The sequence below is a fragment of the Hymenobacter busanensis genome (genome assembly GCF_008727865.1).
Classification (GTDB): Bacteria; Bacteroidota; Bacteroidia; order Cytophagales; family Hymenobacteraceae; genus Solirubrum; species Solirubrum busanense.
In genome coordinates, this window is record NZ_VTWU01000003.1 from 1 (window position 1) to 456047 (window position 456047).

At 62.4% G+C, this 456047-nt stretch carries 404 protein-coding genes, 2 tRNA genes and 1 riboswitch (1 of these 407 running past the window's edge); of the genes, 171 read left to right on the top strand and 235 right to left on the bottom strand.

Annotation, left to right across the window (positions count from 1 at the left end):
* Nucleotides 1–1486 precede the first annotated feature (1486 nt).
* Complete coding sequence (locus F0P96_RS07900; RefSeq protein WP_160620289.1) at nt 1487–2626, bottom strand: J domain-containing protein; 1140 nt, start codon at nt 2624–2626, stop codon at nt 1487–1489.
* 167 nt (nt 2627–2793) lie between these two features.
* On the opposite strand from F0P96_RS07900, the gene F0P96_RS07905 reads away from it, so the two are divergent.
* The 3 genes from F0P96_RS07905 to F0P96_RS07915 are packed head-to-tail and all read left to right on the top strand — an operon-like array spanning nt 2794 to nt 4629.
* On the top strand, nt 2794–3162 hold the full coding sequence (locus F0P96_RS07905) for a phage holin family protein (RefSeq protein WP_151078327.1): 369 nt from the start codon (nt 2794–2796) through the stop codon (nt 3160–3162).
* A 20-nt stretch (nt 3163–3182) separates the two neighbouring features.
* Complete coding sequence (locus F0P96_RS07910; protein WP_151078328.1) at nt 3183–3878, top strand: hypothetical protein; 696 nt, start codon at nt 3183–3185, stop codon at nt 3876–3878.
* Nucleotides 3856–4629 (top strand): phosphoglycerol geranylgeranyltransferase, encoded by a 774-nt coding sequence (locus tag F0P96_RS07915; RefSeq protein WP_151078329.1) that lies wholly within the window; start codon nt 3856–3858, stop codon nt 4627–4629. The genes F0P96_RS07910 and F0P96_RS07915 overlap by 23 nt, the downstream gene beginning before the upstream one ends.
* A 78-nt stretch (nt 4630–4707) precedes the next feature.
* Here the strand turns inward: F0P96_RS07915 and F0P96_RS07920 are convergent, their stop codons facing one another.
* The 7 genes from F0P96_RS07920 to panC form a co-directional block, all read right to left on the bottom strand.
* Nucleotides 4708–5631 carry a helix-turn-helix domain-containing protein gene (locus F0P96_RS07920; protein WP_151078330.1) on the bottom strand — a complete coding sequence of 308 codons (924 nt, stop codon included), beginning with the start codon at nt 5629–5631 and terminating at the stop codon, nt 4708–4710.
* A gap of 158 nt (nt 5632–5789) precedes the next feature.
* Nucleotides 5790–6929, bottom strand: coding sequence for an acyl-CoA dehydrogenase (locus F0P96_RS07925; protein ID WP_151078331.1), 1140 nt, complete (start codon nt 6927–6929; stop codon nt 5790–5792).
* A 208-nt stretch (nt 6930–7137) separates the two neighbouring features.
* Entirely contained in the window at nt 7138–7830 is a 693-nt protein-coding gene (locus F0P96_RS07930) for a zinc metallopeptidase (RefSeq protein WP_151078332.1), read from the bottom strand.
* Nucleotides 7831–7892: 62 nt separating this feature from the next.
* Complete coding sequence (rfaE2, locus tag F0P96_RS07935) at nt 7893–8378, bottom strand: D-glycero-beta-D-manno-heptose 1-phosphate adenylyltransferase (RefSeq protein ID WP_151078333.1); 486 nt, start codon at nt 8376–8378, stop codon at nt 7893–7895.
* Nucleotides 8362–9414, bottom strand: coding sequence for a lysylphosphatidylglycerol synthase transmembrane domain-containing protein (locus F0P96_RS07940; RefSeq protein WP_151078334.1), 1053 nt, complete (start codon nt 9412–9414; stop codon nt 8362–8364). Before F0P96_RS07940 ends, rfaE2 begins: the two co-directional genes overlap by 17 nt.
* A gap of 78 nt (nt 9415–9492) precedes the next feature.
* A complete protein-coding gene (panD, locus tag F0P96_RS07945) occupies nt 9493–9840 on the bottom strand; it encodes an aspartate 1-decarboxylase (RefSeq protein ID WP_151078335.1) in 348 nt (115 codons plus the stop codon).
* Nucleotides 9841–9909: 69 nt separating this feature from the next.
* Nucleotides 9910–10749, bottom strand: a complete 840-nt coding sequence (gene panC, locus F0P96_RS07950; protein WP_151078336.1) for a pantoate--beta-alanine ligase — start codon at nt 10747–10749, stop codon at nt 9910–9912.
* A gap of 119 nt (nt 10750–10868) precedes the next feature.
* On the opposite strand from panC, the gene F0P96_RS07955 reads away from it, so the two are divergent.
* From F0P96_RS07955 to glmS, 3 genes are all read left to right on the top strand, one after another.
* Nucleotides 10869–11681: a glycogen/starch synthase gene (locus F0P96_RS07955; protein WP_151078337.1), complete on the top strand. Its 813-nt coding sequence runs from the start codon at nt 10869–10871 to the stop codon at nt 11679–11681.
* Entirely contained in the window at nt 11665–13089 is a 1425-nt protein-coding gene (locus F0P96_RS07960; protein WP_151078338.1) for a DUF4270 family protein, read from the top strand. Before F0P96_RS07955 ends, F0P96_RS07960 begins: the two co-directional genes overlap by 17 nt.
* An 88-nt stretch (nt 13090–13177) precedes the next feature.
* Complete coding sequence (glmS, locus tag F0P96_RS07965; RefSeq protein WP_151078339.1) at nt 13178–15013, top strand: glutamine--fructose-6-phosphate transaminase (isomerizing); 1836 nt, start codon at nt 13178–13180, stop codon at nt 15011–15013.
* A 100-nt stretch (nt 15014–15113) separates the two neighbouring features.
* Here the strand turns inward: glmS and F0P96_RS07970 are convergent, their stop codons facing one another.
* Nucleotides 15114–15812 carry a 3-hydroxyacyl-CoA dehydrogenase family protein gene (locus F0P96_RS07970; RefSeq protein ID WP_151078340.1) on the bottom strand — a complete coding sequence of 233 codons (699 nt, stop codon included), beginning with the start codon at nt 15810–15812 and terminating at the stop codon, nt 15114–15116.
* A 71-nt stretch (nt 15813–15883) separates the two neighbouring features.
* On the opposite strand from F0P96_RS07970, the gene F0P96_RS07975 reads away from it, so the two are divergent.
* From F0P96_RS07975 to F0P96_RS08000, 6 genes are all read left to right on the top strand, one after another.
* Complete coding sequence (locus F0P96_RS07975) at nt 15884–16270, top strand: RidA family protein (RefSeq protein WP_151078341.1); 387 nt, start codon at nt 15884–15886, stop codon at nt 16268–16270.
* A gap of 70 nt (nt 16271–16340) precedes the next feature.
* Complete coding sequence (locus F0P96_RS07980; RefSeq protein WP_151078342.1) at nt 16341–16535, top strand: hypothetical protein; 195 nt, start codon at nt 16341–16343, stop codon at nt 16533–16535.
* Entirely contained in the window at nt 16535–17152 is a 618-nt protein-coding gene (locus tag F0P96_RS07985; protein ID WP_151078343.1) for a pentapeptide repeat-containing protein, read from the top strand. The genes F0P96_RS07980 and F0P96_RS07985 overlap by 1 nt, the downstream gene beginning before the upstream one ends.
* A gap of 135 nt (nt 17153–17287) precedes the next feature.
* Nucleotides 17288–18841: a glutamate--tRNA ligase gene (gltX, locus tag F0P96_RS07990; protein ID WP_151078344.1), complete on the top strand. Its 1554-nt coding sequence runs from the start codon at nt 17288–17290 to the stop codon at nt 18839–18841.
* A gap of 144 nt (nt 18842–18985) precedes the next feature.
* Nucleotides 18986–19354, top strand: coding sequence for a hypothetical protein (locus F0P96_RS07995; RefSeq protein WP_151078345.1), 369 nt, complete (start codon nt 18986–18988; stop codon nt 19352–19354).
* 142 nt (nt 19355–19496) lie between these two features.
* Entirely contained in the window at nt 19497–20279 is a 783-nt protein-coding gene (locus tag F0P96_RS08000; RefSeq protein WP_151078346.1) for a TIGR00266 family protein, read from the top strand.
* A 91-nt stretch (nt 20280–20370) separates the two neighbouring features.
* Here the strand turns inward: F0P96_RS08000 and F0P96_RS08005 are convergent, their stop codons facing one another.
* The 17 genes from F0P96_RS08005 to pdhA all read right to left on the bottom strand — a co-directional run bounded on the left by F0P96_RS08005 (nt 20371) and on the right by pdhA (nt 40597).
* The gene (locus F0P96_RS08005; RefSeq protein ID WP_151078347.1) at nt 20371–20589 is read right to left on the bottom strand and encodes a hypothetical protein; all 219 of its coding nucleotides are present in this window, start codon (nt 20587–20589) and stop codon (nt 20371–20373) included.
* A 122-nt stretch (nt 20590–20711) separates the two neighbouring features.
* Entirely contained in the window at nt 20712–21221 is a 510-nt protein-coding gene (locus F0P96_RS08010) for a toxin-antitoxin system YwqK family antitoxin (RefSeq protein ID WP_151078348.1), read from the bottom strand.
* 64 nt (nt 21222–21285) lie between these two features.
* Entirely contained in the window at nt 21286–22821 is a 1536-nt protein-coding gene (locus F0P96_RS08015; RefSeq protein ID WP_235917428.1) for a GH3 auxin-responsive promoter family protein, read from the bottom strand.
* A 275-nt stretch (nt 22822–23096) separates the two neighbouring features.
* Entirely contained in the window at nt 23097–23828 is a 732-nt protein-coding gene (gene lptB / locus F0P96_RS08020; protein ID WP_151078349.1) for an LPS export ABC transporter ATP-binding protein, read from the bottom strand.
* Between the two features lie 113 nt (nt 23829–23941).
* A complete protein-coding gene (locus F0P96_RS08025) occupies nt 23942–25816 on the bottom strand; it encodes a M61 family metallopeptidase (RefSeq protein ID WP_151078350.1) in 1875 nt (624 codons plus the stop codon).
* A gap of 119 nt (nt 25817–25935) precedes the next feature.
* The gene (gene recJ / locus F0P96_RS08030; protein ID WP_151078351.1) at nt 25936–27657 is read right to left on the bottom strand and encodes a single-stranded-DNA-specific exonuclease RecJ; all 1722 of its coding nucleotides are present in this window, start codon (nt 27655–27657) and stop codon (nt 25936–25938) included.
* 435 nt (nt 27658–28092) lie between these two features.
* Nucleotides 28093–29973 carry a tetratricopeptide repeat protein gene (locus tag F0P96_RS08035; protein WP_151078352.1) on the bottom strand — a complete coding sequence of 627 codons (1881 nt, stop codon included), beginning with the start codon at nt 29971–29973 and terminating at the stop codon, nt 28093–28095.
* Between the two features lie 177 nt (nt 29974–30150).
* Entirely contained in the window at nt 30151–32256 is a 2106-nt protein-coding gene (locus F0P96_RS08040; protein WP_151078353.1) for a peptidylprolyl isomerase, read from the bottom strand.
* Between the two features lie 88 nt (nt 32257–32344).
* Entirely contained in the window at nt 32345–32605 is a 261-nt protein-coding gene (locus tag F0P96_RS08045) for a hypothetical protein (RefSeq protein WP_151078354.1), read from the bottom strand.
* Nucleotides 32606–32620: 15 nt separating this feature from the next.
* A complete protein-coding gene (gene lptC, locus F0P96_RS08050) occupies nt 32621–33181 on the bottom strand; it encodes an LPS export ABC transporter periplasmic protein LptC (RefSeq protein ID WP_262714348.1) in 561 nt (186 codons plus the stop codon).
* Nucleotides 33182–33183: 2 nt separating this feature from the next.
* Entirely contained in the window at nt 33184–34518 is a 1335-nt protein-coding gene (bamG, locus tag F0P96_RS08055; RefSeq protein ID WP_151078355.1) for a BamG family beta-barrel-assembly machinery protein, read from the bottom strand.
* Nucleotides 34508–35245 (bottom strand): type III pantothenate kinase, encoded by a 738-nt coding sequence (locus F0P96_RS08060; RefSeq protein WP_151078356.1) that lies wholly within the window; start codon nt 35243–35245, stop codon nt 34508–34510. Before F0P96_RS08060 ends, bamG begins: the two co-directional genes overlap by 11 nt.
* A gap of 79 nt (nt 35246–35324) precedes the next feature.
* Nucleotides 35325–37112: a pseudouridine synthase gene (locus F0P96_RS08065; RefSeq protein ID WP_151078920.1), complete on the bottom strand. Its 1788-nt coding sequence runs from the start codon at nt 37110–37112 to the stop codon at nt 35325–35327.
* Nucleotides 37113–37313: 201 nt separating this feature from the next.
* Nucleotides 37314–37697, bottom strand: coding sequence for a TraR/DksA family transcriptional regulator (locus F0P96_RS08070; RefSeq protein WP_151078357.1), 384 nt, complete (start codon nt 37695–37697; stop codon nt 37314–37316).
* Nucleotides 37698–37922: 225 nt separating this feature from the next.
* Entirely contained in the window at nt 37923–38399 is a 477-nt protein-coding gene (gene ribH, locus F0P96_RS08075) for a 6,7-dimethyl-8-ribityllumazine synthase (protein WP_151078358.1), read from the bottom strand.
* A gap of 158 nt (nt 38400–38557) precedes the next feature.
* On the bottom strand, nt 38558–39343 hold the full coding sequence (locus F0P96_RS08080; protein ID WP_151078359.1) for a tetratricopeptide repeat protein: 786 nt from the start codon (nt 39341–39343) through the stop codon (nt 38558–38560).
* Between the two features lie 51 nt (nt 39344–39394).
* Nucleotides 39395–40597 (bottom strand): pyruvate dehydrogenase (acetyl-transferring) E1 component subunit alpha, encoded by a 1203-nt coding sequence (gene pdhA / locus F0P96_RS08085; RefSeq protein ID WP_151078360.1) that lies wholly within the window; start codon nt 40595–40597, stop codon nt 39395–39397.
* Between the two features lie 75 nt (nt 40598–40672).
* On the opposite strand from pdhA, the gene recF reads away from it, so the two are divergent.
* Nucleotides 40673–41782: a DNA replication/repair protein RecF gene (gene recF / locus F0P96_RS08090; protein WP_151078361.1), complete on the top strand. Its 1110-nt coding sequence runs from the start codon at nt 40673–40675 to the stop codon at nt 41780–41782.
* A gap of 72 nt (nt 41783–41854) precedes the next feature.
* The gene (locus tag F0P96_RS08095) at nt 41855–42172 is read left to right on the top strand and encodes a DciA family protein (protein ID WP_235917429.1); all 318 of its coding nucleotides are present in this window, start codon (nt 41855–41857) and stop codon (nt 42170–42172) included.
* A 437-nt stretch (nt 42173–42609) separates the two neighbouring features.
* Here F0P96_RS08095 and F0P96_RS08100 read toward each other — a convergent pair whose 3' ends face one another.
* Together F0P96_RS08100 and F0P96_RS08105 are read right to left on the bottom strand one after the other, a co-directional pair.
* Nucleotides 42610–42984, bottom strand: a complete 375-nt coding sequence (locus F0P96_RS08100; RefSeq protein WP_151078363.1) for a DNA-binding transcriptional regulator Fis — start codon at nt 42982–42984, stop codon at nt 42610–42612.
* A gap of 337 nt (nt 42985–43321) precedes the next feature.
* Nucleotides 43322–44152, bottom strand: coding sequence for a glycerophosphodiester phosphodiesterase family protein (locus F0P96_RS08105; protein WP_151078364.1), 831 nt, complete (start codon nt 44150–44152; stop codon nt 43322–43324).
* Nucleotides 44153–44389: 237 nt separating this feature from the next.
* Between F0P96_RS08105 and F0P96_RS08110 the strand changes: the two genes are divergently transcribed.
* Complete coding sequence (locus tag F0P96_RS08110) at nt 44390–45022, top strand: DUF2939 domain-containing protein (RefSeq protein WP_151078365.1); 633 nt, start codon at nt 44390–44392, stop codon at nt 45020–45022.
* A gap of 89 nt (nt 45023–45111) precedes the next feature.
* Here the strand turns inward: F0P96_RS08110 and F0P96_RS08115 are convergent, their stop codons facing one another.
* The 8 genes from F0P96_RS08115 to F0P96_RS08150 form a co-directional block, all read right to left on the bottom strand.
* Nucleotides 45112–45387 (bottom strand): PLD nuclease N-terminal domain-containing protein, encoded by a 276-nt coding sequence (locus tag F0P96_RS08115; RefSeq protein WP_151078366.1) that lies wholly within the window; start codon nt 45385–45387, stop codon nt 45112–45114.
* 113 nt (nt 45388–45500) lie between these two features.
* A complete protein-coding gene (locus F0P96_RS08120) occupies nt 45501–46133 on the bottom strand; it encodes a rhomboid family intramembrane serine protease (protein WP_151078367.1) in 633 nt (210 codons plus the stop codon).
* Between the two features lie 325 nt (nt 46134–46458).
* The gene (locus F0P96_RS08125; RefSeq protein WP_151078368.1) at nt 46459–47436 is read right to left on the bottom strand and encodes a polyprenyl synthetase family protein; all 978 of its coding nucleotides are present in this window, start codon (nt 47434–47436) and stop codon (nt 46459–46461) included.
* Nucleotides 47437–47913: 477 nt separating this feature from the next.
* Nucleotides 47914–50517, bottom strand: coding sequence for a ribonuclease R (rnr, locus tag F0P96_RS08130; RefSeq protein ID WP_151078369.1), 2604 nt, complete (start codon nt 50515–50517; stop codon nt 47914–47916).
* A 548-nt stretch (nt 50518–51065) separates the two neighbouring features.
* The gene (locus F0P96_RS08135; RefSeq protein ID WP_235917430.1) at nt 51066–53054 is read right to left on the bottom strand and encodes an ABC transporter ATP-binding protein; all 1989 of its coding nucleotides are present in this window, start codon (nt 53052–53054) and stop codon (nt 51066–51068) included.
* A 204-nt stretch (nt 53055–53258) separates the two neighbouring features.
* Nucleotides 53259–53909: a lipoprotein signal peptidase gene (locus F0P96_RS08140; protein WP_151078371.1), complete on the bottom strand. Its 651-nt coding sequence runs from the start codon at nt 53907–53909 to the stop codon at nt 53259–53261.
* A 224-nt stretch (nt 53910–54133) separates the two neighbouring features.
* Nucleotides 54134–57538 (bottom strand): isoleucine--tRNA ligase, encoded by a 3405-nt coding sequence (ileS, locus tag F0P96_RS08145; RefSeq protein WP_151078372.1) that lies wholly within the window; start codon nt 57536–57538, stop codon nt 54134–54136.
* A 146-nt stretch (nt 57539–57684) separates the two neighbouring features.
* Nucleotides 57685–60156 (bottom strand): efflux RND transporter permease subunit, encoded by a 2472-nt coding sequence (locus F0P96_RS08150; protein ID WP_151078373.1) that lies wholly within the window; start codon nt 60154–60156, stop codon nt 57685–57687.
* A 197-nt stretch (nt 60157–60353) separates the two neighbouring features.
* On the opposite strand from F0P96_RS08150, the gene F0P96_RS08155 reads away from it, so the two are divergent.
* Nucleotides 60354–60758, top strand: a complete 405-nt coding sequence (locus tag F0P96_RS08155; RefSeq protein WP_167291185.1) for a hypothetical protein — start codon at nt 60354–60356, stop codon at nt 60756–60758.
* Nucleotides 60759–60842: 84 nt separating this feature from the next.
* Entirely contained in the window at nt 60843–61979 is a 1137-nt protein-coding gene (locus F0P96_RS08160) for a hypothetical protein (protein WP_151078375.1), read from the top strand.
* Between the two features lie 91 nt (nt 61980–62070).
* Here the strand turns inward: F0P96_RS08160 and F0P96_RS08165 are convergent, their stop codons facing one another.
* Nucleotides 62071–63582, bottom strand: a complete 1512-nt coding sequence (locus F0P96_RS08165) for a glycine--tRNA ligase (RefSeq protein WP_151078376.1) — start codon at nt 63580–63582, stop codon at nt 62071–62073.
* Between the two features lie 186 nt (nt 63583–63768).
* Between F0P96_RS08165 and F0P96_RS08170 the strand changes: the two genes are divergently transcribed.
* Entirely contained in the window at nt 63769–65169 is a 1401-nt protein-coding gene (locus F0P96_RS08170; RefSeq protein ID WP_151078377.1) for an inorganic phosphate transporter, read from the top strand.
* A 201-nt stretch (nt 65170–65370) separates the two neighbouring features.
* Here F0P96_RS08170 and F0P96_RS08175 read toward each other — a convergent pair whose 3' ends face one another.
* The 14 genes from F0P96_RS08175 to F0P96_RS08240 all read right to left on the bottom strand — a co-directional run bounded on the left by F0P96_RS08175 (nt 65371) and on the right by F0P96_RS08240 (nt 80024).
* Nucleotides 65371–65850 (bottom strand): hypothetical protein, encoded by a 480-nt coding sequence (locus F0P96_RS08175; RefSeq protein WP_151078378.1) that lies wholly within the window; start codon nt 65848–65850, stop codon nt 65371–65373.
* A 134-nt stretch (nt 65851–65984) separates the two neighbouring features.
* Nucleotides 65985–66476: a DUF4385 domain-containing protein gene (locus F0P96_RS08180; protein ID WP_151078379.1), complete on the bottom strand. Its 492-nt coding sequence runs from the start codon at nt 66474–66476 to the stop codon at nt 65985–65987.
* 790 nt (nt 66477–67266) lie between these two features.
* Complete coding sequence (locus F0P96_RS08185; RefSeq protein ID WP_151078380.1) at nt 67267–68883, bottom strand: Ig-like domain-containing domain; 1617 nt, start codon at nt 68881–68883, stop codon at nt 67267–67269.
* On the bottom strand, nt 68867–69151 hold the full coding sequence (locus F0P96_RS08190) for a hypothetical protein (protein ID WP_151078381.1): 285 nt from the start codon (nt 69149–69151) through the stop codon (nt 68867–68869). The genes F0P96_RS08185 and F0P96_RS08190 overlap by 17 nt, the downstream gene beginning before the upstream one ends.
* Nucleotides 69152–69196: 45 nt before the next feature.
* Entirely contained in the window at nt 69197–70111 is a 915-nt protein-coding gene (locus F0P96_RS08195; protein ID WP_151078382.1) for a class I SAM-dependent methyltransferase, read from the bottom strand.
* A 490-nt stretch (nt 70112–70601) separates the two neighbouring features.
* Nucleotides 70602–70817 (bottom strand): hypothetical protein, encoded by a 216-nt coding sequence (locus F0P96_RS08200; RefSeq protein WP_151078383.1) that lies wholly within the window; start codon nt 70815–70817, stop codon nt 70602–70604.
* A gap of 180 nt (nt 70818–70997) precedes the next feature.
* Nucleotides 70998–72860 carry a tRNA uridine-5-carboxymethylaminomethyl(34) synthesis enzyme MnmG gene (mnmG, locus tag F0P96_RS08205; RefSeq protein ID WP_151078921.1) on the bottom strand — a complete coding sequence of 621 codons (1863 nt, stop codon included), beginning with the start codon at nt 72858–72860 and terminating at the stop codon, nt 70998–71000.
* A 186-nt stretch (nt 72861–73046) separates the two neighbouring features.
* A complete protein-coding gene (locus F0P96_RS08210) occupies nt 73047–73778 on the bottom strand; it encodes a GNAT family N-acetyltransferase (protein WP_235917431.1) in 732 nt (243 codons plus the stop codon).
* 74 nt (nt 73779–73852) lie between these two features.
* On the bottom strand, nt 73853–74353 hold the full coding sequence (ybeY, locus tag F0P96_RS08215; protein ID WP_338074387.1) for an rRNA maturation RNase YbeY: 501 nt from the start codon (nt 74351–74353) through the stop codon (nt 73853–73855).
* A gap of 21 nt (nt 74354–74374) precedes the next feature.
* Nucleotides 74375–74824 (bottom strand): ATP-binding protein, encoded by a 450-nt coding sequence (locus F0P96_RS08220; protein ID WP_151078384.1) that lies wholly within the window; start codon nt 74822–74824, stop codon nt 74375–74377.
* 39 nt (nt 74825–74863) lie between these two features.
* Nucleotides 74864–78286, bottom strand: coding sequence for a DUF4175 family protein (locus tag F0P96_RS08225; RefSeq protein ID WP_151078385.1), 3423 nt, complete (start codon nt 78284–78286; stop codon nt 74864–74866).
* A 142-nt stretch (nt 78287–78428) separates the two neighbouring features.
* A complete protein-coding gene (locus F0P96_RS08230) occupies nt 78429–79193 on the bottom strand; it encodes an exodeoxyribonuclease III (protein WP_151078386.1) in 765 nt (254 codons plus the stop codon).
* Between the two features lie 81 nt (nt 79194–79274).
* Nucleotides 79275–79640, bottom strand: coding sequence for a hypothetical protein (locus tag F0P96_RS08235; protein ID WP_151078387.1), 366 nt, complete (start codon nt 79638–79640; stop codon nt 79275–79277).
* A 3-nt stretch (nt 79641–79643) separates the two neighbouring features.
* A complete protein-coding gene (locus F0P96_RS08240; RefSeq protein WP_151078388.1) occupies nt 79644–80024 on the bottom strand; it encodes a carboxymuconolactone decarboxylase family protein in 381 nt (126 codons plus the stop codon).
* A gap of 165 nt (nt 80025–80189) precedes the next feature.
* Here F0P96_RS08240 and F0P96_RS08245 point away from each other — a divergent pair, with 165 nt between their 5' ends.
* Entirely contained in the window at nt 80190–80891 is a 702-nt protein-coding gene (locus tag F0P96_RS08245) for a ComF family protein (protein WP_151078389.1), read from the top strand.
* A gap of 75 nt (nt 80892–80966) precedes the next feature.
* On the opposite strand, the gene F0P96_RS08250 is transcribed toward F0P96_RS08245, so the two are convergent.
* Together F0P96_RS08250 and F0P96_RS08255 are read right to left on the bottom strand one after the other, a co-directional pair.
* Nucleotides 80967–82235, bottom strand: coding sequence for an SUMF1/EgtB/PvdO family nonheme iron enzyme (locus tag F0P96_RS08250; protein ID WP_151078390.1), 1269 nt, complete (start codon nt 82233–82235; stop codon nt 80967–80969).
* A 71-nt stretch (nt 82236–82306) separates the two neighbouring features.
* Complete coding sequence (locus F0P96_RS08255; protein WP_151078391.1) at nt 82307–83383, bottom strand: PorP/SprF family type IX secretion system membrane protein; 1077 nt, start codon at nt 83381–83383, stop codon at nt 82307–82309.
* A gap of 152 nt (nt 83384–83535) precedes the next feature.
* On the opposite strand from F0P96_RS08255, the gene F0P96_RS08260 reads away from it, so the two are divergent.
* Together F0P96_RS08260 and F0P96_RS08265 are read left to right on the top strand one after the other, a co-directional pair.
* Nucleotides 83536–86622, top strand: a complete 3087-nt coding sequence (locus tag F0P96_RS08260; protein WP_151078392.1) for an AsmA family protein — start codon at nt 83536–83538, stop codon at nt 86620–86622.
* A gap of 210 nt (nt 86623–86832) precedes the next feature.
* Entirely contained in the window at nt 86833–87675 is an 843-nt protein-coding gene (locus F0P96_RS08265; protein ID WP_151078393.1) for a DUF4382 domain-containing protein, read from the top strand.
* A gap of 76 nt (nt 87676–87751) precedes the next feature.
* On the opposite strand, the gene F0P96_RS08270 is transcribed toward F0P96_RS08265, so the two are convergent.
* From F0P96_RS08270 to F0P96_RS21190, 3 genes are all read right to left on the bottom strand, one after another.
* On the bottom strand, nt 87752–88378 hold the full coding sequence (locus F0P96_RS08270; RefSeq protein ID WP_151078394.1) for a thioredoxin family protein: 627 nt from the start codon (nt 88376–88378) through the stop codon (nt 87752–87754).
* A 74-nt stretch (nt 88379–88452) separates the two neighbouring features.
* Complete coding sequence (locus tag F0P96_RS08275) at nt 88453–88950, bottom strand: DinB family protein (RefSeq protein ID WP_151078395.1); 498 nt, start codon at nt 88948–88950, stop codon at nt 88453–88455.
* Nucleotides 88951–89065: 115 nt separating this feature from the next.
* Nucleotides 89066–89536, bottom strand: a complete 471-nt coding sequence (locus tag F0P96_RS21190; RefSeq protein ID WP_235917432.1) for a DUF6970 domain-containing protein — start codon at nt 89534–89536, stop codon at nt 89066–89068.
* Nucleotides 89537–89632: 96 nt separating this feature from the next.
* Here F0P96_RS21190 and F0P96_RS08285 point away from each other — a divergent pair, with 96 nt between their 5' ends.
* Nucleotides 89633–90187, top strand: a complete 555-nt coding sequence (locus F0P96_RS08285; protein ID WP_151078396.1) for an RNA 2'-phosphotransferase — start codon at nt 89633–89635, stop codon at nt 90185–90187.
* Between the two features lie 11 nt (nt 90188–90198).
* Here F0P96_RS08285 and F0P96_RS08290 read toward each other — a convergent pair whose 3' ends face one another.
* From F0P96_RS08290 to prfA, 3 genes are all read right to left on the bottom strand, one after another.
* Nucleotides 90199–90603: a diacylglycerol kinase family protein gene (locus F0P96_RS08290; RefSeq protein ID WP_235917433.1), complete on the bottom strand. Its 405-nt coding sequence runs from the start codon at nt 90601–90603 to the stop codon at nt 90199–90201.
* Nucleotides 90596–91192 carry a GNAT family N-acetyltransferase gene (locus F0P96_RS08295; RefSeq protein ID WP_151078397.1) on the bottom strand — a complete coding sequence of 199 codons (597 nt, stop codon included), beginning with the start codon at nt 91190–91192 and terminating at the stop codon, nt 90596–90598. The genes F0P96_RS08290 and F0P96_RS08295 overlap by 8 nt, the downstream gene beginning before the upstream one ends.
* 159 nt (nt 91193–91351) lie before the next feature.
* A complete protein-coding gene (gene prfA, locus F0P96_RS08300; protein WP_151078398.1) occupies nt 91352–92425 on the bottom strand; it encodes a peptide chain release factor 1 in 1074 nt (357 codons plus the stop codon).
* A 99-nt stretch (nt 92426–92524) separates the two neighbouring features.
* On the opposite strand from prfA, the gene F0P96_RS08305 reads away from it, so the two are divergent.
* The 3 genes from F0P96_RS08305 (at nt 92525) to F0P96_RS08315 (ending at nt 95757) form a co-directional block, all read left to right on the top strand.
* On the top strand, nt 92525–93169 hold the full coding sequence (locus F0P96_RS08305) for a DUF3365 domain-containing protein (RefSeq protein ID WP_151078399.1): 645 nt from the start codon (nt 92525–92527) through the stop codon (nt 93167–93169).
* Nucleotides 93170–93197: 28 nt separating this feature from the next.
* Nucleotides 93198–94388, top strand: coding sequence for a toxin-antitoxin system YwqK family antitoxin (locus F0P96_RS08310; protein WP_151078400.1), 1191 nt, complete (start codon nt 93198–93200; stop codon nt 94386–94388).
* Between the two features lie 97 nt (nt 94389–94485).
* Nucleotides 94486–95757 (top strand): protoporphyrinogen/coproporphyrinogen oxidase, encoded by a 1272-nt coding sequence (locus tag F0P96_RS08315; RefSeq protein WP_151078401.1) that lies wholly within the window; start codon nt 94486–94488, stop codon nt 95755–95757.
* Between the two features lie 16 nt (nt 95758–95773).
* Here F0P96_RS08315 and F0P96_RS08320 read toward each other — a convergent pair whose 3' ends face one another.
* The 3 genes from F0P96_RS08320 to F0P96_RS08330 form a co-directional block, all read right to left on the bottom strand.
* Entirely contained in the window at nt 95774–96118 is a 345-nt protein-coding gene (locus tag F0P96_RS08320; RefSeq protein WP_151078402.1) for a chaperone modulator CbpM, read from the bottom strand.
* A 23-nt stretch (nt 96119–96141) separates the two neighbouring features.
* Nucleotides 96142–97089, bottom strand: a complete 948-nt coding sequence (locus tag F0P96_RS08325; protein WP_151078403.1) for a DnaJ C-terminal domain-containing protein — start codon at nt 97087–97089, stop codon at nt 96142–96144.
* Between the two features lie 97 nt (nt 97090–97186).
* The gene (locus F0P96_RS08330) at nt 97187–97522 is read right to left on the bottom strand and encodes a DUF3140 domain-containing protein (RefSeq protein WP_151078404.1); all 336 of its coding nucleotides are present in this window, start codon (nt 97520–97522) and stop codon (nt 97187–97189) included.
* A gap of 160 nt (nt 97523–97682) precedes the next feature.
* Here F0P96_RS08330 and F0P96_RS08335 point away from each other — a divergent pair, with 160 nt between their 5' ends.
* Complete coding sequence (locus F0P96_RS08335) at nt 97683–98093, top strand: DUF6799 domain-containing protein (RefSeq protein WP_151078405.1); 411 nt, start codon at nt 97683–97685, stop codon at nt 98091–98093.
* Nucleotides 98094–98165: 72 nt separating this feature from the next.
* Here F0P96_RS08335 and F0P96_RS08340 read toward each other — a convergent pair whose 3' ends face one another.
* The 3 genes from F0P96_RS08340 to F0P96_RS08350 are packed head-to-tail and all read right to left on the bottom strand — an operon-like array spanning nt 98166 to nt 99719.
* Nucleotides 98166–98360, bottom strand: coding sequence for a hypothetical protein (locus F0P96_RS08340; protein WP_151078406.1), 195 nt, complete (start codon nt 98358–98360; stop codon nt 98166–98168).
* A 24-nt stretch (nt 98361–98384) separates the two neighbouring features.
* Nucleotides 98385–98792 carry a septal ring lytic transglycosylase RlpA family protein gene (locus F0P96_RS08345; protein ID WP_151078407.1) on the bottom strand — a complete coding sequence of 136 codons (408 nt, stop codon included), beginning with the start codon at nt 98790–98792 and terminating at the stop codon, nt 98385–98387.
* 57 nt (nt 98793–98849) lie between these two features.
* Entirely contained in the window at nt 98850–99719 is an 870-nt protein-coding gene (locus F0P96_RS08350) for a glycoside hydrolase family 25 protein (RefSeq protein ID WP_151078408.1), read from the bottom strand.
* A 112-nt stretch (nt 99720–99831) separates the two neighbouring features.
* Between F0P96_RS08350 and F0P96_RS08355 the strand changes: the two genes are divergently transcribed.
* A complete protein-coding gene (locus F0P96_RS08355) occupies nt 99832–100158 on the top strand; it encodes a hypothetical protein (protein WP_151078409.1) in 327 nt (108 codons plus the stop codon).
* A gap of 132 nt (nt 100159–100290) precedes the next feature.
* Here the strand turns inward: F0P96_RS08355 and F0P96_RS08360 are convergent, their stop codons facing one another.
* Nucleotides 100291–100674, bottom strand: a complete 384-nt coding sequence (locus tag F0P96_RS08360) for an Hsp20/alpha crystallin family protein (RefSeq protein ID WP_160620285.1) — start codon at nt 100672–100674, stop codon at nt 100291–100293.
* A 209-nt stretch (nt 100675–100883) separates the two neighbouring features.
* Here F0P96_RS08360 and F0P96_RS08365 point away from each other — a divergent pair, with 209 nt between their 5' ends.
* Nucleotides 100884–101585: an alpha/beta hydrolase gene (locus tag F0P96_RS08365; protein ID WP_151078411.1), complete on the top strand. Its 702-nt coding sequence runs from the start codon at nt 100884–100886 to the stop codon at nt 101583–101585.
* Nucleotides 101586–101605: 20 nt separating this feature from the next.
* Here the strand turns inward: F0P96_RS08365 and F0P96_RS08370 are convergent, their stop codons facing one another.
* Nucleotides 101606–101974, bottom strand: coding sequence for a VOC family protein (locus tag F0P96_RS08370; RefSeq protein WP_151078412.1), 369 nt, complete (start codon nt 101972–101974; stop codon nt 101606–101608).
* A 103-nt stretch (nt 101975–102077) separates the two neighbouring features.
* Between F0P96_RS08370 and F0P96_RS08375 the strand changes: the two genes are divergently transcribed.
* The 5 genes from F0P96_RS08375 (at nt 102078) to F0P96_RS08395 (ending at nt 106754) form a co-directional block, all read left to right on the top strand.
* Complete coding sequence (locus tag F0P96_RS08375) at nt 102078–102623, top strand: SRPBCC family protein (protein WP_160620283.1); 546 nt, start codon at nt 102078–102080, stop codon at nt 102621–102623.
* A 51-nt stretch (nt 102624–102674) separates the two neighbouring features.
* Nucleotides 102675–103448 carry a PPK2 family polyphosphate kinase gene (locus F0P96_RS08380; protein WP_151078414.1) on the top strand — a complete coding sequence of 258 codons (774 nt, stop codon included), beginning with the start codon at nt 102675–102677 and terminating at the stop codon, nt 103446–103448.
* A 153-nt stretch (nt 103449–103601) separates the two neighbouring features.
* Nucleotides 103602–104864: a TCR/Tet family MFS transporter gene (locus tag F0P96_RS08385; protein ID WP_151078415.1), complete on the top strand. Its 1263-nt coding sequence runs from the start codon at nt 103602–103604 to the stop codon at nt 104862–104864.
* 131 nt (nt 104865–104995) lie between these two features.
* Nucleotides 104996–105523 carry a GNAT family N-acetyltransferase gene (locus F0P96_RS08390; protein WP_151078416.1) on the top strand — a complete coding sequence of 176 codons (528 nt, stop codon included), beginning with the start codon at nt 104996–104998 and terminating at the stop codon, nt 105521–105523.
* A 157-nt stretch (nt 105524–105680) separates the two neighbouring features.
* Complete coding sequence (locus F0P96_RS08395; RefSeq protein WP_151078417.1) at nt 105681–106754, top strand: NADH:flavin oxidoreductase/NADH oxidase; 1074 nt, start codon at nt 105681–105683, stop codon at nt 106752–106754.
* A 278-nt stretch (nt 106755–107032) separates the two neighbouring features.
* On the opposite strand, the gene F0P96_RS08400 is transcribed toward F0P96_RS08395, so the two are convergent.
* The gene (locus F0P96_RS08400; RefSeq protein ID WP_151078418.1) at nt 107033–107887 is read right to left on the bottom strand and encodes a pirin family protein; all 855 of its coding nucleotides are present in this window, start codon (nt 107885–107887) and stop codon (nt 107033–107035) included.
* 168 nt (nt 107888–108055) lie between these two features.
* Between F0P96_RS08400 and F0P96_RS08405 the strand changes: the two genes are divergently transcribed.
* Nucleotides 108056–110176, top strand: a complete 2121-nt coding sequence (locus F0P96_RS08405; RefSeq protein WP_151078419.1) for a M13 family metallopeptidase — start codon at nt 108056–108058, stop codon at nt 110174–110176.
* An 88-nt stretch (nt 110177–110264) separates the two neighbouring features.
* Here the strand turns inward: F0P96_RS08405 and F0P96_RS08410 are convergent, their stop codons facing one another.
* Entirely contained in the window at nt 110265–112004 is a 1740-nt protein-coding gene (locus F0P96_RS08410; protein WP_151078420.1) for a serine hydrolase domain-containing protein, read from the bottom strand.
* Nucleotides 112005–112409: 405 nt separating this feature from the next.
* On the opposite strand from F0P96_RS08410, the gene F0P96_RS08415 reads away from it, so the two are divergent.
* Complete coding sequence (locus F0P96_RS08415) at nt 112410–113384, top strand: alpha/beta fold hydrolase (protein WP_151078421.1); 975 nt, start codon at nt 112410–112412, stop codon at nt 113382–113384.
* A 98-nt stretch (nt 113385–113482) separates the two neighbouring features.
* Here the strand turns inward: F0P96_RS08415 and F0P96_RS08420 are convergent, their stop codons facing one another.
* Nucleotides 113483–113938 (bottom strand): VapA/VapB family virulence-associated protein, encoded by a 456-nt coding sequence (locus F0P96_RS08420; RefSeq protein ID WP_235917434.1) that lies wholly within the window; start codon nt 113936–113938, stop codon nt 113483–113485.
* A 398-nt stretch (nt 113939–114336) separates the two neighbouring features.
* Between F0P96_RS08420 and F0P96_RS08425 the strand changes: the two genes are divergently transcribed.
* Both F0P96_RS08425 and F0P96_RS08430 read left to right on the top strand, forming a co-directional pair.
* Nucleotides 114337–115998 (top strand): MFS transporter, encoded by a 1662-nt coding sequence (locus tag F0P96_RS08425; protein ID WP_151078422.1) that lies wholly within the window; start codon nt 114337–114339, stop codon nt 115996–115998.
* A gap of 134 nt (nt 115999–116132) precedes the next feature.
* Nucleotides 116133–116450 (top strand): hypothetical protein, encoded by a 318-nt coding sequence (locus F0P96_RS08430; RefSeq protein ID WP_151078423.1) that lies wholly within the window; start codon nt 116133–116135, stop codon nt 116448–116450.
* A gap of 140 nt (nt 116451–116590) precedes the next feature.
* On the opposite strand, the gene F0P96_RS08435 is transcribed toward F0P96_RS08430, so the two are convergent.
* The 6 genes from F0P96_RS08435 to F0P96_RS08460 form a co-directional block, all read right to left on the bottom strand.
* Nucleotides 116591–117556, bottom strand: coding sequence for a pectinesterase family protein (locus tag F0P96_RS08435; protein WP_151078424.1), 966 nt, complete (start codon nt 117554–117556; stop codon nt 116591–116593).
* A 413-nt stretch (nt 117557–117969) separates the two neighbouring features.
* On the bottom strand, nt 117970–118359 hold the full coding sequence (locus F0P96_RS08440; protein ID WP_151078425.1) for a hypothetical protein: 390 nt from the start codon (nt 118357–118359) through the stop codon (nt 117970–117972).
* A 466-nt stretch (nt 118360–118825) separates the two neighbouring features.
* A complete protein-coding gene (locus tag F0P96_RS08445) occupies nt 118826–120259 on the bottom strand; it encodes an SBBP repeat-containing protein (RefSeq protein WP_160620281.1) in 1434 nt (477 codons plus the stop codon).
* A 406-nt stretch (nt 120260–120665) separates the two neighbouring features.
* On the bottom strand, nt 120666–121073 hold the full coding sequence (locus F0P96_RS08450) for a hypothetical protein (protein WP_151078427.1): 408 nt from the start codon (nt 121071–121073) through the stop codon (nt 120666–120668).
* Nucleotides 121074–121358: 285 nt separating this feature from the next.
* Nucleotides 121359–122657 (bottom strand): TPM domain-containing protein, encoded by a 1299-nt coding sequence (locus F0P96_RS08455; RefSeq protein ID WP_151078428.1) that lies wholly within the window; start codon nt 122655–122657, stop codon nt 121359–121361.
* 82 nt (nt 122658–122739) lie between these two features.
* A complete protein-coding gene (locus F0P96_RS08460; protein ID WP_151078429.1) occupies nt 122740–123027 on the bottom strand; it encodes a hypothetical protein in 288 nt (95 codons plus the stop codon).
* A 178-nt stretch (nt 123028–123205) separates the two neighbouring features.
* Between F0P96_RS08460 and F0P96_RS08465 the strand changes: the two genes are divergently transcribed.
* Nucleotides 123206–123640 carry a SpoIIAA family protein gene (locus tag F0P96_RS08465; RefSeq protein ID WP_151078430.1) on the top strand — a complete coding sequence of 145 codons (435 nt, stop codon included), beginning with the start codon at nt 123206–123208 and terminating at the stop codon, nt 123638–123640.
* A gap of 58 nt (nt 123641–123698) precedes the next feature.
* Here the strand turns inward: F0P96_RS08465 and F0P96_RS08470 are convergent, their stop codons facing one another.
* Both F0P96_RS08470 and F0P96_RS21275 read right to left on the bottom strand, forming a co-directional pair.
* Nucleotides 123699–125624 (bottom strand): glycine-rich protein, encoded by a 1926-nt coding sequence (locus F0P96_RS08470; RefSeq protein WP_151078431.1) that lies wholly within the window; start codon nt 125622–125624, stop codon nt 123699–123701.
* A 173-nt stretch (nt 125625–125797) separates the two neighbouring features.
* Nucleotides 125798–126499, bottom strand: a complete 702-nt coding sequence (locus F0P96_RS21275; protein WP_151078432.1) for a hypothetical protein — start codon at nt 126497–126499, stop codon at nt 125798–125800.
* Nucleotides 126500–126903: 404 nt separating this feature from the next.
* Between F0P96_RS21275 and F0P96_RS08480 the strand changes: the two genes are divergently transcribed.
* On the top strand, nt 126904–127194 hold the full coding sequence (locus tag F0P96_RS08480; RefSeq protein ID WP_151078433.1) for a hypothetical protein: 291 nt from the start codon (nt 126904–126906) through the stop codon (nt 127192–127194).
* Between the two features lie 152 nt (nt 127195–127346).
* On the opposite strand, the gene F0P96_RS08485 is transcribed toward F0P96_RS08480, so the two are convergent.
* The 5 genes from F0P96_RS08485 to F0P96_RS08505 form a co-directional block, all read right to left on the bottom strand.
* Nucleotides 127347–128018 carry an NTF2 fold immunity protein gene (locus F0P96_RS08485; RefSeq protein WP_151078434.1) on the bottom strand — a complete coding sequence of 224 codons (672 nt, stop codon included), beginning with the start codon at nt 128016–128018 and terminating at the stop codon, nt 127347–127349.
* A gap of 310 nt (nt 128019–128328) precedes the next feature.
* Nucleotides 128329–129138 carry a hypothetical protein gene (locus F0P96_RS08490; RefSeq protein WP_151078435.1) on the bottom strand — a complete coding sequence of 270 codons (810 nt, stop codon included), beginning with the start codon at nt 129136–129138 and terminating at the stop codon, nt 128329–128331.
* Between the two features lie 138 nt (nt 129139–129276).
* Nucleotides 129277–131655: a ribonucleoside-diphosphate reductase subunit alpha gene (locus F0P96_RS08495; RefSeq protein ID WP_151078436.1), complete on the bottom strand. Its 2379-nt coding sequence runs from the start codon at nt 131653–131655 to the stop codon at nt 129277–129279.
* Between the two features lie 391 nt (nt 131656–132046).
* Nucleotides 132047–132424 (bottom strand): endonuclease domain-containing protein, encoded by a 378-nt coding sequence (locus F0P96_RS08500; RefSeq protein ID WP_151078437.1) that lies wholly within the window; start codon nt 132422–132424, stop codon nt 132047–132049.
* A 185-nt stretch (nt 132425–132609) separates the two neighbouring features.
* Complete coding sequence (locus F0P96_RS08505; protein WP_151078438.1) at nt 132610–133569, bottom strand: ribonucleoside-diphosphate reductase small subunit; 960 nt, start codon at nt 133567–133569, stop codon at nt 132610–132612.
* 471 nt (nt 133570–134040) lie between these two features.
* Between F0P96_RS08505 and rplU the strand changes: the two genes are divergently transcribed.
* The gene (gene rplU, locus F0P96_RS08510; RefSeq protein ID WP_151078439.1) at nt 134041–134349 is read left to right on the top strand and encodes a 50S ribosomal protein L21; all 309 of its coding nucleotides are present in this window, start codon (nt 134041–134043) and stop codon (nt 134347–134349) included.
* A gap of 112 nt (nt 134350–134461) precedes the next feature.
* The gene (rpmA, locus tag F0P96_RS08515) at nt 134462–134740 is read left to right on the top strand and encodes a 50S ribosomal protein L27 (protein ID WP_151078440.1); all 279 of its coding nucleotides are present in this window, start codon (nt 134462–134464) and stop codon (nt 134738–134740) included.
* A 94-nt stretch (nt 134741–134834) separates the two neighbouring features.
* Here the strand turns inward: rpmA and F0P96_RS08520 are convergent, their stop codons facing one another.
* The 4 genes from F0P96_RS08520 to hemW form a co-directional block, all read right to left on the bottom strand.
* Entirely contained in the window at nt 134835–135626 is a 792-nt protein-coding gene (locus tag F0P96_RS08520; RefSeq protein ID WP_151078441.1) for a cyclase family protein, read from the bottom strand.
* A gap of 133 nt (nt 135627–135759) precedes the next feature.
* Nucleotides 135760–136449 (bottom strand): alpha/beta fold hydrolase, encoded by a 690-nt coding sequence (locus tag F0P96_RS08525; protein ID WP_151078442.1) that lies wholly within the window; start codon nt 136447–136449, stop codon nt 135760–135762.
* Between the two features lie 6 nt (nt 136450–136455).
* Complete coding sequence (locus F0P96_RS08530; RefSeq protein WP_151078443.1) at nt 136456–136914, bottom strand: hypothetical protein; 459 nt, start codon at nt 136912–136914, stop codon at nt 136456–136458.
* A gap of 176 nt (nt 136915–137090) precedes the next feature.
* A complete protein-coding gene (hemW, locus tag F0P96_RS08535) occupies nt 137091–138263 on the bottom strand; it encodes a radical SAM family heme chaperone HemW (RefSeq protein ID WP_151078444.1) in 1173 nt (390 codons plus the stop codon).
* A gap of 144 nt (nt 138264–138407) precedes the next feature.
* On the opposite strand from hemW, the gene F0P96_RS08540 reads away from it, so the two are divergent.
* Nucleotides 138408–140279 carry a BamA/TamA family outer membrane protein gene (locus F0P96_RS08540; protein WP_151078445.1) on the top strand — a complete coding sequence of 624 codons (1872 nt, stop codon included), beginning with the start codon at nt 138408–138410 and terminating at the stop codon, nt 140277–140279.
* Between the two features lie 91 nt (nt 140280–140370).
* On the opposite strand, the gene F0P96_RS08545 is transcribed toward F0P96_RS08540, so the two are convergent.
* The gene (locus F0P96_RS08545) at nt 140371–141471 is read right to left on the bottom strand and encodes an alpha/beta hydrolase (protein ID WP_235917435.1); all 1101 of its coding nucleotides are present in this window, start codon (nt 141469–141471) and stop codon (nt 140371–140373) included.
* A 246-nt stretch (nt 141472–141717) separates the two neighbouring features.
* Between F0P96_RS08545 and F0P96_RS08550 the strand changes: the two genes are divergently transcribed.
* A tRNA-Met gene (locus F0P96_RS08550) sits at nt 141718–141790 on the top strand.
* A gap of 202 nt (nt 141791–141992) precedes the next feature.
* On the opposite strand, the gene F0P96_RS08555 is transcribed toward F0P96_RS08550, so the two are convergent.
* Nucleotides 141993–144047, bottom strand: a complete 2055-nt coding sequence (locus F0P96_RS08555; RefSeq protein ID WP_151078447.1) for an ATP-binding protein — start codon at nt 144045–144047, stop codon at nt 141993–141995.
* Nucleotides 144048–144406: 359 nt separating this feature from the next.
* Here F0P96_RS08555 and F0P96_RS08560 point away from each other — a divergent pair, with 359 nt between their 5' ends.
* Nucleotides 144407–146647: a bifunctional alpha,alpha-trehalose-phosphate synthase (UDP-forming)/trehalose-phosphatase gene (locus F0P96_RS08560; RefSeq protein ID WP_151078448.1), complete on the top strand. Its 2241-nt coding sequence runs from the start codon at nt 144407–144409 to the stop codon at nt 146645–146647.
* Between the two features lie 142 nt (nt 146648–146789).
* On the opposite strand, the gene F0P96_RS08565 is transcribed toward F0P96_RS08560, so the two are convergent.
* Both F0P96_RS08565 and F0P96_RS21280 read right to left on the bottom strand, forming a co-directional pair.
* Complete coding sequence (locus F0P96_RS08565) at nt 146790–148574, bottom strand: glycoside hydrolase family 15 protein (RefSeq protein ID WP_151078449.1); 1785 nt, start codon at nt 148572–148574, stop codon at nt 146790–146792.
* A 92-nt stretch (nt 148575–148666) separates the two neighbouring features.
* Nucleotides 148667–148792, bottom strand: a complete 126-nt coding sequence (locus F0P96_RS21280) for a hypothetical protein (protein WP_262714351.1) — start codon at nt 148790–148792, stop codon at nt 148667–148669.
* Nucleotides 148793–148956: 164 nt separating this feature from the next.
* Here F0P96_RS21280 and F0P96_RS20925 point away from each other — a divergent pair, with 164 nt between their 5' ends.
* Entirely contained in the window at nt 148957–149106 is a 150-nt protein-coding gene (locus tag F0P96_RS20925) for a hypothetical protein (RefSeq protein WP_160620279.1), read from the top strand.
* On the opposite strand, the gene F0P96_RS08570 is transcribed toward F0P96_RS20925, so the two are convergent.
* From F0P96_RS08570 to F0P96_RS08580, 3 genes are all read right to left on the bottom strand, one after another.
* Nucleotides 149103–151622 carry a DUF5686 and carboxypeptidase-like regulatory domain-containing protein gene (locus F0P96_RS08570; protein ID WP_151078450.1) on the bottom strand — a complete coding sequence of 840 codons (2520 nt, stop codon included), beginning with the start codon at nt 151620–151622 and terminating at the stop codon, nt 149103–149105. The genes F0P96_RS20925 and F0P96_RS08570 overlap by 4 nt on opposite strands.
* Nucleotides 151623–151804: 182 nt before the next feature.
* A complete protein-coding gene (locus F0P96_RS08575) occupies nt 151805–154330 on the bottom strand; it encodes a DUF5686 and carboxypeptidase-like regulatory domain-containing protein (protein ID WP_151078451.1) in 2526 nt (841 codons plus the stop codon).
* A gap of 226 nt (nt 154331–154556) precedes the next feature.
* Entirely contained in the window at nt 154557–155519 is a 963-nt protein-coding gene (locus F0P96_RS08580) for an NAD(P)/FAD-dependent oxidoreductase (protein WP_151078452.1), read from the bottom strand.
* A 177-nt stretch (nt 155520–155696) separates the two neighbouring features.
* Here F0P96_RS08580 and F0P96_RS08585 point away from each other — a divergent pair, with 177 nt between their 5' ends.
* Complete coding sequence (locus tag F0P96_RS08585) at nt 155697–159467, top strand: T9SS type A sorting domain-containing protein (protein WP_151078453.1); 3771 nt, start codon at nt 155697–155699, stop codon at nt 159465–159467.
* 198 nt (nt 159468–159665) lie between these two features.
* On the opposite strand, the gene F0P96_RS08590 is transcribed toward F0P96_RS08585, so the two are convergent.
* Nucleotides 159666–164144, bottom strand: coding sequence for an Ig-like domain-containing protein (locus F0P96_RS08590; RefSeq protein ID WP_160620277.1), 4479 nt, complete (start codon nt 164142–164144; stop codon nt 159666–159668).
* Nucleotides 164145–164581: 437 nt separating this feature from the next.
* Nucleotides 164582–167320, bottom strand: a complete 2739-nt coding sequence (locus tag F0P96_RS08595) for a 4-alpha-glucanotransferase (RefSeq protein ID WP_151078455.1) — start codon at nt 167318–167320, stop codon at nt 164582–164584.
* Nucleotides 167321–167725: 405 nt separating this feature from the next.
* Between F0P96_RS08595 and F0P96_RS08600 the strand changes: the two genes are divergently transcribed.
* From F0P96_RS08600 to F0P96_RS08610, 3 genes are read left to right on the top strand one after another with little or no spacing between them, the layout of a single operon-like run.
* A complete protein-coding gene (locus F0P96_RS08600) occupies nt 167726–172894 on the top strand; it encodes a translocation/assembly module TamB domain-containing protein (protein WP_151078456.1) in 5169 nt (1722 codons plus the stop codon).
* Nucleotides 172895–172902: 8 nt separating this feature from the next.
* Entirely contained in the window at nt 172903–175287 is a 2385-nt protein-coding gene (tamL, locus tag F0P96_RS08605; protein ID WP_151078457.1) for a translocation and assembly module lipoprotein TamL, read from the top strand.
* A gap of 47 nt (nt 175288–175334) precedes the next feature.
* Nucleotides 175335–175724 (top strand): hypothetical protein, encoded by a 390-nt coding sequence (locus tag F0P96_RS08610; RefSeq protein WP_151078458.1) that lies wholly within the window; start codon nt 175335–175337, stop codon nt 175722–175724.
* Between the two features lie 42 nt (nt 175725–175766).
* Here F0P96_RS08610 and F0P96_RS08615 read toward each other — a convergent pair whose 3' ends face one another.
* The 6 genes from F0P96_RS08615 to metH form a co-directional block, all read right to left on the bottom strand.
* Nucleotides 175767–177317 (bottom strand): N-acetylmuramoyl-L-alanine amidase, encoded by a 1551-nt coding sequence (locus F0P96_RS08615; protein ID WP_160620275.1) that lies wholly within the window; start codon nt 177315–177317, stop codon nt 175767–175769.
* A gap of 64 nt (nt 177318–177381) precedes the next feature.
* Nucleotides 177382–177954 carry a hypothetical protein gene (locus F0P96_RS08620; protein WP_151078460.1) on the bottom strand — a complete coding sequence of 191 codons (573 nt, stop codon included), beginning with the start codon at nt 177952–177954 and terminating at the stop codon, nt 177382–177384.
* A gap of 34 nt (nt 177955–177988) precedes the next feature.
* Nucleotides 177989–178573, bottom strand: a complete 585-nt coding sequence (locus F0P96_RS08625) for an energy transducer TonB (protein WP_151078461.1) — start codon at nt 178571–178573, stop codon at nt 177989–177991.
* Nucleotides 178574–178756: 183 nt separating this feature from the next.
* Nucleotides 178757–179245, bottom strand: a complete 489-nt coding sequence (locus F0P96_RS08630) for a tetratricopeptide repeat protein (RefSeq protein ID WP_151078462.1) — start codon at nt 179243–179245, stop codon at nt 178757–178759.
* 137 nt (nt 179246–179382) lie between these two features.
* Complete coding sequence (gene metF / locus F0P96_RS08635) at nt 179383–180339, bottom strand: methylenetetrahydrofolate reductase [NAD(P)H] (RefSeq protein ID WP_151078463.1); 957 nt, start codon at nt 180337–180339, stop codon at nt 179383–179385.
* Between the two features lie 55 nt (nt 180340–180394).
* Nucleotides 180395–184141 carry a methionine synthase gene (metH, locus tag F0P96_RS08640; protein ID WP_151078464.1) on the bottom strand — a complete coding sequence of 1249 codons (3747 nt, stop codon included), beginning with the start codon at nt 184139–184141 and terminating at the stop codon, nt 180395–180397.
* Between the two features lie 75 nt (nt 184142–184216).
* Nucleotides 184217–184330, bottom strand: a riboswitch (SAM riboswitch).
* A 164-nt stretch (nt 184331–184494) separates the two neighbouring features.
* On the opposite strand from metH, the gene F0P96_RS08645 reads away from it, so the two are divergent.
* Both F0P96_RS08645 and F0P96_RS08650 read left to right on the top strand, forming a co-directional pair.
* The gene (locus tag F0P96_RS08645) at nt 184495–184767 is read left to right on the top strand and encodes a hypothetical protein (protein ID WP_151078465.1); all 273 of its coding nucleotides are present in this window, start codon (nt 184495–184497) and stop codon (nt 184765–184767) included.
* The gene (locus F0P96_RS08650; RefSeq protein WP_151078466.1) at nt 184742–185632 is read left to right on the top strand and encodes a prohibitin family protein; all 891 of its coding nucleotides are present in this window, start codon (nt 184742–184744) and stop codon (nt 185630–185632) included. The genes F0P96_RS08645 and F0P96_RS08650 overlap by 26 nt, the downstream gene beginning before the upstream one ends.
* Nucleotides 185633–185775: 143 nt before the next feature.
* Here F0P96_RS08650 and F0P96_RS08655 read toward each other — a convergent pair whose 3' ends face one another.
* Entirely contained in the window at nt 185776–186969 is a 1194-nt protein-coding gene (locus F0P96_RS08655) for a class I SAM-dependent rRNA methyltransferase (RefSeq protein WP_151078467.1), read from the bottom strand.
* Nucleotides 186970–187071: 102 nt separating this feature from the next.
* Here F0P96_RS08655 and F0P96_RS08660 point away from each other — a divergent pair, with 102 nt between their 5' ends.
* Together F0P96_RS08660 and F0P96_RS08665 are read left to right on the top strand one after the other, a co-directional pair.
* The gene (locus tag F0P96_RS08660; protein ID WP_151078468.1) at nt 187072–187395 is read left to right on the top strand and encodes a winged helix-turn-helix transcriptional regulator; all 324 of its coding nucleotides are present in this window, start codon (nt 187072–187074) and stop codon (nt 187393–187395) included.
* Between the two features lie 123 nt (nt 187396–187518).
* Nucleotides 187519–187992 (top strand): GNAT family N-acetyltransferase, encoded by a 474-nt coding sequence (locus F0P96_RS08665; protein ID WP_151078469.1) that lies wholly within the window; start codon nt 187519–187521, stop codon nt 187990–187992.
* On the opposite strand, the gene F0P96_RS08670 is transcribed toward F0P96_RS08665, so the two are convergent.
* Complete coding sequence (locus F0P96_RS08670) at nt 187970–188440, bottom strand: SRPBCC family protein (RefSeq protein WP_151078470.1); 471 nt, start codon at nt 188438–188440, stop codon at nt 187970–187972. The two genes, F0P96_RS08665 and F0P96_RS08670, sit on opposite strands and share 23 nt — an antisense overlap.
* Nucleotides 188441–188700: 260 nt before the next feature.
* On the opposite strand from F0P96_RS08670, the gene F0P96_RS08675 reads away from it, so the two are divergent.
* The 3 genes from F0P96_RS08675 (at nt 188701) to F0P96_RS08685 (ending at nt 190952) form a co-directional block, all read left to right on the top strand.
* Nucleotides 188701–188907 carry a hypothetical protein gene (locus F0P96_RS08675; RefSeq protein ID WP_151078471.1) on the top strand — a complete coding sequence of 69 codons (207 nt, stop codon included), beginning with the start codon at nt 188701–188703 and terminating at the stop codon, nt 188905–188907.
* A gap of 54 nt (nt 188908–188961) precedes the next feature.
* Complete coding sequence (locus tag F0P96_RS08680) at nt 188962–190035, top strand: aminotransferase class I/II-fold pyridoxal phosphate-dependent enzyme (RefSeq protein ID WP_151078472.1); 1074 nt, start codon at nt 188962–188964, stop codon at nt 190033–190035.
* A 215-nt stretch (nt 190036–190250) separates the two neighbouring features.
* Nucleotides 190251–190952 carry a hypothetical protein gene (locus tag F0P96_RS08685; protein WP_151078473.1) on the top strand — a complete coding sequence of 234 codons (702 nt, stop codon included), beginning with the start codon at nt 190251–190253 and terminating at the stop codon, nt 190950–190952.
* A 22-nt stretch (nt 190953–190974) separates the two neighbouring features.
* Here the strand turns inward: F0P96_RS08685 and F0P96_RS08690 are convergent, their stop codons facing one another.
* The 4 genes from F0P96_RS08690 to F0P96_RS08705 form a co-directional block, all read right to left on the bottom strand.
* Nucleotides 190975–193914, bottom strand: coding sequence for a DEAD/DEAH box helicase (locus F0P96_RS08690; RefSeq protein WP_151078474.1), 2940 nt, complete (start codon nt 193912–193914; stop codon nt 190975–190977).
* A gap of 209 nt (nt 193915–194123) precedes the next feature.
* A complete protein-coding gene (locus F0P96_RS08695) occupies nt 194124–195356 on the bottom strand; it encodes an ABC transporter permease (protein ID WP_151078475.1) in 1233 nt (410 codons plus the stop codon).
* A 78-nt stretch (nt 195357–195434) separates the two neighbouring features.
* Nucleotides 195435–196244 (bottom strand): class I SAM-dependent methyltransferase, encoded by an 810-nt coding sequence (locus F0P96_RS08700; RefSeq protein ID WP_151078476.1) that lies wholly within the window; start codon nt 196242–196244, stop codon nt 195435–195437.
* A 99-nt stretch (nt 196245–196343) separates the two neighbouring features.
* Complete coding sequence (locus F0P96_RS08705; RefSeq protein WP_151078477.1) at nt 196344–196760, bottom strand: ribosome-binding factor A; 417 nt, start codon at nt 196758–196760, stop codon at nt 196344–196346.
* A 212-nt stretch (nt 196761–196972) separates the two neighbouring features.
* On the opposite strand from F0P96_RS08705, the gene F0P96_RS08710 reads away from it, so the two are divergent.
* Nucleotides 196973–198382 carry a hypothetical protein gene (locus tag F0P96_RS08710; RefSeq protein ID WP_151078478.1) on the top strand — a complete coding sequence of 470 codons (1410 nt, stop codon included), beginning with the start codon at nt 196973–196975 and terminating at the stop codon, nt 198380–198382.
* Between the two features lie 22 nt (nt 198383–198404).
* Here the strand turns inward: F0P96_RS08710 and rpiB are convergent, their stop codons facing one another.
* The 3 genes from rpiB to glyA form a co-directional block, all read right to left on the bottom strand.
* Nucleotides 198405–198836, bottom strand: a complete 432-nt coding sequence (gene rpiB / locus F0P96_RS08715; protein WP_151078479.1) for a ribose 5-phosphate isomerase B — start codon at nt 198834–198836, stop codon at nt 198405–198407.
* A gap of 132 nt (nt 198837–198968) precedes the next feature.
* The gene (gene tatC / locus F0P96_RS08720) at nt 198969–199853 is read right to left on the bottom strand and encodes a twin-arginine translocase subunit TatC (RefSeq protein WP_338074388.1); all 885 of its coding nucleotides are present in this window, start codon (nt 199851–199853) and stop codon (nt 198969–198971) included.
* Between the two features lie 164 nt (nt 199854–200017).
* Entirely contained in the window at nt 200018–201313 is a 1296-nt protein-coding gene (gene glyA, locus F0P96_RS08725; RefSeq protein ID WP_151078480.1) for a serine hydroxymethyltransferase, read from the bottom strand.
* A gap of 217 nt (nt 201314–201530) precedes the next feature.
* Here glyA and F0P96_RS08730 point away from each other — a divergent pair, with 217 nt between their 5' ends.
* Complete coding sequence (locus F0P96_RS08730; protein WP_151078481.1) at nt 201531–202814, top strand: RNA polymerase sigma factor; 1284 nt, start codon at nt 201531–201533, stop codon at nt 202812–202814.
* 148 nt (nt 202815–202962) lie between these two features.
* On the opposite strand, the gene F0P96_RS08735 is transcribed toward F0P96_RS08730, so the two are convergent.
* From F0P96_RS08735 to F0P96_RS08750, 4 genes are all read right to left on the bottom strand, one after another.
* Nucleotides 202963–205512, bottom strand: a complete 2550-nt coding sequence (locus F0P96_RS08735) for a hypothetical protein (protein ID WP_151078482.1) — start codon at nt 205510–205512, stop codon at nt 202963–202965.
* A gap of 549 nt (nt 205513–206061) precedes the next feature.
* On the bottom strand, nt 206062–206766 hold the full coding sequence (locus F0P96_RS08740; protein WP_151078483.1) for a metallophosphoesterase family protein: 705 nt from the start codon (nt 206764–206766) through the stop codon (nt 206062–206064).
* A gap of 102 nt (nt 206767–206868) precedes the next feature.
* Entirely contained in the window at nt 206869–207093 is a 225-nt protein-coding gene (locus F0P96_RS08745; protein ID WP_151078484.1) for a hypothetical protein, read from the bottom strand.
* 60 nt (nt 207094–207153) lie between these two features.
* Nucleotides 207154–207732: a hypothetical protein gene (locus F0P96_RS08750; protein WP_151078485.1), complete on the bottom strand. Its 579-nt coding sequence runs from the start codon at nt 207730–207732 to the stop codon at nt 207154–207156.
* A 127-nt stretch (nt 207733–207859) separates the two neighbouring features.
* Between F0P96_RS08750 and F0P96_RS08760 the strand changes: the two genes are divergently transcribed.
* From F0P96_RS08760 to F0P96_RS08800, 9 genes are all read left to right on the top strand, one after another.
* Nucleotides 207860–208444: an NADAR family protein gene (locus F0P96_RS08760; RefSeq protein ID WP_151078486.1), complete on the top strand. Its 585-nt coding sequence runs from the start codon at nt 207860–207862 to the stop codon at nt 208442–208444.
* A 13-nt stretch (nt 208445–208457) separates the two neighbouring features.
* Nucleotides 208458–208712 (top strand): 4a-hydroxytetrahydrobiopterin dehydratase, encoded by a 255-nt coding sequence (locus tag F0P96_RS08765; RefSeq protein WP_151078487.1) that lies wholly within the window; start codon nt 208458–208460, stop codon nt 208710–208712.
* Nucleotides 208713–208938: 226 nt separating this feature from the next.
* Nucleotides 208939–209640: a 16S rRNA (cytidine(1402)-2'-O)-methyltransferase gene (gene rsmI / locus F0P96_RS08770; RefSeq protein ID WP_151078488.1), complete on the top strand. Its 702-nt coding sequence runs from the start codon at nt 208939–208941 to the stop codon at nt 209638–209640.
* On the top strand, nt 209609–211273 hold the full coding sequence (gene lnt, locus F0P96_RS08775) for an apolipoprotein N-acyltransferase (RefSeq protein WP_151078489.1): 1665 nt from the start codon (nt 209609–209611) through the stop codon (nt 211271–211273). The genes rsmI and lnt overlap by 32 nt, the downstream gene beginning before the upstream one ends.
* A gap of 77 nt (nt 211274–211350) precedes the next feature.
* Nucleotides 211351–212154, top strand: coding sequence for an inositol monophosphatase family protein (locus F0P96_RS08780; RefSeq protein WP_151078490.1), 804 nt, complete (start codon nt 211351–211353; stop codon nt 212152–212154).
* 12 nt (nt 212155–212166) lie between these two features.
* Nucleotides 212167–212490 (top strand): hypothetical protein, encoded by a 324-nt coding sequence (locus F0P96_RS08785; protein WP_151078491.1) that lies wholly within the window; start codon nt 212167–212169, stop codon nt 212488–212490.
* A gap of 45 nt (nt 212491–212535) precedes the next feature.
* Entirely contained in the window at nt 212536–212733 is a 198-nt protein-coding gene (locus F0P96_RS21145; protein WP_201743848.1) for a hypothetical protein, read from the top strand.
* Between the two features lie 138 nt (nt 212734–212871).
* Nucleotides 212872–213210, top strand: a complete 339-nt coding sequence (locus F0P96_RS08795; RefSeq protein ID WP_151078492.1) for a hypothetical protein — start codon at nt 212872–212874, stop codon at nt 213208–213210.
* A gap of 107 nt (nt 213211–213317) precedes the next feature.
* Complete coding sequence (locus F0P96_RS08800; RefSeq protein WP_151078493.1) at nt 213318–214604, top strand: erythromycin esterase family protein; 1287 nt, start codon at nt 213318–213320, stop codon at nt 214602–214604.
* A gap of 3 nt (nt 214605–214607) precedes the next feature.
* Here the strand turns inward: F0P96_RS08800 and F0P96_RS08805 are convergent, their stop codons facing one another.
* From F0P96_RS08805 to F0P96_RS08830, 6 genes are all read right to left on the bottom strand, one after another.
* Nucleotides 214608–215342 (bottom strand): ZIP family metal transporter, encoded by a 735-nt coding sequence (locus tag F0P96_RS08805; protein WP_151078494.1) that lies wholly within the window; start codon nt 215340–215342, stop codon nt 214608–214610.
* A gap of 93 nt (nt 215343–215435) precedes the next feature.
* Nucleotides 215436–216182 carry a class I SAM-dependent methyltransferase gene (locus tag F0P96_RS08810; protein WP_151078495.1) on the bottom strand — a complete coding sequence of 249 codons (747 nt, stop codon included), beginning with the start codon at nt 216180–216182 and terminating at the stop codon, nt 215436–215438.
* Nucleotides 216183–216369: 187 nt separating this feature from the next.
* Nucleotides 216370–216762 carry a hypothetical protein gene (locus F0P96_RS08815; protein WP_151078496.1) on the bottom strand — a complete coding sequence of 131 codons (393 nt, stop codon included), beginning with the start codon at nt 216760–216762 and terminating at the stop codon, nt 216370–216372.
* Between the two features lie 46 nt (nt 216763–216808).
* Complete coding sequence (locus tag F0P96_RS08820) at nt 216809–217444, bottom strand: hypothetical protein (protein ID WP_151078497.1); 636 nt, start codon at nt 217442–217444, stop codon at nt 216809–216811.
* 92 nt (nt 217445–217536) lie between these two features.
* Nucleotides 217537–218409, bottom strand: coding sequence for a carboxylating nicotinate-nucleotide diphosphorylase (nadC, locus tag F0P96_RS08825; protein ID WP_151078498.1), 873 nt, complete (start codon nt 218407–218409; stop codon nt 217537–217539).
* A gap of 95 nt (nt 218410–218504) precedes the next feature.
* Nucleotides 218505–218906 carry a DUF4783 domain-containing protein gene (locus tag F0P96_RS08830; RefSeq protein ID WP_151078499.1) on the bottom strand — a complete coding sequence of 134 codons (402 nt, stop codon included), beginning with the start codon at nt 218904–218906 and terminating at the stop codon, nt 218505–218507.
* Between the two features lie 144 nt (nt 218907–219050).
* Here F0P96_RS08830 and gpmI point away from each other — a divergent pair, with 144 nt between their 5' ends.
* On the top strand, nt 219051–220592 hold the full coding sequence (gene gpmI, locus F0P96_RS08835; protein ID WP_151078500.1) for a 2,3-bisphosphoglycerate-independent phosphoglycerate mutase: 1542 nt from the start codon (nt 219051–219053) through the stop codon (nt 220590–220592).
* A complete protein-coding gene (locus F0P96_RS08840; protein ID WP_151078501.1) occupies nt 220585–221199 on the top strand; it encodes a hypothetical protein in 615 nt (204 codons plus the stop codon). The genes gpmI and F0P96_RS08840 overlap by 8 nt, the downstream gene beginning before the upstream one ends.
* A gap of 11 nt (nt 221200–221210) precedes the next feature.
* Here the strand turns inward: F0P96_RS08840 and F0P96_RS08845 are convergent, their stop codons facing one another.
* From F0P96_RS08845 to fumC, 4 genes are all read right to left on the bottom strand, one after another.
* The gene (locus tag F0P96_RS08845) at nt 221211–221633 is read right to left on the bottom strand and encodes a secondary thiamine-phosphate synthase enzyme YjbQ (protein ID WP_151078502.1); all 423 of its coding nucleotides are present in this window, start codon (nt 221631–221633) and stop codon (nt 221211–221213) included.
* A 90-nt stretch (nt 221634–221723) separates the two neighbouring features.
* Nucleotides 221724–223247: a hypothetical protein gene (locus tag F0P96_RS08850; RefSeq protein WP_151078503.1), complete on the bottom strand. Its 1524-nt coding sequence runs from the start codon at nt 223245–223247 to the stop codon at nt 221724–221726.
* Between the two features lie 94 nt (nt 223248–223341).
* Nucleotides 223342–223776: a SpoIIAA family protein gene (locus F0P96_RS08855; RefSeq protein ID WP_151078504.1), complete on the bottom strand. Its 435-nt coding sequence runs from the start codon at nt 223774–223776 to the stop codon at nt 223342–223344.
* Nucleotides 223777–223961: 185 nt separating this feature from the next.
* Nucleotides 223962–225362, bottom strand: a complete 1401-nt coding sequence (gene fumC, locus F0P96_RS08860; protein WP_151078929.1) for a class II fumarate hydratase — start codon at nt 225360–225362, stop codon at nt 223962–223964.
* A gap of 153 nt (nt 225363–225515) precedes the next feature.
* Here fumC and F0P96_RS08865 point away from each other — a divergent pair, with 153 nt between their 5' ends.
* Nucleotides 225516–225884 carry a dodecin family protein gene (locus F0P96_RS08865; protein ID WP_151078505.1) on the top strand — a complete coding sequence of 123 codons (369 nt, stop codon included), beginning with the start codon at nt 225516–225518 and terminating at the stop codon, nt 225882–225884.
* A gap of 134 nt (nt 225885–226018) precedes the next feature.
* On the opposite strand, the gene F0P96_RS08870 is transcribed toward F0P96_RS08865, so the two are convergent.
* Together F0P96_RS08870 and F0P96_RS08875 are read right to left on the bottom strand one after the other, a co-directional pair.
* On the bottom strand, nt 226019–227221 hold the full coding sequence (locus F0P96_RS08870) for an energy transducer TonB (protein WP_151078506.1): 1203 nt from the start codon (nt 227219–227221) through the stop codon (nt 226019–226021).
* Nucleotides 227208–227816: an RNA polymerase sigma factor gene (locus tag F0P96_RS08875; protein WP_151078507.1), complete on the bottom strand. Its 609-nt coding sequence runs from the start codon at nt 227814–227816 to the stop codon at nt 227208–227210. Before F0P96_RS08875 ends, F0P96_RS08870 begins: the two co-directional genes overlap by 14 nt.
* 277 nt (nt 227817–228093) lie before the next feature.
* Between F0P96_RS08875 and F0P96_RS08880 the strand changes: the two genes are divergently transcribed.
* Both F0P96_RS08880 and F0P96_RS08885 read left to right on the top strand, forming a co-directional pair.
* Nucleotides 228094–230100, top strand: coding sequence for a vWA domain-containing protein (locus tag F0P96_RS08880; protein ID WP_151078508.1), 2007 nt, complete (start codon nt 228094–228096; stop codon nt 230098–230100).
* Between the two features lie 515 nt (nt 230101–230615).
* On the top strand, nt 230616–232346 hold the full coding sequence (locus F0P96_RS08885; RefSeq protein ID WP_235917436.1) for a M28 family metallopeptidase: 1731 nt from the start codon (nt 230616–230618) through the stop codon (nt 232344–232346).
* Between the two features lie 209 nt (nt 232347–232555).
* Here F0P96_RS08885 and F0P96_RS08890 read toward each other — a convergent pair whose 3' ends face one another.
* Together F0P96_RS08890 and F0P96_RS08895 are read right to left on the bottom strand one after the other, a co-directional pair.
* A complete protein-coding gene (locus tag F0P96_RS08890) occupies nt 232556–234406 on the bottom strand; it encodes a family 10 glycosylhydrolase (protein ID WP_160620271.1) in 1851 nt (616 codons plus the stop codon).
* 109 nt (nt 234407–234515) lie between these two features.
* Entirely contained in the window at nt 234516–235625 is a 1110-nt protein-coding gene (locus F0P96_RS08895) for a glycosyltransferase (protein WP_151078510.1), read from the bottom strand.
* 214 nt (nt 235626–235839) lie between these two features.
* Between F0P96_RS08895 and F0P96_RS08900 the strand changes: the two genes are divergently transcribed.
* Nucleotides 235840–236253, top strand: coding sequence for a hypothetical protein (locus tag F0P96_RS08900; RefSeq protein ID WP_151078511.1), 414 nt, complete (start codon nt 235840–235842; stop codon nt 236251–236253).
* Nucleotides 236254–236334: 81 nt separating this feature from the next.
* On the opposite strand, the gene F0P96_RS21200 is transcribed toward F0P96_RS08900, so the two are convergent.
* The 5 genes from F0P96_RS21200 to F0P96_RS08925 all read right to left on the bottom strand — a co-directional run bounded on the left by F0P96_RS21200 (nt 236335) and on the right by F0P96_RS08925 (nt 244399).
* On the bottom strand, nt 236335–237954 hold the full coding sequence (locus F0P96_RS21200; protein ID WP_151078512.1) for an MFS transporter: 1620 nt from the start codon (nt 237952–237954) through the stop codon (nt 236335–236337).
* 81 nt (nt 237955–238035) lie between these two features.
* Nucleotides 238036–239784 (bottom strand): alpha-amylase family glycosyl hydrolase, encoded by a 1749-nt coding sequence (locus F0P96_RS08910; RefSeq protein ID WP_151078513.1) that lies wholly within the window; start codon nt 239782–239784, stop codon nt 238036–238038.
* Nucleotides 239785–240012: 228 nt separating this feature from the next.
* Nucleotides 240013–240720, bottom strand: a complete 708-nt coding sequence (locus F0P96_RS08915) for an SDR family oxidoreductase (protein WP_151078514.1) — start codon at nt 240718–240720, stop codon at nt 240013–240015.
* Between the two features lie 78 nt (nt 240721–240798).
* The gene (locus F0P96_RS08920; RefSeq protein WP_151078515.1) at nt 240799–242682 is read right to left on the bottom strand and encodes a glycoside hydrolase family 13 protein; all 1884 of its coding nucleotides are present in this window, start codon (nt 242680–242682) and stop codon (nt 240799–240801) included.
* Between the two features lie 283 nt (nt 242683–242965).
* On the bottom strand, nt 242966–244399 hold the full coding sequence (locus tag F0P96_RS08925) for a hydrolase (protein ID WP_151078516.1): 1434 nt from the start codon (nt 244397–244399) through the stop codon (nt 242966–242968).
* A gap of 416 nt (nt 244400–244815) precedes the next feature.
* On the opposite strand from F0P96_RS08925, the gene glgP reads away from it, so the two are divergent.
* Nucleotides 244816–246465 (top strand): alpha-glucan family phosphorylase, encoded by a 1650-nt coding sequence (gene glgP / locus F0P96_RS08930; RefSeq protein WP_151078517.1) that lies wholly within the window; start codon nt 244816–244818, stop codon nt 246463–246465.
* Nucleotides 246466–246575: 110 nt separating this feature from the next.
* Here the strand turns inward: glgP and F0P96_RS08935 are convergent, their stop codons facing one another.
* Nucleotides 246576–247280 carry an arylesterase gene (locus tag F0P96_RS08935; RefSeq protein ID WP_201743847.1) on the bottom strand — a complete coding sequence of 235 codons (705 nt, stop codon included), beginning with the start codon at nt 247278–247280 and terminating at the stop codon, nt 246576–246578.
* A 266-nt stretch (nt 247281–247546) separates the two neighbouring features.
* Between F0P96_RS08935 and F0P96_RS08940 the strand changes: the two genes are divergently transcribed.
* Both F0P96_RS08940 and F0P96_RS08945 read left to right on the top strand, forming a co-directional pair.
* Nucleotides 247547–247864 carry a thioredoxin family protein gene (locus tag F0P96_RS08940; protein ID WP_151078519.1) on the top strand — a complete coding sequence of 106 codons (318 nt, stop codon included), beginning with the start codon at nt 247547–247549 and terminating at the stop codon, nt 247862–247864.
* A gap of 8 nt (nt 247865–247872) precedes the next feature.
* Complete coding sequence (locus F0P96_RS08945) at nt 247873–248115, top strand: DUF6952 family protein (RefSeq protein ID WP_151078520.1); 243 nt, start codon at nt 247873–247875, stop codon at nt 248113–248115.
* An 82-nt stretch (nt 248116–248197) separates the two neighbouring features.
* Here F0P96_RS08945 and F0P96_RS08950 read toward each other — a convergent pair whose 3' ends face one another.
* From F0P96_RS08950 to F0P96_RS21285, 5 genes are all read right to left on the bottom strand, one after another.
* Nucleotides 248198–248854 (bottom strand): nuclear transport factor 2 family protein, encoded by a 657-nt coding sequence (locus F0P96_RS08950; RefSeq protein ID WP_151078521.1) that lies wholly within the window; start codon nt 248852–248854, stop codon nt 248198–248200.
* A 213-nt stretch (nt 248855–249067) separates the two neighbouring features.
* Complete coding sequence (locus tag F0P96_RS08955; RefSeq protein WP_151078522.1) at nt 249068–249676, bottom strand: TetR/AcrR family transcriptional regulator; 609 nt, start codon at nt 249674–249676, stop codon at nt 249068–249070.
* 43 nt (nt 249677–249719) lie between these two features.
* Nucleotides 249720–250415 (bottom strand): carotenoid biosynthesis protein, encoded by a 696-nt coding sequence (locus F0P96_RS08960; protein WP_151078523.1) that lies wholly within the window; start codon nt 250413–250415, stop codon nt 249720–249722.
* 24 nt (nt 250416–250439) lie between these two features.
* Entirely contained in the window at nt 250440–251951 is a 1512-nt protein-coding gene (gene crtD / locus F0P96_RS08965) for a 1-hydroxycarotenoid 3,4-desaturase CrtD (RefSeq protein ID WP_151078524.1), read from the bottom strand.
* Nucleotides 251952–252100: 149 nt separating this feature from the next.
* Nucleotides 252101–252226: a hypothetical protein gene (locus F0P96_RS21285; RefSeq protein ID WP_262714352.1), complete on the bottom strand. Its 126-nt coding sequence runs from the start codon at nt 252224–252226 to the stop codon at nt 252101–252103.
* A gap of 134 nt (nt 252227–252360) precedes the next feature.
* Here F0P96_RS21285 and F0P96_RS08970 point away from each other — a divergent pair, with 134 nt between their 5' ends.
* The 5 genes from F0P96_RS08970 to F0P96_RS08990 all read left to right on the top strand — a co-directional run bounded on the left by F0P96_RS08970 (nt 252361) and on the right by F0P96_RS08990 (nt 258335).
* Complete coding sequence (locus F0P96_RS08970) at nt 252361–253428, top strand: PA14 domain-containing protein (RefSeq protein ID WP_151078525.1); 1068 nt, start codon at nt 252361–252363, stop codon at nt 253426–253428.
* Nucleotides 253429–253508: 80 nt separating this feature from the next.
* Nucleotides 253509–254483: an SDR family oxidoreductase gene (locus F0P96_RS08975; protein WP_151078526.1), complete on the top strand. Its 975-nt coding sequence runs from the start codon at nt 253509–253511 to the stop codon at nt 254481–254483.
* 95 nt (nt 254484–254578) lie between these two features.
* Complete coding sequence (locus tag F0P96_RS08980; protein WP_151078527.1) at nt 254579–255190, top strand: gluconate 2-dehydrogenase subunit 3 family protein; 612 nt, start codon at nt 254579–254581, stop codon at nt 255188–255190.
* 11 nt (nt 255191–255201) lie between these two features.
* A complete protein-coding gene (locus F0P96_RS08985; RefSeq protein ID WP_151078528.1) occupies nt 255202–256896 on the top strand; it encodes a GMC family oxidoreductase in 1695 nt (564 codons plus the stop codon).
* A 101-nt stretch (nt 256897–256997) separates the two neighbouring features.
* Entirely contained in the window at nt 256998–258335 is a 1338-nt protein-coding gene (locus F0P96_RS08990; RefSeq protein WP_151078529.1) for a family 1 glycosylhydrolase, read from the top strand.
* A 123-nt stretch (nt 258336–258458) separates the two neighbouring features.
* Here the strand turns inward: F0P96_RS08990 and F0P96_RS08995 are convergent, their stop codons facing one another.
* Nucleotides 258459–260912, bottom strand: a complete 2454-nt coding sequence (locus F0P96_RS08995; protein WP_151078530.1) for a T9SS type A sorting domain-containing protein — start codon at nt 260910–260912, stop codon at nt 258459–258461.
* 237 nt (nt 260913–261149) lie between these two features.
* Here F0P96_RS08995 and F0P96_RS09000 point away from each other — a divergent pair, with 237 nt between their 5' ends.
* The 3 genes from F0P96_RS09000 (at nt 261150) to F0P96_RS09010 (ending at nt 263638) form a co-directional block, all read left to right on the top strand.
* A complete protein-coding gene (locus F0P96_RS09000) occupies nt 261150–261896 on the top strand; it encodes an alpha/beta fold hydrolase (RefSeq protein WP_151078531.1) in 747 nt (248 codons plus the stop codon).
* Between the two features lie 70 nt (nt 261897–261966).
* Nucleotides 261967–262803: an MIP/aquaporin family protein gene (locus tag F0P96_RS09005; protein ID WP_151078532.1), complete on the top strand. Its 837-nt coding sequence runs from the start codon at nt 261967–261969 to the stop codon at nt 262801–262803.
* A 166-nt stretch (nt 262804–262969) separates the two neighbouring features.
* Nucleotides 262970–263638, top strand: coding sequence for an SOS response-associated peptidase (locus F0P96_RS09010; protein WP_151078533.1), 669 nt, complete (start codon nt 262970–262972; stop codon nt 263636–263638).
* A gap of 94 nt (nt 263639–263732) precedes the next feature.
* Here F0P96_RS09010 and F0P96_RS09015 read toward each other — a convergent pair whose 3' ends face one another.
* The 7 genes from F0P96_RS09015 to queA form a co-directional block, all read right to left on the bottom strand.
* Nucleotides 263733–263951 (bottom strand): hypothetical protein, encoded by a 219-nt coding sequence (locus tag F0P96_RS09015; RefSeq protein WP_151078534.1) that lies wholly within the window; start codon nt 263949–263951, stop codon nt 263733–263735.
* Nucleotides 263952–264120: 169 nt separating this feature from the next.
* Nucleotides 264121–264453, bottom strand: coding sequence for a hypothetical protein (locus F0P96_RS09020; RefSeq protein ID WP_151078535.1), 333 nt, complete (start codon nt 264451–264453; stop codon nt 264121–264123).
* Nucleotides 264454–264583: 130 nt separating this feature from the next.
* Nucleotides 264584–266167 carry a DUF1501 domain-containing protein gene (locus F0P96_RS09025; protein WP_151078536.1) on the bottom strand — a complete coding sequence of 528 codons (1584 nt, stop codon included), beginning with the start codon at nt 266165–266167 and terminating at the stop codon, nt 264584–264586.
* Between the two features lie 102 nt (nt 266168–266269).
* Nucleotides 266270–267997, bottom strand: a complete 1728-nt coding sequence (locus F0P96_RS09030; protein WP_151078537.1) for a DUF1800 domain-containing protein — start codon at nt 267995–267997, stop codon at nt 266270–266272.
* A 231-nt stretch (nt 267998–268228) separates the two neighbouring features.
* The gene (locus F0P96_RS09035) at nt 268229–269017 is read right to left on the bottom strand and encodes an enoyl-CoA hydratase-related protein (protein ID WP_151078538.1); all 789 of its coding nucleotides are present in this window, start codon (nt 269015–269017) and stop codon (nt 268229–268231) included.
* A 65-nt stretch (nt 269018–269082) separates the two neighbouring features.
* A complete protein-coding gene (locus F0P96_RS09040) occupies nt 269083–269796 on the bottom strand; it encodes a 2-C-methyl-D-erythritol 4-phosphate cytidylyltransferase (protein ID WP_262714353.1) in 714 nt (237 codons plus the stop codon).
* A gap of 137 nt (nt 269797–269933) precedes the next feature.
* The gene (gene queA, locus F0P96_RS09045; RefSeq protein ID WP_151078539.1) at nt 269934–270986 is read right to left on the bottom strand and encodes a tRNA preQ1(34) S-adenosylmethionine ribosyltransferase-isomerase QueA; all 1053 of its coding nucleotides are present in this window, start codon (nt 270984–270986) and stop codon (nt 269934–269936) included.
* A gap of 221 nt (nt 270987–271207) precedes the next feature.
* Between queA and F0P96_RS09050 the strand changes: the two genes are divergently transcribed.
* The 4 genes from F0P96_RS09050 (at nt 271208) to F0P96_RS09065 (ending at nt 275631) form a co-directional block, all read left to right on the top strand.
* Nucleotides 271208–272470, top strand: a complete 1263-nt coding sequence (locus F0P96_RS09050; protein WP_167291186.1) for an ABC transporter permease — start codon at nt 271208–271210, stop codon at nt 272468–272470.
* Nucleotides 272471–272710: 240 nt separating this feature from the next.
* Nucleotides 272711–273580, top strand: a complete 870-nt coding sequence (locus F0P96_RS09055) for an LOG family protein (RefSeq protein ID WP_151078541.1) — start codon at nt 272711–272713, stop codon at nt 273578–273580.
* 175 nt (nt 273581–273755) lie between these two features.
* Nucleotides 273756–274385, top strand: coding sequence for an RBBP9/YdeN family alpha/beta hydrolase (locus F0P96_RS09060; RefSeq protein WP_160620269.1), 630 nt, complete (start codon nt 273756–273758; stop codon nt 274383–274385).
* Between the two features lie 70 nt (nt 274386–274455).
* Entirely contained in the window at nt 274456–275631 is a 1176-nt protein-coding gene (locus F0P96_RS09065) for a lycopene cyclase family protein (protein WP_160620267.1), read from the top strand.
* A gap of 23 nt (nt 275632–275654) precedes the next feature.
* On the opposite strand, the gene F0P96_RS09070 is transcribed toward F0P96_RS09065, so the two are convergent.
* From F0P96_RS09070 to F0P96_RS09080, 3 genes are all read right to left on the bottom strand, one after another.
* A complete protein-coding gene (locus F0P96_RS09070; RefSeq protein WP_235917438.1) occupies nt 275655–276428 on the bottom strand; it encodes an ABC transporter ATP-binding protein in 774 nt (257 codons plus the stop codon).
* A gap of 56 nt (nt 276429–276484) precedes the next feature.
* The gene (locus F0P96_RS09075) at nt 276485–276706 is read right to left on the bottom strand and encodes a DUF2795 domain-containing protein (protein WP_022821757.1); all 222 of its coding nucleotides are present in this window, start codon (nt 276704–276706) and stop codon (nt 276485–276487) included.
* A gap of 121 nt (nt 276707–276827) precedes the next feature.
* Nucleotides 276828–278147, bottom strand: coding sequence for a DUF349 domain-containing protein (locus tag F0P96_RS09080; RefSeq protein WP_151078544.1), 1320 nt, complete (start codon nt 278145–278147; stop codon nt 276828–276830).
* A gap of 280 nt (nt 278148–278427) precedes the next feature.
* On the opposite strand from F0P96_RS09080, the gene ettA reads away from it, so the two are divergent.
* Entirely contained in the window at nt 278428–280095 is a 1668-nt protein-coding gene (gene ettA / locus F0P96_RS09085; RefSeq protein WP_151078545.1) for an energy-dependent translational throttle protein EttA, read from the top strand.
* A gap of 90 nt (nt 280096–280185) precedes the next feature.
* Here the strand turns inward: ettA and F0P96_RS09090 are convergent, their stop codons facing one another.
* Nucleotides 280186–281808 (bottom strand): Na+/H+ antiporter, encoded by a 1623-nt coding sequence (locus F0P96_RS09090; RefSeq protein ID WP_151078546.1) that lies wholly within the window; start codon nt 281806–281808, stop codon nt 280186–280188.
* Nucleotides 281809–281968: 160 nt separating this feature from the next.
* Between F0P96_RS09090 and F0P96_RS09095 the strand changes: the two genes are divergently transcribed.
* From F0P96_RS09095 to F0P96_RS20930, 4 genes are all read left to right on the top strand, one after another.
* Nucleotides 281969–282235 (top strand): hypothetical protein, encoded by a 267-nt coding sequence (locus tag F0P96_RS09095; RefSeq protein WP_151078547.1) that lies wholly within the window; start codon nt 281969–281971, stop codon nt 282233–282235.
* Nucleotides 282236–282303: 68 nt separating this feature from the next.
* Nucleotides 282304–283407, top strand: a complete 1104-nt coding sequence (locus F0P96_RS09100; protein WP_151078548.1) for a PAS domain-containing sensor histidine kinase — start codon at nt 282304–282306, stop codon at nt 283405–283407.
* A gap of 47 nt (nt 283408–283454) precedes the next feature.
* The gene (locus tag F0P96_RS09105; RefSeq protein WP_151078549.1) at nt 283455–283712 is read left to right on the top strand and encodes a hypothetical protein; all 258 of its coding nucleotides are present in this window, start codon (nt 283455–283457) and stop codon (nt 283710–283712) included.
* A gap of 9 nt (nt 283713–283721) precedes the next feature.
* Nucleotides 283722–283892 (top strand): hypothetical protein, encoded by a 171-nt coding sequence (locus tag F0P96_RS20930; protein WP_160620265.1) that lies wholly within the window; start codon nt 283722–283724, stop codon nt 283890–283892.
* A gap of 35 nt (nt 283893–283927) precedes the next feature.
* Here F0P96_RS20930 and F0P96_RS09110 read toward each other — a convergent pair whose 3' ends face one another.
* Nucleotides 283928–284350 (bottom strand): carboxypeptidase-like regulatory domain-containing protein, encoded by a 423-nt coding sequence (locus F0P96_RS09110; RefSeq protein ID WP_151078550.1) that lies wholly within the window; start codon nt 284348–284350, stop codon nt 283928–283930.
* Nucleotides 284351–284666: 316 nt separating this feature from the next.
* Here F0P96_RS09110 and F0P96_RS09115 point away from each other — a divergent pair, with 316 nt between their 5' ends.
* Both F0P96_RS09115 and F0P96_RS09120 read left to right on the top strand, forming a co-directional pair.
* Complete coding sequence (locus tag F0P96_RS09115; protein WP_151078551.1) at nt 284667–285074, top strand: hypothetical protein; 408 nt, start codon at nt 284667–284669, stop codon at nt 285072–285074.
* A 130-nt stretch (nt 285075–285204) separates the two neighbouring features.
* Nucleotides 285205–286209 carry a glycoside hydrolase family 43 protein gene (locus F0P96_RS09120; protein WP_151078552.1) on the top strand — a complete coding sequence of 335 codons (1005 nt, stop codon included), beginning with the start codon at nt 285205–285207 and terminating at the stop codon, nt 286207–286209.
* Between the two features lie 124 nt (nt 286210–286333).
* Here F0P96_RS09120 and F0P96_RS09125 read toward each other — a convergent pair whose 3' ends face one another.
* Nucleotides 286334–288136 carry a M61 family metallopeptidase gene (locus tag F0P96_RS09125; RefSeq protein ID WP_151078553.1) on the bottom strand — a complete coding sequence of 601 codons (1803 nt, stop codon included), beginning with the start codon at nt 288134–288136 and terminating at the stop codon, nt 286334–286336.
* Nucleotides 288137–288591: 455 nt separating this feature from the next.
* Between F0P96_RS09125 and F0P96_RS09130 the strand changes: the two genes are divergently transcribed.
* Nucleotides 288592–290772: a T9SS type A sorting domain-containing protein gene (locus F0P96_RS09130; RefSeq protein ID WP_151078554.1), complete on the top strand. Its 2181-nt coding sequence runs from the start codon at nt 288592–288594 to the stop codon at nt 290770–290772.
* A gap of 571 nt (nt 290773–291343) precedes the next feature.
* Nucleotides 291344–293005, top strand: a complete 1662-nt coding sequence (locus tag F0P96_RS09135) for a T9SS type A sorting domain-containing protein (protein ID WP_160620263.1) — start codon at nt 291344–291346, stop codon at nt 293003–293005.
* Nucleotides 293006–293101: 96 nt separating this feature from the next.
* Here the strand turns inward: F0P96_RS09135 and F0P96_RS09140 are convergent, their stop codons facing one another.
* The gene (locus F0P96_RS09140) at nt 293102–293758 is read right to left on the bottom strand and encodes a hypothetical protein (RefSeq protein ID WP_151078556.1); all 657 of its coding nucleotides are present in this window, start codon (nt 293756–293758) and stop codon (nt 293102–293104) included.
* A 124-nt stretch (nt 293759–293882) separates the two neighbouring features.
* Nucleotides 293883–296198, bottom strand: a complete 2316-nt coding sequence (locus F0P96_RS09145) for a patatin-like phospholipase family protein (protein ID WP_151078557.1) — start codon at nt 296196–296198, stop codon at nt 293883–293885.
* A 215-nt stretch (nt 296199–296413) separates the two neighbouring features.
* Here F0P96_RS09145 and F0P96_RS09150 point away from each other — a divergent pair, with 215 nt between their 5' ends.
* The gene (locus F0P96_RS09150) at nt 296414–297937 is read left to right on the top strand and encodes a T9SS type A sorting domain-containing protein (RefSeq protein ID WP_151078558.1); all 1524 of its coding nucleotides are present in this window, start codon (nt 296414–296416) and stop codon (nt 297935–297937) included.
* 98 nt (nt 297938–298035) lie between these two features.
* On the opposite strand, the gene F0P96_RS09155 is transcribed toward F0P96_RS09150, so the two are convergent.
* From F0P96_RS09155 to F0P96_RS09175, 4 genes are all read right to left on the bottom strand, one after another.
* Nucleotides 298036–299424 (bottom strand): HAMP domain-containing sensor histidine kinase, encoded by a 1389-nt coding sequence (locus F0P96_RS09155; RefSeq protein ID WP_151078559.1) that lies wholly within the window; start codon nt 299422–299424, stop codon nt 298036–298038.
* Nucleotides 299425–299430: 6 nt separating this feature from the next.
* A complete protein-coding gene (locus tag F0P96_RS09160; RefSeq protein WP_151078560.1) occupies nt 299431–300117 on the bottom strand; it encodes a response regulator transcription factor in 687 nt (228 codons plus the stop codon).
* A gap of 60 nt (nt 300118–300177) precedes the next feature.
* Nucleotides 300178–301005: a hypothetical protein gene (locus F0P96_RS20935; RefSeq protein WP_160620261.1), complete on the bottom strand. Its 828-nt coding sequence runs from the start codon at nt 301003–301005 to the stop codon at nt 300178–300180.
* A gap of 119 nt (nt 301006–301124) precedes the next feature.
* Nucleotides 301125–301496, bottom strand: coding sequence for a DMT family protein (locus F0P96_RS09175; protein ID WP_151078563.1), 372 nt, complete (start codon nt 301494–301496; stop codon nt 301125–301127).
* Between the two features lie 75 nt (nt 301497–301571).
* On the opposite strand from F0P96_RS09175, the gene F0P96_RS09180 reads away from it, so the two are divergent.
* Complete coding sequence (locus F0P96_RS09180) at nt 301572–302105, top strand: GNAT family N-acetyltransferase (RefSeq protein WP_151078564.1); 534 nt, start codon at nt 301572–301574, stop codon at nt 302103–302105.
* On the opposite strand, the gene F0P96_RS09185 is transcribed toward F0P96_RS09180, so the two are convergent.
* The 3 genes from F0P96_RS09185 to ruvX all read right to left on the bottom strand — a co-directional run bounded on the left by F0P96_RS09185 (nt 302102) and on the right by ruvX (nt 304189).
* Nucleotides 302102–303091 carry a zinc dependent phospholipase C family protein gene (locus F0P96_RS09185; protein ID WP_151078565.1) on the bottom strand — a complete coding sequence of 330 codons (990 nt, stop codon included), beginning with the start codon at nt 303089–303091 and terminating at the stop codon, nt 302102–302104. The two genes, F0P96_RS09180 and F0P96_RS09185, sit on opposite strands and share 4 nt — an antisense overlap.
* Before the next feature lie 97 nt (nt 303092–303188).
* Nucleotides 303189–303779, bottom strand: a complete 591-nt coding sequence (def, locus tag F0P96_RS09190) for a peptide deformylase (protein ID WP_151078566.1) — start codon at nt 303777–303779, stop codon at nt 303189–303191.
* A complete protein-coding gene (gene ruvX / locus F0P96_RS09195) occupies nt 303776–304189 on the bottom strand; it encodes a Holliday junction resolvase RuvX (protein WP_151078567.1) in 414 nt (137 codons plus the stop codon). The genes def and ruvX overlap by 4 nt, the downstream gene beginning before the upstream one ends.
* Nucleotides 304190–304592: 403 nt before the next feature.
* On the opposite strand from ruvX, the gene F0P96_RS09200 reads away from it, so the two are divergent.
* Entirely contained in the window at nt 304593–306278 is a 1686-nt protein-coding gene (locus F0P96_RS09200; RefSeq protein WP_151078568.1) for a S41 family peptidase, read from the top strand.
* A gap of 6 nt (nt 306279–306284) precedes the next feature.
* Here F0P96_RS09200 and F0P96_RS09205 read toward each other — a convergent pair whose 3' ends face one another.
* Entirely contained in the window at nt 306285–307007 is a 723-nt protein-coding gene (locus tag F0P96_RS09205; RefSeq protein ID WP_151078569.1) for a hypothetical protein, read from the bottom strand.
* A 179-nt stretch (nt 307008–307186) separates the two neighbouring features.
* Between F0P96_RS09205 and F0P96_RS09210 the strand changes: the two genes are divergently transcribed.
* From F0P96_RS09210 to F0P96_RS09220, 3 genes are all read left to right on the top strand, one after another.
* Nucleotides 307187–308389, top strand: a complete 1203-nt coding sequence (locus F0P96_RS09210) for a homogentisate 1,2-dioxygenase (RefSeq protein ID WP_151078570.1) — start codon at nt 307187–307189, stop codon at nt 308387–308389.
* Between the two features lie 175 nt (nt 308390–308564).
* On the top strand, nt 308565–309104 hold the full coding sequence (locus F0P96_RS09215; protein WP_151078571.1) for a hypothetical protein: 540 nt from the start codon (nt 308565–308567) through the stop codon (nt 309102–309104).
* Between the two features lie 166 nt (nt 309105–309270).
* Entirely contained in the window at nt 309271–309795 is a 525-nt protein-coding gene (locus tag F0P96_RS09220; protein WP_151078572.1) for a hypothetical protein, read from the top strand.
* A gap of 92 nt (nt 309796–309887) precedes the next feature.
* Here the strand turns inward: F0P96_RS09220 and F0P96_RS09225 are convergent, their stop codons facing one another.
* From F0P96_RS09225 to F0P96_RS09240, 4 genes are all read right to left on the bottom strand, one after another.
* A complete protein-coding gene (locus F0P96_RS09225) occupies nt 309888–311459 on the bottom strand; it encodes a T9SS type A sorting domain-containing protein (protein WP_151078573.1) in 1572 nt (523 codons plus the stop codon).
* Nucleotides 311460–311597: 138 nt separating this feature from the next.
* Complete coding sequence (locus F0P96_RS09230; RefSeq protein WP_201743846.1) at nt 311598–313157, bottom strand: hydroxymethylglutaryl-CoA reductase; 1560 nt, start codon at nt 313155–313157, stop codon at nt 311598–311600.
* Between the two features lie 82 nt (nt 313158–313239).
* Nucleotides 313240–314028, bottom strand: coding sequence for an energy transducer TonB (locus F0P96_RS09235; RefSeq protein ID WP_151078574.1), 789 nt, complete (start codon nt 314026–314028; stop codon nt 313240–313242).
* A gap of 87 nt (nt 314029–314115) precedes the next feature.
* The gene (locus tag F0P96_RS09240) at nt 314116–314892 is read right to left on the bottom strand and encodes a WG repeat-containing protein (RefSeq protein ID WP_160620259.1); all 777 of its coding nucleotides are present in this window, start codon (nt 314890–314892) and stop codon (nt 314116–314118) included.
* Nucleotides 314893–315093: 201 nt separating this feature from the next.
* Here F0P96_RS09240 and F0P96_RS09245 point away from each other — a divergent pair, with 201 nt between their 5' ends.
* Nucleotides 315094–315912, top strand: a complete 819-nt coding sequence (locus F0P96_RS09245) for a phytanoyl-CoA dioxygenase family protein (protein WP_151078576.1) — start codon at nt 315094–315096, stop codon at nt 315910–315912.
* 163 nt (nt 315913–316075) lie between these two features.
* Nucleotides 316076–316885 (top strand): SDR family NAD(P)-dependent oxidoreductase, encoded by an 810-nt coding sequence (locus F0P96_RS09250; protein ID WP_151078577.1) that lies wholly within the window; start codon nt 316076–316078, stop codon nt 316883–316885.
* On the opposite strand, the gene F0P96_RS09255 is transcribed toward F0P96_RS09250, so the two are convergent.
* Complete coding sequence (locus F0P96_RS09255) at nt 316872–317513, bottom strand: phosphatase PAP2-related protein (RefSeq protein ID WP_151078578.1); 642 nt, start codon at nt 317511–317513, stop codon at nt 316872–316874. The genes F0P96_RS09250 and F0P96_RS09255 overlap by 14 nt on opposite strands.
* A gap of 119 nt (nt 317514–317632) precedes the next feature.
* On the opposite strand from F0P96_RS09255, the gene F0P96_RS09260 reads away from it, so the two are divergent.
* The 3 genes from F0P96_RS09260 (at nt 317633) to F0P96_RS09270 (ending at nt 322891) form a co-directional block, all read left to right on the top strand.
* Nucleotides 317633–318952, top strand: a complete 1320-nt coding sequence (locus F0P96_RS09260; RefSeq protein ID WP_151078579.1) for an amidohydrolase — start codon at nt 317633–317635, stop codon at nt 318950–318952.
* A gap of 476 nt (nt 318953–319428) precedes the next feature.
* Nucleotides 319429–321885 (top strand): M4 family metallopeptidase, encoded by a 2457-nt coding sequence (locus tag F0P96_RS09265; RefSeq protein ID WP_151078580.1) that lies wholly within the window; start codon nt 319429–319431, stop codon nt 321883–321885.
* Nucleotides 321886–322012: 127 nt separating this feature from the next.
* On the top strand, nt 322013–322891 hold the full coding sequence (locus tag F0P96_RS09270; RefSeq protein WP_151078581.1) for an ATP-grasp domain-containing protein: 879 nt from the start codon (nt 322013–322015) through the stop codon (nt 322889–322891).
* Between the two features lie 45 nt (nt 322892–322936).
* Here F0P96_RS09270 and F0P96_RS09275 read toward each other — a convergent pair whose 3' ends face one another.
* The 3 genes from F0P96_RS09275 to F0P96_RS09285 form a co-directional block, all read right to left on the bottom strand.
* Nucleotides 322937–323722 carry an SDR family oxidoreductase gene (locus F0P96_RS09275; RefSeq protein WP_151078582.1) on the bottom strand — a complete coding sequence of 262 codons (786 nt, stop codon included), beginning with the start codon at nt 323720–323722 and terminating at the stop codon, nt 322937–322939.
* A gap of 18 nt (nt 323723–323740) precedes the next feature.
* Nucleotides 323741–324454, bottom strand: a complete 714-nt coding sequence (locus tag F0P96_RS09280) for a hypothetical protein (RefSeq protein ID WP_151078583.1) — start codon at nt 324452–324454, stop codon at nt 323741–323743.
* A gap of 68 nt (nt 324455–324522) precedes the next feature.
* Nucleotides 324523–325236 (bottom strand): tetratricopeptide repeat protein, encoded by a 714-nt coding sequence (locus tag F0P96_RS09285; RefSeq protein WP_151078584.1) that lies wholly within the window; start codon nt 325234–325236, stop codon nt 324523–324525.
* Nucleotides 325237–325445: 209 nt separating this feature from the next.
* Here F0P96_RS09285 and F0P96_RS09290 point away from each other — a divergent pair, with 209 nt between their 5' ends.
* The gene (locus F0P96_RS09290; protein WP_151078585.1) at nt 325446–326330 is read left to right on the top strand and encodes an alpha/beta hydrolase; all 885 of its coding nucleotides are present in this window, start codon (nt 325446–325448) and stop codon (nt 326328–326330) included.
* Between the two features lie 36 nt (nt 326331–326366).
* Here the strand turns inward: F0P96_RS09290 and F0P96_RS09295 are convergent, their stop codons facing one another.
* From F0P96_RS09295 to F0P96_RS09305, 3 genes are all read right to left on the bottom strand, one after another.
* Nucleotides 326367–327074, bottom strand: coding sequence for a phospholipase D-like domain-containing protein (locus F0P96_RS09295; protein WP_151078586.1), 708 nt, complete (start codon nt 327072–327074; stop codon nt 326367–326369).
* The gene (locus tag F0P96_RS09300) at nt 327071–328318 is read right to left on the bottom strand and encodes an amine oxidase (RefSeq protein ID WP_151078587.1); all 1248 of its coding nucleotides are present in this window, start codon (nt 328316–328318) and stop codon (nt 327071–327073) included. The genes F0P96_RS09295 and F0P96_RS09300 overlap by 4 nt, the downstream gene beginning before the upstream one ends.
* 77 nt (nt 328319–328395) lie before the next feature.
* Nucleotides 328396–329364: a cation diffusion facilitator family transporter gene (locus tag F0P96_RS09305; protein ID WP_235917439.1), complete on the bottom strand. Its 969-nt coding sequence runs from the start codon at nt 329362–329364 to the stop codon at nt 328396–328398.
* Between the two features lie 164 nt (nt 329365–329528).
* Between F0P96_RS09305 and F0P96_RS09310 the strand changes: the two genes are divergently transcribed.
* Together F0P96_RS09310 and F0P96_RS09315 are read left to right on the top strand one after the other, a co-directional pair.
* Nucleotides 329529–330914 carry an APC family permease gene (locus tag F0P96_RS09310; protein WP_151078589.1) on the top strand — a complete coding sequence of 462 codons (1386 nt, stop codon included), beginning with the start codon at nt 329529–329531 and terminating at the stop codon, nt 330912–330914.
* 66 nt (nt 330915–330980) lie between these two features.
* Complete coding sequence (locus F0P96_RS09315) at nt 330981–331532, top strand: hypothetical protein (protein WP_151078590.1); 552 nt, start codon at nt 330981–330983, stop codon at nt 331530–331532.
* Between the two features lie 98 nt (nt 331533–331630).
* Here the strand turns inward: F0P96_RS09315 and hemB are convergent, their stop codons facing one another.
* From hemB to rocD, 5 genes are all read right to left on the bottom strand, one after another.
* On the bottom strand, nt 331631–332623 hold the full coding sequence (gene hemB / locus F0P96_RS09320) for a porphobilinogen synthase (protein ID WP_151078591.1): 993 nt from the start codon (nt 332621–332623) through the stop codon (nt 331631–331633).
* Between the two features lie 84 nt (nt 332624–332707).
* On the bottom strand, nt 332708–332935 hold the full coding sequence (locus F0P96_RS09325; RefSeq protein WP_151078592.1) for a hypothetical protein: 228 nt from the start codon (nt 332933–332935) through the stop codon (nt 332708–332710).
* A 285-nt stretch (nt 332936–333220) separates the two neighbouring features.
* On the bottom strand, nt 333221–333463 hold the full coding sequence (locus F0P96_RS09330) for a hypothetical protein (protein ID WP_151078593.1): 243 nt from the start codon (nt 333461–333463) through the stop codon (nt 333221–333223).
* Between the two features lie 447 nt (nt 333464–333910).
* Entirely contained in the window at nt 333911–334153 is a 243-nt protein-coding gene (locus F0P96_RS09335; protein ID WP_151078594.1) for a hypothetical protein, read from the bottom strand.
* A 264-nt stretch (nt 334154–334417) separates the two neighbouring features.
* On the bottom strand, nt 334418–335689 hold the full coding sequence (gene rocD / locus F0P96_RS09340; protein ID WP_151078595.1) for an ornithine--oxo-acid transaminase: 1272 nt from the start codon (nt 335687–335689) through the stop codon (nt 334418–334420).
* A gap of 230 nt (nt 335690–335919) precedes the next feature.
* Here rocD and F0P96_RS09345 point away from each other — a divergent pair, with 230 nt between their 5' ends.
* The 9 genes from F0P96_RS09345 to rimO all read left to right on the top strand — a co-directional run bounded on the left by F0P96_RS09345 (nt 335920) and on the right by rimO (nt 343651).
* On the top strand, nt 335920–337410 hold the full coding sequence (locus F0P96_RS09345; protein ID WP_151078596.1) for a DUF6056 family protein: 1491 nt from the start codon (nt 335920–335922) through the stop codon (nt 337408–337410).
* Between the two features lie 36 nt (nt 337411–337446).
* Nucleotides 337447–337827, top strand: a complete 381-nt coding sequence (locus F0P96_RS09350; protein WP_151078597.1) for a RidA family protein — start codon at nt 337447–337449, stop codon at nt 337825–337827.
* 10 nt (nt 337828–337837) lie between these two features.
* Complete coding sequence (locus F0P96_RS20940) at nt 337838–338002, top strand: C1orf53 family protein (RefSeq protein WP_160620257.1); 165 nt, start codon at nt 337838–337840, stop codon at nt 338000–338002.
* Between the two features lie 105 nt (nt 338003–338107).
* Nucleotides 338108–338347 (top strand): 50S ribosomal protein L28, encoded by a 240-nt coding sequence (gene rpmB / locus F0P96_RS09355; RefSeq protein WP_151078598.1) that lies wholly within the window; start codon nt 338108–338110, stop codon nt 338345–338347.
* Between the two features lie 239 nt (nt 338348–338586).
* Nucleotides 338587–340239 carry an aminopeptidase P family protein gene (locus F0P96_RS09360; protein WP_151078599.1) on the top strand — a complete coding sequence of 551 codons (1653 nt, stop codon included), beginning with the start codon at nt 338587–338589 and terminating at the stop codon, nt 340237–340239.
* A 124-nt stretch (nt 340240–340363) separates the two neighbouring features.
* A complete protein-coding gene (gene rpmG / locus F0P96_RS09365; protein WP_045689232.1) occupies nt 340364–340546 on the top strand; it encodes a 50S ribosomal protein L33 in 183 nt (60 codons plus the stop codon).
* Nucleotides 340547–340554: 8 nt separating this feature from the next.
* Complete coding sequence (locus F0P96_RS09370; RefSeq protein ID WP_151078600.1) at nt 340555–340716, top strand: DUF4295 domain-containing protein; 162 nt, start codon at nt 340555–340557, stop codon at nt 340714–340716.
* 312 nt (nt 340717–341028) lie between these two features.
* A complete protein-coding gene (gene ftsY / locus F0P96_RS09375) occupies nt 341029–342009 on the top strand; it encodes a signal recognition particle-docking protein FtsY (RefSeq protein WP_151078601.1) in 981 nt (326 codons plus the stop codon).
* 316 nt (nt 342010–342325) lie between these two features.
* The gene (gene rimO, locus F0P96_RS09380) at nt 342326–343651 is read left to right on the top strand and encodes a 30S ribosomal protein S12 methylthiotransferase RimO (protein ID WP_151078602.1); all 1326 of its coding nucleotides are present in this window, start codon (nt 342326–342328) and stop codon (nt 343649–343651) included.
* Here rimO and F0P96_RS09385 read toward each other — a convergent pair.
* On the bottom strand, nt 343648–344832 hold the full coding sequence (locus tag F0P96_RS09385; RefSeq protein WP_151078603.1) for an acyltransferase family protein: 1185 nt from the start codon (nt 344830–344832) through the stop codon (nt 343648–343650). The genes rimO and F0P96_RS09385 overlap by 4 nt on opposite strands.
* A gap of 328 nt (nt 344833–345160) precedes the next feature.
* On the opposite strand from F0P96_RS09385, the gene bshC reads away from it, so the two are divergent.
* From bshC to F0P96_RS09400, 3 genes are all read left to right on the top strand, one after another.
* Complete coding sequence (gene bshC, locus F0P96_RS09390; protein WP_151078604.1) at nt 345161–346741, top strand: bacillithiol biosynthesis cysteine-adding enzyme BshC; 1581 nt, start codon at nt 345161–345163, stop codon at nt 346739–346741.
* Nucleotides 346742–346745: 4 nt separating this feature from the next.
* Complete coding sequence (locus F0P96_RS09395) at nt 346746–347336, top strand: 5-formyltetrahydrofolate cyclo-ligase (protein ID WP_151078605.1); 591 nt, start codon at nt 346746–346748, stop codon at nt 347334–347336.
* A gap of 78 nt (nt 347337–347414) precedes the next feature.
* Entirely contained in the window at nt 347415–347924 is a 510-nt protein-coding gene (locus tag F0P96_RS09400) for an ExbD/TolR family protein (RefSeq protein WP_151078606.1), read from the top strand.
* 25 nt (nt 347925–347949) lie between these two features.
* Here F0P96_RS09400 and F0P96_RS09405 read toward each other — a convergent pair whose 3' ends face one another.
* The 3 genes from F0P96_RS09405 to mnmC2 form a co-directional block, all read right to left on the bottom strand.
* Nucleotides 347950–348504 (bottom strand): GDYXXLXY domain-containing protein, encoded by a 555-nt coding sequence (locus tag F0P96_RS09405; RefSeq protein WP_151078607.1) that lies wholly within the window; start codon nt 348502–348504, stop codon nt 347950–347952.
* Nucleotides 348504–349718 carry a DUF2157 domain-containing protein gene (locus F0P96_RS09410; protein WP_151078608.1) on the bottom strand — a complete coding sequence of 405 codons (1215 nt, stop codon included), beginning with the start codon at nt 349716–349718 and terminating at the stop codon, nt 348504–348506. The genes F0P96_RS09405 and F0P96_RS09410 overlap by 1 nt, the downstream gene beginning before the upstream one ends.
* A gap of 146 nt (nt 349719–349864) precedes the next feature.
* Complete coding sequence (mnmC2, locus tag F0P96_RS09415) at nt 349865–350542, bottom strand: tRNA (5-methylaminomethyl-2-thiouridine)(34)-methyltransferase MnmC2 (protein ID WP_151078609.1); 678 nt, start codon at nt 350540–350542, stop codon at nt 349865–349867.
* A gap of 142 nt (nt 350543–350684) precedes the next feature.
* On the opposite strand from mnmC2, the gene F0P96_RS09420 reads away from it, so the two are divergent.
* The 3 genes from F0P96_RS09420 to rlmN all read left to right on the top strand — a co-directional run bounded on the left by F0P96_RS09420 (nt 350685) and on the right by rlmN (nt 352802).
* A complete protein-coding gene (locus tag F0P96_RS09420) occupies nt 350685–351119 on the top strand; it encodes a thioesterase family protein (RefSeq protein WP_151078610.1) in 435 nt (144 codons plus the stop codon).
* 122 nt (nt 351120–351241) lie between these two features.
* Nucleotides 351242–351661, top strand: a complete 420-nt coding sequence (locus tag F0P96_RS09425; RefSeq protein WP_151078611.1) for an STAS/SEC14 domain-containing protein — start codon at nt 351242–351244, stop codon at nt 351659–351661.
* Nucleotides 351662–351716: 55 nt separating this feature from the next.
* Nucleotides 351717–352802 carry a dual-specificity RNA methyltransferase RlmN gene (gene rlmN / locus F0P96_RS09430; protein WP_151078612.1) on the top strand — a complete coding sequence of 362 codons (1086 nt, stop codon included), beginning with the start codon at nt 351717–351719 and terminating at the stop codon, nt 352800–352802.
* Between the two features lie 80 nt (nt 352803–352882).
* On the opposite strand, the gene F0P96_RS09435 is transcribed toward rlmN, so the two are convergent.
* The 5 genes from F0P96_RS09435 to F0P96_RS09455 form a co-directional block, all read right to left on the bottom strand.
* Nucleotides 352883–353572 carry a hypothetical protein gene (locus F0P96_RS09435; protein WP_151078613.1) on the bottom strand — a complete coding sequence of 230 codons (690 nt, stop codon included), beginning with the start codon at nt 353570–353572 and terminating at the stop codon, nt 352883–352885.
* 53 nt (nt 353573–353625) lie between these two features.
* Nucleotides 353626–354294 (bottom strand): spondin domain-containing protein, encoded by a 669-nt coding sequence (locus tag F0P96_RS09440; protein WP_151078614.1) that lies wholly within the window; start codon nt 354292–354294, stop codon nt 353626–353628.
* 77 nt (nt 354295–354371) lie between these two features.
* A complete protein-coding gene (locus F0P96_RS09445; protein ID WP_151078615.1) occupies nt 354372–355340 on the bottom strand; it encodes a YihY/virulence factor BrkB family protein in 969 nt (322 codons plus the stop codon).
* A 94-nt stretch (nt 355341–355434) separates the two neighbouring features.
* Nucleotides 355435–356166 carry a DUF3891 family protein gene (locus tag F0P96_RS09450; protein WP_151078616.1) on the bottom strand — a complete coding sequence of 244 codons (732 nt, stop codon included), beginning with the start codon at nt 356164–356166 and terminating at the stop codon, nt 355435–355437.
* A 148-nt stretch (nt 356167–356314) separates the two neighbouring features.
* Nucleotides 356315–357310, bottom strand: a complete 996-nt coding sequence (locus F0P96_RS09455) for an NAD-dependent epimerase/dehydratase family protein (protein ID WP_151078617.1) — start codon at nt 357308–357310, stop codon at nt 356315–356317.
* Between the two features lie 150 nt (nt 357311–357460).
* On the opposite strand from F0P96_RS09455, the gene F0P96_RS09460 reads away from it, so the two are divergent.
* Together F0P96_RS09460 and F0P96_RS09465 are read left to right on the top strand one after the other, a co-directional pair.
* Nucleotides 357461–358546 (top strand): patatin-like phospholipase family protein, encoded by a 1086-nt coding sequence (locus tag F0P96_RS09460; RefSeq protein ID WP_151078618.1) that lies wholly within the window; start codon nt 357461–357463, stop codon nt 358544–358546.
* Nucleotides 358547–358562: 16 nt separating this feature from the next.
* On the top strand, nt 358563–359171 hold the full coding sequence (locus F0P96_RS09465) for a PH domain-containing protein (protein ID WP_151078619.1): 609 nt from the start codon (nt 358563–358565) through the stop codon (nt 359169–359171).
* 73 nt (nt 359172–359244) lie between these two features.
* Here the strand turns inward: F0P96_RS09465 and F0P96_RS09470 are convergent, their stop codons facing one another.
* Nucleotides 359245–359733, bottom strand: coding sequence for an SRPBCC family protein (locus tag F0P96_RS09470; protein WP_151078620.1), 489 nt, complete (start codon nt 359731–359733; stop codon nt 359245–359247).
* A gap of 261 nt (nt 359734–359994) precedes the next feature.
* On the opposite strand from F0P96_RS09470, the gene kbl reads away from it, so the two are divergent.
* On the top strand, nt 359995–361242 hold the full coding sequence (gene kbl / locus F0P96_RS09475; protein WP_151078621.1) for a glycine C-acetyltransferase: 1248 nt from the start codon (nt 359995–359997) through the stop codon (nt 361240–361242).
* A 78-nt stretch (nt 361243–361320) separates the two neighbouring features.
* Here kbl and F0P96_RS09480 read toward each other — a convergent pair whose 3' ends face one another.
* From F0P96_RS09480 to folP, 4 genes are all read right to left on the bottom strand, one after another.
* A complete protein-coding gene (locus F0P96_RS09480; protein WP_235917440.1) occupies nt 361321–362430 on the bottom strand; it encodes a glycoside hydrolase family 43 protein in 1110 nt (369 codons plus the stop codon).
* A gap of 131 nt (nt 362431–362561) precedes the next feature.
* A complete protein-coding gene (locus F0P96_RS09485) occupies nt 362562–366938 on the bottom strand; it encodes a cache domain-containing protein (RefSeq protein WP_151078623.1) in 4377 nt (1458 codons plus the stop codon).
* A 402-nt stretch (nt 366939–367340) separates the two neighbouring features.
* On the bottom strand, nt 367341–368189 hold the full coding sequence (cdaA, locus tag F0P96_RS09490; RefSeq protein WP_151078624.1) for a diadenylate cyclase CdaA: 849 nt from the start codon (nt 368187–368189) through the stop codon (nt 367341–367343).
* Between the two features lie 5 nt (nt 368190–368194).
* Entirely contained in the window at nt 368195–369076 is an 882-nt protein-coding gene (gene folP, locus F0P96_RS09495; protein WP_151078625.1) for a dihydropteroate synthase, read from the bottom strand.
* Between the two features lie 136 nt (nt 369077–369212).
* Between folP and F0P96_RS09500 the strand changes: the two genes are divergently transcribed.
* From F0P96_RS09500 to F0P96_RS09520, 5 genes are all read left to right on the top strand, one after another.
* Nucleotides 369213–369767, top strand: coding sequence for a DUF1599 domain-containing protein (locus tag F0P96_RS09500; protein WP_151078934.1), 555 nt, complete (start codon nt 369213–369215; stop codon nt 369765–369767).
* Nucleotides 369768–369953: 186 nt separating this feature from the next.
* Entirely contained in the window at nt 369954–371057 is a 1104-nt protein-coding gene (locus F0P96_RS09505; RefSeq protein ID WP_151078626.1) for a BT_3928 family protein, read from the top strand.
* Nucleotides 371058–371152: 95 nt separating this feature from the next.
* Nucleotides 371153–372214, top strand: a complete 1062-nt coding sequence (locus tag F0P96_RS09510) for an ABC transporter permease (RefSeq protein ID WP_151078627.1) — start codon at nt 371153–371155, stop codon at nt 372212–372214.
* A gap of 62 nt (nt 372215–372276) precedes the next feature.
* Nucleotides 372277–372798 (top strand): shikimate kinase, encoded by a 522-nt coding sequence (locus F0P96_RS09515; protein WP_151078628.1) that lies wholly within the window; start codon nt 372277–372279, stop codon nt 372796–372798.
* Between the two features lie 71 nt (nt 372799–372869).
* Nucleotides 372870–373526 carry a sterol desaturase family protein gene (locus F0P96_RS09520; RefSeq protein WP_151078629.1) on the top strand — a complete coding sequence of 219 codons (657 nt, stop codon included), beginning with the start codon at nt 372870–372872 and terminating at the stop codon, nt 373524–373526.
* A 485-nt stretch (nt 373527–374011) separates the two neighbouring features.
* On the opposite strand, the gene F0P96_RS20945 is transcribed toward F0P96_RS09520, so the two are convergent.
* From F0P96_RS20945 to pheS, 5 genes are all read right to left on the bottom strand, one after another.
* On the bottom strand, nt 374012–374182 hold the full coding sequence (locus F0P96_RS20945) for a hypothetical protein (protein WP_167291188.1): 171 nt from the start codon (nt 374180–374182) through the stop codon (nt 374012–374014).
* Nucleotides 374183–374431: 249 nt separating this feature from the next.
* A tRNA-Asn gene (locus tag F0P96_RS09525) sits at nt 374432–374505 on the bottom strand.
* A gap of 96 nt (nt 374506–374601) precedes the next feature.
* Nucleotides 374602–375060 carry a Rieske (2Fe-2S) protein gene (locus F0P96_RS09530; RefSeq protein ID WP_235917441.1) on the bottom strand — a complete coding sequence of 153 codons (459 nt, stop codon included), beginning with the start codon at nt 375058–375060 and terminating at the stop codon, nt 374602–374604.
* Nucleotides 375061–375103: 43 nt separating this feature from the next.
* Nucleotides 375104–375979, bottom strand: coding sequence for a 3-hydroxyacyl-CoA dehydrogenase family protein (locus F0P96_RS09535; protein WP_151078630.1), 876 nt, complete (start codon nt 375977–375979; stop codon nt 375104–375106).
* An 84-nt stretch (nt 375980–376063) separates the two neighbouring features.
* Nucleotides 376064–377104, bottom strand: coding sequence for a phenylalanine--tRNA ligase subunit alpha (gene pheS / locus F0P96_RS09540; RefSeq protein WP_151078631.1), 1041 nt, complete (start codon nt 377102–377104; stop codon nt 376064–376066).
* A gap of 141 nt (nt 377105–377245) precedes the next feature.
* Between pheS and F0P96_RS09545 the strand changes: the two genes are divergently transcribed.
* Together F0P96_RS09545 and F0P96_RS09550 are read left to right on the top strand one after the other, a co-directional pair.
* Complete coding sequence (locus F0P96_RS09545) at nt 377246–377563, top strand: hypothetical protein (RefSeq protein ID WP_151078632.1); 318 nt, start codon at nt 377246–377248, stop codon at nt 377561–377563.
* A 129-nt stretch (nt 377564–377692) separates the two neighbouring features.
* The gene (locus F0P96_RS09550) at nt 377693–378121 is read left to right on the top strand and encodes a hypothetical protein (RefSeq protein WP_151078633.1); all 429 of its coding nucleotides are present in this window, start codon (nt 377693–377695) and stop codon (nt 378119–378121) included.
* A 105-nt stretch (nt 378122–378226) separates the two neighbouring features.
* On the opposite strand, the gene F0P96_RS09555 is transcribed toward F0P96_RS09550, so the two are convergent.
* The 3 genes from F0P96_RS09555 to F0P96_RS09565 all read right to left on the bottom strand — a co-directional run bounded on the left by F0P96_RS09555 (nt 378227) and on the right by F0P96_RS09565 (nt 383928).
* Entirely contained in the window at nt 378227–379510 is a 1284-nt protein-coding gene (locus F0P96_RS09555; RefSeq protein ID WP_151078634.1) for a M16 family metallopeptidase, read from the bottom strand.
* A gap of 76 nt (nt 379511–379586) precedes the next feature.
* Complete coding sequence (locus tag F0P96_RS09560; protein WP_160620254.1) at nt 379587–382145, bottom strand: TonB-dependent receptor plug domain-containing protein; 2559 nt, start codon at nt 382143–382145, stop codon at nt 379587–379589.
* A gap of 298 nt (nt 382146–382443) precedes the next feature.
* Nucleotides 382444–383928, bottom strand: coding sequence for an ArnT family glycosyltransferase (locus F0P96_RS09565; protein ID WP_167291195.1), 1485 nt, complete (start codon nt 383926–383928; stop codon nt 382444–382446).
* A gap of 156 nt (nt 383929–384084) precedes the next feature.
* On the opposite strand from F0P96_RS09565, the gene F0P96_RS09570 reads away from it, so the two are divergent.
* The 4 genes from F0P96_RS09570 to ytxJ all read left to right on the top strand — a co-directional run bounded on the left by F0P96_RS09570 (nt 384085) and on the right by ytxJ (nt 387244).
* Entirely contained in the window at nt 384085–386064 is a 1980-nt protein-coding gene (locus tag F0P96_RS09570; RefSeq protein ID WP_151078637.1) for an alpha-ketoacid dehydrogenase subunit alpha/beta, read from the top strand.
* A 90-nt stretch (nt 386065–386154) separates the two neighbouring features.
* Entirely contained in the window at nt 386155–386499 is a 345-nt protein-coding gene (locus tag F0P96_RS09575) for a hypothetical protein (RefSeq protein WP_151078638.1), read from the top strand.
* A gap of 71 nt (nt 386500–386570) precedes the next feature.
* Complete coding sequence (locus F0P96_RS09580) at nt 386571–386906, top strand: hypothetical protein (RefSeq protein WP_151078639.1); 336 nt, start codon at nt 386571–386573, stop codon at nt 386904–386906.
* Nucleotides 386906–387244, top strand: coding sequence for a bacillithiol system redox-active protein YtxJ (gene ytxJ, locus F0P96_RS09585; protein ID WP_151078640.1), 339 nt, complete (start codon nt 386906–386908; stop codon nt 387242–387244). The genes F0P96_RS09580 and ytxJ overlap by 1 nt, the downstream gene beginning before the upstream one ends.
* A 91-nt stretch (nt 387245–387335) precedes the next feature.
* On the opposite strand, the gene F0P96_RS09590 is transcribed toward ytxJ, so the two are convergent.
* On the bottom strand, nt 387336–387743 hold the full coding sequence (locus F0P96_RS09590) for an OsmC family protein (protein WP_151078641.1): 408 nt from the start codon (nt 387741–387743) through the stop codon (nt 387336–387338).
* A gap of 107 nt (nt 387744–387850) precedes the next feature.
* Between F0P96_RS09590 and F0P96_RS09595 the strand changes: the two genes are divergently transcribed.
* Both F0P96_RS09595 and lipA read left to right on the top strand, forming a co-directional pair.
* Nucleotides 387851–388636 (top strand): hypothetical protein, encoded by a 786-nt coding sequence (locus tag F0P96_RS09595; protein ID WP_151078642.1) that lies wholly within the window; start codon nt 387851–387853, stop codon nt 388634–388636.
* Nucleotides 388637–388757: 121 nt separating this feature from the next.
* Nucleotides 388758–389660, top strand: coding sequence for a lipoyl synthase (gene lipA / locus F0P96_RS09600; protein WP_151078643.1), 903 nt, complete (start codon nt 388758–388760; stop codon nt 389658–389660).
* Between the two features lie 117 nt (nt 389661–389777).
* On the opposite strand, the gene F0P96_RS09605 is transcribed toward lipA, so the two are convergent.
* Entirely contained in the window at nt 389778–390377 is a 600-nt protein-coding gene (locus F0P96_RS09605; protein WP_160620253.1) for a DUF4136 domain-containing protein, read from the bottom strand.
* A gap of 448 nt (nt 390378–390825) precedes the next feature.
* On the opposite strand from F0P96_RS09605, the gene F0P96_RS09610 reads away from it, so the two are divergent.
* Complete coding sequence (locus F0P96_RS09610) at nt 390826–391023, top strand: hypothetical protein (RefSeq protein WP_151078645.1); 198 nt, start codon at nt 390826–390828, stop codon at nt 391021–391023.
* Nucleotides 391024–391118: 95 nt separating this feature from the next.
* On the opposite strand, the gene gcvP is transcribed toward F0P96_RS09610, so the two are convergent.
* A complete protein-coding gene (gene gcvP / locus F0P96_RS09615) occupies nt 391119–394046 on the bottom strand; it encodes an aminomethyl-transferring glycine dehydrogenase (RefSeq protein WP_151078646.1) in 2928 nt (975 codons plus the stop codon).
* Between the two features lie 203 nt (nt 394047–394249).
* On the opposite strand from gcvP, the gene F0P96_RS09620 reads away from it, so the two are divergent.
* Nucleotides 394250–395485 carry an NAD(P)-dependent oxidoreductase gene (locus F0P96_RS09620; protein ID WP_151078647.1) on the top strand — a complete coding sequence of 412 codons (1236 nt, stop codon included), beginning with the start codon at nt 394250–394252 and terminating at the stop codon, nt 395483–395485.
* A 16-nt stretch (nt 395486–395501) separates the two neighbouring features.
* Here F0P96_RS09620 and F0P96_RS09625 read toward each other — a convergent pair whose 3' ends face one another.
* From F0P96_RS09625 to F0P96_RS09650, 6 genes are all read right to left on the bottom strand, one after another.
* On the bottom strand, nt 395502–396317 hold the full coding sequence (locus tag F0P96_RS09625; protein WP_151078648.1) for a DUF1206 domain-containing protein: 816 nt from the start codon (nt 396315–396317) through the stop codon (nt 395502–395504).
* Between the two features lie 87 nt (nt 396318–396404).
* On the bottom strand, nt 396405–397244 hold the full coding sequence (locus F0P96_RS09630; protein ID WP_160620251.1) for a DUF1206 domain-containing protein: 840 nt from the start codon (nt 397242–397244) through the stop codon (nt 396405–396407).
* A 45-nt stretch (nt 397245–397289) separates the two neighbouring features.
* Nucleotides 397290–397862: a DNA-binding protein gene (locus tag F0P96_RS09635; protein WP_151078650.1), complete on the bottom strand. Its 573-nt coding sequence runs from the start codon at nt 397860–397862 to the stop codon at nt 397290–397292.
* 131 nt (nt 397863–397993) lie between these two features.
* On the bottom strand, nt 397994–398212 hold the full coding sequence (locus tag F0P96_RS09640) for a CsbD family protein (protein ID WP_151078651.1): 219 nt from the start codon (nt 398210–398212) through the stop codon (nt 397994–397996).
* A 65-nt stretch (nt 398213–398277) separates the two neighbouring features.
* Entirely contained in the window at nt 398278–398943 is a 666-nt protein-coding gene (locus F0P96_RS09645) for a hypothetical protein (protein ID WP_151078652.1), read from the bottom strand.
* A gap of 31 nt (nt 398944–398974) precedes the next feature.
* Entirely contained in the window at nt 398975–399727 is a 753-nt protein-coding gene (locus F0P96_RS09650) for a hypothetical protein (RefSeq protein ID WP_151078653.1), read from the bottom strand.
* 211 nt (nt 399728–399938) lie between these two features.
* Between F0P96_RS09650 and F0P96_RS09655 the strand changes: the two genes are divergently transcribed.
* Nucleotides 399939–401483 carry a hypothetical protein gene (locus F0P96_RS09655; RefSeq protein WP_151078654.1) on the top strand — a complete coding sequence of 515 codons (1545 nt, stop codon included), beginning with the start codon at nt 399939–399941 and terminating at the stop codon, nt 401481–401483.
* A gap of 64 nt (nt 401484–401547) precedes the next feature.
* Here the strand turns inward: F0P96_RS09655 and F0P96_RS09660 are convergent, their stop codons facing one another.
* The gene (locus tag F0P96_RS09660) at nt 401548–401835 is read right to left on the bottom strand and encodes a hypothetical protein (RefSeq protein WP_151078655.1); all 288 of its coding nucleotides are present in this window, start codon (nt 401833–401835) and stop codon (nt 401548–401550) included.
* Nucleotides 401836–401974: 139 nt separating this feature from the next.
* On the opposite strand from F0P96_RS09660, the gene F0P96_RS09665 reads away from it, so the two are divergent.
* Nucleotides 401975–402397, top strand: coding sequence for a DUF6799 domain-containing protein (locus F0P96_RS09665; RefSeq protein WP_151078656.1), 423 nt, complete (start codon nt 401975–401977; stop codon nt 402395–402397).
* Nucleotides 402398–402419: 22 nt separating this feature from the next.
* Here F0P96_RS09665 and F0P96_RS09670 read toward each other — a convergent pair whose 3' ends face one another.
* Nucleotides 402420–404315: a WG repeat-containing protein gene (locus F0P96_RS09670; protein ID WP_167291197.1), complete on the bottom strand. Its 1896-nt coding sequence runs from the start codon at nt 404313–404315 to the stop codon at nt 402420–402422.
* A 187-nt stretch (nt 404316–404502) separates the two neighbouring features.
* On the opposite strand from F0P96_RS09670, the gene F0P96_RS09675 reads away from it, so the two are divergent.
* Nucleotides 404503–404907 (top strand): hypothetical protein, encoded by a 405-nt coding sequence (locus F0P96_RS09675; RefSeq protein WP_151078658.1) that lies wholly within the window; start codon nt 404503–404505, stop codon nt 404905–404907.
* 76 nt (nt 404908–404983) lie between these two features.
* On the top strand, nt 404984–405994 hold the full coding sequence (locus F0P96_RS09680) for a hypothetical protein (protein ID WP_235917442.1): 1011 nt from the start codon (nt 404984–404986) through the stop codon (nt 405992–405994).
* On the opposite strand, the gene F0P96_RS09685 is transcribed toward F0P96_RS09680, so the two are convergent.
* Nucleotides 405991–406524: an RlpA-like double-psi beta-barrel domain-containing protein gene (locus F0P96_RS09685; protein ID WP_151078660.1), complete on the bottom strand. Its 534-nt coding sequence runs from the start codon at nt 406522–406524 to the stop codon at nt 405991–405993. The genes F0P96_RS09680 and F0P96_RS09685 overlap by 4 nt on opposite strands.
* Nucleotides 406525–406941: 417 nt before the next feature.
* Between F0P96_RS09685 and F0P96_RS09690 the strand changes: the two genes are divergently transcribed.
* The 3 genes from F0P96_RS09690 to odhB all read left to right on the top strand — a co-directional run bounded on the left by F0P96_RS09690 (nt 406942) and on the right by odhB (nt 413029).
* A complete protein-coding gene (locus F0P96_RS09690) occupies nt 406942–408138 on the top strand; it encodes an L-dopachrome tautomerase-related protein (RefSeq protein WP_160620249.1) in 1197 nt (398 codons plus the stop codon).
* 260 nt (nt 408139–408398) lie between these two features.
* Nucleotides 408399–411251, top strand: a complete 2853-nt coding sequence (locus F0P96_RS09695; protein WP_151078662.1) for a 2-oxoglutarate dehydrogenase E1 component — start codon at nt 408399–408401, stop codon at nt 411249–411251.
* Nucleotides 411252–411343: 92 nt separating this feature from the next.
* Complete coding sequence (gene odhB, locus F0P96_RS09700) at nt 411344–413029, top strand: 2-oxoglutarate dehydrogenase complex dihydrolipoyllysine-residue succinyltransferase (protein WP_151078663.1); 1686 nt, start codon at nt 411344–411346, stop codon at nt 413027–413029.
* A 144-nt stretch (nt 413030–413173) separates the two neighbouring features.
* Here the strand turns inward: odhB and F0P96_RS09705 are convergent, their stop codons facing one another.
* Nucleotides 413174–413503, bottom strand: a complete 330-nt coding sequence (locus F0P96_RS09705; protein WP_151078664.1) for a group III truncated hemoglobin — start codon at nt 413501–413503, stop codon at nt 413174–413176.
* Between the two features lie 240 nt (nt 413504–413743).
* On the opposite strand from F0P96_RS09705, the gene F0P96_RS09710 reads away from it, so the two are divergent.
* Nucleotides 413744–414238 (top strand): DUF4126 family protein, encoded by a 495-nt coding sequence (locus F0P96_RS09710; RefSeq protein ID WP_151078665.1) that lies wholly within the window; start codon nt 413744–413746, stop codon nt 414236–414238.
* 28 nt (nt 414239–414266) lie between these two features.
* On the opposite strand, the gene F0P96_RS09715 is transcribed toward F0P96_RS09710, so the two are convergent.
* Nucleotides 414267–415241 (bottom strand): EamA family transporter, encoded by a 975-nt coding sequence (locus F0P96_RS09715; RefSeq protein WP_151078666.1) that lies wholly within the window; start codon nt 415239–415241, stop codon nt 414267–414269.
* Between the two features lie 161 nt (nt 415242–415402).
* Here F0P96_RS09715 and F0P96_RS09720 point away from each other — a divergent pair, with 161 nt between their 5' ends.
* The 3 genes from F0P96_RS09720 to F0P96_RS09730 all read left to right on the top strand — a co-directional run bounded on the left by F0P96_RS09720 (nt 415403) and on the right by F0P96_RS09730 (nt 419304).
* A complete protein-coding gene (locus tag F0P96_RS09720) occupies nt 415403–417055 on the top strand; it encodes a M1 family metallopeptidase (protein WP_151078667.1) in 1653 nt (550 codons plus the stop codon).
* A gap of 372 nt (nt 417056–417427) precedes the next feature.
* Nucleotides 417428–418834: a dihydrolipoyl dehydrogenase gene (gene lpdA / locus F0P96_RS09725; RefSeq protein ID WP_151078668.1), complete on the top strand. Its 1407-nt coding sequence runs from the start codon at nt 417428–417430 to the stop codon at nt 418832–418834.
* Between the two features lie 101 nt (nt 418835–418935).
* A complete protein-coding gene (locus F0P96_RS09730; protein ID WP_151078669.1) occupies nt 418936–419304 on the top strand; it encodes a hypothetical protein in 369 nt (122 codons plus the stop codon).
* Between the two features lie 76 nt (nt 419305–419380).
* Here F0P96_RS09730 and F0P96_RS09735 read toward each other — a convergent pair whose 3' ends face one another.
* Both F0P96_RS09735 and F0P96_RS21425 read right to left on the bottom strand, forming a co-directional pair.
* Nucleotides 419381–420235, bottom strand: coding sequence for a DUF5694 domain-containing protein (locus tag F0P96_RS09735; protein ID WP_151078670.1), 855 nt, complete (start codon nt 420233–420235; stop codon nt 419381–419383).
* Nucleotides 420232–420561, bottom strand: a complete 330-nt coding sequence (locus tag F0P96_RS21425) for a hypothetical protein (protein ID WP_420840955.1) — start codon at nt 420559–420561, stop codon at nt 420232–420234. Before F0P96_RS21425 ends, F0P96_RS09735 begins: the two co-directional genes overlap by 4 nt.
* Here F0P96_RS21425 and F0P96_RS21430 point away from each other — a divergent pair.
* The 4 genes from F0P96_RS21430 to F0P96_RS09755 all read left to right on the top strand — a co-directional run bounded on the left by F0P96_RS21430 (nt 420442) and on the right by F0P96_RS09755 (nt 421984).
* The gene (locus tag F0P96_RS21430; protein ID WP_420840952.1) at nt 420442–420717 is read left to right on the top strand and encodes a hypothetical protein; all 276 of its coding nucleotides are present in this window, start codon (nt 420442–420444) and stop codon (nt 420715–420717) included. The two genes, F0P96_RS21425 and F0P96_RS21430, sit on opposite strands and share 120 nt — an antisense overlap.
* On the top strand, nt 420645–421073 hold the full coding sequence (locus tag F0P96_RS09745; RefSeq protein ID WP_151078672.1) for a SpoIIAA family protein: 429 nt from the start codon (nt 420645–420647) through the stop codon (nt 421071–421073). Before F0P96_RS21430 ends, F0P96_RS09745 begins: the two co-directional genes overlap by 73 nt.
* 136 nt (nt 421074–421209) lie before the next feature.
* A complete protein-coding gene (locus F0P96_RS09750; protein ID WP_151078673.1) occupies nt 421210–421620 on the top strand; it encodes a hypothetical protein in 411 nt (136 codons plus the stop codon).
* Nucleotides 421621–421753: 133 nt separating this feature from the next.
* On the top strand, nt 421754–421984 hold the full coding sequence (locus F0P96_RS09755) for a hypothetical protein (RefSeq protein WP_151078674.1): 231 nt from the start codon (nt 421754–421756) through the stop codon (nt 421982–421984).
* A gap of 225 nt (nt 421985–422209) precedes the next feature.
* Here F0P96_RS09755 and F0P96_RS09760 read toward each other — a convergent pair whose 3' ends face one another.
* Nucleotides 422210–422920: a DUF4386 domain-containing protein gene (locus tag F0P96_RS09760; protein WP_160620247.1), complete on the bottom strand. Its 711-nt coding sequence runs from the start codon at nt 422918–422920 to the stop codon at nt 422210–422212.
* Nucleotides 422921–423193: 273 nt separating this feature from the next.
* Nucleotides 423194–423628 (bottom strand): VOC family protein, encoded by a 435-nt coding sequence (locus tag F0P96_RS09770; RefSeq protein WP_151078677.1) that lies wholly within the window; start codon nt 423626–423628, stop codon nt 423194–423196.
* Nucleotides 423629–423776: 148 nt separating this feature from the next.
* On the opposite strand from F0P96_RS09770, the gene F0P96_RS09775 reads away from it, so the two are divergent.
* Both F0P96_RS09775 and F0P96_RS09780 read left to right on the top strand, forming a co-directional pair.
* On the top strand, nt 423777–424319 hold the full coding sequence (locus F0P96_RS09775; RefSeq protein WP_151078678.1) for a DUF1697 domain-containing protein: 543 nt from the start codon (nt 423777–423779) through the stop codon (nt 424317–424319).
* A 107-nt stretch (nt 424320–424426) separates the two neighbouring features.
* Nucleotides 424427–425557, top strand: coding sequence for a putative sensor domain DACNV-containing protein (locus tag F0P96_RS09780; protein ID WP_151078679.1), 1131 nt, complete (start codon nt 424427–424429; stop codon nt 425555–425557).
* Between the two features lie 45 nt (nt 425558–425602).
* Here the strand turns inward: F0P96_RS09780 and rlmF are convergent, their stop codons facing one another.
* On the bottom strand, nt 425603–426610 hold the full coding sequence (rlmF, locus tag F0P96_RS09785; protein WP_151078680.1) for a 23S rRNA (adenine(1618)-N(6))-methyltransferase RlmF: 1008 nt from the start codon (nt 426608–426610) through the stop codon (nt 425603–425605).
* Between the two features lie 326 nt (nt 426611–426936).
* On the opposite strand from rlmF, the gene F0P96_RS09790 reads away from it, so the two are divergent.
* Nucleotides 426937–428133 carry a hypothetical protein gene (locus F0P96_RS09790; protein WP_151078681.1) on the top strand — a complete coding sequence of 399 codons (1197 nt, stop codon included), beginning with the start codon at nt 426937–426939 and terminating at the stop codon, nt 428131–428133.
* 244 nt (nt 428134–428377) lie between these two features.
* On the opposite strand, the gene F0P96_RS09795 is transcribed toward F0P96_RS09790, so the two are convergent.
* From F0P96_RS09795 to F0P96_RS09815, 5 genes are all read right to left on the bottom strand, one after another.
* A complete protein-coding gene (locus tag F0P96_RS09795; RefSeq protein WP_160620245.1) occupies nt 428378–430114 on the bottom strand; it encodes a T9SS type A sorting domain-containing protein in 1737 nt (578 codons plus the stop codon).
* 317 nt (nt 430115–430431) lie between these two features.
* The gene (locus tag F0P96_RS09800) at nt 430432–430641 is read right to left on the bottom strand and encodes a zinc ribbon domain-containing protein YjdM (RefSeq protein WP_151078683.1); all 210 of its coding nucleotides are present in this window, start codon (nt 430639–430641) and stop codon (nt 430432–430434) included.
* A gap of 133 nt (nt 430642–430774) precedes the next feature.
* Nucleotides 430775–431233: a cold-shock protein gene (locus F0P96_RS09805; RefSeq protein ID WP_151078684.1), complete on the bottom strand. Its 459-nt coding sequence runs from the start codon at nt 431231–431233 to the stop codon at nt 430775–430777.
* A gap of 195 nt (nt 431234–431428) precedes the next feature.
* On the bottom strand, nt 431429–432016 hold the full coding sequence (locus tag F0P96_RS09810; protein WP_151078685.1) for a pseudouridine synthase: 588 nt from the start codon (nt 432014–432016) through the stop codon (nt 431429–431431).
* 78 nt (nt 432017–432094) lie between these two features.
* Entirely contained in the window at nt 432095–432601 is a 507-nt protein-coding gene (locus F0P96_RS09815) for a GNAT family N-acetyltransferase (RefSeq protein ID WP_160620243.1), read from the bottom strand.
* A gap of 185 nt (nt 432602–432786) precedes the next feature.
* Here F0P96_RS09815 and F0P96_RS09820 point away from each other — a divergent pair, with 185 nt between their 5' ends.
* A complete protein-coding gene (locus F0P96_RS09820; RefSeq protein WP_235917443.1) occupies nt 432787–434289 on the top strand; it encodes a pectate lyase family protein in 1503 nt (500 codons plus the stop codon).
* 15 nt (nt 434290–434304) lie between these two features.
* On the opposite strand, the gene F0P96_RS09825 is transcribed toward F0P96_RS09820, so the two are convergent.
* The gene (locus tag F0P96_RS09825) at nt 434305–435966 is read right to left on the bottom strand and encodes a hypothetical protein (RefSeq protein ID WP_151078687.1); all 1662 of its coding nucleotides are present in this window, start codon (nt 435964–435966) and stop codon (nt 434305–434307) included.
* Nucleotides 435967–436176: 210 nt separating this feature from the next.
* Here F0P96_RS09825 and F0P96_RS09830 point away from each other — a divergent pair, with 210 nt between their 5' ends.
* Nucleotides 436177–436827, top strand: a complete 651-nt coding sequence (locus F0P96_RS09830; RefSeq protein ID WP_151078688.1) for a T-complex 10 C-terminal domain-containing protein — start codon at nt 436177–436179, stop codon at nt 436825–436827.
* A 95-nt stretch (nt 436828–436922) separates the two neighbouring features.
* Here the strand turns inward: F0P96_RS09830 and F0P96_RS09835 are convergent, their stop codons facing one another.
* From F0P96_RS09835 to F0P96_RS09845, 3 genes are all read right to left on the bottom strand, one after another.
* Entirely contained in the window at nt 436923–438125 is a 1203-nt protein-coding gene (locus F0P96_RS09835) for an MFS transporter (RefSeq protein WP_151078689.1), read from the bottom strand.
* A gap of 65 nt (nt 438126–438190) precedes the next feature.
* Nucleotides 438191–439267 carry a hypothetical protein gene (locus tag F0P96_RS09840; protein WP_235917444.1) on the bottom strand — a complete coding sequence of 359 codons (1077 nt, stop codon included), beginning with the start codon at nt 439265–439267 and terminating at the stop codon, nt 438191–438193.
* 171 nt (nt 439268–439438) lie between these two features.
* Nucleotides 439439–439864 carry a hypothetical protein gene (locus tag F0P96_RS09845; protein ID WP_151078690.1) on the bottom strand — a complete coding sequence of 142 codons (426 nt, stop codon included), beginning with the start codon at nt 439862–439864 and terminating at the stop codon, nt 439439–439441.
* Nucleotides 439865–440061: 197 nt separating this feature from the next.
* Between F0P96_RS09845 and F0P96_RS09850 the strand changes: the two genes are divergently transcribed.
* Entirely contained in the window at nt 440062–441168 is a 1107-nt protein-coding gene (locus F0P96_RS09850) for a M23 family metallopeptidase (RefSeq protein WP_151078691.1), read from the top strand.
* A 58-nt stretch (nt 441169–441226) separates the two neighbouring features.
* Here F0P96_RS09850 and F0P96_RS09855 read toward each other — a convergent pair whose 3' ends face one another.
* Nucleotides 441227–442561 (bottom strand): alpha/beta hydrolase family protein, encoded by a 1335-nt coding sequence (locus F0P96_RS09855; protein ID WP_151078692.1) that lies wholly within the window; start codon nt 442559–442561, stop codon nt 441227–441229.
* A 216-nt stretch (nt 442562–442777) separates the two neighbouring features.
* On the opposite strand from F0P96_RS09855, the gene F0P96_RS09860 reads away from it, so the two are divergent.
* Complete coding sequence (locus tag F0P96_RS09860) at nt 442778–444214, top strand: aldehyde dehydrogenase family protein (RefSeq protein WP_151078693.1); 1437 nt, start codon at nt 442778–442780, stop codon at nt 444212–444214.
* Nucleotides 444215–444301: 87 nt separating this feature from the next.
* Here F0P96_RS09860 and F0P96_RS09865 read toward each other — a convergent pair whose 3' ends face one another.
* A complete protein-coding gene (locus tag F0P96_RS09865) occupies nt 444302–445795 on the bottom strand; it encodes a DUF5723 family protein (RefSeq protein ID WP_151078694.1) in 1494 nt (497 codons plus the stop codon).
* A 347-nt stretch (nt 445796–446142) separates the two neighbouring features.
* Here F0P96_RS09865 and F0P96_RS09870 point away from each other — a divergent pair, with 347 nt between their 5' ends.
* Nucleotides 446143–448197 carry an FAD-dependent oxidoreductase gene (locus F0P96_RS09870; RefSeq protein ID WP_151078695.1) on the top strand — a complete coding sequence of 685 codons (2055 nt, stop codon included), beginning with the start codon at nt 446143–446145 and terminating at the stop codon, nt 448195–448197.
* A gap of 88 nt (nt 448198–448285) precedes the next feature.
* Nucleotides 448286–449416: a flavin-containing monooxygenase gene (locus tag F0P96_RS09875; RefSeq protein ID WP_151078696.1), complete on the top strand. Its 1131-nt coding sequence runs from the start codon at nt 448286–448288 to the stop codon at nt 449414–449416.
* A gap of 312 nt (nt 449417–449728) precedes the next feature.
* Here the strand turns inward: F0P96_RS09875 and F0P96_RS09880 are convergent, their stop codons facing one another.
* A complete protein-coding gene (locus F0P96_RS09880; RefSeq protein ID WP_160620241.1) occupies nt 449729–450103 on the bottom strand; it encodes a T9SS type A sorting domain-containing protein in 375 nt (124 codons plus the stop codon).
* A 186-nt stretch (nt 450104–450289) separates the two neighbouring features.
* Here F0P96_RS09880 and F0P96_RS09885 point away from each other — a divergent pair, with 186 nt between their 5' ends.
* The 3 genes from F0P96_RS09885 to F0P96_RS09895 all read left to right on the top strand — a co-directional run bounded on the left by F0P96_RS09885 (nt 450290) and on the right by F0P96_RS09895 (nt 453399).
* Nucleotides 450290–451429, top strand: coding sequence for an NAD(P)/FAD-dependent oxidoreductase (locus F0P96_RS09885; protein WP_151078698.1), 1140 nt, complete (start codon nt 450290–450292; stop codon nt 451427–451429).
* Between the two features lie 127 nt (nt 451430–451556).
* Nucleotides 451557–452672: a type III polyketide synthase gene (locus tag F0P96_RS09890; protein WP_151078699.1), complete on the top strand. Its 1116-nt coding sequence runs from the start codon at nt 451557–451559 to the stop codon at nt 452670–452672.
* Nucleotides 452665–453399, top strand: a complete 735-nt coding sequence (locus F0P96_RS09895; protein WP_151078700.1) for a methyltransferase domain-containing protein — start codon at nt 452665–452667, stop codon at nt 453397–453399. The genes F0P96_RS09890 and F0P96_RS09895 overlap by 8 nt, the downstream gene beginning before the upstream one ends.
* Before the next feature lie 15 nt (nt 453400–453414).
* Here the strand turns inward: F0P96_RS09895 and F0P96_RS09900 are convergent, their stop codons facing one another.
* Together F0P96_RS09900 and F0P96_RS09905 are read right to left on the bottom strand one after the other, a co-directional pair.
* Nucleotides 453415–454341: a histone deacetylase family protein gene (locus F0P96_RS09900; protein ID WP_235917445.1), complete on the bottom strand. Its 927-nt coding sequence runs from the start codon at nt 454339–454341 to the stop codon at nt 453415–453417.
* A gap of 344 nt (nt 454342–454685) precedes the next feature.
* On the bottom strand, nt 454686–456047 hold the 3' portion of the coding sequence (locus F0P96_RS09905; RefSeq protein WP_151078701.1) for a sensor histidine kinase. Its footprint extends 618 nt past the window's final position; the window shows 1362 of its 1980 coding nt (coding positions 619–1980); its start codon lies off the right edge, out of view — the gene reads right to left on this strand; its stop codon occupies nt 454686–454688.

Below are 456047 nucleotides of genomic sequence, written 5' to 3' on the forward strand. Positions count from 1 at the left end.
TTAGGCCTGCCGCTAGCGTTCATCCTGAGCCAGGATCAAACTCTCCATTGTAGTATATTGTCGATCTAGCCGAAGCTAGATCCATGTCGAGTGCTGATCCGACCCGTATTTGACGAGCTTTATTCTTTGTACGCTGCTCGTTGCTCTACCGAAGCAGAACAAGTCTTACCAATTGTCTTTCCAGTCTTTCAAAGAACTTTCGTCGACTCCTGCCGAGCCAACTTAGCAACTGCATGAAGCAGCTAGTACCGAATCTTTTGTTTTAGACAGTGCAAGAGACAAACTCCTGTCATTATCTAATTCGTTCAAAACGTTTCAAGTTTTTTTGAAGTCGCTTTGTTCCGTTCGGGGTTGCAAAAGTACGAAGCGTTTTGTGATTTGCAAGAGTCGACAGAAGAAAATTTTCTCGATTTTTTTTCTGAGAGCTCTTAGCAGCACATAACCACATCATCGTGAGGCGCTACGTGTTTTATCATTTCGACTTACCCACAGGCCCGACGTCTTCGGGACGACAAAGGTACGATAGAAATATGCAGAGTCGCGCTATTCGTTCCAAGATTTTTTTGGCACTTGGCGTTTAGGATGCCGTTTCTTGCTCAGCTCTTCGTATTAGAAAAGTTAAATATGCATTTAAACGCAATGCGCAAGACAGTGGGTCATATTCAGTTACTGCTTGTGCCAACGACTTCACACCGGTTAAGCTCTTAGCGGTACCCACAAGTTATATAGCTTATGGCACTTGGAGGTTGGGATTACCCCGAAGTAGATCTAGACAGTATTCTATCTTAAGAGGGGCTGAGGTCATATGATTATAGATGCAGGAATCTTCAAGAAGCAGTTATTAAGGCTCCGGTCTGCATATTGGAACAAGTCCCAGTTTCGAATGTACCTACTATGAACCCATCCTCAGGCGCTCCTGATGTTGGTGAACAGGTGCCTGGTGCTAATGTACCTCCTTTTAGTGTAGGTATGCCCCCGGCATTTTTCGGCCTTTCACCTATTGAAAGCAGTGTCGTTGGAAGTCGTTGGAATAAGAAGTGAAGTGGTTGTGGTCCCTTGCCGCGTCAAGTTCAGCTCCACCCAGACCATAGCACCATGACGCAACGACACCAGTTATTTGGTGTGTGCAGGGAGTAACTGGTGATAAACTAGTGGTACTCGCTATTCAATGGAACTAGTGGCTAGTACGAAGCGCCTGAAAACCTTTAGGCAATACTTCCACGAAGAAGTTTGTCTGATTGCAGTAAGGCAGACTCTGCAACCTATAGCATCTGCGGCCAACTTAAGGGTACAGATAGATGAGTTGCGGCAGTTGGTTACGCAACTGATTGGGGCGTTACGCTCTTTTCCGCCGGTACTCTTATTGTTACCAAGTTCCTCTCTTCTAAGCTTGGTAGCAACAAGTGTCATTCCCCTTCTACTATGTATTACCGCAACAGAAAAGAAAGTGGCATTGCATGCTCATTCACCGGGGTTTTATGATCCTTCAACTGCGGCAGCCAATAGTGCGCCGGGCCTGCTCGGCTGGTGGATAGCCATAACAGGCTCCCCGACGGAAAAACTCGCAGGCAGCTCGGGTGCGTCCTTGCTTTTGAGCGACACGACCTAATAAGAAATGAATCTGGCCGCTGGTAGGTCGAAGCAGAAGCACTTGCTGATAGTCGACTAAGGCCTTGGCGTAGTCGCCCATTTTGAAAAAGGCTAGCCCACGGTAGGTAAGCCACTTGGCCGATGGCGCTTGTTGGCCTTCGCGTTGACGAATCCCGACATTAAAGTCCCGTACGGCGGTGGGAAAACGGCGGCGTTCGAACAACCATACTTCGCCCCGCGCCAGCCACGCGCTACTGAGCGTGGTATCGAGCACCAAAGCGCGCGAAAAGGTTTGCAAGGCTACTTGGGCTTTGCCCTGACTGGTTTCGCACTGCCCGATGCGGTAAAGTAGTTGCGCGGCCGTCCGGCGGTTGCTGGTCAGGCCCAGCGCCGCTACATAGTCGGTACGCGCCTGGTGGTAGTCGTGAAAGATTAACTGCTCGATTTCGGCCCGTCGTCGCAGAGCACGGACATGTTGGGGGCGAAAATGTAGGGTTTCGGAAAAGAAGCTGTGTGCGGCACTCCAGTCGCCGTGCACGTAGGCGCGCAAGCCATCCTGGTAGTTGCTGGCGGCCGTTACGCGGTCCATCACCCACTTCAGGCTAAAGGCAAACAGCAGCATACCCACTACCAAGGCCGCTATTAATTGATAGTCGCGGCGGGTGAAGCGGACTTTGCCACGGCGCACGTAGTGGCGCTCGGCCGAGGCTGCGGGGCGGCGGGTGCACAATGGCGCGGGCGGTGGCATGGGTACGCCATACACGTGCTGGGCCTGCGGGCGGTAGGCTTGGGCCCGCCGTTGCTCTTCAGCCCGCAGGGCGGCTAGGCGTAGTTGGTGGTCGTAGGCAGCGCGGCGGTCGGCGTCGCCTAGCACTCTATATGCGGCGGCTACTATTTTAAATTGCTCCTCGTGCAGCGTGCTGCCCCCGTTACGGTCGGGATGGTAGCGCAGTGCCAATTGCTTGTAGGCGTGTTTGATGTCGGCCGGCGTAGCCGACGAAGCCACGCCCAGCACCTGGTAGAGGGTTTGACTCACGGGGCTCGGGAAGAAGGTAAAAGTACGGGGAAGTATAGACGCGCGGCCAGCTTTTCCGTATGAATGCCTCGGTCTGTACAACTCCGACCACGCAGTTGGAGTTCGACCCAACTTGCTGCTTTCTTCGCCTCTGCCCAACCTCCTCACCTAACCGACTCTGCCGCCGTATGGCTACCGACGACGACAAAACGCCCCGCAACGACTCGTTGATGAGCAACCTAATGGGCTACATCGATACGCGCATCGATTTGGTGCGCCTCGAAGTGCAGCAGAAAGTAAAAACCGCTTTTGTGGGCGCGGCCCAAGGCGTCACGCTGGCTTTGCTCGGGCTGCTGTTCCTGGTTTTCCTGAGCATCTTCGCGGGTCTGGCCCTGAACGACGCCCTCGACAGCCACTACTGGGGCTTCGGCATTGTAGCCGGTTTCTATCTGGTGCTGCTTATCATCTTTGTAGTAGGCGTGGGCAAAAAGCTCTACCAAGGCTTGGCCGATAAGATGCTGGACGACACCATCTACAAATCAGACAAGCGTCAATAACCACTTTCAACAGCTGCGCAATGAGCGAATTGCATAACCCGCTGTTCGACGACGAACGGGAGTTTCTGGAACGTCAGAAACTGGAATACGAACGCGCCCTGCTGGGCGATGTGGACCACCTCAAAGACCAAACGACCCGCGTGGGCAAATACGTGGCCATCGGGGCTGCTATTCTGGGCGGCTTCTGGATCGTGAGCAAAGTCTTGAGCAGCCACGACGATGAGGACGACTACGACGAGTTGCCGCGTCCCAAGAAAGGCAAGAAGGTTCGGCGCAAGGCCCGACTAGCCGCGCAATCCGATGATTATGGCTTCGGTGGCGGCGAGCATCCGCGGGCTCAGCTGGCTCCGGATGTGTACCACGCCACGCCCGCTGCCGACGCTGATCCTTTTCCAGCTTTTGATGCCGGTGGTCAATCTTCGGCCGTCGTACCCGTCACGCACTACCAGCAGAAGCGCACCGGCTACCAGCGCCCTGAGCCGCAGAATTCCTTGGTCTGGGACACGCTCAAGGCGTTTGCCGACTCCGATGCGGGCAAGATGCTCATCGGTCAGGTGACGGGCGTACTCATTGCCTTGATAACGCGCAAAGTGAACGACTTGATGGAAGTAAACAAAAATTCGGACCTTGCAGCTTCGGCCACTGAGCCCGAAACCAAGGACATCGACTTTGTCATCCACCACGACGACGCGCATGCGCCTAACCCGCCTGCATGATGCTCTGTACGCCCGCCGGCAACGCGGCCAGAAGTCCCTGGCTGTCCTGCTCGACCCCGATAACCTCGACGAGGCGGCTGGGCAGCGCATTTTAGATTTGACTGCGGCGCATGCCGTCGATTACTTTTTCGTAGGGGGCAGCTTGGTGACCACACAGCACCAGGCTGCCCTCATTCGTTTGCTGAAAAGCGCCTCGGAAGTGCCCGTGGTGCTGTTTCCCAGCAACAGCGTGCACATCGATTCGCAGGCCGACGCCATTTTGCTGCTGTCGTTGATTTCGGGCCGCAACCCCGATTTCCTGATCGGGCAGCACGTAGTAGCTGCGCCCATCCTGCGGGCCAGTACCCTGGAGATTCTACCCACCGGCTACATGCTTGTCGACACCGGCCGCCAAACCACGGCCAGCTACATGAGCGGTACCACCCCCCTACCCTACGACAAGCCCGGCATTGCTGCCTGCACCGCTATGGCAGGCGAACAGCTAGGCCTGCGCCTGATGTACCTCGACGGAGGCAGTGGCGCCATGTATCCCGTGGCCCCGGCCATGATTCGGGCTGTGCGCCAGGCTGTCGACGTGCCCATCATCGTGGGAGGCGGCATCAATACGGCCGAAAAGGCACATGCTGCGCTGGCCGCCGGGGCCGACGTGATTGTAGTGGGTAACCAGATTGAGAAAGACCCGGAGTTCCTCGGCGAAGCGGCGCGCGTGGTGCACACGTTCAACTCAGTGCTTAAAGCGGCTCTGAACTAAGCGCCCGTAAACCATCGATAACGAAAAAGGCCCGAACCGCAGCGGTTCGGGCCTTTTTCGTTATCGATGCAAGGCTCGTTAGATGTTCATGGCCGATTCGCGGCGGCGCATCTTGCCGGCTGGAATGCCGAACATCATCTTGAAGCGGCGGCAGAAGTAAGCAGTGTCTTTGTAACCTACCTCTTTGCCGATGTCGCGGATGCTTTTCTTGGTGGTGCGCAGCAGGAACACGGCGCGCTCCATGCGCTGGTATTCGATGTAGTCCTGCGGATTGATTCCTGTCAGCATCTTGAAGTACTGGCCCACGTAATCTTCCGACACGTTGGCCACGCTCGACAGCACTTTGTTCGACAAGTCGCCGCCGAGGTTCTCCTTGATGTAGTTGAACAAATCGATGAGGCGCGGGTCCTTGAAGTAAGTGCTGTTGGTAGCAAGTTGCTCCACAAACATCTTGTTCTTCAGAATATAGCGAATGATTTCGACCACGATATTTTCCGTGTAAATCGATACCAGACGCTCCCGGCCGGGCAGTTCCTGCAGGCTTTCTTCTACTACTTTGATGACCAGGTTGGCCAGCTTCGAGTTGCCGCTGATCAGGAACGCGGGCACGTCGAGCGAGGCGAAGAAGTTCACCGAGTCGAACACCTTGGCCTCAAACGAGACGAACGAATGGCTTTCCTCGGCGTCGCCGATGAGGTCGAGGTCGTCGTTGGAGTGGAAAAACTTGTCCTTGTTACTGATCAGGTCGTCGTTGGTGATGACCTTGCCGCCCGTCTCGCCGTACGTGACGCGGGTAGCACGGCCGCCAGGAATGAACAACATGTCGCCCTCTTCGATGACTTGCTCGTCTTCGCCGAACGTAATGCGGCCTTTGTGCAACAGGATAAGATTGTTGCCGACGTCATAGGAATTGCGCACAGTGAAGGGCTGCTGCAACACCAAGTTTTTGGCTTTGATGTAACGGACCCCGAGGGATTCGATGACTTTATTGTAATCTTCCATATTCGGCTGCAGTGGGTGGGTGGGTGTTCAGTTCGTCCGTGGGTGCGGCTGTTACTAGACAATGCAAAAGAAGATATAAAAATTCACAAAAACGAAAACCCAGCCAAATTTTTGGCTGGGTTTAGTGCAAGAGTTCTGACTTTAAGGCAATTCGCTTTCTACTTCAGGATTTCCCGCGAGATTACAATTTTCTGAATCTCGGAAGTTCCCTCGTAAATCTGGGTGATTTTGGCATCGCGCATCATGCGCTCTACGTGGAATTCTTTCACGAAACCGTAGCCGCCGTGCACCTGAACGGCCTCAACAGCAGTGTCCATAGCAACTTTCGAAGCGAAGAGCTTGGCCATAGCGCCCGACTTGCTGTAATCCAGGTGAGCGTCCTTGTCGTGAGCAGCCTGCAGGCACAGCAGACGGGCCGCATCGATGTTCGTGGCCATGTCGGCCAGCTTGAACTGGATGGCCTGGTGCTGCGAAATGGGCACCCCAAAGGCTTTGCGCTCCTTCGAGTATTTCACGGCCAACTCGTAAGCACCCGAAGCAATGCCCAAGGCCTGCGCCGCAATACCGATGCGGCCACCGGCCAGCACCTGCATAGCGAACTTAAAGCCGAAGCCGTCTTCGCCGATGCGGTTTTCCTTGGGCACCTTCACATCGGTGAACATGAGGGAGTGGGTATCGGAACCGCGGATGCCCAGCTTGTTTTCTTTCGGACCAACCACAAAACCGGGCGTGTCCTTCTCCACGATGATGGCGTTGATGCCGCGGTGCTTCAGCTCGGGGTTGGTTTGGGCAATGACGAGGTAGACCGAAGCCGAAGAGCCGTTGGTAATCCAGTTCTTGGTACCGTTGAGCAAGTAATGGTCGCCTTTGTCCTCGGCAGTGGTGCGCTGCATGGTGGCATCGGAGCCGGCTTCGGGTTCCGAGAGGGCGAAGGCGCCGATCATTTCACCGGTGGTGAGCTTGGTCAGGTACTTCTGCTTCTGCTCCTCGGTGCCGTATTTTTCTAAGCCCCAGCACACCAGCGAGTTGTTCACCGACATAATAACCGAGCACGAGGCATCGACCTTGCTGATTTCCTCCATGGCCAGCACGTAGGAAACGGTGTCCATGCCGCCGCCGCCGTATTCGGGGCTCACCATCATGCCCAGAAAGCCCAACTCGCCCATCTTCTTGACTTGCTCGGCGGGAAACTTCTGGTGCTCGTCGCGCTCGATGACGCCGGCCCACAATTCGTTTTGGGCAAAGTCGCGGGCGGCAGCCTGTACGGCGAGTTGTTCTTCGGTGAACTGAAAATTCATGCGGGGAAGCGGTTAGGGAAGGGACGGGAAGCCGCTCGAAGAACGGCAGTGCAAAAGTAGGCACGCCTACAACAGCTTTGCAACCCGGTGGTTAGAATCGGGCAGCATGCAACAATGATGGGCCGCTACTCGCGAGTTGTTGGCCTAACGGAAACGGGGCCGATGAGTTAGCATCATCAGCCCCGTTTCCGTTAGGTTTCAAGAAGGATTAGTTGCGGTTGCGGCCGCCCATGAAGATGCTCACGTAGTAAAGCAGCGTCGCCAAGGAGCTGATGGCAGCTACGACGTAGGTCATGGCGGCCCACCACAGCGCATCTTTGGCCATGGCGTGCTCCTGCGTGGTGACGATGCCGCGGCGGTCGATCCAAGCCAGGGCGCGCTTGGAGGCGTCGAACTCCACGGGCAACGTAACGAAGCTGAAGAGCGTGGTGAGCGAGAACAGCGCAATGCCGAGGCCCAGCGGAATAACCGAGGTGCGAATCATGAGTACCCCGGCCAACAAAATCCAAGGCATGAAACGCGACACCGCGCTCAGGGCCGGCACCATGGTGGAGCGGAACTGCAGCATGCTGTAGGCCGTGGCGTGTTGCACGGCGTGGCCACACTCGTGGGCGGCCACAGCCGCCGCGGCGGCCGAGCGGCCCTCGTATACCTCGGCGCTCAGGTTTACGGTTTTGTCGGCCGGGTTGTAGTGGTCCGACAGGCGGCCTTCCGTCGACACGACCTTCACGTCGTGGATGTTGTTATCGACCAGCATGAGCTCGGCAATCTGCTTGCCCGAGAGGCCCGACTGCAAACCGATGTGGGAGTACTGGGTGAACTTGCTGCGCAAGCGCCACTGAATGAGGAAGCTCACCAGGGTGAGGCCAATCAGCAGCATGTAAAACGGGGAGAGAATCATGGCGTGTGAGAGTCGTTGAGAGTGGGCGGCTGGGCGACGAGCGAAGCGGCCGTTCCGCTTCCTTACGCCTCCAAGCCTTTAACGATGCGTTCGACAATGCGCGTGGTGCTGTAGCCTTGCACCAGCGGCACTGTGAGCACCTGCCCGCCGTTGTTTAACACAAACTCGTGGCCCACAATTCCGCTGATGGCGTAGTCGTCGCCTTTCACCAGCACGTCGGGCCGCACGAGCTGAATTAGCTCCAGCGGGGTGGGTTCGTCGAACAGCACCACGGCATCGACAAACAAAAGCGACGCCAACACGCGGGCACGTGACACTTCGTCTTGCAGGGGCCGGCCGGGCTTGAGGCGGCTCACCGAGGCATCGGTGTTCAGGCCCAGCACTAGCACGTCGCCCAAGGCACGCGCTTTTTCGAGGTAATCGACGTGGCCGAGGTGTAGCAGGTCGAAGCAGCCGTTGGTAAACACCACCCGGCGGCCGTCGCGGCGCCACGCCGCCAGCCGCTCCAGCAGTTGCTCGCGGCTGACAATTTTATCTTTCGTCGGCATGCGCTACGGTCGTTTCGGCAGAATCAAGTTTGGGCGACATCACGTTGCGGCCCGATTTCAGGACGCTGGCCACAAAGCTGATGCCGCCCATGAGCACTACCAACAGGGTTTGTGACCCGTGAATGACTAGGGCGTAAGCCACGCCGGCTTCTTTGGTGAGGCCGTACACCAGCAGCGTGCGGCTCACCATCAGGTGAAACACGCCGATGCCGCCCTGCACCGGCGCGGCCATGCCAAATGCCCCAAAGGTGAGCACCGACAAGGCTGCCACGATACCCAAACCAGCTGTGGCTGCGAAGGCAAAGAAGGCCAGGTAATCCATCAGGTAGTACACCAGCCACGTGAAAAACGTGTGGAACCAGAACAGCCCCTGCCGCTGCACTTTGCGCAAGCTGAACACGCCCGACAGAATGCCGCGCACGAACAGCACCGCTTTGTTGAAATATTGGTTGCGGCGCAGGCGCTCCAGGTTGCGAATGCCCAGCACCAGCAGCAGCACGCTCAGCACCACCAGAATGACGGCTATGCCCAACAGCAGGGAGCCGCGTTGCTCCAAAACGCCCGCTTTATCGGATACGGCGGAGGCCACAAAGTCCCAGAACTTGCCAAACTCCAACACCAGCACCGCGCCCAGCAGGAGAAACAACACCAGCACGTCGATGATGCGCTCGGTAATGACCGTTCCCAACGACACATTGACCGGTATCCCGCCCATACGCCGCAGCACCGAGCACCGAATCACCTCACCCATGCGCGGCAGTACCAGGTTGGCCAGGTAGCCCACCATCATGGCATGGTACACATTCCAGTACGAGGTGCGGTGGTTGGCGGCGTCGAGCTGCATCTTCCAGCGGTAAGCCCGGCTGAAGTAGCCCAGCGCCGACACCAACGCCGTCAGACCAATCCAGAAGTAGTTGGCCTCGCGCAAGGCTTGTCCGATTTTGCTCAGGTCTTGCCCGCGCACGGCGTACGCCATCAGCAAGCCCGACAACGCCAAGAGCAAGACATATTTGAGGATATCGACGAGCTTTTTCACGCGAAACAACACAAGGCAGTAGTTGGCAAAGAAAAGCCAGCAACCGAACGGTGCTGGCTTTCGAGGAATTTGGGGGTGTTAGACGAGCCGGTTGTGCTGATCGGGAAACACCACGGTGGGCTTATGTTCCCGCGCTACGGCAAAGTCAATCAGGGCGTAAGAGAAAATAATGACGATGTCGCCAACCGCTACCCGGCGGGCCGCCGGGCCGTTCAGGCAAATCATGCCCGAGCCCCGTTCGCCCTTGATGGTGTAGGTTTCCAGCCGCTCGCCGTTGTTGACGTTGACCACCGTCACTTTCTCGTTTTCCACCATGTTGGCAGCGTCGAGCAGGTCTTCGTCGATGGTGATGCTGCCCACGTAGTGCAGCTCGGCTTGGGTAACCTTGGCGCGATGAATTTTAGACTTAAGAACCTCGATGTGCATGGAAAAGCAAGGCCGGTAATTGAGCCGCCAAAGATAGGCAAAATCACTCCGGCCAAATCGGGGCGGCGTCTAGCTCGCTGGCACCACCACGTTGTCGATGAGCCGCACGCCACCCAGCCACGCAGCCAAGCAAATAACCACATCGTGCCCTGGCTCTATGGTTGGTTGCAGCGTACGCGCATCCGCTACTTCCAGATACTCCAGTTCGATTTCTGGAAACTGGTGCAGGAAGGCCGTAGCCTCGGTTTGCGCTACGGCTGGTCCCGCCACCAAGCGTTGCTTTGCCAGCTGCAACGCCTCGTAAAGCCGCGGTGCCAACGCACGCGCCTCCGCCGACAGGCGCCGATTGCGCGACGACATGGCCAGGCCGTCGGTTTCGCGCACGGTGGGCGCCGCCACCAGTTCCAGGTCGAAGCTCAGGTCCTGCACCATTTGCCGCACAATAGCGACTTGCTGCCAATCCTTTTGCCCGAAATAAGCCCGGTGCGGTCGGCTCAGGTGAAATAATTTGCTGACGACCGTGGCTACCCCGTTGAAATGCCCCGGTCGGTGGGCGCCTTCCATTACGCGCTCCAGGGGCCCAAAATCGAACTTAAGCACCGCAGGCTGGGGGTACATCTGCTCGGGTGTGGGGGCAAACAGCGCCGTGCAGCCCGAGGAGCGCAGCAGTTCGGTATCTGAACCGAGCACCCGGGGATACATTTTGAAGTCTTCGGTGTTGTTGAACTGCGTGGGATTCACAAACACGCTGACAATCACCACATCGTTCTGTTGCGCCGCAGCGTGCACCAGTTGCAAATGGCCTTCGTGCAGGGCGCCCATGGTGGGCACAAAGCCGATGCGGCGGCCTTCGCGGCGCCAGGTTTCGGCGCGGGCTTGCAACGCGGCGGCGGTTTCGAGTATCTCCATGAAAACAAGGGGGCTTTGCCGAGACCCTACGGGCGATATAGTGGATTTATCGGGCAAAATTGTTTAATTTTGTGCGTCCCAATGGTGTATCCCTTTCAAAACCTCACGTTTCACCCCGTATGTCGAAGCTAAGAATACTCTATGCTGCCACGGAAATCAATCCGTTTTTGCAAACGACCCGGGTAGCGGAGTTCCTGCGGCGCCTGCCGCAAGGTATGCAGGAAATGGGGATGGAAATCCGCATTTTCGTGCCCCGTTTCGGCATTATCAACGAACGTAAGAACCGCTTGCACGAGGTGGTGCGCCTCTCGGGCATCAACATTGCCGTGGGCGAAGACGAGAAGCCGCTGATTATCAAGGTGGCCTCGATTCCGAACGCAAAGTTGCAGGTGTACTTCATCGACAACGAGGACTACTTCCACCGCAAATCGGTACTGCGCGACAAAAACGATCAGTTTCACCCCGACAACGACGAGCGCGCCATCTTCTTCTGCAAGGGCGTGCTGGAAACGGTGAAGAAGCTGGGCTGGTCGCCGGACATTGTGCACTGCAACGACTGGATGACGGGCCTGATGCCGCTGTACCTGAAAACGACCTACAAGAAGGACCCGATTTTCAAGGACGCCAAGAGCATCTTCACGGTCTACAACAACGAGTTCGACTACAAATTCGACGGCAACATCATCGAGAAGGCCAAGATGCTCGACATCGACGACTCGATGCTGGCCGCGCTGCAGTCGGCTGACTTCCAGGGCTTCATCAAAATTGGCATGGAGTACGCCGACTCGGTGGTGCGCTCCGACGAAGATTTCAGCGACAACGTAAACGCTTTGTTCAGCGAGTACGCCAAAGGTCGCAACATCGGGCAGGTAGCCGACGACGAAAACCTGCTGAATTCTTACTTCACGCTGTATAATGAATTGGCCAACTAGGCTATTTGCCTCGCGGACGTCTGTAGCCCTGCTGCTGACGTCCGCTTTGTTTTCGCTCGGTTCGTGCGAAGACCCTAACGAATTGGGCCTCGACCTGCCCGGCACCACGTCTATCAGCGCCCAGTACGAAGACCTGCCCGTGGTGGCGTCTACTATTCTGCAGGATTCGCTCCCCACGCTCAAGCGCGACTTGTGGCTGGTGGGCCAACTGCGGGACAACAACACCGAAGCGACTACCACGGCCCGCTCGGCCTTGAACTTGGTGGTTAGCGAAGACTCGTTGCCTTCGAAGTTCACCAACGCCCGGTTCGACTCGGTGGTGATGTATCTCGGCTATAGCCGGGTATGGGGCAGTGCGACCCAGCTGGCGAATTTCGACGTATACAACCTCGCACAACCGCTGAATGACCGGGCGCTTTACTACTCCAGCACTCCAATTCAGGTAGCTGGCAGCCCCATTGCCAACAGCGGCCCGGTGAAGCTTAACCGCGTGATTCGCAACAAGGCCAATACCGCCGACAGCATTCAGCTGCCGTTGCGTCTGCCGTTGGCGCTGAACAATTCCAACAGCTTCTTTAGCGGGCTGTTTACCAAGCTCAACACCACGGGTTTCGATCAGGCGGCGCTCAACAGCTATTTCAAGGGGTTTGCGCTGGCCCCGGCCGCATCGATGCAAAACGCCATCATCGGCTTCAACCGCACGGCGGAATCGGAACTGGTGTTTTATTACACCGCCCCCAACGTGAAGAGCAAGCAGAAGCAGTACCGCTTGTACTTCGGGGATGCCGTAGCTGGTGGCAGCGGCGCTGCCTCGCCGCGCTACTACACCCAAATCGACTACAACCGCGCCGGTGGCCGGTTGGCTATTTTGGCCAACGACAAGGACTCGGTAACGGCCGACGTAACCGACGGCAATGTGTACACGCAGAGCGGTACGGGTTTGGCAACCAAGCTGACCATTCCGGGGTTGGCCCAACTGCGCAACCGCGTGGGCCTGATTGTGAACCGCGCCGAATTGATAGTACCGGTGAAGGCGGGCACCAATGCCTTGTTTACGTTGCCGAACGCGCTTTTCCTCTACGAGGTGAACCGTAACAACCGCATTCTGCTGCGCACCGTCAATGCCGAACCGAAAGAGCGCGCTGTGCAGGCCGACGGGCAAAACCCGCGGGGTATCGAAAACGAAGCGGCGCTGCTTTCCGCTGAACCCACAACCGGCAACCGGCAGTTCAGTACGTCGCTCACCAGCTACGTGCAAGCCTACCTGAACAACCAGCTCGACGGCGAACGGCCGGCAGGCTTCCTGCTCACTCCTTCCCTGCGCCGGGCCGGTCAACTCTCCCTCGACCGTGCCGTACTCAATGCCTCGGGCATTCGGTTACGTGTATATTACACAACGCCTAAGTAGCCGAGTTGCGTAGGCAAAACTTCGGCACGAGCTTTGCGCCCGGCCGCGCCTGTCATTTTCCCAGACCCATCTTTTTCCCTAACGCCGTATGTGCGGAATAGTCGCTTACATCGGGCACCGTGAGGCTTGCCCCGTTATCCTGAAAGGCCTGCGGCGCCTGGAATACCGCGGTTACGACTCGGCTGGTGTCGCCCTGCTCAACGGGCAGCTGAACGTATACAAGAAGAAGGGCAAAGTGGCTGACCTGGAGGCGTTCATCGCCGACAAGGACATCCACGCGCACGTGGGCATGGGCCACACCCGCTGGGCCACGCACGGCGAGCCGAACGACGTGAATGCCCACCCGCACTACTCCACCTCGGAGCGCATTGCCATCATTCACAACGGCATCATCGAAAACTACGCGGCGCTGAAGAAGCACTTGCAGCAGCAGGGCCACGAGTTTCACTCCGATACCGATACGGAGGTGTTCGTTAACCTCATCGAGGAAATCCAGAAGCAGAATCACTGCACGCTGGAAGAAGCCGTACGCTTGGCCCTGCACGAAGTGGTGGGAGCGTACGCCATTGTGGTGCTCAGCAAAGACGCACCCGACCAGCTGATTGCAGCCCGTAAAGGTTCGCCTTTGGTGATTGGCGTGGGCGAAGGTGAGTTTTTCCTGGCTTCCGACGCAACGCCCATCATTGAGTACACCAACGAAGTGGTGTACGTGAACGACTACGAAATTGCGGTTATCCGCAACGGCAAGCTCGACATCCGCACCAAGGAAGATGTGGTGCAGACGCCTTACATCCAGAAGCTGGAGATGGAGCTCGACAGCATCGAGAAAGGCGGCTACGAGCACTTTATGCTGAAGGAAATCTTCGAGCAGCCGAAATCGATTCTGGACTCGATGCGCGGCCGTTTGGAGCTTGAGGCAGGCCACCTTAACATGGGCGGCGTGCGGGCGTTCGAGCAGAAGTTCATGAACGCCCACCGCATCATCATTGTGGCTTGCGGTACCTCGTGGCATGCCGGCTTGGTAGCCGAGTACCTGATCGAAGACCTGGCGCGCATTCCGGTGGAAGTGGAGTACGCTTCGGAATTCCGCTACCGCAACCCGGTGCTGTCGGAGCGCGACATCGTTATTGCCATTTCGCAATCGGGCGAAACGGCCGACACCCTGGCCGCGCTGGAGCTGGCCAAGAGCAAAGGCGCTACCATCTTTGGCATCTGCAACGTGGTGGGCTCGAGCATTGCCCGCGCCACCGACGCCGGTGCTTACACCCACGCCGGCCCCGAAATCGGGGTAGCCTCTACCAAGGCCTTCACGGCCCAGGTAACGGTACTCACTATTCTGGCCATGATTGTGGGCCACCGCCGCGGCACGCTCTCCGACGTGAAGCTGCGCGAGCTGATGGTGGAACTCTACACGATTCCGCAGAAAGTGGAGAAGGCGCTGGAGCTCGACACGGAAATTCAGCAGATTGCCGAAATCTTCAAGGACGCCACCAACTTCCTGTACCTGGGCCGCGGCTACAACTTCCCCGTAGCGCTGGAAGGTGCGCTGAAGCTGAAGGAAATCAGCTACATCCACGCCGAAGGCTACCCGGCCGCCGAAATGAAGCACGGCCCGATTGCCCTCATCGACGAGAACATGCCGGTGGTGGTCATTGCCACGCGCGACAGCTCGTACGAGAAAATCGTGTCGAACATCCAGGAAGTGAAGGCCCGCAAAGGCCGCATCATTGCGGTGGTGAGCGAAGGCGACACCACGATTCCGCCGATGGCCGAGTTTGTAGTGGAAGTGCCTCATACCTCGGAGGTGCTCATGCCGCTGGTATCGGTAGTGCCGCTGCAGTTGCTTTCGTACCACATTGCCGTGCTGCGTGGCTGCAACGTCGACCAGCCGCGTAACCTGGCTAAGTCGGTGACGGTGGAATAATTCCGCATTTGCTTTTGCATAGAAGAGCCGCTTCGGAAGCATCCGAAGCGGCTCTTTTTGTTGCGCACTTGGGCGACGCCGACCTGGGGCCTAGTTCGGGCTACAGGGCAAACGACTCTTCCTGCTGCACCATGCGCTTGAGCAGCGGGCAGATCTTGTACCGCTCGTCGTGGGTGTCCTGCCACATGGCTTCCAGCACTTCGTATACCCGCGCTACCCCGATGGCATTAGCCCACTCGAACGGACCTTTGGGGTAGTTGGTGCCCAGCTTCATGCCCAGGTCGATGTCGCGCACCGAGGCGGTGCCTTCCTGCAAAGTGTAGCAGGCTTCGTTGATAATCATGCAGACCACGCGGGGCGTGATGAGTCCCACACGGTCTTCCACCACGCGGAAATCGGTGCCGAGGGCGGCGCAGGTTTCGGCGAGCTTATCGGCATCGGCGGCGTGGAGCAGGCTGGTTTCCAGCAGCGGCCGATTGATGAGCGTAGGCAGGCCGCAGAAGCCAAATACCGGGTAAACCGGGCGGTTGCGCCCGCCGAAGCGCGAAGCCAACGACTCGGTAGCACCTTCCACAAACACCACGACGCCTTCTTTCTCTTCGTAGAGCGGGCCGTAGTTGCCGAAATCGAAGACCACGTCCACCGTCGGCAGCACGTCGTCGAGTACCTGCATGGCGGCTTCGGCGTCGTCGACGAGGCGCGTGTCGGCATCGGGCACGAAAGTGTATTGGTGTTGAGGACCAAATTTCTGGCGCAGTTCCGCGGCTACGTGGTGGCCGTCGAGGACGAGTAGGTGCATCGTTTTGGCTAAGTTCAGGCCACGAAAGTAGGGCTTCGGCCCGCATCCTCCGTTTTCTCCCCTCGATTCCGATGACCAACACCATCATCCAGACCAGCAACGCCCCGGCCGCCATTGGGCCCTACAGCCAAGCCGTGCAGGCCGGCAGCACCGTGTACGTGTCGGGCCAGATTGCCCTCGACCCGCAAAGTGGCCAAATCATTGGCGAGGGCGACGTATCGGCCCAAACCCACCAAGTGATGCGCAACCTGCAAACCGTGTTGACGGCGGCCGGCTACGGCCTGCAGGACGTGGTGAAGTGCAGCATTTTCGTCAAAGACCTCGGCCATTTCGGCACCATCAACGAGCTGTACGGCTCGTACTTCGGCGCCGGCCCCTACCCCGCCCGCGAAACCGTGGAGGTGAGCCGCTTGCCGAAGGACGTGCTGGTGGAAATTTCGTGCATCGCGGTAAAATAGCCGGGCACAATATGGTTGAGTAAAAGTCCGTTTCGAAGGCAGCTTGCGCACCAGCGCGGGCACCGCCAACATGAAAGAACTCGGACTCGGCTTGCTCCTTATCGGTTTGGTTTCGATGGTACTGCCATTTGTGCAGGGCCGCGAAACTCATTTCATTTTCCTGACCTGGATTGACCAATGGGGCCCAACGGTGGCGTGGTTGATTCGGGGCGGCATCGCGCTGCTGGGGCTGGTGCTCTGGCTAAGCTTTAAGAACCGTGACTGATGCGTAAATCTGCCGCCCGCAAACCGGCCAAACCGCTGAGCAAGCCCTCCTACTTTCCAGAAGGCCAAGTGCTGACGCGCACGATGCCGCCGGAGCTGGCCGGGCAGCGCGAATTCGAGGAGTTTCACTTCATCGGCTTCGACTTCAGCCAGACCAGCCTGAGCGGCTGGCGGTTCACGGACTGTCGGTTCGAGAACTGCAACCTGGCCGGGACCAGCATTGCCAACACGGCTTTTCAGAACGTGGCTTTTGATGGCTGCAAGCTGCTGGGTCTCCCCTTTCAGGCCTGCCGCGACATGCTCTTTGCCGTGCATTTTGACCACTGCCAGCTTGCCTATGCCTCGTTTCACGGCCGCAGCCTGCCCAATACCCGCTTTGTGGGCTGCTCCATGCAGGAAGTCGATTTCACCCACGCCGACCTCACGCAGGCGGTCTTTCAGGACTGTCAGCTACGGCGCGCGGTGTTTCGCCAGTCCAAGCTCAACGGCACCGATTTCAGCACCGCCCAGGAAGTGACGCTCGACCCGGCGCTGAACGAGGTGAAGAACGCCCGCTTTGCGCTCAGCAGCCTGCCCGGCCTACTCACGCAGTTTGAGCTGGATATCGTGAATAACTAAATGGTCGACCCACTGGCAAATTCTTCCAGTCTAGCTGGACAATCAACCCTTTAACAATTTAGCCGTTCCCTTCCCGTACCTTTGCGCCGCGTTTTGGCCCCGGCAGTTGGTTGGGGCCGACATTGTCGTTTTCGTATGGAAAGAGAAGTTCGGGTGCGGTTTGCACCCAGTCCTACCGGCCCGCTGCACATCGGCGGCGTGCGCACTGCGCTCTATAACTACCTGCTGGCCCGCAAGTTGGGCGGCAAGATGCTGCTGCGTATCGAGGACACCGACCAGAACCGCTTCGTGCCCGGCGCCGAGCAGTACATCATGGACTCGCTGCGCTGGTGCGGCATCGAGATTGACGAAGGCATTGAGCAGGGCGGCCCGCACGCCCCCTACCGCCAGAGCGAGCGGAAACCCATGTACCGCCAGTACGCCGACCAGCTCATCCGGGACGGTTACGCCTACTATGCCTTCGACACGCCCGAGGAGCTGGACGCCATGCGCGCCCGCCTGACGGCCGCCAAGGTGCCCAACCCGCAGTACAACAGCATCACGCGCACCCAGATGCGCAACTCGCTTACGCTGCCCGAAACCGAGGTGCAGCAGCTGCTCGACGCGGGCGCGCCCTACGTGATTCGCCTGAAGGTGCCGCGCAAGGAAGAGGTGCGTTTCAACGACCTGATTCGCGGCTGGGTGGTGGTGCATTCGTCTTCGATTGACGACAAGGTGCTGATGAAGTCGGACGGCATGCCGACGTATCACTTGGCCAACATCGTGGACGACCACCTGATGGAAATTACCCACGTCATTCGGGGCGAAGAGTGGCTGCCCTCGGCGCCGCTCCACGTGCTGCTGTACCGCTACCTGGGCTGGGAAAGCACCATGCCGCAGTTTGCCCACTTGCCGCTGCTGCTCAAGCCCGACGGCACCGGCAAGCTGAGCAAGCGCGACGGCGACAAGCTGGGCTTCCCGGTATTCCCGCTGGAATTCCACGGCACCGACGCCGAAACCGGCCAGCCTACCGTGAGCAGCGGCTACCGCGAATCGGGCTACCTGCCCGAAGCGTTCATCAACTTCCTGGCCTTTCTGGGCTGGAACCCCGGCACGCAGCAGGAAATCTTCTCGATGGACGAGCTGATCGAGGCCTTCTCGATTGAGCGCGTAAGCAAGTCGCCGGCCCGCTTCGACCAGAACAAAGTGCGCTGGTACAACGAGCAATACCTGCGCGCCAAGCCCGACGCGGAGTTGGCCCAGTACCTGCTGGAGGCGCTGTCGAAGCAGGGTATCGGCAACGTGCCCGCCGACAAAGCCGAGCAGATTGCCGGTTTGGTAAAAGAGCGCGCCACCTTCCCGGCCGACCTAGCCAAGGAAGCCCAGTTGTTCTTCCAGCGTCCAACGGGCTACGACGAGCAGGTTATCAGCAAGAAGTGGAACGCGCAGGTTGCCGGTGCCCTCGCCGCTTTTGCCCAGGAGTTGCCCGCTGCCGCCGACACCACACCCGACGGCATCAAGGCCCTGCTCACACAGGTGGTCGAAGGCCAGGGCATGAAGCTGGGCCAGGTGCTGCAAGCTTTGCGCGTGGCCGTGACGGGTGCCGCCGCCGGCCCCGACCTCATGGCCATCATGAGCATTCTAGGGCCGCAGGAAACAGCCCAGCGCATCCAGGCAGCTGTGGAACAGCTAGCAGGGTCGGCGGCGTAACATTCGCCGCCCGCTATTTTTTGCATCCGTAGGCCGGGCCGTTGCGTAGTTGGTAAGCTACGCGGCGGCCCGGTTCGGTTTTTGGCCCGGCAGTTACGCCGCGTGGTTTCCACCCTGACTCATTTGCCGTTCGGCGCGACCCTCATGGCCAAGAAACCCGTCAAGAAAAAGCAACAAGACCCCGACAAAAAGCCGCGGGTACACAAGGAGCTGGAAGGCTTCGAAATCAAGGTAAACCCGCTGGGCGAAATCACCTCCAGCTACTCCATCGAGCAGATCAACGAGTTTCTCAACCGCCACGTGCGCGACAAGAAATTGGTGAACCGCGACGGACAGTTTGGCGAGAAAGTGGAGGAAGAAGAGGAGTTTCCGGTGGAAGAAGGCCACGCCGAGGAGCCCGAGGAGTCGGATGAGGATTTCATGCGCCGCACTTCCAAAGAAGCCAAGAAAAAGAAGTCGGCCGAGGACGACGACACGGCCCTGCCGCCGGCGACTTCGGTCGAAGCCGACTAGTCGTTTTCCAACCCATGTGTGCCGCCGGCGGGCGGGTGCCCTCTGCCCAAGCGAAACTTCAGGCAAGGGAGCCTGCCCGCCGGCGGCACGCATTTATAGCTACTTCGTTATACTTGCCGCGTCATCTTCCATCCTTTTTCCCATGAACTCCCACGACGTCGATTACCGCATCCTCGGCCACGATATTCAAGTGCTTGAAGTTGAGCTAGACCCCGGCGAAACCGTTATTGCCGAAGCTGGCACCATGGTATACATGGAAGAAGCTATTGCCTGGGATACTCGCATGGGCGACGGCTCGGAGCCTGATCAAGGGTTTTTCGGCAAGCTCTTGTCAGCTGGGTCGCGCCTCATCACGGGCGAGTCGTTGTTTATGACGCACTTCACCCACGCCGGCTCGCACGGCAAGGCCAAAGTTGGCTTCTCGGCCCCCTACCCCGGCACCATCATGCCGCTCGATTTGCGCAGCCTGCCGCAAGGCCTCATTGCCCAAAAAGACGCGTTTCTGGCCGCGGCCCGTGGCACCAAGCTGGCCATCCACTTCAACCAGCGCTTGGGCGCGGGCTTCTTCGGCGGCGAAGGCTTCATTCTGCAAAAGATTACCGGCGACGGCAAAGCCTTCATCCACGCCGGCGGCACCGTGATTGAGCGCACCCTGCGCAATGAGATGCTGCGCGTCGACACCGGTTGCGTGGTGGCCTTCGAGCCCAGCATCGATTTCAGCGTGGCCCGCGCTGGCAACCTCAAGTCGATGATTTTTGGGGGCGAAGGGCTGATGCTGGCCACGCTGCGCGGCTCGGGTCGCGTGTGGCTGCAGTCGATGCCGGTGAAGAAGCTCATCCAAGCTCTGGCGCCCAACGGCGGCAACGCCCGCAAGGAAAGCGGCAGTGTCCTCGGCAACCTCGTCGGCGGCATTCTGGACGAATAACGCCTGTACTTGCCCGCAAACGCCAAGGGCCCGGCCACTGTCAGCAGTGGCCGGGCCCTTGGCTTATAGAGTAATGGCAGAACGAGGCAGGCTATTCCGTGCTGGCGACGCTGGAATATTCGGCGTTATCGGAGCCGGCTTGCGAGGCAATGACCCCCAAACTGACCAGCAGGATGACGATGAACAGGCCGAGGAGGCCGGCTACGGCACGGGAGCTAAGCGTGGGCTTGGGTTCTGAGAGGCGGTGGCGCTTCCGGCGCGAGGTGTACGGGCGGGAAGCCTGGGACGAGGAAACAGTTAAGGTGGACAAAGGACGCGACCGTTAGGTGGAAACAGTTGCACTAATCTATATTATTTTATTAAAAATACCATAACGCATTAAAATATTTTAGTAACCATATTAACAATCAGTAGTCGAATATATCTACGTGTTTAGCGGGCTACGCGCTGGAGCGTAGTTCCTTCCAAAACGCCATTGTTGTATTGCTCAACCGCTGTAACCTGGCCGTGGTCGTCACGCCGTTGCCAGGTTCCGAACCAGTAGTAATGCACAGTATCTGCCGTGAATACCAAGCGGGCCTGCCCCCGGGCAGCCAACTGACCATTCGGGTGAAAGTCCTCAATCAACACCAGGCCGTGCCGCCGATACCGTTCGGTGCGTGAGCGGTACCCGTCGGGATGCGCATAGGTCCAACGGCCTACGGGGCGACCGTGGCGGTAACGGCCGCGGGAAATGCACATTGTCTGAGCCGAATCGTAGTACTCGCGCCAAGGCCCTTCACGCAGGCCCGCTTTGCCAAAGCGGTTGCGCGACCAGAAACCGATAGGCACGCGCGTGCTCTGGCAGCTACTCAGCAGCACGAACAGTAGCAGAAAAGGCCAACTCCAGCGCACTATCGTGCGGACACGACGCAGGCGGTTTATCGGCAATGCGGTTGGCATAAGACTGACGGCAGTGACGGATGAATGTCCTGCCGCCAATCTATAACTAATATTTTAGTTATGCCTATGCCGGCGCCAGCAATTCGTCGACCAACTCTCGGGAATTGCTTAGGCGGGGTACTTTGTGCTGGCCACCGAGCTTGCCCCGACGGGCCAGCCAGCCAGAAAACGTACCGGGCTCCACTACCGTCAGCACGGGCGGCTGCAGGGCGAGGTTGCGGTGGCGCTTGGCGTCGTAGTCGGAGTTGAGCTGGCGCAGGGTAGTGTCGAGCACGGCGGCGAACTGCGCGGCATCGGCGGGTGGCTGGGCAAACTCAATCAGCCACTGGTGGCCGCCGCGGGAGCCGGCGCCGGCTTCGAAGTAGATGGGTGCGGCCGTGAAGTCGCGCACGAGGGCACCGGTAGCTTCGGCGGCGGCGGCCACGGCAGCTTCGGCGTTTTCCACCACTACTTCCTCGCCGAATGCGTTCAGAAAGTGCTTGGTGCGGCCCGAAATACGGATGCGGTAGGGCATTACCGACGTGAAGCGTACGGTGTCGCCGATGCGGTAGCGCCACAGGCCGGCGTTGGTGCTGATGATGATGGCGTAGCTCGGGCCGACTTCCACCTCGGCCAGGGTGAGCGTGCGGGGCTGCTCGCGGTCCAGCTCGTCGGCAGGAATGAACTCGTAGTAGATGCCGTGGTCGAGCAGCAACAGCAGGTCGGGGCAGTCGGGCTGGTCCTGAAAGGCGAGGTAGCCTTCGGAGGCGTTGTAGATTTCGAGGTAGCGCATGTGCTCCGCCGGAATCAGCTGGCGGAATACTTCGCGGTAGGGCCCGAAGGCCACGGCCCCGTGCAGAAACAGACGCAAATTGGGCCAGACTTCGGTGATGGGCACACCACCGGCCAACTCCGACACGCGCCGCAGCAGCAGGATCATCCAGGTGGGCACACCCGCCAGCGTCACCACGTTTTCGTGCAGCACGTGCTGGGCCATGCGCTCCAGCTTCTCCTCCCACTCGTCGAGCAGGGCCAGTTCCAGCGGCGGGGTGCGGCGGTTTTGGGCCCAGCGCGGCAGGTTGTGCATGATGACGGCCGATACGTCGCCCACGTGCGAGTCAGGGTCGTCGGGGCGGAAAGGATTGGGGGCGTGCGAACCGCCAAGGGCCAGGGTTTTGCCGCGCAGTACGCCGGCATCGGGGTAGAGCGTGTTGGCCAGGGCCACCATGTCGCGGCCGGCGCGGTAGTGGCCGTCTTCCAGCGCCTCGGCCGTAACGGGTATGTACTTGGAGCGGGCGTTGGTGGTGCCCGACGACTTGGCAAACCACTCCACCCGGCCGGGCCAGAGCACGTCGGCCTCACCGTGTAGCACTTGCTCGATGCGCGGGTACAGCTCCTCGTAGCTGCTTACGGGCACGCGCCGGGCAAATTCCGTGGCCGTGAGGCCCTCGGCGTAACCGTAGTCGCGGCCCCAGGCGGTGTGGCGGGCGGTGTGCACGAGGTAATGCAGCAGTTGCTCCTGCAGTTCGTGCGGACGGGTGCGCACGTCGTCCAGGCGCGCGAGGCGTCGCTTCAGGGCCCAGCCCAGAATGGCAGATGCTGCAGTTTCAACGGATTTCACGGGGGCAAGAAGCGCGGCTACGGGTGGAAGGTGTGCGGTAAGACGCGCGGCGGGCGTATTTGGTTGGCGAAACGGGCCGATGGGTTAGCGGGCGGCCTGGGTAGCCGATGGTAAGCAGTGGTTTTGCTGCTGAAAGCCAGTCGCCCGTCATGCAAAGCGTGAGCGAAGCATCTCGCGTGTTTGGCCCGATAGTAAATTCAACATCAGCACGCGAGATGCTTCGCCTGCGGCTCTGCATGACGTCCAATACTCATCGAAAGCCACTCCGCGCACACTTAAATCTTGCGCTTGTACTCGAAGTGCTTGCCCAGGTATACGCGGCGCACGGTTTCGTCGGCGGCCAGTTCTTCGGCGGTGCCGGCTTTCAGCAGCTTGCCCTCGAAGAGCAGGTAGGCGCGGTCGACGATGCTAAGGGTCTCGTTCACGTTGTGGTCGGTGATGAGGATGCCGATGTTCTTGTGCTTGAGCTTGGCCACAATGCCCTGGATTTCCTCCACCGCAATGGGGTCGACGCCGGCAAAGGGCTCGTCGAGGAGCACGAACTTGGGGTCGACTGCGAGGGCGCGGGCAATTTCGGTGCGGCGCCGCTCGCCGCCGCTCAGCACCCGGCCCAGGTTTTTGCGCACGTGCGTGAGGCTAAACTCGTTCAGCAGCTCCTCCACCTTGTCGCGCTGGGCCTGCTTGCTCATCTTCGTCATTTCGAGCACCGAGAGAATGTTTTCCTCCACCGACAAGTCCCGAAACACCGAGGCTTCCTGCGCCAGGTAGCCGATGCCGAGGCGGGCGCGCTGGTAAATGGGCAGGGTGGTAATGTCTTTATCGTCGAGGAATACCTTGCCGGAGTTGGGCTTCACCATGCCCACCGTCATGTAGAACGAGGTGGTTTTGCCCGCCCCGTTGGGGCCCAGCAAGCCCACGATTTCGCCCTGCTCCACGTGCAGGCTCATGTCGTTGACGACGGTGCGTTGCTTGTATTTCTTGACGAGGTGTTCGGCGCGCAGAATCATGGGGGGCAAAGGTAACGCGTCGTTTGGGATGGGGCTGATTTGGGCGTACGCGTCAGCGGAACGAACACGCACGGGTTTTCGCCTATCCGTTTTTCTGCTACGCCCCAATACTCCTACCCCTTCTGGCCCAGCAGTTGGCGGCGCAGGGCCTGCTGGGCAGGCGTGGCGTCGGGGTTGGGCTCCAGCAGGTTCTTGATTTCGACTTCGTAAGCCTTGGGCCGGGCTTCGCGCTCCACGGTGGGGGCGGTGCCGCGGCGGTAGGTGAGGCGGGCGGGGGCCTCCACGGCGCCCAGCAGGGGGCGCAGCAGCTGCTCGGCGGTTTGCAGCGTCACGGGCTGGCCGTTCACGGCCACAATGGCGTCGCCGTTCTGCAGGCCGAAGGCGTTGTCGGCGGCGTCGGTTTCGGCGGCCTCAAACTGTTCCTTGCTTTGGTTGTAGCGGAAGCCGATTTTGCCGAAGGCCATGACGCGGCGCGGCGTGCGGGCAGCGTAGTTCCACCCGATTTTGCCGATGTACTCGGTAAGCGGCAGAGGCTGGTCGCCCACTACGTAGGCGTCGAAGAACTGCTGCACCTGCGGGTGCGTGAGGGCCACGATTTCGGGAATCAGCTGCGCGTCTTCAAACGAGCGGGTGGGACCGTACTTCTGGCGCAGGGCCAGCAGCACGTCGCGCAACGTCTGCTTGCCCTGGGTCAGCTCCTGAATGCGGATGTCGAGCAGCCAGCCGATGAGGGCGCCTTTCTGGTACACGTTGTCGTACATCTGGTCGTAAGGCTTCTCCAGAATGCGGCGGCTCATCTCGGTAAACGACACGGTGGGGTACTTCTGGGTGCCCTCAATCTTCTCGCGCATGGTCTGGCGGAACTGTTCCTCAGTGGTGAGGCCGGCGCGCACCTGCGCCAGGTGGGCGAAGTACTCCGTCACGCCCTCGTAGAGCCACAAATGCTGCGACATGCGGGGGTTGCGGAAGTCGAACTCCCCGATTTCGCGCGAGTGGATGTTAAGCGGGGCTAGCATGTGCAGAAACTCGTGCGAGGAAATCTCGCGCACCATCTCGCTCAGCTGCTCCGGCGTTTGCCGCTCGGGCATGAAGTACAGCGACGAGTACGAGTGCTCCATGGCCCCGTAGGAGCCGCTTTGCCGGTTCACCACCCGCGAGGTCTGAAAGTCGGGGAAGTACATCAGGAAATAGTACCGAGGCACCGGCATCTGCCCGAAAAACTGCCCCAGCGCCTCGGCCATGGGCCGCAGAATCTCGCGCACCTGCCCCGCGTGCACCTTGCCCGACTCCGACACCACGGCCACGTGAATGCGCGCCCCGCCCACGCTCAGGCTGGCCGTATCGGCCGGAGCGTAGAGAATGGGGCCGTCGGCTAGGGTCACGTAGCTGTCGGCCGTGAATACGTCCTGCTCGGCGCCGTGGCGGGTGGGCAGGGCGGTGGCGGCATACAATGTGGGCGCGTGCTGCACCGTCACCTCGTAGGGCCGCATTTTGTAATTCTGGGTGGCACCTTCGAGGTAGCCGTAGAGGCCGTAGTGGTTGAGCACCAGGTTGGGTTGGGCGGCGCCGGCGTCGAAGTTGGTGCCGCCGGGCTGAAACACGTAGTTGTCGGTGAACGAGGCGTCCCAGGTATCGTCCACGCGGTATTCCAGCCGGGCCAGGTTCTGGGCCTTCTCAATCACGAAGAGGTTGGGCCCGTCCTGGCGCACTTTCAGCTTCTTGCCCTTGGCATCCAGGGCCTGAAAACCCTGTACGAAGCGGCCGTAGTCTTTCTTGGAGTAGGAACCGGGCACCACGCTCGGCATCACGTAGGTCACCTGGCTTTCCGCCACCGGCGGCGTGTCGATAGTAATCCTAAGTTGGTCGGAGGTGGCGGCCGGCCGGGTATCCACGTTGATGCGGTAGCCCGGAGCCGCGGCGGGCGTTTGGGCGTGGCCCGGCGAGGTCAGCAGCAGGCCCAGGCCGGCGGCTACGAGTAGTGCTTTCATCGGGAAGTGGGCGCGGGCAGAGAGCAAGCCGCGCTGCTTAAAGGTACCGCAAACGGCGCTGCCGTTGCAGGGAAACAACGACCAACTCTTCTCCTTTTCTGGCAGCTTTCTGGCTACTGCTAGTTCCAGCCGATGTCCTTCAGGCGCAGCTGCAGGGTTTTCTGACCGCGGTACTCGTTCACGTCCACGGTGTAGCACACACTGAAGTGCTGGCCGCGGGTAATCCGGTCGTAGTGGTCGGCGAGGCCGAAGCCGATGGCTTCTACATTGCCCGAGCCTTCCTGCGTTAGGGTGAGCTTGAGGTGCGAGTTGCCCACCACCTTGGCCGAGCCGGGCACAATGCGCACGTCGGTCGACTCGAACACCGGGTTGGTGTTGCCGGGGCCGAAGGGCTCCATCTGGTGCAGCAGGTTGTAGAAGCTCCACGAAATATCTTCCAGCCGCAGCGGCAGGTCGATTTCCACCGGCGGAATCGTCTGCTCGTCGGTGAGGCGCGCGGCCACCACCTGCTCGAACCGTTCGCGGAAGGCCTTCACGTTTTCGAGCGGCATGGTGAGGCCGGCCGCGTACATGTGCCCGCCGTACTGGTCGAGCAAATCGGCGCACTCCACAATGGCCTGGTGCACATCGAAGCCCACCACCGAGCGGGCCGAGCCGGTGGCCTTGCCGTTCGATTCGGTGAGGATGACCGTGGGACGGTAGTACTTGTCGAGGCAGCGCGAGGCCACAATGCCGATGACGCCCTTGTGCCAGTCCTGCTTGAAGAGCACCGTGGCGCGGGCGTTGCGCAGCATCTGGTCGGCTTCCAGCATCTGCAGGGCCTCCTCGGTAATGCGGGTATCGAAGCCGCGACGCTCGGTGTTGGTTTTGTCCACCACGTTGGCCTTGGCCAGCGCTTCTTCCGCCGATTCGGCCAGCAGCATCGACACGGCCCGCTTGGCGTCGCCGAGGCGGCCGGCGGCATTGATGCGCGGCGCGAAGCCGAACACGAGGCTGCTCACCGTGAGCGGGCCTTCGCGCAGGCCGGCCAGCTGGCGCAGGGCGTCGAAGCCGGCGCGCGGGGAGCGGGTACGGTCGTTGAGGCGCTTGAGGCCGTGGTACACCAGCGTGCGGTTTTCGCCCGTAATGGGCACGATGTCGGCGGCAATGCTCACGGCCAGCAAATCCATCAGCTCGTGCAGCGGGGCCTCATCGAAACCCTGGGCCTGGCACAAGGCCTGCATCAGCTTGAAGCCCACGCCGCAGCCGGATAGCTCCTTGAACGGGTACGCGCAGTCGGCGCGCTTGGGGTCGAGCACGGCCACGGCGGCGGGCAGCTCGGCGCCCGGCAGGTGGTGGTCACAAATGATGAAGTCGACGCCCCGCTCGTTGGCGTAGGCCACCTTGTCGACCGATTTCACGCCGCAGTCCAGCGCCACAATCAGCTTGAAGCCGTTGTCGGCGGCCCAGTCGATGCCCTGGGTGGAAATGCCGTAGCCCTCGGTGTAGCGGTCGGGAATGTAGTAGTCGATGCGGGCCGGGCCGAACAAGGGGCGCAGGTACGAGTACACCAAGGCCACGGAGGTGGTGCCGTCCACGTCGTAATCGCCGTACACCAGCACTTTTTCTTCCTGAAACAGCGCCTCGGTGAGGCGCTGCACGGCGCGGTCCATGTCGCGCATCAGCAGCGGGTCGTGCAGGGTATCCACGGCCGGCCGGAAGTAGGCCTTGGCTTCGTCGAAGGTACAGATGCCGCGCTGGCAAAGCAGGGCAATAACAGCCTCGTTGACGCGCAGGGCGGCCGCCAGGTCGCGTACGTGTTGCGGATCGGGGGCGGGCTTACGAATCCAGCGTTTTAACATAGAAAGCAGCAGTACAGGCGCGGCAGCGGTATACTTCAAAAGTACAAAGAAAACCCCGCGTTCCGGCGTGCAGAGCCGGGTCTGCGTATCTTTGCGGCCTCTCCTGCCCTCTTCCGGCCCATGCAACGCCTCCGCGACTTTTACCAGCGCTACAAGCAGTACATCCTCAGCGACGGGCTGATGTACCTGGCGTTTATTCTGGCGCTGGTGCTCATGTTCGTGTTTTTCGGGTAGGGCTGAAAGCGCCTGCCTTTTCTTCGCTTCGTTCGCAACGACCGGCGCGGCATAGCCAAACGAGCCTGACAAACCGAAGCTGTTTTCGGTTTGTCAGGCTCGTCAAGTTTCTACCTTCGAAAAGGCCCTTTTGCTTGCCTTCGTCTTCCTTCGGGTCACGTTGCGCGCAATGGCAAGCATGCGCCCTTCGCCTCCGCAATGTTACTGCGGTACGGCGTCGCCGCGGAGCTTGCGGACGTGCTTGCGGGCATCGGCTACGTAGATGCTGCCGGGGTACTTGATGAGCAGCTTGGTGTAAAGCTCCTGCGCCGCTACGCGGTCCTGGCGGTTTTCTTCCTCAATCTGAGCTGTCAGATACAGTGCGTCGTCGGAGAGGATATCGTACTTGGGGTTTTCGGTAATGCGCTGGAGGGTGGCTACGGCACCAGCGTAATCGCCCATGCGGCGCTGCAGCTGGGCTTTGAGGTACCAGCTTTCGTCGGTGAGGGCGTGGCCGGGGTATTTCAGCAGCAGCGCATCGAGGGCTTTCTGGGCTTCGGGGAGCTTGTTCTGAAACACCAGCAGCTCGGCGGCGGCGTAGTCGCGCAGAGCTACCCCGGCGGTGTCCATGGCCGTATTGTCGCCGATGAGCAGGCTGAGCTGCATGGCGTCGTTGGCAATTTCGCGGCTGGTGGCCAGCTTCAGAATGTCGAGGTGCGACTGAGCCAGCTTAAAGTCGCCGGCGAAGTAGCTCAGGCGGGCGTTGCGCAGCTTGGCCTCGTAGCCCAGCGGTGAGTCTTTGTGCGACTTCTCCACCTGCGAATACAGCAGCGTGGCTTCCCAGGGCTCGGCGCGCAACAGGTAAATGTCGCCCAGCGCAATCTTGGCCTCGTCCACCAGCGTAGCGTCGGCCCGCGGCAGGTCAATGACCTCTTGCAGCAGCTTCATGCCCTGCTGCTTGTCGTCGAGCTGGAAAGCGTAGAGCAGGGCCAGGTTGCGGATGGTTTCGGCCGTTTGGGCCGTGCGGCCGTAGTCGGTCAGCAGCTGCTGGTAGTCGACCACCAGGGCCTGCAGCTTGGCTTTATCCACGGGGAAAGTGTTGCGTACCTGCTCTTCGCGGGCCAGGATAACGCGCTGCTGGGCCAACTGCCCAAACTGGCCACTGCGGTACTCGCGGCTCACGTACTGGTAGCCTTCGATGGCCGCGTCGTAGTCTTTGTTGCGTTGGGCCACGGCAGCCACATCCATCACGCGGCTGCCCTCGGTGCGTTGGCGCCGGTCGAGGGCGCGGGCCTGTACCAAGGCGCCGGTGAAGTCGCGGCGCTGCAGGTAAAGCCACAGCAGCAGCTCGGCGTAGCCAGCACGGTCGGGCTGCTGTTGCGCGCGGGTGAGCAGCAGCTTCTCCAGCGTGTCAAAATCCTGGTCGGTGCGCAGGCTGTTTTGCAGCATGTTGCGCACAAAGGGCAGCTGCTGCTCGTCCTGGTCGACGAGGCGCAGGGTTTCGCTGAGTAGGCCGGCGGTGTTGCCGGTGCGGGTATAGAGCTGCACCAGTTGCGGGCTGTACTCGGCGTCGTTTTTGGCCAGCTCGCGGCCGCGCAGGTAGGTGCGCTGCACCCAGCGCGGCAGCTCCCGCTGCTGAAACTCGGTGGCCACCGGCACCACCTGCTCGGGTGTAAGGCGGGCCAATACTTGGCTGTATTGTTTGCTGGCGGTAGCGGTGTCGCCGCTGGCGGCGTACACGCTGCCCAGGGCCACGGCCAAGGTCGGTTCGTTGGGGTTGCGGCGCAGGGCTTTCTTGGCCAGCTTCTCGGCGTCCTTGTACTTCTTCAGCTCCACCAGCACGCGCAGGTACTCGGGTAGCACGTTGGGTGCCTGCTGCACGTCGTTGGGCAACTCCTCAAACATAGCTTCGGCTTTCAGCCACTCGCCGCGACGGGCAAAGTAGCGGGCCATGCTCAGGGGCGAGCCGTCGGTGGGCGGCCGCACAGCTGCTGGCTCCAGGTCCATGCCGGGTACTTGGGCCGCTACCGGTCCGGCCACCAGCAACGCGGCGGACAGCGCCGCCCAGCGGCTGTATTTCTGCACTTCAGGAAGCAAACGCATGCTCGGGAAATCGGTAAAAGGCCGGCCCGCCGGGCGGGTACCGCTGGTAACACGGCCGCTGTCGTTTTCATTCAGCCGGGCGGCAGCTTCGAAAGATGCCGGAATTGCCACACGGTTGCGCACAAAAAAGGGCCGTATCTCGGGTAAGATACGGCCCTTTTGGCGAAGCGGGTTTGCCTAGAAGAAGCGTACCCGCTCGTCTTTCACGTCGGCTTTTTCGCGTACGGCTTCGTAGATGGCGCCGGTAGCGCGCGAGCTGCGCATACCCTGCAGCTGGGTGCGGGCCGTTTTCAGGTCCTGGCCGGCCGGGGCGGGCGTGGTATTCACCAGCTCTACCACCAGCACGCCCTGCTCACCCTGAATGGGGGCCGAACGCTGACCGGGCTTTAGACCAAAAACAGTACCCACGGCTACCGGCTCGGCGCCAAGGCCGGGAATCACGCCTTGGCCAAGGGCCACGTCGTTGGCGGTGCGCACCTGGGCCGTCGAGCCGTAGGCCGACGCCATTTGCTCAAGCGAGCTGCCTTTCAGCTTGGCTATGATCTGCTTGGCCTTTTCCTCGTTGCGCACGAAGGTCGATACCTCGGGCTTCACGCTGGCTACGTCGGCGGTACCTTTCTCGCGGGTGCCGGTTACGGCCGCAATTACGTATTGGTCGCCGATAGTAAACACGTCGGACACGCCGCCCACCTCGGTTTTCTTGTCGTAGGCCCAGCGGATGATTTCGCGGGCGTTGGGCACGTTGCCCACGTTCTGGTCGGACTTACCCACGCCTTTGGCTTCCTGCTTCTGCAGGGTTTTGTCGGCGGCCACGGCTTTGCGGAAAGCTTCCAGGTCCGAGGCTTTGCCTTTCAGCTCCTGGGCGCGCTGGTAGGCCACGTCGTTGGTTGCGTCGGAAGGCGTGATGCTCTTCGTGACGGTGGCTACACGGTAGGTCTGGTTGGTTTTGGGGGCGGTTACCTTGATGATGTGGTAGCCGAACGAGGTTTTGGTGAGCGTGGGCAGCAGGCCGGCCGAGGTAGCGCCGAATACGGCTTTCTCGAACTCGGGTACCATGCGGCCCGACGTGAACCAGCCCAAGTCGCCGCCGAGCGGAGCGGTGCCGTCGGTGCCGTACTGGCGGGCCAGGGTAGCAAAATCGGCGCCGCCCTTGATCTGGTTCAGAATACCCTGGGCTTTGGCTTTAGCCGCCGCATCGGCTTCCGGCGTAGCACCGTCGGCTTTGATGAGGATGTGGCTGGCGCGAGCGGCCGAGGTGGTACCGGCTTTGGCGCCGGTTACTTTGTAGAGAGAGAAGGTGCCGTTTTCAGCAAACGGGCCGTATACCTTGCCCTGCTCCAGAGGCAATTGCTGACGCAGCTTTTCGGGCAGATCGGCCGGCGAAACGAAGGTGCCGTTGTAGGGTTGGTCGGATTGGGCGCGCACGAACAAGGAGTCGTTCGGGGCAGTCTGGAACTGCTGGGCCAGCTCGTTCACGGTCTGGCGTACCGAGGCCGAGTCTTCCTTCGACGCCGTTACGGGAATCACTACGTATTCCAGGTCGCGGCCGTCCTGCACTTTGTAGCGGGCCTTGTTGCGCGAGATGTAATCCTGCAGCTGCGCGTCCGATACCTTCACGGCCGAATCGGAGATGCTGAAGTAGGGCACAAACAGGTAACGAATGTTGGCTTTGGCGGCTTGGGCCTCGGCGTAGCGTTGGGCTTCGGCCGTGGTCACGTACTCCGAGTTCTTCATCAGGGCGTAGTACTTATTGCCCATGCGCTCCTGCGGGAGGTTCTGCTCGAAGGTGTACCACGCAGCTTGCTGCTGCGGCGGCATCTTGTCGAGGTTGCGCAGGTATTCCAGCACCTTGGCGCGGTCGAACTGGCCTGTCTTGGGGTCGGTAAAGGCCTGCTTGATGGTGGGGTGAATGTTGCGGCCCTGCACCATGTCGGTCAGCTCGTCGTCGGTTACCTGCAGGCCCAGTTTGTCGAACTCGGGCTGGAAGGCACGGCGGAACACAATCTGGTTCCACGCCTGGTCGCGCAGGCCCTGCAGTTCCTGCTCGGTGGGCTGGCGGCCGTTCTGGCTTACGTAGGCTTCTTTCGATTGCTCCAGAATGGCGTTGAACTCATCGAGGTTCACGTCGTCGCCGTTGACGGAGCCGACGGTAGTATCCTGGCGGTTGAAGAGGCGGTTTTGACCTCCAATAAGGTCACCGCCTACGATGAACAGCAGCATCCCGACGGCGACGGTGCCCACGGCCCAGCCTGATTTTTCCCGGATGGTGTTGATTAAAGCCATTTAGTTGAGTGTAAGCAGCAAAGAAAATGTCGGAAAGACGCGCAAAATAACCCGTTTCCGGCCAATAGTCAAAAGTTGAGGGCGGGGTTTAGCCGTTGCGGCGGGCTTTGCCCCCGGCCTTGGGCTTGCCCGTTTTGCCCTTGGCAGGCGGCGCCGGGGGTGTATTTTCTTCTACGGGGCGCAACTGGCGGTATATCAGCAGGCACACGGCCGAGAGCATGAACAGCCAATAATTGCGGGGCAAACTATTTTCGAGCACCGTTTGGTAGAGGCCGATAATCATAAAGACCACGGCTAGGGAGAACAGCACGGTGCGCAGCAGGCCGCGGTCGGGAGCGGGAGTTTTCACGGACGAAAGCGGGGGTTATTCCCCAAGGGGTTGGTCGACGGTGAACACGCCGGTGGGCTTGAAGATGCGGTAGCGCGAGAAGTCCTCGTTGGCTTCGAGCCCCAACCCCGTCAACAGTTCGGTGGGCGTTTGCACGCGCACACTCTCTTGGGGCTGGGTGTAGATTTTGGCTTTGGCGCGGTCGTAGAACAGCTCCTCGGTTTCCAAGCTCTGTTGCTTCACTTCGTTGCGCACCCGCACGTCGCCGCGCACCACGTAGAGGTTGGTGCTGCGGGTGTAGCGGCCGTATTTGCCGCGCAGGGTGTTCACCACGGTGGTGCCGTCTTTCTCGAAGAACGTGGCCGTAACCCCGTTGGGGTAAACCAGGTCGCCGTTGTCGAACTGCTGCTCCAGTGGGGCCTGCAACTTTACCTGCAGCCGGGCCGAGTCGCTGAAGAGGGTCGTGACGTTCGTCGTTTCCAGAATGGGGCCGGTGTACACCTGCTTGCTCTTGGGGTCGGCGGTTTTCTCCTGGCAGCCCGCCAGCAGCATCCCGCACAGCCCCGCGGCCAGCCACCAACTCCGCCCCTGCTGCATCCCTATTCTACTTTACGCTTGAGGAACCAGCGGTTGTTGAGGGATATGCCCAACTGCACCCGCACGTAGTCCTCCTTAATGTTGCGCTGCGCGGTGCCGCTCACCAGGTCCTGATTGCCGCGCTGCCCGTAGGTAAACGCCAGATTCATCGACGTGGCATCGAGCGGCGAAGCGGTGGGGAACGGGAACATAAAGCCCCAGCTGATGGCGCGGTCGTATTGGGTGACGCCACCCGGGCGGTATGGCAACTGGGCCACGCTCACCCCAAAACGGTACGACACGCGCTTGAAGTAGCTGTCGACCGAACCGGGGTCCGGCGTCAGTTCACCGCCCAAAGCCCCCCGCCAGGTATCTTGGTAGAGCGGCGTGGCCGGCTTCACTTCCGACGGCAAGCGGAACGCTTCAAACTTCGACCACTGCTGGCGCGATACGTCGGCGTTCAGGGTCCAGGTCTTGTTGTTGTCGAGACCCAGGCCAATCTGCAGGTTCGAGGGCACCACCGTTTGCCCGCGCGAACTGGGGTCGAGCTGCAGGCTTTCGATGGTGATGCCGTTGACGTCCTGCCGTTCTACGCGCCGTTCGCGGTAGCCCTTCATGTCCGATTGCAGGGTGTATACAGCCCCTAGGTTGAGGTTGTACTTCGAACTCAGCTCGTAGCGGTAGTGCGAACCTAAACGGATGGTCAGGTCGGAGTACTCGGTGTGCCGGATATCGGCCGAACGGCTCAGCGACTCCGCCGTTTGCCCTTCGGCCACCAGCAACGCGGTAGTCGATTGGTCTACCGAGCCGAATACGTAAGAAGTTGTAACGCCCGCGCTCAGGCCCTTGGCCAGCCGTACTCCTTGCGAGAGGTACACTTCCGACAACCCGCCGCTGCCGGTGTATTCCTCCAGCACTTGCGCGTCGGTAGTGCCTTGCACCGGGCTGATGATGGCCGTTTTGTAATCGACGGTGCTGTAGGGCTTGAGGCCGGCGGCCAAGCCCCAGCGGCGCGAAATGGGCACCGCAAACGCCAGGTAGCTTAGCGAAGCGCCGCCATCGACCTGCGAGGCCGAACCGCTGCGCAACCGCTTGAGCTGTCCAATGGCGGCCACCTCGTAGGTTGTGCGGTTGTTGTAGTAAATCAGCGCGGGGTTCAGCTCGTTTACCTGCGCGGTATTGGGGGCGGCAACGCCCACGCCGCCCATGCCTTGCTGGCGGACGCCGCCGGTATTGGGGTTGACGTCGCCCAGGCCCAGGCGCGAGTACGGGGAGTTTCCCAAGCCCTGCCCCGTAGCCGACGAAGCGGCTCCGAGCAGACCTAGCAGGCCCAGCGCAGTCAGTTTGTTAAGCAGCATTATGCACCAGTATGTGGTGAAGCCCCAGCAGCACGAGCTCGGGAACTACAAAGGTGCGGCCTTTGAGCCGCGATTCAAAAAACGCCGCGTCGCCGCCGGTTAGCACTACGGCCAAGTCCGGAAACTGTGTGCGGTACTCAGTCACCACTCCGTTGAGCTCGGCTGCGGCACCGTTGAGGGCACCGCTGAGCATGGCCGAACGGGTATCGGTTCCCATCAAAGGTAACGCGTCGGCCGTGGCGGCGGCACCCGTGGGCAACGGCAACTCCGGCAGGCGCCCCGTGAAGGCGTGCATGGCCTGCAGGCGCATGCGCAAGCCGGGCGCAATGCTGCCGCCGTGGTAGGTGCCGTCAGCCGTCACCAAGTCACATTTCAGGCAGGTTCCGGCATCTACCACCAGCACGTTGCGCCCCGGCAGCAAGTAGGCCGCCCCCACGGCCGCAGCCAGCCGGTCGGCCCCGAGGGTCTGGGGCGTGGCGTAGGCGTTGTGCAGCGGCACCGGCGTGCTGCCCGGCCGAAACACCACCGTGGGCATCGTGGCTTGGGCGGCCCACTCGTCGGCGGGAGCAGCCACTGAAGCCACCAAGGCTTGAGCGGCGCCCTTGTCCAGCACCAAGCTTGCCCACTCCGCCGGCGTCGTCACCACGCCGGTTGCCACCAGCAGATGGTCCTGGAAGCAGCCGTATTTGGCGGCCGTGTTGCCGATGTCGAGAACCAGAGCAGTCATGTCAGAGGAAAAGCGAAGCAGGCACGGAGCCTGCTTCGCTTTTAGATAGAGCCGCGTAAAGACAACGCAGGTTGCGTGCCTACATGAAATATTTCAGACGGATTACCTCTTTTTCGGTGAGGTAGCGCCAGTTGCCGCGGGCCAAGTCTTTCTTAGTTAGGCCCGCGTATTGCACGCGGTCAAGGGTCTTCACGTCGTAGCCCAGGTGTTCGAAAATCCGGCGCACGATACGGTTGCGGCCAATGTGAATTTCGATGCCCACGAAGTGCAGGTTACCGGCTACCGCCGCTACGTCGTCGACCTCGGCTTTGCCATCTTCCAGTTCAATGCCTTCGGCAATCTGCTTCAGGTGCTCTTCGGTAATGGGCTTGTCGAGCTCTACTTGGTAAATCTTCTTGTTGCGGTGCGAGGGGTGGCTAAGTTTCTGGGCCACTTCGCCATCGTTGGTGAACAGCAGCAACCCGGTGGTGTTGCGGTCGAGGCGGCCCACCGGGAAGATGCGCTCCTTCGAGGCCGTGCGTACCAGGTCCATTACCGTTTTGCGGCCCTCGGGGTCGTCGGTGGTGGTCAGGAAGTCCTTCGGCTTATTGAGCAGCACGTACACGAGCTTCTCGCGCTTCAGATTGGTTTTGCCGTAGTGCACCGTGTCGTTGGGCTGCACTTTGTAGCCCAGTTCGGTCACCACTTCCCCGTTCACCCGTATTTCGCCCGACTCAATCAGCACATCGGCTTCCCGGCGCGAACAGATGCCGGCGTTGGCAATGTAGCGGTTCAGGCGCACCGAACCGTCGCCTTCCGGCTCGTCGCGGCGGCGCTTGTTGCCGCGGGTCTTGTCTTCCTCGTAGTGCTTGAGGTTGTGGTACGACGGCGCCTCCCCCATAGACTCGGTGCGGGCGGGCCGCTCGCGACGGTCGGCAAACGGCTTGGCCGGACGCTCACGGCGCTCAAAGCCGGGCCGCTCGGGCCGGCTGCCCCGGTCGTTCCGCTCGGCTCGGTCGCCACTAAAGCGGCTGGCGCTGCTGTTGCGGTCAGTGTCGCGGCCGAACGCGGGTCGCTCGGTGCGGCTCGGGCGTTCGTCACGCTCAAAGCGGCCAGCGCCTCGCGTACCGGAGGAATTGGGTCGGTCGTTGTCGCGGCGGCCAAAGGCACCGGGCGTGCGGTCGTCGCGCTCAAAGCGTTGCGGCGCGTCGCCACGGTCGAAACCTTGGTCGCGGCGGTCCACGTAGCGGGCGGGGCGCACCGGGCGGTCGTCGCCGCCTTTCAGCTGCTTGGGCCGGTCGCCGAACTCGTCGTCACGCGGAGCGCCAAACGAGCGGCGTTCCTCACCGAAACGATTATCACGCGGCGGGCCGAACGAGCGACGCTCTTCGCCAAAGCTGCTACGGCCTGCGGGCCGACGGTCACGGTTGTCACCATCGGGGCGCGAGCTAAAGCGGCGCGGAGCTTCGCCCTCGGGTGCGGCTGGGCGCGGCGGCTTGTTGAAACGGCCGCGGATGAATTCGTCAGCGTCATCGCGCTCAGCAGGCTTCGGTTTGAAGGGGCGCTGCGGACGGCCAAAGCTGCGGTCGTCGTTGCCGCCAAAGCGGCTGTTGCCACCAAACGGACGCGGGGCCGAGCTGTTGCCGAAACGACGGTCGTCGCCTCCGCCGTTGCCGAAGCGCCGCTCGCTGCCTTCGGGTCGGCTGCCAAAGGCAGGCTTGCCGCCGGGTCGCCCAAACGAAGGCCGGGAATTGAAATCATTGTTGCCTCCTTCGCGGCGCGGGGCCGGGCGACGGTCGTCGCCACCAAAGGAAGATTTGCCGCCGCGTTGCGGGGCGGAATCGGGACGGCGGTTGCCGGAGCCGGAGGGGTGCTGCTTCTTGCCCATGTGAGGGTTGTTCAGGCGCACGGCATCGCTGCCGGGCAGTATAAGGTGTAACGGGTTTCAGCGCTAACGCCGGCAGCCCGGTAATTGGTGCAATGCAGTAGCACATTGCAGAAAACAGTGCCCGGATTCGGCGGCGGCACTGCCCCGGTGGGGCGAAGTACCGACCGGCAAATCCGGGCGGCTGCAGGTAGCGGCAGCGGCTTAGTCGCGGCGCGCCATTTTAGCTTCGATGGAGTGCTGGGTGTGAGGCACAGCACGCAGGCGCTCTTTGGCAATGAGTTTACCCGTGCCGATGCACACGCCGTAGGTTCCGTTTTTGATGCGGATCATGGCGTTTTCCAGCTGCTGAATAAACTTCATCTGGCGCGAGGCCAACTGGTTCAGGCTTTCCTTTTCGGCAGTGTCGGCGCCGTCTTCCAGCATCTTCGACTGCGAAGCAGTGTTATCCGTACCCGAATCGTTGCGACGGCTCAGGGTTTCTTTGATGAACGCTACTTCCTTGCGGGCTGCGGTCAGCTTTTCCTGGATAATGGCCTCAAACTCAGCCAGCTCTTCCCGGGAGTAGCGTAGGGGTTCTTCACTCATGGTAGGGGCAGGAAAACAATGTAAGTTATTCGCAGTAAATGAGTTGCCGAGTATTCTTAGTTCCAGAACATCATCAACTGAAACTCCAACACTCACAGGACCGTATTAGTTGCCCTTTTTGCGTGCGGTAATTCCCTGCTAATGAACCTTGGAGCTTGCACCCCGGCTTTCGGCCGCAAAGCTACGGGTTTGACGTCACTTCAACTATGGTTGGGTTTTCACCACTTAGAAACCCAACATGTGAATGGCCGTTACTGCCGCTTCCACCCCTTTGTTGCCGTGCTGCCCACCCGCTCGGTCCCAAGCCTGGGCTTCGTTTTCCGTCGTGAGTACTCCGAAGATAACGGGCTTGTTGAACTTCAGGCCCACGTTCATCAGGCCCTGGGCTACGGCGTGGCTGATAAACTCGTCGTGACGGGTTTCTCCTTTGATGACGACGCCCAGGCAGATAACCGCGTCGATTTCCTCGTGCTGGGCCAGCAGCTGCGCGCCCAAGCCTAGCTCGAAGCTGCCGGGCACGGTATTGCGGTAAATGTTGTCGGGGTTGGCGCCGTGCTTGATGAGCGTTTCATAGGCGCCTTGGGCCAGCGTGTCGGTAATGGCACGGTTCCATTCGGCCACCACCAGTCCGAAACGCTTGTCGCTGATATCGGGGAAGTGGTCGGAGGTATAGTCGCTCAGATTTTTCAGGGTCGAGGCCATTCAGTTCAGGCTTGGGTTATCGAGACAGGCCGCAAATATCCGCTTTCCTGCGGCATCGGTTCTATTCCTGTCGACTTGCGTTTTACGTGCTTGCCAAAAACACGAGCGCCGTCCCCGGGTGGGAGCGGCGCTTGTGTTTAGCAACGTGAGCTGCGCTATTACTTGGCGGCGGTGCCGGTCATGGCTTGGGCGCGAGCCCGCATGATCTTGGCGTCGTTCACTTCCGCAGCTGTAGGGTAGTCGTTCACGATTTTATCGTAGGCGGCTACGGCACCAGCGTTATCCTTGGCCATTTCTTTGGCCGTGGCCAGCTTCATCAGGTAGCCCGGCGTGAAGTAGTCGTTGGCTTTGTGGTCGGCGGCCTTCTGATAGTAGTCAGCCGCTTCCTTGTACTTCTTCAGTTCCATGTTGGCGTCGCCGATGAGGGCGTAGGCACGGGCCTGAATCAGCATGTCATCGGAGCTGAAGTCTTCGAGGTAGTCGATGGCCTGGGCGTACTGGCCTTCTTTCAGGGCAGCAGCGCCAGCGTAGAAGTTGGCCAGGTTGCCAGCTTTGGTCCCGCTGTACTCCGAGGCAATGGTTTCCAAACCGTCGTACTGACCGTCGCCTTTCAGCGCCTTTTTCACGGAGTCAGCCTCCCAGTAGTTTACCGCCTGGAACATGGCAGCCTGCGCTTTTTCGTCCTGCGACTTGCGCCAGGTGTAGTAGCCGAAGCCAGCCACGATGGCCAGGACGAGGGCAGCCAGCACGCCAAACAGAATGTTCTTGTTGCGGCGCACAAACTCCTCCGATTCGCCAAGGCGGGCCGCCAGCGCGTCGGGGTCTTCCAGCAAAGGGTGCTCCACGGGAGCGTTCAGGTCCGGCTGACCTGCGTTGGGTTGCTGCTGCGGCACTTGGCCCTGCCGCGCTTGCGGCGACTGGCCCGTGTAGGGAATCTTAGACATGTAGAAGAAAAAGCGCCGGCAACCATTCGGCCGGCAGTCGGCTGGCTGTGGTTACTCGCGGATGAAAGGATAATCCTCCTGCACGTACACGTCACGGTACAGCTCCTCGGCAGGCGGATACGGCGACTGTTCGGCAAACTCGACCGACTCAGCCACAACGGCCTTCAGTTTTTCGTCGATGGCGTTCAGCTCATCTTCGGTGGCCATGCCCTGGGTCAGGATGGTGTGGCGCACGTTCTCGATGGAGTCGCGCATGCGGTACTCCTCTACTTCTTCCTTGGTACGGTACTTGGCCGGGTCCGACATGGAGTGGCCTTTGTAGCGGTAGGTTTTGAACTCCAGGAACGAAGGCCCCTCGCCGGCGCGGGCACGCTCGGCGGCACGGGCTACGGCGTTGTGTACCTCTTCTACGTGCATGGCATCCACTGGCTCCGAGGGCATGTCGTAGGCTTCACCAATGGTGTAGAGCTCCGTCACGTTCGACGTACGCTGCACCGAGGTACCCATGGCGTAGCCGTTGTTTTCTACCACGAAGATGACCGGTAGCTTCCACAGCATGGCCATATTGAAAGCCTCGTGCAGGGCACCCTGGCGCACGGCGCCGTCGCCCATGTAGCAGATGCAGAGGTTGCCGGTCTTGTTGTATTTCTCGGCGAAGGCAATGCCGGCACCCAGTGGCACCTGGCCGCCCACGATGCCGTGGCCCCCGATGAAGTTTACGCTCTTGTCGAAAATGTGCATCGAGCCGCCCTTGCCTTTGGAGCAACCTGTCTGCTTGGCAAACAGCTCGGCCATGATGGCATTGGGCGAGGTACCCAAGCCCAACGGGTGGGCGTGGTCACGGTAAGCAGTAATGTACTTGTCGCCCTGGCGCAGAGCCGATACGGCACCTGCCACGCAAGCTTCCTGCCCGATGTAGAGGTGGCAGAAACCTTTAATCTTCTGTTGGCCGTAGAGCTGACCGGCCTTCTCCTCGAAGCGGCGCATGAGCAGCATGCTTTCAAACCACGTCATGTATGTCTCCTTCGGGAAGGAGCCTTTGCTGGCCGGTTGCTGGGCGGTCTTGCTGGCTTTGGCACCCGCAGCCTTTTCGGCTCCGGGTTGCACGGCCTCTACCGGCTCGGGTTGCTGCCGCTCGGCGGCGGACACGGCGGCTTTGCCGTTCGACTTGCTGGTCGAGTTCTTGGGCGTGGGTTTCGCTTTGCCAGCCGAATTGGATGCCTTCGAGGCAGCCTTTACTTTCGTATCCGCCATTAGTAGCTGTTCTTGTTCGCGTTTTGGAATGCGAAAGTACGTAAAAGCATTGCAACTCCGAAACGCCCTTTCTGCATGACCCTGGACTCGCTGCACCTCCTTTTCTTTAAGAACTACGACGAGGCCACCCTAAGTTTCTCTCCCCACATCAACTGCTTTGTGGGCGAGAACGGCAGCGGCAAGACCAACCTGCTCGACGCCATTCATTACCTGTCGCTCACGAAGAGTGCTTTCTCCTCGGCCGATGCGCAATGCATTAAACAAGGTGCCGATTTCTTTGTCGTCAAAGGCAAGTTCACAGTCCCTGACTCCAGTTCGGCCGATACCATTCAGTGCAGCCTGCGTCTTGGCCAAAAGAAGGTCATTACCCACGATAAGCAACCGTATGAGCGCATATCCGACCACATTGGCCGGTACCCAGTTGTCTTGATTTCTCCCTACGATACCGATATAATCCGGCAGGGCAGCGAGGAGCGTCGCAAGTACTTCGACAGCCTCATGTCGCAGCTCGACCACGGATACCTGGAACTACTGATCCAGTACAGTTTCCTGCTCCGCCAGCGCAATGCTTTGTTGAAGCAGTTTGCGGAGCGTCATACCTTCGACCGCGACTATTTGCAAGTGCTGGATGAGCAACTAGTACCGGCCGGTGAGAGGCTGGCGCAGCTCCGGCAAGAGTTTCTTACTGCTTTCGTTCCTGTTTTCCAGCGGCACTATGTAGAGCTTTCAGAAAGCCGCGAAGAGGTTACTCTCGACTACAAGAGCCAGTTGCCTAACGAAGACTTTGCCTCCCTCCTACGGACCAATGAGCGCAAAGATCTGGCCTTGCAGCGTACCACTATCGGCCCGCACAAAGACGATTATACTTTCCTGATGAACGGGCTTTCGGTGAAGCACTTTGCCTCCCAGGGCCAGCAGAAGTCGTATGCTATTGCCTTGAAGCTGGCGCAGTTTGAGGTGACGGCTGAACGCAAACAACACAAGCCGCTGCTGCTGCTCGACGACATTTTCGACCGCCTGGACGAGCGGCGCATTACTCGTTTGCTCCAGCTGGTAGCCAACCACACATTCGGCCAGATTTTCTTGACCGATACCCACCTTGACCGCACCGACCGCGTGCTGGTCGGACTGTCGGAACAAATAGCTCGATTTCGGGTAGAACAAGGCGTTGTCACGCCGGTTTAGGACAGGCACAGGTGTACCTTTGCCGATGGGTCTTGCCTGCTAAGATCCGCGCATTATTGTAACCTTTTCATCTTGAAAAACCGCACAAAACCTGAGAATTCCCGGCAAGCGGACATCGTCCCGCTCAAGGATGGTATTCAGGCATTGCTCAAGGCCTATCGGCTTAAGGGCAAGCTCAACGAGGTCTATGTCGTATCTAGTTGGGAGCGGATCATGGGCCGTGCGGTAGCGTTGAAAACCCAGGAGGTATTCTTTCGCAACGGCAAGCTGTTTGTGCGACTCACCTCGTCGCCGCTCAAGCACGAGCTGTTTATGGCCAAGTCGAAGGTGGCTGATATCATCAACAAGGAAGTTGGAGAGCAACTCATCCAAGAAGTGGTTTTTCTGTAAGAACCTCTTCTCCCCTATTACCCTGCACCTACACTTGCCCGGCCCTGATGAGCCGGGCTTTTTTGCACCCCTGTAGTTCAAGATAAGCTCAGCTACTCCAAGCTTGATCGGACCAGTACCCCACCGAATTCTCTGGCGACTAAGCAGGGTGTGTCGGTGGGACATGAAGCTTGTTGCGGCCTGCTAGTTGAGACTCTTGGGTGGGCATTCGGGCAGGTGCATTCAGTTGGTTTCACGGCTTTCTTTTAGCTGGCTTCATTCCCTCCTATTAAGCCAAGTTGCCCCACAAGCGCAGCTTCGTTGTTGGCTTCATGCCCTTCTTTCTGTATGCGTTGTGCACTCCTGTTGAGCCAGCCTTATTATGCCTATTGGGCTACGGCTGTCTTCAGCGCTTGTTACAGAGTAGAGGCAAAATGTTCCACGTGAAACATTGCTGTTCACTTCGGACCGTACAGCTTTAACAAAAGCTCATTGTGAGCCTCTAAAAGGGCAATGTACTTCGCTTGAAGGGCCATTAAAGCCTTTGTACAGTCTTGATCCACAGAATGTAACACAGAAGAGCGAACAGGCGCAACAGGCGTTACAGCAGCGGGTGTAAAGTGAAGCTGAGACTGAACAGGTGTATCAAAATCATTTGTAAAGTCGTGCTGTATCAGCTCACCAACACGCTTTACAAAGGTGTAATCAAGTGTTGTCTCTTTGAATTTACGATATATAGTGGGTCGTGTAATACCCAGCTCCTGCACAAGGCGGCTAATAGAAATACCGCTGTTTTTAACCGCTTCCTGCAGGATTTCGCCGTGGTGTGCCATTCAAAGGGGTGTTTCGCAATAGGGTGTAAAGATTACACTTTTGTTTGATGCAACAAAACACGACACTGTAACATTTTCACGCAACAGCAACATGTGTAACGCAACACGAATACACGTGCAACACATTACATGTTTACATTACACGTAATACTGAAACACAGTGATACACGTTACAGCGAACAAACCATATACCCCCACTACGCTAAATCGACTAATTTCTGGCTTCTCGCCCGGCGTGTAAAAGACACGTCTGTTTCTGCGTAATAAATGAGCCCGTGCTACCGGGTTGGCGGCACGGGCTTGGGGCAGGTTGTCGTAGTTGAGTGACTAGGCTGCGTTACAGATTGAATACTGTAGCGGCACGGTTCGGATAGTCGGTGGTAAGGCCGTGTACGCCAAGGGTGGCGAGGCGCAATAGGTCGGCTTCGGTGTTGACGGTCCAGGCGATGATGGGGAGGCGGGCCTGCCCGCAAGACCAAAGCAAATCGTCCGTCAACAAGGTGTAGCTAGGGCCGAGGAAAGTAGGCTGAAAGCCGAGGCGCCGCAGGTGCTCGGGCAACGGCAGATCGTCTTCGGTGAGCAGGCAGGTTGGTGTACCGGGCACCATAATGTGAGCTGCCTGGAGCACGCGATGGTCGAAGGAAAGCCAGGTCGTTCGGCTTAGCATTTGGGCCTGTAGTACGACGCGCAGAACGGCCGCGAAGAAGGCATCGGGCGTGGGGTGATAGAGCCCGTCGCCGGCGGGGCTGCTCTTGAGTTCTATGCTAAAGCGAGGCAATGGCAAACCTTGCACGCGGGCATAGGCATCGACGGCGGCAAACACCTCGCGCAGCAACGGTTTGTAGGCTGGCTGGCTGCGTTGATCGGGAAACAAAGGATGTTGCAGGAGGCCACAATCACAGCGTTGAATGAGTTCGTAATACTGCTGATAAAGGTTGAAGTCGTGGCCTTCCTCGGCAGTAAGTAGCTGGCCTGCGGGGCCGGTGCAAATGAGATGGTTCAGCCAAGGCTCGTGCGACACCACCACTTGCCCGTCGGCCGACAGCACAACGTCGAGTTCCAGGCCATCGACGGCCCAATCAAGGGCGTGCAGAAAGGCGGGCAGCGTGTTTTCGGGGCGCAACCCGCGGCAGCCGCGGTGCCCGAAGATGAGAGGCCTGTTGCGCATGGCAGAGAGAAGAAAGGCTAAACAACAGCCTGCATACGCATACGCAAGCAAGGCGGCAGAGCATAAGGGCCGCTATGCACCTGTGCGGGGCTGACAACCTACCTGAACCGTTTAAACCGGCTAGGGCGTCAGGCAAAAGATGGTGCCGCGACGCAGTGGGCTATCGAAAGTGAGACCCGGCGCGTGGCGCTGGCAACAAAGGGATATTTTTGGCCCTCGAATTCTAACTCCTACAACATGAAACGACTTTGGGTAGTGTTGCTGCTGGTAGCCTTGGTGGCAGGCGGCTATTGGTTCTACCACAATCTGACAACCGGGCCGAAATACGCGCTGGGGCAAGCGGCCAAGGCGGTACACGACCACGACGTGGCGGCGTTTGAGAAATACGTGAACGTGGAAAGTGTGACCGGCAGTTTGGTAGATCAGGTGACGGCGCAAAGCAGCGTGTTGGGTCTGCTGAATCCGGCGGGCTTTCTGACGCGAGGAGCCCTGGGCCTGGCCAAACCACAACTGGCCAAGGCCGCCCGCAAAGAAGTGCAACGGTTTGTAGAAACGGGCTCGTTGGAAGAGGCCGCCGCCAGCTCGCCCAAGCGCACGGTGAAGGTGTCGTTAGCGGGACTGGCCAGCAAAGTCATCAGCCCGGAGAGCAGCTTCAAGGGGGTGAAGTACGTGAACGAGCAGGGCGAGCAGGCCTTGGTGGGGCTGGAGTTTACGCAGCCCAAGTTCGACACGACGATGGTGCTGGAAGTGAAGATGCGCGACCGGGGCGACTACTGGCAGGTGACGGAAGTAACGAACATGGGCGAGGTGCTCAAGCACGTGGCGCGGCTGCAAAAGAACAAGTTGCTGAGCGGCGGCACTGCCGACTAGCTTTGCCCACAAAGCTCGAAACAAGTAAAACGCAAAACGGCCCGGTGCGAGACACCGGGCCGTTTTGCGTTTCTGAATGGGCTTCGTTGCTACGATTTGCCGCGGCCCGAAAGCAGGTAGTAAAGAATCAGCCCCAGGACGGGCAAGAAGTAGATGATGGCAATCCAGAGAATCTTTTTGCCCAAAGACCACGGCTGACGCAGGGCATCAATCATGGCTACTACGTCGAGGATGAGGATGAGGGCACCCCAGATGGTGTAGGAGCCGTAATCGTCGCGGCGAGAGCAGCTGCTGAGGGTGAAGCTGGAAATAGCGGCCAGCAGCAGGGCCAGTGGGCGGAAGGAAGTGGTGAGTGCGCGGTTCATGCGAATTGGTTGCGTTTGTGGTGTGGGAAGGAATTTGCCACTTCTACGCAAGCATTCGACAATGGATATAAAGAGGAGCTTTTGCAGTACATAATGTATTGACAATCAGTAAACTAACGCAAAAAGTTACTAATTTCCTGCGCAAACGACAGCGCTGTTTCGGGTAACACGATGAGCGTGAGGACGATGCCGTAGAGGGCACCGTAGAGGTGGGCATCGTGGTTGATGCCGTCGGCGGCGATGCGGCGGGACTGGTAGTAGGTATAGGCCAGGTAAACGAAGGCCCAGATGAAGCCGGGGATGGGAATGGGCAGGGGAAAGACAATCATCTTGGCGGTGGGCTCGAAGAGGATGCTGGCGAAGATGACGGACGAGACGCCGCCCGAGGCACCGAGGCTGCGGTAGTCGGGGTCGTGGCGGTGCTTGAAGTAAGTGGGAACGTCGGAGAGGACGATACCGCCGAGGTAGAGCAGCAGGAACAGCAGCAGGCCCGTGGTGGGCCCGAAGGCATCGGCGAAATAGTAGCGGGCGGGGCGGCTCAGCGAGTAAAACGCGAGCATATTGAAAGCCAGGTGCGAGATGTCGGCGTGGAGGAAGCCGGAGGTGAGGAAGCGGTGCCATTCGTTACGCTTGCGCACGAGGTAGGGCGACATGACCCAGCTTTCGGTGAGGCTGGGGTTGGACCAGGCGTAGACGGAAGCAGCGCAGGTTACGCCGATAAGGATGAGGACGGCATCGATATGCATGAGGGCGAGGGAGGGGCTGAACGGGGGCTCAGCGGTGAAGGGAAGAAGGAGCGGGTAAAGCCGATGGGGAAAGGGGCAGAAAGGGCGTCATGCAGAGGCGCAGCCGAAGCATCTCGCTTGTTTGGGCGGATAGTAAAGTCAGTACCTGTCGTCAGCACGCGAGATGCTTCGGCTACGCCTCTGCATGACGTTCTAGAGGAGCGGTAGAGATGCTTCGCTTACGCTCTGCATGACGGGCTGGGGAAGCGGTAAAAATGCTTGGCTACGCCGACCTTCGGTTCGACTGTACTCAGCATCATAGGCTATTCAGCCTATATGAACACGGCTAACTCTCGCGCTCCATGAGCTGCAGAGCGAGGCCGCGGAGGAGAGCTTTGCGGGCGGTGGGAGCGGCTTGGACGGCGTCGAGGTGGTAGAGGGCGTCCTGGAAGTACTCGTTGATGAGGGCTTCGGTGCGGGTACGGATTTGTAGCTCGTCGTATACGGCCGTAATGGCCTGCACCTTGGCTTCAGCGGTTTCGGGGGTGTTCAGCCCTAGCCAATGGTGTAGCGTGGCTTTCTGGGCCTCGTTTGCGCCTTCCAGCGCGGTGAGGAGCAGGTAGGTCTTCTTGCCCGACACAATGTCGCCGCCGACGCGCTTGCCGAAGGTGGCCGCGTCGCCGTAGACGTCGAGGAGGTCGTCGCGCAGCTGGAAAGCCAGGCCAATGTCGGTGCCGAAGCGGCGGAGGTGGTCGGCATCGTCGGGGGAAGCGCCGCCGAGGCGGGCGCCCAGCTCCAGGGCGAAGCCGAGGAGGACGGCCGTTTTCAGGCGAATCATGTCGAGGTACTGCGGGATGCTCACGTGGGCTTCGGTTTCGAAGTTCATGTCGAGCTGCTGGCCTTCGCAGACTTCGGCGGCGGTTTGGCTGAAGCGCTGGAGCAACTCGCGCAGCAACGCGGGCTCAATGTCGAAGAGCAGCTCGTAGGCGCGCACCACCATCACGTCGCCCGAAAGGATGGCCACGTTGGGGTTCCACTGGACGTGCACCGTGGGCTGGCCGCGGCGCAGCGGGGCCTGGTCCATGATGTCGTCGTGGAGCAGGGTGAAGTTGTGGAAGACTTCGACGGCCAGGGCGGGCTTCAGGGCCACCTGCCAGTCGTCGGTGAAGAGGTGGGCGCCGAGCAGGGTGAGCAGCGGGCGGATGCGCTTGCCGCCCATGCTCATGCTGTAGCGGATGGGCTCGTAGAGTTCCTGGGGGGTTTCGCCGTAGCGCAGGTCGGCCAGGGCAGCGGAGAGGGCAGCAGAGAAATCGGAAAGATCCACGGAGGAAGGCGGCGAGAATGTGGGGTGCAAGGTACGGAGGCGCGGCGCAGGCTGGGGGTTGCGCAGGCGGTTATGGAGCTAAACACGAAAGGGGCGTTTTAGGCTTGGAGAAATTGTGACCGGAGCTGGAACGACTGAAACCATGCCCGGAACGGGTGCGGTTGGTGCCGGAAGCATGAGTGCCGAACCCGGAACGACCGAAACCATACCTGGAACTGTTGGGACCGGACCCGGAACGACTGCGCCCGGTGCCGGAGCGGCCGGGACCATAGCCGGAACGCCCGCGGCCGGTGCCGGAGCGGCCGGGACCAGTGCCGGAGTCGTTGGGACTGGTGCCGGGGATTTGGGAGCAAAAACGGCGCATGTTGGAACGCGAAACCGCCCCGCCGGCACGGGGCTGGCGGGGCGGTTTTGTCTTGAAGCAGGGGGGTCTGGGCGGGCGTCAGCAACGACGGAACCACGCCAGTGGCAAGTTGGCTAGCGGTGGAAGCCGCTGCGGCCGCCTTTCTTGCCGCCGCCGGATTTACCGCCCGACTTGCCGCCGGGGCGGCCGGAGCCGTCGCCACTGCGGCTGCTGCCGCCACGCGGGCCGCGGTCGTCGCGGGAGCGGCCGGCGTAGCCGTCGGATTTGGCGCGACCCTCGCGGCGCTGGTTGCTGCCGCGGCCTTCGGTTACCAGCTCCAGGTCGATGGTGCGGTCGAGCAGGTTGGCGGCTTTGATGATGACCTCCACCTTGTCGCCGAAGCGGATGATGCGGCCGGTATTGCGGCCGATGACGCGCAGGTTCTCCTTGTCCAGCTCGAAGAAGTCCTCCGGAATGTCGGCCAGGCGGGCCATGCCTTCGCTCTTGGTTTCGCCCATCTCCACGTACATGCCCCACTCGGTGAGGCCCGACACGACGCCGGTGAACTTCTCGCCCACGTGCTCGGCCATGAACTCGACCTGCTTGTACTTGATGCTGGCGCGCTCGGCCTGAGCAGCCCGCTTCTCGCGCTCCGAGGAGTGCTTGCAGTCGGCTTCCAGCTCGTCCACGTCGGCGCTTTTGCCGCCGTGCAGGTAGTGCTCCAGCAGGCGGTGGGCCATCATGTCGGGGTAGCGGCGGATGGGCGAGGTGAAGTGCGAGTAGTGGTCGAAGGCGAGGCCAAAGTGGCCCAGCGGCTCGGTAGTGTAAATGGCCTTCGACATGGAACGCACGGCCAGGGCCTGAATGACGGACTGCTCGGGCTTGCCCTCTACCTCGGCGGTGAGCTGGTTGAGTTGCTTGCTGATGTCGGAGCCTTCGGCGAAGTTGAGCGAGTGGCCGAACTGGCGGGCAAACTGGGCGAAGTTTTCGAGGCGGTCGGGGTCGGGCGCGTCGTGGGTGCGGTACACCATCGTGAGGCGCGGCTTGCGGGGCTTGAGGCGGAACACGTAGTCGGCCACCTTGCGGTTGGCCAGCAGCATGAACTCCTCGATGAGCTTGTGGGCGTCTTTGCGCTCCTTGATGAACACGCCCACCGGCTTGCCTTCCTCGTCGAGCTTGAACTTGACCTCGGGCGCCTCGAAGCTGATGGCGCCCTTGCGGAAGCGTTCGGCCTGCAGCTTTTTGGCAATGCGGTTGAGCAGGTTGATGTCGTCGGCGTAGTCGCCCTCGCCCGACTCGATGCGCTCCTGGGCCTCTTCGTAGGTGAAGCGGCGGTCGGAGTGAATGACGGTGCGGCCAAACCAGGAGTCGTAGAGCTTGCCTTTCTCGTCCAATTCAAACACGGCCGAGAAGGTGAGCTTGTCCTCGTGGGGGCGCAGCGAGCAAAGCCCGTTGGAGAGGCGCTCGGGCAGCATCGGAATGGTGCGGTCGACGAGGTACACCGAGGTAGCGCGGTGCTTGGCTTCCTTCTCCAGGCGCGTGCCGGGCAGCACGTAGTGCGTCACGTCGGCAATGTGCACCCCGATTTCGTAGTGGCCGTTGTCGAGCGTGCGCAACGACAGGGCATCGTCGAAGTCCTTCGCGTCGACGGGGTCGATGGTGAAGGTGGTGACGGGGCGGAAGTCGCGGCGCTTGGCAATTTCGGCAGGGCTGATGCTGGCCGGAATGGCGTCGGCTTCCTTCTCCACTTCCTCGGGAAACTCGAAGGGCAGGCCGTACTCGGCCATGATGGCGTTGATTTCGGCCTCGTGGCCACCGGCGGGGCCGAAGGTGCGCACCACTTCGCCCACGGGCTGGCGGCCGGCCTCGGTGGGCCACTCGGTAATCTTCACCACCACTTTGTCGCCGTTCTGAGCCTCGCCCAGCGCGTGGGGCGGCACAAACACATCGAAGTAAAGCTTCTTGTAGTCGGGCTGCACAAAGCCAAAGCCGGCCTGCATCTGAATGCGGCCCACGACTTCCTCCTTCACGCGCTCGAGTACTTCCACCACGTCGCCGGTAGGCTTCCCGTCACGGTTCTGACCGATGCGCACCTTCACCGTGTCGCCGTCCATGGCAAAAGCCAGACGGTCGGTAAACACGCGCAGGTCCTCGGGCAGCTCGTCGCTCACGATGAAGGCGAACTTGGTGTTGGCCAGGTCCACGGTGCCGGTAATGTAGTTGCTGCCTTGCTCGCGGTGCTCACGCAGGCTGCCGGGGCGGCGGTTGCGCTCGGGCCCGGGGCCGGGCATGTCGAAGCCGGCCGAGCGGCGGCGGTGCACGATGGGGTCGTGGGGCTGCTGCTCGGTGAGGTTTTCGAGGGGACGGCGGTTGCGGGGCTGGTAGCCAGCAGCCGGGGCCTCGCTCCCACCGTCGGCGGGCTGGTCCTGGGCGGGGCGCTGGGTGGCGTCGGTACGGCCGGGAATTTCCACCAAGCGGTAATCGTCGTTTTGGAGCAGGGCCACGTGGCCGCTTTTCTTGAGGCTCTTGAGCACGTCGAACAGGCTTTCGCGCTGCTCTTTGTCGACCACGCCGAGGCGGCGGGCGAGCTGGCGGTAGTTGAACACCTTGCCGGGGTTGTCGGCGAAGATGCGGAAGACGAGGGTCTTGTTGATGACGGCCGACGGGGCGGCTTGGTCACGGCGGCGGGCCGGGTCGCGCTGCGGGCGCGGGGCATCCGAGTTGTTGTTTCTCTTCATGTTGAAAAGGGTCGCCGCCGGGCTGCGTTGGGTATTTCTGACGGGCGGCGAGTTAGCGGAAAAAAGCAGGCCAATGCGCACCGCGTTTCGGGCGGGCCTGCAGGGTGAATATGGACGCCGGCGCATTTTGGTTGCGCCCGACGAGGGGAAAGTGGTCTAGTGTTCGAAACCCGACCGACTTAAGTTGTGCGAAAGATCAGAACTTCTGAATACTTCACGGAAAGTTGACGTGCTGCGGGTGGCAGGTGGGCAGCACGTCTGGCAAGCAGCGGGTTTTTAGCCGCTATACGCTACGCACGAGGTTTGGGGCGTGGCGGAAATGGTTTGGAAGTGGTGATACGCTTAAAAGGGCTGAAATGACGTGCGCGAATAATTACCGGGTTGAATAAAGACCGTCATGCAGAGCGTAAGCGAAGCATCTCGCGTGTTTAGTCAGATAGTAAAATCACTCATCAGCACGCGAGATGCTTCGCTTACGCTCTGCATGACGTTCACACGAAGCGGTAGAGATGTTTCGACTGCGCTCAGCATGACGGGCTGCTATCCACTTACACCAACTCCCTACGCGCAACGGCGGCCCGGATGTCGGCGGGCTCGTCTTTGGGAATGGCGGCCAGCAGACGCTGGGTGTACTCGTGCTGCGGGTTGGCGTAGACCTCGGCGGCCGGGCCCTGCTCCACGATTTGGCCCGCGTTCATCACCAGCAGCCGGTCGCTCATGAAGCGGGCTACCGACAAGTCGTGGGTGATGAAAAGGTAGGTGATGCCGAAGTCGCGCTTGAGGTCGTTGAGCAGGTTGAGCACCTGCGCCTGCACCGATACATCCAGCGCCGAGACGGATTCGTCGCAGATGATGCATTTCGGCTGCAAGGCCAAAGCGCGGGCAATGCAGATGCGCTGGCGCTGGCCGCCGCTGAACTCATGCGGGTAGCGCAGGTAGTGTTCCTCTTTCAGGCCCACGGTGCGCAGCAGCTCCAGCACGCGGTCTTTTTGCTGCCGGCCGTTGCCGCCCACGTTGTGCACGCGCATCGGCTCCAATATTGCTTCGCCCACGGTCATCATCGGGTTCAGAGCCGCGTACGGGTCCTGAAAAACCATCTGAAAATCCCGGCGACGACGACGCAGCTCCCCGGTTGGCAGCCTGGCCCAGTCATCCCCATCGAACAGAATGCTGCCCGAAGTTGGTTCCACCAGCCGCAGCAGCGTGCGGCCCAGCGTAGTCTTGCCGCAGCCCGATTCGCCCACCAACCCCACAGTTTCGCCGCGGTTGATATCGAAGCTCACGCCATCGACGGCCCGCACGACCTCGGTAGCGCGGCCGAAGAAGCCCTTGCGGATGGGGAAGTGCACGTGCAGGTTCTGCACGCTCAGCAGCAGCTCGCCGGTGGAGGCGTGGTACGGGGCGGTGTGCGTTCCGTCTACTGGTACGTCGGCCGCAGCGGCTTCGGCGGGCGCAGCGGCTACCGGCGAGGTGGCAGCATTGGGTACGGGCTGTCCAGTTTCAAGTAGCGGGGCGGTTTCGAAGCCAATTAAAGCATCGGCCGAGTGTGGAACATCGGCATGTTCCACGGGAAACAATTTGGCGGTGTCAGGTTCGTTTTTAGGAGCAGCGCCCTTCAGGGCAGCATCTTCGTTTGCAGGACTTTGCAGCGAAACCGCCTCGGTGCTGAAAAAGCCTCCGGTGGCGTCTTCGCGCATGAAGTCGGCCACCGTGGGCAATCTTTTTTTACCAACCGACAATTTTGGGCGGCACGCCAGCAGGCCCTTCGTGTACGGGTGCTGGGGGTTGGTGAAGATGTCGAGCACGCGGCCCTGCTCCACCACTTTGCCGCGGTACATGACCAGAATGCGGTCTGCAATTTCGGCCACCACACCCAGGTCGTGGGTGATGAAGAGGACTGCCGTGTTGCGCTGCCGGCGCAAGTCGTCGATGAGCTGCAGGATGCGGGCCTGCACCGTTACGTCGAGGGCGGTGGTGGGCTCGTCGGCAATGAGGATGGCGGGCTGGCAGGCCATGGCCATGGCAATCATCACGCGCTGCTTCTGCCCGCCGCTGATTTCGTGCGGGTAGGCCTTGAAGATTTTCTCGGGCCGCGGCAGCTGGGCTTCGGTAAACAGCTCAATGGTGCGGGCCGCGGCTTCCTGCTTGCTTAGCGTGGTGTGCAGCCGCAGGGCCTCCACCACTTGCGCCCCGCAGGTGTGCACGGGGTTCAGCGAAGTCATCGGCTCCTGAAAAATCATCGAAATTTCGTTGCCGCGCACCTTTTGCAGCTCTTTCTCCGACAGCCGGAGCAAATCCACCTCGCCGCCCAGCGCCTCCGACTGAAACCGTGCCTCTCCCCCACTCAACTGGCCGGGCGGCATCGGAATCAGCCCCAGCAGCGCCAGCGACGTCACCGACTTGCCTGAGCCCGATTCGCCCACAATGGCCACTGTTTCGCCCGCGCTGAGCTGAAACGACACGTTTTCGACCGCGCGGGTATTGCCGCGGTGCGAAGCGAAGTCGATGGTCAGGTTGCGGACGTCTAAAAGGGCCACGGATTCAGCAGGTTTAGCGGATTGCACGGATTTCGTGAACGATTGTAGGGGCACGTTGCACGCGCCCACCAGCAAAAAGGATGGTAAGCAAAGGTTGCGTAGCTGCAAGAACGGCAACGTTCCGCGTAAAAATTCAACAGCCCGCGGTTTCGGCCGCGGGCTGTTGGAATCCAGAGCTTTTAAAAAGTGGCTAATAGCAGCTCCTTAAGCCACCTCAGCCGCTTCGGCATCGGGCCGGTGCTGGCTAGGCTCGGGCTGGTGCACGTGTTTCCGCTCCTCGTGGTGCTGGAAAAACTTGCTCTGGTTGATCAGAATGAAGACTACGCCGAGGAAAATGGCAGCATCAGCCACGTTGAAAATCGGCCAGAGCGAGACGTGCATGTTGCCAATCAGCGGCCACGAGGCGGGCAGGAAGCCTTCGTAGAGGTCGAGGTAGAACATGTCGATAACCTGGCCGTGGAACCAGGGCGTGGGCGCACCGAAGGGGGCGTTGTCGTAGATCTTGCCGTAGCCGATGGAGTCGATCAGGTTGCCGATGGCGCCGCCCAAAATGGCTCCAACGCACCAAATAAGGCCTTTCGGGGCACCGCTTTTCCACAGGCGGTAGATATAGTAGGCAATACCCGACACGGCAATCAGGCGGAACGTGGTCAGCAGGATCTTGCCGTAGGGCGGCGGCAGCTCCACGCCGAAGGCCATGCCGGGGTTCAGCGTGTAGTGCAGCTTAAACCAGTCGCCGAGGAGCGGGATTTCGCCCGGCATGCCCGGTTGCATGTAGGTGTGCACGGCCCATTTCACCATTTGGTCGATGACGATGACCAACAATGCGAGCAGGTAGTATTTCCAATACTTCATGGTGAGGCTGATGTGGCTGCTTTCTGGAATTGCACTGTGAATGGCACAACATCACACTCCAATTACATACTCGGCAGCATAAAATTCCGCTGAGCTTTGTGCTGATGGAATCGGCCGGGCGGGGCCGGAAATGAGGATTTTGAACTGTTTCAGACTACGCCGGCGCAATTATATGCGCCGGTGTGCCGGGCGGCGAAATTACGTCGCCGCCCGGCACCTGTGGCTCAGCTTTTTACGACTTCCAGGCGAACGGGCACCTTGTACTCGTCGAATTCCAGCTCGGCGCCGTCGCTCAGGCCATTGGCCAGATCAAGCGACAGGGCCTGCGTTTCGGTGCGGATGTAGTCGCCGTAATTCTCCACGGCCTGCACCAGCTCGGGCTGGTCGGCGCCGAGGGTGACGCGGATTTTGTCCTGCACTTCCAGGCCCGAATCCTTGCGCAGGTTCTGCAGGCGGTTCACCAGCTCGCGGGCCACACCCTCGTGGCGCAGCTCGTCGGTGAGGGTCACGTCGAGGGCCACAGTGAGCGGGCCGTCGGTGGCCACCAGCCAGCCGGGCAGGTCCTCGGTGCGGATTTCTACGTCGTCGGGCGAGAGCGTTACCGACTGACCTTCAACTTCTACCGCCAGCTGACCGGCTTTTTCGAGTTGGCTGATTTCCTCCGGCGTCATCTGCTGAATGCGGGCGGCCACAGCCTTCAGGCGCGGGCCGAACTGCTGACCGAGGCGCTTGAAGTTGGGCTTCACCGACTTCACCAGCACCCCGCTGGTGTCGTCGAGGAACTCCACGTGCTTCACGTTCACCTCGGCGCAGATCAGGTCTTCCACCTTGCCGACCTGCTCCCGCGTCGTCTCCGTCAGCACCGGCACCAGGATGCGCTGCAGGGGCTGGCGCACCTTCAGCACCGACTTCTTCCGCAGCGAGTGGGTGAGCGAGCTGATGCGCTGGGCCAGCTCCATGCGCTCCTCCAGGGCCTTGTCGATGAGGTTTGCATCGGCCTGCACCAGCTCCGTGAGGTGTACCGATTCGTAGCGCAGGGGCGTGTTTTTCTGCACGGCCTCGTCGCGCACGGCGTCGGTCATGTTCTTGTAGAGCCACTCTCCGAAGAAGGGCGCGATGGGCGACATCAGCTGGGCCACCACCACGAGGCACTCCTGGAGCGTCTCGAACGCGGCTTTTTTGTCGGCCGTCAGCTCGCCTTTCCAGAAACGGCGGCGCGAGAGGCGCACGTACCAGTTGGAGAGTTGGTCGGTGACGAAATCCTGGATGGCGCGGGCGGCTTTCGTGGGGTCGTAGTTGTCGAAATGGCCCTGCACTTCAAGGATGAGCGACTGCAGCTTTGAGAGAATCCAGCGGTCCAGCTCCGACAGCTCGGCCACGGGCACGCGGTCGAATTCGCGGGCCTGAAACTCGTCGAGGTTAGCGTAGAGGGCGTAGAACGAGTAGGTGTTGAACAGCGTGCCGAAGAAGCGGCGCTGCACCTCCGTGATACCGGCGAGGTCAAACTTGAGGTTGTCCCAGGGCTGGGCGTTGGCAATCATGTACCAGCGCGTGGCGTCGGGGCCGTACTGGTCGATGGTCTTGAACGGGTCGATGGCGTTGCCGAGGCGCTTCGACATCTTGTTGCCGTTCTTATCGAGCACCAGGCCGTTGGCAATGACGTTCTTGAACGCCACCGAATCCTCCAGCATCACACCCAGCGCGTGCAGAGTGAAGAACCAGCCGCGGGTTTGGTCAACGCCTTCGGCGATGAAATCGGCCGGGAAATTCTTCTCGAACTGCTCTTTGTTTTCGAGCGGGTAGTGCCACTGCGCGTAGGGCATGGCGCCCGAGTCGAACCACACGTCGATGAGGTCCGTCTCGCGGTACATGGGCTGGCCGCTGGGCGAAACGAGGAAAATATCGTCCACGTAGGGCCGGTGCAGGTCGGTCATTTCCCCGGTTTTGATGGGGTTATGCGTCATCACCTCGGCGGCCACGGCCTTGTCGATTTCGGCGCTCAGCTCGGCGATGGAGCCGATGCACAGCTCCTCCGAGCCGTCCTGGGTGCGCCAGATGGGCAGCGGGGTGCCCCAGTAGCGCGAGCGGCTCAGGTTCCAGTCGACCAGGTTTTCCAGCCAGTTGCCGAAGCGCCCGGTGCCGGTGCTTTCGGGCTTCCAGTTGATGGTTTTGTTGAGCTCGATGAGGCGGTCCTTCACGGCCGTGGTCTTGATAAACCACGAGTCGAGCGGGTAGTAAAGCACGGGCTTATCCGTCCGCCAGCAGTGCGGGTAGGTGTGCTCGTACTTCTCCACCTTGAAGGCCCGGCCGCGCTCCTTGAGCCGCACGCTGATGTCCACATCGAGGGTGCGGTAGTCGGCGGCCGATTCGTCGTGGCCGTCGTAGTTTTTCACCCAGCGCCCGCCGAATTCGCCCATCTGCGCCACGTAGCGCCCGGTGCGGTCCACGATGGGGCCGAGCTTGCCCTGGTCGTCGCTGACCAGCAGGGCCGGCACGTCGTTTTGCTGGGCTACCCGGAAGTCGTCCGCGCCGAAGGTCGGCGAGATGTGCACGATGCCGGTGCCGTCTTCGGTGGTCACGAAGTCACCCACGATGACGCGGAAGGCCCGCTCCTCCCCTTCGAAGGCCGGGAAACCAGCCTGCTGGTTGAACAGTCGCTCGTACTTGATGCCGGCCATCTCAGCGCCGCTGAACTCACCCAGCTGCCGCCAGGGCAGCACTTTGTCGCCGGCTTTGTAGCCGTCAAGCTCGGCCTGCGCGCCCTTCTCGGTGAAGTGGCGGCTCACCAGGTCCTTGGCCAGCACCACCACCTGCGGCTCGTAGGTGTAGGGGTTGAAGGTCCGCACGACGGCGTAGCGGATGTTCTTTCCTACGGCCAGACCGGTGTTGGCCGGCAGGGTCCAGGGCGTGGTCGTCCAGGCCATGATGAACACGGGCAGGCCGTCGGCCAGGGCAAACAGCTTGTCTGACTGCTCATCCCGCTTCACCTCGAACTCGGCCACGATGGTCGTGTCCTTCACGTCCTTGTAGGTGCCGGGCTGGTTGAGCTCGTGCGAGGACAAGCCGGTGCCGGCGGCCGGGGAATACGGCTGGATGGTGTAGCCCTTGTAGAGCAGGCCCTTGTCGTAGAGCTTCTTGAGCAGGGCCCAGCAGCTTTCGATGTACGCCGGCTCGAAGGTGATGTAGGGGTCCGAGAGGTCCACCCAGTAGCCCATCTTCTCGGTCAGCTTGTCCCACTGGTGCTTGAAGCGCATCACCGTTTCGCGGCAGCGCTGGTTGTACTCCTCGACGCTGATTTTCTTGCCGATGTCCTCCTTGGTGATGCCCAGCTCCTTTTCCACCTGCAGCTCGATGGGCAGGCCGTGGGTGTCCCAGCCGCCTTTGCGGTGCACCTGCTTGCCGTTGAGTGTCTGGTAACGGCAGAAAATATCCTTCACCGTCCGGGCCATCACGTGGTGAATGCCGGGGGCGCCGTTGGCCGAGGGCGGGCCTTCGTAGAACACGAAGGTTTCCTTCCCCTCGCGGGTGGTCACGCTTTTCTCGAAAATGCCGTTCTGCTTCCACCATTCGAGGATGTCGGAGCCGACTTTGGCGTAGTCGAAGGGCTGTTTGTATTCGGGGTATTTCATCGGGAATTGGGGCCTGACTTCCTGGCTTGTCTATAGTTGCGTATGCAAAAATCGGCTCGTGCAGGCGGCCGCGGTTGGCTCGGAAAGTCGGTTATCGAAAGCAAACAAAAATGGCGGCAAAAACGCTCAGACGCAGGTGTTAAGGGTTAACTCAACTCGTTGGTGGGCGGCAGCTGAGCGGCGGGCAAGGAAGCGCCCGGCTTCACCTGAATGCGGTTCAGGTTCAGCTCGAGGTCGTCGTCTTCCTCGTGGTACTGCTCGTCGTAGTGCTGTATCAGGGCGCTGTCGATGGTTTCGTCCTTGCCGTGCTCGAAGGTGACGAGCAGGGCCGGCAGCAGAATCAGGTTCGAGAAGTTGGTAATCAGCAGCGACGCCGACATGAGCAGACCCAGCGCCTTGGTGCCGCCGAATTCGGAGAAGGCGAAGATGCTGAAGCCCACGAACAGCACGATGCTGGTGTAAATCATGCTGGTGCCGGCTTCCGAAAGCGTGGTCGATATAGCGGCCTTCACGCGGCGGCCGTTGGCGGCCATTTCCTGCCGGAACTTAGCCAGCAGGTGAATGGAGTTGTCCCCATCAATGCCCAGCGCAATGCAGAAAATCAGGGCCGTGGCGGGCTTCAGGGCAATGCCGAAGAAGCCCATGATGCCGGCCGTGAGCAGCAAGGTCACGAAGTTCGGCAGCAGGGTGAAGAACACCGAGCGAATGGAGCGGAACAGAATCAACACGATCAGGCCGACCAGTGCAAAGGCCAGCACCAGGCTTTCCTTCAAGGTGCCGATGACGTACTCGTTGCCCTTGGTGAAGAGGATGGTGGTACCGGTCATTTTCACCTCCATGCCCGTGCCGGTGAAGATTTCATTGATCTGCGGCTGGATTTTGGTGATGAGCAGGGTATCGAGGTTGCGCGAGCCGATGTCGGCAATCTTGAGCGAAATGCGGGCTTTCTGACCGGTAGAGTCGGTGAAGGAGCGCAACAGCTTGCTGTCCATGCTGGCCGATTTGCCTTGCGCGCTTTGCGAGCGGGCCAGATAGCTCAGAATGAAGTTGCGCTCGGAGTTATCGGGCAGGCGGTAGTAGCTCGGGTCGCCGTTGTAGAAGGTCTGGGTGGCCGCTTTCAGGAACGTGACGATGCTGATGGGCGAGGTGAGGACCGGCTGGGTGCGCAGGTAGTTTTCCAGCCGGTCGATGCGCTCCAGGTTCTTAAGCTTGAGAATACCGCGCTTCTTGCCCGTGTCTACCACGATTTCCAGCGGCATTACCCCGTTGAAGTGCTCCTCAAAGAACTTCAGGTCAGAATTGACGGAGGAATTTTTGGGCAGATCATCGACCATGTACGACACCGATTGCAGCTTGCTGGCCCCCAGCGCGCCTAGGGCGCAGAGCACCAGCGCAATGCCGTAGACCGTGCCGCGGCGCTCCAGCACGAGGTAGTCGAAGAACTCCAGCAACTTGGTTAGCGGCTTGGCGTCGAGGTGCTCCAGTTGCTTGGGCGTGGGCGGCGGCAGGTAGGTGAAGACTATCGGGACGAGGATAATCGAGATGAAAAACGCCGCGAAAATGCTGATGGTGGCCACCCAGCCGAACTGGTAGAGAATGGCAATGTTGGTGAAACAGAACACGAAGAAGCCAATGGCCGTCGAGGTGTTGTTCATCAGGGTTACCAGCCCGATTTTGCGCACCACCCGCACCATGGCCAGCACCTGGTTGCCCGAAATGCGGTAATCATAGTGGTAGCGGGAGAGCAGGTAGGTACAGTTCGGAATGCCGATAACGATGAGAATACTCGGAATCAGGCCCGTAAGCAGGGTGATTTTGTAGCCCAGCAGCACGATGGTGCCCACGCACCAGATGACGGCCACGCCCACAATGAGCAGCGGAAATACCACCGCCGACCACGTGCGGAAAAACACCAGCAGCGTGACGCTGGTCACCAGGGCGGCCAGCATCAGGAAGAATTTCATTTCGCCCGCCACCTTGGTTGTCATGGTAGAGCGCACGTAGGGCAGGCCGGCGTAGTGCAGGCGGATGTTGGTTTTCTTGGTAAACCGCTCGGCGTGGCCCAGCACTTCCTTCATCACGGCCTGCCGCTTCGAGGAATTCAGGTACTTCGGGTCCATGGTGAGGGCCAGCAGCGTGGCCCCGGTGGTGGGGCTGATGAGCTGGCCCTTGTAGAACTCCTGCCGGTTCACGATGCGCATGAGCGAATCGAGTTCCTGCTGGGTTTGCGGAAAGGTGTGGAAGATGGGCGCGGTGGCAAAGCGCTGGTTGGCGGTGTCCTTGGTGAGCTGGATGAGCTTGGTAACCGACAGCACCCCGCTCACGCCTTCCACCTTGCTCAGGGTATCGGTAAGCAGGCGCAGCTCGTTGAAGTTGCCGAGCTTGTAGACCGAGCTGTCCTGCAGGCCGAGCACGAGCACGTTGCCGTCTTCGCCGAAGGTCTTTTTGAACTGCTGGAAGTACACCATGTCCGGGTCGTCGGGCGACACCACCTGGGCAAAATCGTAGGTCATTTCCACGTCCTTGGCCTTCCAGGCCATAAACGCGGTGATGATGGCCAAGAGCCCAACGAGCAGGCGGCGGTTTTTGATAATCAGCAGGGCGAGCTTACTCCACATCGGCAACAGCAGGAAAATTGGGGCAAAGGTACACAATGGCCTGTGCGCTATTTTTTCGGGCTTATTGTACCGAAGCAGGAATTTTCAGTAATAGAACAAGTATCTGTAACTCAATATGTTGAAGTCTCCGTATAAGCCGTAGTTTTCGCCGCCAGCCGATGCAACCCACCGTATGCCGAGGCTGCTCTTCGTTTCAGATGACCCTCTACTATTCCCCGGATGCTTCGTTGAGCTACAACGCAGCGGCCGACACCCTGCATTTGAGCTTCAACGCTACCCGGCTGGATTTGTCGTTTGGCATTGCCTACCAGCACGCGCTGGAAGAAATGCTGAAGCAGAACGTGGGCAAGCTGCTGCTCGACCTGAAGCGCAACGCGCCCTCCGACGAAAACCAGGAAGAGCTGCTGCTCGAGCCGCTCACCCGCTGCCTGGTGCAGCCGCTGGCCCGGCCCATGTTTATAGCGGCGGTGCTCACCGAAGGCCAGTACCAGTACCAGATCAGCAACTGCCCGGCCAGCGGTACCACGTTCGTGCCCGGCCAGGTCGAGTTCAACTACTTTACCTCCCGCCGCGAAGCCACTGCCTGGCTCAGCGGGCAGTAGCTGCCCGCCGCGAAATACTTTTGACGTGCCCTGATGCGTTGAGCTTGGCAAGCACTATATAGTGCTTGTTTTTTGCTCGGCATCATGGCACGTTTTTCCATTCTTTTCCTGCTCGTCTGCGCCTGGGTTTCGGTGCGGGCCGCAGTTCCTACCGACTTGCTGACGGCCGTGCAGGCCCGCCAGGTTGAAATTGGGTCGTTGGCCGTGGGCGGGCTGGGCGCCGACAACCTGCAGTGCCGCCTCCGCAACCTGACCCAGCACGAACTGACCGTGACGGTGCCCGCGGGCTTGCATTTCAGCAGCCGAAACGCCGAAACGCAGGAAATGATGACCTACCAACTGCTGGTGGTGACCCTAGCGCCGGAAGCCACCGAGAAAGTACGCCTGCAGGGATTTTGCATGAACCGGCTCCGCCACGCCCCGTCCGGCAAGGCCATTTTCTTTCTCCGAGGCTTTGCACCCCAGCCGGTCAAGCAACTCGGCGACTCGCTGACCAAGTACCCGGCTTTGGCACCCAGCTACGGGCAAATGCTGGTCTGGGCCCTCACCGACAACCAGCCGCTGTTCGATCTGGAGGTAGAGCCGGAGCTGGTGCGCGGCGCCCGCAATACGGTGCAGTACGTGAGCCGGCAGGCCGGCCTGCCGGTGGTAGCGGTGCGGGCGCGCTCGAAAAACAAACCGGCGACGCCCACGGTCAAGACGTTTTCGCAAACCTCGGCCCTGCTCTACCACCTCCCTACTGCCCAGGTACTCACCCTGAAAATGGTAGACCCGCAGGGCCACGTGCGCTCCACGCTCTTCGATAAGAAGCTGGTGAAGCCCGGCGTGCAGAACTACGCGTTTGGCATCAACGAAACCGTGCGCTCCACCGACCAGCCCGTCTATTTCGTGCGGCTTTCCGACGCCACCGGCCGCGTGCTGAAGGAAGTGCGCGTAGACGAGCGCACCGAGCCCGATACCACCCAGCCGCGCCACCGCGAGTTCGACTTTCGGTTTTCCCTCACCAAGCCCGTGAAGAAGGTTTATTTCCGGCTGCGCCTGCCCGACGGCACGTTGGTGGAGGAAATCATGCAGCGCCCCTACCTGCCTCCCGGCAGCTTCCTCTTCAAACTAGCCTTCAACTACCTGCAAGCGCCCAATACGGCCTTCGTAGCCCGGCTCGAAAGCGAAACCGGCCAGGTGTACCACGAGCAAAAGCTGGGCCCCGACTCCCCGAAATAGGCGGCATATTCACTCCGCGGCTAAACGCATCGAGCCCCGAAACCACAGCAGGTTTCGGGGCTCGATGCGTTTAGCTGCATGAAAAACCGCTCTACAGCTGCTCGAAAATGCGCGAGAGGCTCACGGCTTCGCCGATGTAGCCGCGCAGCTCGCTGATAGGCATGCGCGTCTGCTCGCGCGAGTCGCGGTGGCGCACCGTCACGGTGTCGTCTTCCAGCGTCTGGTGGTCGACGGCAATGCAGAAAGGCGTGCCGATGAGGTCTTGGCGGGTGTAGCGCGTGCCGATGCTGTCCTTCTCCTCCACCACCAGGCGGAAGTCGTGGCGCAGCGCGTTGTAAATTTCGTTGGCCTTGTCGGGCAGGCCGTCCTTTTTCACCAGCGGGAAAATGGCGGCTTTCACGGGCGCCACGGCCGGGTGCAGCTTCAGGAACTTGCGCGTCTTGGTCTGCTCGCCTTCGGTAATGGTTTCCTCCTGGTAGGCCTGGCAGAGCGTGGCCAGGAACAGACGGTCGGCGCCCACGGAGGTTTCCACCACGTAGGGCACGTAGTTGCCGTAGGGCTTGCCCGTTTCGGGGTTCACGTCGTTGTCGAAGTACTGCTGTTTCTTCCGACTCAGCGTCTGGTGCTGGGTCAGGTCGAAGTCGGAGCGGGAGTGGATACCCTCGATTTCCTTGAAGCCAAAGGGGAATTCGTACTCAATGTCGACGGCGGCCTTGGCGTAGTGGGCCAGCTTGTCGTGGTCGTGAAAGCGCAGCTTCTCGGCGGGCAGGCCCATCACCTCGTGCCAACGGCGGCGCGTGGCTTTCCAGTGCTCATACCACTCGCCCTCGGTGCCGGGGCGCACGAAGAACTGCATTTCCATCTGCTCGAACTCTCGCATGCGGAAGATGAACTGGCGGGCCACAATCTCGTTGCGGAAGGCCTTGCCGATCTGGGCAATGCCAAACGGCACCTTCTGGCGCGCCGATTTCTGCACGTTCAGGAAGTTGACAAAAATGCCCTGGGCGGTTTCGGGCCGCAGGTAAATCTGGCTCGAATCTCCGGCTACGGCGCCCACCTGCGTCGAAAACATCAGGTTGAACTGGCGCACATCGGTCCAGTTGGCCGTCTTGGAAATCGGGCAGAGGATTTTCTCATCGAGAATGAGCTGCTTGACGCCGGCTAGGTCTTCGGCCGTAAGCAGGCGGCCCATTTCAGCCAGCAAGGCGTCGGCGCGGGGCTTGTCGCCGGCGTTTTCGTACTCGGCGGCTTTCTCCTCGATGAGCACGTCGGCGCGGTAGCGCTTCTTGCTGTCGAGGTTGTCGATGAGCGGGTCGGAAAAGCCGTCGACGTGGCCGGAGGCTTTCCAGGTGAGCGGGTGCATGAAGATGGCCGCATCGATGCCCACCACGTTCTGGTTGAGCTGCGTCATGGCCTTCCACCACAGTTGCTTGAGGTTATTTTTCAGCTCCACGCCGTTGGGGCCGTAGTCGTACACGGCGGCCAGGCCGTCGTAGATTTCGGAGGAGGGGAACACGAAGCCGTATTCCTTGGCGTGCGACACGATATCGGCCAGCGTATTTTCGGCCGTATTGGCGGCGGTTTTCTGCGCGGGGTTGCTCATAGTGAGGCAAAAGTACGGCTTCCGCCAAAAGCCTGCGCACTAAACTTTTTATAGAAGCAATGGTACAAGGCCTGTGCTTGCAGCACGGTCGAGCCCCGGTTCGGATAACAATTTCATAATCTTGCGCCCCCCTGGTGCTGCAGTACTTTTGGCCGGCCTAACTTTTGCTCACCTAATTTCCCCTATATGTTTGGCTTAGAGCCTCAAGTGCTCCTGCTGCTGCTGGTGTGCCTGGTTGCTGCTTGCGCGTTCGAATTCGTCAACGGCTTCCACGACACCGCCAACGCGGTAGCAACCGTCATTTACACCAATACCCTGCGGCCGTGGGTAGCCGTGGTGTGGTCGGCGTTCTGGAACTTCATCGGCGTGTTTGGCGGCGGCATCACCGTGGCCATGGGCATCGTGTACCTGCTGCCCGTCGAGAGTCTGGTCGATCAGAACATCTACCACGGCATTGCCATGGTGGGCGCCCTCATTCTGGCGGCCATCATCTGGAACGTGGGCACGTGGTACTACGGCATTCCAGCTTCCTCGTCGCACGCGCTCATCGGCTCCATTCTGGGCGTGGGCATTGCCTACTCGCTGCTGCCCGACTCGGGCGGCGCGGCCGTGAACTGGAGCAAAGCCACCGAAACCGGCATTGCGCTGCTGGTAGGCCCGTTGTTCGGCTTCACGCTCACCATCATCCTGATGTTTGTGCTCAAGCGCTTCGTGCGCAACAAGGCCATCTTCAAGGAGCCGCACAAGCGCAAGCCCCCACCCCTCTGGATTCGCCTGATTCTGATTGGCACCTGCACGGCCGTGAGCTACTTCCACGGCTCTAACGACGGCCAGAAAGGCGTGGGCCTGGTGATGCTGATCCTCATCGGCATCGTACCCTTCAAATTTGCCCTCGACGAGTCGAAAAACCCGCTGGACATGCGCGGTTCGCTGGCGCAGGTAGAGCTGGTGATGGGCCGCGTAAATGCCGCCGAGCTGGCTCCCGACGAGCAAAAAGCCCTGGCTGAAATCAAAACGCAGACCAACAGCCTCGACCAGATTTTTGCGGGCAAAACCTACGTTAAAGAACTGCCCGAGGCCGACCGTTTCCGCATCCGCAAGGCCATTCTGCTGGTTTACAACCGGGCCAAGAAAATCATGGGCAGCGAACGGGTCAGCCTCAGCCCGCAAGACCGCTCGGCCTACGAAAATGCCATCAAAAACATGCGCTCCTTCACCGACTACGCTCCGTGGGAAGTGTTGCTGATGGTGTCGTTGTCGCTGGCCGTGGGTACCATGGTGGGCTGGCAGCGCATCGTCAAAACCATTGGCGAGCGAATCGGCAAAGAACACCTGACATATGCCCAAGGGGCCTCGTCGGAACTGGTGGCAGCGGCGATGATTGGGGCTAGCACCCAACTCGGCCTGCCGTCGTCCACCACGCACGTGCTGTCGTCGGCCATTGCGGGCTCCATGGTGGCCAACCGCGGCATTCGCAACCTAAACCCGCAGATGGTGCGCAACATTGCCCTGGCCTGGGTGCTTACGTTGCCCGTTACGATGGTGCTGGCGGGCGTGCTGTTTCTGCTGTTTCGCACGCTCATGTAGTGCCCCTACCCTTCTTGATTAGGCACAAAAAAGCCGCTCCTGCTGGGGCGGCTTTTTTGTTTGCGCTGAGGCGATTCAACCAACCGCCTTATACGGAAAGTTGGCTTATTCCGGTTGCAATTGCACCTCTCTATCTTTGCTTTCAAGCACTTATCCACTTATCAACAGGCAAAAACCGCTGTTTTGTGGAAAACCTTGGCTTTAAGCCGGCCATTGCACTTCGAGGTCGTCGTTTATGAACACTCCGAAATTGACGAACTGCAGTTGGTCTTCGTCAAAGTAAAGGTCAATCATTTCCTTCTCGTACGAGAGGCGCACCTCGCCGGTATCCACCTTCTCAATCTCGGGCTGCTGGTGGCCGTGGCGCTTCATCAAGGCCTGGATTTCCTCCAGCGACTTGCCCTGAATCGGCTCGCCGTAGAGGCTCATGCCGGGGTGGTCGGTTTCGATGCAGGAGAGACGGTAGTCGTCTTCGCGGTCGAAGTAAAGCGAGTAGCCTTCTTCGAGGTAGTTCCAGGCTTGGTGCTCAAACTCGTCGTCGTCTTCCGACTCCTCGATTTCCTCCGGCTCACCCATCAGGGCGCGCACTTCGTCCATCTTGGCGCCGAACTTGAGCGGGCCCATGCCCTGGCCCAATACGATTTCGTTTTCTTCGGTGCTGCGGGGTTGGGGCGTGTTCATGTTGCGTGGTCGTAGGGGGTTGATGGCGGGGTAAAGGTATGCGTTCGGTTGCCTGATACCAGTTTTCCGTTGCCGGTTGTCAGTTGTGCGTTATCAGAATGGTCTGGCACGAACTGGCAACCCCAACTGGTAGCTCATTTGCCGTAGCGCTCCACGAAGCGGGTCTTCTGCGCAACATAGTCGGGGTGGTGCTGGGCCTCGTCCCATTTGGCTTTAAAAATGGCTGCCGCTTCGGCTTTCGCGGGGTCTTCGGGGCTGCGCGGCAGCTCGGGCCGGCCATGGGCGCCGCTTTGGCCCTTCTTGTCTTCGGGCACGGGGCCGGCGTACTTCTTGCCGCCGCGGTGGTTTGCGTAGCGCCTAGCCCGCGTAAAGCCCATTTGCAGGAACTTCCGGGCCATGTCGGCCCCCACGAAATCTTCGGCCTTCAGGTAATCCAGAAACTGCTGGTAAATGGTTTCCGACGATTGCCGGGCCAGCTCGGGCGTGCGGAAGCGCCAATGCGGCAGGATTTCGCCCTTGTAGGGCTGCACCAGCAACACGCCCTGCTCGCCTTTGCCCACGCGGTACAGCTCGGGGTGCTGGCGAAAGTCAACGTGGCGAAAGTCGAGGTTGTAGTCAAACGGCATAGGCAAGGGCAACGAGCAGCCCGCATATACGAAACCCCGACCCGAAAAGTGACTTTTTCCACGGGCTGGGGTGTGGAAAGGTGGAAAAAAGCCGCCGCGGTGCACTGGCAGCGCGCCGCCGCGGCTTTTTTCCGGGCGCAGCTCTTTTCTGGGTTGCGCGCTTTCCGACCACCCTTCTTCTGCTCGGCTCCGGGCGTTTCCCAGACCGGGAATTTTTCATCCGGCCGAGTTTTCCACCTGCCTAATAACTTTTCATTAAATAAAATTTTAAGAAATTCTTTTTGTCCCCCGTCGTAGAGTGCGTTGATAAGTGGATAAAAAACGGGGTTATACACACGGCTTGATAACATGTGTACAAGAACGGGTTTATGCACCGACTATCAACAGGGTATGTGTATTACATAGGTATGAATACCAGTGAATTAATAGATTTTTTCACAATCCACAGGCTTGTGCACAGCCACTGAAATACACATACCTCAGCAGCGTGGATAAGGGATGAATCGGGGGAAAGTTGTCCACGCTTGTGCACAGCCTTCAGGCACTGATAGCGGCTGCAAACGGCCAAAAAAACTTGTCCCCTATTTCTCCACGGCCGTCCACACGTTATCCGTCGATTATCCACAGGTTATCCGCAGGTTAGGGGAAAAGCCCGAAACGATGGAAAAACAGCGCTGTTGATAACGCGTAACCAATCTGATTATCAGGCGGAAGTTACTTCCTGCACCGGCTTTGGAACGCAAAAAAGCCCCGCCACTTCGCGTGACGGGGCTTTAGCTAAATGTGTGGCTTAAAAAGCGAGTACCAGGTTCTCTATGTCCCAGTTGGCGCGCACCTGCTGCTGCTGCGGAAACAGGTATACGGGCTCGGGCGGTACCCGCAGCTTTGGGTCGCCCCCGCGCCACCGGCCGTCGTTGTCGGCGTCGATGAGGGCGCGCAGGCGGTAGTTACCGGGGGCCAGATTATCGAAGCGGAACGTGCGCGGGCTTTGCAGCGTGGTTATCACCTGGTAATTCTGATCGAGCAACTGCAGCTCAAACCGCTTGGCCGTGGTTTGCACCGTGCCCGAAAGGCTGCCGGTGGTCGATTCTTCGGTGACGAGCAGCCGCACCGGGCGCAGGCCCAGCGGCTGCCCGCTAACGGGAACGATGGCCGTGCTATCGGGCACAAACGTGACGACGCGGCGGGCCTTGGTATTCACGTTGATGGTCAACAGCCGCCGATCGGGGCTCAGGAACGCATCGGCAGGGCTGCGCAGCGGGCGGCGAGAGGTCGAGTCCTCGACCAGCGTACCCACCGGCTTGCTAGGCGCCAGTTGCACCGGTTCGTTGAATTGCAGGCGCAGCTGCCCGTTGCGGTAAATGCTGCGCGGGGTTTCGACGACGGTATACTGCGGCCCGCGGCGTTTGGGCTCTTGCCCGTCGAACTTCACGTTCACGGTGTCGCGGCCCACGTTGCCCACACTATCGGTAGCGGCCAGTACGTAGCGGCCCGCTCCCAGCAGCGGCGTGCGTTGCAGCACGGCGGTGCGGCCGTTTTCGGCCAGGAACGTAGCGGCCACGAGGGCCGGATTGACCGGCTGGCCCAGCGCAGTGAGAGTAAGCTGCCGCAGGCCTTCGTTGTAGCTGATGCGAAATTGCTGGGTGTTGCCCTGCTGGCTCAGAATAAGCGGGCGGCGCGAGTCGGGGCGTACCGAGCGCAGCACCAGCGAATCGAGGCCGCGGCGGATTAGCACGGGCTCGGGCAGGTAGGCAATGCGCTCGGGCTCGTCGAAGCGGCTGTTCTGGTTTTTGTCGACCAGCGCGTAGAGGCGGTAGCGGCCCTCGCGCAGGTTGCGCAGCCGAAACGTGCCGGCTTTGTCGGTGCGGCCGGCGTAGAACGGGCGGCTGCGCTTCACGTCGGCGGTATCGTCGGCGGGGTACAGCGCAACCAGAGCTTCCGCTTCGGGCTGCCCGTTGAGTAGCTGCGTGACGGAACCCGCTACCGAGCCTGAGTCCAGGGCCGCGCCGGTGCTGAAGGCCACCACCACTTCGGCGGCTTTGTTGCTTTCGGTGATGTCGGAAATCGATTCGCCGAAATTGAACACATAGGTGGTATTCTCGGCAAACGGCTTCTCGAAGCGCAGCTCAATGGCGTTGCGCTCCTCGCGCACCTTGTAGCGGTTGTCGTCGGCCAAGGAAGGCGTCACGAGCAGATTTTTGCTTAGCTCTTTCACCTGCACTTGCTCCGAAAACTCCAGCCGCAGGGTTTGGCCAGCCACGCGGGTAGCGCCGTTTTTGGGCTCGGTACTCACCAGCGTGGGCGCCACGGTGTCGCGGGCGCCGCCTTCGGGCGAGCTGATGGCCGCGCATCCGGCCAACCACAACCCGGCCGGCAGGCACCATAGCAGACTAACGCGAACGGACATTGTAGAGCAGTAAAGTGGAAAGCGTGATGAGGGCGCAGGCGCCCACAATAATCCAGCGGGTGCGCGGACGCAGAGGCGTTTCCGGGGCGTCGGGCACAAGGCTGGCCGCCGCGGCCTGCACCGAATCGGGCCGCACCACGCCGGGCGCTACCGCCACCGAATCGGGCCGCGCCGTTGGGGTTTGCGCCATTGCCGGCGCGCCGCGGCCCAGCACCAACGCGGCGCTCAGGCACACGGCCGACCAGGCTAAAGCGTAACGAAACGGCATAGGCGCAACATAACAAACGCAAAAGTAGCAGTTGCGGAGGCGCTCCTACCCTTTCGCAGAGGCCGCAGCGGTTTTGCCCGCTACGTAAATCAGGCTGGAATATTGCCCGCCGTGCTGCGCCGCCTGTTGGTTGGACTTGTAGCCGGCTTTGAACGCGGCCAGCAAACCGGCGTCGCGCTCGGCGCGGTACCGCTCGCTGAGCATGCTCACGTAGTAGGCATCGAGCACCAGCGGCAGGGTGTGGCGCACCTGCATGCGGTGCTTGCGCAGCAGCTTGCCGATGGTTTGGGGCGTGAAGTGGTAGAGGTGGCGCGGCACGTCGTAGGCGGCCCATTGCTCGCGGTAATACTGCGCGTCGGGGCTTTCGGCGTTGGGCACGGCAATGATGAGCACGCCGTCGGGCTTGAGGAGCTGGGTGAGCTGCGCCAGCGTTTCGTTGAGCGTGTGCACGTGCTCCAGTACGTGCCAGAGCGTAATGGCATCGAACGAGCCGGGGGCGAACTGGCCGAGGTCGTGGGCACCGATGGGTTGACCGGTGCGCTGCCGGGCCTGCTCGCGGGCCACGTCGCTGGGCTCGATGCCCGATACCTGCCAGCCGACTTTCTGGCAGGCTTCCAAAAAGTAGCCAGTGCCGCAGCCGTAGTCGAGCAGGTAGCCGCGACGGGGCGCCATTTTGTTTACCAGCTTCACCTTGTGGCGCATGGTGTAGAGCCGTGCCAGTTGGTAGAGCTTGTTGGTGAGGCCCTTGCTGGTGTCGGAGTGCGACACGTAGTCCTCACTTTCGTAGTAGCGGCCAATGCTCTGGGCGTCGGGGCGCGGGTTGGTGAGCTGAAAGCCGCAGCTCGTGCACTGCACGATGGCGAAGCTCTCGTGGCTGACGGAATAGTCTTCGACCACCATTTTGGGGCGGAAGTCGCTTTTCCCGCACACCGGGCACTGTTCAACGCGTTCGTAGGACACCAACAAGCAATTCAGACGGCAAACAAAAAACAGCCGAACGCGGGCGCCGGCTGCGACTACAGCTACAAAAATAGCGGTTTGGGCAATGGGATGGGTGAGAGTTTGGGCAAGTGGTGACCGGTAACGCGCGAGGGGAGCCACCCGGCACCGGGAGTAATGCTCGCAAGCAGGCTCACAATGGCCACTGACAAGCGCACAATGGGCTTTGCCGACCTCACAACGGCTGGTGATGAGTGCACAATGGCTGCTGTCGAGCTCACAATACTCGCTGCCGACCGCACAACGCCTGCTGTCAGCCTCACAATGCTCGGTGACAACCTCACAACGGCCTGAGTCAAGTGAGCAACAGCTTCTGCCGACTGCACAATGGACTTTGCCTACTTCACAACGGCTGGTGTTGACCTCACAATGGCTGGTGTCAAGCTTGCAATGGTCAGTGTCAACCGTACAATTGCTGCTGGCAGGTCTGCAGAGGCGTCAGCCACTCCGCTTACATATTGTTCACGCCCGGTGGGTCGCCGACCGAAGCTGCCCCGCCGAATACGAGCATGGCTACCACGAAGCTTCCACCAACGAGCACCAGCAACGTCCAGACGGTGAACAGCAGCCACACCACGGCCCGACCGAAAAGCCGGTGCCAGGCGGCCCGCACCGTACCAACAAAGCCCCAGAATGCCAGCGGTGCTTGCAAAGCCCAGGCGGCCATAGCAAGGTTGTCAGCCCAGATAAAATCGGGCGGCCACGGATGGCCCCACTTCAAGGCGAAGACGCAGAGCAGGGCCAGCCCAAAGAGGCCGCTTAAACCAACAACCAGCCCAGCAAACCAACCCAGGTGGTCGGCTGGCCGGGCTGGCGGCAACGCGGCGGTAGGCTCCATGCCTATCCCCTATTTACCCAGATACACCATCAGCACCGAAATATCGGCGGGCGAGATGCCGCTAATGCGCGAGGCTTGCCCAATGGTTTCGGGCTGCACCTTCAGCAGCTTTTCGCGGGCTTCGTGCGAGAGGGCGGGCATGGCTTTGTAGTCGAGCCGGCCCACGATGCGCAGGTCTTCCAGCTGGCCCATACGTTCGGCCTGCTGGTGCTCCTTCTCAATGTAGGTTTCGTACTTGACGTGGATGCTGGCCTGCTCCAGCACCTCGGCGCCGTACTGGCCCAGGTGCTCGTGCAGCTCCGGCAGGGCGCGCTGCAGGTCGGGCAAATCCAGCTGCGGGCGGCGCAGCAGGTTCACCACGCGAGTTTTCTCGTGGATGGGGGCCGAACCCAGCTCTTCCAGCAGACCGTTGATTTCGCCCGGCTCCACCGGCTTTTTGCTGAGGTAGTCGAGTACGTCGGCGGTTTGCTGGCGCTTCTGCTCCACGCGGGCCATGCGCTCATCCGAGGCCAGCCCGAGCTTGTGGGCCAGCGGGGTGAGGCGCAGGTCGGCGTTGTCCTGGCGCAGCAGGATGCGGTGCTCGGCGCGGCTGGTGAACATGCGGTAAGGCTCGTCGGTGCCCTTGTTCACCAGGTCGTCGATGAGCACGCCAATGTAGGCCTCGGAGCGGCGCAGAATAAACGGCTCCAGCTCCCGCACCCGCTGGTGGGCGTTGATGCCGGCCATCAGGCCCTGGCAGGCGGCTTCCTCGTAGCCCGTCGTGCCGTTGATCTGGCCGGCGAAGTAGAGGTTGCGCACCGGCTTGGTTTCCAGCGTGAGGTGCAGCTGTGTCGGCGGAAAGAAGTCGTACTCGATGGCGTAGCCGGGGCGGAACATCTTCGCGTTTTCAAAGCCCGCAATCTGGCGCAGGGCCTCGTACTGCACGTCTTCGGGCAGGCTGCTGCTAAAGCCGTTCACGTACACTTCCACCGTGCTCCAGCCCTCGGGCTCCACGAAAATCTGGTGGCGGTCCTTGTCGGCGAAGCGGTTGATTTTGTCCTCCACCGAGGGGCAGTAGCGCGGCCCCAGACCCTTGATGCGGCCCTGGAACATCGGCGACTTTTCGAAGCCGGTGCGCAGGATGTCGTGCACCTTCTCGTTGGTGTAGGTGATGTAGCAGGGGCGCTGCTTGCTCAGAGTGGGCGTGTCGAGGTAGGAGAACTTGCTCGGGTTTTCGTCGCCGGCCTGCTCTTCCATCTTCGAGTAGTCGAGGGTGCGGCCGTCCACCCGGGGCGGGGTGCCCGTCTTCATGCGGCCCGTCTCGAAGCCCAGCTCCCGCAACTGCTCGGTGATGCCGGTGCTCTTGCGCTCCGCGGCGCGGCCACCGCCGAAGTTTTTCTCGCCGATGTGGATGAGCCCGTTCAGGAAGGTGCCGTTGGTGAGCACCACCGTTTTGCTCCGGAACTCGATGCCCAGCTGGGTGCGCACGCCCACGCAGGTGCCGTCTTCCACCAGCAGGCCGGTCACGGCCTCCTGCCAGAAGTCCACGTTGCGGATGCCTTCCAGGGTCAGGCGCCACTCTTCGGCAAAGCGCATCCGGTCGCTCTGCGCCCGCGGGCTCCACATGGCGGGGCCCTTCGAGCGGTTGAGCATCCGGAACTGAATCATCGTCTTGTCGGTGATGATGCCCGACTGCCCGCCCAGCGCGTCCACCTCCCGCACGATCTGCCCCTTGGCCACCCCGCCCATAGCCGGGTTGCACGACATCTGCGCGATGGTGTTCATGTTCATGGTCACGAGCAGCACCGAGGAGCCAAGATTGGCGGCCGCGGCGGCAGCTTCGCAGCCGGCGTGGCCGGCGCCTACCACAATTACATCGTATTCCTGGGTCAGCATAGCTGGGAAGGGTTGTTGCTTCGGAGGGTATGAACAGGTGCGGCCGGGGTTTTGTGCCGAAATGCAAAAAACCGTTTCTGCGTTGGCAGAACCGGTTTAGAAATCAACTCGCAACAAGCCGCGTAACCCGCTCAGAACGTGCGCAAAGATACGTACTGCTTGGCTTTGTGCGCGGGTCACCGGTTATTCCGGGTCCTCGGCATCCATTTCCAGCGCCAGCCAGTCGCGCATCAGCTCGGCCGATTGCGCGGCAACTACGTCCCAGGAAAACGGCAGCCAGCGGCCGGCAATGCAGTCAAATACCTCCGTAGCAGCCGGGCAGGCGAATAGCTTGTAGTCGAACTTGGGATAGGCGTGCACCACGTAGCCGGGGTAGTAATACGTTTTTTCCTGCTGCCGGGCGTAGTTGATTTTGAGCAGCATGAGGTACTTGCCCAGGCTGTGCTTGCGGTAGGCCGGGTCGTAGAAGTTCATGATGCCCGCCAAGGTGTGGGTACCGCTATCGAAAATCCCTACCGCAATCAGCTGCTGGCCGTCGTAGACTTCGAGAGCCTCGGTGGGAAAGGCGTTATGCGGCGCGCCGGCCAGCAAAAAAGCCTCCACGGTTTCGGGCGCGTCGAAGTCGATGGACTGGTAATAGCGGCTGTACAGGGCCTCGTACTGCTCGGTGAGCTGAAACGAGCGACGCCGCACGGTAAACTGCTCGTTGAGGCGCAACAGGCGGCGCTGCGTGGGCCCAAAGGTGACGCTGGCCAGGTTCAGGCGCAGCCAGTGCACGGTGTATATCTCGTCGTTGATGGGCAGAAACCGGCAGGTAAACAGGTTCTGGTGCATCCGGTAATACCCCTGGCTCAGGTAAAAATCGAGCACGTTGCCGGGAATGATAACGGACGAAGAAGTGGGCGTGGCAGACATAACTGATGAAAGCACCGATAAAGCAAACGCCCGCAGTTGGGCGGGCGTTTACAAATAACAAAAGCTAGCAGGCTTTAAAAAGTGCGCAACGAGAGGCAATCGTCCTCTTTCTTGCGCATGGCCGTCTGGCTCAGCAGGTCTTTGTCCTTGTAGCCCAGCAGGTGCAGCACGCCGTGAATCATCACGCGGTGCAGCTCGTCGCGGAACGAGACGTGGTGCGTCTCGGCGTTTTCCCTGATGCGGTCGATGGAAATGAACACGTCGCCCTCGATGATGTCGGCGTCGTCGGCGTTGTCGAAGGTGATGACGTCGGTGTAGGTGTCGTGGTCGAGGTACTCTACGTTGACCTTGTGGAGGAACTCGTCGGAGCAGAAGATGTAGGTCAGCTGCACGATTTTGTGCTCGTGCACCTGGGCCACGCGCTCAATCCACTCCGTCAGTGCGGTGGCGTCGGACAGCTCAAAATCCACGTCCTCGACCACAAACTCGATGCCCGGTGCGTCGTGCATGGGGTCGTAAGCATCGTCCTCGTCGAAGGAGCGAGGCGGCAGCTGGGCGTCGTCGGCAGAAGTCAAGGGGCGGGCTGAGCTAAAGGATTAGGAGGCGACGGCGTGGCCGTTGACGCCGCTGCCGTTGGAGCTAGCGGGCGGCAGGAAGAACGTCAGCTCCACCTTGCGGCCGTCGTTGGTAAACTCCACTTCGTCGGCCAGGTGGCGGATGAGGAAGATGCCGCGGCCACCGGGGTTTTCCAGGTTTTCAGGCGCCGTGGGGTCGAGAAGGTTCGTGAAGTCGAACCCAGGACCCTGGTCTTCTACCTCGAAAGTGACGCGGTTGTCGTCCACGGTCAGCGCGAGCTGCACGTTTTTGTCCTTGTCGAACTTGTTGCCGTGGCGGATGGCGTTGTTCACGGCCTCCGTGACGGCCACCATGATGTTGCCGTAGATGTCGTCTTCGATATGGAAAGTTTCCTTCGAATTATCGATGAAACTCTCGACCACGCGGATGTTTTCGACGAGGGAAGGAATCTGGATTCTGACCTGCTTCATGGAGTGGAAAAAGGCGGCGGGGCGTAAAAGTAGGCAGCGTTATTTCATTTTCTGAAAATACTCGCTCACCTCCCGCTGATAATACGGAGTGAGGGCCGGGGGAACCGTGCGAAGAAGCTCCGTTTGGCGCTGCCGCTCCTGCTTGTATTTCTCGAACGCGGGCGGAAACCCCGGCGGCACCGTGCGGGCCGTTTCGGCTTCGCGCTTGTTGTCGAGGTCCCGCTCCCGGGCCGATTTTTCGGCTTCGAGAAGGCGGCTCAGGATCTGACGCTGGCGCATAACGGTTTGCTCCGTCAAGCGTTTGTTTACGAGGTCCGTTTCCGTTTGTTCCATCATTTTTTTCAGGTCGCCGAGGCCGCCCATGCCTTGGTCGCCCTTGCCGTCCTTCTTCCCGTTCTTGCCTTCTTTGCCGGCCTGTTGCATTTTTTCCAGCTCCTGCAGGGCCTGGCGCAGCATCTGCTGCTGCGCCGCCATTTTGGCTAGCTCCTCCGAGAGTTGCCGGCCCGATTTGCCGCTTTGCTGAAGCTGCTGAATCTGCTGGTTGAGCTGCTCCTGCAGCTTGCCCATCTGGCCGGGGCTGGAGCCGGGGTTCTGACCTTTCTTCTTCTTGCCGGGCTTGCCGCTGCCGCTGCTCTTGGCCTGCTGACCCTGGCGCATTTGCTCCTGCATCTGCTTGAGGGCATCGTTGAGCATCAGGGCCAGGTTGTTCATGCTCGTCATGGCCAGTTGCTGGTTGCCGGTGGCGCGGCCCACGTTGCGCTGGCGCAGCTGCTCCATGGCCTGGTCCATCTGGCCGTTCATCTCGCCCACCTCGCGCGTCACGAAGCTCTGAAGTTGAAAAACCTTCTTGGCCAGGGCATAGAGCGAGTCCTGAATAACTACGGCGTCGTCGCGGAGCTTGCGCTGGGTCTGGCTCAGCTGCACAAAGCGCGGGTCCGACTGATCGACCTGCCGAAAATCCTTCATCAGGCTTTCCTGGTCGAAGCTCAGCTTGAGCAGGTTTTCGAGGATGTCGCGCAGGTCGTCGATGTTCTGCTGCTGCTGGTCCGATTCGCCCTCCTCCATCTGCTGGCGCATCTTCTGCGCCATTTCCTTCATGTTTTTGGCCGCGTCCTTCTGGTTCTGGCTGGCCTTTTGATTCTGGTTTTTGGAGAGCTGCTCTTGGCTGTCCTGCATCTGCTGGTCTACCTGCTGCTGCTCCTGCTGCATGGGGTCGAGGTTGTTCTGGTGGTCGAGGTCCTGGTCGAGCTTCTGGGCTTCCTTCAGTTCCTTTTTCACTTCCTCGAAAGCCTTTTGGGCTTCCTGCTGCTGCTGTTTGAGCTGTTCGTTTTCCTGCTTGCGCTGGTCGTTGGGCTTGTCGGCGGCTTTTTCGGTTTTCTCGGCCAGCTTCTGCTCCTGCTCAGCCAGCTTTTCAAGCTGCTCGGTGGCGCTTTCCATCTTCTGCTCCAGCTGCAATTGCTTGAACATGTCGAGGGCGCGCTCCAACTCTTTCTGCAGCGTCTGCTCCTTGTTTTCGAGCTGGTCGAGGAGCTTCTGCATGTCCATGTTGGGCGCCTTCTGCTGCTCCAGCATCTTTTGCAGCTCCTCGTAGAGCTTCTTGGTTTTCTCGTCGAGCAAGGAGTCCATCAGCTTTTGCAGCTCCTGGGCCTTTTCGGCCAACTGCTCGCTGCGTGGGTCGAGCTGGTTTTGCTTCTGCTGAAGCTGTTCAAACATCTGCTTCATGTCCTGCAGCTGGGCGTCCATCTGCAGCTTCTGATCAAGCAAATCCTTCAGCTCTTTGCGGTCCGAAAAGCTCAGCTCGCGCTTGGTCTTGAGCTTGTCCTGGGCCTTGGCCAGCTCCCGCTGCATCTTCTCCGATTGCTTTTGGGCGCTGCTCAGCTGGCTCTGCATCGAGTTGGAGGTGGCATTGAGCTGCTCGCGCAGCTCGGCGCGGCTCGGCAGGCGGTACATCAGAGGCCGGGTGCGGGTACTCTTGGCGCCGTGCAGGCCATCGTTGTCCCATACCTCCACGGCGTATTCCAGCTGCTGGCCGGGCTGCAGGTGCAGCGGCGCTAAATCCCACTGGTGCGTGTAGGTCTGGTTCGGGCCACTGCCCGTGAGGCGCAGCGGGGCCGTGCGCCACGTGCCGGGCTGCCGGGCAGTGCCGGTGCGGTAGTGCAGCGCCAGGCGCGTCAGGCCGTAGTCGTCTTGCAGCGTGCCGGCCAGGGCCAGGTAGCGCTGCGTGGCAGTGTCGGCAAAGGCTTCCACGGTGATGCTCGGCGCTTGGTCGGGCACTACGGTCAGCTGGTATTCGATTGGGTCGCGGTTCGGGCCGGTGGCGGCGTTGCGCAGCTGCACCCGGTAGGTCTGGCTGCGCAGGGCCGGGCGCGTGAGCGTGAATTGCTCGTCGTCGGCCGCGGTGGCAGCTACGGTTTCGGCGGGGTCGAGGAACTGCAGCTGCACCGCGTCGGTGGCGGCAGTATTGAACTGCCACGTGAGGCGGGTGCCCTCGGGCACGGTCAGGTTGCCGTCGTTGGGCAGGGTTTCGGTGGCGCGGCGCAAGTAGGCCGGGTATTCGGCGCGCACGGCAAAGTCGCGCAGGTTGGGGCGCTCCAGCACGCGCAGCTCGTAGTCGTCGGAGGTGAAGCCGGCGGCACCCAGCTGAAACGCCACGTTGCGCTGGGGCTGCTGAAACGTGTAGGCAAAGCGGCCGGGCGCCACCTTGGTCAGGCGCCGCTCGTGGCCGTCGATGAGCAAGTTCACGGCATCGGGCATAGCGTCGCCTTCGATGCGCACTTCCAGCTTGAAATCTTCGTTTTTGAAGGTTTTCAGTTGCTTGTTTTCCACCACAAACCGGAACGGCATGGGGCGCTTGTAGGCACGGCTGTAGTGAAAAATGCGCTCGGTGCCCTGCACAAACAGCGCGGGCCACACCAGCAGCAGCACGGCGGCCACGCCGGCCGGCACGGCGGCGTACTTCCACAGCGGCCGGGTTTCTTCCTTAATGCGGATGCGCTCGGCAAACTCCAGGCCCGAGAGCTGGCCGGCGCGCTGCTCCAGGCTGGCCGCAATCAGGGCGTTGTCGCGGGCCTGGCCTTGCAGCTGCAGCGCGTTTAGGAGCTTGTCCTGCACTTCTGGAAACAGCTGGCCCACGCGCTGGGCGGCTTGCTCGTCGGAGAGCAGGCGGCGCAGGTTGGTGAGGGCCGCCAGCGGCTGCCAGATCCAGTGCACAAACGCCCACACCGTGAGGCCCAGAAAGCCAAACAGCAGCCCGCCGCGCACCCAGGTAGGCAGGTACAGGAAGTACTCCAGCAGATTGAAAACGACAAACAGCGTCAGCAGCAGGCCGCCGGCCACGAGGGCCCCGCGCACCAGCAGACTGAGGTAGAACTTGCGCTTGAAGCCTTCCAGGTGCTGACGCACGGCCTGCCAGCCCGCGGGCGCGGCAGCGGAGGTAGTAGGGAGAACGGGCGTTGCCGGCATGGCGAACTGGGTTCGTCGAAAGAGAAATCAGGAACAGGAAAGATACGGCGAAACCGGCCGCCCCGCTGGACACCAGCCTAGCCCTTGAGCTAGTAACCGCGCCGCGCCCGAAAAAATTGCCGGATCCGCCGTGCCGCGCCGATTAAGCCAGCTCCACGTAGGCCGGGCAGTGGTCGGAGTGCACCGCATCGGGTAACAGACCGGCCGCCGCGAGGCGAGGTTGCAGGCGGTTGTCGGCCAGCAGGTAATCGAGGCGCCAGCCCACGTTGCGGGAGCGGCTGCCGGCGCGGTAGCTCCACCAGGAATAGTGGTGGGGCTCGTCGCCGCGGTGGTGGCGGAAGGAATCGGTAAAGCCGTCGGCGAGCAGCTGGGCAAACCAGGCGCGCTCTTCGGGCGTGTAGCCGGGCGTGTTCTGGTTGGCTTTGGGATTGTGCAGGTCGAGGGGCGTGGGGCAGCAGTTGAAGTCGCCGGCAATAACGAGCGGCGGCACCGAGTCGCGCAGGGACTTCACGTAGGTGGAAAACCACGCCAGCCATTCCAGCTTGAACTGTTGCCGCTCGGGGCTGCTCGTGCCCGAGGGCATGTACACGTTCAGCACCGCAAAGCCGTCGAAATCGAGGCGCAGGGTGCGACCCTCGAAGTCATAGGCCTCGTGCCCGCAGCCAAGGGTCACGCTCTTCGGCGGCTGCTTGCTGAAGGTGGCCACGCCGCTGTAGCCCGGTTTCTGGGCCGGGTACAGATAGGCGTGGTAACCCAGGGCCTCAAAACCCGCTACGTCCAGCGCGTCGCGCCCGGCCTTGATTTCCTGCAGGCAGAGCACGTCGGGGTTGGCTTCGCGTACCCAATCGAGCAGACCCTTGCCCATAGCCGAGCGCAGCCCGTTGACGTTGTAACTGATGATTTTCAACGTGTTGAATTGTTCAATGGCCGAATGGCTAAATGGCTGATCAGGCACCAAGAGCGACCAACCATCTAGCCATTCAGCCTTTTAGCTATTTAAATCCTCGTGCTGGGCGAAGTACTCCAGAATGTGCCATTTCAGCATGCGCTCCTGCTCCTTGAGGCTGGCAAACGGCACGGGATTCAGCAGGCGGTAGTGCGGCCAGCCGTCCTCGTCCACGCGCTCCAACTCGTAGTGCCCCGAGAGGCTGAAGAGCTTGCAGGTGGCAATGTGCATCAGGTCCTGCTTCTGCTCTTTCGAAAACGGCCCGGCGCCCTGGCCCAACTCCTGCACGCCAATGAGCAGCAGCAGCGCGTTCAGATCGGGCTTCTTGCCGAACCGCTCGCGCATCTGCGTCATCAGCTCCCACCAGCGGTGTTCAAACTGTGCCTCGGTTTCCTGCGGGTTCAGCATGGCTTAAGCAGTGTGCTCGGCGTGGGCCGGCGCCGGCTGGGCCGATTCTTCCTTCAGGGCTTCCCAGTACTCCACGGCCCGGCGGAAGTGCGGAATGACGATGCTGCCGCCGATGAGGTTGGCAATGGCAAACACCTCGTATACCTCCGCGTCGGTGAGGCCTTCCTCGTAGCACTTGCCCAGGTGGTACTTGATGCAGTCGTCGCAGCGCAGCACCATGGAGCAGGCCAGGCCCACAATTTCCTTGGTTTTCACGTCCAGCGCGCCGGCCTGGTAGGTGTTCGTGTCGAGGTTGAAGAAGCGCTTGATGACTTTGTTATCCGCCGCCATGATCTTTTCGTTCATGCGCGAGCGGTAATCGTTGAATTCGGTGACGAGGCTCATGGGGAGTGGTAAGTAGAACGTATTCGGCCCGCAGGCCCGGCCAGATAATGGCTTTTCTGGCGCAAAGGTTTACATTAAGCAGCAATTACCGCCGCCTGGGTTTGGGTTGCTACCAGAACCGCCCCGGCCGCGCCCGTTTAGGTACTCTATCCTTCTCACCGGTTTATGCTGCAAACTGCGCTATCCGATTTTGTTTCGCTGATTTTTCCCCACACCTGCCTGGCCTGCCAGCAGCCTTTGGCGCGCGGTGAAACGCACATTTGCACTGGCTGCCGCACTCAACTGCCCTATACCGACTACCACCGCCTCTCCCCCACCGACAACCCGCTGCTGCGCCGTTTCTGGGGGCGCGTGCCGGTGCACTACGCCCTTAGCTACCTGCGTTTCCTGCGGCGCGGCCGCGTGCAGCACCTGCTGCACCAGCTTAAGTACCAGGGCCAGCGCGAAGTCGGCTCGGCGCTGGGCCTAATGTACGGGCAGGAGCTAGCCGATTCCGAACTCGTCACCGGCATCGACCTCATCGTGCCCGTGCCGCTGCACCCGCGCAAGCTGGCCAAGCGCGGCTACAACCAGTCCGACTCCTTCGCCGAAGGCCTCGCCCAGAGCCTGCAGGTGCCCTGGAGTGCCACCGGCCTGCACCGCACCAGCTACACCGTGTCGCAAACGCGCAAGACACGCGCCGAGCGGTGGGAGAACGTGGCCGACGTGTTCGGCGTCAGCAAGCCCGACACCGTGCAGGGCCAGCACGTGCTAGTGGTCGACGATGTGCTGACCACCGGCGCCACGCTGGAAGCCTGCGCCATCAAGCTGCTTGATGCCGGCGCCGCCAAGGTCAGCATTGCCACCATCGCGTGTGCCGATCGGTAACCTCAACCCGCCAGAAACGGACAACGGCCCGGACTCTGCAGTCCGGGCCGTTGTGTTTGCTAGGAAACCGTTGGCTTACTTGTTCGAGCCGGGGTTGATCATGGCGCAGCGGAAACCGATGGTAGCCGTGGCCGAGTCTTCGCCCATGAAGCGGCGCGTGCCGGGCGACAACCAGTAGGCTACGTCTTTCCACGAGCCGCCTTTGTACACGCGCACGTGGTCGTCGATGAGCGACTGGTAACCCTTCTTGTCGTACTTGTCGGCTTCGTCGAGCACGCCGTTGCGACGGAAGGGGTTCAGGTCTTCCATGTCTTCGTAGGAGAGCGGGCGGTACACGTCCTGCACCCACTCGTTCACGTTGCCGGCCATGTTGTAGAGGCCGTAGTCGTTGGGCGGGTAGGCGTAGATGTACTCCGTAATCATGGCGCCGTCGTTCAGGCTACCGGCAATACCGGCGTAGTCACCGCGGCCGCGCTTGAAGTTGGCCAGGAACTGGCCCATCTTCTGGCCGTAGGGGTTACGCACCTGGCGGCCGTCCCACGGGTACACGCGCTTGTTCTCCTGGTTTTCGTTGCCGGTTTCCTGCGTGCCGATCATGGCTTGCGCAGCGTACTCCCACTCGGCCTCGGTGGGCAGGCGGTAGTTGGGCAGCGTGTTGCCGTTTTCGATGGCAATGCGGGTTTTGCCTTCGCCGTCGCCAGCACCAGCGTCCGTGCCTTCGGCGCCGTCGCCGGCATCAGCAGCTTTCTTCTTTTTCTTGAACAGGCCACCGCCCGAGCTGCCACCGGTATCGGCACCAGCAGCCAGGTTTTCGTTCACCTTGGCCGTACGCCAGGTGCAGTAGTCGTTGGCCTGCAGCCAGCTCACACCCACTACCGGGAAGTAGCGGAAGCCGGGGTAACGCAGGTAGTAGTCCACGTACGGGTCGTTGAACGACAGGTCGCGGGCCCACACGGCGGTGTCGGGCAGGGCCGACTGGTAGAACTCCTCAGAGGAGTCTTTACGAACGTAGTGGAGGTATTCGAGCCAGTGAATGTTGGCTACTTCGGCTTCGTCCATGTAGAACGAGGCCACGGTTACGGTGCGCTCGAGGTTGTCGTGGGTCATGGCCACGTCTTCTTCGCCCGAGCCCAAAACCGTACGGCCACCCTCGATAAATACGAGACCGGGGCCTTCCGGAATGCCTTGGTAGTCAGCAACCTTCATGCCTTCCTCGGTGTTGTACTCAATGCCCGTGGTGGACGAGTACTTACCGGGCTTCTGGGCCGACGGCGGACCGCTTTTGCAAGCCGACAGGGCGCAGGCGCCAACGACGGCTAAACGCAGGTACTTGGAAAGATTCATACTTGTTTATGTGGAACTCCTTGAGCGAAAAAGGCTTGACTAGGGCAAAGTGGTTGCAATATTACTGATTTTCAAAAGGTGGGGCAAGGTGGTGCAGTGTAATTTTTGCGGCGCAACCTCCGCTTCGCTGCTTCAATCAAATCAAACTTGGTTAAGGCCAATGTTATTTCGTGGGCGCCGCCCGTCTCGCGACTGAACCGGCTGAGGCTCACGTCGTAACTGTAACCGAACCGAAAGCCGCTCCATGTTAGGCCGAGCAGCGCTACGAGGGTTTGTTGGGCATTTCCGGGGCCCGGCAGAGCGCCGCGCCAGAGCAAACCAGCCGTGAGGGGCGAGTTGGTGCCGTACACGCCCAACTCCAGCCGCTGCGAACCGCCTTGGTAAGTGTAGCTGCCGGTGGGCGCCAAACTGACCTCGCGGTACTCGCGCTTTACCGTCGTTTTCACGAAATAGTGCTTGTAGCCGCCGTGCACCGCCAGCCGGAAGGGCAGCACGGCATCGGAGGCCACGCCCACCTGCGGCTGGTTGACGTGGTGGATGGCCAAGCCGCCCCAGGTGTTGGGGGTGTAGAACAGCCCGCCGAGGCCGAGCGTGAGGTAGCGCACCGGGTCGTATACCAAGGGCTCGGCGGAAGTGCCGGTGGGTTGGCCGTTGTCGTCGATTTGGTCGCCGAAGAGCAGGTTGCCGTAGCTGATGCGCTGCGAGCCATAGGCGGCATGGGCGCCGCCGCTCACGTACAAATCCTGCGAAAGGCGGGCGTGGTAGGCGTAGGTAAAGCCGGCTTCGAGGCGCGTCAGGTTCAGCCCCCCGCCGCGGTCGGCATTGACGAGCAGGCCCACGGCGCTGCGCTGGTCGCGCAGGCGGTAGTCGGCGGCGAGCTGGCTGGTTTGCAACGAGCCGATGAGGGTGGGATATTGATTGCGGTAGGCCAGCGCGATGCTGGCGTCGTCGAAGAGGCCGGTGAAGGCCGGGTTCAGGTGCAGCCGCGTGGCGTAGGGCTGCGAGAAATACACATCCTGCGCCTGCGTGCTGGCGGCAGTCAACGCACTCAGTCCCACCACTACAGCCGCCCCGAATGCACGCGGGTACCGGCCTGCCGACGGAGGCCGGCGGCGCAGGAAGCGGCGCAGAAAACGGGTGGGTGGCATACGCAACGATTGTAACGCGGCCGGGCTCTGGTTTGGTGTGCGGTGCGGGGTGGCGGAACTAAAATTGCAACTTCGCTCCTGTTAATCCTGATGAGCTTCTTCGCCGCGGGCGGCCGCCGGGCCGTTTGCGCTTCGCCTTCACCCCTTTAGCCATGCGAAAATTTTTTCTGGGTCTGCTGATTTTCCTCGTCGTGCTCGTGGCAGCCGTGGCCCTCACCCCTATTCTGTTCAAAGACAAGCTCAAGGCCGCCCTCGACCGGCAGCTGGCCCAAAAGCTGTCGGCCAAGGTGGAGTACAGCCCCGAAAACGTGGGCGTGAGCCTCTTCCGCACCTTCCCCGATCTGGCGCTGAGCATCGAGCAGCTGCGCGTCATCGGGCAGGACTCGTTTGCCACCGACACCCTGGCGTATCTGCCGCGCATCGACATCGGGCTCGATCTGATGAGCGTCGTGCGCGGTGAGCAGATCAAGATCAACTCGGTAAACCTGGAGCAGCCCGACATTCATGCCCACGTGCTGAAAAGCGGGCGGGCCAACTGGGACATCGTCATTCCCGATTCGGCGCTGGCCGAGCAGGGCAAGGACACCAGTGCCATCAAGCTCACCATCAAGGGCTGGAAGATTGACAACGGCCGCGTGAGCTACGAAGACCAGAGCCTCCCGTTTGCCATGGAGCTGCGCGGCGTGAACCACTCCGGTGCGGGCGACTTCGCCCAAAACATCTTCGACATGACCTCGCAAACCACCGCGCAGGCCCTGACGATGAGCTACGACGGTACCACCTACCTCGACAAAAAGCAGCTGACGGCCGACGTGACAATGGGCATGAACCTGGACAAGATGCTGTTTACGTTCAAAGACAACCAGGTGCGCCTGAACGACTTCCCGTTCAGCTTCGACGGTGATATTGGCCTGCCCAACGCCACCGACATTACCTACGACCTCACCTTCAAGGCCCTCGAAACCGACTTCAAGAACATCCTGAGTTTGGTGCCGGGCGTGTTTACCGACAAGTTCAAGAACATCGAGACGAGCGGCAAGGTGGCCTTTTCGGGCTATGCCAAGGGCGTGCAGAACGACGTGCAGATGCCGGGCTACGGCGTGAACCTGCAGATCAAAAACGGCATGTTCCACTACCCCGACCTGCCGCAGGCCGCCCGCAACATCAACGTGGACATGGTGGTGGACAACCCCTCGGGTTTCACCAACAACGTGAAAGTAAACGTGAAGCAGTTTCACCTCGACCTCGGCAAAAACCCCATCGACGGCAACGTGGCCATCGACGGGCTGGAGCCGATGAAGGTAGACGGCCGCGTGAAGGCCAACGTGGACCTGGCCGAAATGATGAAAGTGTACCCGGTGCAGGATCTGATTCTGCGCGGGCAGCTGTTTGTGGACGCCACGGCCAAAGGCACCTACTCGAAGACGCAGATGCCCGTGACCCGCGCCGCCATGCGCCTGACGAGCGGTTACGTGAAGAGCAAGCAGTTTCCGGCCCCCATCGAAAACCTGACTTTGAACGGCACCGTGACCAACACCACCGGGCAGGTGAATGACACGCGCATCGACATTCCGCAGTTTCGGATGCTGCTCGACGGCGAGCCGCTGGAAGGCCGCGTGGCCGCCCAGAACATCAACAAACCCGTGTTCGACGCCAACATCAAGGGCATCATCGACCTGACCAAAATCACCAAAATCTTCCCGCTCGAAGGCATGACGGTGACCGGCCGCCTGAACGGCAACATTGCCGCCAAGGGCAAGATGGCCGACATCGAGGCCGGGCGCTACCAGAGCGTAGTGGCCTCGGGAACCGTGAATGCGCAGAACGTGACCTACAAAAGCGCCGACTTGCCGCAGGGCGTGAAGGTGACGCAGGCCACGGCCACGTTCAACAACGACCAGATTGTGCTCCAGAACATGACGGGCTTTGCCGGTACGTCGGACATTGCTGCCTCGGGCACCATCTCCAACTACATGGGCTACCTCTTCACGCCCGGCCAGAGCCTGCGCGGCACCGTGAACGTGAATTCGCGCCGCTTCAACGTGAACGAGTGGATGGTGGAAGGCCCCACCGGCCAGCCGTCAGCTGGCGCCAAAACCGCCGCCAAAGCCCCCGCCACGCCCACTGCGGCCGACGGCGTGCTGGAAATTCCGAAGTTCTTCGACCTGAACCTGAACGCCAACGTGGGCCAGGTGGTGTACGACAACCTCAAGCTCGACAACCTGAAAGGCACGCTGGCGGTGAAAGACCAGGCCGTGAGCCTCAACGGATTGACGTTTAACACCCTCGGCGGTAACTTCGCCACCACCGGCAGCTACAACAGCCGCGACCTGGCCCACCCGAAGTTCAACCTCGGGCTGAACATCAAGAACCTGGATTTCCAGAACGCCTTTGCCTCTTTCAACTCGGTGAAAAAGCTGCTGCCGCTCGCCTCGCAGGTCGAGGGCATCTTCGGCACGAACTTCAACGTGAGCGGCGAAATGGGCCAGGACATGATGCCCGTGTACAGCACGCTCACCGGTAAAGGCGTGTTTGAGGTGGTGCGCGCCGCCGTGGGCGCCTCGCCGGGCCTGGCCAAAATCAGTAACCTCACGCAGCTGCAGGAGCTGAAAAGCTTCGTGGTAAACAACAAAGACGTGGCCGCCGAAATGCTCAACGGCAACTTCATCGTGAAACCCTTCGATTTCACCGTGGGCCAGATCAAGAGCACCCTGGGTGGCTCCAGCAACATCGGCGGAGGCATGGAATACGTGATGGCGCTGGACGTACCCACCGGCAAAGTGGGCAACCAGCTCAACGCCAAACTCACCCAGCTCACCGGCGTGCAAGACATCAAAGGCACCGAGCGGGTGACCATCGGCCTGAAAATCGGCGGTACGCTCACCAACCCCGACATTCGCCTGACCACCGGCAGCGTGAAAGCCCAGGCCAAGGACGTCGCTAAAAACTTGGTGACGAGCATGGTGCAAAGCAAAATGGACGACGCCAAGCTGAAGCTGGCCGCCAAAAGCCAGGTAGCGCAAGACAGCGCCCGGCGGGAGCTGGAACGCCGGCAGCAGGAGCTGCAGGCCAAGGCAGCCCAGGAAATCGAGAAAAAGCGCCTCGAAGCCGAAGCCAAGCTCAAGCAGAAAGCCAAAGAAGGCCTCGGCAACCTGTTTGGCAAGCCCAAAAAGCTCGCTGCCCCCGCCACGCCGCCCGCTACGCCTACCGAGCCCGATACCGCCAAGGCCGGCAACTAAGCCTGCCTGCCGCTGCCAAACCGGCCCGCTTGCCCTGCGCAAGCGGGCCGGTTTTTGTTTGGGGCTGTATCATTTTGAGCGGTACCTGCGTTTGAGCAACTACAATACCTGGCAGATGAATGGTATATTTATTGCCTAAGGTATTAGTAGCGACGTCTGAATGCAGACCGTACTTGTACTTTTCTTTCACGCACTTTCCTTCCACCGACAATGAATCTGAAATTCCCCCTTTACGCCCTAGCCCTCGGCGCGGTCCTGAGCTTGGGTAGCTGCAGCAACGACAACGACAGCAGCAACAGCTCCAAACTGGAAGTGCGGTTGATGGATGCGCCCGGCGACTTTCAGCAAGTGTCGCTCGATGTGCGGCAGATTGAGGTGCATCTGAAAGACGAAGGCAACCCCGACGGCTGGCAAACATTGCCCTTCACCGCCCAGGCCATCAACGTGCTCGACTACGTGAACGGCCGCTCGGCCCTGCTCGTCAGCACCGATTTCGCGCCCGGCGACCTGAAGGAAATCCGCCTGATTCTGGGCCCCGACAGCTACGTTATTGGCACCGACGGCCAGCGCTACGACCTGAAAACACCCAGCGGCCAGACCTCGGGCGTGAAGCTCCGGCTCGACAAAGCCACCCTGCGCCAGCGCGAAACCTTCCAGTTGCTGCTCGATTTCGACGTGGCCCGCTCGATTGTGGAGCGCGGCAACTGGAAAGCGGGCAACGACAAAAAAGAGCGGTACCTGCTCAAGCCCGTCATTCGGGTAGTGGCCCAGGACATCAACGGTGGCCTGCGCGGTACCGTGACGCCCGCCGCGGCCTTGCCGCAGGTGCTGGCCATTCGCCGCTCCATCACGCCGGCCGATACGTTTAGCACCCGCGCCGATGCCTCGGGCGCTTACCAGCTCTTCGGCCTGCCTTCGGGGACCTACGCCCTCAAATACTTCCCCACCACTGCCGCGCCCACGGGCCAACCGGCCTACCAGACCAAAGAAGTCGGTGGCGTGGTAGTCGTCAACAACCAAGTGACGACCGTTAATCCGGTTTCGTTGAACTAAGGCCCCGATTTCGCCAACAAAAAGCCCGCTGACGTGCTCGTCAGCGGGCTTTTTTTATGTCAACTGTTTGGGCTAGCTAGGCAAGGCGCTGCACCAGTTCGAGCAGTTCCAGCTGGGTGCTGCGCGTTTTGTCTTTGGCGTACCAGCCGTGAACCTGCTCGGCGTATTCTTCGTGGGTAGCACCCGCGGCTTTTAGGCGCAGCAGCAGCTCCTGGGCTTGCGCCGGGCGCGGGCCCCAGGTAGCGGCCTCGGTGAGCGTGTCGGCGTGCAGCACCACCAGCTTGGGAATCGAGCGGCTGACACCGCCGGTCAGGTAGCGGTCCATCAAGTCGAGGTTGTCGTCGCGCAGCAGGTAACGGTCGGTGAGGTGGCCGTTGCTGGCCGAGGCCACGGCGTGCAGCACGGGCACAATCTGGGCCGCGTCGCCGCACCAGCCTTCGGTAAGCACCAGCCACACGTAGCGCTGCCGAAGCTGCGCCACCGCGGCTTGCAGCTCGGGCAGCACCGTCACGGTTTTGTCGAGCCGCTGCATGCGCTGCAGGTTCAGCTGGGCGTAGCGCGTCAGGTCTTCCGATTGGTTGGGGCCGGTGGTGCGGCCTTGCGCCAGCAGCTCATCAATCAGCTGGCGGTAGGCGGCGTAGGTATAGGCCCCGGCCAAACGCTCAGAGGTTATAACGGACGCAGAAGCAGTGGTTTCGGACATGACGGGCGGAAAGGAGTCCACAAAAAACCCTTCCGCGGCCGAAGGGTTTTGAAACGCGCAAAAACGCGGGCGGGCTACAGGCTGGGCACGCTCGCGGCCGTGGCCGACAACTCGCGGCAGTACGTGATAAAATCGGTGTTGATGGGTTCCAGCCCGTTGGCGCGCAGGTCGGTAGCCACCTGGGCGCGGTGGTAGTTGCCGTGCACGCAGGCGTGGGTCAGAATGTCGGATACCTGACTGGTATAGGCTTGGTTTTGCGAGTTGGTGTAGCTGATGAGCCGGTGTAACTCCTGGTCGTCGGCCTGCTGGGTGTAGTTGTGCAAAGAGGGCGAGGTTTGCAGGTGCAGCTTGTGCAGGCCGGCCAAATCATGCTCCTGCCACACTTTCACCGGGCTTTGGGTGTCGGTGAGGCGGGCCAGCCAAATGGCTTGGGCGTTGAGGGCGTGGCTGAAGAGGCGCAGCGTGCGTTCGGGCAGCTGCTGACCGGCAGCCACCAGGCCGTCGAGGTGCGCGAGGAGTTTGGCATTGGCCCACACGGTGTAGGCGCCCAGCTTTTCGAGCGTGTTGATCATGGGTAGTTGAAGGGCTGGATGGGCGGCTAGCGGAAAGGCTGGCGCATGAATCGGACGTGGGCTTCAATTCGCCCACATTCAGTCGCTCAGCTGCCAGGCTAGCGCAGCATCGGTTTTACTTCTGGCGTGGGTCCTGCCACACCAATTGTTCGTTGGTTCGTTTCTTCTCAAAATCGGCGCAATTTCCGTCGCCGCGGCCGGTAATGCCTCCATCGGGCTGGCACAAAACTACGCCCTTGGCATCGTAGAGGGTGCTGAAATTGTCGCAACACGGGGCCGATTCGAAGTACACAGTCTGGCCGTTGTACTCGTAGCTCATGATGCGGATGGGCGGGTTGGCCACTTTTGCGGCCATGTGCTGGCTGATTTTGTCGTCGAGCCACTGCGGGCGGTTGCGCTTATCGAACGCCACCTGCGGGCCATCGGGCACGGGCGTGGTGGTGGGCACGGTGGTCGGCGCGGGCGTCGACGGGTTGGCCGTGGCCCGCGGCTCCGAGGTGTCGGTGGGCGTGGTCAGGTCGACGTGGCGGGCGCAGGACCCAGCCAGCAACAGGGCGCCAAGGGCAAAAGTGAATACGCGAGGCATCGGTTCTTCGTCGGAAAGGCGGCAAATGTACAACTTGACCGCCCGAAGCCGGACGGACCCGCAACGCGGCCTTTCACATACGCAATCCTCTGGGCTATGGCTACCTCCGACCCCCACCGTCACCTCAGCAAGTTCCTCTCGCTGGTGCTGCGCCACCAGCCCGATACCATTGGCCTCTCGCTCGATGCGCAAGGTTGGGCCGACGTGGACGAGCTGCTTCGGCGCCTCGCCGAGCACAACCACCCCACCACCCGAACCGAGCTGGATGCACTCGTGGCCAACAGCGACAAACAGCGTTTCGCCTTTAGCCCCGACGGCCAGCGCATTCGGGCCAACCAGGGTCATTCCGTCGAAGTCGACCTTGGCTACACGCCCCAAACGCCGCCCGAAGTGCTCTACCACGGCACCGCCGAGCGCAACCTGGCCGCCATTCAAGCCAGCGGCCTCGTGCGGCAGCAGCGCCACCACGTGCACCTTTCGCCCGACGCGGCCACGGCGCACCGCGTGGGCCAGCGCCACGGCCGCCCCGTGGTGCTACCCGTAGCCGCCGCCGACATGGCCCGCCAAGGCCACGCGTTTTTTCTCTCCGACAACGGCGTGTGGCTGACCGAGGCCGTGCCGCCGCAGTTCATCACGTTTCCGACTGGGTAATACTGCTGCGCCTACCACCACTGCTGCACGGCCGCCCACAGCGGCGGGCCCAGAATGAGTAAGCCCACGGCCGCGGCGGCTATGCCCATCAGCAACACGGCGCCCGCGGCAATGTCTTTCACGCGGCCGGCCAGCGGGTGGTAGTCCGGCGACACCAGATTGACGAGCGTTTCCAGGGCTGTGTTCAGCATTTCTGCCGTCCATACCGCCCCAATCGCCAGCGCCAGCACGGCCCAGTCGTGGCGCGAGAGGGGCAGCCACAAGCCGAGCGCCACCACCGCCACCGTGGCCCAGGCATGAAAGCGCATGTGCGGCTCCGTGCGCAGCGCGGCCCAAATACCGTTGAAGGCAAAGCCAAACGAGGCCACCTCGCGCTGCCAGCGGCGCGGTGGTCGGGTGGGAGGCAGCTCAGCCACGGCTGTCAAATTCGCGGAACACCGTCAGGCGCAGCTTGTCCCATTCGGGCTTTAGAATGCTGAAATACACCGTGTCGCGGCGCAGGCCGCCCTGCGTAATGCAGTGGCTGCGCAAAGTGCCTTCTTCCACCGCACCCATGCGGCGCATGGCTTCCTGCGACTTGTGGTTGCGGGCGTCGGTTTTCAGCTCCACCCGCTCGCAGCCCAGCTCGCCAAAGGCGTATTTGAGCAGCAGGTGCTTGGCGGCACGGTTCAGGCCGGTGCGTTGGAAGTCGCGCCCCAGCCACGTCCAGCCGATTTCCAGGCGCCGGTCGGGCAGGGCAAACGAGCCGTAGCTGGTGCTGCCCACCACGCGGCCGGTTTCTAGGTCGATAATGGCGAAGGGGTAGCGCCGGCCAGCCTCGCGGTCCTGAAGGGTTTGGCTGAGGTACGCTGCCAGCGCCACGTTATCCTGCGGAGCGGGCGTAAGCGTGTAGCGCCAAATGTCGGCATCGAAGGCCACGCGCTTGAGGTCCTCGAAGTCGGCGGCATCGAGCGGGCGCAGGCGCACGCGGCTATTTTCCAGCGTAATACAGCGCGAACAGTCCATTCAGGGGCAAGGATAAACGCGAGGTGAAAAAAGAACGTCATGCCGAGCCCCGCGAAGTATCCCTCCTGCTTTGCCCGGTAGTGGTGTGCTATCCGACGGCGTGGTAGAGATGCTTCGCGGGGCTCAGCATGACGTTCAGAATGAGGTTGTGGTTGACGCTTACGCCGTGGTGCCTTCTTTCAGGCGCTCGGCGCTTTCGGCCAAGCGCAGTTGCTCCACGAAGTCGTCGATGTTGCCGTCCATCACCGAACTCAGGTTGTACACCGTGTAGCCGATGCGGTGGTCGGTCACGCGGCCCTGCGGGTAGTTGTAGGTGCGGATTTTGTCGGACCGGTCGCCGCCGCCAATCATGCTCTTGCGGGTGGCGCCTTCGGCCTCGTTTTTCTTGGCCAGCTCAATCTCGTAGATGCGCGAACGAAGCACCTGCAGGGCTTTGTCGAAGTTCTTGAGCTGCGACTTTTGGTCCTGGCACTGGGCCACGATGCCGGTGGGCAAGTGCGTCAGGCGCACGGCCGAGTAGGTGGTGTTTACCGACTGTCCGCCGGGGCCCGACGACATAAACAGGTCCTTGCGCACCTCGTTCATGTCGATTTCCACGTCCAGCTCTTCGGCTTCGGGCATTACCACCACCGAGGCCACGGAGGTGTGAATGCGGCCCTGCGTTTCGGTGGCCGGCACGCGCTGCACGCGGTGCACGCCCGACTCGAACTTGAGCTTGCCGTACACGTCTTCGCCGCGCAGGGCCAGAATAATTTCCTTGTAGCCACCCGCCGTGCCTTCCATGGCGTCGATAAGCTCCATTTTCAGGTTGTGTTTTTCGGCGTAGCGCATGTACATGCGCTGCAGGTCGCCGGCAAACAGGGCCGCTTCGTCGCCGCCCGCGCCAGCCCGAATTTCCATGATGATGTCCTTGCTGTCGTTGGGGTCCTTGGGCAGCAACAGGTCTTTAATCACGGCTTCCAGGCGCTCCTGCTCGGGCAAGAGCGAGTCGAGCTCTTCCTTGGCCATTTCGCGGAACTCCTGGTCCTTCTCGGTGGCAATGACCTCGCGGGCGTTTTCGATGTTGCTGAGCACCTGCTGGTAAGCACGGTACTCGGTCACAATCTTGTTGAGGTCTTTGTATTCCTTATTGAGGGCCTTGTAGCGTTTCATGTCGCTCATCACGTCCTGGTCCAGCAGCTGCTGGCTCACGTCGTTAAAGCGCTGATTGATGGCCTCTAGTTTATCAAGCATTGGTCGTCGGCGTCCGCAAGTTGAGCGGTACTTTTGCAAAGGTACAAAACCCGCCGGGGCCGTAGGATGGTTCCGGCCCTACCTTGCCTCCCGCTGCCTATGCCCCGTTTGCCGCGTCCGCTGCTGTTGCTCTCGTTTGCACTTGGCCTCGGTGCCTGCCGCCCCGACCAGGTTGAACACCTCGAAAACACCCAGGAAATAGCCCGCGAAGCCGAAAACTGGTCGCCCAAGCGCATTCTGCCTGCGCAGCTGCTGCAGGCCGCGCACTGGGCCGGCGACTCGCTCACCCGCACGGCCGACCGCGCCTGGCGGGCCAAGCTGGCCGAGCGCCTGCGCGCCGGCGGCGTAGAAGCCGCCCACCCCTACTGCCAGCCCGAAAAGCTGCCGCAAGTTGTCACGCTGGCCCACGAGCTGGAAGCCACGCCCCGCCGCGAGCTGTTGCCCGCCCGCTTCATCACCGAAGCCGACTCGGTGCAGGTGCTGCGCCCCACTGCCGACGAATACGTGCTGCGCTACCCGCTGGTGCTGCTGCCCAACGAGGTGTGCCTGAAATGCCACGGCCAAGTGGGCACCGACCTCGGCCCCGCCGACGCCCAGCTGCTAGCCACCGCCTACCCTGGCCAGAAACTCACCGGCTACGCGCCCGGTCAGCTCATCGGCCGCTGGAATATCTCCGTCACGCGCCGCGGCGTGGCCGAGTTCTACACCATGAAAACGCGCAAGATCGTGAAGCGGCGCCGGTAAGAAACGCTTCTATATTTGTCTGCTATTATTGAAAAAGACCATCGGTGACTTCATGAAAACTACCGGAATACTGTTATCCTGTTTAAGCGTAGCGCTGTTAATAAAAGAGCCGGCTCAGGCCCAGCGCAAGCCTGCCGCTACACCGGTTACTATCAAGGATTGCTACCGCGTTGTCCAAAACGACAGCGTGCAGTTCTTTTACAACGGTTCGTACCAGTTGATGCCCGTTGCGTGCGGCGACATTGTGCGCGCCTGCCGCGTTAACGGACAAGGCAATCTGGAAGGACGAATAGAAGACCGGTTGGTGGAAAACCAGCACGTCGTTCTACGCGGCCATTATGTCAATAATATACGTCACGGCGCATTTGAAATGCTACACCCTGCAACGGGCAAGCCGCTTTGGCAAGGTGCTTTTATACAAGGAAAACCTACGGGTGAGTGGAAGTACTGGTATGACGACGCCAGGCCCAAGCAAGTGTTGCGCTACACCGACAATGGCCTAGAGTTGCTTCAATGTTGGGACGAAAAAGGCCAGCAGATTCTGACGAACGGGAACGGTGCATGGCTGGATGCGGGTGGCGTAAGCCAAGGTGGTACAGTCGTAAATGGGCGCCCCCACGGCCGATGGGAAGCTCATACCCGGCCTCATCTAGGGAATGAGTCCCGACTTCTTACCACAGAATTCTTTGAGTACGGGCGCCTGATGCACGGCACCTTGGCTACCAATGCTCAAGGGGAGGGGACTACCTACCAAGGCGAGTCGCGGTTGCTGCCGCTACAGCCCGAAGGCAGCTACATGACCGCCGAAAGTTTCGTGTTGAGTGCACTCAACTGCGAACAGATGCTGGCTCTACGTGCCAAACAAAGCACCACTACCAACCCAATCTGGCCCAAGGGAGCCGACGATTTTCGCCAGCTGCTGAATAAACAGCTGCAAGCACAAGCGGCACTGTGGCCGCAAAACGTTTCCCAGGTGATTGTGAGGGCCGACATTACTACCTCCGGCAAGCTGTTTAACATTCGCAGCGAAGGAGTGCGCAACAGCGTAGCAAAGCAGTGGCTTGAAGGATTAGACCTGTGGAAGCCCGCTGTATGGGAAGGCAAGTTGCGTCCCGGCGGCCTGTTTCTGAAGCTGGAGCGTGAAGCGCCAGATAAATGGAACATTCAAATCGAAACCAGCACGTTGGATCAGGGCTATATTTCCTCGGGCGCTCAATAAGCTTCTCAAGTAGGCTTCGTGTAGGCGCGGAGTTGATTTCAGCCTTCGAGCACCCTCGCTTCTAACCTTCTGCCCCGTTTCGCAGTTTGCGCCCAGTATGAACGCTCCCGCTGACTCCGCGCAACTGCCCGTGCTCATCATCGGGGCCGGCATGGCCGGCCTCACCTGTGCCTGCTACCTGTACCGCGCCGGCCGCGCCGTGCACGTGCTCGACGCCGCCGACGCCGTGGGCGGCCGCGTGCGCACCGACCTCACGCCCGACGGCTTTCGTCTCGACCGCGGCTTTCAGGTGCTGCTCACGGCCTATCCCGAGGTGCAGCGCATGATTGACTACGGCGCCCTGCAACTGAACGCGTTTACCTCGGGCGCCGTCATTCGGCTGCCCGAAGGCCGCGAAACCACCCTGCGCAACCCGTTGCGGCAGCCGCTGCGGGCCCTTGGGGCCGTGGGCGCCCCCATCGGCAGCATGGCCGACAAGCTGCGCATTGTGAGCCTGGCTCAGCACGTGCGCCAGCACAGCAGCGACGAGCTGCTGCGTCGCGAAGCCACCGACACGCTGACTTTCCTGCGGCGCTATGGCTGGAGCGAGCGGATGATTGACACGTTCTTCCGGCCGTTTTTCGGCGGCATCTACCTCGACCGGGAGCTGACCACGGCCAGCAACTTCTTCGAGTTCGTGTTCAAGCAGTTTGCCGAAGGCGACGCCGCGCTGCCCGCCCGCGGCATGCAAACCATTCCCGAGCAGCTGGCCGCTCGCCTGCCCGCCGGCGCCGTGGAGCTGCACGCCCGCGTAACAGCCATCGACGGCCACACGGTGCGGCTAGCCGATGGCCGTACCCTGCGTGGCCGCGCCGTGGTGCTGGCCACCGACGGCCCGGCCGCCCAGCATCTCGTGCCGCAGCTTGCCGCGGCCGAACCGCAGGCTTCCCGCCAAACTACCTGCACCTATTTTGCCGCCGACCGCTCGCCCGGCCGCGGCGACGGGCTCCTGCGCCTCAACGCCACCCCCAGCGCCCTGGCCCACAACGTGGCCTTTCCGTCCGATGTCGCGCCCGAGTACGCGCCCGTCGGCCAAACGCTGGTGTCCGTTAGTACCCACGGCGACTACGGCCTGAGCGACGATGCGCTGGCCGAGCGTCTGCGACTGGAGCTGACGGCGTGGTTCGGGCACGGCGTGGCCGGTTGGCGCCGCCTGGGCACCTATCACATTCAGCACGCGCTGCCGGCGTACGAAGCCGGCCAGCCAGTGCAGCTGCCGCTGGAGCTGACCGAGGGCCTCTACCGTTGCGGCGACTGGGCCTCCTATCCGTCGCTGAATGCGGCCATGGCCACGGGCCGGCAAGTGGCCGAGCGGCTATTGGCTCAGTAGTAACGCGGAGCAGATGCTACTGCCAGTCGGCATCGGCGGCAGGGTGGCGGCGGACCCAGGCTTCGAGTTGGGCCGCACGGGCGCGTTGGCGTGTCAGCTCGTACTGCAACTGCTCCAGGCGCTGGCGCATGGTCAGCACCAGGTCTATGCCTTCGGGCGACAAGTCCAGGTCGTGGTGCAGGCGGGCAAGGCGGGCCAGGTGCTCGGCTTCGTCTTCGATGAGGGGCTCGGGCGCTTGCGTGGCGGCGGCGCTCAGCCGTAGCAGGCCCAGGTCGGCCAGTTCGCGCAGGGCGTCTTCCGACAGGCCGTAGGTGCTGGCACAGTCGCGGAACGTGAGGGTGATGAAGTGCGTGGTAGGCATGGCTGAGAGTATCGGGGGAAGCACTACGACGGGATGCCCACGGTTTCGCCGCGCAACTGGGCCAGCTGCTGAAACAGGGCTTTTTCTTCGGCCGTGAGCTGCTGCGGAAGCTGCACTTGCAGGTGCACGTACAAGTCGCCAAACTGCCCGGCTTGGCGGTAAAGCGGGAAGCCTTTGCCGCGCAGCCGCAGCTTGGTGCCGTTGGGTGTTTCGGGCTTCAGCTTGATTTTCACGGGCCCCGACAGCGTTTCCACCGTCTGCTCGCCGCCCAGTACGGCGCGGTACAAACTCACGGGCACGTCCATGGTCAGGTCGGCGCCGGTGCGCACGTAGCGGGCATCGGGCAGCACGCGGAAAGTGATGAACAACGAGCCGGTGGGGCCGCCGTTGCGGCCGGGGGCGCCTTGGTCGCGCAGCCGAATGGTTTGGCCGTCTTCCACGCCCGGCTGAATGGTGAGGCGCAGCTTTTTGTCGCCCACCGTCACGGTGCGCGGGCCGCCGTGGTAAGCTTCTTCCAGCGTCAGCTCCATATCGGCGCGGTAGTCGTGGCCGGCTGCCGGGCGCGGGCCGCCGGCGCGTCCGCCGCCCATGTTGCCGAAGATGGAGCTGAAAAAGTCGGAGAAGTCGCCGCCTTCATCGCCAAAGCCCCCAAACCCACCGCCGCCAAAGCCGCTCTGCCCGGCATACTGCGACCAGTCGAATCCGCCTCCGCCCTGACCGCCGCGGCCGGCGCCGGCCTGCTGGTAGCGCTGCCAGTCGGCGCCCAGCTGGTCATACTTCTTGCGCTTTTCATCGTCGCTGAGGACCTCGTGGGCCTCATTGGCTTCCTTGAACTTGCGTTCGGCCTCGGCGTCGTTGGGGTTCACGTCGGGGTGGTACTGGCGGGCCAGCTTGCGGTACGCCTTCTTAATCTGGTCTTTGGTGGCGTTTTTCTCCACCCCCAGCACCTTGTAGTAGTCTTTGTAGTCCATGGTCGTCGGTGATTAGGTAAGTACGTGATTCGGTGATTAAGATGGAAGCCTACGGTTCTGTGCCCCGCTTCTCAATCACCCAATACCCCTTACCCAATTACTTTTTGAGCGGGTCGTGGCCCCAGTTCATGAGCGAGTAGCGCCAGCGGGAGGTTTTGACGTCCTCGGCGTGGTGCGGCCCCTGGGCCAAGTGGCGGCTCACGTAGCTGTGCACCTTGTGCATGTGCGCTTCGTCATCAGCCGTTAGGTCGGCTTGCGGCTTGCGCAAAATCTCCACGATGCGCCGCCCGGAGTGGTGGCCGATGCTTTCCCCGTCGCCGTTGTCCTGCCCCACCGACTTCGATTCGGCGGTTTGCAGCCAGCGGTCCAACTCGGCGGCGGTCATGTTGACATCGTGTTTGAACTGGGCGTGGATGGAGGACGCAGCGGTCATACGGAAACGAGCATTGAGGATTGAACGAAAAGCAGGACTTGGCCCGTTTGTTGCCAACGAACCGACTGGCCGTAGGGTTATTCTCATTTTCTGCGGAATAACATTTGTTGCGCCAAACCGGTATATTACAACCTCTTTTCCCCTCACTTTTCCACTCTCCATGAAGCTGTTCACAACTCTTTTGACAGTGGCGCTGCTGGCGGCGGGCCTCTCGACCCAAGCCCAGACCAAGCCTGCCGCCCGGCGCACGCCTCCGCCCCGCCCCGTAGTAAAAAACGCCGGCGTGCGCGACGGCGTGATGATGGTTGATGGCAAAGTGATGCTCACCGAAAACGGCCACACCAACCAGCTGGCCGAGCCCCGCACCCTCACCAACGGCACCAAGATTGCCGCCGATGGCACCGTAACCAAGGCCGACGGCAGCACCGTGACGCTGGTAAACGGCGACTACATGTCGTTGAGCGGCCGCCTGACCACCGCCGCCATGAAGGCCGAGCAGGACAGCCTCATGCAGGCCGCCAAAATGGACCCGAAAGGCAAAATGAAAATGAAGAAGAAAGGCAAGAACTAAGCTTGTCTTCTCACAAGCAAAAAGCCCGCGGCAAACTGCCGCGGGCTTTTTTGTGGCTTTTAGTGCGGCTCGTTAGGTCGTGTAGTCGGCCAGAATAAGGCGCACTTCGGCTTCATCCTTGGCCTCCACCACCTCGTCGATGACGAACTGAATTTCGGCCTCATTCCAGCCTTGGCTTTCGGCGGCTTTCACAAACTGGCCAAGGGCTTTGAAACGGTCTATTACGGGGGCTGGCATCGCCCAGGTTACTTTTTTGCGGATGCGCATACAGGCTACAGGTTAGAGTCGGGGCTACTTGCCACGGGCGGGCTTTACCACGCGCAGCTTCACAGGGGCTAGGCCGTCGTCGAGGCCTATTTTGTGGGCCGCTTTCTTTGAGAGGTCCACAATGCGGCCTTTCACGTGCGGGCCCCGGTCGTTTATGCGCACTTTCACCGACTGGTGCGTTTCGGTGTTGGTTACGCGCACCACCGTGCCGAAAGGCAGGGTTTTGTGGGCCGCTGTCATCTTACCGGGCCGGTACGGCTCGCCGCTGGCCGTGGCCCGGCCGTTGAATTTGTCGGCGTAGAACGAGGCCTTGCCCGACTCGGTGAACCCTCGGCCGCCGGCGCAACCCGTGAGCCACAGTGCCCCCACGACCAGCCACCAACTGCGGCGCACGGTGTGGGGCAAGAGATTAGCAAAAACAGACAAAGGCATAGGCAAAACGTGCACGATGACCGGAAAATAGCTCGGCTATACGCAAGATAAGCCCAACTAGCGCAAGCTGCCGGTGGCTGTGGCACCGGGCCGCACACGGCTGCGGGCTGGAATGCGCAAGGCCATCAACCCCTCAAACGAACCTTGGTACACGTTGAAATCGACCGTGCCGCGGATGCCGGGCACGTAGGCTTCGTCGGAGTGCTGCCAGATGATCCAGCGTTTGCGCGGCAGGGCGGGCTTTTCCACCTCGTAATGCGCCAGCCAGAGCGGGTATTTATCGAAGTGCCCGGCCAGGTAGCGTTGGTAGAAGCTGTAGTTGGAGTAAAGAATGGGCCGCACGCCGTAGTGCCGCTCCACCAGCCGCAACCACGTGCCAATGTGGCGCCGCATTACGGCTACATCGTGAAACTCGGGGGCTTCCACGTCGAGCACGGGCGGCAGGTCGCCGGGCTGCAGGGGCACGGTTTTCACGAACAGGTTGGCCTGCTCGGTACCGTCGTAGTTGGGCTGAAAATAGTGGTAGGCGCCGCAGTAGAGGCCCGCCGCGCGGGCCTCGCGCCAGTTGCGCGCAAAGCGAGGGTCGCGCATACTCACCCCTTCCGACGCTTTAATGAAAGCAAAGCGCACGTTGTGCCGGGCTACCAGGGGCCAGTCGATTTTGCCTTGGTAGTACGATACGTCGATGCCGTGCACGGTGTACCCATCCAGCAACGGGGTTTTTTCGTGGCCGGTGAGGCTGTTGGCCGTGAACGTTGCCCAGGCCCGCCGCGCGTAGCGGTTGATCTGGCGGCGGTAGTGCCAGTAGCCCAGGCTCGAAATCAGCAGCCCCAGCAACAGGCCCACCAGCAGCACCGCGCGCCACGACGACCGACGGGGCGGACGGCGCGGAACAGAGCGGGCGGTGGAACGGCGGGGACGGGTCATGGGCAAATGGGCCAGCGGCAAAGATAACGTTGCCTGCTACCCAACTCGTGCCCACTGCCCCCGCCGGATGCCCCGGAACCTGTACTTTTAGCCGTTCCCATTCTTCTGCCCAATGGCTACCCCCACGCCCGAACGCTCCCGTTTATCCGTTTTTCTGGCCGGCCTGGGCTGTTTCGTGGCCTTCGAAACGGTGGCGTTTTTCCTGTTGCGCTGGGCCGTATCGGGCCTGGGCGAAAGCAACCAGATGCAACCCGAAAACACCATTGTGGCCAACTGGGTGAAAACCACCGTGTTTTTGCTGCTGCACCTCACGCTGGTCGTCGTGGCGGTGCTCACGCTCAGCAACGCCCTGCCGCGGCGCTACCGCGGCCAGATCATGGGCTGGTTTTACCTCTCCCTGGTCACTATGTTCTTGCTGCTCGGGCCGTTGTTTGAGTAAGCAGCTAGCCTACCGGGTACCATCTGGCAACAAAAAAGCCACTGCGGGCGAGGCAGTGGCGGTGAAACCATGGGTGCCGGTCGGTCCCGGCGGTATATATAGGCAAGTGAAGAAAGTCGGGGTCGGGCGCGCTTAGCGGCGCTTGATGTCGATTTCGCGGCGCCGGTCGGTCGGATTCTCGAACGGGATGCGCACTTTCAGCTCGCCGTTTTCGTGCACGGCGTCGATGCGGTGCAGGTCGAGGGCGGGTGGCAGCTCGAAGGTGTGCACGAAGAGCGGGGCAGCCAGCGCGGCCTCGGGCTCGTGGCGGAATTCGGCGTACACCGTCAGGCGGTTGTTATCGAGCACCACGTGAAATCTCTCGGAATCTACCGTGGGCAGGGCCACGCTGATGACCACACCCCGGGCTTGCTTTTCGAGGTTCAGTTTGGGCTGGGCAACGCCGCCGCCCAAGGTGTTGAGCAGGTCGAGCTGGGGCAAAAAATTTCGGATGGTATTTCGGCTGATCAGGTTCATGGGATGAGTCCTCCTAGTTCTGTCGTTCAGGAGCTTATAGACAAACAGCATACCAACATTGCTACCTGTAAAAAGGTAGGCGTGCCGAGTAGTTTGGGCGTCAAAGTGGCACAGAAATCAGCTCGAGCACTGCCATAGGGCGCCAGCTTGACAGCCACAAAGCAGGGCCGTGCGTATAGTCCGCAACTGCCACCTACCCTGCTGCCGCTATGCTTGCCTACCACTCTTTTGCCACCACGCGCACGGCCCGCTACGCCTTGCTGGGCCAGCCGTCGGCCGCCGTGCGCACCGTCTGGTTCTGCCTCCACGACGCCGACCAGACCATAGATGATTTGGCGGCGCAACTGGCTCCAATGGCCAACACTCCCGAGCACTTATTGGTGCTGCCCGAGGCGTTGTCGCGCTATGCCCTGCCGGGGGCCACGCCGGCCCAGGCGCCGCAGCCGGCCGCTGCATGGCTGGCCCCCGGCAGCGGCGACCTGCTGCCCGATTTGCTGGACCTCACCGCCTACCTCGATGCCCTGGCGGCCGACATTATGGCGCAATGCCCGCCCGATACGCCGCTCACCGTGCTGGGCTGCGGGCAGGGCGCGGCCGCCGCGTGCCGCTGGCTGTCGGGCAGCCGCACCGCCTACGAGCGGCTGATTCTGTACGCCGCCGTATTCCCGCCCGATTTTGACCGCCGTGCCACGCTGGTTGCGCTGCCCGAGCGCCCGGTTACCGTCGTGTCGACCACCGTGGATACGCTTACGCCTGAAGCTGCGGGCAACGGGCTCCTGCAGGATTTGCTGGACGTGGGGTTGCCGGCCGGCTTACGCCACGTGGTTCCGGGCCCCATTACGCTGGCGGCACTGAGTCCGGTAGAAGCGCCCACCGCCGCACATGAGCCCGAGCCCAATCCGACGGAATAACACCACCACCCTGCAAGCCGCTACGAAGCCGGCGGCAGCGCGAAGTGCGGGTTCTGAATAATGCCTACCACGTTGCCGAATGGGTCCAGCACGGAGCCGAGCAGGATTCCGCTGCCTACATCCTGAATGGCCTCGTGCGCGGGCACGCCCAGTTCCAGCAGCCGCGCAAATGCCGCGTGGGCATCGGCAACGCCCCAGTAGGTGGTGGGGCCACCGGGGCTGGCAGCCGAGCCGTCGGGGTCGAGGCCCAGCTCGTAGCCGCCCACATTGTAGCCTACATAAAAAGGCTCGTCGAAATACGGCTCTTGGTTGAGCAATGCGCTGTACCACGCCTTGGCGCGAGCTAAGTCGTTGACAGGATACACAATAGTGCGGAGGCCTTGGAACATGGGGGAAGGAGTGAGGTGAAAAGTTTTGCTAATATAAATAGTAAAATGCTAAATATTGTCTACCTTGAATGCGAAATAAAAGCTCACATTCAAGGCCATGAACATGCTGAAGAAAATTAGTTTGGGGTTATTGGGACTGGTAATCGGGCTGGCGGTGGTTGGTTTTCTGCTGCCGCGTCAGGTGCACGTCGAACGTTCACTGACGATGCAGGCGCCGCCCGAGGCAGTGTACGAGCAAATAAACACACTGCGCAACTGGGAAGGATGGTCGCCGTGGCACAAGATCGACCCGCAAATGAAACTCTCGTACGCTGGGCCGGCATCGGGGGTGGGCGCCAGCTACTCGTGGCTGAGCAACCACTCGCAGGTGGGCAACGGTACATTGCGCATCAAGCAGGCGGTGCCCAACCAGCGCATCGACACCGAAATGGACTTTGATGGCCAGGGCCTCGGCTATTCGACGTACTTCTTCGTGCCCGAAGGCCAAGCCACCAAGGTAACCTGGACGATGGACAGCGACATGGGCCTGAACCCGGCTGCCCGCTACATGGGCCTGTTCATGGACGGCTTGGTGGGCGACGACTTCGAGCGCGGCCTGCACAACCTGCAGCAGGTGGTGGAAAGCAAGCCCGCTGCCGTAGTACGGTAGGCCGTTGACGGGGCCCACAGCCGGTTTCGGCCGGCTTGCGTTTATTGCCTCATGCCCACCACTACTCCAGCCTTCGACCTGACCAAGCTGCCCACCCGCGCCCCGGCCGGCGTGCACAAAGACGACGTGAAGCGCGAAATGAAGCGCATTCACGAAGACCTGGTGGAGCTGCAAAACAGCCTCTACGCCGAAAACCGCCGTAGCGTGCTGGTGGTGCTGCAAGGCATGGACGCCAGCGGCAAAGACGGCCTGATCCGGCGGGTGTTCAGCGGGCTGAACCCGCAGGGCGTGCGGGTGCATTCCTTCAAGGAGCCCACCGACGAAGAGCTGGCGCACGACTTTCTGTGGCGCGTGCATGCCCAAGCCCCGCGGCACGGCATGATTCAGGTGTTCAACCGCTCCCACTACGAGGACGTGCTCATTACGCGGGTGCAGAAGCTGGTGTCGACCGAGGAAGCACGGCGCCGGTTTACGGCCATCAACGCGTTTGAGAAGCTCTTGCAGCAGGCCGGCACCACGGTGCTCAAGTTCTACCTGCACGTATCGGAAGAAGAGCAGCGCGCCCGGCTGCAGGAGCGCCTCACCGACCCGGCCAAGCAGTGGAAATACGAAGCCGGCGACGACGCCAAAGCCAACCAATGGCCGGCCTACCGCCTCGTATACGAAGACGTATTTCGCCACTGCAGCCCGGCCAGCTGCCCCTGGCACATTGTGCCAGCCGACCAAAACTGGTACAAGGCCTACGAGGTAGCTCACCGGCTGCGCGACACCCTGCGCGAGTTGAACCCGCGCTACCCCCAAGCCAAGCACGAGCGGCCCAAATAGCCGGGCGCGGCGCCGTGGCTCGGGCCCGAACATATTCACAACATCTTTGCATCCGGCGGCGCATCAGGCACTTGGGCCTGAGAATACAGTCAGGCCGGCGTCGGTTTCCGACGCAGCTTGCCGTATTTTTGCCGCTTCCTTTTCTTCTGCGCTATGGCCGACAAACGACAGGCAGCCCTGGGGTTTATCTTCATTACCCTCCTTATCGACGTCATCGGGTTCGGCATCATCATTCCGGTGCTGCCCAAGCTCATCAGCCAGCTGACCGGTGAGCCGCTGAGCGCGGCCGCGCGGTACGGCGGCTGGCTCATGTTTGCCTTTGCCGGCATGCAGTTCCTGTTTTCGCCGGTGCTCGGCAACCTGTCCGACCAATTCGGCCGGCGGCCGGTGCTGCTCACGGCCCTGTTCGGTTTCGGGCTCGACTACCTGTTTCTGGCCTTTGCGCCGAGCGTGGAATGGCTGTTTGTGGGCCGCGTTATTGCGGGCATCACCGGCGCTAGCTTCACCACGGCCTCGGCCTACATTGCCGACATCAGCACGCCGGAGAATCGGGCCCAGAACTTCGGCATGATCGGGGCCGCTTTCGGGCTGGGCTTCATCATTGGGCCGGTCATCGGGGGCTTGCTGGGTCACTACGGGGCGCGGGTGCCGTTTCTGGCCGCCGCCGGCCTGTCGCTGCTCAACTGGCTCTACGGCTTTTTTGTGCTGCCCGAGTCGCTGCCGAAAGAGAACCGCCGGCCCTTCGACTGGAAGCGCGCCAACCCGATCGGCTCGTTGCGGCAGCTGCGCAAGTACCCCGTTATTTTGGGCATGGTGGCGTCGTTGGTGCTGGTGTACATTGCCGCCCACGCTACCCAAAGCACGTGGTCGTACTTCACCATGTACCAGTTTCACTGGAACGAAAAGTGGGTGGGCTACTCGCTGGGCGCCGTGGGGCTGATGACGGCCTTGGTGCAGGGCGTGCTCATTCGCTACATCAACCCCAAGCTGGGGCCGAAACGCTCGGTGTTTCTGGGGCTGGGCTTCTACGCGCTGGGCTTTCTGCTGTTCGCCTTTGCGGGCCAATCCTGGATGATGTTCGTGTTTCTGGTGCCCTACTGCCTGGGCGGCATTGCGGGGCCGGCGTTGCAGGGCATTATGTCGGGGCAAGTGCCGCCCACCGAGCAGGGCGAGCTGCAAGGCGCCCTCACCAGCCTGATGAGCGTTACGTCCATCATCGGGCCGCCGCTGATGACCAACCTGTTTGCCTACTTCACCGGGACCAGCGCGCCGGTGCACTTTCCCGGTGCCGCTTTCCTGGCCGGAGCGGTGCTGACGGTCATCAGCCTGCTGCTGGCCATGCGTTCCTTGGCGCACTACCACCCGCCGGTGGCCGCCGTGCCCGCCGCAGAGCCCGAGGCAGTGCTGGCCGAGTAAGTGTCATGCTACTATTGTCCTTCTGAGGAGCGCGCAGGACCTTTTTCCGTTAGCATGTATCGTGCAGCGGCAAGAAGGTCCTTCGCATTGCTTAGGAAGACCACCATCAGCCACCCACAACTATAAGCCTCATGCTTTCCATTCGCCGCGCCACCGTGGCCGACCTTCCGGCCATCTTGGGCATTATCCGTCGGGTGGTGCCCGTGATGAACGCCGCCGGCAATTTTCAGTGGGAAGGCGACTACCCCAACGAGGCCGTGTTTCGGCAGGACATTGAGCGCAACCAGCTGTGGGTGGCCGAGCTGGAAGACGGCCAGCTGGCCGGCGTGGCCGCCCTCACCACCGACCAAGACCCCGAATACGCCCAGGCCGACTGGGACGCCACCGCGCCGGCCGTCGTTACGCACCGCCTCGCCGTCGACCCCGCCGCGCAGGGCCGGGGCGTGGCAGCCGCGCTGCTGCAGCAGGCCGAAGTGCTGGCCCGCGAGTGGAATCTGCATTTGCTGCGCGTGGATACCAACTCCGAAAACCAAGCCACGCAACGCCTTTTCCCGAAGCTCGGCTACCGGTTTGCGGGCGAAATCGGGCTGGGGTTTCGACCGGGGCTGCGGTTCTTCTGCTACGAAAAGCAGCTGCCGCTCGAGCCGACAACATCTTAGCACGTTCTGCCGGGGCCGCAACAGTCCTCGGCCGCCTGAGCAGGTAACATCCCGGATGGTCTGGCCGTTGGGCAAGGGGCAGCGGCGACGAACGGACAAAACCCAGGCGCCGGGGCTGCTGTTTGCCACTGTCACGCCGCATTTTCCATTCGATTCTATGTCCGTCAGCCTGTTCTCGCCGCTCACCCTGCGCGGCATCACCCTGAAAAACCGCATTGCCGTGTCGCCGATGTGCGAATACAGCAGCGTCGACGGCTTTGCCAACGATTGGCACCTGGTGCATTTGGGCAGCCGGGCCGTGGGCGGGGCGGGCCTGGTGCTCACCGAAGCCGCGGCCGTGTCGCCGGAAGGCCGCATCACGCCCGACGATTTGGGCATCTGGAAAGCCGAGCACGTACCGTTTTTGCAGCGCATCACGGCCTTCATCGAGGGGCAGGGCGCGGTAGCCGGCATTCAGCTGGCCCATGCGGGGCGCAAAGCCAGCCACGCCAGTCCTTGGAAAGGCGGCGCCGAAGTACCCGAAACCGCCGGCGGCTGGCGCACCGTGGCGCCCAGCGCCCTGCCCTTCACCGACGGCGAAACCCCACCCCTGGCCCTCGATGAAGCCGGAATACAGAAGGTAGTGGCCGATTTTCGGGCCGCGGCGGTGCGGTCGTTGGAAGCGGGTTTTCGGGTAATTGAGCTGCACGCGGCCCACGGCTACCTGCTGCACGAGTTCCTCTCGCCGCTCAGCAACCAACGTACCGACGCCTACGGCGGCTCGTTCGAGAACCGCATTCGGCTGCTGCTGGACGTAACCGACGCCACCCGCGCCGTGTGGCCCGAGCAGCACCCGCTGCTGGTGCGCATTTCGGCTACCGACTGGACCGAGGGCGGCTGGACCATCGACGACTCGGTGGCACTGGCAGCGGTGCTCAAAACCCGCGGCGTCGATTTGATTGACTGCTCCACCGGCGGCAACGTGCCCCGCGCCGCCATTCCCGTCGGTCCGCTTTACCAGGTACCGTTTGCCGAGCGCGTGAAGCAGGAAACCGGCGTGCCGACCGGCGCCGTGGGTCTGATTACCACGCCCGCCGAAGCCGAAAGCATCATCGGCCAGGGACAGGCCGACCTCGTGCTGCTGGCCCGCGAGCTGCTGCGCGACCCGTATTTCCCGTTGCGCGCCGCCCACGAGTTGCACGCCGAGGTGCAATGGCCCGAGCAATACGTGCGCGCCAAGCCCCGGCAGTAGGCAACTCCTGCGGCCTGTGCCCGGTCACGGGCGCAGGTTGCGCAAGCCGGGTCGATGTCGACCCTGAGCAAAAACCATCGTCCGGAAGCCCGGAAGAACCTGCCGAGCCTCCGGACAATCGTGCGGAGGCCGGGTCGACGTCCACCCTGGCTCCGGACGATTGTCCGAAAGCCGGGTAGCATCTTCCGAGGCCCCGGACAATCGTCCGGATGCAGAGTCAGGATCCACCCTGCTTCCGGACAATCGTCCGGAAGCAGGGTGGACTCATTCGAATACGTCTACTCCTGCCAAGTGCCGAATTTGCCGGCCTGGTAATCCTGATAGGCCTGCCGGATTTCATCCTCGGAGTTCATCACGAACGGTCCATAGGCCACAATTGGCTCGTTGAACGGCTCGGCGTGGCCAAGCAGCAACAGGGCGTCGTCGAGGGCTTCGATGTGCAAGTCGTCGCCGTCGTGGTTGAACTCGGTGAGGTAATGGGCCTGGGTTTCCTGCCCGTTCACACGCAGGCGGCCCCGAATGGTGTAGAAGAAAATGCTGCGCGCGGCCGGAATGGAGAGGTTGAGCTGCCCGCCGGCCCGAAGGTCGATGGTGGCCAGCTGCATGTCGGTGAGGGGCTGCACGGCGCCGGGCGTGCCCTCCCAGGTGCCCGCCACGGCGTGGATGGTCACGCGGCCGTGGTCGGCGGAAACCTCCGGAATGTCGGCTTTCTGCAGGCCGATGTACTTCGGGGCTACCATCTTGTGCCGGGCGGGCAGGTTCACCCACAGCTGCAGAATCTCCAGCGGGCCGCCCTGCTCTTTGAACTTGTCGGACGAAATCTCGGAGTGAATCAGGCCGCTGCCGGCCGTCATCCACTGAATGCCGCCGGCCTCGATGACGCTCTGGTGCCCGCCGCTGTCCTGGTGCATGATGTCGCCGGCCACGATGAAGGTCACCGTTTCGAAGCCCCGGTGCGGGTGCGGGCCGAAGGGCAGGCCGCGGTTGTGGGGCCGGTACACCTGCGGGCCGTGGTGGTTGAGAAACAAAAACGGGTCGATGTGCTCCACGTTTTGGGTTGGCAGCGCCCGATAGGTGGTCAGGTCGGCAATGGGGGCGCTAACGGCGCGGTGCTGTTGCTTGATGGTGCGCATGGGCAGTAGGGCAGGGGTGGGGCGCGGTAAGGCGTGGACAAGCAATACTGCCTGACCGGGCCGGATGTTTGCGCCCGGGCTCGGTGTCCGGCGAAATTCGAGGTTGCAGCCAAACTTGTTCGGCGGAGTCTTTGAGCTTCCCAGCGAATTTTCCCCTTGACCGAGCGTATGAACAAAACCTGCCTGCCGCGCACCGTACTGGCATTGTCGGGGCTGATGCTGGCCGGCTGTGCCGCCAGCAACACGGCCAGCACCTCATCGGCTACTACCCCAACTGTTACGGCTACGGCCCAGGCGGCCCCGGCGGCTGAACCCGTGCTGAAAGGCATCGGCCTCGACCCCGCCGACATGAACCCCGCCGTGTCGCCGTGCGACGACTTCTACCATTTTTCGGGCGGCAACTGGCTCAAGAACAACCCCGTGCCCAGCTACGCCACCCGTTGGGGCCCGCGCAACCTGCTCGGCGACCGGACGCAAACCCTGCTGCGCCAGATTCTGGAAGAAGCCGCCGCCAATACCAGCGCCCCCAAAGGCAGCAACCTGCAGAAAGTGGGCGACTACTACGCCTCGGCCATGGACACCGTGGCCATCGAAAAGGCTGGCATTGCGCTCCTCAAGCCCGAGCTGGACCGCATTGCGGCCGTGAAAGACCTGCGCGGGCTGCAGGACATCATTGCCCGCCAGAAGCTGCTGCAAACCGGCGCCTATTTCGGCGCTGGGGTAGATGTAGACGAGAAGCAGACCACCCAATACGCCGTGGGCCTCTACCAGGGCGGCCTCACCCTGCCCAACCGCGACTACTACTTCAAGCAGGACGCGCGCACCGAGAGCATCCGGGCGGCCTACCGGAAGTACCTCACCAACATGTTTGCCCTGCTGGGCGACAACGCGGCCACGGCCCAGAAAAACGCCGCCACCGTGGAGCGCCTCGAAACGCGCCTCGCCAAGGCGGCCCGCACGCCCGTGGAACTGCGCGACCCGCAGGCCAACTACAACAAGATGACGCTGGCCGAGGCGCAGAAAAAGTACCCTAACCTGAACCTGCCGCGCATCTTGGCCGATTTGCAGCTGGCCTCGGCCCAGGAGGTGATTGTGGGCCAGCCCGCATTTTTCGACGAGGTGAATGCCTTGCTGAAAGCCGAGCCCCTGGCCGATCAGAAAACCTACCTGCGCTGGCACCTGGTGCGCTCCACGGCCTCGGCCCTGCCCAAGGCGTTTGTCGACGAGTCGTTCCGCTTCTCGCAGGCGCTGGGCGGCACCAAGCAGCTGACCACCCGCTGGAAACGCATGCTGGCCTCCACCGACAACGCCCTGGGCGAAGCCTTCGGCCAGCTCTACGTCGACAAGGCGTTTTCGCCGGCGGCCAAGCAAAAGGCGCTGGACATGGTCAACAACATCAAGGCCTCGATGGCCGAGCACATCCAGACCAACACCTGGATGAGCGCGCCCACCAAGCAGGAAGCCCTGAAAAAGCTCAACGCCCTGCGCGTGAAAATCGGCTACCCCGATAAGTGGAAGGACTACTCGGCGCTGAACGTTTCGCGCGACTCGTACTTGAAAAATCTGCTGGCGGCCCGCGAGTGGGACTACCGGCAGGAGGTCAAGAAATTCGGCGGCCCCATCGACCGCAACGAGTGGGGCATGACGCCCTCCACCATCAACGCCTACTACAACCCGCCGATGAACGAAATCGTGTTTCCGGCCGGGTATCTGCAGCCCCCTTTCTTCGACCCCAACGCCGACGATGCCGTGAACTACGGTGCCATTGGCGGGGTGATGGGCCACGAAATGACCCACGGTTTCGACGACCAGGGCCGCCAATACGATGCCGAAGGCACCCTGCGCGACTGGTGGACCAAGGAAGACAACGACGAGTTCAACCGCCGCGCCGCTATTGTGGGCACGCAGTACTCGGCCTTCTCCCCGCTCGATTCGGTGTACGTGAACGGCAAGCTCACGATGGGCGAAAACCTGGCCGACTTCGCGGGCCTCACCATTGTGTACGGCGCCCTGCAGAAGCAGCTGCAGCAAAAATACGGCAACGGCCCGCGCCCCAAATACGACGGGTTTACGCCCGAGCAGCGCTTCTTCCTCTCGTGGGCCCAGCTACGCCGCTCCAACATTCGGCCCGAGGCCCTGCGCCAGCAAATCCTGACCGACCCTCACTCGCCCGACCAGTACCGCACCATCGGTCCGCTAATGAACATGCCCCAGTTCTACGAGGCCTTCGGCTGCCAGCCCGGCCAGAAAATGGTGCGCGCCGAAGCCGACCGCGCCAAAATCTGGTAAAGCCGCTCTGCGCTATTTCAACACACAACAGGCCGCTCGACACCGTGTCGGGCGGCCTGTTTGGGTATTGGGTTTCCGAAAAGCAACCCTACGGCTGCGCGCGGCCCAAGCCGAAGAGCCAACCCAAGTAGCCCGGCAGCGTGCGGGCGGGTTTCTCGGCGGTGGGCTGCTGGGCCGGGCGGCGGGCTTTAGCACGGGCCGAGGCTTTGCGACTGGTGGCTTGCGTGGCGGGCTTGGCCTTTTGCGCGATTACCGCCGGCGCCACCGGCAGGCGGAACGCTACCGAGGGGCTGCCTTCCAGCGCGTACACCGGCAGGTGGTTGGTGGCCTCGCTCTGGTTGTAGGCCAGCACTTGGGCGTAGTACGTCTTGCCCGGCGTCAGGTGGCCGACGATGACGGTGCTGTCGGGGCCGGCTTCTACCACAAAACTGCCGTGGCCGAGGGCCGCGCCGTAGCCGAACGTGCTGCTGGCGGCATACAGCTGGCCGTCGAGCGGGCGGGCCTGGGCGGGGCTGCCCTCGTGCACGACCACCAGGTTATGGGTGCCGTTGCCGGGCGTCCAGGTCAGGCGGGCGGTGCCGTTGAGGGTGGGCTGGGCACGGAGTTGCGCGGGCTGGCGGTCGGGCGGGAGCAGGTCGAGCGTGGGCCAGTCGTTGGTGCTCTTGATGCAGTCCCAGCCCAGTTCTTCGAGGTCGTTCCAGAAGCGGTTGGGCGCAGGGCAGCCGTTGAGCAGAATGGCCCAGGTATAGCCTTCGTTGTTGGTGGCCACGCAGCTGGCCGTGCCGTCGAGGCTGCCCGTGTGCCAGCGCACCCGGCCCTTGTTCACCATCCAGCCCTTGGCGTAGCGGCGGTTGTTGTCGGAGGGCTGGAGCATGGTGGCCACGCTGGCCGGCGTCAGCAGATCGGGGTGGGAGGGCGAGCCGTCGATGGCCAACAGGAGCCGCACCAAGTCGCGGGCCGAAAACACCCAGCCGCCGTGGGCGTTCATAGCTTCGAGGTTGCGGCCACCGTAGGGCATGGCTACCTGCTTGCCGGTGCCGTAGCAGGAGGCATCGTGCTCGTTGCTGAAGTACTCGGCTTCGAAGGGCAGCTTGTTGGCCAGCAGGTTGCGGCCGAGGTGGGCTTCGTGCACGCCGCTAGGCGCCAGCACGTGCTGCTGCACCCATTGCTCGTAGGGCTGGTGCGTCACGCTTTCGAGCACCTTGCCCAGAATCAGGTAGCCGATGTTGGAGTAAGCAAAGCGGCTGCCGGGGTCGAAATCGAGGCCTTTGGCGAGCAGAAAGCGCACCAGCGTGGAGTCGCCCACGGGGTTGGGGGCGTGCAGCGTTTCGGCCACGTGCAGCGGAAACTCAATGGGGTCGGAGCCGGGGAAGCCGTCGACACCGGCGTTGCGGTTCCAGCCGGCGGCGTGCTCCAGCAGCTGCTGCACCGTAATGTCGTAGATGCGCGCATCGGTTACCGCATCGGTATAGTAGGCGTTCTGTAAGTAGCCTTCGGGGCCGAATACCTTGTGGTCGAGGCTAAGGCGGCCGTCTTCCACCAGCTTCATGATGGCCACGGCCGTCACGGGTTTCGATACGCTGGCTACCCGCAGCTGGTGGGCCGGCTGCATGGGCTCGGTGCGGGTGAGGTCGGCGTAGCCAAAGCCGCGGGCATACACCAGCTTGCCATGCCGGCTGATGGCCACCGACGCGCCTGGGACCTTCCAACGCTGCATAAACTTCCCCACCAAGGCGTCGCACGCGGCCAGCTGCGGAACCGGAATGCCTGTTTGCGCCAGCGCCGGAACCGCCAGCAGGCCCCACAGCAGGACCAGTAATTTCTTCACCAACCCAACAAAGCAAAAGACACGCAAAAACGGCCTGCAAGCGCCGTGGCAATACTTCGACTGTTACTCCAAGTTTATGTAGTTTTTTCGAGGAAATGGTAAGCTGAAAAGAACAAAAAATTGGACGTTTTTGTGAAGTTTGAATAGTGTAAGGTGCGCTCCAGCAAGCAGTTATGCATCAACTGCCTCGCGTCTTCGCCTCCGCAGCAGCGTAGCGTAACCTAGCGTGAAGGCGTGTGCTATATGGCCCAGGTCCGTCAGCTGGTTTTAGCAGAACACCTTGCTCACCGCTCACGCTTTCACCGCTTCTTGCAGCGCCTGCCGTCCAAGCCGCAAGGCGTGCGGCCGTGAAGCCCGAATTTCTATCTTCGGCGCTCCATTTTTCCTCATTTCACTCCTTACTCTATGTTGCGTAACGCTTGCTCTTTAACGCGTTCTTACACCCACCTGTGCCTGCTGATTCTGCTGATGCTGACCGCGCAGCCGCTGCTGGCCCAGCGCAAAGCCACCGCGCTGGCCAACGGCACGTCCACGCTGGTTACCACCGACGGCGTGAAGCTGTATGCCCGCGTGGCCGGCACCGGTTTGCCCTGCCTGTTCGTGCACGGCGGCCCCGGCTCCGGCAGCTACGGCCTGGAGGCGCTGGGCGGCAAGGCCCTCGAAGACAAGCTGCAGATGGTGTACCTCGACCAGCGCGGCAGCGGCCGCTCCGCCTCAGACCCCAAGCAGAACTACAGCCTCGACCGCATGATCCAGGACCTGGAAGAAGTGCGCGAGCAACTGCACGTCGACAAATGGGTGGTCATGTCGCACTCGTTCGGCGGCATCATTGCTACGGCCTACGCCCAAAAGCACCCCGAGCACGTGCAGGCTATGGTGCTGGTCAACAGCATTCTGAACCTGCCGGGCACCATGGAAAGCACTGCCGCCTACGGCTACTCCCTGCTGCCCGAAGCCGGCCGCCCGCCCCTCGACCCGGCCGCGCCGCTGCCCCAGCGCTGGGGCATGGTCATGAGCCTGCTGGGCCAGCAAAAGCTCATGGGCAAGCTCATGTACGTAACCGACACCGCCGCCGCCCGGGCCAGCAAAGTGGTGCGCAGCATGCCCCTGAACCAGGACTTCGCCTCGGCCGTGTACCAGCAGAAAGTGCCCGAGTACCTCGGCGACTTCACGCCGGCTTCGGCCAAGCTTACCATGCCCGTGCTGGTACTCACCGGCCGCGAAGATTACGTAACCGGCCCCGAACACTACAAAACGTTCCGCTTTCCCAACCAGCAGGCCGTGGTGTTGCCCGGCAAGCACTATCCCTTCCTCGAAAACCCGAAGGAGTTCAACCAAGCCGTAGCCGGCTTCGTGCGCAAGCTGCCGCGCAAAGCCTAAGCACCACACGCGCCCAACGCCAACGCGGCGCGTTCCAGTCGGAGCGCGCCGCGTTGGCGTTTGTTTTCGGGGGAGAAGAAGGGCGAAGGACTAGGAATTTACTGCCAGCTGCCGGTGCCGCCGCCAATGCCGTTGACGGTGGACACACTACCGGAGTGGAAGCTGCCGAGCAGGTTGCTGAAACGGTCGAAGAAATTGATGTTGGTGTACTCTTCCGCTACGTTGAACTGGATACTCGTGGTGTCGCGGTAGAGCCGGTCCAAATCGGAGGTGTACACGGCCCCGTACAGGGCCCCGGCGCCTGGCGACGACAGCGCACCGCCTTTGCCGTTGAAGGTCTTGCCCCCGTCGATGTACACTTGAAACTGCATGTAGAAGGCCAGGCTCACCACGTTGCCTTTGGCCGGATAGTGCTTGGTGGTCGTCAGAATGGTGTGCACGGCCGCATTGAGGTCCTCGGGCTCCAGCACTCCTTCCATGGCCGCGCGGAAGTCTTCAGCTACCTGCTCTTTGTTGATCGAGGACGAACGAGCCATAGTTAACAAGGTACTCATGGGCTGAGAGGGTAGAGGGCGGAATACTACCCCCAAATCTGCACCATTATCAACAAGCCAACCAGGAAGCATAAGTACCAAGCGTGACTAGCATATTTGGTGTATGAAATAGCGCTATTGATTGATTGCGCTAGGCAATAGCTTGGAATAAAAGGTTTTTGATTCACTATGAATGGGAGTATACTAACCGCTCTGTGACAATACACCTTGGCACTGCCCGATGAAATGCCACCGATAATTGCTTCGCTTAAGTGCAAGTCTTTAGGCGCTGAAAGGCTGCTTCTGCTGACAAGCATCAGCCGGGCGCAGCCGAGCAAACGGGCAACCCGCTTTCCGGGCTTTGCCGTACGCAGCTTAGCTGCCCGACACCCATTGCCGGGTGGGTTTGGCTTGTCTCTATGTCCACTTCGCCTGCTGCCAGCGCACCGCAACCCCAAGCCACCCTGGCCACGCCCTTCACCTACGCCGTGTTCCGGGCCATCTGGATTGCCTCGGTGGTATCCAACATCGGAACTTGGATGCAGAACGTGGCCGGGGTGTGGCTGGTCACCACGCTCACTACCTCGGCCCTGCTGGTGGCCCTGATGCAGACGGCCACCAGCCTCCCTTCGTTTCTGCTGAGCATGCCCGCCGGCGCCATCGGCGACTTGGTCGACCGGCGCAAGCTGCTGCTCGTCACGCAAGGGTTCATGGGCGTGGTGGCGTTCGGGTTGGGCGCCCTCACGCTCCTGGGCGAAATATCGGCCCTGGGCGTGCTGGCCTTCACGTTTCTGCTGGGCATTGGGGCCGCCCTGAACGCGCCCATCTGGCAAACCGTGACGACGGAGCTGGTGCCGCGGCCGGTGCTGCCGTTTGCCATTACCCTCAACGGCGTAAGCAACAACATTGCGCGGGCCATGGGGCCGGCCATCGGCGGCGTTATCATTGCCTACTACTCGCCCGGCTGGGTGTTTCTGCTGAACGGCATTTCGTTTGTGGCCACTTGGCTGGTGGTATACCGCTGGCGGCGCCCCGCCGAAATCAGTAGCGGACCTGCCGAAAACTTCATCGGCGCACTGCGGGCGGGCATGCGGTACGTGCAGTACTCGCCGGCCATCTACGCGGTGCTGGTGCGCACGTTTGGGTTTTCGTTTGGCGCCAGCGCCATGTGGGCGCTGTTGTCGGTGGTCACGGCCCGGCGGCTGCACCTCAGCTCGGGTTCCTACGGCGTGCTGCTGTCGTGGCTGGGGGCGGGCGCCATTACGGGCGCCCTGCTGATGGGCCGCGCCGGGCACCGGCTCAACTTCAACCAGCGCGTGCTGCTGGGCACGCTGGTGTTTGTGGGTACCAATGTGGCCCTGGCGCTGGTGCCCTCGGAGTATGGCTTGTTTCCGGTTATGTTCCTCTCGGGCATTGCCTGGCTCATGGTCATGACGAGCTTCAGCACCACCGTACAATTGCACGTGCCCAAGTGGGTGCAGGCCCGGGTGGTGAGCATGTACATGCTGGTATTTCAGGCCGGGCTGTCGGTAGGCAGTATTGTGTGGGGCGAGCTGGCCGACCGCGTGAGCCTGCAAACGGCGCTGCTGGGCGCCGCCGGCTGGATGCTCCTGAGCATGACGCTGGCTCTGCCTTTTCCTATGCGCCAGCCCGAAGGCCTCGACCTCACGCCCGCCGAAAACTGGCCCGATCCGGCCGTGGAAGGCGAGGCTATCGACCCCGACGACGGCCCGGTGGTGGTGATGATTGAGTACCAGGTGCCCGCTGCCGACCAGCCCGCGTTTCGGCAGGCGGTGGAGCGCCTTACCCGCCTGCGCCTGCGCGACGGTGCCCTGCGGGCCGGCGTGTTTACCGATGTGGCCCGGCCCGAACAGATTACCGAGTTTTTCTACGTGGCCACCTGGGGCGAACATCAGCGTCAGCACCACCGCTTCACGCGCGAAGACCAAGCCGTGGAAGCCCAGGTGCGGCAGTTTCATACGAATTCGGAACCGCCGCGCGTTACTCATTTTCTGGCTTTCCCCAGAACGCCCAACGTGGAGGTGGCCACCCCGTTCGAAACCATGGAAGGCCAGCAGTAAACACCCGGCCTGGATTTTGCGGTGCGGTCGGTTCCATCTGCCTTGGCACCAATGTCGTATAGAGCCTTAACGGCCTTGGTGCCCGCGCTGTCAGCGGCGCTTTTTTTGTCCATTTTCATCTTTTGCTTCCGCGTATGCCCAGACTCCTTCTCCTGCTGCTAGGTGCCTTGCTGGTACTGGCAGAACCTGCTTTGGCCCTGGCCGAAGCACCAGCCGACGCTGCTATGGCCACCACGGAAGCTGTTGCCGCCGCCCCCGACGAGGCGACCAGCATTCCGCGCCCCCGCTACAAGCGCTACCGCGGCAACAGCCGCCGCGCTTATCGCCGGAACGTGCTCCGTCGCCTCGGAGCCAAGAAAACCACCAAGACCAAAGTTAAAACCAAAGCCGCGCCGCGCCGCCGCGGTACCGTTACCATCGACGAGCCGGTACGGAATGGCGTGGTGAAATAAGCCTGCGGGCTTTGTTCACCGGCCGCTACAAAGCAACTGGCCGCCCGCATCCTCTGAGGGTGCGGGCGGCCAGTTGCTTTGTAGCGGCCAAGCCGGATTTGCACCCGGCTCAACGTACTTATTCAGAGAACCCGCAGGAGTTACTCAATCACCTGCGTGGGGTCCCAGCCGCGAAACGCAGCGGCGGGTGTGTACAGCGCGGCTTGCTTGGCATTGAGCTGCTTCGACCAGAGGGCACGCTTCTTCGGGGCCGCACCATCGCCTTTGGTTTTGAACTCGGCAAAAAACGCGTCCTGCTTGTTGTCTTCCTTGCCCCAATGGTCCCAGCCTTTGGGCTTGATGACGTTGCTCATTTCGCAGTTGAGAAACACGGTTTTGGCAAAGGGTTTCCAGGGGCGGGCCAGAAAATACGACTCCTGCGGGGCGTCGCCCACTATTTTGCAGCGCTGAAACACAAATCCGTAGCTCACCGTGTCGGGGGTAGAAGGCGCGAGCATGCAGGTGCCTTTGGGCTTGCAGTACAGCGTGCAGTCTTCAAACCACGCGGTGGCCGAGCCCAGGATGAAATCGGTAGTGCCTTCGATGTAGCAGTCTTTGTAGTATTGCCGGCTGCCGTACCCGTAGGGGTACAGCGTATCGCGGAAGCCCAGGAAGCGGCAGCGCCGAAACTGGGCTTTGTCGCCGTATACCCACATGGCCGGGGCCTGGCCCGCTAGCCCGGCAGAGTTTTGGAACGTGATATTCTCGGCCGAGAAGTTGTTGCCGAACACGCGAAACGAGGAGGCTTCGGAAGTGCCAAGGGGCTCGGTACCGTCGGCCGTCACGCGGCCGTTGTAGTCGTCGTACACGAGCACGGTGTTTTCCAGGTCTTCGCCCACCAGCTTCACGAAATTCTGCTTCTTGGCCAGATTGAGCTTTTCCTTGTAGGTGCCCTTCTTGATGAAAATGGTAATGGGCGTGGTGTTGTTAAACGGCACTGCGTTGAGCGCGGCTTGCACGGTGCGGTAGGTGCCGCTGCCGTCTTGCGCTACCGTGATGGGCTGCACTTGGCCAAAACCGGCGAGGAAGCTCACACACAGCAACCAGGTAAGTAGTACTTTTTTCATATAAAAAGAAATGGTTGGGAGAAAGAAGTGTTTTCAATTGAAAGAGACAAAGCTCCGTGGGCAAGTAGAGGCGCGGTAGGTGTGTAGGTAAACGGTGGCCAAAATAGTGCTTTTTTCAACTCAAAAAGCGGTTGTTATGCTTGCGTAACAAACTTCGGCCCCGTAACAATGTAGGATTCGCAAAGAATGGTTACCTAAATTTCGACGGAATACCTAAAACAGGTGTTTTTGCACGAAAAGAAGTTAATGAACGTGCTTCCTGTGGATTGAGATATTGTTGACTTTGGCGCGCAACTCAACACCCGGAAAAAGAAACGGTGCCCGGTTCCGGCAGCAGTCGTTGTGTTCACAACGACTGCTGCCGGAACCGGGCACCGTTTTCAGGCGTGCCGCAAAAGCAGAGGGAATGCGGGCTAGCGCGAGGCCGTAACGGGGTGCAGTTCTGCTACCCGCTCGGTAGAGGCCGTCTGCAGGTTCAAATCGATGCGGTGCGTCTCGGCACCCAGCTTCACCACGAAGGCGTATTGACCATCGGGCAGCTCCTGCACGTTGAGCTTGCGGCCAAACGAAGGACGGGAGCTGATACCTTGGTACAGCAGCTTATTGTCGCTCAGGCGAACGAGCTGTACTCGGCCTCGTTGCAACGTGGGGTTGCTCACGCGCACCGTGTACACACGGTCGCCTACTTGGTCGACGTAGACGCGCTGGGCGGATGGGGTTTCGGCCTGGGCTGCCGAGGTTAGGCCCAGGCTGGAGCCGGCTACAAACAGGAGAGCGGCGGCGGTTTGCAAAAGCGTTTTCATAGCGGTAGGGTGTGAAGGGTGAAGTTGGAGGCAAGCGGCCTGCCGGGCAGGAAACGTTGTCGCCTAACTGAGCGTAAAGTTGGCGCGCTGGCTGCGTATTCCTTGTCACATGATGATGTAAGCGCCTGATTGACTGCAGAGCCGGCCGTGCAGCCGAGAAGCCGGCAGATACCCTTTCAGGGAAGCCAATGAGACGATTTTGCAGTAGTCGGAAGCCTGGCATGCCGTTTTGCTGGGATGCCGCAGGGTACATCAATATGTGTGCAGGTGGGCACTGTTCAACAACAGTTGCCGCCCGTTTGGCCGCCGCGTATTGACTCTTCATGTGGGCCGGGGCTACGTATTGGCCTGGCTCTTCCTAAACTCGTCCGGGTAGCTCCGGCAGCCCACCCAACAAAACGGCCCGACTGCAGCAGTGCAGTCGGGCCGGGCTTTGGAAGTGGCACCGCCACGTCGATGGTTGAGACTACTCTACTTGCAGCGTGGTGGTGGAGTGCTGTCCGGTGGTGGCTGTGTAGTGCACTTGGTAAAGACCTGCGGCCAATGCCCCCACAGGCAAGGGCATGTCGCGCTGAGCACCGCTATACGGCCAGGCGCCAAGCTGTTGCCCCAGCGTATTAACCAGCGTCACCTGACCGGCCGGAAGCCCGGCTTCAAAGCGCAGAGTAATTTGCTGGTGAGCTGGGTTGGGGAAAACGCTGAGGCTGCCGGCGGGCAGTGCCTGCGCTGGGCGGGTGGCAGTTACGCTACTCAGCAGCTTGGCCACGTATGCATCGGTCCCGCCCGCACTGGGAAGCGAAGTCCCGCCGAAAGCAGCGGTGCCGCTGAAGGTGCCGGTCACGTACACGTTGCCAGCGGCATCGAGCGAGATGCTGCGGCCCTGATCGGCACCGTTGCCCCCGGCCTGGGCTACCCATTGCAGGGCCCCGGTGCTGCTGTACTTGCTCACGTACACATCGGTGCCCCCCCGGCCGGTGAGGGTAGTGGTGCCGAAGGTTGCGTTGCCAGAAACCATGTTAACCACGTAGATATTGGAACCGAGGCCGGCAAGCTCCCAGGCATAATCGGTGGCGGCTCCACCGGCGGCTTGGGCCCACAGCGGGGTGCCGGTGGGGCCTAGTTTGGCTACAAATACATCGTAGCTGTTGTTTTGGCTGGTGTAGGTGTTGCTGGCAAAGGCAAAGCCCCCGCTGAAAATACCTGACACGTAGACGTTGCTCGTAGCATCAATGTAAAGATCCAGCCCCGTTTCTTCGCCGCTGCCGCCGAGGCGCTGCGCCCATTGCGGCACGCCCAGCGGGTTGTACTTCACCGCGTAGGCATCGGAAGCGCCTTGCATAGTGAGCGTGAGTGTGCCAAAAGTAGGAGCAGCCGTGTACTCGCCTGTGACGTACACGTTGCCCTGGGCATCAAGTGCTACGCCTTGATTGTATTCCATGTCGGTGCTGCCACCGGATACTGCCCACCTGACGTTGCCTTGTGTATCGTATCGCGCCAGAAACATATCGGCAGCGCCGCGGCTGGTTAGGGTCGTGGCGCCGATGGTGAGGGAGCTTTGGAAGTCGCCCATGATGCAAACGTCGCCGGCAGTACTTACTGCTACAGCGTTGGCGTTGGACGCTACTTGGCGCACCCATTGCACCACGCCTTGCTCGTTGAGCTTAACCAAAAACGTATGAAGAGCACTTGCTGGAGCAGTGATGCTGATTCCGCCAAAGGTTATGGTTTGGTTGAAGTTGCCCGCCAGATAAATGTTGCGGTCTGGGTCAGTAGCCACACCTACGGTGGCCTTGTAGCCAGCACCGGTGCCCTGCACTGCCCACGTTACGTTCCCTTGCGGGTTGTATTTGGCCACGAATACGCTGGTGGCCGTGGCACCGCCGGGAGCCGATAAACTCACCGAGCCAAAGCTCGCCGACCCGGTAAAAGTCCCTGACGTAATAACGTTGCGGGCTGTGTCTACGCTTATTCCTGTTCCGTTGTCGGCACCTGCGCCTCCGGCTTGGCGGGCAAAAGACCAGGCGGGTGGCGTTTGGGCCGATACGGTGCCGCTTGCAAGGGCAATCAATGCAATCAGAAAACAGAGGGTACGAACAGTAGAGAAGCGCATAGCAAAAACCGAAAAGGTGAGAAGATGATCGAATATATAGTTATTGTTATAGTTTAAATATTTTATTTTATAAATGGCATGATTGAGCCTGTCGAGAGGCAACGCCGGAAACAGGCTTCCTGCTTACGCAAAAGCGCCACGACCTTGGGCCGTGGCGCTACTTGGCGGGTTGAATTGTGTGGCCGCAGCCAGTAACCTATTGGTTGGCCGCCATTGCTGTCATCGACACCGAGCCCAGGCGGGTAGAGCGCTGCACCGTGGTGTGAATGTCGAGGGTGTAGCGGTGAATGTCTTTGCCCACGCGCACGACAAAGGCGTACTGACCGTCGTTGAGCTCTTTCACGTTGAGCTTCCGCCCCGAAGACGGCTTGAAGTTGACGTCGCGGTACAGCACTTTGTTGTCGCTCAGGCGCACCAGCTTCATTTCGCTACGCTCGAGGTGGGGGTTGCTGGCCCGCACAACGTAGGTGAAGTCGGCAACTTGTTGCACCGACACCGGCTGGGGCACGCCTGATGATTGGGCCTGCGCCGACGAGGTGAATCCCAGGCCGGCGCAGGCAGCCAGAAGGAAGAGGCGGGAAACGGGAAGCAAATGCGTTTTCATAGCGTGGTAGGGTAAGCGGGTTGGGGTTGGAAAAGACTGCCAGCCCAAGGGCGGGGCAGGTACGCGTGTGTATGACATAGGCGCGTATTTGGCCCCAACGGTTGCCCAGACTTCTATATATAATTTCATGATTATAAGGGTGCTGCTACAGCTGCGGCAGTGTGCAAACTACATAGGCCTTCACAGCCTGGAAACGCACATGGCGGAACGGGGTCAGCGCAAAAAAAAATGCCGGATAGAGTCTATCCGGCACCGGTGGTATCGTTCGTCGTTTTCCGCAGGCTGCTACCACGAGCCGCTGTTGCTGCTGTCGTCATCGAAGCCGCCTCCGCCAGTGTTGTCGGACGAAGAATCGTCGTAGGACGAGGCGTTGTCATCCGAGGAAAAGTAATCGGGCGAATCTCCCGGCACGGCTTCGTCGGAGAAGTAGTCGGGGGCGTTGGCATCGGAGGCGTAGTCGTTGCCGCCGTCGGGGTTGTTCAGAATTGGGAAGCCGCCCGCAGCGGCGGCCGCACCGGGAGGCTCCGTGGGCAGCGGCGGAGTCGTGTGCGCGTCGTTGTAGTTGTCGGCGTGGCCGGAGTCGTGGCCCGAGGCCATGCGGTTGCCGATGTAGGCACCGGCCGCGGCGGCCGCACCCGTCAGCAGCGCCCCGCCCAAGCCGCTGCCCCCGCCGCCAATGCCGCCACCGGCGCGGTTGGGGTAGAAGTCGGGTGCGGGTTGGGTGGCCGGCCCGCGGCGGTAACCGCCTGCCGGACCGTAGCCACCAGCCGGGCCGGTAGGTTGAGTAGGCAGAAAATCGTGTGCGGTGCTGGGGGCCGCCGTGCGTCGCCGGAACAAGCGCAGCAGTAGCCATACCCCGCCCCCGAGTACCAGTGCGCCCAGCGCCATAGCGCCGAGGCTAAACCCAAGACCCGGCCCAGTGGGCTCGGGCTGCACCGACGGCGAAAACGGCGCTTCTTCCGGCGCGGCCGCGGGCGCATCGGGCAGCTCGGCGGCTGGCGACTCGGCCGCCAAACCGCTACCGCTGCCTTCGGGAGTGGCAGGTGTTTCGGCCGCGCCGGGCGCGGTGCCGCGCGGGGCCGAAGCGGGGTTGGCGGCCAGCATCAGCGTATTGAGCCCGGCCCGCAAACCGGCGAAGTAGTTGCCCTGCTTGAAGCTGGGCGTCATTTGCTGGCCGATGACGCGCGCCGTCAGCTCGGGCGTAATCTGTTGGCGCAGGCCGCTGCCGGCCTGAATACTAACCTGACGCTCCTGCCCGGCCAGCAATACCACCACGCCGTTGTTTTTGTCGCGCTGGCCCACGCCCCAGGCTTCGCCCAATTCCCGGGCGTACTCGGCCACGGGCCGGCCGCCGAGGGTGGGCACGGTCACGACGACCACTTGGGTGCCGGTGTTGTCGGCGTAGCGGCGCAGGCCGCGCTCCAGCGTTTGGGCGTCGGCGGGCCGCAGCAGCTGGGCCTGGTCGGTTACGAACGTAAACGGGGTGGGGCGCGGCGGCAGCTCAGCGGCCGGGGCCGCCAACAGCGGCCGACTCCCGAAGGTGACCAGCAGGAACCCAAAAGCGAGAAGCAGGAAGCGGTACATAAGACGGCGCGTAAGGCATCAAACATCAACGAGCGGCTTTCCTTGTACGCCCGGCGTTGGGGTTTGGCTACGCGCCGGACCGCTATTCGGCCGGGGTGGCCGGGGCGGCGGGCGGGGGCAGCAGGGTTTCGGCCATGCTTTTCAGGTCCAACTCGTCCACAAAGCCGTCGGCTACGGTGAGGATGGAAAAGAGGTAGCGGCGCAGCGCGGCCGGCTCGGGGCGCGGGTGCTGCAGGGCGGCCTGCACCAGGTGCAGCGAGAGGTCGGCCAGGATAAGCTTTTTGCGCTCCAGCGCGTCGGTGGCGCTGGCGGCGGCGGTTTCTGTAAGGGCGTGGGCCTGGTGCACGAGCTGCAGGATGGGTTCTGACATACGGGGACGGGGGCGGTAGTAAGCGGCAGGAGATGCTTGGTAACCGCCGCCGCGGCGGGTTGTTGCAAAGCGAAAAGCTACTCAACCGCTGCAAACTTGCCGGTGCGTTGCCAGGCACGCAACAGCAGGTAAAAACCCTTTGCCCGCGGCGGGGTTACTATGCCGCTTTCCGCTGCCCATGCTTGCATCTGCTACCCGTATCTACTTTGAAAACGCCGCGGGCCGGCTCACCGAAGACCCCGACGGCTTCCTGCGCGCCGTGTGGAGCCCCGGCTACCGGCGGCCGGGCGAGGCCCAGGCGCTGTTCACGCACATGGCCCAGGCCCTGCGCCAGCGCGGCTGGAGCCGCATCTTCATCGACCAGCGCCACATGCAGCCCTTCTCGCCGGCCGAGCAAGACTGGGTAGCCACCCACTGGCTGCCGGCGGCCGTGCGCGAGAGCGGCTACCGCCACGGGGCCGTGCTGGTGTCGCCCAGCGTGATGGTGCGCCTGGCCACGGCCTACATTACCACCCAGGTGCAAAACCTACCCCTCACGTACTTCTCCAGCGAAACCGAAGCCGAGGCCCTGGCCTGGCTACGCGCCCAGCCGGCCACGCCCTCAGGGTATTAGCGCAAAAAAACGCCCCTGCGACGAGCAGAGGCGCTTTTCGAGGGCTGACGGCCGCGGGCTACTCCCGATACATAATCAGAATGCGGGCGGTCTTGTTGAACACGCCGCTGGAGTTGCCGCTGTTGCCGGTCTGCAGCACCACGTTGTCGTTGTTGATGTACACGCCGTAGAGCACACCGGTGTTGAGCGTGAAACCGGGCGGAATGTAGTCGGCCCCCACGGTGACCATGGCCGTGACGCTCACGATTTTGCTTTCGTCGAGGCCGTGGGCCACGAAGGTCTGGCCCTGCCCGTTGAAGAGGGTGCCGGTGAGGGCCAGCGTTTTGAGGGCCGGGGCGTTGGCGCCCAGCTTGGTGAAGCCGTTTACTTCCAGCTTGGCCCCGGCCGTGGCAGTGCCGATGCCCACGTTGCCGGCCGAGGGGTTCAGCAGCAGGCTGCCGCCCGCGGCGGTGTTTTCCACCACCGTCGAGGTGCCGCCGGCCGTGGCCGGGCGCACAATCAGGTTGGAGCCGTTGTGGTCCAGCTTCAGCGACTGCGCCGTGCTGCTGCCGCTCAGCGTCACCTGCAGCCCGTTTTCGGTGGGGGCGGCAGGGGCCACGGTGGCGCGGTAGGCGGTGCCCGGCGTGCCGGCGCCCAGCAGCACCTGGCCGCCGCTGCCGATGCTCAGGCCGGTGCTGCCGTTGTTGCCCACCAGCTGGTTGCCGTTCAGGTCGAGGTTGCCGCCCACCTCCAGTTTGTTGGCGGTGGCAACGGCGCCGGTACTGGAAATACTGATGCCGGTGGTACCGCCATTGCCCACCAAGCTATAAGCCGACAAATCCAACCGGTTGCCCATCGTCAGCACGCCGGTGTTGCCGATGCTCAGGCCGCGGGTGCCGCCGTTGCCCACCAGCTTGTAGGTGCCCAGGTCCAGGTTTTGGGTGGCGGTGTGGCTGCCCAGGTTGTCGCCGGGCACGTTCACGAAGTTGCTGCCGTCGAGCACCGGGGCGGGCAGCACGGGGCTCAAGCGCACGTATCCGTCGCCCACTTGCGTGCCCTGCGTGTGCACCACCTCGGTAGTGGCCGAGGCCAGCGCAAACGACGAGCCGCCGCCGCCGCCACCGCCGATGAAGGAATCGGATCCGCCGCCCCCGCCGCCGTAGTAACCGCCCCCGCCGCCCCCGGCACCGGAGCCCCCCGCACCACCCGCACCGAGGGCGCCCGGCTGACCGGGCCCGGCAAACGTACCGGTACCGCCGGCACCCGGGCCGGTTTGCGTGCCACCCCCACCGCCACTCGCGCCATTGCCGTTGCCCCCGGCGCAGGCCGTCAGCCCGCCGCCGCAGCCCCCGTTGTTGCTGAGCTCGGAGCCGCCCCCGCCGCCGCCCGCTACCAACACCCGGTTGGTGAGGGCCGTGCCGCCCCGGCGGATGTCGGAGGCACCGCCACCACCGCCGGCGCCGCCGTTGTAGCCGTTTTTGCCCCCCACATAAATCGTCAGCACTTCGCCGGGCGTTACCGGCAGCTGGGCCTGCACCCGGCCGCCGTTGCCAGCGGTTATGGTGGTGCCAAAGCCGCTGTTGCCGCCCGCGCCGGCCAGGTCGACGCGCAGCCGGGAGATGCCCGCGGGCACGGTATAGGTTTGGGGCGCGCCGGTGTAGGCAAAGGCGGCGGTGCCGTAGGCGTTGGGCGCGTAGCTACCGGCTGGCACCGATTCGGCCAAATACGCCTGCCAGAACGTGCCGTTCCACACGTTGAGCGCCCCGGTGGTGGTGTTGAAGATGGTGAGACCGGGCGCAGGGCTGGCTATCAGGTTGCGGGCGGCCTCGTCTAGCCGCGGGGGCAGCAGGCCCTTGCTGGCCGACTGCACCTCCAGCGCGGCCGACGAATGGGGAGTAGCGGTGCCAATGCCCACCGCGCCCGGCGTTTGGGCGCGGGCCGCCGACCAGGACAACAACAAACAGGTAAACACGCCCACCGGGCGCAATAGGTAACGGTGCAGCATAGCGAACAGCAGTAGTGGGGGTACACAGGTACTGGTTCGGCACAGCTAGCTGGGAGCCAGTATCATTCAAAAATATCATCGGTCTTGCAAAAAATGGCAATCGGCCGTACAAAAACGGCCCGGCTGCAGGGCTGCAACCGGGCCGGTAGGGCCGGAAATACAAGGGCCGGGCCTTACCCCCCAAACGACTCCTTCTGGAAGCCCATGCCGCGCAACTCGGCCTCCCAGGTATCGGGGAAGTTGGCCTTCACGTGGTGAATGATGGCCCGCAGGGCCTTGCGCACCTGCGCCTCGCCCTGGTCCTTGGCGTCCACTTTCTGGCTCCGCTCGCCGCTGGTGTCGAGGCTTTTTTTCACCAGCTGCTGGTACTCGGTGGCCAGCGGGGCCCAGTAGGCGGTGCCGTACTTCTTCTTGTCGAACTTGTGCTTCACGAGGGCGTCCTGGAGCTTCTGCAAGGCTTTCACCCGCTCGGGGCGGGCCGAGGGCAGCGTCCATTTGCCGCCCTCTTTCCCGATGCCGAATTCGCCGTAGTAGGCTTCGTCGTCGTCAAACTCTTCGGCCAGGTAGGCTTTCACGAAGGGCAGCCCCTTCGCTAGCAACTGGTCGAGGGCCTTGAGGCGCTTGGCCTGCGGGGCACGCTGGTCGCCGGCGGCGTCGGCCTGGGAGGAGTGGGCCACGAAATCGGCGGCCTGGGCGGCAAAGTCGGCCTTGCTGAGCCAGAGCAGGTCGGGCAGAGCCGAGGCCAGCCACTTGCCGGCTACGTTGGTTGCCAACATGCCCAGCGGCACGGCCTTGGCGGGTAGTTGGGCCGCGCGGCGCACGGCTTTGGCGGGGGCAGGAGCCGGGGCGCCGGCGGGGGTAATGGGGGTTGACATAGGGTAAAAGGATTGAGTTGTACTGGTACTGGAATATAGAATCTTACGGCTCGATTTCCGCCTGCGCCGCCCCCGAATCAGCTGATTCTATGCCGCTCCGGTGCGGAGTAGCCTTCCCGCACTGGTTTCCGGGCTACTCCGCACCGGAGTAGGGCAGAATCAATCGTTTCCGCCGCCCTCCGGGCCGGAGTAGCTCAGAAACCATTGGTTCCAAGCTACTCCGGCCCGGAGTTGCCTTCCCGCCATCATTTCCGGGCTACTCCGCGCCGGAGGGCAGCGGAAACCAGTGAAAGACCCGGCCTGCCGGCAGGTACTGGCGCGGTGCGAGGCGGGGCGGTTGGCTTAATCTTTGTCCGGTGCCGGGGACGCATTGCTTGCCTCTCCACCGTTCATTTTCACCCCGTATGCGTCCAACTTTTCTCCTGACTGCCCTGCTGGCCGCCTCGGCGCTGGCCTTCGCGGCCGCCCCGGCCCGCGCCCAGGTTACCATCAACATCGGCCGGCCCGCGCCGCCGCCTGCCGTGATTGTGGTGCACGAAGCGCGCCCGGCCAAGCACCACCACAAGCATAAGCATGGCTGCGGCCACCACTACTACCAGCCCCGCCCCGTGGTGCTGGTGCCGGCCCAGCCGGTGTACTACGCGCCCGGCCGCGGGCATGGGCACGGCCGGGGACATGGTCACGGCAAGCACTAAAGGGCTGCCCCGTTTATAGCACACAGCCGGCTTTTGCGCGTAGCAGAAGCCGGCTGTGATGTGTTGGAGAACTGGGCTGGGAAGCTCAGCCTCCCTGGCTAGTCACGAGCCACACAGTGGTGACCACACGCCAGCGAGGACAGAAGAAATGTTTAGTAAAAGAAGCCGGGCTCTTCATTGTCATAGTGATAATCGAATGCGTATCGTTTTTTGCAGGCTGGGTTCCGGTTTAAGATCAAGTAGCGGTATTCTAACCGAAGAGGAATACCAAGCGTGATGTACCTTCTAATTCCCAACCAGTTCTTGCGGAATAGGAGAATGTCTACTTCTGCGTTAGGTTGCTGGTTGTTGATCGGTATGTTGAACGAGCCAAGAAACGGAGCACCCCTTGGGGTCGTCATTACCTTCCGGCCACGGTAGTAGATGATGTATCGCTCATGCTTGGGGCCGGCGACGCGAACCAGCACCGTCAGAGAGTCCTTTCGCGCATATCCCTGCATGGCTGTTTTCCCGCTGGTTTTTAATATCCGGCCATCCTGTTTGTTGATTTCAATGGTGGGCACCTCTTCTTTGACGCCCGCTGGGCCGGTGCCATACACCACCCACACCGAACTATCGCGCAGAACCACCCGGTACGGCTTCCGCTGGTAGACGCTTGGGCCGTACAGGGACACCCACAATGCTTCCGCAACGTTGACGGCGGTGCTTGCATCGGGTATGTAGCCCTGTTTGGGCACCGGATCTGCTGGATAGCTCCGCGTCTGACCTTGCGTTTGGGACAAAGCCAGCAGTAGCACGGCGGCTAACGAGAACAAACGGAGCATAAGTAGGGAGAGAAGATGTGGCCCAATCCAGGCTACTAGCGCAAGTTTGTAACGCGTGCTCGTTATGCAGCGAGGCTGTGCCTGCCCGCCAGAACGATTAGGGCCGTCTGGATAGTCTATATCCGAGCGCCGCAGCGCCGCTTGCCGCTGCAGTGGCTGGGGTGACTTGGAGAAGCGGCTTACTGCGCCTTCGTCATCGGTTGCTTGGCCTGCCCGAAGGCACTGGCGCTACTTAGGAGCAGGAAAGTGAAAATAGGGGTGCTTTTGACTATAAAGACTCTAAATCCATGTGCTTATTAAAGGACTGAATTTAAAAAAGTGGGAAACCGTCAATACGTTCGTGTAAAATCCGAAATTTCCCCATGCCAAAACTATTGTATTTGCCATCGGCAAGTGCGCTGCCAGAGGCTGATAATACTTTATATCCAAGGTCTGGCTCATCTCTGCTAGTTCTGCACTCTACTATAATATCTTCCCCCGTCTTGAGTTTGTAATTCTTCGGCCAAAATATTTCGCTTACTATACCGCCATTGGTATATATACCCCATTCCCCTCCTTCAATCACGTATCTTCCGTCTGGCGTTGGCGAATCATCGATATATGAAGCATCTCCAATAGCTAGAATATTGCTCAGAGAATAAAACAAAAGTTTTACTCCTTCATTCGTATTCATTGAAAGCTTTTTTATTTGATGAGCTGATATTGAATTTTTTGGGTTGTTAGATATAATATTCTTTTTGACTTCTAATGTGCGTAAATATCCGATAATATCTAAATCAGGCATAAGCTGCCGATTTGCCAATACAAATTTGCTTTCTGGCTTTCCATCACGCGCTAGAACAAGTAAAGCATCAGTGAAAAAGAAATGGGTAAGTAATATCTTGTCTAGCCCTCGATCAATCAACAAGCTTTGTGCTGGAGCAATATAATCCCATTTGCCAATTTGGACTTGGCCATCAAGCGACATAAGCAGTTCGCCTCCTCGTCTAAATATATAAGTTTGTTGCTGGCCGTCTTCATCAATTAATGCCCATGGTTTATCTACAAACAACTCTATTTGGTCAAGTGTCTGGCTAAACTGCAGAAGCCGAGGGAGTAAGTTTTGAAGGAAGGAGAACATATTCCTGTGTTTGTATTTTTTTATTTAAATAACATAATTTCTTGGGGTTTGTGCAATTTAGGCTGGCAATAAACTGCAATGGAAAGGGCTGCTATTGTTTAGCAGCCCTTTCCATTACAGTTTATTGCCAGTGCTCTTTTACGAGCCGCAAGCCTCGCAAGCGTCCGGGTTATCCAGCGAGCAGGCCATATCGGCGGCGTTCTGGGCCGATACGTTGAGCGGCTCCAGCGTCTCGGCGGCTTGCTTCTGCACCGTGAACTTGATGGCGTCGACGGCGGCTTTGGTGCGCAGGTAGTACATGCCGGTTTTCAGGCCGCTCTTCCAGGAGTGGAAGTGCATGCTGGTGAGCTTGCCGAAATTCACGTTCAGCACGTGCAGGTTCAGGCTCTGGCTCTGGCAGATGTAGGCGCCCCGGTCGGCCGACATGTCGATGATGCGGCGCTGCGAGATTTCCCAGACGGTCTTGTAGAGGTCCTTGATGTGCTGGGGAATGGCCGGAATGTTCTGCACCGAGCCGTTCTGGGCAATGATGTCGTTCTTCATCTGCTCGTTCCACAGGCCCAGCTTTACCAGGTCCTTCAGCAGGTGCTTGTTCACCACCATAAACTCGCCCGAGAGCACGCGGCGCACGTAAATGTTGGAGGTGTAAGGCTCAAACGACTCGTTGTTGCCCAGAATCTGGGCGGTGCTGGCCGTGGGCATGGGCGCTACCAGCAGCGAGTTGCGCACGCCGTGCTCCATCACCTCGGCGCGCAGGGCGTCCCAGTCCCAGCGGCCCGACGAGGGCGTTACGCCCCACAGATCGAACTGGAACTTGCCCTGGCTGATGGGCGAGCCGGCGTAGGTTTCGTACGGGCCGTGCTTCTTGGCCAAATCCTTCGAGGCCGTAACGGCGGCGAAGTAGATAGTCTCGAAGATGTCCTTGTTCAAGCCCGCCGCCTCGTCGCTCTCGAAGGGCATGCGCAGCGCAATGAAGGTATCGGCCAAGCCCTGCACGCCCAGCCCGATGGGGCGGTGGCGCATGTTCGAGCGTTCGGCCTCCACCACGGGGTAGTAGTTGATGTCGATGACCTTGTTCAGGTTCTTGGTGGCGTGGTACGTCACCTCGTACAGCTTCTGGTGGTCGAAGAACACGCGGCCGTTCTCTTCGCGGATGTAGCGCGGCAGGGCCAAGGAAGCCAGGTTGCACACCGCTACCTCGTTGGCGTCGGTGTACTCAATGATTTCGGTGCAGAGGTTCGACGACTTGATGGTACCCAGGTTCTGCTGGTTGGACTTGCGGTTGGCCGCGTCCTTGAACAGCATGTAGGGCGTGCCCGTCTCGGTCTGGCTTTCCAGGATGGCAAACCACAAATCCTGCGCCTTGATGGTTTTGCGGCCGCGGCCTTCGCGCTCGTACTTCTGGTAGAGCTTCTCGAATTCCTCGCCCCAGCACTCGTCGAGGCCCGGGCATTCGTTGGGGCACATCAGCGTCCAGTCGCCGTTGGCTTCCACGCGCTTCATGAACAGGTCGTTCACCCACAGGGCGTAGAACAGGTCGCGGGCGCGCATCTCTTCCTTGCCGTGGTTTTTCTTCAGCTCCAGCCACTCGAAAATATCGGCGTGCCAAGGCTCGATGTAGATGGCGAAGGCGCCCTTGCGCTTGCCGCCGCCCTGGTCCACGTAGCGGGCCGTGTCGTTGAACACCTTCAGCATGGGCACGAGGCCGTTGGAAGTGCCGTTGGTGCCCTTGATGTAGCTACCGGTGGCGCGCACGTTGTGCACAGCCAGCCCAATGCCGCCCGCCGACTGCGAGATGAGCGCGCAGTTCTTGAGCGTGTCGTAGATGCCTTCGATGCTGTCGTCCTTCATCGTCAGTAGGAAGCACGAGCTCAGCTGTGGCTTGGGCGTGCCGGCGTTGAAGAGGGTAGGCGTAGCGTGCGTAAACCACCGCTCCGACATCAGGTTGTAGGTCTCAATGGCCTGCTCGATGTCGTCTTTGTGAATGCCCACGGCCACGCGCATCAGCATGTGCTGGGGCCGCTCCACCACCTTGCCGTCGAGGCGCAGCAGGTAGGAGCGCTCCAGGGTCTTGAAGCCGAAGTAGTCGTAGTTGTAGTCGCGGTCGTAGATGATGGCCGAGTCGAGCTGGGCGGCGTGCTTGTGCACGATTTCCCACACGTCGCGGGCAATCAGCGAGGCGTTTTCGCCGGTCTTGGGGTCCTCGTAGGTGTAGAGCCGCTTCATGGTGCTGCTGAACGACTTGGAGGTAACCTTGTGCAGGTTGCTCACCGCAATGCGGGCGGCCAGAATGGCGTAGTCCGGGTGCTTGGTGGTGAGCGAGGCGGCGGTTTCGGCCGCCAGGTTGTCCAGCTCAATGGTCGTCACGCCGTCGTAGATGCCGTCGATGACCTTCTTGGCCACCTCAATGGGCGAGACGAACAACGTATTCAGGCCGTAGCACAGCTTTTCGATGCGGGCCGTGACCTTGTCGAATTTCACGGACTCGCGCCGACCATCGCGTTTAATTACCAGCATGGGCGTGTTGTGGTGTGGTTAGAGTATGGGTACACCCGCTCCGGCAGGAGGCGGGCAAGCGTTTCGAAAAGGGTAAGCCAGACGCTAGCACATAGCCTCAGCGCGTCCATTGATTGCGGAAGATATTTCTATCTGGAATGAGGGACAAACCTTCCGTCTAGAAGTTTTCCACATATGCTTAAAGCAATGCAATTCAGCCGCTTTTTTCGAATGGCGGGGTAGCTATATAGCCCCGTAGGAGCCGCGCATTTTGGGTTGGCCGTTTCGGCCGGATTTGGTAAGCTGGAACGACCAAGCTCCCCTCCTTTTTGAAGGAGGGGACGCCACCGCTTTAGCGGGGGCTGGGGTGGTTGCGTCGTTGCTGACGTTGTTCACACCGGGGTCAGGTTATTCAGGATGCCTCGTTCCCGCGAAACGCCGCTGTGATGGCTGCTAATACCCAGTCCATCTGCTCAAACACAAGCTTGTTCTCAAACCGAATAACCCGAATACCAACACTGTCCAAGTAGGCCGTGCGCGCCGTATCATGCGCGGCTCCCACTACATCAAAATGCCCCTGCCCATCCAATTCCACGGCCAGCCGTTCGCTCGGGCAGTAGAAATCAAGAATGTACGGTCCCACACTGTGCTGCCGCCGGAACTTTCGGCCGTCTAGCTGTCCGCCTTGTAGAGCTTTCCAAAGAGTAGCTTCGGCAGGCGTAAGGTTCTCCCGCAGTTCGCGGCGCTTGGGCTTGACTTCTTGGCGGTTGTGGCGGAAGGTATTGGGCATGAGGCCAAGCTACTGAATCGTGCTGGTGCGCCAAGCGGCGCGGAAGTCAGCAACGGCGGAACCACCCCAGCGGCAAGTAAACTTGCCGCGTCCCCTCCTTCAAAAAGGAGGGGAGCTTACCGCTCAGGCACAAAAAAGCCCGCAGCCGGAGCCGCGGGCTTTTTCTTTCTCGGCAACAAAGCCGGTTAAAAATCCTCGTCGAGCGAGAAGGCGTTTTCGGTCCGCTCGCTCATCACGCCGGCTTTCTGGTACTCGGCCACGCGCTTCTCGAAGAAGTTGGTCTTGCCCTGCAGCGAAATCATTTCCATGAAGTCGAAGGGGTTCGAGGCGTTGTAGATCTTGCGGTAGCCGAGCGACACCAGCAGGCGGTCGGCTACAAACTCGATGTACTGCGACATGGCCTTGGCGTTCATCCCAATCAGGTTCACCGGCAGCGCGTCGGTCACAAACTCCTGCTCGATCTGTACCGCGTCGCGGATGATTTCGTGCACGCGCTCCTCCGAGAGCTTGTTTTGCAGGTAGCTGTAGAGCAGGCAGGCGAAGTCGCAGTGCAGGCCCTCGTCGCGCGAAATCAGCTCGTTGGAGAAAGTCAGGCCCGGCATCAGGCCGCGCTTCTTCAGCCAGAAGATGGAGCAGAACGAGCCCGAGAAGAAAATGCCCTCCACGGCTGCGAAGGCAATGATGCGCTCGGCGAAGTTTTCGGAGTTGATCCACTTCAGGGCCCACTCGCCTTTCTTCTTCACGCAGGGCACGGTTTCCAGCGCGTTGAACAGACGGTCTTTCTCCTGCGGGTTCTTGATGTAGGTGTCGATCAGCAGCGAGTAGGTTTCCGAATGGATATTTTCCATCATGATCTGGAAACCGTAGAAGCAGCGTGCCTCGGGCATCTGCACTTCCTGCATGAAGTTCACCGCCAGGTTCTCGTTCACGATGCCGTCGGAGGCGGCGAAGAAAGCCAGCACGTGCGAGATGAAGTGCCGCTCGTTGTCGTTGAGCGAGTCCCAGTCTTTCTGGTCCTGCGAGAGGTCAATTTCCTCGGCCGTCCAGAACGAGGCTTCGGCCTTTTTGTACATCTGCCACACGTCGTTGTTCTGGATGGGGAACAGCACGAAGCGGTTGGGATTCTCTACAAGAAGCGGTTCCATAGGCGGGCAACGGAAAGAAAGAAACGAGAGGAAAATCCGGTACGGGGCCGGGCAACGGTTGGGCTGCCAACCCCGGTTCAGCAGCAATTGTTTGGGCCGGCCAACACCACAAAAGCGCCCGGCCGAAGACCAAAGATAGTCCGGCACACCGAACGAAACCCGCCCTTCGGGGCTTTTTTATGCGTTATGTTTTTGCTATGCCACTGGGCAGCACAGGCGGGCCTTTTTCCCATTAAAAGCCAATACATCGGCTAAAAAGCCCATTTTGGGACAAAGTTGTCCACATTTCGTGTGTGGAAAATGAAAGTTGTCCACAAAAATGCTATGCGTGTATGCGTGTTGCGCGTTCCTGCCTGTAAGCCCAAGAGGCATTTTCGGGGCGAGTGTGTGACGATTAGCGCGTTAGGTTTGGTAGTTTAAAAACGAAGGCGTACTTTTGCCTTCCATTTTCAGAAACCCCGCGGAGAACCGATGTACGCAATCGTAGACATAGCCGGCAAGCAGACGAAAGTCGAAGCCAACAAATTTGTGTACGCCCACAAGCTGGCCGGCAACGTCGGCGACTCAGTAGAGTTGGGCAATGTACTGCTGACCGATAACAACGGCAGCCTGAACGTAGGCGCCCCGTTTTTGGCAGGCGTAAAAGTAACGGGCACCATCCTGGCCCACGTACGTGGCGACAAGACGATTGTCTTCAAGAAGAAGCGTCGTAAGGGCTACAAGAAGCTCAACACGCACCGCCAGGACTACACCAAAGTAATGATCAACAGCATCGGCTAATAAACAGCTATTGGCTGATGGCTATTGGCTGTTGGCTGCTGTTTCAGTACCGAGCTTTTTCCAGAACCCTAGCTACTAGCCAACCGCTAACAGCTAACAGCTCCCTAAAAAAATGGCTCACAAGAAAGGCGTAGGCTCTTCCAACAACGGCCGCGAGTCGCATTCCAAGCGCTTGGGCGTGAAAATTTACGGTGGTCAGTCGGTTATTTCCGGCAACATCATCGTGCGTCAGCGTGGCACCAAGCACCACCCCGGCCAGAACGTCGGCATCGGCAAAGACCACACCCTGTTCGCCCTCGTGGACGGCACGGTGCAGTTCCGCAAGGGCCGCATGGACCGCTCGTTCGTAGTGGTTGTTCCGGCTACGGAAGCGGTAGAAGCTGCTGCATAAGTAGCCGCTCCTTACCAGACTTAAGAAAGCCCGCTTCGGCGGGCTTTTTTGCGTTCGGAAAGATGGTGTCGCTGCCGGAGCAGACGAGCGTTACTCAATGCCCGGCCCAGGTGTCATCGGCGGCGGGCTCCAGGGCGTAAAGCACCGGGCGGCTGGGGCTGGCATCGAGCTCCAGCATGGTGACTTGCAGGTTGAGCAGGTAGAGGCCGTCGGCAATAGAATCGGGCACGAAGATGAGCTCGGTAATGGTAGCGTGGGGGCGCAACGGCGCCGGGTACTGCCAAAACGCGTGGTGCGCGGCCAGCACGCCGTTGTCCAACTCTCGGTCGACGCTGGGCAGGTCGAGCAGCAGGTGCTCGATGCCTTGGGCCACGAGGTAGTCGGCCAACTCGGCGGTAATGTAAGGCGGGTTGGTGCCGGAATATTGCCGGGTGCGCTTGGCGGTTTCGTTGGGCAGTGTGCGCAGCACCAGGGCTTCGGGCGGCGCGGCGGCAGCTTCAATGAACGGCTGCACGTCGGCCAGTTCCACTACGTAGTCGCCGTTGGGGCGCGGGCGCGGGGCTACCGAAATCAGCTGGGCCACGAACAGAAAGCGCGTGAGGCAGCGCGGCAGTGTGGCGGCAGGGTCGGGGCTGATGTGGCCGTAGCACTCGGTGTGGGTGCCGTTGCCGTGGGGCGTGAGGTGCACGCGCTTGTAGTTGGTGCTGCCGCCCTCGGCCACCGAGCCCACAAAGTCGCCCACCCGGATGACGTCGATTTCCACCGGCTCGGCCCAGAAGCAGTTGACCTGATCGGGGCCGGGCGCGAGGGGCAGGGCAATATCCAGCGGTGCGGCCGGGTTGAAACGGTAGGTCTGGCCGTGGTAGGTGAGGGTGGTAGTGAGCATGGGTTGGCAGATTAGCGCCACAAGAAAGCGAATGAATGTGCTTGTTGATGAACAAGCAGCTCGGTCTGCCCCGTCCCCTTACCGGGTAACACCGCCTCGGCTTACAGCGCCGAAATGTTGTGGTAGGGCGCAGTTACGGCACCATCGGGGCTTCCGTAGCGAAGTCGGAAGCCAAGGCGTTGAGGATGCGGCTGACTTCGGCGGCGTGGCTGTAGACCATGAAATGCGTGCCGCCTTCGATGAGGTATTCCACCTTGCGCGGACCGGGCGGGAATATCCGGTCGTGGGTGCCCAGGATTTGCACGGCCGAGCCCACGTCGCGGCTGTCCCAGCGGAACAAACTACGGATGGCCCAGCGGGTGTAGCGCGGCTCCTGTTCGTTGAGAATCTGCTTAAACAGCGCGTACTCCTCGCCGTTGTTGACGCCAAAGTACCACTGGCCGATTCGCGGGAACCAGCGCAGCACCTGCGGCGGTACCCAGTTTTGCACGCCGGTGGCCCGAATCAACCTCAGCAGGGGCGGCAGGGCTCCAGCTTCGGGAATACTCGATACCAAAGCCACCAGCGCCAGCGGCCGCAAGCGCGCTATTTCCAGCGCCACGGTGCCCCCAAACGATACGCCCACCAGCCAGCACCGCTCGTCGAGGGGAATGGGCTCGGCCATGCGCGCGGCGTAGGCAGGCAGGGACTCGTCGGGGTCGGCGGGCTGGAGCCAGTGCAGCACGTGCACGGTGCCACGCAGGGTGAGGCGGGTGAAAATCCGCTCGTCGGCACCGAGGCCGGGAATGAGGTAGAAAACGGGTTGTGGGGAGGCGTCGGGCATTGCCGGTCAGGCGTCGAGGCGGCGGTAGATGCCTTCGAGGTAAAACACGTTGTCGGCGGCGGCACGCTCGGCGCTGTCGTCGCCGTCTTCTTCGCTATCGTCCTCGTCGGCTTCAAACTCGTCTTCGTCGGCGGGGTAGGTGAAAGAGAGCTTCAGGGCGAGGCCGGGCAGCTCTACGGGCACGCGGTCTTCGCTTGTGTATTCAATCAGGCACGGGCGCGGGGCGTGGGCCAGGGCATCGGCTACTTCTTCCTGCAGTTCGCCCGCGCGCGGGCCGGCCTGGCGCAGTATCACGTCGAGACTGGCGAAGGGCAAGCCCAGGTGAAAGAAGTAGAGCTGCTGATCGAATATGGTGGTGGCCCACACCGTCACGTCGTCGGAATTGTCGAACACGATGGCGCGGATGGTGATTTCCTCCACGAAAAAATCGGCTCCGTATTCGACGGCGTCAATCAGGCGTTGCATGCGGGAAGGGGTACGCGGTGAGGGGAGTTACGGGAGGAATGTACGCGGTTGCGGGCAAGGAGTAAACCTTTGCGGGCAACAGCGGCTCCATAACCGACAATAATTTCGGGTTAACCTCCTGTTTTGCTGGGTGTCACGAACGAGCTGCCGCCGATATTTATCCATGGAGGAATGCGCTACGAGGCACTGCCGGCGCTCGGAACCGAGGCCGGTGCTTCCAGAAACAGCTCCAGCGTAATCTGGTCGGCCAGGAGCTTGCCGCGGTCCGTCAGGCGCAGCACGTCGCCCGTGAGCGTGGCCCAGCCATCGTGCTGCAGCTGCGCGAGGTAGGCCGGGTGCCGGGCCGCCAGGTCGATGCCGAGGTGCTGGCGCAAGTAGGCCAGGTTACAGCCGGCGGAGGTGCGCAGGCTGGTCATCAGGTACTCGTTGGCACGGTCGGTGGGCGAGAGGGCCTCGTGGGTGGCGGGCAGCTCGTGGCGCTCCAGCACGGCCTGCACGTACTGGGTGTTGCTGGCCACGGTGTACTGCCGGCTCTGTCCGTCGGAGGAATGGGCGCTGGGGCCAAGGCCGAGGTAGGGAACCCCCTGCCAGTAGCTAGAGTTGTGGCGCGAGTGGTGGCCGGGCCGGGCGAAGTTGCTGATTTCGTATTGCTCGTACCCGTGCGCGGCGCTGGTTTCAAGCAGCATCTCAAACTGGCGGGCCACAAACTCGTCGGGCGCGGCGCGGAACAAGCCCTTGCGCTCCTGGCGGCCAAACACCGTTTGGGGCTCTACCGTGAGAGCGTAGCACGACAGGTGCGGCGCCTGCAGGGCCACGGCCTCACGCAAGTCGTGCTGCCAGATGCCATGGTCGCCGTCGGCCGTCGGCACGCCGTAAATCAGGTCGATGCTGATGTTGGCGAAGCCCGCGTCCTGGGCCGTGAGCACCGAGCGGCGCGACTCGTCGGCTGAGTGGGCACGGTTCATCAGGCGCAAATGCGGCTCGTGGAAGCTCTGCAGGCCGATGCTCAGGCGGTTGACGGGCGAGGCTGCCAGCTCGTGCAGCTTCGCGCGAGTGAGGTCGTCGGGGTTGGCTTCGAGGGTGATTTCGGCGCCGGCTGCCACCGGGAAGTAGCGGTAAATGGCTTCGAAGAGTGTTGTCAGCTCGGCCGCCGTGAGCAACGACGGCGTACCGCCGCCGAAGTAAATCGTGCTCAGCTCGGCACCGCCGAGGTAGTCGCGGCGCAGGGACATTTCGCGCACCAAGGCCTCCACCACCTGCCCCTTGCGCCCCAGCGCGGTGCTGAAGTGGAAGTCGCAGTAGTGGCAGGCTTGCTTGCAGAAGGGAATATGAAGGTAAAGGCCGGCCACGCGGAGGGGATGTCGTAAGATTGCGCAACAGCAGCGCGGCCGACGGAGTTCGGCCGGGGCGGTTTTGGGCTTCTAGCCCGCAAATCCAGCCTCCAGTTCATTGCTTGAAATGAAAACCGCGGCCGCTGCGTTACGAGCCTGTAAATGTACACCCGCGTTCTGCTCTTCTGGGGGTTGCTGGTGAGCCTGCTGAGCGGGCTGACGCGGGCGCATGCCCAAACCACGTCGCCGGTAGCCACGCCCAACCTGCCCCCCACGCAGGCGCCGCCCGTGCCGCCGCGCCCCGCCCGGCCCGATTCGGTGCGCGCCACGCAGCGCCGCCTGCCGCCGGCCGCGCCCAAGCACCTGCGTTTCGAAACCGAAGCCGCCGACCAGGCGCTGCTGCGCCGCTACCGCCCGCGCCTCGTGGCCGCCGACACACTGGCGGCCCTGCGCACGGTGCGCGAGCTGGTGCTGGCCTTGCAGACCGATGCCTATCTCACGGCCTCGGCCGACGAGCTGCGCTGGCGCGGCGACACGCTGGTGGCGCGGCTCTACGTGGGCGAGGCGTTTCGGTGGGCGCGGCTGCAGCGCGGCAACGTGGGCGACGATTTGCTGGGCCGCACCGGCTTTCGGGAGCGGGTGTACCGCAGCCAGCCCTTCGGCCCCGCCGATCTGGCCCGGCTGCAGTCGCGCATTCTGGAAGAAGCCGAAAACGCGGGTTACCCCTTCGCGCAGGTGCGGCTCGATTCGGTGCAGCTGACCACCAACGAAGTAGCCGCCACCCTCGCCGTCGACCGCGGTCCGGTGGTGGTGTTTGATTCGCTGCAGATTGTGGGCAAGACCAAGATTCGGCCCCGCTTTCTGATTCGCTACCTCCAGATCGAGCCCAACCAGCCCTATAGTCAGCAACGCGTGGATGCCGCCGCCCGGCTGCTGCGCCAGCTGCCCTATTTGCAGCTGCGCGCCGAGCCCGAGGTGCGCTTCGCCCGCGGCAAGGCCCGCGTGTACCTCGCCCTCGACGACCGCAACGCCAACCAATTCGACGCCATTGTGGGCGTGCTGCCGAACAACAACACCGCGCCCGGCCAGAAGAAGGTGCAGATTACCGGCGACGTGACGCTGAACCTGCGCAACCTCGGCGGCACCGGCAAGCAGCTGGGTCTGCAGTGGCGCAAGGTGGAGGCCGCCTCGCAGGTGCTTGATGCGGGCTACCAGCACCCCAACTTTTTCGGCTCGCCGCTGGACCTGGGTGCCACCTTCAACTTGTTCAAGCAGAGCGACGATTTTCTGACGCTGCGCCCGCGCCTGCAGGTGGGCTACGCGGCTTCGCGGGCGGGTCGGCTGAGCGTGTTTGTGGAGCAGCGCAACTCCCGCCTGCTCGATACCACGCTCTACAAGCTCACCGTGCTGCCCGACAACGTCGACTCGCGCTACACCGGCTACGGCCTCGACTACGCCCTTACCCTCCTCGACGACCCGTATTTCCCGCGCCGCGGCTGGCTGCTCACCGGACAAGGCGCGGTGGGGACCAAGGTCATCAGCAAGAACACCGACATCAAGCCCGAGCTGTACGATGGCCTACCGCTGCGTTCCACCCAAATCAGCCTGAGCGGGCGCGTGGAACGCTACATGCGCCTGGGCAAGCAAAGCGTGCTGCTGGCTCGCGTGCGCGGCGAGGCCTTGTTCAACCAACGCCTGTTCCTCAACGACTTATTTCGCCTCGGCGGTCTGGCCACGCTGCGCGGTTTCAACGAGCTGGATTTCTACGCCGCCCAATACGGCGTGAGCACCGTGGAACTGCGCCAGTTCACCGGCCCCGAAGCCTATTTTTTCCTTTTCGCCGACCAGGCCTACCTGCGCCGGGGCCTGCCCGACCAGCCCGGCGAAGACGCGCCCACCGGCCTGGGTGCGGGGCTGAGCTTCCGCACCGGCGCGGGCGTGTTTCAGTTCGTGTATTCGGTGGGCCGCACCAACAGCCAGCCGTTTGCCTTCGGCGCTTCCAAAATTCACTTTGGCATTACCAGCCGGTTTTGAGCAGCCGTAACACAACCGGTCCCGCTGGGCGAACCAACGGGACCGGTTAAGGTAGGAGCCGACCAAACGCGGCTTTCTGACCCGAAAGCAGCTATTTCAATGCGTTTTTCAGGTCGCTGGCCGCCAGGGCCTGGGCCTGCTTGGCCTCGGGCACCACGGCCGCCATGCCGAAGAACTCGTGGGTGACGCCGTCGTAGTTTTTGTAATTGACGCGCACACCAGCCGCCTTCAGTTTATCGGCCAGCATCTGCCCCTCGCTCATCAGCGGGTCGATTTCGGCCGTGATGATGGTGGTGGGCGGCATGCCTTTCAGGTTGGCATGCACCAGGTCAATCATTGGGTTTTTGCCGTCGGCGGCGCTGCGCAGGTACTTGTCGAAGAACCAGCCCATGAGGGCTTTGTTGAGGGGCTTGGCTTCGGCATTTTTCTGGTACGACGGCGTGTTCAGGTCGTAGCCGGCAATGGGGTAGACCAGCACTTGGTACTTCGGCAGCGCCACCTGCTTGTCGCGCGCCATCAGGCTCACGCTGGCGGCCAGGTTGCCCCCGGCGCTTTCGCCCACCACGGCTACGCGCTGCGGGTCGCCTTTGATAGAGGCGGCATTTTTCAGCGCCCATTGGTAGGCGGCAAACGAGTCGTTGTGGGCCGTTGGGAACTTGTTTTCGGGCGCTTGGCGGTAGGCCACCGACACAAATACGGCACCGGTTTGCTCGACCAAGCCGCGCACCGAGGCATCATACGTATCGAGGTTGGCAATTACCCAGCCGCCGCCGTGGTAATACACCACCACCGGCAGCGGGCCGGTGGCGCCGCGCGGGGTGTAAATGCGAGCCTTCACGCCCGGCGCCACCGTTTTGCTCATGGTATCTACCTTGGACGGCGGCACGGCAATCTGCTGCTCGATGAGTACATTTTTTACCGCGTCGGCCGGGCTCGGTGCCCGGCGGGCTTCGGCCACGGGGAGCGTGTGCAGCGGCGGGGTTTTAAAGCTTTCCAGCTTCTCGATTACGGCTTGCATTTCGGGCTTGAGGCTCGGCGCCCAGGCCGGTTTGGGGCCTGCGGGCTTGGCAGTGCCCGTGGCCGCGTTGGAATCAACTGCCGGGGCCGTCGTGGTGCTGTCGGCCGCGGTGGTGGTGTGCTCGCCCGAGGAGCTGGAGTTGCAGGCCGCAACCGCGCCCAGCAACGGGAGCAAGGCTGCAAGAGGGTAAAGGCGATGACGCATACAAGAAAATTGGTTGTGGAAAAGTGACCTGTATACGCCTGAACACCCCAGTACGGGCATGCCAATAGTCGTATGTTTTTGCTTTACGTGAAATGAGGCGTTGCCGAAACAAAATTTTCCGGCTGACAGTCAGCGGTAAAGCTCGTCCTCCGGCCCTTTTGCAACCCTCCGGCTGGAATGTCCGAAAAAGCCTCTTACATTTGCAGAACCAAACAGTGCGGGGTGGAGCAGTTGGTAGCTCGTTGGGCTCATAACCCAAAGGTCACAGGTTCGAGTCCTGTCCCCGCTACCTGAAACGACCCGGTTGCCGATACGGCAGCCGGGTCGTTGTGTTTTTTGCCTGTGTGTGCCGAGGTAGGCTCACGCGGCTATGCTACCGCTTGCGGTGTAGGGCGCACCCGAGGCCAGGACTGCTGAGAAGCTCAATCGGCTTTGTTTAATTGTGTCAGACGCCGTAACGCTTTGGGAATGTGCGAGCTGGCCTTGAACAACTATTGTACAGGTAGTGAAATAATAAACTCGGTGAACTCGCCTTCCTGCGTTTCGACAGTGAGTGTGCCGCCGTGGCCTTTGGTAATGAGCTCGTGGCTGAGGGTGAGGCCCAGGCCGGGACCTTCTTCGGGCGGCTTGGTGGAAAAGAACTGGTCGAAAACGTTGGGCAGAGCGGCCGCCGGAATGCCCAGGCCGTTGTCGCGCACCCGAATTTCCACCCGGCCATCGAGGGCGCGGGTCGTCACGGTTACTTGTGGTACGTAGTCGTCTTCGTCTAATGCCAGCCGCTGTTGCACCGCGTAGAACGCATTGGTGAACAAGTTGATCAGGGCCCGCCCGATATCGTGGCGCACCACGGAGAGCGTGCCTACCTCGGGAGAAAGGTGCGGGAAAAGGGCCGCGTGAAAATTACGGTTCTTGGCCCGCGCGTCGTGGTATGTAAGGCGGAGGTAGTCTTCCACGAAAGCATTCAGCTCGGTGGGTTGGCGGGGCCCCGGCGCGCTGCTGGAATACTCCAGCATACCGCGCACCACCGAGTCGGCGCGCTGGCTGAACTGCACAATCTTCGACTGGTTTTGGCTGAGGTTGTCCAGCATTTCGGCCAGGTATTCCCGGTCGTCAAGCTCCAGCGGCAGCTTGGCCAGCTCCTTGCGCAGCTCGTCGACCAGGCTCACGCTGATGCCGGCGAAGTTTTTCACGCTGTTCACTGGGTGCTGAATTTCATAGGCCACGCCGGCCATCAGCTCGCCTAAAGAAGCCATTTTCTCGCGTAGCACCAACTGGCTCTGCGCCACCTTCAGTTCGTGCAGCATGCGGGCCAACTTGTCGCGTTGGGTCGTTATTTCCTGCTTCTGCTGGGTCACTTCGTTGTGCAGGGTGCGCAGGCGGGCGTTGGTGCGGTGCTGCAGGCGGTTGGTGCGCCAGAGCAGCCCGGCTACCAGCAAGGCCGCCGCCAAGCCGGCCAGCAAGGCGTAGGTGCGGGTGCGCTCGGCCAGCTGCAACTGCTCGTCTTCCAGCTGGCGCAGGCGCTGCTGCTCGGCAAACCCAATGGCGTCGAGCTGCTTGATGCGCTGCGGGTTGTAAAGGCTGTCTTCGGCAGTGTGCAGAATCTGCAGGTACTTCAGGGTGCTGTCGTTCAGGCCGCGGGCGCGGAAGGCATCGGCCAACAAGTTGCTGGTGCGCACGACTCCCATGACGAACGGCAACGACTGGCCCACCTGCAAGGCTTTGCGGGCGTAGTACACGCTCGAATCGGACTGCTGCCGCTGGTGGTAGAGCTCCGACATGTACTGGTAGGCCCGGCAGGCGCTGCGGCGGTCGTTTTCGGGCCCGGCGGCCCGCACGCTCCGCCGGTAATACAGCAAGGCTTCGGCCGGGCGGCCTTGCGAGGCCTCCAGCAAACCCAACTCGCGCAGTACGTAGGGTGTGGGGTTGCCCCAGCAACTCCAGCCGTGGTTGCGGGCGAGGTCGGTGAGGTGGTAGGCGCGGTTCAGAAACACGGCCGCCGAGTCGAACTGGCTGCGGCCTTCGTAGCTGGCGCCGATGTTGGTGAGCACGCTCACCAGTTGCGAGGGGTCGGCAATGCGGGCTTGCGCGTATAGGCGCTGGGCACGAAAGAAGTACGACAGCGCGGGCCGGTAGTCTTCCAGCGCGTAGTACAGCAGCCCAATTTGGTTGAGCGTGCGGGCCATGCCCTCCAGGTCGTGGCTTTCCTCGTTGAGTTGCAGGGCCTGCAAGTCGGTGCGCAGGGCTTGCGGCAGGTTGCCCCGCTCACTCATCAGGATGCCCAAGCGCGATATGCACCGGCCTTCGCCCTTGCGGTAGCCAAGGCGCCGGGCCAGCGCGAGGCCCTGCTGCGCGTACGCCTGCACCGAATCGAAGCGGGAGTAACGGTATGAGGCGCTTAGGTCGGCCAGCAGCAGCACCCGGCTGGTGTCGGACTTGGCAGCGGCCAGGGCGCGATGCAAGCTTGGGGTCTGGGGACTTTGCGCCGCCACGCGCGCGGCTACAGCAATCAGCAACAGCGCCAGCAGAACGAAACCCCGGTGAATCATGGCCGAAAGGTAGTAACAACGGCGACTGCGGCGTGCTGCCGTAGCAGGGGCTTCGCCGGACACACATTCCGGAAGCCAATGCGCGGGGCAAAGCGCCAGGGAAGGAGCAACATACTGCTCGATTCCAAAAAGCAAAAAGCTCCGACCCAAGGAACCGGAGCTTTCACCATTACTCTATGGGATGAGGCGGGACGAATCGACGCCTGCATCCGAAACAAATATAGCGGCCTGGACCAAGCTCGTCTATCACATAATGATGTGATAAGCGGCAAGCCGACGCTTGCTGAAATCGGGGCTGATTTCGGCGGAAACGGCCTTGGCTGCGTAAGAAAAGCATAAACCAACGCACCGCGCGTAGCATGGCACGAACCATTATTGTCTCCAACCGCCTGCCCACCAAAGTGCGCCGCACCGACGACGGCCTAGCCTTTGCGCCCAGCGAGGGGGGGCTGGCCACCGGCCTGGGCTCGGTGTACCAGCAGGGCGACAACCTGTGGGTGGGCTGGCCGGGCACGTTTCTGGACGACGAAGCCGAGCAGGCCCACGTCACGCAACAGCTGGCCCACGACCACATGTATCCGGTCTTCCTCACCGAAGACGAAATCCGCGACTTCTACGAGGGCTTCAGCAACGAAACACTCTGGCCTACCTTTCACTATTTCCCCCAGTACGCCCGCTACGAACCGCACCTGTGGGCGGCGTACCAGGCCGTCAACCGCAAATTCTGCGACGCCGTGCTGGCCGTAGCCGGCCCCGACGACACCATATGGGTGCACGACTACCAGCTTTTGCTCCTGCCGCAACTGCTGCGCGAGGCGCTGCCCACCAGCACTGTAGGCTTTTTCCTGCACATTCCGTTCCCGTCGTACGAGCTGATGCGGGTGCTGCCCTGGAACCGGGAGCTGTTAAAGGGCATGCTGGGCGCCGACCTCATCGGGTTTCATACCTACAGCTACATGCGCCACTTCCTGAGCGCGGTGAGCCGGGTGCTGGGCTACTCCAACCAGAACGGACTGGTGGAAGCCGGCCAGCGCACGGTGCTCGTCGACTCGGTGCCCATGGGCATCGACTACGACAAATACGCCAGCGCCGCCGCGTCCGACGAAGCCCGGCGCATCGAGCAGGAATACCGGCAGGCCATTGGCGAGCAGGTGCAGGTGGTGCTCAGCATTGACCGCCTCGACTACACCAAGGGCATTGCCGAGCGGCTGCGGGCGTTTGAGTTGCTGCTTCAGCAAAACCCCACCCTGCACGAACAAGTAGCGCTGCTGATGCTGGTGGTGCCCTCGCGCGACCAAGTGGAGCAGTATAAGCAGCTCAAGGAGGAAATCGACGAGCTGGTGGGCCGCATCAACGCTGCGTACCGCACCATCACCTGGACGCCCATTCAGTACTTCTACCGCTCCTTTCCGCCCGAAGAGCTGGCTGCGCTCTACCGCCTCGCCGACGTAGCCTTGGTAACGCCCATGCGCGACGGCATGAACCTGGTAGCCAAAGAATTCATTGCCAGCAAAGGCGAAGGCCGGGGCGTGCTCATTCTGAGCGAGCGGGCCGGCGCGGCCCGCGAACTGGCCGATGCCCTCATCATCAACCCCACCGACACGGCCGAGGTAGCCGCCACGCTGCACCGTGCCCTGGCAATGCCTCCCGATGAGCAGCAGCAGTACCTGGCCAGCATGCAGGCCATAGTGCGCCGCTACGACGTGCACAACTGGGTGGAAGTGTTCATGAACCGCCTGGCCTACATCAAAATCAAGCAGCAGGTGCTGGCCACCGATACCTTGGGTCCCTGGGAGGTGCAGCAGCTCCAGGCCGACTACCACGCCGCCCAGCGCCGCCTGCTATTGCTCGACTACGACGGCACCCTCGTCGGCTTCAATCCCAACCCGCAGCGCGTGCAGCCCGATGCCGAGCTACGCCAACTGCTTACCGACCTCACGACTGATGCCCGCAACCGCGTGGTCATCATTAGCGGCCGCGACCGGCACACGCTCTGGCAGTGGCTGGGCGACCTGCCGCTCGATTTTATTACCGAGCACGGGGTGTGGCTGAAGCGCCACGAAGAAGACTGGAACCTCATTCAGCCCCTGCGCAACGACTGGAAGCGCGAAATCCGGCCCATTCTGGAACTGCACGTGTCGCGCACCGCCGGCTCGTTCGTCGAAGAAAAGGAGTACTCCCTGGTGTGGCACTACCGCAAAACCGACGACGAACTGGGCGAAATGCGGGCCCGCGAGCTGGTAACGCACCTGAGCTTTGTAGCCAGCAACACCGGCCTGCAAGTGCTGGAAGGCAACAAGGTCATCGAAATCAAGAACGCCGGCATCGACAAAGGCCTGGCCGCCGCCCGCTGGGTGCAGGAGTTCGACCCCGGCTTCATCCTCGCCTTCGGCGACGACCGCACCGACGAAGATACCTTCCGCGTGCTACCCAAAACCGCCTACACCGTGAAAGTGGGTCACGGCGTACGTTCCTTGGCGCGCTTCCACATCGAGTCCAGTTCCGACGTGCGGCAAGTGCTGGCCTCGTTGGCTGCCCCGGGCACCCCACACGAAACCGATGGACCCGCGCCGCAGAAACAGCCACAAGCTGCCGGGTAGCTGGGCTGCTACCGGAACCTCAGGCAGAGCGCAAGCGAAGCATCTCGTTTTAATAATAGGATAACAGGTTACTCTCGGCCATCAGCAAGCGAGATGCTTCGCTTACGCTCTGCCTGACGAGCCAAACCGGCTTGGCCAAGCCCTACAGGAAATTCGGCCGGTCGAGCTTCTTGGCAATGCGGTAGGCGGCATTCACCAACCCCACGTGGCTGTACGCCTGCGGGAAGTTACCCCACTGCGAGCCGGTGCGGGCGTCCACGTCTTCGCTCAGCAGCCCCAGGTGGTTGGTGTAGCGCAGCAGTTTCTCAAACTCGCGGGTGGCATCGTCGAGGCGGCCCACGCAGGCCAGGGCCTCAATGTACCAGAAAGAGCAGATGAGGAAGGTGGTTTCGGGCGTGCCAAAGTCGTCGGCGTGGCGGTAGCGGTAAAACAGGCCCTCCGGCGTTTTCAGCTCCTGCTCCAGCGCCGCCAAATGCGTGCGGGCCCGCTCCGAGTCGGGTGGCAGGTAGCCCATCAAAATCAGCTGCAGGCCGCTGGCATCGAGGTGAGTAGAGCCGATGGCATTGGTGTACACGCCGCGGGAAGGCAGGTAGCAGGCCTCAATCTTCTCCTGCGCCTGCTGCATGAGGTCGGCGGCTTCGGCGGCCATATCAGCCAGGCCGAAATGCTGCGCCACCTTGTGCGCCGCGTGCGCCCCGGCCCAATGGAAGAGGTAGGTGTAGCAGTGGTACTGGGCCAAGTTGCGGAACTCCCAGAGGCCGGCGTCGGGCTGGTTCATGGTGCGCCCGATAAACGACAGCGCCTCGCGCATGAGCTTCTCGGAGTGTGCCCGCTCCTTGGTCACAAAGCGGCGGTCGACGTAGAGCGGCAGCAGCGCCACCAGCACCTGCCCGTACACGTCGTTCTGGATGTGCGTGTAGGCGTCGTTGCCGATGCGCACCGGCTGGTTGCCGCGGTAGCCGGCCAGGTCCAGCTCTTGCTCAATCAGCTCCGAGGCCCCGCTGATGGAATACAACGGCTGGTACTTGTCACCAACTTTGGTGGAAATGTTGGCAATGAAATGGAAGTACTGCTCCATTTCCTCGAAGTGCCCGATGTTGTTGAACGCGTTCAGGATGTAGAACGTGTCGCGCATCCAGCAGTAGCGGTAGTCCCAGTTGCGCCCCGAGCCGGGCGCCTCGGGCAAGGAAGTGGTGGTGGCCGCAATGATGGCGCCGGTGTCTTCGTACTGGTGCAGCTTCAGGGCCAGCGCCGAGCGAATCACCTCGGTTTGGTAAAAGTTGCTGATGCTGGTGCTCTTCACCCAGGTGCGCCAGTACTGCACCGTGCGCTGCAAAAACTGCTCGCAGGAGGTTTCTAGGGCGGCTTCCAGCGGTGCGCCGTAGGTCAGTACCAGGTACTTGGTTTCGGTGAGGGCAAAGTCCTCTTCGTCGAGAATGTAGCTCAGCGGCACGTTCGTCGTCAGCCGAATTTCTTCCGCAAGGCCCAGAAACGCAATGTGGTTGGACGAGCGGCGCGGCGTGAGTGGGGTCTGGCCGTAGTTGCCGGTGGGCCGGCACACGGCCCGCACCCGCGGCGTGCCCGCCAGCGGCTCCAGCTTCCGAATAATCATCAGCGGCTTGTAGTACCGCTCGTACTGCGGAAAGCGCGGTGCAAAGTCCGTCACGCGGTAGCGGCCGCCCACGCTGTCTACCTCGGTGCAGAGCACGTTAGTGTTGTCGAGGTAGTATTGGTGGGTGCTGAACTCTCCGTCGGCGGGTTGCAGGCTGAAGGCGCCGCCTTTGTCGCGGTCGAGCAGGCCGCCGAAGACGAAACCACTGTCGAAACGCGGCCAGCACAGCCACTGCAAAGAGGTATCCTGATGGATGAGGGCGAGGTAGGCGCAGTTGCCCACTAGGCCCATATCGTAGGTGTGTCGGGTGCTCATAGGCCGGGCTGAGGCGGCCGACTGGGGCCGCAGGGTAAGCTACCGTGTACCCCAAGCAGCGCCGCGGGGTTGCACGGCGGCCCGGCGTGCAGCTACAGCAGCGCCGCGGCCGACGCCGTAGCTGCCGCGCCCACGGCCAACCACAGGCGCAGCAGCCAGGTAGTCAGCTGCAGCTTCTTTTCCAACAACACGTAGCGGGGGCCGAAGGTCTGTTCCATAGCAAGGTGAGGTACGGTAAGGGTGCGTGCGTGAGTAGATGGCCAAAAGCGGCGGAAGGTTGCCTGGGTAACAAAAGCGTAACCTGCCGGCCGCCAACGATGGTAAAAATGCAGCCGCCAGGCGCCCGCGGCAAGCAGAAAGCCGTCACCGGCAACGGAGCCGGATGAACCGTCGAAAACGCCGCCCGAACGGGCTCGACGGTGAGCTAACTGCTTTACCCGCAGCCACCATGCAAAACAGCAGCCTTTTCGGGGCTGCTGCCTTGATTGAAATCAAGAAATACCAAGGAGGCCGCGTGGCCCGCCGCCGCTAGAGCTTGAACTGCGCGCACACCTTCACGCCGAAGGTTTTGATGCCGGGCAGGTCGCGGTAAGTGAGGCGGTGGATGAAGTCGACGCGCACGAACTTGAAGATGTTTTCCACGCCGTAGCCCACCTCGGCATAGGGCGTGGTGCCCAGCGTCCGGAACGTGGGCATGGCCGCGCCCGAGGCGTCGGTGGTGAGCATGGCCTGGCGGTTGGCCGCGCCCAGGCCGCCGTAGAGCAGGTTGCCGGTGGCCACCAGGCGCCAGTCGAGCTTCTTGAGCAGCGGCACCGCGTTGATGAACAGGCCCTCGAAGTAATGCTCGGCGTGCAGCGAGGCGTACCGGTCGCTGATGAACTCGGAGTAGTTCATCAGGTTGTAGGCGTTGGTGGTGTAAATTGGCGACTCGTTGCCCAAGTGCGCCTTCAGCACCAAGTACGGCACCGTGCTCGGAATGTAGCCCGCGTCCACAATGTACTCGGTGCGGCCCAGCTGGCCGAGCTGCACGCTGTGGGTCATGGTGAAGTTGAACTTCTGGTAGCGCAGGTTGCTGCCCAGCAGCCCATCCACGCCCAGCGTGTAGCGGCCCGTAAACACCGGCAGCTTGTTGAGGCCCACGGCGTAGCGGCGGTTCTGGTTTTGCAGCAGCGTTTCGCCGGGTGCGTAGCGCGACTCCACCACTACCTCGGTCAGCGTGAGCTGGTCGGCTGTGGGCGCGCCGGGCTGGCGGTCGGGCGTGGTGTAGTAGGCAAAATTGTAGATGGGGTCGAAGTGCTGGCGGCGCAGCGTGAGCTTCTGGGTGAAGTTGTGGAACAGGTCCGACTGCGCCGTTACGCTCGTCACGTCGCGCCACAGCGGCAGCAGCGGCCGGATGTTGCCAAAGCGCGCGGCGGCCTCAAACAGCGGGCTTTCCAGCGCCAGGTCGTTGTCGAGCAAGGCCACCAGATCCAGCTCGTGGCTGTGCTTCACGCTAAACACCGTCCAGTTCGGGCGCGACACAATGCGGTCGGCCGAGAGGCTGTACTTGAATTCCCCGTCGCGGGTGCCGTAGGCGGCGTAGCCCTGCACCAGCCAATTGGGATTCAGCTCGGGCGTGGTCCGGAAACCCAGCCGCAGGCGGTTGCCCTCCACGTTGTTGTAGTTGTAGGTGCTGAAAATCGGCCCCAGCTCGAAGCGGCCGCGCGGGCCCAACTCCTTGTAGCCGTTCACCACGAGGTCGGCCACTTCCAGGAAGGTGCGCACCGAGGGCAGCTTGCCCACCGAGTCGAGCACGGTGAGCGTGCGGGCTTCCTGGGCCGAGAGGGTGTCGGGGCGCTGCTGCTGCCAGAAATCGGCAGGCGTTTTCTGGGCGTTGGGCGCGGCGGCAAAGGGCTGGTCGTAGAACGGCAACTCGTGCGGGTGGCCGGCATCGAACTGCGAGTTGACGGTGGTGAAGCGCACCAGCAGCCCGCTTTGCTTTTTGGTCGGCTTCAGGCCCAGCACCACGCGGGTGCGCTGCGGCAGCCACGGCCCAGCCGGCGAAGGCGCCAGATCCTGGTACACCCGAATCTGGTCGACAAAGTTAATGTTGGCCTTCGGATCGACTTCCAGGTCCACGCGGCGCAGGGCGTAGGAGTTCATCGTCACCCAAATGCGGCCGGTGAAGGCCAAATCCTGCGGGCGCCGGGGCGTGACTTTCAGCTGGTAGCAACGGTCCTGGCCCACCATCACCGAGTCCTCCAGGTCGTAGTCGTAGGTGATGCGCCACCCGTCGGCAATGGGTGAAATGAAGTCTTTGCCCATCACCACCTGCCAGTTGGGGTAGAAGTCGTAGTCCTGAAACGAGGAGCCCAGTACCTGCGACAGGAGCGTGCCGTCTTGCGGGGCCACGCCGTGCAGCTGCGAGTGTTTGATTTCCTCCCGCTCGCGGTTGGGCCGGTGCCGCACGTAGTAGCGCGACATCACCTCGGAGGCAAACAGCGGCACCGTGGGTTTGCCCGAGGCGTTGCGCGCCAGGTCGCCCGCGCCGTCGGCAATGGCCGTCATGTCGCGAATGACTTTGCGCCGCGCCAGCCGGTCGGAAATGTCCGACAAAGACACCTCGATGCGGTTGTAGCTGTCGAACTCGAAAGCGTCGAGCCGGGCCTTGTCGTTCTGCTTTTTGTGCTGCTGCACTTGGCGCAGAATGGCGTAGGCCGGGTTTTCGGTGGGCCGAATGGTGACTTCGCCCAGCGCAATGGCCGCCGAAGGCAGCTTCACGTTCAGGGTTTGCTGGGGCGCTTTGCCTGCGGCCACGCTCTTGGGCCGAAAGCCCACGGCCGAAGCCCAGAGCGAGTCGACCGGATGAGCAACCGGCAGCTGGTAGCGGCCGTCCTCGTCGGCGGTGGTGCCGAAGGTGGTACCTTTCACATACACCGAGGCGAAGGGTACAGCCTGGCCGGTAGCAGCCTCGGTGATGCGGCCCGAAAAAACAATCCGCTGGGCCAGCGCGGTATTGCCGAGCGTCAGCAGGAGCACCAGCCCCAGCCACGAGTATACAGACTTCATAATGAGCTTCTCACAATCGACACAAAGGTACGACGCGATAGAGAGCAAATTACCTTAGCAAAGGTTAATCGTTTGTTGCTTTTTATGGGTAAATAGCTCAGCGGCAGCGAAATAAAAATAACAGCGCTGGTCGTATTCCGGAGCACTTCGACCGGTGCGCTTCGGGCCGCGACAAACGGGTGCTAGAGCTTGAACTGGAAGCTCATTTTCACGCCAAAATTCTGAACGCCGGGCAGGTTGCGGTAGGTGAGGCGGTGAATGAAGTCGACGCGCACGAACTTGAAGATGTTTTCCACGCCGTAGCCCACCTCGGCGTAGGGCAAAGTGCCCAGCGGCCGGAATTTGGGCAGGGCCTCGCCCGTAAACGGGTCGGCGGCGGGTATCAGGTCGAGGTTGGCGGGGCGGGCACCGCCGTAGAGCACGCTGCCCGTGGCCAACAAGCGCCAGTTGAGCTTCTTGAGCAGCGGCACCGAGTTCAGAAACAGCCCTTCGAAGTGGTGCTCGGCGCGCACCGACGCGTACCGGTCGCTCACGAACTCGAAGTAGCGCATCAGGTTGAACGCGGAGCTGTTGTAGAACGGGTTCTGGTTGCCCAGATGCGACTTGAGCACCGGGTAGGGCACGGTGTTCGGAATTAGCCCGGCTTCGAGGCGGTAGTCGGTGCGGCCGAGCTGGCCAAACCGGGCGCTGTGCGTCACCAGCAGGTTGAACTTGTGGTAGCGGAAGTCGCCGCCGAGCAGGTTGTTCAGGCCCAGCGTGTAGCGCAGCGTAAAGACGGGCCAGAGCATCTGGCCCACGGCGTAGCGGCGGTGCGGCAGGCTGATGAGGCGTTCGTCGCGGGCGTAGCGGGTTTCCAGCACCACTTCGGCCAACGACAACTCGTCGGTGGTGGGCGAAGTGGGCTCGTGCTCGGGCGTGTTGAAATAGCGGAAGCCGAAAAGCGGGTCGAAGTGCTGGCGGCGCAGCATCACGCTCTGCGTCAGGCCGCGCAGCACGTCGGTCTGCAGCTTCACCGACGACACGTCGCGCAGTAGCGGGCGGCCTTTGTCGAGGTTGCCCACGCGGGCCGAGGCCTCGTAAAGCGCGTCGGCGCCGTCGAGGTCCACGTCGAGCAGCGCCACTTGGTCGAGCACGCGGCGCTGGTTGAGGCTGAGCACCGTCCAGTGGCGGCGGTTGAGCATGTAGTTGAAATACACGTTGTACTTCACGCGCTGGTCGCGGAAGCCGTAGCCCACAAAGCCGCCCAGCAGCCAGGTGGGGCTGATTTCGGGCGTGGTGCGCAGGCCCAACCGCGTGTGCACGCCCTCCACGTTGTTGAAGCCGAAGGTGGTCAGCAGCGGCCCCACGTCAATCTTGCCCACGCGCTTGTAGCCGTTCACTACAATATCGGCCAGCTCCATGATGGAGTGCACGGCCGGCAACTCGGTTACCGAATCGAGCACGGCCAGGGTCTGCTTTTCGGCCACCGACAGCGTGTCGGGGCGGCTCTGGGCAAAGTATTCGGCCGCGTTGGCGTAGGCATCGACCGCGGTTTCGATGGATTGCGCGTAGAAAGCCAGCGGGCGGTTCTGGTTGCGCAAAAAGTGGCTGTTCACGGTCGTTACCACGGCGCGGGCGCCCAACTGCCCGTCGCCAGAGGGCTTGAAGCCGACCACCACTCGCGTGCGCACCGGCAGTCCCGGCCCGTCGGTGGGCGAGGTCAGCTCCTGCTGCACGCTCAGCTCGCTCACGAAGTTCAGGTTGGCCCTGGGGTCAACCATCAAATCGACCTTGCGCAAGGCGAAGGAGCCGGTGGTAATCCAGATGCGGCCGGTGAAGGCCAGGTCCTGCGGGCGGCGGGGCGTGACCTTGAGCTGGTAGCAGCGGTCCTGCCCGACCAGGACCGAGTCCTCCAAGTCGTAGTCGTAGGTGATGCGCCAGCCCTCGGCAATGGGCGAAATAAAGTCCTTGCCGACGCACTGCTGCCAGTTGGGGTAAAAGTCGAAATCCTGAAACGACGAGCCGGTCATCTGGGCCAGAAACGAGCCGGGCTCGGGCGCCGCGCCGCGCAGCTGGCTGCGCCGGATTTCCTCGCGCCGCCGCACCGGCTGGTTGCGCACGTAGCAGCGCGACTCGGTTTCGGAGGCGAAAATGGGCAGGGCCGCCTGCAGGTTATTGCCCGCCGTGCCCGGCGTTTTGGCCGCTTCGGCATCGGCAATGCGCTGAATCTGCTGCACCAGGCGCTGCTTGGCAATGCGCTCGGGCAGGTCGGTAAAGGCCGCTTCGAGGCGGGTGTAGCTGTCGAAATCGTAGTCGTCGAGCCGGCGCCGGTCGTTCTGGGGCTTGTGCTGTTGCACTTGGCGCAGAATGGCGTAGGCGGGGTTTTCGGTGGGCCGAATGGTGACTTCGCCCAGCGCAATGGCCGCCGAGGGCAGCGCCAGATTAACCGTTTGTACCGGCTGCTTGCCCACAGCCACGCTCTTGGGCCGAAAGCCCACGGCCGAAGCCCAGAGCGAATCGACGGGCTGCGGCACGGGCAGTTGGTAGCGGCCCTCTTCGTCGGCGGTGGTGCCCAGGGTCGTGCCTTTCACATACACCGAGGCAAACGGCACCGGCTGGCCCGTAGCAGCCTCGGTGACGCGCCCGCTGAACGCCATGCGCTGGGCGGCTGCGGAGCCACCCAATAGCAGAAGCGCAAACAAGCAAAGCAGCGGGTAAACGTGCCTCATAGAGCGTAGGGTGTACTCTGCTTAAAGGTACGGCATGGACCTGCAACAACCGCGCTGACAACGGCGCAACTCGGTAATTCTCAAGGCAGCCCAGCCGCTGAGCTCGTAACGCTAAACCACCGGGAAACGATGCGCCCTTTGGCCCCAGCCAAGCTCCGCCGCTGAATATACCACCGCCTCGGCAAGTTGCAAGGCGGTTTTGGCAGCTCGGCAAGGTTTTACCGTGCTACGAACATTCTTCGCGGGTGAGCTGCTCGTTGATGCTGATGGCCGCCTGCGCGCCTTCGGCCGCCGCCACCAGAGCCTGCTGGGCGGCGGGCGTGGTGTCGCCGGCGGCGTACACGCCGGGCACGGTGGTCATAATCTTTTTGTCGACCCACACGGCACCGCTGCGCTGCAGGCGGCGGCAGCCCAGTTGGTCGGCTATGTTGCTGCGCTGCTGCTGATCAGGGTGAATGAAGAGCGCCTGCCGTGGCAGGCTGGAGCCGTCGGCAAACTCAAGCTGGCGCAGGCTGCCGTCGCGGCGGCCAGCCAGGCGCCGGATCGGCTGCTCGTAGAGGGCAATGCCGTGGCGCTTGAGCCGGTGGCGGGAATGCTCGCTCATGCCCGTCCAGCCGTCGGTGCACACCACCACGTCCTTCGACCAGCGGCTGATGAGCAGCGCAAACCCCGCGGCGGACTTGTTGCGGCCGTACACCGCCACCGGCTGGTCGCTGACTTCGTAGCCGTGGCAGTAGGGGCAGTGCAGCACGCCCACGCCCCACAGCTCACGCATGCCCTCAATGGGCGGCAAGACATCGGCAATGCCCGTAGCCAGCAGAATTTTGCGGGTGGTTACGCAGCGGCCCGAGTCGAGCGTGACGCGGAAGCTGCCAGTTTCGGGGTCGCGCTCGGTTTGGGCGACGCAGGCTTCGCGGGATTCTACAGTGGTGTAGGGCTGCAGCTGCTCGCGGCCCAGGCGCAGCAACTCCTGCGGCTTGATGCCGTCGCGCGAGAGGAAGCCGTGCACGGCGGGCGAGGGGGCGTTGCGGGTTTTGCCGCCGTCGCAGAGCAGCACCCGGCGGCGGCAGCGGCCCAGTACCAATGCCGCGCTTAGGCCGGCGCACCCGGCGCCCACTACCACCACTTCGTAGTCGGTGGGCGGAATGTGACGGGGGCGCTTGAACGGACGGCGGGCGGAAGCGGGCATAGTGGGTAGATGGGCGGTGATGCTGCTTCAACCCCCAAACGCGGCGAGGGGTTGCGGCGGAGTTGGTTTGGGCGGGCGTGCTAGCCGGCAGCGGGCCAGCGCGGTTGGGGCCGTGTTGGTTGAAGCTCTGCGGGAATTTGCGGTACTTGAGGCCTAGCTACTTCTTTTTTTCTGCCCATGAAAAAACCTTACTTAGTACTGGCGGCGCTGGCTCTGAGCCACATCGCCACGGCCCAGCTCTCGGGCACCAAGACCATCGACCCGGGTGGTACCGGCCCCAACAACTACCCCACCGTATCGGCGGCCGTAACGGCGCTGAACGCGGGCGGCGTGGGCGCGGGCGGTGTTACGTTCCGGGTGAAAGCCGGCACCACGTTCACCGAAGCCATTCCGGCCATTACCGCCTCGGGCACGGCCGCCAACGGCATTCGGTTTACCCGAGGCGGTGCCGGGGCCAACCCCGTGCTGCAAACCGTGGGCACCGGCGCTGCCGATGCTGTACTGACCCTCGACGGGGCTGATTACGTGCGCCTCGACAGCCTGACGCTGCGCGAAAACCCGGCTAACACGGGCGTTGCCCAAACCGAGTACGGCGTATGGCTGAAGGGCGGTGCCACCAACAATCTGGTGCAGGCCTGCGCCATCGTGCTGGACCGCGCCAACACCAACAAAACCTACGGCGTGCATTTGCTCGACGGCGGCAACAACGCCAACCGGTTCCTGAGCAACGCCATCAGCAACTGCACCGGCGCCTACTACTTCGCCGCCACCTCCGCCGCCAACGACCTCGACAACGAAATCGGGAATCTGGCCGGCGGCAGCAGCCCGCTGACGCTGCTGGGCCTGCCCACCACGGGCGGACCACCGACCACCACCATCGTGTACGCGGTGTACCTGACCTTTCAGCAGCGGGCGAAAGTCGTCGGCCAGGACATCAGCGACGTGCAGGGGCCGGGCTCAGTATACGGCATCTATTCCAGCGGCGCCCCCAACAGCGTCGAGATGATTGACAACCGCCTCAGCAACTTCCTAAGCCGGGCCACCGGCAGCGGCATTGTAGAAGCGCTGTACGTGAACAGCGGCACTACCCATACGCTGCTGCGCAACCGCGTGCACGACATCCGCGCCACCGGCTCCACGGCCTTCGCGGTGGGCATCGACATCAACGGCGGCGCCACCAACTACATCATCAACAACTTCGTGAGCGGGGTGCAGGCTCCGGCTAGTACCGCCGGCACGGCCGTGCGCGCGCTCAGCCTGCGCGGCGGCACCACCAACAACGTGTTCCACAACACGGTGCTGGTGGAATACGCGGCCACTGTGGCCAGCAACAAAAGCGGAGCGTTCTACATGTCGGGCGCCAATACGCCGGGCTACCTCGCCAACAACGTCTTTGTGAACCGCGTGACCGGCCTGACGCCGGGCGGCGGGGGCGTAGGCGCAGCTTTCTTCAAAGCCACGGCCACCGTCACCACCCTTGCCGGCTCCAACAACAACCTGTACTACAGCGCCTCGCCCTCGGCCGAGCACCCGATTTTCTACGGCGTGGCCACCACGCCCGCCGTGGCCGTTACGCTGGCCGACTACAAGCAGCTGGCCGCCCCGGCCGGGGTCGATCAATCGGCGGTGACGGAAAACCCGACGTTCGTGTCGGCCGCTACCGGCGACCTGCACATCAGCCCCACAGTGCCCACTCAGATTGAAAGTGGCGGCGTGAACCTGATTGGCGGCACCGCCGTGCCCACCGACATCGACGGCCAAACGCGCAACGCCAATGCCCCCGACCTCGGCGCCGACGAAGGCTCCTTCCAGGGCGTGGATGCCAGCGGACCAAGCATTGCCTACGCGCCGCTGAGCAACACCTCGGCCTTTACCAGCCGCACGCTGAGCGCCGTTACCATCACCGATCCGAGCGGCGTGAACGTGGCGGCCGGCACCAAGCCGCGCCTCTACTACAAGAAAAACTCCGACGCCAACGCCTTCAACGTGCCCAACGACGCCACCGGCAACGGCTGGAAATGGACCGAAGCCACCGGCACCGCGTCGCCTTTCAGCTTCACGCTCGATGTGAGCAAGCTGCGCGCGGCTCCCGTGGCCGGCGACTCCATTCAGTACTTCGTGACGGCGCAGGACTTGGTGACGCCGCCCAACGTGAGTGCCTCGCCGGGCACGGGCTTCGCGGCCACCTCGGTAGCGGCCATTACCAGTGCCCCGCGCCGGCCGAACTCCTACCGCGTGCTGGGTTTCATCAGCGGCATCAAGACCGTGGGCGTGTCGGCTGCTGCCGATTACCCCACCCTCACGGCGGCCGTAGCCGATTTGAACCGCAGCCAGCTGAACGGTAGCGTCACGCTGCGCCTCATCGACGCCTCGTACCCGAGCGAAACCTACCCGATTACGCTCAACGCCAACCCCGGCACGCGCCCCACGCCCACGGCCACACCCAATGCCGTACGCATCGAGCCGGCCGTGGCTACCCGCGTCACCACCCTCGAAGGCAATGCCACCACGCCCCTGCTGATTGTGAATGCCAGCTACGTAGACGTGAGCGGGGTAGGCGGCAGCGGCTACGGCCTGCTGCTGCGCAACAACGGTACCGGCGCTGCCAGCGGAGTGGCTTTTGCCACGGGCCGCAACGTGGCGTTCCGCCGCGTAGAAATGCAGGCTGGCAGCACCACCACCGGCTACGGCGTAGCATTTGACGGCGTGGTGGCGGGCTTGGTGCAGAACTGCAAATTCAGCCGCGCCAATGTGGCCGTGCAGCTGCAGAACAACTGCGACTCGGTGCGCGTGTTCAGCAACGAAATGGGTGCCATTGCGCCAGCTACCGACCCGCTGGGCTCGGCCGGCGTGGTAGTGCTCAGCAGCCAGCACTTCGACGTGGTGGGCAATATCATTTCCGGCGTTACGCGGGCGGTGTCGCCCAGCATTTCGGGCATCCAGGTGGGTGGAACAGCCCGCGACGGAGCCGTGCGCGGCAATGCCATTGCCTACATCTTGCATTCGGCTACCACCGCTGCCACGGCCTACGGGGCCGTTGGCATCCGCTTGGGCACTTCGGATACCAACTCCGGCATTTTGGTGGAGAGCAACATGATCAGCAACGTGCGCAGCTTCGGCGACGACGGCCTGTCGTTTACGCCCCACGGCATTGTAGCGGCTAGCGGCGGCGGCTACAGCATTGCCCACAACTCGGTGTACCTCACCGGCACCGTAGGCGGCGGTGCCACGCCGGTATCGGCGGCGCTGCTGCTGAATGCCGGGGTGACTACCGTGGGCGCGGTCAATAACATCCTGGTCAACAACATCGACGTGACGCCGACTGGCGGCAAAGCCTATTCGTTATTGGTGGCGGGTGCCGCCACGCAGCTGAGCGCCTCCAACGCCAACGACTACCTGGCCACCGGGGCCCGCGGGGTGCTGGCCAGCATCAACAACGTGGACCTGCCCACGCTAGCGGCCGTGCGCACGGCTACCTCCGCCGATCAGCGCAGCGTATCGGTGCTGCCGGTGTTTGTGGCACCCACCAACGGTGACCTGCATCTGACGGCTGCCAACAACTGCAGCCTCGAAGGCAAAGGCCTGCCCCTGCCCGGACCGCGCCTCGATATTGACGGCGACGCCCGCTCCGTGACCACGCCCGACATCGGGGCTGATGAGTTTGTGGGTGTGAACTGCACCGTGGCTACCACATCGGCCAAAGCCACCTGGCGCACCGATGTATACCCGAACCCCACGGCCGGTGCCCTCACCCTGAGCATCAGCGGGGCTACGGGTCCGCTCACGCTGGAAGTGCTGGATGTGCTGGGCCGCCCGGTGCACCGGGTCGAGCTGAAAGCCGGGACCAGCAGCTACCCCCTCGATTTGCACGGCCACGCGGCCGGGTTATACCTGCTGCGCCTCAGCAACGGGCAAGTGGTGAGCAGCCACCGCGTGGTGCTCCGGTAAGACGTTCTGCAACCGCCACAAAAAAGGCCACCCGATACGGGTGGCCTTTTTTGTGCCTGCTTCAAAGCTTCGGTAGGGCACGAACGGTAACAGGCAAAAGATAATTTGTGGGCTACAGCAGGATGAAAAATCAAGCCCGACCGAAACCGGTTGGAGGCCGGTGCCGGTCGGGCTTGAAAGAGCGACGAAGCTGCGGGATTAACGCTTGATCAGGCGTTTTACCACGCGGGTGTCGTTGCCGGTTACCACAATCAGGTAGGCGCCGGGGGCTACTTTGCCGAGGAAAAGCTCTGCGTGGTTGCCCCAAGCCAGGGCTTGCGTCAGCACCTTGCGGCCGGTCATGTCGGTGATGGTAGCCGTGTACGAGCCAGCCGCCAGCGGCGACAGATCAACGTACACAACGTCGGCCGCCGGGTTCGGGGAGAGTTCCACTTGCTTGGCCGAGGCACCGAAGGAAACCACGCGCACCGACGTGAGCGAGGCTTTGCCGTCGGTGTCTACCTGGCGCAGGCGGTAGTATGCCTGCGAGCCGAGCTGCGAAACCTTGGCATCGGTGAAGGTGTAGTTCTGCACCGTGTTGGTGGTGCCGTGGCCTTCCTTCTGCCCGATTTGCACGAACTGCTTGCCGTCGAAGCTGCGCTCTACCACAAAGTAGGCGTTGTTCAGCTCCTGAGCCGTCGACCAGGTCAGGAAGGCGTCAGCCGATTTGGCCGTAGCCTCAAAGGACTTCAGCGTAACTGGCAGCGGAGCTACCTGGCAGTTGCTGGCCTGGGTAATGTTCGGCACGTCGCCTTGCACAATGTTGCTGCGGGTGAGGCCGTCGAACTGCGTTCCGTCCGTAGAACCAAACGCAACCGTGCCGCTGGAGCTGCCTGTAAGGCCGTTGTTGCCGGGCAGCAACTCGGTAGCTGCACCCAGAGCCGAAGAGGCGAATACTACACCGGCTGAACCGCCGCCGCCGGGACCGTGCTGGGCCGTTTGGGCGAGGTTGTTGCTGCCGCCGTCGCCGCCGTTGGCCAACACCGTGATGTTGTTCAGTGCCGATTTGCTGAGGATTACCACGCTGCCGCCGGCACCGCCGCCGCCGCTGCCGTCGTTGTCGACGGTAGACGTCTGGCTGAGGCCGTTGACGTTGATGGTGCCCGTGCCCGAAACCGTGGCGGCGTTGATGATGACGATACCGCCACCGGCTACACCGCTGGAGTTAAAGCCCGCATTGACGGCCGTACCTTGGCCCGAGCCGCCGGTGCCGTTGTTGGTGGTGCCGGCACCGCCGCCACCGCCCAGTACCACGCGGCTGGCGTTGGCCTGCAGGAACGGCGCACCGCCGTTACCGCCCGTGGGGTTGCCCAGGTTCCAGGCGTTGCCGCCCTGGCCGCCGAAGCCGCCGTTGGCGCCGCCGCCGCCGCCCGTGTTGTTCTGGTTGTCGGCTACGCTACCATCGGTGCCGCCGCCACCGGCGTTGCCCGGGGCGCCACGGCCGTAGCTGCCACCGGGGTAGCCTTCAGCCGTGTTGTCTTGCAGTACGCCGTTGTTGTTCACGTAGCGCGGCGTGCCGGCAATGCCTTCGCCTTTCGACGCGTGCACGTTCACGTCGCTCACGGCTACGTAGTCCTGGTTGGTGGGCGTGCCCGTGCCGTTGGCGCGGGTCAGCTGGCGGCCTGCGCCGCCGCGGAAGCCTTTGCCGCTGGCATCGATAGTGCGGCCGTTGAAGTTAAGCGTACCGCTTACTTCCAGTACCACTACGCCACCGGTGCGGCCGTCCCAGTTCGGGGCCACAATGTCGGCGCCCAGGGTCAGGTTGCGGTAGCGCGGTACCCGAATTACCTGGTAGCGCAGCTGGCCGCTCGTAGCCGTAGCATCGGCGTTGGTGTAGGTGTTGGTGAGGGGCGAAGCCAGGGTGAGCGTACCGCCGGCTGCCGTGGTGGCCGTGGCCGACGAACCGGCTACGTAGCGGTATTCGTACTGACCGGCTACCAGGTTGGTGCCCAGCGTGCCGTTGGCCGGGGTGTCGCTCGAAGCCGCACCGTCGCCGTAAGCCGTCGAGTTGGAGTTGTCGATCTGAGCGCCCTGCATCTGCATGATCAGAATCAGGTCGCCGGGGACGATGTTGCTGCTGCCGGTGGTGGTCATGGCCGGGCCAACGGTAAGCGTCGTGGTGTTGGCCGTGGCCGTGTTCAGGCCGCGATAGTACGAGTTGGGCTGCTGGCCGGTGGCCGTCGTCTGATCGGTCGTCGTTTCGGCCAAGCAAGCCTGGGTCGAAACGGTGTTGCTGATCTTCACCGTCACGTTGGAGAAACCCGCCGTGCCGTCGTTGTTGCCCGCAATGGGGTCGGGCGTATCCGACGACGAGGTAACCTTGCCCACGATGGGGTTCAGGCCGGCTTGGGTGGCATCGAAGGTGAACGTGAACCCGGAGGACTCTTCGCTGGCTAGCGAAGAAATAGCCGGGAACGTGAGTACGCCGGTCGAGGGGTTGTAGCTACCGCCGCCCGATACCACGGGGTTGCCGAGGTTCTTGTTTACCGTTGCCGTCAGCACCACGTTTTGGGCTACCGAGGGGCCGTAGTTGCTGGCTACAATGTTCAGGATGGTGCGCGCACCCGGAGCCGCAGCTGCCGGACCCGTAATGGTGGCAGCCACGTCGGCCGAAGCCGAAGGGGTGGTCGTCACCTGGGCGTTGGCGGCCGAGCCGTCGTTGTTGGCAAAGCTGTTGTCGGCCGTGTTGGTCGAGCCGCCCGAGCCCACTGCACTAACCGTGAACAGGGCCGGCATCAGGAAACGCACGGTGTGCGTACGGCTGGCGTTGGTACCGAGGTTGCCCGTCGGGAACTGCACCAAGCCCGTATTGGGGTCGTATACCGCGTCGTCCGAAGCCGTAACGCTCGTCAGGTTGGGGGGCAGCACAATGCGGCCCTGGGCCGAGGCCTCGATGGTAGTGCTCAGGTTGGAGAGCGTGAGCGTGTAGAGCACGTAGCTGCCGGCCGGCGCCGTGGTCGGACCGCTCAGCGAAGCCGCAACGTCTACGGTGCTGTTGGAGCCATTGACGGTGATAGTGGCCGTGTTCGACGTGGCGTTGTTGGCGTCCTTCACCGTGTAGGTAGCCGTACCCGGTACGCTGGTGGTGAAGTTGGTGCCCGGCGTGAAGGTGACAATACCCGTAGTGGCGTCTACCGCAAACGTGCCCACGTTGAGGGCGCTGGTGCGAGTGAGGCTGACGGTATTGGCCCGCAAGTCGCCGTTGGCGTCGGTGTCGTTGCCCAGAATCCGGATCTGAATAGCCGCTTTCGTCGTGGCATTGGCGTATACCACATCATTCTGAGCTACCGGAGCTGCGTTATCAACGGTTACCGAGATGGTGCCTTGGTTGGACACCAAACCCAACTCGTCTTTCACCGTGTAGCGCACTACCGTGGTGCCCGTGAAGCCGTAGCGGGGAACGAAGGTTACCACACCTTCTTTGTCGACCGAGAACGTGCCGCCGCTGTTGGTGCCGCGGATGCTGCTGGTACCGGTGTCGCTGCCCTCCGAAGGGTCACGAATCAGCAGCACCGAGCTTTTCTTCAAGGACGAGTTGCCGTCGGCGTCGGTATCGTTAGCCAGCACGCTGATCTGAGCCGTCAGGCCGAAGTTGGTGAGCGTGTTGTTCACAGCTACCGGAGCCGAGTTGGCTACCGTGAGGGTGATAGTACCTTGGTTCGACGTTTGGTTGAACGTGTTTTTGACGGTGTACTTGATAGACGTAGTACCGGTGTAGTTGCCTACCGGCGTAAACGTTACCACACCCGTGTTCGATACCGTAAACGTACCGGCGCTGTTGGTGCCGGGCAGCCCGGCAGTGTTGGCACTGGTAGCAGTGGAAGCACCTTGAACCAGGGTTACGGTGGTGTTGTCGAGGCCGCCGCCGCCGTCGTTTGACAGCACGTTGATGTTCGTTGCGGCTTTGTAAGAAACGGATTGTACGTCGTCGTTAGCAACGGGAGCACCTACTACACTAAGCACGTAGCTGACCGAAGCCGACGTCAGCGTGGGGTTGGCGTTGTCACGGGCCGTGTACGAGGCGTTGATGGTGCCGCCGCCCGAGTTGTTCGGCTGGAAGTACAGCGTGGTAGCCTGAGCCGCGCTGAGGGTGTTGGCGCCCGTTGACAGCGCGGTTCCGCCTGTCGCCTGGGTGTAAAAGGAACCGAGCGTGTTGGCAGGTACCGTGAAGATATAATTCGTGACGGTGGCGTTGCCCTCCGGGTCGGTGGCCGTCAGCGACGTTATCTGCGTACGGCCCGCCGAGCTAGCTACCGAAGCCGTTTTTGCTGCCGCCGTCGGGGCCGTGTTGGTAACGGTAATGGTAATGGTGGCCTGGTTCGAGGTGTTATTGTTCCTGTCCTGAACCGTGTAACGAATGGTAACCGGGGTACCAACAACGGTACCCGCCACAGGCGTGAACGTAACAATCCCGGTCGTTCCGTTAACACTAAAGGTGCCAAGGCCGGATTGGGAACCTGCTACCAACGCTACGGATGTGTCATCGATATCATTGCCAGGGTTGCCGTTACCATTTCGGATATCGTTGGCCGTTACATCAACGTTTACGGCCGCGTTGTAGGCAGTAGAAGCGGCATCGTTGTTGGCGGTGGGTGCAGCAGCCGTGGCGGTGCCGGCAATGCCTAGCCAAAGCAACAACCCCAGCATCAGTCGACTCCTGCGACCAAATGTGTTCTTACGCGAAGAGTTGCCTGGTGCAACCCGCGGAAGGGGTACTGGTTTGTTCATGTGGTATGTGGATGGATGGAAAAACGCGTCGTTGAAATCCGTATGGCCTAGTCTTGGGAGAAGCCAAACGGTACAAAATTAGCGAGTTAATTTAGTACCATAACTTTTTTGCTTGTAAAATTATCGTTACACGAATCAAATTGGGCCTAGCAACCGTAGTAAGGCGTTTTTTGCATTATCGCAATTAATGTTTTGCCTTTACCAGTATAATAGAATCATATAATGCATAGTATTAATCTTTAATTTTATTGTAATAAATTTGGCGGCTATTCTTGCGAGATTAAGAACAGAAAAGCGCGCCGTGATTAGCAGCGCGCTTTCCTAACAACAGTCAGTAAACTGCCGACCTACCGGCCGCTTTGTTTCACCAAGTCGTGGATTTGTTGGTTGAAGCCTTCGGCCTGGCCCAGCTGTTCCAAAGGCAAGTGGAAACGATACTTCCAGAAGTGCTCGGGGTTTGAGGGTACGTTCACCTGCTCATCGAGTGGGTTCTGGCGCCGCAATTGGTCGTTGAGGGCTACCAGATCCTGCAGCGGGAAAATGGCCCACATAGCCGGCGAATAAAGGTGCTGTACTACCACTTCGCGGGAAGCCCAAGACTCGCAGAAATACGGGGCCGCCTGGCCGCCGTGGCCCAGCAGCTGCTCGAAAAAGCGTTGGGTGCGCTCGTGGTCCTCTTCCCACCAGCCGCGCACGGTGCTCATGTCGTGGCACGACGGTGAGACGACGGAAAGGTACGCGGCGTCGTTAGGGTGCGAGAATTCGATGCCGGTGGCGGCGGGCATGCGCTGAATATTGAGGCCCAGCATACCCAGCTGGCGCATCACGCCGGGCACCGAGGCGGGCACCATGCCCAGGTCTTCGCCGAAGATGAGCATGTTGGTGGCGTAGCGAATGGCCGGCAGCTTCACCAAGCCCTGCTCGCGCCAGAAATCCTCGTGGCGACGGAAGAAGAAGTCCACGTAGAGGTCCTGCATACGGCGGCGCGACTGGTCGTCCAGGTCGCGGAAGGTGCGGGACTTGTCTACGGTGATGCGCGGATGCCAGTACTCGCCGTTGGAGCCGTCGGCTTCCACGAAAAGCACTTCGGTGTGCAGGCGGTACAGGCCCTCGCGCAGGCGCTTGAGGTGGTCGTGCTCCTCGGCGGGGGCAGCGGTCAGCTGCTGCTCAAACACGGCCTCCACTTTGCGCTGCGTGTCCACGAACTCGCGGAAGCGGAACGCGCCGTGGCTGCCTTCGTCGAGGAACTCGTCGCGCACGGCTCCGGCCGCGGCTCCAAAAAGCTCCTCCAGAATGTGCCAGCGAATGTAGGGCTTGGCCAGCCGGTCGTAGTCGAACCAGCCCAGGCGCTGCTCTACCTCGTGACGGTGCAGGGGCAGAGCGGGCGAGAAATGGCCCAGCAAGCCCTCAACGGCGTGGGCCGGAATTTCCCAGATGCGGAAGAAGCCCAGAATGTGGTCGATGCGCAGGGCATCAAAGTAGCGGCTGAGGTGCGTGAGGCGCTGGCGCCACCAGGCGTAATTGTCCTCGGCCATTTTCTCCCAGTTGTAGGTCGGAAAGCGCCAGTTCTGGCCCGTTACCGAGAAGTCGTCGGGCGGGGCGCCGGCTTGCTGATCGAGGTGGTACAGCTCGGGCTGGGTCCAGGCCTCCACCGAGTGGCGGTAGATGCCAATGGGCAGGTCGCCCTTCAGGACCACGCCTTTCGAGCGGGCGTAGTCGACGGCGGCCACGAGCTGCTTGTCGAGGTGAAACTGCGTGAACAAGTGCAGACCGAACTCGTCGAACTCGGAATGCGCGGGGTCGAGCAGAGCCGGGAGCCAGTCGCCGGGTTGCTGAAACGCGGCGGGCCACTGGCGGAAATCCACGGTGCCGAACCGCTCGCGCAGGCCGCTGAACACGGCGTAGGGCGCCAGCCACGCCTGTTGCTCCTGGAAAAACCGCTGGTAAGCCGGATCGGCTAGGAAAGCGGCTTTTTCCTGCTGGTAGAGGTGCCGCAGGAAGCGCCACTTAGCTTCGGTCACGGGCTCGTAGTCCACAAAGTCGCGGCCGTTCAGTTCCTCGCGGAGTTGATCGAGTTCGGCGCGTAGGGTTGGGTCCTGCAGCTCGGCCACGTCCTGCAGGCGCAGGTACTGCGGGTGCAGGGCAAACACCGAAATGGCAGCGTAGGGGTACGAATCGACCCAGGTATGGGTGGCCGTGGTGTCGTTGATGGGCAGCACCTGCACCAGTTGCAGACCCGCTTCCACGGCCCAATCGACCAGCAGGTTCAGATCGGGAAACTCACCTACGCCCAGGCCTTGCTGGCTGCGCAGGGCAAACACGGGCAGGGCCACGCCCGCACCGCGCCAGGGGCCGCCGGTTTGCCGGAACTGCTCGTCGTGGCGCCAGCGCAGGGTGTCGCGGTGGCCGAGGGGCGGCAGCACGCGGTCGGGGCCGGCTTCGAGGTCGATGCAGCGCTTTGCCTGCGGGTCCCAGAAACCGTATTTGTAAAGGACCGGCTTGTCGGGCGTCACCAAGGCCACATCGGCCGACCAGTACGGGAAATCGGCATCGGACAGCACGAGGGCTTTGCGGTTGTCCCAAGCCCCCAGGGCTTCGTCGGAGCCCAGAATGCACAGGCACTGACCGGGCTGCACGCGCGGAGCGCCCAGGGAGAAGCGCACGGCCGCATCGGCGGCGCGCGAGCGGGCCGCGCGGCCGGTGCCCGGCCCGCAAGGCGACTCGGCCGGGCGGCGGAAAATGGCCTGCGTGAAAGCGTTGGTCAGCAGCTCGTACTCGGGCAGCTGCGGCACGCGCCAGAACTCGTCGAGCAGCACGCGGCCGTACGACTCGCCGGTGAGGGCCACCACGCGGTCGGGGCCGCCTTCCCAGTGCGTCACGCCGTTGTCGACCAGCACATACTTGTAGCGCAGCTCGGCGGTATCGGCCGCCACGTCTACTTCCTGCTCCCAAAACCCGGACGACGGGTCGTAGGTCAGGCGTAAAGCACGGTCGGGGTGCCAGTCGCCGAGGGCGGCGCCGGCGCCGCGCACTTCGAGGCGCTGACCCCAGGAAGTGAAGTACGGGAGGCGAAAACGGACGAGCATATGCTACAGGAAAACCCGCCGGGGCGCAGCAGCGCTGGGAAAGGGCGGCGAAAGATTACCCGAAGCTACACGGTCGGAAACCGGAATCAAATTTGAGCGCAACCGGAAACGATTGCGACATCAGAAAAAGAATTTAAGCCAGATAAGAGACGGATTCGGGCGCTCCTACGTGGTATTTAGCCTGGGTCTTTGCCCGCATAAGACAGCGCAAATGACGCGGCTTAGCGTCGGCGGCGGGCGGCCGATTGGTGGCTGCGGGACAGCAACGCTGCTTTTGCAGCCGGCTTGGTCGGCCCCTGCAGCCGCTACTCCCGCCGGGCTGCCCGGCAGGCTTGGCCTAACCCCCGGCGGCTTTTTTCCGTTGGGTTGGGCAGACCCCTTCTCTCGCTTTACCCATTTTTCGTTGTGTCAACTTCTCTACGCCGCATCCTGTACGTCGTACTCGGGCTATTGGCGTTTGTAGTCCTGTTGGTGGTGGGAGTAGTGGTGGCGCTGCAATTCCCCTCGGTGCAGGACTACGCCGCCCGCAAAGCTGCGGGCTACCTGCAAGGTAAAATCGGCACCGAAGTGCGCATCGGCAAGTTTCGCACCGACTGGCGCCACGGCCTGGCCCTCGACCGCGTGTACCTGGAAGACCAGCACGGCGACACGCTGGTGTCGGTGGGGCATTTGGGCGTGAGCCTCGATTTGTGGGCGCTGGCCAAGTCCGAAATCAACGTCAGCTCGGTGGAGCTGACCGACGGCACCGTGAACATTGCCCGCACGCTGCCCGATTCGACCTACAACTTCGACTACATTCTGGCCGCCTTTGCCACCGGCGACACCGCCACGGCAACGCCCGCCGACTCGACCGGCGGCTTCAAATACGACATCGGCGACGCGCACCTCGCCAACGTGCGCCTGACCTACACCGACGAAGTGGACGGCCTGAACGTGCGCACCCGCGTGGGCGACCTGGCCGTGACCATGAACGAAGTGGACGTGGACAAAAGCACCTACCGCGTCGAGAACGTGGCGCTCAAAAACACCGGCATCAACATCGTGCAGACGAAGGTGCCGCCCGACACGCCCGCCGAGCCGCTCACCCTCACCTTCGGCCTCGACAAGGCCACGCTCGACAACGTGGCGCTCAGCTACCGCAACGAAGTGGCCAAGCAGTACATCGGCACGCGCATCGGGCAGGCCGCCGTCACGGCCGACAACATCGACCTGATCCGGCAGCGCATCGGGCTGAACACGCTGGTGCTGCGCGACGCCGAGGTGACTTACGCCCAGAATTCCCAGGTGCCCGTGACCGAGCGCGTGGTGAACCCCGCCGAAACCGTACGCAAGCTTGATTCGGCCGTGACGCAGGCCACCGGCGCGGCCACCTCGTGGGCCCTCACGCTGCGCGAGTCCGACATAAGCGGCGTGAAGTTCACCTTCGACAACCTCGACGAAAAGCCGCAGCGCACCCGCCTGCCGGCCATGGACTACAACCACCTGCTGTTTGAGGACCTGGCGCTGAAAACCCGTAACCTGCGCTACTCCAGCAACCGCACCACCGGCCGCATCGACCTGCTGGCGGGCCGCGAGAAAAGCGGCTTCCGCGTCGACCGTGCCGAGGCCGATGTGGTGTACGACTCGGTGCAGATTCGCCTCGACAACCTCGACCTCGTCACGCCCCACACCCGCATCCGCCGCACGCTGGCCATTGGCTTCGATTCCCTGGGCATGCTGGCCGATACGAAACAGCTGGGCAAAATGCGCATGGAGGCCGATTTGCAGGACGTGCGCCTGGGCTTTCGCGACATCCTGTACATGGCGCCCGACCTCATTACCGAAAAGCCCTTCACCAGCGGCCCCAACCAGTCGGTGCTGCTGAGCGGGCAGGTGAACGGCCGCCTCGACAACTTCGCGCTCAACAATGTGGAAATCGTGGGGCTGCGCAACACCGTGGTGCGCGCCTCGGGCCGCATTCAGGGCCTGCCCAACACCGACCGCCGCCTCTACACCGATCTGCGCATTGCCCAGCTGACCACCACCAAGCGCGACCTGAACGACCTGCTGCCCGCCGGCCTCATTCCCGCCGATGTGATTGAACTGCCCGAGCGCGCCACGCTGTCGGGCACCGTGCGCGGCCGGCCTACCGCCAACGACCTCGCCCTGAACCTGAAGGCCAACACCTCGTTTGGCGGCGCTACCATTGCGGCCAATCTGCGGCCCGGCCCCGCCGGCCGCGAGCCGGTGGATGCGCGCTTCACGTTCCAGAACTTCCAGCTCGGCCGCCTGCTCAAGCAGCCCGACATTGGCCCCGTAACCGGCCGCGGCTCCTACGTGGGTACCGGTTTCGAGCCCACGACCATGCGCGGCAAGCTGGTGGCCCGCCTCGACCGGGCCCGGTACGGCACCTACACCTACCGCAACATCGACGCCACCGTCGGCATCACGGGCCAGCAGTACGCCATCGACGCGCGCAGCACCGGCGACGCCAACGCGGCCTTTGCTATTAAAGGCAACATCGATTTGCGCAACCCCAACGCGCCGGTGTACGCCTTCAGCGGCAACCTGAAAAGCCTGAACCTGACCGCGCTGGGCTTCTACTCGGGCGGCGACCTGCGCGTGCAGGGTGATTTGGACGCCAACCTCTCGGGCTCCGACCTGAACACCATCAACGGCACGCTCACGGGCGACAACATCGTCATCGTGTCGAACAACCAAGCCATTCCGCTCGACTCGGTGAATGCGCGCATCGTGCAGGTGCCGGGCCGCACCGAGGTCGATTTCACGTCGAGCATTCTGCAGGCCACCGTGCGCGGCAACACCCGCCTCGGCGACATGGCCACGGCCCTGCAGCAGCATATCGACCGGTACTTCGACCTGCCGGGCGTGCAGTACCGCGCCTCGTCGGTGGCGCGCAACTTTACCTTCGACGTGACCGTGCCCCAGTCGGGCGCGCGGCTGCTACCCAAGTTTGTTACCGGCCTCACGCGCATTTCGCCCTTCAAAGCCAGCGGCGCCTTCGACAGCCGCGCCGCCAGCCTGGCCGTGCGCTCCGACGTGGCCTTTATGCGCTACCAGGGCATTGCCTTCGACTCCTTGAAGCTGCGCGTGGGCTCCGACGCCCAGAAGCTCGACTACTCCGTCGCCCTCGACCAAGTGCGGCAGGACACGACCTTGCGCGTGCCCAACCCCAGCCTGACCGGCAGCATTGCCAACAACCAAATTGGTACGCGCCTGCGCATCGCCGAGTCCGATTCGGCCGAGCGCCTGAGCTTGGGCGGCGTGCTGCAGGTGCTGAACGGCGGCTCCACCTACCAGTTCAGCTTCGCCCCGCAGCTGTCGGTAGACAAGGTCGAGTGGGTGGTGGCGCCCAACAACTACGTGCGCTACACGCCCGCTACCGGCAACATCGAAGCCCAGAACGTGCGCCTCTCGCACACCGGCCGCGCCGAGCGGTTTCTGGCCCTGCAAACCCTGCCCGGTGCCCGCAACCCGCTGCAGGTACAAATCGGCAATTTCGACCTCTATGCCCTCGGCCGCGCCGCCGGCCTGCAGGACTCGCTCATCGGCGGCACGCTCAACGGGCAGGCCGTGGCCTATAACCTGGGCCGCACCGGGCAGGCTTTCACCGCCGATCTGGCCCTCACCCAGCTGGCTTACAACAAATACGCGCTCGGCGACGTGAAAGCGCAGGTGGTCAACAACGTGGCCAACCGCTTCGATGTGACCGGCCAGCTCACCAGCCCCGACGGCAACGACGTGCGCGTGGGCGGCTATTACGTGACCAACGGCACCGTCAACCTGGTAGCCGACCTGGCGCGGCTGAACCTGAAAACCATTGAGCCGTTCTCGGCCGGGCAAATTCGCGAAACCACCGGCGCCCTCACCGGGCGGCTCACGGTAACCGGCACGGCGGCCTCGCCGCAGTTGCGCGGCGCGGTGCGCTTTCAGGACGGCGGCTTTACCCTCTCGCAGCTGGGTGCGCCGTTCCGGCTGGCCAACGACGAACTGGTGCTCAACGACCAGGGCCTGCACTTCGACAACTTCGCCATTCTCGATTCACTCGGCAACAAAGCCCTGATCGACGGCTACATCATTCCGGCGCGCAACCTGGCGCAGGTGGGCCAATACCGCCTGCAACTGAACGCCACGACCACCAACTTTCTGGCCGTGCAAAGCACCCGCCGCGACAACCCGCTTTACTACGGCAAGTTGTTCGTGGACTCGGAAAGCCGCGTGACCGGCAACCTGCAGCGCCCGGCGGTGCGCACCCGCGCCACCGTGGCCGACGGCTCGGACCTGACCGTGGTGGTGCCCACCGACGACCCCGTGGCGGTGGAGCGCGAAGGCATTGTGGTGTTCATCGACAAAGACGCGCCCAAAGTCGACTCGGCGCTGGCGCAGACGGTGGACATCGACAGCGCGGCCGTGGCCACCGGCTACGACGTGCGCGCCAACATCACGGTGACGGACCGCACGCCGTTTACCATCGTCATCGACGAAGCGGCCGGCGACAACCTGCGCGTGCGCGCCGAAGGCACCCTGAACGCGGTGCTCGACGAGCGGGGCGCCCAAACCCTGACCGGCCGCCTGGGCGTGACCGAGGGCCAGTACGAACTCTCGCTCTACGACTTGGCCGAGCGCAAATTCGACATTGCGCCGGGCTCGTTTATCCTTTGGACCGGCGACCCTTTTAACGCGCAGGTGAACGTAACGGCCATTTACAAGGTGCGCGCCGTGGCCGCCGACCTCATTGCCAACCAACTCGACGCGGGCTCGGAAATCAGCAACCTGTCTCGCAACCGCCTGCCGTTTGAGGTGCTGCTGAAAGTAACCGACGAGCTGCTCAAGCCGACCATCGGCTTCGACATCCGGCTGCCCGAAACCACCACCAGCCCGGTGGCCGAGCCGGTGCGCGCCAAGCTGGAGCAGCTGCGCCAGCCCTCGGAGCAAAACGAGCTGAACAAGCAGGTGTTTGCCCTGCTGGCCCTCAACCGCTTCATTGCCGACAACCCGCTGAAAAGCACCGCCGCGCCGGGAGGCTTGGTCGAAAACCAGTTGCGTGGATCGGCCAGCCAGGTACTCACCGACCAGCTCAACAGCCTCACCGGCGAGTACCTCGCGGGGCTGGGCCTGGAGCTGGGCGTCGATTCGTACGCCGCCGTGTCGGGCACGGGGCAGCAGTACAACCAGACCGACCTGAACGTGGCCGTGCGCCGGCAGCTGTTCAACGACCGGCTGAGCGTGCGCCTGGGTACCGATGTGCCGCTGGCCGGCGGCAACGGCAACCAAGCGGCCGGCGGCACCTCGGCCGCCAGCCAGTTTGCCGGCGACGTGAGCATCGAATACAACATTCTGCCCGACGGCCGCTTGCGCCTGCGTGCCTTCCGCAACAACGCCTACGAAGACATCGACGGGCAATTCACGCGCACCGGCACCTCGCTCATTTTCCAGCGCGACTACAACAGCCTGCAGGAGCTGTTTGCCAAGACGCCCGCCGAAGTGAAGCAGGCCGTGCGCACCGACCGCCGCGCCCGCAAAGCCGAGAAGGCCGCCGCGCAGGATACCCTCAAAAACAACGCCCTGAACTAAGACCGCCGATGTCAGTAATGAAAACCAATACGACGGGGACGCGGCCAACCACAGCAACTCCGGGCACGCCAGTGCGCCACCGGGCCCTGCAGGGCACTGCACTGGCGGCGCTGTTGCTGCTGGCCGCGTGCAGCGGCACCCGGTTCATTCCCGAAAACGACAAGCTTTATACCGGCAGCACCGTCAAGATTACCTCGCCCTACCCCATTCAGAAGGAAGCGGAGCTGCAGACCGAACTGGAAACGGTCATCACTCCCAAGCCCAACGCCTCCATCCTGGGGCTGCGGCCCAAGCTGTATTTCTGGCACATGGGCCAGGGCAAGAGCAAGGGGCTGGGGCATTTTCTGGCCGAGAAATACGGCGAAGCGCCGGTGCTGCTGAGCCAGGTAGACACCCAGAAAGTGAAGGGGCTGATGATTAACCGCCTCTACAACAACGGCTACTTTGCCGGTCCGCGGGTGCAAACCAAGCCCAACGCGAAAGGCCGTACCGCCACCATCGACTACACGGCCACGGTGCAGCGGGCCTACACCATCAAGGAAATTCACTTCCCCGAGCGCGACACCCTGCTCGACCGCGACATTCGGAAAACGCAGCCGGGCTCGTTGCTGAAAGTAGGCGAGCCGTACAACCTCAACACGCTCATTACCGAACGCTCCCGCATCGACGACCAGCTGAAGCAGAACGGGTACTACTTCTTCAACCCCGACTACATTCTCTACGAAGTCGACAGCACCGAGCACAACCAAGTGGACGTGTACCTGCGCGTGAAGGGCAATATTCCCAGGCGGGCCTCGCAGTCCTACGTGCTCAACCGTGTGACGCTGAACACCCGCTACGGCCTGACGGACACCACCGAGTCGATTAAGCCCATCATGTACAAGGGCTACCGCTACGTGCCCGACGAGAAGGTGTTCAAGGCCAAGGCCATTACGGGCGCGGTGTTTCTGTTCCCCGACAGCCTGTACCGACGCCGCCGGCAAGACCAGACCCTGAGCCGCCTGATGAGCCTGGGCACCTTCAAGTTCGTGGACATTCAGTTCCGGCAGGCCCGCCAGAAGCCCGACTCGGCCGGCTACGGCTTCCTGAACGCCTCGGTGCGCATGACGCAGCTCAAGAAGAAGAGCCTGCGGGCCGAGGTGCAGCTAGTGTCGAAAACCAACGGCTTTACGGGGCCGGGCTTCACGGCACAGTTCCGCAACCGCTCGGCCCTGCGCGGTGCCGAGCAGCTGCTGGTCAACGTTGTCGGCTCGTTTGAAACCCGGCAGGGCACCGGTTCCAGCAACACCGGCGTGGAAGGCACCACCGGCCCGGTGCTGGGCCTCACCTCGTTTGAGCTGGGCGCCAATGCGCAGCTGCTGGTGCCGCGCCTCATCACGCCGCCGCTGCCGTTTCTCGACGTAACGCTGCGCAACTCCGACTTTCAGCCGCGCACCTCGTTTGGCGTCGGCTACCGCTACGTGGAGCGGCGGCAGTTTTTCCAGGAAGACTTTTTCAACCTGAACTACGGCTACAGCTGGAAAACCAAGATTACCAACGAGCAGGAACTGCGCCCCATCGACCTGCAGTACATCCGGCTGGCCAAAACCACGCCCGAGTTCGACAAGCTGCTCGAAAGCCGGCCGTTTCTGGCCAACTCTTTCCGGCAGCAGTTTATTCCGGCCAGCTCCTACCGCTACACCTACAACACCCAGGTGTATGAGCGGCGGCGCAACCAGCTCTACTTCAACGGCGGATTGGAGCTGGCCGGCAACCTGGCCAGCGCCATCAACAAGCTGACCGGCGCGGCCCGCAACGACAGCGGCCGCTACGAAATCATCGGGCAGGAATTTTCGCAGTACACCAAGCTCGACCTGGAGTACCGCAACTACTACCGCATCACCCAAAATCCCACCAGCGGCAACAAAATTGCCACCCGCCTGCTCATTGGCCTGGGTATGCCCTACGGTAACTCCGACGTGATGCCCTACCTGAAGCAGTACGGCGTGGGCGGCCCCAACAGCGTGCGGGCGTTTGCCCCGCGCGAAGTGGGCCCGGGCAGCTATAAGCCCACCAACTCCAGCGTCAGCTCGCGCTTTTACGACCAAGTGGGCGACATCCGGCTGGAAGCCAACGTGGAGTACCGCCAGGACTTGTTTCCTTACGTGAAGGGGGCCTTGTTTATGGATGCCGGCAACGTGTGGCTGGTCAACGACGACAAGACGCGCCCCGGCGGGCAGTTCAAGCCCGGCTCGTTCCTCAACGAGCTGGCCATCGGCGCCGGCGCGGGCGTGCGCGTCGACATTCAGTTCCTCGTCATTCGTCTCGACGTGGCCTACCCGCTGCGCGTGCCCTACGGCGGCAGTGGCGGCGGTTCCCTGGTGCCAAACCTGGCTATCGGCTACCCGTTCTAGGTATCTCGCCGAAGAGACACGACAGGCACCAATGAAACGCAGCGTCTATGCTCAAATCAAAGTTCGTTAGCGACATTCTAACGCTGTTGCTCGATGCTGATGACGCCGTTGACGCATTGCAGCATCAACTGGCCTTTTTGGAGGAAGACGATCTTGAGTATACAACTAGGGGTGTAATTATTGCTTTTAAGCAGTTGCCTGGCATCGAGGCGTACCGATGTGCAGCCGACGGATACTATCCTGGTGTCACTATTAAATCGACGGAACTGGAGGTGGGAGCCGACGCAACGCTGGTCGTCGATAACGGGTTAATCGACTACTTGGAGATATGGGCGTTTGGAGGTGTTTATCCTTCTCACGAGCTAAAGCAATACGAACTTGAGCAGGTATGGCAAAATTCGCCGGGTCGAAAAGTCAGTTCGGAGGACAGCAAGTAGCGAGGTTCTGAAAAAAACAACGGCAAAAGAGCTTTGTAGCTTCTATTGCTCTGCCGCTTCCTTGCTGAACCAGCCGCGGATACCTTTGGCCCGATTGGCTTTCAGAAACTGCTTGAGCCCTTCGGTAATTCGCTCGGCTATCTGCTGCTGAAAGGCCGGGTCTACCAGCCGCCGCTCGTCGTCGGGGTTCGAGACGAAGGCCGTTTCCACCAGCGCGTTGGGGTATTCGGTAGGGCCGTTCAGGCCGAAGTTGAACGCGCCCACGTTGCCCCAGGGCTTGAGGCCGGTTTTCAGTATCTCGTCGTAAATGGCTTTCGACAGCGGCCGGAACGCCACGTAGCGGTAGAACGTGGCCGTACCCTGCACCTCGGTGGCGCCCGCCGAATTGACGTGGATGCTCACCAGCAGGTGCGGCAAGGCTTTGCGCAGCCGCAGCACGCGCAGGCCGTTGTCTACGCTCACGTCGGCGTCGCGGGTCATGAGCACGGTGGCACCCTCTTTTTCCAGCAGCGTGCGCAGCTTTTGGGCCATAGCCAGCGTGAGGTTCTTTTCCATCACGCCACTGGCACCCACCGCGCCCTGGTTGTCGCCGCCGTGGCCGGCGTCTACGGCCACGGTAAGCCCTTTCAGCTCCAGCTTCGCCGGCGGCCGCCGCACCCGTATTGTCAGCACGTTGCCCTGGTAGCCAATGGCGTAGCCCCAGCTCTGCGCGTGCCGCAGGTTGATGACAATCCGAAATACATCGGGCTGGGGCTGCTGGTAATACACGTCCTCGATTTCGCGCAGGCCGGCCCGCTGGGTTATCCAGTTGGTGTTGGAGGTGGCCCCAAATACGTCGATTACCAGCCGCGTGGGGTCGGGCAGCAGCTCCGAGCGGTAGGGCAGCCGCTCCTGCAGGGGCACGCGCACGTAGTCGAACTGCTCGTCGCCGCTCACGCTCCACGAGCCCGTTAGCGAAACCGGCACGAGGCCGCCGGCTGGTTGCAGCCGCACAACCTCCTCGGGCACCCAGGCCGTTTGGTTGTCGGCCAGGCGCACGCGGTATTGGTCGGCCACGCGGCCCGTAACGTGCAGCAGCACCAGCGAATCGAGGTAGCCGAATTTGGCGCCGCCGAGGCGGTCTTCGCCCAGGCCGTAGTTCAGGTAAGCCAGGCCGCCGCGGGTGCGGGCCAGCAGCAGTTGGGTGGGGTCGAGCAGGCGCACAGTGGTGCGGGTGAGCAGGGAGTCGCGGCGGCCGTCAGGCAGCGTCAGGCGCAGCAGCAATGGGCGGCCCACGCCAGCGGCCGTGCCTAGCGTATCGCCGGGCTGCACCACGTAGCTGGTTTGGTACACGCCGCGCTGGCCCTGCACCAGCGCGGGCGCCAGTTCGGCCAGAGGTACGCCGTTGAGCATCGTCACCAGGGCGCCGGGCTGGGCTTTCACGCGCACTTGCAGCCGGTCGCCGGGCTGCAGCCACTGGTCTTTGGCCGGTATGGTTTCGGCCTTCTCAATCAGCCGCAGGGTGGGCGCGGGCGGGCGTGGCGTCTGAGCCGGCACCACCGTCGGCCCCAGGAAACAGCTCAACCACAAGCAAAGCAGTAAACAACGTGGCATAGGGCAAGCAAAGCAAAAAGCCCCACCACGAGGCGGGGCTTGAAGATAAAAGAGCATCGTGGCACTACTGGCGGTCGGCGGGTTTGTCTTTCACGGCGGCGCCCAGGTCTTTCAGGTCGCGGCCGGTTTCGAGGGCCGTAAACTCCGCTTGCAGCGCTTTGATGTGCAATTCGTTGCGAGCCGGCAGGTCGAGGCGAATGGCGCGGTAGCGGGCGTTCAGGCGGTTGAAAATGGCGGTGGCGTAGTCCCAGTCACGCTGGGTCCAGGTGCGGCGCTTGGCGCGGGTCTCGCGCAGCAGCTGCACGTAGGCTGGCTCTAGGTCCGTCACGGTCAGTTGCTCCACGTTGGCGTAGCTGCCCAGCAGCTCCTGGTTGAAAGCGGCCGTGGCGGCGTTGTCGAGCGGCTGGCGGTTGCGCTGGCGCGAGACGGAATCCCAGCGGGCGGCGCGGCTGCCCACGCGTTTGAGGACGTCGCCGGCGCGGTTGGCCACGGTGTCTATTTCGCGGGCACTGTTGCGCACGGCCTCTTCCCGTTCGCGCGGGGTAGAGTCGCAGGCGGTGAGCAGCAAGGAGCTAGCGGCCAGCAGCACCGGAAGGCCAGCGGGGCGAAAAACGAAAGCGGCAAAAGCGTGTTTCATGCCCCAATGTACGGCTGCCGCGGGCCGCAGGATACTAGCGCGAGGAAGTAGTATTCTGCACCCGGAACACGAAAGGCAATTCGTATTCCACGGGCACGGCGCGGCCGTTTTTGCGCCCCGGTATCCATTGCGCCGGAATCAGCTTGGCCACGCGCAACGCTTCCTGGTCGCAGCTGTTGCCAATGCCCAGCAGCACCTTATGGTCACGGGCTGCGCCTAGCGTATCCACCACAAACGTAACCACCACGCGGCCTTGTACTTCGCGCTGGCGGGCGTCTTCGGGGTACTGCAGCTGGCTGGTGTAGGCCGATAAAGCGCCGTCGCCGCCCAGAAACAGCGGCGGGCGGTCGAGGTAGTCGCTTTTCCACTCGCCGTTTTGCTGCAGGCGGTAAGGCCGGTCATCGGACTGGCGGAAATACAGCAGCTTCTGGGTAGAATGGTCGTAGCGCTGGACCAGCACTTTGCGGCCGCTGCCGGTGTAGGCGTAGTAGCTCCACAGCCCCACCTTCTTGCCTTTCTCCACCCGGCCGCTATCCAGCTCCGACGCCCGCACCCGGCCTTGGGCGTACAGGGTGTGAGAAGCCAAAATCAGGAAAAAAGCGAGTAAGATTGATTTCATAGAATTGCACTGTGCGCATGCGCATTTGGATACACATACGGCGGAAGGAAGTTGTGGAGCGGTTAAAAGGCAAAAACGACGCTTACGTACTCATTTTCAGCCTTCAGCAACGCGAATATATGTAGTTTTTCACCCCAATCGATTGGGGTAACAGGCGGGCTCCGGTAATAAAAATATGTGCAGCTACAACGACTCGTCGAGGCGGTCCTGCACGTCGCGGAGCTGCTCTTGCAGGCCCGGCAGGTGCGGACACAAGCGCGCCAAACGGCGCAGGGTGCGCAGGGCGCCGCGCTGGTCGCCCAGCATCCGCTGGATAGTGGCTTTGCCCGATAGCGCCCCGAAATGGCGCGGCTCCCGCTTCAGGGTTTGGGCAATGTCGTTGAGCGAGGAACGGTATTCGCCGCGCAGGTAATAGGCCGTGGCGCGTTTGTTCCAGCCCTCGGCGTACTCGGGCAGCTGCTTAATCAGGAACGTAAACTCGGCAATGGCCTGGCTGTACTCGCCGGCGGCCATGTCGCGCATGCCCGCTTCCAGCCGCTTGCTTAGGGCCACATCGTCGAGCTCCAGCCACAACTGCCAGATGCCTTGCTGCAGCGCTTCCACTTCCAGCGGAGCCGTGGCCATACGCAGGCGCAAGAAAAGCTCGGCAAGGTGGTGCTGGCGTTCAGACATGGGTATGGCAAATGGCAACGGCTTAATAACGAGGAAAAATAAAGAACGGCTAACGCCCGCGGGCGTTAGCCGTTCCCAAAGGGGCCTCTTCGCGGCCGACAGCCGTTCATCGGCCGCAAGCTGGGCCGAGGGGCCTGCTAAAACAGCGCGGCCGCTACCCGGCGGATCGTTTCCGATTTGCCCATGGAGTAGTAGTGCAGGCTGGGCACGCCGGCGGCCATCAATTCGCGACTCTGCTGAATGCACCACTCAATGCCGATTTCGCGGGCGGCGGCATCGTCGCGGCACTGGGCCACGGCTTCCACCAGCTCCTCGGGCAGGTTGATGAAAAAGGAGCGGGGCAGGGCCGTGAGCTGCTTTTTGCCGGTGAGCGGCTTGAGGCCCGGAATGATGGGTACCGTGATACCCGCCGCGCGGCACTGAGCCACGTACTCGAAGAACTTGGCGTTGTCGAAGAACATCTGGGTCACGATGTAATCGGCGCCGCGGTCTACTTTGTGCTTGAGGTAGCGCACGTCGGCGGCGTGGTTAGGCGCCTCGAAGTGCTTTTCGGGGTAGCCGGCCGTGCCGATGCAGAAGTCGGTGGCAAAAGTGTCGTCCTGCTCTTCGTCGAGGTACTCGCCCTTGTTCAGGTTGGCCACCTGCCCAATCAAGTCGCAGGCGTAGGCATGGCCGTCGGGTTGGGGCTTGAAGCTGCCTTCCGACTTAATCGGGTCGCCGCGCAGGGCCAGCACCGTGTCGATGCCCAGGAAATGCAGGTCGATGAGGGCGTTTTCGGTTTCCTCCTTCGAGAAGCCGCCGCAAATCAGGTGCGGCACGGTGTCCACATCGAAGCGGTTTTTGATGGCGGCGCAAATGCCGACCGTGCCGGGGCGGCGGCGCACGGTTTTCTTTTCCAGCAGGCCGTTGGGGTGCTGGCGGTACACGTACTCCTCGCGGTGGTACGTCACGTCGATAAACGGCGGCTTGAATTCCAGCAGCGGCTCGATGTTGGAAAACAGCGTCTGGATGTTTTCGCCCTTGCGGGGCGGCAGCACCTCAAAGGAGAACAAGGTTTTGCCGTTGGCGCGGGCCAGGTGGTCGGTAACTTTCATACAAGTGGAGGCAAAGCAAAATGCTCCCCGCCCGGCGTAGGGCGGGGAGGCCGACCTAGCGGCCAGTGGCCACGGTTTCGGCGGTAGGTTCGTAGTTCAGGTTCGGCGACAACCACCGCTCCAGCTCGGCAAACGGCATACCCTTGCGCCGGGCAATGTCTTCTACCTGGTCTTTGCCAATGCGGCCCAGGCCGAAGTAGCGCGCGTCGGGGTGGGCGTAGTAGAAGCCACTGACGGCCGCGGTAGGGTGCATGGCCAGGTTTTCGGTGAGCGTGATGCCGGTTTGCGCCGCCCCGCCGAGCAGCTCAAACAAGGTGATTTTCTCGGTGTGGTCAGGGCAGCCGGGGTAGCCGGGAGCCGGGCGCACGCCGCGGTATTCTTCCTTGATCAGGCCTTCGTTGCTCAGGTGCTCATGGGGCGCGTAGCCCCACAATTCGCGGCGCACCCGCTCGTGCAGGCGCTCGGCCAGTGCCTCGGCCAGGCGGTCGGCCAGGGCCTTGGCCATGATGGCGGAGTAGTCGTCGTGCTGGGCCTCAAACTGCGCCACCAGCTCGTCGAGCCCGATGCCGGCCGTCACGGCGAAGCCGCCGAGGTAGTCGGCGCGGCCCGAGTCTTTGGGCGCCAGGAAATCGGAGAAGGCGAGGTAGGGCAGGCCGGGCGCTTTCAGGCTTTGCTGGCGCAGGGTGAAGGTTTCGGCCTGCACCTGCTGGCGCGTGTCGTCGCGGTACAGCTCAATGGTGTCGTGGTCGACGGTATTGGCCGGCCAGAAGCCCACCGTGGCGCGGGCCTGAATCAGCTTTTCGTCGACGAGGCGCTTGAGCAGCACCTGCGCGTCGGCAAACAGCTTGGTGGCGGCCTCGCCGTAGGTGGCGTCTTCCAGAATGCGCGGGTAGCGGCCTTTCAGCTCCCAGGCGTGAAAAAACGGCGTCCAGTCGATGTAGGGCAGCAGCTCGGTCAGCGAGTAGTCCTCGAATACCCGCGTGCCCAGGAACGAGGGCTTGGTGATGTCGGCCGCGGCCCAATCGGCCTGGAAGCCGCCGGCGCGGGCGTCGGCAATGCTCACGTAGTCCTTGTTGCGCTGGCGGCCGGCGTGGTCGTCGCGCAGCTGCAGGTACTCGGCGGCAATGTCATTCACGAAAGCATCCCGACCCAGCCCCAGCAAAGCCGAAGCTACTGGCACGGCCCGCGAGGCGTCGTTCACGTGCACCACCGGGCCCGAGTAGGCCGGGCCGATGCGCACCGCCGTGTGCAGGCGCGAGGTAGTGGCACCGCCGATGAGCAGCGGCACACGCAGCCCGCGCTTTTCGAGGCCCTGCGCCACGTACACCATCTCATCGAGCGAAGGCGTAATCAGGCCGCTCAAGCCCACGATGTCGGCGCCGATGCGCTCGGCTTCGTCCACGATGCGCTCCAGCGGCACCATCACGCCCAAGTCAATGACCTCGTAGTTGTTGCAGGCCAGCACCACGCCCACAATGTTTTTGCCGATGTCGTGCACGTCGCCCTTCACGGTGGCCAGCAGCACTTTGCCGGCGGTCTGCCGGGCTTCGGTGCCGCCCTGCAGGGCCGCGGCGTCGCGCTCGGCCTGCATATAAGGCTCTAGCCAGGCCACGGCGCGCTTCATCACGCGGGCCGATTTCACGACCTGCGGCAGGAACATTTTGCCCGCGCCAAACAGGTCGCCCACCACGGTCATGCCGGCCATCAGCGGTCCTTCAATCACGGCCAGCGGGCGGCCCAGTTGCTTGAGGGCTTCTTCGGTATCGGCTTCGATATGGTCGGTGAGGCCCTTCACCAGCGCGTGTGAAAGGCGCTTTTCCACCGGCCAGCTGCGCCATTCGTCGTTGGTGGCAGCGGCTTTGGAGGCGGCCCCGCCGCCCTTGCTTAGGCTGAGCATGTCGGCCAGCTGCACCAGCCGCTCGGTGGCGTCGGCGCGGCGGTCGAAGAGTACGTCTTCCACGGCTTCGAGCAGCGGACCGGGAATCTCGTCGTACACGATGAGTTGGCTGGGGTTCACGATGCCCATGTCGAGCCCGGCCTTGATGGCGTGGTAGAGGAAGGCCGCGTGAATGGCCTCGCGCACCTGGTCATGACCGCGGAAGGCGAAGCTCACGTTGCTCACGCCGCCGCTGGTGAGGCAGCCGGGCAGGTGCTGCTTGATCCAGCGCACGGCTTCGATGAAGTCGATGGCGTAGCGGCGGTGCTCCTCGATGCCGGTGCCCACGGTGAGGATGTTGGGGTCGAAAATGATGTCTTCGGGCGGGAAGCCGATGTCCTCGGTCAGGATGCGGTAGGCGCGTTGGCAGATGTCGACGCGGCGCTGAAAGTTGTCGGCCTGGCCCTGCTCGTCGAAGGCCATGACGATGACGGCTGCCCCGTAGGCGCGCACCAAGCGGGCGTGGTGCTTGAAGGCTTCCTCGCCTTCCTTCAGCGAAATGGAGTTGACGATGCTCTTGCCCTGGGTGCATTTCAGGCCGGCTTCGATGACTTCCCACTTCGAGGAGTCAATCATGATGGGCAGGCGGGCCACGTCGGGCTCCGAGCCGATCAGGTTCAGGAAGGTCGTCATGGCGGCGGCCGAGTCGAGCAGGCCTTCGTCCATGTTCACGTCGAGTACCTGCGCGCCGCCGTCTACCTGCGCTTTGGCCACGGCCAGGGCTTCTTCGTACTTCTCGGCCCGAATGAGCTTGGCAAAGGCGCGGGAACCCGTCACGTTGCACCGCTCGCCCACGTTCACAAACAGGCTGTCGGGGTACACGTTCACCGGCTCCAAACCGCTCAGGCGCGTAGCGCGGGGCCGCTCGGGAATGGCGCGGCCGGGGTACTGGCTCACCAGTTTGGCGGCCTCGGCAATGTGCTGGGGCGTGGTGCCGCAGCAGCCGCCCACAATGTTCACCAGGCCTTCCTGCAGGTATTCTTCCAGCACGTCGGCAAACTGCTTGGCCGTTTCGTCGTAGCCACCGAAGGCGTTGGGCAGGCCCGCGTTGGGGTAAGCCGAGACGTAGCAGTCGGCCAAGCGGCTCAGCTCCTGCAGGTACACCTTCAGCTGCTTGGCGCCGAGGGCACAGTTCAGGCCCACGCTCAGGATGGGCAAATGGCGAATGGAGTTCCAGAACGCCTCCACTGTTTGGCCCGAGAGCGTGCGGCCCGAGGCGTCGGTGATGGTGCCCGAAATCATGACGGGTACCACGCGGCCGCCTTCGTCGAAAAAGCGCTGGGTGGCAAACAGGGCCGCCTTGGCGTTGAGCGTGTCGAAGATGGTCTCGATCAGCAGCGCGTCTACACCGCCGTCGACGAGGCCGCGCACCTGCTCGTGGTAGGCCTCGGCCAGCTCATCGAAGGTCACGGCGCGGAAGCCGGGCCGGTTCACGTCGGGCGAGAGGGAGGCGGTGCGGTTCGTTGGGCCAATGGCGCCGGCCACGAAGCGCGGCCACTCGGGCGTGCTGTATTCGTCGGCGGCCTGGCGGGCGAGGCGGGCGGCCTCGTAGTTGAGCTCGTACACCACGTGCTCCAAGCCGTAGTCGGCTTGGGCAATGGTGGTGCCCGAGAAGGTATTGGTTTCGGCTAGGTCGGCGCCCGCGGCGAAGTACTCGGCATGGATGCCGCGAATCACGTCGGGGCGCGTCAGACAGAGCAGGTCGTTGTTGCCGCGCAAGGGCTTGGGGTGGTCCTGAAAGCGCGTGCCCCGGAAATCTTCTTCCGTGAGCTGGTGGCGCTGAATCATGGTGCCCATGGCGCCGTCGAGCACAATGGCGCGGCGGGCGAGCAAGTCGGCAAGCGGAGAAGACGGCAAAGTGGCCATAGCTGCTTTCTGGGTATAGGGTGTGCGTGTGCGCCTATCCAGAAAGTCACGGCCGCCGCGAAGGGTGGCCGGATTCGCTCATCTTTTCCGAACGCGCAAGTGGCTTCGGATGGGAGTTAGCACCTCCGCCGCAGTGGCTGGTTGCTAAGACGTCACAGGGCCCAGTCCCTCGGTCTTTCTGGATAAGCTACTGCGAAGATAATGCAGGCAAGGCGCATAAACAAGGCGCAGTACCAGCGGCAGGCCCCGCAGGTGCACGGCTGGCACTTGGCGTGCGTCGCCTAGGCGCCGTTGGTGCGGGTCTGCGTGCTAGTTCGCATATTGGCTGCCAACTCAGCCGCCGCGGCTTCGTCATGGTCACAAAACGTACTTCCTTCCGATGGGTGCTAGCTTGGCTGCTGTTCTACGGCTTGGGCTTGCCTTATTGCGTGCCGGTGCTGCTCGACTGGCTCAACCGGCCCTCCGACCGATGGGTCGTCTACGGCATGCTGGGCATGGCCGTGGTGGGGGGCCTGGTGGCCCTTTCCCTGTACCAGGCCGCCCGCGCCCTCCTGCGGCGCTTCCAACCGCCTTCCACTCCATCCTCCACTTCGTACCTGCATGAGCGCGATTCCACTCGAGACTAGCCGCCGCTGGCTGAAGCCGCTGATTTTTCTGGGTTTGTTGCTGGTGGCCTTCGTGGCCAGCTGCAGCCTCATCAAAGTCGAGCGCATCGACGCGGGCAACGTGGGCATCAAAGTGAACCTGACCGGCTCGGGGCGCGGCGTCGACGACATCACCTACACCACGGGCTGGGTGTTCTACTCGCCGCTGAGCACGGCCGTGTACGAGTTTCCGGTGTACACCCAGCACAAGGAATACGAAGAGTTTGAGGTGCAGAGCAAGGACGGCTCCAGCTTTGGCGTAGCGCCCAGCCTCAACTACTTCATTCAGCAGGACAAGGTCGACGACATCTTCCGCCAGTACCGCCGCCCGCTCACCGACATCGAGAACGGCTTCCTGAAAACGGCCGTGTACGAGGCCTATCGCGTGGCCACCAACCGCTACACCGCCGACAGCCTCATCAGCAACCGCGGCAGCTACGAAGGCCAAGTGAAGGCGGCTCTCACCGGCCAGCTGCAGGGCATGGGCTTCACCGTGCAGCAGATTACCACCAAGCTGGAGCCGCCCGCCAGCCTCAAGGCCGCCATCGACGCCAAGAACACGGCCGTGCAAACCGGGCTGCAGACGGAAAACCGCATCCGGCAGGCCGAAGCACAGGCCCGCATCAACATTGCCGAAGCAGAGGGCCGCGCCAAAGCCATTCGCATTGCGGCCGATGCCCAGGCCTACGCCAACGAAAAGCAGCAACAGTCGCTCACGCCGCTGCTGGTGCAGATGCGCTGGATTGAAGCCTGGGAAAAAGGCGGCAGCAACGTGCCTACCTACACGGGCGGCGCCGGCGGCAGCCAGTTTCTGATGCAGATGCCCGCGCCGGGCGCGGCGAAGTAGCACCAACAGTCAGCCATGCTGTGGAGCGGGCTTTCGTCTGTCATCCTGAGCGCAGCGAAGGACCTTCTCACCGCTGAACGTTTTGTTCCGGCGTGAGAAGGTCCTTCGCTGCGCTCAGGATGACGCGATGAACACCGGGTAGCTTAATCCACCGCCAGCACCAGACCCTTGAGGTACTCTCCCTCCGGGTGAAACAAACTCACGGGGTGGTCGGCGGGCTGGGTGAGGCGGTGCAGGATGCGGGCCGGGCGGCCGGCTTCGATGGCGGCGGCCATGATGGCGCCCTCGAACAGCTCCATGCTCACCACCTGCGAGCAGCTGAAAGTAAACAGCAGCCCGCCGGGCGAAATCTGCTTGATGCCGGCCACGTTCAGGCGCTTGTAGCCCATCAGGGCGTTGTGGCGGGCCGAAAGGTGCTTGGCAAAGGCCGGCGGGTCGAGTACGATGAGGTCGTACTGGTTGTGGCGGTCTTTCAGGAACGTGAATACGTCCTGGGCGTAGGCTTCGTGCCGGTCCTGCAAGCCGGTCAGCTCGGCGTTGCGGTTGGTCAGCTCCACGGCTTTCTTGCTCGAATCGACGGAATGCACCAATTCGGCCCCGGCTTGCAGGGCGTACACCGAGAAGCCGCCCGTGTAGCAGAACGTGTTGAGCACGCGGCGGCCGGGGGCGTAGCGGGCCAGCAGGGCGCGGTTGTCACGCTGGTCGATGAAAAAGCCGGTTTTCTGGCCCGTTTCCCAATCCACGGCGAAGCGGTGGCCGTTTTCCTGCACAAGATGCTCGTGGCCGGTGCTTTCGCCGAAGAGGTAGCCGTTTTGGGCACCGGGCGCGGCCTTTTGGGGCACGGTTTCGGCGCTCTTGTCGTAGATGGCGCGCAGGCCGGGCACGGCCGTTTGGAGGGCTTTGGCAATGTGGGGGCGGGCCAGGTACATGCCCGCGCTGTGGGCCTGCACCACGGCCACGTCGCCGTACACGTCGATGATGAGGCCGGGCACGCCGTCGCCCTCGGCGTGCACGAGGCGGTACACGTTGGTCGCGCCTTCGCCCGTCAGGCCCAAGCTGTGGCGCAGGCGGTAGGCGTTCTGCAGCTTCTCGGTCCAGAAGGCTTCGTCGGCCACGGCCGGCACGTCTGGGCCGAAGGCCAGCATGCGCACGGCAATGGAACCGGGGGCGTAATGGCCCATGCCCAGCTGCTCGCCGTTGTGGGCGTGCACCGCCACCACCTGCCCCTCGGTCACCTCGCCCTGCATACGGGCAATGGCGCCCGAAAACACCCACGGATGCAGGCGGCGCAGGGATTGATCTTTTCCGGGTTTGAGCGTGACGATGGCAGCGGACATGGCAAACAAAAGCAAGTGCGAACCGCAAAGGTACGCACCCGAACGCGGGGCAGTGCAGGCGGTATCTTTGCCCGACGGCCCGCTTCCACGTACTCAACCGCTATGGAAAACCCCATCGACGCCCTCGTGAAGCTCATCAAGGGCAAGCACAAAGCCGATATCCTGATGTTTCTGAACCCGCAGCCGCGCCGTTTTAGTGAGGTGCGGCGGCACTTAGGCCGCGTCAGTGAGCGGATTCTGACCAAGCAGCTGCGCGAGCTGGAGGCCGAAGGGTTGGTGCGGCGCGAGGTGTTTCCCGAGGTGCCGCCGCGCGTGGAGTACAGCCTCACCGCCCACGGCTACACGCTCTGCCCGGTGCTCAAGCAGATGTGGTACTGGGGCCGGCAGCACAACCGGCAAAAAATGGAAGCGCCGGTAGCCGTTTGAACCTGGCAACCGGCGCCCCGGGCCCAAAACTTCCCTCGCTGTAAGTAACCCGAAGCGGCGGTGCGCTCTTGCGCCGGGGCGCGAGCGGTGCGTCCTTCGCGGCCCTCACCCGTCTTTCCCGCCATGAATACCCCCGTTTCTGCCGTCGACATTCTGCCCTACGAGCCCGCGCACCAAGCCGCCTTCCGCGACCTGAACCACGAGTGGATTACGCGCTACTTCGTGCTCGAAGACCTCGACCGCCGCATGCTCGACGACCCGCAGGGTTACATCCTCGACCGCGGCGGCTACATTTTCATGGCCCGGCACAACGGGCAGTTGGTGGGCACCTGCGCCCTCGTCTACGAGCACGAGGGTGTGTATGAGCTGGCCAAAATGGCCGTGACGCCCGCCGCGCAGGGCCTGGGCATTGGCTATTTGCTGGGCCAGGCCGTCATCAACAAAGCCCGCGAGATTGGGGCGCGGGAAATCGAACTGCTCTCGAACCGTAAGCTGGCGCCGGCGCTGGCGCTGTACCGCAAGCTGGGCTTCGCGGAAGCGCCGCTGCTCCCGTCGGAGTACCAAAGATCCGACATCAGGATGGTGCTGGCGCTGTAGCCGGGGCGCCGAACACGCGGCGGTAAACCGGGCGCCGCCAGGCAAACTGCGCCCACACGAGCGGGCAGAGCAGGGCATCGAGCAGCGGCGAGAAGGTGCGGTATTCGATGTCTTCGACGATAACGGTGCCGTCGCCGGCCGCCGCTTCCAGCAAATGCCGGTGCCGCCAGAAGCGCAACGGCCCCGGCAACTCCTGGCCCTGGTCCACGAAGTAGCGGCCGCCGCCGGGTAGCTCGCCGTGCTCGGTGATGAGCGAGGTCCAGCGGCCGAGGCGCAACGGCCCCAGGTGCAGCTCGATTTCGACTACGTCGCCGCGCCGGCAGCCATCGAAACGCAGCAGGCGCATTTGCGGCAGCGGCGGGGCGAGGCTCAGGAACAGCTGACGGGTGAAGCCGGCCCACACCTGCGCGGGCGGCTGGGCAACGGCGGTGCGGAGCAGGAGGTGCATAATTGGTTGCCAACACGGCTCGGTATGTATTGTTCCGTTGCCATCAGAAGGTCGGCGGATTATCTTGTCGGCATATGACAAAATACTTGCTACTGCTTCTACTCTGTACGTCTTGCTCGTTGTCGTCGCCCGATTGGATACGCGGAGAATGGCAGGAGGTGAAAGCACCGGGTGACACCAGCCGCTTTCGGCGGCAGTGGAAATTCAGTTGGACGGGCGTTTACGTCAGAGTCCGTAAGACAGAACCGTGGTTTCGACTGATGTCGATTTTCCCATTCACGTCGCGAACCGGAATTGCCGCTGCCAACCGGTACACCATTCGGCTGGATAACGCCATCGAACAAGAGCCCGACTTCGATACCTTCACTAAGGTATCCGATACAGAGCTATTGTACCACGATTCCACCAAGTACCGAACCCCGACTTTTGTAAACGGCCCCACCATCCGGCTGGTGCGAGTTGAATAATCCAGTGGTTCGGCAGTGGACGTAAGCTGTCGATTGAAGTACGTTTTGTTGCCCATGCTCGAAGCCGACCACCTGCCCGGCCGCACACTTCTCGCCACCGACGGCCGCGAATACCTCTACTGCAGCGGCACCAGCTACCTGGGCATGGCGCGCAACCCGGCGTTTGCCGCCCTGCTGGCTGAGGGCTTGAGCCGCTACGGCAGCAACTACGGCAACTCGCGCAACGGCCCATTGCGCCTGCGCATCTACGCCGAAGCAGAACGTTACCTCGCCGCATACACCGGTGCCGCGGCGGCCCTCACGGTATCGTCGGGCTATTTGGCGGGCCAGATGGCCGTGAAAGCCCTGGCCCGCGCCGGCCGGTTCGAGTACGCCCCCGGCACCCACCCTGCAGCTTGGCTCACCGAGCACGCGCCGCTGCCCACCGCCCCGCGCCCGTTCGACGACTGGGCCGCGCACCTGCTGCGCCGCCTGCAGCACGAAACGCCCGAGCCAGTCGTCATCGTCTCCAACTCGCTCGACCCGTTGCGCGCCCAGCGCTACGATTTCGCGTGGACGCAGCACCTGCCCACCAACCGCCCCATCACGCTGCTCATCGACGATTCGCACGGCTTCGGCGTCATTGGCCCCGGCGGCGCGGGCATTTTTCGGGAGCTGCGCGTACCGCCGTCGGTGCGGGTGGTCGTGGTTAGTTCGCTCGGCAAGGCCTGCGGTATTCCGGGTGGGGTAGTACTGTCCGAGGCGCGTTTCATCGACGAACTGCGCCAAAGCGCCTTTTTCGGGGCCAGCTCGCCGGTGGTGCCGGCCTATTTGCACGCCTTTGTGCAGGCCGAAGAGTTGTATGGGCAGGCGCGGGCGCAACTGGCCGCCAACGTGCAGCAGTTTGCGGCCGCCACCGCTGATACAGAGTTGTTTCAGGGTGCGCCCGGCTTCCCGGTGTTTTACACGCCCCGCAACGAGCTGGCCGATTTCATGCTGCAGCGGGGCGTGCTGCTTTCCAGCTTCGCCTACCCCACGGCGGCCGATCCGTGCATTACGCGGGTGGTGCTGTCAGCTTTACACACGGCCGAAGATGTGGCGCGGGTAGCGGAACTGTGTATGGAATTTACAGCGCAAACGCATCTATAGCTGTAGGCAGTCAGACCAGCTGCCGACGTCAACGGTTGTTATTAGTTTTTTGCCATGCTTGATGCTCTTTTTGCCTCGCTGCTACCGCTTTGTTTGTCCTATAATTCGCTCGGTAACACCCCTGAGGCTGCAGCAAGTACTGATGACCCTTTCGCTACATCCAAGTACCGGTTAACTTGTTTATCAGTAACCGCTTACTGCCGGGCTCCATGACCATGGCTGATATTAAACGGCACCGTATCAAAACCATCCGCGAAAAGAGTACAACCGATAGCCGTGTTTTCTGGAATATCAAGCAGTTTAACGAACAGGGGCACACGATTTATCAACGTTTTTGGACGCAGTGGACCGATCAACCCAGCAGTGGGTACAATCAGTTTTTTACTTGTATCTATTTATCCGACGGCAAAATAGCTGCGGTAACCACCCTGTCCGACAGTACCCGGCAGCAGGTCGTTGAGCGGTTCAAATATACTTATAACAGAAAAGGGCAGCTAAGGCGGGCAGGGAATCACCAGCTAGTCTACTACTCCAACGGCCTATTGCAATCGGTAGAAAACAACGTTGAAACCGAGCGTTATTACTACAACACTCAGGGTCAACTTACCCGGATCAAATTCGGTTTTCAGCTTGGAGTAGTGACGTGCGGGAACAACACCGAAGAATGGCGGGGGCAATACAACACCAAAGGCCAGCTTGTTGGCGAAGAGTACATCGGTATGCATGGCCGCTCCTACCAACTGAGTTACGATTCTGCAGGCCTACTTGTGCGTCGTGCAGCGGATGATCAGGGTTGGTTTCGCAGCACATACGAAAGCATCTACCAATACCAAAACGGCCTTCTGGCTCGGAAAAGCGAGAAATTAGACGGAGGAATGACGCAGATTACCACGTATGAGTACGAACAGTACCGATGACGGTGACTTGACAATTCGGCCTCTACCCCAGCAACTCCTCAATATCTTCCTTCGTCAGGCTCTTGATGATGGCTTCGTCGGTGGTTATCAGGTCGGAAACCAGCTGAATCTTGCGGTTCTGCAGGGCCAGGATTTTCTCCTCTACGGTGCCCTTGGTGATGAACTTGTAGGTAAACACCGTTTTCTCCTGCCCGATGCGGTGGGCGCGGTCCACGGCCTGGGCTTCCACCGCCGGATTCCACCACGGGTCGAGGATGAACACGTAGTCGGCCGCCGTCAGGTTTAGGCCCACGCCGCCGGCTTTCAGCGAAATCAGGAACACGCGCAAATCTTCGGTTTCCTGGAAACGCGCCACTTCCTTGTGCCGTTCGCGGGTGTTGCCGTCGAGGTAGGCGTATTCAATTTGCTTTTCGTCGAGCGAGCTACGCACCAAGTCGAGATGCTTCACAAACTGGCTAAACACAAGCACCTTGTGGCCTTCCGATACCACGCTCCGGATCATGCGCACCACCTCGCGCAGCTTACCCGATTCGTGCTCATACTCCTCGTCGGCCATGCGCGGGTGGTTGGCAATCTGGCGTAGCTTGGTGAGGCCCTGCAGCAGCATAAACTGGGTGCTGGCCGTGCCGTGCTCCTCAATGCTCTGCAGAATCTTGTTGCGGTAGTAGCTCTTGGTTTCCTCGTAGCAGCTCTGCTGCTCCTCCGTCATGCGGCAGTAGCTCAGGTGCTCGATTTTCTCGGGCAACTCGGTAGCTACCTGGGCCTTGTGGCGACGCAGAATAAAGGGCTTGATGAGCGCGTGCAGGCGCTTGGTCTTGGCCTCGTCTTTCTCCTTCTCGATGGGCTTGAGGAATTCCTTGCGGAAAAACGCCTGTGAGCCAAGCAAGCCGGGGTTGATAAACGACATCTGCGACCAAAGGTCCATCGTGCTGTTCTCGACCGGCGTACCGGTCAGAATCAGGCGGTGGCGGGAGTGCAGGTGCCGCACGGCCTGCGAAGTGGTCGAGCCGGGGTTCTTAATGGCCTGCGACTCGTCGAGGATTACGTAATCGAAATGGTAGGTTTTCAGCAGCTCCGCGTCGAGGCGCACGATGCCGTACGAGGTCAGAATCACGTCGTAATCGGCGAACTGCTCCACGTTTTTGTCGCGGTAGGTGCCGGTGTAGGTCAGAATGCGCAGGCCGGGCGTAAACTTCTGGGCTTCGCTCAGCCAGTTGTATACCAGCGACGTGGGCATGACCAGCAACGACGCCGCGCCGCCGGCCGCCCCGCTTTCCTTGCGGTCCATCAGCATGGCCAGCGTCTGCACGGTTTTGCCCAAGCCCATATCGTCAGCCAAGCAGCCGCCGAAATGATAGTCCTGCACAAAATGCAGCCAGTTGTAGCCGGCTTTCTGGTAGGGGCGTAGCTCGCCGTGGAAACCGGCCGGCAGGGGCTGGTCTTCCACCATCTCGAAGCCCCGCAGCCGCTCCAGCTTACGGCTCATGGTCACCGTCGCCAGGTTGCCGTTCTGCAGGTCCGACACCAGCGCGACGTGGTGCTTCTTGAGCTTGAGGGTGTGGTGGTGGTCTTCGCTAAAGGCAAACAGCTCCAGGTACTGCGTAAACCACTCCTCGGGAATGATGGCAATCTGGCCGTTGGGCAGCTTAAACTCGTGGCGCTTCTGTAGGATGTAGGGCCGAAGCTTGGCAAACGGAATTTCAAATTCGCCGAAACGCACCGTGCCGTGGATGTCGAACCAGTCGTTGGTTTCGGTAATGCCCACCGTCACCGTTACCTGCCCGATGAAGTAGTCCTTGCCCGACGAGCTGCCCTGCTGCACCGTGAAGCCCAGTTGGGCCAGCTCGGCCGCGTGCGAGTGCAGCCACTTGAAAGCGGTGGCTTTTTCGAGCACGGCGCGACCATTCTGCACTTCCAGCGCCCGGTCCTGCAGCGCCCGAATGAACTCCTGCTCGTCTTCCAGATTGCGAATGAGGCGGTGGAACACGTAGGAATCCGACGTTTTCTCCAGCTGCACGCTCACGCGCTTGTCGTGGTTGCGCACCAGGTGGTTGCCGTAGCGGAAAGCCAAGTCGAAATGAATGTGGTCGGAGCCGGAATCGGTAACCGCGGCCCGGCGCGCGGCGGGGCCGGCATCGGTAGCGTAGGTGAGGCCCGCGGTGGGCACGTCGGAGAAAATGAGGTGCGGGCGCGCCTGGTAGCGCTCCGAGCGAATGTCGAAGCCGCGGGCGTGCACGTCGAACGATTCCACCAACGGCGCTACGAAGCGTTGGTAGTAGCTGTCCTCCACCTGCCGCGGAATGACGATAAACTTCTTGCTGAAGAAAGGCTGCAGCTTTTTACCGTCCACATCGTTGCGGAAGTTGTGCAGCACGTCGTCGAGCAGCATCCAAGCGGGCTGGCAGCACACCATCACGGCCCCGCGGCCCGTGAAGTCGAGCTTCTGGCCGCAGTACTGGATGGTGGGAAAGTAGTGGGTATTGTCGGGGTTGCGGCGGAAGTGAAACAGCACCGACGCGGGCTCGGGCGCCACCTTTATTTCGTGCCAAGTCGGCTCCCCGTCCTTGCCCATGATGAACACGAGCTTGCCCTGCAGCCGGTCCAGAATCTGGCCCATGCGGTTCTGCACGTAGCCCGAAATGCGCTCCTGCAGCCCCTTGTCGCCCTTTTCGGGGTCGTAAATCTTGAAAAAGAAGTCGGCTGGCGTGGTCTTTTTCGACCAGAACTCTTTGATAACCGCATCTTGCTGCACCTGGTCGGTCAGGGCAATCAACTCGAAGTCTTTCGCGTCGAGCCCGTCCGCAAACTCCGGCGCGTTTTTGGCCGATACGTTCTGGTGCTGCAACGTGAGCTGCCCCTTGGCATTGAGCTGAACGACGTAGGACTCAAACAAATAGCCCAGGTACTCGTGCTCAAACAGCGAGTAAACAATTTGAAATGGCTGCGTGGTAGAGACCTTCATAACGGCAGCAAATGCGGCATTGAAATTAAGAACAAAAGCTAAGTTGTATATTATTTCGGAAATAATAAAACTTTATCTATAAATAATCATAAGTTTTTTTCAGGTTGAGCCTTGAACAGCTTGATACTTGAACAATAACTCCCCAATACGGCGCAGGTTTGCGCCGAGTTGTGCTAATCGCCCAATAAAAGTGCTAGTCTCCTGGCGGATTACAAATTCTCGCGCAAGTCGATTTGGGGCGCGTTCAAGGCGGGCCTCACCGACACAAGAATGGTAATGACCACGATGGCAATGCCAACCCAGAGTACGTCGGCGGCCTGCATTTTCACGGGGTAAGCTTCTACCACGCTGGTAGCCATGCCCATCGACACGAGGCCGAATTGCTGCTGCAGCCAGCAGATGCTCACGCCCAGCACCAAGCCGGTAATAGCGCCAACCTGGGCCACAATAGCGCCTTCCATCAGGAAAATGCGGCGAATGACGTTGGGCGTAGCGCCCATAGCCATGAGCACGGCTACGTCTTTACGCTTGTCGATGACGAGCATCGAGAGCGAAAAGAAGATGTTGAGCGAGGCAATGAGCAGGATAAAAGCGAACGTGATGAACACGAACATCTTTTCCACCTTAATGGCCTTGAGCAACGACACGTGCTGCTCATCGGAGTCGAGCACGGAGAACTGCGGCCCCAGCACTTGCTTCAGCTCGGCTTTTACTTCCTCAATGGGCCGGTTGGCGGCCACTTTCACTTCCAGCGCGGTGCGGCGGTTGCCGTAGTTGAGCAGGCGCTGCGCAAACCCAATGGGCACAAAAATGTAGCTGTCGTCGAGGTGTTGCTCGATGTAGAACACGCCGCCGGCCAGAATGGGCTCTTGGTTGAAGGCGCTTTCGGGGTTGATGCTGAGGGTGCGCTTGCCCGCCACGTTGCGCGGGTACATAAGCTGCAAGGGCGAAAAGCGGTTTTCCAGCGCAATGCTCAGTTCGTGCTGCACCCCGGCCCCAATGAGGGCGTAGTCCTGCCCGTCGCGGTGCAGGCGGTGGTCACCGTCGACGATGGCCGAGTCGATGTCGCTCTGGGCGTAGTAGTTCTCCGATACACCCTTGAGCTTGACTACCATCTGTCGCTCGTGGTAGCGTAGCAGGGCGTTGTCTTCAATAACCTCCGTCACCAGCTCCACGCCCGGCACGGCCTTCATGCGGTTGACCAGGAAGGCGTTGCTCTCGAACGATTTGCCTTGCACCGCCGCAATCTTCAAATCGGGGTCCGACTTGCCGTAGAGCGAGCGAACCAAGTCTTCGAGCCCATTGAACACCGACAGCACGATGATCAGCGCCATCGTGCCCACGGCCACCCCAATCATGGAGATGTTGGAGATGATGCTGATGATGTTGCGCTTCTTCTTGGAGCGGAAGTAGCGCTGGGCTATCAGAAAGGGAACGTTCATGCGGGGCGGAGACGGCGGCGAGCAGCGGAGCTTAAAGGTAAGTGGCGGGTTGCTTACGCGCGCTTGCGGCCGAAGTTCTTATTTCCAGGCCTTCACGATGAGCCCGGTGCCGGAATCGTGGTGGCCGCGGGCGTCGAGCCAGTTGAGCACGAGGCAAAACGGGAACGTGACGAGGTAGTAGAACGGCAGCAGCACGAAAAACGCCTTCGACACGCCCAGCATCAGGATGGGGTATTTCATCGACAGGCGCCACGAAATCTGGCCGGGCAGGCCGTAGCTGTATTTGGCCTCGATGCGCTCGAAACCAGCCGTGCGCAGCTTCTGCTGAATCTCGTTGATGTTGTAGCCGTCGCGCACGTGCTCTTCGATGAACGAGGCGTCGTCGGCGCCGTGCACATCGGAGCCGCCTTGGTCGGATGGGGTGCTGATGATGAGCATGCCGCCATCTTTGAGCGAGGCGTGCAGGTTGGTCATCACCTCCACGTCTTCCAGAATGTGCTCCATCACGTCGATGGCCAGTGCCAAGTCGAAGGAGTTCGGCTGCTGGTAGAGCACGAGGTCCTGCACTGCAAACTGCACGTGCGGCCGCCCAATCTGCCGGAAAAACCGGTTGGAGTCGGCCACCTGCTCGTCCTTCACGTCCACGGCCAGCACCTGCCATTTGTCGCTCATGCCCGACAGCCAGTAGGTATACTGGCCGTAGCCGGCGCCCGCATCGAGGATGTTCTGAGCTTGGTCGCGGCGGCCTTTGGCCCACTGGCGCAGTTCGCGGTGCACGTGCCAGGTGCGCAGCAGCAGCAAATCGAGCAGGTTGTAAAACAGCTGACGCAGCCACGGCGTGCGGTTGAACACGTCGCCCAGGGTGCGCTTGATGGGGTCGTAATGCAAGGGAAGGCGGAGGTAGGGAGTAAAGGGTATTGGGTGGGGCGCCAGGGTAAGCGGCGAATACCGGGCACACATAACCCGGTGGGCCGTGCGCGTTACCGGTTAGTCTTCGTCGGCGAAGAGGCGGGGGCGCTGGGGCTTGTTGTCTTCGTCTTCGGGCGAGGCGGGCGGAATGTTCAGGTCGTTGATGACCTTATCCATGCGGGTGGCGTAGGCCGCCGAATCGTCGAGGAAGAAGCTCAGATCGGGTACCACGCGCATTTGGTTGCGCACGCGCTTGGCCAACGCAAAGCGAATTTCCTTGGTGTGCTCGGCCACCAGATCTACCTGGGCCTGCGGGTTGTCAGCCAGCAGCACGCTCAGATACACCCGCGCCACGCCCAGATCAGGGCTCACGCGCAGGGCGGTGATGCTGGGCGGCAACGTGCCGGCGAACAAGTGCGGCAGGTCGCGCCGAAATACCTCGGCCAGTTCCTTGGTGAGCAGGCTGGCGAATTTCTGCTGTCGTTTGCTATCCATAGAATAGGCAAAGGTACGGGGGAAAAGAGTTTAAGAGTAAGCGGGTTTGTGGGGCTAAGCGGAAAAGCCGCCCCGTGGCCGGCCCGTAAGCCCGGCTCATTCCCATCGGCATTCGGCAGGGCACGGCGGCGGCCTTACCTTTGGCCCGGAGTGTTTCGGTCCCTGAACTACAGGCTGGCTCGTTCATTCCAGCACTCAATCACGTTCCGCGCTTGCTCCGTTTCTTTCGAAGTACGCTTCCTACCCGCCTTATTGGTTTGGTGCTGCTGGTGCTGGCCATTCGGCTACCGCTGCTCTGGTTTAGCGGCGTGCCTTTGAGCTGGGCCGAGCTGCGGGGCTGGGTGGTGGGCGAACGGCTGCACGCCGGCGCCCTGCTCTACCGCGATGTGTACGACCACACCGCCCCGCTGGCCGCCGCTGCTTTTGGCCTGCTCGACGCCTTGGTAGGGCGGTCGGTGTGGGTATACCGATTACTGGCTGTGGTGTTGCTGCTCACGCAAAGCCTGCGCCTGAGTGTGGTGTTCAACCGCTACAACGTGCACCCCGAGCGCGGCTACCTGGCGGCCCTTTCTTATGCCTTGGTGGGCAGCGCCAGCACCGACCTCGACATCCTGTCGCCGCTGCTGCTGGGCCAAACGTTCGTGGTATTTGCGTTGAGCGCCTTGCTGCCCACCTCGCGCGAGGGCTACGACAACACCCGTCTGTTTCGGGCCGGCTTTCTGCTGGGCGTGGCGGCGCTGTGCTACCTGCCGCTGGCCATGCTGTTGCTGGTCGGGCTGTTTGCCGTTATCAGCTTTGCCGCCAACTCGTTTCGGAGCTTTTTGCTGCTGCTGTGCGGCTTTGGCTTCCCGTATGCCGTAGTGGCCACGGTGTTTCTGTACTTCAACGCGCTGCCGCAGTTCCGGCAGTTTCACCTGGAGCCGATGCTGGCTGGGGCCGCGGCCGTCGATGCCCTGCCCCGCGCCCTGCAGCTCAAGCTGCTGATTCTGCCCGCGATAGTGCTGGTGTTGTCCCTCACGCGCACGTTCACCACGTCGCTGGGGCTGGTGTTTCAAGTAAAGTTTCAGCAGCTGATGCTGGTATGGCTGGTGACGGCCGTGCTGACGGGTGCCATTCTGGGTGGCTCGGCGCCGGGCCTGCTGGTGCTCATGCTGCCGCCGCTGGCCTACTTCAGCCTGTTTCTGTGGCAACACACGCGCCGCGGGTGGGTGGTCGACGTGCTGTTTGTGGTCGTGCTGGCCGGGGTGCTGGGCGTGCGGCACCGGGCTTGGCTCGGCCTCGATAGCCTGCTGAACTTCCCCTTAGAAACCCGCTACGCCGCGCAGCCCGACGCGCGCTACGCCGCCGTACAGGGGCAACGCGTGTTGGTGCTGGGCCCCAGTCGGGGCGTTTATCTGCAGAACCGGGCCGTTACGGCCTACGTCGATTGGCCCCTGGCCCGGCGCGACTTCGGCCACCTCAACAAATACGACGCCATTTTTCGGTTGGCCACCCAACTGCCGGTGCCGCCGCCCGTCCTTATTGACGAAGTGGGGTTGCTGCCGGAACTGCGCCACAAGCTGCCCGCCACATTCGGGCGCTACCAGCCCACTCGCACAAAGCAGGTGTACCAGCTAAAGTAAAACCGCCCAGCCGGTCGCGCGATTAGCAGTCGATTTTGCCGACGCGGGTAGCGTGGCGGCCGCCTTCGAAGGCGGTATCGAGGAACAAACGGGTGATTTGGCGGGCCTGCTCTTCGCTCACGAAGCGCGCAGGCAGGCACAGCACGTTGGCGTCGTTGTGCTGGCGGGCCAGTTCGGCCAACTCGGGCAGCCAAGCTAGGGCAGCGCGCACGCCTTTGTGTTTGTTGGCCGTGATGCACACGCCGTTGGCCGAGCCGCATATCAGGATGCCGCGCGGTACTTCGCCGCTGGCTACCGCCGCCGCCAACGGGTGCGCAAAGTCGGCGTAATCGGCCGAATCGGCCGAATGCGTGCCAAAGTCGCGCAGCTCGTAGCCCTGTTCCGTTAGCCAGGGCTTGAGCATTTCCTTGTAGGCAAACCCGGCGTGGTCGGAGCCGATGGCGAGAAGTTTCATTGTTTCAGTGTACTAATGTGACGCGCTTTGCGCTACTTGGGGTATTGTGCGCATGTAGTGGGAAGTGCCGATGTGGTAATGGTTGTACTGGCATTAGTACATAGGCCCATTCAATCACATGCGCACAGTAGCCTAGGCTACGCCTTGGTTGTCGGCCAGCTGCTGGTTGAGGGTAGCCACTTTGTTGCGACCTACCACGCGGGCAATGTTGATGCTCAGCTCGTAAAGCAGCAGAATGGGAATGGTTACGATGACCTGGGCCGACACGTCGGGCGGGGTGATAACGGCGGCCACAATGAGAATGACCACGATGGCGTGCTTGCGGTACAGGCGCATCACCTCGGGGGTAATGAGCCCCGCCTTGGCTAGGAAGAACACAATCATGGGCAGCTCGAACACGAACGCGCACGACAACGACATGGTGGTGAGCGTGCTCAGGTAGCTCTGCAGGTCAATCTGGTTTTCGATGGTGGGGTCGACTGTATACGACGCGAGGAAGTTGATGCTCAGCGGCGCGGCAATGTAGTAGCCGAACAGCAGCCCAATAATGAAGAGCACCGACACGAAAAACACGGCCCCCTGCGAGTTGGCGCGCTCGTGCGGGTACAGGCCCGGCTTGATAAAGCGCCACAACTCCCAGAACAAGTACGGAAAACCCAGCACCAGCCCCACGATAAATGACGTGCTGATGTGCATCGTCAGCTGCCCGCTCATTTCGCGGTTCTGAATCACGAAGCCGATTTTGTCCAGGCACAGGTCGGGCGCGTGCACGGCCTGGCCGAGCTTGCAGAACATGCGGTAGGTCCAGAAATCGGCCCGCGACGGACCCAGAATCAGGTCGTGGAACAGGAAATCCTTGGCCAGAAACGCGCCGGTGGCAAACACCACCACGGCAATGGCCGAGCGGATGATGTGCCAGCGCAGCGCCTCTAAGTGGTCGATAAACGACATCTCGTGGGGCTCTTGGCCCGACGCGGCGGCGCGGTTCTGCTGAAATTGTTGCGTAGGGGACTGCAAAGGAGTCGGATTGTTAAATGGTCAAATTGCCAAACGGCTAAAGGGTTGGGGCCGGCCAACGGATCAACCTTACGAGAAAAGGCCGGCGGCAGCTTGCTGCCGGCTCAACTCCGCACTGCCAGCGTCGGCGCGGCCAGCCATGTAGCCATTCAACCATTTGGCCATTAGCCCGCAAACAGCGGGTAGTCGCGCATCATGGCGTTTACCTGTTGCCGTGCTTGCCCAATGCGAGTGTCGTTGTCGTGGTTCATCAGCACGTCGTCGATCAGCTCCACAATGCGCGGCATGTCGGCTTCCACGAGGCCGCGGGTGGTCATGGCTGCCGAGCCGATGCGCATGCCCGAGGTGACAAACGGCGACTTGTCGTCGAAGGGCACCATGTTCTTGTTGATGGTAATGTCGGCCTTGATGAGGGTATTCTCGGCCAGCTTGCCCGTCAGACCCTTCGAGCGAAGGTCGATGAGCATCAGGTGGTTGTCGGTGCCGCCCGAAATAATCTGGTAGCCGCGCTCGGTGAAGGCCGTGGCCAGCGCCTGCGCGTTGCGAATCACCATCTTGGTGTACTGGGCGTAGGTATCGGTGAGGGCCTCGCCAAACGCCACAGCTTTGGCACCGATGACGTGCTCCAGCGGGCCGCCCTGCGTGCCGGGAAACACTGCGCCGTCGAGCACGCTGCTCATTGAGCGGATTTCGCCTTTCGGGGTTTTCAGGCCCATCGGGTTGTCGAAATCCTGGCCTAGCATAATGAGGCCGCCACGCGGCCCGCGCAGGGTTTTGTGGGTGGTCGTCGTTACGATGTGGCAGTGTTCAAACGGGTTGTTGAGCAAGCCTTTGGCAATGAGGCCGGCCGGGTGCGAAATGTCGGCCAGTAGTAGCGCGCCCACCTCGTCGGCGGCTTCGCGCAGGGCTTTGTAGTCCCAGTCGCGGGAGTAGGCCGAGGCCCCGCAGATGATGAGCTTGGGCTGCTCGCGGCGGGCCGTTTCCTTCACCTTCTGCCAGTCGATGAGGCCGGTTTCGGGCTCTACGCCGTAGAACGACGGCTTGTAGAGCTTGCCCGAGAAGTTGACCGGCGAGCCGTGCGTGAGGTGGCCGCCGTGCGAGAGGTCGAACCCGAGAATTTTGTCGCCGGGCTGCAGAATGCCCAGCATCACGGCGGCGTTGGCCTGGGCGCCGGAGTGCGGCTGCACGTTGGCCCACTGCACGCCAAACAGTTCCTTCACGCGGTCGATGGCCAACTGCTCGATCTGGTCGACGATTTCGCAGCCGCCGTAGTAGCGCTTGCCGGGCAGGCCCTCGGCGTATTTATTGGTCAAGATGGAGCCTTGGGCCTGCATCACTTGGTCCGAGACAAAGTTTTCGGAGGCAATGAGCTCCAACCCGTGCATCTGCCGCTCTTTTTCGCGGCGAATCAGGTCAAAGACGGCGGTATCGGCAGTGAGCGGGCGGGTTGTGGTTTCCATGTGCCAAAGGTAAGGGCAAGTAGATGATCAACGAACTACCGAAGTACGCAGGAAACGCAGGCGCGGCGCTCGGCCCGAAAATGCCCGGGCGGGCCGAGGGCAAAGCAGGGGCTTTGGAATGCGCCGCCGAGGCAGCGCGAACCCCCGATTGTGCGTAAGCGCCAAGAAACTGCCAACTTGCTCCACCGGGCAAGGCTTCTTGCTCAGCACGACCCTCATGAACCAACTGTCCGAAAACCTGGCGCGCCTGCGCACGGGGCATCTTGCGCCGCTCACCGAGTTTTATGCCCAGCACCGCGACCTGTTTGCGCGCTGGGCCCGGCGGCAGTTCGGCACGGCAGGCGAGGACGCCCACCGCGCCCTGCAAGAGGTGCTGCTCGATTTCTACGACCAAGCCGCCGACGGCCGCCTGGCCGGCTGGCCCACCGACCTGCGCGGCCACATCTACGGTGCTGCCCGCCAGTTGCTTACGGCTACCACTACCAACACCGTAACGGCTTCGGATGCACCTGCGCTGCCCGCACCCGAGGCTTCCCGCCGCCAGTTGCTGCTGCGCACGTTCCTGCGCCTGGGGCCCGATTGCCGCCAGATTCTGCAGTATTTCTACTTCAACAACTACCGCTTCGACAAGCTGGCCGTGAAAATGGGCTACGCCAACGCCACCGTGGCGCGGCTGCAGAAATCGGACTGCCTGCGCAAGCTGCACGAAGCCCTCGACCGCGCCGACGCCCCCGGCTCGGCCCAACTGCTGCAATACCTGACCGACATCGAGCGGGCCGCCGACGGGCAGCTGTCGGCCACCGAGCAGGACGATTTCGACGAGCTGCTGGTGCACGACGCGGCCCTGCGCCAGGCCTACCTCGCCTACGAGCAGTACGGCGCCGACCTGCGCTGGGCCGTGGGCCGCGAAACGCTGCGGCAGCGGCTGGAGGCCCAAAACCGCCGTGCCGTTCAGCGGGCCGCCGCCCAGCAGCGCGTGCGGCGGCAGCGGCGGCGGCTGCAAATTCGCTGGGCGCTGTGGAGTGCGCTGGCCGCCGCGCTGCTCATTGCAGCGGTGTTGTGGTTGCCCAAGCTTCTGCGGCCCACCCACAGCTGGGAAGAATACGACGTACAGGACCCCGGCGTGCCGGCCGCCGCAGCCAAAGGGCGCCCGTTGCTGCTCGAAACCATGGAGCAGTACCGCGGTGGCAACTATGGCGCCGCTTTGCGCACCCTGCGCCGCATCGAGCCGACGCAGATCGGGCAGGATACCTTTCTGTACTACAACGGCCTGCTGCTGCTGCGCCAGGGGCAGCCCAACTTTGCCGAAAGCTACTTCCAGCGCGTGAGCAGCTCGCCGGGCTCCGAGCTACGTGGACCGGCAGCGTTTTTCCTGGGGTTGTCGCACTGGCAGCAGGAAGAGCGGGCCCAGGCCAAGGCCGCCTTGCAGCAAGCCGTGGCCGAACCCCGCAACGCCTATCGGCAAGAGGCCCAACGGGCTTTGCGCGAAGGCGGGCTGTAGGCCCGGGGTTGCGGCATAAAAGCAAACCCGCCCCGGGCCGCAGCAGCCCGGGGCGGGTACCCCTTCAACCAACCTGAGAAATCAACTTGCGCAGTAGCTGGTCCGGCGGTGCGGATGTGCTGATAAGCCCGCCCCGCGTCGGTATAGATTACTTGCGCAACAGGCGTTGCTGGAAGTTTTGGCCGTTGAGCGTGGCCACCAGAATGTAGCCGCCCCGAGCACACTCCGGCTGCACGTTCAGCTTGGTGCGGCCCGCGGGCAGCTCCTGCTCGCGCACCCACACCGGCCGGCCCGACATGTCGTTGAGTGTGAGCGTGGCCACGCCGGCCGATACCATGTTCAGCTCCAGGGCAATGTCCCGCTCAAACACGGTTGGGTACGCCAGTAGGCCCGATTTGCCGTCGAAAGCCACGGCGCGGGGGCCGTAGTAGGTCACTTTGCCGTTGAGGTCAACTTGGCGCAGACGGTAGTAGCGGGTGCCCTGCTTGCTTTCTTCGCGGTCGAGGTAGCGGTAGTTGCGCGACGAGGTAGAGCCGCCGTCCACACCGGGCACGAAAGCCAGCTCGCGGTACTGCAGGCCGTCGGTCGATACTTCCACGCCGTAGCCACGGTTGTTGATTTCCGAAGCGGTGGTCCAGGTCAGCACGGCGTCGTTCTGCTGGCGGCGCACTTGGTAGGCGGTCAGGTTCACGGGCAGCGGCTGCTGCTGGCGGCCCAGCGTCCAGCGCGAAAACCCGTCGACGCCGTTGAGAATGGCGTAGGTGGTGCCGCCCGAGGTGCGCCCTTTCGGCTGCCACGTGCCGCCGTTGTCGCTCGATTTATAGAACGTCAGGTCGGCGGGCTGTAGCGTGCCCAGCTCGTGGGCCAGGTAGTCGATGCGCATCTGCACGTTCATGCCCGTGCCCGAATAGGCCGGAGCCGAAATGTCGAAGTACCGCTTGATGCCTTGGTGGCCGCTGCCGTTGGCGGCCGTGCCCGTCACGCGCGTTACAATGGTGAGGCCGGGCAGCGTGGAGCCGGGCTGCGGCGTGAGGGCCAGGCCCAGGTTGCCGAAGATTTCGGTAGCGCCGGCCTGCGGGTTGCGGCGGGCTTCGATGTTGCCCAACACGTAGCTGGTGTTGGTTTCGGTGAGCAGCGCGTCGGAGTTCAGCTTGATTTTGTTGGCCGGGCCGGTTTGCAGAATGCCCGTGCTCATCACCAGGTTGTTTGCCAGCGTCACGTCGTCGGTGAGGGTTTTCACGCCGCCGCCGCGCACTTCCAGGTTGTAGTACAGGCCGCCGCTCACGGTTTGGTTGCCCGCACCGGTCAGCAGCACGCCGCCGGTGGTGCAGCTGAATACGCCGTAGTTGTTCATGTTGCCCTTCACCTCCAGGTTGCCCAGGGTTTGGGCGAAAGCGCCGGTGTTGGTGAAGTCGCCGTTGACCACGATGTCGCCCCCGGTGTGGTTGAGCGTGCCTTGGATGACGAGGTTGCCCGTCACAATGGTTTCGCCGTTCTGAATGCTCATTACCTGCCCCGCCGCCACCGTAAACGCGTTCAGCACCACCTGTGCCTGCGACACCAGCGCGTTGACGCCCGCCGTGCCGTTGTTCGATACCGCGTTGACCGCGTTGCCCGTCAGCTCGCTGCGGCCACCAGCCATCAGCAGCGCCTGAAACGACTGCGTGCTGGGCTGCGAGAGGCTGATGTTGCGCACGGTGTTGTTTTCCACCACGTTGGCCTGGGCGCCCGTGGCCGAGCCGCAGCTCACCACAATGCCGTTGAACGTTTGCGCCCCGGCGTTCTGCCACATGGCCGAGCTGGCCCCGCCCGCCTGCGCGCTGGTGCCGCCAATGTAATTGCCGCTGAGCGTGTTGTTGTCGGAGCCGGCGCCGGGCGCGAAGTTGATGGCCGTTTGGGCCGTGGTGGCCGGCGTGGCCAGGTTGTAGTAGAAGCTGTTGTCGCGAATGATCCACGCGTCGCCGTTGCCGCTGCCCACCTTGATGCCGGTTTGGGCGTAGTTCATCAGCTCGTTGTTGATGATGGCCACGCGGTCGTTGAGGGCTGTGGCCGAGGCGTTGGCGGCGTACACGAGGTTGGCCGGTAGCTGGCTCGCGCTGGCATTGCCGATGAGGTTGCTCGTGAGGGTGTTATCGTCGTTGCCAACCGAAGTGGTGGCACCGAACTCTACCACGCCGCCGCTGCTCAGGGCGTTGTTGCCCAGAATCTGCAGGTCGCGGGCCACGTTGTTTTGGGCGTCGCCGGCGAAGAGCAAAGCGGGCTGGCTGGCGCTGCTCTGCCGCACCGTGAATTGCCGGGCAGTGCTGCCGTTGTGGCCGCTCAGGGTAACGTAGCGGGCACTTGCTCCAAAAGTTACCGTGCCTTCGAGCACAATGCCCACCGCCCCGGTTTCGGGCTTGATGGTGAGCGGGGCCGAAGCGCTGCCTGCCACGTTGATCAGCACATCTTCAGTGAAGGTACTGCCGCTCACGAGCCGCAGCTCATAGGGAGTAGCGGGCGTTGCCGGAACCGTTGCCAGCGCCTGGGTCAGGGTCGGGAAGTCGCCTCCGTTTCCCACGCGCACTACCGTTTGGGCTTGGGCCCGCTGCACCAGCAGCAACACAAAAGCCAGCAGCAGCAATAGCCACATGCTTAAAGAAGCCCGCTGGCGTGAAATCAGGTAATTAGGTTCGTTTGAGGAAGGTAAATCGTGTTTCATGACTCAGAAGGGAACGGGGTACTCGAGCAATCGGAAAGGCAAAAGGGTAGCCGTCGGCTGCGGACAGCAGCCGAAAAAGCCACGCGCTGAAAGCGACTTCGGCGCATTCTTTCCGCCGTAGAACGGCCGGGAAGGAGCAGGAAAAAGAAGGGAAAGTAGTTAACGAGCCATAGGCAGGCCTGTCTTATGTACTATTCTTTGCAACCCAAAGCTGCCCTTGCAGCAAATGTTACTTACCAAATATAGAGGTCGGTTTTATGAATGCAATAAGAAGCAGATTTAATTTTGTGTAAAGCTTTTAATAAGTCAGACGGTTATTTGCTTTTATTGTATATAAGTTACTGATATAGATTTATTTAAATAGTGTGCCAGTTTTTTGATAACCGCTCAAAACACAAAATCAATATGCGCGTTCATTGCATGTTATGGGCAAGATAGTTTATAGTACTATGTTGATAATTTGGCTCTCTTTAATAGGACTTAATTAGATGAATCTGTAAAACTCAATACAAAAAACGGTATAAATGCAGCAAGTCGCTACTTGTGTGCTTAAGGGGCAGGTCGGCGGGCCATGGAGTAAGGTTGCTCTACGTTTTGCTGCAGCAGCAATTCCCAAGTGTCGAGGTTGAGGGCGGCTAGGTGGTTGAGTTCGGGGTTAAGGCGGTACACGCAGCCGGTGTCGAGGTCGATGGCGCCCGCACGCTGAGCTACGCGGTGCTGGGCCTCGGCGGTAGCAATGGGCACATGCCCGTGCAGGAGGCGCTTGCCCTGCAGGCGTGAGGCATCGAAGGTGAAGGATTTGATGTTGAGCATGGTGTGCGTGTCGGCCCGCATGTCGGCGGGCGGCCGGCGGAAATCGAAGCCGGCGTGCACGAGCACGAAATCGGGTAGCTCCAAACTGAGCGGCAAAGCGGCCAGCCAGGTCAGGTAGCGGAGCGGAATGTCGGCTACGTCGGCGACGCCGAAGCTGTGCAGGGTGAGGGCGCGGTCGGCGGGGGAAGCCCAAGTAGCGGCGGTGTTGCCGCGGGCGGCATCGAGCAGCTCCAAGTCGTGGTTGCCGAGCAGGCAATAAACATGATAGCCGTCGGCCTGGAGCTGCATAAGGTAGTCGAGCACGCCGCGCGAGTCGGGGCCTTTGTTGACGTAGTCGCCGAGCAGGTAGAGGGTATCGGTGCGGGTGAGCTGCAGGCGGTCTTCTACTAAGCGGCGAAAGGTGCGGAGGCAGCCGTGGAGGTCGGTAGCGGCGTAGCGCATGGGCAGGCTAAAAGATGAACCGTGATACAGAAACGGGCCGGGGGCGCATAAAAAAAGCACTGCCGCGTGGGCAGTGCTTCTATCTACGAGCTTCGGCGAGGCTTAGTGGCCACCGCCGTAGGCGGGCTTGTCGAGGTCGGGCTTTTCGAGGTTGCGGTTGGGGTGACGCTGGGCGGCATCCTGGGCTTCCTGCTCCAAGCGGTTTTCGGTGGCTTCGTCGCGGTCGTTTACCGGGAGCTGGCCCACGGCTTTGGGCTGGTCGGTGGCAGCGGGGCCGCCTTTGTTTTCTTTCGACTGCTGGTTGGTGTTATTGCTTTTGTAAGGCATGGCGGTGCAAAGGTTGAGTGGAACAAATGAACAGGCCTGGTGCCGGATAACGCCGGCGGCCTAAATATCCAGCGCCGATTCCTGGGCGTTGGGGTCGTTTTGTTCGGCGTTGGTGGCGGTGGTAGCGTCGGAGGCAGGGGAGTTGTAGTTGATGGCGGCGCCGCGCTCGGGGTTGTTGTCGGAGCGGCGGCCACGGGGGGCGTCCTCGTCCTCGCCGTAGCTGTTGCGGCGGTCGACGGCAGCAAAGTCATCGTCGTCGGTGAGGTCTTCGCCGGCGTTGCGGGCACGGCGGGTGTCGCCGTCGATTTCGTCGCCCACGTCGGGCAGGCGGCGCGGGTCGAGCATGTCGGGCGTGGGCATGTCTTCGTTGGGCACCACGGGGCGGCCTTCGTCGTCGCCGCGGATGTTGTCGGCGGGGTGGCCGGGCTTGTCGGCGTCTTCGTTGACCGACACGGCCGAGATGCCGTCGGACGAATCGGTCCCGAAACCCTGCTTACCGTCGCGGTTGCCGAAGCCGCCGCGGGCGTCCTCGTTTTTGGGCGGATCGGCACCGGGGATGATGTGTCCGGCGGCGAGTTCCTGCTCGGTGGTATCGTCGTTGATAACCCGCACGGGGCGGTTTTTGGGGTCGATGGCCATGGGAATGGTTGTGGTGTGGTGTAAGCGGAGTAGGTTTATGTTTGGGTGTACTGTGCGGGCCGGATTTGGGTTGCCGATTGCCGCCGTCATCGTATGTTCGGCCCGTATCTGTTGTAGCTGTGCTCTAATGAAACCTACTCCGCTGCTTTCGGCCATTCACGACGTGGCCTCCCTGCTAGCCCATATTCAGGCAGGACAGGCGCCAAAGTATCTGTTTTTCTGGGGCCACACGCCGGCGCCAAATGCCACGGCGGTAGGCAAAGAGTGCCTGAGCCAGTGGTATCCGGCTGCATTTGAGGTGGACGGTCGGCGCTACGCCACAGCCGAGCATTTCATGATGGCCGAAAAAGCCCGGCTGTTCGGCGACGAGGTCACCCGTGAGTCAATTATTGAAGCAGCAGACCCTGGAAAGGCCAAAAAGCTAGGGCGCTCTGTAACGAACTTTGACTCCGATGTTTGGGATGTCGCCCGTTTTGAAGTAGTGGTGCGCGGTGGGGTCGCCAAATTCGGCCAGCATCCGGCGCTGCAGGCGTTCCTGCTGAGCACCGGTAAGCATGTGCTGGTGGAAGACAGCCCGGTAGATGCTATTTGGGGAATTGGTATAGCGCAGGTCGATGCGCGAGCATATAACCCGGCCGCCTGGCGTGGCCTGAATTTGTTGGGCTTTGCCCTTATGGGAGCACGTATTAGGCTACAGACCGCTCACTCTTAACCCCGGGTAGTTTATGTGGACCGAAACCGACAACTCCCTGCGCTGCACCTTCCGCTTCAAGGATTTTCAGGCGGCGTTCAGCTTCATGACCGACGTGGCCGAGGAGGCCGAATACCAGGACCACCACCCGTGGTGGGCCAACGAATACAACACCGTGGAGTTTCGGTTGCGCACCCACGACGCGGGCAACACCGTGACTGAGCGCGACCATCGGCTGGCGGCGGCCATCGATAAGCTGGCGGCGGAGTACGGCGGGGTGGAAAAGTAATCGGCCAGCTTACGAGGCCACATTGCCTTAGAACTAGGCCGTGCGGAATCAGTAACGATGCACGGGCATCGGGCTGGGGCTATGAGGCAGTAGCCGCATGCCGACCGGCGGTAGGAAGACGCTGACTGACGATAGTTGACTGCGGAATGACGGTAAGAGCCCGCAGAACGGTGGTAGGTGACGGAGCCTGCGGCGTAGAGTGCGACGGGCCTGTACCTTTGCCCTCATGCCTACTGCCGACGCCCCCGCCGAAACCGCCCTCTACATTGTGCCCACGCCCATCGGCAACCTGGAGGACATTACCCTGCGGGCCATTCGGGTGCTGGGCGAGGTAGACGTGGTGCTGGCGGAGGACACGCGCACGAGCGGGCGGCTGTTGCAGCACCTGGGCATCAAGAAGCCCATGCAGAGCTACCACCTGCACAACGAGCACCAAACGGTGGCGCGGGTGCTGGAGCGGCTGGAGCGCGGCGAGCGGATGGCCCTAGTATCGGACGCGGGCACGCCCGGAATTTCCGACCCCGGCTTTCTGTTGATTCGGGAATGCCTGAGTAAGGGCCTGAAAGTGGAATGCCTGCCGGGCGCCACGGCTTTGGTGCCGGCCTTGCTCAAGTCGGGCTTTGGGGCCGAGCGGTTTACGTTTGAGGGCTTTTTGCCGGTTAAGAAAGGTCGGCAGACGCGCCTGCGGGAGCTTTCGGCCGAAACCCGCACGATGATTTTCTACGAGTCGCCGCACCGGATTGTGAAGACGCTGGAGCAGCTGGCCGAAGCGCTGGGGCCGGAGCGGATGGCGTCGGTGAGCCGGGAGCTGACCAAATTATTCGAAGAAACCGTGACCGACACGCTGGCCGCGCTGGCCGTCGAGTTTGGCAAACGGACCACCATTAAAGGAGAAATTGTTGTTGTCGTTCAAGGACTTCGCGAATAAGCCGCTGGTACTGGCCCTGCTGGGGCCGGTGCTGCTGTGGGCGGGCTGGCCGGTGCACCCGGCGCCGGCCCCGCTGCTGTTGCTGGTAGGGTTGGTGCCGCTGCTGCGCCTGGAGCAGGTGCTGCGTGCCCAAGGTGCGCGAGCCGTGCGCTTCTGGCGCTGGAGCTACCTGTACCTGCTGGTGTGGAACGTGCTGACCACCTACTGGGTGGCCTACAGCACGCTGGGCGGCGGCATTGCGGCCAACGTACTAAACGCCGCGCTGCAAAGCCTGCCGCTGCTGGCCTTCTGGCACACCAAGCGGCTGGCGGGGCCGCGCTGGGGCTACCTCTCGTTTGTGGTGTATTGGCTGGCCTTCGAGCAGCTGCACCTAAGCTGGGATTTGTCGTGGCCGTGGCTGACGCTGGGCAACGCCTGGGCCATGGTGCCGGGCTGGGTGCAGTGGTACGAGTACACCGGGCAGCTCGGCGGCTCGCTCTGGGCACTGCTATCCAACCTGACAGTTTTCGGAGCCTTATTCGGGCTGAAAAGCTGGCCGGCTGGCCCCGATTTCGACCCGCTGGTGGTGGCGCGCCCAAGCTTCAGCTTGGGCCGCTGGGCGGTGCCTTTTGCGGCCGTGGTCCTACCGCTGCTGATTTCGTTTGCCATTGGGGCGCGCTGGCAGGAAAAAGGCCCGGCGGCCGAGGTGGTAGTGGTGCAGCCCAACATCGACCCGTTTCAGGAGAAGTTCGAAGGCGGTGCCAAGTACATTCCGGCCGAGCAGCAGCTCAACCGGCTGGTGCAGCAGACCGAATCGGCCCTGACGCCCAACACCCGACTGGTGCTCTGGCCCGAAACGGCGCTGGAAGAAACCCACTGGGAAAACAGCCTCTCAGCGCTGCCCGACGTGCGCCGGGTGCAGGGCTTGGTGGCCGCGCACCCGGGCCTGCGGCTGATTACGGGCATCACCACCGTGGGCTCGTACCCCAGCAAGGAAGCGGCCAGCCCCACGGCCCGTTTCCGCGACGATTTGGGCTACTACGACGTGTTCAACGCGGCCCTGCACGTGGGCAGCCCCACGGCGCCGCTCCAAACCTACCACAAATCGAAGCTGGTGCCGGGCGTGGAGAAAGTGCCGGGCTGGCTCAATTCAGCCCTGGGCACCATCGACCTCGGCGGGGTGGTGGGTTCTTACGGCAGCCAGGACCAGCGCACGGTATTCCGGTCCGCCGCGCCGGCTACCGATAGCACCCTGCGCGTGGCACCGGTTATTTGCTACGAGTCGATTTACTCCGACTACGTGAGTGAGTACGTGCGCAACGGGGCCACGCTCATCGGCATCATCACCAACGACGGTTGGTGGTCCGATTCGCCCGGCTACAAGCAGCACCTGACTTACGGCCGCCTGCGGGCCATCGAAACCCGCCGCGACATTGCGCGGGCCGCCAATACGGGTATATCGGGCTTCATCAACCAGCGCGGCGACATTGTGCAGCAAACCGGCTGGTGGGTGCCGGCCGTGAGCCGCTACACCGTACACCTGAACGACGAGCTGACGTTTTATACCCGCCACGGCGAATTGCTGGGGCACGCCGCGCAGGTGCTGGCGGTGTTGCTGATTGGTTTTGCCGTGGTGCGGCGGTTTGTGAAGTAAGCCGAGCTCCTTTGCCTTTGAGGCAGGGAATTTCGTTGAATGGCGGGCGGCAGCAAGTTGCCCCTACTTTTAGCTCCATGACAGATTTCACCCAACTTAGCCTCCAGGTAGCCGAGGTAGCGCGCCGCGCCGGCGCATTCATTCGCCAGGAAGCTGCGGGCTTCGACCGCAGCCGCATTCAGGTAAAAGGCGTGCACGATTTGGTGTCGTACGTCGATCAGGAATCGGAGAAGATGGTGGTGGCGGGGCTGCGCGAGCTGCTGCCCGAGGCCGGTTTCATCACCGAAGAAGGCACCGCTGGCGCCCCCAACCGCGCCGAGGAGTTTACCTGGATTATCGACCCGCTCGACGGCACCACCAATTTCATTCACGGCCTGCCGTGCTACTCGGTGAGCATTGCCCTGATGCAGGGTTCTGAGCTGGTAGTAGGCGTGGTCTACGAAGTGAACCTCGACGAGTGCTTCCGGGCCGTGCGCGGTGGCGGGGCTTTTTGCAACGAGCAGCCCATCCGCGTGTCGACGGCTACCGAGCTGAACCACTCCCTCATTGCCACCGGCTTCCCCTACAGCAACTTCGCCCGCATCGATACCTACCTGCCCATTCTGAAGGAGTTTATGCGCCGCACCAACGGTGTGCGCCGCGTGGGCTCGGCGGCCGTGGACCTGGCCTGGGTAGCCGCCGGGCGCTTCGAGGGCTATTTCGAGTTCAACATCAACTCCTACGACGTGGCAGCGGGCATTTTGCTGGTGCGCGAAGCCGGCGGCCGCGTCACGCAGTTTCGACACGAGGGCGACCCGGTATTCGGACGCGAAGTAGTGGCCAGCAACGGCCACGTGCACGACGAAATGCAGGCGGTTATTGCGGAGTTCTGGCCGGCGTAACAGCGTGCTGGCGTGAACCTGACGACGCTGAAACACAACTACCACGATGCTTGGCTGGTGGCGTATGCGCTAGGGCCACGGCGCGAAATCGTGTTGACGGTCTGGCTGGACAGTGTCTGGAACCCGACTGTTCTCAATCCGGTCACGTTGCGACTCAGCGCCATCGGCAACTACGAAGCTGTGGCAGGCTTTTTTACGCGTGCCTTTTCGGGCGCTTCATCCCGCAATTCGCTTGATGAAATTGAGCGCATAACACCTGAAGCGCCAGGGTTCCGAATTGCGTTTGCGGAGGCAGGAGAAATATTGGTGGCTGCGGCCAAAATTCAGGAAGCCTGATGCCACCCGCAACTTTCTTGAGAGCCTTGTAGTTTTGTGCTCGTCATGCTCTTCCAACAACTCATCATTGTCTTGCTCTTTGCGGCGGCGGCCGTGTACATCGGCCGGCGGCTGTGGCTGAGCTTCTTTGCCAAAAGCGACGGGGCCTGCCCCAAAGGCTGCGGCGGGGCCTGTGGTGCCATTAATGTAGAGCAGCTGCAGCGGCAGATCGAGGCCGCGCAGCAGCAGCGCCAACCGGTTTAACAGAGCATTTCGCGTCGGCGATATAACCCGCCCCGCCCACGGCTGCGTATAGCCGAGGGCGGGGCGCCGTTTTTGGTTGCCGCACGGCCCCGGGGCGCCCCGCATCCTTCTCTCCAAACACCCCCACGCCCCACAACCATGCAAGACAAAGAGCAAGAACGGTCCTTAGTGAACGTCGAGCGGAAGCTCAACCAAGACGGCTTTACCAAAGATTTCAACGTGACGGGCGGCCGCCTGCACACCATCGACAACACGGTGAAATCGTACGGCCCCAACGAAGTAACCATCGTCGATTTCTACCGCTTCGAAGGCGAGTCGAACCCCGACGACATGTCCATTCTCTACGCCATTGAGTGCGCCGACGGCACCCGCGGCACCATTTCCACCGCCTACGGCACCTACGCCGACGCCGAAACCGACGAGTTTCTGAAGACCGTGGAAGACTTGGGCAAGAACCTGGACAAAGCGCACAAGTAGCACGCCTCCCGCGCGTCGTTTTCCGCCGCCACCGGTTTGCGCCCTCCCCGAGGCCGTAGCCGGTGGCGGCGTCTTTTACCCGTATCCTGGCTACTGCTCCATTTGCTATGAAAACAACCATTCCTGCCCACCCACTGAATTCCAGCACCGACTTAGACCCGCTTCTGCAGTCCATCGGCGACGCCCGCGTGGTGCTGCTGGGCGAGGCTTCGCACGGCACCCACGAGTACTACACCTGGCGCACGGCCATTACCAAGCGCTTGGTTGAGGAAAAGGGCTTTCAGTTTGTGGCCGTGGAAGGCGACTGGCCCGACTGCTTCGAGGTGAACTTGGCCGTGAAGCAGCTGCCCAACGGCCAGCCCGCCTCCCAACTGCTGCAAACCTTCAACCGCTGGCCCACCTGGATGTGGGGCAACTGGGAAATTGCGGCCCTTGTCGATTGGCTGCGGCAGCACAACGCCGCCCTCGCCGACAAGCAGAAAGTGGGCTTCTACGGGCTCGATGTGTACAGCCTATGGGAGTCGTTGGAGCAGATAATGCAGTACGCGGGCACCAAGGGCGAAGCCGCCGCGCAGGCCGCCCAGCGCGCCTACCACTGCTTCGAGCCCTATAGCGCCGACCCGCAGGAGTACGCCGAGGCCGTGGCCTTCGTGAGCAAAGACTGCGAAGACGAGGTGCTGCACATGCTGCGCGAGCTAAAACGCCGCACGCCCACCGCCGGCCCCGATGGCCTGAGCATGGAACTGGACTTTGCCACCGAGCAAAACGCCCTCGTGGCCGTGAATGCCGAGCGCTACTACAAGGCCATGCTGCGCGGCGGGGGCTCGTCGTGGAACGTGCGCGACCGGCACATGATGGAAACCCTGCAGCGCCTGCTCGAATTTCACGGCCCCGACAGCAAGGCCATCGTTTGGGAGCATAACACCCACATCGGCGACGCGCGCTACACCGACATGGCCGCCGACGGCATGGTGAACGTGGGCCAGCTGGCCCGCCAGCAGCTTGGCCGCAACCAAGTGTACGCCGTGGGCTTCGGCTCCTACCAAGGCTCGGTAATAGCGGGCAAGGCCTGGGGGGCGCCGCTCGAGAAAATGCCCGTGCCCGAAGCCCGCCGCAATTCCTGGGAGGCGCTGCTGCACACCGAGTTGGGCCGCAACGCGCTGCTGTTTTCCAGCGAAATCCGGCACCTGCCGGCGCTGCAGGAGCACATCGGCCACCGGGCCATTGGGGTGGTGTACCGACCCGAGCGGGAGCGGTACGGCAACTACGTGCCCACCGTGGTGCCCGAACGCTACGACGCCTTTCTGCACTTCGAAACGACCCAGGCCCTGCATCCGCTGCCCACAACTACCGACCAGCACGTGCCGCCAGACCTATACCCCTGGGGCGAGTAGAACTTAGAGCGCGTTGGCCAGCAGCGCCAGGCTCAGGCCCGCTACCGTGGCCACCAGCTTGCGCACGTTCACGTGGTGCTCGGGGCTGACCTCGAACAGGATGGTGGTAGAAACGTGCAGGAAATTGCCGCTTACCAGGCCCAGCAGCGCCGGGTAGAAGCCGCCCTGCACCGCGGGGTCGATGTGGGCGTAGTGGCTGGTGAGCACGCCCAGCGGCGCGGCGGCGGCAAACAAGCCCAGCCACGGCAAGGCCCGCTGGAAACTGCCAAGGCGCGTGACGAGTACCGCCATGAGGGCAAACGCGGCCGGAATGTGGTGCAGCGCCACGCCGGTGAGGGTGGCGTAGAAGCCGTCGGGCGTGTGGCCGTGCGGGTCCTGCACCAAGATGCTGCCTTCCAGAAACGCGTGCAGCGTGAGCGAACCGAGCAACAGCCACGGCACGCCCGCATGGGCGTGCTCGGCGTGCACGTGCTGGTGGCCGTGCTCCACGCCTTCCGAAAACAGCTCCAGCACCAGCTGCCCAAAAAAGCCTGCCAGCACGAAATACCCCACGCGCTCGGGCGAGGTACCCAGCGTAAGGGCCTCGGGAAGCAAGTGCGTGAGCGTGAGCGTCACGAGGTAGGCCCCGCTAAACGCCAGCAACGGCCGCAGCCAGGTGGTGTGCAGCGTGGGCACAAACCGCGTGACCCACCCGGCACCCAGCACCGTCCCAAAAAGCAGCAGCAGGGCTACAATCATCAGCTAAAATGAACAAGAACCGGTGTTGCCACAGCAATAATCGGCCACGGCCGCCGGCCCAGGCGCGGAAGCCCAGACCAGCAGAAAGCCGCGTTATTTCTTGAGAATGAAAATCATGCGCGGACTCGACTCTTCCACGTACGGGTTCAGGTCGTAGTCGCCCAACACTTCGGCCAGGCGCAGGCCGGCCAGGTAGAAGTATTCCCGAAACCGCTCTACGGTTAGGGCGCGCACGCGTTCCTGAAAATGCTGCGGCTGCCCTTCCCGGTCGGTAAAGCGAATTTCCTTCACGATAAAGTCCCGGTCGAGGTGGCGGTTCAAATGAAATGTGATGCCGTCGACGGTTTTTTCCTCGTGGGCCACCAGCTCGCGCACTGCCCGCTCGGTGTTCATGAAGTCGATAACCAGCTTGCCGCCGTATTGCAGGGCGTCGGCGGCATTGCGCAGGGCCACCACGTTTTCGGCCTCCTCATCGAAATACCCGAAGCTGGTGAACAGGTTCAGGATGAAGTCGAACGGGCCGTAGGGCAGCGGCGCGCGCATGTCGTGCACGTGGAACTGCAGCCGCTCGTTGGCAAACTGCCGCGCGTGCTCGATGCTCTCGGGCGAGAGGTCGATGCCCGTCACGTTGTAGCCCTGCTGGTTGAGGTAGATGGCGTGGCGGCCCTTGCCGCAGGCCAGGTCCAGCAGCCGCTCCTTGGGCTTGGGGTGCAAGCGCACCAGCAGGTTGTCGAGGAAGTGCTGGGCCTCGTCCTGGTCGCGGTTGTGGTAGAGCTGGTGGTAGTACGGCGAATCGAACCAGGTGCTGAACCACTCGGCTTCGTGGCGGGTATGGGGCATGCGCAGAAGGGAGGAGCGGCGTGGGAAGTAGCTGCCGAAAGATAACCCAGTGGCGAGAACCGGCCCGAAGACCTGCCCGCAACAGGACGCCGACGCCCCGGCACAGCCACCGACGCTGTGCATCGGAAGCCGCGCCGGGGCGCTCGGGTAGAACAAAGAGCTGGGTGCTAGACCAAAGTCCGCAAGCTTAGTTCTGGTTTTTCTCGCGCTGTCCGTCGCTCAGGTCGTGCTGCGTCTCGGCATCTTTGGTAGCCGCTTCGCCTTGCTTGCTGCCTTCGGCCTGCACCGCGTCGGCCGACATCGCGCCGCCCGCCGAGGGCTTCTCGGGTTTGCCGGCAGCCGGCGCCGTCGTCTGCTCTACATCCATGTGCGAGCTAACGGGCTCGGCAATGGCACCGCCCTTGTGCTGGCTCGGCGCATCGGTGGCCAGGTCGAAGTTATCGGAGCTGCGGGTGCCGGGGGGAACTTGGTCAACCGACACTTTGCGGTCGGGGCGCCAGTCAGACGGTTCGCTGCTGCACGAGGCCAGGGCCAGCAGAGCTACGGCAGCCAGGCCCGAAACGAGGTTCTTGGAGGTCATAAAAGCAAAAGAAGAAACGAAGTCGGAAATACGAAAACCGGGCAACTTAAGCTGCTTTGCCGCCGGCATCGGGCGCCGGAGTGCCGGCTTCGGCGGGCAAAAAGCCTTTGCGGCGCAAAATAGACTCAAAGAGCCGCAAGTCGTTTGGGGAGTTGAAAATGCGCGTGGGCAGGTGCAAAAATACCGGCACGTACATAACCTTGGCGGCCCAGGCGCGCCAGCCGGCCACCTGGCCGGTCATGTCGGGCTGCTTGAGGTACAGCACGTAGGCTTCTTTGTCGCGGCGCACGGTCTCAATCATGTCCCAGGTCAGGCGCATGCCCTGCTCCTGGTTGAGGCGCAGCAGCACCTGGCGCTGGTCCATTTCGTAGCTCACGCGCTCAAACAGGGCTTTGCTCTGCTCCATCTGCGTCACGCCCGTTACTTGGGCCGAGCGCAGCAGCACGTACAGCACCGTCACGAGCACCGCGGCGGCAATCCACCACCACGAAAACCAGAAAATGGCCGGCAACGACAGCACGACCAAGGGAATAACGGCCTGCCACCAGTCGCGCTTCCAAACCTGGGTGAGGGCCATTTTGGTGTAGGTGTCCTTGTCGAGCTGGTACTTCTTGGTGCGAATGGCCAGCGGTGAAGGTTGCTGCGCCACTTGCCGGCCGCGCATGTTATTGGGTTGTTGCATCTTCTTGGAAACGCTAAATGGCTGGATTGACGGCTGGTTGCTTGTTCTATAGCCGAACAGCCCGCCATGCAGCCATTTAACAGGTAAACGGGTTAGTAAGCTTTCAGGCTCAAATCCAGGCTTTTGATGGAGTGCGTGAGGGCACCCACCGAAATGTAGTCGACGCCCGTGGCCGCCACGGCGGCAATGGTGTGCTCGGTAATGCCGCCGGAGGCCTCCGTGGGGAAACGGCCGGCAATCAGGGCCACGGCCTCGCGCAGCATGGCCGGCGGCATGTTATCGAGCATGATGCGGTCGACGCCGCCCACTTCCAGCACCTGCTGCACTTCGGCCAGCGTGCGGGTTTCTACTTCGATGGGCAGCTTTCGGCCGAGTTCCTGCAGATACCTATGCGTGGCCTCAATGGCTTGGCGAATACCGCCGGCGTAGTCCACGTGGTTGTCCTTCAGAATAATCATGTCGAACAGCCCGTAGCGGTGGTTCACGCCGCCGCCGATGAGCACGGCCCATTTCTCGCACAGGCGGAAGTTGGGCGTGGTTTTGCGGGTGTCAAGCAGTTTGGCCGTGGTGCCAGCCAGCAGGCCGGTGAGATAGGCCGTGTGGGTAGCAATACCGCTCATGCGCTGCATGCAGTTGAGCACGAGGCGCTCGGCCGTGAGGATGCTGCGGGCCGGGCCTTCCACCGTCAGGGCCACGTCGCCGTGCTTCACGCGGCTGCCGTCGGGCAGCAGCACCTGCACCTGCAGCGTGGGGTCTACTTCGCGGAAAATGAGCAGGGCCAACTCTACGCCGGCCAGCACGCCTTCGTCTTTCACCAGCAGGCGGGCTTGCTTGCGGGCAGCGGCCGGCACACCGGCCAGGGAAGAATGGTCGCCGTCGCCCACGTCTTCGGCCAGGGCCGATTGGATGAAGGCGTGAAGGGCTTCGGGGCGGAGGTAGGGTGCGGGGGGGAGGGCGTTTAGCACGGGGCAAAAATAGCAAAAGGCCCCGACATGCGCCGGGGCCTGCTAGGCAGGAAATCAGGCCAAGAAGTACTTAGGAATGTACAGGTTGGGCCAAATTACTCGTGCGTGAAATCCATCGTATCGATCTGCAAGGCACCGCCGTCGGCCGGTTTCATCTTGATGAACACCCGGTAGTTGCCCGACTTGGCGCCGAACTTGCCCACCGCATATTGGATGCCACCGCCCGATGCACCTTGGTGCACGAGCTCGAAGGATGCCGGGCCGTTTTTGGCGAAGAAATCCTTGAGCACAAATTCCGCTTGCGTGGCGCTGAAGCTCTGCTTGTCGCCGTCGAACCCCAGTTCGACGGTGCCGGCAAAGTACTGCGCCACGGCGCGGGAGGAGCCACTGCGAATGGCCGCGCGCACCGCGCTGAAAGCCTCGCCTTGTGCTTGGGCCCCCATCGTCATCACGCTGAAGCAGATGATGGTGAGCACCCGAAAAATGAATTGTTTCATAGTGTGCAAAAAGACTGCACCCGCCGGTACACCAAAATTGTGCCAACCGGTTGCAGAGGCGGGATATAGGTAGTAATTAGCGGCGGTGCCCCAAATTAGCGAATCGGTGGCGTTCGGCAGTACGGCGCGCCTATCTTTGCAGCCATGAACAAACCGGTACTGTTGGTAATCCTGGATGGATGGGGCTTGGGCACTAACCCGGCCGTATCGGCCATTGCAGCGGCGAAAACGCCGTTCGTAGATTCACTTTTCGAGCGTTTTCCGCACAGCCGCCTCCAGGCTTCCGGCGAAGCCGTGGGCCTGCCCGACGGCCAGATGGGCAACTCCGAAGTCGGCCACATGAACATAGGGGCCGGTCGCGTGGTGTACCAGGATCTGGTGCGCATCAACAAGGCCATTCGGGAGCGGAAGCTGGGTGCCATGCCCGCGCTGCAGCAGGCGCTGGAGTACGCCCGCACCAGCGGCAAGCCCGTGCACCTGATGGGCCTGCTCTCCGACGGCGGCGTGCACTCCCACATCGAGCACCTGAAATCCCTCTGCACCCTGGCCCACGACGCCGACGTGCACAAAGTATTCATCCACGCCTTCACCGACGGCCGCGACACCGACCCCAAGAGTGGCGTGCGCTACGTCAACGACTTGGAAGAACACTTGCAGCGCGGTGCCAGTGGCAAAATCGCCTCGGTGGTGGGCCGCTACTACGCCATGGACCGCGACAACCGCTGGGAACGGGTGAAGGTGGCCTACGACCTGCTGGTGAACGGCAAGGGCGCGCCCTCGCAGAACCTCATCCAGTCGATGCTCGACTCCTACAAAGAGGGCGTAACCGACGAGTTCCTGAAGCCGCTGGTGAAAGTGGGCGCCGACGGCCTGCCGCTGGCCACCATTCAGGACGGCGACGTGGTCATCTGCTTCAACTTCCGCACCGACCGCGGCCGCGAAATCACGCAGGCCCTCACGCAGCAGGACTTTCACGCCTTCAACATGCACCGGCTGAACCTGCACTACCTCACGATGACGAACTACGACGCCACGTTTGCGGGCGTCACGCCGATTTTCGACAAGGACAACCTGGAGCATACTCTCGGCGAGGTGCTGGCCGACCACGGCAAGCGCCAGATTCGCATTGCCGAAACCGAGAAGTACCCGCACGTTACGTTCTTCTTCTCCGGCGGCCGCGAGGCCGAGTTTGCGGGCGAAAAACGCCTGCTGCGCGCCTCACCCAAAGTGGCCACCTACGACCTGCAGCCCGAGATGAGCGCCTACGAGCTGCGCGACGCCCTCGTGCCCGAGCTGCAGGCCCGCGCCACCGACTTCACGGTACTCAACTTCGCCAACCCCGACATGGTGGGCCACACGGGCGTCTTCTCGGCAGCCGTGAAGGCCGTGGAAACCGTGGACGAGTGCACCCGCGACGTGGTAACGGCCGCCCTCGACAACGGCTACGCCTGCATCATTATCGCCGACCACGGCAACGCCGACATGATGATTAACCCCGACGGCTCACCCAACACGGCCCACACCACTAACCTAGTACCCTGCATTCTGGCCGACCCCGACTACCACGGCACCTTGGCCGACGGCAAGCTGGGCGACATTGCACCCACCGTGCTGGCCATCATGGGCCTGCCGCAACCCGAGGAAATGACGGGCGAATCGTTGCTGCGCCCCGCTGCCAATGCGTAAGCTTTTCCATCAACTGACCGCAGACCGGGCCAGCTTCCCTCGCTGGCTCGGTCTGGCCGTTTTAGGCCTGGGGCTGACTGCCTGCTCAGGCGACGGAGCCTCCGACCGTCCGGCCCGCCGGCCCGCCGGCTATTTCGATGTGCCTGCTCTGCTCGATGCCCAAGTGAAGCAGCTGCAGGCGCAGCACCCGCGGCTGAAAAAGCAAGTGGCCTTGCGCAACGGCCAAACTGAAACCGCGCAGCTTGCCGACGTAAACTGGTCCAACGAGTTGCAACTGTTCTATCAGGCCGACATCAACAAGCCCGCCCTGCGCGGTGCTTACCAGGTGCAAACCGCCGACTCGGCCGGCCTCACGCGCCGCACGTTCCGCCGCCAGCCCGAGGTGGACCACCCGGTAATTGAAATGACCGTGCTGCAAGCCGGCAACACGGTGCGCGAGTTGCGCGCCTCGCTCAGCCAGAACAACCCGCTGTTTTTCTCCGGCAAGCGGTTGCGGCTGCGTTTCGGAGCCGACGGTCAGCTGACCGACTATCAGGTGCGCGGCAGCCAGAAGCTGGTCGTGTTCGACTCGACGCGCTACCTGGCCAGCGGGCGGGTACTGCGGTAAGCCGAGTCGGGCTAGGCACCCATCAGCGTGAGGACCACCCAGCGGCGGCCGCCGTGGTTGCGGTGCTCCCCCAGGTACACGCCTTGCCAGGTGCCCAGGGACAGTTCGCCGTTGGTTACCGGAATGGTGACGCTGCTGCCGAGCATAGCGGCCTTCAAGTGCGCCGGCATGTCGTCGGGGCCTTCTTGGGTGTGCTGGAAGTACGGGGCGTTTTCGGGTGCCGTGCGGTTGAAGAACTCCTCGAAGTCGCGGCGCACGGTGGGGTCGGCGTTTTCGTTGATGCTCAGGCTGGCCGAGGTGTGCTGAATGAACACGTGCAGCGTGCCCATGCGCAGTTGCTCCAGCTCGGGCAGCTCGGCCGTGAGCAAATCGGTGATGAGGTGAAAGCCGCGGCGCACGGCCGGCAGGCGCAGGCGTTTCTGAAGGCAGATCATGCTGGCAGAGAAGGGTATCGAGGCAGGAGAAGGGCGAATTGTTCGGACAGCCGATTACCAATTTCTCGTGCCTCGATGCTCGGGACTTGGTTAAGGGTTCAGCCGCTCGTAGGCACCCAAATCGGGCGTGGCGAGGTTGCGCAGCACGTTGCGCAGGTCGCGGTTGAGCACGGGCAGGCCGATGGCGCCGCCCTTGTTGCTGGCGGCCGAAAGCGTATCGAGGCGGTAGTCGAATTTACCGTCGAAAGCGTTGAGCGGGGTGCGCTTGAACTTGGGGTCGACGTTGATCAGGTTGTTGTTACCCTGTAGCCCCAGGGTGGTGGCGCTGCCCGTTTTGTTGTAGCCCTTGGTGCGCAGCAGGCTGTTGCTGATGTTCACGCTGCCGGCGTACGCATTGCCATCGACGAACAGCAACTCGTCTTCGATAGAGCCCCACACAATGCTGTTGTGCATGGTCACGGAAGGCGCCACCCGATACGTAGGCGCGTCCACGGGCAGGGCATTGGAGAAGGTGAGCGAAGCGGTTTCGCGGCGCACGAACTGCGGCGTGTAGTTGGCCACGGTGCAGTGTTGCAGGTTGTAGGCGCCGCCCTGAAAGCCCGCCACTGCGTATTCGCCGCAGTTGGTGAGCATGGTATTGGATACGTCCACATCACCAGAAAAGCTGAGCACGCCGCCACCGGCAAAGCTTTGGCCGCCGCTGGCGAAGGTGAGGCCCTGGCCGGAAATGTTCTGAATGACGCAGTTTTCCACCGTCACCTTCGGGCGCGGGCGGCTGTCGTTGGGGTTGTAAACCAGCACGCCGAACGAGGCATTTTTGATTTCGCAGTAGCGCAGCACGTTGGTGCGGATATTGCGCGTGCTGGCAATGAACTGAATGCCAGACCACTGACCGGGAATGTCGTTGTAGAACTTTTCGAGCCGGTCGCCGGCGAAGCGGACAATGCGCTTGTCGTCGGGCTTCACCTCGTTGGTGGGGGCCAGGGCGGGGTTCACGCGCAGGGTGCCTTTCACAATGATGGCCGAGCCGGCGTGCGAATAGATGCGCGCGCCTTCTTCGATGGTGAGGGTGCAGGTAGAATCGACCAGTACCGAGTTGTAAATGACGTGGGGCTTGTCGTTGCGCCACACCGCGTTGCAGGGCAGCACTTCGGCGTTGTGGAAGTAGGCGTTTTGGCCGTAGGCAATCAGGCGCACCTGCTGGTCGTTTTTGTTGGTGCGAAACAGCAATTGGTCTTCCACCAGAAACGGCTTGTCGGTGCCGGGCTGCACGGTGGCTTTCACCAGCACCAGCAGGCTGTCGTTGCCCCGAATTTCCACGTTGCGGGCCGTCGGGCCGGCGTCGCCGCCGATGGTGACTTGATAGGTAGTGCCCTGCTGCGCCGCCAGCCGAATTTCTTCCACCCGCACCGCCCGCTTGTTGCGGTTGAACACCCACAGGCGCTTGGTGACGGTGCCCGTCTGCACAAACACCGTGTCGAACGTCACCGTGTCGGTCGAGAATTCGAGCTTGGCGCTGGGGTCGGTGGTAATGATTTCCTCCTTCGGCTCGCAGCCCGGCAAGAGCACGGTGAGCATGGAAAGAAGCAGCAACAAAGGGAAGAGGTAGCGCACGGGCAAAAGGCGTTCGGAAAGACAAACCTACGAGTCAGCCGCTTAACGACGAAAGCCCGCCGGTAGTGCCCCTCGGTGGTATTCGGTAGCCGGCCTATCCTCTGAGCGGTAGCCCGGCCGCCGCAATAGGCTTTTCCACCCATTCGCGGGCTTGCTCGGCATCGTTGAAGTACCGGGTTTCGGGCCGGCCGGGGTGCTGCCGGGCCTTGGAAGCTACCACCACGTCTTCCACGTTTTGGCGCCCAAACGGGTCGTCGGCGTTGACGACGGCCAGCTTTTCGAGGCCCAGCTCCAGGAATTGCGGAAACCAGTGCTGCTGCAGCCAAATCTGGTCGAGCGGGTGCAGCGGCGGCATGCGGCGCAAGTCGCCGAGCCACGCCCGCACCTGGTGGCGGGCCGCCAACGCCAAGATATACTGCTGGGTTTGGCGGAACTCCTCGCTGCTGGCCGCGCCCAGCCAAGTGACTTCCAGCAGGCGCAACCGCACGTGAAACGTCAGCCGCAAATGCGCGCATTCGTAGAGAATCATACCACTGGGCTATCAACCGTGAAGGGGAATGTCCGCGGCTTGCATAATACTTGAAATTCGTAAATATGTTTAATAAAATAACGATTTAGTCAAAGTTATTACAAAGAAACCCCACTGCCGTTGCCAGCAGTGGGGTTTGCAGCCTGCCTTGCGCGGCCGGCAAAAACACTACGAGAAAGGCCGGGCTATTTCAACTCGCCCACCATGTCTTCGGGCTTGAGCCACTCGTTGAACTGCTCCTCGGTGAGGTAGCCCAGTTGCAGAGCGGTTTCCTTCAGCGTCGAGCCGTTTTTGTGGGCCGTCTGGGCAATTTCGGCAGCTTTGTAGTAACCGATGTGCGGGTTCAGGGCCGTTACCAGCATCAGCGACGAATCGACGTGCTTCTTGATGTTTTCCTCAATGGGCCGGATGCCCACGGCGCACTTGTCGTTGAACGACACGCACACGTTGCCGATGAGGCGGGCCGAGTGCAGGAAGTTGTAAATCATCATCGGCTTGAACACGTTCAGCTCGAAGTGGCCGTTCATGCCGCCGATGTTGATGGCCACGTCGTTGCCCATCACCTGGGCCGCTACCATCGTCATGGCTTCCGACTGCGTGGGGTTCACCTTGCCGGGCATGATACTGGAGCCGGGCTCGTTGTCGGGGATGAACAGCTCGCCGATGCCGGCGCGCGGGCCCGAAGCCAGCAGGCGCACGTCGTTGGCAATTTTCATCAGCGAAGCGGCCACCGTTTTCAGCGCGCCGTGGGCTTCCACGATGGCGTCGTGGGCGGCCAGGGCCTCAAACTTGTTCTCGGCCGTGATGAACGGCAGGCCGGTAAGATCGGCAATGTGTTTGGCCACGTTTTCGGAGTAGCCGGGAGGCGTGTTGATGCCCGTGCCCACGGCGGTACCGCCCAGAGCCAGCTCCGAGAGGTGGGCCAGCGTGTTCTTGATGGCGCGCAGGCCGTGGTCGAGCTGCGACACGTAGCCCGAGAATTCCTGGCCCACGGTCAGCGGCGTGGCGTCCATCAGGTGGGTGCGGCCGATTTTCACGATGTTCATGAACTCCTTCGACTTCGCCGCCAGCGTGTCGCGCAGCTTCTCGATGCCGGGAATCGTTACCTCCACCAGAATCTTGTAGGCCGCGATGTGCATGGCCGTGGGGAAGGTGTCGTTGCTCGACTGCGACTTGTTCACGTCGTCGTTCGGCGCCAGGGCCTTCTTCTCGTCGGTGAGCTGGCCGCCCTGCAGCACGTGGCCGCGGTAGGCCACCACCTCGTTCACGTTCATGTTCGACTGCGTGCCCGAGCCCGTCTGCCACACCACCAGCGGAAACTGGTCGTCGAGCTTGCCTTCCAGGATTTCGTCGCACACGCGGCCAATCAGCTCGGCTTTGTCGGCCGGCATAATGCCCGCGTCGCGGTTGGTCAGCGCAGCCGCTTTCTTAAGGTAGGCGAAGGCGCGGATGATTTCCTTGGGCATCCGGTTGATGTCCTGGGCAATCTGGAAGTTCTCGATGGAACGCTGCGTCTGGGCGCCCCAGTAGGCGTCGACGGGGACCTGCACGGTGCCCATGGTGTCTTTTTCGGTGCGGAACTGCATCAGGAAAACGAAGTCGGTGAAACGATGGCCCAAAAGGCGGGGCAAAAGTAACGAAGCCCGAACGGGGGGCCAAGCTGCGGTAGCCTTTACGTGGCCGCGTGCGTACACGGGTATCCGCTTCCGAGCATTGTTCCACTCCAAACCCGCCCGACCATGAGCACCATCAAGAAAGTCATCGAAGTGCTGGCCTCGTCCGACAAAAGCTTTGAGGATGCCGTGCAGCGCGCCCTGCAAGAAGCCAGCACCACTCTCAACGGCATCAAGAGCATCTACATCAAAGACCAAAGCTGCCGCGTGCGCGACAACAAGATTGTGGAGTACCGCATCACGGCCAAAATCAGCTTTGAGGTGATGCACAAGTGGCAGCCCCGCAGCACCGCGGCCACCACGGAAGCAGTAGACGGTGGCGGTACGCCCGATTATTCCGCCGTCAACATCAACGCCGAGCCGCAGCTGCCCCGCGCCGTGGTGCCGGGCGGCAGCGCCACCGAGCCCGAAAGCGGCGGCGGCTACAGCGGCTAAGCCCCGCTGCTGCGCTTTCAAGGCGTTTGTTTTTCAGCGCAACGAATACCAACCGGCCCTCGGCGCGGCCACACCACTACCCAAGGGTAAGGTGCGGCCGCGCCGAGGGCCGGGCGTTTTGCTGAGCAGTCGATTTAGCGGAGCGGCATGCGGAACGGCACGCTGATTTCCACGGTGCGCGGGGCGCGCTTGCCGTTTACCACGCCGGGGTACCAGCCGGGGCCTTCGCACACAAGGCGCAGGGCCTCTTCGTCGAGGTCGGGGTGCACGCTCTTGACCACTTGCAGGTACTGCACAACGCCGTCGGCATCCACCACGAAGCGCACCTTCACGTCGCCTTCGGCGCGGTCGGTGCGGGCGTCGTCGGTGTATTTGAGGTTGCGACTCAGGTAGCGGCGGAAGGCCGGGTAGCCACCTTTGGGCAGCGGCACCACATCGAGGGGCGCGGGCAGCACGCCCTTGGTGGGAGCGGCGCCGGGCAGGGTTGGCGCAGCTTTGGGGGCGGTCGGGGCGCTGTCGGCGGCCAGCGCCGTGGCCCGCCGGGCGGGCAAAGGCGCCGCCGCGGCGTGCTTGGCTTTGGCGAGGGGGGCTACTTCTTCGCGGGTTTCCTTCTTCTCAGCCGCCCCGGCAGCGTCGGCCACCCCCTCGGCTTCCGCCGTGCCGCTATCCGACGCCAAGGGGGCGCTGCTGGCCACCACATCGGTCATTTCCGCAACGGTGCCGCCCGCAACGGGCGCACTTGGCTGCACCCGCGCCGCCGGGCGCCGGTAGCGCGGCTTGCCGACGGCGGCATAAGCCGGCTGCTGCTTGGCCGGCCGCGTTGTTTCTGCCGGAGGCGTAACCGGCGCAGCAGGAGCCGCGGCGGCTACGTCAGGCGCATCTGCCGCTGGGGCGCTTTCGGTTGCTGCTGGCGGCGCCGTGGGCTCGGCAGCTTGGGGCGCTGGGGCCGAGGCGGCTACCGGTGCGGTGGCGGATGTGTGCGGTACTTCGGCCGGCAACCACCAGCGTAAGGCGGCCGCAGCTACCAGCAGCACCAGCACGGCCGCCGCCGCGGCCGACCACCACGCCACGGCGCGGCGCGGCTCCCGTTCATCGGCTGCTATGCGGGTGTGCAGGCGCTGGTGCAGCTCCTGCAGGGCCACCGGGGCGGTGGCGTCGGCGGGCGCGGTGAGGTAGCCGTCGAGGGCGTCGCTGCACAGGTCGCAGTCGAGGGCGTGGGCTTCTACGCGGCGGCGCTCGGCAGGCGTGAGGGTATCGGCCGCGTACTGCCGCAGCACCGCCGCCGGCAGGTGCGGGGCGGGTGGGTCGGGCGGAAGGCGGAGGTTAGCGGGCCGCATGGGGGGAGGTTAGGTACTGTTTGAGGTTACGCTTCCCGTTCTGCAGGTAGCTTTTCACCTTGGGCAGGTCGTAGCCGGTGAGGGCGGCAATTTCCTGATACGATTTCTGTTGGCGGTAAAACAAGTCGAGGCAGCGGTATTGCTCGGGCGGGAGTCGGGCCATACCGGCTTCCAGCTGTTGCAGCTGCTCTTCGGTGGTGGCTTCGCCGTCGGCAGAGAATAGATGCGCGGCCCCGCCCGATTCCACATCGGCCGCCGTGGGCATGGTCAATGCCAGGGTTTCGGGGGCCGACTTGCGGCGGCGCAGCTCCATGAGGCAGTAGTTGCGGGCGGTGGTGTGCAGCCAGCTGCTGAGGTGCTGCACTTCGTGACGACGCAAATCCACCACCAGCTTCTCGAAAATTTGCATCACGGCGTCCTTGCTGTCGTCTTCGCGGCGCAGGTAGCGCAGGCACACGCCGTACACCAGCGGCATGTAAGGCTCGTAGAGGCGGCCGAGGTCCTGCACGTCGCCGTGCTGCCGGTAGCGCGCCAGCAGCTCGGCCTCGGTGAGGGGCGCGGGCTCGGTGGGCTTACGGCGGCGGAAGAGGAACATGCTAGGGTGAGAAGCGCGGGGCGAAACCGAAGATACTAGAACGTCATGCAGAGCGAGAGCGAAGCATGGCGGCCAAGCAAAGCGGTAGAGATGCTTGGCCACGCCTTCCTGCGGTTCGACTGCGCTCAGCATGACGGCTTTTCCTTGCTAAGAAAGGTTCAGGCATCAACTTAAAGGTACGGCTTCGTCGGGGTGGTAAAAAAATATCGGGCGCCGCGTGTGGAATCGAAAACGGGGCTGCATCCAACCAATAACTCACCACCTCACACCACCGTCTATGCTATTTCCTGCACGAGTATTCGCCACCGGGCGCCTGCTGCTGCTGGCGGCGCTGCTGCCGGCCTGCGCCCGGCAATCCAGTTCTTCGGTATCGGCCGGACCGGAGCACGCGGCACCGGCCCTTGCCAGCAGCCCGCCCACGGATTCACTCGGCGTTGTCGGGCGCGTGTTCGATGCCAGCACCGGCCAAGGCCTGCCGGGCGTTACGGTGCTCGTGAAAGGCACTAGCACCGGCGTCAGCACCAGTACCGATGGCGGCTACCACCTGACGTTGCCGACGGGTATGAAGCAGGGCGCGCTACAGGTCAATTCCATCGGGTATGTAACCAAAGAGCTGCCCTTTCGGGCCGGACAGCGCATTGACATCCGGTTGGCTACTGATACCAAGCAACTCAGCGAAGTTGTGGTAACCGGACGCGTCAGTGGGGTTCAGGCGAGCCGCCCATCGGGCCCGCCGTTGTTCAAGAGCAAGGCCGAGCGCGAAGCCAAGCGAGCGGGCGCACCCACCATAAGCTACGACCAAGTACAAAGCGCGCCACCCGCCTACTACGTGCAGCCTGCTCAGCCCGAGAACCGCGAATCTTACGCCCACGTAGCCGAAAACGGCTTTCAGCTGGTGAGCAAGGAGCCGCTGAGCACCTTCAGCATCGACGTCGACGCGGCCTCCTACAGCAACGTGCGCCGCTACCTGATGCAGGAAGCCCAGCTGCCGCCCGCCGACGCCGTGCGCACCGAAGAGCTCATCAACTATTTCAAGTACCAGTACCCGCAGCCCGCGGCCGACGCGCCGGCCGGCCTGCACGCCGAACTAGCCCAGTGCCCCTGGGCACCCAAGCACCAACTGGTGCTCATTGGGGTGCAGGGCCGCACGGTGCCCACGGCGCAGCTGCCGCCCGCCAACCTCGTGTTCCTCGTCGACGTGTCGGGCTCCATGCAGTCCCCCGATAAGCTGCCGCTGGTGAAAGCCTCGCTGCGGCAGCTGGTGCAGGAAATGCGCCCGCAAGACCGCGTGAGCATGGTGGTGTACGCCGGGGCTGCTGGCCTGGTGCTGCCGCCCACGCCCGGCACCCAGCGCGCCGATATTCTGGCCGCGCTCGATCGGCTGGAAGCCGGGGGCTCCACGGCCGGCGGCGCGGGGCTGCGGCTGGCCTACGCCACCGCCCGCCAGCACTTTCTGAAAGAAGGCAACAACCGCGTGGTGCTGTGCTCCGACGGCGACTTCAACGTGGGCGAATCCTCGGACGACGCCATGGAGCACCTCATCGAGCAGGAGCGCGAATCGGGCGTGTTTCTGTCGGTGCTGGGCTTTGGCACCGGCAATTTGCAGGACAGCAAGATGGAGCGCCTCGCCGACAAGGGCAACGGCAACTACGCCTACATCGACCACCTGGCCGAGGGCCGGCGCGTGCTGGTGCAGCAGTTCGGCGGCACCCTCTTCACCTTGGCCAAAGACTTGAAGCTGCAGGTGGAGTTCAACCCCGCCCGGGTGCAGGCCTACCGCCTCATCGGCTACGAAAACCGCCTGCTGGCCGCCGAGGACTTCAACAACGACCGGAAAGACGCCGGCGAGCTGGGCGCGGGCCAGCAGGTAACTGCCCTCTACGAGGTGGTGCCCGTGGGCGCCCCGGCCGTCATCGACCCGCTGAAATATCAATCGACGGCGCAAGCAACCCCGCGGCCCGCTACCAGCGAGTGGTTAACGGTGAAGATGCGCTACAAACAACCGCAGGGCCACGCCAGCCTGCTCATCAGTCGGCCGCTTGGGGGAGATGGCCGCCTGCTGAGCGAGGCTTCGGAAAACCTGCGGTGGGCGGCGGCCGTCGCCCAGTTCGGCCAGGTGCTGCACCACTCGGCGCAACCCGGCACGGGTACTTATGACTCTATCCTGCAGCTGGCCCGCGCGGCCCGCGGCCGCGACGACGACGGGTACCGTGCCGAGTGCATCCGGCTGATGGAAACCGCCGCCGGCCTCACCCCCGGCGCGGGTAGCCTCGGCCGCCGCTGATATTCGCCGCCCTTTTTGTTGCCCATTCACTCACCAACCATGCAACGGCCCGCTTCTGGCGGGCCGCTGCATTTTCAGATGCCATTCCGGTCCGAAGTGGTTCCACACCGGTCGGGAGTGGTTCGGCACCACCTGCAGGGTGGTTGCAAACCACTCTTCGGGTGGTGCGAAACCGGTGCAGAGTGGTGCCGAACCACTCCAAGGGTGGTGGTGGACCGGTTCCAAGTGGTGCGGAACCGGTCGAAGGTGGTGCAACACCACCCAGGGAGTGGTTTGGCACCACCTGCGGGGTGGTGCCGGACCGGTCGGGAGTGGTGTGCAACCACTTAGGAGCGGTCCGACACCACTTGAGACCGGTGCAGAATCGGTTTAGGGCTGCCGATACCGCGCCGTAGCGCGAACTATGTAGTTCGCGTACCAAAACGACCTATACGGCGTGGGGCACGCGAACTACATAGTTCGCGCTACTGGGCGCTGCCGTTGCGCAACGGCGGCAGCGCCGTACTTTACGGCCGATGATGACACGCTTCCCCACTTCCGCCCGGGCGCTAGCGGCCGCGGCCCTGCTGCTGGCCGGCTGCCAAGGCAACGCCGGCTCCTCCGCCACCACTACCACCGACCCCGCCGCCACCCAAGCCGCCGCCGATACGGCCGTGGTAGCCGCGCCCAACGACGGCATCAGCGCCGCCGATATCGGCCGCCAGATACAGCGGCTGGCCTCCGACGAATTCCTGGGCCGCAAGCCGTTTTCGGCCGGCGAAACCAAGACGGTGAACTACCTCGCCGACGAGTTCCGCAAGCTCGGCCTGCAGCCCTGCCCCAACGGCACCTATTTCCAGAACGTGCCGCTGGTGCAAATCAACACCCTGCCCGCGCCCACCATGCAGGTCAGCGGCAAGGGCCAGCCTTTTGCCCTGACTTATAAGAAGGACTACATGGCCGTGACTGAGCGGGAGCAGCCCAGCATCACCCTCGCCAACTCGCCGCTGGTGTTTGCCGGCTACGGCGTGGTGGCGCCCGAATACCAGTGGAACGACTACGCCGGCCTCGACGTGAAGGGCAAAACCGTGGTGGTGCTCGTCAACGACCCCGGTTTTGGCACCGGCGACACCACGCTCTTCAAGGGCAAGGCCATGACCTACTACGGCCGCTGGACCTACAAATACGAGGAGGCCGCCCGGCAAGGCGCCGCCGGCGTGCTCATCGTGCACGACACCAAGCCGGCGTCCTACCCGTGGTCGGTGGTGGAAAGCAGCTGGGCCGGCGAGCAGCTGTTTCCGCAGAGCGCCGACCGCGGCGCCAGCAAGTGCGCCCTCGAAGGCTGGCTGACGCTGGACGCGGCCAAGCGCCTGTTTACGGCCGCCGGCATGAGCTACGAGCAGCAGTTTCAGGCCGCCAACAAGCCCGGCTTCAAGCCCCAGCCGATGGGCCTGAGCGTGAGCACCACGCTGAAGACGGTGATTGAGCGCAAGGCGTCGAAAAACGTGCTGGCCGTGCTGCCCGGCACCTCGCGCCCCGATGAGTACATCCTCTACACTGCCCACTGGGACCACCTCGGCGTGGGGCCGGCCGTGCAGGGCGACTCGATTTACAACGGCGCCGTCGACAACGCTTCGGGCTGCGCCGCGCTCCTGAGTATTGCCAAGGCCTTTCACCAGGCCAAGGAAAAACCCGCCCGCAGCATCGTGTTTCTGGCCGTGACGGGCGAGGAGCAGGGCCTGCTGGGCTCGGCCTACTACGCCGCGCACCCCGTTTTCCCGCTGAATAAAACCGTGGCCAACCTGAACATGGACGCCCTTTCGCCCGCCGGCCCCATGCGCGACCTGACGGTGGTGGGCCTGGGCCAGTCGGAGCTAGACGACTACGCCGCCGCGGCCGCCAAGGAGCAGAACCGCTACATCGCGCCCGACCCCACGCCCGAGCAAGGCCACTTCTTCCGCTCCGACCACTTCAGCCTGGCCCACGTGGGCGTGCCCGCCCTCTACGCCGCCGGCGGTGCCGACGCCCGTCGCGGCGGCAAAGCCGCCGCAGCGCGTGCCCGCGACGAATACGACGAGAAGCACTACCACCAGCCCTCCGACGAGTACGACCCCAAAGCCGACCTGCGCGGCATGGAGCAGGACGCGCGCATCCTGTTCCGCGTGGGCCAGCGCCTGGGCTCCGAAACCACGTTTCCGCAGTGGAAAGCCGGCTCGGAGTTCAAAGCCATTCGGGAGCAAAGCCTGAAGGCGAAACCGACGACGTAGGCTGGTTTTGGCAACAAGGAATAGCAAAGCGCCCCGGCTGGTTTGGCCGGGGCGCTTTGGTTTTCGTGGAGGCCGTCATGCAGAGGCGCAGCCGAAGCATCTCGCATGTTTGGGCCGATAGTATATTCTGTCCAGCATCAGCACGCGAGATGCTTCGGCTGCGCTTCTGCATGACGCTCATGCGCCTCGGCAAGGCGGGTGAGCGGTGATTAGTGCGTCAGCAGCACTTTCTGGCGCCAGGTGCCGGTTTCGGTCGTGAGCACCACTATGTACAGCCCGGCCGGCAACCCCCCGGCGGGCAGGGTTACGGCGTGACGGCCGGCGGTTTCGTGGCCGTTGGTGAGCGAGGTTACTTCGCGGCCCGTCAGGTCGAACACGCGCACGGCAGCCTGGCCGGCGGCGGGCAGCACGTAGGTCAGTTGGGTGCTTTCGCGGAAGGGGTTCGGGTAGGCCGGTTCCAAAGTGGTTGTGGCGGCGGCTACCTTGGCGGGCAGCAGCACGATGAAGCTCTGCACCGGCGGGCTTTCGTTGTGCAGCCGGTCGAGGGCCGTGACGGTGTAGCGAAAGGCAGGCCCGCCGGCCGCCAGCAGCTCGCGGTAGTGGGTGGTGTCGGTAATGGCTACGAGGTGGGCGGGGTCGGCTACATCGGCGGCGGTAACAGGGCCGGCGTGGTCCGGGAAACGGTACACGGCATACCAGCGGGCCAGCTCGCCGTCGGCGGCGGGCGGGCCGGGCTGCCAGTTCAGGTGCACGAAGCCGGTGCCCTGGTTGTCGCTCCAGATGCTGGCCTGCGCGGGCGTGGTGGGCGGCACGGCATCTTTCCAGGGCATGGTGGGCAGCAGGGCCTTGTGGCGGTAGAAGTTCAGCCGTAGCGAATCGGCCACGCCCAAAGGATTGGCCAGCAGCTCGGTGCTTTTGTAGTGAATACTTCCCTGTACGTTGGGCTGCTGGCGCAACAACCGCACCTGGGCCGGAATCTGGCTGGGGGAGCGAAAATTCACGTCGGCAGCCGTGGCGCTGACCTTATAGGCGGCCAGGCCCACGTACACGTGGCGCGGCATGGCGGGCAGCACCTGTTGGCTCCACCAGGGTACTATGAGGGAGTAGTTGGCGGCCGTTTGGCCAATGCTGAAATACACCTGCGGCGCGAGGTAATCGACCCAGCCCTGCTGCAGCCACTTGCGGGAATCGGCAAAGATGTCGGAGTAGCTCTGAAAGGCGGTGGTAGCCGTGCCGCCCACGCTGGTGCCGTTGCGCCACACGCCGGGCGGCGAAATGCCAAACTTCACCCGCGGCTTGGCCGCCCGAATGCTGTCGGACACGGCGCGCACAAACAGGTCGATGTTGTCACGGCGCCAGTCGGCTTTGGTGGCTATGCCGCGCGGGTCGGCGGAAAAGGCCGCGTCGTCGTCGAACACCACGCCGGTTTGCGGAGCCGGGTAGAAATAGTCGTCGAAATGAATACCATCGACATCGTACCGGCGCACCACGTCCATTACCACGCGGTTTAGGTAGGCGCGCACCTGTGGCAAACCGGGGTTGAGCACCCGCAAGGTACCAAAAGGTACCACCCAGTCGGGGTGCAGGCGCGAGACGTGGTTGGGTGCAATACTGGAGGTGCCGGCGTTGGTTACGGCGCGGTAGGGGTTCAGCCAGGCGTGAAATTCCATGCCGCGGCGGTGGGTCTCCTCAATCATAAACGCCAGTGGGTCGTAGGCCGGCTGCGGGCCCACGCCCTGGGTGCCGCTCAGCCATTCGCTCCACGGCTCCAGCGTGCTAGGGTAGATGGCGTCGGCGGAGGCGCGCACCTGCACCACCACGGCGTTCAAGCCGTTTTGTCGGTGCCGGTCAAGCAGGCCGATGAACTCGGCGCGTTGCTGGGCGGGCGTGCGGGTTTTGTTGCTGGGCCAATCGAGGTTGAACACGTGCGCGACCCACACGGCCCGAAACTCGCGCTTGGGCGCCGGGCTTTGCGCCAAGGCTACCGGAGGCAAGCTGCTCAAGAGCAGGCCGGCAGCAGCAAGGAATAAGCGGAATTGGGAAAAGTAGATTTGTTTCATGGGAAGGCAGATAGGGCGTGGTAAACGCATCTAAGTAAGCTTTTCGCAGACGGCTGCGCAACTGCATTAACGGGCGAGGCCGCCGCAAAACCGACTGACCGCCCCGGGCCTATACCTCGGCCCAAGCGTAGCGGCGCTCTTTCCAACGGATGTGGCCCGGCCACAGCGTGTAGCCCAGCACCAGCAGCGACATGCCGGCCAGGTAAAACTCGTAGAGCAGCAGCACGCCGAGCGACTCGTGCCGGCCCACTTGCCGCAGGCTAATCCACAGATACAGGGTTTGCAGCAGCACTTTGGCGCCGTAGAGCAGCGGCGTAAGCGGCCAAGCCACCCACGGCGGGAAAAACAGCACCATGTAGAACACGCCGTAGAGCCCAAACAGCCCCGACAAATACCACGGCAGCCGCGTGGTGCCGCGCATCCAGCGTTTGCGCTGCTCCAGCAGGCAGCGCACCGTGGGCTGCGGCGCCGAAATGCCCAGCACGTGCCCGTGCCAGAGGTTGCGGTAGCCCCAGCCGGCTTGCACAATGCAGGCAAAGAGCTGCAGGTCCTCGGTTATCTGAAACGCCAGCGTTTCGTAACCGCCGATGCTGTCGTAGGCGGCGCGGGTCACGAGCATGTTGTTGCCCACCGCCGTTACGGGCAGGCCGCCGTCCGACAGCACCCGAATGACGCTCAGGCCGAAGAGCCAGTCGAGGCCTTGCAGGCGGCCGAAGAGGTTGCCGTGGGCCACGGTAGAGCCGGTAACCACGCCCACCGGGCGGCCGTGGGCGGGTGCTTCGGCCGCACCCAGCATGTGCTGCACCCAGTCGGGTGGCAGCTGCATGTCGGCGTCGGTAAGCAGGAAGTAGTCGGCGGTGGCTTGGCGGCAGAGTTGGGCAATGGCGTTGCTCTTGCCGCGGGCGCTGCCCACGGGGTGGCCGATGCGCACGAGACGAAACGGCGGCTTGTCGGCAATAAAAGCCTGCACCACGGCGGCCGTATCGTCGGTAGAAGCGTCGTCGCCGATGAGGATTTCCAGCAGTTCGGGCGGGTAGCTGAGCCGCGCCAACGACTGCAGGCACCGCTCGATGTGGTGGGCTTCGTTGCGGGCCGGCACCAGAATGCTCACCCGCGGCCGGGCTTGGCTGACGTGGGGCTGGGAGCGGAAAAGTGCGCAGACCAGCAAGCCGCTGCAAGTCAGAAAGAAGAACGCGAAGAACAGCGCGAAGAATACCATAAACGCGGGAGCCAGACCGGGTAATCGACAAGGGGAATGAACCGGGCGGCAACTCCGGCGGTTAGTGCATACGAAAAGGTCCCACTACAGTGTTGCCGTCGATCCGCGGGCCCGTGCGCGTTGGCTTTTCACCCCAATTTCATCCGGCAAGTTCTTCTTTGTGGAAGCTGTCGGGCCACGGCTGCTGTATACGCACCCGTTTTTCCTGTAACGCATGCAAGCTGTTGAGCTGGACTTTCTACGCCTTTCCTACCGACCCGATTTGCACCTGCTGGTGCTGCGCTGGACGCGCCCGGTAACATCCGACGAGCACCGCGCGGGCTACCACGCGGCCCTGGAGCTGGCCCGCGCCGAGCAGGCCGGCGGCTGGCTGATTGATTTGCGCACCCGCGGTCTGGCGTCGCCGGCCGACTTTGCCTGGGTGCTCACAGAATTTCGTGAGCAGCTGGCCGAACTGCCGGCGCCGCGCCGCCTTGCCTACCTGGTAGCGCCCTACCACGCCGCCACCATCACCGCGCGCCTCATCGAGCAGGAGGCCGGGTTGCCCGAGCACGTGCGGGCTGCTGCGGCAGTGCGCATTTTTACCGAAGAGCAAGTGGCGCAGCGCTGGCTGCACATGCCGGCTTAGGCGACCGGTCATACCCATAAAAAAACAGCGCGGCCCCGACTTTCTGGTAAAGTCGGGGCCGCGCTGTTTGAGCGGTAGGCGCTACGCCTGCGGGTTGGTGAGTACCGGCGTGTCGTAACCAGGGTTTTCCATCACGGCGGCTACGTGGGTGTCGTCGTCGTCGCGCACGCGCAAGGTGAGCAGGCCGGCCAGCACCATGCTGGCGCCACCCAGCACTAGCGTGTTGAGGGTGTTGCCGTGGAACAGATGAATGGTGAAGAAACCCAGGATGGTAGCGGCCACAATCTGCGGAATCACGATGAAGAAGTTGAACACGCCCATGTAGTAGCCCATGCGGTTGGGCGGCAGGGAGCCGGCCAGAATGGCGTAGGGCATCGACAGGATGGAGGCCCAGGCAATGCCCACCATACCCATCGAAACGATGATGAAATCGGGGTTGCTGATGAACTTGAGCGACACCAGCCCCAGCCCGCCGATGAGCAGGCACAGCATGTGGGTGCGGCGGCGGCTGGTGCGGGCCGCAATCAGCGGAATGAGGAACGCGAAAACCGCGGCCACCCCGTTGCGCACCGACGAGCAGAGGCTCAACCAATCGGCGCCGTCGTTGTACTGCTGCTGCACGCGCTGGGCGGTGGCGCGTTCATCGGGGCTCAGCTGGCCTTTGCTGAGGGCGTAGTTGGCCATGTTCAGCGTGATGATTTTGCTGGTTTCGCCCTGCTGAAAGTCGTCGATTTCCTTGAGGTCCTGCTGCAGCGCCGTTACTTCTTTGCGCCCGGCTTCGTCGGTGGTCTGGCTGCCTACAATCTGGCCTTTCAGCTTCTCGTAGAGCGGCGCATCCACGCGCATATTGTAGATGTTGCTGGTGACGGCGTTGGTGGCGTAAATCCACATCGAAAACAGCGCAAACCACGTGAAGAACTGCACCACGGCCAGCTGGCGCATGGCCGGCGGCATGTGAAAAATACCGGCAAACGACTCGCGCAAACCGTCCCACATGCCCACCTTGGCGTTTTCGGCCCGGAAGGCCTCCATGTCTTCGGGCGGCGTTTCGGTGCTGGTAAATACGGTGTAGAGCACCGAGCCCAGAAAGGCCGCCGCGCCCACATAAAACGCCCACTTCACCGAAGGCGGAATTTCACCAGCCGGAGCGGTATTGCTCATGCCCAGCCAGTTGGTGAAAACCCACGGCAGCAGGGCTGCAATAACGGAGCCGACGCCGATGAAAAAGCTCTGCATGGCAAAGCCCGAGGTGCGCTGCTCCGAGGGCAGCTTGTCGCCCACAAACGCGCGGAACGGCTCCATGGAAATGTTGATGGACGCGTCCATAATCCAGAGCATGCCGCCGGCCATCCACAGGGCCGTGGAGTTGGGCATGAACACCAGCGCCAACGAAGCCAACAAGGCGCCGATGAGGAAAAACGGCCGCCGCCGGCCCCAGCGCGGGCTCCAGGTACGGTCGGAGAGGTAGCCGATGACGGGCTGCACGAGCAGGCCGGTGACCGGCGCGGCAATCCACAGAATCGGAATGTCGTCTTTGTTGGCCCCCAGGGTTTCAAAAATGCGGCTCACGTTGGAGTTCTGCAGCTCGAAGCCGAACTGAATGCCCAGAAAGCCAAAACTCATGTTCCAGATTTGCCAGAACGAAAGGCGCGGCTTTTGGCGGGTGGGTGCACTCGTGGAGGGGGCAGAAACGGTTGCCATCGGGAAATTGGTTGGTCGTTTGGGGTTGTTGGTTTTGGGGCAGGCCAAGGGCGGTGTTGGGACCAACAACCATAAACCAGACTATGGTTTGGGGGTGATGTCGAGCACGACGGCCGAAAGCGGGGCGAGCGTAACGCGCGCGTTGCTGCTGGCCGGTCGCTTGTTCAGAATGTCGGTGTAGGTGAACTGCTGGCGCAGCGGGTCGAGCTTCATGAGCTTCCAGGCGGCTTCGGGAATCTGCAGCGTGGGCACGTAGGTTTGGGTGGCGCTGAAGTTGACGACGACGAGCAGGCGCTGCTTGTCGGTGAAGCGCAGGTAGCTGTAGAGCTTGCGCTGGTCGTATTCCTTGGCGAGGTTGTTGGCGTCCTGCAACTCGTAGAAGCGCCCCTTCCGGATGGCTTCGTTGCTGGTGCAGAGGTTAAGCAGGCGCGCGTAGAAGTCGCGCAGCTGCTGCTGCTGCTGGCTGAGCTTGCCGCCGTCGAACTTGCCGCCGTTCACCCATTTCTGGTGCTCGGGCACGCCCCAATAGTCGAAGATGGTGGTGCGGCCGTCTTCGCCCGAAAAGCCTTCGGCGCCGCGGGCCGGCTCGCCCACTTCCTGCCCGAAGTACACCATTACCGGCCCGGTGCCCAGCGTCGCCGAAACCGTCATGGCCGGAATGGCGGGGGCAGTGCCGCCGGCAAAATCCTTGGAGGCAATGCGCTGCTCGTCGTGGTTTTCCAGAAAGCGCAGCATGCGCGACGAGAAGCCGCGGCTTTCCTCGCTCCACACTTTTGTGATGTCGTCGGTCGAGCCTTCGCCCCGCATCAGGCGGCGCAGGCCGTCGTAGAGGCCCACCTTGTCATAGAGGAAATCAAACTTGCCCTCGGTGAGGTAGCGCTTGTACTCCTTGGGGTTGTAGGCTTCGCCCAGGAAGATGATATCGGGCTTCACTTTTTTGACCTCGGGAATAACCCAGGCCCAAAACTCCACCGGCACCATTTCGGCCACGTCGCAGCGGAAGCCGTCGACGTCTTTCCGGGCCCAGAACACGAGAATGTCGCGCATCTTCAGCCACGTGTCGGGCACGGGCTCGAAGTAGGTTTTGCGCCCGTTCTGGTAATCGACGCCGTAGTTGAGCTTGGTCGTCTCAAACCAGTCGTCGAGCTTGGGCGCTTCCGAAAACACGTCGTTGCCGGTGGCTTTGGCGGGCGTTTCGGTGTATTTCTGGTCTTCCTTGGGGCCCTTCAGGGCCGCGCCCAGCGGGTCGTTGCCTTTGGGCACCACCAAGGCCTTGCCGGGCAGGTAGTAGAAGTTGTTATTGGGCGCAAAGGCCTTGGTTTTGTCGTCCTTTTCGCCCAAATCCACCACGCCCGCCGGCTTCGCGTCCGACTTGTAGGAGCGCGCTACGTGGTTGGGAATGAAGTCGATGAGCAGCTTCAGGCCGTTGTCGTGGGTGCGTTTCACCAGGGCCTCAAACTCCTTCATGCGCAGCTTGGGGTCCACGGCCAGGTCGGGGTCCACGTCGTAGTAGTCCTTCACGGCGTAGGGCGAGCCGGCGCGGCCTTTCACCACGTCGGCGTCGTCCAGCGCAATACCGATTTTGGAGTAGTCGGCCATGGTGGCGTGCTCCAGCACGCCGGTGTACCACACGTGCGTGGCGCCCAGCTTTTTCAGCTCCTGCAGGGCCGTGGGCGTAATGTCGTTGAATTTGCCCACGCCGTTTTCGGCGGCCGAGCCAAAGGGCTTGTTCGTGGTTTTCTGGTTGCCAAACAGGCGCACCATCAGTTGGTAGATGACCAGCTTGCGGTCCTCGGGTGCCTCGTCGGTGGTGTTGGGGTCGGCCAACATAGCAGCGGATGAGTGAGCGGATAGCACAGGCGACAAAGCCGCAGGGCGTGGAATCAGGGTAAACGAGGCCAGACCCAGCGTAAAAGCCGCGGCCGGCAACAGCAATTTGCTTCGCATAAGAACGTAAGGTGGGCAATTCTGCAATAATCAACTGGATATGAGCCGAGGCGAGAAAACCAGTCGGGTTTCCAAGGCCGGGTCCGGCTCACAGGCAGTTGCTCATTGCGGTTACCATTCCTGGGTAAGCGGGTGCAGCATCAGCTCGTCGACGACCACGTGAGGCGGGGCTTCGAGGATGTAGCGCACGGCCTGGGCAATGTCCATCGGCTGCAGGTGCGTTTTCTCCTTTTCGGCCGTGCCCGGCTTGGCTTCGTTGAAGTGCGTGTCGACCAGGCCGGGGTAGATGACGCTGACCTTGATGCCGTGGCCGCGCACTTCCTTGCGCAGCGCATCGAGCACGGCGTGCTGGGCATATTTGCTGGCTCCATAGGCCGTGCCGTGCACGAAGGTGCGCTTGCTCACGTCGGAGGCAATGCCGATGATGTGGCCGCGGCGCTGCTCTTTGAGGTGCGGCAGCGCGGCTTTGCAGAGCAGAAATGTGCCCTTCACGTTGGTGTCAAACATCCGGTCCCATTCTTCGCTGCTGAAGTTTTCGAGCAGGTTGAACGAGCCCACGCCAGCGTTGCACACCACAATGTCGAGGCGGCCGTAGTGGCTGAGGGTTTCGGCCACCACGTTTTGCGCGTCGGCCTCGTCGGCTACGTCGGCAATAACGGCCAGGCCGTTGGTTTTCTGGGCCACTTCCAGCAGCTCGTCTTCGGAGCGGGCCACGCACACCACCTTGGCGCCCTGCACCGCCAGCAGCGTGGCAATGGCCCGCCCGATGCCGCGCGAGGCGCCGGTGACGATGGCAACTTGGTTGGTTAAATCGTTCATGGCTGCGGACTTACGTTGCTTTAAAGTACGGTGGTAGCGCCGAAAAGTCGGCCAGGAAACAAACGGCCGGGGTGGTTTTTACTTTTTCAACTCCAATACCCACGCCGTGCGCCCCGGAATCTTCACCGATTTCAGGTCCGTGAGCGTGGCGCCCGTCACCACGTCGGTAGCTGCGGTGTAGCCACTGAGCCGTTCGGCCATGCGGGCGGTGTCCACGGTTTTCTCGTCCTTGTTCGTGTTCATCATCACCATCACCGTTTCGCCCGCGTCGTTGTAGCGGAAGTAGGTGTACACGCCGCCGTCGGGGATGAAGTGCATGAGCTTGCCGGTGTGCAGCACCGGGTGGGTTTTGCGGTAGTTGGCCAGCTTGCTCACGTAGGTGAAGGCCTCGGCAGCAGGGCCGGTGCGGCCGACCGCGGTAAACAGGTTCACCTTGTCGCCGGCCCAGCCGCCGGGGAAGTCCTCGCGCACCTTACCGTCGGGGTTCGAGTAGTTTTTCATCAGCACCTCGGTGCCGTAGTAGAGCTGCGGCGTGCCGCGCACCGTGAGCAGCCACGCCAGGCCCATCTTGTACTTGGCCAGGTCTTCGCCGATGACGGAGAAAAACCGGCTCATGTCGTGGTTGTCGAGGAACACCACGTTGCGCGCGGGGTCTTCGTAGAGCCAGTCGGCCTGCAAGGTGTAGTACAGCTTGCTGATGCCTTCCGTCCAGCCCGCGTCGCGGGTCAGGGCTTCGTTGATGGCGTATTGCAGCTGGAAGTCGAGCACGCCCGGCATGTTCGACTTAAAGCCGTCGACTTCGGGCAGGATGTTGCGGGCGAAGTAGGCCTGCTGGGCCGTGCCCTGCACCCAGGTTTCGGCAAACATGCCCAGCTGCGGGTACTCGTCGAGCAAGGCCTTGCCCCAGTCCATCAGAAACTTCCGATCGGAGTAGGTGTAGGTGTCCACGCGGTAGCCGTCGAGGCCGGTGTACTCCACCCACCACAGAAAATTCTGAATGAGGTAGGTACTCACCAGCGGGTTGGTCTGGTTCAGGTCGGCCATGTGCTGGTCGAACCACCCCTCGCCAAACTGCTTCCGGTCGGACTGCGACACGTACGGGTCGTTGAAGGCGGCGTCGCGGAAGTTGGAGCGCGTGAACGTGGGCCACTGGTGAAACCAGTCCTTGGCCGGCGCGTCTTTCACCAAATAGCCCGAGGTGCCCATGTGGTTGAGCACCACGTCGTGCACCACTTTCAGGCCCTGCTGGTGGGCCCGCTGCACAAAGCGCACGTAGTCGTCGTTCGAGCCGTAGCGCGGGTCCACGGCGTAGAAATCGGTGAGGGCGTAGCCGTGGTAGCTGGTTTTGGGCTCGTCGTTTTCCACGATGGGCGTGGGCCAGATGGCCGTGACGCCCAACTCCTTGAGGTAGCCGAAATGGTCCTCAATGCCCTTCAGGTCGCCGCCGTGGCGGGCATACATCTGGCCGCGGTCCAGCTTGGTTTCCTGCAGGCTTTTCACCACGTCGTTGCTCGGGTCGCCGTTGGCAAACCGGTCGGGCATCAGCAGATACACGAAGTCGGACGAGTTGATGCCCTGCACCTTCGATTTGTCGCCGGGCGTGGTGCGGGCGCGCAGCTCGTACTCGTATTTTACCTTCTTGGCGCCCTTGAACTCCAGCGGCAATTTGCCCGGCTTGGCATCGGTCCCAATGCTGAGGTTGACGAGCAGGTAATTGGGGTTTTCGAGCTTCTGCGTGCCGTCGAGCGTCACGCCGGCGTAGTTGAGGCTGGCGGTGCTGGCGCCAATGCCGGGGCCGTGCACGAGCAGCTGCAGCTTCGGGTTTTTCATGCCCACCCACCAAAACGTGGGGTCGATGCGGGTAATGGCGGCGGGCTTGGCCGCCTCGGCGGCCCGGCTGGGCAAGGGCGCGCCGCCGAGCAGAAGCACCAGCAGCGACAGAAGAGAAAAGGTGCGGTTCATGGCGAAAATCGGAAGGCCAACACGCGGCAACAGGGCGCGTACCGTAGCAAAGTAGCGCCTTTCGGCGGCGGCATCAAAGCACCGCTGAAATGCAAACGTTTGCGGTGAAAACGAATTTCAATATCAGCCGAAACGGGTGGCTCAGAAGTCCGGGAAGCACACCGGCACAAAGCGAAATAGGAGCCAGGCAGCCGCGCCCGGCAGGGGCCAAAACCCAAGCCGCCCGCCCCGCGCAAATGGCGGAGCGGACGGCCGGAAAAGGTGTGGGAAAAGGGCGGAAGAACTAGTTGGTCACTTTGGCCAGCCAGAGCGAGGCATTCATGTGCAGGCGGGCGTGGCTGGCCAGCTCCGTCCAGCCGGGGTACACGGTGTTGCCGGGCGAACCGGTGCCGTCGTCGGCCGGCGACGAGTCGGCTACCACTACCACGCGGCCGGTACCGTAGGTGCTGCTGGCGCACATCACGTTGGTGCTGCCCTGCGACGAGGTCGTGCGCCAGATCAGCCCTTTGGCGGCCGCCGAGTTGGTGGTAATGGTGGCGCCGTTGCTGTACTTGAGCTGCGTGACGGCGCCTTGCGGGCCGTTCAGAATCTGGTTGGTCGAGCTGTTGAGCACGTTGCTGGTCGTCTCCGAAATGTTGCTGAGCGCAATGCTGAAGCCAAACGGGTTGGTTTGCACGGCGTTGTTGGTCATCAGGTCGTTCCAGATAGCGGGCGAATCCCAGCCGTCGTTATTGCGGTCCGACACATCGTGGTCGGAAATCATGAACAAGCCGCCGCCGTTCTGTACAAACTGCAGAATGGCCGTTTTCTCGGCCGAGGTAAACACCGTGTTCGGCTCGTCGACGATAAACACGTTGTAGTTCGACAAATCCTGGGCGTTGGAGCTGTTGCCATAAGTAATGGCCGTGCCGGTCGGCAGGTTCTCTACCGAGTGGCCCAGCTTCACCAGGCTCACGCCCCAGGCCGACAGTGCGCCGGTCCAGTACGTTTCGGCCGTGGTGGCCGTGATGCCCGAGGCTGCAGGGGTGGGGAAGCGCGGGGCCACGCCGGCGTCTACGTCCAGCACCCAGTCGGCATTGCCGGCCATTTCCGCGTGCGAGGCGTCAATCAGGAACTTCTTGGCGCCGGTACCGCCGCCCCCGCCGCTGTACGTCTGAATGTCGACGTTGTCGATGTTCAGGCGGTTGGTGCCGCCCGATACCTTGCGGATCTGCAGGCGCACACTGCCGCTCAGGTTGGCCGTAAACGAGGCCGTTTGCAGCATGGTGCTGCTGGTGGTGATGGTGCTGCCCACTTTGCTGTACGACGAACCGCCGTTGGTGGAAGCCCACAGCTCCCAAGTCGAACTGCCGTCGGTGCCGTAGAGGGCGTGGCCCACGGTTACCACGCCCGCGCCGCCGCTCACGTCGAAGTTCATCGAGAGCGAACCGACGTTGCGGATGCGGGCCGACTGCGCGCCGGTTTTGGGGTCGGCGGTGGTGTTGCCCAGCAGGGCGTCGTCGAGCGTCCAGGAGCCCGAACCGAGCGTGACGGAGCCCAGCGTGTAGGCGGTTTTGGTACCGCTTTCGAAGCCTTCGGGGAAACCCGTGTTTGAGACGTGCTGGCTGAGGGCGGTGGCAAGCGGAGCAGTTGGCGGTGCTACATCGGTTTTGGCGCAGGCAACGGCCAAAGCCAATAGGGGGGCAGCCCACCAGCTACGGGGGGTAAAGAAGCTCATAAAAGGTGTGTGGTTGGGAAGAGAGGGGAAACAAACCCAAAACACGTCGGGCAGGCGGGCCCGGTCCTGACCGCGCATTTGGGCCGTCTATGTTACGAAATTGTTATCATTTTATTAATGCACAATAAAGTATAGTGGTATAAAAATTTTATCAAACCGCGCCAGCAGGGCCTGTGCAAAGGTTTGCAGTGCCGCGTAGCTCGGCCGGGGCATGGGTAGTGCCCGTTGGCACTGGCGTTGCCGTAGCCTGCCAAACCGGCTTCGCCCCTGGGCCAACCCGCCATGAGGCTCCGGCTCCTTTCGTAGCTTACGGCTCCCAAAGTCCCGCCGGCTCAGGAATGGGCCGCCCTTCTATTTGCCGCCCTGAAGGCGGCTTTTTCTCGCTTTTCCCGTTCCCTTTCCTTCTCACTACCCTCATGCCATTCACCGTTGACGCCTACCAGCCCGCCGCCGAATTCAGCCGGCGCGTGGCTTACTTCTCCATGGAATTTGCCATCGACCAGGCCCTGAAAACCTACTCGGGCGGCTTGGGCTTTCTGGCCGGTTCGCACATGCGCTCGGCCTACGAGCTCAAGCAGAACATGATCGGCATTGGCATTCTGTGGACCTATGGCTACTACGACCAGGCCCGGCAGCAAGACGAAACCTTGCGCGTCGACTACGTGCAGAAGCACTACAGCTTTCTGCAGGATACCGGTTTTGTGTTCGACATCAGCATCCACTCGGCCCCGGTGAAAGTGCGCGCCTACTACCTCGCCCCGGAGGTGTTCGGCACCGCGCCCATGTTTTTCCTCACTACCGATATTCCCGAAAACGACTACCTCTCGCGCACCATCTCGCACCACCTCTACGACGCCGACCTCGCGGCCCGCGTGGCCCAGAGCATTCTGCTGGGCGTGGGCGGCGGCAAGCTGCTCGACGAGCTGAACCTGACGCCCGAGGTCTACCACCTCAACGAAGGCCACGGCCTGCCGTTGGCCTTCTACCTCTACCAAAAGCACGGCAAGTCGGTGCCGGCGGTGCAGGAGCGCCTCGTGTTTACCACCCACACGCCCGAGCTGGCCGGCAACGAAGAGCACGGCATGAAACTGCTCGAGGACATGACGTTTTTTGCCGGCCTCAGCGGCGACGAAGTGCGCGCCCTGGGCCTGGTGGAAAACGAGCGGCTGAACTACACCGTGGCGGCGCTGCGCCTCGCCCGCAAGGCCAACGGCGTGTCGGCCGTGCACGGGCGCGTGGCCAACGATATGTGGAAGGGTTACAGCGGCATTTGCCCCATCATTCACATCACCAACGCCCAAAACGGCACCTACTGGCGCGACAAGGCCCTGCACGCGGCCCTCGAGGCCGGCGACGTGGAAGCGCTGAAAGCCCGCAAGCGGCAGCTCAAGCAGGAGCTATTCAAGGAGGTGGCGAACCAGACCGGCAACCTCTTCGACCCCGACGCGCTGACCATCGTGTGGGCCCGCCGCTTTGCCGGCTACAAGCGCGCCAACCTCGTGCTGCGCCATTTCGACCGGTTCGAGCAGCTCTTCAAGCACGCCGACCGCCCCGTGCAGATGATTTGGGCCGGCAAGCCCTACCCCAAGGACTACGCCGCCATCGGCATGTTCAACGAACTCATCAAGAGCACGCGCCACCTGAAAAACTGCGCCGTTCTCACCGGTTACGAACTCGGCCTCTCGGCGCTGCTCAAGAAGGGCTCCGATGTGTGGCTGAACACGCCGCGCTTCCCGCGCGAAGCCTCGGGCACCAGCGGCATGACGGCGGCCATGAACGGCTCCGTCAACCTGAGCATCCCCGACGGCTGGATTCCGGAGTTCGTGCGCCACGGCGAAAACGGCTTCCTGATTCCGCTGGCCAACATCAACGAAGACGAACGCCACAAAGACGACACCGAAGCCTCGGGCGTGCTCGACGTGCTGGAGCACGAACTCATTCCGCTCTACTACGACGAGCCCGCCGACTACTGGAACCTCGTGCAAACCGCCATGCGCGAAGTTGAGCCCATGTTCGACTCGGGCCGCATGGCACGCGAGTACTACGAGCTGATGTACCAACAGTAGGCCTTTTCGTCCTCCTGAGCAACGCGTAGGGCCTTCTCACCGCCGAACGAGACGTTGTTACGTCCGTCGTTCCGGCGTGAGAAGGCCCTACGCTGAGGCTGACGGTCGAATTATTTCCCTACCACGTAATTCCGCAGTACCGGCTCCAGCACTTGCCACACGTTGTCGGCCACAATGCGGTAGCCGGCGGCGTTGGGGTGGGCGCGGTCTTGCAGGTTCAGCTCGGGGCGGCCAAGCACGCCTTGCAGCAGAAACGGCACAAACGCCGCGTGATTTTTCTCGGCCAAGGGGCGAAACTGCGCCTTAAATTCGTCGGCATAGCGTGCGTAGCGGTGGCCGCCGAACGCGCTTAGGTCGAAGGGAAATTCCAGGCCCACAAGCACGATTTGCGCTTCGGGGTATTGCTTGCGCACCGCGTCGATGATGCGCTGCAGGTTTTGGGAGGTTTCGCGCACCGGAATGCCGCGCAGGCCGTCGTTGGCGCCCAATTCCAGCACAAACACATCGGGGCGGCGCTTGGCTAGCACGGTAGGCAGGCGCTGCAAGCCACCGGCGGTGGTTTCGCCGCTCACGCCCGCATTGATGCATTGCCACGACAGGCCCGCTGAGTCAATTTTTTGTTGGATAAGCGAGGGAAACGACTGCTGCGGCGGCAGGCCGTAGCCGGCCGTGAGGCTGTTGCCGAAGAACACGATGTTGCGCATAACGGGCGGGGGCGGAGGTGAGGCGGGAGCTTGCTGCGCATCGGTGCCGGCCGGTTGGCAGCCGAGCAGCGCCAGCAGTAGCCCCGCCAGAAACAAACGAAGTGGCAGCATAAGACTTCGCATACGGCCCCCGGTCGGGCAAGGCTGCCGCCGAGCTGTTTGCGCTGGGCTGCAAGGGTGTTTTAAGGCATTGGGCCCGCAGACTTGGCCGCGCCAAGACCAACCGCCGGCAACCCCGTAGAAGTGCGGTGGGCCCATGCGCCCGCAGCTTGCGCCAAGGCCTGGTAAACTTTTTTCGGCCGAACTGGCTTTACTTTGTGCTCTGGCCAGGTAAGAATGATTCCTATCTGACTGCTTGTTTCACCCTTGTAGTACCCATGCCCGTTACCAAAGCTTCCGACGCCGACTTCCGGCAACTGCTTGCCGACCACGACAAAGTGGTGGTGAAATACTACGCCGACTGGTGCGGCAACTGCCGCCTGTTCAGCCCCAAATTCAAGCGCCTCTCCGACCAGGAGGACAACCAGCACATTGCCTTTCTCGACGTAAACGCCGAACACAGCCCCGAGGCCCGCAAGCTGGCCACCGTTACCAACCTGCCATTCTTCGCGGTGTTCCAAAACGGCGAGTTGGTTGATACCCTGTCGGCCAGCAAGGAAGAAGCCGTGGTGTCGTTGCTGGATAAGATTCGCTAGATCAGGCTATGAAAATTCCCGCCATCAAGCGCCTGGTGGAAAGCCAGTCGCTGCAAGCCTTGGTAGAAGCCGAAGAAGCCCTGCTCGACGAGCGGCAACCGTCGTTTGAAGTAGAAGGCGCCGACGAAGGCGAGCAACTCACGCACGTGTTTGCCGCCATCTGGATTCTGAACCACATGAAAGACCACGGCGCGGAGTTTACGGCCGCGCTGCGCGAATACACCAAAAAGGTGCGCGTGTCCATCAGCTAATCGAGCTGTAGCTAAACGCCAACGGCCCACCGGACAGCCTCCCCTACAGAGGCCACCCGGTGGGCCGTTGGCGTTGCGGCACTTAATGGCGGTCGGCTACGTACGACGACCTGTTCTTCTTCTTGTCGCGGAAGGCGCGCTTGGCGGCGCCTTTGTTCAGGGCCACCAGCGGCGCGGGCGTTACGTGCGTGGTTTGGCTGGCCGCCACCAGCCACTTGCCGTTGCGCTTGATGAAAAACCGCGTTACGCGGTATTCGCCCGTCACGCTGGTGCCGTCGAGCTGGCCCCGGAAGCTGGTGTTGTGAATGACCAGGCCGGTGTTGCCGTACACGCGCACCACGTACTCGAAACCCTTGTTGATGTCGCACTGCGCGGCGTCGTTGGCAATGGCGGCCAGCACATCGGCCTTGCCCGTTACCAAGCCCTTGGAGTTGACGGCCACGTACTCGTCGGCCAGCAAATGCGTGATGGTTTCGGCGTCGCTGCGCAGGGTGGCGTCGGCCAGCACGCCGTCAATACGGAGCAGCTCGGTGGCGTCGGGGCCGTCGGAAACGGGCAGGAACGCGGCGGCGCGGGCGGCGGCTTCGGCCCGGGCGGCGCGCTCGGCTTTGGTGCGGGCCGCCGCCGCCGCGGCAATCTTGGCTTTGCGGGCTTTGTCCGACATCGGGCGCCGTTGGGCCTGAGTGGGGGTTGCCAGCGCGGTCAATAGAAGCAGGAGCAGCAGTAGGCGTGTTTTCATAGAGAAGCAGTTGCCTGTGAGACAGTGAGGCAAAGGACTTCAGGAACAGCCGAGCAGTCAATAACATGATGATGTGGTATTATGAAAATATTTACTTTAACTAAAATAGCACGGCGCTTGCTGCACGCTCAACCCGACTCAAAAAACAACGCCTTCCCGCTGTGAAGCAGAAAGGCGTTGGAATATCTGGTTCCAGCCGGGTGGGCCGAAGGGCTACATACGCGAAAAATGCTCGGCGGCGGCCTGAATGCCTTCTTCGGTGCACAGCCCCCGGATATAGTAGAGGTAGATGCTGCGGTACACCTCCGCAATGCTGTAGCGGCTGGGCGGAAACACTTGCTCGTTCAGCAGCAGGTTCACCATTTCCAGGATGATCTTGGTTACCAGCCCAATGTTGATGTCGCCGCGGATCATCTTCTGCAGCACTCCGTCGTTGAGAATCTGGTGCATCTGCGGCCCGGAGTAGTTGGTCAGGTGGTCGAGGGCCAGGTCCCAGGCTTCGGGGTATTTCTGGATGTCGGCAATGTACTGGGGCGACACCTGGCGCAGGTCTTTGATGCCGATTTCCAGCAACGACAACAGACGCTTGATGGCGTTAGGCTCCTGTGCAAACAGCGCGGCGTGCACGCGTTTCTGTCGGGCAATGTCGTATTGCGTGACCTGCAGCACAAGGTCGGCTTTGTCGCGGAACATCTCGCGGAACGTGGCCGGCGACACGTCCAGCTTGGCCGTTATCTGCTCCTGGGAGTTGCTGTCGATGCCTTCGCGCAGAAACAGGTGGTACGCTTCGTCGAGGAGGGTATCGCGCAAAGTCGGATTCATAGAGGGGAAAGGAAGGGGCGAGAAGGCGCGGCAGCCAGGAAAATTAGCGGATAAAGTAGCCTAAACCAAAAAAGAAGAGCAGCTGCAGCAAATACACGAACGGCACCAGCGGATTGCGGCCGGGCTGTACGTGCGTGGAATTCAAGTAGATCTGCAGAATAAACGATACGGCAAACCAGGCTTTGAAATTTTGCAGCGGAATAACTCCGAAGCGCCACTGCCACCAGCCAAAATGCACCGCCACCGGCTCAATGCACACGTCGAGCCCCACCATGAGCACGGCCGCCAGCAAGGCCCGCAGCAACCCGGGCAGCGGCAGTCGTTGCGCAAGGCCGCCGGCAAGGTAAGTGAGCAGCAGCCAGTTCAGCCCGATGATGAGCGGTACCCCAAGTACCCGAATGCCCAGCGTGTTGCCGTAGTCGTACTGCCCGAAAATGATGCCGGTGCGCACGCCCGCTACTTCGATTCCAAAGCCCACCAGCATTACGGTCAGGCAAAACCAACCAAACATGGGTGCGGGGCTGTGCCGGTCGTGGGCCAGCAACAGGGCGGCAGTCAGCAGCAGGTTCAGCGGTACAAACTGCAGGTAAAAGCTGGGGTCCTTCGAAAAGGCCAGCCCCACAAAACCCGTTACGTGAAACAACAGCAGGATGCCCTGGGCCACGCGCAAACGGCGCTGGGGTGGGTGGGCAGCCGGTGGTGCCGGGGCTGCCGAGGTAGCAGGATCGGAGTAAGGCATGGGAGGGAGTTTATTAATTAATAATTAGGAATTATTAATTAAGTCAGCGGCTATTTTGGCGGAGAGCAGGCAGAGCGGAATGCCGCCGCCGGGATGCACCGAGCCGCCGCAAAAGTACAGCCCTTCAAGTTGGCGTGAAAAGTTGGGGTGCCGCAGAAACGCCGCCAGCAGGGTGTTCGACGAACTGCCGTAGAGCGCCCCGCCAAACGACGACGTATCGTGGGCAATGCCGGGCGGCGTCCACACCCGCTCGGCCCGTATCAAAGGGGCAACGTCGGTGCCCAGGGCTTGGTTCAGGCGGCGCAGCACGGCGGCGCGGGTTTGCCGGCAGAGGGCCTCCCAGTCCTGGCCCTGGTCGTGGGGCACGTTCACCATCACAAACCAGTTTTCGTGGCCGGGCGGCGCGTCGGCAGGCGTTTTTTTGGAGGTGATGTTCACGTACACCGTCACGTCGTCGGCCACGGTGTGCTGTTGGAAGATGGCCTCGAACTCGTGCTGGTAGTCGGCCGAGAAGAAGATATTGTGCAGGCCCAGTTCGGGGAATTCGCGGGCCATGCCCCAGTAGAAGATCAGGGCCGAGGAAGAGCGGGGCTGGGCCAGGGTGCGCTCGGGCGCGGGCTGGTGGGGCAGCAGGCGGCGGTAGGTCGGCATCACGTCGGCGTTGCTCACCACCAAGCCAAAGTCGTACACGTCCTGGGCTGTACGAATACCCGTGACGCGGCCGCCGGCGGTCAGGATTTCCTCCACCGGCTCGGCGTAGCGAAACTGCACGCCCAGCTCCTCGGCCAGGCGCACCAGGCTTTGGGCAATGCTGTAGATGCCACCCTCGGGGTAGTAGGCGCCCAGGCCGTGCTCGAGGTGCGGAATGAGGCTGAGCGTGGCCGGCGCCTGGTAAGGGTCGGAGCCGTTGTAGGTGGCAAAACGGTCGAAGAGCTGCACGAGGCGCGGCTCCTGCGGGAAAGCGCGGCGGTGGCGGGCGTGCATGGTGCTCAGCAGCCCCAACTCGGGCAGCACGGCCATAGCCCGGAGCGTATCGGCGCTGAAATACGTTTGGGTGCGGTGCAACGACTTGTGCAGAAACGTCTGGGCGGTGGCGTTGTATGCCCGGCCGCTGCTGCGCAGGAAGCGCCGCACCTCGGCCGCGGGCACGCCCAATTTCGTTTCGATTTCGGCGGCAAACCGCGCTTCATCGGCCCAGGCGGTGAGGCGGGTGCCGTCGGCGAAGAAGTACTGCGTGATGGGGTCGAGCCGCTCGTAGCGGAAGTAGTCCTCGGGCCGGCGACCGGCGAGGCGAAACAGCTCATCGACCAGCGCGGGCAGCGTAAACAGCGACGGGCCGGCATCGAAGCGGTAGCCGCCGGGCAAATCGAACTGGTGCATTTTGCCCCCAAACGAAGCCTGCGCCTCGAACACCGTGACGCGGTGCCCCGCTACGGCCAGCCGCACGGCCGCCGCAATGCCGCCAATGCCCGCGCCCACTACGGCAACGGGCCGCTTGGGCGCGGCCAAAGAACGGCGGGAAGAACCAGAAGCCATATTAGATAACCAGAAACCGCGGGCCCGGTGTGGCAGGCCGCTGGTGCAAGAAACGATGGAGCGCGGCAATGTTTGGACCGCGGCTAAAAATGCGCGAAGCCTTCTGCCGGGTGGGGCAGAAGGCTTCGGCCAGGAAAGCAGCGCAGCGGCTAGTCTTTCTTGATGCAGTTGGGGACGGTTTTGCCGTCTTTTTTCTTGGTGCCGGCTTGCTCGTAGCCTTTCCAGCACGGGTCTTCTTTCTTATGGGTGGCGGCGGTGGTTTTCTTGGTAGGCATGACCGTGGGGTTTGGGTGAAACAGCAGGGTCGGAGTGCAGGGAAATACGCCGACGCGGTACCAAAAGTTGACTTAGCCCGGAAAGCATCGGCGGTATAAATCCGGAAAAGCGGCCTGAAACGTACTTTCTGCCCATGAAAAAACTGCTGTTGCTGGGCTTGTTGGTATTGCTGAAATCGGCCGAAAGCCGAGCCCAGGCCACGGCTGCGCTGCCGGTGGGAGCGGGCCTCACGGCTACCTACTACGCGGGCATGAATTTCGAGCGGCCGGTCGTCACGCGCATCGATGCGGCCATCGACTTCAACTGGCACGTGCGGCCGCCGGCCCCGGGCGTACCGGCCGAGCGGTTTTCGGTGCGCTGGGAAGGCTACGTGCTGGCGCCCGTCAGCGGCGAGTATATTTTCTCGACCATAATGGACGACGGCCTGCGGGTGTGGCTGGGCGACAAGCAGCTTCTGAACTACTGGCGCGACCAGGACCACGTGCCGGCGGCGGTGCGGATTCGGCTGCGGGCCGGCCGCTACTACCGCCTGCGCGTCGACTACTTCCAGAACAGCCTCGACAGCCGCGCCCTGCTGCAGTGGCAGCGCCCCGACCAGCCCCGCACCCGCGAACCAGTGGGCCGCCGCTACCTGTTTGCGCGCCTGCCTACCAACCGGCCTGCGCCAGCCGCGCCGGCAGTAACTGCGCGACTGGTTTCGCGCCGCCCGGCCACCGCGTCGCTGGCAACACGTTCTGCTGCGCGCCGCGCCGCGGTGGCCGCCCCAGCGCCCCGCCCCGATACCGTAGTCGCAACTGCAGCTAAAGTCGCCGTAGCGGCCGTGCTGCCCGACACCTTGCCCGAACTGACCGGCCTGGCCAAAGGCACGGCCGTGGAACTGCGGAAACTTTACTTTGAGCAAGGCAAAGCCCGGCTGCTACCCACGTCGCAGCCCGAGCTAAACCGCTTGGTGCGCGCCCTGCAGCGGCAAGCGGCGCTGCGCCTGGAAATAGCCGGCTACACCGACAACGTGGGCAACGCGGCCAAAAACCTGGCGCTGTCGCAGCAGCGGGCGGCATTGGTGCGCGGTTACCTCGTGCAGCACGGCATCGACTCGGGCCGGCTGACGGCGCAGGGCTACGGCGGCACCCGCCCCGTGGCCAACAACGCCGACCCGCAGCAACGCCCCCGCAACCGGCGCGTGGAGGTGGTGGTGCGGTAAATCGGTTGGCAGAACGGGTAGCTCGGCTGTGCCGCGGGTTTTTGCGTAGAGTCTTTTGCCCAACTGTTCTACGTACTTCTATGGCTACCAAAAAAGCTGCGTCGGCCAAGGCGGCCGCACCAAAACCCGCTGCCGCCGGTGCGGCAGCCAAGTCGGCTTCCAAGGCCAAGCCCGCTGCGGCGCCCAAGCCCGAAAAGCGGCGCACGGCGGCCCAAATGAAATCGGAAAAGCAACCCTACCCGGCCAGCCAGGAGGCCATGCGGCAGCGGCCCGATTCGGACTTCAAGCACTACCGCGCCGCCGGCAAATTGGACGGCCGCGTTGCCCTGGTAACCGGCGGCGACTCCGGCATCGGGCGGGCCGTGGCCATGGCGTTTGCGCTGGAAGGCGCCGACGTGGCCATCGTGTACAACGAAAACGACGCCGACGCCGAGGTGACGCGCAAGTTTGTGGAAAAGCAGAAGCGCCGTTGCCTCGTACTCAAGCTCGATGTGCGCGACTCGGAGCAGTGCCGACAGGCCGTGCGCCGCACCGTGCGCGAACTGGGCGGGCTGCACGTGCTCGTCAACAACGCCGCGTTTCAGATGTCGCAGCCCAAGTTTGAGGACGTGACCGAGGAGCAGATTCGCCGCACCTTCGACACCAACATTCTGGGCTATATCTGGATGGCCCAGGCCGCCATTCCGCACCTGCGCGCCGGCGACTGTATCATCAACACCGGCAGCATCGTAGGCCTCACGGGCCACCCCACGCTCATCGACTACACCTGCACCAAGTCGGCCATTCACGCCCTCACCAAAAGCCTGGCGCAGTACCTAGGCGAAAAAAACATCCGCGTCAACTGCGTGGTGCCGGGCCCGGTCTGGACGCCGAATATTCCGGGCACCATGCCGCCCGAAGACATCAAAAACTTCGGCTACGAAGTGGCGCTGAAACGCCCCGGCCAACCCGAGGAGCTGGCGCCGGCCTACGTGCTACTGGCCTCGCAGGACGGCTCGTTCATGACCGGCAGCCTCGTGCACGTGACGGGCGGCAAGCTCAGCAGCGACCAGTAAGTCTGCGCGCATACCAGCTGGTTTTGCCCGCGGAGCCCAGCTCCTCCGCCAAAATGCTTTACAGCCGCCACACCCGGCTTCACCCAATTTACTCCATGCCCGCCGCACCCCACCACCCCGAAAACACCGTTCGGGCCCTGATCGAGTCGCCGCACGTCAGCGCCGCCACCCGCGCGGCCCTGCTCGACCGACTCGAAACGGCCGCTCAGCCCTACACCCCGCAGTTTTTTGACGCCGACACGTTTGCGCTGCTGCAAGCCGTGTGTGCCCGCCTGCTGCCCCAGCCCGAGCGGGCAGCCCCCATCGAGGTTGCACCAAGAATCGACGAGCGACTGGCCGCGGGCTTGTCCGACGGATGGCGCTACGACGTGCTGCCGCCCGACCGCGAAGCCTACCGCCTCGGCTTAGGCGGTATTCAGCAGGAGGCACAGGCGCAATTCGGTCAGCCCTTTGCCCAGCTCGCGCCCGAGCAGCAAGACGAGACGCTGCGCCGCGTGCAGCAAGCAACGGCGGCCGGCGCGGCCTGGCAGACCCTGGATGGCCCGCGCTTTTTCGAGGAGCTGCTGGCCGAGGCCACCGCGCTGTACTATCAACATCCGCTGGCCCAGGAAGAAATCGGTTACGTGGGCATGGCCGATCTGCCGGCGTGGACCCGCATCGGCCTCGACGAGCGCGAAGACCGGGAACCGCAACCTATTCAGCCCTAAGCGCGACGACGATGCCCGGCGAAGAATCCTTGGAAGAAGGCGTGCTGAACCCCAGCAAGCCCACTGTTGAGCCCGATATTCAGGACCCGCTGCTCCGGCAGCTTCTGCAAACCAGCCCGCCCCCGCAGCCGCAGCAACAGCCCGTGCCCACGCCCCGGGCCGAAGTCGACTGTATTGTGATAGGCACCGGAGCCGGTGGCGCCCCGCTGCTGGCCCGTCTGGCCATGGCGGGGCTGAAGGTGGTGGCGTTGGAAGCCGGCCCCCGCCACGATGCCCGGCGCGACTTTGCCACCGACGAAAAAGCCCAGGAGTTTCTGTTCTGGAACGACGAGCGGCTATCGGCCGGCCGCACGCCAACGTCCTTCGGCAACAACAACTCCGGCACCGGCGTGGGCGGCTCTACACTGCACTACACCGCCTACACCCCGCGCGCCCAGCCCGACGACCTGCGCCTGCGCACCGAGTTTGGTGTGGGCGAAGACTGGCCGCTGAGCTACGACGACCTCGCGCCCTACTACGACGAGCTAGAGCACTTCCTGGGCATTTCGGGGCCTTCGCCCTACCCCTGGGGCCCGGCACGGCGGCGGGGCTACCCGCTGGCTCCGTTGCCGCTGAACGGGGCCGCCCAGCTCATGCAGCGCGCCTGCGAGCAGCTGGGCATCCGTACTTCCCCGGCGGCAAACGCCGCTTTGTCGGCGCGCTACTACCAGGAAGGCATTGGCTGGCGCGAGGCCTGCACCAACCGCGGTTTCTGCCAAGCCGGTTGCTCGGTGGGCGCCAAAGCCAGCATGGACGTCACGTTTCTGCCCCTGGCCGAAGCCCACGGCGCCGAAATCTGGCCCAACTGTTTTGTAACGGAAATTGAGCGCGACGCGCAGGGGGCCATTACCGGCGTGGTATACGAAACCGACGGCCAGCAACAGCGCCTCGGCTGCCGCACGCTTTTCCTGTGCGCCGGTGCTGTGGAAACGCCGCGCCTGCTGCTGCTCAACGAGCTGGCCCTGAGCAGCGGGCAGGTCGGCCGCAACTTCATGGCCCACCCCGGCATTCAAGTCTGGGGTACGTTCGATGAAATGGTGCGGCCCTACAAAGGCATCCCAGGCGCCCTCATTTCCGAAGACACGCACCGCCCCACCGACGCCGACTTTGCCGGCGGCTACCTCTTGCAGAGCATTGGCGTAATGCCCGTGACCTTTGCCAGCCAGGTCGCACGGGGCCGCGGGTTGTGGGGCCAGCCCCTGCGCGACTACATGCGCCAGTACAACCACATTGCCGGCATCAACATCCTAGGTGACTGCCTGCCCCACGCCGACAACTACCTGGAGCTGGCCGACGAAAAAGATGCCCGCGGCCTGCCCAAGCCGCGCGTGCATTTCTCGTTTCACGACAACGAAGAGCGCATGACGGCCCACGCCGAAAAGCTGATGCGCCGCATCTGGGATGCCGCCGGCGCCCGCGACATTTGGGCGTTTCCCCGCTCGGCGCACGTCATCGGCACCTGCCGCATGGGCCTTTCCGGCGACTATGCCGTGGTGGACACCGACGGGCGTGCTTTTGGCGTGCCCAACCTCTACATCTGCGACAACTCCGTCTTCCCGAGCGCCCTGAGCGTGAACCCGGCCCTGACCATCATGGCCCTCAGCCTGCGTACCGCCGACCGGTTTCTGGAAACCCAGAAGCGCCTCGATACCAAGACGAAAAGCTAAAGCCGGTTTCCGACACGGGCCCCTGCTGAACGCAGGGGGCCTGCCAAACAAAATGCTGCTATGCGGGCTTTTTTACCTCGCTGCACCACACCTCCACCCGCATGGCCCACGGATTTTTAGACCTGATCAAGCAGAAGTTTGGCGAAGGCCACTACGACGGCGACCAGTACGGCGGCGCGGCCGGCCGCGACGGCAGCGGGCTGCCCACCGGCGCCCCCAACAACTTCATGTTTGCCACCGGCATCGAGTGCTCGTACCCCACCATCGACCAGGGCCGCACCCGCCGCGACCAGCTGGCCGAGTGCTTTCACTACGAGCGGTTCAAAGAAGACTTGGCCTTGGTGAAGGAACTGGGGCTGAAAGTGCTGCGCTACGGCCTGCCGTACTACAGCATCCACCGCGGGCCGGGCAAATACGACTGGGAGTTTGCCGACGCGGCCATGCACGAGATGAAGCGCCTTGGCATCACGCCCATTCTCGACCTGCTGCACTTCGGCGTGCCCGACTGGATCGGCAATTTCCAGAACCCCGAGCTGCCGGTGCATTTTGCCGAGTATGCCGGAGCCGTAGCCCGCCGCTACCCGTGGGTGCGCTACTACACGCCCATCAACGAAATCTACGTGACGGCCAAGCTCAGCGCCCGCGACGGGGTGTGGAACGAGCAGCTGAAAACGAGCCGCGGGTTTGTCACCTGCCTCAAGCACTGTGTGGCGGCCAGCATCATGGCCAACCAGCAAATTGCCAAGCACCGCCCCGACTGCATCATCGTGCAAAGCGAATCGGCGGAGTTCGTGCACCAGCTGTGCGCCAACCCCAACGACCAGTACAAGCTCGACAACAAGTTACGCTTCCTGGCCCTCGACCTGCTCTACGCCCACCACCCCGATGCCGACGTGCTGAATTTCCTCTACGACAACGGCCTGACCCGGCCGGAGTACGAGTGGTTTATGGCCGGCGAACCGCCCGGCTACCAGATAATGGGCAACGACTACTACGGCCGCAATGAGTGGATCATTCTGCCCGACGGTACCCGCCAAACCAGCATGGATGTGCTCGGCTGGTATAACATCACCAAGGAGTATTACGAGCGGTACCGCAAGCCCGTGATGCACACCGAAACCAACGTGTTCGACGCCAGCGAGGCCCCCGGCTGGCTCTGGAAACAGTGGGTCAACATCCTGCGCATGCGCGAAGATGGCGTGCCCGTGCTCGGCTTCACGTGGTACTCGCTCATCGACCAGGTAGACTGGGACATTGCCCTGGGCGAGAAAATCGGGAAAGTCAATGCCTGCGGCCTTTTCGACCTCGACCGCAACCCCCGCCCCGTAGCCGAAGCCTACAAGATGCTGCTCAAGGAATACGGCCAGATTACCATCGTGCCGCACGGCGAGTTGTTTGAAGTAACCAAGCAGCCCGCTACCCTCAAGGTAGAAGTGTAGGCAACGGCCAACAGAATACGACTCAAACGGCCACCAGTATTAAGCAAAACAGCCCGGCTCCTCGCGGAAGCCGGGCTGTTTTGTAAGCAGGCAAGAGCTACTCCGTAGCTCAGCCGACAGGCACTATTGCACCACGATTTGCTTGGTGGCAACCTGCGTGCCGGCCTGTACGCGCAACGTGTATACGCCAGCAGCCAGCGTGCTAACGTCTACTTGCGTTTGCGTGCCAGCGGCTTCCAAGGGCAGCGTGCGCACTTGCACCTGCTGACCCAGCGTGTTGAGCAGGGTGAGGTTTGCCGAACGCTCGCCTTTCAGGGCGGGCAGGTTCAGCGTGAAGCTGCCGCTAGCCGGGTTGGGGTAGGCTGCAATGGCGTTGGCCAGCTCGGTGTTGCGGGTAGCCGAAACGGCCAGCAGGCTTACGTCGATGCCCAAGCGCGTGCGCAGGGTGGTGGTGCCTACTTCGTTCCAGGTGGTGGTGCCGCCCACTTGGTAGTAGAAGGTAGCGGCGCGCAGCGGATCTTCTACCTGGTAGCCGATGCCTACGTTGCCCGAAATTTCGCGCAGACCTACGTAGAACGGACCGTTAACCGTGACCGAACCCGTGATGGGAATCGTAACAACGCCAGCAGCCGTCGGGCGGTTTTGCGTCGGCGACGAGTACACCACCGTGCCGGGCGTGCCCGTAGCAGTAGCGTTCAGAATCACCACTTGGTAGGTAGAAGTGGTAGTGGGGTTGGCCAGGAAATTCAGGCTCACCTGGCTCACGTTGGTGGGCTGCGCTACCGTGTATTTAACGGCCAGAATGCCGTTCGGCGTGGTGGCAGATACGCCAACGCTGGCCGTAACCGGCTGCGAGGCATCCAGGTACGAGAGCTGCGAGGTGGTAACCGCCTGCGTGACAGAAGCGGTGTTGTTGGCCGCGCCGCCGTCGGCCGGCAGGGTTACGGTTACGGTGTTGGTGCCGGTGGTAGCCGTTACGGGGAAGGCCGCGAACGTAACCGTGGTGGAAGCACCCGGGGCCAGCGAGGCGATGAGCTGCTGGTTGGTGAAAGTGGTGGCGCCGGTTACGTCCAGCGTTACCACGCGGTTGGTAATGGCTGCGCTACCTGCGTTGCGGATAACGGCCTGAACCGTTACCGGCGAAGCCAGCGGCGACACTTTGCCCAGCGTGTAAACCGAGGCTACAGCCGCGTCGTTGGCGGGGGCCGGAGCCAGCGCCGTAGCGCAGATGGTGAAGGCACCTTGGGTGTCGGCCGAGCCGTAGCCCGCAACCGAAACGAAATAGGTAGTGTTGGGCGTGAGGGTGGTTACCGTCAGCGGAGCCGATACGGTGTTGTTGGTAGTGCCGGCGGCGCAGGCAACTTCGGTGAACGGACCAGCCGCGCCGTTCGTGCTCGAGAACAAGCGCAGGTAGCCAGCCGGGGCACCCGTTACGGTGATGGTTACGCCCGTGCTACCAGCAGAGCCGCTGGCAGCCGTGGTGAACTGGTACCACACATCTTTGGGAGAAGCAGCAATACCGCAGCCGGCCAGGCCGGGGTTCGTGTAGCCATTGGCCGTAGTGGTGGTAGCAGCAGTGTTCGTGCCGTTAACAGGCGTGCAGGTTGCGCCCAAAGGCAGCACGATGGCACCCGACGGGTTGTCGTTGGTAATGGCCGGCGTCGTGAAAGAAACCGACGAAACCTGGGTAGAAGGCGTGCCAGCGCAGTTCGCCACAATGTTAACCGTGTACGCGGTGTTGAGCGTCAGGCCCGACAGCGTAATCGGCGAAGCCGTGGGAGCCGGCGTAACGGTGGTGGTGTTGGCCGGCGTAGCCGTGGGGAAGTACGTAACCGTGTAGGTCGTATTCCCCGCGCCCGGCGTGAAGGCAATCTGCGCCGACGTGGTCGTAACGTTCGATGCCACCAAACCCGTAGCAGCCGGGCAGGTGATGGCGGCCAAGCCGGTCAACTGAATGTTGGGACGAGTGGTGCTGAGCGTACCCGTGGTGGTCGAGGGCGTGGTATCGTCGTTCCAGTACTGCGCTTGGTTGGTGCCGGTCACATTGCTGCGGAACACCTTGCCGGTGCTGGTTTCGTTGCCGGCACCGGTGGCGTTGGTTTCCACAATGACTTCCAAGTTGCTGGTGCCGTTGTAGGCAAACGGCGTCGTCAGCGGCACAGTTACCCAGCTATTGGCCACAAACGACGTTGCCGGAATCGTGGCGTCGTATACCAGCGTAGCACCGGTTTCTTCGGCGGCTACCGTGGTAGCAGCCGCAAAGGTGGCGTTACTAACCGTTTTCAGGTAGATTTTGGTGGGCGCGGCACCCGGCGCGCTTACCGAGTTGAGGTAGAACCCGATCTGGGTAATGTTGCCGCTGCTGCCGATTTCCGACGGCGTATAAATCAGTGCGCTGCGCTCGAAACCGTACCAGGTGCCGAGCGGACGGCGGGCACCAGCCGTGTTGGGGTTACCGGCCGGAACGGTAATTTGGGCCATAACGGCCGGGGCCAGCAGCAGCGCCGAAGCCAGCGTCAGCAGCCGTGTGTGCCACTTGCTCCGCGAGCGTGTGGGTGATGTAAAGGTTCTGGTCATGCGTTGGAATAAGAAAATGAAGGGAAAAGAAATGCCAGGGGACAGCCAGCAGGCTCTAAAGTAAGGTATTATTGCTATTGCACGCGCTTATCGAGCCCTAAAAAGATTAGCGCTAGAACTCGTTTTCTTATCGGTTTGCCAGCCTGGCAAGGGACGGCCCCGTATCTGCACGTAGGCAAGTGGCGCACTAGAAGCAGGTGAAATACTGCTGTTTTCACGTCTTCCTGCTGATTTCATATGTCGCCGCCGCTTTCTCTGGTTTTCCTGCACTACTGGGCCGGCTCCGGCCGCGAGTGGCACCCGCTTATCACTGCCCTCGGGCTGGAGTGCGAGTGCCTGGCCCCCGACCTGCCGGGTTTCGGCGATGCACCACCGCCGGCCCGATTCACGCTGGATGCCTACGCCGATGCTGTAGCTCAATTCATGGCCGAGAAAAACCTAGCCGAATACGTGTTGGTGGGGCACAGCATGGGCGGCAAAATCGCCTTGGCCCTGGCCGCGCAGCGCCCGAACGGGTTGCGCGGCGTGGCCCTGCTCGCCCCCTCGCCGCCCACCCCCGAGCCGATGACCGAAGCCGCCCGAGCCGCTGCGCTGGCCGCTTACGGCAACCCGGCCGCGGCGGCGGCCACAGCTGAGCGCATTACCGCCCGGCCCATGCCCGATGCCGAGCAGCAGCAAGTCATTGCCGACAACCTGCGCACCAGCCGCGCCGCCTGGGAGTGGTGGTTGCTCTACGGCAGCCGCGAAGACATTGCCGCCCGCTTGCCCCAGCTGCAAGTGCCGGTGTTGCTGCTCTGCGGCACCGCCGACGCGGCCATTCCGGCGCAGGTGCAGCAAACCGAAACCCTGCCTTATTTGCCTGTCGGCACCACCCTGCATTTGCTGGAAGGCGTCGGGCACCTGCTGCCGCTCGAAGCACCCGGCGAAGTAGCGGTGGCGTTGCGGCAGTTCATTGCCGAACTCACACCGCCAAGCCCGCGCTAACCCCAGCGGGCATCCCGCCGTTGTAGCAGCCTGCCGCCCTTCTTCGTTGCCTTCCCCCAACAACCGGGCTATGACCCTGCTTACCCGCTTACAGGTTGCCGCGCGTCGGCACTGGCCGCATTACGTGGCCGAGGCCGCCGGGCTGGCTTTCTTCGTTGCCTGTGCCAGCCTGCTCACGGTGTTGCTGGAGCACCCTTCGTCGGGGGTGCGGCAGGCGCTGGCCCTGCACCCGTTGGGGCGCCGGGCGCTGATGGGCGTGGGCATGGGCTTCGTGATTGTGGCAGTGGTGTATAGCCCGTGGGGCAAACGCTCGGGCGCACACATCAATCCCGCGGTTACTTTGGGCTTCTGGCAGCTGGGCAAAATCAGCACCGCCGATGCCCTCTGGTACGTGGCGGCCCAAACGGTAGGTGGTACTGCCGCCGCCTGGGCGCTGAATGCGTTTCTGCACCAATGGCTGGCTCACCCGGCCATCGGCTACAACCAAACGCTGCCGCCGCCCGGCCCCAACGGCTGGTGGCTGGCTTTGGGGGCCGAGGCGCTTATCAGCTTTGTGCTGATGCTGGTGTTGCTGTGGGCGCTGCACTCGGCGCGCTTCAAAACCTACACCGGGTGGCTGGTGGGTGTGCTGCTGGCCGTCTACATTGTGGTGGAAACGCCGTATTCGGGCATGAGCCTGAACCCGGCCCGTTCCTTGGCCACGGCGCTGGTAGCCGGCAACCTGCACCACTACTGGATTTACGTTGCCGGACCTTGCGCGGGTACTTGGCTGGCTACGGTGTTGTTTCTGCGCTGGCACCACGGGCAGTCGTTGGCCTGTGCTATTCTGGCCGGTTGCGAAGCGGCAGCCAACAGCCCCCACGCCACCGAGCCGCCACACTACCCCGACCGAACCGCCGCCGACTGAGGCCGCAAGGCAAGGTGTCCTCAAGCGCACGGCCTGCGGGAACCGCGTTCGGGAAGCAGTCGGCCGGATTGCCGGTCCACCGAACCACCACTCGCAACGAGGACGTGCTCGGATGCGTCTCTACAATACCCACTCTTTCTTCCTCTTCCAACCAACTCTCCCAGCCATGTGCGGCCGCTACACCTTTACCACACCGGCCCCTACCGCCGAAAAGCGCTTCGACGCCGGTTTTGCCGACCCCGCGCCCACTACCTACAACGCGGCGCCCTCGCAGCAACTGCCCATCATCACCAACCACGACCCCGGCCGCATCCACCTGCTCAACTGGGGCCTCGTGCCGGCTTGGACCAAAGACCTGCGCCAAGCGCCCAAGCCCATCAACGCGCGCGCCGAAACGCTGCCCGAAAAGCCCTCGTTTCGGCAGCTGCTGCAGCGCCGCCGCTGCCTCGTGCTGGCCGACAGCTTCTACGAGTGGCAACAGCTGGCGGGCCGCAAAACGCCCTACCGCATTCTGCGCGAGGACGAGCAGCCGTTTGCCTTTGCCGGCCTCTGGGACGAATGGGCCGACCGCAGCACCGGCGAAGTGGTGCCCACGTTCACCATCATTACCACCGAGCCGAACGAGCTGATGGCCAAGCTGCACAACCGCATGCCCGTTATCCTGCCCAACCGTGCCGCCGAGCTGGCCTGGCTCGACGACAACACCTCGGCTGCCGACCACCAAGCGCTGCTGCGCCCGCTGCCCGACGGGGTGCTTAAAGCCTATGCCGTAACCACACGGGTCAACTCGCCGGCCCACAACGACCCTTCGGTGCTGGAGCCGGCCGCGGCGTAATCAGGTTGCTATTTCTCTAAATAACACGGCGTCGGGAGCAGCACGAAGGACCTTCGTGCTGCTCCCGACGCCGTATAACTTCCAGCCGGCGGCCTTAATAGCCGCCGCGCATGCGGTGCCGACGACGCGCGGCCATGCGGCGGTTTGTCTTGCGCTTTTTGCGCTTGAACTTAAACACGCTACCCAGCACGTGGTCGGCCGAGGGAGTTACGGCTTCCGGGGTAGCGGCAGCAGTGCTCGGGGCGGCGTAGCTGGCCTCGAAAGGAGCCGCGGCCAATACGGCCAGCATCAGAGAAAAGCAAAGCGTTTTCATAGCGGTGGTGCTTGTATTATTTTGGGCAAGTGTGACTGTTTGGTGATGCAAGATTACAGATCGTTCCTTGCTTAGTGCAACCACATGATGATGTGAAAACGCAAAATGCCCCGCCCGGCTGCACGAAGTCAGCCGGGCGGGGCACGTATGGTAGTAACCGAAAAAGCGGTTACTTCTGGTCTTTATTGGCCTGCGGTGCCTTGTTTTTGGCCGCGCCCTTGTCGTCGTTGCCGCCGTCGGTCAAGTCGTCGATGGCGTCACCGATTTCGTCGGAATAGCGGTTAAGCACGAACACGGTGCCAATGGCCAGCACGGCAATCGACAGCACGAGTTGCGTGGTGGTCATGCGTTGGCTGGCTTTGCGCAGCAGCGTGCCGCCGTGGTGCAGCAGGTCTTCGATGTGCTCGTTGTTGCCGGTGATGACGTGGTACGCGCTTTCGAAGGTGCGCGTCAGGTCTTCGGGCATAATTTTCTCGAGTTGTTGCTCCAGTTGGTTGTCCATGGGTCGGAGGTCGGTAAGGTGTATGGCTGAGAGGTCAGACTGTGTCGGCCGGGGCCGTGGGGCGTTTACGCAAAAAAGCCGCCGGGGTGACCCGGCGGCTGTAATTTTTTCCACCAGTCGAGCTTCCGCGTCAGGGCTCGACCACCACCAGCCGGGCGCTGCTGCGGCCATCTTCCTGCACGTGGCAATGATACGTGCCTGCCGCCAGCCCGGTGGGCCGAAACACCAGGGCCTGCTGGCCGCGCGGCAGCACCCGGTCGACGAGGCGTTGCACTTCCCGGCCCACGTGGTCGTACACCACCACTTGCACGTGCCCGCCTTGGCACTCGAAGGCCACGGTGGCCCGGTCGCGCACGGGGTTGGGGTACACGCTGAAGCCGGCCACTTCCACATCGGCGGCCGTGGTGGTGCCGTTCACCACGCCGGGGCGCAGCACGGGTACGTAGGGAAACGCTTGGCCGAACAGGGCGGTGAGTGTGGCCGCCGGCACCGCAAACCAGTCTTTCAGAATGGATGCGTAAATGGCCCGGAAATCAAACTGCATGGGCACGTTGTCGTTCACACCCACCGAGGCGGGCAGCTGCACGTTTTGCCCGTGAATGAGCGGGTTAACGCTCGTGCCAAACACAAACAGCGGAGCCGCCGCGCCGTGGTCGGTGCCGAAACCCGAGTTGGACTTGATGCGCCGGCCGAACTCCGAAAACGTCATGCCCACCACGCGGTGCTGCACGCTCAGGCGCCGCAAATCATCCTGAAACGCCTCCACCGCCTGCGACACCTTGCCCAGCAGCGTGGCGTGGGTGCCGGTGGTGGTCGGGCCGGTGGTGGGTACCTGCGTGGCGTGGGTATCGAAGCCGCCGAGGTTGACGCAGTAGATGCGCGTTTGCAGGCCACCGGCAATCAGTTGAGCCACAATCTTGAGTTGGTCGGCCAAGGTGTTTTGCCCGGCCGTGGGCCAGAGCGGCGACAGGTTGCGGGCTGCCGCTGCCGCCCGCTGAATGGCCGTGGTGTACACCTGCGTTTGTTGCACCACCTGCCGGATAAACGTCAGTTCGTGGCCGGCCGGGGTGTTGGGCGCCTGGTCTACAGTGCCCGTCAGCAGCTGGTAAAACGAGGATGTGCTGGCAATGGCCATGCCCATATTCACGGTAGGGCCTTGCACGCAGTTGCTCACCACCGAGCCCACCGTTACGGCCAACGGGTCGGGCACTTGGGCGTTGGGGTATCCGGTCGGAAAGCCGGGGTATTCGCCGTCGAGGTAGCGGCCGGCCCAGCCGGTAGTCCAAGTCACGTTCGAGGCCGAGGCCGAGGTCCAGATGTCGGTGGCGCGGAAGTGCGAGAAGTTGGGGTTGGGGTAGCCCACGCTCTGCACCACGCCCACCTGGGCGTTGTCGTAAAGTCCTTTCAGCCCCGCCATGGCCGGGTGCAGACCGGTAGCCTGTGTGAGCGGCAGCACCTGGTTCTGGGGCAGTGCAATGTTGCCGCGCGCGGCCATCAGGGCCGGGTACTGATCCAGCGGAATGACCATGTTTAGGCCGTCGTTGCCGCCGTTCAGTTGCACCAGCACCAGCACGCGGTCGGTTTGGGTGGCGGCGTTTGTCAAGGCCGCCAGCACCGCGTTGTCGTCGCCGTAGGCCGCTATCGGAAAGCCGTTCAGCAGCATCGGCAGCACCGCGCCCGCCGCCGTGGTTTGAATAAAGTCTCTGCGTTTCATGGTGTCAATGGCTAAATGGCTGAACTGTTAAATGGCTATCGAAAAGAGCCAAAGGACCGGTCGACGAACGAGCAGCCATTTAGCCATCGAGGCATTTAACCATCAAGACAATTGGTATTCGGCTTGGCTGAGCATGACCTTGAGCAAGGCCCGCAGCTTGGTGGCCACCGCGTTGCGCTTGGTGGTGTTGGTAGGCGCGGCTAGGTAGTCCCACCATTCGGTCGTCCACTCAAAATCGGGCAAGCCGGGCAGCAGCGTGTCGTTCAGAAACGCCAGCTGGTTGGCCGTGAGTGGGAAAGGCATCAGCAAGTCCACCAAGGACTGAATGAGCAGGTTGGGGTCTTCGGCCGTGGCGGGGGGCAGGCTTTCGACAAACGCCACCGGGTCGGCTACCAGCTTGAAGCCGCTGCGGGTGGTGCCGTTGGTACTCACCATCAGGTCGGAGAACTGGCTGCGGCGCGGCAGCGTCACCGCGTTTATCCACAGCTCGTTGAACTGCGGCGTTTGGTAGTAAGCGGCCCAGCCGGCCACGTTGGGCGGGTCGCCCAGGTACTGCTGCTGCAGGCTGGTAGTGCTGTTGAGGTAGTCCCACACGCTGTATTGCACGGCGGGGTTGCTGGCGGGCGGCATGGGAATTTCGAGCTGCCGGCAAATGCCGAGGGTGAAATCGAGCGGGCTTTTGATGTAGCAGCCCGTGTTCACGCTGTCGAAGAAATGCTCGCTTTCCAGCAGCGTGCGAAGCACCGGCGCCACGTTATAGCCGTTTTGCTGCAGCTGCTGGGCCAGCGGCACAATCACGTTTTGCTCGGTGGTAGCATCGATGATGTAGTACACCAGCCAGCGGTAAAGCTTGCGCACCAAGAAGCGGGCGGTTTCGGCTTGGTCGAACACCAAGTCGACCAGGGCCTTGTATTCCTGGTCGCCGGCATTGGCAATGGTGCGGTTCTGGAAGGCGCTGCTGAACTGCTTGGTGGAGGTGTCGTGGCGCGAGGCGGTGAAGTAGCCCTGCTGCGTGGTCGCGTTGTCGCGCCAGCCGGTCAGCACTTTGGCGGCGGCTTGCACGTCGGCCTCGGTGTAGGTGGTGTAGTTGCCCGGCCCGATGAGCGGCCCTTTGCCCACCGTAAACAGTTCCAGCAGCTCACGACCGTAGTTTTCGTTGGGCGCGGTGGCGGTGCTTTGGTTGCCGTTGAGGTAGCGCAGCATGGCCGGCGTCACAGTCACGTCCTTGGCCAGCTGCTTGATGTTGCCCAGCGCGTGCTGGCGCAGCAGGGCCGCATACTGGTAGCCGTAGCGCGCGTCGTTGATGTCGCTGAATTCGATGACGAAGTGGTTGTGCCAGAACACCCACATTTTCTCCACCAGCGTGCTGCCCTGCAACACCTGCCCCAGCCACCACGACCGCAACGAGGCGCGCCGCACGCCCTCAAAGTTCTGATCAAACGCCTGCGTGGTCCAAGTCTGCCCGATCGGCACGCTCGTATCGGTAGCCGATACGTTGACGGGCGGCGCGGGCGCGGCAGGGGCCGTCAGCAGGCCGTTGAGCACCTGCGTGAGCGACGAAGCCGTGGCCGTGGCAATGTTGGCTTTGGTGGGCCCAAACAAGCAGCGCCGCAGCAAATGCGCCGCTTGCACCTTGGTCCACGGCCCCGTGTAGGGCGCCAGACCGGCGGTGGTGCGCGGCAGGTTGGGCAGCGTTTTGTTGGCGTAGCGGCTGACAGTTTCGGGCGGGTCGGTGGGCGCGGTCAGGGCGGTGGCGCGGGTCGGGTCGTCGGTGCCCAGGGGCGCGGCCAGCACGGCAGCTGGTTTGCGGAGGAAAGCTCGGCGGTCCATAGGCAGCTCGGGAATAAAGGTGTTGGGGTTGTGGAGGCAGAAACGGGATAAAAGATAAGCGTTTCCACTCGTTCTGTTGCTCCGCTCTGCCTAAGATCTGTCTTAATACCGAAAGTTTAATGTGTGTTTCCGCTTCCAGCCCATCGGCTGATGGAAGGGTAGGCTGAAAACGCACCGCAGCCGACCCGCCCCAAAGGCAAGCCGGCTGCGGTGCACAGAATAAACGGCTGACTATTTGCCCTGAAACGCAGGTTTGCGCTTTTCACCGAAGGCTTTCACGCCTTCCTGGTAATCCTCCGATTCGCCTGCAATCTGCTGGCAGAAGGCCTCGTAGTCGAGCATCTCGTCGAGGGTCGACGCCCCGGATTTGTTCAACATCTGCTTGATCAGCCCAATGGCTTTGGTGGGCGCCGTGGCGTAGCGCGTCGCCAAGCCGTAAGCGGCCTCGTCGAGCTGCTCGGGTGCCACTACCTGGTTCACCAAACCCAGGCGCAAAGCTTCGTCGGCTGGCACTTTCGAGCCGAGCGCGCACAACTCAAACGCCTTCAGGGAGCCAACGAGGCGCGGCAGGAAGTACGACGAGCCCGAGTCGGGCACGAGGCCGATGTTGATGAAGACCTCAATCAGCGAAGCATCGGTGGAAGCCACGATGGCGTCGCAGGCCAGGGCCAACGAGCAGCCAGCACCCGCCGCCACGCCGTTGAGGCGGCAGATAATGGGCTTTGGCAGTGCCCGCATGGCCCGAATGATGGGGTTGTAGCGCTTGTGCAGCGAATCGTAGAACGAGCGTTTTTCGCCCGTGCTGGCGCCCTTCAAATCCTGCCCCGAGCAGAAGGCCCGGCCGGCGCCCGTGAGCACCACGGCGCGCACCTGCGCGTCGCGGGCTACCTGCTTCAGCGCATCCTGCAGCTCGTAGCTCTGCGGGTCGTTGAAGGCATTGAATACCTCGGGGCGGTTGAGGGTGATGGTGGCCACGCCGTCGGGGCGCACCTCGTAGAGCAAGCAGGTGTAGTCGGGCATCGGGAGGAAACGTTAGGCCGGCAAGTTGGCAAAAGCCCGCGGCAAAACCGTGGAAGCCGCCGCGTTTACCTCGCCTGCAGCAAGGCTTCGGCCAGCAACAGGTCTTCGGGCGTCGTTATCTTGAGGTTGCGGTAGTCGCCTTCCACCAGCCGAATCGGGTGCAGATCTTCCACCACGCTGGCGTCGTCGGTGAAGGTCGGCAACTCGGGCAGCTGGTAGGCGCGGCGCAGCAAGTTCAGCTCAAAGCACTGCGGCGTTTGCACCAGCCGCAGCCGCGCGCGGTCCAGCGCATACGAGCCGTCTTTCGAGAGTCCGCGCACCGAATCCTTCGGGGCCACGGCCGCTATGGCCGCGCCGTGCTCGGCCGCGGCCGTGTAGGTGTTGTTGATAACCGTCAGCGGCGTGAGCGGCCGCACCCCATCGTGCACCGCTACCACGCCTTCGGCATGGGCTTTCAGCTCGGCCAGGCCCTGCCGCACCGAGGCCCAGCGCGAGGCCCCGCCGGCTACCACCGTATGCGGAATCTGGACCGAATGCTCCGCACACAGCTGCTGCCAGGTGGCAAACTGGTCGGCGGGCAACACCAGTACCAAACGCGCTACCTGCAAGGTCGGCTCGGCAAAGCGGCGCAGCGTGTGCAGCAGCACCGGCTCGCCCAACAGCGGCAGAAACTGCTTGGGCCGGTCGGCGCCCATGCGCATGCCACTGCCGCCGGCCACAATGATGGCAAAGCGTGGAAGGGATGAGGAAACAGCTGGTGATGCGGTGGACGGTAACACGCTACGGGTAGCCGAATCGGAAACAGTAAGCCCGATGCCGCCCCGCTGTAAATGTAAAAGCCCGGCCGTGTTTCCACAGCCGGGCTTTGCAAAGCGGGGGCGAAGATGACCGGTTACAAGTCAGCTCCTCACGCCAGTTACAGAATCAGCATGGCGTCGCCGTAGCTGAAGAACTTGTACTTCTCTTTAATGGCCAGCTTGTAGGCCTCCATCAGGAACTCGTGGCCGGCGAAGGCCGAGGCCAACATCAGCAGGGTGCTTTCGGGCAGGTGGAAGTTGGTGAGCAGCGCGTTGGCAATCTTGAACTCGAAGGGAGGGAAGATAAACTTGTCGGTCCAGCCTTCGGTGGGCTTCAGGCGGGCGTTGGCCGACACCGACGACTCCATGGCGCGCATGGAGGTAGTACCCACGGCGCACACGCGCTTTTTCTGGTCGAGGGCGCGGTTTACGATGGCCGCCGCTTCGGTGGGCACGGAGAAATTCTCCGAGTCCATCTTGTGCTTGGTCAGGTCCTCCACGTCTACCGGGCGGAAGGTGCCCAAGCCCACGTGCAGCGTCACCGCCGCCATGTCTACGCCCTTGATTTCGAGGCGCTTCATCACTTCGCGGGTGAAGTGCAGGCCCGCCGAAGGCGCGGCTACCGCGCCCGTGTGCTTGGCGTAAATGGTTTGGTACCGCTCTTTGTCGGCCGGCTCGGCGTCGCGCGTAATGGCTTCGCGGGGCAGCGGCGTCTCGCCCAGGTCGTGCAGGGCTTTGTAGAAGTCCTCGTCCGAGCCGTCGTACAGAAACTTGATGGTCCGGCCGCGCGAAGTCGTGTTGTCGATAACTTCGGCTACTACAATGCCGTCGTCGTCGAAGTACAGCTTGTTGCCCACGCGGATTTTGCGCGCCGGGTCCACGAGCACGTCCCACAGGTGAAGCTCCTTGTTTAGTTCGCGCAGCAGGAACACTTCGATTTTGGCACCGGTTTTCTCCTTGTTGCCGTAGAGTCGGGCCGGAAACACCTTCGTGTCGTTGAGCACCATTACGTCGCCCTCGTCAAAGTATTCGATGATATCTTTGAACATGCGGTGCTCGATGCGGCCCGAGTCACGGTGCAACACCATCAGACGCGATTCGTCGCGCTGCTTGGCGGGGTGTTGGGCTACCAGACTTTCGGGCAGGTCGAACTTAAATTCGGACAGTTTCATGGCCGTCGGGATGGGCAGGCAAGACCTGGGGTAAATACAAAAAAATTTCGGATTGCAAAAGTACGCAGCCTGGCCGGATATATCGTTACTTTTCGCCCGAAAATCCTAAGGAGTGAACGGCTCCGCAGCCGAATGGTTAAGCCCTTGCCTGTTTTTCGGCGGCCGTACCTCCAACCCACGAGGATTGCCGTCCTTTGCCCGACCTAGTTGATCTACCCTTGATGAAAACGCTGCGCCTGGTTCTCGAAAGCTTTCGGTTTGCGTGGCAGGCGCTGCGCGCCAACTTGCTGCGCACCATTCTGTCGCTGCTGGGCGTCACAGTGGGCATCTTCGCCATCATTGCCGTTTTCACCGTCGTCGATTCGCTCGAGGCCAGCATCCGGCAGAGCATGAACTTCGTGGGCGACAAGGTGATTTATGTGCAGAAATGGCCCTGGGCTTTCGGGGGCGAATACCCGTGGTGGAAATATTTCAACCGCCCCTTGCCCACCCAGCGCGAGTTCCGCTCTCTGCAGCGCCTGCTGCCCGCCGACAGCCACCGCGGCGTGGCGTTGTTTGCGGCCCAGGGCGGCAACACCCTCAAGGCCGGCGACAACAGCGTGGAAAGCGTGGCCCTGCAAGGCGTCACCTTCGACTTTCGCCGCGTGTCCGACGTGCCCGTGACCGAAGGCCGCTACTTCTTGCCGCAGGAGGTGGAAGGCGCTGCCAACGTGGCCATCGTAGGCTACGATATTGCCCACAACCTGTACCCCAACGGCTCGGCCCTGGGTAAGGTGTTTCGCACCCGCGGGCAGAAATTCACCATTGTGGGCGTGATGGAAAAGGAAGGCAAGAAGCTGCTCGACACGCCCAGCAACGACACCAACGTGCTGGTTCCGGTCGGGGCCTTCAGCAAGATTTTCGCCATCAGCACGGGTGGATTCACCGGGGCGCAGGCCATTCTGGCCGTGAAAGGCCGCGACGACGACCCCGGCCTGCAAAACCTCGAATCGGAAATCCGCGGGGCCATGCGCAACATCCGGGGCCTCAAGCCGCGCGAAGAAGACAACTTTGCCCTCAACCGCCCCGAAATGCTGGCCGACGCCATTACCAAGCTCTTCAGCGTGATTGGGTTGGTGGGGGCTGTCATCGGCTCGTTTGCCATTCTGGTAGGCGGCTTCGGCATTGCCAACATCATGTTCGTGTCGGTGAAAGAACGCACCAACATCATCGGCATTCAGAAGTCGCTCGGCGCCAAAAACTACTTCATCCTGTTCCAGTTCCTCTTCGAGGCTGTGTTCCTGTGCCTGATTGGCGGCGCGGCCGGGCTGTTCTTGGTCTACCTCATCACGCTGGTGCCGCAAGACTCACTGAAGGTATTCATGTCCATGAACCGCATCGTGCTGGGCCTGAGCTTGTCGGTGGTCATTGGCGTGCTGTCGGGCATCATTCCGGCGGTGCTGGCCTCCAACATGGACCCCGTTATTGCCATTCGCTCCAAGTAGGGCCGAAACAGCCCCTGTATCCGGGGCCGGGTTAGGCTTATTTTGGCTGAAAAAAGTAACAGCTTGGTAGCAGGATGTTAATAAATTGTTAAATTGCGGGTCCGTACTTTTGGTCGCTCCGCCTGCTGGCGGAGCGGCTTTTCTTTTGCCCTTTTCTTTCCCCTTCACCCGGTCCGCCGCGCTCGATAATGTGCGGTAGCTCAGCTCTCAGGCGGACCCGCCTAACCCATCAGCGTGGCCATGACCAAACTGAAAAAAACCAGCAAAACCAAGCTTCAGGAAGAAGCACACAACGCCGGCAGCGGCCGTACCATCGTGCAGCCCGACGTCAACGACAATAAGGTAACGTCCATCACCGAACTGCGCGAGCAGGCTGGCGCCAATACTACCGACGCCGGTACGCTGGAAGACGAGCACCGCATTCGGAAAGCCTTCGTCGACAAAGACTGGAACGAGATTAAGATTGCCGACTCCTGGCAGATCTTCAAGGTGATGGCCGAGTTTGTGGAGGGCTTCGAAAAAATGTCCAAAATCGGCCCTTGTGTGTCGATTTTCGGCTCAGCCCGCACCAAACCCGACAACCCTTACTACCAAATGGCCGAAGAAATTGCGGCCAAGCTGGTGCGCCACGGCTACGGTGTTATCACCGGCGGCGGCCCTGGCATCATGGAAGCCGGCAACAAAGGTGCCCGCAGCGAGGGTGGCAAGTCGGTAGGTCTCAACATCGAACTTCCTTTCGAGCAGACGCACAACATCTACATCGACCCCGATAAGGTTATCAACTTCGACTACTTCTTCGTGCGCAAGGTGATGTTCGTGAAGTACGCCCAGGGCTTCATTGGCATGCCCGGCGGCTTCGGCACCCTCGACGAGCTTTTCGAGGCCATTACCCTGATTCAGACCCGCAAAATCGGCCGTTTCCCCATCGTGCTGGTGGGCTCGGCCTACTGGAAAGGCTTGTTCCAGTGGATTGAGGACGTGATGCTGCACGAGGAGCACAACATTTCGGCCGAAGACATGCAGTTGGTGCAAATTGTGGACGACGCGGCCGAGGCCGTGAAAATCATCGACGATTTCTACCACAAGTACCTGCTCTCACCCAACTTCTAAGGCACGAGAGGCTTTGCCTCAGGCAATTGGCGGATGCGACTTCGGTTGCGTCCGCCAATTTTGTTTTAGCAAGGGTATGTTGCTTTTTAAATAAATTATTGAATATATTGGCCTGGCCCGAAGCCGTAGTTGCGGCTGGTTATCGATCAATCTCCACCTTTTCATGCTGCGCATTATGCGTTCTACCAAACACGTTTATGTAGTGCCCCGGTGGGGCGGCTCAGCTTCCAGCGACTGGTATCCTTGGCTCAAAGAGCAATTGGAAGCTTCCGGCAGCGAAGACAATTGCGTTTACCAAGTTCATCTGCTGAACATGCCTTCGTGGGACTTGCCCACCATCCAGCAGGCCAACGCCTACCTGGCCCAAGTGCTGCCGCCTGCTCAACTCAACGAAGATGTGTACCTGGTGGGGCACAGCGTGGGTTGCTTGGCTATTCTGCACTACCTCGCGCAAGCCGGCCAAGAAGCTCCTACTGCCCAGGTGGGCGGGGTACTGTGCGTGGCCGGCTGGTTCTCGGTCGACAGCCCGTGGCAGGACATTCTGAACTGGATGGATGCGCCCATCGACTACGAGCAGGCCCGGCGCCTGATTCCCGAAGACAAGCTCATGGTGCTGCTTTCCGACGACGACCCTTACACCTCGGGCTACCAGCAAAACGAGCAGCTGTGGGTAGAACGCCTGCACGCCCGCGTGAGCATTCTGGCTGGCCGTCAGCATTTCAGCTCCGCCCTCGATATGGACGTGCGTGACGCCGTGCGCGACCTGGCCGGTGCCTGGACCGAGCCCATGGAGCGCGTGTCGTAACCAATCGGCGGTTGCCTTGTATACACACCGGCGGCGGAAGTATTTCCGCCGCCGGTGTTCTTTTGTGCCCGTGACGGTAGACTACGATTATTTGCTGGCGGGCGGCGGCGCGGCCGGACTGAGCCTGGCGTACCACATCAGCCAGGAGCCGCGGCTACGCCATAAGCGTGTGCTGCTGCTCGAGCCCGCGGCAAAAGACCAGAACGACCGCACGTGGTCGTTCTGGACCGACGAGCCAACGCTTTTCGACGCCATAGTAGCCGCTGAATGGCGGCAGCTGGCCTTCCGGAGTCCGCAGCTCGATGTGGTGCGTCCCTTGCAGCGGCACCGCTACTGCACCGTTCGTGGCATCGATTTCTACCGTTTCGTGCGGGCTGAGCTGGCCAAACGCCCCGAGCAGTTTACGTGGGTGCCCACGACTGTAGACAGCCTCGAAAACGGCGCTATGGGAGTAGTAGCCTGCACACCCCAGGGCGAGTTTACGGCCCGCTACGCCTTCGATAGCCGCCCGCCCCAATTGCTGCACGACCCCAAGTACCGCTATTTGTGGCAGCACTTTGTGGGGTGGGAAGTGGAAACCGATTACGACGCTTTCGACCCCGACACGCCGGTGTTCATGGATTTTCGGGTGCCGCAGGGCCACGAATGCCGGTTCGTGTACGTGTTGCCGTTCAGCAAGCGGCGGGCATTGGTCGAGTACACGTTGTTTTCGGGCGCGCAACTGCCGCGGCACGAGTACGAAGACGCTTTGCGGCTGTATTTGCAGGCATTCTTGGCGGGCCGCACGTACCGTATCATCGAAACCGAAGCTGGCGCGATTCCCATGACCGACCAGCCGTTTGCCGACCGCTCAGGCACCAACATTGTGCACCTGGGTACCCGGGGCGGGCGCGTGAAGGCCAGCACTGGCTACGCGTTCCGGCGCATGCAGCAGCACGCCGCCCGCCTCACCGCCGCCCTTGCCGCCACCGGCCGCCTGCCCGCCGACCTCACCGGTGACCAATGGCAATTCCGCCTCTTCGATACCCTGCTGCTCGACATTATGCAGCGGCAAGGCGAAACCACCCGCGACATTTTTGCCGAGCTGTTTGCCCATAACCCCGTCGAGCGGATTCTGGATTTTCTCGATGAGCGCACCAGTTGGGCCGACAACCTGCGCATTATGAACTCGGTGAAACCGTGGCCGTTTTTGCGCTCCATCGGCCACGTACTGCGCGGCCGGCCCGGAAAACGCCGCATCAGCTAGCCGCCAAGAGCGACGGGCCGCATTTAGTGCCGCATCAAGCTGGCTTCGTCTTCCAGCCACTCGCGAGCGGCAGCTACAGTGGCTTCGCTAAGTGGCTCAAGTTGCGGCTGCGGGGCAGAAAGGTTCAGCAGGAAGCCGGGCAGGTTGGGAAGCTGGTCGAGGTCGTGGGTGATGCAGAGGACGGTTTTCTGGCGGGTCTGGACCCAGGTTTCCAGCAGCCGGAACACACGGCGACGGTAGTACACGTCGAGTTGCTGGGTGGGCTCATCGAGGAGCCAGAGGGCCGCATCCTGCAACAGCAGCTGGGCCAGCCACACCAGCTGCTGCTCGCCGCCCGAGAGCTGCGGAAAGTCGCGGTGGGCGAGGTGCGTGGCGCCTACCTGGGCCAGGGCGTCATCGGCCAGGGCGTAATCTGCGGGGGAATAGCCGGCCAGCAGGCCGCGACGGTGCCGGAAGCGGCCCATGACTACCAATTCGCGCACTTCGATGGGAAACGCCACGGCGTTGCGCTGCGGCAGATGCGCCAAGAGCCCGTCGGCAACGCGGCGCGGCAAACGCAGCACGTCTTGGCCCGCCAGCTCGATGCGGCCCTGGTAGGGCAACTGGCCGGTGAGCACGCGAAAGAGCGTGGTTTTGCCCGCACCGTTGTGCCCGATGATGGCCACAAAAGCCGGCGCGTCGAGGCGCAAAAAAAGGTTGCGGAGCAGAACGCGTTGTTCGTACCCCGCAACCAGATTCTCCACGCTGAGCGTGGGAGCTGATGATGATTGGCTAACGGCTGATTGGTGGTTGTTCACGCGCAAAACGCGGGCAGACCGGCTGCCCCATAACAATCAGCAAGCCCAACCAGCACTTAGTATTCGTCTTCGTTAAACATGAAGTCTTCCTTGGTCGGGTAGTCCGGCCACACCTCCTCGATGCTTTCGTAGGGCTGGCCGTCGTCCTCAAGGGCCTGCAGGTTTTCTACGACTTCCATCGGGGCGCCCGAGCGAATCGAGTAGTCGATCAGCTCGTCTTTGGTGGCGGGCCAGGGAGCATCTTCCAGGTACGAGGCGAGTTCCAGGGTCCAGTACATATCGTGGTAAGCAAAAAAGGTGGGTAAAATGAAGCGCCGGGGCGCAAGCAAAAAGGCGGCCATTGGGGCGGGCCTTGCCAGCGTGTCAGGATGCGCTACTGTGTCCCGACAACGTAAAATATCAGGAAATGTTGGTGGCGCCTTCGTAGCGGCGCCGCACCAGGTCCATCAGGTCGTTTTTGGTGCGGATCTTCCGCTCGAACGTGCGGATTTTGCTCTGCAGCATGTTGCGAAAAGCCTCGTTGGCCGGCGCGTCGGAGAGCTTGCCCAGGTTTTCTTCCAGCACGGCCTGCTCTTGCCGGTCGTACTTGATGAAGTCGCGCAGGGCCGTCAGGCGCAGGTTCAGCTGCTCCTGGCTGGTGGGCTTGGGGCCGTCCTGCGGCAGGCGCTTGCGCACGTAGTGCTCCAGGGCACTCAGCTCAAACACCTTGTCGCAGGCGCCCAGGAAGGCCTCCCACACCTGGTCCGACTCGGGCCCGCGCACGGGGCCGACCTTTTTCCAGGCGGCTTGCAGCTCCTTGGCGCGGTTCACGGCCTCGTGCATGGGGCGTTCCAGCAGAGCTTCGGCTTCGGCCACCAGGGCGCGCTTGCGGCCCAGGTTGTCGTCCATGTAGTTGTCCTTCACCTCCACCCGCTTGCTGCTGATGTGGTCTTTCAGGCGGTCGAAGAAGCGGTTGTGGGCGGCCCGGAAACGCGTCCACAGTTCGTTGGCTTGTTTGCGCGGCAGCGAGCCGCCAATTTCCTTCCACTCCTGCTGCAGCACCTTCAGCTTCTGGGTGGTTTCTTCCCAGTCCTCGGAGTTCTGCAGCGCCTCGGAACGCTGAATCAGCGCCTTGTACTTGTCGAGGGAGCGGTTGGTCATGGCCTTTTTATCGGCCTGGAATGCCTTGCGGCGGGCGAAGAACCGGTCGACGGCGGCTTGGAAGCGCTGTTCGATTTCCTCGGTAATGTCTTTGTGCACCGGCCCGGTCTTGATCCAAGCCTGGCGCAGGTCTTTCAGCTCGTCGGCGCCGGCCTGCCAGTCCACCGTGTTGCTCAGGGCTTCGGCCTGCTCGATGATGCTGATTTTGGTGGCCAGGTTTTTCTCGCGGTTGCGGGCCACCAGGGTCCGAATGTTGTCTTCGGCCGCGGTGAGGCGGTTGTGCAGCTCGGTGAAGTCGCCGAGGCCGTCGTAGGAGCCAATTTGCTCCTTCAGGTGCAGGGCTTTCATCAGAAACGAACCCTTGTTTTCGGATTCGTCGATGCGGGCCAGCAGGTCATCAACCTTGGCGCGGAACGCCTCAAAACGCTGGGCGAAGTAAACGAGGGCAGCCTCCGGGGTATCTTTGACTTGACCGACCTGGCGGGCCGGGAAATCCATGAACGGCTTCAGCCAAACCTGGGTGTCTTCGATATAGCCAAACTGGCGGGCCTGGTTCAGCAGGTGCTCTTGCTGTTCCATAGGGATAAAAGGAGCGGGAATAAAGGTGTGAGCGGAGAGGAAGTGGAGCGCGAAAAACGGACGAATGTACGGCTTTTGTGTTTTCCAAAGAAGCAACAGAAAAAGCTGCTATCCAAGGGTAATTTGGGCGGAACGTTGCCGGACGGGCAAAGGTTGGCCGCCGGGGCAAGATACTGTAACGCGCGGGCTGTAGCTTTGTGAGAACGGCAAGTTTTTCTCCCGGCAACGGGAGCAGCGCGGCCGTTGCGTTCCGTCCGACCTCCTTTTTCAGCTTCTCTGCATGAGCGACCAGCCCACCATTATTTTCTCCATGGCCGGGGTTACCAAAGTGTACCCGCCCCAAAAAACGGTTCTCAAGAACATTTACCTTTCCTTCTTCTACGGGGCCAAAATCGGCGTACTCGGCCTGAACGGTTCGGGTAAGTCGAGCCTGCTGAAGGTTATTGCCGGCGTCGACAAGCAGATTCAGGGCGACGTGGTTTGGTCGCCGGGCTACTCGGTGGGCTACCTGGAGCAAGAGCCCCAGCTCGACCCCACCAAGACGGTGCTGGAAGTGGTGCAGGAAGGCACCGCCGAAACCGTGGCGCTGCTCAAGGAATTCGAGGAAATCAACGAAGCCTTCGGCGGCGAAGACCCCGACTTCGACAAGCTACTGGAGCGCCAGGGCCAGGTGCAGGAGCGCCTCGACCAGCTCGACGCCTGGAACCTCGACTCGAAGCTGGAGCGGGCCATGGACGCGCTGCGCACGCCCGCGCCGGATGCCATCATCGGCAACCTCTCGGGCGGGGAGAAGCGCCGCGTGGCTTTGTGCCGCCTGCTGTTGCAGGAGCCCGACGTGCTGCTGCTCGACGAACCCACCAACCACCTGGACGCCGAATCGGTGCTGTGGCTGGAGCAGCACCTGCAGCAGTACAAGGGCACCGTCATTGCCGTAACCCACGACCGGTACTTCCTCGACAACGTGGCTGGCTGGATTCTGGAGCTGGACCGCGGCGAGGGTATTCCGTGGAAGGGCAACTACTCCTCATGGCTGGAGCAGAAGTCGAACCGCCTGGCCCAGGAGGAAAAGACCGAGAGCAAGCGCCAGAAGACGCTGCAGCGCGAGTTGGAATGGGTGCGCATGGCCCCGAAAGCGCGTCAGGCCAAGAGCAAGGCCCGCCTCGCCGGCTACGACAAGATGGTGACGGCCGACGCCAAGGAAAAGGAGCAGAAGCTGGAGCTGTTTATCCCCGACGGCCCGCGCCTCGGGGCGCAGGTGATTGAGGCCGAGGGGCTGACCAAGGCCTTCGGCGACAAGCTGCTGTTCGAGAACCTTTCGTTCAACCTCCCGCAGGGCGGCATCGTGGGCATCATCGGCCCGAACGGCGCCGGCAAAACCACGCTGTTTCGCCTCATTACGGGACAATTGGAGCCGGATGCGGGTACTTTTGTCGTTGGGCCCACCGTACAGACTGCCTACGTGGACCAGCAGCACGACACGCTGGACCCCAACAAGTCGGTGTTTGAGACGATTTCGGGCGGCACCGAAACCATGCTGCTGGCCGGCCGGCAGGTGAACTCCCGCGCCTACGTGAGCAACTTCAACTTCCGCGGCGGCGACCAGGAAAAGAAAGTCGGCTCGCTCTCGGGCGGGGAGCGGAACCGGGTGCACCTGGCCACCACCCTCAAGCAGGGCGCCAACCTGCTGCTGCTCGACGAACCGACCAACGACCTGGACGTGAATGCCATTCGCGCCCTGGAAGACGCGCTGGAAAACTTCGCCGGTTGCGCCGTCATCATCAGCCACGACCGGTGGTTCCTCGACCGCCTGGCCACCCACATCCTGGCCTTCGAGGGCGACTCGCAGGTGGTGTGGTTCGAGGGCAACTTCTCCGACTACGAGGAGGCCAAGAAGAAGCGCCTCGGGGACGTGGAGCCCAAGCGGGTGCGGTACCGCAGCCTCAACTAAGTTGCGTTTTCAGGCAGTTTAGGCGGCGTCCTTCCTTGGTTTCGGCCGGGGAAGGACGCTTTGTTTTTCGACTGCCGCAGCCGGTCCCATTTAGTGGGGCATGTGGCTGATTTTGGCTTCGTCGAGGTCGAGCTGGGCTTCTTGGTGGCGCAGCATTTCTTCCTCAAACACATCTTCCTGGCGCAGCACAAACAGCTCTTCGCGCTGCACTTGCAGCACGTCGAGCAGTACCTGGTGGTAGCGTTGCAAGGCCTTGCGCTTCGATTCGTCGTAGTCGAGGGCTTCCAGCAGGTTGCCGGTGCGCTGGGCCTCGGCTTGCATGCGGTGCTGCAGGGCGCTAATCATTTCGTTGGTGCAAATGTCGGCTTCGTAGTTCTGCGCCAAATGCGCCAGGGCGACGCGGCGCAGGCGCAGGCGAATACCGGCTTCCTGCTCATCGGTCGGCATGCGTTCCTCTATCTGCGCGACGCCGGTGAAACGAATGAGCGCCGGCAGGGTGAGCCCCTGAAACACCAGCGTGACGAGGATGACCACGAAGGTGATGAACAGGATCAGGTTGCGCTGCGGAAACGCGTCGCCGTTGGTGAGCAGCAGCGGCACCGACAACGCCGACGCTAGCGACACCACGCCGCGCATGCCGGCCCACCCGATGATGACGGGCCCTTGCCAGCCGGGACTGGTTTCCTGGGTACGAATGCTGCGAAACAGCCAGCGCGGCACAAACGCCGCCGGAAACATCCACACCATCCGAATCAGAATGACGATGACGCTGATGATGAGGCCGTAGCTGATGGCCTCGCGCAGGGAGTACGACCCCAGGCCCTGCACCGCTACGGGCAATTCCAGCCCGATAAGGATGAACACCAACCCGTTGAGGGCAAAGCCCACACTGGCCCACACGCTGTTGGCCTGCAGCCGGGTATCGGCGTCGAACACCCGGTGCGAATGGTACGACAGCATAAGCCCGCCGCTGACCACGGCCAGCACGCCCGAAAAATGGAATTCCTCGGCCAGCAGGTACATCACGTAGGGCGCAATGAAGGTGAGCACCGTATTGATGCTGGGGGTGGTGGGCAGGTACTTGTGAATGAGGTAGAAACCGTAGCCCACGGCCAAGCCAATAGCCAGCCCCATGCCGCTGGCCAGCAGAAAACTAGTGGCCGCGGTGTGCCACGAAAACGTGCCCGATACCACCGCCGCCAGCGCAAACCGAAACACAATCAGGCTGCTGGCGTCGTTGATCAGGCTTTCCCCCTCCAGAATGCTGGTCACGCGGCGCGGTACCTTGATGCCCTTGAGCACCGAGGTAGCCGCCACCGCATCAGGCGGCGAGATGATGCCGCCGAGCAGAAAGCCCAGCGCCAGCGTAAAGCCCGGAATCATGGCTTGCGACACGTAGGCCACGATGGTGGAGGTGAAAAACACCAACCCGAAAGCCAGCAGCGTAATCGGCCGCTTCCAACGCCAGAAGTCCTTCCAGGAAGTATCCCAGGCGGCTTGGTAGAGCAGCGGCGGCAAGAAAATCAGGAAGATGAGGTGCGGGTCGATGACGATGAGTGGCAGGCCCGGCACCAAACTCAGCGCCAAACCGGCCAGCACCAGGAAAATGGGGTACGAGATGCGCAGCTTCTGCCCCAGCATGACGAGCAGCAGCATAGCAAACAGGAGACCCAACACCAGTAGAATGTTCTCGTGGAGCGTGCTTTCGGGCATTGGCAAACGGAGCGTATGAAGTTGCGGCCGGCACTTGCCGCCGCCGGAAGGTAGCCGCTGGCCGTCAAAAAGCCGATTCCTTTCTGCGCAAGGCCACCGCCGCCGGATTTCCGTATGCCGGTATTCCTCCCTTCCCACGTCGCCTTCAACGCATCAACCCATGCAAATTCCGTTTCAGCTCAACCTCAACCACCAATACGCCGATCAGTTGTACAACGAGCACGGGCGCGACGCCGGCCAGGAAGCAATTGCCGAGCTGGAAGACAAAATCGGCGCGGCCATTGGGCTGGTGGTGCAACGCCACGGCGTGCTGCCCGGCGTGGGCGACCGGGTACACGTGGAGCAAGGCCTGATTGTGGTTATCGACACGCGCAGCTTTGAAGAAGACGGTAACATCTGGTACGCCGTGCGGCCGTTTGGCGCGTAACCCGCAGCCGCCATTTCTGGTACGGGTGTAGCTGCTATCTTGTGCCTGCTCTTTGCTATTCTGCTCCCATGTCTGAGCCTGCTTTACCAGTCGCAAGCGTGGTGGAAAACCTCCGCCAAGTGTTTTTTGTGTACGACCTGACGGCCCGCCGGCTGCAGTACGTAAACCAAGCCGCGGGGCCGGTACTGGGCCTGCGCCCAACGCACCCCGACGAAGACCTGGCGGCCTTGCTGCGCACCTTGCACCCCGACGACCATGACTACGCGGCCGAGTGCCTCGACAAGCTGGTGCGCGGGCGCCTGCACGAAGACGTGGAGGTGCGCCTCGTGCGGGCTGGTGGCGCCACGCAGTGGGTGTGCCTGAAAGCCGCGGTTCACCCGCAGCCGGCGGGGCCGGTACTGCTCAGCGGCTTGGTAGAAGACATAACTGCCGGCAAAGAGTATTCGCGCAACGCCGAGCGGTTCAACAACAAGAAGAACTCCACGCTGGAAATTCTCTCGCACGATCTGGCGGGGCCGCTCAACGTCATCTACGGAGCGGCCGTGGAGGTGCGGGCCCGCACCCAGCAACTGCCCGATGCATCCCTGCAGGAGCTGCTGCGCATCATCGAGGAAACCTGCCGCGAAAGCGTGAACCTGATCCACGATTTTGTCGACACCGAATTCTTCGACTCGGTGAACGTGGAGCTGCACCGCGAACGAGTTGATTTGGTTGAGCGCGTGGGCATTACCGTCGACAACTACCGCCGCGGGCAGCAGAGCTTGAATATTAGCTTCGAGCTGCGGGCCTCGCACCCCGCCATCTACCTCAGCATCGACGAAAACAAGCTGATGCAGGTGCTCAACAACCTCATCGGCAATGCCCTCAAGTTTACGCCCGACGGCGGCCGCATTGCGGTAGAGCTTTGGGACGAACCCGACCACGTGCGCATTGCCGTGGCCGATTCGGGCATTGGTATTCCCGAAGCATTGTTGCCGGTGTTGTTCGATAAGTTCACCAAGGCCCGGCGCACCGGCCTGCGCGGCGAAAAGGCCACCGGGTTGGGCATGTCCATCATCAAGACGATTGTGGAGCTGCACCGCGGCCGCATTTGGGTGGAAAGCACCGAAGGGCACGGCACCACTTTCTACCTCAAACTGCCCAAAGACTTTGACGCTGCCGGCCGGCCGTAGCCACCTGGCGGCAAAAGCGTACCTTTCAGGCCGTCAAACTTGCTGCTATGTCGTTGTCGCCCGAAGTTTTACAGCTCACCTACCGTCCCGATTTGGACGTGCTGGTGAGCCGCTGGATGCGCCAGCCGACCGCTGAGGAATTGCAGGCCGGCTACGAGGAGCTGCTGAACGCCGCCGCCCGGCACCAATGCCACACGTGGCTCATCGACGCCCGCCGCCGTGCCGACTCCAACAAGGACCGCACGCCGTGGATGGTGGAATACTTCTTTCCGAAGCTGGCCCAGCGGCTGCCCGGCACGGTGTAACTCGCGTTTTTGTTTGCGCCGCACCACCTGCGCGAACTGGAAACCGACTCGCAAGTGCCGCCGCTTTCGTTTTTCGGCAACCGGCCCTACCAGGTGCAGCGTTTCACCGAGGAGCAAGCCGCCATGCGGTGGCTCGTGGATTCGCGTCGGCAACAGCCGCGCGCCGTAGTGCCAGCGTAGTTGCGCGCGAAGGCTGCGCCTAGAGAAGATCAGGCCTAGCGGCCAATGGATACAATTTTGCCTTTGTTGCGGCCGGTTTGCTTGATGCGCGTGCCCGGCAGGAGCTCCAAGGTGACCGGGTTGGCGTTTTGGCGCCGCACCGTCATTTCCACGTCGGAGTAGCCCACCATGCTGACTTGCACAACCTGGGCCGTGTTCGAGGTGACGTTGAACGTGTAGTAGCCGTCTGCGTTGGTGCTGTAAACCTGGCGGGTGCTTTTCACAAACACCGTGGCCCCCGGTAAGGGCAATCCGTCTTCGTCAATAACCTGGCCGCGCACCGTTTGCATGGGCGCTGCCGTGGGTGTGGCGGTCGGTTGCGCCAACGCGATGCGCTCGGTAGGGTCGGCAGATTGGGCAGTGGCTGCGTGCGAAAATGCCAGCAGTAAGCCAAGGGCGGAAGTAAGCAGAAAACGCATGGTGGAGGTGGTTGCGGTTAGTCGACGGTTAAAGGTAAATAATTAGTTGTAATAATTCAAAAAAATATTTGATAAGGAATATAAAAGAGGGTGTAAATAGCATCTAACAAAGTTTTAAGTGTTATATATAGCCTAGTGGCCATGCTGTATTGATAAAGGGGCGTTGTGGCAATACGGCATAACAGCCCGCAAAGCGCGGCTTATTGTATACTCCGTTATTGCTTTTCGGTTCTGCCTAGGTGCTTGTGTTTTACCAGCATTCCTCGGCAGCCTATCTTTGTGTATAGACGGTGCGGTAGCTGCCGTTGGCGTTTTTATGCAGTTACAGCCCATTACCGATACGCCCAGCATCACCATCGGCTTCGACGCCGTCAACAACTGGCTGTACGTTGACTGGAAAGGGGAGCACGACCAGGAGTCGTCGCAGACCTGCTGTTTGCTGATGCTTGAGGCACTGCGCAAGTTTCCCTGCGCCAAGATTCTGAACGACAATTCCAGCATTACGCGCACCACTGTGCAGCTGACCGTGTGGGGTGCTTGGTGGCTGGAGGAAATGCAGCGGGCGGGCCTGCAGTACGTAGCCTGGGTGTACCCGCGCGTATTCGAAGCGCGGCAGGCTACCGAGGCCACCGTGAAGTTTATCCAGCAGCCCGTAGTGGCTACGTTCGACGATGTGGCGTCGGCCTATGTGTGGTTGCAAAAGCAGCGCAATGCCGCCGGGTAGTGCCGTTTCGGCGCACATCTGAACAGCTAAACGCACTAGCCAGCCAACCAAAACCAGGCGGCGCACGTCCAGCAATACCTGAACCCAACCCCGTGGCTGGCTACCCGGCCGGCAGCAGCGGGCAGCACAGATGCACACCTACCAAAACCCAGTTCTCGACGACGATTTCGCCGACCCGACCATCATTCTGGCCCCCGACGGGTATTACTACGCCTACGGTACCCAAACCAAGGTGCGCGGCACGCTCATCCTCAACATGCAGGTGGCCCGCTCACGCGACCTAGTGCAGTGGGAACACCTCGGCGACGCGCTGCCCGAGAAACCCGCCTGGGCCGATGCCACGCAGAAGTTCTGGGCGCCCCACGTAAGCTTGCACGACGGCCTCTACTACCTCTACTACTCGGCCAAGCCCAACACCAGCCCCGAGCCCGACCACGGCCTGTGCCTGGCCGTAGCTGTGGCCGATAGCCCCGCCGGTCCTTTCCAAGACGTAGGCCAGCCCCTGCAGTGCGGCCCCGGCTTCGTACACATCGACCCTATGGCCTTCGATGACCCCGCTACCGGCCAACGCTTGTTGTACTGGGGCTCCGGGTTTGGGCCGCTGATGGTGCGCGAACTGGCTGAGGACCGCGTGTCGTTTTTGCCCGGCAGTCCGGTAATAGAGCTGGTGCACCCCGTGGCAACCGAGCACCCCGATAACTACCAGCGTTTGGTGGAAGGCAGTTGGGTAGTGCTGCGCGACGATTGGTACTACCTGTTTTACTCCGGCAACAACTGCTGCGGCCCCGATGCCCACTACGGCGTGATGGTGGCTCGGGCCCGCGCCGCCACCGGGCCTTTCGAAACCCTGGCGCAGTTTCTGGGCCACGGCCACAGCACCATTCTCGAAGCCAATGTCCATTGGCGCGCCCCGGGCCACAACTGCGTCATTCGCGACGCCGCCGGTACCGACTGGCTGGCCTACCACGCCATCGACCCGCAGCAGCCCACTTTCGACGCCATCGATGCCGACCAAGGGTACTCGCGCCGCGTACTGTTGCTCGACCGCCTGGAATACGTGGATGGCTGGCCCCGCGTGGCTGCCGGTGGCCCCACGCGCACCCCGCAGCCCGCACCCAGCACAGCCGCAGTATAGAAGTGGGGAGAAGAGCTACACGCGCTCAGCTACAGTAAACTCAGCAGTTTGCCAGTACCCCCAACGCACCCACGCCCCGACCAAGTGGCCGGGGCGTGGGTGCGTTGGGGGCAAAATGAAGCGGCTACTGGTTCTTTAGCCAAGCCTGGCGCAAGGCCAGCTGCGCGGGCGTCGCCTGCGGGTTGACGGCGAAGTTGTAGCGTTTGATTTCCTCCCGCGCTACCGTGCGGCAGCGCACTTTCTTTTCCGCGCCGTCGTGGCGAATGGTCAGCTCCACTTCGTCGCCGGGCTTCGCGCTTTGCATGGCTGCAAAGGTGGCGCGCATCGTTTCGGGTTGCAGCGTGCTGCCGTTGAAAGCCACAAACTGGTCGCCTTGCGCTACGCCGCAGGCTTGCAGCGTGGGGCTCACCTGCGTAAAGACGACGCCCGTGGACTGCATGCCGTAGCCGTTGGTGCCCAACGACGCCAGCTTGCGGCCGGTGGGCAGGTTGGCGTCGTAGCGGATGCCTACTTTGGCGTAGTATTCCTGTAGCGGCAGCGGCTCGGCGTTTTCCACGTACCGGGTGAAAAAGTCCCGGATTTCGGGGTACGTCAACTGCGTAAAATCATCAAAAAACGCCTGCTCGCTGATGGGCTTGCTGGGGCCGTATTTCTTGGTCAGCTCCAGCAGCACGTCGCGCAGGCCGCGCTTGCCGCCCGACAGCTCTAACAGGCGCAAGTCGAGCAGGGAAGCCGTCATGGCGCCGCGCTGGTAGATGTTGCCGTACTGCTGCTGGCCCTCGTCGCTGAAGGAGTTCAAGCCCAGCTTTTTCAGCGAATAAGTAGTATCGGCCTGCAGGTGGTCGTAGGCCACTTTGTTGTGCAGCGTGTTCAGGTACTGATCGAGTGTGATGAGGCCGCCGCGCAGTTGCATCATGTGGGCCGCCCACTCGGTGGTGCCTTCGTAGAGCCACAGGTGCTGCGAGCCGGTGGGCTGCACGAAGTTGAAGTGCTCGATGATTTCGGAGTGGATGTTGAGCGGCGTGACGATGTGGAAGAACTCGTGCGCGGCCATGTCGGTAATCTGCTGGGCGTACTCGGGCGTGAGGGGCTGCTCCTGCAGGGCGTACTCCGAGCTGTAGGAATGCTCCCACGCGCCCTGGCTCTGGTCTTCGAAATGGTAGAGGAAGGCGTAGCGCTTTACGGGCAGCTCCACCAGGAAATTTTTGGCGGACCCCAGCATCTTCTGCATGTCGGCCAGCAAGGGTTCGGCCTTGATCTGGTCGGTTTTGGAGTAGCAGTACAGCGCCACTTCGGCGTCGCCGAGCTTGGTGGTGGCTTCCGTCAGGCGGCCCAGCAGAATGGGCGAGTCCACCATCTGGTCGTAGTCCTTGGCGTGGTAGTAGCCCTGGCCGTCGGGCGTAAGGGCCGAGCCGGCTTTCCAGCCCGTGGGGTAGTTGATTTTCAGGCGCAGCGGGCGGGTTTGCATGCCCTGCGGGTAGCCCAGAATGGTTTGGCCGTTAAGCAGGGCGTGGTCGGTTTCCAGCGACGAGCCGCACATGCGGTAGATGCGGTGCTCTTTTACAGGAGTGTCCCAGGTTTCGGCAATGGTGTAGCGGATTTCCCGGGTCTTATCGGGCTGGGCCAGCTGCCACTGGTTGGTCGACAGCTGCTTGCTTTCCAACGGCTTGCCCTTTTTGTCGAAGGCCTCAAACTTGCGCACAAACCGGCCCATGTCCATTACCTGGTAGGTGCCCGGGGCGGTGGAGGCAAACTGGTACACGGCTTGGTCTTTCTTGAGCTTGGGCAGGGCCAGCGTCACCCGAAACTCGTTGGTCGAAACGGCCGGGTCGATGTCGACGGTATAGATCAGCTCTTGCTGAGCCGAGGCGGCGAGGGAAGCGGTGAGTAGCCCGGCCAACAGGCCCAGGCGGGGAAGTAGATTCATGCAGATTGAGGGAGTGTCGGCCAAGAGAAGGGAAACGGGGCCGTAGCGTTGCGTGCAGCAAGATAACGATTGCCCAAAAGTCTGCTCAGGCCAATGCACCATAGAAGTTTCGTCGTGCCTAGCACAGCCAATCCATACTTAATGCATATTCTTATGTGGGTAATGGTATGAATCGAAGTGTGTATGATGTTATATAAGGTGTGCTTGTTATTGATATGATTATAAAAAGCTGAGCGTGAAACAATGCGGTTTTTTTAAAGATAATGCCTGTATATGGGTGTGTATAAATAGTCTTTATTTATACAAATCAATCAAAATTACGTGTATTATTGAAAATAATAGTATTTATATAAGAAAGTGATAGGATAGGCTATTGTTTCTGTGAAAGAACATTTCTTCCTTTAGTGAACCTTGTCAGGTGCATTTTTCACTTTCATTCCACCACTAGTACTGCTATGGATAAAACTTGTACTCTTTTGGTAAAGGTTGCGTCGCCACGCGCCCGCCGCTGGGCCTTGATGCTGATGGCGTGGGGCTCGTCGGTGGCGCCGGTGGCGGCGCAAAGCACGCCGGCCTTTCCGCGCAATGAAACCTTTAAAAACGCGGCGGCTTCCAACTTTACGTTTGGGGGCTCGGCCCAGCTCACAGGCGTCGGTGGCAACGGCAACGACGCTGTAGGCGCGGGCTACCTGCGCCTGACCGATGCTACCACCAACCAAGCGGGCTACGCCATCGACAACGTGGGTTTCCCGGCCGGTGCAGGCTTCACCATCTCGTTCGAGTTCTTCTCCTACGGCAAATCAACCACCGATGGCGCCGACGGGTTCAGCGTGTTCCTCGTCGACGGCAACCAGCCCGGCGGCTTCCGAATCGGGGCTTCGGGCGGGTCGCTCGGCTACGCCCAAAAAACAGTTTCGCCGGCGGCAGCCGGGGTGTCGCGGGGCTACATTGGCATCGGTATCGATGAATTTGGCAACTACTCCAACGGCAGCGAAGGCCGCTCGGGCGGTAGCAGCACGCTCGATGCCAGCGGCAAAGCGCCCAACGCCATTGCCATTCGCGGCGCCGGCGACGGCTCGGCCACGACCGACTATCCCTACCTGACCGGCACTGGCCCCGACGCCCTCGGTTTCGACCTCGACGTGGCCACTGCCCGCGCCCAAGCCGGTTCTGCCGACTACCGCCGGGCTTTCATCGACGTGGTGCCCACCACCACCGGCTCCACCACCACCTACCGCATTACGGTGCGCATCCAGCACGGCAGCGCCATTCGCACGGCCATCGACAACTTTGCCGTGCCCGCGCCGCCCCAAAACCTGCGCCTCGGTTTTGCCGGCTCTACCGGCGGCAGCACCAACGTGCACGAAATCCGCAACCTGAACATCGTGCAGGTGCCCTTCGCCAATACCGACGTGGCCAGCACGCCCTACAACAGCCCCGTCACGCTGAACGTGCTCAACAACGACGTGGCACCCGGCAGCAGCATCGATGTGGCTTCCGTTGACCTCGACCCCAACACGGCCGGCCGGCAAACCACGCTGACAGTCGCTGGGCAGGGAAGCTTCGCCGTTGATAATTCCGGGGTGGTAACGTTTACGCCCTCGGGCAGCTTTGCCGGTACGGTGGTAGTGCCCTACACCATGCAGTCGATTCTGGGCCCCGACTACACCTCCAGCCCGGCCAACATGCGCGTGACGGTGCAGGGCGCCGATGTGGCCACGGCCGTATCGGGGCCGGCCAATGCCGCAGCGGGTGCGCGCGTTACGTATGCCATGTCGACGCAAAACCAAGGGGCCGTAACGGCCATGGACGTGGCGCCCAAGTTGCGCCTGCCCGCCGGCCTGCCCACGGGCAGCGTAACGGGCGGTACCTACGACCCCAGCACCGGCTGGGTAACGTTTGCCCGCGTCACCAGCATGGTCAGCAACGCGCCGGCCGTGACCAACAGCGTTACGTTTACGGCGCCCGTCACCGGCCCGGTTACGGGCTTGGCCTCGGCCACCTCGCTGGTGGTGCCCGACCCCACGCCGGCCAACAACAATGCGTCCGTCACCACCGCCATCAGCGGCAACCCCCTGCCGGTGGTACTCACGCGGTTTGAGGCCGTGGCGCAAGCCGCCGATGCGGTGCTGACCTGGGGCACGGCGCAGGAAAAAAACAACGACCATTTCGACGTAGAACGCTCTGCCAACGGCCGCGATTTTGAGAAAGTAGGCCGCGTAGCCGGCCACGGCTCCACCAGCAATTCTTCCGACTACAAGTTCCGCGACGCGGGCGCCGGCCGCCTGCACTTCGCTACGGTGTATTACCGCCTGCGCCAAGTAGATACCGACGGCACTTCCGACTACAGCGGCATACAGGTGGTGCAGTTCAGCCGCGACGCTGCCGGCCCGGATGCGCTGGCGCTGTACCCGAACCCGGCCGCTGGCCACACTACCCTCGACCTCACGGCGCTGCCGGCCGGCACCTACACCGTGCGCGTGCTCGATCTGACGGGCCGCGTGGTGCGCACCCACACCTTAGCGGGGGCCGCACAACACCCGTTGGATGTGCAGCGGCTACAGGCCGGGGCCTACGTGGTGCAAGTAAGCGGCCACGGTGTCAACCGCACGCTGCCGCTGGTAGCCATTCAGTAGGCGGAGCCTGTAGAGAAGCAGATCGACAGAAGCCCGTTGTCGTTGTGGCTGGCTGCGCAAGCAGGCGGTTGCAACGGCAACGGGCTTCGCCGTTTTTCGCCACACAAATGAGGCCAGAAAATACCGTGGTGCCGAGAAAAAGCCTCATTGAAAATTTATAGAAAATAAACAGCTTAATATTTTGCGGTTTGCGCCTAGTGAATACATTTGAGCCATTACGGCGGCCTTAATGCCGCTTCCCGCTCCGATTAATTAGTCCGCTTACCCACACCTGTTGTTGGCTTCTTTGCTTAGTGCAAATTTATTGCACTGCGGGGAAGCTGTTGTCTGAACATTTTGCGCCGGCCCCTTCACGGGCCTCCGCAACTGCTTTTTCGTTCACCTTCAACAGCGTGTGTATGCAGAAAAACCCGAGCGGGCAGGGCCCGCAGGCCAGCCAGCTACGGCTTGGCAGGGCCGCCATCAGTCCCCATAGCTTACGCGTATCCTTTAATGTACTTGCCCCATGTTGTTGAAAAAGATTACTCTAGTTGCCGGCATGCTCTTTTTGCTGAGCGGCCACGCTTTCCAAGTGCTTGCACAAACTCCCTACGACCCGTCGACCGACGACTACGAGCCCGACGGCGGCAAAGCCGTGAGCGGGGTGGTAAACACGGGCACGGACATAATGGACTACTACGGCAAAACCTTGCAGGTGATGACCTGGGACCAGGCCGGAGGCGACGTGGTGCTGTCGTGGGCCGTGGGCAACGGCGGCACCTCGAAGCACTTGGTAGTTAAGAAGAACCCCGGCGAAAAGCTGTCGGACCCCGATGTGGTGGTGGGCTTCAACGGGCCCAACCGAATTGTGGCTGCCATGGTGTACATCGTCACCGGTACCAATGGCTACGGACGTACGCATATTGAGCGCTACGAATGGGACCCAGGCGCCGAAACTTTCTCTGCTATTCAGCCCCGGGTGGCGCTGGGCTCGGTGGGCGTGACTGGTGCCCTGCGCGACCATTCCCACCCCAATATCGACGGCAACTCGCGCGGCAACCTGGGCATTGTGTGGCAGGAAACCACCAGCGAAGAGGCCCGCGTAACGGTGGTGTCGCCGTCGTACCCCACGCCGGGCTTCAGCTACACCCAGCAAGTGACCTTTTCGCAAGCCTACGGGGCCTACGGAACTTTAAGCGGCTCCATCGGGTGCAGCCTCCGAGGTACGCTGGTGTCGGGAGAGCCCAGCCTGCTGGAGCAAAGCCTGAACCCCGACGTGGCCATTTCGGAGGGCCAGAACCAGTTCCTGTCGTACACCTACATCCGGCACTTCGTGGATGCCACCGGCAACTACAGCATCCACGACAACCTGGCGGTAAAGCAGTATCCGTTTGACCGGTGCCCATACACAGAAGTGGCTTCCTACGAGTGGGGCGGGGTATCGGGCACGCCGCGCATTGCGGCCAGCGGCAACCCGCAGCTGAGCCAGGACGTGGAAATAGCCATTAACTGGGCCTCGGGAGCCTGCGTGCCCCGTGTCGGGCCGGTGAGCTACTACGGCATCCTCAACTTTGGCAAGAGCCAGGGCACCTTCCGCCCGGCCGGCACCTCGGTGACCAACAACGCCTACATCAACAACCCCGCCGCGCAGCCGGTGGTAGCCTACTATGGCAACTACGGCGAGACCAAGGATTCCTACATTATCACGTGGGCCGGCGCCGACTACGAAACCGGCCAGGCCTACGACATCTGGGGCCGTACACTGCGCAACGGCGACCTGGAGCCCACGGGCCAGGGCTTGAGCCGCGTCAACATGCGCATCGATGGCAACCAGGTTATTCCCAGCGTAGCCGGCCGGCACTTAACAATTCCGTACGGGGCCGGGCACCTGTTTGTGGACGAAGGCAACGCCAGCATGGTCTACAAAATGACCCGCGCCCAGGCCGGCATCGACCATCTGCGCACGGCCTCGCAACCGGGCCGCATCACGCCCGAAGCCAGCCCCATCGACATGTACCCGAACCCCTTCACCGCTACCGTCGATTTTCGTCTCGCACTGCAGCCCAACGAGAAAATCAGCCAGATCATCATCACCGATCTGGTAGGGCGCGAGCAAGGCCGGTTGACGGGCAAAGACGTCATCGACGGCCAGTTGGTGCACTGGAAGCCCGGCGCCAAGCTGCCCAGCGGCAACTACGTGGTGAAAATGATTACCAACCAGCGCACCGAAAGCCGCATGCTCAAGAAAGAGTAACGCTGTTTTCGCCCGGGCTACCAACGCCCTAAACGCCACAAGCCCCGCCAGGAAATCCTGGCGGGGCTTGTGTGTTCAAGGGGCATTCCGGCCGGGTTAGGCGCGGGCGTAGGGGAACATTTTGGAGCACTTGCGCATGATGGCGTTGATGATGGTGCTCGTGTCGGAGCCGAGGCCGCGCGAGAGGCTCTTGTCGTACTTCCAGAGCAGCTCGCCGGTAGCCCCGTCGTTGATGCTGATGCTGGTGCGGCCCGAATTGGTGGGGCCCGACACGCCCACGAGCACGGTCATGGCCACGGCCGCGCCGTCGGAAAGAGGCTTGTCGGTGACAAATGTGCCCGACACCACGCCGTCGACGCCCAGCAGCTTGGCCAATTCCTCGGTGGTTTTGGTAGCCAGGTTATCGGGCGTTATGCCGGCTTTGGCCAGCAGGGTGTTGGTTTTGTTCACGTCCTGAAAGCTCACCGTGAAATGGTCCGACTCTTGGTGCTTCAAGAAGTAAGTGTGGAGGGCGCTCTGGATATTTTTGCCTTCCTGCAATTCCTGCTCGTGCACGGCCGCGGGCGTCATGCCTTTGGGCAGGCGCTTGGTGGTCATTGTTACGGCAAAGGGCAGCACGGCCAGCTGCTTGTGGTGCTGGGCCAGGGTTTTGAACTGCGGACTTTCGTAAATCTCGCGGGACTGGGCTTGGGCGGTGATGAGGGCGGCGGCAGTCAGCCAAATGGCAGCCAGCAGCAAACGGAAGCGTTTCATAGCGTTGTGTGGGTTTGGGTCAGTGTTGGTGCAAAACTAGCTTGACCTCAAACGCAGCACAATCACATGATTTTCATAGCGTAAGCTTTGGCGTTGCGGCTGTTCTGGCGCTGCAGCAACCCGGCTATTCCAGGGCCCGGCTTTGGTAGAGCAGGTAGCCGATGTGGCCGAACACGCCCCAGTTCTTGGCCTTGTCGTCGTAGTGCTCCACGTGCAAGGCCAGCGGACCCACCACGGTTTGGTAGATGAGGCCGCTGCTGGCCGTCAGGCGGGGGCGGTCCAGGGCAAAGCGACTGTCGCGGATGGCGGTTTGGTCGCCGGCTTGGCGCAGGGGCTGGTGCCGCACGTGCAGGTAGGCTTCGGTGCGCCATTCGAGCTTGCCCAGCACGTTTTGGGTGAAGCGCAGCCCGCCGGCCACGTAGCGCGCCGAGCGGTAGTTTTCCAGAAACAAGGTGCGCGAATCGGTTAGCGGGGCAAAAATGGGGGCCGCCGCCAACGACGAGCGGTAGTTGAAAAACCGCGGCTGGCTGCTGAGCATGATTTCGGCAAAATAGCCCCAGCTCTGCTTTTTGTTGGGCAGCGGGAAAAACTGCTCGGTGAAGGCCCGGAACTGCAGCCAGCGGCGGTACACTTCGCGCTCTTGCTTGAAATAGGCCGTGGTGCCGGGCTGAAACTCTTCGCGGCCATACACGCCGCGAACCGTAAACACCGCCCGCCGCCCGCTGGTGGCGTATTGCTTGCGGTTGAGCGAGTTGCGGGCAAACTGCACCGCGCCGGTGTAGCCCGTGAAATCTGTTTCGTCGAGGTTGTCGGTCGAGTTGAGCTGCTCCACGTTCGAGTATTCGTCTTGGCGCGTAAACCAGGCGCCTTCCAGCAGCACGCGGCTGCGGTAGTTGGGGCTCACGCCCACCTGCAGGCCGGCTTTCAGGTCCTGCTGCCGCACCTGGGTGCTTTGCACGCTGCGCCCCAGCAGGCCGCCGGTTTTCTGGTAGTTCCACTGGTTGTACACAATGGTCGGCTCCAGGTAGTAGGAGTAGCGCGCCGGCACGTTCATCCGAAACGAACCCTTGGCCGCGTTGTAGAACGAGCCGATGTTGACGCTGGCCGCCGCCTGGTACAGAAAATTGTGCAGGAACCGGTATTCGAGGCCGAAGTAGAAGTTGTCGACGGGGCGCGTGGCCAGCGCAAAGCCCACCTCGCCCGAGAGGTTGTTGTTCTGGCGCGCATCGAGGCTGAACACGTAGCCCTGCGAGGTTTTGTCGTAGCGGATGCGCGGGTAGATGTTGCGGAAGAAGTCGTCGGCGGCCAGGCGGTAGTAGCCTTCCTCGATGTTGTCGATGGTGTAGCTGCCGCCGGTGCGCTGGAAAAAGCGGCGCACATAGCCCGCCTGGTTGTCGGCGAGGCCCTGCACGGCCACGCGCGCAAACCGGGGCTCAGGCGCGCGCTCCTGAAAGGCCAGCCGCCGCCGGGCCAGTTCCAGCGTGTCGGCCCGGCGCGGAATGCGGCGCTGCAGCTGGGGCAGCTTGGCTTCGCTGGCCTTGATGCCAAGGTCAATCAGCTCGCGCACCCGGGCAAAATCGGTGGAGCCGTAGCCTTCCAAGTCGGGCTGAATGAAGATGCCGCCCGGGCCCACGGCTAGGGTGTCGGCCACGGAGGCGCCCAAAAACACGATGGAGCCGAGCAGCAGCTGGTCGTCTTTTTCGTACGGGTATTTCTTGTAGGCCACATCGCCCACGTTCACCCCAATGATGATGTCGGGCTTGAACTCGGCGCGCATCACATCCACGGGGAAGTTGTTGTAAATGCCGCCGTCGAAGAGGTAGCGGCCGTCGGGGTTGCGAATGGGGCGAAACGCCAGCGGCACGGCCATGGAGTTGCGCACGGCGTCGGAAATCGAGCCGTCTTTCTGAATGACCTGCTTGCGGGTAAACACCTCGGCCGCCAAGCAGCGGAAGGGCACGAAGAGCTTGTTGAAGTCGTAGTCGGCAATGGCGCCGGCCGGGGCCAGCATTTTGGCCAGCACAAAGTTCAGGTTCACGTCGTTCACCAGGTTGGGCGTCACCCGGGTGCGAAACGACGAGTCGATGGCCAGCCCCACGTGCAGGGCCGAGGGGTTGGGGTCGGCGGTGATGTAGTTGAAGGTTTTCTCGGCCGACTGCTTGCCCGACACCCAATACTGGAACTCGGGGTCGAGCACAATCTTCTCGATTTCATTCGGCGAGTAGCCCGCCGAGTACAGCGCGCCCACCACCGAGCCCATGCTCGTGCCCACGATGTAGTCGACGGGAATGCCGTTTTTCTCCAGCACCTTGAGCACGCCCACGTGGGCCAGGCCTTTGGCCCCGCCGCCACTGAGCACCAGGCCCACTTTTTGGGCCGAAGCCCCCCACGAAATCAACAGAAGAAGCGCCAGCAGGCCGCGGCGTAGAAAAAGCATCATATAAAAGAGGGAAAGAGTTGCGGGAGCCGGCCGCGCAGGTTGCGCTCCGCAATACGCCCAATACGCACGAGGTAGGCTTCTGAGTTATAAAAAGATAATTGGGTCTTCGACGGATGCCGAAATTGTGCCAGCCGTCTATCTTAGGCCCGTTTTAGCGCCGCTGCTGCCTGCACCGCGGCGGCATCGTTTGGCATTCCATTTAGCACATACTATCCATGAAACACGCTTACCCATTGCTGGCTGTGCTGGCCCTTGCCAGTATCACGGCCCAGGCCCAGCAGTTTCGGCCGTTCCGCACCGGCACGGCCCACCAGTTCACCGAAACCTCCGCCGCCGACACCATTCATACGCTGCGCCTGGAAAGCGCCGCGCTGGTCGGTTCCGACTCGGTATTCCGCTTCAACGGGCGCGTGGTGCCGGTGCGGCGCGTGCTAGGCACCACTTGCTACCTTACCCATGTACAGCGCCCCGACAACCTCTTCGGGGCGACGCTCACCAAGCGCGCCGCCGGCACCGAGTACGTGCTGACAGCGGCCAACGGGCGCACCTTCACGCTGCGGCCCCGCGCCGCGCTGGGGCAACCCTGGGCGGCTACCAGCACCGGCCTCACGGCCCACGTAACCGCCCGCGCCATCGACAACGTGCTGGGCCTGCCCGATTCGGTGGTGACCATTGCGCTGTCGGACGGCAAAACGCTGCGCCTGAGCAAGCACTATGGCTTGGTGAGCGGCCCGGCGCTGGGCGCGTACCTCAACGGCCGCCACGCTGCCCGGCAGCTCACGCTGAGCGCGTTGCCGGGTCTGCGCCTGGGGGCGGAAAAAACCGGCGCGCCGGCCGTGTACGACTTCCAGCCCAGTGACGTATTTCTGCGCTACAGCAAGCAGGAAGGCTCTTTGAGTAATCTGTGTTCCGAAAGCTGGGTGCGCGACAGTGTGCTGACGCGTGCCCTCAGCCGCACCGGCGACACCATCACGTACCGGATTTGGTCGCGCAAGCTCACCCGCACGTATGGGTCGCCGGGGGCGCCGGCCGGATTCTGTCAGGGCTCTGCCGGTACGGTGCTTGAGCCGGCCCGGACTACCGAGCTACAAGTGACGCGAAGCCAGCAAGCGGGAGCTCCGGCAACGCTTACTAATACCACCGTCGGCAACATCGTGCCCAACGGTTTTGTGGCGGTGGGTTTCGGGGCCCGGCGCACTCCCAACTACTACGGCCGCGCCACCCAAAGCCTCGTCGACCGGCAGGTGTGCGGCGTGCAAACCGGCGACAGCGTGCGCCTGGCCGATATCATCGACAACGGCCGCGAGCAGCGCTACACCGCCGGACTGGGCCTGGTTTTCTTGTCAAATTGGGGTATTTACAGCACCCTCACTACCACCCTGCTGGGCTACCGCAAAGTAAATCTGCCCACCAGCACCGGCACGGAGGTATGGGGCGTGCTGACTACTTTTCCCCAGATTCTGAAAGCCGCCGATTACCGCCCGGCCGCCAGCACGGCCGCGTTTCCCAATCCGTTTACCTCCGATCTGACGGTGCGCTTCGACGCCCAGCGCAGCCAACAAACGCAGGTGCAGCTTTACAACAGCTTGGGCCAGTTGGTGCACGAAACCAGCCGCCCGGTAGCTGCCGGTGTGCAGCAGTTCATCTTAGCCGTGCCCACGGTGCCGGCCGGGCTCTACAGCCTGCACCTGCAGCACGACGGCCGCACCGAGGTGCTGAAAGTGCTGCGGGCGCAGTAACCGCACGGGCACCGCAAGCCGCCCGATGTTGCTCATCGGGCGGCTTCGACCAGCGGCAGTTGTGCTATGGAATGTCGAAAGCACATCGGGCGGAAGATCTACCCCGCGGTGAGCGGAAACCGAAGCGTAACGAGCAGTTCGCCTTCGGCCTCGGTGAAATCAAGTGTCAAACCCAGCGCCTCCGCCAACCGACTGCTGATCCACAGGCCCAGACCGGCACCCTCCTGCCATACATCGGCTTGGTAGTAGGGCGTGGTGAGGCGGGCGAGGTTGGGGCCGAGCGGCACAAGCAGCGCGTTGCGAATGCGCAGTACGGGGCGGCCCGCAGCATCGGAGCCGAGGTGGACCTGCACCGCCGCGCCGGGTGCCGCGTGTTTGCGGGCATTGTCGAGCAGGTTCAGCACAATGGTCGTAAGCTTGTCGACATCGGTGCGCACGCGGTAGTCGGGCATGGCGTCGTCGAGGTGCAGGTGGAGGGTGCGGGCGGCAGCCCGAAACTGCGGCAGCACCCGATCCACCACGTCCAGCACCAGTTCATCCAGTGCCGCTTCCTGCCAGTGCAGCGGCAGCGCGTTGGTGGTGCGCAGGCGGCTCACCAATAAAAAGTCCTCCACCAACCGCCCCAACCGGCGTAGCTCGGCGCCGTGCCCGGCTAGCACGGCGCGCACAGCGGCGGGCACCTGCGCGTCGCGGCCGGTCACTTCCAAGCCTAGTTGCAGCGTGGCCAGCGGGGTGCGTAGCTCGTGCGCCGCGGCGGCCAGGAAATTGTCTTGCAGGGCGGCCTGGGCCTGCAGGCGGGTCAGCATGGCGTTTAGGGTCTCGGCCAAGGTCTGCACTTCGTCGCCGGTCGCGGGCACGGGCAGCGGCTCGATGGCGGCGGCATTCTGAATGCGTTGGGCTTGGGCACTGATGCGCCGCAACGGCCGCAGGGCCACGCCGCCCAGCCAAGCCGCCAACACCGCTGCTAGGCCCGCGCTGCCCAGCAACCCCAGCAGCAATGCCAACCGAATACGCCGCAACTCGGCATTCAGCGGGGCGGCCGGGTGGGCCAGCCACAGCGTAAGGCGGCCGGTAGCCAGCGCCTCGTTGGCCCCCACACCGGGCGCCGCCGCCGGGCGCGCAACGGCCAGCACCCGCTGCCCGTCGATGGCGACACCGGGCGCCTCGGCGGCCGGCGCTGGGTGACCCATCGGGAAGCCGGGCGAACGGAACAGCTCCCAAGCGGGCCGGTTGGGCAGCGCAAGAACCACACGCATTTGTTCGCCGGCTACGTCGGGCAGGGGAAGGGTTGGCAGCGGGTCGAGACTAATGCGGCCGAGCAGATTCGTGGCTCGGGCGCGCAGGCGGTTGTCGTCGGCGCGCAGCAGCAATTGTCGCACGCGCAGGTACTGGTAGCCGCCGGCCAGCAGCGTGAGCAGCAGCAGCACGCCACCAAAACCCAGCAGCAACTGGCGGCGCAAACTCAGCGGGCGAAACACAGCGGCCATAGGTCTTTACACGCGCGTAGCTGGGTCGCGCAGGCGGTAGCCCTGCCCAACCACCGTTTCCAGCAGCGGCTCGGCAAAGCCGCGGTCAATTTTCTTGCGCAGCTGCGACATGTGCACCTCAATTACGTTCGAGCCCATGTCGAAATCCACGTCCCAGACCTTTTCGGCAATGCGCGTTTTGCTGACCACCCGGCCGGGGTGGCGTAGCAGCAATTCCAGCAAGGCAAACTCGCGGTTGGTAAGCGCAATGGGCTGCCCCGCCCGCGTCACGCGGCGCTGCACGAGGTCCAGCTCCAGGTCGGCCACGCGCAGCGGCGCGGCGTCGGTAGTGGTGGGGCCGCGCCGCTGCACAATGCGCAAGCGGGCCAGCAGCTCGTCGAACTCGAAAGGCTTGCGCAGGTAATCCACCGCGCCGGCGTCGAGGCCGCGAATCACGTGCTGAGTATCGGTGAGGGCACTGACGATGATGACGGGCGTCGCAATGCCGAACTCGCGCAGGTTGCGCAGCACGTCGAGGCCGTTTTGGCCGGGCAGCATCATATCGAGCAAAATGGCGTCGTAGGGCACGGCGGCGGCCAACTCCAGTCCGGCCGGACCCGAGGAGGCCACGTCGGCGGTGTGGCCGGCTTGCGTGAGGCCCTGCTGCACGAAGCTGGCCAGGCGGGTTTCGTCTTCGACTACCAAAATGCGCATACGGCAGGTAAACTACGCAACACAAGCGGTTCGGCCGCCGCGTAAGCTACTCGCACGCGCTCAGCGCACAACGAATTTTACGCCGTCGATGGTCAAGGTCTCGGTTTGCAGGCGTTGGGTGGAGTCGGCCCGGATTTCACCGGCCTGCAGATTGCGCTTCAAGGCGGTGGCCTGCACCGTGGCACCCACCACCAGCTTCTCGCGCAGTTGCTCGCCTACGTGGGGCGGAAACAGCAGCACCTTGTCGTTGTCGAGCGCAATGCCCTGCAACCGGTTTTGCCCATCGAAGCGCAGCGCCGTGATGCGTCCGGCTACGGTGCGCAGATCCACCAACTCGGCCAAGGGCGGAGCCGGGACCCGCGGCGGTTCTGCCGGATGGGGCGGTGCCGGAGCCGGAGGGGGAGGCGGCGGGGGCGGCGCACTGCCGGGGACGGGCGGAGGCGGAGGCGGGGCTGGCGGCTCCGGAGGAAGGATGGTTACGCGCTTTTCTTCGTGGCTCAGCACGACCAGCTCCAGCCGCGTAGCCCCGCCCTGCAGCTTCGTCTTCAACGCTCCCACCCGAATCTTTTGGCCCGGTTTGGCTGTCGCCATCAGCTGTTGGGCATACGGCGTAGGAAAGTGAAATGCTACCTCCCGGCCCTGCTCGTTGCGCATGGCGAGGCCATCGTACAGGCCGTCTTCGTTGGCGGTGTAGCGCAGCAGCGTGCCGTCGTTTAAGCTGTCGTAGAGTACGTGCAGCGTTCTGCGCGAGTCACGCGGTGGCTGGGAAACCGAAACGCGGGACGCGCGCTTGGGTTTTGAGGCTGCCCCTTTATTGCTCTGCGCAGTGGCCGGCAGGGCAAGGCCCAGCGCCAGCAGGCCAGCCAGCAAGGGAATGGAGGTTTTCATAGCTCGGAAAGACAACCGAACCGGGGGTGTTCCCGGCCGACGCTTACAAACATCGGCCTGCCACCTGAACCGGGGCTGAAGCGCACATTAAGTTTTCTTCAGCCTGCCAAACGGCCCGGCTACCACTTGCGGAAGATGACGTACACGGCCGCCACCAGCAGCCCAAAACCCAGCACGTGGTTCCAGCCCAGTTTGTCGGTTTTGAACACGTACACGGCGCAGAGTGTGAACACCGTCAGCGACACTACTTCCTGAATGACTTTGAGCTGAAACAGGTTGTAAGGGCCGCCGTTTTCCTCGAACCCGATGCGGTTGGCGGGCACCTGAAACACGTACTCGAAAAAGGCCAGCCCCCAGCTGATTAAAATGACCCCAATCAGCCCTAACTTACTGAACCACGCCAGCTTCTTGAACTGCAGATGCCCGTACCAGGCAAACGTCATGAAGAGGTTGGAAATGGTGAGCAGCGCGATGGTAACGAGGCCTTTCATGGCGGATGATTTGATGAACAGCGGGAGTTTCTACGCATAACTTACCGCAAACGGCGCGGTCCGTTTGCCCCAGCCATGCCCCAGCCCATTACCTACCGCGAACTGACGCCCGCCGATGCCGCCGCCTTTCGCACCTTGCGCCTGCAGGCGCTGCATGCCAGCCCCGAGGCGTTTGGGTCGACGTTGGAGGAAGAGCTGACGTCCGTCGACCGGCGCTTCGCCCAGCAGTTTTCCGGCCCCGGCCGCTGCATCACCGGCGCCTTCGACGGCGAGCAGCTCATCGGCATGATGGGCTTCGTGCGCGAAACCCGCCACAAGACCCAGCACCGCGGCTCCATCTGGGGCGTGTTTGTGGCCCCCGAATACCGCGGCCTTGGTATTGGCACAGGCCTGTTTCAGCACTTGCTGCACCGCCTCGATGCCCTCGACGGACTGGAGCAGATTGAGCTGGTGGTATCGGAGCAAAGCCCGGCCGCGCGGCGGCTCTACGAGCGGGCCGGGTTCGTGGAGTTCGGCCGCCTGCCCGGCGCCTTCTCCTCACCCGACGACGGCCCGCCGGTGAGCGTGGTGTACATGGTGCGCCGGCGGCAGGAGCCGGGCGGGGCTTAGTCGGTGTGGCCGGGTACGTTCAGCAGTGGTTTGGCTTCCTGAGCCTGCTTTTCCTCGGCCGCCAAGCGCTTGATTTCGGCCTCCGAAACCGTGGGCTGCAGGTTGGTGAGGTCGGGCTGGCCGGCATCTACCCAGCAGGTGTACCAAAAGGCGCCCACCATGCGAATGGCGTAGCGCATTTGCCGCTCTACCTGCCCGTTCAGGCGCTGGTGGTACTCGCGGGTAAACTCCTGCGAATACACCCGAATGCTTCCGTTGCCGCGCTCCTCGAAGCTGTATTTCCGGTCTTCGGGCAGCTTCTGCGTTAGTTCTTTTTCAAAGCGCAGCACCGAATCGACGGCCGCGTTGGAGCGCGCCACGGTGGTCCAGATGGCCGTGGTGGGGTTCTTGATGTAGGGCGCCGTGCCGGTGAAAAAGTCGTAGTTCGAGGCCAGCAGCTCGGGCATGCGCGACTCCCACAGCCCGTGAATGCCGCGCTGGCCGGTGAGCTGGCCGTTGTAGTTGTGGGTGGTGTGCAGGGGCACGCAGGCATCGGCCACGTAGTGCCCCATGTCGGCCGCTAGGCTGATGATGCGGTCGGCGTCGCGCTTGCGGAAGGCGTCGGTGAGCTGGGCTTTCATGCGCACCACGTGCCAGGGCACTATCCCGTGGCGCTGCAGCGAGTCTTCGCCGTAGCGGGCCACGGCATCGGCGTAGTTGCGCGGCAGGCGGTAGGCCGCCGAGTCGCCGTACATGTCCAGGTCGATGAAGTGGCGCGGGGCTTCGCCTGGCACCACGTTGCGGCGCGAGTCGGGCCGGGTGGCCTGCACCGTGAGGTAGTCGATGCGCGACTTGAAGAAGCCCACCATTTCGGGCGGCAGCGTGTACACGGCCAGCCGGTTGATGCTGCGGTGCCCAAAAAAGCCCCAGGCGCGGCTATCGGGGCGGGCCGGCAGCAGCCAGCAGAACAACGCTAAAACACCAGCAAAAACGGGACGACGGAGCATGCGAACAGGAGGGGCAACGTAAAGCATTCCAAAGAAAGCAAAAACGCCCGGCACGGCTGGGCGTTTGGCAAAAGAAAGTTGTGAACCTCAGCCGCTTTTAGCGCCCGCGCTGCCCGGCAAACTTCATGCGGTAGTCGTGCTTCACGTCGCCCTTGCTGATGCGCGTGAGCTTGCTCTTGATGAGCTGCTTTTTGAACGAGGAAATCTTGTCGGTGAATAGCACGCCTTCCAAGTGGTCGTACTCGTGCTGAATCACGCGGGCCGTCATGCCGCTGAAGGCTTCTTCGTGCACCTGCCGGTTTTCGTCTTCGTAGCGCAGCACAATGTCGGGGCAGCGCATCACCCGCTCCCGCACGCCCGGAATGCTCAGGCAGCCTTCTTCGAAGCCCCACTCCTCGCCGGTTTCGCTGATCATCTGCGGGTTGATGAAGGCGCGCTTGATGCCGGTTTCGGTCGGTTCGCTGTCGTCCCCGTCTTCGTCGTCCACCATCGGGGCCGAGTCGATGACGAACAGGCGTACGCTCTTGCCGATTTGCGGCGCCGCCAGGCCCACGCCGTGGGCGTAGTACATGGTGTCGTACATGTCGGCAATGAGCTTTTGCAGCTCGGCGGCCGGAAAATCGGCCGGTATGTCCTTGGCGCGGGTTTTCAGCACCGGGTCGCCATAGGCTACGATGGGGTAAATCATCGGCGGGATTCGAGAAAAGATTGCAGAATGATGGTGGCGCTGATGCGGTCGACGGTGGCTTTGTCGCGGCGGGCTTTCTGGCCCAGGCCGGCGTCGCGCATCGTTTGGTGCGCCATGCGCGAGGTAAACCGCTCGTCCACTTCGTGCACCGGCACATCGGGAAACTCCCGGCGCAGCTGCCGCACCAGGCCCACCACGGCGCTGGTCACGTCGGTGGCTTCGTTGCGCAGCGTGCGCGGCATGCCCACCGCAATGGCCTCCAGCGGCTCGCGCTGGTGGTAGGCCTTCAGGTAAGCCAGCAAATCCTTGCTGTGCACCGTGTCGAGGGCTGTGGCAATGATTTGCAGCGGGTCGGTTACGGCCAAGCCCACGCGCTTGTGGCCGTAGTCGATGGCAAGCAGGCGGGCCATAAGCAGAAGCGTGGACGAAAGTGAATGTGAGCGGAACGAGCTGACAAAGATACGCCAACCGCCTGCAAACCGCTTCGCAGGCAACCCTTTGCTGCCAGCCACCGCGTAGCTGCGTGAGCGGGTGGCACTGCCAGCCGCTGGCAAGCCGCCGCAATCGGAAAAATGCTACTCCCGTTCACCCAAAGGTGTGATTGACAGGCCGTCATCGGTAGCAGACCTTTGCACTACCGCGCCCTGAAAGGATGCAAAAATAGCACAGGTGCAAGAATCGACTGGCTTATTATTGGAAAATGGCTATGACTACATGCGCAGTACTGCATTCTTGGAATCGTTCCAGTAAATTTGATACCTTGTTCGGCCGCAGTTCCTCCCTGTATAGCAGCTTTTTACTCCTTCCACCTGCATGAACATCTTCGCTGACGAGACCCCGCCGTCCCGCCAAGCCGATGTGCCCGCCCGTTCGTGGTGGGTGCGGTGGCGGCAGCCGCTGTTGCTGGCCGGTGCCCTTACCTGCGGCGTGCTCATTGGGGCCAACCCCTTTCGGCCCTCCGACCAAAACCCCGACGCCACGGCCCGCGGTTACCTCAAGTTCAAGGAAATCCTGAGCTACGTCGACCGCGACTACGTAGACACCGTGAATGCCGAGGAACTGTCGGACTACGCCATTCAGCGCCTGCTCGAAAAGCTCGACCCGCACTCGGTCTACATTCCGGCCCGCGAGCAGCAGCAAGCCGCCGCGTTTCTGCAGAGCGACTACGACGGCGTGGGCGTGGAATTCAACCTGTTTCGCGACACCGTAACGGTGGTTTCGCCGCTCAGCGGCGGCCCGGCCGAGCAAGCCGGCGTGCTGCCCGGCGACCGTATCCTGGCCATCGACGGGCAGAACGTATCGGGCGCGCACTTCACCAACGACCAGATTTTTGGCAAGCTGCGCGGCCCCCGCGGCAGTTCGGCCCGCTTGCTGATCTGGCGCCGCGGTCAAGCGCGCCCGCTCTCGTTTTCGATGACACGCAACCGCATTCCGAACGCGTCGGTAGATGTGGCTTACATGCTCGACTCGCAAACGGGCTACATCAAAATCAGCCGGTTTGCGGCCGGTACTTTTGATGAGTTCAAGGAAGCCCTGGGCCGCCTTTCGCGCGGCGGCATGCAGCAGTTGGTGCTCGACTTGCGCGGCAACCCCGGTGGCTACCTCGACCGCGCCACCAAGCTGGCCGACGAGTTCATCGGCGGTACGCGCAAGATTGTGTACACCGACGGCAAAGGCGACCAATACGACTCGCAGACGTTTTCGCGGGTGGCCGGCGAGTTTGAGGAAGGCCCGCTGGTGGTGCTCGTCGACGAAGGCAGCGCCTCGGCTTCGGAGGTGGTGGCCGGTGCCCTGCAAGACCACGACCGCGCCCTGCTGGTGGGCCGCCGCACGTTCGGCAAGGGCCTCGTGCAGCAGCCCATTACGCTCAACGACGGCTCGGAGCTGCGCCTCACCATTGCGCGCTACCACACGCCCTCGGGCCGCTGCATTCAGAAGTCGTACCGCAATGGCGTGGCTTCCTACGACAAGGATTTGCAGGAACGCTACAAGCGCGGCGAGGCTTTTCACGCCGACAGCATCCACTTCGCCGAAAACCTCCGCTTCCGCACCGACCACGGCCGCACCGTGTACGGCGGCGGCGGCATCATGCCCGACGTGTTTGTGCCCCGCGACACCCTGGCCCAGAACCGCTACCTCACCCGCCTGCAAGGCCTGAACCTGGTGCGCGAGTTTGCCTTGCAGCTCTACCAGCAGCACCGCGAAGAACTGCAGGAAATTACGCAGGAGCAGTTTCAGCGGGTGTTTCAGGTGAGCGACGCGCAGCTGCAGGCCCTGGCCAACCGCGCCGCCCAGGATGGCGTGGCCCAGGACCCGCCGAGCCTGCGCCGGTGCGCTGCCGTGCTGCGCACCCAGCTAAAAGCCCACGTGGCGCGCAGCGCCTACGGCAAAGAGGCCTTCTACGCCGTGTGGCGCGAGCAGGACGCGGAACTGCAGCAGGCCATCAAGGCGCTGCAGGACGGCAGCACCAAGCTGGCGCTGGGCGAGGCCGCGAAGTAGTGCGCCTTACACCGCAGCCCACGCCCGCCGTTCGGGAGAAGCTGATACGGCAGCATTAATGGTGGGTAAGTAGCGGGCAAATGCAACGAGCAACACAGCTGCAATGGCGGTGTGAATCGTTACCAAGAGCGGCGTGCCCATTAGCCACGGCTCGGCCAGCAGGCCGCGTTTTAGCAATCCGTTCAGCAACTGAAACAAGTACAGGAACTGAAATAGCAGCGGGCCAACGGCAAAGCCGGCAACCCAGGCCCACGGGCGGTGGTTGCGCACGCGGCGGTAGGCCACGGCCATCGGAATGCCGGCCACTAACAGCACCAGCGCGGTCATCAGCAGGCGGTAAAGCAGCCTGTTTTCGGGTGCCGCCAAGGTGCGAACGATGACCATTTCGTCGCCGCCACCCATGAGCAGGGTGAAAATGCGAGCAAAGGGCAGCGCGGCAAACAGCAGGCTGAAGCCAAGACCCTGCCGCCGAGGGCTGGGCGAAAACAGCAGCAGGCTCCCCAACCACATCAGCGCATAGGACCCGAGCGGGCCGGCCACGCTCGGCAGCGGGTAGAGGTCGGGGTGGGCGCAGGCTGTGCAGGTTTGCCACACGTTGAAAGTGCGCGGGCCGTAGCAGCCGCAGATGAGGCCGCCGGTGGCAATGTGGGCCAACTCGTGCAGCTCCGACACGAGCAGGTTGAGCAACAGAAACGCCACCACGTAGCGGAAAGTCAGGCGCAGCGTCATGAGGAAAAGCGTTGGGCGTGAAGGCCGAAGCGGCCACGGCTCCAAGTTCGGCAACGCCGGGGTGCGGCGCAGTCGCATAATCATGTGAAGCGCCTGCCGAAGCAGCCGCCATTGGCCGGAGCCCGTATCTTTAGCCACCGATTCCGCACCTAATTTCCCCACCTGCTTTCGTTTTCGCCATGCCGTACTACACCCGCCTCGGCCAGGTTCCGCACAAGCGTCACACCCAGTTCCGCCAGCCCGACGGCTCGCTCTACGCCGAGCAGCTGGTGGGCACGCTGGGCTTCCACGGCGTTTCGTCGCTGCTATACCACCGCAATCCGCCCACGCAAATCAAGCGCGTGGGCACGCCCGTGCCCTATGCGCCCAAGCTGCTGAAGGACCGCCCGCTGCAACCCTCGCACTTGCGCACCCTCGGCCAAACCACCACCGGCACCGACTACCTGCAGGCCCGCCAGACCATGATGGGCAACGCCGACGTGATGCTGAGCATCTGCAACCCCTCGGAGCGGCGCATGGACTACTATTACAAAAACGCGCTGGCCGACGAGGTGGTGTTCGTGCACGAAGGCTCGGGCGAGCTGTGGAGCCAGCTGGGGAAGGTGCGCTTCGAGGCCGGCGACTACGTGGTCATTCCGCGCACCATCATTCACCAGTGGCACTTCGACGACGCGCCGGTGCGCCTGCTGATCATCGAGTCGTTCAGCCCCGTGGAAACCTGTCGGCGCTACCGCAACCACTTCGGGCAGCTGCTGGAACACTCGCCCTACTGCGAGCGGGACATCCGGCCGCCCTACGAGCTGGTGACCGAAGACGATGACAAGGGCGAATACCGCCTGCTGGTGAAGAAAGAAGGCGCCTTGCACGAACTGATTTACGCCCACACGCCCTTCGACGTGGTGGGCTGGGACGGGTACTTTTTTCCCTACGCCATCAGCATCCACGACTTCGAGCCCATTACCGGCCGCATTCACCAGCCGCCACCCGTGCACCAGCAGTTCGAGGCCCACAACTTCGTCATCTGCTCGTTTGTGCCGCGCCTCTTCGACTACCATCCCGAGAGCATTCCGGCGCCCTACAACCACTCCAACGTCGACTCCGACGAGGTGCTGTACTACGTGGCCGGCAACTTCATGTCGCGCCGCGGCGTGGATCTGGCCTCGTTCACGGTGCACCCCAGCGGGCTGCCGCACGGGCCGCACCCTGGCACCGTAGAAGCCAGCCTCGGCAAAAAGGAAACCCACGAGCTGGCCGTAATGGTGGACACCTTCCGCCCGCTCTACCTCACCGAAACCGCGCTGCAGTACGAAGACACCGGCTACCCCATGAGCTGGAACCCCGACTACCCCCACGCGCCCCGGCCCGCCGATATGATGGACTAGGTGCCTGAGCTAAGTTGCAGTTCGCCGCCCCGCGCCACCCCGTGGCGCGGGGCGGCGTTGTTCCGGGCAAGTCGCATGGAAGCTGGGGTCGTTGGGCCTGCCCGTCGGTCGTAGCACGTTGGGGCACGGCCTCTATCTTTGGCGTTTCTTCCTCACGTCAATTGCTTGTATAAACATGCGTTACGCTACTTCTACACTACTCGGCCTGCTGTGCTTGCTGTTGGTGAGTGTCGGCTGCAAAAAGGAAGATGCTCCGGTTCCCGTATCGTTCGACGTGGAGGATTCCTGGCAGGCACTGGTGGAGCTGAACCCGTATGCTCCAACCACGATGTACCTGCCCGCACAGCGTATATATTCGACGTGCGCCGTGACGTGCAGCCGCAACGAAACCTCAATCGAGAAGCTGCAAAGCGCCTCGCTGAGCGGCGTGGAGCTGACCTTAAAACCGTCGCAGGCCCCGAACTTCGACTTTTTGCAGCAGGTAACCATCTACCTCATCAGCGAGCAAGGCGCCCAGTCGGTGCTGGCTTCGCTGGACCAGATTCCGGCCGGCGCCACCACGCTCACGCTCAAGCCCACCGACCAGTCGATGCTGGCCTTCCTGCGCAACGGCAGCTACATCATCAAGCCCTACTTGGAGCTAAAGGCCCCAACGCAGTCTTTCGCCAGTCTGCAGATGAAGCTGCGCTTTCGGGCGCAGGCCCACAAGCTCTAATACCGTACGCAGCCGCGTTGGCGGCCCCGCCCCGGAATCGGCTGATACGGGGGCGTCCGTGGAGCGCGGCCCAAGCACCATTCGGAACGAATTTTGAGCGGGGCCGCGGTGTTACCACTCCGGTACCACCGCAGCTCCGTTTTGGGGCGCTTATTTCGCTTCGTACATGAAAAACCTGTTGTTTGCATTGCTGGCCGTGGCCCTGGTAGCCACCGCCGCCTGCAAGAAAATCGACCAGCTGCTGACCTTCTACATCGAAGACTCGCAGAACTTCAAGATTCCGGCCACGCCGCTGCTGGGCCAGTTGCCCCTGGTTCCGATACCGGTAACTACGCGCTCCGACGAGAAATTCAAGAACGCCAATACCGCCGCCAACCTGGTGAAAGACGTGAGCTTGGACAAGCTCACGCTAACCGTCACCGACCCCAACAGCGCCAACTTCGACTTCCTCGAAAGCATCACCATCTACATCAGCACCGATGGCAACGACCGCGTGCCGCTGGCCTCGCTGAACCCGGTGCCGCTGGGCCAGAGCACCATTGCCCTCACGCCCAGCGGTGCCGTGCTCGATAAGTACATCAAAGCGCAGAGCTATACCCTGACCACCGAGGCCAAAACCCGCCGCGCCGTGGCCCAGGAAACCAGCGTCCGCATCGATACCCGATTCAAAATCACGGCCGATCCGCTGTAGCTTCTGGCAGCAGGCAGCAAACGTCCCGGTTTTCAACAAAACGGCCGGCTTCCTTACGGGAACCGGCCGTTTTGTTGGCGTCTTTGGCTGGGCTAGTGAAGCACCATCACCTTGCGGTGCTCCAATTGCTGCCCAGCCTGCAGGGTTAGCACATAGGCGCCGGCGGCCACATCGGCTACGGGCAGGCGCAGTTGCCGGGCTCCGGCGCCCAGCAGTTCGGGCGCCGCCAGGGTGCGCACAAAGCGGCCGTCCAGGTTCCGCAGCTCCGCCGATACCACTTGGGGCGCGGGCAGTTGCAGGGCCACGTTTAGGTAGCTGGTGGCGGGAGTAGGGTACACCTGAATCTGCTCGACCAACGGCTGGGCTTTGCGGCCGGCCAGCACGTTCACGTCAATCAGGGCCGTCCACACGCTGGTTTGGGTGCCGTCCATTCGCGTCCACACCGGGCGCACCACGTTGTTGTGGGCCGTGATGTTGCTGTAGTCGCCGAAAAACTCGGTTTCGGAGGGCGAGAAGGGCGACTGGCTGAGGCGGAAATTCTGGAACGTGAGGCCGCCGTCGGTGCTGCGGGCGCCGTACACGTCGGTGCGCACATCGGCGGGAGCGGCGGTGTAGTTGCGGCGGTCGTAAAACACAAACCAGAGGTGGCCAGTGGCCTGGTCGACGGTCATCCAGGTAAAAAACTGCTGGCGGCCGGGCGGGTCGTTGTTTACCCGAATGGGCGCGCTCCAGGTAGTGCCGCCGTCGGTGCTGCGGGCCAGCCACACGTCGGTGTCGGAGGGGCCGTTGCGCTGGTCGCTCCAGTTCACGTAGATGGTGCCCCGGTGCGGGCCGCGGCTCACGTCGCAGGCCGTAATGGGCAGGCCGTTGGCGCGGTAGATGCCGGGCACGGCAAAGTCCCAGCCGCCGGGCTGGGCCACAATCAGCCGCTCGCGCGGCAGCCAGGTGGCGCCCGCGTCCAGACTGCGGTTGAACACAATGCCTTGCGGCCCGGCCCAGGCGCAGTACACCTCGTTGTTGGGGCCGGCGGCGGGCACGGCGCCTTCCACGGTGTTGTCTTCGTCCACGGCGTCGCCGCCCTGTTTGCTGATGCGCCGCGGCGCGGTCCACGTGAGGCCTTGGTCGACCGATTTGGTGAACAGAATGCGGCTGCTGTCGCGGGCCGAAAGGCTGCCGTAGGTGTCAAACTCCGACCACGTGGCGTAGAGCGTGTTGGTGCGCCGGTCCACGTTCACCCATTCCTTGTCTTGCTGCTTAGGCGGATTCAGCCCGAAAAAGCTGCGGTAGGCAAAGGGCGCCCCGGCCGAAGCCGTACGCTGCACCAGTAGCCGGTCAATAAACGGGAATGGGCCGAAGACGCCGCTGGGGTTGGAGAGGTGAAAGTAGTAGAACGCCCCGGTGGTGTCCACGGCCACGCACGGGTCGCCGTACACGCTGTAGGGCGAGGTGAGGGTGCGCCACGTCCAGGTACGGCCACCATCGGTCGAGGAGTATTGGTTGTTGAGGTTGGCCCCGGCCACCAGCTCGTTGGTGTTCTTGGGGTTGATGCAGATGGCCGTTTCGTTGGGCCGGTTTTGGGTGCTCACCAGCACGTTCGGGTGCGGCGACTGAGCCAGCAACGACAACGGCAGAAGAAATAGGACGAGTAGAAAAAGTTGCTTCATAGATGGAGCTGGTAGAGAAACGGCGGAGGCGCAGCCGCCGAACCTGGCCGCCGCAGCACGAATTGGTTGTTACCCAATCGTTTTACGAGTGACAAGGTCCTGCGGCTGCGCCTCCTGATGAGGGCGTAGGGAATTGCCCTACCGGTTGCGGCCGTACTGCTCGTGGCTGCTCACCCAGTCGCTGCTGCTGATGGCGGAGGCCAGGCTCAACTCACCGGCCAGCACCACGCCGGCCACAATTTCGGCGAACTTGTTGACCGTACCGCGGCCTACGCAGTTCATCATGCGCAGGCACTCGTTTTGGGTAGCCAGGCCGGTACCGCCGCCGTGGGTAGCCACAATCAGCGACGGAATGGTCATGCTCAGGTACAGGTCCTTCTCGGGCGTTACCTCCGAGTAGATGACGCCCGCCGACGACTCCGCTACGTTGGCCACGTCTTGCCCGGTGGCAATGAACACGGCCGTAATGCCGTTGGCCGAGTGCGCACCGTTGTTGTTGGCCCCGCTCAGAAACGCGCCCACGTTGCTCACCTGCCCGTGGTAGGCCAGCTGCTCGGGCGTCACGCGCATGCGCTGCTGCAGAATATCGCGCTTGATGACGGCCTCGGCCACCACGCGCTTGCCGCGGGTGCGCATCACGTTAATCTGCGAGGCCTTTTTGTCGGTGGCGAAGTTCGACTCCAGGTAGAAGTGCCGGATGGGCGCGCCGCGGTAGTTCTCCAGAATCCAGGAGCAGGCGGCGAAGGTGGCGCGGCCCACCATGTTCTGCCCGGCTGCGTCACCGGTGGAGAAGTTGAAGCGCAGGTAAGCAAACTTGTTGGCCAGGTAGGTATCGATGTACTGCAGCTTGGCCACACGGGAGGTGCTTTCGGCTTCGGCCCGAATGGGCGTCATGGTTTCCTCCACCCACCGGCCAAAGTCGCGGGCGCCGCGGGCGTCGTCGAACACGAACACCGGGGCGCGCTGCATGGCGTCGCCGATGACGGTGCACTTCACGCCGCCGCAGAGGTTGAGCAGCTGCATGCCGCGGTTGTAGCTGGCCACCAAGGTGCCCTCGGTGGTTGCCATCGGAATGAGGAAGTCGCCCTGGGCATGCTCGCCGTTCACGCGTAGGGGGCCGGCCAGCCCAATGGGAATCTGGGCCACACCGGTAAAATGCTCGCAGTTGCCCTGCAGCATGTGCGGGTCGAAGGAGTACTTGTGCAGGTGCTCGAACTGCTGGCCCGAAAAATCGGCGGCGAAGCGCTGCCGGGCCTGAATGGCGGCTTCGGAGTAGTCGTCGCCGTCTTGGCGGGGAATGCGCACCCGCGAATCCTGCTGCACAATGGCGTCTTCCACCTCCACCGTCAGCTCGCCGAATGGGTCGGCCGAGAACTGCAGGCTTACCGGGTGCATGCCCTCGGGCAGGGCCTCGGTGTGCAGGCGCACCGTAATGCTGCGGCCTACTTCAAACTCCACCCCGCCGTCTTCGGTGCTCAGCTCGGTGGCGGGGCGCACGTCGCCGTCGCCCAGGTCGAGGGTAATGCTTTCGGGCCCCAGCGTGCGGCCGTCCACCTGCACGTGGTCGATGCGGGTGAGGCGCACCGTGTCGAGGCGGTTTTTCAGGGAAAAGGCAACGCCGCCGTTGTCGGGCAGGTTGTGCAGGCTGCCGCGGGTGTAGAGCAGCTTGAGCAGCATGGGGCTGGGCGTGAAAATCATGAGCAGGCGTGTGGTGGGATGAGGCGTTTAAGGTAAATATTTCCCGCGCTTCTCCTAGGTAAGGCTCTTTCGGTGCGGCGAGCTATTGCCGTGGCGCCGCCCCGTGGCTGGGCTTCCGCTTCGGTGGAGCTGCCGAGGCTTCTTCCCGAATGAACGTAATCGGCAGGGTATAGCTTACGGCCGCCGCTCGGTCGTTTTGTGTGCCCGGCTTCCAGGACGGCATCAGCCGCACCACGCGCAGCACTTCGGCATCAAGCACCGGCTCCAGGCCTTTCATCACCTTGGCGTCGGTTACCCGCCCCGATGCTTGCACCGTGAAATCGACGAAGACCTTGCCTTGCAAAGTAGCGGCATCGGGATACCGCAGGTTGGTTTTCAGGAAATGAACCAAGGCGGCCTGCCCGCCTTGAAACTCAGGCATTGGCTCCAATATCATCCCAACATACACGGTTTGAGGAAAGGTAGCCGCTGCTGGATTACGTACTGGGTACTGCCCAGGTAACACGTAGAGTGGAACGGCTTTGTTGGGTTGAGCGAAGGGCGGGCGCGAACAAGAAACCTGCGCCCACGCTTGCTGCGCACTCAGCCCCTGCACCATTACCAGCACCAGCGCCGCCAGAAACCACCGCAGCCGCAGCCGCAACGGCCGGCTCTCCGGTGCCAATTGCCCGGCCCTAAAACGCCCGCACAGCCGGCCATCGGGTGCGGCAGCGCGGGCCTGCTCTAAATCGGCGGCGGTGCTGTGCGTGAAATCGACCACCTGCCGATTGCAGCTGGCGCAGTGCCGACCCTGCGCGGAGGGTGTCATCTGCTGCCAGTCTTCGTGGCAGGCGTGCAGGTGCACATTGCGAATGGGCAGGGCGTGAAGCATAAACAGACGCGGACAGACAACAAGGGAAACGCAGAACCCCGAGCAACCGATATGCAGCGCAGCAAGCCAGTGCCGGAAGCTACGTAGCTACTCGAAATATTCCCGGCCGGCTTCGTCGATGTAGCCCGGCAGGCCGTCGGGCGTGAGCACACGGGCTACGCCGGCCACAAAAGGCTCGGCTGCTTTGTACTTGAGGGGCGTGAGCAGAGTTCCGGCGGGCGAGAGGTAACCGAAGCGGCCGCGCTGCTCCACCACGGGCAAGGCAAAGCCGTTGGCCTCGGTGGCCCGAATGGCGTCGTATTCAAGCGGCAAGGTCAGGCGGCCCTCGGCGTTGAGCACGCCCCATCTCGGGCCCTGGCGCACCAGCAGCAGGCCGTCGTGATACAGGTCGTGCAGCTCGTCGAACTGGGCGGGCACCACGGCGTTGCTGCCCACCGAGAAGCGGAAGCCCACCTTGCCGCCCTGCCGCACCGGGTCGCCCTGGGCCAGGAAATCTTCCTCGGGCGGGGCGGGTGTGGGCCCGGTCAGGCGCAGCCCGTTGCGGTCGATATCGAAGGTTTCGCCCGCGAGCTGCACCGTGGCCCGGCCCCGGGCAAAGGTGCCGGCGCGCTCGTACTGCACCGGCGTGAGCGGGTGGCCGCCGCCGTCGATGTAGCCATAAAGCGGGCCCTGGCGCACCCAGGCCACGCCCTCGGCAAAAGGACCGGCTTCGTCGTAGCGCAGCGGCAGCACCAGCTGGCCGGGTGCGGTGGCATAGCCCCAAAGCGCGCCCTTGCGGTAGGGCACCAGCCGGGCGGCCGTGGCCTGGGCACGCAGGCCGGCAGGCCAGGCCATCAGCAGGAGCACAACCAGCAGCTTGTTCATGGGGCGAGGGGGCAGCGGTTTTCGGCAGCTTGGCGAAAATACGCACTCGGGCGCATTCCCGCGCCGGGGCCGGGGCTTCACTCCGCCTTCATTCGGCGGCCACAACCTTTCACCTTGTCGAGCGAACAACGACGACATCGGTGGTATATTCGCTGGCCGCTCCACTCGGTTTCTTTCCGATCAGTTATCAGCTATTTCGCCATGCGACTCTCCGCTGATTACCCCCGCTTCGCCCTCACGACGGGCCAGCTCTCCGCTGAGCAGCGCGCCTTTTTTCAACGCTACGGCTTTCTGCATTTTCGGCGCTTCATCGAGCCCGATACCGTGCGCGCCCTCTTGCGGGCCACCGAAGACGTGCAGCGCCGCTGGCTGGCCGACGGCGTGACGAAGGTAAACGGGGTGCCCATTAAATACGGCCACGACGTGGACGGGGCGCCCATTGTGCAGCGCTTTGCCTTTGCCTCGCAGCACAGCCCGGTGCTGCACCAGTTTCTGCAAGACCCGCGCTTCGCGGCCCTCTTTGAGCTGCTGGAAGCGTCCGGCGGCCGCATCGGCGAAAACGAGAAAGACGGCCTCGTGGTGAACCACTACGTGAACGTACCCGGCTCGGCCTTTTCGCAGATGGGCTGGCACACCGACTCGCTGCGCGACGTGTTTTACGGCCGGCGCATCGGGCCCATGCTCAACGTGGGCGTGCACCTCGACGCGACACCCGCCACCAACGGCGGCCTGCGCGTGCTGCCTGGCACCCACCACCAGGGCCTGGGCGAGATGCTCTTCCGCAAGCGCTACTTCCGCGACAACGACGCCGACCCCAACGAGGTAGCCATCGAAACCGACGCCGGCGACCTGACCGTGCACGACGGCCGCATGTGGCACCGCGTGGCCCGCTCGCCGCTCGTGGGCGAGGTCTCGCGCCGCCGCGTGATGTACGTGCCCATTGTGGCGGGCAAGTACCAACCCAAAGACGCCCACAGCCCTACGCCTTTCTACCTGCGGTTTCTGCACTTGGTCAGATGAGTTATCAGTTGCCAGGTACGGGTTGCCGGGATTGTCATCCTGAGCGTGCGCGAAGGACCTTTTCACCGCTGAACGAATCGTGCTGGCGTTGCAAGGTCCTTCGCGCACGCTCAGGATGACGTATCATATACTCACAACTCACAAATTGGCAACTGATAACAAAATGCCCTTTGCTCTCATTACCGGTGCCTCGCGCGGCATCGGCCGCGCCCTGGCGCTGGAATTTGCCCGCCGCGGCTACGGCCTGCTGTTGGTGGCTCGCTCGGCCGATACCCTGGCCGCGTTGGCTGCCGAGGCACAGGCGCAGCACGGCGTGTCTGCCGCCTTCCTGGCCCTCGATCTGACGGCACCCGACGCCGCCACCCGCGTAGCCACCTGGGCCGACACCACGGCGGCCGGTGAGCTGAGCGTGCTGGTAAACAACGCCGGTTACGGCCTGTGGGGCCGGTTTGCCGAGCTGCCTTTAGCTGAGCAACAAAACATGCTGCAGCTAAACATGCTGCTACCCGTGAACCTGACGCACGCCCTGCTTCCCCTGCTGCGCCGCCAGCCCCAGGCCTATATTCTAAACGTGGCCAGCACGGCGGCCTACCAGGCTGTGCCCACGTTGGCCCTCTACGCCGCCAGCAAGGCGTTTCTGCTCACCTTCACCCGGGGCTTGCGCTACGAGCTGCACGAGTCGGCGGTGTCGGTGAGTTGCTTGAGTCCCGGCGCCACTGCCACCGCCTTTGCCGACCGTGCCGGTATGAACGCGGCCATGCAGGAAACCTCGGCCCGCTTCGCCATGTCGGCCGAGGAAGTGGCCCAGGCCGGCGTGGTGGGTTTGCTCAGCGGCGAGGCCGAAATTATTCCCGGCGCACTCAACAAGCTGTCGGCCAAGCTCACCGGCGTAATGCCCAAGCGCCTGACCGAAAAAATTGCCGCCGGGCTCTACGAGAAGCATTTGAAGCAAGAAACCCCTAACGGCGAGTAGCCAGCAGGAGTCGGCCTGCGGCCCACCACGCCAGCAGCGTAGCCGGCACGGCGGCCAGTACGTCCCAGGTGTAATGCGCGTGCTGCACCAGCAGCAGCCCGGCCACGGCTGCCGCGGCAATGGCCAATACCACGCGCCGCCAGCCGGGGCCAACTGCTACGGCCAGGAGCAGGAGCGTAGCGGTGTGGGCCGAGAAAAACAAGTCTTTGGTAATGGGTGTTGGGGCGGCGTAGAAGAACGTGTCGACCACCGGGTCGTGGAGCAGCATCAGCGCAGCGGGTGGCTCCCAGGGCACCAGCGCCAGGCTGAGCAGCCGCAGCAGGTGCAGCAGCAGAAACGCCAGCAGCGCACGTAGCAACGACTGGGGCCGGGGTAGCAGCGTAGTCAGGCCCAGCAGAATGCCGCCGTATATCACCGCAAACGTGGCTCCTGATGCGTCGTGCGCGGGCAGTATGTCCAGCAAAGGGTCGGGCGGGAGGAAACCGGGGCGCGCTTCTACCCAGGCAAAGAAGCGCGGCAATGCCAGCGCCACCCCTGCCAGCAACGCCAGCACAATCAGCAGCCGACGGCGGAAAGACGGCTGGGCCCAGGCGTGAGGCCAGGTAGAAAAAGAGGGACTGGTGGGCATACGGCAGCAAAATAACGCGGCTCAACCAAGCAGCCTTCCCAGAATCGGCCGCCGCGGCACCAACAAAGGCGGGCGGCGGTGTACTTTGCCGCTTCCGATACCCTTTCGCTTTGCTGCCAATGCTTTCTGCTTCCCGAATTGCCCTGCCCGCTGGGCTGCTGTTGCTGACCATTACTTCCGGCTGGGCTCAAAAGAATGCGGCCTCGCCGCGTATCACCACGCTGGCCGCCAAAGTAGAGCCGCAGGTAATTGCCTGGCGCCGCGACATTCACGAGCACGCCGAGTTGGGCAACCGCGAAACCCGCACCGCCGCCCTAGTAGCCGCCGAGCTGAAGCGCCTCGGGCTGGAGGTGCAAACCGGCGTCGCCAAAACCGGCGTAATCGGAATTTTGCGGGGCGGCAAGCCCGGTCCAGTAGTGGCCCTGCGCGCCGACATGGACGGCCTGCCCGTGACCGAGGAACGCAAAGTGCCCTTCGCCTCCAAGGAGCGTGTGCTCTACAACGGCCAAGAGGTGGGCGTGATGCATGCCTGCGGCCACGACGCCCACACGGCCATGCTGCTGGGCACGGCCAACGTGCTCAGCCAGATGAAAAACGACCTGCACGGCACCGTGAAGTTCCTCTTTCAGCCCGCCGAGGAAGGCCCGCCCGCCGGCGAAGAAGGCGGCGCCGCGCTGCTGGTGAAAGAAGGCGCCCTCGACAACCCCAAGGTCGATGCCGTGTTCGGCCTGCACGTGAATGCCCAGACGGAAATCGGCCAGCTTAAGTACCGCGCCGGCGGCATGATGGCCAGCTCCGACGTGTTTACGGTGCGCGTGAAAGGCAAATCGGCGCACGGCGCGTACCCTTGGCTGGCCGTCGACCCGGTAGTGGCGGCCGCCCAGGTTGTGGTGGCCCTGCAAACCATCGTGAGCCGCGAAGTAGAGCTGACCAACGACGCGGCTGTGGTGACGGTGGGCATGATTCACGGCGGCGTGCGCAACAACATCATTCCCGAGCAGGTGGAACTGACCGGTACCCTGCGCGCGCTCAACGCCCAAACCCGCGAAAAGCTGCGCCAGAGCGTGCAGCGCGTGGTTACCCACACGGCCGAAGCCGCTGGCGCCACCGCCGAAGTAACCATCAAGGCCGCCGCCCCCCTTACATACAACGACCCGCAACTGACCGCCCGCATGCTGCCCACGCTGCGCAACGTGGCCGGCGCGGGCAGTGTGAGCGAGATGAAAGCCGTGACGGGCGCCGAAGACTTCGGTTGCTACCAGGAAAAAGTGCCCGGGCTGTTCCTCTACCTTGGCGCCATGCCTTTGGGCGTCGACCCGGCCACCACCGCGCCGCACCACACCGCGGGGTTCTTCCTCGACGAAGGCAGCTTTGGCTTGGGCGTGCGCACCCTCGCGCAGCTCGCCGTCGACTACCTTAATAATTCTTCGAAAAAATAAACGCCCGCCAAAACGGCGCTGCCTCCAATCAGGTGCACCAAGGGCTTTCGGCTGGTGACCTGCAGGCCCGGCAGGACAAGTGGAATTGAGGAAAGAATGGATAGGGCCCAATTATGAATTTCATAATTGGGCCTTTCGGCGCTTCACCAATTTCAAGCAGGTAGTGCGCGACTGAAATGCTGGTGCGGAGCGCTGCAAAGGCGCATCGAGCCACAATACAAAAGTGCATCCACAGCGAATAGGCCGGGTGTTCTAGAAAAATAGGCTTATTCTAATGGTACGACATCTGCTTTGCGAGGGCGCGATACGAGAAGTGCAAGGAAATGGTTGAGGATAAGTGAGGTTTTTACTGAATGAAAATTTTATTGCGAAAATGGAGTTGAAATAATCGAAGTGTTAAAAAATTTTTAATTTGGCTGCCCCGACTCCCCATCGGGAAACCGTCCCCTTCTTTTCCACAACCAAACCACCGTTTCATGATCAACAAGTACCCGGCCTTGGTGCTGGCGCTGCTCGGTAGTGCCCTCACCCTACAGGCCCAAGATGCAGCGCGTGCGCCGCAAACCGTGCAAGGAGCAGATGGCCTGCCCGAACTGGTGCAGTTCCGCAAAGGCGCCACCCCCAAGCTGACCGACGCCAAACAGGCCCTCCGCACCGCGCTGGCGCTGGCCCCCGAAGCCGACATGCGCTCGGTAGGCAGCGAAGTAGACCAGCTCGGCTTCACGCACGAGAAGTTTCAGCAATTCTACAAAGGCGTTAAGGTAGAGCACGCCACCTACAGCGTGCACGCCCGCAACGGCGCCATCGAAACCATGACCGGCGACGCCGAAGTGGTGGCCTTGGATGTGCGCCCCTCGCTGTCGGCCGATGCAGCCCTGAAGTCGGCGCTGGGCTTTGTGCGCGCCAGCCGCTACATGTGGCAGGACGCCCGCGAAGAAGCCAGCCTGAAGCAGCAGGAAAACAACCCCAACGCCTCGTACCTGCCCAAGGGCGAGCTGGTGATTGTGAACAACCAGCTGAGCATGGACGCCGCCAAAGCCGGCAAGCCCACGCTGGCCTGGAAGTTCAACGTGTATGCCCAGCAGCCGCTGAGCCGCGCCTACATCTACGTCGACGCCAACACGGGTGAGGTGGTGATGCAGGATGCCATCATCAAGCACACGGCCGCCAACGCCACGTTTGCCACCGCCTACAACGGCACCCGTACGCTGGCCAACGAAACCACCACCGGCGGCTACCGCCTGCGCGAGTACACCCGCGGCCTGGGTATCGAAACCTACAACGCCCGCAAGAGCAACAGCTACACCGCCGCCGTTGACTTCGTGGACGCCGACAACAACTGGACGGCCGCCGAGTACAACAACGCCAACTACGACAACGTGGCCGGCGACGCCCACTTTGGCGCCCAGGCTACCTACGACTACTGGAAAGCGGTGCACAACCGCAACTCCTACGACAATGCCGGCGCCAAAATCAAGAGCTACGTGCACTTCGACGACGTGCCCGGCGGCGCGGGCTACGAAAACGCGTTCTGGAACGGCTCGGTTATGACCTACGGCGACGGCGCCAGCTCCTTCAAGCCGCTGACGGCCATGGACGTGTGCGGCCACGAAATCGGCCACGCCGTGTGCGAAAAAACCGCTAACCTGACCTACCAGAACGAGTCGGGCGCCATGAACGAAGGCTTCTCCGACATCTGGGGCGCCTGCGTGGAAGCCCGCGCCGTGGCCCAGTACGGCCTCACCGGCAAGTCGACCTTCCTCATCGGCGAGGAAATCATGAAAGCCGGCGGCGCGCTGCGCTCCATGAGCAACCCCAACCAGTACGGCCAGCCCGATACCTACAAAGGCTCCTACTGGTACACCGGTACCGGCGACTACGGCGGGGTGCACACCAACTCGGGCGTGCTCAACTACTGGTTCTACCTGCTGAGCCAAGGCGGCTCGGGCACCAACGACAAAGGCAGCGCCTACTCGGTCACCGGCATCGGCATTGATGCCGCCGCCAAAATTGCCTACCGTACCGAAAGCGTGTACCTGACGGCTTCGTCGACCTACGCCAGCGCCCGCACAGCCGCCATTTCGGCTGCCACCGACCTCTACGGTGCCGGTTCGGCCCAGGTAATTGCCACTACCAACGCCTGGTACGCCGTGGGCGTGGGCGCCGTGTACAGCGGCGGTGGCGGCACTACGCCGCCCTCCACCACTACTTACTGCGCCAGCAAAGGCACCAGCCAGAGCTACGAATGGATTGATCTGGTGCAGCTCGGCTCTATCAACCGCGCTTCCTCGAAAGACGCTGGCTACTACAACGGCACGGCTACCAGCACCACGGTAGCCGCCGGTTCGTCGCAGACCATCTACTTCTCGGCCGGTTTCACCTCCACGGCTTACACCGAGTACTGGAAAGTCTACATCGACTACAACCAGAACGGCGTGTTCACCGACGCCGGTGAGCTGGTCGTATCGGGCTCGTCGTCGAGCGCCGCCACGCTCAGCAGCACCTTCACGGTGCCGGCCACGGCCAAGAGCGGCGCTACCCGCCTGCGCATCATCATGAGCGACGCCTCGGCCACCACCAGCTGCAGCAGCTACAGCTACGGCGAGACGGAAGACTACACCGTCAACATCAGCGGCGGCACCATTGCCCCGGCTGGTCTGACCGGTATTCGCAGCGCCATGCCGCTGGGCAACGAAGAAGCCCGTCTGGCTCGCGTGTTCCCGAACCCGGCCACCGAGCTGCTGACCATTTTGCTGCCCGATAACGCGCCGCTGCGCTCGGTGAAAGTGTACGACGTGCGCGGTGCCGAAATGAAGCAGGTGCGCCTGGCCGAAGACGGTGGCCTCGACGTGAGCCGTCTGGCGCCCGGCATGTACCAGTTGAGTTTGTCGGATGGGCAGAAGTCCTTCCAGCAGCGCTTCATCAAGCAGTAAACAGAGCCGCTTAACTGCCGTATGAAACGGCCCGGTACCGCAACGGTACCGGGCCGTTTTTGCGTCCCGGCTGTAGATTGCGCCGCTTTTCTGCGCCGGCACCGCCGGTTTGCCCAAACTCTCGAACATGCACGTAGCCTTGGTCACCAGCGTGGTGCTGGAACAATACGCCGCCACCAACGTGGCCAACGAAGACGATTTGCTGGCTGCGTACCTGCGTCGCCACGGTCTGCAGGTGACGCCTGCCGTGTGGTCGGATGCCGCCGTTGCGTGGGAATCGTTTGATGCCGTGGTGCTCAAGTCGCCGTGGGACTATTTCGACCGGCCCGCTGAGTTTCACGCGTGGCTCGACGACTTGGACCGCCGCGGCGTGCGGCTGCTTAACCCGACGAGTATCGTGCGCTATAATGCCGACAAAGCCTATTTGCTCGACTTCGAAGCCGGCGGCGTGGCCATTGTGCCCACCCAGCTGCTGAAGCGCGGAAGCCGCGTGCAGCCCGCCGCGTGGTTTGCGGGCGGAGCCGAGAAAGTAGTGTTCAAGCCCACTGTGAGCGGCGGCGCCAAAGACACTTTTGCCCTCACCTTAGCCGAGGCCGAAGCAGCTGCGCCGCAGCTGCAGGCCTTGCTCGACGAGGCCGACTTTCTAGTGCAGCCTTTCGTGCCGCAAATCCAGACCACCGGCGAATGGTCGCTCGTCTTCTTTGGCGGCGAACTGAGCCATGCGGTGCTGAAAACGCCTAAATCGGGCGACTTTCGGGTGCAGCACTACCTCGGCGGCGGCATTCAGCCGGTAGAAGCCCCCGCGCCCATAGCCGCCGTTGCCCACGCCGTTGTGCAGCGCTTTGCCCCCGGCTGCCTCTACGCCCGTGTCGATGGGGTGGACGCGCCCGACGGCGGTTTCTGGCTGATGGAACTGGAGCTGATTGAACCGTTTCTCTACCTCGAATCGGGCAGCGAAGCCGCGTATGCGCGCTACTACGAAGCGCTGTTGCAGCTGGCAAAGTAACTAGCATGCCCACACGCGGATGTGTGGGGCTGGCCCTTGCAGTGGTCAGAAGCCATTCACGACGAAGCCACCATCAACGGCCAGGGTTTGGCCGGTGACGTAGCTGGCGGCGGGCAGGCACAGAAAAGCCACGGCAGCAGCTACTTCATGCGGCTCGCCGATGCGGCCTTCGGGTGTGCGGTCGAGCACCTGCTGCAAATACGCTTCGTTGCTCAGTACCCCGGCCGCCAGCGGTGTGCGGATGTACCACGGCGCCACGCAGTTCACCCGAATACCATCGGCAGCCCATTCCACGGCCAGATTGCGAGTGAGCTGCACCAGCGCGGCCTTGGTCATGCCGTAGATGGCCCCGGTGCGTAAATGGGTGAGGCCTGCCACCGACGAAATATTGACGATGATGCCCGCGCCGCTGGCTTTCAGCAGCGGGTGCGCGAGTTGGCACAGCCCAAACGTCGATTCCAGGTTGGTGGCCATGATGTGCCGGTACTCGGCATCGGAGTACGCCGTGGTAGCCTTGCGGATGTTGGTACCCACGTTGTTTACCAACCCGTCGAGCCGGTTCCAGCGCTGCTGTACCTCGGCCAGCAGCGCCGCGCGGCTTTCAAGTTGGCTCACGTCGCCGGGTAGGGCGTGCGCGTCAAGCCCTTGCTGCTGCCACGCGGCCACGGCTTCGTATAGCGGCTCGGGGCGGCGCGCCACGGCCAGCACGGTCGCCCCGAAGCGCAGCAGCTCTTCGGCCACGGCCGCGCCAATGCCCGCCGAGGCGCCGGTAACCAGGAACACCCGGCCACGCAACGACCAGCGGGCGGTGAAATCAGAAGGAGGCAGCATGTTGGCGGGTCGCCGCGCCTAGCGCAGCTTGTACTCGACCTTCAGCTCGGCCAGGCCGTAGCCATCGTTGCGGTTGGGGTTGCCGCGCTGGCTCACGTCGTCGAGGTGGTCGGTGGTGGTGAAAAAGTAGGTGCCCTGGGCTGTCAGGTACAGGCGCCGGTTCAGCAAAAACGACAGGCCACCGCCTACGGGCGCTACCACGGCTGTAGCCGGGTAATCATTCCGCTCGGGCGTCAGGATGGCCTGCTGGTTGAGCGGCTCGGTGCCGGTGTAGAGCTTGGGGTTGTAGAGCAACAGCCCCAAACCGGCCTGCAGAAAGGGTTTGAAGCCGAGTGGATTGGCGCCGGTGCTGGAAAACTGCGCCGGGTCGTGCAGCGGCTCGAAGCGCAAAAAGCTCGTCAGCGACTGGTTGCGGCCCCGAAAAGCGAGGTTGCGCTCCGCCAGCTGGTCGATGGAGCCTACCTGAAACCAGCCGAACTCGCCGCCCACCGACCAATGCGGCCGCCAGGGGTAAATAACGCCCACCTGCACGTCGGCGCCGGGGCGGTTTTGGGCTAGACCGGTGGTTAGGTCGCCGGTGTAAAACGCCACGCCGCCGCCGGCCGTCAGGCGCGCCGGGCCGCGGTAGTAGCCACGGCCTTGGGCGTCGAAATGGCGGCGCGGCGCTTGGGCCGTTGCCACCAGCGGGGCCGCCAGCAGCGCGGCGCCGAGCAACCAAGAAGTAATGCGCACGGGTCGAAAAATCAAGTGAAACGGAACTCCGCATACGCCCGGCCACCGCCCGGCGTTACGCACGGCCCTTATTTGAACACCCCTTGCGGGTCGGGCATCTTGGCCACCAGCTCACTGATAAAGCCGAAGTCTACGCCCTGCAAGCTGTGGCTGCGGCCTTTGTGCACGGCTTCCCAGGCTTTGGCGTATTCGCCCTGCAGGTAGTAAGCTCGGCCCAGCTGCTGGTAGGCGTAGGAGTTGTTGGCGTCGAGCGTCACGGCTTGGTTGAGGTGTTCCAGGGCCGTTTTCAGGTCTTTGCTTTTCTTGGTTTTCTCGTAGCGCAGCAGGTAGCTGGCGCCGAGGTCGGAATGGAGCACGGCCTGGGTGGCGCCGGCAGATACGGCCAGACCTTTTTCCAGCAGGCCAATGGATTCGTCGAGGGCGGTGCTGCTGGTCAGCAGACCCAGGCCGCGGTAGGCGTCGGCATTTTGCGGATCGAGCATCCAAGCCAGGTTGAAGCGGTAGCGGGCCGTGTCGGGCTGGCCTTCGGTGAAGTACTCGTACCCTTTGTTGGCAAAGAAGCGGCTGGCTTCGGCCCGCGAGGCAAAGTTCTGGTCGATGCCCTTCAGAAACGCTTCGCCCATGAACGCCTGCGCGGCCTCGGGCGTAACGCCGCCGAACAAGGCCAGTTGCCGGTTGACGGTGGTGGCGGCGCCTTTGGTTTTGACTTTGGTTTTCTGCGCGTGCGCCGGCAATGCCAGCAATGAGCCCAGCACGGCGGCCAGGTAAATCAGGTATTTCATGAACAAAAAGCTTAAACGACCGCACCAACGCTGCTACACCGGCGGCACCCAGTGGGCGGCAGAGCAAAGATAGCGCCCACCGCCCGCTGTAGGCGCCACGGTAACGCCCGGCGGGGCCGCCGCAGTATGTAGCGCCGGCAATCCAAGCCAGCCCCAATGCGGTATATAGCCGAGCCGTCGGCGGCTGCCGGCCGGTTTGTTGTTGCTATATGATGAGGGTATTGCTGCGCTGCGCGCTGATTCCGTTTCTACTGCTGCTGCTCGCAGTTGGCAGCGAGTACACGGTGGCCCGGCCCAGCCGCCGCACCGCCGATGTGCCCTACGTGCCTGCCACCGACACGGCCTACAGCGCCGAGCGGCACCGGCTGGATGTGTATGCCCCGCGCCGCAAAGCGGCTGCGTTGCGGCCCGTGGTGGTGTTCATTCACGGCGGCAACTGGGACAGCGGCAACAAGAACATTTACGCCTTCATCGGGCGGCGGCTAGCCCGGCAGGGTGTGGTGGCACTGGTCATCAACTACCGGCTGGCGCCGCAGGTGCGCGTGCCGCAAATGGCCGACGACTGCGCCCGCGCCGTGGTGTGGGCCACCGAGCACGCGCCGGAGTACGGCGGCGATGCGCGGCGCATCTTCGTGATGGGCCATTCGGCGGGCGGCGGACTGGCGGCGCTGCTGGCCACCGACACGCGCTTGTTTCAGCGGCGCGGCCTGCGCCAGAATCCCGTGCGCGGCGCCATTCTCGACGACCCCGCCGGCCTCGATATGTACGACTACCTGCAAAAGATGCAGTACCCCGGCGACGCGCAGTACCTCGTGCCGTTCGGCCGCCACCCGGCCGTGTGGCGCGATGCTTCGGCCCTCTACCACGTATCGGCCGCCAGCCCGCCGTTTCTCATCTTCGTCGGCGGCGAAACCTACCCGTCCATTAGCTCCAGCAGCCAGCGGTTTCGCGAGCGGCTGATAGCCGCGGGACACCCGCCGCAGTTTGCCGTGCTGCCGGGCAAAAGGCACGTGCCCATGGTGCTGCAGCTCTACTGGAAACGCAACGTGATTTACCAGGAACTCCTGAAACTGGTACATTCCCCAGCGTCCTGAATACGTAGCGCTTGGCGTTGCTTCCGGCTGCTTGCTTTACGCTTCAAAGGCCTGCATCTCGGCCCAAAGCTTCCCGAAAGCCTGCGCGTAGGGACGCACTGCGGCCGGGTCGTTGGTGATGAGCACGTTTTCGAGGTTGTAGCGCGCCGCCGAGCGGGTCCAGTTGTAGCTGCCGGTCAGCACCAGCGCGTCGTCGGCAACGGCAAACTTGTGGTGCATGTGGTACTCGGTGCGGTCGGTGCGCACGGGAATGCCGGCTTGGTGCAGCTGACGCACATCGGAGCCGCCGTCGAAGAGCTTGTCGTTGTCGGTGAGCAGGCGCACGCGCACGCCACGGCGGTGCGCGGCCAGCAGGGCCTCGGTCAGGCGGTCGTCGGCCACCGTAAACACGCACACGTCCAGGGTGCGCTCGGCCTGGTTGATGAAGCGCCGAATGGCCCCGATGCACGCTTCGCCGGGGCTGAAATGCACCTCGGTTTGCGTAATGGGCGTGGCCTCGGCCGGCAGCAGCGCCGTTGCCCCGGTCAGCCACGTGATAATGGCCTTGTCGAGCGGCGTTTCGGTCTGGGTTTTGGCAAGCTGAAACACCTGCCGCCGCAGTTGGGCCAGGTCGCCGCCCTGCTGGCCGAACGCCAACACATGCGGGCGCAGCTGCCGGGCTTCAGCCTCTGAAAGGGAAATGTCGGACAACGCCTGCCGGAAACGGTCCAGCAATACGTCGAGGTCGGCGGCGGGAGTGCTCATGCGGGAATAGGGGCTTCGTCGACGGTACCGCGCAGCTTGGCCGTTTTGCGGGTGAAGATGGGCGCGGGCACGGCCGCGGCTACCTGCTGCTGGGCGGCCAGCAGGGCTTCGGCGTAGGGCTGGTGCAACACGCGCTTGGGTGGGCCTTCGGGCTGCAGTTCCACGTCCCAGAGGCCGGCGCGGTGCCAGGGCCGCTCCAGAAAGTCCCAGTCGGGCCGGTCGATGATGGGGTAGAGGCACACGCCCCACAGCGGCACGCCGGCGCGCAGCGCAAGGGCGCATTCCCGGGCCACGGACTCAATCCAGTTGGGCCGGTGCTCCTGCGGGTGGCTGGTTTCGGTGATGACGACCGGCCGCTGGTAGCGCGCATAGGCCTCCTGGAGCAGGGCGCTGAGCGGGCGCCAGCGCGGGTCGTTGGTTTCGTTGGCCCAGCCCAGGCGCTGGCCGGTGTGCAGGTCCCACTGATTGTCGTAGTAATAGTTGAAGCCCAGCAGGTCGAGGTACTCGGGCGAGCCGCCCAGCTCGGGGCACATGCGGCCGCAAAGCATGTCCACGGCCTGGTACTGGTCGCGGTGGGCACGGCGGGCCTGGGCTTTCTGCAGCTTGGTGCCCCGGAAAGGCGGCACAATGTTCACCAGGGGCTCGGTAGTGAGGATGCGCACCGTGGGGTCGGCTTCGCGCAGGGCCGCCACGCCTTCGATGTAGGCGCGCATCAGGCCGTACTTCACTTCCCAGCCCTGGCCCACACAGTAGGGCGAGGTGCCGCGCACGTCGCCGCCCAGCCAGCTCATAAAGCTCACTTCGTTGATGGGCGTCACAATCAGCTCGTCGTCGGGGCGCACGGAACGGTAGAAATCGACGAAGGCACGGCAGAGCGAGGCAAAGCGGCGCGCAAACTGCGGGTGCAGCGGCGTGAGGTCGTCGGGGTAGCCGAAGTGGCAGATGTCCCACACCTGTTGCACGCCGTGGCGGGTGCCGGCGGCCAGCAAATCGGCCACCACGCTCCAGTCGTAGTGGTAAGGCGTGCGCTCTACCTGGCTCCACCGAATGCCTTCGCGCACCGTGCGGATGTTGTACTGGCCCAAGCCGCGGTAGTCGTCGTCGAGCAGCTGGTAGTGGCCTGTCAGGTGCAGGAAATCGACGCGGTGCCCGAAGCAGTTGAGCTGGTCGGTGCACTCGTAGCCGCCCATCCAGAACGAGCGAAACGGGTTGGTGGGCGTAGCGGGGCGGGTGGCAGACACCATGGTCAAACGAAGGCTGAGCGTCGGCGCAGGAGCCGACGTCGGTTCAAAATCGTTGGGCGCTTGGGAAAAAACGGCGGTTAGGCCGGGGTGGAGGCGGGTTGCGGCGGCGCGTCGGTGGCGTGGCGCTGGCGGTTAAGCACCGACTTGGCTTCGATGAAGATACGCTTGAACTCGGGATACCGCGCCCGAATGGCGTCCTGCAGCTGTTCGATGGCCACTTCCACTTGCTGAGCCGTCAGGTTGGGCTGAAACTGCACGTCGAGGGCCAAAATCACGTCGGCGGGCCCCAGGTACATGGTCAGCGGCGGGCGAATGGCTTCGACACCGGGCTGTTCGTGGGCAATGGTTTGGAGGGCCTGCAGGGTATCTGCATCCACGCCTTCGCCCACCAGCAGCGTGCGGGTACGGGCCACCAGAAACACGGCCACCAGCATCAGCAGCAGGCCAATGGCAATGGAGGCGGCCCCGTCGAGAAACGGGTTGTTGAGCAGGTGACCAAAAAACACGCCCAGCAGGGCCAGGAGCAGGCCCAGCAGCGCGGCCAGGTTTTCGAGCACCGAGGCAAACACCGCGGGGTCTTTGCTGGCGCGCAGTATGCCCCAGAACGAAAGGTTTTCGGCGCGGTTGACCAGCAGCGCCTTCATGGCCAGGTAAAATGCCCAGGCCTCGAACCCAATGGACACGCCCAGCACCACGTAGTTCCAGAGCGGGTCGGTGAGGGGCTCGGGGTGTTCGATGTGCTTGATGCCCTCGTAGAACGACATGCCGCCGCCGATTGCAAAGATGAGCACGGCCACAATCAGGCCCCAGAAATACAGCTCCTTGCTGTGTCCGAACGGGTGCTGGGCATCGGCCGGCTTTTGGCTGCGGTTGACGCCGTAGAGCAACAGCACCGCGTTGCCGCTGTCGACGAGCGAGTGAATACCCTCCGACAGCATGGCCGAGCTGCGGGTAAAATACGCCGCCACAAACTTGCTGATGGCAATGCCGATGTTGGCCAACAGGCCACCGTAGAGCGCGGTTTTAGAAGAATTCGGATCAGCCACGAAGCAGAAAACGGAACGGGAGTAGGTAAGAAAACCAGCGACTCGAACGCGGCCGCCGGGCATACTATACGCAAGTACGGCGGTTTGGCTGACCCCCGCCAAACCCAAGCCCGCTAAAAGCGGTTACTTCGCCCGCTGCCTTACCCGCGCCACCGCTCCGCCTCATGCGCCCCGCCCAACCCACCGCCACCACCTCACCGGCTCCTGCCGAACCCCAGCTCAGCCGCGAACTGGGCCTGCTGCCCGCCACCGCGTTGAATATGATCGACATGGTCGGCATTGGCCCCTTCGTGGTGCTGCCGCTCGTCATGCAGCTCATGGGGCCGTATTTTATGTGGGCCTGGGTGGCCGGCGCGCTGCTCTCGGTGGTCGACGGGCTGATTTGGGCCGAACTGGGCGCGGCGCACCCCGAAGCAGGCGGCTCGTACCGCTTTCTGCGGCTGGCCTACGGCGAGCATACCTGGGGGCGGCTGCTGTCGTTTCTCTACGTGTGGCAGACGCTGGTGCAGGCGCCGCTGGTGCTGGCTTCGGGCAGCATCGGGTTTGCGCAGTATTTCGGCTACCTCGTGCCGCTGGAGGCGTGGTGGCAGCCCAAGCTGGTGAGCGGTACGGTAGTGCTGCTGCTGGTGGCCTTGCTCTACCGGCGCATCGGCAGCGTGGGCAAGCTGGGCGTTACGCTCTGGGTGGGCGTGCTGGTGCTGCTGGTGGGCCTCATTGGCTGCGGCCTGTTGCTGGGCCACGAGCCGGTGCCGCTGCTGCCCGCCGCCACCGACGGCACCGTGAACTGGGCCGGGCTGCTGCTACCGGCCGCGCTCGGGCAGGCCACCGTCAAAACCATCTACAGCTACCTGGGCTACTACAACGTGTGCCACCTCGGGGCTGAAATCAAGCAACCCGAAAAGGTAATTCCGCGGGCCATTTTCCTGAGTATTCTGGGCATTGCGGTGCTCTACCTGCTGCTCAACTACAGCGTGGCGCACGTGCTGCCCTGGCAGGTGGCGGGCAAGTCGGAATTCATCGTGAGTACCTTCATCGAGCATTTGTTTGGCCCCACGGCCGCCAAGCTGGCTACCGGACTGGTGCTGTGGGTGGCGTTTGCGTCGCTTTTCGCGGTGCTGCTGGGCTACTCGCGCATTCCCTACGCCGCCGCCGCCGACGGTGAGTTCCTGCCCGTGTTTGCCCGGCTGCACCCCACCAAACACTTTCCCTACGTGTCGCTACTGGTGCTGGGCGGGGCGGGCTTCGTGTTCAGCTTGCTCTTCAAGCTTAGTGAAGTCATCAGCGCCATTCTGGCCATGCGCATCTTGGTGCAGTTCGTGGGCCAAGCCGTGGGGCTGGTGCTGCTGCGCCGGCGGCGCGGCACGGCCGGGCTGCCGTTCAAAATGCCGCTCTACCCGCTGCCAGTGGTGCTGGCCGTAGGCATCTGGCTCTGGATTCTGTGGAGCACCGGCGTCTCGTTTATGCTCTCGGGCCTGGCCATGATTGCCGCGGGCATAGTGGTTTTTCTGCTCTGGAGCCGCAGCCGGGGCCGTTGGCCGTTTGCGCGGTAAGGGGTACATTCGGGCTTTTATTCAACCCTGTTTTACGTGCTGCGCCTATTCTTTTCGCTTTTGCTTTTGCTGCTGATTGTCGGCACCGGTCGTAGCCAAACCAACGCCAAAAGGCTCGACTCGGACTACGCGTATTGGAGCGCAACTCGGCGTTTACAACTCTCCGATTTCGGACTGCAGGTGAAGCCCGGCAACTACCTGAACGGCAGCAATGCCATGTTCGGGTTCGAAATGCACGGCAACGTGTATGACTTGTTCGGCAAGCAGGCCAACAACGTTATCCGCAACCGCATGCTGCGCACCGCGTCTTGGGTCGACACGACAAGCCGAACAGATGTTGCGGCGCAAATTCGGTTTCACCAGACGCTGTTTGATATTCAAGAAGTTTACTGCCGCCGACTACGGCAGCAGATTCGCGCCAGTGCCACGAAAATCCTGCTGTTTGGTAAACCCGATATCAACGAGTTGTTCAACGAACAGATGAAAGATTCGCAACAACGCCAAGCCCTATACGTCAACGAAACCAACTACGGCACGCTGTCCGTTGAACAGGCCACTTGGGAGAAGCAGATTATGCTCGAACTGCAAAATTTGCAAGCGTTTCAGGCGTCGGAATAAAGCCAGGTGTTGATGGCCATTCAACGAGGAAACCAGCCGTAACGGAAAGCCCCGCTTCTGACTGAAGCGGGGCTTTCCGTTACGGCTGGTTTTGTTACCTATCCGCGCTTCAGCACAGCGGCCGCCTCCTTGGCGAAGTAGGTCAGAATGGCGTCAGCGCCGGCGCGCTTGATGCTCAGCAGCACCTCCAGCATCGTCCGCTCGCCGTCGAGCCAGCCGTTGCGGGCGGCGGCCTTCACCATGGCGTACTCGCCCGATACGTTGTAGGCCGTCACGGGCAGGTTGGTGTGGGTTTTCACGTCGTGAATCACGTCGAGGTAGCTCAGGGCGGGCTTCACCATCACCATGTCGGCGCCTTCCTGCTCGTCGAGGGCCAGCTCGCGCAGGGCCTCGCGGCGGTTGGCCGGGTTCATCTGGTAGCTTTTCTTGTCGCCTTTCTTGGGGGCCGAGTCCAGCGCGTCGCGGAAGGGGCCGTAGAAAGCCGAGGCGTACTTGGCCGTGTAGCTCATGATGCTCACGTGCGAGAAGGCGTTGCGGTCGAGCACCTCGCGAATCCAGGCCACGCGGCCGTCCATCATGTCGGAGGGGCCGATGATGTCGGCGCCGGCGCGAGCCTGGGCCAGGGCCATCTGGCCGAGCACTTCCAGGGTGGCGTCGTTCAGAATTTCGCCCGATTCGGGGTCCACAATGCCGTCGTGGCCGTCGGAAGAGTAGGGGTCCATGGCCACATCGGTCATGATGACCACGTCGGGGAACTGCCGCTTGATGTCGGCCACGGTTTTCAGGTACAGCCCCTCGGGGTTGGCCGATTCTTTGGCCAGGCGGTCTTTCAGCTTGTCGTTGATGCTGGGGAAGGGCGCAAAGGCTTTCACGCCCAGCTCCACGCACTGGCCGATTTCATCGATGAGGCGGTCGGCCGAAAAGCGGTTGATGCCGGGCATCGAAGCCACCTCAATAAGCTGGTTCTGGCCTTCGACAAGGAAAACCGGGTAGATAAAGTCGTGCGCGGCCAGGTGCGTTTCCTGCACCATATTGCGAATGACTTCGGACTTGCGGTTGCGGCGGGGCCGGTGAATGGGAAGTGTGGGCATAGGGAAGCAAATGTCAACGGGGCAGAACAGCCGGGGCAAAGGTAAAGTTGCCAGGTGGCAGTGGGGCAAATGCGGCGAATGTACCTACGGCAGGTTGCCGTCGATAACAAAGCTGCCCCAGAAAGCTACCAGCAACCCGACAAGCGCACAAAGCGCAAACCACCCGAAGCCGGCCCATCCGCCTACAGCCACGCCGAGCACGATGCCCCCAACCGCAAACACGGTCCCCAGAATTTGCAGAAAGTCGCCCTTCGTGGAAAGGAGCTGTTGGGGTACCCGCTGTTGGGCCACCCGCAGCTTGGTGGAAACCACCCTTGCTGCTCCAATATGTTGGGGCTTGTGGGTGCTTCGACTTCTACCAACGCTTTGCGTCTCGGGTCGTTGCCGGACAACTGCCAGATGCCGGCTCGCATTGGCCCCGCGCACCGCCACGGGGGCAAGAGTCAGTTCAGGTACTGGTCTTGGTGGCGCGGAAGCCAGCCGGGGCACCCGCGGCGGTGCGGGCTGAAACCGAAAAGCAGTTTGCTCACTGTAGCAGCCACCGAAAACGAGTACAAGCAACAAAGCGCAGCACCTATACAACTTCATCCTCGAAGGCTACATGTTGAAAAATTCCTGAAAGATTTCCAGCCACGCGTGCCGGCCCCCAATACCCAGCACCAGAAAGTAATACCCGGCAATTACCACTGCCGCGCCCACGCCTAGTCCCAGCCAGCCGCCCAGCGCCAGTCCGGCTACCACCCCGCCCGCCACCAGCAGCGCCCCGAGCACAATGTGCAGCGTATCGCGCCCGGCCGCCACCTGCGTGTGCCGTGCCGCGTTGTGGTGGCGCTTCCGCAACTGGGGTACAAATATTGGGGAATCCGTAGTTCGCTGCAGCCGCGTGGGCTGCAGCGCGGCTACCCGAGGCCGTTGGGAACGGGTTCCACCGAAACGCTTTACCTGCGACAAACGCGCGGTAACTGCCGGAGTAGGCGCAACACAAGCATGAGCCTGGGCCGGTGCCACCGGCTGCGTGTCGGCCACTGCGACAGTAGGAGCCGAGAAACGAAAGGCAGCTTGCTGGCTACGGCAACCCGCGAGCAGTAAGCCTATCAGCAACAGAAAACCGGCGCGCAGCCGGAACGAGGGTACACAATCGGCCATCGGCAAGTAAAACCAGGGGTGTAGCTGCCGAAGGTAGCGGGCGGCAGTTCGCGCTACTACGCACGGACCAAAAAGCAGTTCGCCGCGCCCACCCCACAAGGGCCGACGCGGCGAACCAGATTATTCCTGCAAAAACCGCCGTTAGCGCCGGCGCCCCGGCAGCCGCTTGGCCGAGGTGGCCTCGGCTTCGCTGGCCGACACCGTCACGGCCGTGGGCTCGGGGCTCTGCGAGTCGTGCATGAGCACCACGGCGGTAGCGGTGGTGTCGTTGGAGGCAGCGGTGGGCAGCGGGCTGAGGTGGGCAGCCAGGGCCAGCCGGTTGCTTTGGCAGCTGCCCAACGACAGCGCGGCCAAGCCCAGCAGCAGGGCGTAACGTTTGAACATACGGGTGGTGTGGGATGGGTGGAGTACAAACCTATGTACGTCCAGCCTGCCAAACCATTCCGTTCGCCGAAACCGTTCCGGGACGCTGTAAAAACTGTCTGTCAGTAGCTAAGCGTCTGATTCGGCGTCTATCTGACCCTGCTTATCACTGCCCAGCTGTGCAAGTTTCCTCTGGTACATCCTGCTTGTCAGGATACGATGGAGAAACGAAACGGCCCCGGCGCAACCACGCCGGGGCCGTTGAGCCCTAAGCAAGGCGTTGCGCTAGAAGTCCATAATCGTCTGCTCAATCACGTCGCAGGCTTCGTGGATTTGCTCTTCGGTGATGACCAGCGGCGGCGCGAAGCGAATGATGTCGCCGTGGGTGGGTTTGGCCAGCACGCCGCGCTCCATCAGGGTCACGCACACGTCCCAGGCCGTGCGCCCATCGGCGTGGGGTTTGATAACGACGGCGTTCAGTAGGCCTTTGCCGCGCACCAGCTCCACCACCTCGGGGCGCTTGGCTTGCAGGCGGCGCATCCGCTCCCGGAACACCTCGCCCAAAGCGCGGGCGTTTTCGGTCAGCTTTTCTTCGATGAGCACGTCGAGGGCCGCTACCAGCACGGCGCAGGCCAGCGGGTTGCCGCCAAAGGTGGAGCCGTGCTGACCGGGCTTGATGGTGAGCATGATTTCGTTGCGGGCCAGCACCGCCGATACCGGCATGGCCCCGCCGCTCAAGGCCTTGCCCAGCACCAGAATATCGGCGTGCACACCGTCGTAGCACGAGGCCAGCAGCTCACCGGTGCGGCCCAGCCCGGTCTGAATTTCGTCGGCAATCAGCAGCACCTTGTGCTTTTTGCAGAGGGCGTGGGCGTGGGCCAGGTAGCCGTCCTGCGGCACCATCACGCCGGCCTCGCCCTGAATGGGCTCAACCAGGAAAGCACACACGTGCGGATCTTGCACGGCGGCTTCCAGCGCGGCGAGGTCGTCGTAGGGCACCACTTGGTAACCCGGCGTGTAGGGGCCGAAGCCGCCGGTCGAGTCGGGGTCGGTGCTGAAGGAAATGATGCCGGTGGTGCGGCCGTGGAAGTTGTGCTCGGCCACCAGAATGCGGGCTTGGTTCGGCGCAATGCCTTTTTCTTCGTAGCCCCATTTGCGGGCCAGCTTAAGGGCGGTTTCCACGGCCTCGGCGCCCGAGTTCATCAGCAGGGCCTTGTCGTAGTTGAACAGCTCGCAGAGGTACTTTTCGGCCCGGCCCAGCTGGTCGTTGAAAAACGCGCGTGAGGTGAGGGTGAGGCGCTGGGCCTGCTCCATCATGGCCCCGATGATGCGCGGGTGGCAGTGGCCCTGGTTTACGGCCGAGTAGGCCGAAAGGAAGTCGTAGTAGTGTTTGCCCTCCACATCCCAGAGGTGCACGCCTTCGCCGCGGGTGAGGACCACCGGCAGCGGGTGGTAGTTGTGGGCGCCGTAGTGGTCTTCGAGCTGCATCAGCTCCTGGCTGCTGTGCTGGTGCGTGGCAGTGGCGGTTTCGTGGGCGGGAGGCGTGGAAACGGACATGAGGCAGGGAAAAGTTAGGATGAGAAATCGAGCGGGGAGGTAGCCAAAAGTACGGAAATCGGCCTGAGTCGGTGGCTGTAGCGGGGAATTAGGGAGGACGGCAAAAGCGAAACAATCGGGGCCGGAGCTAGGGCGCCCACGGCGCCTCTTGGAGGTGGGGCAAAGACCTGACAATTCTTACCGGCAACCAGTAGCTTTGCCAGGCTGCCCATTGTGTCCTCCGCCACCGCATGTCTACCCCGGTTATTGCTTCGCGTTTTGGCCGCCTCGGCGGGCCCATTCTGCTGGCTGCGTTTGCCGTTTTGTGCCTGCTGCCCTTTCTGGTTTTGTGCTGGTACGCCCATCCCTCAGCCGACGATTTCCTGCAGGCTAACGACGTGCGTAAACACGGCCACTGGGGCTACATGCCCTACATGTACCTGAACTGGACCGGGCGCTACACCTCGTTGCTGCTGTGGGGCTTGCTGCACCCAGTGGTATACGGCAATACCACCGAAGGCTACGGCTTGGTATGCCTGGCACTGCTCGCGGCGCTGCCCTGTGCTTTCTATGCACTTTTCCGCTCGTTGCTGGCCGGTGCATTTCGCCGCTACCAGCTGTGGCTGGCAGCCGGCATAGGCACAGCACTGTTTCTGCTGCAAATGCCCAGCCCCGCCGAAGCGTTTTACTGGATTACCAGCACCTACAACTACCTGCTGCCGGCTTTGCTTACGCTGTTGTGGCTGGCGGTTGTAGTGCGCCATGCCGTGGCCACCCAGCCCGCGGCGTGCTGCCGGTGGCTGGTCGCGGCATCCCTGCTGGCCGTGGTTATCATTGGGGGCAACGAGACCAACGCGCTGCCCTTGGCGGTGGGCGTCACAGGTTTTACGGTGATGCGCAGCCTGCAGCGCCGCCGTATTCTGTGGCACTACGTGGCGCTGACTGCAGTGGTGGGACTGGCCTGCGCAGCGGCGTTTCTGGCGCCCGGCAATTTCATGCGCATGGGGCAGCCTGACCAGCAATTCCCGCTGCCGCAAGCGGTCCAGCTGGCAGTTCAGTCAGCCTACCAAAGCGTAGCTAATTGGCTGGGGAATGGCGTGCTCATAGCCTTCACCGTGCTGCTGGCGCCCCTAAGCTACCGGCTGTGGCGCCTCCCCGATTTGCCGCTCAATCGGCTGGCACAAAACCCGCTTTTCATTACCCTGCTCATGCCGGTAGTGCTGGTGCTGGTGATGTTGCTGGCGTGGTGGAGTACCCGCCAGATCTTGCCGTTCCGGGCACAGAACTCGCTCTATCTGTTTTTTCTGATCGGGTGGTTTCTCAACGCCCATGCTTGGCTGCGCTACCTCTGGCGTCGCACCGAACCCACTGCTTTTGCCCTGCCCTGGTATATTCAAACGGTGCTTATTGGCTGGATAGCCGCCCTATTTGCTGTGGGCCACACGTGGAAGTTGAGCGGCAACGAGCCGCATGAAAATGTCAACTCAACCAACAACATCGTGGAAGCTTATCACGACTGGCTCGACGGCACCGCTGCCCGCTACGATGCGCAACTCACCGCTCGCTACCAGAGCCTGCGCTACTCAGACTGGTCAGGCTCCACCGACGCCGTGGTGGAGCCGCTCCAGTCGCCGCCCCGCACGCTGCTGTTCGGCGACATTACCACCGACGTCTACGACTGGTCCAACCAAGCCTATGCCGAGTTCTTTGGCAAGAAAACCATCCGTACCGATTGGCACTAGTCGTCGGCAGGTCCTCGCTCCCCAACCATCTGCTTCATGCAACACCTTCACCACGACGACGCTCCCAAAGCCGTAGGGCCCTATTCGCAAGCCATTGTAGCCGGTGGCTTGGTATTCTGCTCCGGCCAAACCCCGCTCGTACCGGCCTCGATGCAAATCGAAGCTACCGCCATCGAAGGCCAGACCCGCCAGGCGCTGGCCAACCTGGAAACCGTGCTGTCGGCCGCTGGCCTCGGGCTGTCGGACATCGTGAAAACGACCGTGTTCCTGAAAAACTTTGCCGATTTCCAGCGCATGAACGCGATATACGCCGAAGTGTTCGGTGCCCACCGCCCGGCCCGCACCACTGTGGAGGTGTCGCGTTTGCCGCTCGATGCGTTGGTCGAAATTGAATGCATTGCCGCCCTGCGCGGTTAGTAGCCTCTGTATGCCCGCTCAACCCCAGCCGCTCCAGCCCGGCGACTACTACTTCACGCCCGAAGGCTACATGGTCTTCACCGAACAGTACCACCGCCGCCGCGGCACGTGCTGCGGCAGCGGCTGCCGCCATTGCCCGTGGCGCTCGAAAAAAACCGCGTCGACGGGCCAGTAATGCGCTAACGAACTGTTTTTTAGCCTAGCGGTTTGTCTTCTTCAGACTTTTGCCGATATTTGCGCCCCTGTTTCCTGCATAGTCACTTCAAGTACACACATAGCCATGGCCCGAGTTTGTGATCTGACCGGCAAGCGCACCCGCGTTGGTAACAACGTGTCGCACGCCAACAACAAGACCAAGCGCAAGTTCTTCCCGAACCTGCAGAAGAAGCGCTTCTACATCCCCGAAGAGGATGCTTGGGTAACGCTGAAAGTGGCCACGTCCACCATCCGCACGATCAACAAGAACGGCATCATGGCCGTGTTGAAGAAAGCCAAGCAGCAAGGCTTCATCGTGTACTAAGCATACCGTGCCGGGCCACTAGGCCAGCGCAAGCACAAGGCCCGCTTCTGAATAGGAGCGGGCCTTGCTGCGTTGTGGAAGATAGGATTGTGGCCCGAAAAAGTTACCAAAGCAAGCCAAAACAATTACCTTTTGGCAGCAACCCTGCAACTGTTTCCGGTTTCCTTTCGCCGACCTTGAAACAGGCCGTTTCGGGGCTCACTCACCAAGTGGCAGTAGCTACTGTTTTTCGCGTTGTTATGAATGTACGTCGTCTCGTTGCGGCTACTCACTGGCCCGTGGCGCTGCTTGCCTTGGCCATTTCAGCCGCCGCTCCGGCCCAGGCTCAGCGACAGGCCGGCCCCGGCCGCCCCACCGATTTTCTGGACCCCGGCTTCCACCGCGCCCGCCGCGAAGCCCTGCGCCAGCAAATGCCCGCCGGCTCGGTGGCGGTGCTGTTTGCGGCCCCCGTGCGCAACCGCGCCAACGACGTGGACTTCATCTACCACCAAAGCCCCGATCTGTACTACCTCACCGGCTACGACGAGCCACAGGCCGTGCTGGTGCTCTTCAAAGAGTCGCAGAGCATTGGCGGGCAGGCCGGCGTAACCGAGGCCATGTTTGTGCAGCCCCGCAACCCGAAAGCCGAATCCTGGACCGGGCGCCGCCTCGGTACCGAGGGCGCCAAGCAGCAGCTCAAGCTGCAGTATGTGGCCGACAACAAGGAATTTGCCACCGCCGCCATTCCGTGGAGCAGCTTCAGCCAGGTGCTGTTTACCGAGTTGCCCACCGACGTGCGCGACGACCCCCGCGACCCCGCCGACCTCTACAACCTGATAGCCACGTTCCGGCAAAAATCCAGCATCCCCGCCGATTACAGCCCCGACCTGGCCCAGGCGCACCAGCTCATTCAGAAGTACGGCGTGCAGGCTGCGTCCAACCTGCGGCCGATGCTCACCAACATGGCCAGCTCCCAGCCGCAGGTGGCGGCCGATGCCTATGTGCAGGCCTACCTGAAAGCCGAAACCGACGACGCCCGCCAAAAAGTAATGGCCACTCGTCCCGCCCCATCGCGCTACGATGGCACGACGCTGAACGCGGCCCTCGACGAGCTGCGGGCCGTCAAGACGCCCGAGGAGCTGAAGCTGCTGCGTCGGGCCATCCGCATTTCTACCGTGGGCCAGCAGGAAGTGATGAAAGCCCTGCGCCCCGACATGGCCGAAAACGAGGTGCAGGCCCTGCACGAGTACGTGTACCGCCGCTACGGCGCCGAGTTTGAAGGCTACCCCAGCATTGTGGGTGCCGGCGCCAACGGCTGCATCCTGCACTACGAAACCAACGACAAACCCCGCATCGGCAACGACCTGATTCTGATGGACTGCGGCGCCGAATACCACGGCTACTCCGCCGACGTGACGCGCACCGCACCGCCCTCGGGTAAGTTTTCGCCCGAGCAAAAGCAGATTTACGAGCTGGTGCTGGCCGCGCAGGATGCCGGTATTGCCGCCTGCAAGCCCGGCGCCGAGTTTCAGGCGCCCGACAAAGCCGCCCGCAAAGTGGTGGAAGACGGCCTGCTGAAGCTCGGCCTCATCAAAACGGCCGCCGAAGCCCGCCAGTACTTCCCGCACGGGACTTCGCACTACCTCGGCCTCGACGTGCACGACCGCGGCAGCTACGGCCCGCTCAAGGCCGGCAACGTGATTACCGTCGAGCCCGGCATCTACATTCCCGAGGGCAGCCCCTGCGACAAAAAGTGGTGGAACATCGGCGTGCGCATCGAAGACGACATCCTTATCACGCCCAGTGGATGGGAAAACCTCTCGAAAGACGCGCCGCGCACCGTGGCCGAGGTCGAAAGCCTGATGGCCAAGCCCAGCCCCATCGACAACTACAAGCTGCCCGAACTGAAGTAAGCTCACCACCTGCGGCTTTGCGGCCGCAAAGTTCTGACGACTATTATTCAGGAGTTTGTCAAATCCAAAAAGCTGCGTACCTTTGCAGTCCTGAAATCGAAATCCACGCCCTGTCACTACCACGATGGCCAAAAAAGGAAACCGGGTGCAGGTGATTCTGGAATGCACCGAGCATAAAAACTCGGGTCAGCCGGGCACCTCGCGCTACATCACCACGAAGAACCGCAAGAACACGCCCGAGCGCATTGAGCTGAAGAAATTCAACCCGGTGCTGAAGAAGATGACCGTTCACAAGGAAATCAAGTAAGCTGAACCATGGCTAAGAAAGTAGTAGCTACCCTGAAAACCCCGGGCGGCAAAGACTGGGCGAAAGTGATTCGCGCGGTCCGCTCGCCCAAAACCGGCGCCTACACCTTCAAGGAGGAAATGGTGCCCGTTGACAAGGTGCAAGAGTTCATCGCCACCGGCGTTAAATAAGCTCTTTGCGGGCGTGCCGAGTCGAATCGTTGGTTCAGCCCAGGTTCGATTTTTCTACGGGTTGTTCCGTAGCTCGCCCGTTATGTAAAAGAAAAAGTCCCGCCGAACCGTGGGACTTTTTTGCGTTGTACCACGCCGTACTGGCTGCGCTGCCAAGGCGGTGCCCAACTACATCCGGCGCGCTTCGTTAGCTTCGCTGGCATTTCGTTTAACGTCCCGCGACGTGGAAGCCGGCTCAACGGCCTGGTTCCGGTTCGCGTTACCCTCTACGTTCCCGGCGGCGGTTGCTGGCCGAGATTGAAGCCCGACTGCATGGGACTGTTTGATTTTTTCAAAAAGGACAAAGAAGCCCCCGAACAGCGCGAGTCGCTGGACAAAGGCCTGGAGAAAACCAAAACCAGCTTTTTCGACCAGCTGAGCAAGGCGGTGGTCGGTAAAAGCACCGTCGACGAAGCGGTGCTCGACGACCTGGAAACCATGCTCGTGCACGCCGACGTGGGCATCGACACCACGGTGAAGGTGATTGACCGCATTGAAAAGCGCGTGGCCCGCGACAAGTACGTGAGCACCTCGGAGCTGGACCGCATTCTGCGCGAGGAGATTACCGAGCTGCTGCAGCGCCCCGATTCGGGCTCGACGGCCGTGCTGGAGCGCCCCGACCGCGGCGCCAGCGGCCAGCCCTTCGTGATTATGGTGGTGGGCGTGAACGGCGTGGGCAAAACCACAACCATCGGCAAACTGGCCCACCGCTTCCACTCGGCGGGCAAGAAAGTGGTGCTGGGGGCGGCCGATACCTTCCGCGCCGCCGCCGTCGATCAGCTCATCATCTGGGGGCAGCGCGTGGGCGTGCCGGTTATTTCGCACGGCATGAACACCGACCCGGCCTCCGTGGCCTACGACGCGGTGCAGAAAGGCGTGGACATGCAGGCCGACGTGGTCATCATCGACACGGCCGGACGCCTGCACAACAAGGTGAACCTGATGAACGAGCTGAGCAAGATCAAGCGCGTGATGCAGAAGGTGATTCCCGATGCCCCGCACGAGGTGCTGCTGGTGCTCGACGGCAGCACCGGCCAGAACGCGTTTCTGCAGGCCAAGGAATTCACGAAAGCCACCGAGGTATCGGCGCTGGCCATTACCAAGCTCGACGGCACGGCCAAGGGCGGGGTGGTCATTGGCATCAGCGACCAGCTGAACGTGCCGGTGCGCTACATCGGCGTGGGCGAGAAAATGACCGACCTGCAGCTCTTCGACCGCCGCACGTTCGTCGATTCGCTGTTTTCAAAAAAGTAAAACAGAAGTAGATTAACTGTCATCCTGAGGCGCAGCCGAAGGACCTTACCACATTAGAGCAGGGCGTTGCTACGTCACTCGTTCAGCCGTGAGAAGGTCCTTCGGCTGCGCCTCAGGATGACAAGTTGTATACAGGCATTGGCTTGCCCTACAAATCTGCGGAACGTTCGGCCTAGGAAAAGGCGTTGGCTCCTGCGTACCTTTGCGCTCCAATTTTCGCCCGCGGCGGAAGTGAGACAAAATGTTCAGTATTAGGTGCTTTCCGCAAGGAGGCGCCGCTCAACGATACGCGAAGTGAAACTTTGCGCTACTGCAGATGAAAGTAAAAGGCAATCGGGCCAACAAGGTCAACGTCATCACGCTGGGCTGCTCCAAAAACCTGGTCGACTCGGAAGTATTGATGGGCCAGCTGCGCGGCAACGGCTACGATGTGACGCACGAATCGACCAAGGACGAGTCGGGCATTGTCATCATCAACACCTGCGGCTTCATCGACAACGCCAAGCAGGAAAGCATCGACACCATTCTGCAATACGCCGACGCGAAGGAAGCCGGCAAGGTGGATAAGGTGTATGTGACGGGCTGCCTCTCGCAGCGCTACAAAGACCAGCTGGAAGTGGAAATTCCGCAGGTCGACGCCTACTTCGGCACCCTGGAGCTGCCCCAGCTGCTCAAGACGCTGAACGCCGACTACAAGCACGAGTTGGTGGGCGAGCGGCTGCTGACCACGCCCAAGCACTACGCCTACTTCAAGATTGCCGAGGGCTGCAACCGCCCCTGCTCGTTCTGCGCCATCCCGCTGATGCGCGGCAAGCACGTGGACAAGCCCATGGACGACTTGGTGACCGAAGCCAAAAAGCTGGCGGCCTTGGGTACCAAAGAGCTGATTCTGATTGCGCAAGACCTGACCTACTACGGCCTGGAGAAATACGGCGAGCGGAAACTGGCCGAGCTGGTGCGCCGCTTGTCGGACGTGAATGGCATCGACTGGATTCGCTTGCAGTACGCCTACCCCTCGCAGTTTCCGATGGAAGTGCTGGACGTGATGCAGGAGCGCGAAAACGTGTGCAAGTACCTGGATATGCCCTTGCAGCACATTTCCGACAATATGCTCAAGACCATGCGCCGCGGCATTACCAAGCGCCGCACGCTGGAACTGGTCGACCAGATTCGGCAGCGCATGCCCGACATTGCCCTGCGCACCACCCTCATTGCCGGCCACCCCGGCGAAACCGGCCAGGACTTCGCTGAGCTCTACGACTTCGTGGAGCAGGCCCGCTTCGAGCGCCTCGGCATCTTCACCTACTCGCACGAGGAAAGCACCCACGCCTACACGCTGGAAGACAACGTGCCCGACGAGGTGAAGCAGGAGCGCGCCGACGCCATCATGGAGCTGCAGCAGGGCATTTCGATGGACTTGAATGAGGCCAAAGTAGGCCAGACCTACAAAGTGCTCTTCGACCGCAAGGAAAGCGGCTACTGGGTGGGCCGCACGCAGTACGACTCGCCCGAAGTAGACAACGAAGTGCTGGTGCCCGCCACCGAGCAGTACGTGCGAGTGGGCGACTTCGCGCAGGTGCGCATCACCAGTGCCTCCGACTTCGACCTGTACGGGGAAGTGGTGGGCGCGGCGGGGCACTAGTGCTCGGTTGCGGCTAGCAAAGGCGTTTCACCTGCTGCTTCACTTTCGGAAGAAACCGGCGCTTTCCAGCGCCGGTTTTTTAGCTTCAGAAAAGGGTGTTCGAGGTAATGGTAGCTCAGCCAAGCCAGGGCGGCGCTCAGCGGCAACGACAGCGCCGTGAGCAAGAGCACCGTGCTCAGGGAATGATGAAAGCCCAGCCGGTCGAGACTGAAGCCAACCAGCATGCTGGCAATGGGGTGGAGGCAGTAGAGGCCGTAGGTGAAGGTGCCCCAGTACGTAAGCCAACGGATGCGGCCAACTTTCACGATGGACCGCGGAGCGTAGTTCTGCTCGAGAATGACGAAGGCGAAAAACAGTGCCCGAAACAACCGCTGGCAGGTGATGTTGAACGCGTCGGTGCCCCATTCTTTCTGCAAAACCAGCAGCGCGGCCCCGCCCGCGTACCCTACTACAATGGCCCACAGCGGCCACCGCCCAACCCAGTGGCAGAAGGCCGGGTAGCGAAAGCACACCCACCCAACCGCACCACCCACGGCCAAGTCGCCGATGACGGAGAACGTATGGCTGTATAGCATGGCATCGTAGTGCACATGGGTGTAGCGAAACCACAGCGAAAAGCCGATGACCAGCAGAAACGCGCCGGGGCGCCACCACCGAAACAGCCCCGCCAGCAGCAGCGGCCACAACAGGTAAAACTGCTCTTCTACCGACACCGACCAAAGCACCGCCAAGTTGAAAGCGCTAGGTGGCAGGTCGTGGTGGCGGAAGAGGTCGAGGTTGGCCAGAAACGCGACGAACAAGCGCGGGTCGGCGGTTTCGTGCCACGGCGCGTGGGCCAGGTGCATCCAGAAGGGAACGATGACAAACCCAAAAACCACGCTTGCGAAGTATAGCGGCCAGATGCGCAGTACCCGCCGCAGGTAAAACGCCGGGGTATTGATGCGGCCGGTGGTGTGCTCTTCGTGCAGCAGCAAATACGTGATGAGGAAACCCGACAGCACGAAAAAAAAGTTGACACCCTCGGCCCCGTGCCCCAGCAGGCTGAGCCCATAGCGGTACACCGGCGCATCGTGGGAAGTCCACATGAACGCGTAGAGGAATAGGGTATGGAAGAAGAATACACCCAAGCAGGCGAGAGTTCGGAGGCCGTCGAGGTTGGGGAAGTAAACAGAGCGCGACATTGTGCATTACTATCTGTGTATGGCTAAATGTATATTTTTTATTGAAAGATTAAAATAATTTTAATGTGCTTAAGCGTCCAAACAGGCCCTGCCCTTATTGTGCAAGTCAAACCCTAAACTTGCCGGAGTGCGGCAGGAAAAGACGGAGCAAGTGCGCGCCCAGCGCTAGGCGGCAATTAGGAAAAGGCGCCGATAGGCCGGTCACTACCCCGGTGCTGTAAACTTGTGCCGGCGTTTCGGGTTTGGTTGGGAATTCGGGCTGCTGCCGGCTGCGTCGTCGCTCCGCTTTTTTTGCAAACCTTGCAGCCCCAACGTTTCCTCCCCGCCCATGCCCGCTCGTTGTATACCCTACGGTACCACCGGTTCGTTTAGCGCATTCCTGCTCGATTACCTGGCTCAAAAACCCGAGCTGCAAGCCTTCTACCACCGGTTTCCGACGCTGGAAGCCTTTGCCGAGCAGCTGCAGGAAAAGCAGGCCGCCTATTCCCCCGAAGCCCGGCAACGACTCGTCGACACGCTGAAACGCCAGTACGCTGGTCTGGCCGATGTGCCCGCACCCGTGGCCGCCAACATTGACCTGCTGGCCAAGGATACCACTTTCACCATCACCACCGGGCACCAGCTGAACTTGTTTACCGGCCCGCTGTACTTCGTCTACAAGATTGCCACGGCCCTCAAGCTGTGTCGGCAGTTGAAGGAAGCCTACCCGCAGTACGATTTCGTGCCGCTGTATTGGATGGCCAGCGAAGACCACGACTTCGCCGAAATCAACCACTTCCACCTCTTCGGTAAGCGCCACGAGTGGCAGGCCGAAGGGGTGGGCGGCCCCGTGGGCCGCTTGCCGCTTGCTGGCCTGGCCGAGCAGGTGCTCAGCCAGTTGCCCGCCGATTTGCCGGCCGGTTTCCGCGAAGCCTACGAGCAAAGCACCACCCTGGGCGAAGCCACCCGCCGCCTCACCACGGCCCTGTTCGGCCAGTACGGCTTGGTGAGCCTCGAACCCGACGACGCCGAGCTGAAAAAGGCCTTAGTGCCGGTGCTTACCCAGGAACTGCAAAGCCAGCCCGCCTACCACGCCGTGCAGCAGGCCAATGCGCAGCTAGAAGCCGCCGGCTACAAGCCGCAGGTGTACACGCGGCCGCTGAACCTGTTTTACCTCGCTGCCGACAGCCGCCGCGAACGGCTGGAAATGGAAGGCGGCCACGTGGTGGTGCGCAACACCGACCTGCGCTGGACTACCGCCGAAGCCATAGCTCAGGCCGAAGCCCAGCCCGAGAATTTCAGCCCGAACGTGGTGCTGCGGCCCCTCTACCAGGAGCTGGTGCTGCCTAACCTGTGCTACATCGGTGGCGGGGCCGAGGTGGCCTACTGGTTTCAGCTAAAGGGCGTGTTCGACCACTACCACGTGCCCATGCCGCTGGTGCTGCTGCGCAACTCGGCGCTGTACGTGGGCCGCACCCACACCGGCAAGCTGCGCAAGCTGGGCCTCACCGTCGACGAGCTGTTCCGGCCGTTGCCCGAGCTAAAAAAGCAGGTGGCCGCCACGCTGGGGCAGGAAGACGTGAGCCTGGCCGAGCAGCAGCAGCAGCTGGCCGCCGCGTTTGCGCAGGTAACCGAGCTGGCCCAACGCCTCGACCCGACCTTGGTGAAAACGGTAGCCGCCGAGCAGCAGAAAATCAGCGGCATTGTGAGCGGGCTGGAAAAGCGCCTGAGCAAAGCCGCCGAAGCCAAGCACGAAACGGCCTACAGTCAGCTGACGGGCCTCAAAGACAAGCTCTTTCCCGACGGCGGCCTGCAGGAACGCACCGACAACGTGCTCAGCATCCTGATCAACAACCCCGCTTTCATCGATCAGCTGATAGAGGCTTTCGACCCGCTGGCGCTGCAATTCACCATCATCGAAGAAGAGTAGCGCCGTGCTGAAAGCCGACCTGCGCCGCGCCATGCTGGGTTGCCGCCGGGCCTTGCCGGCGGCCGAGCTGGCCGCGCGCAGTGCCCAGGTGGCCGACCAGTTCTTCCGCGCATTTGAGGTGGCCGCGTGGCGTGCGGTGCACGTGTTTCTGCCCATTCTGCGGCAGCACGAGCTGGATACCTGGCTGATCATCCGGCGACTGTGGGCCGAGTATCCCGCCCTGCGCGTGGTGGTGCCCGTGACGCAGCCCAATGGCCGCTTGAGCCACCAACTGCTAACGCCCGACACGGCGTTGGTTGAAAACGCCTGGGGAATACCCGAGCCCGTAGAGGCACCGGAAGTGGACCCAGTTGAACTTGATGCTGTGCTGGTGCCGCTGCTCGCGTTTGACGAGCAGGGCCAGCGCGTGGGCTACGGCAAAGGCTTCTACGACCGGTTTCTGCTCGATTGCCGCCCCGATGCCCTGCGCATTGGCCTGAGCCTGGAGCCGCCCGTGCCGCGCATTGCCGATGCCTGGCCGGGCGACGTACGCCTGCACGCCTGCGTAACGCCGACGGACGTGTGGCGCTTCGCGGGAGCCGATATGCCGCAGTAGAAAAACCGCGCAATAAGGTCCAGGTTGGTGCCGTTGGTTGAAGTAGAGTGCATTTCCACCTTCAACCACCATTGCATCATGGCCGAAATTCAAGCCGCTGCCGCCCCGAGCCGCAGCAACAAGCCCCGCGCAAAGAAGCACGCTTTTCGCCTCGACATGACGCCGATGGTGGACCTGGCGTTTCTCCTGCTCACGTTCTTCATGCTCACAACTACTTTCGCCAAACCCGCGGCCATGCAGCTGACCATGCCCGCCAACGGCGACCCCACCAGTACGCCCGCCAGCAAGTCGCTGACGCTGATTCTGGGGAAGAACAACCAGGTTTTTTACTTCGAAGGCCTGAACGAGGACGCCAACCCCGCCCACTTGCGCACCACTGGGTTTGGTGCTGCCGGCCTGCGCCAAGTGCTGCTCCGCCAGCTGCAGCGCCAGCCCTTAACTACCGTGCTTATCAAAGCCAGCGACGAGGCCTCCTACCAAAACCTGGTGGACGCCCTCGATGAAATGACCATCACCGGGCAGAAGAAATACGCCTTGGTAGACCTCGACGGTGCCGACCGGGCCTTGCTGCAGAAGCAAGTGATGTAGCTCTATTATAAAGCGCCGTTCAAGTCTACCGCTCCGCCACTTCCGTAATGCGCGACTGACCCCAGGGGGCAATGTTCACCCGCACCAGCAGCGGGCGGCTGCCGGTTCGGCGCTCCAGGCGGGCTCCGGTGCCTTCGGGCACATAGTAGCGCTCCAGACCATACCGAATGCGCAAGGCCGTGCGCCAGTTGCTTTGCACCCAGCCGCGCAGCACCGCATGGCTGGCGGGGATATGGGGCGGGTTTTCGGGGTAGATGGCCACGGCCGCGTAGCTGCCATCGGGCGTGGGCCGAAGCTCTACGTACACGGGCTGGTGCACACGCGGCGGCTGGGCGCCGCGCCACTGCTTCACGTCGAGCTGGCTGATGGTGAAGTTGAGCACCACGTAGTCGCCGTAGAGCAAGTCGCGCGGGTCGACGGGCATGGTGCGCAGGGCGATGGTGCGGCCGAAGTGGCCTACCGCGTAGCCCGCCACGGCCACCAGCAGCAGAAACGCCACCTGAGCGGCTACGGCCAGCTGCAGCCCACGCCGGTGGGGCTTGGGCAAAAGAGGCGTGCGCGGGTCGAAAAAGCCAGGCATTAGCGTTGGTCAGAAGGTGGAAGGGTGCGCACGGCCCGGCGGCGCAGGTACCAGCTCAGGCCCAGCAGCAGCACGCCGCCGAGCAGGAAAAACAACGACTTGTCGAGAAATTCCCAGGTCAGCTTGAAGTAGGCTACCATCGTGGTCAGCACAAACAAAGCCGTGCCCAGATTAATACGGTCGGCCGACTGCTCGTAGTTGCCGCGCCAGAGCACCGCGCCGGAGTAGGCGTAGAGCACCACCAGCGCCGCAATGGCCAAGGGCAGGCCGCCGGGAAAGTAGAAGCCCGGCAGCAGCAGCAGCCAGTCGGTGGCGCTGCTGAAGTGGCCACGGGCGCGCTTGCCCGCCACCGACAATCCGAATACCAGCAGCAACGCACCAAGGTAGGCCGCCAAATGTGGGCGGAGCATGTCGGTATAACTGCCGGCCTCGCCGAACATGGCCAGCCCCAGCATGAACAGGAAGCCTGCTACCAGCGGTGGGGCCTGCAGCGCGCGGGCCGCCGGGCGGTTGGGTTGCCAGTCGCCGGCGGCGTACACCAGCATGGCAGGCACAAAGAACCACGTGATTTTGATGTGCAGGTAGCCGATGAGCAGCCCCGCTTGCCAGAGCAGCCCGCAGGCCAGCACTGCGCCACACAGCGAATCGGGCCGGCGCCACCAGTAATAGCCCAGGCCGGCGGCGGTAAGTACCAAGGTGGCGTAGCTGTAGGTGCTCAGCTCGGCATAGCTGTAGCCTTGTGCCAGCGCGCCAATGGCCACCGCAAGCAGCAGCAGAAAGCGGCTGCGGTACAGGTAAGTGAGCAGCACGCCGGCTACCACCCACGCCAGCAGGCCCGTCACGTCGTAGCCCACGAGCTGGTACATCTGGCTGGTGAGAACAATACCCGCTCCGAAGAGAATCAGCCCCAGGCCTGCCAGCCCGGTGCCCAGGCTGCGTTGCCCGTGCCGCAGGAAATACTCGCTGGCCGCGTAGGCCGCTACCAATGCCCCAATGAGCACTGCCAGCCGCAGCCACTCCGGCAGGGCCTGCCAGTTGGCCGCAATCAGGCTGAGTGCGCTTAGGCCCACCAGCAGGCTGCCCAGCAGCGGCAGCAGGCCAATGGCGCGCGGCTGCTCGGGATATAGTGCCCGCAGCTGCTGTAGTTGCTCGGCGCTGATGATGCCCTGCTCGACCCAGCCAGGGCCTTCGGTTTCGAGGAATTTCTGGCTCATAATGCTCCCCCAACTTACGCTGAAAGGAAGGATGATGGACACAAAAGCCGCCTTGCCGAGCTGGGGCAGCTTGGCAAGGCGGCTCGTGCGGCACGCACTTCGGGCCTAGGTGCGCCGAAAAGCAGCAGGCGCTTCTTCGCCTAAAATCACCGCTTCCACGCGCGCGTCATTTCGCGCTTGCCCTGCGGGCCGGGCAACGACTCCACCACCCAGCCGGCGGCTTTCAGACTGCGCTTGAACGAGCCTTTAGCGCAGTAGCTCACCAGGCAGCCGCCGTGCGCCGCTGCTTCGTAGAGCTGCCGGAACACGTCGTCGGTCCACATGTCGGGCTGCTTCTCGGGGGCGAAAGCGTCGAAGTAAATAACCTGGTAAGTGTCTTCGCACAGCGACATATTCTGCAGCGCGCCCGACATTTTGTGCAGCGCAAACTGCGGCGTGAGGGCCACGGGCACGCCCCAGTTTGCCGTGTGCAGTTGCTGGTAGCAGTCGAGCAGCTCGGGGCAGGCGATGTAGCGCTCGGCCCCGAGCTGCGCAATTACGCCCGCCGACAGCGGGTGCTTTTCGATGGTGTCGTAGAAAATAGGTTGCTCCGCCGTCAGGCTGCGTTGCAGCGTCAGCAGCGCGTTCAGGCCCGTACCAAACCCAACCTCCAACACCCACAGCGGCGTTGAAGTAGCCTCAGTCAGGGCGGGCTCCAGCCCCGCATTCAGGTACACGTGCTGGGCTTCCTGCACCGCGCCGTGGGTGGAGTGGTAGTGCTCGTCGAGGGCCGGGACGTAGAGCGTGCTCGAGCCATCGGCGGTAGTGCGGACTTCAACTTTCATAGCTTAACGGTGGGTTGGGTTGTGGTGGGGAAACGAACGGGGAGCGTACAAATGGGCTTATTGAGCGGCAGATGCGTAGTTGCGTACGAATAGACCGAACCCAGTACCTGCAACCTACTACTCAGCGCGCAATTTCTTGCCCATGGCTCGTATAAAAGTAACGCTGCCCGAAGCGTTTTCCATTACCATCGAACTGCCCGTACGCATTACCGACCTCAACTACGGCGCCCACCTCGGCAACGACGCCCTGGTGAGCGTGTTGCACGAGGCCCGGGTGCAGTTTCTGCGCCAGATGCAGCTCACCGAATTCGACCCCGCCACCAAGCAGGGCCTCATCATGGCCGATTTGGCCGTCGAATACAAAGGCGAGGGGTTCTACGGCGACGTGCTGCGCATTCACATGGCTGCCACCGACCTCCACAAATACGGCTTCGATGTGGTGTACCACGTGCAAACCACCGCCGGCCGCGACATTGCCCGTGCCAAAACCGGCATGCTTTGCTTCGACTACAACACGCGCAAGCTGGCCCCCCTGCCCGCCGACGCTGCGCAGCGCCTTGCGGCACCAGTTGAGTGAGAAGACTGCCGGTTACGGGCTCGGGCAACGAAACCTATGGCGTAAAATTCATACAAAAAACACAATAAATGTATTGATATGAAGTACATAATCGACGAATTTTACCATTATGCCTTTATGCTATGCCTGACGCTGCCGTTGTTCCTGCGCACGTATATTTTCGCAACGCCGTGGGGTGGGTGAGTGCGGAAGACGACGCCTATGTGCGCATGGCGTGGACGGGCATGGCCATGAGCAGCCGCGAACTGCGGGCCCTGTTTGAACAAGCTCTGAGCCTACTGAAGCAGCAGGGGTTGACCAAAATTCTGAGCGACCACCGCCTCATGCCCTCCATTGCACCGCTCGACCAGCAGTGGCTGGCGCAGGAATGGGTGCCGCGGGCCATGAGTGAGGCCGATTACGCCTGCTGCGCCGTGGTGCAGTCGCAAAACGTGTTCAACCGCTTGGGCACCGCGCAGGTGGTTATGCAGCTGACCACGCCGCTCGTGGTCAAGTATTTCGACGACCTGCCGGCCGCCGATGCGTGGCTGCGGCGGCAATAGGCCGGCCCAAGCCAGCGCGGGAACCTAAGCGGCTGTTTGGTTGTACCTTTGTGCTATGATTACGCTGCCCGTTATTGCCACCACCGCCACCCGGCGCGACATTCGCAAACTCACCCTCGACGAACTCAAGACGTTCTTCGTGGAGCACGGCGAAAAGCCCTTCCGCGCCAAGCAGGTGATGGAATGGCTCTGGCGTAACGTGGCCACCAGCTTTGCCGAGATGAACAACCTCTCGCTGAGCACCCGCGAGCTGCTCGACGCGCACTTCAGCATCAACGCGGTGCAGATTCATACCCAGCAGCAAAGCTCGGACGGCACCATCAAGTACGCCTTCCGCCTGCACGACGGCCACCTTGTCGAGGGCGTGCTCATCCCGAAGGATGAGCGCATGACGGCCTGCATTTCCTCGCAGGTGGGCTGCTCGCTCACGTGTAAGTTCTGCGCCACCGGCTACATGGAGCGCAAGCGCAACCTCGACACGGCCGAAATCTTCGACCAGGTCGCCATCATCGCCCAGCAGGCGCAGGAGCACTTCGGCACCCCGCTCACCAACATCGTGTACATGGGCATGGGCGAGCCGCTGCTGAATTACGCCAATGTGCTCAAGAGCGTGGAGCGCATCACCGACAACAAGGAAGGCTTGGGCATGGCCGCCCGCCGCCTCACCGTGAGCACCGCCGGCATCTCCAAGATGATCAAGAAGCTGGCCGACGACGGATTTAAGGCCAACCTGGCGCTGAGCCTGCACGCGCCCACCGACGAGAAGCGCAACACCATCATGCCCATCAACGAGTCGAACTCCTTGCCGGTGCTGAAGGAGGCGCTGCAGCACTACCACCAGGTAACGGGCCGCATGGTGACCTACGAGTACATCGTGTTCGACAATTTCAACGACTCGATTCAGGACGCCAAGGACCTACTGGAAATTACCAAGTGGATTCCCTGCAAGGTCAACCTGATCGAGTACAATCCCATCGCGCCGGCCGCTTTCCTCAACGCCCAGGAAGACCGCCTCGTGCCCTTCATGAAGTACCTGGCCGACCGCGGCGTGCAGGTGAACGTGCGCCGCTCGCGCGGCAAAGACATCGACGCGGCCTGCGGGCAGCTGGCCACCAAGGAAGGTCAGCCGCAACCGGCGTAAGCTAGCTTCGGCCGGAAAAGTAAGACGGCCCGCCGTGCAGCAGTGCACGGCGGGCCGTTTCGGTTTGTGTTGGAGTAGGGTCACTTAGTGCCGAACGCGTCGGCGAACGACGCGCAGTGGTCGCCGGCCAGCAGGCCTACCTTAGCTCCTAGGGCATTCTGCCGCGCCGGGTCAGTGAGGATTTCGGGGCCGTACTGTGAGCTGATTTCCTTGGCGTAGGTCTTCAGAACGCGTTGCTTGGCCTGCTGAATCAGGTGCAGCTTTTGCTGGAGCGGCTGGCTGGCCAGCTGCGCGGGCGTGGTAACGGTAGACAGGTCCGCGCACATGCTCCGCGCCATCTTTTCCAGCAGGGGGCGTTCGGCGGCCGTAACCGTTAAATCGGGCGGGGCCGTGGCGGCCGTTGCCGGCTGGTTGGTGAGGCGCATGAATAGCGGCATGGCGGCGGGACAATCGGCTACCAGTTTGACGGCCACGCGCTGCCCCAGGTCTTGCATGGCCGCCTGGGTTGTGCTGCCGCTAGCCTTCAGCAGCTGTTCTACCTCGTCCGGGTGCCGCATCATCACCTGCATCATCGACTGCTGCAGGGTGCTCATGGCTTCTTCTTGGCTGAGCTGAACGAAGGGCTTGGCCGCGTTTAGCTTGTCGAAATCCTGGCAGATTTCGGCCGTGAGCTGGCTTTCCAACTGCTCGGTGGCGGGCTGGGTCTTAGTCTGGCCGAAGGAACAGAGCGGGAGCAGCGACGCCGCAACAACGAGGAAATAACGGGTCATACTGGAAAGCGTATTCCCCAAAGGTAAGCGGCGGCGCAAAACGGGCGACTTGGCTACTTAATGCGGTCGAGGTGAAACACGCCCAGTGGTGCTACCGTGCCGTTGCGGGCCAGCGGCCCGGTGCTGATGAGCGTGACGGGTTGCGCGGGGCTGGTGGCTTGGTCGGGGGAGGTAAAGTTGGGGCCGCTGTCGGTGCCGGCATCGTAGGCACGGGCCTCCACCACGGCGTGGGTACGCCAGCGGCCGGTTTCGTCGAGCAAGTTCTCGCTTTCGAGGGCCACAAACCAGTCGGGGCTGGGCGCAATCATCGTTACGGCACTCAGCAATGGAAATTTGCCGTTGACGGTGACCGTGTCTACCAATTCGCCGGGGGAGGAAGTGGATGTAGCCCGGCTTTCGAGCAGTTCGCCTACCGTAGCGGTACCGGCTTGCAAGCTCAGTATCTGCGCACGCAGCGCGGCGTTGTTGCCTCGCTCGGCCATGTCTTTGATGCCCGCGCTGGCCAAGGCACCGGGCCCAAACAGTGCAGCCGCCGGGCTGTGCGCGGCCCCGATAAGCCGCGAGAAGTGGGCATCGGCGGGAAAGTCCTGCGGGTGGGTGGTGGCACTCCAGGTAGCTTCGAAACGCACCCGGTACACGGCCGAACCGGGGTCGGTGGGTTGGCTGGTTTCGGTTTCGCAGGCCAGCAGCGGCAGCAACAACAGGGCGGCAAGGTATTTCATGAACGGCGCGGGTGGATGAGCTACAAACGTAACGCCTACGCCCGCCGGATTGGTGCAGATGGCTGCTAAAAAAGGGGCTACGCCCGCCAGCGGCCCTCGGCGTGGGGGCGGCCGGTGTTCAGTTCTTCTTTGCTTTCGCCGGGCGGCACTTCGCGCACTTCGATGCGCACGGCGTGGGCTTTGGGCTGCACGTGCTGGCCGTAGCAGTCGGCGTACTGCTGGGTGAATTCGGCGCCGAAGAAAATGACCAGCGAGGTGTAGTAAATCCAGACCAAGAGCACGATGATGGAGCCAGCGGCACCAAAGGCCGAGCCGGGGTCGGACTGTGCGATGTAGAAGGTGATGAGAAACTTGCCCAGCACAAACAGCAGGGCCGTGATGAGGGAGCCCGTCCACACGTCGCGCCACCGAATGATGGCATCGGGCAGGAAGCGGTAAATCATGGCAAAGAGCACGGTGGTAACGCCGAGCGACAACACGAAATCCACGAGGCGAATGAACACCACAGCCACATCGGGCAGCTTGCGCTGGAGGTAGTCGGTAAACACGCTCAGCAGGGCGCTGACGACGAAGGAAATGAGCATGAGCAGGGCCACGCTCAGGATAAGGCCGAACGAGAGAAACCGGTCGCGCACGAACTGCCACATGCTGTTGCGCGGCTTCACCTTCAGGTTCCAGATGCTGTTGATGCTTTCCTGCAGGGTGACGAAAAATGTGGTGGCCGCAAAGATGAGCGTGCCAATACCGATGGCGGCCGCCATGCCGCCTTGCTGCTGTTTGTGGAAGTTGCTGACCGATTCCTGGATGGTTTTGGCGGCATCGGGGCTTACCAGGCCGCTGAGCTGGGCAAACAGCTTGCCCTGCACGGCTTCTTCGCCAAACAGCGCCCCGGCGGCGGCAATGACGATGAGCAGCAGTGGGGGAATGGAGAAAATGGCATTGTAGGCCAGGGCTGCCGCCAAGCGCAGGGAATTGTTTTCCATGAACTGATCGGCGGTGACTTTGAATAGGCCCGGCAAATGGGCGAAGCGAAACTCGGACGGCATAGCGTAGAAAACGAGGCAACAGAAAAGCAACTCAGCCCGCGGCACGGCCCAATGCCTCCTCCTACGGCCTGCATGCGGTTTGCGTTGGCCGGGGCTACGGCCGGCGCAGCTCCCAGCGCAGCGTTTCCACGGGGGCTTGGCGCAGCGCCTCGCGCAGCTCGTCGTCGTGGGCGAACTGCAACTGTCGCAGCACGCTGGCCTCCACCGACACCTCAAACTGCTCGGCGGCAAAGGGCCACGGCGTTACGGTTACGGCTTGGTCGGCGGTGCGTTGGGCTACGTGGTAGCGCCTCCCGTCGGGCCCGGTGCTGATTTCGAGGGCGCGCTCCATTTCGGGCAGCTCGTGCCGGCACAGAATGAGGGACAACCGGTCGCACCACTGCAGCAGGTCGTAGGCACGCTGGGCGTCGGCTTTCAGCACCTTCAGCTCGCGGCGCCAGCGTTGTTGTGCGCTGCGCTGCTCGTCGAGAAACGCGTCGATGGGTTTCTGCTGGCCGCGCAGCTCTTCGTACAGAAAGCTCAGGTGCATGCTGGTGAGCAAGCTGCGCCACCGCCCCTGAAACTTGGCCTGCCGCATCACTTCCTGGGCCTGGTCCAGCGAAAACGCCTTCATGGTAAAATCGGCCGGGGCACCGGCGGGCGTGAGGGCGTAGCGGCCGTCCCAACGGCGCTGGCCGTCGTCGTGCTGCGCCACGGCGGCCAGCAAGCCCACCCACTGGTCGGTGGGCAGAAACGCAGGCCACTGGTAGAGCAGCTGCGCAGCCAGCAGGGCGTGGGCTTGCTGGTAGATAATCTGCCAGCCGGCGGGCGTGGGGTTTACGATCATGCGACGAGGGTTGCGGGCGGTGTCCGGCAAGGGTAGGGCTTTGCGTGTACTTCGCGCCGCGCCGGATGGGTTACGGCTAGCTACAAAAAAGTAGTGCCACGACTGCAAGAGTCGTGGCACTACGTCGTGCTGCGTCGGCTTTTGGCTGCTACTTCACTGCAGCGGCCAGCGGCGCGAGGTACTGCGGCTCGGTTTGCAGGTGGTGCAGCATGTCGGCGGTCATGCGGTCGAGGTCGAACTGCGGCGTCCAGCCCCAGTCCTGGCGGGCGTGCGAGTCGTCGATGCTTTTGGGCCAGCTGTCGGCAATCTGCTGGCGCGAATCGGGCTGGTAGGTCACCTCGAAATCGGGCAGGTGCTTTTGGATGCTGGCCGTGATTTCAGCCGGCGAGAAGCTCATGGCGCCGAGGTTGTACGAGGTGCGGATTTTTACCTGCTCGGCCGGCGCGTGCATCAAGTCCAGAGTGGCTTTGAGCGCGTCGGGCATGTACATCATGGGCAGGTAGGTGTCTTCGCTCAGGAAGCATTGGTAGGGCAAGCCCTGCGCGGCGTGGTGGTAAATGTCCACGGCGTAGTCGGTGGTGCCGCCGCCGGGCAGGCTCTTGTAGCCGATGAGGCCCGGGTAGCGCAGGCTGCGCGTGTCGAGGCCGTGTTTGCGGAAGTACCAGTCGGCCCACAGCTCGCCGGCCTGCTTGCTGATGCCGTACACCGTGCCGGGGTCCATGGTGGTGTATTGCGGGGTGTTGTCGCGGGGCGTGTTGGGGCCAAACACGGCAATGCTGGAGGGCCAGTACACCTTGGCGGTTTTGTGCTCCACGGCCGCGTTCAGCACGTTGAAGAGGCCGTCCATGTTCAGCTGCCAGCCAAACTCCGGGTTTTTCTCGGCCGTGGCCGACAGCAGGGCCGCCAGGTGGTAAATCTGCTTGGGCTTGTGGCGCTGCATCACGTCGGCCAGGCCGGCGCGGTCGAGCACATCGAGCTGCACGAAGGGGCCGCTTTCGGTGAGTTCGGGATGCTTGGGCAGGCGCACGTCGGCGGCTAGTACGTTGGCGGCGCCGTAGAGCTGGCGGAGTTCCTGGGTGAGTTCGAAGCCCAGCTGGCCGCCGGCGCCGATAACCAGGATTGTGTCGCTGTCGGATGTGCTCATGGGGAAATCGGGGAGGGGAAAAGTGGGGGAGCAGTTCGGCCCAAAGATACCGCCCCGGCGGCGCATGTGGCGCGGCAGCCGTCGGGTTTCGGGCGCTTATACGCAGCCCGCGGCCGGGCTGGCAAAGTGCCGCCGCTTTATCTTTGGCCGATGCTGTTTCGCCGCTGTTTTTTCCTGCTCGCACTGTTTTCGAGCCTGCTGAGTGCGCCCGGCCTGGCCCAAACCACTCCCGCGCCCACCTACCGCAACCTGGTGATGGAAGGCGGCGGCATTCGGGGCATTGCCTACGGCGGGGCCTTGCAGGAGCTGGAGGCGCGGGGCGTGCTCGGCGGTATTCAGCGCGTGGGCGGCACTTCGGCCGGGGCCATTCAGGCCGCGCTGCTGGCCGTGGGCTACGCGCCGCAGGAAATTATTGCGGTGGTGAACCGCACGCCCGTGCAGCGCCTCAACGACGGCCGCTTCATCTTTTTCGGCGGCTCGCACCGGCTGGTAAAGCAGTACGGCTGGTACCGCGGCGACCAGTTTTCGAAATACCTGAGCGAACTGGTGGCCCGCAAAACCGGCAACGGCAACCTCACCCTGGGGGAGCTGCACACGCTGGCCCAGCAGCAGCCCGGCCGTTACCGCGACCTGTACACCACCGGCACCAACCTCACCGCCCAGCGCGTGCAGGTGTTCAGCTACGAAACCCACCCGCACCTGCGCGTGGCCGATGCCGTGCGCATCAGCATGAGCATTCCGCTGTACTTCCGCGCCGTGCTGCTCGATGCCGAAGGCCGCGTGGTGCACGGCAAGCCCGCCGAAAGGCAGCACGTGGAAGTGCTGGTGGACGGCGGCTTGCTGGCCAATTACCCCATCGATTTGTTTGATGATGCGCGCTATCTGGGTGTATCGGCTTCCGATACGCTGCCAGCTGCCGGCCCGTTCGTCAACCCCGAAACCCTGGGCCTGCGCCTCGACCGCGCCGAGCAGATTGCCCTCGATACCCTGGCCAACGGCCGGCAGGCGCTGGCGCCTTATGACATCCATTCGTTCGGCTCCTACATGGGCGCGCTCTACACCGTGGCCATCGAAAACCTGAACCCCGCGCAGCCACAGGACTGGCGCCGCACGGTGAGCATCAACACGGCCGGCTTCAACCCGAAAATCAAGCGGCTGAGCGACGAGCAGAAGCAGACCCTGGTGAGCAGCGGCCGGCAAGGCGTGCAGGCGTTTATGCAACGGGCACAGCGGTAGGCCAATCAATAGGTATATGCGAGGACTATTTCTGGGCGCAATTCTCATTTGGGCCGCAGGCTGGCTGGCGTTCCATTGGCTGGAGCTGAACCAGAAATCCGACCAGAAGCGGGTGGTAATTCGCTGGACGCCCCTGCGAGAGGTGCACCGCTTGGCAATGGGCTTACTGTTTCTGGTATTGGGGCTCGTGGTGCTGTTGACTGACAAGGGGGAACCGATTGCCAAACTGCTGATAAGCGGCCTTTTCGTAGCGGTGGCAGGTGTATCGGCTTGGCTAAGCTGGCAGTACCGCCGGCACGACCGCGCGGCCCGCCTCTACGTGTACCCCGCCGAGCGACGCTTCCGGTACACCAATTATGGCCGCGTCTTACGCTTCGAAGCGGCCGATGTAAAGCGTATTACCATCCGCCGCAGCAGTGTGTACAAAGCTCCATGGGCATCTTATCAGTACGCCTGCCTCGCATTGCGCAACGGCCAGACGCTTTCCATCACTTCGCTGCTGGTACTGCCGGAAACCTTGGCGGAGCTTTTCCCCAAAGCCACGGTACACTGTGAGTTCTGGTGGATTTGTTGGTTTGACCCCAAGCAGGCCAAAGCCCAACTTCTGGCCGGCCCTATGACCTGAGTTCAGTCGTGAACAGGACTTAGCAGCGCGTGCAGATGTTTTCGGGCGTGGGAAGGGGTGGAAGCAGAATCCGTTATGCAGTTATCAGCACCCGCTGAGCTTTCCACTCGGCTTCCACAAACGTTTTGAATTGTTGCTGGCTCTGCTTGGTCAGCTTGTCGAAGTAGCCACCAAACCACCGTTCAATGAACGGCCCCACCAAGGGCAGTGCGGCACTAAATACCAGCTTGGTTGTCCAAGTGGTGCGGCCGGAGTGCTCTTCGGCCAATTGCCAGCTTCCCGTGGTGGCACTACGAAACGCGTCGCGGTTTATAGTGCGCATGGAACTGCGGTAGGGCGGTTTCCAACTCAGATACTCCAGCTGACTAACGATGGGAAAGGCGCCCAGATCGATGACGACTTCCATCTGTTTGCCCTTGCCAAATGGGGCGGCAGGGTCGAGAAAACGTGCTGACGTGACGCGGGCGTCCCAGCTCGTGCGCAGATCGGGGTTCTGGATAATATCCCAGACAAACTCAATGGGGGCGTCGACGGTGACGCTGTGCTCGATGCGGTAGGGCATGGGAGGGGTGAATGGCTGGTGACAAAACGACCGAACAAATGTCTGTGGGTAAGCCACACGGCGCCATCACATATTCCGGGCGGAGCGGTAGAAACAGCCGTATTCAGAGCCCTTGCGTATTCTTCGCTGCGCTTTTTCCCCTCTTCATGTGATGTTGCGCAACAACGAACGGGCTAGCACCGCATGTTGCGGATACACTTTACCTTCGTCGTAGAAGTAGAGCAGGCCGTAGCGGCCAATTTGTAGCCTAGCCATTTCCCCATGTACACTACCCTCCAACCCGACCTCCAGCAGCAGCTCCAGGAAATCAAAGACGCGGGCCTCTACAAGAAGGAGCGCATCATCACCAGCCCGCAGGGGGCCGAGATTGAAACCACCGAGGCCGGCGAGGTGCTCAACTTCTGCGCCAACAACTACCTCGGCCTCTCGTCGCACCCCGAGGTCATTCGGGCCGCCAAAGAGGCCATCGACACCCACGGCTACGGCATGTCGTCGGTGCGCTTCATCTGCGGCACCCAGGACATTCACAAGGAGCTGGAGGCCAAGCTGGCCGAGTTCCTGGGCACCGAGGATACCATTCTCTACGCCGCGGCCTTCGACGCCAACGGCGGGGTGTTCGAGCCGTTGTTCAACGAGCAGGACGCCATCATCAGCGACGCGCTCAACCACGCCTCCATCATCGACGGCGTGCGCCTGTGCAAAGCGCAGCGCTACCGCTACAACCACAACGACATGGCCGACCTGGAAAAGCAGCTCCAAGACGCCCAGGCCAAGGGCACGCGCCACCGCATCATCGTCACCGACGGCTCGTTCTCCATGGACGGCACCATCGCGCAGCTCGACAAAATCTGCGACTTGGCCGACAAGTACCAGGCCCTCGTGATGATTGACGAATGCCACTCAATGGGCTTCCTCGGCAAAACCGGCCGCGGCACCCACGAGTACCGCAACGTGCTGGGCCGGGTCGACATCATCACCGGCACGCTGGGCAAGGCACTGGGCGGGGCCATGGGCGGCTTCACCTCCGGCCGCAAGGAAATCATCGACATGCTGCGCCAGCGCAGCCGCCCGTACCTGTTCTCGAACACCCTGGCCCCGGCCATCGTGGGCGCGTCGCTGCGGGTGCTGGAGCTGCTCACCGAAAGCACCGAGCTGCGCGACCGGCTGGAGGAAAACACCAAGTACTTCCGCGAGAAGATGACCGCCGCCGGCTTCGACATCAGGCCCGGCGAGCATCCCATCGTGCCCGTCATGCTCTACGACGCCAAGCTGGCCCAGGAATTTGCCGCCAAAATGCTCGACAAGGGCATTTACGTGGTGGGCTTCTACTTCCCGGTGGTCCCCAAAGGCCAGGCCCGTATTCGGGTGCAGCTGAGCGCCGCCCACACCCGCGCCCACATCGACAAAGCCATTCAGGCGTTCATCGAAGTCGGCCGCGAGCTGGGCACCATCAAGGAGCCCTCGGCCCAGCAGCCCGAAGCCGGTCAGGTGGTCACGAACACGCCGTAAGCAGTCCACTGAACTGCGTAAACGAGAAGGTCCGCCGAAGCTTCGGTGGACCTTCTCGTTTTGGGGTAAGCCAAGCAGCTACTCCTTGCGCATCGGCTCAATGGGTTCGGTCCGGCCGTCGGGGCGGTGCCTGAGTTCGGTGACTTTCACGTTGCGCAGGTACGACTTGCCCGACAGTTGGGTGTCGTGGTAAAAAAGATACCACTTACCCTTGTGTTCGATGATGGAGTGGTGCGTAGTCCAGCCCTGCACGGGGTTCAGGAGGATGCCTTGGTACTTGAAGGGCCCGTAAGGCTGGTCGCCCACGGCATAGACAAGCAGGTGCGTGTTGCCGGTGGAGTAGGAGAGGTAATACTTGCCTTGGTACTTGTGCAGCCAAACGCCCTCGAAAAAACGCCGCTTGGTGTCGCCAGCCAGCAAGGGCTTGCCGTTTTCGTCCAGTATCTGCACTTCCTTCACCGGCTCGGCCAAGGAGCGCATGTCGTTGCTCAGGCGCGCCACCCGCGGCCCCATAGCCACTTCCTGGTCTGGCAAGTTGGGCGCGGCGGTGCTGTCGTACTGGCCGGTGCGCCAGCGCTGCAGCTGCCCGCCCCAGATGCCGCCAAAGTACAGGTAGCTCCGGCCGTCGGTATCGGTATACACCGCCGGGTCGATGCTGTAGGAGCCGGTAATCGGCTGCGGCTCGGCCTTGAAGGGGCCGGTGGGAGAAGTGCTGGTGGCCACGCCCAGGCGAAATACGTCGTGCTTGTCCTTCACCGGGAAGTAGAGGTAATACAAACCGTTTTTAAATTCAGCGTCGGGGGCCCACAGCTGGCGGCGGGCCCAAGGAATATCCTGCACGTCGAGGGCGACGCCGTGGTCGGTTACCGGGCCGCCAACGCTGTCCATCGACAGCACGTGGTAGTCGCGCATGGCGAAATGGGCCCCGTTGGCACCTTCGGTGACGCCCGACTCGATGTCGTGCGAGGGGTAAATGTAAATCCGGCTGTTGAACACGTGCGCCGACGGATCGGCGGTGTAGATGCCGCTCACCAGCGGCTGCGACAGGTAATGGAGCTGGGTTGCTGGCGTGGGCGTGGCAGCAGCAGGTGCCGGGGCAGCCGAAGTAGCCGACCGTGGCGCGTGGCTGATCTGGCAGGCGCCGGCCAGCAACAAGGCGGTGGTCCAGCCGAAAAGGCCACGTTGCACACTGGAGAGAAAAAAAATACCCATGCTGGCCTAAAAACGAACCTGTATCGTAGCACAAGAAACAAACCGGCGGAAGCATTCTGGCTACTCCTGCCTAGTCGGCAGGGCTACGGTTTCCCGGCCATGACGATTCAGGCGGCTTCTTTAAGTTCGGCCCGTCCGCGACTCAGGGAATGGGGAATGGCTGCGAACAGGCGTTCGATGAGGGGCAACAAGCCCACAATAGCCGCCAAGACAGTTTGCAACTCGCTCAGGAAAGTGCGTTGGGTGGTGAAAATAAACAAGGCGCCCGCCGATAGCAGCAGCAGCAAGGGCACCCGCTGTTCGGCCCAGGAGGTGTTTTCCTCCTCGTCCTGCTGCTCGTAGCGCAGGGCTTGCTGGCGCGGCACAGCCGATATGATGTGGTTGCGGAAGCTCTCGTTGACGACCCGCAGGCGGCCGTGCTTGTCGACCCGCACAAATCCTTTTTGCAGCAGCGAATCGAGGGCCTCCACGTTTTGCCAGTTCACCAAGCCGTCCTGCGCCAGGTCGAACAGCAAGTGCTGCTCGTGCGGGGTAAGCATGCGCCACAGGCTGCGGAAATAAAACTGCGCCATCCGTTCAATGGTAAGTACCACGTTTTCGCGCTCCATGCGCTGGCCGCTGGCCAAGCGGGCCTGCAATGCTTGGCTCAATTGGGGCTGAATGGCTTGCAAAAACGGCATGGAGTGGCATTCCCGCTCAAAAAATGCGGTGACATCGTCGGAAATAGGGGGCACAGAGGCTTGGTCGGGAGCGGGCGATGTGAGCGGCAGGTATTCGGTGCGGAAATACGCAAGGCAGTCGAGCAGGTCGATGCCTGCCTGCCGCTGCGCTTGGTGGGCCGCGTCGTCGCAATCCGCCTCGGTACCGTGGGCGCAGGTAGCCAATGCCACCGGGTGCACCCGCGACAGAATATGTACCGGGGCGCCGCGCTGCACCAAGTATTCCACCAGCAGGCGTTTGCGCAGCGTCAGGGGCGCATCATGAAAACGGTAGTCGAAGTGTTCGACCACCACGGGAAGGGCCGCGTCGGCGGAGGCAAGGTGGTTCACCCAGGCGTTTATGTCCTTGGCGTCTAGGGGCAGCAGTTCGGCATCGAGCCGGTTGGCGCCGGTGAGCGAAGCCTGCAAATCAGCCGGTAAATCGGCCACGCGGCTGCCGTTGGGCGCAATCAGCACGCGGTGTTGGCAGACGCCACTTGTGCATGGGGGTTGCACAAGCGGGGTTTGGGCTTCGGAGCGGTGGGTGCGGAAAGTAGGCAGAAACAACCGCCGCAGGGCGTACAGCACCAGCGCGTACAGCGCCACCAGCACGCCCACCGTCATTAGCTGCAGCCCCAGCCGCCAGGAAATAGGATGCTGGAAAAAGCTGGTGGGCCGCATAAACCAGTGCGTACCCGCGTACAGACCATCGATGCGCGCCGCTAGGCCGGCGGGCGCCTCGGGGTATGGGCTTCGAATGCGGATAACGTCGTTGAGCAGCGGGCGGCCCGTGCCGCTCATGCCCGTGAAGGCGTATTGCCAGTCGGGGTCGATGCGCGGCGGCGCGGCCGTAGCCGTGGCGGGCCGGTCCAGGGCCAGTTGGTCGGGGCTGCTGGCCGATTCTACCAGTTGGTGCAACAGTTGGGTAAAGGCCAAGTTGTTCTGCGCCGCTACGTCGCGCTGCGCGTTCAGCTGCCGAGTAAGCCACTCGACCACCGGGCGGGCCGAGGCGGAGGGCGCCGCCGACGTAGGAGCCGAAAACGGGCGAGTTTCAAAGAAAAACGTGTAGTAATGATTCACCGACGACCAGCCCGCCGCCGGCGGCCGCACGTTCTGGGAAGCATTGATGCGCTGTAGCAGCTCGGTGTGCGCATAGTGTACCTGGTAGGCTCGCTCGATGCCGTAGGCTATCTGGTAGCAGTATACCGCCGGCAAAATTCCCAGAATCAGGATCCAGCCGAGCGTCATGGCCACGTAGGTGTACTGGTAGGTGCTGATGCCCCAGTAGCGCGCCAGCCCCCGCAGGTTCTTGATGGCTTGGGGAATGAGGGCCTTGGTCCAGGTCTTTTCGGCCGCGCGGTGTATCGGCTGCAAATGCTTGTGGGTGCGAGCCTGCAGGCGTTTGGCCCAGGCCGGCAGCCAGCCGTGTTCTTGCCCCAGGCGCCACACCACGCTGCCCAGCGCCGCTTGGTAAATAAGGGCATAGCAAGCATGCACCGCGCCGGTATAAAGCACAATCAGCAAATTGATAACGGTCAGCGTAGCCACCAGCAGGTACAGGATAGCCCGCGACTCGTTGCGCGTTTCCTGCTGCAGCCGCAGCAACCGGAAGGTGAGGGCGTAGACGTAGAGTGGGAGCAGCAGTAACAGGTACAGCTGCAGCACCGGACTCACAAAGCACCCGGTGAAGAAAAAGCCCACAATGCCGAACGCCTGTGCTAATGCAATGCGGGCGTAGCGTTTGGCATAGGAACGGCGCGGCCACAGGCTGGGAAAACTGTTACGCGAGGTGCTCAGCAGCCGCGACGTAGGCCGGAACAAGCGCCGCAGCAACCCAAACATGCCCACGCACATCCAGAAGCCACCCAGCAACAACGCCCCACCCCACAACGACTGCACCTGCCGCTCGCGCACCGGCTGCAACGACGCAAACGTGGCCAAAAACATGCGCAAACCCGGCAGCGGCTCTATGTGCAGCAAGTGCGGCTGGCCCTGGTAGTGCACCTTGGTGGTAGTGGCCCGCTGGCTGAACATGGCCGAACGCAACGCACCCGGCGAGTCGCAGTCCTGGAGCAGGTTTTCGCTCAGGTTCAGGTTCCGGTCGGAGTGCAGCAGCACCTGCCCGGTGTGGTCGAGCAGGCAGAAGCCGTAGCCCGGTGGCAGCACCGGTTGGTCGAGGCTGCGCAGCCGGGTATCGACGATGCACACGCTGGGCGAAGTATCTGCCGTTGCCGAATCGGGTTGCCACCGACTGCGCCGCGCCAGCACGGCACTGGGCCGCGCATCTTTATAGGAAATAATGGCTTGGAAGTAGAATGCAGAATCCCCCGCTGCCGGAGTCCGCCAAACGCCGGTGGAGGTAGAGCGGGTAGTGGGCAGCGTGTGGTACTGGCCCGCCTGGGTTGCCTGAAAATAGGGCCGTTGAGCTAGGTTGGGTACGTACAGCGGGGCTTGTCGTCCGGCGGCGAAACACACGTACCCGTTTCTGTCGATCCACAGCGCGTGGTTGCCGACGTGCTGGAAATACCGCGCAGCGGCCGTGCCGGGTAACGAATCGTAAGCCACCTTGCGCACAAAGCCCGCTGGGTAGTCTTGCGCATTTCGCAGGGTCGGGTGGGTAGAAAAGTGGTCGTCCAGGCCCTGGGCCAACTGATTTAGCGAGTCCAACTCGCCGTACAAATTGGTTTGCACTTCGGTGTTCAGTTGGGTGAGCTGCTTGGTCAGCAGCCGTTGTTCCAGCGCCTGCCGGCCAATGCCCGATTGCAGCGCCAGCAGTACAATGCCGGAGCCCAGCACCAACGACGCCGCGCAGCGAATCACATCGGCCCGGTTCAGCCGTTCGCGGGAGCCCATGAGGGCCAGCTTCAGAAACGGCAGGCTCAACAAACCCAGCAGCAACAGCAGCAGCGCCAGTTCCACCACCTGCGGGGCCACCGCCCGCTGTTCGGCCGTAAACGTATCCATCGACACCGCACCGCACAGCAGCAGGGTGTTGGCATCGAGCCGGAGCGGCTGTACAAACAGTCGGTACGAACGCCCGGCCAGCAGCACGTCGGCGGTGCGCCCGGCGTGCAGGGCCGCGGTGTCGCCCAACCACGCCGGCAGTTTGCTGCTGCCGGCTACCGAGAGGATGCTGGGAGTGGTGCCGTAGAGCAGCCGTTGGCTTTTCAGGTCGCAAATGAAAAAATGCTGGAAGACCTCGGGGCGGGTAAGGCCGCGCGCGAAGCTGTCGATAGGTACGGCCGTGAGCAGCTCCAGGCCGCTGGTACGTGGTGCCTGCCCCGGGGCATTGCCCCATTTCCAATCCTGCAGCCGCAAACTCGGCGGCGGAAAATCGTGGAAAGCCAGGCGGTTGTCGTGCACTTCCACCGTCGGGGCCGTGCGCTGGGGCAGTCTGGCATACCGCACCACCGAGAGCAGCTCGTTGCTGGCCTCGGGGCTGAAACGCTCCCAAGTCGGCGTTATGTAGGCTCGCAGATCTTCTTTCCCAGCAGTGTCGGCGGCCGGTTTTGCGGTCCATTGCACCGCGGGCGCACTGGCCTCGCCCCAATCCTGCCGCGCAATGCGCGCAGCCAGGCCTTCGTTGATTTTGTGGTGGGCCGTTACCTTCTCCATGAAGTTGTGGCCTACCTGCTCCAGAACCCGGAAATAGCGGGCATTGAGGCGTTCGGTTTGCTGCGGAATGTACCCGTAGGTATAGCCCATCAGCAGCAGAAAGATGAAACCCGACAATCCCAGAGTCCCCAAGTGCCGCTTGAGAGCCTGCACGAACGATTGTTTTGGCATAAAAATCAACGAAGTCGCGTAAGGCGGCTGTCCGACTGCCGGGGCTATAAAGCTCCGCAGCAGGCAAAAGCTGCCATTCAGAAAAGCCAACGATGGCAGCACCCAGGTGCGAGGTACTGGTAAGCGACGGAGCGTAGTATGGAATAAGGCGGGCTGGGTAGTAGATAAAAGCCCTGTTAGCCAAGGGCTAACTTGCTAAACATAGCAAAATAGGCGTAGAACGGAAAACAGTTGAATTATAAATTTTCAGTAGTGAAACGGCTGCCGGTCAATGACTACTTGATGTAGCTCTTTGGGCAGCCCGTTATGCAGTCAGCGTTCTGCTCCTTCCCTGCAACAGCAAGCCCCGAAGCGTGACGCACTCCGGGGCTTGCTGTTGCAGGGAAGGAGCTGCCAGCCGGATTACGCCGCTACCTCCTCGGCCGAGGAGCGGGCTGAGGCGGCCGACGAGGCCGGCTTGGCTTGCACGTCGAACAAGAACTCGTTGAGCTTGCCGCGCAAGTCGCTGGTCGAGAGGTTGCGGTACACTTCGCCGCCGTGCACGAGCGAAATCTGCCCGGTTTCTTCGCTCACTACCAGCACCACGGAATCGGTCATTTCACTCAAGCCGATGGCGGCGCGGTGGCGCAGGCCCATAGAAGCCGGCACGTCGGGATTCTCGCTCACGGGCAGAATGCAGCGTGCCGCCTTGATGCGGCCGTTGCTGATGATAACCGCGCCGTCGTGCAAGGGCGAGGTTTTGTTGAAGATGCTCATGAGCAGGCGCTTGCTCACGGCCGCATCGAGCAGGTCGCCCGACTCGGCGTAGAACTTCAAGTCGGAGGCTTGCTGAAAGGCAATGAGCGCGCCGGTGTTCTTGCTGGCCAAGCTTTTAGCAGCCTCTACGAACGGCGTTACGCTCATGCGCTGCTGGGGCTGCTCGCGCCGCCACGAAAACATGCGCATCCGCTCGAAAGCCGTGGCCTTGCCGATGTTGAGCAGAAACCGCCGGATTTCCTGCTGGAACAGGATGATACCCGCCAGCACGCCCACCGACATAAACTGCCCCAGAATCATCGTCAGCAGCTCCATGCCGGCGGCCTTCACAACCAAGTACACGAGGTACACCGATAGAAAACCCAGGAAAATGCGCAGCGCCACCGAGCCCGTCAGCAACTTGTAAATCTGGTAGAACAGCGCCGTCACCAATACCACGTCGACGACGTCGATCCAGCCGATGCGCAGGAAGCCGATGTTGACGGGGTTGAACATGGTACTCAGGAGCTAAGGACGGACTGAACGAGCTGCACGGTTTGGTGGGCTTCGGCTACGTCGTGCACGCGCAGCAGGCGGGCGCCGCCCAGCAGGGCCAGCGTGTTGAGGGCAATGGTGCCGGGCAAAGCCGCTTCGGGCGCGAGGCCCAGCGGTTTCCATACGAGCGTTTTACGGGAAAGTCCAACCAGCAGGGGCAAATCCAGCACCGTACGCAGCTCGGACAGGCGCCGAATGATTTCGTAGCCCTGCTGCGGGGTTTTGGCAAAGCCCACCCCGGGGTCGAGCACCACGCAGGCATCGGGCCAAAGGGCGCGCAGGGCCGTGAGCTGGTCGCGGAAGAAGCGCGTCAGCTCCAGCAGCAGGTCGCCCTCGTAGGTGGTGTGCTGGGTCATGGTTTGCGGCGTGCCGCGCATGTGCATCAGAATGTAGGGTACCCGCAAACGCGCCACGGTGGCAAACATTGCCTCGTCGAGCTGCCCGCCGCTGATATCGTTGACGATGTCGGCGCCGGCCTGCACGGCCTGCTCGGCCACCGCTGCCCGGAACGTATCGACCGACAGAAACGCCTCGGGAAAGGTGCGGCGCAAGGCTTCGAGGGCGGGCACCACGCGGCGCAGCTCCTCGTCGGCGGGCACGTCGTCGGCGCCGGGGCGCGAGGAGTAGCCGCCTACGTCGAGCACGGCAGCACCGGCCTGCAGCATCTGCTCGGCTTGGCGCAGTAGGGCGCTTTCGTCGGGCAGGCGGCTGCCGGCGAAGAACGAATCGGGCGTCACGTTCAGGATGCCCATCACGCGCGGTTGGCTCAAATCGAGCATGCGGCCGCGGGCACACCGCAGCGTTTGCCTGACCTGAAAGAGCGTATCTTGCGCGGCTTCGCCCAGCATGGGTACAGCGTGTTTAGTGACGTTGAGCGGGTGCTTGGTACGCGCCAAAAGCGGCGCGAGAAAAGACTCTTTTCTGCAACCTGCTAAGCAATAAGTACTAAGCACCTAGCCCTGTCTTAAAAATAGCCTTTTGACGTTGAACGACCAAACCCAGCTTCAATACGACCGCGTGATTGGGCGCTGCCGGGCGCTGTTTCTGGCCAAAACCCACGACTACGGCACGGCCTGGCGCATCCTGCGCCTGCCCAGCATCACCGACCAGCTTTTCATCAAAGCCCAGCGCATCCGCTCCATTCAGGAGAAGGGCACGCAGCTCGTCAACGAGCCCATCGACGACGAGTTTGTGGCCATCGTCAACTACTGCGTCATTGCCCTGATGCAGCTGCGCCTGCCGGCCGAGGCGCCGCTGGAGCTGGAGCCTGCAGCCGTGGCCGCCGCTTACGACGAAGAGGTGGAAGCCAACCGCCGCCTGCTGTTCGCCAAAAACCACGACTACGGCGAAGCCTGGCGCCAGATGCGTGTGTCGAGCATCACCGACATTATTCTGATGAAGCTGCACCGCACCAAGCAAATCGAGGACCTGCACGGCCGCACGCTGGCCTCGGAAGGCGTGGAAGCCAACTACCGCGACATGCTCAACTACGCCGTGTTTGCCCTGATTCTGCGCGGTGCCGCCGAACAAGCGGGGTAGGGGTGGCGTTAAGCGCCTAGAATGCCGTCATGCCGGGCATGCCGAAGCAGCGTTGCCGATTCGCGGATGGAAATTTCTGTCTGGCAAAGCGGGAGAGATGCTTCGACTTCGCTCCGCATGACGTTCTTTGTATGACAGTGACTCGTCCGTCGAGCCACTGCCTCAAGCCCTCCACTACTCATACTCATGCGTCTGTTCGTTCGAATTTGCTGGCTGCTGCTCGGCGGGTTGTTCATTTTTTCGGGCCTGGTAAAGCTCAACGACCCCGTGGGCACGGCCTACAAGCTGGAAGAATACTTCGAGGTATTTGCCATCGACTTCGCCTCGTTTTTTCTGGTGTTTAAGAGTGCCGCCCGCACGCTCAGTATTTTCCTGAGTACCCTGGAAGTAACGCTGGGCGTGGCCCTGCTGCTACGCTGGCAAATGCGCTTTACGCTGCGGGCGCTGCTGGTGCTGCTGGTGTTCTTCGGCTTCCTTACGTTCTATTCGGCTGCCTTCAACAAGGTGACGGACTGCGGCTGCTTCGGCGACTTCATCAAGCTCACGCCCTGGACGTCGTTCTTCAAAGACCTGTTTCTGCTGGGCTTGTGGGCGGTGGTGTTCTTCAACCAACGCTACCTGCGCCGGGTGTTTGCCAAAGGCACGCTGGGCACCATGTACATCACCTTTGCGGCGGCCGTGGCGGCGGGCATTGGCGTGTACGCCTTGGGCCACATGCCCTACTTCGATTTTCTGCCCTACAAAGTGGGTAACGACATTGGCGCACTCATGAAGCCCTCGGCCCCGCTGCGCTACAAGTACGTGATGGAGAAAAACGGCACCACACAGGACTTCGAAGAATACCCTACCGATACGCTCTGGAAGTTCAAGCAGATGGTGCCGCTGAACCCCGAAGCCGGGCCGAAAATCACCGATTTTAAGGTGTGGGGCGCTCAGCAGGAAGACGTGACGCAGGAGGTGCTGAAGGGCAACAAGCTGCTGCTGATTGTGCAGGGCGTGGAAAAAGCCGACCGGGACCGGTTTGCGCAAATCAACCAACTGTTGGCTTCCATCGATTCATCAAAGAAGAAAGTCGAGCCGTTCATCGTCACCAGCGCCAGCCCCAATGAGTTCGATGTGTTCCGCCACGAAGTGAACCTGGCCGGACCGTACTACTTTGCCGATGCCACGGTCCTCAAGTCGATGATTCGCTCGAACCCCGGCTTTCTGCTGCTGAAAGACGGCGTGGTGAAGGGCAAATACCATTACCACGACATTCCCACCCGCGCCACGCTGGAAGAGGCTCTTTAGTACTTAGTTGTTGGTGCTTAGTGCATGGTCAGTTTTGAAAGACCTGGAGCCCATCCCAAGCACTAAGCACCAACAACTAGGCACCAAGCACTACAATGCTCCTGTTCATCTTTCGCCGGCTGCTGCACGGTATTCTGATTCTGGCGGGCGTGGCCCTCACCGTGTTTGTGCTGTTTCAGGTGCTGCCCGGCGACCCGGTGGCCCTGCTGGCTGGCCAGCGCAGCGACGTGGCCACCCGCGCTGCCATTGCCGCCGACCTCGGCCTCGACCAGCCCGTGCCCGTGCAATTGGCCGGCTACCTCAACGACGTGTCGCCGCTGGGCGTGCACCCGCGCGACTCGGCCGGTACGGCCCGCTACGGCGGCGTGGCGCTGCTGCCGCTGGGCGGCCAGCGGGCCCTGGTGCTGAAAAAACCGTACCTGCGCCGCTCGTTTCAGTCGAACAAAGACGTGCTCGATATTCTGCTCGACCACTTCACCGGTACCGTGTGGCTGGCGCTGGCGGCCATGCTGCTGGCGGCGGTGCTGGGCATCGGCTTTGGCGTGGTGGCGGCCCTCAAGGCCCATACCTGGCTCGACCGCGCCCTGCTGACGGTGTCGGTGCTGGGCATTTCGGTGCCGTCGTTTGTGGCCGGTATTCTCATTGCCATGGCCTTTGGCTTCTACTGGAGCCACTGGACGGGCCTGAACCTGACCGGTCAGCTCTTCGAAACCGACCCGTTTACGGCCGAGCCGCACGTGGTGCTGCGCAACCTGCTGCTGCCGGCTTTTGCGCTGGGCGTGCGGCCGCTGGCGGTTATCGTGCAGCTCACGCGCTCGGCCATGCTGGAAGTGCTCAGCCAGGATTTCATTCGCACGGCCCGCGCCAAGGGCCTCTCGTACCCCCGCACGGTGTGGCACCACGCCCTGCAAAACGCGCTAAACCCGGTGGTTACGGCCGTATCGGGCTGGCTGGCGTCGCTCATGGCGGGCGCGTTTTTCATCGAGTTTATTTTCAACTGGAAAGGCTTGGGCACCGTGACGTTGCGGGCCGTCGAAAACCTCGATTTTCCGGTGGTCATGGGCTCCACACTGTTCGTGGCCTTCCTGTTCGTGGTCATCAACATTGCCGTCGATGTGCTCTACGCCGTGCTCGACCCGCGCGTGAAGCTGGGGTAGCGCAGCGCCCGGGCAGTTTTTCCAATTCGGTCAGCTTATTCCCCTTCAACCCATCCGCGGTCATGCGCCTTTTCCTTATCGGCATGCCGGGCTCGGGCAAAACCACCCTGGGCCGCGCGCTGGCCGCGTACTACAGCCTGACCTTCGTCGATTTAGACGAGGTGATTGTGCAGCGCGAAGGCCGCAGTATTGTCGACCTGTTCGCCGCGGAAGGCGAAGCGTACTTCCGCAGCGCCGAAGCCAAAGCGTTGCGCGCTGTGCTGGCCGATTACCCGGCGGTGGTGCTGGCTACCGGTGGCGGCACGCCCTGTTTTCACGCCAATGCCGAGCTGCTTCGGGCCAGCGGCCTCACGCTATGGCTCGATGTACCGGTCGAAGAGCTGGTGCGCCGGCTCGTGCAGCAGGCTGCGCACCGGCCGTTGCTGGCCGGTTTGCCCGACCCCGAAGCCCTAAAAAACCGCTTGGCCGAAACCCTACAGGCCCGGCGGGAGTTTTATGCCACGGCCGCACTGCGCTGCCAGGCATCCGTGTGCAGCCCTGAGGCCGTTGTGCGGCTCATTGCGCAGTACACGGCCACGGCGTAGCCAAGCACTTTGGCCCGTTGTTTGGGCGCTGGTGGCTATTTTTGCGCTGCAATACTCTTCAAGCCCTCGATATGGAACAAAAGACAGCTGCCCCTCCCGTGTCGGGTCAACTCCATAAACCCAAGCACAAAGGTTCGGCTCGTTTGTTTGAGAACCCCGTGCTGGAGCGCCTCACACACACGCACATAGCCGGGCCGTTGAGCATTTTCTTCGGTGTGGCCGCGGTTAGCCTCTACTACAGCCTCAGCAAGGGCCTGCTCACCGGCCTGTCGGCTTTTGGGCTGTTTCTGGCGGGCTGGTTCGGTTTCACGCTGGTGGAGTACCTCATGCACCGCTACCTCTACCACATCAAGCCCACCACGCCAGGCCGGGCCAAGTTTCAGTACACCATGCACGGCGTGCACCACGAATTTCCGAAGGACAAAACGCGGCTGGCCATGCCGCCCATTCTGACGGTGTTCGTGGCCTCGTTGCTGTTTTTTATCTTCCGCTTCACCTTTGGCAATGCCGGTTTCGGCATCCTGGCGGGCTTTGTGTTTGGCTACGCGCTGTACCTGTTTGTGCACTACGCCATTCACGTGTACGCCCCGCCGAAAAACTTTCTGAAAGTGTGGTGGCACCACCACGCCCAGCACCATTACCGCCAAGACGAAGTAGCCTTTGGCGTGTCGACCACCATTTGGGACCACATCATCGGCACCATGCCCGATCGGAAACCGTCGAATTAACTTCTCCGCAGGAGCGCACAAAAAAGGCCGGCCGTCTGAATTGACGACCGGCCTTTTTTGTGCGCTCCTGCGGAGAAGGACTTTGGCTTATTAACAGACGCTGAACATAGCATTCGGGAGTTTATAACGATTCGGGCGAAAGGTTTGATTGTAGTGATACTGCTGCTGGTCAATTTGTTGTGATTTATATTTCGTTACCGAATGGCTTTCTATCGGCAGCCGAGGCCCACGTGCTGCGCGGCACGGTGGTCAAAGTCGTACTGGGCGAAGTCGTGACTGGCTTTAGCGCCAGCTCTGGGTTGCGGCCGCGCATCGACCTCCGCCCGCAGCCAGTCGGTCGGGGTGTGTATCCTGCGCCTCGAAACCGCTGCCGAACCCAGAACAGTGGGCGTGGTGAAGCAGTAAGCACCGGAAATGTTCTTAACGCAACCGGGCGGCTCCTGCTTCAGGAGCCGCCCGGTTGCATTGAGGGAATAGGGCAGAAACTAGCGGCGGAACCGGCTGAACAGCCACCACAACACCAGTACCAGCAGCACCACGCCAATGATACCGGTGTAGGCGCCGGCTTTGAATATGCTGCCGATAGCATCGCAGCCCGTTAGCGGCAGCAGCAAAATGCACAGCACCAGCGGTAGCCAGGGAAGTTGACGTTTCATGTAGCAGGAGGGAAGGGGTTCAAGCCACCGGCCGCGCATCGGCCGATGATATACTGCCCATACTGCATCCTGCGGCAAAAGGTTGATAAGCTCTGAGAAGAAGAACAAGCTTCAACCTAGCCCGGTGAAAAGTGCAATATGCCCCTGCGTGGGAGTTTTTCGCAAGCAGTGCCACGTGAGTAACAGTGCCAACAACGAAAAAGCCCGGTAACAGACGGTTAAGTCTAATACCGGGCTTTTTCGGTTGTGCGCTCCCTCCTGGGCTCGAACCAGGGACCCTCTGATTAACAGTCAGATGCTCTAACCGGCTGAGCTAAGGAAGCGGTTATGGCGGCTTTTAAGGGCCGTTGCGGGTGCAATATTACGGTGCGGCAGACTTTTACGCAATACTTACGGGTAAAAAAGTTTTGTGTGGTCAACTAGTTTGTGATGCTCAGGAAGTTACCGCTAAGGGCGGTAATGTATTGCCGAAGCTGCCGCTGGGCCGGACCAGCGGTTACCTGGCCTTCCAAATCGAACTTGGAGCCGCAGCAGGTGTCTTCGAAATACAAGCCGGACGAGTGCACGCCGACGGTAGCGCAAGCTTCGCCGGGCAGGTACGGGCAGTTGCGCTCAAAGGCTAGGTATTGCTGGGAATTTCGCCGCAGCACAATGATTCCGCGCACCCCCGACGACAGATACACATAGCCGCCGTCGAGGCGAAGGGCACTGTACTGCTGATTGGTGAGGTTGATATTTTCGTTGACCAGTGCCGTCGGGATTTGTGGTTGCGGATTGGACGAGGACGAGCCACAGGCGGTGAGGCCGATAAGCAGAACGCAGGCAACTAGCAACTGCCGTAGCGGGTGCAACGGCGCGTGGGAGAACATGGGCTTCATAACTGGGCTAACGCCGGGGCGGGCGCTTTCCGTTCGGCAGCGGTTAGTATTGGTAGAAGCCGCGGCCGTTTTTGCGGCCGTGGTGGCCGGCGTCCACTTTCTGCTGCTGCACGCGGCTGGGCCGAAACTTGGCATCGTAGTGAAACGCGGCATAAAGCGAGCTGGTGACGGCAAAGTTGGTGTCGATGCCGATGAGGTCCATGAGGCGGAACGGGCCCATGCGGAAGCCGGCCGACTCCAGCAGTTCGTCCACCACTTCGAACGGCGCCACGCGCTCTTCCACGGCTTTCAGGCTCTCTACGTAGTAATGCCGGGCCACGCGGTTGACGATGAAGCCGGGCGCATCGGCGGCCAGCACGGGCGTTTTGCCGAGTTGCAGGGCCAGCTGACTCACGGTTTCGGCCACAGCCGGGCTGGTGGCCGCACCCGAAATAACCTCGACCAGCGGCATCAGCGGGGCGGGGTTAAAGAAGTGCATGCCCACCACGCGCTCGGGGTGCGGTACCGGCGCGGCCAACTGGGTGATGGGAAAGGTGCTGGTGTTCGACGCCAGGATGGTTTGGCCATTGTTGCAGGCCGCCAAATCCAGAAACAGCTGGTGCTTCACGTCCATTTTTTCCACCACGGCCTCGATAACCAGATCGGCGCACACCGATTCCAGCTCGTGGGTGAGGGTGAGGCGCTGGCGGGCGGCCGTGCGCGCTTCGTCCGTCAGGCGGCCCTTCTCTACCAGCTTACCCAGGCCCGCCTCAATGCTTTGCTCGGCCCGAAACAGCGTGGCCTGGTTGACGTCGAACAGGATGGTGGGGTAGCCGGCCTGCAGGCACAGCTGGGCAATGCCCGCGCCCATGGTGCCCGCGCCCACTACGGCCACGGTGCGGATGGTTTGCGGAATTGGGGAAGTGGTTTCCGAAGACATAGGGCAGAAAAAAGAAGCGGCGGGGCGGCGTTCCTGCGAATCTGCCACTCCGCCGCGAAGCTACTGGAAACGTCGGGTCGGCTGCTAGTGAATGGCCTCGAACTGGCGCAGGAAACGCATGTCGTTCTGGGTGAACAAGCGCAGGTCTTTGATCTGGTACTTGAGCATGGTGGGGCGCTCCAGGCCCATGCCGAAGGCAAAGCCGGAGTACCGCTCGGGGTCGATGCCGCAGTTGCGCAGCACGTTCGGGTCGACCATGCCGCAGCCCAGGATTTCCACCCAGCCGGTGTACTTGCAGATGTTGCAGCCCGCGCCCTTGCAGATCAGGCACGAAATATCGACCTCGGCGCTGGGCTCGGTGAAGGGAAAGTAGGAGGGGCGCATCCGCATCTTCACGTCGGCGCCGTAGAACTCCTGCGCGAAGTAGTAGATGGTTTGCTTGAGGTCGGCGAAGCTCACGTTTTCGTCCACGTACAGGCCCTCAATCTGGTGGAACACCATGTGGGCGCGGGCCGAAATGGCTTCGTTGCGGTACACGCGGCCGGGCATGATGCTGCGGATGGGCGGCTTTTGGCTTTGCATCAGGCGCACCTGCACGGTGCTGGTGTGCGTGCGCAGCAGGCGGTTTTGCTCCTCCTCGCCGGCGGGCGGCAGAAAGAAGGTGTCCTGCATTTCGCGGGCCGGGTGGTTTTCGGCAAAGTTCAGGGCCGAGAAGTTGTGCCAGTCGTCCTCGATTTCCGGCCCTTCGGCCACGTTGAAGCCGATGCGGGCGAAAATGCGCACGATTTCGTCGCGGGTGAGGCTCAGCGGGTGGCGCGTGCCCAGGGCGTTGGGCACGGCGGGCAGCGTGTAGTCGTAGCCGGGGTCGGCGGGCTGGCTGCTGGCTTCGTCTTCGAGCTGCTGGCGGCGCTGGTCAAACTTGTCCTGGGCCAGCTGCTTGAGGGCGTTGAGCTGCTGGCCGACGGCCTTGCGCTGCTCGGGCGCCACGGTTTTGAGCTGGTCGAACAAGTCGGCAATACGGCCTTTGCGGCCGGTGTAGGCAATGCGAAACTGGTCGAGCTGCGGCGCCGTGGCCACGTCGAAGGCTTCAATCTCCTGCTGGAGCTGCTGAATCGTATCCTGCATAACGCGGGCAAAGGTAAGGCCGCGGGCCGGGAAATGGGCCGCGGCGGCCGACTGCAATTTACAGCCCCGAATGACCGCGCGGGCACCGTTCGCGTATGAACCGAAGCCGCTGTTGGCAGTTCCACTTCACGCTATTGCATTATGGCCCGCCTCGTACTTTCGCTCCTGCTGCTGACGGCAGCGCTGCTCACCACTTTCTCGGCCCAGGCCCAAACGCGCAAACGCCGCCCGTCGAGCCACTACGCCACCACCCGCGCCAAATACGGCCCCGACGGCGCCGGCCAGAAACTGGCCCCCGGTATGCGCCTGGGCATGCCCATGCCCCTGACCACCGACTACATGGGCCGGCCCATCAAACCCAAAAACAAACTGACCTCTACACCGGTGGCCGCCAAGCGCACCACGGCTACCTCCATGAGCGCGGGAGCCAGCAAGTCGAGCGCGCGCAAACGGCGCTGATAGGCCGTTTCGTATATAGTTGAAATTGCAGGTTAAAAGCTCTGCAATAAGAACTTATATGATCGGGTTTGTGGTTTGCACGTACACTGCTGGGTATACCAACCATCCACCTTTAGACGTTTGCTTGCCATGAAACGGATGACTTTTCTTGTGCTGTTGATGACTGCGGCTTTCACGGGAGCCCACGCGCAGCAAGCCACCTCCAAAAAGGCGACTTCCGCCAAATCGGCCACCACCAAGCCGGCCGCTAAGGCCAACGACGGGTGGGGCGACGAAGCCCCGGCTGCCACCACTACCAAAGCCGCTGCTACCGATGCCACGGCCACCCCGGCCCAGTCGCAGGCTAGCGGCTTCGATGCCGGCGCCAACGGCGGCTTCGGCGGGGCCTACGGCAGCGGGGCCGACAATTCGCCCAGCCGCGTGGAAGGCATGAGCGTAGCGCCCGGCTCGCCGCTGCTGCCCTCCACCCGCAGCCGCTCCGACTACATGGGCCGCCCCATCGAGCGGAAGCCCTCCATGCGCCCCCGCAGCCAGGATTACAGCAACCCGCGCCAGTAATTTCTGCTCATTCAGCGGCTGCCATAAGTAAAAAGCCCCGCCTGCATCGGCCGATGCAGGCGGGGCTTTTTTGTGGCGTGTGGTGGCGCAAAGGTTGGCTACACGCTACACCGCAGCTTCTTCCGTTTCGGCCGGCTCGGGCGCGGCTTGCTGGGTGCGGGCTTGGTAGTACAGCGTCGAACAATTGTCGGGGCGCAGCACTTCCCGGGCGGCCTGGCGCAGGGCAGCGGGCGTTACGGCCTGCACGCGCTGGCTTTCCTGGTTGATGAGGTTCGGGTCGCCGATGAGCTTGTAGTAGGCCAGGTTCATGGCGCGGTTCAGCAGCTCTACTTCGCTGAACACGATGCTGGCTTCGGCTTGGTTTTTCACCTTCTGCAGCTCGTCGTCGGCGACCTCCGTGGCGCTCAGCTCGGCCACAACGGCCGATACCGCGGCGTCGGCTTCTTCCAGGCTCACACCGGGGTTCAGCTTGCCGCTGACAACGAGCAGGCCCGGCTCCAACGACCCCGACACCGAAGCCGAAATGCCGTTGAACAGCGGCCGTTCCTTCACCAGCTGCTGGTAGAGGCGCGACGACTTGCCCCGGCCCAGCACGTCGCTCAGCAAATCGGCGGCGTAGTAGGCCTCGTCGGCGCGGCCGGGCATGTGGTACACTTTGTAGAGGGCCGAAAGCGGCACGTCGGCTTCCAGTTGCAGGAAACGTGGCTCGGTTTGGCGCGGCTCGGCGGGCAACTGCCGCTCGTAGCGCGTGCCGGCCTCAATGGGCCCGAACCACTTTTCGGCCAGGCGCTGCACTTCGTCGAAAGCCACGGCGCCGGCTACTACCAAAATGGCATTCGAGGGCGAGTAGTGTTTGGCGAAAAAGTCGCGCACCTGCTGCATGGTGGCGTTTTCGATGTGGCTGATTTCCTTGCCGATGGTGGCCCAGCGGTAGGGGTGCTGCTGGTAGGCGAGGGGCCGCAGGTTCAGCCACACGTCGCCGTAGGGCTGGTTGAGGTAGGTCTGCTTGAACTCTTCGACCACCACTTTGCGCTGCACCTCCAAGCCGTTTTCGCTGAACGCCAGGCTCAGCATGCGGTCCGACTCCAGCCAGAAGCCGGTTTCGATGTTGGCGGCGGGCAGGGTGAGGTAGTAGTTGGTAATGTCGGGCGAGGTGAAGGCGTTGTTTTCGCCGCCCACCAGCTGCAGGGGCTCGTCGTAGCTCGGGATGTTGACCGAGCCCGAGAACATCAAATGCTCAAACAGGTGCGCAAAGCCGGTGTGCTCCGGGTCCTCGTCGCGAGAGCCCACGTTGTAGAGCACGTTGAGCACGGCCATCGGCTGTGAAAAGTCTTCGTGCACGAGGCAGCGCAGGCCGTTGGCAAGGGTGAATTCCTGAAAGTGTATCATGAGAAGGCAATGGAAGGCGCTAAAGTGGTACAACCTACGAAACCAACCGCAGGTTCGGCCGAGTAGCGCGTCGGCGCTAAAGTGTGGCCCGCACGCCCAAGGCAATGGTACGTGACGTGGGCGAACGGTTGTCGTCGAGGCCGGCGCGGCGGGCATCGGCGCCGGCGGCACTCACGTTGGGGTCGAAGCCGCGGTACTTCGTCAGCACCAGCAGGTTGTAGCCCGCCGCCCACAATTGCACGCTACGCGGTCCTTTTTCCCAGACTTTGCACGCAAGCTGTAGCGAGGTCAGCCGCGCGTGGTTGCCTGATTGCAACACGTAATCTGACATGCGTTCCACTGGTAAAAAGCTGCCGTTGGTAGAAGTGGCAGGTATATACGGCAGCCGCTCCCGCACGCGGGGCGAAACGTTCGTCGCGCCCACAAAGCTGGCGTTGGGTAACGCATCGAGGTACGGCAACGCCGTATTCATTTGGTGGTAGCCGAATAGGCCGTCTATCTGGGCTTGCAGGGCGAAGCGACCCAGGCTCAGCTGCTGGGTAAACGTGAGCGAATGGGTGGGCAAGCCGCCGCCCAGGATTTCCTGGTCGGCAGCGGTAATGCGAGCGTCGCCATTGAGGTCCTTGAAGCGGATGTCGCCGGGCCGGGTAGACGCTGCTTGGTAGAAGAGCGACGGGCCGCCTACGGCATGTGCGGCTTGGTTGTCGGCGTCGATTTCTGCCTGACTTTGGTAGATGTGGTCGGCGCGGTAGCCGTAGAACGAAGCCAGCGGCCGCCCGTTTTGAAACAGGTAGTACGAGTCAAACAGGTAATTATCGTCGGTGCCCAGCACAACGCGGTTGCGGTTGAGGGCGGCCGCCAACCGGGAAGTGCTGTGCAGACGCCCGGCTTGCCAATCAACCCCTATCGACACCTCCACGCCGCGGTTGCGCACGGTTTGCTGCTCGGTGTTATCCACCACCGGCCTCGGCAAGCTGTAAACAAGGGTGCAGTTAGTCTGGCGTTGGTAGGCGCTGGCCGTTACGTCGAGGCGGTCTTGCCACAAGCCTATCTGTAGCCCTGCTTCCTGCTGTGTGCACACATCTAGCCTTGTGGTGGCCCCAAGCACGGCGCTTGTTTGGAGCACGGCTTGCCCGGCCAGGCCCTGGTTGCTGGAACGCCCCCAGCCAGCCCAGACATCCAGCTTGCTCAGCAGCGCATGGTCACTCAAAAAAGCTTCCTGCTCGACGTGCCAAGTGGCTTGCGCGCCGGGAAACCAGCGCTGGTGGTAGGCCACAAGCTGGGTGACGCTTTCGTGGCGGAGGCTAGCGCGTAGCTCGTACCGGCCGCGGTAGGTGTAGGCCCCCGTCAACAGCTCAAACTGCAGCATCTGGCGGTTGTCGTATTCCCGCTTGTTCGTAGCTTCCCCCGGGATGTCGATGGCAATAGCACCCTCTCGCCGGCTGCGCTGTTGATGCGCTTCCAGGGCTAGCTCCACCGCATGAACCGAGGCCAGGGTGCGGACAAAGCGCACGGCCGGGTGGATTACCCATTGGCGGTAGCCGGAACGCTGTTGCAACGTGGCGTAGGGCGGCAATACTCCTCCGTAGGGCGCGAGCCGGCGTAGCCGCAGGTGCTGTGCGTCTCGTTCGAGTGAGCCCCGCAGTTCGGCAGTGAACCCCGGCAACAGCTGGTAAAAGGCGCCCAGCCGCGCCAGCAAACGCCGTTGTTGCGGCGCTTGGTATGCTTCGTCGACGAGCTGCAACGGGTTATACGCGTAGTCGCGCTGGCTGTACTGGCCGTCGGGGCCGAGGGCAGGCTGGGTGGGCAGAGCCAGCAGGGCCTGTGTCACCACGCCCTCATCGGTGCGGTGCTCGTCGGTTTGGCTCAGGCCCAGGCCGCCTTCGAGGCGCAGCTGCTGAGCCACTTGCTGGTCAAGATTGAGGCGCAGGCCGTAGCGGTTGAGGTAGCTCGCGCGCACCACGCCGTTCTGGTGCAAGTAATCGGCCGCAACGTAGTAGCGGGTGCCGTGGGCCGTGCCACCGTCGAAGGCCACGTGGTGCTCCTGCCCGGCGGCCGCGCGGTGCAGCACCTCGGCCTGCCAGTCGGTACCGGCCCCGAAGGCAGCTGCTTGGCTGGCCGTGTAGGGACTGGCCTGGGCCCGCGAATGCGCTACTGTGTTGACTGCCAGCGCGTATTCTTGGGCGCCGAGCAGCTCGTAGCGGCTGTGGGCTTGCTGCAAGCTGCCGTAGCCTTGGTAGTGCAGGCGCAGCGGAGCGCCGGCTGCACCGCGGCGGGTTCGAATGCGCACCACGCCGTTTTGCCCTTGAGCCCCGTACTGGGCGGTGGCTTGTGCACCCTTCACCACTTCAATCAAATCGATGTCGGCCGTGGCCACACTCAGCAACGGGTTGTTGCCCCAGTCGCCAGGTAGGGGTGTGGGGTAGGGCGCCGCCGCATCATTGCCAGGGTCGGGAATGTAGTATTGGAATACAGGCACGTCATCGACCACGTACAGCGGCTGGGTATTGCTACCAATCGAGCCCGCTCCGCGGATGCGCACGGCTTCAGCAGCACCCGGTGCACCGGAGTAAGGGGTTACCTGTACGCCTGCCACTTGGCGCAGCTGTTCCTGTACGGGAACAAGAGGCAGCATATTATATGCTTGTGAGATTCGAACGCCAAAAGCTGGGCAGCTAAAACTGCCTAGAAGAAATACTCTTGGTAGGCTATCGGGCTGCACAGCTACAAGCTGCGCAATGCGCGGCGCTAAGGGCTCGGGCTGTTGGGCAAAAGCCGAAGCTGCACTTGCTACTGCAAGAGTCCAAGCGGATACATGACGGATCATATGAAAATATCAATCAGATAAAAGGACACAGATAATAGATGCCGGCCAAGCGCTTAATCCACAGGCAAGCCGCGAAACCAGCCGGTGCAACGACGTGTCACCCCCCTCAACGCCGCTCCACCAAGCGCAGCGTCACGCACGAATCGGTGCGGGCCAGCTCTTGCGTAACGAAACGCTTCTGCCAGGGCTTCCGGGCCTTGGCGCCGCAGGCCACGATGATTTCGCCCGGATCGGGCCAGATGCCCCACGGCGTGCGCACCCGCGACTGGTGCCCAAACTGGTGCTGGGCGGCGGCGGCGTAGAACACGGGGCTGTCGTTGAACACGCCGTCGGTCATCACCACGTATTTGTGCAGGTTGGGCAGCTGCCGCGGCAAATCGTGGATGAGGTAGCCGTAGAGCAGGTTCATGTCTTTGACGGGGCTGTTGGCCAAGCTATCAATGTAGCGCCATTGCGACAGGTACGGAAACAGCGCCACCGCCAGCACCGCCAGCGTGCGGGTGGTGGGCGTGGTGGGGCGGTTCCAATGGGCCGCAATGGTTCGGCCTAGCCACACCAGACCGGCGGCGGCCTGAATGGCCAGCAGCGGGTACACCGGCGCATCGTACCACAGCAGGCGGGTTTGTACCAGCGAAATCAGCAGCAGAAAAGAGCCCGCAATGGCGGCCGTAGCGCGGCTCAGTACCCATTCGCGGCTACCCCGCGGCTGCCACCAGCCCAAGAGCCAGCCAGCCAGCGCTGGCAGTAGCCACACCGTAAACTTGTACTCGGTGAGGGTATTGAGGTACATAAATACCGACGTGCGGTGGCCTTCCAGTTGGGCCGTAGCGGGTCCCCCAATTTCATATTGCCACACCGCGTCGAGGTAGCCGGGTTCGGCGGCCTCGCGCACAGCGTACCACACCGCGGCGGCTACCAACGCCAGCGCGCCGGCGGCCCAGGGTTGCCAGTTGCGCAGCCGGTGCCCGTAGCCCGTCAGCACGGCGGCCAGTAGCAGGCCGGGGCCAAACACGGCGCCGGCAATGCCTTTGGTGAGTACGGCCAGCGTAAAGGCGCCGCCCGTGAGCCAGGCATAGGCAGGGCGCCCACCAATGAGGTAGCGCAGCCAGCTGAGGGCGCCCAATGTCGTCCAGAGCGTGAGTGGGGCATCGAAGTCGCCGCTTCGGGCAATGTGGGTGGTGACGTAGCCTTGGGTGGTGAGCAGCACCAGTGCCGCCAGCAGCCCGCCCCGCCACGAGCCCAGCCACCACCACGCCGCCCGAAACACGAGCAGCACGGTAGCCAAAGCCGCCAGGGCCGACGGCAGGCGCAGGGCCCATTCGTTGGCGCCCAATAAGTAGAAGCTGGCGGCCAGCGTCCAGGCGTGCAGGGGCGGTTTGCAGTTCCAGAGGTCGGGCTCTTTCACGTGGCGCATCACCACCCAATCCTGGTGCTGCAGAATGCCTAGCCCGTTGACGCCGGTGCGGGCTTCGTCCCAGGATTGCACGGGCATGTGGCCCAGTAGCCAGAACAGGGGTAAATACGAAAGGGCCAGCACCACCAGCCAGGGAAGCACACGGTGCCAGATACGCGGGGAAGAAACAGAACTCACAGGCCGAATCTACTGCGCTGAATTGGGCTGTGCAACCCGCCGCGTGCGCCGAAGCCGCCGCCAGCGCCCCACGTGCACGCAATCCGGAAACGGCTCGGCTGCTTCGGCCCAACCTTCTACCTTTGCCGCCACCTTTCCCCGAACTTCCTCCACCCGATGCAATTCGACCGCAAAGACTACTCCAACGACGACCTGCTACGCCTTTACGAAGGCCTCGTGAAGCCGCGCCTGATCGAAGAGAAAATGCTTATCCTGCTGCGCCAGGGCAAGGTAAGCAAGTGGTTTTCGGGCATCGGGCAGGAGGCTATTTCGGTGGGCTCGACCCTGGCCCTGCAGCCGGATGAGTACATTTTGCCGCTGCACCGCAACCTGGGCGTGTTTACCTGCCGCCAGCTGCCGCTTGCGCAGCTCTTCGCGCAGTGGCAGGGCAAGAAAACCGGCTTCACCAAAGGCCGCGACCGGTCGTTTCACTTCGGCACCAACGAGCACCACATCGTGGGCATGATCAGCCACCTGGGCCCGCAGCTGGCCGTGGCCGACGGCATTGCCCTGGCCAACAAGCTCGACAACGAAGGCAAAGTGACGGTGGTGTACTCCGGCGACGGCGGCGCTTCTGAGGGCGACTTTCACGAAGGCCTGAACGTGGCCGCTGTGTGGCAGCTGCCGGTCATCTTCATCGTCGAAAACAACGGCTACGGCCTGAGCACGCCCTCGAACGAGCAGTTCCGCCACGGCTACTTCATCAACAAAGGGCCGGCCTACGGCATCGAGGCGGTGCAGGTCGACGGCAATAACATTCTGGAGGTGTACGATACGGTGCGCCGTCTCGCCGAAGACCTGCGCCAGAACCCGCGCCCTGTGCTGCTGGAGGCCCTCACGTTCCGCATGCGCGGCCACGAGGAAGCTTCGGGCACCAAGTATGTGCCCCAGGAGCTGTTCGACGAATGGGCCCAGAAAGACCCGGTGGAAAACTACGAGCGGTTCCTGATGGAACAGGGCGTGCTCGACGAGGAAGCCAAGCAGCGCTACCGCCGCACCATCAAAGACGAAATCGATGAGGCTTGGCGCGTGGTGTTCGACATGCCCGAAGTAACGGCCGACACCCAGGAAGAAGTGGCCGACATGTACCGCCCCTTCCAGGCGCACGACCAGACGCCTGCTGCGGACGCGGCCAGCACCGAGCGCCGCTACGTGGATGCCATTTCCGACGGGTTGCGGCAGAGCATGGAGCGGTTTCCAGAGCTGGTGCTCATGGGCCAAGACATTGCCGAGTACGGCGGCGTGTTCAAGATTACCGACGGCTTCGTGCAGCAGTTTGGCAAGGGCCGCGTGCGCAACACGCCCTTGTGCGAATCGGCTATTATCGGTACGGGTCTGGGCCTGAGCATCAAAGGCAAGAAGGCCATGGTGGAAATGCAGTTTGCCGACTTCGTGACCTGCGGCTTCAACCAGATTGTGAACAACCTCGCCAAAAGCCACTACCGCTGGGGCCAGAATGCCGACGTGGTGGTGCGCATGCCCACCGGCGCCGGCTCGGCCGCTGGCCCGTTCCACTCGCAGTCCAACGAAGCGTGGTTTGTGCACACGCCCGGCCTGAAAGTGGTGTACCCCGCCACGCCCTACGACGCCAAAGGGCTGCTCGCCGCCGCCATCGAAGACCCCAACCCGGTTATCTACTTCGAGCACAAGATGCTCTACCGCAGCATCAGCGGGCCGGTGCCGAACGATTACTACACCTTGCCCATCGGGCAGGCCCGTTTGGCGCGGGAAGGCTCCGAGCTGAGCATCATCACCTACGGCATGGGCGTGCACTGGGCCGCCAAGCTGGCCGAAGAAATGCAGCTCGACTGCGACATCCTCGATCTGCGCACCCTGCTGCCTTGGGACGAAGCCGCCGTGCGCCGCACCGTGGAGAAAACCGGCCGCGTCATCATCTTACACGAAGACACCCTCACCGGCGGCATCGGCGGCGAAATCGGGGCCTGGATTGCCGAGCACTGCTTCACCTCGCTCGACGCACCCATTCAGCGCGTGGCCTCGCTCGATTCGGCCATTCCGTTTGCGCCCGCGTTGGAGAACAACTTCCTGGCCAATGCGCGCTTGCGGGAGTGCGTGGAAAAAATGCTGGCGTACTAAGCGGCCCTGCGGGCTGCGTTTGCCATCTTTTCAAAGGCCGGGGCGCAAGTGCCCCGGCCTTTGTAATTTTCGGTCTCCATTGTGCTTGTCGTGGTGCCTTTCCTTGCGTTTGTTTCGTTGCGTCGGTGGCTGAGCTACGGACTGTTGGTGCTGGTGCTTGCCGGACCGGGGCTGAGCAGCTGCCGGCTGTTTCACCCGTACCGCCTGCCCAACCCCACGGGCCCGGCCATGCCCAAGCAGAAAAAGAAGAAAGCGGCCTCGGCCGATCAGTCGGCTGCCGATGGCTCCGACATGTCGACCGCCAAGGAACCCGCCAAAGTGCAGAAGAACGGCTACGACAAAAATGGCTTGCTCAAGAAGCCCAAATACGAGCGGCGCCGGCTGAAGAAAAAAATCGGCCAGCGGCGCTTCCTCGGCATTCCGCTGCCTTGGTAAGGCCGGGCCGTCCACATCTTGCGCCGTTGCGTACAATCATCTGATTTCTCCTCTATTCTACCTGCCGCTCTATGTTTCCCTCCCTTCGATTGCTGCTGGCCTTTGTCCTGCTGCTGGGCCTCGGCACGGTTACGGCTTCGGCCCAAATTGACGACCGTACCTCTGCCCGCCGCGACGCCCGCAAAGCCGTGCGCGACGCCCGCAAGTACCCCGTGTCGGACGACCTGAAGCAGGCGCACCTGGCCGTGAACAAGCACGCGCTGCGCCCCGGCGAAAGCGGCGACCGGCTGCGGAACCCGAAGGACGAGCGGAGCCGTTACCGCTTCGACAACACCGGCACGGCCCGCGTCAGCGACCCGTCGTACCAAAGCGCCCGGCGCAAGAAGAAAACCCAACCGACTGAATAATGCAGTGGACTCCCCTAACCCAGCTTGAGCAGCTGGCCGACATCGTGCGCGAATCGGCCGAGCATCCCGTCGTGATTTTCAAGCACAGCACCTCCTGCTCCATCAGCGCCATGGCCAAAACCCGCCTGGAGCGGCAGTGGCCCGAGGCCGATCTGGGCCCGGTGAAAGCCTATTACCTCGATTTGCTCCGCTACCGGCCCATTTCCAGCGAAATAGCCAAGCAGTTTGGCGTGCACCACGAGTCACCGCAGCTGCTGCTCATCCGCAACGGCGAATGCCACTACAACGCCTCGCACATGAGCATTCAACTCGGCGAAGTAAAGCGGCAAGTGCTGTAGGCACAACACTAAACGACGTGGTGGTTACCGGGTGGCTCGTTGCGCATTTCGCGCACGGCTGAACCGGTAACCACCACGTCGTTTACGCCTGCTAGCCCTCGTAGGAAAACTGAACCGTTTGCCGGATTTCCGGGTTCAGACTCAGAGCCACCGGGCAGGTGCGGGCGGCACGTTCGAGCAAGACGCGTTTCTCGGCCGGCAGCGCGGCGGGCATCCGGAACTGAATTTCGATTTCGGAAATGCGCCGCGGTTCGGCTGCCATGTGCTTGGTCACGTCGAACGAAGTGCCCACCAGGTCCAGCCCGTGCCGCTCGGCCACGATGCCCATGATGGTCATCATGCACGTGCCCAACGCAGTGCTAACCAAGTCCGTAGGAGAAAATGCTTCCCCCCGGCCGTGGTTGTCGACGGGTGCGTCGTTGAGAATAACGGTGCCGGAGGCTACGTGCGTAGCTTCGGTGCGCAGTTGGCCGGCGTAGCGGGCGGTGGCAGTGCTCATAATCTTTGGAAAACGTCAGACGGATGCTCACAAAATTACGTACTTTCGGAGAGGCGCGGCCGCAGAGCCGCCGGCCTCTTTCCGCCCACTTCTTGCCTGCTGCTCCCGTGCGTACTCGTACCCTGCTGTTGTTTGGTCTATTGCTGGGGCTGCTGCTGGGTAATGCACCCCAAGCCTTGGCGCAAGATGCCCAGGAAAGCACCGCTTACAACAAAGAGCTGACCTACGGCGTCAATTTCAACTCCAATGCCGGCCTCATCGGCGGTGCCTCGGTGCGCTCCTTGCGGGTAATTACCGACGACTGGGCCCGTTTCTGGATGCTAGAGGGAGTGGAGGTGAAGCACCCCAAAGAGTTGCGCGTGGGCAACCCCAGTTCGGGCGGCATCTACGTGCAGGGCAAAAGCAACTACCTGTTTGTGCTGCGCCCCACGTTTGGCGTGCAGCGCATGATTTTCCGCAAAGCGCCCGAGTCGGGCGTGCAGGTAAGCGCCATTGCCGGTGCCGGCCCATCGGTGGGGCTGTTGCTGCCCTACTACATCTACTACAACTACACCGAGCCCAACGCCCGCCCCAATGCCACGCCCGACGACATTCGGGCCGAGCAGTTTGACCCGAACAAGCACTCCGACCCCATTCGCATCTACGACCGGGCACCGCTGTTTCAGGGCATCAGCGAGGTGAAACCCAACGTGGGGGCACACGTGCGCGGCGCCCTCAATTTTGAGTACGGCCGCTACCGCGACGCCGTAGCGGGCCTGGAGGCGGGCGTGCTGCTGGAAGCCTACACCAACTCGCTCACCATTTTGCGCGACCGGAGCGTGGCCGACAGCAAATTGAACAATCAGATGTTTTCGTCGGTTTACCTGACGCTGTACATCGGCCACCGCAACTAGCTTTTCTGCCCGATTTTGCCTGTGGGGTCGTGCGCCGGAAACGGTGGCGGCCCTCTTTTTTTGCGCCAGCGGCGGCGCCTCCCTTCTGAAACCCAACCCGCCAGGTACTACCTTTGTAGCCATGGACGAACTCCTGCTATTACCCGTTATTCAGCCCGAAGCTGCCGCGCCGGCCAAGCCGCGCAAGCCCGACTGGCTGCGCGTGAAGCTGCCCGTGGGCCCCGCCTACGCCAACGTGCGCAAGCTGGTGGACGAGCACAAACTGCACACCATCTGCGAATCGGGCAACTGCCCGAACATGGGCGAGTGTTGGGGCGCGGGTACGGCCACGTTTATGATTCTGGGCAACGTGTGCACGCGCTCCTGCTCGTTCTGCGCCGTGGCCACTGGCCGCCCCACCGAGTACGACCTCGACGAGCCGCGCCGCGTGGCCGAAGCCATCAAGCTGATGGGCGTAAAGCACGCCGTTATTACCTCCGTCAACCGCGACGAGCTGAAAGACCGCGGCGCCAGCGTGTGGTACGAAACCGTGGTGCAAACCAAGCAACTCTCGCCCGGCACCACCATCGAAACCCTGATTCCGGACGTGAAGGCCAACTGGGCCGCGCTCGATACCATGATTGCCGGCGGCCAGGAAGTGGTGTCGCACAACATGGAAACCGTGGGTAGCCTCTACCGCCTCGTGCGGCCGCAGGCCAAGTACGACCGTAGCCTGGAGCAAATCCGGCGCACCAAAGACGCCGGCTGCCGCACCAAGTCGGGCATTATGCTGGGCTTGGGCGAAACCAAAGACGAGATGTACAAGGCCATGGACGACCTCGTGGCAAACGGCCTCGACATTCTCACCCTCGGCCAGTACCTGCAGCCCACCAAACGCCACATCGAGGTGGCCGAATTCATTCACCCCGACCTCTTCGCCCATTACAAGGAAGAAGGTTTGGCCCGCGGCCTCAAGTACGTGGAGAGTGGCCCGCTGGTGCGCTCCAGCTACCACGCCGAGCGCCACGTGAACGTGCCAATTTAAGCACCCAACGAATACACAAAAGCCCGTCGACAATTCTGCCGACGGGCTTTTTGCTTTAGTAGGGGCCAAAAAAAAGCCCCTCCGAACAGAAGGGCTTTTCAAAAAAGCTAGAGCCGATTAACGACGGGCCGTATTGTCGCTGGGCGGGTAGTCGCCCAGTACGCCAGCCACGATGCGGTTTACTTCGGCTTCCGAAATGTTCTGGTTGTCGACCTGGCTCTGGCCGTAACCGCGCCACACCAACTCTTTGCGCTTGGCGTCGACAATGTCGATGATGATGTTACCGGCTTTGTAGTCAGTTACTTGGTAGGGACGGTTGAAAGCGCCGTAGCCGTACCAGAAGGGGTAACCGTAAGGGCCGTACGGAGCGGGGTTGGTTTGTTGCTTGTTTTCCACGCGGGCGCTGTAGGCCACAAATACGTCGGGGTTGCGCTCGACTTTGGTAAAGCCTTTGCGTACCATTTCGGCCTCCACAGCCACACGCATGCGCTTGTCGAAAAACGAGTTGTAGCCTTTGGCCGGACCGCCTTCGGCGTCGGTGGGTTGCTCGGGGTACCAGCTCCACGTTTTGTAGGCCCGGAAGTTGGTGGCGTGGTCAAAATCGGAGGTGACGCCCACGCGGGGCACCGAGGCACAGCCCGCTGCGCCAAGCAGCAAGCTCAGGCCGACCGCAGCCAAGGCTGCGGGACGGGCAAAAAATTGAGTGAATGCGTTCATCGGTAAGTGCTTGTTTGGGAAGATGGCCGGACCCGGCGCACCAAGCGCAACAGAGCTTCCGACCATGTATTTTTAAACAAGCCTATCACGGCCGACGTTCCCAAAAATTGAATTAGCGCGTGGGCCTTGAAGTATTAAAAGACAATTATGTTTAGGATTAATACAGTGCAGCTTTGAGGTGATAAGACCTGATTTTGCTCCTGGGTTCACACCACGCTGAGCCTAGTCTGGACCCGTTCCAGCCGGCTCCAAGCAATTGGCTGTAGAAGCTAAGCCGCAGAAAAAACCCGTCAGTACAGGGTGCATTCACCACGGGTTTTTTAGTACCTTTTCCGCACAAACCACATCTATGGACAAACTTTTACTACTTCTTGCGAGTGTCTCTTTGGTTGCTTGCAGCGCCGCCAAGGAAGATACCAAATCCGGGAATCGGGCCAACCGCACCCCAGTGGCCCACAACACCGTGGTGGAATGCACGCTCTACGACGGCATGAAGAAAGAGTCGGCGCAGCTCATGAGCATTAAGTCGGGCATGGAAGTGCAGGTAATGGACACCGTGGATGCCTACTTTGTGAAGGCCCGCGTGACCGACCCGGCCGGCAAAACCCAAACTGGGTACATGTACCGCACCTGCTTCGGGCAATAAGCCCGCTCGTTCACCCCGCCTCTTTTCCACCCCAAAACCACAACGCCCGGCACCGCAAGGATGCCGGGCGTTGCCGGTTCGAGCCTACAGGCTAGTTAGTACGACGGACCTTTGTCGGTGGGTACCAAGTGTTCTTCCTGGTCGGCATACGCCTCAATGGGCGTGCAGGCGCAGATCAGGTTCCGGTCGCCGAAGGCCGAGTCGATGCGCGACACCGAGGGCCAGAACTTGAAGCGGCGGGCAAAGTCCGTGGGGTAGGCGGCCTGCTCACGCGAGTAGGGGCGCGTCCACTCCGCGTGCAGCAGCACGGCGGCGGTGTGGGGCGCGTGCTTCAGCAGGTTCTCCTTGGCGTCGGCGCGGCCTTCTTCTACGTCGCGGATTTCCTCGCGAATCGAAATCATGGCCTCGCAGAAGCGGTCCAGCTCTTCCTTGCTCTCCGACTCCGTCGGCTCCACCATCAGCGTGCCCGCTACCGGGAATGATACCGTGGGCGCGTGGTAGCCGTAGTCCATTAGGCGCTTGGCAATGTCCTCTACTTCGATGCCGGCTTTCTTGAACTGGCGGCAGTCGAGGATCATTTCGTGGGCGCAGCGGCCGTTCTGGCCGGTGTAGAGCACCGGGTAGTGCTCCTCCAGGCGGGCCTTGATGTAGTTGGCGTTCAGGATAGCCGTTTGCGTGGCCGCCTTCAGCCCGTCGCCGCCCATCATGTTGATGTAGGCGTAGGAGATGGGCAGAATGCTGGCCGAGCCCCAGGGCGCGGCCGACACCGCACCGCCCGAGCGGCCGTCGGCATCCACCACCACGTGACCGGGCAGGTAGGGCGCCAGATCGGCCACTACGCCGATGGGGCCGACGCCGGGGCCGCCGCCGCCGTGGGGAATGCAGAAGGTCTTGTGCAGGTTCAGGTGGCACACGTCGGCGCCGATGTTTGCCGGCGAGGTCAGGCCCACCTGGGCGTTCATGTTGGCGCCATCCATGTACACGCGGCCGCCGTGCTCGTGAATCAGGTTGCAGATGTCGATGATGCTTTCCTCGTACACGCCGTGCGTGCTCGGGTACGTCACCATCAGGCAAGAGAGGTTGGCCGAGTGCTGCTCGGCCTTGGCCCGGAGGTCGTCGAGGTCGATTTCGCCTTTCTCGGTGCTTTTCACCACCACCACCTGCATGCCGCACATCACGGCCGAAGCGGGGTTGGTGCCGTGGGCCGAGGCCGGAATCAGGGCCACGTTGCGGTGATGGTCGCCGCGGGCTTCGTGGTAGGCCTTGATGACCAGCAGACCGGCGTATTCGCCCTGCGCACCCGAGTTAGGCTGCAGGCTCACGGCATCGAAACCGGTGATTTCGCACAGCCAAGCCTCCAGGTCGCGGAAGATTTCGGCGTAGCCCTGTGCCTGCTCCCGCGGCGCAAAGGGGTGCAGCTGGCCGATTTCGGGCCAGGTTACCGGAATCATTTCGGCCGTGGCGTTGAGCTTCATGGTGCACGAGCCCAGCGAAATCATGGAGTGCGTCAGGCTCAGGTCCTTGTTTTCCAGCTGCTTCATGTAGCGCAGCAGCTCGTGCTCGGAGTGGTGCGTGTTGAAGACCGGGTGCGTGAGGTACTCCGAGGTGCGAATCAGGCTCTTCGGCCAGCTCAGCGCGGCGTCGGCCGGGGCGGCGTTGCCTTCGGTGGAAGCAGGCGCCTGCTTGCCCAGCACCTTGGCGAAAGCGCGCAGGATGTCGGCCACGTCTTCGGCTTCGGTTTTTTCGTGCAGCGAAATGCCCACGTTGCCCGTGCCAAAGTAGCGCAGGTTGATGCCGTTGGCTTCCAGCTCGGCGCGCAAAGCTTGTTGCAGCTCGGCGCTTTCCAGCGTCAGGCTCACCGTATCGAAGTAGTTCTCCACGTTCAGCTCCACGCCCAAGCCTTGCAGGCCCTCGGCCAGCTGGCGGGTGAGCAGGTGCACGTTGGTGGCAATCTGCTTGAGGCGCTCGGGGCCGTGGTACACGGCGTACATGCCGGCAATAACCGACAAGAGCACCTGCGCGGTGCAGATGTTGGAGGTAGCTTTTTCGCGGCGGATGTGCTGCTCCCGGGTCTGCAGGGCCATGCGGTAGGCCTTGTTGCCGGTGGCGTCCACGCTCTGGCCGATGATGCGGCCGGGAATCACGCGCTTGTAGGCGTCTTTGGTGGCCAGGAAGCCGGCGTGCGGGCCGCCGTAGCCCAGCGGCACACCAAAGCGCTGCGAGTTGCCCACCACGGCATCGGCGCCCATCTCGCCGGGGGCGGTGAGCAGCGTGAGGGCCAGCAAATCGGCGGCTACGACGACGAACTGGCCGTTGTCGTGGGCTTTGGAGATGAAATCGGTGTAGTCGAATACCTCGCCGTCGGCGGCGGGGTACTGCACAATGGCGCCGAACAGGGCCTCGTCCGAGAGGTCGGCGGTGCGGTGGTCGCCCACCACCAGCTCGATGCCGAGCGGCGTAGCGCGGGTGCGCAGCACGTCGATGGTCTGGGGCAGCACCTGCTCCGAGACGAAGAACTTAGAGGCGTTCTTCTTTTTGCTCAGGCCGTGGAACATGTGCAGGGCCTCGGCGGCGGCAGTGCCTTCGTCGAGCAGGCTGGCGTTGGCAATTTCGAGGCCGGTCAGCTCAATTACCATCGTCTGGTAGTTGATGAGGGCTTCGAGGCGGCCCTGCGCAATTTCGGCCTGGTAGGGCGTGTAGGCCGTGTACCAGCCGGGGTTTTCCATGATGTTGCGCAGAATCACCGGCGGCATCTGCGTGTCGTGGTAGCCCAGGCCGATGAAGGAGCGGAACACTTGGTTCTGGCCGGCAATGGCTTTGAACTTGCGCAAAAACTGCCGCTCTGTGAGGGCGGCAGGCAGGTTCAACTCGCGCTTCAGGCGGATGCGCGCCGGCACTGTTTCGTTGATGAGCTGGTCCACCGACTTCACGCCGATGGTGTGCAACATCTCGGCCACGGCCGCTGCGTCGGGACCGTTGTGACGGTCAACAAACACGTCGGCGGGCTTGAAGGACAACTTCATACAGAAAACGAATGGGTTGGCGGGGAAATAGACCTCGGTAAGGCCCTAACAAAGGTAGGCCGAAAAGGCTTTGGGAAAACCGCTTTTGCAGGCAAAAAGTGCGGCGCGAAGCAAAGCGCACCCGTGGGCCTAGCGGGCGTGCGCCGCCACCTTCCAGCCGAAAAAAGTAGATTTGCTGTTCCACATCTTTCCCCGTTACCGCTATGTCACCCCTTAAACTCGGCTTGATTCGCGAAGGCAAAGTGCCCGTTGACCGCCGCGTGCCGCTCACGCCCAAGAAATGCGTGGAAGTGCAGCAAACCTGGCCGCAGGTGCAGGTGGTGGCCCAAAGCAGCGACATCCGCAGCTACTCCGACCAGGAATACCGCGACTTGGGCCTCGCCGTGCAGGCCGACGTAGCGGATTGCGACGTGCTGATGGGCGTGAAGGAGGTGCCCAAAGACCAGCTGCTGCCCAACAAAACGTACTTTTTCTTCTCGCATACGATTAAGAAACAGCCGGCCAACCGCGAGCTGCTGCGCCAGGTGCTGCAGAAAAACATTACCCTCGTCGACTACGAAGTGCTGACCAATGCCCGCGGGGAACGGATTGTGGCGTTTGGGCGCTGGGCCGGCATCGTGGGCGCCTACAACGGCCTGCTCACCTACGGCCGCAAGCACGGCCTCTACCAGCTCAAGCCTGCCTACCTCTGCACCGACCTCGACGACATGCAGGAGGAGTACTTCAAGGTTAAGGCCCTGCCGCCCATCAAAATGGCCGTGACGGGCTCGGGGCGCGTGGCCCAGGGTGCCCTGGAGGTGCTCCAGAAAATGGGCCTGCGCCGCGTGAGCGTGTACGACTACCTCTACCACGATTTCGACGAGCCGGTATATACCCAGTTGGGCTCTTCCGACTACAACCAGCGCCGCGACGGCCGCGTGTGGGACACGCCCGATTTCCACCGCAGCCCCCAGGAGTACGTCTCGACGTTTGACAAGTACCTGCCCGTGACCGATCTGCTCATTGCCTGTGCCTACTGGCACCCCGAAGCGCCCAAGCTCTTCACCGAAGCCGATACGCGCCGCCCCAACTTCCGCATCAACACCATTGCCGACGTCACTTGCGACATCGACGGCTCGGTGCCCGTAACCAAGCGCAGCACCAGCATCCCCGACCCTGCCTTCGACTACAACCCCACCACCGGGGAACTGGCGCCGGCCTATTCGCACCCGCTCAACATCACGGTTATGGCCGTCGATAACCTGCCCTGCGAGCTGCCGCGCAATGCCTCGCGCGACTTCGGCCGCCAGCTCATCGACAACGTGCTGCCTCACCTCTTCGGCGGCGACCCGGAGGGAGTGATTGAGCGCGCCACCATTGCCCGCGGCGGCCAGCTCATGCCTCGCTACCAGTATTTGCAGGATTACGTAGGCGAAACATTGGCCGAGGCCTCGCACTAATTGCCTGCGCCGGGAGCTACGGCCGCGGCAGCAGCGGGTAGCGGGCGCGCACCAGCATGTACACCCCGTAGGCCACGAACCCGGCGGCCACGGCCAGCAGCACGCCGGGTCCCATGGTGCCGAGCAGGTCAAAGGCGCCGTCAGTGTCGCGGGCTTCACGCGGGTTGCTGTGCCAGGCGGCCAGCAGCAGGTAGTAGCCGAGCAGGCCCCACACCACGCCCCGGGCCACATAGCCCACCTGCCCGATGCGGTACACCAACTGCCAGGGATACTCCGCGAGGCGCCGGCCGTTTACCTCGCTGGCAATGGTGCCCGAAAAGGCCTGGTACACCTGAAACATGGCCACCCCGATAACGCCCAGCGCCACAGCGCCCAGTAGCCACGGGCCGTAGGGCTGGTGCATCAGGCGGCTGATGAGCGAGCGTTGCGATTCGCCTTCGGGCACGTGGGCCAGCAGGGCCAGCCAGGCGGCGTAGTAGGCCAGCCAGCCATAGCCCAAGGCACTGCAGGCGAAAAACACGCGCTTGCATATGCCTACGGTGTCGTAGCTGCAGTTTTCGGTGTTGAAAGCTGCCTGCGCGAATCGCCAGAGCACGTAGCCCGCCAGGCCCACGGCCAGCAACGCCAGCAGCCAACGGCCCAAAGGCAGGCGACTGATGGTGAGCAAGGCTTGGTCGCGGTCGGCGGTGGTGCGCACGCCTTCGGCCGCCATAATAGCTAGGATGCCCAGCAGCAGATACACCACACCCTGCGCCACCAAGCCCAGCCGGGCAATCAGCCAGAAAGCCCGTTCAGGAGCAGAAAGCGACGGAAAAGGGGCAAGGGAAGGCATCGGACTATGCCAGGGGAGGAGTCCTATGCATACGCAGGCCCCGAAAGATTGGGTTGTTGAACCCCGACAGCTGGCTGCGTACGTCGGCTATACGCCGTGCAGAATGGGGTATTTGGCGCGCACCAGCATGTAGAGGCCGTAGCACACGAAACCCAGCGCCACCACCAGCAGCACGCCGGGGCCCATAGCGCCCAGCCAGTCAAAAGCCGCTTCGGTGTCCTGCGCTTCGTTGGGGTTGGCGTGGCGGGCGGCTTGCAGCAGAAAATAGCCCAAAATGCCCCACACCACGCCGCGGGCCGTGTAGCCTACCTGCCCCATGCGGTGCACCAGCCGCTGCTGGCTCGCCGGCAGTTGGCTGCTGTTGACGTGCTTGGCAAACGAGCCCGAGTAGGCCCGGTATATCTGATAGAGCCCCGCGCCGATAACGCCCAGCGCCGCCGCGCCCACCAGCCACTGCCCGTAGGGCTGCTCCAGCAGCGTAGCCACCACCGATTGGCGGGTGTTGCCGCCGCTGCCTGCGCCGGCGGCCGTGTTTTCGAAAGCGGCTTTGCCAGCGTAGTAGGCCAGGCCTGCGTAAATCAAGCCGCTGAACGCGAAACTAGCTCGTTGCGCTAGTCCTTTGGCATCGTGGCCCTTGTTTTCGGTGTCGCGGAAAGCCTGCGTCAGGCGCCAGACCACGTAGCCGGCCAACCCCAGCGCCACCAAACCCAGCAGCCAGCGGCCTAGCGGCATATTCTGGATGGTTTGCAGCACCTGCTGCTTGTCGGCGGTGCGGCCGCCGCGGCTGCCGGTGGCCGCCAGCACTGCCAAGATGCCCAGCAGCAGGTACACAATGCCTTTGGCCGCGAAGCCAAAGCGGGCCAGGGTGCGCAGCCCCGACGAGGCGGACGCCTGCAGGCCGGGGGCAAATGAAGAAGACAAAGCCATAAGGAAAGACGAAACAACCTGCATACGGATGAGCCGCCGAGGTGGCTACGTGCCGGCGCCGCGGGCATTGCCCAACACCCCCGAATGCCACACGCGGGCCCCTTGGGCCAGCAGCACCTGGTTTTCGGGCAGATCGAGCGTGAAAACGGGTTTGCCGCGCACTGCCTCGGACAGGAGAAGTTGCTCCAGGTTGCCGCCGGGGGCAGCGTAGGGCACAAAAAACGCCTCGGCCAGCTCGGCAATGAGCAGGTTGCGGATGTCGGCGGTTTCCTGCGTAATGCTGCGCACGTCGGGCTCGAAGGGCGTGACGAACAGCAGGCGGTTGTCGGCTATTTCGGGGCCGTACTCGAGCCGGAGGTTGGGCTGAATGCCGCGCCCCAGCACGTACACAATCGGTTGCTGCTCGCCCTGCAGCAGGTAGCGGAAAACGGTTTGCTCGAGCCGGGAGTGAAACCCCGACAGCACGCAGCGGTTGCGGTAGCGCTGCTCCATAGCCCATAAAAACGTGGGCCGCTCGGCACTAAGCGGATACTCGCGCGAGCAAAAAAAGGCAGTTTTGGGCCGTTGCAACAGGGTGGGGTTGCCCAGCGTCCGGAGTTCATCCGGGGCGATGCTCATGACGGTGTTAGGAAACGGAGTGGAGAGGCAAACGGTGGGCTCGGAGCGCGGGTGGTCGGGAGCTAAAAAAACGTCCCACACCGTTGGGGGTGTGGGACGCGTGCTGAATGCTACATACAGGCCACCACCGGCTAGAAATTGCGGCGGAACCAGTTCTTGATGTCGTCTACGGTTTCGCCGGTTTTGCGCTCCAAGCGGCCCAGCCACTCGTCCTGCTTGCCTTCGGCGTAGTCCAAGTCGTCGTCGGTGAGGTTGCCCCACTGCTGCTTGGCGCGGCCCTTGATCTGGTTCCAGTCGCCGCGGGCGCGGAACTCGGTAGCGTCGTCGAGTTTATTTCGGTTAACGTCCATGACAAAAGGTGTTTGGGTGTGAAGGGAAACGTGTATCCTCTTACGCACCCCTGTTGTCGAGGTTGTTAATGGGTGCTGAAAAGCGCCGCCAGAATCACGATAAGCAGTACCACCTGGCTGCCCAGCGCTACCCCAAAGCCAGCCGCCGCTTTGCCCGCCTTGCGGCCCTGGGCCTGCTTGCGGTAGCCCGTGTAATAATCGGCGTCGTTAAGCAGTTCCGGCTGCGGGGCGTGCAGGTTTTCGCGCTTGGGCGGCGTTACGCCCAGGGCCACCCCCGTGCCAATACCCGCCAGCGGACCCACCACAATCAATGCGCCGGCGTAGGTAGCCCCAAACGTGCCCCAAAACACCCCTTTCGAAGGCTTGTAGTATTTGCGGGCGTCGGCTCGGCCCTTCTGTTGCCGTTGCGTGGCCGTAAGCCCCACCAGGGTGTTTTCGGGCGCGGGCGTTTCAGCAGCGGGGTTCATCAGCTCTTTGGTGCCGTTGGCGTAGCGCACCAAGAACACCTCTGGCCGCGCCATGTCCAGCGTATCGGTAGGGCGCCGAGCCGAATCGGCCAAGGCCAGGTAGCGAATTTGGGTGGGCGTAACCACGAGCACCCGCGCCGGAATTTCCTGCCCGTCGTTGCGCAGAATCACGTCGACGGGCGAAGTGGCGGACGGGAGTTCCTGAGCCTGCCCGGTGGCGCTCAGCAAAAGCAGCAACAGGCCAAAAAAGAAGCGAAGAAGCATGGCAAGTACCAGAAGAAAGCCACCGAAAAGGCTAACGGCGGCGGGTGGTGAAGCCCAATAGCAAACTGATGCGGGCCCCACCGTTGCCGGGCACCACCGCTACGTTGACGGGAAAATTCAGCCCGCTGGGCGTGTGGATGGTGGTGCCGGCGGCCAGCGCAATGCCCACACTCACGGGCGTCAGGTTCGGGCCCAGGCCCAGCTCAAACCCCTTGGGGCCGCGCACGCCCAGCAGCGCGTTCAGGCTCGGAATGAATTTGCCTTGCTCGAGCCCCCCAATCAAAGGCACAAACTCAAACAAGCCCGAGGTGCCGTTGGGCAGGCGAAACAGGCGGGTTTCAAACTGCCAGCCGAACTGCGTCAGAAACGGGTTGAGATTGAACTCGTCTTCGGCGTAGGTGGCGGCGCCGCCGGTGAGCACCGTGAAGCCCAGCCGTGGCCCGCTTAGCTTGATGCCGTCCCAGGCGCTGGGGTCGTCGCCGGGCACGGTAGGGCCGCTGCCAGGGGGAGTGACGGCGGCCGCCGCACCGGTAGTGGCTGGTGCGGCCGCGTTCAGCACGTCCTTGGTACCGTTGGCGTATTTAATCATGAACACATCGGCGCGCGGCAGCACATACACCGGGCCTTCGGGGTTGTCGATGCGCTTGTAGCGCACTTCGGCCGGTGTCACCTCCAGCACCCGCACCGTTACTTCGTCGCCGTTGCGTTTGGTAAGCAGGTCCTGGGCCTGCAGGGCGGTGGTCAGCAGGCAGGCGAAAAGGAAAAACAGTAGGCGAGCTTTCATATCCGGTTCAGTATTGTGCTGGAAAAGTACACACTCTTCCGGTACAAGTGCGCATCCAATTATTAGCATTGACAGACTTTACAGGTAGATATACTTGTGCTTGATAATTCTGTTTATCAATTATTTACAATGATTAAAAAGGAGTTTGGATAACTTCCTGTTTTTAAGCTGAATTGCGTAGCATTGCAGTAGCTACTTCACCCGGCTTCGCATGGACGACCTTCGCACTACCCTTGGCACCTTTTCCCCCGACGACCGAAAGGAGTTCCTGCGCTTCCTGCAGCGGCAGCGCCGCAAGGAAAAGGGCCGCAAAGACGCCAATCTGTGCGAATTGCTGTGGCACAAGCGCGAACTGTCGACCGAGGCGCTGCTGGCCCGACTCTACCCCGAGGAACCCAATCCGGTAGCGTATTACGCCCTGCGCAAACGTCTGCTGCGGCAGGTTACCGACTTTTTGCTGCTCAAACAGCGCGACCAAGACCCCACCGCGGCCTCCACCGTGCGCGGGCAGCTCAGCCTGGCCCAGCACCTGTTCGAGGCTGGCGTGCCGCGCCTGGCGTGGGCCACCCTGCGCAAAGCCGAGAAGCTGGCCGCCCAGAACGAGCAGTATGAGCTGCTGAACACTGTGTACAACCTGCAGATTGAGCACGCCCACAGCGAGCATGCCGAGCCTATCGACGACATCATCCGGCGGCGCAACCGCAACAAGCCCGCCGCCGAGGAAGAAGAGCGCGCCGCCATTGCCTACAGCCTGATGCGCCAGCGCCTGAAGCTGGCCCGCACCCAAGGCCGCTCGGTCACTTCGTTCGATGAAATCATGCAGGACGTACTGCGCGAATACGACCTGCAGGAAGCCTTTGCGCGGCGGCCGTCGTTGCTCTACCGGCTGTTGTCCATTGCCCGCTCGGCCATGCTCGTGCGGCGAGACTTTGCCTCCTTCGAGCCCTTTGTGCGGCGCTGCTACCACCTCATGGAAAAGCGCCACGGCTTTGCGCCTGCCCAGCGCGCCTATCAGCTTGGTCTGCTCTACATGATTGCACACGCGCTCTACCGCAACCGCCGCTTCACCGAGTCGGTGGCCTACCTGGAGCAGCTGCGCGGGCTGCTGGCCAACGGCGCCCGCAGCCTGCAGGCAGAGTTTTACCCGAAATACATCTTTCTGCTGGCCGCCAACAACGCCTTCCTGCACCGCAACGCCGAAAGTATTCAGTTGCTGGAAGAGTTGCTGCGCACCCAAACGCTGAACCCGCGCGACCAGCTCACGGCGCAGTTGGGCCTCGGCTTTCACTACTTCGCCGAGGGCAAGTACCAGCGCACCAATCACACCCTGCAAGCCATTGGCCGCACCGACCACTGGTGCGAAGAAAAAATGGGCGTCGAATGGTTGCTCAACAAAAACATGGGCGAGCTGCTCACCCAGCTCGAAATGGGCAACGCCGACGTGGCCGGTCACCGCCTGCGCGCCATCGACCGCCTCGTGCGCGACCGTTTCGGCCCCGATGGCGGCAGTTACCGCTATGTGCTCAGCTACCTGGCCCTGGTGCGCGAACTAATCGAGAATCCCGACGCTGCGGCCCGCCCGGAATTTGCGCAGAGCGTGGCCCAAATGCCGCGCTTCCTGCCCCTGGAGCGCGAAGATTTGCAGGCTCTAAGCTTCTACGCTTGGTTGAAAGCCCGCGCCGTGGGCCGGCCCTACTACCAAGTGCTGCTGGAGCTGGCCGAAACGCCGCCGGTACTGGTCAAAACGCCCGCGTAGCACACAAAAAACGCCCGCTGCTCGGGTAGAACAGCGGGCGTCACAGCTAAAACAAGCCGAAAGCTTATTTCTTGTCGGTTTCAGCGGTCTTGTCAACTACGCCGTCGGCGGGCTGGTTGCGCACTACAGCCGTGTCGCCTTTCTCGGGGGCGGTGGCAGCGTTAACGTCGGCGGCAGCGTTGTCGGTAGCGTTTTCTACGGCGTCGCCAGCAGCTTCGGTGTTGGCAGCAGCATCGTTAGCAGCGCTTTCCGTGGTGGCTTCGGCGTTTTCCTGGGTTTTCTCGCTGCACGAGGTGGTAGCGAACAGACCGAAAGCGGCCACGGCCAGCAGGGTTTTGAATGTCATTTTCATGGCGAATGATGGAAAGGTTGTGAGCACTTTGATACACCGCGGCGGGCAAGGTAACCCAGGTACCTGGGTTTTTTACTGCAAAACTGCCTGCCGCCGCGCCGCGTAGGGGCACTGGGTAGCCGTCAGCTTCCATTTTCTCATGGCTTTTCTCTTTCGAGTGCTTTGTTGCTTGCTGCTGCCCATTCTGGCCCAGGGGCAGGCAGGCGCTTCTTCCGACGACGGGTTTGTGCGCCGTAACGGTACCATGCACGTGCTGCGCCACGGTCAGCTGCGGCCACTCACGCGTGAGATTCACCTCCCCAACGGCCGCACCGTCACACCCGACGGCTTTGTGCTCGACCCTGCCGGTGGCCGCACCGAGCTGGCCGAAGGACAAGGCTGCACGTTGCTGGGGCAGCCCACCGCTGTTCAGCCCCAACCCAACGGCCAGTGGGCACTGCGGCCGGCCATGCCGGCACCTGCGCCGGCAACGGCGGTAGGCGCCACACCAGCGCGGATAAGCTGGTTGCCGCCCGGCTGGCGCAAAAAATGGCACGGCAAGAAAAAAGGCCGCAAGCATTAAGACCGACCGTTGGGGCTTGTTCTTAATCCTGCACCGGGCGGGCGCGGCGGTCGATGGTGAACGTACGGCCGTTTTGGCGCACGGTGGCGCGTCCATCGGCAAAATCAGTGGCCGATTCGTAGCGGCCAAATGGCTCGGTGGTGGCGGTGGAGTCGCTTAAGTATTCGGGGTCGATGAACGTGTAGCTCCCCTGCACGCGCACCCGGGCCAGGCCATTGTGAAACGGGTAGGCTTCTTGAAAAATGCGGGGCCGTTTGGGCAGCGGGCCGGCCCCGCTCAGGTAAAACCAGCCCCGGCGGTCCAGCACCGGCGCAAAGCCCTCGGCAAAATCGTAGGCGTTGTAGAAATAGGCGTCGAATTCGGTTCCGTCTTCGTCAATGAACGTGTACACGTCGCCGATGCGGACCCGCGCGAAGCCTTCGTGATAGGGGTTTAGGGCGTCGTAGGCGGGCGCTACTACTTCCTGGCCTTGCTCGTCGATCAAGCCAAAAGCGCCGTCGCGCTCCACTACCGCCCTGCCTTGCTCAAATGGCTGCACCGAGGCGTACCGGGCCTCGATGATGGGCTTGCCGTCCTCGGCAAATCCCCACCGGCCATTTTCCTGGTAGGGGGTGGGCACTGAGGTCAAAAACCGGCTCAGTACCCACAGCAGCAAGAGCAGCCCGATGCCGCTGGCCAGCCACAGCCCGCGCGTTTGAGCCGACTGACCCAGCGTCAACTGCCGGGCGAAGTGCGTTACGCGGCTGGTGGCCTTCTTTGATATAGTCCCCAAAGTCGCTGCCAGCCCAGGTGCAGAAGCAGCCGCTGGGGCGGCTGAGGCGCCGGACGGCGCAGGGCGGGGTGGCGTGGGGGCGGCAACAGACGGTGCCGCCGCGGCCGGCGGAGCAACGGACTCCGCAGCCGCAGGGGCACCAGCTACCGGCTGCAACTGTTGAATCAGCCGCTCCAGGGCCTGGATCTTGCCGTCCAGCTCTTGGTTGCGCTGCTGCCAGTCGTGCTGCGACTGCCGAATATTCTGCTCGACCTGTTCTTTGGCCTGGGTTTCGGCCCGGAGGCGCACCTGCAGCTCGGCCACCTGCGGAGCTGCGGCCGATTGGGCCTGAGCCAGTTCGGTGCGCAGCTGCGCAATGCTTCGTTCGCGTTCGGCTTCGCGGGCTTCCAAGGCCCGTAGCTGGGCATCCACTTGGTGTTGAAGGTTGGCTTGCAGCTCCTCCAGCTCGTGTTTGCGGTCTTCGCCCCGGGAGGCCAGCTCGTAGGTGTCGGCCGGCAGGTCGTCCACGTCTTCGGCGCCCAACCAGCGCCACAGCTGCCGCGCTGCCAGCTGCACCGACCCGCCCAGGGTGCCCGCGCCAACTTCCGGAGCTGCGGCCGGCACCGCAGCTACATCGGGCGCCGCTGGCCACCGGGCCGCCAACTGGTTGGCCAGCTCCAGGATATCGGCGGCGGTGAGGTCGATGGCGGGCGTGGCCAGCTGGGCCAGGCGGCGGGGCAAACGGCCTAGCTGCGGCAGCAGCTGGAACTGGGCCGAGCCGGGTTCGGCAGCCATGCTGGCTTCCACATCGGGCCCAAACGTGAGCGGCGCCATTGGTACCAGCAGCCCCGTTACAAACTGCGCATTCACAGACTCGGCGGGCAACAACGGCTCCAGCAAACGCAAAAAAGTGTCGCGCTGCTGCCGGAAGGCTATAAACGGGTTGTCGGCACCCGCGGCTGACAACGGGAGGCCTTCGAGCAGCCACGCGCCGTGGCCGAACGCGGGAATGCGCAACTGCCCGCCCTGGGGTTGGAGCGTGAGCAGGGTGATGCTATGCGGGCGTATCACGGCCGCGTCGAGTGCGGTGTCTGCGGTCAGCGGAATTCGGCCCAGCAGCAGAGTAGGCGTGTCGTCGGGCGGCAGGCCGGCCAGGGTCGCACGCATCGCATCAAAAGCCGCTTGGCGAGCTGCGTCGGGGAAGGGAGAAGCGAGGAGAACGTGCAGCATGGAAGGGGCCCGGCAGCGAAAAAAGGGCCTGTTGGCGGCAATAGCGGAGCCAACTTTTTCCGGGTGGGCTGAGTATACGCAACCAGCCCCCGCGCTTGTTTGCTGATTTCTTTTTCTGGCCTGTATGGACTCGCTCAACCCCACTCCCGCACACCAACCCGAATTTCACGCGCCGCTCGAAGTAACCGACGGGCAGCATTCGGCTTTGATAGACGACACCCTGGCGCTGCTCAACGACGGCGTGCCGAGCAAGGAAAATGAGTACGGAATGCGCGAAATTGAGCGGTGGGCCGAGGTGCTGCGCGCCACCGAAAAGCCCGGCCTTGCCAAAATCATTCAGGCCCTCGACAACCTGCGCGAGCAACTCACCGGCGACGGTGCAACCGAAGCCCACGACCTGGCCGAAACCCTGGCCACGCTGGGGGCCGAAACCAGCAAAGTGGCCGACGAAGCTGCGGGCGGCTACGGCCCGCCCCTGGCGCAGCTAGGCAAGTTGCTGATCAAGATGGGCTCCACGCTCTCGCGCTAGCTGCGGCTACCGCTTGACGCCGCCGGCCGCGTTTGGTTTCGTACCGAGCGCGGCCGGCGGCGTACTTTTGCGGCCTATGTCCGCTTCCGCCTCCCACTTCGCCCTCTACGACCCCTTCGCCCGCATGCAATTCGGCTTGCCGAACTGCTTCCTTTGCGGTGCGCCGCTCGATCCGGCCGTCGATACCATCCCGGTTTTTGCCGATTGGCTGCTTGAGCGCTACCAGCTGGCCGAGCGCCCCATTCAGATGCTCGACCAAAGCACGAGCACCTTCGCCGAAACGCGCATTCCGTGCTGCCCCACTTGCCGCACCCAGCACGTAGAGCCGCTCGAAGCGCAGGTAGCCGCCCACACCGCCGCCAGCCCCGAAGGCCTGCGTGAGCTGGACAGCCAGACGCTGTTTCTGTGGTTGGGCAAAATGTTCTACGGCATCTTCGTCAACGAGCTGGAACGCGAAAAAGCGCCGCTGATTAAGCCGCGCTATCCGTTGTCCGAAAACCGGGCGCTGTTCACGCGCTTCCGCAGCTTTTTCCAGGTGCTACAGGCTCTGCGCGTGCCCATGCGCTACGACGATTTCACGCCGGGCTCCATGTTCTTGCTGAACGTGGCCACCGGCCCCGACGACCCCGCCTTCGCTTACGACGACGACTTGGCCACGATGGTCTTCAGCATCCGCTTGGGCAACGTGGCCGTCGTCAGCTGCCTGCTCGACAACGCCATTCTGCTCGACGTGATGCGGCGCGTATACGACGACGCGCGCCCCCGGCCGCTGCACCCGGTGCAGCTGGCCGAATTCAAGGCGCGCGTCTATTACGGAGCGTATCTGCTGAATGCGGTGCCGGAATACTTTCCCCGGCCCGTGCAACCGGGCGACGAGGAACTGGTGATGGATACGTTCCTCGACGATATTACCGGCGTGGTGTTCAATCCGTGGCAGAACTCGGGCTACGTGCAGGCCTTGGAAGACCTCTGGCGCCCGTGGAATATTGGTATAGCCGATATTTTACGAAATCCGGCGGAGCCGCTCAGCTATTTATACGATGCCGAGGGGCAGCCGCGGACGCTAACGCAATTCCCAGAGGCCTAACCGGCCGTCCAGGCAAGTTCGGGGGCCGGCGTGGCCGGGCGTTCGGGCACGGGCGTCACGCGCACGTTGTGCCACATGTCCGACAAATGGGCTTCGGAAGGGTGCACCAGCACATCGAAGCAGTGTTTGTGGCGACGGTTCATCGTGTCGTGAATGACGTACACACCGTCTAACTTGGGCGAAATGCCCGTTACCCGCACCGAGTCGCCGAATTTGAAGGGTCCGCCCCAGCGTTGGAGCAAGTCGCGCGAAATGGCGGCCCAGCGGCTCTTGCTGGTTTGGTGCGGGGAGATGCGCGAATTGTCGGCGGTTACGAAGGGCTCGGCATCGGTTTGCCCGGGTTCGGCCATATACACCGTGGCCGTTACGCGGTAAGTAGGCAGCTTGCGCGGGGGGCGCTGGTAGGCTACCGTGGTTGGGGTGGGCTTCACTTGCACCACGCGCGGCGTCAGCGGCGCGGTCGGAAGTGGTTGGGGAGCGGGGGAGTAGGAAGGAAGAAAAAGGTACAGAAGAAACAGCGCAATAGACATGTCCGTTGGGTTCGTGGCTCCCGCTTACGCCTGAGGAGAATGAGGCCCCACCGTCGCGCGGTGGGCAGAAGGGCTTCAACTTGATTTCGGCCCATAAGGTTCCCGTTGAGCTTGATCAAGAAAGGCTAAGTTATTCTTTTGAATTAATTAAGCAATATTAATTATTGTAAAAGTTTTAAAAAAGGGCTTAAAATGGCCATAAAAGCTGCTTTTGTCATAATCGTCGGCGTCGGGCAATTAGCGGTTCAGTTGGCCGAAAGCCGACCGAGTTTGAGCGCGCCGGAAGGAAACGAGCCTCGGTTCGGCCGCATTTCAATGGCTAACCAAAGGAACTTGGCCGGCAGCAAGACGTACAGCCTACACCCACGTGTTTCTGTTGCCGCTACGGCCCCAATTCATTCCACAACCCGTCGACTCATGCACATTTTACCTTCTTTGCCGGCGCTGCCCATCGCCCGGGCAAGCCTCGTTCTCGGAGTTGCTCTGCTGACTCTGGGATGCTCCAACAACAACGCCCCCGATTCGGCGGCTGGCACCACGCCGGCCGACAGCACTGCCGTAGCCGGAGCTGCTCCGGTTGCGCCCGCCAACTCGCCCTTGCAGGTAGTAGCTGAATTGCGCGAGCCGCAGTTTGTGGGCGTTGCCGTCACCCCCGACAGCCGCATCTTCCTCGTGTCGCCGCGCTGGGACTACAACCCCGTGAATCCCATTGCCGAAGTAGGGCCCAACAACACCTTGAAGCCCTACCCCGATGCCAGCTGGTGCACTTGGAACGACTCGGTGCGCAACGAGCCCGAGAAGCACTGGATCTGCCCCCAGGCGGCTTACGTCGACCGCAGCGGCATGCTGTGGGTCCTCGACCCCGCCGCGCCCGGCCTCAAATACACAGTGCCCGGCGGCCCCAAGCTGGTCAAAATCGACCCAAAGATCAATCAGGTGGTGCAAACCATCCGCTTCGACCAAACCGTGGCCCCGCGCAAATCATACCTCAACGACGTGCGCATCGACCTCGACAATAACTACGCCTACATCACCGAATCGAGCCAGGGCGGCATTGTGGTCGTCGATCTGAAAACCCAGAAGGCCCGGCGGGTGCTCACCACGCACCCCTCGGTGAAAGCCGAACCCATTCGGCTGAACGTGGAAGGCAACCCCATGCTCGACCCGATGGGCAAGCCCGCCAAGCTGCATTCCGACGGCATTGCCCTGAGTGTCGACAACAAGCATCTTTACTACCACGCCGTGACGGGCTACACGCTTTACCGCATTCCTACCGCCGCGCTGCGCAATGCCGCGCTCAGCGAAGAGCAGCTGGGGCAGCAAGTTGAAAACCTGGGCAAAACGCCGGCCTGCGACGGGCTGGAAATCGATAAGGCTGGTAACGTTTACCTTACCGCCATCGAGCAGAACGCGGTAGTGCGCCGCACGCCCGACGGCAAACTCGAAGAGTTGGCCAAAGACCCGCGCCTGCAGTGGCCCGATACTTACGCCCTCACAGCAGATGGCACCTTATACGTCACGGCATCGGCCATCCACAAAACCCCAACGTGGAACAAGGGCGTCGGCAAGCAAAACCAGCCGTATCGACTGTTTAAAATGAAGCTACCGCAGTAGGCATTATGTCCTGACCTGCCGGAATTTCAAAAGCCTCGCTCAACCTTGGGCGAGGCTTTTCGGTATGTTAACATTCTGGTTACCGATATAGGGCCTGTTTGGCTTTGAGGCTGTGGCTTCTTAAACCAGTACAATGGTTAGATAAAGTACAAGTGCGTAGTTTATGTATTTGCTGATTAATTGTATTCGTGTATGCGAATACATATTTGTGCATGCATAAGTAGCCACTACTTTTGTCTCTTCCAACATAGCCGTTCTCCATGGACGCATACTCTTATATCGCCAACGCCCACGGCGACTACATCGACCAGCTGTACCAAGCCTACAAAAACGACCCCGAGTCTGTAGACTTTGGCTGGCGCAAGTTTTTCGAAGGTTTCGACTTCTCGCAGACCTACCCCGAAGACGGCAGTGCCGAACAACAAGCCGGCACCGGCGTGCTCACCACGGCCGCTTCCACGCTGGGCACCACCGCCATCCGGCCCGCCGATTCGGTGGCAGCCGACAAGGAAACGGCGGTGCGCAACCTCATTCATGCCTACCGCAGCCGCGGCCACTTGCGCGCCCGGACCAACCCGGTGCGCGAGCGGAAAGACCGCCACGCCCGGCTCGACTTGGCCGATTTTGGCTTGAGCGAAGCCGATCTGGACACTTCGTTCCGCAACGGCGAGCTGATGGGCCTAGGTGCCGATGCCAAGCTGCGCGACATTGTGGCGGCGCTGGAGAAGATTTACACCCGCACCATCGGCTTCGAGTACATGTACATCCGCGACCCGCGGGTGCTCGACTGGTTCCGCGAAAAAGTGGAGCGCGACTCGCTGAGCTTCAACCCCGGTGTGGAGTACAAAAAACGCATTCTGAGCAAGCTGAACGAGGCGGTGGTGTTTGAGAACTTCCTGCACACGAAGTTCCTCGGCCAGAAACGCTTCTCGCTGGAAGGCGGCGAAACCACCATTCCGGCGCTGGATGCCATCATTCAGAAAGGTGCCGAGCTGGGCGTGGAGGAAGTCGTGATTGGCATGGCGCACCGCGGCCGCCTGAACGTGCTGGCCAACATCATGGGCAAAACCTACGAGCAGATCTTCTCGGAATTTGAGGGAACGGCCGTGCCGGATTTGACCATGGGCGACGGCGACGTGAAGTACCACATGGGATACTCGTCGGAAGTAGATGCGGCCGGCGGCAAGAAAGTGAACCTGAAGCTGGCCCCGAACCCCTCGCACCTGGAGGCGGTGAACCCCGTGGTGGAAGGCTTCGTGCGCGCCAAGCTCGACCACCAGTACGGCGGCGACTACAAGCGCAGCATGCCCATCCTGATTCACGGCGACGCGGCCGTGGCGGGCCAGGGCATTGGCTACGAAGTGACGCAGATGTCGCAGCTGGAAGGCTACAAAACCGGCGGCACGGTGCACTTCGTCATCAACAACCAGGTAGGTTTCACCACCGATTTTGAGGATGCCCGCTCGTCGATTTACTCGACGGATTTGGCCAAAATCATCGACGCGCCGGTGCTGCACGTGAACGGCGACGACCCCGAAGCCGTGGTGTTTGCCGTGCAGCTGGCCACCGAGTACCGGCAGCAGTTTCAGGCCGATGTGTTTGTGGACATGGTGTGCTACCGCCGCCACGGCCACAACGAGTCGGACGAGCCGAAATTCACGCAGCCGGCCCTCTACAACCTCATCAGCAAGCACCAGAACCCGCGCGAGGTATACAACGCGGTGCTGGTGCAGCGCGGCGACGTAGATAAGGAACTGGCCAACCAGATGGACCGCGAATTCCGTGACCTGTTGCAGGCCCGCCTGGACATGGTGAAGCAGAAGCCGCTGCCCTACAACTACCAGGCCCTCGAAAACGAGTGGCGCAGCCTGCGCCGCGCCAAGCCCGAGGACTTCGACCAGTCGCCGGCTACCGGCATTGGGCAGGACGTGGTGGAGCGCGTGGCCAAAGCGCTGACCACCATTCCGGAAGGCTTCAAGCCCATCAAGCAGATTGAGAACCTGCTGAAGGAGCGCAACAAGATGTTTTACGAAACCAAGGTGCTGAACTGGGCAGCGGGCGAGCTGCTGGCCTACGGCTCCTTGCTGACGGAAAACCACATTGTGCGCGTGAGCGGCCAAGACGTGCAGCGCGGCACGTTCTCGCACCGCCACGCCGTGCTGCACGACGCCGTTACTTCGGCGCCGTACAGCTCGCTCGACCACATCGAAGGCCCGCACGAGAAGCTGCACATCTACAACTCGCTCTTGAGCGAGTACGCGGTGCTGGGCTTTGAATTCGGCTATGCCATGGCCAACCCCACCGCCTTGGTGGTGTGGGAAGCGCAGTTCGGCGACTTCGCCAACGGCGCCCAGACGATGATTGACCAGTTCGTGGTGTCGTCGGAAAGCAAGTGGCAGCGCATGAACGGGCTGGTGATGCTGCTGCCCCACGGCTACGAAGGCCAGGGCCCGGAGCACTCCAACGCCCGCCCCGAGCGGTTCCTGCAGCTGGCGGCCGAAAACAACATCGTGGTGAGCAACATTACCACGCCGGCCAACTTCTTCCACCTGCTGCGCCGCCAGCTCACGTGGTCGTTCCGCAAGCCCTGCGTGGTGATGTCGCCGAAGTCCTTGCTGCGTCATCCGCTGTGCGCCTCGCCGCTGGAGGAATTTACCTCCGGTTCGTTCCGCGAAGTGCTGGGCGACACCTACGCCGAGGCCAAGAAAGTGAAGCGCGTGCTGCTGTGCTCGGGCAAGGTGTACTACGACTTGCTGGAAGAGCAAACCAAGAGCGAGCGGAAAGATGTGGCCATCGTGCGCCTCGAACAGCTGCACCCGTTCCCAAAAAAGCAACTCGACGCCGAGCTGAAAAAGTACCCGAAAGCCGAGCTGATTTGGGTGCAGGAAGAGCCGGAAAACATGGGTTACTGGAACTACATGCTCCGCTTCATGCGCCGCGAGCTGGCCGACGTGGTGGCCCGCAAGCCCTCGGCTTCGCCCGCTACCGGCTACAACAAGGTGCACGTGCAGGAGCAAAAGCAGATTGTGGCCCGCGCCTTCGGTATTTCAACCCCGGAAGTCGACGCCGGCAACATCAAAGCCACCGTAGAAGTCGCCAAGAAGCAGGACTAGCGCCGAGGCGGCCGCCCCATTGGTCGGCAGTATCTGCTTTTTGCTTCGCATCTTTCCCCTCCAACTAGAACTCTTCTCCAATCACCTGCTCCATGGGTCTGGAAATCAAAATACCCGCCGTTGGCGAATCCATCACCGAAGTCACCATTGCCAAGTGGCTCAAGAAAGACGGCGAAGCCGTGAAGCGCGACGAGGTCATTGCCGAGCTGGAATCGGACAAGGCCACGTTTGAGCTGCCCGCCGAAGCCGACGGCATCCTGAAAATCCGCGTGGCTGAGGGCGAAACCATTGGCATCGGCACCGCCATTGCCGAAATCAGTGGCGACGGTGCTGCTCCGGCGGCTTCGGCCCAGCCGGCCGCTACGGCCGCACCCGCCGCGCCGGCTGCCGACCCGGTGAAGCAAGGCGAGCAAAACCCGCAGGCCAGCAACCAGTCGGGCTACGGCGGGTCGCAGGCCGGCTCGGCCAACACGCCCACGCCGGCCGCCGCACCCGCAGCGCCGGCCGCTGGCGGTGGCAGCGGTGCCACGGTGGAAATGAAGATTCCGCCCGTGGGCGAGTCCATCACGGAAGTAACCGTGGCCAAGTGGCTGAAACCCGACGGCGCCTCGGTGCAACGCGACGAAGTTATTGCCGAGCTGGAATCGGACAAGGCCACGTTTGAGCTGCCCGCCGAAGGCAGCGGCACGCTGCGCCATGCTGTGAAGGAAGGCGAAACCATCGGCATCGGTACCGTTATTGCCCGCATCGAAGGCGGTGCCGGTAGCGGTGCTCCGGCGGCTTCAGCCGCCGCGGTGGCTCCTCAGGCAGCTACTGCTACCGCCCCAGCTGCGGCTCCGACCGGTGGCAGCTCAGCCTACGCCGCAGGCGTGCCCTCACCGGCTGCCGGCAAAATTCTCGACGAGAAAGGCATCAGCGCCGCCGGTGTGCAGGGCTCGGGCCGCGACGGCCGCATCACGAAAGAAGACGCGCTGAAAGCTCAGCCGCAGGCCGCTGCTCCGGCCCCGGTGGCCGCTCCGGCGTCTTCGGTTCCCGCTGCTCAGCCGCAAACCGACAACGCGCAACCGGCAGCGGGCAACCGCAACCAGCGCCGGGAGCGGATGTCGAATCTGCGCAAGACGGTGTCGCGCCGCTTGGTGGCGGTGAAGAACGAAACGGCCATGCTCACCACCTTCAACGAGGTGAACATGCAGCCCATCATGGACCTGCGCGCCAAGTTCAAGGATAAGTTCAAGGAGAAAAACGGCGTGAACCTGGGCTTTATGTCTTTCTTCACCAAGGCCGTGTGCGTGGCCCTGAAGGAGTGGCCCTCGGTAAATGCCCAAATCGACGGCACCGATATCGTATTCAACGACTTCTGCGACATCAGCATTGCCGTGTCGGCCCCGAAAGGCTTGGTGGTGCCGGTGATTCGCAACGCCGAACTGCTCTCGTTCGACGGCATTGAGAAGGAAGTGGTGCGCCTCGCCACGCTGGCCCGCGACAATAAGCTCACCATCGAGCAGATGACCGGCGGCACGTTCACCATCACCAACGGCGGCATTTTCGGCTCGATGATGAGCACGCCCATCATCAACGCGCCGCAATCGGCCATTCTGGGCATGCACAACATCGTGCAGCGTCCCATCGCCGAAAACGGCCAGGTGGTGATTCGCCCGATGATGTACTTGGCTTTGAGCTACGACCACCGCATCATTGACGGCCGCGAGTCGGTGTCGTTCCTGGTGCGCGTGAAGGAACTGCTCGAAGACCCGACCCGCTTGCTGCTGGGCGTGTAAGCGTAGTCGCGCAACAAACGCAAAAGCCGCGTTCCTGCTTGCAGGAACGCGGCTTTTTTCATTCAGCAAGAGGTGACAATGCGCCCGTCGTATTCCTGCCTGTTGGCTTTAGGGGCAGCTATTTGCTTAGTGCTGCAAGCGCGCTTAGCGGCGGGTTTTGTCGGCTTCGGTTCTGGAAAAATCCGCGCACACAGTATCGAAAAACAGCTGCAGCCACTGCTTGAAGTGCGCGCCTTCGACGGGTAGGCCAACATACCGAGAGAACCGGCGCCCTTTTTTATGCGGATGCCCGAACAGGACCGCGCTCCAGAAATCGGACATCGTGCGCAGGTGCTGTGGCCAGAATAAGTGCGCCACGGCATTGGCAACGGGGCCCAGCAGAGTTTCCTGGGGTGCTGCGTCGTAGAACGAATGCGGCAAAATCTGGATGTCGGTTTCGTTGGCCGTGGCGGAGAGTGGGGCAGCGTTGGGCATGGCGAAGAAAGAAATAGGCAGCGGACAAGACTCGGAATTCACACGTAAACTGGGCAAGCACGCCGCCTGCACAGCTTGCCTAATTGCAAGCCAATGTAAAACACATACAATATAGTTGTTGCATAAACGCGCAGCGTTGTTCAAAAAAGCAATCAGTCGGCAAAACGGAGTTCTGCGAAACCAGCCATCGGTGCCGCCAGCCCGTTTAAGCTCATCGTACCCCACTTAGGCTTCTGAACTATGGCATCTGCATCCTCGGCTTTCTGGAAATCATTCGGGCTCGGCGTGGTAGCGGGCATGCGCAGCATGTCGGCGCCGGCGCTGCTCAGCAGCGCGTTGCGGCGGCGCCCTTCGGGCCGCTTGGCGCATTCGTCGCTCGGCTGGTTTCAGTCGAAGTGGGCGGCGCGGGGACTGAAGCTATTGGCCGGGTCGGAAATGCTGGCCGACAAGTTGCCCCAGATGCCCGACCGCACCGCCCCGCCGGTGCTGGCGGGCCGCGTGGTGTCGGGGGCGTTGGTGGGCGCCATCGTCCACAAGCTCAACCGCGGTAGCTTGCTCAGCGGGGCGGTGGTGGGCGGCGTGGGCGCGGTGGCCGGCTCCTACGCCGCCATGAGCCTGCGCAAGCTGGCCGACCAGCGCACCGACTTGAAAGAGCCCTGGACCGGCGTGGTGGAAGACGTGCTGACCATTGTCAGCGGCAAAGCCCTGCTCAGCGGCCGTAAACCGGGACGATAAGCCGAACGGCGTGCGGCCGAAACGCCGGCTACTTTTTCACGGCCAGGTGTGGTTCGGGAGTTGCTTCGGCGGCCGGCTGTGGCCGGGAGCGGCGGCCGCCCAGCACCACCAGCATCACGGCCAGCACAATGAGGGTAGCGCCGCTGGCCATTTGCGGGTTCAACTCTTCGCCCGCAAAAGCCCAGCCCAGCAGCACCGCCACCACGGGATTCACAAACGCGTAGGTACCGGCCAGGGCCGGCTCCACCATGCGCAGCAGCCAGATGTAGGCCGAAAAGGCAATCCACGACCCAAACACAATCAGGTAGCCAAATGCCAGCCCGGCCTTGAGCGTCACGTTGGCCAGCTGAAACGAGGCGGCTTCGCCGCGCACCAATGCGCCCAGGAGCAGGAAGGCGCCGCCGCACAGCATTTGCATGCCCACGCCCAGAAAAGGCGAGCCGCCCACCGGTTTCTGCTTCGACAGCAACGAACCAATCGACCACATAAACGAGGCAATGAGCACGGCCGCAATGCCCAGCGGAACGTGACCGGGTATGAGTACGTCGCCGCTAATGCGGGTGCTGGCCAGCAAATACATGCCCACGGCGCCCAGCAGCAACCCCACCGTTACGGGCACGGTAGGGCGGGGCGTCAGGCCACTCACCCAACTCAGCAAGGCCAGAAACATGGGTACCGACGCCACCAGCAGGGCCGCCAGCCCCGAGGGAATGTATTGCTGCGAAAACGTGGTGCCCCCGTTGCCGCACAACAACAGGCAGAACCCCGCCAGCGCGGCCCGTTGCCAGTCTTGCCGGCTGGGCGCGGCGGCCCCGCTCAGGCGCACCACGCCGTATTGCACCGCCCCGGCAAGCAGAAAACGCATGCCCGAGAGCAGCATGGGCGGGCACGCGGTAAGTGCCGTTTTGGAAGCCAGGTAGGTGGAGCCCCAAATCAGGTAGATGGACAGCAGCGCCCCGCCCACGAGCAGCGCCGGCGGACGCGGTACAGAAACAGAAGTCATACGAGGTGGAATAGCCCGCAAAACTACGGCAAACCGCGCGGGGCTGCGGGGTGAACTGGGTGCCGGGCTCTTTACGCACAACCCCGGATGCCGTTCTTTGCGCAACCGCGGCGGCGTTGCCGGGTCAGTAGCCGCATTGCAAAACCCAGTTCCCTGTTCCCATGCTTCACCGCCTCCTCACTGTCCTTTGCGCGTTGCTGCTGCCGCTGCTGGCGTCGGGCCAGCTGCTGCAGCCCAAGGAAGCCTTCACCCGTGCCGATTCGCTGCGCGGCACGCTCACCCCACTGCGCACCTGCTACGACGTGGGCTACTACCACCTCGATGTGAAGCTCGACGTGGCGCAGCGGGCCATCAGCGGCTCCAACCTCTTCCGCTTCACCGCTACGCAGGATTTCACCCGGCTGCAGTTTGATCTGTTTGCCAACCTGAAAGTCGAGCGGGTGCTGTACCGCGGCCGGGAACTGCCCTTCGCCCGCGAAGCCAACGCCGTGTTCGTCACGTTTCCGGCGCCGATAAAACAAGGTGCCCGCGACGAGTTTACCGTGTACTACAGCGGCCAGCCCACCGTGGCCGAGCGCGCCCCCTGGGACGGCGGCTTTGTGTTCACGCAGGATGCGCAGGGCAAGCCCTGGGTGGCTACCGCCTGCCAGGGCGTGGGCGCCAGCATCTGGTGGCCCACCAAAGACCACCAGTCCGACGAGCCCGACTCCATGCTCATCAGCATCAGCGCGCCCAAGGGCCTCAAGGACGTATCGAACGGCCGGCTGCGCGGCACCACCAAACTCAAGGGCGGCTCTACGCGCTACGATTGGTTTGTTTCCAGCCCGATCAACAACTACGACGTGGCCCTGAACGTGGGCGACTTCCAGCACTTCGCCGATACCTACGAGGGCGAAAAGGGCCGGCTGACGCTCGACTACTGGGTGCTGCCCGAAAATCTGGCCAAGGCCAGGGCGCAGTTCGGGGCCAACGTGAAGCCCATGCTCAAGGCGTTCGAGCATTGGTTTGGGCCCTATCCGTTCTACCAAGACGGCTACAAGCTCGTGGACGCGCCGCACCTGGGCATGGAGCACCAGAGCGCCGTGGCCTACGGCAACAAGTACCAAAACGGCTACCTCGGCAAAGACCGCTCGGCCACCGGCTGGGGCGACAAGTGGGACTTCATCATCATCCACGAAAGCGGCCACGAGTGGTTCGGCAACAACATCACCAGCCAGGACATTGCCGACATGTGGATTCACGAGTCGTTTACCACCTACTCCGAGTCGCTGTTTGTGGAAAGCCTCTTTGGCAAGCAGGCCGGTCAGGAATACCTGCACGGGCAGCGCCGCAACATCCAAAACGACAAGCCCATCATCGGGCCCTACGGCGTGAACCGCGAAGGCTCGGGCGACATGTACGACAAGGGCGCGGTGCTGCTGAACATGCTGCGCGTGGGCCTCAACAACGACGAGAAGTGGCGCGAACTGCTGCGCAACCTCAACCAGCTCTACTACCACAAAACCGTTACCACGGAGCAGGTGCTGAAGCACTTCAAAGGCCTCGGGCGTGAGCTGACGCCGGTGTTCCACCAATACCTGCGCCACGCTGCGCTGCCCACGCTGGAGATTCGCTTCGAGAACAACCAGACGCTGGCCCGCTGGGTTGCCGACGAGCCCGACTTCAACCTGCCCGTGCGGGTGCGCACCCGCGGCGGCGAGTACCGGACCGTTTTCCCAATCAATAAATTCGCTCCCATCGACCTGCCCGGCGCCACCAAAGACAACCTTGAAATCGATACCTTCAACTACTACATTGGCGTGTTGGTGGAGTAAACCGGGCAGCCTGTCACTAGCCGACGTTGGTGTGGGTGGCACCAGAAACGCCCTGCCCTTATATCTTCGCCAGCGTGACGGAGGGCAAAACACAGTAAGGGCTTATGTAACCTTGTTTACTACCTTGTTGGTAACTATAGTTACTACACTCTCAAACGCCTAAATAAGCTCGCTCGTGTCTTTTTGTGCAGTGAGAATAAGTACTTGCGCGGGCTGCTGCTCGTGCCGTTGAATTGCGCGTCGGACTACTCTTGGTGGGTTTTCGGAAGCCGGGGCCAACCGGCAGCGCCCTCCGTCGGTTTCTCCTTCGGCGCTACGCATTCTGCCTTACCTTTGCCCGTAAGCGCTTTTCCAACCCGACGACCCTTCCGCATGAACCAATACGACGTTACCGTCATCGGCTCCGGCCCCGGCGGCTACGTGGCGGCCATCCGCTGCGCCCAGCTCGGCTTCAAAACGGCCATCATCGAGAAATACGACACGCTCGGCGGCACCTGCCTGAACGTGGGCTGCATTCCCTCGAAGGCCCTGCTCGACAGCACCGAGCACTTCCACAACGCCGGCCACACCTTCAAGGAGCACGGCATCGAGCTGAGCGACCTGCAGATCAACATGAACCAGCTCATCGACCGCAAAAACGGGGTGGTGAAGGCCAATGTCGACGGCATCCAGTTCCTGATGAAGAAAAACAAAATCGACGTCATCAAGGGCGTCGGTTCGTTTGTCGACAAAAACCACATCAGCATCGTGCCCCGCGAAGGCGGCGAGGCCCAGCAGATCGAAACCAAGAACGTCATCATCGCCACCGGCTCCAAGCCCACGGTGCTGCCGTTCATCGCCCAGGACAAGGAGCGCATCATCACCAGCACCGAGGCCCTGAACATCCGCGAGGTGCCCAAGCACATGATTGTCATCGGCGGCGGCGTGATTGGCCTGGAAATGGCCTCCGTGTACGCCCGCCTCGGCGCCAAGGTATCGGTGGTGGAGTTTATGGACTCGCTCATCCCGACCATGGACCGCGGCCTGGGCAAGGAGCTCAAGCGCATCCTGGGCAAAATCGGCATCGAGTTCTTCCTCTCGCACAAAGTCACCGGCGCCACCCGCAACGGGGACACCGTGACCGTGACGGCCACCAACCCCAAGGGCGAGGAAGTGAAGTTTGAGGGCGACTACTGCCTGGTGGCCGTGGGCCGCGTGCCCTACACCGCCGGCCTGAACCTGGAAGCCGCCGGCGTGCAGATGGAAGAGCGCGGCCGCATCAAGGTCGATGAGCACCTGCAAACCAACGTGCCCGGCATCTACGCCATCGGCGACGTGATTCGCGGCGCCATGCTGGCCCACAAAGCCGAGGAAGAAGGCGTGTTCGTGGCCGAGCGCATTGCCGGCCAGAAGCCCCACGTGAACTACCTGCTCATCCCCGGCGTGGTATACACCTGGCCGGAAGTGGCCGGCGTGGGCTACACCGAAGAGCAGCTGAAAGAGCAGGGCCGCGCCTACAAAACCGGCTCCTTCCCCTTCCGCGCCTCGGGCCGCGCCCGCGCCTCCATGGACCTCGATGGCTTCGTGAAGGTGCTGGCCGACAAGGAAACCGACGAAATCCTGGGCGTCCACATGATCGGCCCGCGCATCGCCGACCTCATTGCCGAAGCCGTAACGGCCATGGAGTTCCGCGCCTCCGCCGAGGACGTGGCCCGCATGAGCCACGCCCACCCCACCTACGCCGAAGCCATGAAGGAAGCCTGCCTCGCCGCGACGGAGAACCGGGCTATTCATATGTAATACTGGGTCGGAAATACCAAAAGACGGCCAGCACTGCTTCATTGCGGTGCTGGCCGTTTACTTTGGATACATTGGAATCCTAACCAACCCGCAATGCCGCTATGATGGGCTTTGACGAAGTGCATTTCGCAGGCTCACCGCCATCGATATACTTCTTGCATCGAGAGATTTCCAAGCTTACGGGCTTGCAAATCGAGTGCATCGACCTCGGCAAAGAAAGCTGGCTGCTGAAGTGCGTGGCGGAGGCTGGTGTTGCTATGCAGGTGGTGGTTGCCCAAATCGACAAGACTTGGGGCATTACACACGAAGCGTTGCATAAGTACAATGCCTACCTGCTCAATTCGCTGCTTCACGTCTTGATAGAGTCCGGTGGGCACTTCGAGGAAGAGCCGTTCCCGTGGCAAGGCAAGTCTTGGGCGGAATTCCGACGAAGTTGGAACGGTATCTACGTCATTTCATCAACGATGTAGCTGCTACAAGACTACCAAGTCACTTTTGGCAGCCTGGCACGTCGCTACCAACCTGCCGAGGCATCCCAGCGCCCCACTACTTCACCACGTCCTTCAGCTCCTTAAGCCGGAAGCGGGAATCGTACTGGGCAAACTCGCGCATCATGGCCGTGTGGCCGGCGCCCGCCAGCACCAGCACGCGCTGGTCGGCGGGCTCCACGGTTTTTTGCACCACCGAGTACATGTAGAGGTTGCGCCGGTACCACTCCGACACCAGCCAGGGCCCGGCGAAGCTCCCGACGCTGCCGGCCCGGTTGAGCAGGTCGAGGTAGGCGCCCTTGTTTTCGCGGTTGCTCTGGGGCGTGTTGAAGTCGAGCAGGAGCTGGGTGAGGGTGAGGGTGCTGAGCTTCTGGTTCTGGTCGGCTTCGACTTTCTTAAACGTCGCCCCGATTTGCTGCATCAGGGCGTCCTGGTGCGCCTGCTGCATGGCCTTTTGCACGCTGTCGAAGGGGAACGTGGTTTTGGTGTAGTCGAAGGCGTACACGCGCTTCAGGCCGGCCTTTTTGGCGGTGCGGAAAGCCAGCTGGATAATCTCATTTTTCAGGAAGAAGTCGCGCTGCCCGGGCTTGGGGTACTTGGCCAGGATGGCCTGCTCGTACTGGCTTTGCCCGCCTAGGTACAGCTGGTAAAGCGCGTCGAGTTCGGCCTGGCTGTTCCAGTCCCACTCCACAAATACCTTGTCGGGGTGCCACTGGCTGAGGCGGTTGGTCATCGTCTCCAACTCGGCCTGGGCCTTGGGCGCCAGCACGTCGAACGATTTCGTCTTGACGATGTCGGCACCGGGGTTGTGAAAGTGGAACGTACCGAGCAGCAGCAGCTCGGCGGGCTTGGTTTGGGCAGCGGCCCCAAGGGTTAGGAATAGGCTGGCAAGCAGCAACAGGAAATGTTTCATGGCGTTGGGCAAAAGCAGGCCGCAAGGTAGAGCCGCTTCGGCAGGTAGTTGGCTTTCAGCAGGTCGCATAATGATGTGGTGTAGGGCTTGTTACGGCCGAAGCACTTGGCGCCGCTGTTCTTAGACTTCACCACCTGGTAATCAGATTTGCCGCGGCTAAGCTGAGTCTGCGGCCTACCATGAGCCTGCTTGGCTTCGTGAAAATGCTGGCCGACAAAGAAACCGACGAACTCCTGAGCGTGCACATAATCGGCCCGCGCATCGCCGAAGCCGTGACGGTCATGGGGTATCAAGCCTTGACCGCCAGGCGGGCAGCGGGCGAACATGATAGTTACCTGCTGCCTGCCCCTGAAGCGGCTACTTTCACGCCGCTGGGCACCTCTGGCCTGCCTATTCGCGTACCAATGCCATGCCTATCCCGCCGCTCCGCTTCGCCAACGCCGCGGCCCACGTGCTGGCCGACCCCGAAGGCTTCGCCCTGATGCGCTGGCAGCCCGGCCCCCGCACCCTCGCCGACTACCAGGCCGCTCAAAACGCGCTGCTGCGCATCATCCGGGCCCTGGGTACCGGCAAGGCCCTGGTCGACCTGCGCCGTATGGACCCCCTGAGCCCCGACGAGCGGGCGTGGGTGGTAGCGCACTGGCTGCCCCGCGCCGTGGTGCAGGGCAACTACCGCTACGGCGCCGTGCTCAGCACTCCCACCACCGCCCCCTGGCTGCGCCCCGAAGACAAGCCCCTGCTCGACTGGCCCCGCGCCCCCACCTACCACAGCTTCGCCGATGAAGCCGAAGCCCGCGCCTGGCTCCGCGAGCAGGTCGTCGTGCAGTCGAAGCTGTAGTGGCAGCCGGTCAAGCTTAATCAACTACTACGCCGCCAATACCCCCGTAAAACCTTCGGCCGCGCCACTGCGAATACACTAGCCAACGGCGCCGCAAGCCGGCCGCCACCGCTTGGGTCCTTTACGCTGCACGCTCATGGGCAAGAAGAACAAAAAGCACTCGAAGAAGCACGATACCCTGTCGGGCGACCTGTTCGACGCCACCGCCCTGTCGATAAAGAAGTACCGCAAGGTGACCGATGAAATAGCCAAGCTCAGCCCCCTGCAGAAGCTGGCAGGCGGCGCCGCTCTACTGACCGTCGGCTATTTCTACCTCAAAAACCTCCGTGACGACGACTGGCAGCACTCGCCCTTGGCCGGGCTGCTACCCCTGCCTGCCTGGTTGCCCCCGCGGCCCCGTCGGCCGCGCGCACAGCCGGCGCCCGATGCCGAGGAACCGGCCGAGGCAACAGCGCCAGTACGCATCCCGCACAAACGCGCCAAGCCCCACAAGAATGCCGGTTCCTTCGGCAAAAAGCCCGCCGCCAGCCCAGACGACGACCAGTAGCCGCTTGCTCTTTGCACGCGCAGCGCCAGTATTAAGAATGGCTCCGGCGGCAACCTTGCGCCGGCAACTTGCGCATACCATAGCTACCACCTCGATGCCGAGTTTACTACTTCTCACCTACCACGCACCCGCCATGAGCAAGAAGAAAAACAAAGCCGGAAAAAAGAAAAGCTCCCTGTTGAGCGGCGCTGCCAAGTCCATCAGGAAGCTCACCACCACGCAGAAGGTAGTGGGCGGCTCCGCCCTGCTGGCCCTGGGCCTGGGCTACCTGGCGCAGCGCCAGGGCCTGTTTGCCTCCGCCTCTGCCGACACCGACCCGGACACCGGTGCCAGTCTGACCTCGTCGCAGGGCGCCAGCCTGTAGTGCCCCAGCCGAAAAGCTAAAACCTTGTGGCAACCGGAAGCAGCTGGCGCGCATAGCGCCAGCTGCTTCCGGTTTCTAGTAGGATGCCGGACAGCAACCAACAGGGCCTAAAAAACAATCAGGCTATCAGCGCGAGTACAGCCGAAGTCTCTCTGCCACTTTATGCGGCTCACCTTCTCCTTTTTATTTCGTGCGTCAAGCGGGGTAGGAGATGTGGCGCAGGTGCTAAAGCAGCACTTTGGGTTGGGGTGACTCCGCAATGCGGTGGCCGCGCACCAGCAGCCAGCCCATAAACAGCAGCTCACCAAAAAACGTGAACATGGCAAAATCGACGTTCAGGTTGGGGGCCACGTAGGGGCGCAGACTCGTGAGCAGGTAGCCCAGCCCGGTTATGGCCAACGCCACCCCCAGCACCCGCGGTATGTAGCCCGACCGGAATACCAGATACCCCAGCATCAGCAGGTGCGTGCCAAACACCAACAGGCCAAAATACCAGTGGTTTTTGAACGCCCGCAAGTACACCATAGCCAGCGCCTGCGCCTGCTCGGGAGAGCCCAGCAGCGTGCCGTACTCAGGCGTGGTGTCCAGCCGCAAGGCCGTCACCAAATTGTTGAGGGCAACCAGCGCAATGAGCGTATACACCAGCCGAAAGCCGGCCGTGAGCTGCGCCAGCGGCTTGTTGACGGGTTTCAGTAAGTGGTACAGCGACCAGGTAAGCACCAAGTCGAGTATAAACGTGACGAAATACGCGAAGATGCCCGCCGTGAACAGCCCTTCGTGGGCCGCAATGTTACGGGCCGTTTCGGCGGCTTGGTAGGGCACTACCAGCTTGGGCAGCACGTACATTTCGGCAAAAGGAGCCGCAATGACCGAGCCCAGCAGGGCTAGCCACGTGACGAGGGCGGCGGTACGGAGGGGAAGGGAACCGTTCGACATGGGGCAGTTGAGTTGAAGTGAGGGTACCCATGCAGATGCGAATTGCACCGCACCCATTGGCCTGCGCTGCACCAAATAACAGGATATTTATATGTTCTTCGGCGTGACAAAGGCATCGGCGCCAAAGCTGTTTCGTGTCGCCGCTGTGCAGCTGGTGGCGCCGGCGTTAGCAGACGGTGTATTCGGCGGCTGCAACGGCCCGGAGGCCCAAATGACAAAACGGCTGCCGCTACGAGAGCGGCAGCCGTCTGAAAAAGTCTATGCGAGCTACTACTAAGCCCCCACGGCTGCGGCGGGCTGGTCCTGCGGAATGGCGGCGGGGTCCATGTACATCACCTCCCAGAGGTGGCCATCGAGGTCCTGGAAGTTGCGGCCGTACATGAATTCCGGGTCCGGCTGCAGCACTTCGGGCTGTTGGCCGCCAGCGGCCAGTGCCTTGTCAACCATTGCATCGACGGCTTCGCGGCTCTCGGCCGAGAGGCACAGGATGACTTCGGCGCTGCTACGCGCGTCCACAATCTTCTTGCTGGTGAACGACTGGAAAAAGGGCTCCGCCAGCAGCATCACGTAAATCGTGTCGCTCACCACCATGCAGGCGCCCTGCTCGTTGGTAAAGTGCGGGTTGAAGCGGAAACCGACCTGGGTGAAAAACGCCATGGAAGCGTTCAGGTCGCGGACGGGCAGGTTGACAAAAACGGAAGTTGCCATGAGCTAGTGTGGTTAGAAAGTGTATGCCAAATATATTAGCATTTTTGGTCGGGTATATAGGGCAAATGCGACAACCTGCGGGCCAATTGCGACAAGGTTTCTGCCGCGCCTGCAGAAGCAGGGTGCAGCCTTTTCCGTAGTTTGCCCCATGACTTACATCGCCCTGCTGCGCGGCATCAACGTCGGCGGCCACCGCGTGACCATGGACGAGCTGCGCCGCCATTTTGCCGACCTCGGGCTGGCCCGCGTGCGCACCTACATCCAGAGCGGCAACGTGTTCTTCGACGCCCCCGCCGACACCGACCGCGCCCAGCTTCAGGCCCGCATCGAAGCGCACCTGCACCAGGCCCTGGGCTACGCCGTACCCGTGTTTTTGCGCACCCCCGACGAGCTGGCGCACCTGCTGGCGCTCGACCCCTTCCGGCACCTAACCGTAACCGACGACATGCGCCTGTGTCTGGTGCTGCTGGCCGAGCCCGCCCCGGCCGGGCTGGCCCTGCCGCTCCGTTCGCCCAAAGGCGACTACGAAATCCTGCACCTCACCGAGCGCGAAGCCTTTGTGGTGTGGCACCTGCTCGACGGCCGGCCCCCGTCGTCCACCGCTTTCCTCGACAAAACCCTCGGGCGCCACACCACCACCCGCTTTTTCCACACGGCGGCCAAAATCCTGGCCGCTGCCCGGCACGAGTAACCTTAGCGGTGAGTGGCGGTTGGCAAGCTGCCGCACTAGTGGCCGCGCCCACCGGCTGACTCGTTGGCCGCGCCGCCGGCTCTTTGCAATGCTCCGTATCTGCGTCTATGCTGTCTGAACCCACCTACCTGGCGGCCCGTGTAGTGGCCCCCATGATTGAAACGCACTTCGCGCGGCACCGCGCCGCGGCCAATGCTACCGACGTGGACCGGCTGGCCCCGCCGCCTGCCGCCAGCGTGGTGGAGGTAATGATTGATGCCGCGTTTTGGGCCAGCCTGCGCCGGGAAGAAGGCCACCCGCCCAAGATTTCCCTGGCCCTGCTCCAGCCCGGGCAGGCCGCCCAGCCGGTGGTGTTCGGCAAGCGGCGGCTGATTCCCTACAACCTGCTCAAGCTGGCGCCCGCCGTCGAGCAACCCGGCATTCACCTAGGCGTGTGGCACGACGAAGAAGGGCTGTACGTGTGGGGCACCGCCACCGGCATTCCGCCGCTGTGCCTGGTGCTGGAAGTGGTGGAGCCCGGCCTGCTTGTGGTCAAGCACCGCCGCGCCGACGGGTTTGGCAAGTTCGTGAACGTGGCCATCCTGCGCGGCGACCAGCTCCAGCTCGTGGACGCCGAAAACGCGGCCGTTGACGACTGCCCCGCGCTGCAGCGGTTTCTGCCCGGGCGCGAGCTACCCTCGGCCACCGGCGAAACCGACAACGTGCTGGTGGAACTGGCCGCCGTGATGCGCGCCCACGGCCGCGGCGGCCTCGTGCTGGTGGTGCCGCCCGACTCGGTGCAGTGGCAGGCCTCTATCGTGCAGCCCATGACCTACCCCGTGGCGCCGGCCTACACCGGCATTGCCGAGGGCCGCCAGTTGGCCCAGGCCCGCTGGCAGTGGCAGGAAGAAATTCAGCGGGCCATCGGCATTGTGGGCGGCTTTACCGCCGTCGACGGGGCCACCATCATCACCCGCGACTACCACCTGCTGGCCTTCGGGGCCAAAGTATCCCGCGCCGAATCGAGCGTGCCCGTCGACCAGATGGTGCTGACCGAGCCCGTGGTCGACAGCGAGGCCCGCTACCTGCACCCCGCCCAAAACGGCGGTACCCGCCACCTGGCCGCCGCCCAGTTCGTGCACGACCAGCGCGACTCGCTGGCCCTGGTGGCTTCGCAGGACGGCTACTTTACCGTCTTCGCCTGGTCGGCCAAGCTGCACATGGTGCACGCTCACCGCATCGACGTGCTGCTGCTGTAGTCGCTAAATGGGTAGCCTAGCCGGGGCGGTAAACTCGTGGTTTCGTTAGGCCGGGCGCTCGGCGCCGCTCCACCGCTTGGCGCGCCACGCTTGTTGCGCCGCTTCGTCGAGAAACGTCCAGGCCACGAGGCGGCTCACTTTGTGGCCCTGGGCCATCGAAATGGTGCGCACGTCGGTAGCCTGCAGCTTTTTGAGCGACTTGTAGAGACCCGGCAGGGTTTCCTTTTTCGACACCAGGGTGGTAAACCAGTAGCAGTTGTGGCGAATGATGGCGCTTTCCTCGGCCATGCGCCAGAGGAACGTAGCCTCGCCGCCGGGCGTCCACAGCTCGTGGGGCTGGCCGCCGAAATTGAGGGCCGGTTTGGCGCCGGGCGCTCCGGCGGGGCCGTGGCCCAGGTTTTGGTTTTTGCGGCGGTTGCCCGCTTCGGCTTCGGCGGCCGAGGCGTGGAAAGGCGGGTTGCACAGCGTCAGGTCAAACACCTCGGCGGGCTTCACCACGCCGCTGAAAATGTCGGCCGCCACGGGCTGCAGGCGCACATCCACAGCGCCGGTGAGGGCACGGTTGCTGGCTACAATCTGCTTGGCCATGCGCACGGCCACCGGGTCGGTGTCGGTGCCCACAAAGCGCCAGCCGTACTCGCGGTGCCCCACGATGGGAAAAATAGTGTTGGCGCCCACGCCCACGTCGAGCACCCGAATGCCGCGGCCCCGCGGAATGACGCCGCCGTTGCTTTCGGCCAGCAAATCGGCCAGGTAGTGGATATAGTCGGCGCGGCCGGGAATGGGCGGGGTGAGGTAGCCGGCGGGCACATCCCAGTTGTCGATGCCGTAGAACTGCTTCAGCAACGCCCGGTTGAGCGTTTTCACGGCGGCCGGGTCGGCAAAGTCGATGCTTTCGTCGCCGTGGGCAGTGGGAGCCACAAACGCGGCCAACTCCGGCACACTGGCCACCAACTGCGTGAAATCGTAGCGGCCGCGGTGGCGGTTGCGCGGGTGCAGGCCCTCTTTGTCGGCGGCAGAAGAGGAGGCAGGGGAGGCGGGCGCAGGAGTCATGGGCAAGAAGCTGGGTGAGGCGGCCGGAAGCCGGCGCCCCAAAGCTAACGAGAGTTGCCGCAGCGGCCCCGGTGCGGGGTCACGTGCAGCAGCAGGAAAATGCTGCCCTCTAACTATAATCAACGGTGCCGCTGATGGCGCGTGCCCGCTGGGGGCCGACCAGCCGGTGGAGGGCACGCAGGCCGGGGCTGGGTTGCGGCTGCGCGTCGGGCATGGCAAGGGAGCAGTCGGGCTGCCCACAGGTGCAACCAGCGGCCGGCCAATGCGAGAGGCACGCGCGTCGTCTTCGGGAGCAATTCCGACGGCGGCATCTATTTTAGCCGGCTATGCAGGACTCTACCACGCCCAAGTGGCTGCGGAATTTACAGGAAAGCTCCTGGGAGCTGGAATTTCTGTTGTCCGGCGGCGCCATATTCACCCTCATTCAGGCCTCGGGGTTCTTCACCGATCTGGTACAGTCGCTCCAGATTACGGCCTGGCTTACCGGCACGCACATCTACCTGCTGCTCGGGGTGCTCGGCATTCAGGTGCTCACCATGGGCTTCGGCCTGCACCTGTTGCTGCGGGCGTTGTGGGTGGCGCTGGTGTGCGTCACGTACCTCTACCCCGACGGCGCGCGGCCCGAGGGCGTGCGGTGGCGGCGCCCTTTTCGCGCCCAGGCGCCCGACAGCACCTACTTCCACGACCTGCTCATTCGCCTCAACCGGGTGTGCGCCACGGTCATGTTTCTGGCCATTACCAGCACCCTGCTGCTGGGCGGCATCATCATTATTCTGGTGGTGCTGGCTACGCTGCCCAGCATTCTGCTCAACATCGTCTGGAGTCCGTGGTACGATTGGTACACCGTTACGCTCCTGCTGTTTGTGCTGCTCTACATCGTCGATATCGTGCTGTTCGGGGCCCTGCGGCGCACGCCGGGGCTGGTGTGGCTGGTGTTTCCGGCGTTCTGGCTCTTCGACCGCCTAAGCCTGCGCGTGGTGCTGCAGCCCGGTCTGTGGCTGTTTTCCTCGCACGTGCCGCGGCTGCGGCTGGCGGGCCTGCTGGCCGCTTTCCTGAGCGTAGCGCTGGCGTACAGCTACGCCCTTATCTACCAGGACCTGCACCTGCCCAACCTTTTCGACCGGCGCATCTACCGCAACCAACTGGCGCCCGGCCCCGCCCTCAACTACCGCTTCTACCTCGACGAGCTGAACGGCCAGCGTGTGTACAGTGCCGCGTTGCCCTCGCGCTACATCGACAAGCCGTTTCTGGAAGTGTTTATGATTTACCGCAAGCAGTACGAGCTGGACATCAAATCGACGGACTCCGTCAACTACATTTCCGACCTGCTACTGCTGCGCATCGACGACAGCCTGTACCGCCGCGTGCAGTGGTATCCCACCTACAAGCAAGCCAACGACCAAATGGGCATGACCGCCGTGCTGCCCATCGGCCAGCTGAAAGTAGGCCCGCACCGGCTGCTCATCGGTTCCCGCGCCGACACGTCGCGCCACCTGCTCATTCCGTTCTGGAAGACGGAGTAGCTAGTGCCATTTTGGGGTAGAGCAGGTATCAGCTCCGGGAAAATGGATACACCCAAAACGGCGCATCACCAGCTGTGGCAGCATTTGGCGCAGCACTCCGGCTGTTTAGAGCCGAGAAAATACCAACGCGCCCAGCGTCGGACCAAAGGCTGACTATTTTGTGGATTCATGGCCCCTGCCGCCACCAGAAAGACCCAGCATACCCGGGCTTACTGGTGGCGGGCAAGCTTGGTGGATTTCGGGGTCATTCAATTGCTAAAGACCGGGTGAGGCGTTGGTTGCCGGCCCGTACCTGCAATCGGTAGATGCCTGGGGCCAACCCCAGAAGCGGCACGTCGGCTGCGGCCCCGCCGGCTGACAAGCGCACAAGCTGGGTAAGTACCGTTCGTCCAAGGGCATCGAAAAGTAGAAGGGTGGCTTGCCCGGCGCCGGGCACGGGCGGTATTTGCACCGTGGTGCGCGCATGCGCCGGGTTTGGATACAGCCCTAAGCCTGCCAGCGCAGCCGAGGGTTCAGTAGCCAGGGGAACAAGGTCGCTGAGTTGGGCTACATAGCCGATAATGGGGGCGCCCGTGCCCGAAACGGTGAAATTGCCGAAACGCGCGGGCAGGCCTACCGAGCCGCTTACGTATACGTCTGTTCCGTTTACAGCCAAGCCATGGGCAAAGTCGAAGGTGGTACCGCCGGCGCGCACGGCCCAGCCGAAGCTACCGGTGCTGCCGGCATCCGTTAGCCGCGCCACAAACAAATCAGTGGCCCCGGTATTGCTCAGGTTTGTGGTGCCAAAGCGGGCCGCGCCCTGAAAGGAGCCTGCCACGTATACTGCTGACCCATTGACGGCTACCGCATCAACGGCGTCGCTGCTGACACCACCGGCCCGCTCGGCCCAGGTAAAAGTGCTGGTGCTGCCCGCGTCGGTTAGCTTGGCCACAAATACATCGGAACTGCCATCGGTGTTGGCATTGAGGAGGGTGGTGTTGCCGAAGTCGGCGGAAGCACTCGAAAAATAGCCCGCAACGTACACATTGGTGCCATCTACAGCCACGGCTGTTCCGGTGGCGTCGGCGGTGCCGCCACGCTGCGCCCAGCGGAAAACAGCGGAAGTGCCGCCGTCCGTCAGCTTGGTCACAAAGGCATTGGTGCTACCTGCGTTGCTGAGCGTAGTACCGCCAAAACCAGCCGTGGGGCTGGAGAAGCTGCCGGCCACGTACAAGTCGCTTCCTTGCAATGCTAGGCCGGCCGCTTGGTCGATGCCGGTTCCGCCCGCCCGCCCGGCCCAAACGAATCGGCCCGAATTGCCCGTGCTGCCGCCATCTTCGAGCTTGACCACGAACACGTCGTACGACCCCGAACCAGCGTTGGTAAGGGAAAGGCTACCGAATGCGGCGGCGCTACTTGCGAAGCTGCCGGCTAGGTACACGTTGCTCCCGCTGGCGGCTATTCCCGCCGCGTAGTCGTCGTCGGTACCCCCCGCGCGCTGAGTCCAAATAAAGCGGCCTGTGCTGCCGGTGTCGCCTATTTTCGCCACGAACACGTCGGTGCCGCCGGCTGAAGACAAGTTGGGGCCGCCAAACTGAGCCGAGTTGCTAAAACTGCCGGCCACGTACACATCGGAGCCGGTAATGGCCACCGCTAGGGCTTGGTCGAAGCCGGCGCCACCGCCTTTGAGGGCCCACACAAAGCGCCCGGCAGTAGCACTCCATTTGGCTACGAAGGCATCTTTCGTACCGCTGCTTATCAGGGTTGTGGTACCAAAAGCAGCAGTGCCATTAAAGTCGCCGACCAAGTAAACGTTACCAAACGCATCGGCCGCCGAAGCCCGCACAATAGAGTTGCCACCTGTGTGGTCAATGGCTGTTGCTGTCTGCCAAACCGGAGCCTGGGCCCAGGCGCTGCCATTGCCGCCAACCAGCAGAACCAGAATGCAGAGGAAGCCCCGCACGTTGGCGGGAGATAAGCGGAAAATGTTGCCTATAAACATGAAGTAGAAAAGAGAACAGTCGCCGTACAGACGCACTCCGCCCGGGCTGTCGAATGGCACTATGGTAGCCGCAAAGGCATGACGCGCAGAATAAAGAACGGCGGTTCCTATGCTGTAGCGGGCCATAAAACGCACCCGATTCGTCAAAATTGTTTTTCCCAGCCGCCAGATGGGTCTATGCTCACTATGCAATGCCGCCCACAGCGTGGCCTCATTCCTTTTCGATCTTCGGGTCTGGGCTTCCGGCTACCAAGCCACACAAAAAAGCCTCTTTGCAGCTACGCCAAGAGGGTACGCAAAACAAGGTGACCGGTAGGCTACGCTTTCTTCAGAAACTCGGCCTTGAGCACCATCACCGAGCCGCCGGCGCGGCCTTCCACCTCGGCGGGGTTGTTGGTGAGGCGAATGTTTTTCACCAGCGTGCCGCGCTTGAGCGTAGTCGAGGAGCCCTTCACCTTCAAATCCTTGATCAGCGTCACCGAGTCGCCCTCGTTGAGCAGCGTGCCGTTGCTATCCTTTACGTCCATGTGCGTGCGGTATCCGAGCCCACTCGGCTCCTGTGTAATTGACGCGCCAATATCGGAAAACCCCGCGCAGGCACGAAAAAGGCCGCTGCCCACGCGGGGCAGCGGCCTTTTGCCGTCGGCAAAGCCCCGCGGATTAGACCGCGGCCAGCTTCACGCGCACTGCGCTCGGCCCCTTGTGGCCCATCTCTACCTCAAAGGTCACCTTGTCGTTTTCCTTGATGCGGTCTACCAGGCCGTTCACGTGCACAAACACGCTTTCCTGGCTCACGGCATCCTTGATGAAGCCGTAGCCCTTCGATTCGTTGAAGAACGTAACCGAACCCGTGCGTACCGGATCCTCGTCCTCCATGTCCTCGCGGCGGGTGATGCCAATCTGGATGTCCTCGGTCTTGATTTCTTTTTTCTTGGTCGGGTCCGGCGGCGTCGAAGAAATGTTGCCGTTTTCGTCCACGTAAGCCAGCATATCGTCGAGGCTCTGGCCTTTTTTGGCGTTGGCCTGCCGCTCCTCGCGCTTCTCCAGCTTGTCTTTTTGCTTCTTCAGCCGCTTTTTCTCGTTTTCCTTTTTACCAAAGCTTTCCTGCGCTCTGCCCATAGTATTCAGTTGCTTGTTGATGATATCTGCTTCGGCAAATGAAAAGGGAGCTGAAAACAGACGACTGCACTGCGACGAAGATACGAAACCGAAAGGCCGGATTGGTATTCCGGGCGGCGGTTATTGCACGCAAAGGTCGCATCGGGTAGAACGATGCCCGCAGCGCCATTGGTTCCAGCGGTGAGCCGGCCGGGGCTAGCCCGGCAGCAGCGCCGCATCCAGCTCGCGCACGGTGCCCGCGGGCAGGTCGCCGAGCCACACCTGGCCCACGCGCACGCGCACCAGCCGCAGGGTGGGGAAGCCCACGGCCGCCGTCATTTTGCGCACCTGCCGAAACTTGCCCTCCGTGAGCGTGATGGACACCCAGGAAGTAGGGCCGTGCCGTTCGTGGCGGATGGGGCGGCTGCGCGGGCCCAGCGCCGGAGCCTCGGTTAGCTGCCGGGCCGTGCACGGGGCCGTCTGGTATTTCACGTCGCGCAGGCCGATTTCGACGCCGGCTTGCAGCTGGGCCACGGCCGCGTCGGTTATCAGCCCGTCTACCTGCGCGTAGTATTCCTTCTCGATGTGCTTGCTGCGCACCCGCTCGCTCACGCCGCCGTCGGTGGTGAGCAGCAGCAGCCCTTCGCTTTCCTCATCGAGCCGCCCGATGGCCATGGTGCCGGCCGGAAACGCGTACAGCTCACCCAAAAACCGCTTTTTGCGGGCTTCGCGCGGGTCTTCGCTCACAAATTGGCACAGGTAGCCGTAGGGCTTGTGCAAGAGAAAATGACGGTGCGTGGACATGGCAAAAACCGGTGCTGGGCGGCCACGGCGCCGGTAGCAGCGGCCTGGGCAACCGCAAAGGTACGCGGCCCCGGCGGCTCAGCACGGCGCGGGCGGCAGCAGCCGAAACGCCAGCAAGCCGTCGTCGGTGGTGCCGAAGGGCGCGAAATGCAGCTTGCGCAGCAGGGCCTGCGAGGCGTGGTTGTCGGGCTCGCAGTAGGCCGTAATCTGGCGCAGGTGCAGCTCGTGCCAGCCAAACGTGATGATGGCCTGCACGGCCTGCGCCATAATGCCCCGGCCGCGGTAGGCGTCGCGCAGCACGTAGCCGATTTCGCCGCCGCCGTGGGCAAAGCCCCGGTAGAAGCCGCAAGTGCCCACAATGGTGTTGGTGGCCTTGAGCACCACGCCCCAATGGATGCCGTTGCCGAGGCGGTAGTCGCGGGCCATGACCTCGAGCATGCGCTGGGCCATGGGCAGCGAGGTGGCGGGCTGCCCGTCGTAAAACGTAAGGTCGAGCGTGCCCTCGAGGTCGTCGGCCGACAGCTCACGCAACAGCAAGTCGGGCGTGTGCAGCTCGGGGAAAACGGGGTAGGCTCGGTGACGCATGGGGAAACGTGGGAATACTGCGGTCGGCGTGTTGAATATCGGCAACGTTGCCGACATCGTTTGCACAAATAAAGACGAGGCCGCACTGCCGGCGGCCGCGGTAGGGGCTGTAATATCAGGTTGCGGGCGGCTGCCCAGGGGCCACGGTCGTGGCCAAGTGCAGCCGCCGTTGGTAGTTGTTTGTCATGGGTCGTACTGACTTGGTTGTAACGGAGTTTATTCGGGTAATGGTGTTGGGAGTCGGCAGCGTGCTTGGGGCAGCGGTTGGCCCCGCTGGGGCCCAGCAGCTGGCTTTTCCGGGCGCCGAGGGCGCGGGCCGCTTTACCTCGGGCGGCCGGGGCACAGTAGCCGCGCCCACCACGGTATTTGAAGTCACCAACCTGCTCGACGACGGCCGGCCCGGTTGCCTGCGCCACGCGCTGTCGGCACCGGCGGCGGCGCGCACGGTGGTGTTTCGGGTATCGGGCACCATTCATCTGAGCAAGCCCCTCACCATCGGCAAGCCCAACACCACCATAGCCGGCCAAACCGCGCCCGGCGACGGAATTTGCCTGGCCGATTTTCCGGTAGGGGTGAAGGCCAACAACGTGATTGTACGGTTTCTGCGCTTCCGCATGGGCGACAAAAACCAGAACACCGGCATGGTGGACGGGGCTGGGGGCGACGACGCGTTCGGCGGCACGCGCAACAACCACCTCGTCGTCGACCACTGCACCATGAGCTGGAGCACCGACGAGGCTTTTTCGGTGTACGAGGGCGACAGCACCACCCTGCAGTGGAACCTCATCAGCGAGCCGCTGAACTACTCCTACCACTTCGAGACCGGCGACAAAGACTTTGAGCGACACGGTTTCGGCGGCATCTGGGGCGGGCAGCATGCCACCATGCACCACAATCTGTTTGCGAGCTGCAACAACCGCATGCCGCGCTTCAACGGCAGCCGCTACACCCACCCGGCCGGCTACGAAAACGTGGATTTCCGCAACAACGTGCTCTACAACTGGGGCGAAAACAACGCCTACGCGGGCGAAGGCGGCAACTACAACATTGTGGGCAACTACTACAAATACGGCCCCAGCACCAAGGAATCGGTGCGGGCGCGGGTGCTGAACCCGTACCGCATACCGGCGGGCAAAAATCCGCTGCCCTACGGCAAATTCTACCTCGCCGGCAACTACGTAGACGCCAGCGCCGAGGTGACCCGCCACAACTGGCGCGGCGTGACCATGAACGGCGGCACCGCCGCCGACACCGTGCTGGCCCAGGCTGCCGCGCCCTTCGACCTCGGCCCCGTCACCACGCACCCGGCTGCCCAGGCCTACGAAGCCGTGCTGGCCGATGCCGGCGCCACCCGCCCGCGCCGCGACACCCTCGATGAGCGCATTGTGCGCAACGTGCGCACCCGCACCGGCCGGCTGATTGACGTGCAGGGCGGCTACCCGCACGGCACGCCCTACGAGGTGTCGCAGAAAGCCTGGCCGGTGCTGAAATCGGCCCCGGCGCCGGCCGATGCAGACCACGACGGCATGCCCGACGCCTGGGAAAAGAAGCACGGCCTGAACCCGCAAGACGCCGCCGACCGCCAGAAAACCGGCGCCAACGGCTACACCATGCTCGAAACCTACCTCAACAGCTTGGCTGGTCCGGCGCCCGCCCCGGGCGCGGACAAAGCTGCCGGTCGGCAATAGGCCGCAAGCTCCTCGCTACCAGGCGCCCACGCGCTTGAAACCGTGCTTGGTCACGAGGTATTTCTCGCCTTCCAGCTCGATGGTTTCGCCTTCGTGCAGCGCCTGCAGGTCCAGAATATCGGACTCCATGGTGTGCAGCGAGAAGCCGTATTCGCGGGCCAGGGCGAGGTATTTGGGGTTGATGCCGCCGGTGGTGCCGCACAAAATCAGCTTGAGGTTCACTGGCAGGCCGTGCAGCAGGCGCGCGTCGCGCGGAAAGGCGTAGTTGTCGGCCACCATAATGGCTTCGCTGCCGGGCGGCACCTCGCGCAAGCCGGCCCGCAGCGCCTCGAAGTTGTTTTCGGGCTGGTCGCCGCCCCCGCCGCCGCGCATCGCCTGGTACATGCGCTTCTTCACGGGCTCGAAGCTGCTGGCGGCCACGCTGTAGATGCCGCCGGTATGGCCGATGGGTTTGTCGCGGTCGGCTTTGTCGTTGCCGTCGTTGAAGAACACGAAGGTGCGGGGTGTGCGCAGCGAGGCCAGCTTGAGCCACACCAGCAAGTCGGTGAGGTAGGGGCTCATGCTGCCCGTCACGTCGACCACCACCAGGCTTTTCGTCCAGCTGGGGTTGCGGTCGAGCACCGCCGACACGGCTCCTTCGTCGCGCACGCCAACGCCGGCCACCGTGCGCACGGTGTCGGTGCGGGTGGTGTAGCAGCCGTTTTCGTCCAGCTCCAGGGCGTAGCGTTGCAGCAGCGAATCGGGCAACACGTAGCGCTTTATCACTAGGCTGCGGGCCCGCAACGGCAGGCGCACCGTGCCCACGGCCTGCCCAGGGTACCACTTGCGGGCCACCACAAACCCGCGCTGCCAGCGCAAGGTGCGCAGCAGCGCCCGGTGCAGTTGCTTGTTGCACGCCAAGTCGGGGTTGTCGAGCACCAGCTGGGTCACGCGGCCTTTGGCGTCGATGTCGGCCCGGAAGCCTACCGTTTGGCGGCGCTTGTCGGGGCAGCGGTAGCTGCGCCGGAGCCGCTGGTTCATTTCGCGCGCGGGCCAGCGCAGCGCGGGCACGTAGCACAGGTTGTGCTCGAACCGCTCTACCGTGTACATGCCTGCCGAGGCCGTGCGGGGCGCATCGTCCAGCTCGGCCGAATCGGTGGGGGCCGTGTTGCGCCGAACGCGCTGCGCCAGGCGCCGGCGCAGCGCGTCTTCCATGTGCTTGATTTCAACTTCGGAGTCGGCTTTGGTGAAGCGCTTCTCGGTGTAAATCACGAAGCCGTGGAAGTAGCCCTGGCATTCTTGCGGACTGTCGCAGCCGGTTTGCTCCACCAGGTTCCACTCCACGGCGGCGCGGGTGCGCAACGACGGGTTGAGCTGCAGCAGCCCGGCCAGCCGCTCTAGGTTGAGCTGGCGTTGGTCGAAGGCGCTGCTTTGGCGGAACGCGGTGTACACCAGATCCACCCGCACCACCTGTACGGCATTGCTGTCGATGGCCAGCACCGCGCCCATGGAAAAGCCGGAAGGCAGGGCTACGTAGTGCTCGTAGTGGGCGTCGTAGCGGTATTGGGCGGTGCGCACGGCGTTGAAGCCGTCGTAGAAGGCGTTCAAGTAGGGCTGCTGGGCGCGGCAGGGGTAGCCGACATGCAGCAAAAGCAGCCACAGGAGCACCAGCAGGTGAAAAGCGTAACGGGCAGGCATCGGCACGGCAAATAAGCGGGGCAACATCGGGGCAACATAGTGCTCGGAAGATAGGCGGGCGTTGCTGGTGGCGTATCATCCGTCGCGCCGAACCAGCAAAAAAAGCCGGCTTGGGCGCCGCAGCATAACCGCACCGCAACCTCCGCCGTAAAGCGCCCATCGGCTATATAGCAGCCTTCACCATACCGCACCTTGCCAGGTGCCCTTCCCATGAAAAACAGTCTTTTTCTCTTCCCCGTGGCGGCGGCCTTCGCGCTGGCGTCGTGCAACCGCGACAAACCCGCCGCCGTAGACGCGGCCACCACACCCGCCGCCGACACGGCCGTAGTCGTTAGCAACGCCGACACCACGCTCTACCAGGACCAGGCTTACCGCTCGGCCGACATGGTAGCCACCGACCTGGGCCTGACCGACACCGCCCAAACCCGCCGCGTGCGCACCGTGTACTACAACCGCGCCCGCCGCCTCGGCGACCTGGACACCCGCTACGCCACCGACACCACCGGCCGCTACGTAGCCGTACGCCAAGTAGACACCGAAACCGACAACGAGATTCGGACGGTGCTCAACGACGACGCCCGCTACCGCACCTACCAAACCAACCGGGCCCGCTACTACGGCTACGCCGATGCCGAAGAAGCCTCGGAAGTGGATGCCCGCGGCACGGCCAACGGCACCGCCCCGCGCCGCCGCGGCCCGGCCATTGTGAAATACAAGAAAGACCGCAGCGGCACCAAGGTGGAATACGCCAACGGCACTGTGGTGAAAATCGACAAGGACGGCGACCGGAAAGTGGAATACGCCAACGGCACCAAAGTGAAGCGCGACGCCGACGACGGCCAGCGCAAAGTGAAAGACTAAGCCGGCGGCCAAACCCTGTTGTTTGGCCTTGCGAAAACCGCTCCGCCCACGCCTGATTCAGGTGCGGGCGGAGCGGTTCTTTGTTAAGCGTCGGCTTATTCCGGCAGCAGCATATCGGCGGCGGCCGATGGTGCGGCGGGGGTGTCGGTGGGGAGTTTGCTCACCAGGGCCATCAGCAGCACGCCCAGGGTAGCCATGAGGGCGAAGGCCCAACGCAGACCGGCGGCCTGCGCCACAAAGCCCACCAGCGGCGGCACAATCAGGAAGCCGAAATAGCCCACCGTGGAAACGCCCGCAATGGCCGAGCCGCTGCTGAGCGCCGCCGAGCGGCCGGCCATGGCAAACACCAGCGGCACCACGCACGACACCCCAAACCCCACCAGCGCAAAGCCCAGCCCGGCTACCAGCGGCAACGGCACCAGTGCGGCCAGCACCAGCCCGGCCGTCATCAGCAGGCCGCTGCCGCGCAGCAGCGCCCGCACCCCGAAGCGGCTGGCCAACCCGTCGCCCACGAAGCGGCCGAGCGTCATGGCCACCATGTAGCCGGCGAAACCCATGGTGGCAACGTGGTGCGGCGTGCCCACGGCTTTTTCGAAGTAAATGGCGCCCCAGTCGTACATCGTGCCCTCGCAGGCCATCGAGGCAAACGCCATCAGACCGAATTTCAGCAGGGTTTTGTCGGGCAACGCAAAGGCCGGTTTGGCCGCTTGCGGGGCGGGCGGCAAGGCCAGGCTGCCGGGAAAAAACACCAAGGCCAGCCCCGTGAGCAGCACCGCCGTGCCCAGAAAATGGTACTGCGGCGCCACGCCGGCCGCCACCACCCACGCGCCCACGGCCGCCGCCGCAAAGCCCGCCACGCTCCACACCCCGTGAAACCGCGCAATGATGGAGCGCGCATACAGTGCCTGCACCCCAATGGATTGCGCGTTGACGGAAATGTTGAGCAGGTTGCGCGACGAGCCGAAGCAGAACAGCAGCACCACCAACTGCCAGGTGTGGGTGGCAAAGCCCAGCAGCGCCAAGGCCACGTTGTAGAGCACCGCACCCACCAGCATAACTTGCCGGCTGCTGTAGTGCCGCAGCAGCAAGCCCGTCACGGGCAGCGTGAGCATCAGCCCCGCCGGCAGGGCCAGCAGCACGCTGCCCAGCTGCGCTTCGCTCAGCCCCAGGCGCTGCTGAATGGTAGGAATGCGCGAGGCCCAGGTGGCAAACCCGAAGCCCGAGACCAGAAAAAACAGCGTAACCGCCAGCCGCGCCCGGCCCGGAGAAACTGCTGCCGCTACCGAAGAATGCCTCATAACTCGTGAAAATGCGGTGGGGGCAACAGCGCAAAAGTAGGCCCGTCGGCCGGGCTGCGGGGCATTTATTTCACCCCAAACGCGCGCAACTCAGCATCGAGGCGCTGGTTCCAACGCTGCTGCGCGGCTTCGTTGGTGCCCCCGCCCGTTTCGGCGTCGTACTGCTCCTGCAGCCGGTTCATCTCCCACCACGACTGCAAGTATTGGTACTGCATGCGGGCGTCGTAATTGTCGAGGGTGAGGCTGTCGGGCTGCACTTTGCGCTTGAACCGCTCCGCCACCAGCTTCACCACATCGAAATGGCGCTGCTCGTGGGCAAGGGTATAGGCCGTGCGGGCCGTGGGCCGCACCCACGAGGCGCTGCGCACCACAAATACCTGCATCTGCAGGTGCAGGTGCAGCACGCCGGACACCGTTTGGGCCCGGGCCGAGTAGGCGAAACTAGGAAACACCGTAGCGGCGTAGCGGCCCGTCAGGCGCGGTTCGGCCCGAAAATCATCGAGCGAGAGAGGCTGCGCGGACGAGTAAAACAGCGTGTCGTCGGCGGGGTGCACATCATCGGTGGTGTGCACGCGCAGGGCGGTGGCCAGCTTGGCGTTGCCGTTTACTTCGCGGTTCACCCAGGCATTGAGGTGGCGCAGGGCGTCGGCCAGGGCTTGCTGCAGCGCCGGCTCGGTGCCGCCGGGCTGGGCGGCGGGGCGCAGGTAGCGCGCCGTGCCGCGGTAGGTGGTCAGCGGAATGGTGCGGCCGTTGCGCTGCCACTCAAACGCCATGGCCACCGTGGCGCGGCCCTCTACCCGGCCGGGCGCGCCGGCGGCTGCGGTTTCGCGCACCACACACTCCTGCAGCCGCACGGTAACGGGCCGCAGTGCGGTATTGCGCGGCAGGCTCTGGCGCACAAACTCGCGGATGGCCGCGGCCCCGCCGCCCTGCAAATCGACGGGCTGCGGCGCGGCCGGCGCGCTGAGCGGCAGCAGATAGGCCACGGCGGCGCGGTCGGCGCGCTCATCCAGCACCTGGCTGATGTAGAATTCGGTGGGAGCAAACGGGAGCGGGGCGGCGTGCAACACCAGCGGCGCACGGGGGGCGGGTTTGAACACGGCACCGGCGCTCAGGCCTGCCGCCACCAGCAACGCCCGCATGCTCCACCGTCGCACCATTCCTTTTTGCCATTTTGTTACCGACATAGCATCACACCGTGGGCTTGTTGCCGAAAGAACCCGCCCGGGCCTGCGCAACAACGTGCGGGCCCGGGCGGGTTCAGTGGCGGGCCACAAGTGGCGAACATCGGGCTACGGGCCTGAGTACCCGCCTCAGGCGGGTAGGCTCAGCAGCCAGCTAGCCGCTTCTTCGGCAGAGGAAAACCGCTTGAACAATACGCCCAGGCTGGTATCGGCAATGATGCTTTGCGCCGACAAGCGGTGCAGCGGATTTTGCCCGTCGATGATGGCGCAGTAGCGGAACCGGGCCTGCTGCACGGCGCGTGGAACCCAGTCGTGGGACAGCCATTCCTGGGTGCTGGGCGGCAGCGGCTGGCGTTGGGCGTGTTCCGAAAGCACCTTGCCCGCGCCCGCGCTGCGCAGCAGGGTCAGGGTGTGTTCGTAAAGGGTTTGGGTTTCGAGTGGCGTAACGCGCTCGGCGCTCCAGGCCAGCCGGGCATACCCGGCCGCGTGATAGAAGACGCTGCCCGCTGCATTCTGGAAATACAGGGTTTCTTGGTCGCGGAGTAAAGTAGGCATAGGGTAACGGGGCGTTGCGCAGCAACGTCGGTAGAATAAGCGAAGCGGGAATGGGGCAGGGGCCGCAAAGTACCAACAGGCGCTGTGCTGCCGCGACTCTACGAAAGTACAACACCGACGGGTGCAAATGAAATAGCCGCTCAGGCAACGTTTCGCCGCGGCCCCGCATCTGGCGCCGTATTCCATTCTTCCCCGCCATGCTCCCTTTGCTTCTCGCTTGTAGTCTGTCGTTGCCCGCCGGCACCGCCACCCTGTTGCCCGACACCAGCGGGGTATCCGTCACGGCCCGACCGGGCAAGGTGTGGCTGGAAGAGCGGGCCGGCCAGCGCCTGAACTTCGATCTGGCCGTGCGCAACCGCAGCCGCGACACCCTGCGCCTGACCAGCATCGAGGTGTCGGTGTACGACGGCAGCAACGCGCTGGTGCTGCGCAAATTCGTCGACAACAACGGGTTCAGCCCGGCCATCAACGCGTTGTCGCACCACGAAGTATTGCCCGGCGGCACGGTGCTCGTCTTCAACCCCTTCCACACCTTTGCCGACGACATAGAGCCCGCGCGCCTGCAGTACGTGTTTCACTTTCAGACCCCAAAGCGGGCCGAAAAAGAAGCCCGGCTGGACGTGCGCCCGGTGCGCTACCAACCCCAAACGGCCCTCACGCTGCCGCTCAGCGGCCGCCTGCTGGTGTGGGACGGCCACGATGAAAACGCCCACCACCGCCGGCTCGACTTTCTGCACCCCGTGGCGCAGCAGGTGGGCATTCGTGCCAATTTCATGCGCTACGCCCACGATTTTGTGGTGGTGACCGACGCCGGCGAACTGCACCGCGGCGACGGAAAAAAGAACACCGACTACCCCGGCTTCGACCGGCCGGTGCACGCGCCGGCCGCCGGGCGCGTGGTGGCCGCCTACGCCGCCCAGCCCGACAACGACAACGGCGAGGACCACTTCAACCCCGCCGACATGGTGGGCAAAGACCCGCTGCTGCTCTACGGCAATTACGTCGTCATCGACCACGGCCACGGCGAGTACAGCTTGCTGGGTCACCTGCGCCAAAACAGCGTGGCCGTGAAAGTAGGCGACGCCGTGCGGGCCGATCAAGTGGTGGCCCGCGTCGGCTCGTCGGGCAGCTCGTACTTCCCGCACCTGCACTACGAGCTGCGCACCGGCAAAGAAATGAACGTGGAAGGCCTGCCGGCGTACTTCCGCAACTTCCAGTTGCTGCGCGGCCGTCGGCAGCGCACCGTGGCCTCGGGTGCCGTCGACAGCGGCGACTTTCTGTTGCAAACCCGCAAGGGCGAGTAACGCCTCGGCCCGCCGCCGTGCTTCTGCTACGGCCCGCCGAAGCAGATGCTGCGCTGAATTAGGATTTCTGCTGGCGGGTTTCGTCGAGCCACCGGATGATGACGTTCACGAAGTCGAAGTTCTTGGCGGGGTTGGGTGCTTCGCTCAGGCGCAGGCTCTCCGGCATGTCGCGGGCGCGGGTGAAGCCGTGGTCCACGTCGGGCAGCAGCTGAAACCGGGCCTGGCCGGGGTGGGCGCGGTTCACCACGTCCACGAGCAGTTGCTGGTCTTCGGAGTAGGAAATGTAGTCGGCGGCGCCGCGCAGGGCCAGTACGCGGGTGTTAAGCCGCTGCCACGCGGCGGCCAGGTTCAGGTCTTGCCACTGCTGCATGTAGCTATAGTGCTGCGGAAAGCGCAGCAGGTCGCCCGCATTGGGGTAGCGGGCCAGCACCTGCTCGGGCGTTTGCTTTTCGGTGAGCAGCAGGTGCAGCACGGCGGCGTAAAGCTGTTGCTGCTCATTGATTTTGTCGTAGGGCATGCCGGCCAGCGTGCTTTGGTTGCGCTTGTTGTGCAGCAGGTACTCGATGAAGCTGCGGCTGGCCGTGCCCCAGGTCACGATGCCTTTCACGGGCACGTCTTCGGCTACCAACGGCGCCAGCACGCCCCCAATGCTGAAACCGGTAATGAACACGTTGTCCGCGTCGACCCACGGCAGCTGGCGCGCGGCGGCCAGCCCGGCCCGGTAGCCCCCGGTTTCAGTCCGCAAATCCGCCTGCAGGCAGGGTATGCCCTGACTGTCGCCCATGCCGGTTTTGTCCACGCGCAACGTGGCGTAGCCGTGCCGGCTCAGCGAGTCGATGATGCGGCGCTCGGGGGTGTCGGGCGTCAGCGGGTTGTCGATGGAATAGCAACCCACGCCTTGGATGAACAGCACCAGCGGCACCTTGGGGCCGGCGGCGTGGGTGGGGCGCGTAATGATGGTGCGCAGCCGGTTCTGGGCGTGCTGCACCGCGCCGTACTCCACGGTGTAGTGGGGGCTGCGCTCGGCCGGAAAAGCCGTGAACGTGAGTTTTTTGCGAAGGGTTTTGCCGTTGCGCAGCAGCGTAAACGTACTCTGGTCGCCGGTTTTAAACTGCTTGAGCAAGCCCACAAACTGCGGCACGTCCTGCACCGGCGTTTTGTCCACTTGCCGCACCACGTCGTTGGGCAGCAGGCCCGCCGCCTGGGCCGACGACTGCTCGCGCACGCCGGTTACCAGAATGCCCCGCTGGTCGGGCAGGTGGTAGCGCCGCTGAATGCTGTCGTTGAGGCCCTGCAGGTTGATGCCTACAAAAGCGCGGCGCGGCAGTGTTTGGGCCGCGGCGGTGCCGCTCAGCAGCGCAAAGCTGGCTGCCAGGGTAAAGGTTAGATTCATCGGAAATAGCACTGTAGTACTGCGCAGCCCGGCTGATGGAGAAGAGGCCAGGCAAGCTATATAGAAACAGTACGATGTAAAAAGTTGCTTACAATTGAATCAGCCACCATTTAGCAGGTTCGGCGGCCGGCAATGCGCACCGCACCGGTAGCCGCCGTGCAACTTCTCGGCGCTCATTTCGCTTATCTTGTAGCACTACACCTCGCTTCCGTTTCCATGCCCACCGTTGCTCCCGCCGTGTCGGCCGCCGTTGATATTCCGCAGCTGTTTGCGCGCCAGCAGGCCCGCAGCACCGCCCTGCGCCACGAGGCGGTGGAGGCCCGGGCCGCGCGGCTGCGCAAGCTCGGCACCTGGATAACCACCAACCGCACCGCCATTCAGGAGGCGTTGCACGCCGACTTCCGCAAGCCCGCCGCCGAAACCGACATTACCGAAATCTGGTCGTCGCAGACGGAAATTCGCCACACGCTCAAGCACCTGAAACAGTGGATGCGCCCGCGCCGCGTGCGCACGCCGTTGTCGTTGGTGGGCACCACGTCGTGGGTGCAGGTCGAGCCCAAGGGCGTGTGCCTCATCATCGCACCCTGGAACTACCCCTTCTACCTCGCCATCGATCCGCTGGTATCGGCCCTGGCCGCCGGCAACTGCTGCATCCTGAAACCCTCGGAAATGACGCCGCACGTGGCCACCCTGCTCACGCGTATGGTGCGCGAGCTGTTCGACCCGGCCGAGGTAGCCGTGGTGGAAGGCGACAAAGACGTGGCCACCGAGCTGCTGGGTTTGCCCTTCGACCACATCTTCTTCACCGGTTCGCCTCAGGTAGGCAAAGTGGTGATGCGCGCCGCCGCCGAGCACCTCACCAGCGTCACGCTGGAGTTGGGCGGCAAGTCGCCGGCCGTGGTAGACGAAACCGCCGACTTGCGCGACGCGGCCGAGAAAATCGTGTGGGGCAAGAGCATCAACGCCGGCCAAACCTGCGTGGCGCCCGACTACCTGCTGGTGCACGAAAGCGTGCAGGCACCGTTGCTGCAGGAAATCAGGGCGGTGCTGCAGCGTTTCTACAACCCCACCGGCCAGGGCGTGGCGGCTTCCGAGTCGTTTGCGCGCATCGTCAACGGCCACCATTTCCAGCGCCTCGCCGGCTTGCTCGAAGACGCCCAGCGTCAGGGCGCGAAACTGGAAATCGGCGGTATCGTCGACCAAACCCAGTGCTTCATCGAGCCCACCGTCCTCACCCACGTGCCACCCGATAGCCGCCTGATGCAGGAGGAAATTTTCGGCCCGCTGCTGCCCGTGCACACCTTCCGCACGCTCATGGAAGCCACCGATTTTGTGAACAGCCGGCCCCGGCCGCTGGCGCTATACGTGTTCAGCCAAAGCAGCCAAAACCAGCAGTACCTGCTGGGCCACATGCCCGCCGGCGGGGCTTGCGTCAACGAAACCATTCTGCACCTGGGCCACCCCGAGCTGCCCTTCGGCGGGTTGGGCAACAGCGGCATGGGCCGCGCCCACGGGCACGCCGGCTTCCTGCAGTTTTCCAACGAAAAAGCCGTGCTCCGGCAGCGCGTAGGCCGCACCGCCCTCAAGGCCATGTACCCGCCCTACACCCCGCAGGTTAAAAAGCTGGTGGGCTGGCTGCTGAAGTTTTTCTAAACACCGGCGCCGTGTGCTGGAAAAACAATGCGCCCGGCTGCAGGTATATGCAGCTGGGCGCATTGGCTTTAAGCAAGGGTTTTGCCCTTACGGCATGACCGGGGCGGTGGTAGAAGGCAGGCGGGACTTGCTCTTTTTCTCTTTGTGACGCCAGTTGCTGAACTGGAACAGCGAAAACTCGGCGTAACCGCTGGCCCCGTAGGGGTTGCTGGAAGCGAAAAGGGCGCCCAAATCGTTGGAGCCCACCGTTAGCGGGCCAATGCGAACCGAGGCGCCCAGCGCTACCGTCTGGTAGTTATTGATCAGCGACAGAGGGGTGGACAGCTCCAGCCAGCGGGTTTCGAAGCGGGGCGTGAGGGCTGCGTACGAGAACGTGCGCATGCCAATGGCGTTGCGCCCGCGCAGGCTCTGGCTGAGGGCGGCATTCACGTACAGCTTGGTCCAGAGGTGGTAGTCGGCGTCGATGTTCAGGGCCGTGGGCAGCTTCGAGCGGAAGCTGGTTTGCTTCTGGTAGCGCGTGGTGCGCAGAATGCGGCTGGTTTTCACGTCGAAGTTGTCGAGGTCGATGCCTTTCACATCGGCCTCGCTCACGTTCAGCTTGCTGGTCTTGATGTCGTTGAACGCCACGGCCTGCTCCTTGTAGTTGATGCTGCCCATGTCGACCAGTGCCACCGAAAGGCGGTACTTGTACTTGTTGCGCGAGTGGTCGATTTTGGAACGGCCTTTTTTGTCGGAATAGCGGTACTTGTCCGGGTCGGGCCGGAACTCGTACACCACGCCCAAATCGGCACCCCAGCCGCTGCCCGGCGCATTGCCGCCGGTTAGCCAGCTGCGCACGGTATTCACGTCCAAATCGTCGAATGCATTGGCGTTGGAGTACCCAAACGACGCTTCCAGGCGCTGAATCCGCAGCGTGGAGTCGCCAATGGCGGGCGACGCCGGCACCACTTCGTAGTCGAGCACCGGGGCCTGCAGGTAGGCCGAGCCCATGCCCATCAGGCGCTTCACCGTAACGCCCGCCTTCAAAAAGTGCGAGCCTTCGTTGTACACCACCCGGCCGTAAGAAGCATCCCACTCGGCAAAGGCGTTCATGTTCAGATTCAGGCTATTGCCTTTGCTGAGGCCCTTGGTCTGGAACCCGTCGATGGCGTTTTGCAGAAAGACCTCCGAGAGGTTGTTGCCCTGAATGGCCGTGCGCACGCGCGTACCGAAGGCCACGCTGTGCTTGTCGTTGAGGCGCAGCATCAAACCCGGCCCGCGCAGGTTCAGGCCCGCGTCGAAGAGCTTGGCTTTTTTGTTGGTCTGGCGCTCCAGGTACTTGTCGTCCAGGTCGACCTCGGCGTTGTTCAGGGGCGTCCAGGGGCCGGTGTAGCGGTAGCCCGTGTTGGTGGCGTGCCCATCGAGCCCCGCCAGCCGAATATCGATGGTAAAGCGGTTGTCGGCAATGGAAGCGGGGTTCCAGGAAGCCCCACTCAGGCCGGTGTAGTTACCGTGAGCGGCGGAAAAAAGCTGTTGGGCAGTGCTGGCTTGGGCAGCAAGCAGCAGGGCCGCACAAGCGGCGAAGCGAATGGTGGCAGACAAGAGGGCAGGGTAAGAGTGGAATCAGATAGAAGGCGGTGTGTGGTCGGCAGAAGGGCGCGGAAATATGCCGGAAACAATGCAAAACGCAGCGTTTGCACTTTGCTACCGAATATTTAAACATAGCAAATGTACTAGCCAGAACCCGTGGCAGTCAATACCTACTTCCAGGTATTTCTAGGGAAGCGGAATAGAAGTTGCGGTTTCGTTATCAGGAGTATAAGCCAGCGCTGAAAAGCTCGGCATGCCGAGCTTTTCGACAAAAAGCCCGATATTTAGAGAGCTGCTTTGGGGGCGCAGTCGCGGGTTAAGCTGTGCGGCGCGGTCGAAGCTGGTTTAACGCATGCTGCATGACTTTTTCCGCTGAACAGCGCCGTACCCTCGCCGCGCTGGCCGACACCTTCGTTCCCGCCATTCCGGCCCAACCCACGCACCACGACTACTGGGCGCGGGCGGGTTCCGAAGGCATCAACTTCGACCAACTGCTGGCCGCCATCGAGGCCCAGCCCGAAGCGGCCCAGCGGCAGTTCGAGCAACTCCTGGATTTGCTCGGCAGCCCCCTGCTGGGCTTCACGTGGTTTGGGCCCACCAAGCCGTTTGTGGAGCTGAAGCCCGCGCAACGTGAGCAGCTGCTACAATCCTGGGCCGGTAGCCTGCTGCCGCCGCTGCGGCAAGGATTTCAGGCCTTGCGCAAGCTCTGCGTTTTCCTCTACTACGGCGGCACCGAAGCCAACCAGCAAAACCCCAGCTGGAGCGCCATTGGCTACCCCGGCCCTGCCGCCCTCACCGACGGCGTGGTGGATACGCCCCGGCCGTTGGCTACCCTGCAGCCCACGCGCGACACCACCTACGACTGCGACGTGCTGGTGATTGGCAGCGGCGCCGGCGGCGGCGTGGTGGCCGGCGAGCTGGCCGCCGCGGGCTACGACGTGCTGGTGCTGGAAAAGGGCCCGTACTGCCACGGCTGCGACTTCACCCAGCGCGAAGCCGACATGCTCGGCCAGCTCTACGACGCCCGCGGCACCCTCAGCACCACCGACGGCGGCATTACCTTGCTGGCCGGCAGCTGCCTTGGCGGCGGCACCACCGTCAACTGGGCCGGTGCCTTCCGCACTCCCGACTACGTGCTGGAAGAATGGGCCCACGACCATCAAGCGCCGCATTTTACCCAGGCTTCGTTCAAAGCCAGCCTGGAGGCCGTGGCTGCCGCCGTGAGCGTAAACACCGACTACCCGCGCCACAACGGTCAGAACCAGGCCCTGCTCGACGGCTCGCGCAAGCTTGGGCACGATGTACGCCTGATTCCGCGCAACGAAAAGGGGCTGAGTGACTCGGAGGCCGATTTTCGGGGGCTGGGCTACAGCACCTTCGGCGACCGGTACGGCATCAAGCAAGGCACGCTGAACACGTACCTTAAAACCGCGGCCGAGCACGGCGCACGGCTACTGCCCAACACGCGGGTAGAGCGCATTACCACCGCGGCCGGACAAGCCACCGGTGCCGAGGCCGTGTGCACCGCCGCCGACGGCCGGCCTGTGCGCGTGACGGTGCGGGCGCAGCGCGTGGTAGTGGCTGGCGGGGCTATTCAAACCCCGGCTTTGCTGCTGCGCAGCGGCTTGCAGCACCCGCACCTGGGCCACCACCTGCACCTGCACCCCACCGTGGCGGTATCGGGCGTGTACCCGTGGCCCATTGAGGCGTGGTACGGTCCGAGCATGTCCGTGGTCAACGACAGCTGCACCCGGCTGAACGGCACCAACTTCGGCGCCAAAATCGAGACGCCGCCCGCCCACGCCGGCCTAATGGCCATGACGCTGCCGTGGCTCTCGGGCGAGCAGCACAAGCGCCTGATGCAGGACGCCGCGCACCTGGGCTCCTTCATTGTGCTGACGCGCGACCGGGACGGCGGCCGCGTGCGCATCGACCGCCACGGCACGCCGCTCATCGACTACCGCCTCAGTGCCTTCGACCGCGACCACCTGCTGACGGCCGTGCGCACGGCCGCCGAAGTACACGCGGCCGCTGGCGCCCACACGGTATACCTGCCCCACGGCACGCTGCCCACGCTGCACGTACGCGACGGGCAAATCCAGAACCGCGACGTGCTCGATGGCCTGCCGCAGTTGGGGTGGCGGCCCAATCAGTTCAGCCTTTACAGCGCCCACCAAATGAGCACCTGCCGCATGGGCGGCAGCCGGGCCACGCACCCCACCAGCCCCACCGGCGAAACCTACGAGGTGCGCGGCCTGTACGTGGCCGACGGCTCGGCCTTCCCGGCGTGTAGCGGCGTTAACCCCATGCTCACCATTATGGCCCTGGCGCACCACACGGCCCAGCACCTCAAAGCCGATTTGCCCCAGCCGACGGCGTTTCGTACGCCTTACGCAAACGAGGCTACCGCTTGAGGCAATGCTGTTTGGGTAGGTTATATGGTGGCCGAAGCGCAGAAGCCGCCCAATAACCGTTAGGCAACCCGCGCTGTTTCCTTGCCCTATGCCTTCCCCCACTCCCGCCGACTACCAACCCGCCGCTGTTTACCGAACCGACACGCTAATCATTGGCGCGGGGCAGGCCGGGTTGGCGGCGGCTTACTACGTGCAGCGGGCCGGGTTGAAGTGCGTGCTGCTCGACGAGCACCCGACCGTAGGAGCAGCCTGGTCCGAGCGCTACGATTCGCTGCAGTTGTTTTCGCCGGCGTGGGCCAGCGGCTTGCCCGGCTGGCGCTGGCCCGGCGACCCGCTGCGCTACCCCACCAAGCAGGAAGCGGCCGAGTACCTGCGGGCCTACGCCGCTCGGTTCGGGTTTCACATTCATCACCGACAGCGGGCGGTGCGTCTGCAGCAGGTGGCCCACAGCGGCTATCTGGTAACCACGCACACCGGCGCGCAATACGCCGCGCCGCGCGTAATGGTGTGCACCGGTGGTTTTCAGGTGCCGCGGGTGCCACCGTGGGCGCAACACCTGCCCGCGGCCGTGGTGCAGCTCCACAGCCGCGACTACCAGCGCCCGGCCCAGTTGCCTGGTACCGGGCCGGTAGCTGTAGTGGGCAGCGGTAACTCGGCCCTGCAAATTGCCGCCGACCTTGCCCAAGCCGGGCGCCCAGTATACCTGGCTTTCGACGAACGCACCCCCGTAATGGCCAACAACACGCTGATGTGGGCCGCGCTGGAAGCGTGCGGACTGATGCGGTTTTCGCGCTACCACGCCATAGGAGCGTATTTACACAAGCAACCCGAACCCGTAGTACGCGACGCGTGGGCGAAGGCGCGGCGGCTGCCTAACGTGCACTGGATGGGGCGCGCCCTAACGGCCCACGCCGACGGTAGCTTGGAAGGTACCCAACGCACGCCGCCGCTGGAAGCGGTGGTGTGGGCCACCGGCTACGGCCCCGATTTCAACTGGATAGAGGCTCCCGTACTCGATGCCCAAGGCTACCCCCTGCACCACCGCGGCCTCACGGCGCTGCCCGGCTTGGCGTTCCTCGGCTTGCCCTGGCTCGATAGCCGAAGTTCGGCTCTGCTCGGCGGCGTAGGCCGCGATGCTCGCCGCGTGGTGAGGGCGTTGGTGGCCGGCCAAAGCACATCGGTCGAAAAAGTGAACGGAATCGTGTCCGTACAGCGTTAGAAAACGTACCTTTAACCGAGAGGTATTTCTCGCTTTCCCTTGCTTTGCTGACTATGATACTTTCGTCCCTTGCCGAGCAGCTTGCCGCCTTGCTCGATCGTTTGCTGGGTGGTCGTGCCCCGCAGCTGCAACCTGTGCCTGTTCGGGTGCAGCGCTAAACCCTTCGCTTTGCATTTGTAGCCTTTCCGCCCCGCGGAAAGGCTTTTTTTTGCCCACCGCCTTTACCCACATTACCCAGTTGGTGAGCCGAAGGCACAAAAAAGCCGCTGCCCATGTAGAGCAGCGGCTGAATAACGAAGAGCAGTGCAGCAACTAGCGAATGACCAGTTTGCGCATCACGCTGGTGTTGTCGGCGTCGATTTTGACGTAGTAGAGGCCGCTGGCAAAACGGCTCAGGTCGAGGGTGCGGGTAAAGCGGTTATCCAGCTCCGTCATGGTTTCGCGGTACACCACGGTGCCAATAACGTTGAGCACCCGCAGCTCGGTTTTGCGGCCTTCGAACCCCGAAACGGCTACGTGCACGATGCCGGTGCTGGGGTTGGGGTACACCAAAATGCTTTTTTCGTCGCCGCTGCTGGCGGGGCGGGCCGCAGCACTGGCTGCTTGGGCCGTAGCGGGCAGACTGCTTTGCAAACAGCACACGCTAAAAAGGAGCACCAAGACCGCGTAGAGTAGTTTTTTTGACATAGAAAACCGTAGGGAAAAGTGCCCGACCACCTGACCGGACCGTTGCACGGGGCAAACCATCCGCAAAAGTAACGCGCTATTTTGAAATAGGTTATCAAAATATAGGGACCTTGTGGTGAGTTTTCAGTATTCAGGCAATAATATTCTCGCAATTGTCGTTGCGGCCCCTCTCATGCCCCTGTTCAAGTGCTAGCGCCCACCCCGGATTACGACGTACTCATCATCGGCGGTGGCTTGGCGGGCCTCACGGCGGCGCTGGATTTGGCCGGCCGTGGCCACCGCGTGGCGCTGGTGGAAAAGCAGCAATACCCGTTTCACAAAGTGTGCGGCGAGTACATATCCAACGAAGTGCTGCCCTACCTGGCGCGCCTCGGCGCCAGCCCCGACGCCCTGCGCCCGGCCCGGATTCAGCGGTTCTTGGTATCGGCGCCGGGCGGGCGCACGCTCACCGCGCCGCTCGATTTGGGCGGTTTCGGCGTGAGCCGCTACACACTGGATGAGTTTCTGTACCGCCGAGCCGAGGCGCTAGGCGTGACGTTTTTCCTGAAAACCACCGTGGCTTCTGCGCCCTTTGATGCCGCCACAAACAGCTTCCATGTGCAGCTCACGGGCCACGCCGCACCGCTCACAGCCCGCGTAGTATTGGGCGCTTACGGCAAGCGGGCCACGCTGGATCGGCAGCTAAACCGCGGCTTTTTCCGGCAACGCTCGCCCTATGTGGGCGTCAAGTACCACCTGCGGCTCGATTTCCCCACCGACCTCATTGCCCTCCACAACTTTGCCGATGGCTACGCGGGACTGTCGGCCATTGAAAACGGGCGCTACTGCTTTTGCTACCTCACCACCCGCGAGCAGCTGCGCCGCCACGGCACTATTCCGGCGTTGGAAACCGAGGTGCTGAGCCAGAATCCGCATTTGCGCCGCGTGCTGCGCGAGGCCGAACGGCTGTACACGCAGCCCGAAGTCATCAACGAAATATCCTTCGCACCCAAAACCTGCGTGGAGCAGCACATCCTCATGTGCGGCGACGCGGCCGGGCTGATTACGCCCTTGTGCGGCAACGGCATGGCCATGGCCATTCACGGCGCGGCCGTAGCGGCTCATCACACCGATGCCTTTTTGAAAGGCCACCTCACCCGAACCGAGTTAGAAGCCGCTTACACTCACGACTGGAACCGCCTGTTTGCGGCGCGGCTGCGGGTGGGGCGCTGGGTGCAGAACCTGTTTGGCGGACCGCGGCTGACCAATGCCGTGGTGGGCACCATGCGCCACACCCCAAGCCTTGTGCAGGCCTTGATGCGGCGTACCCACGGCGTACCGTTCTGATTGTTGCCGAGGCCGTGCCTCGGCCGCTAGCCGCGCAGCGACGTGTGGGTGGGAGTGTGGCAAATCGGCAACTTTCTGCTGCATCGGGTGAAGGCCAAGTGGCAGCTTTTTGCGTATACTGCCTCCAATGACCACCAGCTACCTTAGCGCCATCGGCACCGCCACGCCGGCGCACCGCTTGCCCCAACCACAGATTGCCGATTTTATGGCCCGCGCCCACGGCATGGACGAAACGGGCGCGCGCAAGCTGCGGGCCATCTACCGCATGTCGGGAATTGGGTACCGCCACACGGTGCTACCCGATTACGGCCGGGAGCTGGGAGCCTTCACGTTTTTTCCGAATACGCCCGATCTGGAGCCGTTTCCTACGGTGGGCGCCCGCATGCGGGTGTACCGCCGCGAGGCCCTGCCGCTGGCCGCCGAAGCCATTCTCGATTGCCTCAAACACGCCCCGGAAGTAACGCCGGACAGCATTACGCACTTGGTATCGGTGAGCTGCACGGGCATGTACGCGCCGGGCCTCGATATCGAACTGGTGCAGCATCTGGGCCTGAGGCCCAACGTGCAGCGCACCTGCGTGAACTTCATGGGTTGCTATGCCGCTTTCAACGCCCTGAAACTCGCCGACGCTTTCTGCCGCGCCGATCCGCAGGCACGGGTGCTCATTGTGTGCACCGAGCTGTGTACACTGCATTTTCAAAAGCGCGAGGAAGAAGACCACTTGATTGCCAACGCGCTGTTTGGCGACGGCGCCTCGGCGGCACTGGTGCTGGGCCAGCCCGCCGCCGGCCGGCCCAATCTCGAGTTGGCCGCCTTCCATTGTGGCCTCGAGCCCGACGGGCAAGCCGACATGGCTTGGCACGTAAACGACTTCGGCTTTGAAATGACGCTGTCGAGCTACATTCCGCGCTTGGTGCGGCAGGGTATTCGCCAGCTGACCGAGGGCCTGCTGCGCCATTTGCCGGTGCGGCTGGCCGATGTGCGGCACTTTGCCATTCACCCCGGCGGGCGGCGCATTCTGGAGGCCATCGAGCAGGAACTGGGCCTCACACCGGCCGACAACCGCCACGCCTACCACGTGCTGCGGGAAGTGGGCAACCTGTCGTCGGCCACGGTGCTGTTCGTGCTGCGCGAGCTGCTGCAGACGCTGCACGCGGCCGAAGACGGCGCGCCGGTGCTCAGCTTTGCGTTTGGCCCCGGCCTCACGCTCGAAGCCATGTTGCTGCGCGTGGCCTATGCCTGATCTGGCGCACCGCTCCTCCAAGCCGGAGCTGATGGACGACCTGACGCTGGCTACCGACGCGTTGCGGCAGAATCTCGACGAGCTGGAAATCATCAATACGCGCCTGGGCGGCTACGCGCCAGTGCTGGACGCCTTGCAGCGCCTGCGGCCCGCGTTTGCGGCCGAGTCGGTTTTGCGGGTGGCCGATATCGGCTGCGGGGGCGGCGACATGCTGCGCCGGATGGCCCAGTGGGCCCGGCGGCGCGGCCAAAAGCTGGAGCTGATTGGCATCGACGCCAACGCCTTCATGCTGGAGTATGCCGCCGCCAAAAGCGTGTCGTACCCCGAAATCAGCTACCAACAGGCCGACGTGTTTGCCCCCGCGTTTCAGGCGCAGCGCTTCGATATCGTGTCGGCGAGTTTGTTCTGCCACCATTTCAGCGACGAGGAGCTTGTGGCGTTGCTGCAAGGCTGGGGGCGGCAGGCTACCGGCTACGTCATCATCAACGACCTGCACCGGCACTGGCTGGCCTACCACAGCATCAAGTGGCTGACGCGGCTGTTGGGCGGTTCCCACTTGGTGCGGCACGATGCCCCGCTGTCGGTGGCGCGGGCCTTCACGCGCGCCGACTGGGAGCGGCTGCTGGCCCGCGCCGGCATCGAGCACTACCGGTTGCGCTGGCGGTGGGCTTTCCGGTGGCAACTGGTGTACAGCGCCACGCCGGAGTTCAGCGTAGAAAAAGCCTAACGCACTAGGACACCGTTAAAACCACAGCTCCTGCGCTACTCGGAAGGTATTGGCGTGAGCTTCCACGATGTCGGCAATGCGCTCGGAGTAGCCGCCGCCCATGCAGACTACCACGGGCAGGCGGTGGCGGTGACACAGTTCCAGCACCAGCCGGTCGCGCTGGCGGCACCCCTCGCGGGTGAGGGCCAGCTTGCCGAGCTTGTCGGTAGCCAGCACATCGACGCCGCTGAGGTAGAACACAAAGTGCGGCTGGAACGCGTCGAGCAGGCGCGGCAGCGTATCGGCCAGCAGCTTCAGGTAGGTAGTGTCGTCGGTGCCGTCGGGCAGCGGCAGGTCGAGGTCGGAGTGCTCTTTGCGGGCGGGGTAATTGCGGGCTCCGTGCATCGAGAACGTAAACACGCGGGGCTCGTGGGCAAACAGCGCCGCCGTACCGTTACCTTGGTGCACGTCGAGGTCGACGATGAGCACCCGGCCAACACCTTCGTGGTGCAGCAAATAATGCGCGGCCACGGCTTGGTCGTTGAGCAGGCAAAACCCCTCGCCGCGGTCGGCAAACGCGTGGTGCGTGCCGCCGGCCACGTTCAGCGCCACGCCGGTGTGCAGGGCCAGCTTGGCGCATTGCACGGTGCCGCCCAAAATGGTGACTTCGCGCTGCACCAGCTGCTCCGACCACGGAAAGCCGGTAGCGCGTTCTTCGTGGCGCGTGAGCTGCCCATGCTGCAGCCGCTGCCAATAGGCGGCATCGTGCGGGCCCACGAAATACTTTTCGGGCAGCGGAATGGGGGCGAAGATGCTTTCTTCCACGAGGGTGCCTTCGCGCAGGAGCTGCTCGGGCAGCAGCTCGTACTTGAGCATGGGGAAGCGGTGGCCGGCGGGCAGCGGGTGGGCGTAGAGCGGGGCCCAGGCCACGGGCAGGGTTTTCGATGGATGCGGATGCGTCACGCGGGCTACAACCGAAAAACCTCGGCGCGGGTTGCGGCCGAAAAACAAGCAAGTAGCCCTGCATACTCTGCAAGGCTTTTTTGGTGAAACACGCGGGAGCCGGTGGGCGCGGGCCTGCGGTGTTTGCTCAGGGGCAATGCCCGCTGGGCAGTCCTCGCGGTGCCGTTGGTTTCCTCGGTTGCGTGTGCTGTGTGGCAATATGGTCAAGTCGCCAACAATGCAGGGGCTTGCCTGCGGCGGGACGCAGACCCGCATTTTCTCTTGGGTCATTCAGCGGCGGAGCGTGCCCCTCGTGTGGTGGACGCGGCGCAGGCCTATGCCTTCCTCTGACCGGTTTGGGTAGGTCAGGCGCGGCCTAAAAAGACGTGGAACGTGGCACCTTGGCCTATCTGGCTTTCCACAACGATGCGCCCGCCGTTGGCCTCCACGAGGCGGTTGACCAAGTACAGGCCCACGCCCGTACCGGCCGTGTGCGTATGGAAGCGGCGGAACAGATGAAACAACTCGGAGCCGTATTTGGCGGCATCCACGCCCACGCCGTTGTCGGTTACCACGAGCACGGGCTGCCCGGCCTCTTGCCGGATGGCAAGATGGATGCGGGCCGCCCGCGTGGGGTCGGCGCATTTGAGGGCGTTGTCAAGCAGGTTGAGCAGTATCGTTCGGAGGCTGCTGCGGTTGAACGACACCGTCGGTCGGGCGGCAAAATCGGTGGTGATGCGGGCTTGCGCGCTTCGCACCTGCGGCTCGAGGGTGATGAGTACTTCCTCCGTCAGGTCCTGCCACGACACCGGTTCGGCGGGCAGCGTGCTGGTGTGCTGGGCTTGCCCGAGCGTAGCCAAATCGTCGATGGTGGTGCGCAGGTGGCGCAGCGCGTCATCGATCATGGGCACGAGTAATTGTTCCTCCGCGGGGTCGGCGAAGCGGCTGCCGCGCCGCACTTCGGCCCACAGCCCGGCCAGGTTGTCGACGGGCTGCTTGAGGTCGTGGCTGGCGGCGTACACGAAGTTGTCCAGGTCCTGGTTGGTGCGGGTCAGCCGCGCGTTGGCGTGCTTCAGGTCCGTAATGTCGATAGCCGAACCCACGTAGCCGTACAGCTCACCGTTGGGGTAAAAGCTCGGCGCGCCCTGCGCCAGCAGCCAGCGGTACTGCCCGTCGTGGCGGCGCATGCGGTGCTCCAGCGTATACAACGCGCCGGTGCGGATGGCCTCGGCCAGCGTGTGTTGGGCCAGTTCAAGCTCCTCGGGATGCAGGTACGCCGACCAGCCCGTAGCCACGTATTGTTCCAGGCTCACGCCCACAAAATCCAGAAATGCCTGGTTGGCGTAGCGAATGGTCGTATCCGGATTGACGGCCCACACCTGGTTGGGCGCGGCGTCGGCCATGATGCGGAAGCGTGCCTCACTTTCCTGCAGCGCGGCCGTGCGTTCCTGCACCCGGGTTTCCAGTTCCTGGTTCAGTTGCTCCACCTGCTGACGGGCCTGTACCACGTCGGTCACGTCGTAGGAGAAGTTGAGCACGCCGGTGACCCGGTCTTGGGCGTCGCGCAAGGGCAGGAAAAAGAAATCGTAATATGCTTGGTCCATCCGGCCGGTGCGGGTAAAATCGGCCTGCACAGGCAGTCCAGCCGCCACAAAAGGTTCGCCGGTCTGGTACACGCGCTCCAGCACATCGAGAATACCGTGGTCGGCCAACTCGGGCCAGACCAC

Coding starts and splice junctions, on each gene's coding strand:
- F0P96_RS07905 (WP_151078327.1), top strand. CDS start 2,794: ATGGCTACCGACGACGACAAAACGCCCCGCAACGACTCGTTGATGAGC.
- F0P96_RS07910 (WP_151078328.1), top strand. CDS start 3,183: ATGAGCGAATTGCATAACCCGCTGTTCGACGACGAACGGGAGTTTCTG.
- F0P96_RS07915 (WP_151078329.1), top strand. CDS start 3,856: ATGCGCCTAACCCGCCTGCATGATGCTCTGTACGCCCGCCGGCAACGC.
- F0P96_RS07920 (WP_151078330.1), bottom strand. CDS start 5,631: ATGGAAGATTACAATAAAGTCATCGAATCCCTCGGGGTCCGTTACATC.
- F0P96_RS07925 (WP_151078331.1), bottom strand. CDS start 6,929: ATGAATTTTCAGTTCACCGAAGAACAACTCGCCGTACAGGCTGCCGCC.
- F0P96_RS07930 (WP_151078332.1), bottom strand. CDS start 7,830: ATGATTCTCTCCCCGTTTTACATGCTGCTGATTGGCCTCACCCTGGTG.
- rfaE2 (WP_151078333.1), bottom strand. CDS start 8,378: ATGCCGACGAAAGATAAAATTGTCAGCCGCGAGCAACTGCTGGAGCGG.
- panD (WP_151078335.1), bottom strand. CDS start 9,840: ATGCACATCGAGGTTCTTAAGTCTAAAATTCATCGCGCCAAGGTTACC.
- panC (WP_151078336.1), bottom strand. CDS start 10,749: ATGGAGATACTCGAAACCGCCGCCGCGTTGCAAGCCCGCGCCGAAACC.
- F0P96_RS07955 (WP_151078337.1), top strand. CDS start 10,869: ATGTCGAAGCTAAGAATACTCTATGCTGCCACGGAAATCAATCCGTTT.
- F0P96_RS07960 (WP_151078338.1), top strand. CDS start 11,665: ATGAATTGGCCAACTAGGCTATTTGCCTCGCGGACGTCTGTAGCCCTG.
- glmS (WP_151078339.1), top strand. CDS start 13,178: ATGTGCGGAATAGTCGCTTACATCGGGCACCGTGAGGCTTGCCCCGTT.
- F0P96_RS07970 (WP_151078340.1), bottom strand. CDS start 15,812: ATGCACCTACTCGTCCTCGACGGCCACCACGTAGCCGCGGAACTGCGC.
- F0P96_RS07975 (WP_151078341.1), top strand. CDS start 15,884: ATGACCAACACCATCATCCAGACCAGCAACGCCCCGGCCGCCATTGGG.
- F0P96_RS07980 (WP_151078342.1), top strand. CDS start 16,341: ATGAAAGAACTCGGACTCGGCTTGCTCCTTATCGGTTTGGTTTCGATG.
- F0P96_RS07985 (WP_151078343.1), top strand. CDS start 16,535: ATGCGTAAATCTGCCGCCCGCAAACCGGCCAAACCGCTGAGCAAGCCC.
- gltX (WP_151078344.1), top strand. CDS start 17,288: ATGGAAAGAGAAGTTCGGGTGCGGTTTGCACCCAGTCCTACCGGCCCG.
- F0P96_RS07995 (WP_151078345.1), top strand. CDS start 18,986: ATGGCCAAGAAACCCGTCAAGAAAAAGCAACAAGACCCCGACAAAAAG.
- F0P96_RS08000 (WP_151078346.1), top strand. CDS start 19,497: ATGAACTCCCACGACGTCGATTACCGCATCCTCGGCCACGATATTCAA.
- F0P96_RS08010 (WP_151078348.1), bottom strand. CDS start 21,221: ATGCCAACCGCATTGCCGATAAACCGCCTGCGTCGTGTCCGCACGATA.
- lptB (WP_151078349.1), bottom strand. CDS start 23,828: ATGATTCTGCGCGCCGAACACCTCGTCAAGAAATACAAGCAACGCACC.
- F0P96_RS08025 (WP_151078350.1), bottom strand. CDS start 25,816: ATGAAAGCACTACTCGTAGCCGCCGGCCTGGGCCTGCTGCTGACCTCG.
- recJ (WP_151078351.1), bottom strand. CDS start 27,657: ATGTTAAAACGCTGGATTCGTAAGCCCGCCCCCGATCCGCAACACGTA.
- F0P96_RS08035 (WP_151078352.1), bottom strand. CDS start 29,973: ATGCGTTTGCTTCCTGAAGTGCAGAAATACAGCCGCTGGGCGGCGCTG.
- F0P96_RS08040 (WP_151078353.1), bottom strand. CDS start 32,256: ATGGCTTTAATCAACACCATCCGGGAAAAATCAGGCTGGGCCGTGGGC.
- lptC (WP_262714348.1), bottom strand. CDS start 33,181: ATGCAGCAGGGGCGGAGTTGGTGGCTGGCCGCGGGGCTGTGCGGGATG.
- bamG (WP_151078355.1), bottom strand. CDS start 34,518: ATGCTGCTTAACAAACTGACTGCGCTGGGCCTGCTAGGTCTGCTCGGA.
- F0P96_RS08060 (WP_151078356.1), bottom strand. CDS start 35,245: ATGACTGCTCTGGTTCTCGACATCGGCAACACGGCCGCCAAATACGGC.
- F0P96_RS08065 (WP_151078920.1), bottom strand. CDS start 37,112: ATGGGCAAGAAGCAGCACCCCTCCGGCTCCGGCAACCGCCGTCCCGAT.
- F0P96_RS08070 (WP_151078357.1), bottom strand. CDS start 37,697: ATGAGTGAAGAACCCCTACGCTACTCCCGGGAAGAGCTGGCTGAGTTT.
- ribH (WP_151078358.1), bottom strand. CDS start 38,399: ATGGCCTCGACCCTGAAAAATCTGAGCGACTATACCTCCGACCACTTC.
- F0P96_RS08080 (WP_151078359.1), bottom strand. CDS start 39,343: ATGTCTAAGATTCCCTACACGGGCCAGTCGCCGCAAGCGCGGCAGGGC.
- pdhA (WP_151078360.1), bottom strand. CDS start 40,597: ATGGCGGATACGAAAGTAAAGGCTGCCTCGAAGGCATCCAATTCGGCT.
- recF (WP_151078361.1), top strand. CDS start 40,673: ATGACCCTGGACTCGCTGCACCTCCTTTTCTTTAAGAACTACGACGAG.
- F0P96_RS08100 (WP_151078363.1), bottom strand. CDS start 42,984: ATGGCACACCACGGCGAAATCCTGCAGGAAGCGGTTAAAAACAGCGGT.
- F0P96_RS08105 (WP_151078364.1), bottom strand. CDS start 44,152: ATGCGCAACAGGCCTCTCATCTTCGGGCACCGCGGCTGCCGCGGGTTG.
- F0P96_RS08110 (WP_151078365.1), top strand. CDS start 44,390: ATGAAACGACTTTGGGTAGTGTTGCTGCTGGTAGCCTTGGTGGCAGGC.
- F0P96_RS08115 (WP_151078366.1), bottom strand. CDS start 45,387: ATGAACCGCGCACTCACCACTTCCTTCCGCCCACTGGCCCTGCTGCTG.
- F0P96_RS08120 (WP_151078367.1), bottom strand. CDS start 46,133: ATGCATATCGATGCCGTCCTCATCCTTATCGGCGTAACCTGCGCTGCT.
- rnr (WP_151078369.1), bottom strand. CDS start 50,517: ATGAAGAGAAACAACAACTCGGATGCCCCGCGCCCGCAGCGCGACCCG.
- F0P96_RS08140 (WP_151078371.1), bottom strand. CDS start 53,909: ATGAAGTATTGGAAATACTACCTGCTCGCATTGTTGGTCATCGTCATC.
- ileS (WP_151078372.1), bottom strand. CDS start 57,538: ATGAAATACCCCGAATACAAACAGCCCTTCGACTACGCCAAAGTCGGC.
- F0P96_RS08150 (WP_151078373.1), bottom strand. CDS start 60,156: ATGTGGAGTAAGCTCGCCCTGCTGATTATCAAAAACCGCCGCCTGCTC.
- F0P96_RS08155 (WP_167291185.1), top strand. CDS start 60,354: ATGACCCTCTACTATTCCCCGGATGCTTCGTTGAGCTACAACGCAGCG.
- F0P96_RS08160 (WP_151078375.1), top strand. CDS start 60,843: ATGGCACGTTTTTCCATTCTTTTCCTGCTCGTCTGCGCCTGGGTTTCG.
- F0P96_RS08165 (WP_151078376.1), bottom strand. CDS start 63,582: ATGAGCAACCCCGCGCAGAAAACCGCCGCCAATACGGCCGAAAATACG.
- F0P96_RS08170 (WP_151078377.1), top strand. CDS start 63,769: ATGTTTGGCTTAGAGCCTCAAGTGCTCCTGCTGCTGCTGGTGTGCCTG.
- F0P96_RS08175 (WP_151078378.1), bottom strand. CDS start 65,850: ATGAACACGCCCCAACCCCGCAGCACCGAAGAAAACGAAATCGTATTG.
- F0P96_RS08180 (WP_151078379.1), bottom strand. CDS start 66,476: ATGCCGTTTGACTACAACCTCGACTTTCGCCACGTTGACTTTCGCCAG.
- F0P96_RS08185 (WP_151078380.1), bottom strand. CDS start 68,883: ATGTCCGTTCGCGTTAGTCTGCTATGGTGCCTGCCGGCCGGGTTGTGG.
- F0P96_RS08190 (WP_151078381.1), bottom strand. CDS start 69,151: ATGCCGTTTCGTTACGCTTTAGCCTGGTCGGCCGTGTGCCTGAGCGCC.
- F0P96_RS08200 (WP_151078383.1), bottom strand. CDS start 70,817: ATGGCCGCCTGGGCTTTGCAAGCACCGCTGGCATTCTGGGGCTTTGTT.
- F0P96_RS08210 (WP_235917431.1), bottom strand. CDS start 73,778: ATGTCTGCCACGCCCACTTCTTCGTCCGTTATCATTCCCGGCAACGTG.
- F0P96_RS08220 (WP_151078384.1), bottom strand. CDS start 74,824: ATGAAGCAGGTCAGAATCCAGATTCCTTCCCTCGTCGAAAACATCCGC.
- F0P96_RS08225 (WP_151078385.1), bottom strand. CDS start 78,286: ATGCCGGCAACGCCCGTTCTCCCTACTACCTCCGCTGCCGCGCCCGCG.
- F0P96_RS08235 (WP_151078387.1), bottom strand. CDS start 79,640: ATGCTGAACCCGCAGGAAACCGAGGCACAGTTTGAACACCGCTGGTGG.
- F0P96_RS08240 (WP_151078388.1), bottom strand. CDS start 80,024: ATGAGCCTCGTCACCGAATTCAACGATTACCGCTCGCGCATGAACGAA.
- F0P96_RS08245 (WP_151078389.1), top strand. CDS start 80,190: ATGCTGCAAACTGCGCTATCCGATTTTGTTTCGCTGATTTTTCCCCAC.
- F0P96_RS08250 (WP_151078390.1), bottom strand. CDS start 82,235: ATGAATCTTTCCAAGTACCTGCGTTTAGCCGTCGTTGGCGCCTGCGCC.
- F0P96_RS08255 (WP_151078391.1), bottom strand. CDS start 83,383: ATGCCACCCACCCGTTTTCTGCGCCGCTTCCTGCGCCGCCGGCCTCCG.
- F0P96_RS08260 (WP_151078392.1), top strand. CDS start 83,536: ATGCGAAAATTTTTTCTGGGTCTGCTGATTTTCCTCGTCGTGCTCGTG.
- F0P96_RS08265 (WP_151078393.1), top strand. CDS start 86,833: ATGAATCTGAAATTCCCCCTTTACGCCCTAGCCCTCGGCGCGGTCCTG.
- F0P96_RS08270 (WP_151078394.1), bottom strand. CDS start 88,378: ATGTCCGAAACCACTGCTTCTGCGTCCGTTATAACCTCTGAGCGTTTG.
- F0P96_RS08275 (WP_151078395.1), bottom strand. CDS start 88,950: ATGATCAACACGCTCGAAAAGCTGGGCGCCTACACCGTGTGGGCCAAT.
- F0P96_RS21190 (WP_235917432.1), bottom strand. CDS start 89,536: ATGCCTCGCGTATTCACTTTTGCCCTTGGCGCCCTGTTGCTGGCTGGG.
- F0P96_RS08285 (WP_151078396.1), top strand. CDS start 89,633: ATGGCTACCTCCGACCCCCACCGTCACCTCAGCAAGTTCCTCTCGCTG.
- F0P96_RS08295 (WP_151078397.1), bottom strand. CDS start 91,192: ATGGACTGTTCGCGCTGTATTACGCTGGAAAATAGCCGCGTGCGCCTG.
- prfA (WP_151078398.1), bottom strand. CDS start 92,425: ATGCTTGATAAACTAGAGGCCATCAATCAGCGCTTTAACGACGTGAGC.
- F0P96_RS08305 (WP_151078399.1), top strand. CDS start 92,525: ATGCCCCGTTTGCCGCGTCCGCTGCTGTTGCTCTCGTTTGCACTTGGC.
- F0P96_RS08315 (WP_151078401.1), top strand. CDS start 94,486: ATGAACGCTCCCGCTGACTCCGCGCAACTGCCCGTGCTCATCATCGGG.
- F0P96_RS08320 (WP_151078402.1), bottom strand. CDS start 96,118: ATGCCTACCACGCACTTCATCACCCTCACGTTCCGCGACTGTGCCAGC.
- F0P96_RS08325 (WP_151078403.1), bottom strand. CDS start 97,089: ATGGACTACAAAGACTACTACAAGGTGCTGGGGGTGGAGAAAAACGCC.
- F0P96_RS08330 (WP_151078404.1), bottom strand. CDS start 97,522: ATGACCGCTGCGTCCTCCATCCACGCCCAGTTCAAACACGATGTCAAC.
- F0P96_RS08335 (WP_151078405.1), top strand. CDS start 97,683: ATGAAGCTGTTCACAACTCTTTTGACAGTGGCGCTGCTGGCGGCGGGC.
- F0P96_RS08340 (WP_151078406.1), bottom strand. CDS start 98,360: ATGCGCATCCGCAAAAAAGTAACCTGGGCGATGCCAGCCCCCGTAATA.
- F0P96_RS08345 (WP_151078407.1), bottom strand. CDS start 98,792: ATGCCTTTGTCTGTTTTTGCTAATCTCTTGCCCCACACCGTGCGCCGC.
- F0P96_RS08350 (WP_151078408.1), bottom strand. CDS start 99,719: ATGACCCGTCCCCGCCGTTCCACCGCCCGCTCTGTTCCGCGCCGTCCG.
- F0P96_RS08355 (WP_151078409.1), top strand. CDS start 99,832: ATGGCTACCCCCACGCCCGAACGCTCCCGTTTATCCGTTTTTCTGGCC.
- F0P96_RS08360 (WP_160620285.1), bottom strand. CDS start 100,674: ATGAACCTGATCAGCCGAAATACCATCCGAAATTTTTTGCCCCAGCTC.
- F0P96_RS08365 (WP_151078411.1), top strand. CDS start 100,884: ATGCTTGCCTACCACTCTTTTGCCACCACGCGCACGGCCCGCTACGCC.
- F0P96_RS08370 (WP_151078412.1), bottom strand. CDS start 101,974: ATGTTCCAAGGCCTCCGCACTATTGTGTATCCTGTCAACGACTTAGCT.
- F0P96_RS08375 (WP_160620283.1), top strand. CDS start 102,078: ATGCTGAAGAAAATTAGTTTGGGGTTATTGGGACTGGTAATCGGGCTG.
- F0P96_RS08380 (WP_151078414.1), top strand. CDS start 102,675: ATGCCCACCACTACTCCAGCCTTCGACCTGACCAAGCTGCCCACCCGC.
- F0P96_RS08385 (WP_151078415.1), top strand. CDS start 103,602: ATGGCCGACAAACGACAGGCAGCCCTGGGGTTTATCTTCATTACCCTC.
- F0P96_RS08390 (WP_151078416.1), top strand. CDS start 104,996: ATGCTTTCCATTCGCCGCGCCACCGTGGCCGACCTTCCGGCCATCTTG.
- F0P96_RS08395 (WP_151078417.1), top strand. CDS start 105,681: ATGTCCGTCAGCCTGTTCTCGCCGCTCACCCTGCGCGGCATCACCCTG.
- F0P96_RS08400 (WP_151078418.1), bottom strand. CDS start 107,887: ATGCGCACCATCAAGCAACAGCACCGCGCCGTTAGCGCCCCCATTGCC.
- F0P96_RS08405 (WP_151078419.1), top strand. CDS start 108,056: ATGAACAAAACCTGCCTGCCGCGCACCGTACTGGCATTGTCGGGGCTG.
- F0P96_RS08415 (WP_151078421.1), top strand. CDS start 112,410: ATGTTGCGTAACGCTTGCTCTTTAACGCGTTCTTACACCCACCTGTGC.
- F0P96_RS08420 (WP_235917434.1), bottom strand. CDS start 113,938: ATGAGTACCTTGTTAACTATGGCTCGTTCGTCCTCGATCAACAAAGAG.
- F0P96_RS08425 (WP_151078422.1), top strand. CDS start 114,337: ATGTCCACTTCGCCTGCTGCCAGCGCACCGCAACCCCAAGCCACCCTG.
- F0P96_RS08430 (WP_151078423.1), top strand. CDS start 116,133: ATGCCCAGACTCCTTCTCCTGCTGCTAGGTGCCTTGCTGGTACTGGCA.
- F0P96_RS08435 (WP_151078424.1), bottom strand. CDS start 117,556: ATGAAAAAAGTACTACTTACCTGGTTGCTGTGTGTGAGCTTCCTCGCC.
- F0P96_RS08440 (WP_151078425.1), bottom strand. CDS start 118,359: ATGAAAACGCTTTTGCAAACCGCCGCCGCTCTCCTGTTTGTAGCCGGC.
- F0P96_RS08450 (WP_151078427.1), bottom strand. CDS start 121,073: ATGAAAACGCATTTGCTTCCCGTTTCCCGCCTCTTCCTTCTGGCTGCC.
- F0P96_RS08455 (WP_151078428.1), bottom strand. CDS start 122,657: ATGTACCGCTTCCTGCTTCTCGCTTTTGGGTTCCTGCTGGTCACCTTC.
- F0P96_RS08460 (WP_151078429.1), bottom strand. CDS start 123,027: ATGTCAGAACCCATCCTGCAGCTCGTGCACCAGGCCCACGCCCTTACA.
- F0P96_RS08465 (WP_151078430.1), top strand. CDS start 123,206: ATGCTTGCATCTGCTACCCGTATCTACTTTGAAAACGCCGCGGGCCGG.
- F0P96_RS08470 (WP_151078431.1), bottom strand. CDS start 125,624: ATGCTGCACCGTTACCTATTGCGCCCGGTGGGCGTGTTTACCTGTTTG.
- F0P96_RS21275 (WP_151078432.1), bottom strand. CDS start 126,499: ATGTCAACCCCCATTACCCCCGCCGGCGCCCCGGCTCCTGCCCCCGCC.
- F0P96_RS08480 (WP_151078433.1), top strand. CDS start 126,904: ATGCGTCCAACTTTTCTCCTGACTGCCCTGCTGGCCGCCTCGGCGCTG.
- F0P96_RS08485 (WP_151078434.1), bottom strand. CDS start 128,018: ATGCTCCGTTTGTTCTCGTTAGCCGCCGTGCTACTGCTGGCTTTGTCC.
- F0P96_RS08490 (WP_151078435.1), bottom strand. CDS start 129,138: ATGTTCTCCTTCCTTCAAAACTTACTCCCTCGGCTTCTGCAGTTTAGC.
- F0P96_RS08495 (WP_151078436.1), bottom strand. CDS start 131,655: ATGCTGGTAATTAAACGCGATGGTCGGCGCGAGTCCGTGAAATTCGAC.
- F0P96_RS08500 (WP_151078437.1), bottom strand. CDS start 132,424: ATGCCCAATACCTTCCGCCACAACCGCCAAGAAGTCAAGCCCAAGCGC.
- F0P96_RS08505 (WP_151078438.1), bottom strand. CDS start 133,569: ATGGAACCGCTTCTTGTAGAGAATCCCAACCGCTTCGTGCTGTTCCCC.
- rplU (WP_151078439.1), top strand. CDS start 134,041: ATGTACGCAATCGTAGACATAGCCGGCAAGCAGACGAAAGTCGAAGCC.
- rpmA (WP_151078440.1), top strand. CDS start 134,462: ATGGCTCACAAGAAAGGCGTAGGCTCTTCCAACAACGGCCGCGAGTCG.
- F0P96_RS08520 (WP_151078441.1), bottom strand. CDS start 135,626: ATGCTCACTACCACCCTCACCTACCACGGCCAGACCTACCGTTTCAAC.
- F0P96_RS08525 (WP_151078442.1), bottom strand. CDS start 136,449: ATGCCCGACGCCTCCCCACAACCCGTTTTCTACCTCATTCCCGGCCTC.
- F0P96_RS08530 (WP_151078443.1), bottom strand. CDS start 136,914: ATGCAACGCCTGATTGACGCCGTCGAATACGGAGCCGATTTTTTCGTG.
- F0P96_RS08540 (WP_151078445.1), top strand. CDS start 138,408: ATGTACACCCGCGTTCTGCTCTTCTGGGGGTTGCTGGTGAGCCTGCTG.
- F0P96_RS08555 (WP_151078447.1), bottom strand. CDS start 144,047: ATGATTCACCGGGGTTTCGTTCTGCTGGCGCTGTTGCTGATTGCTGTA.
- F0P96_RS08560 (WP_151078448.1), top strand. CDS start 144,407: ATGGCACGAACCATTATTGTCTCCAACCGCCTGCCCACCAAAGTGCGC.
- F0P96_RS08565 (WP_151078449.1), bottom strand. CDS start 148,574: ATGAGCACCCGACACACCTACGATATGGGCCTAGTGGGCAACTGCGCC.
- F0P96_RS21280 (WP_262714351.1), bottom strand. CDS start 148,792: ATGGAACAGACCTTCGGCCCCCGCTACGTGTTGTTGGAAAAGAAGCTG.
- F0P96_RS20925 (WP_160620279.1), top strand. CDS start 148,957: ATGAACCGTCGAAAACGCCGCCCGAACGGGCTCGACGGTGAGCTAACT.
- F0P96_RS08570 (WP_151078450.1), bottom strand. CDS start 151,622: ATGAAGTCTGTATACTCGTGGCTGGGGCTGGTGCTCCTGCTGACGCTC.
- F0P96_RS08575 (WP_151078451.1), bottom strand. CDS start 154,330: ATGAGGCACGTTTACCCGCTGCTTTGCTTGTTTGCGCTTCTGCTATTG.
- F0P96_RS08580 (WP_151078452.1), bottom strand. CDS start 155,519: ATGCCCGCTTCCGCCCGCCGTCCGTTCAAGCGCCCCCGTCACATTCCG.
- F0P96_RS08585 (WP_151078453.1), top strand. CDS start 155,697: ATGAAAAAACCTTACTTAGTACTGGCGGCGCTGGCTCTGAGCCACATC.
- F0P96_RS08595 (WP_151078455.1), bottom strand. CDS start 167,320: ATGCTCGTCCGTTTTCGCCTCCCGTACTTCACTTCCTGGGGTCAGCGC.
- tamL (WP_151078457.1), top strand. CDS start 172,903: ATGTCAGTAATGAAAACCAATACGACGGGGACGCGGCCAACCACAGCA.
- F0P96_RS08610 (WP_151078458.1), top strand. CDS start 175,335: ATGCTCAAATCAAAGTTCGTTAGCGACATTCTAACGCTGTTGCTCGAT.
- F0P96_RS08615 (WP_160620275.1), bottom strand. CDS start 177,317: ATGCCACGTTGTTTACTGCTTTGCTTGTGGTTGAGCTGTTTCCTGGGG.
- F0P96_RS08620 (WP_151078460.1), bottom strand. CDS start 177,954: ATGAAACACGCTTTTGCCGCTTTCGTTTTTCGCCCCGCTGGCCTTCCG.
- F0P96_RS08625 (WP_151078461.1), bottom strand. CDS start 178,573: ATGAAATCAATCTTACTCGCTTTTTTCCTGATTTTGGCTTCTCACACC.
- F0P96_RS08630 (WP_151078462.1), bottom strand. CDS start 179,245: ATGTCTGAACGCCAGCACCACCTTGCCGAGCTTTTCTTGCGCCTGCGT.
- metF (WP_151078463.1), bottom strand. CDS start 180,339: ATGAAAGTTACCGACCACCTGGCCCGCGCCAACGGCAAAACCTTGTTC.
- metH (WP_151078464.1), bottom strand. CDS start 184,141: ATGGCCACTTTGCCGTCTTCTCCGCTTGCCGACTTGCTCGCCCGCCGC.
- F0P96_RS08645 (WP_151078465.1), top strand. CDS start 184,495: ATGGTCACAAAACGTACTTCCTTCCGATGGGTGCTAGCTTGGCTGCTG.
- F0P96_RS08650 (WP_151078466.1), top strand. CDS start 184,742: ATGAGCGCGATTCCACTCGAGACTAGCCGCCGCTGGCTGAAGCCGCTG.
- F0P96_RS08655 (WP_151078467.1), bottom strand. CDS start 186,969: ATGTCCGCTGCCATCGTCACGCTCAAACCCGGAAAAGATCAATCCCTG.
- F0P96_RS08660 (WP_151078468.1), top strand. CDS start 187,072: ATGGAAAACCCCATCGACGCCCTCGTGAAGCTCATCAAGGGCAAGCAC.
- F0P96_RS08665 (WP_151078469.1), top strand. CDS start 187,519: ATGAATACCCCCGTTTCTGCCGTCGACATTCTGCCCTACGAGCCCGCG.
- F0P96_RS08670 (WP_151078470.1), bottom strand. CDS start 188,440: ATGCACCTCCTGCTCCGCACCGCCGTTGCCCAGCCGCCCGCGCAGGTG.
- F0P96_RS08675 (WP_151078471.1), top strand. CDS start 188,701: ATGTCGATTTTCCCATTCACGTCGCGAACCGGAATTGCCGCTGCCAAC.
- F0P96_RS08680 (WP_151078472.1), top strand. CDS start 188,962: ATGCTCGAAGCCGACCACCTGCCCGGCCGCACACTTCTCGCCACCGAC.
- F0P96_RS08685 (WP_151078473.1), top strand. CDS start 190,251: ATGGCTGATATTAAACGGCACCGTATCAAAACCATCCGCGAAAAGAGT.
- F0P96_RS08690 (WP_151078474.1), bottom strand. CDS start 193,914: ATGAAGGTCTCTACCACGCAGCCATTTCAAATTGTTTACTCGCTGTTT.
- F0P96_RS08695 (WP_151078475.1), bottom strand. CDS start 195,356: ATGAACGTTCCCTTTCTGATAGCCCAGCGCTACTTCCGCTCCAAGAAG.
- F0P96_RS08705 (WP_151078477.1), bottom strand. CDS start 196,760: ATGGATAGCAAACGACAGCAGAAATTCGCCAGCCTGCTCACCAAGGAA.
- rpiB (WP_151078479.1), bottom strand. CDS start 198,836: ATGAAACTTCTCGCCATCGGCTCCGACCACGCCGGGTTTGCCTACAAG.
- glyA (WP_151078480.1), bottom strand. CDS start 201,313: ATGGAAACCACAACCCGCCCGCTCACTGCCGATACCGCCGTCTTTGAC.
- F0P96_RS08730 (WP_151078481.1), top strand. CDS start 201,531: ATGAACCAACTGTCCGAAAACCTGGCGCGCCTGCGCACGGGGCATCTT.
- F0P96_RS08735 (WP_151078482.1), bottom strand. CDS start 205,512: ATGAAACACGATTTACCTTCCTCAAACGAACCTAATTACCTGATTTCA.
- F0P96_RS08740 (WP_151078483.1), bottom strand. CDS start 206,766: ATGCGCTACGCCGCTACCGACCTCCACGGCTGCCTCCGCACCTTTCGC.
- F0P96_RS08745 (WP_151078484.1), bottom strand. CDS start 207,093: ATGCCTTACAAAAGCAATAACACCAACCAGCAGTCGAAAGAAAACAAA.
- F0P96_RS08750 (WP_151078485.1), bottom strand. CDS start 207,732: ATGGCCATCGACCCCAAAAACCGCCCCGTGCGGGTTATCAACGACGAT.
- F0P96_RS08760 (WP_151078486.1), top strand. CDS start 207,860: ATGAAACCTACTCCGCTGCTTTCGGCCATTCACGACGTGGCCTCCCTG.
- F0P96_RS08765 (WP_151078487.1), top strand. CDS start 208,458: ATGTGGACCGAAACCGACAACTCCCTGCGCTGCACCTTCCGCTTCAAG.
- rsmI (WP_151078488.1), top strand. CDS start 208,939: ATGCCTACTGCCGACGCCCCCGCCGAAACCGCCCTCTACATTGTGCCC.
- F0P96_RS08780 (WP_151078490.1), top strand. CDS start 211,351: ATGACAGATTTCACCCAACTTAGCCTCCAGGTAGCCGAGGTAGCGCGC.
- F0P96_RS21145 (WP_201743848.1), top strand. CDS start 212,536: ATGCTCTTCCAACAACTCATCATTGTCTTGCTCTTTGCGGCGGCGGCC.
- F0P96_RS08795 (WP_151078492.1), top strand. CDS start 212,872: ATGCAAGACAAAGAGCAAGAACGGTCCTTAGTGAACGTCGAGCGGAAG.
- F0P96_RS08800 (WP_151078493.1), top strand. CDS start 213,318: ATGAAAACAACCATTCCTGCCCACCCACTGAATTCCAGCACCGACTTA.
- F0P96_RS08805 (WP_151078494.1), bottom strand. CDS start 215,342: ATGATTGTAGCCCTGCTGCTGCTTTTTGGGACGGTGCTGGGTGCCGGG.
- F0P96_RS08810 (WP_151078495.1), bottom strand. CDS start 216,182: ATGCCCCATACCCGCCACGAAGCCGAGTGGTTCAGCACCTGGTTCGAT.
- F0P96_RS08815 (WP_151078496.1), bottom strand. CDS start 216,762: ATGACCTCCAAGAACCTCGTTTCGGGCCTGGCTGCCGTAGCTCTGCTG.
- F0P96_RS08820 (WP_151078497.1), bottom strand. CDS start 217,444: ATGCAACAACCCAATAACATGCGCGGCCGGCAAGTGGCGCAGCAACCT.
- F0P96_RS08830 (WP_151078499.1), bottom strand. CDS start 218,906: ATGAAACAATTCATTTTTCGGGTGCTCACCATCATCTGCTTCAGCGTG.
- gpmI (WP_151078500.1), top strand. CDS start 219,051: ATGAACAAACCGGTACTGTTGGTAATCCTGGATGGATGGGGCTTGGGC.
- F0P96_RS08840 (WP_151078501.1), top strand. CDS start 220,585: ATGCGTAAGCTTTTCCATCAACTGACCGCAGACCGGGCCAGCTTCCCT.
- F0P96_RS08845 (WP_151078502.1), bottom strand. CDS start 221,633: ATGATCTGCCTTCAGAAACGCCTGCGCCTGCCGGCCGTGCGCCGCGGC.
- F0P96_RS08855 (WP_151078504.1), bottom strand. CDS start 223,776: ATGATTCTCTACGAATGCGCGCATTTGCGGCTGACGTTTCACGTGCGG.
- fumC (WP_151078929.1), bottom strand. CDS start 225,362: ATGCAGTTCCGCACCGAAAAAGACACCATGGGCACCGTGCAGGTCCCC.
- F0P96_RS08865 (WP_151078505.1), top strand. CDS start 225,516: ATGAGCACCATCAAGAAAGTCATCGAAGTGCTGGCCTCGTCCGACAAA.
- F0P96_RS08870 (WP_151078506.1), bottom strand. CDS start 227,221: ATGCGGCCCGCTAACCTCCGCCTTCCGCCCGACCCACCCGCCCCGCAC.
- F0P96_RS08875 (WP_151078507.1), bottom strand. CDS start 227,816: ATGTTCCTCTTCCGCCGCCGTAAGCCCACCGAGCCCGCGCCCCTCACC.
- F0P96_RS08880 (WP_151078508.1), top strand. CDS start 228,094: ATGCTATTTCCTGCACGAGTATTCGCCACCGGGCGCCTGCTGCTGCTG.
- F0P96_RS08885 (WP_235917436.1), top strand. CDS start 230,616: ATGATGACACGCTTCCCCACTTCCGCCCGGGCGCTAGCGGCCGCGGCC.
- F0P96_RS08890 (WP_160620271.1), bottom strand. CDS start 234,406: ATGAAACAAATCTACTTTTCCCAATTCCGCTTATTCCTTGCTGCTGCC.
- F0P96_RS08895 (WP_151078510.1), bottom strand. CDS start 235,625: ATGGTATTCTTCGCGCTGTTCTTCGCGTTCTTCTTTCTGACTTGCAGC.
- F0P96_RS08900 (WP_151078511.1), top strand. CDS start 235,840: ATGCAAGCTGTTGAGCTGGACTTTCTACGCCTTTCCTACCGACCCGAT.
- F0P96_RS21200 (WP_151078512.1), bottom strand. CDS start 237,954: ATGGCAACCGTTTCTGCCCCCTCCACGAGTGCACCCACCCGCCAAAAG.
- F0P96_RS08910 (WP_151078513.1), bottom strand. CDS start 239,784: ATGTTGGCCGACCCCAACACCACCGACGAGGCACCCGAGGACCGCAAG.
- F0P96_RS08915 (WP_151078514.1), bottom strand. CDS start 240,720: ATGAACGATTTAACCAACCAAGTTGCCATCGTCACCGGCGCCTCGCGC.
- F0P96_RS08920 (WP_151078515.1), bottom strand. CDS start 242,682: ATGAACCGCACCTTTTCTCTTCTGTCGCTGCTGGTGCTTCTGCTCGGC.
- F0P96_RS08925 (WP_151078516.1), bottom strand. CDS start 244,399: ATGAGCTTCTTTACCCCCCGTAGCTGGTGGGCTGCCCCCCTATTGGCT.
- glgP (WP_151078517.1), top strand. CDS start 244,816: ATGCCATTCACCGTTGACGCCTACCAGCCCGCCGCCGAATTCAGCCGG.
- F0P96_RS08935 (WP_201743847.1), bottom strand. CDS start 247,280: ATGCTGCCACTTCGTTTGTTTCTGGCGGGGCTACTGCTGGCGCTGCTC.
- F0P96_RS08940 (WP_151078519.1), top strand. CDS start 247,547: ATGCCCGTTACCAAAGCTTCCGACGCCGACTTCCGGCAACTGCTTGCC.
- F0P96_RS08945 (WP_151078520.1), top strand. CDS start 247,873: ATGAAAATTCCCGCCATCAAGCGCCTGGTGGAAAGCCAGTCGCTGCAA.
- F0P96_RS08950 (WP_151078521.1), bottom strand. CDS start 248,854: ATGAAAACACGCCTACTGCTGCTCCTGCTTCTATTGACCGCGCTGGCA.
- F0P96_RS08955 (WP_151078522.1), bottom strand. CDS start 249,676: ATGAATCCGACTTTGCGCGATACCCTCCTCGACGAAGCGTACCACCTG.
- F0P96_RS08960 (WP_151078523.1), bottom strand. CDS start 250,415: ATGCCTTACTCCGATCCTGCTACCTCGGCAGCCCCGGCACCACCGGCT.
- crtD (WP_151078524.1), bottom strand. CDS start 251,951: ATGGCTTCTGGTTCTTCCCGCCGTTCTTTGGCCGCGCCCAAGCGGCCC.
- F0P96_RS21285 (WP_262714352.1), bottom strand. CDS start 252,226: ATGCCTACCAAGAAAACCACCGCCGCCACCCATAAGAAAGAAGACCCG.
- F0P96_RS08970 (WP_151078525.1), top strand. CDS start 252,361: ATGAAAAAACTGCTGTTGCTGGGCTTGTTGGTATTGCTGAAATCGGCC.
- F0P96_RS08975 (WP_151078526.1), top strand. CDS start 253,509: ATGGCTACCAAAAAAGCTGCGTCGGCCAAGGCGGCCGCACCAAAACCC.
- F0P96_RS08980 (WP_151078527.1), top strand. CDS start 254,579: ATGCCCGCCGCACCCCACCACCCCGAAAACACCGTTCGGGCCCTGATC.
- F0P96_RS08985 (WP_151078528.1), top strand. CDS start 255,202: ATGCCCGGCGAAGAATCCTTGGAAGAAGGCGTGCTGAACCCCAGCAAG.
- F0P96_RS08990 (WP_151078529.1), top strand. CDS start 256,998: ATGGCCCACGGATTTTTAGACCTGATCAAGCAGAAGTTTGGCGAAGGC.
- F0P96_RS08995 (WP_151078530.1), bottom strand. CDS start 260,912: ATGACCAGAACCTTTACATCACCCACACGCTCGCGGAGCAAGTGGCAC.
- F0P96_RS09000 (WP_151078531.1), top strand. CDS start 261,150: ATGTCGCCGCCGCTTTCTCTGGTTTTCCTGCACTACTGGGCCGGCTCC.
- F0P96_RS09005 (WP_151078532.1), top strand. CDS start 261,967: ATGACCCTGCTTACCCGCTTACAGGTTGCCGCGCGTCGGCACTGGCCG.
- F0P96_RS09010 (WP_151078533.1), top strand. CDS start 262,970: ATGTGCGGCCGCTACACCTTTACCACACCGGCCCCTACCGCCGAAAAG.
- F0P96_RS09015 (WP_151078534.1), bottom strand. CDS start 263,951: ATGAAAACGCTTTGCTTTTCTCTGATGCTGGCCGTATTGGCCGCGGCT.
- F0P96_RS09020 (WP_151078535.1), bottom strand. CDS start 264,453: ATGGACAACCAACTGGAGCAACAACTCGAGAAAATTATGCCCGAAGAC.
- F0P96_RS09025 (WP_151078536.1), bottom strand. CDS start 266,167: ATGAAACGCAGAGACTTTATTCAAACCACGGCGGCGGGCGCGGTGCTG.
- F0P96_RS09030 (WP_151078537.1), bottom strand. CDS start 267,997: ATGGACCGCCGAGCTTTCCTCCGCAAACCAGCTGCCGTGCTGGCCGCG.
- F0P96_RS09035 (WP_151078538.1), bottom strand. CDS start 269,017: ATGCCCGACTACACCTGCTTGCTCTACGAGGTGCGCCCCGACGGCGTG.
- queA (WP_151078539.1), bottom strand. CDS start 270,986: ATGAAACTGTCCGAATTTAAGTTCGACCTGCCCGAAAGTCTGGTAGCC.
- F0P96_RS09050 (WP_167291186.1), top strand. CDS start 271,208: ATGAAAACGCTGCGCCTGGTTCTCGAAAGCTTTCGGTTTGCGTGGCAG.
- F0P96_RS09055 (WP_151078541.1), top strand. CDS start 272,711: ATGACCAAACTGAAAAAAACCAGCAAAACCAAGCTTCAGGAAGAAGCA.
- F0P96_RS09060 (WP_160620269.1), top strand. CDS start 273,756: ATGCGTTCTACCAAACACGTTTATGTAGTGCCCCGGTGGGGCGGCTCA.
- F0P96_RS09075 (WP_022821757.1), bottom strand. CDS start 276,706: ATGTACTGGACCCTGGAACTCGCCTCGTACCTGGAAGATGCTCCCTGG.
- F0P96_RS09080 (WP_151078544.1), bottom strand. CDS start 278,147: ATGGAACAGCAAGAGCACCTGCTGAACCAGGCCCGCCAGTTTGGCTAT.
- ettA (WP_151078545.1), top strand. CDS start 278,428: ATGAGCGACCAGCCCACCATTATTTTCTCCATGGCCGGGGTTACCAAA.
- F0P96_RS09090 (WP_151078546.1), bottom strand. CDS start 281,808: ATGCCCGAAAGCACGCTCCACGAGAACATTCTACTGGTGTTGGGTCTC.
- F0P96_RS09095 (WP_151078547.1), top strand. CDS start 281,969: ATGCAAATTCCGTTTCAGCTCAACCTCAACCACCAATACGCCGATCAG.
- F0P96_RS09100 (WP_151078548.1), top strand. CDS start 282,304: ATGTCTGAGCCTGCTTTACCAGTCGCAAGCGTGGTGGAAAACCTCCGC.
- F0P96_RS09105 (WP_151078549.1), top strand. CDS start 283,455: ATGTCGTTGTCGCCCGAAGTTTTACAGCTCACCTACCGTCCCGATTTG.
- F0P96_RS09110 (WP_151078550.1), bottom strand. CDS start 284,350: ATGCGTTTTCTGCTTACTTCCGCCCTTGGCTTACTGCTGGCATTTTCG.
- F0P96_RS09115 (WP_151078551.1), top strand. CDS start 284,667: ATGCAGTTACAGCCCATTACCGATACGCCCAGCATCACCATCGGCTTC.
- F0P96_RS09120 (WP_151078552.1), top strand. CDS start 285,205: ATGCACACCTACCAAAACCCAGTTCTCGACGACGATTTCGCCGACCCG.
- F0P96_RS09125 (WP_151078553.1), bottom strand. CDS start 288,136: ATGAATCTACTTCCCCGCCTGGGCCTGTTGGCCGGGCTACTCACCGCT.
- F0P96_RS09130 (WP_151078554.1), top strand. CDS start 288,592: ATGGATAAAACTTGTACTCTTTTGGTAAAGGTTGCGTCGCCACGCGCC.
- F0P96_RS09140 (WP_151078556.1), bottom strand. CDS start 293,758: ATGAAACGCTTCCGTTTGCTGCTGGCTGCCATTTGGCTGACTGCCGCC.
- F0P96_RS09145 (WP_151078557.1), bottom strand. CDS start 296,198: ATGATGCTTTTTCTACGCCGCGGCCTGCTGGCGCTTCTTCTGTTGATT.
- F0P96_RS09150 (WP_151078558.1), top strand. CDS start 296,414: ATGAAACACGCTTACCCATTGCTGGCTGTGCTGGCCCTTGCCAGTATC.
- F0P96_RS09155 (WP_151078559.1), bottom strand. CDS start 299,424: ATGGCCGCTGTGTTTCGCCCGCTGAGTTTGCGCCGCCAGTTGCTGCTG.
- F0P96_RS09160 (WP_151078560.1), bottom strand. CDS start 300,117: ATGCGCATTTTGGTAGTCGAAGACGAAACCCGCCTGGCCAGCTTCGTG.
- F0P96_RS20935 (WP_160620261.1), bottom strand. CDS start 301,005: ATGAAAACCTCCATTCCCTTGCTGGCTGGCCTGCTGGCGCTGGGCCTT.
- F0P96_RS09175 (WP_151078563.1), bottom strand. CDS start 301,496: ATGAAAGGCCTCGTTACCATCGCGCTGCTCACCATTTCCAACCTCTTC.
- F0P96_RS09180 (WP_151078564.1), top strand. CDS start 301,572: ATGCCCCAGCCCATTACCTACCGCGAACTGACGCCCGCCGATGCCGCC.
- F0P96_RS09185 (WP_151078565.1), bottom strand. CDS start 303,091: ATGCTCCGTCGTCCCGTTTTTGCTGGTGTTTTAGCGTTGTTCTGCTGG.
- def (WP_151078566.1), bottom strand. CDS start 303,779: ATGATTTACCCCATCGTAGCCTATGGCGACCCGGTGCTGAAAACCCGC.
- ruvX (WP_151078567.1), bottom strand. CDS start 304,189: ATGGCCCGCCTGCTTGCCATCGACTACGGCCACAAGCGCGTGGGCTTG.
- F0P96_RS09200 (WP_151078568.1), top strand. CDS start 304,593: ATGAACATCTTCGCTGACGAGACCCCGCCGTCCCGCCAAGCCGATGTG.
- F0P96_RS09205 (WP_151078569.1), bottom strand. CDS start 307,007: ATGACGCTGCGCCTGACTTTCCGCTACGTGGTGGCGTTTCTGTTGCTC.
- F0P96_RS09210 (WP_151078570.1), top strand. CDS start 307,187: ATGCCGTACTACACCCGCCTCGGCCAGGTTCCGCACAAGCGTCACACC.
- F0P96_RS09215 (WP_151078571.1), top strand. CDS start 308,565: ATGCGTTACGCTACTTCTACACTACTCGGCCTGCTGTGCTTGCTGTTG.
- F0P96_RS09220 (WP_151078572.1), top strand. CDS start 309,271: ATGAAAAACCTGTTGTTTGCATTGCTGGCCGTGGCCCTGGTAGCCACC.
- F0P96_RS09225 (WP_151078573.1), bottom strand. CDS start 311,459: ATGAAGCAACTTTTTCTACTCGTCCTATTTCTTCTGCCGTTGTCGTTG.
- F0P96_RS09230 (WP_201743846.1), bottom strand. CDS start 313,157: ATGATTTTCACGCCCAGCCCCATGCTGCTCAAGCTGCTCTACACCCGC.
- F0P96_RS09235 (WP_151078574.1), bottom strand. CDS start 314,028: ATGCTTCACGCCCTGCCCATTCGCAATGTGCACCTGCACGCCTGCCAC.
- F0P96_RS09240 (WP_160620259.1), bottom strand. CDS start 314,892: ATGAACAAGCTGCTGGTTGTGCTCCTGCTGATGGCCTGGCCTGCCGGC.
- F0P96_RS09245 (WP_151078576.1), top strand. CDS start 315,094: ATGCGACTCTCCGCTGATTACCCCCGCTTCGCCCTCACGACGGGCCAG.
- F0P96_RS09250 (WP_151078577.1), top strand. CDS start 316,076: ATGCCCTTTGCTCTCATTACCGGTGCCTCGCGCGGCATCGGCCGCGCC.
- F0P96_RS09255 (WP_151078578.1), bottom strand. CDS start 317,513: ATGCCCACCAGTCCCTCTTTTTCTACCTGGCCTCACGCCTGGGCCCAG.
- F0P96_RS09260 (WP_151078579.1), top strand. CDS start 317,633: ATGCTTTCTGCTTCCCGAATTGCCCTGCCCGCTGGGCTGCTGTTGCTG.
- F0P96_RS09265 (WP_151078580.1), top strand. CDS start 319,429: ATGATCAACAAGTACCCGGCCTTGGTGCTGGCGCTGCTCGGTAGTGCC.
- F0P96_RS09270 (WP_151078581.1), top strand. CDS start 322,013: ATGCACGTAGCCTTGGTCACCAGCGTGGTGCTGGAACAATACGCCGCC.
- F0P96_RS09275 (WP_151078582.1), bottom strand. CDS start 323,722: ATGCTGCCTCCTTCTGATTTCACCGCCCGCTGGTCGTTGCGTGGCCGG.
- F0P96_RS09285 (WP_151078584.1), bottom strand. CDS start 325,236: ATGAAATACCTGATTTACCTGGCCGCCGTGCTGGGCTCATTGCTGGCA.
- F0P96_RS09290 (WP_151078585.1), top strand. CDS start 325,446: ATGATGAGGGTATTGCTGCGCTGCGCGCTGATTCCGTTTCTACTGCTG.
- F0P96_RS09295 (WP_151078586.1), bottom strand. CDS start 327,074: ATGAGCACTCCCGCCGCCGACCTCGACGTATTGCTGGACCGTTTCCGG.
- F0P96_RS09300 (WP_151078587.1), bottom strand. CDS start 328,318: ATGGTGTCTGCCACCCGCCCCGCTACGCCCACCAACCCGTTTCGCTCG.
- F0P96_RS09310 (WP_151078589.1), top strand. CDS start 329,529: ATGCGCCCCGCCCAACCCACCGCCACCACCTCACCGGCTCCTGCCGAA.
- hemB (WP_151078591.1), bottom strand. CDS start 332,623: ATGCCCACACTTCCCATTCACCGGCCCCGCCGCAACCGCAAGTCCGAA.
- F0P96_RS09335 (WP_151078594.1), bottom strand. CDS start 334,153: ATGTTCAAACGTTACGCCCTGCTGCTGGGCTTGGCCGCGCTGTCGTTG.
- rocD (WP_151078595.1), bottom strand. CDS start 335,689: ATGTCCGTTTCCACGCCTCCCGCCCACGAAACCGCCACTGCCACGCAC.
- F0P96_RS09345 (WP_151078596.1), top strand. CDS start 335,920: ATGTCTACCCCGGTTATTGCTTCGCGTTTTGGCCGCCTCGGCGGGCCC.
- F0P96_RS09350 (WP_151078597.1), top strand. CDS start 337,447: ATGCAACACCTTCACCACGACGACGCTCCCAAAGCCGTAGGGCCCTAT.
- F0P96_RS20940 (WP_160620257.1), top strand. CDS start 337,838: ATGCCCGCTCAACCCCAGCCGCTCCAGCCCGGCGACTACTACTTCACG.
- rpmB (WP_151078598.1), top strand. CDS start 338,108: ATGGCCCGAGTTTGTGATCTGACCGGCAAGCGCACCCGCGTTGGTAAC.
- F0P96_RS09360 (WP_151078599.1), top strand. CDS start 338,587: ATGAATGTACGTCGTCTCGTTGCGGCTACTCACTGGCCCGTGGCGCTG.
- rpmG (WP_045689232.1), top strand. CDS start 340,364: ATGGCCAAAAAAGGAAACCGGGTGCAGGTGATTCTGGAATGCACCGAG.
- F0P96_RS09370 (WP_151078600.1), top strand. CDS start 340,555: ATGGCTAAGAAAGTAGTAGCTACCCTGAAAACCCCGGGCGGCAAAGAC.
- ftsY (WP_151078601.1), top strand. CDS start 341,029: ATGGGACTGTTTGATTTTTTCAAAAAGGACAAAGAAGCCCCCGAACAG.
- rimO (WP_151078602.1), top strand. CDS start 342,326: ATGAAAGTAAAAGGCAATCGGGCCAACAAGGTCAACGTCATCACGCTG.
- F0P96_RS09385 (WP_151078603.1), bottom strand. CDS start 344,832: ATGTCGCGCTCTGTTTACTTCCCCAACCTCGACGGCCTCCGAACTCTC.
- bshC (WP_151078604.1), top strand. CDS start 345,161: ATGCCCGCTCGTTGTATACCCTACGGTACCACCGGTTCGTTTAGCGCA.
- F0P96_RS09400 (WP_151078606.1), top strand. CDS start 347,415: ATGGCCGAAATTCAAGCCGCTGCCGCCCCGAGCCGCAGCAACAAGCCC.
- F0P96_RS09405 (WP_151078607.1), bottom strand. CDS start 348,504: ATGCCTGGCTTTTTCGACCCGCGCACGCCTCTTTTGCCCAAGCCCCAC.
- F0P96_RS09410 (WP_151078608.1), bottom strand. CDS start 349,718: ATGAGCCAGAAATTCCTCGAAACCGAAGGCCCTGGCTGGGTCGAGCAG.
- mnmC2 (WP_151078609.1), bottom strand. CDS start 350,542: ATGAAAGTTGAAGTCCGCACTACCGCCGATGGCTCGAGCACGCTCTAC.
- F0P96_RS09420 (WP_151078610.1), top strand. CDS start 350,685: ATGGCTCGTATAAAAGTAACGCTGCCCGAAGCGTTTTCCATTACCATC.
- F0P96_RS09425 (WP_151078611.1), top strand. CDS start 351,242: ATGCCTGACGCTGCCGTTGTTCCTGCGCACGTATATTTTCGCAACGCC.
- rlmN (WP_151078612.1), top strand. CDS start 351,717: ATGATTACGCTGCCCGTTATTGCCACCACCGCCACCCGGCGCGACATT.
- F0P96_RS09435 (WP_151078613.1), bottom strand. CDS start 353,572: ATGACCCGTTATTTCCTCGTTGTTGCGGCGTCGCTGCTCCCGCTCTGT.
- F0P96_RS09440 (WP_151078614.1), bottom strand. CDS start 354,294: ATGAAATACCTTGCCGCCCTGTTGTTGCTGCCGCTGCTGGCCTGCGAA.
- F0P96_RS09445 (WP_151078615.1), bottom strand. CDS start 355,340: ATGCCGTCCGAGTTTCGCTTCGCCCATTTGCCGGGCCTATTCAAAGTC.
- F0P96_RS09450 (WP_151078616.1), bottom strand. CDS start 356,166: ATGATCGTAAACCCCACGCCCGCCGGCTGGCAGATTATCTACCAGCAA.
- F0P96_RS09455 (WP_151078617.1), bottom strand. CDS start 357,310: ATGAGCACATCCGACAGCGACACAATCCTGGTTATCGGCGCCGGCGGC.
- F0P96_RS09460 (WP_151078618.1), top strand. CDS start 357,461: ATGCTGTTTCGCCGCTGTTTTTTCCTGCTCGCACTGTTTTCGAGCCTG.
- F0P96_RS09465 (WP_151078619.1), top strand. CDS start 358,563: ATGCGAGGACTATTTCTGGGCGCAATTCTCATTTGGGCCGCAGGCTGG.
- F0P96_RS09470 (WP_151078620.1), bottom strand. CDS start 359,733: ATGCCCTACCGCATCGAGCACAGCGTCACCGTCGACGCCCCCATTGAG.
- kbl (WP_151078621.1), top strand. CDS start 359,995: ATGTACACTACCCTCCAACCCGACCTCCAGCAGCAGCTCCAGGAAATC.
- F0P96_RS09485 (WP_151078623.1), bottom strand. CDS start 366,938: ATGCCAAAACAATCGTTCGTGCAGGCTCTCAAGCGGCACTTGGGGACT.
- cdaA (WP_151078624.1), bottom strand. CDS start 368,189: ATGTTCAACCCCGTCAACATCGGCTTCCTGCGCATCGGCTGGATCGAC.
- folP (WP_151078625.1), bottom strand. CDS start 369,076: ATGCTGGGCGAAGCCGCGCAAGATACGCTCTTTCAGGTCAGGCAAACG.
- F0P96_RS09505 (WP_151078626.1), top strand. CDS start 369,954: ATGCGTCTGTTCGTTCGAATTTGCTGGCTGCTGCTCGGCGGGTTGTTC.
- F0P96_RS09510 (WP_151078627.1), top strand. CDS start 371,153: ATGCTCCTGTTCATCTTTCGCCGGCTGCTGCACGGTATTCTGATTCTG.
- F0P96_RS09515 (WP_151078628.1), top strand. CDS start 372,277: ATGCGCCTTTTCCTTATCGGCATGCCGGGCTCGGGCAAAACCACCCTG.
- F0P96_RS09520 (WP_151078629.1), top strand. CDS start 372,870: ATGGAACAAAAGACAGCTGCCCCTCCCGTGTCGGGTCAACTCCATAAA.
- F0P96_RS20945 (WP_167291188.1), bottom strand. CDS start 374,182: ATGAAACGTCAACTTCCCTGGCTACCGCTGGTGCTGTGCATTTTGCTG.
- F0P96_RS09530 (WP_235917441.1), bottom strand. CDS start 375,060: ATGAAGCCCATGTTCTCCCACGCGCCGTTGCACCCGCTACGGCAGTTG.
- F0P96_RS09535 (WP_151078630.1), bottom strand. CDS start 375,979: ATGTCTTCGGAAACCACTTCCCCAATTCCGCAAACCATCCGCACCGTG.
- pheS (WP_151078631.1), bottom strand. CDS start 377,104: ATGCAGGATACGATTCAGCAGCTCCAGCAGGAGATTGAAGCCTTCGAC.
- F0P96_RS09545 (WP_151078632.1), top strand. CDS start 377,246: ATGGCCCGCCTCGTACTTTCGCTCCTGCTGCTGACGGCAGCGCTGCTC.
- F0P96_RS09550 (WP_151078633.1), top strand. CDS start 377,693: ATGAAACGGATGACTTTTCTTGTGCTGTTGATGACTGCGGCTTTCACG.
- F0P96_RS09555 (WP_151078634.1), bottom strand. CDS start 379,510: ATGATACACTTTCAGGAATTCACCCTTGCCAACGGCCTGCGCTGCCTC.
- F0P96_RS09560 (WP_160620254.1), bottom strand. CDS start 382,145: ATGCTGCCTCTTGTTCCCGTACAGGAACAGCTGCGCCAAGTGGCAGGC.
- F0P96_RS09570 (WP_151078637.1), top strand. CDS start 384,085: ATGCAATTCGACCGCAAAGACTACTCCAACGACGACCTGCTACGCCTT.
- F0P96_RS09580 (WP_151078639.1), top strand. CDS start 386,571: ATGTTTCCCTCCCTTCGATTGCTGCTGGCCTTTGTCCTGCTGCTGGGC.
- ytxJ (WP_151078640.1), top strand. CDS start 386,906: ATGCAGTGGACTCCCCTAACCCAGCTTGAGCAGCTGGCCGACATCGTG.
- F0P96_RS09590 (WP_151078641.1), bottom strand. CDS start 387,743: ATGAGCACTGCCACCGCCCGCTACGCCGGCCAACTGCGCACCGAAGCT.
- lipA (WP_151078643.1), top strand. CDS start 388,758: ATGGACGAACTCCTGCTATTACCCGTTATTCAGCCCGAAGCTGCCGCG.
- F0P96_RS09605 (WP_160620253.1), bottom strand. CDS start 390,377: ATGAACGCATTCACTCAATTTTTTGCCCGTCCCGCAGCCTTGGCTGCG.
- gcvP (WP_151078646.1), bottom strand. CDS start 394,046: ATGAAGTTGTCCTTCAAGCCCGCCGACGTGTTTGTTGACCGTCACAAC.
- F0P96_RS09620 (WP_151078647.1), top strand. CDS start 394,250: ATGTCACCCCTTAAACTCGGCTTGATTCGCGAAGGCAAAGTGCCCGTT.
- F0P96_RS09625 (WP_151078648.1), bottom strand. CDS start 396,317: ATGCCTTCCCTTGCCCCTTTTCCGTCGCTTTCTGCTCCTGAACGGGCT.
- F0P96_RS09630 (WP_160620251.1), bottom strand. CDS start 397,244: ATGGCTTTGTCTTCTTCATTTGCCCCCGGCCTGCAGGCGTCCGCCTCG.
- F0P96_RS09635 (WP_151078650.1), bottom strand. CDS start 397,862: ATGAGCATCGCCCCGGATGAACTCCGGACGCTGGGCAACCCCACCCTG.
- F0P96_RS09640 (WP_151078651.1), bottom strand. CDS start 398,212: ATGGACGTTAACCGAAATAAACTCGACGACGCTACCGAGTTCCGCGCC.
- F0P96_RS09645 (WP_151078652.1), bottom strand. CDS start 398,943: ATGCTTCTTCGCTTCTTTTTTGGCCTGTTGCTGCTTTTGCTGAGCGCC.
- F0P96_RS09650 (WP_151078653.1), bottom strand. CDS start 399,727: ATGAAAGCTCGCCTACTGTTTTTCCTTTTCGCCTGCCTGCTGACCACC.
- F0P96_RS09655 (WP_151078654.1), top strand. CDS start 399,939: ATGGACGACCTTCGCACTACCCTTGGCACCTTTTCCCCCGACGACCGA.
- F0P96_RS09660 (WP_151078655.1), bottom strand. CDS start 401,835: ATGAAAATGACATTCAAAACCCTGCTGGCCGTGGCCGCTTTCGGTCTG.
- F0P96_RS09665 (WP_151078656.1), top strand. CDS start 401,975: ATGGCTTTTCTCTTTCGAGTGCTTTGTTGCTTGCTGCTGCCCATTCTG.
- F0P96_RS09670 (WP_167291197.1), bottom strand. CDS start 404,315: ATGCGTGCGACCCTGGCCGGCCTGCCGCCCGACGACACGCCTACTCTG.
- F0P96_RS09675 (WP_151078658.1), top strand. CDS start 404,503: ATGGACTCGCTCAACCCCACTCCCGCACACCAACCCGAATTTCACGCG.
- F0P96_RS09680 (WP_235917442.1), top strand. CDS start 404,984: ATGTCCGCTTCCGCCTCCCACTTCGCCCTCTACGACCCCTTCGCCCGC.
- F0P96_RS09685 (WP_151078660.1), bottom strand. CDS start 406,524: ATGTCTATTGCGCTGTTTCTTCTGTACCTTTTTCTTCCTTCCTACTCC.
- F0P96_RS09690 (WP_160620249.1), top strand. CDS start 406,942: ATGCACATTTTACCTTCTTTGCCGGCGCTGCCCATCGCCCGGGCAAGC.
- F0P96_RS09695 (WP_151078662.1), top strand. CDS start 408,399: ATGGACGCATACTCTTATATCGCCAACGCCCACGGCGACTACATCGAC.
- odhB (WP_151078663.1), top strand. CDS start 411,344: ATGGGTCTGGAAATCAAAATACCCGCCGTTGGCGAATCCATCACCGAA.
- F0P96_RS09705 (WP_151078664.1), bottom strand. CDS start 413,503: ATGCCCAACGCTGCCCCACTCTCCGCCACGGCCAACGAAACCGACATC.
- F0P96_RS09710 (WP_151078665.1), top strand. CDS start 413,744: ATGGCATCTGCATCCTCGGCTTTCTGGAAATCATTCGGGCTCGGCGTG.
- F0P96_RS09715 (WP_151078666.1), bottom strand. CDS start 415,241: ATGACTTCTGTTTCTGTACCGCGTCCGCCGGCGCTGCTCGTGGGCGGG.
- F0P96_RS09720 (WP_151078667.1), top strand. CDS start 415,403: ATGCTTCACCGCCTCCTCACTGTCCTTTGCGCGTTGCTGCTGCCGCTG.
- lpdA (WP_151078668.1), top strand. CDS start 417,428: ATGAACCAATACGACGTTACCGTCATCGGCTCCGGCCCCGGCGGCTAC.
- F0P96_RS09730 (WP_151078669.1), top strand. CDS start 418,936: ATGATGGGCTTTGACGAAGTGCATTTCGCAGGCTCACCGCCATCGATA.
- F0P96_RS09735 (WP_151078670.1), bottom strand. CDS start 420,235: ATGAAACATTTCCTGTTGCTGCTTGCCAGCCTATTCCTAACCCTTGGG.
- F0P96_RS21425 (WP_420840955.1), bottom strand. CDS start 420,561: ATGTTCGCCCGCTGCCCGCCTGGCGGTCAAGGCTTGATACCCCATGAC.
- F0P96_RS09745 (WP_151078672.1), top strand. CDS start 420,645: ATGCCTATCCCGCCGCTCCGCTTCGCCAACGCCGCGGCCCACGTGCTG.
- F0P96_RS09750 (WP_151078673.1), top strand. CDS start 421,210: ATGGGCAAGAAGAACAAAAAGCACTCGAAGAAGCACGATACCCTGTCG.
- F0P96_RS09755 (WP_151078674.1), top strand. CDS start 421,754: ATGAGCAAGAAGAAAAACAAAGCCGGAAAAAAGAAAAGCTCCCTGTTG.
- F0P96_RS09760 (WP_160620247.1), bottom strand. CDS start 422,920: ATGTCGAACGGTTCCCTTCCCCTCCGTACCGCCGCCCTCGTCACGTGG.
- F0P96_RS09770 (WP_151078677.1), bottom strand. CDS start 423,628: ATGGCAACTTCCGTTTTTGTCAACCTGCCCGTCCGCGACCTGAACGCT.
- F0P96_RS09775 (WP_151078678.1), top strand. CDS start 423,777: ATGACTTACATCGCCCTGCTGCGCGGCATCAACGTCGGCGGCCACCGC.
- F0P96_RS09780 (WP_151078679.1), top strand. CDS start 424,427: ATGCTGTCTGAACCCACCTACCTGGCGGCCCGTGTAGTGGCCCCCATG.
- rlmF (WP_151078680.1), bottom strand. CDS start 426,610: ATGACTCCTGCGCCCGCCTCCCCTGCCTCCTCTTCTGCCGCCGACAAA.
- F0P96_RS09790 (WP_151078681.1), top strand. CDS start 426,937: ATGCAGGACTCTACCACGCCCAAGTGGCTGCGGAATTTACAGGAAAGC.
- F0P96_RS09795 (WP_160620245.1), bottom strand. CDS start 430,114: ATGTTTATAGGCAACATTTTCCGCTTATCTCCCGCCAACGTGCGGGGC.
- F0P96_RS09800 (WP_151078683.1), bottom strand. CDS start 430,641: ATGGACGTAAAGGATAGCAACGGCACGCTGCTCAACGAGGGCGACTCG.
- F0P96_RS09805 (WP_151078684.1), bottom strand. CDS start 431,233: ATGGGCAGAGCGCAGGAAAGCTTTGGTAAAAAGGAAAACGAGAAAAAG.
- F0P96_RS09810 (WP_151078685.1), bottom strand. CDS start 432,016: ATGTCCACGCACCGTCATTTTCTCTTGCACAAGCCCTACGGCTACCTG.
- F0P96_RS09815 (WP_160620243.1), bottom strand. CDS start 432,601: ATGCGTCACCGAGCCTACCCCGTTTTCCCCGAGCTGCACACGCCCGAC.
- F0P96_RS09820 (WP_235917443.1), top strand. CDS start 432,787: ATGGGTCGTACTGACTTGGTTGTAACGGAGTTTATTCGGGTAATGGTG.
- F0P96_RS09825 (WP_151078687.1), bottom strand. CDS start 435,966: ATGCCTGCCCGTTACGCTTTTCACCTGCTGGTGCTCCTGTGGCTGCTT.
- F0P96_RS09830 (WP_151078688.1), top strand. CDS start 436,177: ATGAAAAACAGTCTTTTTCTCTTCCCCGTGGCGGCGGCCTTCGCGCTG.
- F0P96_RS09835 (WP_151078689.1), bottom strand. CDS start 438,125: ATGAGGCATTCTTCGGTAGCGGCAGCAGTTTCTCCGGGCCGGGCGCGG.
- F0P96_RS09840 (WP_235917444.1), bottom strand. CDS start 439,267: ATGCGGGCGTTGCTGGTGGCGGCAGGCCTGAGCGCCGGTGCCGTGTTC.
- F0P96_RS09845 (WP_151078690.1), bottom strand. CDS start 439,864: ATGCCTACTTTACTCCGCGACCAAGAAACCCTGTATTTCCAGAATGCA.
- F0P96_RS09850 (WP_151078691.1), top strand. CDS start 440,062: ATGCTCCCTTTGCTTCTCGCTTGTAGTCTGTCGTTGCCCGCCGGCACC.
- F0P96_RS09855 (WP_151078692.1), bottom strand. CDS start 442,561: ATGAATCTAACCTTTACCCTGGCAGCCAGCTTTGCGCTGCTGAGCGGC.
- F0P96_RS09860 (WP_151078693.1), top strand. CDS start 442,778: ATGCCCACCGTTGCTCCCGCCGTGTCGGCCGCCGTTGATATTCCGCAG.
- F0P96_RS09870 (WP_151078695.1), top strand. CDS start 446,143: ATGACTTTTTCCGCTGAACAGCGCCGTACCCTCGCCGCGCTGGCCGAC.
- F0P96_RS09875 (WP_151078696.1), top strand. CDS start 448,286: ATGCCTTCCCCCACTCCCGCCGACTACCAACCCGCCGCTGTTTACCGA.
- F0P96_RS09880 (WP_160620241.1), bottom strand. CDS start 450,103: ATGTCAAAAAAACTACTCTACGCGGTCTTGGTGCTCCTTTTTAGCGTG.
- F0P96_RS09890 (WP_151078699.1), top strand. CDS start 451,557: ATGACCACCAGCTACCTTAGCGCCATCGGCACCGCCACGCCGGCGCAC.
- F0P96_RS09895 (WP_151078700.1), top strand. CDS start 452,665: ATGCCTGATCTGGCGCACCGCTCCTCCAAGCCGGAGCTGATGGACGAC.